The sequence below is a fragment of the Alteriqipengyuania triglochinis genome (assembly GCF_054655655.1).
In genome coordinates this window covers 164,693-609,053 of sequence record NZ_BAAHNC010000002.1, presented here as the reverse complement: position 1 = coordinate 609,053, position 444,361 = coordinate 164,693, and the positions used below count along the sequence as shown (strand labels likewise).

439 protein-coding genes, 4 tRNA genes and 2 pseudogenes (2 of these 445 cut by a window edge) are annotated in these 444,361 nt (G+C 65.8%); 226 read left to right on the top strand and 219 right to left on the bottom strand.

The genetic code is table 11. The features are described 5' to 3' along the window. Both rpoC and rpoB read right to left on the bottom strand, forming a co-directional pair. Positions 1–907: the 5' portion of a DNA-directed RNA polymerase subunit beta' gene (rpoC, locus tag ACYQ0L_RS08740; protein WP_459788693.1), read on the bottom strand. The gene continues 3,452 nt to the left of window position 1, outside the view; 907 of the gene's 4,359 nt are visible here — the first part of the coding sequence; it begins with the start codon at positions 905–907; its stop codon lies beyond the left edge, outside the window. A gap of 74 nt (positions 908–981) precedes the next feature. Then, the gene (rpoB, locus tag ACYQ0L_RS08735) at positions 982–5,133 is read right to left on the bottom strand and encodes a DNA-directed RNA polymerase subunit beta (protein ID WP_459789023.1); all 4,152 of its coding nucleotides are present in this window, start codon (positions 5,131–5,133) and stop codon (positions 982–984) included. A gap of 431 nt (positions 5,134–5,564) precedes the next feature. On the opposite strand from rpoB, the gene ACYQ0L_RS08730 reads away from it, so the two are divergent. From ACYQ0L_RS08730 to rplL, 7 genes are all read left to right on the top strand, one after another. Beyond that, on the top strand, positions 5,565–5,705 hold the full coding sequence (locus tag ACYQ0L_RS08730) for a hypothetical protein (protein WP_459788692.1): 141 nt from the start codon (positions 5,565–5,567) through the stop codon (positions 5,703–5,705). Positions 5,706–5,743: 38 nt separating this feature from the next. Next, positions 5,744–5,866 (top strand): hypothetical protein, encoded by a 123-nt coding sequence (locus tag ACYQ0L_RS08725; protein WP_459788691.1) that lies wholly within the window; start codon positions 5,744–5,746, stop codon positions 5,864–5,866. 42 nt (positions 5,867–5,908) lie between these two features. Next, positions 5,909–6,472 carry a DUF2975 domain-containing protein gene (locus tag ACYQ0L_RS08720; protein ID WP_459788690.1) on the top strand — a complete coding sequence of 188 codons (564 nt, stop codon included), beginning with the start codon at positions 5,909–5,911 and terminating at the stop codon, positions 6,470–6,472. Next, positions 6,472–6,723, top strand: coding sequence for a helix-turn-helix domain-containing protein (locus tag ACYQ0L_RS08715; RefSeq protein WP_459788689.1), 252 nt, complete (start codon positions 6,472–6,474; stop codon positions 6,721–6,723). The genes ACYQ0L_RS08720 and ACYQ0L_RS08715 overlap by 1 nt, the downstream gene beginning before the upstream one ends. 145 nt (positions 6,724–6,868) lie before the next feature. Next, positions 6,869–7,126 (top strand): hypothetical protein, encoded by a 258-nt coding sequence (locus ACYQ0L_RS08710; protein WP_459788687.1) that lies wholly within the window; start codon positions 6,869–6,871, stop codon positions 7,124–7,126. A 436-nt stretch (positions 7,127–7,562) separates the two neighbouring features. Next, positions 7,563–8,078 carry a 50S ribosomal protein L10 gene (gene rplJ / locus ACYQ0L_RS08705; RefSeq protein ID WP_459788686.1) on the top strand — a complete coding sequence of 172 codons (516 nt, stop codon included), beginning with the start codon at positions 7,563–7,565 and terminating at the stop codon, positions 8,076–8,078. A gap of 70 nt (positions 8,079–8,148) precedes the next feature. Continuing rightward, a complete protein-coding gene (rplL, locus tag ACYQ0L_RS08700) occupies positions 8,149–8,523 on the top strand; it encodes a 50S ribosomal protein L7/L12 (protein ID WP_010409889.1) in 375 nt (124 codons plus the stop codon). Positions 8,524–8,595: 72 nt separating this feature from the next. Here rplL and ACYQ0L_RS08695 read toward each other — a convergent pair whose 3' ends face one another. Beyond that, positions 8,596–10,365 (bottom strand): cation:proton antiporter domain-containing protein, encoded by a 1,770-nt coding sequence (locus ACYQ0L_RS08695; protein ID WP_459788685.1) that lies wholly within the window; start codon positions 10,363–10,365, stop codon positions 8,596–8,598. A 101-nt stretch (positions 10,366–10,466) separates the two neighbouring features. Here ACYQ0L_RS08695 and ACYQ0L_RS08690 point away from each other — a divergent pair, with 101 nt between their 5' ends. Then, positions 10,467–11,894 (top strand): MATE family efflux transporter, encoded by a 1,428-nt coding sequence (locus ACYQ0L_RS08690; protein ID WP_459788683.1) that lies wholly within the window; start codon positions 10,467–10,469, stop codon positions 11,892–11,894. Here ACYQ0L_RS08690 and ACYQ0L_RS08685 read toward each other — a convergent pair. Then, a complete protein-coding gene (locus tag ACYQ0L_RS08685) occupies positions 11,875–12,732 on the bottom strand; it encodes a mechanosensitive ion channel family protein (protein WP_459788682.1) in 858 nt (285 codons plus the stop codon). The genes ACYQ0L_RS08690 and ACYQ0L_RS08685 overlap by 20 nt on opposite strands. A 247-nt stretch (positions 12,733–12,979) precedes the next feature. Here ACYQ0L_RS08685 and groES point away from each other — a divergent pair, with 247 nt between their 5' ends. Beyond that, positions 12,980–13,267: a co-chaperone GroES gene (gene groES, locus ACYQ0L_RS08680; protein WP_010409879.1), complete on the top strand. Its 288-nt coding sequence runs from the start codon at positions 12,980–12,982 to the stop codon at positions 13,265–13,267. Positions 13,268–13,323: 56 nt separating this feature from the next. Then, on the top strand, positions 13,324–14,976 hold the full coding sequence (gene groL / locus ACYQ0L_RS08675) for a chaperonin GroEL (protein WP_459788681.1): 1,653 nt from the start codon (positions 13,324–13,326) through the stop codon (positions 14,974–14,976). 77 nt (positions 14,977–15,053) lie between these two features. Here the strand turns inward: groL and ACYQ0L_RS08670 are convergent, their stop codons facing one another. Both ACYQ0L_RS08670 and ACYQ0L_RS08665 read right to left on the bottom strand, forming a co-directional pair. Then, positions 15,054–15,779, bottom strand: a complete 726-nt coding sequence (locus ACYQ0L_RS08670) for an ABC transporter permease (protein ID WP_459788680.1) — start codon at positions 15,777–15,779, stop codon at positions 15,054–15,056. Beyond that, positions 15,776–16,720 carry an ATP-binding cassette domain-containing protein gene (locus tag ACYQ0L_RS08665; protein WP_459788678.1) on the bottom strand — a complete coding sequence of 315 codons (945 nt, stop codon included), beginning with the start codon at positions 16,718–16,720 and terminating at the stop codon, positions 15,776–15,778. The genes ACYQ0L_RS08670 and ACYQ0L_RS08665 overlap by 4 nt, the downstream gene beginning before the upstream one ends. 74 nt (positions 16,721–16,794) lie before the next feature. Here ACYQ0L_RS08665 and ACYQ0L_RS08660 point away from each other — a divergent pair, with 74 nt between their 5' ends. Both ACYQ0L_RS08660 and ACYQ0L_RS08655 read left to right on the top strand, forming a co-directional pair. Continuing rightward, the gene (locus tag ACYQ0L_RS08660; RefSeq protein ID WP_459788677.1) at positions 16,795–17,247 is read left to right on the top strand and encodes a DUF2975 domain-containing protein; all 453 of its coding nucleotides are present in this window, start codon (positions 16,795–16,797) and stop codon (positions 17,245–17,247) included. Then, complete coding sequence (locus ACYQ0L_RS08655) at positions 17,247–17,483, top strand: helix-turn-helix domain-containing protein (RefSeq protein ID WP_459788676.1); 237 nt, start codon at positions 17,247–17,249, stop codon at positions 17,481–17,483. Before ACYQ0L_RS08660 ends, ACYQ0L_RS08655 begins: the two co-directional genes overlap by 1 nt. Positions 17,484–17,533: 50 nt before the next feature. Here ACYQ0L_RS08655 and ACYQ0L_RS08650 read toward each other — a convergent pair whose 3' ends face one another. After that, complete coding sequence (locus ACYQ0L_RS08650; protein ID WP_459788675.1) at positions 17,534–19,801, bottom strand: DUF305 domain-containing protein; 2,268 nt, start codon at positions 19,799–19,801, stop codon at positions 17,534–17,536. A gap of 127 nt (positions 19,802–19,928) precedes the next feature. Here ACYQ0L_RS08650 and ACYQ0L_RS08645 point away from each other — a divergent pair, with 127 nt between their 5' ends. Next, positions 19,929–20,339 carry a baeRF12 domain-containing protein gene (locus tag ACYQ0L_RS08645; protein ID WP_459788673.1) on the top strand — a complete coding sequence of 137 codons (411 nt, stop codon included), beginning with the start codon at positions 19,929–19,931 and terminating at the stop codon, positions 20,337–20,339. 140 nt (positions 20,340–20,479) lie between these two features. Next, the gene (locus tag ACYQ0L_RS08640) at positions 20,480–21,508 is read left to right on the top strand and encodes a serine hydrolase (RefSeq protein WP_459788672.1); all 1,029 of its coding nucleotides are present in this window, start codon (positions 20,480–20,482) and stop codon (positions 21,506–21,508) included. Between the two features lie 77 nt (positions 21,509–21,585). Here ACYQ0L_RS08640 and ACYQ0L_RS08635 read toward each other — a convergent pair whose 3' ends face one another. Continuing rightward, positions 21,586–21,858: a hypothetical protein gene (locus ACYQ0L_RS08635; RefSeq protein ID WP_459788671.1), complete on the bottom strand. Its 273-nt coding sequence runs from the start codon at positions 21,856–21,858 to the stop codon at positions 21,586–21,588. Between the two features lie 207 nt (positions 21,859–22,065). On the opposite strand from ACYQ0L_RS08635, the gene polA reads away from it, so the two are divergent. The 3 genes from polA to ACYQ0L_RS08620 are packed head-to-tail and all read left to right on the top strand — an operon-like array spanning position 22,066 to position 27,393. Next, positions 22,066–24,918, top strand: coding sequence for a DNA polymerase I (gene polA, locus ACYQ0L_RS08630; RefSeq protein ID WP_459788669.1), 2,853 nt, complete (start codon positions 22,066–22,068; stop codon positions 24,916–24,918). After that, positions 24,918–26,273: a sensor histidine kinase gene (locus ACYQ0L_RS08625; RefSeq protein WP_459788668.1), complete on the top strand. Its 1,356-nt coding sequence runs from the start codon at positions 24,918–24,920 to the stop codon at positions 26,271–26,273. The genes polA and ACYQ0L_RS08625 overlap by 1 nt, the downstream gene beginning before the upstream one ends. 31 nt (positions 26,274–26,304) lie before the next feature. Next, positions 26,305–27,393: a mechanosensitive ion channel family protein gene (locus tag ACYQ0L_RS08620; protein WP_459788667.1), complete on the top strand. Its 1,089-nt coding sequence runs from the start codon at positions 26,305–26,307 to the stop codon at positions 27,391–27,393. 34 nt (positions 27,394–27,427) lie between these two features. Here the strand turns inward: ACYQ0L_RS08620 and ACYQ0L_RS08615 are convergent, their stop codons facing one another. After that, positions 27,428–29,737 carry a CDC48 family AAA ATPase gene (locus ACYQ0L_RS08615; protein WP_459788666.1) on the bottom strand — a complete coding sequence of 770 codons (2,310 nt, stop codon included), beginning with the start codon at positions 29,735–29,737 and terminating at the stop codon, positions 27,428–27,430. 428 nt (positions 29,738–30,165) lie between these two features. Here ACYQ0L_RS08615 and ACYQ0L_RS08610 point away from each other — a divergent pair, with 428 nt between their 5' ends. The 4 genes from ACYQ0L_RS08610 to ACYQ0L_RS08595 are packed head-to-tail and all read left to right on the top strand — an operon-like array spanning position 30,166 to position 33,627. Next, a complete protein-coding gene (locus ACYQ0L_RS08610; RefSeq protein ID WP_459788665.1) occupies positions 30,166–30,879 on the top strand; it encodes a CoA transferase subunit A in 714 nt (237 codons plus the stop codon). A 13-nt stretch (positions 30,880–30,892) separates the two neighbouring features. Then, entirely contained in the window at positions 30,893–31,804 is a 912-nt protein-coding gene (locus ACYQ0L_RS08605; protein WP_459788664.1) for a hypothetical protein, read from the top strand. 4 nt (positions 31,805–31,808) lie between these two features. After that, on the top strand, positions 31,809–32,474 hold the full coding sequence (locus tag ACYQ0L_RS08600; protein ID WP_459788662.1) for a CoA transferase subunit B: 666 nt from the start codon (positions 31,809–31,811) through the stop codon (positions 32,472–32,474). Positions 32,475–32,484: 10 nt separating this feature from the next. Further along, complete coding sequence (locus ACYQ0L_RS08595; RefSeq protein ID WP_459788661.1) at positions 32,485–33,627, top strand: CaiB/BaiF CoA transferase family protein; 1,143 nt, start codon at positions 32,485–32,487, stop codon at positions 33,625–33,627. Here ACYQ0L_RS08595 and ACYQ0L_RS08590 read toward each other — a convergent pair. The 7 genes from ACYQ0L_RS08590 to hisS form a co-directional block, all read right to left on the bottom strand. Next, positions 33,624–34,883, bottom strand: a complete 1,260-nt coding sequence (locus ACYQ0L_RS08590) for a DUF418 domain-containing protein (protein ID WP_459788660.1) — start codon at positions 34,881–34,883, stop codon at positions 33,624–33,626. The genes ACYQ0L_RS08595 and ACYQ0L_RS08590 overlap by 4 nt on opposite strands. A gap of 18 nt (positions 34,884–34,901) precedes the next feature. Continuing rightward, the gene (gene metK, locus ACYQ0L_RS08585) at positions 34,902–36,122 is read right to left on the bottom strand and encodes a methionine adenosyltransferase (protein ID WP_459788658.1); all 1,221 of its coding nucleotides are present in this window, start codon (positions 36,120–36,122) and stop codon (positions 34,902–34,904) included. A 48-nt stretch (positions 36,123–36,170) separates the two neighbouring features. Beyond that, complete coding sequence (gene lnt / locus ACYQ0L_RS08580; protein ID WP_459788657.1) at positions 36,171–37,733, bottom strand: apolipoprotein N-acyltransferase; 1,563 nt, start codon at positions 37,731–37,733, stop codon at positions 36,171–36,173. Positions 37,734–37,803: 70 nt separating this feature from the next. Beyond that, positions 37,804–38,547: a DUF4167 domain-containing protein gene (locus ACYQ0L_RS08575; RefSeq protein ID WP_459788656.1), complete on the bottom strand. Its 744-nt coding sequence runs from the start codon at positions 38,545–38,547 to the stop codon at positions 37,804–37,806. A 194-nt stretch (positions 38,548–38,741) separates the two neighbouring features. Further along, positions 38,742–39,620, bottom strand: coding sequence for a peptide chain release factor N(5)-glutamine methyltransferase (prmC, locus tag ACYQ0L_RS08570; RefSeq protein ID WP_459788654.1), 879 nt, complete (start codon positions 39,618–39,620; stop codon positions 38,742–38,744). Then, the gene (prfA, locus tag ACYQ0L_RS08565) at positions 39,613–40,680 is read right to left on the bottom strand and encodes a peptide chain release factor 1 (RefSeq protein ID WP_459788653.1); all 1,068 of its coding nucleotides are present in this window, start codon (positions 40,678–40,680) and stop codon (positions 39,613–39,615) included. The genes prmC and prfA overlap by 8 nt, the downstream gene beginning before the upstream one ends. Positions 40,681–40,983: 303 nt before the next feature. Beyond that, positions 40,984–42,243 carry a histidine--tRNA ligase gene (gene hisS / locus ACYQ0L_RS08560; protein WP_459788652.1) on the bottom strand — a complete coding sequence of 420 codons (1,260 nt, stop codon included), beginning with the start codon at positions 42,241–42,243 and terminating at the stop codon, positions 40,984–40,986. A 104-nt stretch (positions 42,244–42,347) separates the two neighbouring features. Here hisS and ACYQ0L_RS08555 point away from each other — a divergent pair, with 104 nt between their 5' ends. Both ACYQ0L_RS08555 and ppa read left to right on the top strand, forming a co-directional pair. Continuing rightward, positions 42,348–44,300 (top strand): M61 family metallopeptidase, encoded by a 1,953-nt coding sequence (locus ACYQ0L_RS08555; protein ID WP_459788650.1) that lies wholly within the window; start codon positions 42,348–42,350, stop codon positions 44,298–44,300. A gap of 145 nt (positions 44,301–44,445) precedes the next feature. Continuing rightward, positions 44,446–44,973, top strand: coding sequence for an inorganic diphosphatase (gene ppa / locus ACYQ0L_RS08550; protein WP_459788649.1), 528 nt, complete (start codon positions 44,446–44,448; stop codon positions 44,971–44,973). Positions 44,974–45,052: 79 nt separating this feature from the next. Here ppa and ACYQ0L_RS08545 read toward each other — a convergent pair whose 3' ends face one another. The 3 genes from ACYQ0L_RS08545 to ACYQ0L_RS08535 form a co-directional block, all read right to left on the bottom strand. Next, positions 45,053–45,913 (bottom strand): hypothetical protein, encoded by an 861-nt coding sequence (locus ACYQ0L_RS08545; protein ID WP_459788648.1) that lies wholly within the window; start codon positions 45,911–45,913, stop codon positions 45,053–45,055. Between the two features lie 153 nt (positions 45,914–46,066). Continuing rightward, the gene (locus tag ACYQ0L_RS08540; RefSeq protein WP_459788646.1) at positions 46,067–47,458 is read right to left on the bottom strand and encodes a mechanosensitive ion channel domain-containing protein; all 1,392 of its coding nucleotides are present in this window, start codon (positions 47,456–47,458) and stop codon (positions 46,067–46,069) included. Positions 47,459–47,543: 85 nt separating this feature from the next. Continuing rightward, complete coding sequence (locus ACYQ0L_RS08535; protein WP_459788645.1) at positions 47,544–47,906, bottom strand: hypothetical protein; 363 nt, start codon at positions 47,904–47,906, stop codon at positions 47,544–47,546. Between the two features lie 151 nt (positions 47,907–48,057). On the opposite strand from ACYQ0L_RS08535, the gene lptB reads away from it, so the two are divergent. Next, positions 48,058–48,855 (top strand): LPS export ABC transporter ATP-binding protein, encoded by a 798-nt coding sequence (gene lptB, locus ACYQ0L_RS08530; protein WP_459788643.1) that lies wholly within the window; start codon positions 48,058–48,060, stop codon positions 48,853–48,855. Between the two features lie 102 nt (positions 48,856–48,957). Continuing rightward, entirely contained in the window at positions 48,958–50,466 is a 1,509-nt protein-coding gene (gene rpoN / locus ACYQ0L_RS08525) for an RNA polymerase factor sigma-54 (protein WP_459788642.1), read from the top strand. Between the two features lie 3 nt (positions 50,467–50,469). On the opposite strand, the gene ACYQ0L_RS08520 is transcribed toward rpoN, so the two are convergent. Together ACYQ0L_RS08520 and ACYQ0L_RS08515 are read right to left on the bottom strand one after the other, a co-directional pair. Continuing rightward, complete coding sequence (locus ACYQ0L_RS08520; RefSeq protein WP_459788641.1) at positions 50,470–51,006, bottom strand: prephenate dehydratase domain-containing protein; 537 nt, start codon at positions 51,004–51,006, stop codon at positions 50,470–50,472. 21 nt (positions 51,007–51,027) lie between these two features. After that, positions 51,028–51,741 (bottom strand): chorismate mutase, encoded by a 714-nt coding sequence (locus ACYQ0L_RS08515; RefSeq protein WP_459788640.1) that lies wholly within the window; start codon positions 51,739–51,741, stop codon positions 51,028–51,030. A gap of 574 nt (positions 51,742–52,315) precedes the next feature. On the opposite strand from ACYQ0L_RS08515, the gene ctrA reads away from it, so the two are divergent. After that, entirely contained in the window at positions 52,316–53,011 is a 696-nt protein-coding gene (gene ctrA, locus ACYQ0L_RS08510) for a response regulator transcription factor CtrA (RefSeq protein WP_459788639.1), read from the top strand. A gap of 51 nt (positions 53,012–53,062) precedes the next feature. On the opposite strand, the gene ACYQ0L_RS08505 is transcribed toward ctrA, so the two are convergent. Beyond that, positions 53,063–54,325: a mechanosensitive ion channel family protein gene (locus ACYQ0L_RS08505; protein ID WP_459788638.1), complete on the bottom strand. Its 1,263-nt coding sequence runs from the start codon at positions 54,323–54,325 to the stop codon at positions 53,063–53,065. 178 nt (positions 54,326–54,503) lie between these two features. Here ACYQ0L_RS08505 and ACYQ0L_RS08500 point away from each other — a divergent pair, with 178 nt between their 5' ends. Then, positions 54,504–56,300 carry an SLC13 family permease gene (locus ACYQ0L_RS08500; protein ID WP_459788637.1) on the top strand — a complete coding sequence of 599 codons (1,797 nt, stop codon included), beginning with the start codon at positions 54,504–54,506 and terminating at the stop codon, positions 56,298–56,300. Between the two features lie 42 nt (positions 56,301–56,342). Further along, positions 56,343–57,056 (top strand): tRNA (guanine(46)-N(7))-methyltransferase TrmB, encoded by a 714-nt coding sequence (gene trmB / locus ACYQ0L_RS08495; RefSeq protein WP_459788635.1) that lies wholly within the window; start codon positions 56,343–56,345, stop codon positions 57,054–57,056. Between the two features lie 49 nt (positions 57,057–57,105). On the opposite strand, the gene ACYQ0L_RS08490 is transcribed toward trmB, so the two are convergent. Continuing rightward, positions 57,106–57,708, bottom strand: a complete 603-nt coding sequence (locus ACYQ0L_RS08490) for an outer membrane protein (protein ID WP_459788634.1) — start codon at positions 57,706–57,708, stop codon at positions 57,106–57,108. Between the two features lie 154 nt (positions 57,709–57,862). Here ACYQ0L_RS08490 and ACYQ0L_RS08485 point away from each other — a divergent pair, with 154 nt between their 5' ends. Together ACYQ0L_RS08485 and ACYQ0L_RS08480 are read left to right on the top strand one after the other, a co-directional pair. After that, the gene (locus ACYQ0L_RS08485; protein ID WP_459788632.1) at positions 57,863–59,230 is read left to right on the top strand and encodes an NAD-dependent succinate-semialdehyde dehydrogenase; all 1,368 of its coding nucleotides are present in this window, start codon (positions 57,863–57,865) and stop codon (positions 59,228–59,230) included. Positions 59,231–59,242: 12 nt separating this feature from the next. After that, positions 59,243–59,926: an SDR family NAD(P)-dependent oxidoreductase gene (locus ACYQ0L_RS08480; RefSeq protein ID WP_459788631.1), complete on the top strand. Its 684-nt coding sequence runs from the start codon at positions 59,243–59,245 to the stop codon at positions 59,924–59,926. 19 nt (positions 59,927–59,945) lie between these two features. Here ACYQ0L_RS08480 and ACYQ0L_RS08475 read toward each other — a convergent pair whose 3' ends face one another. Beyond that, positions 59,946–62,207, bottom strand: a complete 2,262-nt coding sequence (locus tag ACYQ0L_RS08475; protein ID WP_459788630.1) for an NADP-dependent malic enzyme — start codon at positions 62,205–62,207, stop codon at positions 59,946–59,948. Between the two features lie 176 nt (positions 62,208–62,383). On the opposite strand from ACYQ0L_RS08475, the gene mutS reads away from it, so the two are divergent. Beyond that, positions 62,384–64,981, top strand: a complete 2,598-nt coding sequence (mutS, locus tag ACYQ0L_RS08470) for a DNA mismatch repair protein MutS (RefSeq protein ID WP_459789022.1) — start codon at positions 62,384–62,386, stop codon at positions 64,979–64,981. 48 nt (positions 64,982–65,029) lie between these two features. Next, complete coding sequence (locus ACYQ0L_RS08465; protein WP_459788628.1) at positions 65,030–65,428, top strand: YidH family protein; 399 nt, start codon at positions 65,030–65,032, stop codon at positions 65,426–65,428. 19 nt (positions 65,429–65,447) lie between these two features. Here ACYQ0L_RS08465 and ACYQ0L_RS08460 read toward each other — a convergent pair whose 3' ends face one another. The 5 genes from ACYQ0L_RS08460 to gluQRS all read right to left on the bottom strand — a co-directional run bounded on the left by ACYQ0L_RS08460 (position 65,448) and on the right by gluQRS (position 68,560). Continuing rightward, complete coding sequence (locus ACYQ0L_RS08460; RefSeq protein ID WP_459788627.1) at positions 65,448–65,804, bottom strand: hypothetical protein; 357 nt, start codon at positions 65,802–65,804, stop codon at positions 65,448–65,450. Between the two features lie 146 nt (positions 65,805–65,950). Further along, positions 65,951–66,820: a 3-hydroxyacyl-CoA dehydrogenase NAD-binding domain-containing protein gene (locus ACYQ0L_RS08455; protein ID WP_459788625.1), complete on the bottom strand. Its 870-nt coding sequence runs from the start codon at positions 66,818–66,820 to the stop codon at positions 65,951–65,953. A 75-nt stretch (positions 66,821–66,895) separates the two neighbouring features. Then, on the bottom strand, positions 66,896–67,471 hold the full coding sequence (locus ACYQ0L_RS08450) for a cob(I)yrinic acid a,c-diamide adenosyltransferase (RefSeq protein ID WP_459788623.1): 576 nt from the start codon (positions 67,469–67,471) through the stop codon (positions 66,896–66,898). A gap of 18 nt (positions 67,472–67,489) precedes the next feature. Further along, positions 67,490–67,720, bottom strand: coding sequence for a hypothetical protein (locus ACYQ0L_RS08445; protein ID WP_459788622.1), 231 nt, complete (start codon positions 67,718–67,720; stop codon positions 67,490–67,492). 3 nt (positions 67,721–67,723) lie between these two features. After that, positions 67,724–68,560: a tRNA glutamyl-Q(34) synthetase GluQRS gene (gluQRS, locus tag ACYQ0L_RS08440; protein ID WP_459788621.1), complete on the bottom strand. Its 837-nt coding sequence runs from the start codon at positions 68,558–68,560 to the stop codon at positions 67,724–67,726. Positions 68,561–68,687: 127 nt separating this feature from the next. Between gluQRS and ACYQ0L_RS08435 the strand changes: the two genes are divergently transcribed. Together ACYQ0L_RS08435 and ACYQ0L_RS08430 are read left to right on the top strand one after the other, a co-directional pair. Continuing rightward, on the top strand, positions 68,688–69,296 hold the full coding sequence (locus tag ACYQ0L_RS08435) for an HNH endonuclease (protein ID WP_459788620.1): 609 nt from the start codon (positions 68,688–68,690) through the stop codon (positions 69,294–69,296). A gap of 40 nt (positions 69,297–69,336) precedes the next feature. Beyond that, the gene (locus ACYQ0L_RS08430; protein ID WP_459788619.1) at positions 69,337–69,699 is read left to right on the top strand and encodes a hypothetical protein; all 363 of its coding nucleotides are present in this window, start codon (positions 69,337–69,339) and stop codon (positions 69,697–69,699) included. A gap of 25 nt (positions 69,700–69,724) precedes the next feature. On the opposite strand, the gene kynU is transcribed toward ACYQ0L_RS08430, so the two are convergent. The 7 genes from kynU to dksA all read right to left on the bottom strand — a co-directional run bounded on the left by kynU (position 69,725) and on the right by dksA (position 75,386). Continuing rightward, on the bottom strand, positions 69,725–70,942 hold the full coding sequence (kynU, locus tag ACYQ0L_RS08425) for a kynureninase (RefSeq protein ID WP_459789021.1): 1,218 nt from the start codon (positions 70,940–70,942) through the stop codon (positions 69,725–69,727). A gap of 1 nt (position 70,943) precedes the next feature. After that, positions 70,944–71,570 carry an arylformamidase gene (kynB, locus tag ACYQ0L_RS08420; RefSeq protein ID WP_459788618.1) on the bottom strand — a complete coding sequence of 209 codons (627 nt, stop codon included), beginning with the start codon at positions 71,568–71,570 and terminating at the stop codon, positions 70,944–70,946. Then, complete coding sequence (locus tag ACYQ0L_RS08415; RefSeq protein ID WP_459788617.1) at positions 71,567–72,373, bottom strand: tryptophan 2,3-dioxygenase; 807 nt, start codon at positions 72,371–72,373, stop codon at positions 71,567–71,569. Before ACYQ0L_RS08415 ends, kynB begins: the two co-directional genes overlap by 4 nt. A 42-nt stretch (positions 72,374–72,415) precedes the next feature. Continuing rightward, complete coding sequence (locus tag ACYQ0L_RS08410) at positions 72,416–72,832, bottom strand: DUF4112 domain-containing protein (RefSeq protein WP_459788616.1); 417 nt, start codon at positions 72,830–72,832, stop codon at positions 72,416–72,418. Between the two features lie 49 nt (positions 72,833–72,881). Next, entirely contained in the window at positions 72,882–74,360 is a 1,479-nt protein-coding gene (locus ACYQ0L_RS08405; RefSeq protein ID WP_459788615.1) for an ABC transporter substrate-binding protein, read from the bottom strand. 48 nt (positions 74,361–74,408) lie between these two features. After that, on the bottom strand, positions 74,409–74,786 hold the full coding sequence (locus tag ACYQ0L_RS08400) for a PilZ domain-containing protein (protein WP_459788613.1): 378 nt from the start codon (positions 74,784–74,786) through the stop codon (positions 74,409–74,411). Positions 74,787–74,927: 141 nt separating this feature from the next. Beyond that, complete coding sequence (dksA, locus tag ACYQ0L_RS08395) at positions 74,928–75,386, bottom strand: RNA polymerase-binding protein DksA (RefSeq protein WP_459788611.1); 459 nt, start codon at positions 75,384–75,386, stop codon at positions 74,928–74,930. 300 nt (positions 75,387–75,686) lie between these two features. On the opposite strand from dksA, the gene ACYQ0L_RS08390 reads away from it, so the two are divergent. Beyond that, positions 75,687–76,013: an SEL1-like repeat protein gene (locus ACYQ0L_RS08390; RefSeq protein WP_459788609.1), complete on the top strand. Its 327-nt coding sequence runs from the start codon at positions 75,687–75,689 to the stop codon at positions 76,011–76,013. Between the two features lie 10 nt (positions 76,014–76,023). On the opposite strand, the gene ACYQ0L_RS08385 is transcribed toward ACYQ0L_RS08390, so the two are convergent. From ACYQ0L_RS08385 to ACYQ0L_RS08370, 4 genes are all read right to left on the bottom strand, one after another. Next, the gene (locus ACYQ0L_RS08385; protein WP_459788608.1) at positions 76,024–77,172 is read right to left on the bottom strand and encodes a GNAT family N-acetyltransferase; all 1,149 of its coding nucleotides are present in this window, start codon (positions 77,170–77,172) and stop codon (positions 76,024–76,026) included. Between the two features lie 69 nt (positions 77,173–77,241). After that, positions 77,242–77,700: a RidA family protein gene (locus ACYQ0L_RS08380; RefSeq protein WP_459788606.1), complete on the bottom strand. Its 459-nt coding sequence runs from the start codon at positions 77,698–77,700 to the stop codon at positions 77,242–77,244. Continuing rightward, a complete protein-coding gene (locus ACYQ0L_RS08375; protein WP_459788605.1) occupies positions 77,697–78,326 on the bottom strand; it encodes an HAD family hydrolase in 630 nt (209 codons plus the stop codon). The genes ACYQ0L_RS08380 and ACYQ0L_RS08375 overlap by 4 nt, the downstream gene beginning before the upstream one ends. Continuing rightward, positions 78,323–78,616 (bottom strand): DUF3572 domain-containing protein, encoded by a 294-nt coding sequence (locus tag ACYQ0L_RS08370; RefSeq protein ID WP_459788603.1) that lies wholly within the window; start codon positions 78,614–78,616, stop codon positions 78,323–78,325. The genes ACYQ0L_RS08375 and ACYQ0L_RS08370 overlap by 4 nt, the downstream gene beginning before the upstream one ends. A 51-nt stretch (positions 78,617–78,667) precedes the next feature. On the opposite strand from ACYQ0L_RS08370, the gene ACYQ0L_RS08365 reads away from it, so the two are divergent. The 4 genes from ACYQ0L_RS08365 to ACYQ0L_RS08350 all read left to right on the top strand — a co-directional run bounded on the left by ACYQ0L_RS08365 (position 78,668) and on the right by ACYQ0L_RS08350 (position 81,991). After that, complete coding sequence (locus tag ACYQ0L_RS08365; RefSeq protein WP_459788602.1) at positions 78,668–79,036, top strand: response regulator; 369 nt, start codon at positions 78,668–78,670, stop codon at positions 79,034–79,036. 107 nt (positions 79,037–79,143) lie between these two features. Next, positions 79,144–79,386, top strand: a complete 243-nt coding sequence (locus ACYQ0L_RS08360; RefSeq protein WP_459788601.1) for an acyl carrier protein — start codon at positions 79,144–79,146, stop codon at positions 79,384–79,386. Further along, the gene (gene spt, locus ACYQ0L_RS08355; RefSeq protein WP_459788600.1) at positions 79,386–80,639 is read left to right on the top strand and encodes a serine palmitoyltransferase; all 1,254 of its coding nucleotides are present in this window, start codon (positions 79,386–79,388) and stop codon (positions 80,637–80,639) included. The genes ACYQ0L_RS08360 and spt overlap by 1 nt, the downstream gene beginning before the upstream one ends. A gap of 89 nt (positions 80,640–80,728) precedes the next feature. Next, entirely contained in the window at positions 80,729–81,991 is a 1,263-nt protein-coding gene (locus ACYQ0L_RS08350) for a metallophosphoesterase (protein WP_459788598.1), read from the top strand. 51 nt (positions 81,992–82,042) lie between these two features. Here the strand turns inward: ACYQ0L_RS08350 and ACYQ0L_RS08345 are convergent, their stop codons facing one another. Beyond that, entirely contained in the window at positions 82,043–82,930 is an 888-nt protein-coding gene (locus ACYQ0L_RS08345) for an MBL fold metallo-hydrolase (protein WP_459788597.1), read from the bottom strand. Between the two features lie 69 nt (positions 82,931–82,999). On the opposite strand from ACYQ0L_RS08345, the gene ACYQ0L_RS08340 reads away from it, so the two are divergent. The 4 genes from ACYQ0L_RS08340 to ACYQ0L_RS08325 all read left to right on the top strand — a co-directional run bounded on the left by ACYQ0L_RS08340 (position 83,000) and on the right by ACYQ0L_RS08325 (position 85,171). Further along, complete coding sequence (locus ACYQ0L_RS08340; protein WP_459788595.1) at positions 83,000–83,326, top strand: ArsR/SmtB family transcription factor; 327 nt, start codon at positions 83,000–83,002, stop codon at positions 83,324–83,326. A gap of 6 nt (positions 83,327–83,332) precedes the next feature. Beyond that, positions 83,333–83,869, top strand: coding sequence for a rhodanese family protein (locus ACYQ0L_RS08335; protein ID WP_459788593.1), 537 nt, complete (start codon positions 83,333–83,335; stop codon positions 83,867–83,869). Between the two features lie 3 nt (positions 83,870–83,872). After that, complete coding sequence (locus ACYQ0L_RS08330) at positions 83,873–84,655, top strand: sulfite exporter TauE/SafE family protein (protein ID WP_459788592.1); 783 nt, start codon at positions 83,873–83,875, stop codon at positions 84,653–84,655. 84 nt (positions 84,656–84,739) lie between these two features. Continuing rightward, on the top strand, positions 84,740–85,171 hold the full coding sequence (locus ACYQ0L_RS08325) for an OsmC family protein (protein ID WP_459788591.1): 432 nt from the start codon (positions 84,740–84,742) through the stop codon (positions 85,169–85,171). Positions 85,172–85,204: 33 nt separating this feature from the next. Here the strand turns inward: ACYQ0L_RS08325 and ACYQ0L_RS08320 are convergent, their stop codons facing one another. Further along, positions 85,205–85,747 (bottom strand): TetR/AcrR family transcriptional regulator, encoded by a 543-nt coding sequence (locus ACYQ0L_RS08320; RefSeq protein WP_459789020.1) that lies wholly within the window; start codon positions 85,745–85,747, stop codon positions 85,205–85,207. 104 nt (positions 85,748–85,851) lie between these two features. Between ACYQ0L_RS08320 and ACYQ0L_RS08315 the strand changes: the two genes are divergently transcribed. Next, positions 85,852–86,697, top strand: a complete 846-nt coding sequence (locus ACYQ0L_RS08315; RefSeq protein ID WP_459788589.1) for an oxidoreductase — start codon at positions 85,852–85,854, stop codon at positions 86,695–86,697. 16 nt (positions 86,698–86,713) lie between these two features. On the opposite strand, the gene ACYQ0L_RS08310 is transcribed toward ACYQ0L_RS08315, so the two are convergent. Further along, entirely contained in the window at positions 86,714–87,373 is a 660-nt protein-coding gene (locus ACYQ0L_RS08310; protein ID WP_459788588.1) for a YqaA family protein, read from the bottom strand. 223 nt (positions 87,374–87,596) lie between these two features. Between ACYQ0L_RS08310 and ACYQ0L_RS08305 the strand changes: the two genes are divergently transcribed. Next, positions 87,597–88,124 carry a hypothetical protein gene (locus ACYQ0L_RS08305; RefSeq protein ID WP_459788587.1) on the top strand — a complete coding sequence of 176 codons (528 nt, stop codon included), beginning with the start codon at positions 87,597–87,599 and terminating at the stop codon, positions 88,122–88,124. Then, complete coding sequence (locus ACYQ0L_RS08300) at positions 88,114–89,529, top strand: DNA-packaging protein (protein ID WP_459788586.1); 1,416 nt, start codon at positions 88,114–88,116, stop codon at positions 89,527–89,529. Before ACYQ0L_RS08305 ends, ACYQ0L_RS08300 begins: the two co-directional genes overlap by 11 nt. On the opposite strand, the gene ACYQ0L_RS08295 is transcribed toward ACYQ0L_RS08300, so the two are convergent. After that, positions 89,492–89,965, bottom strand: coding sequence for a DUF2750 domain-containing protein (locus tag ACYQ0L_RS08295; protein ID WP_459788584.1), 474 nt, complete (start codon positions 89,963–89,965; stop codon positions 89,492–89,494). The two genes, ACYQ0L_RS08300 and ACYQ0L_RS08295, sit on opposite strands and share 38 nt — an antisense overlap. Before the next feature lie 49 nt (positions 89,966–90,014). On the opposite strand from ACYQ0L_RS08295, the gene ACYQ0L_RS08290 reads away from it, so the two are divergent. Next, complete coding sequence (locus tag ACYQ0L_RS08290; protein ID WP_459788583.1) at positions 90,015–91,175, top strand: phage portal protein; 1,161 nt, start codon at positions 90,015–90,017, stop codon at positions 91,173–91,175. Here ACYQ0L_RS08290 and ACYQ0L_RS08285 read toward each other — a convergent pair. Then, on the bottom strand, positions 91,161–91,361 hold the full coding sequence (locus tag ACYQ0L_RS08285; RefSeq protein WP_459788582.1) for a hypothetical protein: 201 nt from the start codon (positions 91,359–91,361) through the stop codon (positions 91,161–91,163). The two genes, ACYQ0L_RS08290 and ACYQ0L_RS08285, sit on opposite strands and share 15 nt — an antisense overlap. A gap of 55 nt (positions 91,362–91,416) precedes the next feature. On the opposite strand from ACYQ0L_RS08285, the gene ACYQ0L_RS08280 reads away from it, so the two are divergent. The 17 genes from ACYQ0L_RS08280 (at position 91,417) to ACYQ0L_RS08200 (ending at position 104,422) form a co-directional block, all read left to right on the top strand. Next, a complete protein-coding gene (locus tag ACYQ0L_RS08280) occupies positions 91,417–91,725 on the top strand; it encodes a DUF6127 family protein (RefSeq protein ID WP_459788581.1) in 309 nt (102 codons plus the stop codon). Between the two features lie 71 nt (positions 91,726–91,796). Then, positions 91,797–92,225 carry an HK97 family phage prohead protease gene (locus ACYQ0L_RS08275; protein ID WP_459788580.1) on the top strand — a complete coding sequence of 143 codons (429 nt, stop codon included), beginning with the start codon at positions 91,797–91,799 and terminating at the stop codon, positions 92,223–92,225. Positions 92,226–92,301: 76 nt separating this feature from the next. Further along, a complete protein-coding gene (locus ACYQ0L_RS08270; protein ID WP_459788579.1) occupies positions 92,302–93,456 on the top strand; it encodes a phage major capsid protein in 1,155 nt (384 codons plus the stop codon). Between the two features lie 133 nt (positions 93,457–93,589). Further along, entirely contained in the window at positions 93,590–94,141 is a 552-nt protein-coding gene (locus ACYQ0L_RS08265) for a head-tail connector protein (protein WP_459788577.1), read from the top strand. Beyond that, the gene (locus ACYQ0L_RS08260; RefSeq protein ID WP_459788576.1) at positions 94,138–94,296 is read left to right on the top strand and encodes a hypothetical protein; all 159 of its coding nucleotides are present in this window, start codon (positions 94,138–94,140) and stop codon (positions 94,294–94,296) included. Before ACYQ0L_RS08265 ends, ACYQ0L_RS08260 begins: the two co-directional genes overlap by 4 nt. After that, positions 94,296–94,685: a tail completion protein gp17 gene (gene gp17 / locus ACYQ0L_RS08255; RefSeq protein WP_459788574.1), complete on the top strand. Its 390-nt coding sequence runs from the start codon at positions 94,296–94,298 to the stop codon at positions 94,683–94,685. The genes ACYQ0L_RS08260 and gp17 overlap by 1 nt, the downstream gene beginning before the upstream one ends. A gap of 52 nt (positions 94,686–94,737) precedes the next feature. Next, the gene (locus ACYQ0L_RS08250; protein ID WP_459788573.1) at positions 94,738–95,157 is read left to right on the top strand and encodes a phage major tail protein, TP901-1 family; all 420 of its coding nucleotides are present in this window, start codon (positions 94,738–94,740) and stop codon (positions 95,155–95,157) included. Continuing rightward, complete coding sequence (locus ACYQ0L_RS08245; RefSeq protein WP_459788572.1) at positions 95,154–95,495, top strand: gene transfer agent family protein; 342 nt, start codon at positions 95,154–95,156, stop codon at positions 95,493–95,495. The genes ACYQ0L_RS08250 and ACYQ0L_RS08245 overlap by 4 nt, the downstream gene beginning before the upstream one ends. A gap of 8 nt (positions 95,496–95,503) precedes the next feature. Beyond that, the gene (locus ACYQ0L_RS08240; RefSeq protein ID WP_459788571.1) at positions 95,504–95,707 is read left to right on the top strand and encodes a phage tail assembly chaperone; all 204 of its coding nucleotides are present in this window, start codon (positions 95,504–95,506) and stop codon (positions 95,705–95,707) included. Beyond that, positions 95,688–96,266 (top strand): tail tape measure protein, encoded by a 579-nt coding sequence (locus ACYQ0L_RS08235; protein ID WP_459788570.1) that lies wholly within the window; start codon positions 95,688–95,690, stop codon positions 96,264–96,266. The genes ACYQ0L_RS08240 and ACYQ0L_RS08235 overlap by 20 nt, the downstream gene beginning before the upstream one ends. Then, complete coding sequence (locus ACYQ0L_RS08230) at positions 96,266–98,587, top strand: DUF2460 domain-containing protein (protein ID WP_459788568.1); 2,322 nt, start codon at positions 96,266–96,268, stop codon at positions 98,585–98,587. Before ACYQ0L_RS08235 ends, ACYQ0L_RS08230 begins: the two co-directional genes overlap by 1 nt. Then, positions 98,584–99,387 (top strand): DUF2163 domain-containing protein, encoded by an 804-nt coding sequence (locus ACYQ0L_RS08225; protein WP_459788567.1) that lies wholly within the window; start codon positions 98,584–98,586, stop codon positions 99,385–99,387. The genes ACYQ0L_RS08230 and ACYQ0L_RS08225 overlap by 4 nt, the downstream gene beginning before the upstream one ends. Next, positions 99,387–99,827 carry an NlpC/P60 family protein gene (locus ACYQ0L_RS08220; protein WP_459788566.1) on the top strand — a complete coding sequence of 147 codons (441 nt, stop codon included), beginning with the start codon at positions 99,387–99,389 and terminating at the stop codon, positions 99,825–99,827. The genes ACYQ0L_RS08225 and ACYQ0L_RS08220 overlap by 1 nt, the downstream gene beginning before the upstream one ends. Then, positions 99,815–101,986 carry a GTA baseplate fiber-binding domain-containing protein gene (locus ACYQ0L_RS08215; RefSeq protein ID WP_459788565.1) on the top strand — a complete coding sequence of 724 codons (2,172 nt, stop codon included), beginning with the start codon at positions 99,815–99,817 and terminating at the stop codon, positions 101,984–101,986. Before ACYQ0L_RS08220 ends, ACYQ0L_RS08215 begins: the two co-directional genes overlap by 13 nt. Continuing rightward, positions 101,986–102,438 (top strand): DUF2793 domain-containing protein, encoded by a 453-nt coding sequence (locus tag ACYQ0L_RS08210; protein WP_459788564.1) that lies wholly within the window; start codon positions 101,986–101,988, stop codon positions 102,436–102,438. The genes ACYQ0L_RS08215 and ACYQ0L_RS08210 overlap by 1 nt, the downstream gene beginning before the upstream one ends. A gap of 223 nt (positions 102,439–102,661) precedes the next feature. Next, positions 102,662–103,783 (top strand): OmpA family protein, encoded by a 1,122-nt coding sequence (locus ACYQ0L_RS08205; protein WP_459788563.1) that lies wholly within the window; start codon positions 102,662–102,664, stop codon positions 103,781–103,783. 90 nt (positions 103,784–103,873) lie between these two features. Further along, a complete protein-coding gene (locus tag ACYQ0L_RS08200; RefSeq protein ID WP_459788562.1) occupies positions 103,874–104,422 on the top strand; it encodes a superoxide dismutase family protein in 549 nt (182 codons plus the stop codon). A 32-nt stretch (positions 104,423–104,454) separates the two neighbouring features. Here the strand turns inward: ACYQ0L_RS08200 and ACYQ0L_RS08195 are convergent, their stop codons facing one another. From ACYQ0L_RS08195 to ACYQ0L_RS08165, 7 genes are all read right to left on the bottom strand, one after another. Next, the gene (locus ACYQ0L_RS08195) at positions 104,455–106,101 is read right to left on the bottom strand and encodes a spinster family MFS transporter (protein ID WP_459788561.1); all 1,647 of its coding nucleotides are present in this window, start codon (positions 106,099–106,101) and stop codon (positions 104,455–104,457) included. Positions 106,102–106,114: 13 nt separating this feature from the next. Continuing rightward, the gene (queC, locus tag ACYQ0L_RS08190; RefSeq protein ID WP_459788560.1) at positions 106,115–106,813 is read right to left on the bottom strand and encodes a 7-cyano-7-deazaguanine synthase QueC; all 699 of its coding nucleotides are present in this window, start codon (positions 106,811–106,813) and stop codon (positions 106,115–106,117) included. A 55-nt stretch (positions 106,814–106,868) separates the two neighbouring features. Continuing rightward, positions 106,869–107,276 (bottom strand): hypothetical protein, encoded by a 408-nt coding sequence (locus ACYQ0L_RS08185; RefSeq protein ID WP_459788559.1) that lies wholly within the window; start codon positions 107,274–107,276, stop codon positions 106,869–106,871. A gap of 87 nt (positions 107,277–107,363) precedes the next feature. Further along, positions 107,364–108,293, bottom strand: coding sequence for an Hsp33 family molecular chaperone HslO (gene hslO, locus ACYQ0L_RS08180; RefSeq protein WP_459788558.1), 930 nt, complete (start codon positions 108,291–108,293; stop codon positions 107,364–107,366). A 62-nt stretch (positions 108,294–108,355) separates the two neighbouring features. Next, positions 108,356–109,285, bottom strand: coding sequence for an ornithine carbamoyltransferase (gene argF / locus ACYQ0L_RS08175; RefSeq protein WP_459788557.1), 930 nt, complete (start codon positions 109,283–109,285; stop codon positions 108,356–108,358). Continuing rightward, the gene (locus tag ACYQ0L_RS08170; protein ID WP_459788556.1) at positions 109,285–110,478 is read right to left on the bottom strand and encodes an aspartate aminotransferase family protein; all 1,194 of its coding nucleotides are present in this window, start codon (positions 110,476–110,478) and stop codon (positions 109,285–109,287) included. The genes argF and ACYQ0L_RS08170 overlap by 1 nt, the downstream gene beginning before the upstream one ends. A gap of 127 nt (positions 110,479–110,605) precedes the next feature. Then, positions 110,606–111,430, bottom strand: a complete 825-nt coding sequence (locus tag ACYQ0L_RS08165) for a cold-shock protein (RefSeq protein ID WP_459788555.1) — start codon at positions 111,428–111,430, stop codon at positions 110,606–110,608. A 249-nt stretch (positions 111,431–111,679) separates the two neighbouring features. On the opposite strand from ACYQ0L_RS08165, the gene ACYQ0L_RS08160 reads away from it, so the two are divergent. From ACYQ0L_RS08160 to ACYQ0L_RS08145, 4 genes are read left to right on the top strand one after another with little or no spacing between them, the layout of a single operon-like run. Further along, positions 111,680–112,492, top strand: a complete 813-nt coding sequence (locus ACYQ0L_RS08160; RefSeq protein ID WP_459788554.1) for a TerC family protein — start codon at positions 111,680–111,682, stop codon at positions 112,490–112,492. 3 nt (positions 112,493–112,495) lie between these two features. After that, positions 112,496–112,909, top strand: coding sequence for a hypothetical protein (locus tag ACYQ0L_RS08155; protein WP_459788553.1), 414 nt, complete (start codon positions 112,496–112,498; stop codon positions 112,907–112,909). Beyond that, the gene (locus tag ACYQ0L_RS08150) at positions 112,902–113,858 is read left to right on the top strand and encodes a sterol desaturase family protein (protein ID WP_459788552.1); all 957 of its coding nucleotides are present in this window, start codon (positions 112,902–112,904) and stop codon (positions 113,856–113,858) included. The genes ACYQ0L_RS08155 and ACYQ0L_RS08150 overlap by 8 nt, the downstream gene beginning before the upstream one ends. Before the next feature lie 23 nt (positions 113,859–113,881). Then, positions 113,882–115,474: a GMC family oxidoreductase gene (locus ACYQ0L_RS08145; protein WP_459788551.1), complete on the top strand. Its 1,593-nt coding sequence runs from the start codon at positions 113,882–113,884 to the stop codon at positions 115,472–115,474. A 27-nt stretch (positions 115,475–115,501) separates the two neighbouring features. Here ACYQ0L_RS08145 and ACYQ0L_RS08140 read toward each other — a convergent pair whose 3' ends face one another. The 10 genes and pseudogenes from ACYQ0L_RS08140 to ACYQ0L_RS08095 form a co-directional block, all read right to left on the bottom strand. Then, entirely contained in the window at positions 115,502–116,068 is a 567-nt protein-coding gene (locus tag ACYQ0L_RS08140; RefSeq protein WP_459788550.1) for a pyridoxamine 5'-phosphate oxidase family protein, read from the bottom strand. Positions 116,069–116,196: 128 nt separating this feature from the next. Next, positions 116,197–117,759 (bottom strand): peptide chain release factor 3, encoded by a 1,563-nt coding sequence (locus ACYQ0L_RS08135; RefSeq protein ID WP_459788549.1) that lies wholly within the window; start codon positions 117,757–117,759, stop codon positions 116,197–116,199. A gap of 94 nt (positions 117,760–117,853) precedes the next feature. After that, positions 117,854–118,603, bottom strand: coding sequence for an SDR family NAD(P)-dependent oxidoreductase (locus ACYQ0L_RS08130; RefSeq protein ID WP_459788547.1), 750 nt, complete (start codon positions 118,601–118,603; stop codon positions 117,854–117,856). Then, positions 118,600–120,999, bottom strand: a complete 2,400-nt coding sequence (gene pheT / locus ACYQ0L_RS08125; RefSeq protein WP_459788546.1) for a phenylalanine--tRNA ligase subunit beta — start codon at positions 120,997–120,999, stop codon at positions 118,600–118,602. Before pheT ends, ACYQ0L_RS08130 begins: the two co-directional genes overlap by 4 nt. Beyond that, positions 120,996–122,129, bottom strand: a complete 1,134-nt coding sequence (gene pheS / locus ACYQ0L_RS08120; protein WP_459788545.1) for a phenylalanine--tRNA ligase subunit alpha — start codon at positions 122,127–122,129, stop codon at positions 120,996–120,998. The genes pheT and pheS overlap by 4 nt, the downstream gene beginning before the upstream one ends. A 40-nt stretch (positions 122,130–122,169) precedes the next feature. Further along, positions 122,170–122,503, bottom strand: a pseudogene (locus tag ACYQ0L_RS08115) (GIY-YIG nuclease family protein). Between the two features lie 113 nt (positions 122,504–122,616). After that, on the bottom strand, positions 122,617–122,976 hold the full coding sequence (gene rplT, locus ACYQ0L_RS08110; protein WP_010239708.1) for a 50S ribosomal protein L20: 360 nt from the start codon (positions 122,974–122,976) through the stop codon (positions 122,617–122,619). Between the two features lie 53 nt (positions 122,977–123,029). After that, a complete protein-coding gene (gene rpmI, locus ACYQ0L_RS08105; protein ID WP_010409581.1) occupies positions 123,030–123,233 on the bottom strand; it encodes a 50S ribosomal protein L35 in 204 nt (67 codons plus the stop codon). 119 nt (positions 123,234–123,352) lie between these two features. Next, on the bottom strand, positions 123,353–124,087 hold the full coding sequence (locus tag ACYQ0L_RS08100) for an SDR family oxidoreductase (protein WP_459788544.1): 735 nt from the start codon (positions 124,085–124,087) through the stop codon (positions 123,353–123,355). Between the two features lie 2 nt (positions 124,088–124,089). Further along, entirely contained in the window at positions 124,090–124,851 is a 762-nt protein-coding gene (locus ACYQ0L_RS08095; protein ID WP_459788543.1) for an SDR family oxidoreductase, read from the bottom strand. A 96-nt stretch (positions 124,852–124,947) separates the two neighbouring features. Between ACYQ0L_RS08095 and ACYQ0L_RS08090 the strand changes: the two genes are divergently transcribed. Next, positions 124,948–125,652, top strand: coding sequence for a bacteriorhodopsin (locus ACYQ0L_RS08090; protein WP_459788542.1), 705 nt, complete (start codon positions 124,948–124,950; stop codon positions 125,650–125,652). A gap of 16 nt (positions 125,653–125,668) precedes the next feature. Here ACYQ0L_RS08090 and ACYQ0L_RS08085 read toward each other — a convergent pair whose 3' ends face one another. The 3 genes from ACYQ0L_RS08085 to ACYQ0L_RS08075 form a co-directional block, all read right to left on the bottom strand. After that, complete coding sequence (locus ACYQ0L_RS08085) at positions 125,669–126,454, bottom strand: inositol monophosphatase family protein (protein WP_459789019.1); 786 nt, start codon at positions 126,452–126,454, stop codon at positions 125,669–125,671. A 200-nt stretch (positions 126,455–126,654) separates the two neighbouring features. Further along, positions 126,655–127,149, bottom strand: a complete 495-nt coding sequence (locus tag ACYQ0L_RS08080; RefSeq protein WP_459788541.1) for a hypothetical protein — start codon at positions 127,147–127,149, stop codon at positions 126,655–126,657. Next, a complete protein-coding gene (locus ACYQ0L_RS08075; RefSeq protein WP_459788539.1) occupies positions 127,149–128,084 on the bottom strand; it encodes a ribose-phosphate pyrophosphokinase in 936 nt (311 codons plus the stop codon). The genes ACYQ0L_RS08080 and ACYQ0L_RS08075 overlap by 1 nt, the downstream gene beginning before the upstream one ends. Positions 128,085–128,272: 188 nt before the next feature. Here ACYQ0L_RS08075 and ACYQ0L_RS08070 point away from each other — a divergent pair, with 188 nt between their 5' ends. Continuing rightward, positions 128,273–128,476, top strand: a complete 204-nt coding sequence (locus tag ACYQ0L_RS08070; RefSeq protein WP_459788538.1) for a hypothetical protein — start codon at positions 128,273–128,275, stop codon at positions 128,474–128,476. A 789-nt stretch (positions 128,477–129,265) separates the two neighbouring features. On the opposite strand, the gene glpX is transcribed toward ACYQ0L_RS08070, so the two are convergent. Beyond that, complete coding sequence (glpX, locus tag ACYQ0L_RS08065) at positions 129,266–130,249, bottom strand: class II fructose-bisphosphatase (RefSeq protein ID WP_459788537.1); 984 nt, start codon at positions 130,247–130,249, stop codon at positions 129,266–129,268. A gap of 65 nt (positions 130,250–130,314) precedes the next feature. Here glpX and ACYQ0L_RS08060 point away from each other — a divergent pair, with 65 nt between their 5' ends. Continuing rightward, a complete protein-coding gene (locus ACYQ0L_RS08060) occupies positions 130,315–130,893 on the top strand; it encodes a hypothetical protein (RefSeq protein ID WP_459788536.1) in 579 nt (192 codons plus the stop codon). An 8-nt stretch (positions 130,894–130,901) separates the two neighbouring features. Here the strand turns inward: ACYQ0L_RS08060 and ACYQ0L_RS08055 are convergent, their stop codons facing one another. Beyond that, positions 130,902–132,218 carry a homoserine dehydrogenase gene (locus ACYQ0L_RS08055; protein WP_459788535.1) on the bottom strand — a complete coding sequence of 439 codons (1,317 nt, stop codon included), beginning with the start codon at positions 132,216–132,218 and terminating at the stop codon, positions 130,902–130,904. 80 nt (positions 132,219–132,298) lie between these two features. Beyond that, on the bottom strand, positions 132,299–133,168 hold the full coding sequence (locus ACYQ0L_RS08050) for a hypothetical protein (protein ID WP_459788534.1): 870 nt from the start codon (positions 133,166–133,168) through the stop codon (positions 132,299–132,301). 327 nt (positions 133,169–133,495) lie between these two features. Here ACYQ0L_RS08050 and ACYQ0L_RS08045 point away from each other — a divergent pair, with 327 nt between their 5' ends. The 5 genes from ACYQ0L_RS08045 to ACYQ0L_RS08025 all read left to right on the top strand — a co-directional run bounded on the left by ACYQ0L_RS08045 (position 133,496) and on the right by ACYQ0L_RS08025 (position 136,579). Further along, a complete protein-coding gene (locus ACYQ0L_RS08045; RefSeq protein WP_459788533.1) occupies positions 133,496–134,164 on the top strand; it encodes an energy transducer TonB in 669 nt (222 codons plus the stop codon). An 84-nt stretch (positions 134,165–134,248) separates the two neighbouring features. After that, entirely contained in the window at positions 134,249–134,995 is a 747-nt protein-coding gene (locus ACYQ0L_RS08040; protein ID WP_459788532.1) for a MotA/TolQ/ExbB proton channel family protein, read from the top strand. Positions 134,996–135,070: 75 nt separating this feature from the next. Then, complete coding sequence (locus ACYQ0L_RS08035) at positions 135,071–135,607, top strand: ExbD/TolR family protein (RefSeq protein WP_459788531.1); 537 nt, start codon at positions 135,071–135,073, stop codon at positions 135,605–135,607. Positions 135,608–135,641: 34 nt separating this feature from the next. Continuing rightward, the gene (locus tag ACYQ0L_RS08030; RefSeq protein WP_459788530.1) at positions 135,642–136,079 is read left to right on the top strand and encodes an ExbD/TolR family protein; all 438 of its coding nucleotides are present in this window, start codon (positions 135,642–135,644) and stop codon (positions 136,077–136,079) included. A gap of 149 nt (positions 136,080–136,228) precedes the next feature. After that, positions 136,229–136,579, top strand: coding sequence for an ExbD/TolR family protein (locus ACYQ0L_RS08025; protein ID WP_459788529.1), 351 nt, complete (start codon positions 136,229–136,231; stop codon positions 136,577–136,579). 47 nt (positions 136,580–136,626) lie between these two features. Here the strand turns inward: ACYQ0L_RS08025 and ACYQ0L_RS08020 are convergent, their stop codons facing one another. The 5 genes from ACYQ0L_RS08020 to ACYQ0L_RS08000 form a co-directional block, all read right to left on the bottom strand. Continuing rightward, the gene (locus tag ACYQ0L_RS08020) at positions 136,627–139,065 is read right to left on the bottom strand and encodes a ligase-associated DNA damage response DEXH box helicase (RefSeq protein WP_459789018.1); all 2,439 of its coding nucleotides are present in this window, start codon (positions 139,063–139,065) and stop codon (positions 136,627–136,629) included. Between the two features lie 38 nt (positions 139,066–139,103). Then, on the bottom strand, positions 139,104–139,925 hold the full coding sequence (locus ACYQ0L_RS08015) for a DUF2059 domain-containing protein (RefSeq protein ID WP_459788528.1): 822 nt from the start codon (positions 139,923–139,925) through the stop codon (positions 139,104–139,106). Between the two features lie 209 nt (positions 139,926–140,134). Then, complete coding sequence (gene pgmG, locus ACYQ0L_RS08010) at positions 140,135–141,538, bottom strand: phosphoglucomutase/phosphomannomutase PgmG (RefSeq protein WP_459788527.1); 1,404 nt, start codon at positions 141,536–141,538, stop codon at positions 140,135–140,137. Then, complete coding sequence (locus ACYQ0L_RS08005) at positions 141,535–141,831, bottom strand: molecular chaperone DnaJ (RefSeq protein ID WP_459788526.1); 297 nt, start codon at positions 141,829–141,831, stop codon at positions 141,535–141,537. Before ACYQ0L_RS08005 ends, pgmG begins: the two co-directional genes overlap by 4 nt. Continuing rightward, complete coding sequence (locus tag ACYQ0L_RS08000) at positions 141,828–142,682, bottom strand: division plane positioning ATPase MipZ (protein ID WP_459788525.1); 855 nt, start codon at positions 142,680–142,682, stop codon at positions 141,828–141,830. The genes ACYQ0L_RS08005 and ACYQ0L_RS08000 overlap by 4 nt, the downstream gene beginning before the upstream one ends. Before the next feature lie 41 nt (positions 142,683–142,723). On the opposite strand from ACYQ0L_RS08000, the gene panC reads away from it, so the two are divergent. Further along, entirely contained in the window at positions 142,724–143,584 is an 861-nt protein-coding gene (gene panC / locus ACYQ0L_RS07995; RefSeq protein WP_459788523.1) for a pantoate--beta-alanine ligase, read from the top strand. A gap of 81 nt (positions 143,585–143,665) precedes the next feature. Here the strand turns inward: panC and ACYQ0L_RS07990 are convergent. Continuing rightward, positions 143,666–143,739 (bottom strand) — tRNA-Gly (locus ACYQ0L_RS07990). A 134-nt stretch (positions 143,740–143,873) separates the two neighbouring features. Here ACYQ0L_RS07990 and cysD point away from each other — a divergent pair. Genes cysD through ACYQ0L_RS07975 form a run of 3 tightly spaced genes read left to right on the top strand, consistent with a single transcriptional unit; the run spans position 143,874 to position 147,450 of the window. Continuing rightward, on the top strand, positions 143,874–144,776 hold the full coding sequence (gene cysD, locus ACYQ0L_RS07985) for a sulfate adenylyltransferase subunit CysD (RefSeq protein ID WP_459788522.1): 903 nt from the start codon (positions 143,874–143,876) through the stop codon (positions 144,774–144,776). Further along, a complete protein-coding gene (gene cysN / locus ACYQ0L_RS07980) occupies positions 144,776–146,707 on the top strand; it encodes a sulfate adenylyltransferase subunit CysN (RefSeq protein ID WP_459788521.1) in 1,932 nt (643 codons plus the stop codon). The genes cysD and cysN overlap by 1 nt, the downstream gene beginning before the upstream one ends. Further along, entirely contained in the window at positions 146,704–147,450 is a 747-nt protein-coding gene (locus ACYQ0L_RS07975; RefSeq protein WP_459788520.1) for a 3'(2'),5'-bisphosphate nucleotidase CysQ, read from the top strand. Before cysN ends, ACYQ0L_RS07975 begins: the two co-directional genes overlap by 4 nt. A 7-nt stretch (positions 147,451–147,457) precedes the next feature. Here the strand turns inward: ACYQ0L_RS07975 and ACYQ0L_RS07970 are convergent, their stop codons facing one another. From ACYQ0L_RS07970 to pepN, 8 genes are all read right to left on the bottom strand, one after another. Beyond that, on the bottom strand, positions 147,458–148,111 hold the full coding sequence (locus ACYQ0L_RS07970) for an OmpA family protein (protein WP_459788519.1): 654 nt from the start codon (positions 148,109–148,111) through the stop codon (positions 147,458–147,460). 25 nt (positions 148,112–148,136) lie between these two features. Next, entirely contained in the window at positions 148,137–149,993 is a 1,857-nt protein-coding gene (locus ACYQ0L_RS07965) for a cation:proton antiporter (protein ID WP_459788517.1), read from the bottom strand. A 76-nt stretch (positions 149,994–150,069) separates the two neighbouring features. Next, positions 150,070–150,609: an adenine phosphoribosyltransferase gene (locus tag ACYQ0L_RS07960; RefSeq protein ID WP_459789017.1), complete on the bottom strand. Its 540-nt coding sequence runs from the start codon at positions 150,607–150,609 to the stop codon at positions 150,070–150,072. 37 nt (positions 150,610–150,646) lie between these two features. Next, positions 150,647–151,516, bottom strand: a complete 870-nt coding sequence (locus tag ACYQ0L_RS07955; protein WP_459788516.1) for a cytochrome c1 — start codon at positions 151,514–151,516, stop codon at positions 150,647–150,649. A 44-nt stretch (positions 151,517–151,560) separates the two neighbouring features. Next, a complete protein-coding gene (locus tag ACYQ0L_RS07950; RefSeq protein ID WP_459788515.1) occupies positions 151,561–152,850 on the bottom strand; it encodes a cytochrome b in 1,290 nt (429 codons plus the stop codon). Positions 152,851–152,862: 12 nt separating this feature from the next. Beyond that, entirely contained in the window at positions 152,863–153,447 is a 585-nt protein-coding gene (petA, locus tag ACYQ0L_RS07945) for a ubiquinol-cytochrome c reductase iron-sulfur subunit (RefSeq protein WP_459788514.1), read from the bottom strand. A 228-nt stretch (positions 153,448–153,675) separates the two neighbouring features. After that, positions 153,676–154,458, bottom strand: a complete 783-nt coding sequence (pgeF, locus tag ACYQ0L_RS07940) for a peptidoglycan editing factor PgeF (protein WP_459788513.1) — start codon at positions 154,456–154,458, stop codon at positions 153,676–153,678. Then, positions 154,451–157,093, bottom strand: a complete 2,643-nt coding sequence (gene pepN, locus ACYQ0L_RS07935) for an aminopeptidase N (protein ID WP_459788512.1) — start codon at positions 157,091–157,093, stop codon at positions 154,451–154,453. The genes pgeF and pepN overlap by 8 nt, the downstream gene beginning before the upstream one ends. Positions 157,094–157,153: 60 nt before the next feature. On the opposite strand from pepN, the gene ACYQ0L_RS07930 reads away from it, so the two are divergent. Continuing rightward, positions 157,154–157,948: a Rossmann-fold NAD(P)-binding domain-containing protein gene (locus ACYQ0L_RS07930; RefSeq protein ID WP_459788511.1), complete on the top strand. Its 795-nt coding sequence runs from the start codon at positions 157,154–157,156 to the stop codon at positions 157,946–157,948. Here ACYQ0L_RS07930 and ACYQ0L_RS07925 read toward each other — a convergent pair. Together ACYQ0L_RS07925 and ACYQ0L_RS07920 are read right to left on the bottom strand one after the other, a co-directional pair. Then, positions 157,920–158,876, bottom strand: a complete 957-nt coding sequence (locus tag ACYQ0L_RS07925) for a DMT family transporter (protein WP_459788510.1) — start codon at positions 158,874–158,876, stop codon at positions 157,920–157,922. The two genes, ACYQ0L_RS07930 and ACYQ0L_RS07925, sit on opposite strands and share 29 nt — an antisense overlap. Continuing rightward, positions 158,873–159,868: a threonine aldolase family protein gene (locus ACYQ0L_RS07920; protein WP_459788508.1), complete on the bottom strand. Its 996-nt coding sequence runs from the start codon at positions 159,866–159,868 to the stop codon at positions 158,873–158,875. The genes ACYQ0L_RS07925 and ACYQ0L_RS07920 overlap by 4 nt, the downstream gene beginning before the upstream one ends. A gap of 59 nt (positions 159,869–159,927) precedes the next feature. Between ACYQ0L_RS07920 and ACYQ0L_RS07915 the strand changes: the two genes are divergently transcribed. Next, positions 159,928–160,233, top strand: coding sequence for a GNAT family N-acetyltransferase (locus ACYQ0L_RS07915; protein WP_459788507.1), 306 nt, complete (start codon positions 159,928–159,930; stop codon positions 160,231–160,233). Here the strand turns inward: ACYQ0L_RS07915 and ACYQ0L_RS07910 are convergent. The 3 genes from ACYQ0L_RS07910 to ACYQ0L_RS07900 all read right to left on the bottom strand — a co-directional run bounded on the left by ACYQ0L_RS07910 (position 160,230) and on the right by ACYQ0L_RS07900 (position 162,565). Next, entirely contained in the window at positions 160,230–161,825 is a 1,596-nt protein-coding gene (locus tag ACYQ0L_RS07910) for a PH domain-containing protein (RefSeq protein ID WP_459789016.1), read from the bottom strand. The two genes, ACYQ0L_RS07915 and ACYQ0L_RS07910, sit on opposite strands and share 4 nt — an antisense overlap. A gap of 41 nt (positions 161,826–161,866) precedes the next feature. Next, positions 161,867–162,394: a PH domain-containing protein gene (locus ACYQ0L_RS07905; RefSeq protein WP_459788506.1), complete on the bottom strand. Its 528-nt coding sequence runs from the start codon at positions 162,392–162,394 to the stop codon at positions 161,867–161,869. 96 nt (positions 162,395–162,490) lie between these two features. Then, a tRNA-Thr gene (locus ACYQ0L_RS07900) sits at positions 162,491–162,565 on the bottom strand. 116 nt (positions 162,566–162,681) lie between these two features. On the opposite strand from ACYQ0L_RS07900, the gene ACYQ0L_RS07895 reads away from it, so the two are divergent. From ACYQ0L_RS07895 to ACYQ0L_RS07845, 11 genes are all read left to right on the top strand, one after another. Then, positions 162,682–162,831, top strand: coding sequence for a hypothetical protein (locus ACYQ0L_RS07895; RefSeq protein ID WP_459788505.1), 150 nt, complete (start codon positions 162,682–162,684; stop codon positions 162,829–162,831). Between the two features lie 35 nt (positions 162,832–162,866). Beyond that, on the top strand, positions 162,867–163,553 hold the full coding sequence (gene gpmA, locus ACYQ0L_RS07890; RefSeq protein WP_459788504.1) for a 2,3-diphosphoglycerate-dependent phosphoglycerate mutase: 687 nt from the start codon (positions 162,867–162,869) through the stop codon (positions 163,551–163,553). Beyond that, positions 163,553–164,065, top strand: coding sequence for a 5-(carboxyamino)imidazole ribonucleotide mutase (gene purE, locus ACYQ0L_RS07885; RefSeq protein WP_459788503.1), 513 nt, complete (start codon positions 163,553–163,555; stop codon positions 164,063–164,065). The genes gpmA and purE overlap by 1 nt, the downstream gene beginning before the upstream one ends. A gap of 5 nt (positions 164,066–164,070) precedes the next feature. Further along, positions 164,071–165,141 (top strand): 5-(carboxyamino)imidazole ribonucleotide synthase, encoded by a 1,071-nt coding sequence (locus ACYQ0L_RS07880; RefSeq protein WP_459789014.1) that lies wholly within the window; start codon positions 164,071–164,073, stop codon positions 165,139–165,141. Further along, entirely contained in the window at positions 165,141–165,632 is a 492-nt protein-coding gene (locus ACYQ0L_RS07875; protein WP_459788501.1) for a dihydrofolate reductase, read from the top strand. The genes ACYQ0L_RS07880 and ACYQ0L_RS07875 overlap by 1 nt, the downstream gene beginning before the upstream one ends. Next, positions 165,629–166,801: a dipeptidase gene (locus ACYQ0L_RS07870; RefSeq protein WP_459788500.1), complete on the top strand. Its 1,173-nt coding sequence runs from the start codon at positions 165,629–165,631 to the stop codon at positions 166,799–166,801. Before ACYQ0L_RS07875 ends, ACYQ0L_RS07870 begins: the two co-directional genes overlap by 4 nt. Continuing rightward, the gene (locus ACYQ0L_RS07865; RefSeq protein ID WP_459788499.1) at positions 166,798–167,733 is read left to right on the top strand and encodes a bifunctional riboflavin kinase/FAD synthetase; all 936 of its coding nucleotides are present in this window, start codon (positions 166,798–166,800) and stop codon (positions 167,731–167,733) included. The genes ACYQ0L_RS07870 and ACYQ0L_RS07865 overlap by 4 nt, the downstream gene beginning before the upstream one ends. Positions 167,734–167,744: 11 nt before the next feature. After that, positions 167,745–170,663 carry an isoleucine--tRNA ligase gene (gene ileS / locus ACYQ0L_RS07860; protein WP_459788498.1) on the top strand — a complete coding sequence of 973 codons (2,919 nt, stop codon included), beginning with the start codon at positions 167,745–167,747 and terminating at the stop codon, positions 170,661–170,663. Further along, positions 170,663–171,190, top strand: coding sequence for a signal peptidase II (gene lspA, locus ACYQ0L_RS07855; protein ID WP_459788497.1), 528 nt, complete (start codon positions 170,663–170,665; stop codon positions 171,188–171,190). Before ileS ends, lspA begins: the two co-directional genes overlap by 1 nt. Positions 171,191–171,192: 2 nt before the next feature. Next, entirely contained in the window at positions 171,193–171,603 is a 411-nt protein-coding gene (locus ACYQ0L_RS07850) for a DUF3035 domain-containing protein (RefSeq protein WP_459788496.1), read from the top strand. A 300-nt stretch (positions 171,604–171,903) separates the two neighbouring features. Continuing rightward, complete coding sequence (locus ACYQ0L_RS07845) at positions 171,904–172,203, top strand: UrcA family protein (RefSeq protein ID WP_459788495.1); 300 nt, start codon at positions 171,904–171,906, stop codon at positions 172,201–172,203. Positions 172,204–172,305: 102 nt separating this feature from the next. On the opposite strand, the gene ACYQ0L_RS07840 is transcribed toward ACYQ0L_RS07845, so the two are convergent. The 3 genes from ACYQ0L_RS07840 to ACYQ0L_RS07830 form a co-directional block, all read right to left on the bottom strand. After that, the gene (locus tag ACYQ0L_RS07840; protein ID WP_459788493.1) at positions 172,306–173,040 is read right to left on the bottom strand and encodes a LytR/AlgR family response regulator transcription factor; all 735 of its coding nucleotides are present in this window, start codon (positions 173,038–173,040) and stop codon (positions 172,306–172,308) included. Further along, on the bottom strand, positions 173,030–174,232 hold the full coding sequence (locus tag ACYQ0L_RS07835; protein ID WP_459789013.1) for a sensor histidine kinase: 1,203 nt from the start codon (positions 174,230–174,232) through the stop codon (positions 173,030–173,032). The genes ACYQ0L_RS07840 and ACYQ0L_RS07835 overlap by 11 nt, the downstream gene beginning before the upstream one ends. Positions 174,233–174,374: 142 nt before the next feature. Further along, a complete protein-coding gene (locus ACYQ0L_RS07830) occupies positions 174,375–175,892 on the bottom strand; it encodes a fumarate hydratase (RefSeq protein WP_459788492.1) in 1,518 nt (505 codons plus the stop codon). Between the two features lie 168 nt (positions 175,893–176,060). Here ACYQ0L_RS07830 and ACYQ0L_RS07825 point away from each other — a divergent pair, with 168 nt between their 5' ends. From ACYQ0L_RS07825 to ACYQ0L_RS07805, 5 genes are all read left to right on the top strand, one after another. Then, the gene (locus tag ACYQ0L_RS07825) at positions 176,061–176,678 is read left to right on the top strand and encodes a protein-L-isoaspartate O-methyltransferase family protein (RefSeq protein ID WP_459788491.1); all 618 of its coding nucleotides are present in this window, start codon (positions 176,061–176,063) and stop codon (positions 176,676–176,678) included. 2 nt (positions 176,679–176,680) lie between these two features. Beyond that, positions 176,681–178,180 (top strand): TolC family outer membrane protein, encoded by a 1,500-nt coding sequence (locus ACYQ0L_RS07820; RefSeq protein ID WP_459788490.1) that lies wholly within the window; start codon positions 176,681–176,683, stop codon positions 178,178–178,180. Positions 178,181–178,207: 27 nt separating this feature from the next. Further along, positions 178,208–178,699: a DUF2497 domain-containing protein gene (locus ACYQ0L_RS07815; RefSeq protein ID WP_459788489.1), complete on the top strand. Its 492-nt coding sequence runs from the start codon at positions 178,208–178,210 to the stop codon at positions 178,697–178,699. Between the two features lie 61 nt (positions 178,700–178,760). Then, positions 178,761–180,890, top strand: coding sequence for a dipeptidyl-peptidase 5 (locus tag ACYQ0L_RS07810; RefSeq protein ID WP_459788488.1), 2,130 nt, complete (start codon positions 178,761–178,763; stop codon positions 180,888–180,890). Positions 180,891–180,897: 7 nt separating this feature from the next. Next, on the top strand, positions 180,898–181,284 hold the full coding sequence (locus tag ACYQ0L_RS07805; RefSeq protein ID WP_459788487.1) for a (2Fe-2S) ferredoxin domain-containing protein: 387 nt from the start codon (positions 180,898–180,900) through the stop codon (positions 181,282–181,284). Between the two features lie 4 nt (positions 181,285–181,288). Here ACYQ0L_RS07805 and ACYQ0L_RS07800 read toward each other — a convergent pair whose 3' ends face one another. After that, positions 181,289–181,603, bottom strand: coding sequence for a hypothetical protein (locus ACYQ0L_RS07800; RefSeq protein WP_459788486.1), 315 nt, complete (start codon positions 181,601–181,603; stop codon positions 181,289–181,291). Positions 181,604–181,686: 83 nt separating this feature from the next. Here ACYQ0L_RS07800 and ACYQ0L_RS07795 point away from each other — a divergent pair, with 83 nt between their 5' ends. The 3 genes from ACYQ0L_RS07795 to xth are packed head-to-tail and all read left to right on the top strand — an operon-like array spanning position 181,687 to position 183,294. Then, positions 181,687–182,118 (top strand): CBS domain-containing protein, encoded by a 432-nt coding sequence (locus ACYQ0L_RS07795; RefSeq protein ID WP_459788485.1) that lies wholly within the window; start codon positions 181,687–181,689, stop codon positions 182,116–182,118. A gap of 31 nt (positions 182,119–182,149) precedes the next feature. Next, the gene (gene erpA, locus ACYQ0L_RS07790) at positions 182,150–182,479 is read left to right on the top strand and encodes an iron-sulfur cluster insertion protein ErpA (RefSeq protein ID WP_459788484.1); all 330 of its coding nucleotides are present in this window, start codon (positions 182,150–182,152) and stop codon (positions 182,477–182,479) included. A 38-nt stretch (positions 182,480–182,517) separates the two neighbouring features. Next, positions 182,518–183,294 carry an exodeoxyribonuclease III gene (gene xth / locus ACYQ0L_RS07785; RefSeq protein ID WP_459788483.1) on the top strand — a complete coding sequence of 259 codons (777 nt, stop codon included), beginning with the start codon at positions 182,518–182,520 and terminating at the stop codon, positions 183,292–183,294. Positions 183,295–183,326: 32 nt separating this feature from the next. Here xth and ACYQ0L_RS07780 read toward each other — a convergent pair whose 3' ends face one another. The 10 genes from ACYQ0L_RS07780 to ACYQ0L_RS07735 form a co-directional block, all read right to left on the bottom strand. Then, positions 183,327–183,974: a cell wall hydrolase gene (locus tag ACYQ0L_RS07780; RefSeq protein ID WP_459788482.1), complete on the bottom strand. Its 648-nt coding sequence runs from the start codon at positions 183,972–183,974 to the stop codon at positions 183,327–183,329. 214 nt (positions 183,975–184,188) lie between these two features. Then, on the bottom strand, positions 184,189–184,527 hold the full coding sequence (locus ACYQ0L_RS07775) for a DUF1491 family protein (protein ID WP_459788480.1): 339 nt from the start codon (positions 184,525–184,527) through the stop codon (positions 184,189–184,191). After that, a complete protein-coding gene (locus ACYQ0L_RS07770; protein ID WP_459788479.1) occupies positions 184,524–184,994 on the bottom strand; it encodes a PaaI family thioesterase in 471 nt (156 codons plus the stop codon). The genes ACYQ0L_RS07775 and ACYQ0L_RS07770 overlap by 4 nt, the downstream gene beginning before the upstream one ends. After that, on the bottom strand, positions 184,981–185,442 hold the full coding sequence (locus tag ACYQ0L_RS07765; RefSeq protein ID WP_459788477.1) for a PTS sugar transporter subunit IIA: 462 nt from the start codon (positions 185,440–185,442) through the stop codon (positions 184,981–184,983). Before ACYQ0L_RS07765 ends, ACYQ0L_RS07770 begins: the two co-directional genes overlap by 14 nt. A gap of 134 nt (positions 185,443–185,576) precedes the next feature. Continuing rightward, positions 185,577–186,143: a ribosome hibernation-promoting factor, HPF/YfiA family gene (gene hpf, locus ACYQ0L_RS07760; RefSeq protein ID WP_459788476.1), complete on the bottom strand. Its 567-nt coding sequence runs from the start codon at positions 186,141–186,143 to the stop codon at positions 185,577–185,579. Between the two features lie 49 nt (positions 186,144–186,192). Next, complete coding sequence (gene dnaQ / locus ACYQ0L_RS07755; RefSeq protein ID WP_459788475.1) at positions 186,193–186,894, bottom strand: DNA polymerase III subunit epsilon; 702 nt, start codon at positions 186,892–186,894, stop codon at positions 186,193–186,195. 37 nt (positions 186,895–186,931) lie between these two features. After that, complete coding sequence (coaE, locus tag ACYQ0L_RS07750) at positions 186,932–187,540, bottom strand: dephospho-CoA kinase (RefSeq protein WP_459788474.1); 609 nt, start codon at positions 187,538–187,540, stop codon at positions 186,932–186,934. After that, entirely contained in the window at positions 187,537–188,391 is an 855-nt protein-coding gene (locus ACYQ0L_RS07745; protein ID WP_459788473.1) for a shikimate dehydrogenase family protein, read from the bottom strand. Before ACYQ0L_RS07745 ends, coaE begins: the two co-directional genes overlap by 4 nt. Then, on the bottom strand, positions 188,388–188,975 hold the full coding sequence (locus tag ACYQ0L_RS07740) for a Maf family protein (RefSeq protein WP_459788472.1): 588 nt from the start codon (positions 188,973–188,975) through the stop codon (positions 188,388–188,390). The genes ACYQ0L_RS07745 and ACYQ0L_RS07740 overlap by 4 nt, the downstream gene beginning before the upstream one ends. Further along, a complete protein-coding gene (locus ACYQ0L_RS07735; protein ID WP_459788471.1) occupies positions 188,972–189,808 on the bottom strand; it encodes a pyruvate, water dikinase regulatory protein in 837 nt (278 codons plus the stop codon). The genes ACYQ0L_RS07740 and ACYQ0L_RS07735 overlap by 4 nt, the downstream gene beginning before the upstream one ends. Positions 189,809–190,123: 315 nt before the next feature. On the opposite strand from ACYQ0L_RS07735, the gene hemE reads away from it, so the two are divergent. From hemE to rho, 3 genes are all read left to right on the top strand, one after another. After that, positions 190,124–191,155: a uroporphyrinogen decarboxylase gene (hemE, locus tag ACYQ0L_RS07730; protein WP_459788470.1), complete on the top strand. Its 1,032-nt coding sequence runs from the start codon at positions 190,124–190,126 to the stop codon at positions 191,153–191,155. Between the two features lie 18 nt (positions 191,156–191,173). Further along, entirely contained in the window at positions 191,174–191,617 is a 444-nt protein-coding gene (locus ACYQ0L_RS07725) for a CopD family protein (RefSeq protein ID WP_459788469.1), read from the top strand. A 180-nt stretch (positions 191,618–191,797) separates the two neighbouring features. Continuing rightward, positions 191,798–193,063, top strand: a complete 1,266-nt coding sequence (gene rho / locus ACYQ0L_RS07720) for a transcription termination factor Rho (protein WP_459788468.1) — start codon at positions 191,798–191,800, stop codon at positions 193,061–193,063. 465 nt (positions 193,064–193,528) lie between these two features. On the opposite strand, the gene ACYQ0L_RS07715 is transcribed toward rho, so the two are convergent. From ACYQ0L_RS07715 to ACYQ0L_RS07705, 3 genes are read right to left on the bottom strand one after another with little or no spacing between them, the layout of a single operon-like run. Then, entirely contained in the window at positions 193,529–193,726 is a 198-nt protein-coding gene (locus ACYQ0L_RS07715; protein WP_459788467.1) for a hypothetical protein, read from the bottom strand. After that, positions 193,727–193,924 (bottom strand): hypothetical protein, encoded by a 198-nt coding sequence (locus tag ACYQ0L_RS07710; RefSeq protein WP_459788466.1) that lies wholly within the window; start codon positions 193,922–193,924, stop codon positions 193,727–193,729. Beyond that, positions 193,921–194,616 (bottom strand): dienelactone hydrolase family protein, encoded by a 696-nt coding sequence (locus ACYQ0L_RS07705; RefSeq protein WP_459788465.1) that lies wholly within the window; start codon positions 194,614–194,616, stop codon positions 193,921–193,923. Before ACYQ0L_RS07705 ends, ACYQ0L_RS07710 begins: the two co-directional genes overlap by 4 nt. 93 nt (positions 194,617–194,709) lie before the next feature. Here ACYQ0L_RS07705 and ACYQ0L_RS07700 point away from each other — a divergent pair, with 93 nt between their 5' ends. The 6 genes from ACYQ0L_RS07700 (at position 194,710) to ACYQ0L_RS07675 (ending at position 200,568) form a co-directional block, all read left to right on the top strand. Further along, on the top strand, positions 194,710–194,976 hold the full coding sequence (locus tag ACYQ0L_RS07700) for a DUF6489 family protein (protein WP_459788464.1): 267 nt from the start codon (positions 194,710–194,712) through the stop codon (positions 194,974–194,976). Beyond that, a complete protein-coding gene (mnmE, locus tag ACYQ0L_RS07695) occupies positions 194,933–196,258 on the top strand; it encodes a tRNA uridine-5-carboxymethylaminomethyl(34) synthesis GTPase MnmE (protein WP_459788463.1) in 1,326 nt (441 codons plus the stop codon). The genes ACYQ0L_RS07700 and mnmE overlap by 44 nt, the downstream gene beginning before the upstream one ends. Positions 196,259–196,320: 62 nt before the next feature. Further along, positions 196,321–198,180, top strand: a complete 1,860-nt coding sequence (mnmG, locus tag ACYQ0L_RS07690) for a tRNA uridine-5-carboxymethylaminomethyl(34) synthesis enzyme MnmG (protein ID WP_459788462.1) — start codon at positions 196,321–196,323, stop codon at positions 198,178–198,180. Beyond that, on the top strand, positions 198,180–198,815 hold the full coding sequence (gene rsmG / locus ACYQ0L_RS07685) for a 16S rRNA (guanine(527)-N(7))-methyltransferase RsmG (protein ID WP_459789012.1): 636 nt from the start codon (positions 198,180–198,182) through the stop codon (positions 198,813–198,815). Before mnmG ends, rsmG begins: the two co-directional genes overlap by 1 nt. Beyond that, a complete protein-coding gene (locus tag ACYQ0L_RS07680) occupies positions 198,812–199,591 on the top strand; it encodes a ParA family protein (protein WP_459788461.1) in 780 nt (259 codons plus the stop codon). Before rsmG ends, ACYQ0L_RS07680 begins: the two co-directional genes overlap by 4 nt. Then, the gene (locus ACYQ0L_RS07675) at positions 199,588–200,568 is read left to right on the top strand and encodes a ParB/RepB/Spo0J family partition protein (protein ID WP_459788460.1); all 981 of its coding nucleotides are present in this window, start codon (positions 199,588–199,590) and stop codon (positions 200,566–200,568) included. Before ACYQ0L_RS07680 ends, ACYQ0L_RS07675 begins: the two co-directional genes overlap by 4 nt. Before the next feature lie 34 nt (positions 200,569–200,602). Here ACYQ0L_RS07675 and ACYQ0L_RS07670 read toward each other — a convergent pair whose 3' ends face one another. Next, positions 200,603–201,415, bottom strand: coding sequence for a hypothetical protein (locus ACYQ0L_RS07670; RefSeq protein ID WP_459788459.1), 813 nt, complete (start codon positions 201,413–201,415; stop codon positions 200,603–200,605). Between the two features lie 150 nt (positions 201,416–201,565). Then, positions 201,566–202,048, bottom strand: a complete 483-nt coding sequence (locus ACYQ0L_RS07665) for a GAF domain-containing protein (RefSeq protein WP_459788458.1) — start codon at positions 202,046–202,048, stop codon at positions 201,566–201,568. Between the two features lie 68 nt (positions 202,049–202,116). Here ACYQ0L_RS07665 and ACYQ0L_RS07660 point away from each other — a divergent pair, with 68 nt between their 5' ends. Next, entirely contained in the window at positions 202,117–203,580 is a 1,464-nt protein-coding gene (locus ACYQ0L_RS07660) for a PQQ-dependent sugar dehydrogenase (protein ID WP_459788457.1), read from the top strand. A gap of 10 nt (positions 203,581–203,590) precedes the next feature. On the opposite strand, the gene ACYQ0L_RS07655 is transcribed toward ACYQ0L_RS07660, so the two are convergent. Continuing rightward, on the bottom strand, positions 203,591–205,333 hold the full coding sequence (locus tag ACYQ0L_RS07655; RefSeq protein WP_459788456.1) for an acyl-CoA dehydrogenase family protein: 1,743 nt from the start codon (positions 205,331–205,333) through the stop codon (positions 203,591–203,593). 50 nt (positions 205,334–205,383) lie between these two features. Between ACYQ0L_RS07655 and ACYQ0L_RS07650 the strand changes: the two genes are divergently transcribed. After that, complete coding sequence (locus ACYQ0L_RS07650) at positions 205,384–206,367, top strand: L-threonylcarbamoyladenylate synthase (protein ID WP_459788455.1); 984 nt, start codon at positions 205,384–205,386, stop codon at positions 206,365–206,367. Here ACYQ0L_RS07650 and ACYQ0L_RS07645 read toward each other — a convergent pair. The 8 genes from ACYQ0L_RS07645 to ACYQ0L_RS07610 form a co-directional block, all read right to left on the bottom strand. Continuing rightward, positions 206,346–206,675: a hypothetical protein gene (locus ACYQ0L_RS07645; RefSeq protein ID WP_459788454.1), complete on the bottom strand. Its 330-nt coding sequence runs from the start codon at positions 206,673–206,675 to the stop codon at positions 206,346–206,348. The genes ACYQ0L_RS07650 and ACYQ0L_RS07645 overlap by 22 nt on opposite strands. Before the next feature lie 37 nt (positions 206,676–206,712). Next, positions 206,713–207,471: a head GIN domain-containing protein gene (locus ACYQ0L_RS07640; RefSeq protein WP_459788453.1), complete on the bottom strand. Its 759-nt coding sequence runs from the start codon at positions 207,469–207,471 to the stop codon at positions 206,713–206,715. Positions 207,472–207,499: 28 nt separating this feature from the next. Next, the gene (locus ACYQ0L_RS07635; protein ID WP_459788452.1) at positions 207,500–208,429 is read right to left on the bottom strand and encodes a GIN domain-containing protein; all 930 of its coding nucleotides are present in this window, start codon (positions 208,427–208,429) and stop codon (positions 207,500–207,502) included. A gap of 121 nt (positions 208,430–208,550) precedes the next feature. Then, positions 208,551–209,084 carry a CarD family transcriptional regulator gene (locus ACYQ0L_RS07630; protein ID WP_459788451.1) on the bottom strand — a complete coding sequence of 178 codons (534 nt, stop codon included), beginning with the start codon at positions 209,082–209,084 and terminating at the stop codon, positions 208,551–208,553. A 207-nt stretch (positions 209,085–209,291) separates the two neighbouring features. Continuing rightward, a complete protein-coding gene (locus tag ACYQ0L_RS07625) occupies positions 209,292–210,074 on the bottom strand; it encodes a YihY/virulence factor BrkB family protein (protein ID WP_459788449.1) in 783 nt (260 codons plus the stop codon). Positions 210,075–210,102: 28 nt separating this feature from the next. After that, positions 210,103–210,441, bottom strand: a complete 339-nt coding sequence (gene fdxA / locus ACYQ0L_RS07620; RefSeq protein ID WP_010239507.1) for a ferredoxin FdxA — start codon at positions 210,439–210,441, stop codon at positions 210,103–210,105. Positions 210,442–210,447: 6 nt separating this feature from the next. Further along, entirely contained in the window at positions 210,448–210,750 is a 303-nt protein-coding gene (locus ACYQ0L_RS07615; protein WP_459788448.1) for a S4 domain-containing protein, read from the bottom strand. A 19-nt stretch (positions 210,751–210,769) separates the two neighbouring features. Next, positions 210,770–213,388 (bottom strand): helicase-related protein, encoded by a 2,619-nt coding sequence (locus ACYQ0L_RS07610; RefSeq protein ID WP_459788447.1) that lies wholly within the window; start codon positions 213,386–213,388, stop codon positions 210,770–210,772. A 175-nt stretch (positions 213,389–213,563) separates the two neighbouring features. On the opposite strand from ACYQ0L_RS07610, the gene ACYQ0L_RS07605 reads away from it, so the two are divergent. The 7 genes from ACYQ0L_RS07605 (at position 213,564) to ACYQ0L_RS07575 (ending at position 220,705) form a co-directional block, all read left to right on the top strand. Next, positions 213,564–215,243: a M23 family metallopeptidase gene (locus tag ACYQ0L_RS07605; protein WP_459788446.1), complete on the top strand. Its 1,680-nt coding sequence runs from the start codon at positions 213,564–213,566 to the stop codon at positions 215,241–215,243. Positions 215,244–215,296: 53 nt separating this feature from the next. Further along, complete coding sequence (hemB, locus tag ACYQ0L_RS07600) at positions 215,297–216,292, top strand: porphobilinogen synthase (RefSeq protein ID WP_459788445.1); 996 nt, start codon at positions 215,297–215,299, stop codon at positions 216,290–216,292. Between the two features lie 8 nt (positions 216,293–216,300). Further along, positions 216,301–216,870 (top strand): GNAT family N-acetyltransferase, encoded by a 570-nt coding sequence (locus tag ACYQ0L_RS07595; protein ID WP_459788444.1) that lies wholly within the window; start codon positions 216,301–216,303, stop codon positions 216,868–216,870. Beyond that, positions 216,863–217,444: a GNAT family N-acetyltransferase gene (locus ACYQ0L_RS07590; protein WP_459788443.1), complete on the top strand. Its 582-nt coding sequence runs from the start codon at positions 216,863–216,865 to the stop codon at positions 217,442–217,444. The genes ACYQ0L_RS07595 and ACYQ0L_RS07590 overlap by 8 nt, the downstream gene beginning before the upstream one ends. Next, positions 217,441–219,660, top strand: coding sequence for a spermidine synthase (locus ACYQ0L_RS07585; RefSeq protein ID WP_459788442.1), 2,220 nt, complete (start codon positions 217,441–217,443; stop codon positions 219,658–219,660). The genes ACYQ0L_RS07590 and ACYQ0L_RS07585 overlap by 4 nt, the downstream gene beginning before the upstream one ends. A 2-nt stretch (positions 219,661–219,662) precedes the next feature. Continuing rightward, a complete protein-coding gene (locus ACYQ0L_RS07580) occupies positions 219,663–220,250 on the top strand; it encodes a gamma carbonic anhydrase family protein (RefSeq protein ID WP_459788441.1) in 588 nt (195 codons plus the stop codon). A 176-nt stretch (positions 220,251–220,426) separates the two neighbouring features. Further along, positions 220,427–220,705 carry a DUF167 domain-containing protein gene (locus ACYQ0L_RS07575; RefSeq protein ID WP_459788440.1) on the top strand — a complete coding sequence of 93 codons (279 nt, stop codon included), beginning with the start codon at positions 220,427–220,429 and terminating at the stop codon, positions 220,703–220,705. Here the strand turns inward: ACYQ0L_RS07575 and ACYQ0L_RS07570 are convergent. Both ACYQ0L_RS07570 and ACYQ0L_RS07565 read right to left on the bottom strand, forming a co-directional pair. Next, entirely contained in the window at positions 220,695–221,336 is a 642-nt protein-coding gene (locus ACYQ0L_RS07570) for a YoaK family protein (RefSeq protein WP_459788439.1), read from the bottom strand. The genes ACYQ0L_RS07575 and ACYQ0L_RS07570 overlap by 11 nt on opposite strands. A gap of 224 nt (positions 221,337–221,560) precedes the next feature. Then, complete coding sequence (locus tag ACYQ0L_RS07565; RefSeq protein ID WP_459788438.1) at positions 221,561–223,153, bottom strand: cisplatin damage response ATP-dependent DNA ligase; 1,593 nt, start codon at positions 223,151–223,153, stop codon at positions 221,561–221,563. 89 nt (positions 223,154–223,242) lie between these two features. Here ACYQ0L_RS07565 and ACYQ0L_RS07560 point away from each other — a divergent pair, with 89 nt between their 5' ends. After that, positions 223,243–223,557: a hypothetical protein gene (locus ACYQ0L_RS07560; protein ID WP_459788437.1), complete on the top strand. Its 315-nt coding sequence runs from the start codon at positions 223,243–223,245 to the stop codon at positions 223,555–223,557. A 198-nt stretch (positions 223,558–223,755) separates the two neighbouring features. Then, a complete protein-coding gene (locus ACYQ0L_RS07555) occupies positions 223,756–224,145 on the top strand; it encodes a DUF1842 domain-containing protein (RefSeq protein WP_459788436.1) in 390 nt (129 codons plus the stop codon). 49 nt (positions 224,146–224,194) lie between these two features. Here the strand turns inward: ACYQ0L_RS07555 and ACYQ0L_RS07550 are convergent, their stop codons facing one another. The 3 genes from ACYQ0L_RS07550 to ACYQ0L_RS07540 all read right to left on the bottom strand — a co-directional run bounded on the left by ACYQ0L_RS07550 (position 224,195) and on the right by ACYQ0L_RS07540 (position 228,097). Next, on the bottom strand, positions 224,195–225,226 hold the full coding sequence (locus ACYQ0L_RS07550; RefSeq protein WP_459788435.1) for a ligase-associated DNA damage response exonuclease: 1,032 nt from the start codon (positions 225,224–225,226) through the stop codon (positions 224,195–224,197). Between the two features lie 156 nt (positions 225,227–225,382). Continuing rightward, positions 225,383–227,737, bottom strand: coding sequence for an ATP-dependent Clp protease ATP-binding subunit ClpA (gene clpA, locus ACYQ0L_RS07545; protein WP_459788434.1), 2,355 nt, complete (start codon positions 227,735–227,737; stop codon positions 225,383–225,385). Positions 227,738–227,890: 153 nt separating this feature from the next. Then, a complete protein-coding gene (locus ACYQ0L_RS07540; RefSeq protein ID WP_459788433.1) occupies positions 227,891–228,097 on the bottom strand; it encodes a DUF1192 domain-containing protein in 207 nt (68 codons plus the stop codon). A gap of 123 nt (positions 228,098–228,220) precedes the next feature. Here ACYQ0L_RS07540 and ACYQ0L_RS07535 point away from each other — a divergent pair, with 123 nt between their 5' ends. The 5 genes from ACYQ0L_RS07535 (at position 228,221) to ACYQ0L_RS07515 (ending at position 234,089) form a co-directional block, all read left to right on the top strand. After that, positions 228,221–229,213 (top strand): NAD(P)H-quinone oxidoreductase, encoded by a 993-nt coding sequence (locus ACYQ0L_RS07535; RefSeq protein ID WP_459789011.1) that lies wholly within the window; start codon positions 228,221–228,223, stop codon positions 229,211–229,213. Between the two features lie 176 nt (positions 229,214–229,389). Next, entirely contained in the window at positions 229,390–230,337 is a 948-nt protein-coding gene (locus tag ACYQ0L_RS07530; protein ID WP_459788432.1) for a UDP-2,3-diacylglucosamine diphosphatase, read from the top strand. After that, a complete protein-coding gene (locus tag ACYQ0L_RS07525; protein ID WP_459788431.1) occupies positions 230,337–231,410 on the top strand; it encodes a glycosyltransferase family 4 protein in 1,074 nt (357 codons plus the stop codon). Before ACYQ0L_RS07530 ends, ACYQ0L_RS07525 begins: the two co-directional genes overlap by 1 nt. Before the next feature lie 162 nt (positions 231,411–231,572). Continuing rightward, positions 231,573–232,355 carry a cell cycle transcriptional regulator TrcR gene (locus ACYQ0L_RS07520; RefSeq protein ID WP_459788430.1) on the top strand — a complete coding sequence of 261 codons (783 nt, stop codon included), beginning with the start codon at positions 231,573–231,575 and terminating at the stop codon, positions 232,353–232,355. Between the two features lie 63 nt (positions 232,356–232,418). Then, on the top strand, positions 232,419–234,089 hold the full coding sequence (locus ACYQ0L_RS07515) for a long-chain-fatty-acid--CoA ligase (RefSeq protein ID WP_459788429.1): 1,671 nt from the start codon (positions 232,419–232,421) through the stop codon (positions 234,087–234,089). 106 nt (positions 234,090–234,195) lie between these two features. Here ACYQ0L_RS07515 and ACYQ0L_RS07510 read toward each other — a convergent pair whose 3' ends face one another. Further along, positions 234,196–234,687 carry a bactofilin family protein gene (locus tag ACYQ0L_RS07510; RefSeq protein WP_459788428.1) on the bottom strand — a complete coding sequence of 164 codons (492 nt, stop codon included), beginning with the start codon at positions 234,685–234,687 and terminating at the stop codon, positions 234,196–234,198. Continuing rightward, positions 234,680–235,840: a peptidoglycan DD-metalloendopeptidase family protein gene (locus ACYQ0L_RS07505; RefSeq protein ID WP_459789010.1), complete on the bottom strand. Its 1,161-nt coding sequence runs from the start codon at positions 235,838–235,840 to the stop codon at positions 234,680–234,682. Before ACYQ0L_RS07505 ends, ACYQ0L_RS07510 begins: the two co-directional genes overlap by 8 nt. Positions 235,841–236,091: 251 nt before the next feature. On the opposite strand from ACYQ0L_RS07505, the gene ACYQ0L_RS07500 reads away from it, so the two are divergent. The 9 genes from ACYQ0L_RS07500 to wecB all read left to right on the top strand — a co-directional run bounded on the left by ACYQ0L_RS07500 (position 236,092) and on the right by wecB (position 243,322). After that, positions 236,092–236,811: a nicotinate-nucleotide adenylyltransferase gene (locus tag ACYQ0L_RS07500; protein ID WP_459789009.1), complete on the top strand. Its 720-nt coding sequence runs from the start codon at positions 236,092–236,094 to the stop codon at positions 236,809–236,811. 135 nt (positions 236,812–236,946) lie between these two features. Next, on the top strand, positions 236,947–237,312 hold the full coding sequence (gene rsfS / locus ACYQ0L_RS07495; protein ID WP_459788427.1) for a ribosome silencing factor: 366 nt from the start codon (positions 236,947–236,949) through the stop codon (positions 237,310–237,312). Between the two features lie 19 nt (positions 237,313–237,331). After that, positions 237,332–237,754 (top strand): 23S rRNA (pseudouridine(1915)-N(3))-methyltransferase RlmH, encoded by a 423-nt coding sequence (locus ACYQ0L_RS07490; protein WP_459788426.1) that lies wholly within the window; start codon positions 237,332–237,334, stop codon positions 237,752–237,754. Positions 237,755–237,760: 6 nt separating this feature from the next. After that, entirely contained in the window at positions 237,761–239,002 is a 1,242-nt protein-coding gene (locus ACYQ0L_RS07485; RefSeq protein ID WP_459788425.1) for a murein hydrolase activator EnvC family protein, read from the top strand. A gap of 112 nt (positions 239,003–239,114) precedes the next feature. Next, positions 239,115–240,452: a S41 family peptidase gene (locus ACYQ0L_RS07480; RefSeq protein WP_459788424.1), complete on the top strand. Its 1,338-nt coding sequence runs from the start codon at positions 239,115–239,117 to the stop codon at positions 240,450–240,452. Between the two features lie 15 nt (positions 240,453–240,467). Next, on the top strand, positions 240,468–240,950 hold the full coding sequence (locus tag ACYQ0L_RS07475; RefSeq protein WP_459788423.1) for a disulfide bond formation protein B: 483 nt from the start codon (positions 240,468–240,470) through the stop codon (positions 240,948–240,950). Further along, entirely contained in the window at positions 240,947–241,465 is a 519-nt protein-coding gene (locus ACYQ0L_RS07470; protein ID WP_459788422.1) for a demethoxyubiquinone hydroxylase family protein, read from the top strand. The genes ACYQ0L_RS07475 and ACYQ0L_RS07470 overlap by 4 nt, the downstream gene beginning before the upstream one ends. Before the next feature lie 121 nt (positions 241,466–241,586). Further along, a complete protein-coding gene (locus ACYQ0L_RS07465; RefSeq protein WP_459788421.1) occupies positions 241,587–242,165 on the top strand; it encodes a hypothetical protein in 579 nt (192 codons plus the stop codon). Between the two features lie 32 nt (positions 242,166–242,197). Further along, entirely contained in the window at positions 242,198–243,322 is a 1,125-nt protein-coding gene (gene wecB / locus ACYQ0L_RS07460) for a non-hydrolyzing UDP-N-acetylglucosamine 2-epimerase (RefSeq protein ID WP_459788420.1), read from the top strand. A 17-nt stretch (positions 243,323–243,339) separates the two neighbouring features. Here the strand turns inward: wecB and ACYQ0L_RS07455 are convergent, their stop codons facing one another. After that, complete coding sequence (locus tag ACYQ0L_RS07455; RefSeq protein WP_459788419.1) at positions 243,340–244,341, bottom strand: SDR family NAD(P)-dependent oxidoreductase; 1,002 nt, start codon at positions 244,339–244,341, stop codon at positions 243,340–243,342. A gap of 108 nt (positions 244,342–244,449) precedes the next feature. Here ACYQ0L_RS07455 and wecC point away from each other — a divergent pair, with 108 nt between their 5' ends. Both wecC and ACYQ0L_RS07445 read left to right on the top strand, forming a co-directional pair. Next, positions 244,450–245,706, top strand: coding sequence for a UDP-N-acetyl-D-mannosamine dehydrogenase (gene wecC / locus ACYQ0L_RS07450; RefSeq protein ID WP_459788418.1), 1,257 nt, complete (start codon positions 244,450–244,452; stop codon positions 245,704–245,706). A gap of 85 nt (positions 245,707–245,791) precedes the next feature. Beyond that, positions 245,792–246,223, top strand: a complete 432-nt coding sequence (locus ACYQ0L_RS07445; RefSeq protein ID WP_459788417.1) for a hypothetical protein — start codon at positions 245,792–245,794, stop codon at positions 246,221–246,223. 34 nt (positions 246,224–246,257) lie between these two features. On the opposite strand, the gene ACYQ0L_RS07440 is transcribed toward ACYQ0L_RS07445, so the two are convergent. The 22 genes from ACYQ0L_RS07440 to ACYQ0L_RS07335 all read right to left on the bottom strand — a co-directional run bounded on the left by ACYQ0L_RS07440 (position 246,258) and on the right by ACYQ0L_RS07335 (position 271,178). After that, positions 246,258–247,502: a hypothetical protein gene (locus tag ACYQ0L_RS07440; RefSeq protein ID WP_459788416.1), complete on the bottom strand. Its 1,245-nt coding sequence runs from the start codon at positions 247,500–247,502 to the stop codon at positions 246,258–246,260. Next, positions 247,502–249,712 carry a GumC family protein gene (locus tag ACYQ0L_RS07435; RefSeq protein ID WP_459789008.1) on the bottom strand — a complete coding sequence of 737 codons (2,211 nt, stop codon included), beginning with the start codon at positions 249,710–249,712 and terminating at the stop codon, positions 247,502–247,504. The genes ACYQ0L_RS07440 and ACYQ0L_RS07435 overlap by 1 nt, the downstream gene beginning before the upstream one ends. Positions 249,713–249,733: 21 nt before the next feature. Further along, positions 249,734–250,453, bottom strand: a complete 720-nt coding sequence (locus tag ACYQ0L_RS07430; RefSeq protein WP_459788415.1) for a polysaccharide biosynthesis/export family protein — start codon at positions 250,451–250,453, stop codon at positions 249,734–249,736. 55 nt (positions 250,454–250,508) lie between these two features. After that, complete coding sequence (locus ACYQ0L_RS07425; protein ID WP_459788413.1) at positions 250,509–251,915, bottom strand: O-antigen ligase family protein; 1,407 nt, start codon at positions 251,913–251,915, stop codon at positions 250,509–250,511. Between the two features lie 7 nt (positions 251,916–251,922). Continuing rightward, a complete protein-coding gene (locus tag ACYQ0L_RS07420) occupies positions 251,923–253,053 on the bottom strand; it encodes an NAD-dependent epimerase/dehydratase family protein (protein WP_459788412.1) in 1,131 nt (376 codons plus the stop codon). Then, positions 253,050–253,949, bottom strand: a complete 900-nt coding sequence (locus ACYQ0L_RS07415; RefSeq protein WP_459788411.1) for a hypothetical protein — start codon at positions 253,947–253,949, stop codon at positions 253,050–253,052. Before ACYQ0L_RS07415 ends, ACYQ0L_RS07420 begins: the two co-directional genes overlap by 4 nt. Beyond that, the gene (locus ACYQ0L_RS07410) at positions 253,946–255,004 is read right to left on the bottom strand and encodes a Gfo/Idh/MocA family protein (RefSeq protein WP_459788410.1); all 1,059 of its coding nucleotides are present in this window, start codon (positions 255,002–255,004) and stop codon (positions 253,946–253,948) included. The genes ACYQ0L_RS07415 and ACYQ0L_RS07410 overlap by 4 nt, the downstream gene beginning before the upstream one ends. A gap of 83 nt (positions 255,005–255,087) precedes the next feature. Next, entirely contained in the window at positions 255,088–256,083 is a 996-nt protein-coding gene (locus ACYQ0L_RS07405; protein WP_459788409.1) for a WaaS/CpsH family glycosyltransferase, read from the bottom strand. A 4-nt stretch (positions 256,084–256,087) separates the two neighbouring features. Beyond that, a complete protein-coding gene (locus tag ACYQ0L_RS07400) occupies positions 256,088–257,065 on the bottom strand; it encodes a WaaS/CpsH family glycosyltransferase (protein WP_459788408.1) in 978 nt (325 codons plus the stop codon). A 219-nt stretch (positions 257,066–257,284) separates the two neighbouring features. Beyond that, entirely contained in the window at positions 257,285–258,271 is a 987-nt protein-coding gene (locus ACYQ0L_RS07395; RefSeq protein WP_459788407.1) for a WaaS/CpsH family glycosyltransferase, read from the bottom strand. Between the two features lie 82 nt (positions 258,272–258,353). Then, entirely contained in the window at positions 258,354–259,667 is a 1,314-nt protein-coding gene (locus ACYQ0L_RS07390) for a hypothetical protein (protein ID WP_459788406.1), read from the bottom strand. Between the two features lie 171 nt (positions 259,668–259,838). Then, positions 259,839–261,317, bottom strand: coding sequence for a capsular polysaccharide export protein, LipB/KpsS family (locus ACYQ0L_RS07385; RefSeq protein ID WP_459789007.1), 1,479 nt, complete (start codon positions 261,315–261,317; stop codon positions 259,839–259,841). Between the two features lie 137 nt (positions 261,318–261,454). Beyond that, complete coding sequence (locus tag ACYQ0L_RS07380) at positions 261,455–262,732, bottom strand: lipopolysaccharide biosynthesis protein (protein WP_459788405.1); 1,278 nt, start codon at positions 262,730–262,732, stop codon at positions 261,455–261,457. A 2-nt stretch (positions 262,733–262,734) separates the two neighbouring features. Further along, on the bottom strand, positions 262,735–263,793 hold the full coding sequence (locus ACYQ0L_RS07375; protein ID WP_459788404.1) for a nucleotidyltransferase family protein: 1,059 nt from the start codon (positions 263,791–263,793) through the stop codon (positions 262,735–262,737). A gap of 1 nt (position 263,794) precedes the next feature. Continuing rightward, positions 263,795–264,988: a UDP-N-acetylglucosamine 2-epimerase gene (neuC, locus tag ACYQ0L_RS07370; RefSeq protein WP_459788402.1), complete on the bottom strand. Its 1,194-nt coding sequence runs from the start codon at positions 264,986–264,988 to the stop codon at positions 263,795–263,797. A gap of 8 nt (positions 264,989–264,996) precedes the next feature. Further along, positions 264,997–265,680, bottom strand: coding sequence for a PIG-L deacetylase family protein (locus ACYQ0L_RS07365; RefSeq protein WP_459788401.1), 684 nt, complete (start codon positions 265,678–265,680; stop codon positions 264,997–264,999). Further along, a complete protein-coding gene (locus tag ACYQ0L_RS07360) occupies positions 265,677–266,579 on the bottom strand; it encodes a formyltransferase family protein (protein WP_459788399.1) in 903 nt (300 codons plus the stop codon). Before ACYQ0L_RS07360 ends, ACYQ0L_RS07365 begins: the two co-directional genes overlap by 4 nt. Beyond that, positions 266,576–267,610: an N-acetylneuraminate synthase gene (gene neuB, locus ACYQ0L_RS07355; protein ID WP_459788398.1), complete on the bottom strand. Its 1,035-nt coding sequence runs from the start codon at positions 267,608–267,610 to the stop codon at positions 266,576–266,578. The genes ACYQ0L_RS07360 and neuB overlap by 4 nt, the downstream gene beginning before the upstream one ends. A 10-nt stretch (positions 267,611–267,620) precedes the next feature. Beyond that, positions 267,621–268,262, bottom strand: coding sequence for an acetyltransferase (locus ACYQ0L_RS07350; protein ID WP_459788397.1), 642 nt, complete (start codon positions 268,260–268,262; stop codon positions 267,621–267,623). A 10-nt stretch (positions 268,263–268,272) separates the two neighbouring features. Next, positions 268,273–268,950 (bottom strand): acylneuraminate cytidylyltransferase family protein, encoded by a 678-nt coding sequence (locus ACYQ0L_RS07345; protein ID WP_459788396.1) that lies wholly within the window; start codon positions 268,948–268,950, stop codon positions 268,273–268,275. Continuing rightward, positions 268,947–270,131 (bottom strand): LegC family aminotransferase, encoded by a 1,185-nt coding sequence (locus ACYQ0L_RS07340; RefSeq protein WP_459788395.1) that lies wholly within the window; start codon positions 270,129–270,131, stop codon positions 268,947–268,949. The genes ACYQ0L_RS07345 and ACYQ0L_RS07340 overlap by 4 nt, the downstream gene beginning before the upstream one ends. Positions 270,132–270,167: 36 nt before the next feature. Then, the gene (locus ACYQ0L_RS07335) at positions 270,168–271,178 is read right to left on the bottom strand and encodes an NAD-dependent 4,6-dehydratase LegB (protein WP_459788394.1); all 1,011 of its coding nucleotides are present in this window, start codon (positions 271,176–271,178) and stop codon (positions 270,168–270,170) included. 157 nt (positions 271,179–271,335) lie between these two features. Here ACYQ0L_RS07335 and ACYQ0L_RS07330 point away from each other — a divergent pair, with 157 nt between their 5' ends. From ACYQ0L_RS07330 to ACYQ0L_RS07320, 3 genes are read left to right on the top strand one after another with little or no spacing between them, the layout of a single operon-like run. Further along, entirely contained in the window at positions 271,336–272,292 is a 957-nt protein-coding gene (locus ACYQ0L_RS07330; RefSeq protein WP_459788393.1) for an NAD-dependent epimerase/dehydratase family protein, read from the top strand. A gap of 42 nt (positions 272,293–272,334) precedes the next feature. Then, positions 272,335–272,937: a sugar transferase gene (locus ACYQ0L_RS07325; protein ID WP_459788391.1), complete on the top strand. Its 603-nt coding sequence runs from the start codon at positions 272,335–272,337 to the stop codon at positions 272,935–272,937. A 17-nt stretch (positions 272,938–272,954) separates the two neighbouring features. Continuing rightward, positions 272,955–275,000: a polysaccharide biosynthesis protein gene (locus ACYQ0L_RS07320; protein ID WP_459788390.1), complete on the top strand. Its 2,046-nt coding sequence runs from the start codon at positions 272,955–272,957 to the stop codon at positions 274,998–275,000. Between the two features lie 33 nt (positions 275,001–275,033). Here the strand turns inward: ACYQ0L_RS07320 and rfbD are convergent, their stop codons facing one another. The 9 genes from rfbD to ACYQ0L_RS07275 form a co-directional block, all read right to left on the bottom strand. Next, complete coding sequence (gene rfbD, locus ACYQ0L_RS07315) at positions 275,034–275,915, bottom strand: dTDP-4-dehydrorhamnose reductase (RefSeq protein ID WP_459788389.1); 882 nt, start codon at positions 275,913–275,915, stop codon at positions 275,034–275,036. Next, the gene (rfbB, locus tag ACYQ0L_RS07310) at positions 275,912–276,985 is read right to left on the bottom strand and encodes a dTDP-glucose 4,6-dehydratase (protein WP_459788388.1); all 1,074 of its coding nucleotides are present in this window, start codon (positions 276,983–276,985) and stop codon (positions 275,912–275,914) included. Before rfbB ends, rfbD begins: the two co-directional genes overlap by 4 nt. Positions 276,986–276,990: 5 nt before the next feature. Continuing rightward, positions 276,991–277,569, bottom strand: coding sequence for a dTDP-4-dehydrorhamnose 3,5-epimerase (gene rfbC / locus ACYQ0L_RS07305; RefSeq protein WP_459788387.1), 579 nt, complete (start codon positions 277,567–277,569; stop codon positions 276,991–276,993). Next, positions 277,566–278,447: a glucose-1-phosphate thymidylyltransferase RfbA gene (gene rfbA / locus ACYQ0L_RS07300; protein ID WP_459788386.1), complete on the bottom strand. Its 882-nt coding sequence runs from the start codon at positions 278,445–278,447 to the stop codon at positions 277,566–277,568. The genes rfbC and rfbA overlap by 4 nt, the downstream gene beginning before the upstream one ends. Positions 278,448–278,607: 160 nt before the next feature. Continuing rightward, positions 278,608–279,432, bottom strand: a complete 825-nt coding sequence (gene fabI, locus ACYQ0L_RS07295; RefSeq protein WP_459788385.1) for an enoyl-ACP reductase FabI — start codon at positions 279,430–279,432, stop codon at positions 278,608–278,610. Beyond that, complete coding sequence (locus tag ACYQ0L_RS07290) at positions 279,429–280,463, bottom strand: YihY/virulence factor BrkB family protein (RefSeq protein WP_459788384.1); 1,035 nt, start codon at positions 280,461–280,463, stop codon at positions 279,429–279,431. The genes fabI and ACYQ0L_RS07290 overlap by 4 nt, the downstream gene beginning before the upstream one ends. Before the next feature lie 7 nt (positions 280,464–280,470). Beyond that, positions 280,471–281,427 (bottom strand): DnaJ C-terminal domain-containing protein, encoded by a 957-nt coding sequence (locus tag ACYQ0L_RS07285; RefSeq protein ID WP_459788383.1) that lies wholly within the window; start codon positions 281,425–281,427, stop codon positions 280,471–280,473. A 156-nt stretch (positions 281,428–281,583) separates the two neighbouring features. Then, complete coding sequence (locus ACYQ0L_RS07280; protein WP_459788382.1) at positions 281,584–282,381, bottom strand: class I mannose-6-phosphate isomerase; 798 nt, start codon at positions 282,379–282,381, stop codon at positions 281,584–281,586. Continuing rightward, complete coding sequence (locus tag ACYQ0L_RS07275; protein ID WP_459788381.1) at positions 282,378–283,406, bottom strand: mannose-1-phosphate guanylyltransferase; 1,029 nt, start codon at positions 283,404–283,406, stop codon at positions 282,378–282,380. Before ACYQ0L_RS07275 ends, ACYQ0L_RS07280 begins: the two co-directional genes overlap by 4 nt. A gap of 79 nt (positions 283,407–283,485) precedes the next feature. Between ACYQ0L_RS07275 and pdxH the strand changes: the two genes are divergently transcribed. From pdxH to ACYQ0L_RS07260, 3 genes are read left to right on the top strand one after another with little or no spacing between them, the layout of a single operon-like run. Next, positions 283,486–284,103 carry a pyridoxamine 5'-phosphate oxidase gene (pdxH, locus tag ACYQ0L_RS07270; RefSeq protein WP_459788379.1) on the top strand — a complete coding sequence of 206 codons (618 nt, stop codon included), beginning with the start codon at positions 283,486–283,488 and terminating at the stop codon, positions 284,101–284,103. Continuing rightward, a complete protein-coding gene (locus ACYQ0L_RS07265; RefSeq protein ID WP_459788378.1) occupies positions 284,100–285,089 on the top strand; it encodes a cation diffusion facilitator family transporter in 990 nt (329 codons plus the stop codon). Before pdxH ends, ACYQ0L_RS07265 begins: the two co-directional genes overlap by 4 nt. Further along, a complete protein-coding gene (locus ACYQ0L_RS07260) occupies positions 285,086–285,916 on the top strand; it encodes a PhzF family phenazine biosynthesis protein (RefSeq protein WP_459788377.1) in 831 nt (276 codons plus the stop codon). Before ACYQ0L_RS07265 ends, ACYQ0L_RS07260 begins: the two co-directional genes overlap by 4 nt. 23 nt (positions 285,917–285,939) lie before the next feature. Here the strand turns inward: ACYQ0L_RS07260 and ACYQ0L_RS07255 are convergent, their stop codons facing one another. Further along, complete coding sequence (locus tag ACYQ0L_RS07255) at positions 285,940–287,073, bottom strand: serine hydrolase domain-containing protein (protein WP_459788376.1); 1,134 nt, start codon at positions 287,071–287,073, stop codon at positions 285,940–285,942. Positions 287,074–287,104: 31 nt separating this feature from the next. Between ACYQ0L_RS07255 and ACYQ0L_RS07250 the strand changes: the two genes are divergently transcribed. Further along, a complete protein-coding gene (locus ACYQ0L_RS07250; RefSeq protein WP_459788375.1) occupies positions 287,105–287,485 on the top strand; it encodes a hypothetical protein in 381 nt (126 codons plus the stop codon). 34 nt (positions 287,486–287,519) lie between these two features. Here ACYQ0L_RS07250 and mnmA read toward each other — a convergent pair whose 3' ends face one another. Next, positions 287,520–288,674 (bottom strand): tRNA 2-thiouridine(34) synthase MnmA, encoded by a 1,155-nt coding sequence (gene mnmA, locus ACYQ0L_RS07245; protein ID WP_459788374.1) that lies wholly within the window; start codon positions 288,672–288,674, stop codon positions 287,520–287,522. Between the two features lie 404 nt (positions 288,675–289,078). On the opposite strand from mnmA, the gene sciP reads away from it, so the two are divergent. The 5 genes from sciP to ACYQ0L_RS07220 all read left to right on the top strand — a co-directional run bounded on the left by sciP (position 289,079) and on the right by ACYQ0L_RS07220 (position 295,991). Continuing rightward, a complete protein-coding gene (gene sciP, locus ACYQ0L_RS07240; protein WP_115490998.1) occupies positions 289,079–289,378 on the top strand; it encodes a CtrA inhibitor SciP in 300 nt (99 codons plus the stop codon). A gap of 133 nt (positions 289,379–289,511) precedes the next feature. Beyond that, positions 289,512–289,778 carry a GlsB/YeaQ/YmgE family stress response membrane protein gene (locus ACYQ0L_RS07235; protein WP_459788373.1) on the top strand — a complete coding sequence of 89 codons (267 nt, stop codon included), beginning with the start codon at positions 289,512–289,514 and terminating at the stop codon, positions 289,776–289,778. Positions 289,779–290,061: 283 nt separating this feature from the next. After that, a complete protein-coding gene (locus ACYQ0L_RS07230) occupies positions 290,062–291,213 on the top strand; it encodes an efflux RND transporter periplasmic adaptor subunit (protein WP_459788372.1) in 1,152 nt (383 codons plus the stop codon). 6 nt (positions 291,214–291,219) lie between these two features. Next, positions 291,220–294,711, top strand: a complete 3,492-nt coding sequence (locus tag ACYQ0L_RS07225) for an efflux RND transporter permease subunit (RefSeq protein ID WP_459788371.1) — start codon at positions 291,220–291,222, stop codon at positions 294,709–294,711. Positions 294,712–294,770: 59 nt separating this feature from the next. After that, positions 294,771–295,991: a DUF445 domain-containing protein gene (locus ACYQ0L_RS07220; protein ID WP_459789006.1), complete on the top strand. Its 1,221-nt coding sequence runs from the start codon at positions 294,771–294,773 to the stop codon at positions 295,989–295,991. Here the strand turns inward: ACYQ0L_RS07220 and ACYQ0L_RS07215 are convergent. The 3 genes from ACYQ0L_RS07215 to ACYQ0L_RS07205 form a co-directional block, all read right to left on the bottom strand. Beyond that, entirely contained in the window at positions 295,988–296,926 is a 939-nt protein-coding gene (locus ACYQ0L_RS07215; RefSeq protein ID WP_459788370.1) for an energy transducer TonB, read from the bottom strand. The two genes, ACYQ0L_RS07220 and ACYQ0L_RS07215, sit on opposite strands and share 4 nt — an antisense overlap. Positions 296,927–296,971: 45 nt before the next feature. Further along, positions 296,972–297,901, bottom strand: a complete 930-nt coding sequence (locus ACYQ0L_RS07210; RefSeq protein WP_459788369.1) for an electron transfer flavoprotein subunit alpha/FixB family protein — start codon at positions 297,899–297,901, stop codon at positions 296,972–296,974. A gap of 108 nt (positions 297,902–298,009) precedes the next feature. Further along, the gene (locus tag ACYQ0L_RS07205; protein WP_459788368.1) at positions 298,010–298,756 is read right to left on the bottom strand and encodes an electron transfer flavoprotein subunit beta/FixA family protein; all 747 of its coding nucleotides are present in this window, start codon (positions 298,754–298,756) and stop codon (positions 298,010–298,012) included. A 241-nt stretch (positions 298,757–298,997) separates the two neighbouring features. Between ACYQ0L_RS07205 and ACYQ0L_RS07200 the strand changes: the two genes are divergently transcribed. Beyond that, on the top strand, positions 298,998–299,633 hold the full coding sequence (locus tag ACYQ0L_RS07200) for an exopolysaccharide biosynthesis protein (protein ID WP_459788367.1): 636 nt from the start codon (positions 298,998–299,000) through the stop codon (positions 299,631–299,633). 24 nt (positions 299,634–299,657) lie between these two features. Here the strand turns inward: ACYQ0L_RS07200 and sucC are convergent, their stop codons facing one another. Further along, on the bottom strand, positions 299,658–300,857 hold the full coding sequence (gene sucC / locus ACYQ0L_RS07195; protein WP_459788366.1) for an ADP-forming succinate--CoA ligase subunit beta: 1,200 nt from the start codon (positions 300,855–300,857) through the stop codon (positions 299,658–299,660). A 119-nt stretch (positions 300,858–300,976) separates the two neighbouring features. On the opposite strand from sucC, the gene ACYQ0L_RS07190 reads away from it, so the two are divergent. Continuing rightward, the gene (locus ACYQ0L_RS07190; RefSeq protein WP_459788365.1) at positions 300,977–301,774 is read left to right on the top strand and encodes a 3'(2'),5'-bisphosphate nucleotidase CysQ; all 798 of its coding nucleotides are present in this window, start codon (positions 300,977–300,979) and stop codon (positions 301,772–301,774) included. 82 nt (positions 301,775–301,856) lie between these two features. On the opposite strand, the gene ACYQ0L_RS07185 is transcribed toward ACYQ0L_RS07190, so the two are convergent. Next, complete coding sequence (locus ACYQ0L_RS07185; protein ID WP_459788364.1) at positions 301,857–302,549, bottom strand: YiaD family glycine zipper/OmpA-like lipoprotein; 693 nt, start codon at positions 302,547–302,549, stop codon at positions 301,857–301,859. A 206-nt stretch (positions 302,550–302,755) separates the two neighbouring features. Here ACYQ0L_RS07185 and ACYQ0L_RS07180 point away from each other — a divergent pair, with 206 nt between their 5' ends. The 4 genes and pseudogenes from ACYQ0L_RS07180 (at position 302,756) to ACYQ0L_RS07165 (ending at position 306,390) form a co-directional block, all read left to right on the top strand. Next, a complete protein-coding gene (locus tag ACYQ0L_RS07180; RefSeq protein WP_459788363.1) occupies positions 302,756–304,084 on the top strand; it encodes a hemolysin family protein in 1,329 nt (442 codons plus the stop codon). Between the two features lie 48 nt (positions 304,085–304,132). Continuing rightward, on the top strand, positions 304,133–304,990 hold the full coding sequence (locus ACYQ0L_RS07175) for a diacylglycerol/lipid kinase family protein (protein ID WP_459788362.1): 858 nt from the start codon (positions 304,133–304,135) through the stop codon (positions 304,988–304,990). Between the two features lie 4 nt (positions 304,991–304,994). Continuing rightward, positions 304,995–305,861, top strand: coding sequence for a metallophosphoesterase family protein (locus tag ACYQ0L_RS07170; protein WP_459788361.1), 867 nt, complete (start codon positions 304,995–304,997; stop codon positions 305,859–305,861). A 38-nt stretch (positions 305,862–305,899) separates the two neighbouring features. Then, positions 305,900–306,390: pseudogene (locus ACYQ0L_RS07165) on the top strand (GNAT family N-acetyltransferase). A 90-nt stretch (positions 306,391–306,480) separates the two neighbouring features. On the opposite strand, the gene rpsI reads toward ACYQ0L_RS07165, so the two are convergent. The 5 genes from rpsI to ACYQ0L_RS07140 all read right to left on the bottom strand — a co-directional run bounded on the left by rpsI (position 306,481) and on the right by ACYQ0L_RS07140 (position 309,731). Beyond that, positions 306,481–307,020 (bottom strand): 30S ribosomal protein S9, encoded by a 540-nt coding sequence (gene rpsI, locus ACYQ0L_RS07160; protein WP_459788360.1) that lies wholly within the window; start codon positions 307,018–307,020, stop codon positions 306,481–306,483. Beyond that, on the bottom strand, positions 307,020–307,499 hold the full coding sequence (rplM, locus tag ACYQ0L_RS07155; RefSeq protein WP_459788359.1) for a 50S ribosomal protein L13: 480 nt from the start codon (positions 307,497–307,499) through the stop codon (positions 307,020–307,022). Before rplM ends, rpsI begins: the two co-directional genes overlap by 1 nt. A 143-nt stretch (positions 307,500–307,642) precedes the next feature. After that, positions 307,643–308,356: a hypothetical protein gene (locus ACYQ0L_RS07150; protein WP_459788358.1), complete on the bottom strand. Its 714-nt coding sequence runs from the start codon at positions 308,354–308,356 to the stop codon at positions 307,643–307,645. Next, the gene (gene cutA / locus ACYQ0L_RS07145) at positions 308,353–308,664 is read right to left on the bottom strand and encodes a divalent-cation tolerance protein CutA (protein ID WP_459788356.1); all 312 of its coding nucleotides are present in this window, start codon (positions 308,662–308,664) and stop codon (positions 308,353–308,355) included. The genes ACYQ0L_RS07150 and cutA overlap by 4 nt, the downstream gene beginning before the upstream one ends. After that, positions 308,661–309,731, bottom strand: a complete 1,071-nt coding sequence (locus tag ACYQ0L_RS07140) for a COX15/CtaA family protein (protein WP_459788355.1) — start codon at positions 309,729–309,731, stop codon at positions 308,661–308,663. Before ACYQ0L_RS07140 ends, cutA begins: the two co-directional genes overlap by 4 nt. A 104-nt stretch (positions 309,732–309,835) precedes the next feature. Here ACYQ0L_RS07140 and ACYQ0L_RS07135 point away from each other — a divergent pair, with 104 nt between their 5' ends. From ACYQ0L_RS07135 to ACYQ0L_RS07125, 3 genes are all read left to right on the top strand, one after another. Next, a complete protein-coding gene (locus tag ACYQ0L_RS07135; RefSeq protein WP_459788353.1) occupies positions 309,836–310,243 on the top strand; it encodes a MerC domain-containing protein in 408 nt (135 codons plus the stop codon). Between the two features lie 19 nt (positions 310,244–310,262). Beyond that, on the top strand, positions 310,263–311,255 hold the full coding sequence (gene thiS / locus ACYQ0L_RS07130; RefSeq protein ID WP_459788352.1) for a sulfur carrier protein ThiS: 993 nt from the start codon (positions 310,263–310,265) through the stop codon (positions 311,253–311,255). A gap of 118 nt (positions 311,256–311,373) precedes the next feature. Then, positions 311,374–311,910 (top strand): hypothetical protein, encoded by a 537-nt coding sequence (locus ACYQ0L_RS07125; RefSeq protein ID WP_459788351.1) that lies wholly within the window; start codon positions 311,374–311,376, stop codon positions 311,908–311,910. A gap of 81 nt (positions 311,911–311,991) precedes the next feature. Here ACYQ0L_RS07125 and ACYQ0L_RS07120 read toward each other — a convergent pair whose 3' ends face one another. The 3 genes from ACYQ0L_RS07120 to ACYQ0L_RS07110 form a co-directional block, all read right to left on the bottom strand. Further along, positions 311,992–313,803 carry an AMP-dependent synthetase/ligase gene (locus ACYQ0L_RS07120; protein WP_459788350.1) on the bottom strand — a complete coding sequence of 604 codons (1,812 nt, stop codon included), beginning with the start codon at positions 313,801–313,803 and terminating at the stop codon, positions 311,992–311,994. A gap of 97 nt (positions 313,804–313,900) precedes the next feature. Then, entirely contained in the window at positions 313,901–315,649 is a 1,749-nt protein-coding gene (gene ggt, locus ACYQ0L_RS07115; RefSeq protein ID WP_459788349.1) for a gamma-glutamyltransferase, read from the bottom strand. A gap of 8 nt (positions 315,650–315,657) precedes the next feature. Then, positions 315,658–316,692 (bottom strand): quinone-dependent dihydroorotate dehydrogenase, encoded by a 1,035-nt coding sequence (locus ACYQ0L_RS07110; protein WP_459788348.1) that lies wholly within the window; start codon positions 316,690–316,692, stop codon positions 315,658–315,660. A gap of 123 nt (positions 316,693–316,815) precedes the next feature. Between ACYQ0L_RS07110 and ACYQ0L_RS07105 the strand changes: the two genes are divergently transcribed. The 11 genes from ACYQ0L_RS07105 to ACYQ0L_RS07055 all read left to right on the top strand — a co-directional run bounded on the left by ACYQ0L_RS07105 (position 316,816) and on the right by ACYQ0L_RS07055 (position 325,804). Next, positions 316,816–318,654 carry a DUF885 domain-containing protein gene (locus ACYQ0L_RS07105; RefSeq protein ID WP_459788347.1) on the top strand — a complete coding sequence of 613 codons (1,839 nt, stop codon included), beginning with the start codon at positions 316,816–316,818 and terminating at the stop codon, positions 318,652–318,654. A 73-nt stretch (positions 318,655–318,727) separates the two neighbouring features. Continuing rightward, positions 318,728–319,168: an SUF system Fe-S cluster assembly regulator gene (locus ACYQ0L_RS07100; protein WP_459788346.1), complete on the top strand. Its 441-nt coding sequence runs from the start codon at positions 318,728–318,730 to the stop codon at positions 319,166–319,168. Then, positions 319,165–320,658, top strand: coding sequence for a Fe-S cluster assembly protein SufB (gene sufB / locus ACYQ0L_RS07095; RefSeq protein ID WP_459788345.1), 1,494 nt, complete (start codon positions 319,165–319,167; stop codon positions 320,656–320,658). The genes ACYQ0L_RS07100 and sufB overlap by 4 nt, the downstream gene beginning before the upstream one ends. Then, positions 320,655–321,119: a hypothetical protein gene (locus ACYQ0L_RS07090; RefSeq protein ID WP_459788344.1), complete on the top strand. Its 465-nt coding sequence runs from the start codon at positions 320,655–320,657 to the stop codon at positions 321,117–321,119. The genes sufB and ACYQ0L_RS07090 overlap by 4 nt, the downstream gene beginning before the upstream one ends. After that, entirely contained in the window at positions 321,116–321,718 is a 603-nt protein-coding gene (locus tag ACYQ0L_RS07085) for a DUF559 domain-containing protein (RefSeq protein WP_459788343.1), read from the top strand. The genes ACYQ0L_RS07090 and ACYQ0L_RS07085 overlap by 4 nt, the downstream gene beginning before the upstream one ends. Before the next feature lies 1 nt (position 321,719). After that, entirely contained in the window at positions 321,720–322,469 is a 750-nt protein-coding gene (gene sufC / locus ACYQ0L_RS07080; protein WP_459788342.1) for a Fe-S cluster assembly ATPase SufC, read from the top strand. Then, positions 322,466–323,236 (top strand): SufD family Fe-S cluster assembly protein, encoded by a 771-nt coding sequence (locus ACYQ0L_RS07075; protein ID WP_459788340.1) that lies wholly within the window; start codon positions 322,466–322,468, stop codon positions 323,234–323,236. The genes sufC and ACYQ0L_RS07075 overlap by 4 nt, the downstream gene beginning before the upstream one ends. A gap of 113 nt (positions 323,237–323,349) precedes the next feature. After that, complete coding sequence (locus ACYQ0L_RS07070) at positions 323,350–323,658, top strand: hypothetical protein (RefSeq protein WP_459788339.1); 309 nt, start codon at positions 323,350–323,352, stop codon at positions 323,656–323,658. After that, positions 323,649–324,842, top strand: a complete 1,194-nt coding sequence (locus tag ACYQ0L_RS07065; RefSeq protein ID WP_459788338.1) for an aminotransferase class V-fold PLP-dependent enzyme — start codon at positions 323,649–323,651, stop codon at positions 324,840–324,842. Before ACYQ0L_RS07070 ends, ACYQ0L_RS07065 begins: the two co-directional genes overlap by 10 nt. Positions 324,843–324,866: 24 nt before the next feature. Beyond that, positions 324,867–325,448 carry an SUF system Fe-S cluster assembly protein gene (locus ACYQ0L_RS07060; protein ID WP_459788337.1) on the top strand — a complete coding sequence of 194 codons (582 nt, stop codon included), beginning with the start codon at positions 324,867–324,869 and terminating at the stop codon, positions 325,446–325,448. Continuing rightward, positions 325,448–325,804, top strand: a complete 357-nt coding sequence (locus ACYQ0L_RS07055) for a HesB/IscA family protein (RefSeq protein WP_459788336.1) — start codon at positions 325,448–325,450, stop codon at positions 325,802–325,804. The genes ACYQ0L_RS07060 and ACYQ0L_RS07055 overlap by 1 nt, the downstream gene beginning before the upstream one ends. A 27-nt stretch (positions 325,805–325,831) precedes the next feature. Here the strand turns inward: ACYQ0L_RS07055 and ACYQ0L_RS07050 are convergent, their stop codons facing one another. Beyond that, positions 325,832–326,281: a hypothetical protein gene (locus ACYQ0L_RS07050; RefSeq protein ID WP_459788335.1), complete on the bottom strand. Its 450-nt coding sequence runs from the start codon at positions 326,279–326,281 to the stop codon at positions 325,832–325,834. Then, positions 326,274–326,984 carry an EI24 domain-containing protein gene (locus tag ACYQ0L_RS07045; protein ID WP_459788334.1) on the bottom strand — a complete coding sequence of 237 codons (711 nt, stop codon included), beginning with the start codon at positions 326,982–326,984 and terminating at the stop codon, positions 326,274–326,276. Before ACYQ0L_RS07045 ends, ACYQ0L_RS07050 begins: the two co-directional genes overlap by 8 nt. Before the next feature lie 142 nt (positions 326,985–327,126). Here ACYQ0L_RS07045 and ACYQ0L_RS07040 point away from each other — a divergent pair, with 142 nt between their 5' ends. Then, positions 327,127–328,137, top strand: a complete 1,011-nt coding sequence (locus tag ACYQ0L_RS07040) for an adenosine kinase (RefSeq protein ID WP_459788333.1) — start codon at positions 327,127–327,129, stop codon at positions 328,135–328,137. Between the two features lie 36 nt (positions 328,138–328,173). Here the strand turns inward: ACYQ0L_RS07040 and ACYQ0L_RS07035 are convergent, their stop codons facing one another. After that, positions 328,174–328,488, bottom strand: a complete 315-nt coding sequence (locus ACYQ0L_RS07035) for a UrcA family protein (protein ID WP_459788332.1) — start codon at positions 328,486–328,488, stop codon at positions 328,174–328,176. 102 nt (positions 328,489–328,590) lie between these two features. On the opposite strand from ACYQ0L_RS07035, the gene ACYQ0L_RS07030 reads away from it, so the two are divergent. Further along, positions 328,591–329,535 (top strand): LysR substrate-binding domain-containing protein, encoded by a 945-nt coding sequence (locus ACYQ0L_RS07030; protein ID WP_459788331.1) that lies wholly within the window; start codon positions 328,591–328,593, stop codon positions 329,533–329,535. Here the strand turns inward: ACYQ0L_RS07030 and purD are convergent. Further along, positions 329,532–330,809 carry a phosphoribosylamine--glycine ligase gene (gene purD / locus ACYQ0L_RS07025; protein WP_459788330.1) on the bottom strand — a complete coding sequence of 426 codons (1,278 nt, stop codon included), beginning with the start codon at positions 330,807–330,809 and terminating at the stop codon, positions 329,532–329,534. The genes ACYQ0L_RS07030 and purD overlap by 4 nt on opposite strands. Here purD and xseA point away from each other — a divergent pair. Genes xseA through ACYQ0L_RS07010 form a run of 3 tightly spaced genes read left to right on the top strand, consistent with a single transcriptional unit; the run spans position 330,808 to position 333,486 of the window. Further along, a complete protein-coding gene (xseA, locus tag ACYQ0L_RS07020) occupies positions 330,808–332,280 on the top strand; it encodes an exodeoxyribonuclease VII large subunit (RefSeq protein WP_459788328.1) in 1,473 nt (490 codons plus the stop codon). The two genes, purD and xseA, sit on opposite strands and share 2 nt — an antisense overlap. 37 nt (positions 332,281–332,317) lie before the next feature. Beyond that, complete coding sequence (locus ACYQ0L_RS07015) at positions 332,318–332,533, top strand: DUF2093 domain-containing protein (RefSeq protein WP_459788327.1); 216 nt, start codon at positions 332,318–332,320, stop codon at positions 332,531–332,533. After that, positions 332,530–333,486: a M23 family metallopeptidase gene (locus ACYQ0L_RS07010; RefSeq protein ID WP_459788326.1), complete on the top strand. Its 957-nt coding sequence runs from the start codon at positions 332,530–332,532 to the stop codon at positions 333,484–333,486. Before ACYQ0L_RS07015 ends, ACYQ0L_RS07010 begins: the two co-directional genes overlap by 4 nt. A gap of 252 nt (positions 333,487–333,738) precedes the next feature. On the opposite strand, the gene rpmB is transcribed toward ACYQ0L_RS07010, so the two are convergent. Beyond that, positions 333,739–334,032, bottom strand: coding sequence for a 50S ribosomal protein L28 (gene rpmB / locus ACYQ0L_RS07005; protein ID WP_459788325.1), 294 nt, complete (start codon positions 334,030–334,032; stop codon positions 333,739–333,741). Between the two features lie 131 nt (positions 334,033–334,163). Between rpmB and ACYQ0L_RS07000 the strand changes: the two genes are divergently transcribed. Further along, positions 334,164–334,622, top strand: a complete 459-nt coding sequence (locus ACYQ0L_RS07000) for a nucleoside deaminase (RefSeq protein WP_459788324.1) — start codon at positions 334,164–334,166, stop codon at positions 334,620–334,622. On the opposite strand, the gene ACYQ0L_RS06995 is transcribed toward ACYQ0L_RS07000, so the two are convergent. The 14 genes from ACYQ0L_RS06995 to ACYQ0L_RS06930 all read right to left on the bottom strand — a co-directional run bounded on the left by ACYQ0L_RS06995 (position 334,619) and on the right by ACYQ0L_RS06930 (position 347,161). Continuing rightward, positions 334,619–335,320: a ribonuclease T2 family protein gene (locus ACYQ0L_RS06995; protein WP_459788323.1), complete on the bottom strand. Its 702-nt coding sequence runs from the start codon at positions 335,318–335,320 to the stop codon at positions 334,619–334,621. The genes ACYQ0L_RS07000 and ACYQ0L_RS06995 overlap by 4 nt on opposite strands. 5 nt (positions 335,321–335,325) lie before the next feature. Next, positions 335,326–335,748 carry a hypothetical protein gene (locus tag ACYQ0L_RS06990; RefSeq protein ID WP_459788322.1) on the bottom strand — a complete coding sequence of 141 codons (423 nt, stop codon included), beginning with the start codon at positions 335,746–335,748 and terminating at the stop codon, positions 335,326–335,328. Positions 335,749–335,812: 64 nt separating this feature from the next. After that, positions 335,813–336,676 carry a carboxylating nicotinate-nucleotide diphosphorylase gene (gene nadC, locus ACYQ0L_RS06985; protein ID WP_459789005.1) on the bottom strand — a complete coding sequence of 288 codons (864 nt, stop codon included), beginning with the start codon at positions 336,674–336,676 and terminating at the stop codon, positions 335,813–335,815. A 140-nt stretch (positions 336,677–336,816) separates the two neighbouring features. After that, positions 336,817–337,614, bottom strand: a complete 798-nt coding sequence (locus tag ACYQ0L_RS06980) for a LytR/AlgR family response regulator transcription factor (RefSeq protein WP_459788321.1) — start codon at positions 337,612–337,614, stop codon at positions 336,817–336,819. Positions 337,615–337,621: 7 nt separating this feature from the next. Beyond that, positions 337,622–338,875 carry a sensor histidine kinase gene (locus tag ACYQ0L_RS06975; protein ID WP_459789004.1) on the bottom strand — a complete coding sequence of 418 codons (1,254 nt, stop codon included), beginning with the start codon at positions 338,873–338,875 and terminating at the stop codon, positions 337,622–337,624. 130 nt (positions 338,876–339,005) lie between these two features. Continuing rightward, entirely contained in the window at positions 339,006–340,028 is a 1,023-nt protein-coding gene (locus ACYQ0L_RS06970) for a M48 family metalloprotease (protein ID WP_459788320.1), read from the bottom strand. Further along, a complete protein-coding gene (locus ACYQ0L_RS06965) occupies positions 340,025–340,735 on the bottom strand; it encodes a DsbA family protein (RefSeq protein WP_459788319.1) in 711 nt (236 codons plus the stop codon). The genes ACYQ0L_RS06970 and ACYQ0L_RS06965 overlap by 4 nt, the downstream gene beginning before the upstream one ends. A 10-nt stretch (positions 340,736–340,745) precedes the next feature. Continuing rightward, positions 340,746–342,119 (bottom strand): M48 family metalloprotease, encoded by a 1,374-nt coding sequence (locus ACYQ0L_RS06960; protein WP_459788318.1) that lies wholly within the window; start codon positions 342,117–342,119, stop codon positions 340,746–340,748. 210 nt (positions 342,120–342,329) lie between these two features. Next, positions 342,330–343,433 carry a phosphatase domain-containing protein gene (locus ACYQ0L_RS06955; protein WP_459788317.1) on the bottom strand — a complete coding sequence of 368 codons (1,104 nt, stop codon included), beginning with the start codon at positions 343,431–343,433 and terminating at the stop codon, positions 342,330–342,332. Between the two features lie 69 nt (positions 343,434–343,502). Next, positions 343,503–344,897 (bottom strand): PAS domain-containing protein, encoded by a 1,395-nt coding sequence (locus ACYQ0L_RS06950; RefSeq protein ID WP_459788316.1) that lies wholly within the window; start codon positions 344,895–344,897, stop codon positions 343,503–343,505. A gap of 103 nt (positions 344,898–345,000) precedes the next feature. Further along, positions 345,001–345,468 (bottom strand): DUF2141 domain-containing protein, encoded by a 468-nt coding sequence (locus ACYQ0L_RS06945; protein ID WP_459788314.1) that lies wholly within the window; start codon positions 345,466–345,468, stop codon positions 345,001–345,003. Then, positions 345,426–346,148, bottom strand: a complete 723-nt coding sequence (locus ACYQ0L_RS06940) for a sterol desaturase family protein (RefSeq protein WP_459789003.1) — start codon at positions 346,146–346,148, stop codon at positions 345,426–345,428. The genes ACYQ0L_RS06945 and ACYQ0L_RS06940 overlap by 43 nt, the downstream gene beginning before the upstream one ends. Positions 346,149–346,211: 63 nt before the next feature. Further along, positions 346,212–346,721, bottom strand: a complete 510-nt coding sequence (locus ACYQ0L_RS06935) for an MmcB family DNA repair protein (protein WP_459788313.1) — start codon at positions 346,719–346,721, stop codon at positions 346,212–346,214. Between the two features lie 50 nt (positions 346,722–346,771). Continuing rightward, positions 346,772–347,161, bottom strand: a complete 390-nt coding sequence (locus ACYQ0L_RS06930; RefSeq protein ID WP_459788311.1) for a hypothetical protein — start codon at positions 347,159–347,161, stop codon at positions 346,772–346,774. A gap of 142 nt (positions 347,162–347,303) precedes the next feature. On the opposite strand from ACYQ0L_RS06930, the gene ACYQ0L_RS06925 reads away from it, so the two are divergent. The 10 genes from ACYQ0L_RS06925 to ACYQ0L_RS06880 all read left to right on the top strand — a co-directional run bounded on the left by ACYQ0L_RS06925 (position 347,304) and on the right by ACYQ0L_RS06880 (position 361,094). After that, a tRNA-Arg gene (locus ACYQ0L_RS06925) sits at positions 347,304–347,380 on the top strand. Between the two features lie 798 nt (positions 347,381–348,178). Beyond that, complete coding sequence (locus tag ACYQ0L_RS06920) at positions 348,179–350,512, top strand: TonB-dependent receptor (RefSeq protein ID WP_459788310.1); 2,334 nt, start codon at positions 348,179–348,181, stop codon at positions 350,510–350,512. Positions 350,513–350,637: 125 nt separating this feature from the next. Further along, positions 350,638–352,290 carry a carboxylesterase/lipase family protein gene (locus ACYQ0L_RS06915; protein ID WP_459788309.1) on the top strand — a complete coding sequence of 551 codons (1,653 nt, stop codon included), beginning with the start codon at positions 350,638–350,640 and terminating at the stop codon, positions 352,288–352,290. A gap of 11 nt (positions 352,291–352,301) precedes the next feature. Beyond that, the gene (locus ACYQ0L_RS06910) at positions 352,302–353,876 is read left to right on the top strand and encodes an AMP-binding protein (protein ID WP_459788308.1); all 1,575 of its coding nucleotides are present in this window, start codon (positions 352,302–352,304) and stop codon (positions 353,874–353,876) included. Then, positions 353,873–354,634 carry a TetR/AcrR family transcriptional regulator gene (locus ACYQ0L_RS06905; RefSeq protein WP_459788307.1) on the top strand — a complete coding sequence of 254 codons (762 nt, stop codon included), beginning with the start codon at positions 353,873–353,875 and terminating at the stop codon, positions 354,632–354,634. The genes ACYQ0L_RS06910 and ACYQ0L_RS06905 overlap by 4 nt, the downstream gene beginning before the upstream one ends. A 119-nt stretch (positions 354,635–354,753) precedes the next feature. Continuing rightward, positions 354,754–355,641: an SDR family NAD(P)-dependent oxidoreductase gene (locus ACYQ0L_RS06900; protein ID WP_459788306.1), complete on the top strand. Its 888-nt coding sequence runs from the start codon at positions 354,754–354,756 to the stop codon at positions 355,639–355,641. Between the two features lie 69 nt (positions 355,642–355,710). After that, complete coding sequence (locus tag ACYQ0L_RS06895; RefSeq protein WP_459788305.1) at positions 355,711–357,375, top strand: carboxylesterase/lipase family protein; 1,665 nt, start codon at positions 355,711–355,713, stop codon at positions 357,373–357,375. A gap of 28 nt (positions 357,376–357,403) precedes the next feature. Then, positions 357,404–358,747, top strand: a complete 1,344-nt coding sequence (locus ACYQ0L_RS06890) for a spinster family MFS transporter (RefSeq protein ID WP_459788304.1) — start codon at positions 357,404–357,406, stop codon at positions 358,745–358,747. 86 nt (positions 358,748–358,833) lie between these two features. After that, entirely contained in the window at positions 358,834–360,333 is a 1,500-nt protein-coding gene (locus tag ACYQ0L_RS06885) for an FG-GAP repeat domain-containing protein (RefSeq protein ID WP_459788303.1), read from the top strand. Then, complete coding sequence (locus ACYQ0L_RS06880; protein WP_459788302.1) at positions 360,330–361,094, top strand: SDR family NAD(P)-dependent oxidoreductase; 765 nt, start codon at positions 360,330–360,332, stop codon at positions 361,092–361,094. The genes ACYQ0L_RS06885 and ACYQ0L_RS06880 overlap by 4 nt, the downstream gene beginning before the upstream one ends. Positions 361,095–361,313: 219 nt before the next feature. Here ACYQ0L_RS06880 and nagE read toward each other — a convergent pair whose 3' ends face one another. The 3 genes from nagE to ACYQ0L_RS06865 form a co-directional block, all read right to left on the bottom strand. Further along, positions 361,314–363,032: an N-acetylglucosamine-specific PTS transporter subunit IIBC gene (nagE, locus tag ACYQ0L_RS06875; RefSeq protein ID WP_459788300.1), complete on the bottom strand. Its 1,719-nt coding sequence runs from the start codon at positions 363,030–363,032 to the stop codon at positions 361,314–361,316. Next, complete coding sequence (gene ptsP / locus ACYQ0L_RS06870) at positions 363,029–365,587, bottom strand: phosphoenolpyruvate--protein phosphotransferase (protein WP_459788299.1); 2,559 nt, start codon at positions 365,585–365,587, stop codon at positions 363,029–363,031. Before ptsP ends, nagE begins: the two co-directional genes overlap by 4 nt. Before the next feature lie 80 nt (positions 365,588–365,667). After that, a complete protein-coding gene (locus ACYQ0L_RS06865) occupies positions 365,668–368,346 on the bottom strand; it encodes a TonB-dependent receptor (protein ID WP_459788297.1) in 2,679 nt (892 codons plus the stop codon). Positions 368,347–368,572: 226 nt separating this feature from the next. Between ACYQ0L_RS06865 and ACYQ0L_RS06860 the strand changes: the two genes are divergently transcribed. The 4 genes from ACYQ0L_RS06860 (at position 368,573) to ACYQ0L_RS06845 (ending at position 374,075) form a co-directional block, all read left to right on the top strand. Then, a complete protein-coding gene (locus ACYQ0L_RS06860) occupies positions 368,573–369,316 on the top strand; it encodes a GntR family transcriptional regulator (RefSeq protein WP_459788296.1) in 744 nt (247 codons plus the stop codon). A 64-nt stretch (positions 369,317–369,380) separates the two neighbouring features. Further along, positions 369,381–370,355 carry an SIS domain-containing protein gene (locus ACYQ0L_RS06855; protein WP_459788295.1) on the top strand — a complete coding sequence of 325 codons (975 nt, stop codon included), beginning with the start codon at positions 369,381–369,383 and terminating at the stop codon, positions 370,353–370,355. Next, complete coding sequence (gene nagA / locus ACYQ0L_RS06850) at positions 370,352–371,497, top strand: N-acetylglucosamine-6-phosphate deacetylase (protein WP_459788294.1); 1,146 nt, start codon at positions 370,352–370,354, stop codon at positions 371,495–371,497. The genes ACYQ0L_RS06855 and nagA overlap by 4 nt, the downstream gene beginning before the upstream one ends. Then, positions 371,490–374,075: a family 20 glycosylhydrolase gene (locus ACYQ0L_RS06845; RefSeq protein ID WP_459788293.1), complete on the top strand. Its 2,586-nt coding sequence runs from the start codon at positions 371,490–371,492 to the stop codon at positions 374,073–374,075. The genes nagA and ACYQ0L_RS06845 overlap by 8 nt, the downstream gene beginning before the upstream one ends. Before the next feature lie 196 nt (positions 374,076–374,271). Here the strand turns inward: ACYQ0L_RS06845 and ACYQ0L_RS06840 are convergent, their stop codons facing one another. Further along, positions 374,272–375,438, bottom strand: coding sequence for a nucleotidyltransferase family protein (locus ACYQ0L_RS06840; RefSeq protein ID WP_459788292.1), 1,167 nt, complete (start codon positions 375,436–375,438; stop codon positions 374,272–374,274). A gap of 195 nt (positions 375,439–375,633) precedes the next feature. Between ACYQ0L_RS06840 and ACYQ0L_RS06835 the strand changes: the two genes are divergently transcribed. From ACYQ0L_RS06835 to ACYQ0L_RS06810, 6 genes are all read left to right on the top strand, one after another. Beyond that, complete coding sequence (locus ACYQ0L_RS06835) at positions 375,634–376,581, top strand: hypothetical protein (RefSeq protein ID WP_459788291.1); 948 nt, start codon at positions 375,634–375,636, stop codon at positions 376,579–376,581. Next, the gene (locus ACYQ0L_RS06830; protein WP_459788290.1) at positions 376,578–377,450 is read left to right on the top strand and encodes a sulfotransferase domain-containing protein; all 873 of its coding nucleotides are present in this window, start codon (positions 376,578–376,580) and stop codon (positions 377,448–377,450) included. Before ACYQ0L_RS06835 ends, ACYQ0L_RS06830 begins: the two co-directional genes overlap by 4 nt. Positions 377,451–377,470: 20 nt before the next feature. Continuing rightward, positions 377,471–377,752 (top strand): PqqD family peptide modification chaperone, encoded by a 282-nt coding sequence (locus ACYQ0L_RS06825; protein ID WP_459788289.1) that lies wholly within the window; start codon positions 377,471–377,473, stop codon positions 377,750–377,752. Next, positions 377,753–378,298 carry a lasso peptide biosynthesis B2 protein gene (locus tag ACYQ0L_RS06820; protein WP_459788288.1) on the top strand — a complete coding sequence of 182 codons (546 nt, stop codon included), beginning with the start codon at positions 377,753–377,755 and terminating at the stop codon, positions 378,296–378,298. After that, positions 378,298–380,139 (top strand): asparagine synthase-related protein, encoded by a 1,842-nt coding sequence (locus tag ACYQ0L_RS06815; protein WP_459788287.1) that lies wholly within the window; start codon positions 378,298–378,300, stop codon positions 380,137–380,139. The genes ACYQ0L_RS06820 and ACYQ0L_RS06815 overlap by 1 nt, the downstream gene beginning before the upstream one ends. A 329-nt stretch (positions 380,140–380,468) precedes the next feature. Next, on the top strand, positions 380,469–380,615 hold the full coding sequence (locus tag ACYQ0L_RS06810; protein ID WP_459788286.1) for a hypothetical protein: 147 nt from the start codon (positions 380,469–380,471) through the stop codon (positions 380,613–380,615). Between the two features lie 237 nt (positions 380,616–380,852). On the opposite strand, the gene ACYQ0L_RS06805 is transcribed toward ACYQ0L_RS06810, so the two are convergent. Continuing rightward, positions 380,853–381,461, bottom strand: coding sequence for a phage tail protein (locus ACYQ0L_RS06805; protein ID WP_459788285.1), 609 nt, complete (start codon positions 381,459–381,461; stop codon positions 380,853–380,855). A gap of 223 nt (positions 381,462–381,684) precedes the next feature. On the opposite strand from ACYQ0L_RS06805, the gene ACYQ0L_RS06800 reads away from it, so the two are divergent. Beyond that, positions 381,685–383,466, top strand: a complete 1,782-nt coding sequence (locus ACYQ0L_RS06800) for an ATP-binding cassette domain-containing protein (RefSeq protein ID WP_459788284.1) — start codon at positions 381,685–381,687, stop codon at positions 383,464–383,466. Between the two features lie 46 nt (positions 383,467–383,512). Then, complete coding sequence (locus ACYQ0L_RS06795; protein ID WP_459788283.1) at positions 383,513–384,574, top strand: PLP-dependent cysteine synthase family protein; 1,062 nt, start codon at positions 383,513–383,515, stop codon at positions 384,572–384,574. A gap of 10 nt (positions 384,575–384,584) precedes the next feature. Here ACYQ0L_RS06795 and ACYQ0L_RS06790 read toward each other — a convergent pair whose 3' ends face one another. Next, positions 384,585–384,797, bottom strand: a complete 213-nt coding sequence (locus ACYQ0L_RS06790) for a LytTR family DNA-binding domain-containing protein (protein WP_459788282.1) — start codon at positions 384,795–384,797, stop codon at positions 384,585–384,587. 128 nt (positions 384,798–384,925) lie between these two features. Continuing rightward, positions 384,926–385,432 carry a DUF2141 domain-containing protein gene (locus ACYQ0L_RS06785; protein ID WP_459788281.1) on the bottom strand — a complete coding sequence of 169 codons (507 nt, stop codon included), beginning with the start codon at positions 385,430–385,432 and terminating at the stop codon, positions 384,926–384,928. 271 nt (positions 385,433–385,703) lie between these two features. Here ACYQ0L_RS06785 and rpe point away from each other — a divergent pair, with 271 nt between their 5' ends. The 7 genes from rpe (at position 385,704) to ACYQ0L_RS06750 (ending at position 394,377) form a co-directional block, all read left to right on the top strand. Next, a complete protein-coding gene (gene rpe, locus ACYQ0L_RS06780) occupies positions 385,704–386,369 on the top strand; it encodes a ribulose-phosphate 3-epimerase (RefSeq protein ID WP_459788280.1) in 666 nt (221 codons plus the stop codon). After that, positions 386,369–388,318, top strand: a complete 1,950-nt coding sequence (locus tag ACYQ0L_RS06775) for a heparinase II/III family protein (protein WP_459788279.1) — start codon at positions 386,369–386,371, stop codon at positions 388,316–388,318. The genes rpe and ACYQ0L_RS06775 overlap by 1 nt, the downstream gene beginning before the upstream one ends. Before the next feature lie 3 nt (positions 388,319–388,321). Then, positions 388,322–389,911 (top strand): bifunctional phosphoribosylaminoimidazolecarboxamide formyltransferase/IMP cyclohydrolase, encoded by a 1,590-nt coding sequence (gene purH, locus ACYQ0L_RS06770; RefSeq protein ID WP_459788278.1) that lies wholly within the window; start codon positions 388,322–388,324, stop codon positions 389,909–389,911. Between the two features lie 251 nt (positions 389,912–390,162). Beyond that, positions 390,163–390,846 carry a peptide-methionine (S)-S-oxide reductase MsrA gene (msrA, locus tag ACYQ0L_RS06765; protein WP_459788277.1) on the top strand — a complete coding sequence of 228 codons (684 nt, stop codon included), beginning with the start codon at positions 390,163–390,165 and terminating at the stop codon, positions 390,844–390,846. Positions 390,847–390,926: 80 nt separating this feature from the next. Next, complete coding sequence (locus ACYQ0L_RS06760) at positions 390,927–391,397, top strand: Fur family transcriptional regulator (RefSeq protein ID WP_459788276.1); 471 nt, start codon at positions 390,927–390,929, stop codon at positions 391,395–391,397. 54 nt (positions 391,398–391,451) lie between these two features. Further along, positions 391,452–393,374 (top strand): 1-deoxy-D-xylulose-5-phosphate synthase, encoded by a 1,923-nt coding sequence (gene dxs, locus ACYQ0L_RS06755; RefSeq protein WP_459788275.1) that lies wholly within the window; start codon positions 391,452–391,454, stop codon positions 393,372–393,374. 205 nt (positions 393,375–393,579) lie between these two features. Next, complete coding sequence (locus ACYQ0L_RS06750; protein WP_459788273.1) at positions 393,580–394,377, top strand: crotonase/enoyl-CoA hydratase family protein; 798 nt, start codon at positions 393,580–393,582, stop codon at positions 394,375–394,377. 36 nt (positions 394,378–394,413) lie between these two features. Here ACYQ0L_RS06750 and ACYQ0L_RS06745 read toward each other — a convergent pair whose 3' ends face one another. Genes ACYQ0L_RS06745 through ACYQ0L_RS06725 form a run of 5 tightly spaced genes read right to left on the bottom strand, consistent with a single transcriptional unit; the run spans position 394,414 to position 400,026 of the window. Then, positions 394,414–395,082, bottom strand: a complete 669-nt coding sequence (locus ACYQ0L_RS06745; RefSeq protein WP_459788272.1) for an NnrU family protein — start codon at positions 395,080–395,082, stop codon at positions 394,414–394,416. Between the two features lie 25 nt (positions 395,083–395,107). Further along, positions 395,108–395,581: an FKBP-type peptidyl-prolyl cis-trans isomerase gene (locus tag ACYQ0L_RS06740; protein WP_459788271.1), complete on the bottom strand. Its 474-nt coding sequence runs from the start codon at positions 395,579–395,581 to the stop codon at positions 395,108–395,110. After that, positions 395,581–396,960, bottom strand: coding sequence for an amidohydrolase family protein (locus tag ACYQ0L_RS06735; RefSeq protein ID WP_459788270.1), 1,380 nt, complete (start codon positions 396,958–396,960; stop codon positions 395,581–395,583). Before ACYQ0L_RS06735 ends, ACYQ0L_RS06740 begins: the two co-directional genes overlap by 1 nt. Beyond that, positions 396,957–398,330: an amidohydrolase gene (locus ACYQ0L_RS06730; protein ID WP_459788268.1), complete on the bottom strand. Its 1,374-nt coding sequence runs from the start codon at positions 398,328–398,330 to the stop codon at positions 396,957–396,959. The genes ACYQ0L_RS06735 and ACYQ0L_RS06730 overlap by 4 nt, the downstream gene beginning before the upstream one ends. Positions 398,331–398,355: 25 nt before the next feature. Then, positions 398,356–400,026, bottom strand: coding sequence for a peptide MFS transporter (locus tag ACYQ0L_RS06725; protein WP_459789002.1), 1,671 nt, complete (start codon positions 400,024–400,026; stop codon positions 398,356–398,358). 193 nt (positions 400,027–400,219) lie between these two features. On the opposite strand from ACYQ0L_RS06725, the gene ACYQ0L_RS06720 reads away from it, so the two are divergent. From ACYQ0L_RS06720 to ACYQ0L_RS06695, 6 genes are all read left to right on the top strand, one after another. Further along, on the top strand, positions 400,220–400,600 hold the full coding sequence (locus ACYQ0L_RS06720) for a GntR family transcriptional regulator (RefSeq protein ID WP_459788267.1): 381 nt from the start codon (positions 400,220–400,222) through the stop codon (positions 400,598–400,600). Positions 400,601–400,751: 151 nt separating this feature from the next. Then, positions 400,752–401,033 carry an integration host factor subunit beta gene (locus ACYQ0L_RS06715; protein WP_459788266.1) on the top strand — a complete coding sequence of 94 codons (282 nt, stop codon included), beginning with the start codon at positions 400,752–400,754 and terminating at the stop codon, positions 401,031–401,033. Between the two features lie 83 nt (positions 401,034–401,116). Continuing rightward, positions 401,117–401,201 (top strand) — tRNA-Leu (locus tag ACYQ0L_RS06710). A 189-nt stretch (positions 401,202–401,390) separates the two neighbouring features. Then, positions 401,391–403,016 carry an NAD(P)/FAD-dependent oxidoreductase gene (locus ACYQ0L_RS06705; RefSeq protein ID WP_459788264.1) on the top strand — a complete coding sequence of 542 codons (1,626 nt, stop codon included), beginning with the start codon at positions 401,391–401,393 and terminating at the stop codon, positions 403,014–403,016. A gap of 22 nt (positions 403,017–403,038) precedes the next feature. Further along, entirely contained in the window at positions 403,039–403,449 is a 411-nt protein-coding gene (locus tag ACYQ0L_RS06700; RefSeq protein ID WP_459788263.1) for a GtrA family protein, read from the top strand. A gap of 40 nt (positions 403,450–403,489) precedes the next feature. Next, positions 403,490–405,250, top strand: a complete 1,761-nt coding sequence (locus ACYQ0L_RS06695) for a hypothetical protein (protein ID WP_459788262.1) — start codon at positions 403,490–403,492, stop codon at positions 405,248–405,250. A gap of 45 nt (positions 405,251–405,295) precedes the next feature. On the opposite strand, the gene msrB is transcribed toward ACYQ0L_RS06695, so the two are convergent. The 4 genes from msrB to ACYQ0L_RS06675 all read right to left on the bottom strand — a co-directional run bounded on the left by msrB (position 405,296) and on the right by ACYQ0L_RS06675 (position 409,525). Continuing rightward, on the bottom strand, positions 405,296–405,829 hold the full coding sequence (gene msrB, locus ACYQ0L_RS06690; protein WP_459788260.1) for a peptide-methionine (R)-S-oxide reductase MsrB: 534 nt from the start codon (positions 405,827–405,829) through the stop codon (positions 405,296–405,298). A 53-nt stretch (positions 405,830–405,882) separates the two neighbouring features. Further along, positions 405,883–407,214 carry a cytochrome P450 gene (locus tag ACYQ0L_RS06685; RefSeq protein WP_459788259.1) on the bottom strand — a complete coding sequence of 444 codons (1,332 nt, stop codon included), beginning with the start codon at positions 407,212–407,214 and terminating at the stop codon, positions 405,883–405,885. Positions 407,215–407,312: 98 nt separating this feature from the next. Further along, entirely contained in the window at positions 407,313–408,545 is a 1,233-nt protein-coding gene (locus tag ACYQ0L_RS06680) for an ABC transporter permease (RefSeq protein WP_459788258.1), read from the bottom strand. Further along, positions 408,542–409,525 carry an ABC transporter ATP-binding protein gene (locus ACYQ0L_RS06675; RefSeq protein WP_459789000.1) on the bottom strand — a complete coding sequence of 328 codons (984 nt, stop codon included), beginning with the start codon at positions 409,523–409,525 and terminating at the stop codon, positions 408,542–408,544. Before ACYQ0L_RS06675 ends, ACYQ0L_RS06680 begins: the two co-directional genes overlap by 4 nt. A 53-nt stretch (positions 409,526–409,578) precedes the next feature. On the opposite strand from ACYQ0L_RS06675, the gene queG reads away from it, so the two are divergent. Further along, positions 409,579–410,649: a tRNA epoxyqueuosine(34) reductase QueG gene (gene queG / locus ACYQ0L_RS06670; protein WP_459788257.1), complete on the top strand. Its 1,071-nt coding sequence runs from the start codon at positions 409,579–409,581 to the stop codon at positions 410,647–410,649. Positions 410,650–410,684: 35 nt separating this feature from the next. On the opposite strand, the gene ACYQ0L_RS06665 is transcribed toward queG, so the two are convergent. The 3 genes from ACYQ0L_RS06665 to ACYQ0L_RS06655 all read right to left on the bottom strand — a co-directional run bounded on the left by ACYQ0L_RS06665 (position 410,685) and on the right by ACYQ0L_RS06655 (position 417,497). Beyond that, positions 410,685–411,914 (bottom strand): NAD(P)/FAD-dependent oxidoreductase, encoded by a 1,230-nt coding sequence (locus tag ACYQ0L_RS06665; protein ID WP_459788256.1) that lies wholly within the window; start codon positions 411,912–411,914, stop codon positions 410,685–410,687. A gap of 25 nt (positions 411,915–411,939) precedes the next feature. Beyond that, positions 411,940–416,631, bottom strand: coding sequence for an NAD-glutamate dehydrogenase (locus ACYQ0L_RS06660; protein ID WP_459788255.1), 4,692 nt, complete (start codon positions 416,629–416,631; stop codon positions 411,940–411,942). Positions 416,632–416,753: 122 nt separating this feature from the next. After that, positions 416,754–417,497 carry an alpha/beta hydrolase gene (locus ACYQ0L_RS06655; RefSeq protein WP_459788254.1) on the bottom strand — a complete coding sequence of 248 codons (744 nt, stop codon included), beginning with the start codon at positions 417,495–417,497 and terminating at the stop codon, positions 416,754–416,756. 262 nt (positions 417,498–417,759) lie between these two features. Here ACYQ0L_RS06655 and ACYQ0L_RS06650 point away from each other — a divergent pair, with 262 nt between their 5' ends. Continuing rightward, complete coding sequence (locus ACYQ0L_RS06650) at positions 417,760–419,439, top strand: alkaline phosphatase D family protein (protein ID WP_459788253.1); 1,680 nt, start codon at positions 417,760–417,762, stop codon at positions 419,437–419,439. A gap of 13 nt (positions 419,440–419,452) precedes the next feature. Here the strand turns inward: ACYQ0L_RS06650 and ACYQ0L_RS06645 are convergent, their stop codons facing one another. From ACYQ0L_RS06645 to ACYQ0L_RS06625, 5 genes are all read right to left on the bottom strand, one after another. Then, positions 419,453–420,337 (bottom strand): alpha/beta fold hydrolase, encoded by an 885-nt coding sequence (locus tag ACYQ0L_RS06645; protein WP_459788252.1) that lies wholly within the window; start codon positions 420,335–420,337, stop codon positions 419,453–419,455. Next, complete coding sequence (locus ACYQ0L_RS06640; RefSeq protein ID WP_459788251.1) at positions 420,324–420,521, bottom strand: helix-turn-helix transcriptional regulator; 198 nt, start codon at positions 420,519–420,521, stop codon at positions 420,324–420,326. The genes ACYQ0L_RS06645 and ACYQ0L_RS06640 overlap by 14 nt, the downstream gene beginning before the upstream one ends. Next, complete coding sequence (locus ACYQ0L_RS06635; RefSeq protein WP_459788250.1) at positions 420,518–421,135, bottom strand: hypothetical protein; 618 nt, start codon at positions 421,133–421,135, stop codon at positions 420,518–420,520. The genes ACYQ0L_RS06640 and ACYQ0L_RS06635 overlap by 4 nt, the downstream gene beginning before the upstream one ends. Before the next feature lie 73 nt (positions 421,136–421,208). Continuing rightward, positions 421,209–421,391, bottom strand: coding sequence for a hypothetical protein (locus tag ACYQ0L_RS06630; protein WP_459788249.1), 183 nt, complete (start codon positions 421,389–421,391; stop codon positions 421,209–421,211). 45 nt (positions 421,392–421,436) lie between these two features. Beyond that, positions 421,437–421,610, bottom strand: coding sequence for a hypothetical protein (locus ACYQ0L_RS06625; protein ID WP_459788248.1), 174 nt, complete (start codon positions 421,608–421,610; stop codon positions 421,437–421,439). A 295-nt stretch (positions 421,611–421,905) separates the two neighbouring features. Here ACYQ0L_RS06625 and ACYQ0L_RS06620 point away from each other — a divergent pair, with 295 nt between their 5' ends. The 3 genes from ACYQ0L_RS06620 to ACYQ0L_RS06610 all read left to right on the top strand — a co-directional run bounded on the left by ACYQ0L_RS06620 (position 421,906) and on the right by ACYQ0L_RS06610 (position 425,230). Continuing rightward, complete coding sequence (locus ACYQ0L_RS06620) at positions 421,906–422,412, top strand: hypothetical protein (RefSeq protein ID WP_459788247.1); 507 nt, start codon at positions 421,906–421,908, stop codon at positions 422,410–422,412. A 69-nt stretch (positions 422,413–422,481) separates the two neighbouring features. After that, positions 422,482–424,479 (top strand): threonine--tRNA ligase, encoded by a 1,998-nt coding sequence (thrS, locus tag ACYQ0L_RS06615; RefSeq protein ID WP_459788246.1) that lies wholly within the window; start codon positions 422,482–422,484, stop codon positions 424,477–424,479. Positions 424,480–424,483: 4 nt separating this feature from the next. Continuing rightward, a complete protein-coding gene (locus ACYQ0L_RS06610; RefSeq protein WP_459788245.1) occupies positions 424,484–425,230 on the top strand; it encodes a TSUP family transporter in 747 nt (248 codons plus the stop codon). 151 nt (positions 425,231–425,381) lie between these two features. Here ACYQ0L_RS06610 and ACYQ0L_RS06605 read toward each other — a convergent pair whose 3' ends face one another. Both ACYQ0L_RS06605 and ACYQ0L_RS06600 read right to left on the bottom strand, forming a co-directional pair. Then, the gene (locus ACYQ0L_RS06605) at positions 425,382–426,377 is read right to left on the bottom strand and encodes an agmatine deiminase family protein (RefSeq protein WP_459788244.1); all 996 of its coding nucleotides are present in this window, start codon (positions 426,375–426,377) and stop codon (positions 425,382–425,384) included. Between the two features lie 19 nt (positions 426,378–426,396). Next, entirely contained in the window at positions 426,397–428,094 is a 1,698-nt protein-coding gene (locus tag ACYQ0L_RS06600; protein WP_459788243.1) for a M28 family metallopeptidase, read from the bottom strand. Positions 428,095–428,229: 135 nt separating this feature from the next. Here ACYQ0L_RS06600 and ACYQ0L_RS06595 point away from each other — a divergent pair, with 135 nt between their 5' ends. The 5 genes from ACYQ0L_RS06595 to ACYQ0L_RS06575 all read left to right on the top strand — a co-directional run bounded on the left by ACYQ0L_RS06595 (position 428,230) and on the right by ACYQ0L_RS06575 (position 434,712). Next, the gene (locus tag ACYQ0L_RS06595) at positions 428,230–430,914 is read left to right on the top strand and encodes a bifunctional [glutamine synthetase] adenylyltransferase/[glutamine synthetase]-adenylyl-L-tyrosine phosphorylase (RefSeq protein ID WP_459788242.1); all 2,685 of its coding nucleotides are present in this window, start codon (positions 428,230–428,232) and stop codon (positions 430,912–430,914) included. Then, positions 430,911–431,378, top strand: coding sequence for a peroxiredoxin (locus tag ACYQ0L_RS06590; protein ID WP_459788241.1), 468 nt, complete (start codon positions 430,911–430,913; stop codon positions 431,376–431,378). The genes ACYQ0L_RS06595 and ACYQ0L_RS06590 overlap by 4 nt, the downstream gene beginning before the upstream one ends. Positions 431,379–431,416: 38 nt before the next feature. Further along, positions 431,417–432,223: a ferritin-like domain-containing protein gene (locus tag ACYQ0L_RS06585; RefSeq protein ID WP_459788240.1), complete on the top strand. Its 807-nt coding sequence runs from the start codon at positions 431,417–431,419 to the stop codon at positions 432,221–432,223. 148 nt (positions 432,224–432,371) lie between these two features. Continuing rightward, entirely contained in the window at positions 432,372–433,070 is a 699-nt protein-coding gene (locus ACYQ0L_RS06580) for a M23 family metallopeptidase (RefSeq protein ID WP_459788239.1), read from the top strand. Positions 433,071–433,179: 109 nt separating this feature from the next. Next, positions 433,180–434,712: an acyl-CoA synthetase gene (locus ACYQ0L_RS06575; RefSeq protein ID WP_459788238.1), complete on the top strand. Its 1,533-nt coding sequence runs from the start codon at positions 433,180–433,182 to the stop codon at positions 434,710–434,712. A 230-nt stretch (positions 434,713–434,942) separates the two neighbouring features. Here ACYQ0L_RS06575 and ACYQ0L_RS06570 read toward each other — a convergent pair whose 3' ends face one another. Then, the gene (locus ACYQ0L_RS06570; RefSeq protein WP_459788237.1) at positions 434,943–435,827 is read right to left on the bottom strand and encodes a UTP--glucose-1-phosphate uridylyltransferase; all 885 of its coding nucleotides are present in this window, start codon (positions 435,825–435,827) and stop codon (positions 434,943–434,945) included. A gap of 133 nt (positions 435,828–435,960) precedes the next feature. Here ACYQ0L_RS06570 and murA point away from each other — a divergent pair, with 133 nt between their 5' ends. Both murA and ACYQ0L_RS06560 read left to right on the top strand, forming a co-directional pair. Next, a complete protein-coding gene (gene murA, locus ACYQ0L_RS06565) occupies positions 435,961–437,244 on the top strand; it encodes a UDP-N-acetylglucosamine 1-carboxyvinyltransferase (RefSeq protein WP_459788236.1) in 1,284 nt (427 codons plus the stop codon). A gap of 70 nt (positions 437,245–437,314) precedes the next feature. Then, entirely contained in the window at positions 437,315–437,542 is a 228-nt protein-coding gene (locus ACYQ0L_RS06560; RefSeq protein WP_459788235.1) for a hypothetical protein, read from the top strand. A 7-nt stretch (positions 437,543–437,549) separates the two neighbouring features. Here ACYQ0L_RS06560 and ACYQ0L_RS06555 read toward each other — a convergent pair whose 3' ends face one another. The 4 genes from ACYQ0L_RS06555 to ACYQ0L_RS06540 all read right to left on the bottom strand — a co-directional run bounded on the left by ACYQ0L_RS06555 (position 437,550) and on the right by ACYQ0L_RS06540 (position 440,309). Beyond that, positions 437,550–437,816 (bottom strand): ribbon-helix-helix domain-containing protein, encoded by a 267-nt coding sequence (locus ACYQ0L_RS06555; RefSeq protein WP_459788234.1) that lies wholly within the window; start codon positions 437,814–437,816, stop codon positions 437,550–437,552. Then, complete coding sequence (locus tag ACYQ0L_RS06550) at positions 437,813–438,685, bottom strand: hypothetical protein (protein WP_459788233.1); 873 nt, start codon at positions 438,683–438,685, stop codon at positions 437,813–437,815. Before ACYQ0L_RS06550 ends, ACYQ0L_RS06555 begins: the two co-directional genes overlap by 4 nt. A 13-nt stretch (positions 438,686–438,698) precedes the next feature. Next, positions 438,699–439,421: an acetoacetyl-CoA reductase gene (gene phbB, locus ACYQ0L_RS06545; protein WP_459788232.1), complete on the bottom strand. Its 723-nt coding sequence runs from the start codon at positions 439,419–439,421 to the stop codon at positions 438,699–438,701. Positions 439,422–439,553: 132 nt separating this feature from the next. Then, positions 439,554–440,309, bottom strand: coding sequence for a hypothetical protein (locus ACYQ0L_RS06540; protein WP_459788231.1), 756 nt, complete (start codon positions 440,307–440,309; stop codon positions 439,554–439,556). Positions 440,310–440,705: 396 nt separating this feature from the next. Between ACYQ0L_RS06540 and ACYQ0L_RS06535 the strand changes: the two genes are divergently transcribed. The 4 genes in view from ACYQ0L_RS06535 to ACYQ0L_RS06520 are tightly spaced (at most 29 nt apart) and all read left to right on the top strand, a layout consistent with a single transcriptional unit that may run on beyond the window. Continuing rightward, the gene (locus tag ACYQ0L_RS06535; protein ID WP_459788229.1) at positions 440,706–441,149 is read left to right on the top strand and encodes a DUF3576 domain-containing protein; all 444 of its coding nucleotides are present in this window, start codon (positions 440,706–440,708) and stop codon (positions 441,147–441,149) included. A gap of 29 nt (positions 441,150–441,178) precedes the next feature. After that, on the top strand, positions 441,179–443,701 hold the full coding sequence (gene leuS / locus ACYQ0L_RS06530) for a leucine--tRNA ligase (protein WP_459788228.1): 2,523 nt from the start codon (positions 441,179–441,181) through the stop codon (positions 443,699–443,701). Beyond that, complete coding sequence (gene lptE / locus ACYQ0L_RS06525; protein ID WP_459788227.1) at positions 443,701–444,192, top strand: LPS assembly lipoprotein LptE; 492 nt, start codon at positions 443,701–443,703, stop codon at positions 444,190–444,192. Before leuS ends, lptE begins: the two co-directional genes overlap by 1 nt. A 4-nt stretch (positions 444,193–444,196) precedes the next feature. Beyond that, a protein-coding gene (locus ACYQ0L_RS06520) for a DNA polymerase III subunit delta (protein WP_459788226.1) crosses the window boundary here: on the top strand, positions 444,197–444,361 show its start. 879 nt of this gene lie beyond the right edge of the window; only the first 165 of its 1,044 coding nucleotides appear in the window; it begins with the start codon at positions 444,197–444,199; its stop codon lies off the right edge, out of view.

Below are 444,361 nucleotides of genomic sequence, written 5' to 3'. Positions count from 1 at the left end.
CTTCCTGCAGCATGCGCTTTTCGTTGCGCACGATGATGTCGGGCGCGCGCAGCTCCATCAGGCGCTTGAGGCGGTTGTTGCGGTTGATGACCCGGCGATAGAGGTCGTTGAGGTCGGACGTCGCGAAGCGGCCGCCATCCAGCGGCACCAGCGGGCGCAGCTCGGGCGGGATCACGGGGACGACTTCGAGGATCATCCATTCGGGGCGGTTGCCCGATTCGATGAAGCTTTCGACAACCTTGAGACGCTTGATGATCTTGGCGGGCTTGAGCTTGGACTTGGTGGTCTCCAGCTCTTCGAGAAGGTCGGCCTTCTCCTGCTCCAGGTCGAGGTCCATCAGCATCTGGCGCACGGCTTCCGCACCGATCCCGGCGGTGAAGGCGTCTTCGCCATACTCGTCCTGCGCTTCGAGGAGTTCATCCTCGCTCATCAGCTGGAAGCGTTCGAGCGGGGTGATGCCCGGTTCGATGACGATGTAGTTCTCGAAGTAGAGAACCCGCTCGAGCACCTTGAGCTGCATGTCGAGCAGGAGGCCGATGCGCGAAGGCAGCGACTTGAGGAACCAGATATGCGCGACCGGCGCGGCCAGTTCGATGTGGCCCATGCGCTCACGACGGACCTTGGTGACGGTCACTTCGACGCCGCACTTTTCGCACACGACGCCCTTGTACTTCATGCGCTTGTACTTGCCGCACAGGCACTCGTAGTCCTTCACCGGGCCGAAGATGCGCGCGCAGAACAGGCCGTCACGCTCGGGCTTGAACGTGCGGTAGTTGATCGTTTCGGGCTTCTTGATCTCGCCGAAGGACCACGAACGGATGCGTTCGGGGCTGGCGATGCCGATCTGGATCTCGTCGAAGGTTTCGGGCTTCGCGAGCTGGTTGGTGAATTTCGTAAGTTCGTTCATTTCTCACATCCCTTTGAGGGGAAAACAGGGGGCGGAGGGGACGGGCGACCCGCGAAGGGCCGCCCCGCCTCCCGTTATTCAGCCGCGATCTGCATGCCGTCGTCGTCCTCGTCCGCGATGGACTTGAGTTCGACGTTGAGGCCCAGCGAGCGCATTTCCTTGACGAGCACGTTGAAGCTCTCCGGAATGCCCGCTTCGAAGGTGTCGTCGCCCTTGACGATCGCTTCGTAGACCTTCTGGCGGCCGACCACGTCGTCCGACTTGACGGTGAGCATTTCCTGCAAGGTGTAGGCCGCGCCGTATGCCTGCAGCGCCCACACTTCCATTTCACCGAAGCGCTGGCCGCCGAACTGCGCCTTACCGCCCAGCGGCTGCTGGGTGACGAGGCTGTACGGCCCGATCGAGCGGGCGTGGATCTTGTCGTCCACGAGGTGATGCAGCTTGAGCATGTAGATGATGCCCACGGTCACCTTGCGGTGGAAGGCATCGCCCGTGCGCCCGTCGAACAGGACCGACTGGCCGTCCGCATCCAGACCCGACTTGGTCAGCTGGCTGGTCACGTCGCCTTCGCGGGCACCGTCGAACACCGGGGTGCCCATCGGGACGCCGCGGGTCAGGTTGCCCGCGAGCTCCGCGATTTCCTCGCCCGAGCGACCTTCGATCGAGTCGTGATACTCCTCGCCGTAGATCTCCTGCAGCTTTTCCTTGATCGCTGCGGGCGGTTCGCCGGGCTCGGCATCGGGGTTCTTCTGACGCCAGTCTTCCAGCGCATCCTTGATCTGGTGCCCGAAGCTGCGGGCGGCCATGCCGAGGTGCGTTTCGAAAATCTGCCCGACGTTCATGCGGCTAGGCACGCCCAGCGGGTTGAGCACGATGTCGACCGGAGTCCCGTCGGCGAGGAACGGCATGTCCTCTTCCGGCAGGATGCGGCTGATGACGCCCTTGTTCCCGTGACGGCCGGCCATCTTGTCGCCCGGCTGCAGCTTGCGCTTCACCGCGACGAACACCTTGACCATCTTGAGCACGCCCGGGGCGAGTTCGTCACCGCGTTCGAGCTTTTCCTTGCGGTCCTCGAACTTGGCGTCGATGCCCTTCACGGCTTCGTCGTACTGGCCCTTGATCGCTTCGATCTGTGCCTGGCGATCATCGTCTTCCACCGCGAACTTGAACCATTCGTGGCGGTCGACGCTCTCGATCACCTCGTCGGTCAGTTCGGTCCCCTTCTTGACGCCCTTGGGCGCGGCCGAAGCGGTCTGGCCGATCAGCATGTCCTTCAGACGGTTGTAGGTCGCCCGGTTGAGGATCGCGCGTTCGTCGGCGCTGTCCTTGCGCAGACGCTCGATTTCCTCGTTCTGGATCGCCCGCGTACGGTCGTCGATCTCGATCCCGTGGCGGTTGAACACGCGCACTTCCACCACCGTGCCGGCCACGCCCGGCGGCAGGCGGAGCGAGGTGTCGCGCACGTCGCTGGCCTTTTCGCCGAAGATGGCGCGCAGAAGCTTTTCTTCCGGCGTCATCGGGGACTCGCCCTTGGGCGTGATCTTGCCGCACAGGATATCGCCCGGGTGTACTTCGGCCCCGATGTAGACGATGCCCGCTTCGTCGAGGTTGCGCAGCGCTTCCTCGCCGACATTCGGGATGTCGCGGGTGATGTCTTCCGGCCCGAGCTTGGTGTCGCGCGCCATCACCTCGAATTCCTCGATGTGGATCGAGGTGAACACATCGTCCTTCACGATGCGTTCGGAGATGAGGATACTATCCTCGTAGTTGTAGCCGTTCCACGGCATGAACGCGACGAGGCTGTTCTTGCCCAGTGCCAGCTCGCCCAGATCGGTCGAGGGGCCGTCGGCGATGACGTCGCCTTCCTCGATCGTTTCACCCACCTTCACCAGCGGACGCTGGTTGATGCAGGTGTTCTGGTTGGAGCGCTGGAACTTCTGCAGCGTGTAGATGTCGACGCCCGACTGGCCGGGTTCGACATCGCCGATCGCACGGATGACGATACGCGTCGCGTCGACCTGGTCGACGATGCCGCCGCGCTTGGCGGTGATCGCCGCGCCCGAATCGCGCGCCACGGTTTCTTCCATGCCGGTGCCGACCCACGGCGCTTCCGCCTTCACGAGCGGAACGGCCTGGCGCTGCATGTTGGCGCCCATCAGCGCGCGGTTGGCGTCATCGTTTTCCAGGAAGGGAATGAGCGATGCACCGACCGAGACGAGCTGCTTGGGGCTGACGTCCATCAGCGTGATGGTTTCGCGCGGAGCCATCAGGTTGTCGCCGCTCTGGCGGGCGGAGACCAGCTCTTCCACGAAGCTGCCGTTCTCGTCGAGTTCGGCCGATGCCTGCGCAACCGTGTGCTTCTGCTCTTCCATCGCGGACAGGTAGATCACCTCGCTGGTGACCTTGCCGTCGATCACGCGGCGGTACGGCGTCTCGATGAAGCCGTACTTGTTCACGCGGCTGAAGCTGGCGAGCGAGTTGATGAGGCCGATGTTCGGGCCTTCAGGCGTCTCGATCGGGCAGATGCGGCCATAGTGGGTCGGGTGAACGTCGCGGACTTCGAAGCCGGCACGTTCACGGGTCAGACCGCCCGGCCCAAGCGCCGACACGCGGCGCTTGTGGGTGACTTCCGAGAGCGGGTTGGTCTGGTCCATGAACTGCGAGAGCTGCGAGGAACCGAAGAACTCACGCACGGCAGCCACGGCGGGCTTGGCGTTGATGAGGTCGTTCGGCATCACTGTCGACACGTCGACGCTGCTCATGCGCTCCTTCACCGCGCGTTCCATGCGCAGCAGGCCGACGCGGTACTGGTTTTCGAGCAGTTCGCCGACCGAACGCACACGGCGGTTGCCGAGGTTGTCGATGTCGTCGACTTCGCCCTTGCCGTCCTTCAGGCCGACGAGCTCCTTCACCACCGCGAGGATGTCTTCCTTGCGCAGCGTGGTGACGGTGTCTTCGGCGTCCAGTTCCAGACGCATGTTCAGCTTCACGCGGCCGACGGCGGACAGGTCGTAGCGCTCGCCATCGAAGAACAGGCCTTCGAACAGGGCTTCGGCGGTTTCCTTGGTCGGCGGTTCGCCCGGGCGCATCACCTTGTAGATGGCTTCCAGGCCCTCGTCGCGGTTCTCGGCCTTGTCGACCTTGAGCGTGTTGCGAATCCACGGGCCGGTGTTGACCTCGTCGATGTCGAGCAGCTCGACCTGGTCGACGCCCGCGTTGTCGAGCACTTCGAGGTGGTCGGGCGTCACTTCGTCGCCCGCTTCGATATAGATGCGACCGGTCGATTCATCGATCATGTCGCGCGCGGCGTAGCGGCTGAAGATTTCCTCGCTCGGCAGCAGCAGGCTTTCGAGGCCGTCCTTGCTCGCCTTGTTGGCAGCGCGCGGGCTGATCTTCTGGTTGGCGGGGAAGACTTCCTCGCCCGTATCGGCATTCACCAGCGGGAAGGTGGGCTTGGAGCCGCGCCATTGTTCGGGCACGAAGGGAATCGTCCAGCCGTCCTTCGCACGCTTCCAGACGACGGTGTCGTAGAAGTGGTGCAGGATGTCTTCACTGTCGAGGCCGAGCGCATAGAGCAGCGAGGTAACCGGCAGCTTGCGCTTGCGGTCGATCCGGACGTTGACGATGTCCTTGGCGTCGAATTCGAAATCGAGCCACGAACCGCGGTACGGAATCACGCGCGCGGCGAACAGCAGCTTGCCCGAGGAGTGGGTCTTGCCGCGGTCATGGTCGAACAGGACGCCCGGCGAACGGTGCATCTGCGAGACGATCACACGCTCGGTACCATTGACGATGAAGGTGCCGTTCTCGGTCATGAGCGGCATGTCGCCCATGTAGACTTCCTGCTCCTTGATATCGAGCACGGAGCGGGCTTCGGTGTCCTGGTCCACTTCGAACACGATCAGGCGCAGCGTGACGCGCATCGGCGCGGCGTAGGTGATCCCACGCTGGCGGCATTCGGTGGTGTCGTACTTGGGCGGTTCGAGTTCGTAATCGACGAAGTCGAGCTCGGCAGTGCCCGCGAAGTCGCGGATCGGGAAGACGCTGCGCAGCGTTTTCTCGAGGCCCGAGACGTAGTCGATTTCCTTGTCGGAGCGCAGGAACTGCTCGTAGCTTTCGCGCTGGACCTCGATCAGGTTCGGCATCTGCACCACTTCGTGGATGTCGCCGAAGATCTTGCGGATGCGGCGCTTGGCCGTACCGGTCTTGGCCGCGCCGCGCTTCATCGGAAGCTTTGCGTCGTCGTTCGCGCTCTTGGTCGCCATAAGTCGAGAGAACCTCTTTGCCGTTCGCGGGGAGACGAGGGCACGCACCCTCGACCGAATCCTGCGAGAATAAAATTGTCGCTGCACGAGGGAGATGGCCAGAGACGACGGCGGATCATCCGGCACGCGGAGGCTCCGCATGCCGTTGGGGTCTGTCCGCCGCGATGGTCTGGCCCGCCGCTTCCTTCCCTGGCCCGAATCTCGCGCGTGATTCGGCCTTGCTCGAAGCTGGCGTGTGCGCCGGATGTAGGATTGCGCGCCCCGAATGTCAAAGGAGAGACAGTTTTTTCGTTTATCAATCAGCGCCTTATCGTTTTTCGATATTTATCGATTGACGATAAGCCGGCGTCCGATTATTGAATATCGATATCGGACACAAAGGAGATCGATAAATGACCACCACGACCCAACGCATCGCCGCGGCCTTCGCCGCCATCCTTATCGCCACCAGCAGCCTGACCGCCATCGTCACCGTGCCGTCCGCCGACACCACCACTGCCATCGCCTCGGCCGCTGCGCCGGAGCTTGCCTGACCACCATCCACCGCCGCCTGACGAAAGGGACCCCTCCCATGCACGGCCTCACCAAGCACCTCTTCGCATTCTGCGCCGCGCTCCTTATCGCGGGCGGCAGCCTCAGCGCCGTGACCACCGTACCCGGGCCGACCGCCATGGCCGCGCCCGAACTGGCCTGAACCGGCCAGGACCAACCGACCGAAACACTGGGGAGACTCGCAATGCCCAAAGCCATCAACGATCCGCTTCTGCTCGTCGGCAAGATCTTCTGCATCCTGTTGCAGGCGCTGATGGCGCTCGGCGCCGTCGCCCTCATCATCGCGATCCCGGTCGTCCTGTTCGCACAGGACATGATCCAGGCCGAGATCGTGGAGGAACTGCCGAGCGTCACGCAGGAATTCCCCGCCCTGCTGATCGCAGCGATCATGGCCATCGGGGTCTCCATCGTCGTCATGCTCTTCATCTTTTTCGGCAAGCTTCGCCGCATCATCGGCACCGTCGGTGAGGGTGATCCCTTCCAGCCCGAAAACGCGAAACGGCTGAGCCAGATGGGCTGGCTTATGCTCGGCACGCAACTGGTCATCATTCCCGCCGGGATCATCGTGATGCAGCTGGCACGCTACGCCGACGCGATCGAGAAGGCCGGAGCCGAGAACTTCAGCCTCACCTTCGATGACGGCGGGTTCGACATGACCGCGCTGCTGCTGGTGGTGATCCTTTTCATCCTCGCCCGCGTATTCCGCCATGGCGCCGAGATGCGCGAAGACCTCGAAGGAACCGTCTGATGCCCCCGCGCAACGAACCCGCCACCGAAGGAACCCGGATCATGGTGAAACTGGACGATCTGCTGCACGACCGCCGCATGACGTTGACGGAACTGGCCGAACGGGTCGGCATGACCCTCGCCAACCTCTCGATCCTCAAGACCGGCAAGGCCAAGGCGATCCGGTTCTCCACGCTCGAGGCGATCTGCCGCGAACTCGACTGCCAGCCGGGCGACCTGCTGGGCTACCACCCGCACGAGGGCCATGCGTGACCTTCGGCAACGGACCCGGTCGCCGGCCCGATGGAGGAAAGTCAATTTCCGCTGGCACAATTCGTTCGAAACTCACATGGCGATTCGGCCGACGCTCAGCGAAGCATCCGGCTCTCCGTCTTTCGACAACCAGGGGTTTATGATTATGAAGAAGATTATCGCCGTCGCCACCGTCGCCGCTTTCGGTCTCTCGCTCGCCGCGTGCGAAAGCCAGGCCGAAGAAGAAACCGAAGCGCAGGCCGAAGTGCTCGACGAGCAGGCCGAGCTGAACGAAGCCCAGGCCGACCTTGCCGACGAACAGGCCGAAGACGCCACCGGCGCCGAAGCGGAAGAGCTGACCAGCGAAGCCGATTCGCTCGAAGCCGAAGCGGAAGTTCAGGAAGACACCGCCGACGAAATGTAATCGTCGCAAGTCGATTAAAAGAGACGCCCCGCCCTCACCCGGCGGGGCGTTTTGCGTTTGGGCCGTAACCCACTCCAACCGCGCCCTGAACCGGCTGTGGAGACCGCCACGGCGCGCGCTTTTGCTTGACTCGAACGCTATCCCCGCTAAGTACGCGCCGTCCGCGTGTGGCGTAACACCCGCTGCGGTCATCCGTCCGAGACAGCTGGTGACCGGAATATGCCGGTCTTAATCTCCGGCCTAGACGGGGAAACGAGATTTCAGGCGACACGCGCTGCTGCGCAAGTCGCAATCGCATCCAGTTGATGGATGCACCTCCTTCCCCAGAAACGGACCCATGGCCTCGCCGCCTGCCATTCGTGGTCGGCTGCGCGGTCGAATGTGAGCCGGTCGTGGATGGCGCGAGCCAGACACGGCCATATGTGAAGGAGTAAGCATGGATCGTTCGCAAAAAACCGATGCGGTCGCTCAGCTGAACAACGTCTTCAACGAGGCGGGCGTGGTGGTCGTCACCCGCAACCTCGGCCTGACGGTGGCAGAGTCCACCGATCTGCGCGCGAAGATGCGTGAAGCCGGCGCGACCTACCAGGTTGCGAAGAACCGTCTTGCCAAGATCGCCCTCAAGGACACCGACTATGCAGGTATCGAAGAATACCTGACCGGTCCGACCGCCCTCGCATACAGCGAAGATCCGGTCGCCGCGGCCAAGGCCGTGGTGGAGTTCGCGAAGACCAACGACCGTATCGAAGTGGTCGGTGGCTCGATGGGCTCGCAGGTGCTCGACGAAGCCGGTGTGAGGTCTCTCGCCTCGATGCCGAGCCTCGACGAACTGCGTGGCAAGCTCGTTGGTCTGGTCAACGCCCCCGCGACGAAAATCGCGCAGGTCGTCAATGCCCCGGCGAACAAGCTGGCCCGTGTCTTCGGCGCATATGCCGCCAAGGACGCTGCGTAAGACGTTTTTCCGCACGACATATCCGGCCGCGGCATGAGCCCGGCCACGCTATCAATTGGAGTGAATTATCATGGCTGACATCGCCAAGCTTGTTGAAGAACTTTCGAAGCTGACCGTCCTCGAAGCAGCTGAACTCGCCACCGCTCTGGAAGAAGAGTGGGGCGTGAGCGCCGCTGCCGCAGTTGCGGTTGCAGGGCCTGCTGCTGGTGGCGACGCCCCGGCTGCTGAAGAAAAGGACGAATTCGACGTCATTCTCACCGGCGACGGTGGCAAGAAGATCCAGGTCATCAAGGAAGTCCGCGCCATCACCGGCCTGGGCCTCACCGAAGCCAAGGGTCTCGTCGAAGGCGCACCCAAGCCGCTCAAGGAAGGCGTCAACAAGGCCGAAGCCGAAGAAATCAAGAGCAAGATCGAAGCCGCTGGCGGCACGGTCGAACTCAAGTAAGCTTTTCGCGCTTACGAGTGACAACGAAGGGGCGGTGCCAGCAATGGCGCCGCCCTTTTTCGTGGCCCGCAATCAGGTCATCTCGCGCCCGCGCAGCACGTGGTGTTCCTTGCCTGCGTGCAGGTCGTCCGCCTCGATCTGCGAGGCGAGGCGGACCATGTCGTTCTCGCGGTAGTCGCGCTCCAGCCGTTCGACCGCGCTGGGGTCCGTGTCGATCTGCTCGAGCGCGGCGCGGCCCATCGCGATCGCCGATTCGCGCACTTCGCGCACTTGGAAGGCTATGTCGGCATCCGCCAGTTTCATGACATGGCGCCGGTCGAAGGTGCGCACCATCAGCGCGGCATCGGGAAATGCCTCGCGGACGGAGGTGAGGAACTTCGCCTCCAGTTGCTCCCCGTCGATGCAGAAACAGATTAGCTTCGCATCGCGCCCGCCCGCCTGGCGCAGCATGTCGAGCCGCAGCGCATCGCCGAAGAACACCTTGATGCCGAACCGCTCCGCCATGTCGATCTGGTCGACCTTGCGATCGATGATCGTGACGTCGAGCCCGGCGGTGGCTAGCAGTTGCGCCACGGTCTGGCCGAAGCGGCCGAAGCCGATCACCAGCGCCTGCGGCGTTTCGCCGTCGGGCCCCTCGCGCTCCTCGTGCCCGCCGTGCGCGGGCGCGCGCAGGCGCCGTGTGGCCATCATCAGGAACGGAGTGGTCGCCATCGAGATGGTGACGATCGCGGTGAACAGGCTGGCGGTCTCGGCATCGATCACCCCGCCGCGCTGCGCCTGCGTAAACAGCACGAAGCCGAATTCGCCGCCTTGGCTCAGCAGCAGGCCGAGCGCGAGCGCGCTACGCCATGGCAGCTTCACCGCCATGCCCAGCCCGGTGATAATCGCGGTCTTGGTCGCCACCAGCGCCGCCGCCATCGCGAGCACGAACAGCGGCTGCTCCGCGATCGCGCGCAGGTCCAGCATCATGCCCACAGAGATGAAGAACAGCCCCAGCAGGATCGAGCGGAAGGGTTCGATATCCGCCTCCAGCTCGTGTCGGTAGGGCGTATCCGCCAGCATCACGCCCGCGATGAATGCGCCGAGCGCGGTCGAAAGGCCGATCGACTGCATCAGCGCGGCGGAGACGACCACCGCGAACAGCGCGGCGACGACGAACATCTCGCGCTCTCCTAGTCGCCCGATCAGGCCGAACAGCGGACGCAACAGGAACCGCCCGGCGAGCACGAGGCCCACGCAGGCCCCCAGCGCGACCGGCAGCTGCAGCCAGCCCGAGATCGCGCCGTCATCCGCCCCTTGCGTGCCGAGCGCGGCAATGATCGCTAGCAGCGGGATGATCGAGAGGTCCTGGAACAGCAGGATCGAGAACGCGCGTTCGCCCACGGGCGTGCGCAGGTTGCCGCCCGACTGCAGCATCGGCAGCACCTGCGCGGTGGAGGACAGTGCCAGCGGCAGGCCCAGTGCGAGCGCGGCGGCATAGGGATAGCTCGTCGCAAACCACAGGACCGCGAACAGGGCCGCGCCGCATAGCGCCACCTGCGTCAGACCGAGGCCCAGGATCGCGCCGCGCAGACGCCATAACCTGGCGGGCGCCAGTTCCAGCCCGACCACGAACAGCAGCAGCACGATCCCCAGCTCGCCCAGCGCGAGCGTCTGTTCGCCCGTGCCGACGAGGCCCAGCACCTGCGGCCCGACCACCGCGCCCGCGACGAGATACCCCAGCGTCGCGCCAAGACCCAGCTTGCGGAACACGATCACGAAGACCAGCGCCGCGGCCAGCATCACCAGCCCGGCTTCGAGCGCAACATGCGCCGAGGCTTCGCCCGCGCCCGAGTGGTCCATCCCTGTGTGCTCCCGAAGTATCAGGTCGATGAGCAAATGCCATGGAGGGCGCGCAGGCTCTAGGCAAGCCGGTTCGCGCCCCATATCCGGGCCGGCTTTTTATGACAGATATTACCCCTCTCTCGCGGGATTCGTCCCCCTGGCGCACCGAGATTGCCGCCACCCTGCGGCTCAGCTGGCCGCTGGCGCTCGCCAACCTGCTGCAGATGCTGACCTACGCGATCGACGTGATCTTCATCGCGCGGTTGGGCGAGCAGGCGCTGGCGGCATCCGCCCTCGTCGTGTCGGTCTTCGGGCTGATCGTGTGGGCTCTGTCGGGACTGACCGGCGCGGTGTCGGCAGTGATTTCCGCCGCGCTCGGCGCGCGGGCGCCCGCGCTGCGCCCCGTGCGGCGCGCGACCCGCATGGCGCTGTGGCTCGCGGTGCTGAGCGGGGCGGCCGGGATGGCCCTGATGCTGGGGTTCGAACAGTTCGCGCTGCTCACCGGGCAGGATCCCGTGCTGGCCGCGCTGGGGCAGAGCTATGCGACTGTGCTGCTCTGCTCGACCATCCCCTTCCTCATCAACAACGTGCTGCGCAGTTTCGTGTCCGCGCTCGACCGCCCGATCTTCGCGACGGCGATCACCGCGCTCGGCATCGGGGTCAACGCCATCGGCAACTACGCCTTCATCTTCGGCAACTGGGGCGCGCCCGAGCTTGGCCTGCCCGGGGCGGCGGTGGCGACGCTGATGACCTCGCTGTTCACGATGGTCGCCTATGTGATCGCGATCCGGATCGACCCGCGCCTGCACCGCTACCACATCTTCGGACGCTGGTGGGTGCCCGACTGGCAGGCCTTCGCCCAGATCGTGCGGATCGGCACGCCGATCGCGCTGATGATCTGCGCCGAGGCGGGCGTGTTCGGTGCCGCCGCCTTCCTGATGGGCAATATCGGGGCGGCCCAGCTCGCCGCGCACACCATCGCTTTGCAGATCGCCGCGCTCGCCTTCCAGGTGCCGTTCGGCGTCGGGCAGGCGACGACCATCAGGGTCGGCTATTTCTACGGTGCGCGCGACGGCGAGGGCATGGCCCGTGCGGGCTGGAGCGGGATCGGCATCGCGCTGCTGTTCATGAGCTTCACCGCGAGCGCGATGGTCCTGATCCCCGAGCCGCTGCTGGCGATCTATATCGATCCGTGGGACGCGGCGAATGCCGGGCTGGTCGCCTTCGCCACCCGCTACCTGCTGGTGGCCGCCGCGTTCCAGCTGGTCGACGGGGTCCAGGCGGTCGCCGCGGGCGCACTGCGGGGTCTGCAGGATACGCGCATCCCGATGTGGATCGCGATCTTCTCCTACTGGGTGCCGGGCTTCGGCGGATCGCTGGTCCTCGGCTTCGCGACGCACCTTGCGGGGGTCGGCATCTGGATCGGCCTCGCCGCCGGGCTCGCCTTCGCCGCGGGCCTCCTCACCTGGCGCTGGGCGCGGCGCGAGGCGCTGGGCCTCACCCGCATCCAGCCGGGCGAGGACGTGATCAGGCCGCCTTCTGCGTAACCTCGCGCTGCGGGTAGGGGATCGTGATCCCGGCCTCGTCGAACCTGGCCTTGGCCGCTTCGGTCAGGTCCCACGTCAGCGCCATGTAATCGCTCGTCGGGCACCACACGCGCAGGCCGATGCCGACCGATGAATCGTCGAGCGAGGCGACGAAGGCCTGCGGTTCGGGATCGGCCAACACCCGCTCGTCCGCCCCGGCCAGCGCCAGCAGCGTCTCGCGCGCCTGCTGCATGCTGTCGTCGTAGCCGATGCCCACGATCAGCTCGATCCGGCGGGTCGGGTGACGGTTGAGATTGACGATCGGCTGGTTCCACAGCTCCGAATTGGGGACCATCACGAACAGCCCGTCGAACTGCTTGAGCTCGGTCGTGAACAGGCCGATACGCTGCACGGTCGCGGTAAAGCGGTCGACCGTAATCGCCTCGCCCACCACGAAGGGCCGCTGGACGAGGATCATGACGCCCGAGGCGACATTGCTCAGCGTGCCCTGCAGCGCGAGGCCGATGGCCAGCGCCATGCCGCCCAGCGCGGCGATGATGCTGGTCGTCTCCACCCCGAACTGGCTCAGCACCGTGACGAGCACGACCGCCCACAGCGCATATTTGACCATGTTGGACAGGAAGTTCGCGATGGTCGGTTCGAACTTGGACGATTTCGACAGCGCGCGTTCGGCCCAGCGCGATAGGACGCCCGCAATCAGCAGGCCGATCACCAGCACCGCAAAGGCACCGATGATCTGCATGATGTTGGCCTGCAGCCAGTCGACGATGCTCGCCACGAAGCTGAGGTCCACGCCGGGGGCGGAAGGATTGGAAGGGGTCTGGGTTTGAGAAGCCATGCTCGTCCTGCTAGCTCGGGTCTTGAAACGGATGCGGCACCCACCACTGTGGGGCCGCGCTTATGAGGCTACGCACGAGCGGCAAAAAACGACCCGAGAAGCCTGCGATCGGCCCGTCCGGCGCCCGCAACTTTTTATCCCGGCCCCTGCTTGACGCGCGAACCCCGGCTGCACATATCGGCCCTGCTGGCACTCTTCGTACGAGAGTGCCAACACCCGTTTTTCACCCTAGCAAGAGGTATCAAGCATGGCATTTCGTCCGCTGCACGACCGTGTTCTGGTCCGTCGCATCGAAGCCGAGGAAAAGACCGCCGGCGGCATCATCATCCCCGACAGCGCGCAGGAAAAGCCCAGCGAAGGCCAGATCGTGGCCGTCGGTTCGGGTGCCAAGGCCGAAGACGGCACGGTCACCCCGCTCGACGTTAAGGAAGGCGACCGCGTCCTGTTCAAGAAGTGGGGCGCCGAAGAGATCAAGATCGACGGCGAAGACCTGCTGATCATGAAGGAAAGCGACATCCTCGGGATCGTCGGCTGAGCCGACCCCTCTCGCTTCCAAGACCACTTTAGACTCATTTCAGGAGAACCCCGAAAATGGCAGCCAAGGACGTAAAGTTCGGCCGCGAAGCCCGCGAAGGCATTCTGCGCGGCGTCGACACCCTCGCTAATGCCGTCAAGGTCACGCTCGGCCCCAAGGGCCGCAATGTCGTGATCGACAAGAGCTTCGGCGCACCCCGCATCACCAAGGACGGCGTCACCGTCGCCAAGGAAATCGAACTTAAGGACAAGTTCGAGAACATGGGCGCGCAGATGATCAAGGAAGTCGCATCGAAGGCGAACGACGCCGCCGGTGACGGCACCACCACCGCGACCGTGCTGGCACAGTCGATCGTGAACGAAGGCATGAAGTCGGTCGCCGCGGGCATGAACCCGATGGACCTCAAGCGCGGTATCGACCTCGCCGTGACCAAGGTCGTCGAAGACCTCAAGGGCCGTTCGAAGGACGTGTCCGGCACCAGCGAAATCGCCCAGGTCGGCGTGATCTCCGCCAATGGCGACCGCGAAGTCGGCGAGAAGATCGCCGAAGCGATGGAAAAGGTCGGCAAGGAAGGCGTGATCACCGTCGACGAATCGAAGGGCCTCGAATTCGAGCTCGAGACCGTCGAAGGCATGCAGTTCGACCGCGGCTACCTGTCGCCCTACTTCATCACCAACCCCGACAAGATGACCGTCGAGCTGGATGATCCCTACATCCTGATCTTCGAAAAGAAGCTGTCGAACCTGCAGGCCATGCTGCCGATCCTCGAAGCGGCTGTGCAGAGCGGCCGTCCGCTCCTCATCATCGCGGAAGACATCGAAGGCGAAGCGTTGGCCACCCTCGTGGTCAACAAGCTGCGCGGCGGCCTGAAGGTTGCTGCGGTCAAGGCTCCGGGCTTCGGCGATCGTCGCAAGGCGATGCTGCAGGACATCGCGATCCTGACGAAGGGCGAAATGGTCAGCGAAGATCTCGGCATCAAGCTGGAGAACGTCACGCTGAACATGCTCGGCCAGGCCAAGCGCGTCACGATCGACAAGGACAACACCACGATCGTCGACGGTGCCGGTGAAGAAGCCGACATCCAGGCGCGCGTCGGTGAAATCCGCACGCAGATCGACAACACCAGCAGCGACTACGACAAGGAAAAGCTGCAGGAACGTCTCGCCAAGCTTGCTGGCGGCGTGGCCGTGATCAAGGTCGGCGGTGCCACCGAAGTCGAAGTGAAGGAACGCAAGGACCGCGTCGACGATGCGCTGCACGCAACCCGCGCAGCCGTCGAAGAAGGCATCGTTCCGGGCGGCGGTACCGCGCTGCTCTACGCCTCGAAGGCCCTCGACGGCATCAAGGGCGAGAACGACGACCAGATCCGCGGTATCGACATCGTGCGTCGCGCAATCCTCGCGCCGATCCGCCAGATCGCGACCAATGCCGGTCACGACGGTGCGGTGGTTTCGGGTAACCTTCTGCGCGAAGGCGACGAGACGATGGGCTTCAACGCCGCGACCGACACCTACGAGAACCTGGTTAAGGCCGGCGTGATCGACCCGACCAAGGTCGTACGCACCGCACTGCAGGATGCGGCTTCGGTTGCCGGCCTGCTGATCACCACCGAAGCGGCGGTCTCCGAAGTACCGGAAGACAAGTCGTCCGGTGGCGGCATGCCCGACATGGGCGGCATGGGCGGCGGAATGGGCGGAATGGGCTTCTAAGCCCTCTCCCAACCACGCCTGCCGTTACGGCAAAGAAAAGGCCCCGTCGGAGCGATCCGGCGGGGCTTCTTCGTTCATTACCTGAAGGCTCGTCGTTGCAGGTCGAACAGCATCGGAGGGCTGAGCGCCAGCCCCAGAAGGGCGCCTGCCTGTACGAAGCCTGCCGCGGTGTCAGCGGTGGCGGAGCGCAGCGCGATCACCCACGGAAACCAGCTGGCCTGGTCCGTGCCGGTCAGAAGCACCGCCAGCGCCACGAGCGTTCCCCCGATGCCAAGCGCGAGGGACACGACGAAGTTGTTCCACCGCAGGGCCACCCACAGCTGAATGGAAAGGATGCCGAGGCTGCCGAGAGACATCAGCGCAACGAAACGGGCCGAATCGCTCAGCGGCACGATACCGGTCGGGATTTGGCCCGTCAGATAACCCATGCCCAAGCCCGCGAGGATCGCGCCCGCAATCGCCACCGCCACCATCAGGATGTGGAGCGCCCACAGGATGCCGAGCTTGGTCAGGAATACCTGCCAGCGCGGCTGGGGCTGGACGAGCATGAAGGACCAGCTGCTGCTGCGATATTCGATCTGGCCCATCAGCGTCGCCACGGTGGCGAGCAGGATCGGGTTCAGGAACATGGCCCATAGGGGCACGGTCAGCCGACCGATCAGCTGACCCCACGAGGGCGCGCCCTCGTTGGTGGCCATCGCCAGCGCGATCAGCAGTCCCGGCAGCAGAGGCGGGGCGAGGACCAACAGCAGGATCAGCGAGCCGCGCAGCTTGCGCAGTTCGACTTCGACCAGACGGATCATCGGACAAGCCCCTTCTTCATATCGTCGGGCTCGAACGCCGGGCGCGAACCGAGCTTTTCCTGGTAGAGGCCCTCGAGCCCGCGCCTCTCCTGCGCGAGAGCGGAGACCGCGAAGCCCCGTTCCACGAGCGTCCGGTTGATCTGGGGCGCGGTGAAGCCGCCCATGCGAAACCGCAGTCGTCCATCGGCGGAGGCAGCATCTTCTTCGAGACCGAGCGCAGCGAGCGCGGCCCGCGCCTCGGCCTGCCGGTCGGTGGCGATCGCGACGACCGGTTCGGTTTCACTCAGCTCGCTCAACGGCCCCTGCGCGACCAGTTCTCCCTGCCGGAGCATGCCGATATGACCGGCCACCTCTTCCACCTCGCCCAGCAGGTGGCTCGACAGCAGGACAGTCGCACCGAAACGCGTCGGCAGATCGCGAATCAGATCGCGCATCGCCATGATCCCTTCGGGGTCGAGCCCGTTGGTCGGCTCGTCCAGCAACACCAGTCGGGGTTCGCCCAGCAGCGCGCGCGCCAGCGCGGTCCGCTGCTTCATCCCGAGCGAGTAGGTCTTCACCGCGCGGTCGGCGGCCTTGCGCATCGACACCGCGTCGAGAACGCGGCCGATATCATTCCTGTCGATGCCCCGCAGACGACAGGCGAGCAGGAGATTCTCCCGCCCGGTGAGGTGTTCGTAGAGGCCATGTGTCTCGATCAGCACCCCGACCTGCCCGAGCAGCCCGCGCTTATGCTGCGCGAGATCCTTGCCGAAGAGCGACACCGCGCCGGACGACGGACGCAACAGCCCCACGATCAGCCGCATGACCGTACTCTTGCCCGCGCCATTGGGGCCCAGGAAGCCGTAAACCGCCCCCTCCGGCACGACCATATCGACATCGCGAACGATCCGGTGCCCGCCAAGCGCCAGAGACAGGCCATTGGTCTGGATTGCAGGGGACATTTCACTTGCCTCCGAATTTAATTCAGAGTTAAATGATTCCGCCCTCCAGGATTTAAGTCAAGGTTAAATTCCTCATGTCCGCGATCCGCCTCTCGCTCTGGCTCTCGACGGCCGTATTCCTCGTGCTTCTGGCCGCGATCCTCTTCGAATTCTCGCACCTCCTGTGGCAGCCCGATGGGCGCCGGTGGATCGCGGACATCGCTATCGCGCGCCTTCCCGCCGTCCTTTATCTCTACGCCCTGTGGGCCTGCATCAGAGCAGCGAAGCACATCATTTCGGGAGAGCACTTCGGCGCGGCCACGCGCCGCCTGCTGTGGCAGGTGGGTCTGGCGCTGACGCTCGGCGCGGCACTGGCGACTTTCGGCGTCTCCTGGCTGCGGCTGCTGCTTCAGGATGGCCCCGGCCCGGTGGCCTCTTTCGATCCGGCTACGCTTACACTGGCGGCCGTGGGCCTGATGATGATGGTGCTCTCCGGGCTCTGGCGTCAGGCGGAAGACATGGCGCAGGAACTGGAAGAGTTCTTCTGATGCCGGTCCGCGTGACCCTCGATGCCATGCTGGAGAAGCGTGGCATGACCGGCAAGCAACTCGCACAGAGGATCAATATCAGCGAAACGCAGCTGTCGCTGTTCCGATCGGGAAAGGTCCGCGGCATTCGCTTCGCAACGCTGAACGCGATGTGCGCCGCGCTGGAGTGTCGACCCGGCGACCTGCTCGACTACCATTTCGCCAACACGGACCTGCCGGAGGCGGACGACCGGTAACGCCAGGCGGGGGTGCGCAGCGCGCGGCGCGCATCCCCGCTCATTCGACCTCACCCACCCTTGCGGTTCGCCTCCACTGCCGCGATCACGTCGGCAGGCCAGGTGACCTGCGTCTGCGTCTGCGGGTTGAAGACATCGCCCTGGTACTGCGCCGCCTCGGCTGCGGCGATCTCTTCGGCGGTGAGGAATTCGCTCGGCTCAAGCGCGAACACGTCGAGCCCGCGCGCGATCTCGGTGCCGTAGATGCGACCCTTGTACCAGTAGGCGCTCCAGTAGCCGCCGGTGATCAGCTGCTCTTCATCCACCGGGCCACGGTCGAAATAGGCGATCTCGATCGGGTTCTGCGAATCGGTGAAGTCGATCACGCTGATGCCGCCCTGATACCAGGCCTGCACGAAGATATCGCGCCCGGGCACCGGGATGATCGATCCGTTATGCGCCACGCAGTTTTCCATGTCGCTCTGCGGCGCGGGCAGCTTGAACAGGCTTTCGAAGGTCAGCTCGCCCTCCTTGAGCGAATAGATCGCATCCGCACCCCAGTTGCGCGGGTCGCCCGACTGGCAGCGCGGACGGCCGCCACCGCCCCATTCATCGGTGAACAGCACCTTGGTGCCGTCGTTGTTGAAGGTGGCGGAGTGCCAGTAGGCGAAGCCCTTGTCGGTGACGTCGTCGATCCGCTTGGGCGCGGTGGGGTTCGAGATATCGAGAATGATGCCATTGCCGGAGCAAGCGCCCGCCGCGATGTTCTTGGCCGGGAACACCGTGATGTCGTGGCACTGGTTGGTGACGTAGGTATCCTGGGTGCCTTCCCCGTGGTCGCCGCCGCGCCACAGCCCGGCGATCTGCCCGTCCCTCGCGAAGACGCGCGGGCTGTCGACGATCCGCGATCGCGACGGGTCGGCGAGCGGGATCTCGATCACATCGATGCTGAACAGCGCGGTTTCGTCGCCAGCGGTATCGAAGCAGCCGGCGAGCTCGGCGTCGTCGCGCACGTAGCTCGTGCCCGAATTGTAGACCACGATCCGCCGCTCGTCCGCCGAGACGACCGAGTGCGTGTGGCTCCCCCGGCAGGTCTGCACCAGGCCGACCTGGCGCGGATTGGTGATGTCCGAAATATCGAAGATGCGCACGCCGCGGAAGCGATCCTCGCTCACCCGGCCCTCGACCCCCTGCAACCCGCAATCCTTGCGCGCGCGGCTGTCCTGTACGCTCATGATCAGCAGGTCGCCGACGATCGAGACGTCGCCCTGCCCGCCGGGGCACACGACCGAGCTGACCAGCTGGGGCACTCCGTCCTCGCCGAGGCGATAGGCGTTCCACCCGTGGTAGTTGCCCGCCACCATCAGGTCGCCGGAGAAGGCGAGGTCGGTATTGGCGAAGCTCAGCAGCGATCCGCGCTGGCCGAAACGATCCTCGCTCTCCTCGTCTTCCTCATCCCGCGGATCGGGCTTGGTCGCGGCGAGCAGTTCGGCCTCCTCGCCCTCTTCGCTTTCGTCCCCGTCCTCGTCCTCGATCCGGGGCTGCAGCTGCGCCGGGTTGGCCGGGTCGAAAAAGCCGGTCGGCTTGGGCATCGCCGTGACCAGGCGCAGGTTGCTGATCGCCTCGCCCGCATCGCGGAAGCCTGCGGCGAGCCCGGCGCGCGGATCGTCCGAAAGATCCGATGCGATCGCGTTCATCCGATCGATCTCGCCCTGCTGTTCGTTGCGGATGTCGTTGACGAATTCGAACATCACCGGGTCGTAGGCCGTGCCCGGCTGGTCCAGCAGGTCGTTGACCATCTCGATCGCGCCGCGATGGTGGCGCGTCATCAGTTCGAGGAACAGCGCATCGAACGCGGCCCCGTTGAGCGAGGCGAGGCGCGCCATCTGCTCTGGCGTCGCCATGCCCATGCTCTCGTTCATATGGGCCATGTACTCGGCATGGGTCATGCCGCCCATGCTCTGGGCGGTGTGCTGCATCTGCGCGGGCAGGCCGCGCGCGGCAAGCCAGTCGCGCATGAAGGCGATCTCGTCGGCCTGGCCGGCGTCGATCCGCCCGGCCATGGCAACGATGTCCTCATTGCTCGTCCGCTCTTCCACCAGCGCGGTCATCTCGGTCGCCTGCGCGTGATGCGGGATCATCATTTGCATGAACTGCGCGTCGGCTGGGGCGAAGGTGGTTCCAGCCAGCTTCGTCGCATCCTCCGCCCGCAAGGTGCGGTTCTCCTGCCCGGGGGCACCCGGCTGGATGATCGGCGCATCCTGCGCGGCGAGCGGTGTGGCGATGGCCGAAGCAAGCGTGAGAAGGCTGGCGGCGGTGGTAAAAGTGCGGATGGTCATGTCGATACTCCCCGTTTTGGGGGCGACCTTACTGCTTTTGCGCCGGAGGAAAAGGGCAGGTTTTCCGTGCGTTCTCCGCAACAATTTGCGCGCTCGCGTGTTGGTGGGGGAAAAGGAGACTTGCCTGATGAAACTACCGCACAATGCCCACGTCGCTGTCGTCGATGGAAATCGCTTCATGTTGCTCAAGAATACCGGTGCGCCGTTCGAGCCGACGCTCGAGATGGTCAAGGAGCCGGGCCTCGATCCCAGCAATTTCAGCGCGGGCGTGCGGCACCAGGACGATGCCGGGCAGAAGACCGGTGCAACCGACCTCAACGAACTCGCGCACGGTGCGGCGGTGGCCGAATGGCTCAACTCCAAGGCCATCTCGGGCGACCTGTCGCAGGTCATGGTGATGGCCGATCCCAAGACGCTGGGCGAGATGCGCCGTCATTATCACACCGCGCTGGAGAAGGCCCTGGTCGGCGAAATCGACAAGACCGTGACCGGCGAACCGCTCGACAGGATCGCGAAAGTGATCGCAGAGACCGAGTAAATTCAAAGCCGTGCCTCGACTTACCGCAGGATTGGCATGATCGGTCGTGTCGATCCTGCGCAAGCGGCAAATTATGCTTGAGACCGTGTTAAGGGCACGCATTAATGCTGCGCACACGAGCAATAGGGTAAGTTGAGGCTATGCTTAGGAAACTTGGGTCCACATTCGCCATCGCGCTGGCAGCCGCCGCGCTCCCCTTCGCACCTGCCTCCGCCCAGCAGGTCTCGCTCGAAGCCCAATTCGACAACACCTTCGGAACCCAGGTGCGCGCACCGCAGAGTTTCGAAGCGGTCTATGAGTCCCCGTTCGAGCGCCGGATCGCCACGCTTGCTGATGGCTCGATGGGCCGGATCGGCGTTTACGCCGTCGATCTGGCCACCGGTGAGGAGGTCGGCGTACTGGCCGATCAGCGCTTCCCGATGGCGAGTACGAGCAAGGTTGCCATCGCAGCCACCTTCCTCGCCGGGGTCGATCAGGGCCGCTGGAGCTTGACGAGCGAATTCGAACTTCCCGGGCGCGGAACCTACATCTCGGCGCGCAAACACCTCGACCTCATGATCACCCGCAGCTGCAATGATTGCACCGACGCCCTGCTCAATGCCGTCGGTGGCCCCAGCGCGGTCAATGCGTGGATGCGCCAGGCCGGGATCAGCGATTTCCAGCTGAACCGGAACATCGCCGCCCTCGTGCGCGAGGACGGGCGGATCGATCCCGCGACCGAGATCGACCTGAAGGACAGTGCGACGCCGCGCGCAATGGGTCAGCTTCTGGCAGGGATCTACCAGGGCAAGTGGCTCAGCCCCTCTTCGCGGCAGGTGCTGATGAACGCCATGTCCGAAACCGTAACCGGCAAGCGCCGGATGACCTCGGCGCTGCCGATGACGGCAAACCTTGCCCACAAGACCGGCACGCTGAGCCGCACCGCCAGCGATATCGGCATTTTCTACACGCCCGACGGCCGCCCGATCGCGGCCGCGATCTACGTCACCGGGCAGAGCCTTTCGATGGCTGCCGAAAACGGCAACCGCGCCCGGAAGCTGGAAGCGCGGCGGCTGCGCGACGAACGGATCGCGACCATCACCGGCGCGCTGTATCGCGGGTTCGGCGAGCGCGCCCCGAGCGACGGGCGCGTGTGGGCATCGGCCAATTACGGTTCGGGCGGGCAATAGGCTCCCGTCGAAATCTTGCACAAAAAAGGGCGGCGCCATTCGGCACCGCCCTTCTTTTTTCCCGAAGGAAGCGCGCCTTAGTCGGCAGCGGCTTCGGCTTCGGTTTCGCCCTGGATGTCGGCTTCCGCTTCGTTCGCTTCTTCTTCGGCTTCGGCGGTCGCGTTGTCGACGGCTTCACCGGTGTCGTTAGCGGCGTCTTCGATGCCTTCGCCCATTGCGTCGACGTTGGCTTCGGTGTCGGCGGCAGCGTTTTCAGCGGTCGCTTCAGCGGCGTCTTCGGTGCTTTCCGAGCAAGCGGCGAGGCCGAGAGCCGAAACGGCGATGGCCGAAGCGAGAACGATCTTGCGCATAATGGTAATCCTTTTCAAAGTGGTCCGGCCGCTTCATTCGCGGCGGTCGAAACCCCGTCCAGCGGCGGCTTCTGATTGCTAGATAATGGCAAGAATGTGGCATTACAAGCCCCAATTGGGGCAGCCGTCATGCTTCCGCCTTTTTATGGTCTTTTTTCAGCCGACGAAGCAGGCTGACGGGCCCGCAGGGCACTGCTAGCAGGGGCCATGGCCGACAAGCAGCATCTTTATCTCGTCGATGGCTCCGCGTATATCTTCCGCGCGTATCATCGGCTTCCCCCACTCACGAATCCCGAGGGCACCCCGGTCGGCGCGGTGTATGGCTATACCACGATGCTGTGGAAGCTGGCCGAGGATCTCGACAAGGCGGACGGGCCCACGCATCTGGCGGTGATCCTCGACAAGGACAGCCGCAGCTTCCGCAACGATCTCTACGCCGAATACAAGGCCAACCGGCCCGAACCGCCCGAAGACCTGCGCCCGCAATTCCCGCTGATCCGCGATGCGACGCGCGCCTTCTCGCTCCCCTGCATCGAGGAAGCGGGGCTTGAGGCCGACGACATCATCGCCTCCTACGCCCGCGCGGCCGCATCGCAGGGCTGGGACGTCACCATCGTCTCGTCCGACAAGGACCTGATGCAGCTGGTCGGCACCAGCGAAGCGGGCGGCACGATCGACATGCTCGACACGATGAAGAACGCGCGCATCGGGCCCGAGGAGGTCGAGGAGAAGTTCGGCGTCCCGCCCGAGCTGGTTGGCGACGTGCTCGCCCTGATGGGCGATTCGGTCGACAACATCCCCGGCATCTACGGCGTGGGGCCCAAAACCGCGACCAAGCTGATCCAGGATCACGGCTCGCTCACCGCTGCGCTCAATGCGGCGCCGGAGATGAAGAAGAGCAAGCTGAAGGAGCGCCTGCTGGAGCATCGCGGCGATGCCGAACTCAGCCGCGTGCTCGTGACGCTGAAGGAGGACTGCGCGCTGCCGGTGCCGATCGAGGACATGAAGCTGACCGCGATCCCGCCCGAGCCGCTTGCGCAGTTCCTTAACCAGCACGGCTTCCACAGCCTGCTGCGGCGACTCGAAGGCGGCAATGGCGGGCCCGGGCCGAGCACGCAGCTCCACCCCGCCAAACCGCAGACCAAGGGCGAGGAGCACGCGCCGGAAGGCAACCGCCAGCCGCTCCCAGAGATGCCCGCTGTCGACCGCAGCGCCTATGAATGCGTGCAGACGGTCGAGCGACTCGAGGCGTGGATCGAGAAGGCGTTCAAGGCGCGGCTTGTCGCGGTCGATACCGAAACCAGCGCGCTCGATGCGATGCAGGCGGACCTCGTGGGCATCAGCCTCGCAGTCGGGCCCAACGACGCCTGCTACATTCCCCTCGCCCACGGCAGCGACGACATGTTCGCCGAAAAGCCCGAGCAGGTGCCGCTGGCCACCGCGCTGGAGAAGCTCAAACCGCTGCTCGAAAGCGACGCCGTTCTCAAGGTCGGGCAGAACATCAAGTACGACGTCAACATACTCGCCCGTCACGGTGTCCATGTTGCGCCGATCGACGACACGATGATCATCAGCTTCGCGCTCGACGCGGGCCGGTCGCAGGACGGGATCGGCGGCGGGCACGGGATGGACGAGCTTAGCGCACGCCATCTCGGCCATACGTGTCTGTCCTTCAAGGAGATCTGCGGCACCGGCAAGAAGGCGATCCCCTTCGGCGAGGTCCCGCTCGACCGGGCGACCGAATATGCCGCGGAAGATGCCGACGTCACCTGGCGGCTGCACCGGCACCTCAAACCGCGCCTCGCCGTCGAAGGCGGCACGAAGGTCTATGAGCGGGTCGACCGCCCCCTGCTCCCCGTGGTCGCCGGAATGGAACGCCACGGGATCAAGGTCGACCGCGAACAGCTCGCCAATCTTTCGGAGCGTTTCGCGACCGAAACCGCACGGCTCGAAGGCGAGATTCACGAGATTGCAGGTCAGGAATTCGCGGTCGGCAGCCCGAAGCAGCTGGGCGAAATCCTGTTCGAGAAAATGGGTTACAAGGGCGGTAAGAAGGGCAAGAGCGGCCAGTATTCGACCGACCAGTCGGTGCTGGAAAAGCTCGACGCGACCGGCGCACCGATCGCCACCAAAGTGCTCGAATGGCGCCAGCTCGCCAAGCTCAAGTCGACCTATACCGACGCTTTGCAGGCAGCGATCAAGCCCAGCACCGGGCGTGTCCACACCAGCTACAGCCTCACCGGCGCCCAGACCGGGCGGCTGAGCTCGACCGACCCGAACCTGCAGAACATCCCGATCCGCACGGAGATCGGCCGCGAGATCCGGCAGGCCTTCGTCGCCGAGCCTGGCAATGTCCTGCTTGCCGCCGACTATTCGCAGATCGAACTGCGGCTGGCCGCGCACATGGCGGATGTGGCCCCGCTGCGCGACGCCTTCGCTGCGGGCGAGGACATCCACAACCGCACCGCACAGGAAATGTTCGGCACCGTCGATCGCGATACGCGCGCGCGCGCCAAGACGATCAACTTCGCGATCCTCTACGGTATCTCGCGCTGGGGCCTCGCCGGGCGGCTCGGCGTCGAGGCGGACGAGGCGCAGGAGATGATCGACACCTATTTCGCGCGCTTCCCCGGCATCCAGCGCTACATCGTGACCACGCTGGAACGGGTGCGCGAGCGCGGCTATTCGGAAACGCTGTTCGGCCGCAAGACGTGGTTCCCGCGGATCAATTCGAAGAATCAGGCCGAACGGCAGGGAAGCGAACGCGCCGCGATCAATGCGCCGATCCAGGGCACCAGCGCGGATATCATCAAGCGCGCAATGGCCCGCATGGCGCCGGCGCTGGCCGACGCAGGCCTGAAGCCCGACGCCGCGGACGGCGTGCGGATGCTGTTGCAGGTGCACGACGAACTGGTCTTCGAACTGCCCGAAGGGCTGGTCGAACAGGCGAAGCCGGTGATCGAGACGGTCATGGCCGAGGCCGCGCAGCCTGCAGTCGAACTCAGCGTCCCGCTTGGGGTCGACATCGGCACCGGCCGCAACTGGGACGACGCGCATTGATGCCCCCGCAACGTCCGTTTCCCCGCCCCGCCCCCTTTCGGGTCTTCATCCGTCGCTGGTTCAACTGGCTCGTGCTGGGCGCGATGGCCGGATCGATCCTCGGCGCGATCGCGCTCCTGCTCTCCACCGGGGCCGCCGAGCGGGCGGAGCGCATCCAGGTCGAACGGGCCGACGATATCCTGCGGGTGCTGGACCGGATAGAGCGCGCCGCCCTTTCCGCCGAGAGCGCGCAGCGCGGCTATTTCATCACGCTCGATCCGCGCTATGTCGAACCCTACAGGCTGTCCCGCAGCAAGGTTTCCGATGCCACGCACGAATTGCGCGAGGCGATCACGCAAAGCCCGGTCGAAGGGCAGGAACGCGAACTGGCCGCCATCGAGGCCGCGCTGGACGACAAGTTCACCGAACTGGACGAGACCATCGCCATGGTCGAGCGGGGGGACCTGCGCGAGGCGCGCCGCCGTATCCTGATGGGCGAAGGCTTTGACGCGATGCAGCGGCTGACCACTGCGATCGATCGACTGGCCGCGGTGGAAAATCGGCTCCAGGCGAATCAGAGCGCCCGGGCGAGAGCCGCAGAGTCACGGATCGTGCCCATCCTCGGCCTGTTGCTGCTGCTGCTGATCGGGGCGATCGTGCTGGGCGCGGTCCTCGTCGCGCGGGCGGCGCAGGCGGAAACCGAGGCCGCGCAGGCGCGCGCGCTCGAAACCGCGCGCGACCGGGCCGATCTGCTGGCGCAGGAGCTCAACCACCGGGTCAAGAACCTGTTCGCCATGGTGCTCGCCATCGTTCAGATGAGCGCGCGCGAGGCGAAGGATGTCGAAGCCTACAAGGACCGGGTCGGCTCGCGCATCCGCGCGCTGTTGACGGCGCACGAGGTGACGCAGGGCACAGGGACTGCGGCGGACCGGCTCAACCGCGATGGCGGAGCCTCGGTCCGCGCGCTGGTGGAAGCCACGGTCGAACCCCACGTCTCCGAAGCCAAGCGGCTGGAGATGGAGGGCGACGACGTGGCCATCGACCGGGTCCAGGTGACCCCGCTGGGGCTGGTCCTCCACGAGCTCGCGACCAATGCGGTGAAATATGGCTGCTGGCAGGACGAGGGCGTGCTGCATGTGCGCCTGCGCAAGGATGGCGACCTGCTGCACCTCGAATGGCAGGAAGACTGGGACACCGCGAAAGTTGCCGACAAACCGCAAGAGACCGCCGGCGACACCACGCAGGGCGGCTTCGGCAGCACGCTAATGACCGGCGCTGCGCGGCAACTCGGCGGCGAGGTGGAACGCACTTTCGGGCCGCGCGGGGTGACCGTCAGCTTCGCCTTCCCGATCAGCCCGCAGACATCCGCCGCTTGATCGCGCGACCCGCGGCCCATACGCCCCTGCCATGACCATCATCTCTTCGATCGGAACGCTCTGGCCCGAAACCTGGCCCGTCTCGCCGGAGGAACTGCTGGTGAACGCCGCCATCCTCGGCGTGGCGGTGGTGGTCGCGCTCGTGGTCCACCGGCTCGCCTTCGGCCTGCTGCGAGGCGCGACCGCGCACGGCTTCGCCCGACACGGCCAGCCGGTGGTCGAGGCCGTGCGCGCGCCGTCGCGCTGGCTGGCGGTGGCGATCGCGATTTCGGCGGTGGCGGAGCGATCCGACGCGATCCGCCCGGCATGGGAGGCGCTGTCCGATTTCATCGCTCCGGTCATTCTGGGATGGCTCGCGCTGGCCTTCATCACGGGGTGGGCGACTGCGCACGAGCAGCGGATGGAAAAGCGGCTCGACCCGATTCACATGCGCAGCCGCAAGACCCGGATTGAGATTTTCCGACGAACCGCCTCCAGCCTGATCATTGTCATCACCATCGCGCTGATGCTGCTGAGCATCCCCGGCGTAAGGCAGGTCGGGGTGACGCTGATGGCATCGGCGGGTCTTGCAGCGCTGGCGATCGGCGCGGCCGCGCAGCCGGCGCTCAAATCGCTGATCGCGGGCATCCAGATGGCGCTGACCGAACCGATCCGGATCGGCGACATGGTCGTAGTCGACGGCGTGACCGGCCGGGTCGAAGAAATCCGCATGACCTTCGTCATGGTCCGCGTGTGGGACGAGCGCGTGCTGGTGGTGCCGACGGGCAAGTTCTTCGAGGAAAGCTTCGAGAACTGGTCCCGCTCCGCCGACCGGCTGACGGGCGTGGTGATGCTCAACCTCGATCCCATCGCGGACGTCCCGCCGATCCGGCAGGCGTTTCTCGATTTCCTGCAGGATCATCCGCTGTGGGACGAACGCGACGCCGCCGCGCTCCTCACCGACGCTTTTCCCGAGAGCATCGCGCTGCGCCTTTCGATGACGGCGGCGAGCATCGGCGAGGTGTGGGACCTGCGCTGCGCTGTGCGCGAATACATGCTGCAATGGCTACGCGAGAACCAGCCGGTCGCGCTGATCCGCCACCGGCTGGAGGTCGAGGCCGCGAACGACCGGGGCGAGTAGCGAACACGTCGCCACCCGCCCTGCCCGCGGCGACCTAGTCGCCGTGCTTCGATTCGCGAGTCGATTCGACCATGCCTTCACTGATGAAGCCGATCGGCATGGGCTCTGCCGCACGCTTCTTCAGCTCCCCGCGCATCTTCTTGTATTCGGCTTCCATCTTGGACGTCACCGAAGCGCGGCTGTCTTTCAGCGCCTCGGTAAAGTCGGCCATGGTGACCTCCTGCACATCCGAGCCGGCGCGATGCAGCGCGACGAGGCCGGCGCGGCGGACCACGTCTTCCAGGTCTGCGCCGGTGAACCGCTCGGTCTCGCCCGCCAGTTTCGACAGGCTGACGTCGGCGGCCAGCGGCATGTTGCCGGTGTGAATGCCGAGGATCTGCTCGCGCCCCCTGGCGTCGGGCGTGCCGACGTAAACCAGCTCGTCGAACCGGCCCGGGCGCAGCAGCGCGGGATCGACCAGCGTCGGCCGGTTGGTCGCGCCGATCACGACGACCGACTGGAGTTCTTCCAACCCGTCCATCTCGGCGAGGATCGTGTTCACGACACGGCCCGTGACCTGCGGCTCCATGCTGCCCGAACCGCGCGCGGGCACGAGGCTGTCGATCTCGTCGATGAAGATGACGCAGGGCGAAACCGCGCGTGCGCGACGGAACATCTTGGCGATCTGCTGCTCGCTCTCGCCGTACCACTTGGAGAGCAGGTCCGACGACTTCATCGAGATGAAGTTCGCGTCCGCCTCCTTGGCGACGGCCTTGGCCAGCTGCGTCTTGCCCGTGCCCGGCGGGCCGTAGAGCAGGAAGCCCTTGGCTGCCCGGATCCCGAGCCGATGGAACGCCTCGCGGTTGCGGATCGGGAGCTCGATCCCTTCCTTCAGCTTTTCGATCGCATCGTCGATGCCGCCGAGATCGTCCCAGCCGACATCGGGCACCTGCACCATCACTTCGCGCATGGCGGAGGGCTGGACGCGCTTGAGCGCCGACAGGAAATCATCGCGTCCGACATGCAGGTTCTCGAGCACTTCGGGCGGGATCGTCTGCGCGTCGAGATCGATTTGCGGCATGATCCTGCGGACCGCGTCGATCGCGGCCTCGCGCGCCAGCGCCGCGATATCCGCGCCGACGAAGCCGTGCGTGACCCTGGCCAGTTCCTTCAGATCGACGCCCTCCCCCAGCGGCATGCCGCGGGTGTGGATCGCGAGGATTTCGCGCCGACCATTCTCGTCGGGCACGCCGATCACGATCTCGCGGTCGAAACGGCCGGGGCGGCGCAGCGCCTCGTCGATCGCATCGGGACGGTTGGTCGCCGCGATCACCACGATGTTGGAGCGCGATTCGAGCCCGTCCATCAGCGTCAGCAGCTGGGCGACAAGACGCTTTTCCGCTTCGCCCGGCACGCTGTCGCGCTTGGGGGCAATCGAATCGATCTCGTCGATGAAGATGATCGCGGGTGCGTTCTGGTTCGCATTTTCGAACACTTCGCGCAGGCGCTTTTCCGATTCGCCATAGCCCGAGCCCATGATCTCTGGCCCGTTGATCGCGAAGAACTCGGCATCGCTTTCATTGGCGACGGCCTGCGCCAGCCGCGTCTTCCCCGTTCCCGGCGGGCCATGCAGCAGCACGCCTTTGGGCGGATCGACTCCGAGGCGGGTGAAGAGTTCGGGATAGCGCAGCGGCAGCTCGACCATTTCGCGCAACTGCTGGATCGTGTCCGAAATCCCGCCGACATCGTCATAATTGACGACCGAGCGCCCGGCCTTGGGCTCCTCGAAATCGGGCCGCAGCTCGATCTCGGTGTTCTCGTCGATATGGACGATGCCCTTGGGGGCGGTGCTGATGACGCGCAGGCGAATCTGGGTGAGCGCGTAGGCGGGCGCGTTGAACATGCGCTGGACTTCGGCCGGCATGTTCTGGACCGGCTGCTGGCCGGTGGTGGCGACCAGATCGCCCGCGGTGATCGGCTTGCGGAAGAAGTTGCGCTTCAACGCCTGGGTCGGCCCCTGCAGCCGCATCTCGCGGCTCGCCGGTGCGAACACCACACGAGTCGCCGCACGCGACTGCGCGGCTTCGATCTTCACATGCTCGCCCGAGCCGACTTCCGCGTTGGCGCGCTGCAACCCGTCCAGTCGGACCACCGACAGGGCCTGATCCTCGTCATAGGCGGCCATCGCGATGGCGGCGGTGGAGCGCTTGCCCGAAAGCTGCACGACATCGCCCTCGGTCACGCCGAGCGTCTGCATTGCGCTGCGCGGCAGGCGTGCGACGCCCCGCCCGCTTTCTTCCTGGCGGGCGGCAGCCACCTGCAGGCGCACGTTCTTGTCTTCGGTCGCGGCTTCGCTGTCGGCCATGATGTACGTTTACTCCCGTCGTCTGCGCACCGTCTTCTCCGGTACGCGCGTGGCGGCCTAAATAGGTCGCATCGTCCATTTTGGAATGACCGAGCCCGAACATGGGTCCGCGAACCGCCGATTCGCGGATTCCGGACAAGAAAAAACCCGGCTGGCGAACCAGCCGGGTATGAAGTTTGGGAGAGGATGCCTGAAAGGCCTCATTGTTGTGGCGCAGCACGATTCGTTTCGCAAGTGCGAAAAGAACATCGATCGTTGAAAAATTTGCAACTCACCCGCTCTATCGGTTTTTCGCCAATGATATCGCTACCAGATCAGAAATGGTGTGTTGCAGTGCAGCATTTCAGCGTTGTCCCGCGGGATGACAAGACCGCGCCGAAGCCCTAAACCTGCGCGCAATCCTCCCACCTTCGACCCACCGGAGACCCATGCAGAAACTCTTTCCCGACGCCGCAGCCGCACTCGAGGGTGTGCTCAAGGACGACATGCTGATCGCCAGCGGAGGTTTCGGCCTTTGCGGCATCCCCGAAAGACTGCTCGACGCGATTCGCGACAGCGGGGTGAAGAACCTCACCTTCGCCAGCAACAACGCGGGGATCGATAACGAAGGGATCGGCAAGCTGCTGCGCACCAAGCAGGTGAAGAAGATGATCAGTAGCTATGTGGGCGAGAACAAGGAGTTCGAACGCCAGTTCCTTGCCGGAGAGCTGGAGGTCGAATTCTGCCCCCAGGGCACACTGGCGGAGCGGATGCGCGCAGGCGGCGCAGGCATTCCCGGGTTTTACACCAAGACCGGCGTGGGCACGCAGGTGGCCGAGGGCAAGGAGGTCAAGCAGTTCGACACGGGCGAGGGCCCGCAGGACTACATCCTGGAACGAGGCATTTTCGCCGATCTCTCGGTCGTGAAGGCATGGAAGGCCGACGAGACGGGCAATGTCGTTTTCCGCAAGACCGCACGCAATTTCAACGTGCCCGCCGCGACCTGTGGCAAGGTATGCGTGGTCGAGGTGGAAGAGATCGTGCCCGCCGGCACGCTCGATCCCGACAGCATCCACCTGCCGGGCGTCTTCGTCCAGCGGATGATCGTGGGCGCGCCCTACGACAAGAAGATCGAGTTCCGCACCGTGCGCGAGGCGGCCTGACCGACCGAACACGATGATCCGCCTGCTCGCCCCGATCCTCCTGCTCGGCTCCGCCTCCGCCCTCGGCGGCTGCGTCGCGGCCGCGCTTCCGCTCGCGGCGGGGGGGCTGATGCTGAAAGGCAACCGCGACTACAAACCACCGGAGCCTGCCGAACCGCAGCAGCCGTCCGGCGCTCCCCTAGAGGGGGCCGGCCGCACCGCCGGCGAAGCCGCCCCGGCGACCGACGAGCCGCCGGGGCCGCGGACTACCACCTCGGTCGACGAGCAGGTCGCCATGCTTTCCTCCTCCCAAGTGATCGGGCTTGCGCCTTTCGCCGAGATGCCGGCCCCGTCGGAAGCCGACCTGGAGGACGACGGCACTCTGTCGGGCCTTTTCGCGAAGGTCACCGCCGTGGCGCAGGCCGATCCCTTCACCGAAACCAGGCGCAAGTCTGCCTTCCTCGCCGACCCCGTTGGCCTGCGGCCCGAACGCACCGAGTGCGCCATCGCGCAGACCGCGGTGCTGGTCGACATCGATCCCGGCGATGGTGAGGCCCCGCTGGACGACAAGGCAACCGCGCCCCGGGAGTTGATCCAGGTCCTCGCGACCCTGCGCGCGCAGGAAGTCGCAGTGCTCTGGCTCTCGCGCCATACCGCCGTGCGCGCCGGAGCCGTGCGCCGCATGCTGCTGCGCACCGGGCTCGATGGGCGCGGGGCAGACGAACTCTACCTCGTGCGATACGAGGACGAAACCAAGGCGACCCGCCGGGCAGATGCTGCCGAGGATTTCTGCGTCGTCGCGATCCTCGGCGACGAAATGCGCGATTTCGACGAGCTGTTCGCGTTTCTCAAGGATCCCGGCGCGGCGGCCGCGCTCGACCCGCTGATCGGCGAGGCGTGGTTTCTCGCGCCCGCTCCCATCATATCCCCTCCCGAAGAAGGCTGAATTCATGACCGACGAAACGACCGGCTGGAGCCGTGACGAGATGGCCGCCCGCGCCGCGCGCGAACTGCAGGACGGCTATTACGTCAACCTGGGCATCGGCATTCCCACACTCGTCGCCAACCACATTCCCGAAGGCATGCACGTCACCCTGCAGAGCGAGAACGGGATGCTCGGCATCGGGCCCTTCCCGCTCGAGGGCGAGGAGGACGCCGACCTTATCAACGCGGGCAAGCAGACCATAAGCGAACTGCCGCACTCCGCCTATTTCGACAGCGCGACCAGCTTCGCGATGATCCGCGGCGGGCACATCGACCTGACCGTACTGGGCGCGATGGAAGTTGCGCAGAACGGCGACATCGCCAACTGGATGATCCCGGGCAAGATGATCAAGGGCATGGGCGGCGCGATGGATCTGGTCGCGGGCGTCAAGAAGATCATCGTGGTGATGGACCATACCTCCAAGCACGGCGATCCCAAGTTCATTCCCGAATGCTCGCTGCCGCTGACCGGCACCGGCGTGGTCGACATGATCATCACCAACCTCGGCGTGTTCCAGCGCCCCGATCACGACAGCGCCTTCCGCCTGATCGAGCTGGCCCCCGGCGTAACCGAAGAGGACATCGCGAAGAGTACGACTGCGAAATACGAAGTCGCGCTCGAAAACGCCTGAACCGCTCGCAATGTGGCTCGACGAACCCCGCAATCCTGACGCCCCGCTCGCCGGGCTGAGGGTCCTCGAACTCGCGCGCATCCTGGCCGGTCCCTTCGCCGGGCAGACGCTGGCGGACCTCGGCGCGGACGTGATCAAGGTGGAGGCGCCCGAAGGCGACGGCACCCGTCTGTGGGGCCCGCCTTTCGTAGAGCGGTCGGACGGCGCGCGCGAAGCGGCATATTATCACGGTTGCAACCGCGGCAAGCGCGGGATCACCGCCGACTTCCGCACCGCCGAGGATCTTGCGCGGGTCAAGGCGCTGGCGGCCGAAGCCGACGTCGTGCTCGAGAATTTCAAGCCCGGGACGCTTGAGAAGTTCGGACTGGATTACGCGGCGCTTTCCGCCGCAAACCCGCGCCTCGTCTATTGCTCGATCACCGGTTTCGGACAGGACGGGCCGCGCCGCGACGAGCCGGGTTTCGATTTCGTGATCCAGGCGATGAGCGGGTTCATGGCGCTGACCGGCGAACCGGAGGGCGAGCCGATGAAGCACGGCATGTCGATCTCGGACCTGTTCTGCGGTCTCTACTCGACCATCGCGATCCAGGCCGCGCTCGCGATGCGCGCGCGGACCGGCAAAGGCCAGCATATCGACATGGCGCTTTACGATTGCTCGGTCGCGCTGCTCGCCCATCAGGCACAGAGCTTTTTTTCCACGGGCGAGAACCCTCCCCGGATGGGCAACATGCACGCGCAGGTAAGCGCCTATGGCGTGTTCCCAACGAAGGATGGACCGGTGGTGCTCTCGCCCGCAAACGACCGGCTGTTCCGCAAGCTGCTCGAAGTCTTCGAACGGCACGACCTGCTGGAAGACGAACGCTTCGCCACCAACGAGGCGCGGATCGCCAACCGGGCGCAGATCGACGGGATCATCGCAGGCGAATCCGCCAAATGGCACCGCGACGCCCTGCTCAAGGCTTGCGAGGCCAACGGGGTCCCCGCCGGGCCGATCTACGAGGTCTCCGAGGTGTTCGAGGAACCGCAGGTGCAGGCGCGCGGAATGACTTTCCCTATGGCCGATGGGCTCACCGGCCTGCGCAGCCCGTTCACATTCTCCGATGCGCAGCTGGCGCTGGGCGAGCCTTCACCGAGGCTTGGCCAAGACGACTAGCGCAGGATCGGGCCGAACCGGCCGCGCGCGAGGCTGCGCCACAGCCATTCGAAGGGCCCCTGCCGGAACCGCGCGAGCCAGAGGGGGGACCACGCCATCATCAGCGCAATCGGCACAAAGGCGAGGGCGAAGGCGCCGCTGCGTGGCAGCGCGCCGTAGAGGCCCAGCCCCCAGCTGTAAAACAGCAGCGCGAAAATCAGGCTGGTGAGCAGGTAGTTTGTCAGCGAGAGCCGACCCGCGCTCGCCAGAACCCGGCGCAGCACATTGTCGCTCTCGGCGAACAGGCCCATCACCAGCGCTGCGTAGCCGACCGCCAGCAGCAGATCGAAGGGCAGCGACCAGAACAGCGCGACCGGGCCAACCATTGCCCCGCGAAATTGCGCCCAGATATCGACCATGACGAGAGCGCCAAGTGCGGGAAGCGCAATCAGCGCAATGCGTGTCGCGAGCCCGAGGCATCGGGCCCGCTGCCACTCGCCCTGGAGAAGACCGTTGCGCCACAGCCCCGCGCCGACCAGCATCATGGCGAGCGTCGAGGGGATGCCCGGCACCTGTGTTTCCAGAGCGGCAAAGAAGCCGAGGATGCGCCGCGCCACTCGCTCGCCAAAGCCTTCGGCACCGATTGTCCGGGCATACTCCAACGCGGCAGGATCGCTGCCGAAAGCTTGTGCGGGCAGGATCGCCGCCGCGCTGTCGGGCTCCGCAGTAAGCCACAAATAGCCGAGCAGCGTGCCGCCCAGCGTATGCAGCGCGATCAGGACGCCGCCCGCAACCAGCAACCCGCGCGCGCCGAAGCCAAGGAACAGCGGCACAAAGAGGCCCGCCATCGCGTAAAGTCGCAGGACGTCGTTATTGGCGAGCAGGATCGCGTGCGCCGCGCCGATGCCGAACAGCACCACCATGCGCAGGATATGATCGCGAGTCGGGTGCGCACCATCTGTCGCGGCCGCGCGCTCGATCAAGATCGCGACTCCTGCGCCGAACAGCATGGCGAACAGGCTGCGAAATTTGTCTTCGATAAAGACGAAGCTGAGCGCCCAAACAAGCCAGTCGAGCAGGCTCTCGCTGCCCGCCGCCGCCGGATTGAAATAGGCCGCAGGCGGTAGCGCATAGATATAGACGTTCATCAGCGCGATGCCCGCGACGGCGATGCCACGCAGCGCATCGAGCGCGACGATCCGGCCACCAGTCTCGGAGCCGGACGCAAAAAGGCCCGGCGCCCCGGATGCTGTCAGCGGAGTGCCGGGCCGGTTCATCTCGGTCTAGTGGGCGGCTTACTTGCCCACGGCAGCCTTCAGATCGTCGACCAGATCGGTCCGCTCCCACGGGAAGGTGTCGCCTGTCGCGGTGCGGCCGAAGTGGCCGTAGGCCGCGCTCTGGCGGTAGATCGGCTTGTTGAGGCCCAGATGCGTGCGGATGCCGCGCGGGGTGAGGCCGCCCAGCTTGGCCATCCCGCGGATCGCGTCTTCCAGCGCTTCTTCCTTGACCGTGCCGGTGCCATGCAAATCGACATAGACCGACAGCGGCTCGGACACGCCGATGGCGTAGGAAAGCTGGATCGTGCAATGCGTGGCGAGGCCCGCCGCCACTACGTTCTTCGCCAGATAGCGGGTGATGTAAGCGGCCGAGCGGTCAACCTTGGTCGGGTCCTTGCCGCTGAACGCGCCACCGCCGTGGGGTGCGGCACCGCCATAGGTATCGACAATGATCTTGCGGCCCGTCAGCCCGGCGTCGCCATCGGGCCCGCCGATCTCGAACGCGCCCGTCGGGTTGATGTGCCACACCGTGTCGTCACCAATGAAGCCCGCGGGCAGCACTTCGCCTACCGCTTTCTTCACGTAGTTCTTGAGCTCGGCTTCCTTGTCGCCCTCGTGATAGCCCGGCGCGTGTTGGGTCGAGACGACGATCGCGACGGCTTTGGTGGGCTTGCCGTTTTCGTAACGCAGCGTGACCTGGCTCTTGGCATCCGGTTCGAGGAAGGGCGCCGCGCCCGACTTGCGGTCGTCGGCGAGGCGCTGGAGGATCTTGTGGCTGTAATCCAGCGTCGCGGGCATCAGGTCCGGCGTCTCGTTGCAGGCATAGCCAAACATGATGCCCTGATCGCCTGCGCCTTCGTCCTTGTTAGACCCTTCGGTGCCCGCGTCCACGCCCTGCGCGATCTCGCTTGACTGGCCGTGCAGGTGGTTTTCGAAAGTCAGCGTTTCCCAGTGGAATCCGCTCTGTTCGTAACCGATCTCCTTCACCGTGTCGCGCACGACCTTTTCGATTTCTTCTGCCGCGCCCGGCTTCCATTCGCCATTGTCGTACATCGGCGCGCAGCGGATCTCGCCCGCGAGAATCACGCGCTGCGTGGTGGTGAGCGTTTCGCAAGCGACCCTCGATTCGGGATCCTTGCTCAGCATCAGGTCGACGATCGCGTCAGAGATCTGGTCGGAGACCTTGTCCGGATGGCCTTCCGAAACGCTTTCGGACGTAAAGATGTAGCTGCTGCGCATGGGGGGATTACCTCGATATAAAGAGTTCTTTATGTCTCGATAAGGGCCCTAGTGCGGCATCCGCCGCATTACAATAAGAGAGCCGCCGAGAAGCGCCAGCGCCCAGACGAGCGCCAACCAGTTGCCCATCATCGCGAACAGCGTGGGTGCACCGGCCAGCGGCACCTTGCCCTGAAGCCGACCGCGCTCGCCCATCCCGAGATGCTCGCGCACAACGCCGCGTGCATCGATCACCCCGCTGATGCCGGTGGTTGTCGCACGCAGGATCGGCAGTCCCTCCTCGATCGCACGCATGCGCGCCTGCGCCATGTGCTGTGGCGGTCCGGTGGGCCCGAACCATCCGTCGATCGACGGATTGACGATGTAATCGGGCCGATCCGCGCGGTCGACGATCTGGCCCGAGAAGATGATTTCGTAACAGACCTGAATGCCTGCCCGTCCGTATTCGCCGAGATCGAGCGTGCGCGGGCCGGGGCCGGGAAGGAAATCGATCGAACCCGCGACCATGCGTGACAGGCCGAGCGGTTCCAGCAGGTCGCGGAAGGGCAGATATTCGCCGTAGGGGACCAGGTGCGCCTTGCGATAGCCCGCAGCGATCTCGCCCTCGTCATCGATCACGCTGACGACATTATAGGCGGCAACCGCGCGCTCCCCTTCTATCTTGAGATCCATCGTCCCCGTCAGCAGCACGCTGTTCGGCCCGATCACGCGGGCGATCCGGGTGCGCGCGAACTCAGGACTGCGCCCGGCGGTAGTCGCGTCGTAGTAACGATCAGGATAGCCCTCGCGCAGATAGTCGGGCAGCACCCCTTCGGGCCACAGCACCAGGCGTCGCGCGTCCTCCTCTTCGGGAGGACGGGTCGAGAGTGCCGCCATCGTCAGGAAGCTCGGCTCGTACTGCCGGGGATCGTTCAGCGCAGCCTGACCGAGATCGGGCTGGACCAGCGTGTAATCGAGCGTCCCCTCCGCGCCATCGCCGTACGGCCAGTACATGGCCACGATCAGAAGGACCGAGCCGAGCCCGGCCCGCAGCCATGCACGGCGCAGCAGCTGGTCGATCAGCGCGACAGACAGCAGCGCCGCGAGGCCCGACAGGGCATAGGTGCCGGTCAGCGGCAGCGGCGCGGCCAGCCCCGCCCGGTCGAACGGCCCGAGCAGCGCGAGGCTGAACGGCCCCCAGGCGTAGCCGGTGAACAAGGTCGCGCGCAGCCATTCGGCAAGGATCCACGCCCCGCCCAGCGCCAGCGCGTAGGCGAGCGTGCTCTTCGCGCGCGTCAGGCGATAGGCGATCGCGAAGGCGGCGGCGGGGAACAGCGCGAGATAGGCCGAAAGCACGGGAACTGCGAGCCAGCCGATGATCGCGGGCATCCGGTCCTGATGGGTGAACGCGGTCGCGATCCACAGGTTGGTGAAGGTGAAATGCGTCAGCCCGAACAGCCAGCCGCGAAAGAACGCGCTGCGGACCGAGCCGCTGAAGCGGATCAGGACGGCGCCCGCGCCGAGGCCGAGAAGCGCCAGCAGCCAGAGATGGAGGGGCGGGTAGCCAAGCGCTGCGATCGCGCCGAGCAGCGCGATCACGATGCGCGGATGCTGCAGCGCCCGGCTCAGCACCGGGCGCCTCCGGTCGGCAGTTCGCCCCTGGTCGGCAACATGCCGATCATCCCGTAGCGAGAGAGCGTGGTCAGCCGACCGCGCTCAGCGCCTCGTCGCCCCCGTCTTCGCCAGAACCCTCGTCACTCGCCTTGCGGGTGCGGCGGCGCGGCTTCGGCTTGGCTTCTTCCTCGCCCGATGTCGCAGCGGCGATGGCGGGGGGAAGGACGTTGGCGTCGATTTCGCCCTGCTTGTCGTCCGCATTCTCACCATCGCTCTTGGCGGCGCGCTTGCGCGGGCTCGCCTTGCGGGGTGCGGCGCTGCGCTTGCGCACGAAGGGATTCTCGTCGGATTCGAAATCCTCGTCGCCTTCCTGCGAATCGTCGGAATCGGCATTCTCGCGGTCGCGGCCGCGCGGCTTCTCGGTGCGAGGGGCGCGCTTGGGCTTCGACTTGCGACGATCGTCCTGGCCCTGATTCTGACCGTGATTCTGGCCCTGGCTCTGATCGTCATCCTCGTCTTCGGAGGAATCGTCGTTCGCCTGACTGCGGTCGTTATTGTCGCGCTTGGAGCGCTGCTCGTCCTGACGGGCCTTGTTGTCGGCGATCACGCGGAAATAATGGTCCGCGAACTGCAGATAGTATTCCGTCTGCACACGGTCGCCATTGTGCTGGGCGTCCTGCGCCAACTTCTTGTACTTGTCGAGCAGCTGGGGCGCATTGCCCCTCGCGCGGCTGTCGATCCGGTTGGAGCTGTTGCCACCACCGCCGCCACCCTGATTGCGATTGCCGCGGCCGCGCCGACGGTTGTTGTTACGATTGCTGTTGTTGTTCAAGGAATACTCTTCCCTCGTGGTCGGGCCAATAGATGCGGCGTCGCAGCTGTGCTGGGTCCGCGGCCCACCTGTCCCTAAGCATGATCTTCGATCTCTTGCCGATCGCAGGCCCCGTAAAGGCCCGGTCCCATCGCAGATTTCGGATCGCTACCCGTGCTAGAAATCGTCCATTTCTTGCCGGGTCTTGACCGGACTTACCGGTTGGCTTTCGCTTTGCCAACCCCTTGCGACATAATCATTGCGCGCGGGTGTCCGTTCAGATCCCTGCGCATGGTGCTTTCAAGCCCCTGATCCTGCGCGAGCGCGGCGACGGCATCGTGCTGCGTACTGCCGATCTCGAAGATGGCGATCCCGGCGGGTGTCAACAAGTGCGCGATCTGCGGGAGCAGGATTCGGTAATCATCAAGGCCTTCGGGCCCCGCAAACAGCGCCGATCCCGGCTCGTGATCGCGCACGCACGGGTCGAGCGATGCGTCATCCTCGACATAGGGCGGATTGCACAGGACCAGATCGAACGTGTCCAGATCGCGCTGCCAGCCATCCCGGCGCCAGCTGCGCCGCAGGAACCTGGCACGCTCCGCCAGTCCCAGCTTACTCGAATTGCACTGCGCGACGCGCAGCGCAGGCATCGAGGCATCGAGGGCGGTCCCTTCCGCCTCCGGCCACTGCGACAGCGCCGCGAGCAGCAGCGCGCCCGAACCGGTGCCGAGGTCGAGAATGCGCCTCGGGGCCTCGCGGGTCCCGAAGTGCTCCTGCGCCGCATCGACCAGCGTCTCGCTGTCGCCGCGCGGGATCAGCACGGCGGGCGTGACCTTCAGCTCCAGCCCGTAGAACTCGGCGCTGCCGGTGATGTAGGCGACGGGTTCGTGCGCCAGACGCCGCGCGAACAGCGGGGCGAAGCCATCGGGCGCAGGATCGCGCATATGGTGCAGCAGCATGGCGGAGCGCGAGACGCCCAGCGCATGCGCCATCAGCAGCTCGGCATCGATCCGCGCCCACGCGACGTCGAGCCGGCTCGCCGCCTCGCGGATGACCTCGCCGACACTGCCGTTCAGGTCGACCGCATCAGTCATTCATCGCCGCGAGCCGCTTGGCCTCGTCCTCGGCGATCAGCGCGTCGATCAGCTCGCCCAGCCCTGGCCCGGCGATGATTTGCGGCAGCTTCTGCAACGTCAGGCCGATCCGGTGGTCGGTCACGCGGCCCTGCGGATAGTTGTAGGTGCGGATGCGTTCGGAGCGGTCGCCCGAGCCCACCATCGCCTTGCGCGCCTCGGCCTCGGCGCCCTGCGCGGCGTCGCGCTGCTGTTCGTAGAGGCGCGCGCGCAGCACCTGCATCGCCTGTTCGCGGTTCTTGTGCTGGCTGCGCCCGTCCTGGCAGGTGACCACCAGCCCGGTCGGCAGGTGCGTGATGCGGATCGCCGAATCGGTCGTGTTGACGTGCTGTCCGCCCGCGCCCGACGCGCGATAGGTATCGATCTTGAGGTCGCCCGGATCGATCTGAACGTCGACCTCGTCCGGCTCGGGCAGCACCGCCACCGTCGCCGCCGAGGTGTGGATGCGCCCGCCGCTCTCGGTCTCGGGCACGCGCTGCACGCGGTGCACGCCGCTTTCGAACTTGAGCTTGGCGAACACGCCGGTGCCGGTGACGTGCGCGACGATTTCCTTGAAGCCGCCGACTTCGGACGCGCTCATGCTGACCGGCTCGACCTTCCAGCCCTGCTCGCCCGCGAAGCGCTCGTACATGCGATAGAGGTCGCCCGCGAACAGCGCCGCCTCGTCGCCGCCCGTGCCCGCGCGGATCTCGAGCATCGCGGGCTTTGCGTCGGCGCTGTCGCGCGGGAGCATCGCTACGGCGAGCTGCTGTTCGAGCTCGGGAATGCGCTGGTTGAGCGCCGCGAGCTCTTCTTCCGCCATCGCCTTCATCTCGGGGTCGGCGAGCATCTCCTCCAGCCCTTCGACTTCCTCGCGCGCGGCCTTCAGCTCCAGCGCCAGCTTCGCGACCGGCTCCAGCTCGGCATAGTCGCGGCTCGCCTGGACGAATTCCTCGCCCTCGAGCTGGCCCGAGGCCATCCGCGCCTCGATCTCGGCGAAGCGGTTGGCGATCTGGTCGAGGCGTTCGGGAGGGATCGTCATTGCGGTTGTTCCGGGGGGCATATCGGGTGACATAGGGTGACACGTGTCACCTTGGTGTCACCCTGGGCAAGGTGCTGTTTGTACTGGCGTTTTTGGCGAATTGGCACGAAAGGCGACACTTTTTGCGTACGAGGGAGCTGGGGCTGATTGCCTATTGGATGCACTAGCGCGGATTGGGTGAGGTAGGAAAGGTGGCGCAGATCCCCCCTCGTCATCCCAAGCTTGCCCCGGGATCAGGCGTCTTCGGGTGCTGCACTCGAAGAAGAAGCACCACCCCGGATCAAGTCCGGGGTGACGCAAAACCTACAGGTGGTGGCGCATGGCGTCCCATGCTGCCTGCACCTCTGTCGCGCGCGGGTTGTCGCCCCGGAAATTGGAGGTCGTTCCCTCGGCTCCGTCACGCAGGCTTACGATGGCCGAGGCAGGCGTCTTCACGGCCTTGTCGAACCGCTTCTTGGGCGAACCACTCGCGATCAGATCCGCCGAGAACCCGAGTTCGCGGAACCGGGCCAGCACGCGGATCGCTTTGGGGATCGCGTCATCGGATTCCGCGACGACCATAACATCGGCCGCGTTCGCTTCCTTCTCCCCGACCAGCATCGCCAGCCGCTCGATCCCCGCGGCCCAGCCGACGGCAGGCGTGGCGGGCCCGCCAAGGCTTTCGATCAGCCCGTCGTAGCGGCCCCCGCCAAGGATCGTGCTCTGCGACCCCAGCGCATCGGCAGCTTCCGAGCCCTCGTCGGGAATGAACTCGAATGCGGTGTGGCGGTAATAGTCGAGGCCGCGCACCAGGCCCGGCGCACGGACCCATTTGACACCTGCTGCATCGAGCCCGCTGGTCACGGCATCGAAGAAGGCGCGCGCCTCGTCGGTCAGGAAATCGTCGATCTTGGGCGCATCGGCGACGAAGCGCTGATCGCGGCGGTCCTTGGAGTCGAGAATCCGCAGCGGGTTCTTCTCCAGACGCTCCTGCGATTCCTCGCTCAGCTCGTCCTTCACGGCGCGGAAGTGCTCGACCAGCGCAGCGCGCCATGCCTCGCGGCTGTCGCCGTCGCCCAGCGTATTGAGCTGCAGCGTCACGCCCTCGATCCCCAATTCGCGGATCACCTGGTCCGCCATCGCCAGCAGCTCGACGTCTGCTTGAGGTTCCCCCGCACCGATAATCTCGGCGTCGATCTGATGGAACTGCCGGTAGCGGCCCTTCTGCGGACGCTCGTAGCGGAACAGCGGGCCGTGCGTCGCCAGCTTCACCGGCGCGTGCTGCTGCCAGCCATTGGTGAGGTAGGCGCGCGCGATTCCCGCCGTGAATTCGGGCCGCAGCGTCAGCGATTCCCCGCCGCGATCCTCGAAAGAATACATTTCCTTGGAGACGATATCGGTCGTCTCGCCGATCGAGCGAGCGAAGACCTCGGTCTTCTCGAACACCGGGAATTCGGCGCGGCGGAAGCGGTAGAGCTTGCGCACGCGCTCGAAGGTTTCGACCACGAAGGCGAAGCTTTCCGCCTCTGCCCCGAAAATGTCCTGCGTGCCGCGGATTGCCTGCGGTGTCTTTGTCTTTGCCATGATGGGCGAGCGCTTAGCGTGCGTGTGGCGTAAACGGAAGCAGTGCGGGCGAAAGCAGGATACATTGTTGCATGCGCGTCCCATTGGCCGCATGAGTGCGGTCCATGAAGCATCTCCTCCTCAGCGTCGCCGCCCTTCCCCTCCTCCTGGCGACGCCCGCCGCCGCACAAAGCGATATCCGCCCCGCGGGCAATTCCGCGCCCCTGCAGGAGCAGCTGGACGACCAGACGCCGCTGCCCGCCGACACGCCGTGGCCGGGCGGCACGATCGCGCTGGATATCGACGCGACCGATACCGAGCGCGGCGTCTACAGCGTGACGCAGACCATCCCCGTCACCGCCGACATGCGCGAGCTGCGCCTGCTGTTCCCCGAATGGCTGCCCGGCAACCACGCCGCGCGCGGGCCGATCAACCTGATCAGCGCGTTCCGCTTTACCGCCGACGGCAAGGTGCTGGAATGGAAGCGCAACCCGCTCGACGTGTACGAGATCATCATCGACCTGCCTGCGGGCACCGAGGCGGTAAAGGCCGATTTCGTCCACACCTCGCCCATCACGGGCAGCGAGGGGCGGATCACCATGACGCAGGAAATGCTCAACCTGCAGTGGGAGAAGATGAGCTTCTACCCCGCCGGACATTATGTACGTCGGATCGCGGTGAAGCCGACCGTGAAAGTGCCCGAAGGCTGGGAGGTATCGACCGCGCTCGACGGGCAGACGCGCAATGGCCAGATGGTGAGCTGGCAGACCGTCGACTATGAAACCCTGGTCGATTCTCCCATCTTCGCGGGCAAATATGCGCGGCAGTGGCAGCTCGACGAGGATGTCCGGCTGAGCGCGATGGCCGACGCGCCGAAATATCTCGACCTCGCGCCCGAGAACCTCGCGACGTTCGAGCGGCTGGTGGACGAGGCCGACGCGCTGTTCGGCGCGCGCCATTTCGACCATTACGACATCCTGCTGGCGATGACCGACCGGATGGGCGGGATCGGGCTGGAGCACCACCGGTCGGGCGAGAACCAGTACGAGCCGACCGCGCTGATCGACTGGGACGCGATGGACTGGGACCGCAATGTGGTCAGCCACGAGCTGGTGCACAGCTGGAACGGCAAGTTCCGCCGTCCCGATGCGCTGTGGACGCCCGATTACCGCACCCCGATGCAGGACAACCTGCTGTGGGTCTACGAAGGGCAGACCCAGCTGTGGGGCTGGGTGCTGGCGGCGCGCAGCGGCCTGCAGACCAAGCAGACGTTCCTCGATGCCTTTGCGACCTATGCGGCGAACTATTCCGAAGGCCAGCCGGGCCGCGCCTATCGATCGGTCGAAGATACGACGCATGATCCGATCATCAATTCGCGCCGCCCGCTGCCCTTCTCGTCGCTTTCGCGCGCCGAGGATTACTACGTCGAAGGCGCGCTGGTATGGCTGGAAGCGGACCAGATCATCCGCGCGGGCACGGGCGGCGAAAAGGGGCTGGACGATTTCGCCAAGGCCTTCTTCGGCGTGGGCGATGGCGACTGGGGCCAGCTGACCTACGAATTCGACGAGGTCGTCGCGACGCTCAACGGTGTCTACCCCTACGACTGGGCCGATTTCCTGACCACGCGCCTGCTCAAGCCCGATCAGCCCGCACCGCTGCGCGGCCTCGAAATGGCGGGCTACCGGCTGGTGTGGAAGGACGAACCCAACAGCTATGATTCGGGCCGGATGGGCAACGGCGGATATCTCAACCTGTTCTACTCGCTGGGGATCAACGTCGCCGACAATGGTACGGTCACCAGCACCTTGTGGGACGGGCCGGCATTCCGCGCCGGCCTGGTCAACGGCAACACGATCGTCGCGGTCAACGGGGTCGCCTATTCGCGCGAAGTGATCGAGGATGCGATCACCACGGCGACGCAGAGCGACGAACCGATCCAACTGCTGACCAAGCGCGGCGACGTGTTCCGCACGGTGTCCATCGATTATCACGACGGGCTGCGCTTCCCGTGGCTCGAACCGGTGAGCGAGGAAGAGCAAGGCCTCGACAAATTCCTCGAGCCGCGCGCCGCCAGCTGACGGATCGCATGATCGCCCGGCCTTCCGCAGCGGACAAAACGCGTTGCGGCTTGCGGGCGACTCCCCTAGGTCGCGTGCAGATTCTTCCAGACCGGTGGCCGGGGCCCATCGCCCCAGCCGCTGGCCATACCGAACGAGAGTAACCATGCGCATCGACTTGATCCCCACGGGCGACAATCCGCCCGAAAGCCTCAACGTCATCATCGAAGTGCCGACCGGCGGCGAGCCCGTGAAATACGAGTTCGACAAGGATTCGGGCGCGCTGTTCGTGGACCGCATCCTGCACACGCCGATGCGCTACCCGGCGAACTACGGTTTCGTCCCGCACACGCTCTCGCCCGATGGCGACCCGCTCGACGCGCTGGTCATCGCCCGCTCGCCCTTCATCGCGGGCTGCGTCGTGCGCGCGCGCCCGATCGGCGTGCTCAACCTCGAAGACGAGCATGGCGGCGACGAAAAGCTGATCTGCGTGCCGGTCGACACGACTTTCCCGTATTACTCGGACGTGGGCGAAACGAAGGACCTGCCGAGCATCATCTTCCAGCAGATCGAGCACTTCTTCACCCACTACAAGGATCTCGAGAAAGAGAAGTGGGTCCGCGTCGGCGAATGGGGCGATGCCGCAGAAGCAAAGCGGATCGTGCTCGAAGCGATCGAGCGGGCGAAGAAATAAGCGGATTGAGCGAAGGTCGGCTTGCGAGCCGTGCGGACCTTCGATGTTATTGCACGGCTAACCAAAAGCGGACGTTCGCCTAGCTCTCCCCTGCCAAATCGGGGTGCTGCCAATCTTTGCCTACATATGCACCCCAAGCACGGAGTATGGAGCGAGCAGCGCTCGAAGTATTAGCGACTTGCTTGTCACCGCTCAGAACACCTTCAAAGAAGGTGCCCACAGCGGCCACCTGCAGATCGATGGCATCGTTCACGCGCTTTTCGACTTTCTTACCGCGGCCTGCGCCTTCACCAATCCATGCGAGCGTATGGATGAGAACGCAAAGCGAGTAGCGGAAGCCGAACATGCTCATCGCATCTTTGACCTTCATGGGCTTCGAACCTTGCTTCTGCTGGTTGTCGCACATGAAGTTTCGGGTGGCCTCAAGCAGCAGGTCAATCGCCTTGCGCCTCGTCGCATCAGAGACCGTCTGCCGCATCGCAATCGCCCGCCGTTCCTCTCGAGTGAAGACCCCGGCTGCACTTACAAGCGCATCCTCCCAGTCAGCGACTTCGTTACGCAGGCGTTCGATCATCGTGCTTGCATAAGCCTCTGCCTGCTTGATCGTGGGCCCCAGGCGCTCTGGCGGCGGAATACTTCTCAGGTCAGCCGCAAGTTGCCCGAGCCTTACGCTCTGGCCGTAGTCGATCAGCCTTATCGCATCGTCCTTGCTTCGAACCTGGTCGTCGAGAATGTCGCCAACAGGCCGCAATGCGAAAACTTGGTTCGGGAACTTGGCCGCAATCGCCAACGACTCCCTCGAGGTCGTCAGCGCGTTTTTCTTTTGCATCTCAATGATCGTCCAATCAGAGAACGCGACCGCATGGTTCCGGTCCATCGCGAGAAATTCTTCCATCGCTGGCGCTCGCATTAGGTTTTTGTCGAAGACGATAGTGATCATGTTTTTGAAGTGATGCTGGACGCCCGAAATAGCAATGCAAGGGCTCAGAGGTGGTTGCGCTCTGGCCTAGCGCCCGGCAGCGGCGCAACGCGCTTTTCAGCCCAACTAGATGCAAAAGACAGACAGACCGCTTCCCACCCCGAAGCGGACTCGTCACTCCACCGGCCGCCGATGATCGAGCAAATCGTGCTTTTGTTCGCTGCTGTCGCGCTCTTCTTCGACCATTTCGTCGATCTCGCCACGCGGGGCGACGTCGGCGGTGGCGGCTTCGGTGGCCTTGCGCCGCGGGCGCGGGAGTGTTTCAGCACCTTCGCGACCGGCGATGTTTTCGAACGGCACACTTGCCGAGCGCGGGTCGAAGCGCAGGCGGTAGATCGGCTCGGGCAGGCCGAAGCCGGCATCTTCCAGCGCGGTCTTGACCGCGGGGATCGCCGCGCTCTGCGCCTTGAACCAGTCGGTCTCGCGCTGGTCGACCCAGCCGAGGAAGCGGATAACCACCGCTGAATCGCCGACCTCGACGATCCGCGCCTCGGGCGCCGGGTCCGCCAACATGAAGGGAAGCGCCGCCAGCGTCGTGCGGCCCAGGTCCGCCGCGGCGGTCGCGTCGTCGTCCGCATCGACGCCCAGCGTGAAGTCGAAGCGGCGTTGCGGATTGCGGGTGAAGTTGACGATCACCGCCTTGAAGACGGTGGAGTTGGGGATGCGCAGGTGGTTGCCCTCCAGCGTCATCAGCACGGTCGCGCGGCTGGTGAGGCGCACGACGCGGCCTTCCATATCCTCGATCACCACGTGGTCGTTCGCGCGAAACGGCTGGCGCAGCGAGAGCATCAGCGAAGCGACGTAGTTCTCCACCGTGTCGCGCATCGCGAAGCCCAGCGCGATGCCGATCACGCCCGCCCCGCCCAGCACCGCGCCGAGAAGCGCGGTTGCACCGATAATGTCGAGCGCGATGACGGCGGCGAAGATGATCGCAATGAAGCGGATCGCGCTCGCTACCAGATCGGCGAGGAAATTGTTGGGCGTGACGAGCCGCCAGAGGAACCCGAGCGATGCGAGCAGATAGCCTGCCAGCACGATCGCGAGGCCGATCAGCAGCGCGACCCCGATCAGCGGCAGCATCCCGGCCACATCGCGCAGCCGGTCGAGCAGCGCGGTAACGATGTCGGCCGTCCCCTCCAGCGAGGTGTCGCGCGCAATATCGTTCTCGACCGTGACGACATCGAAGCGCGCGGCGATCGCCCCTGCCTCGTCGATCGCCTCCTGGCTGGGGGCCGATCCGCTGAGCTGGACGACGCCTTCGCTGACCGCGACCTCGATCTTCGAATATTCGGGCACCTGCGCATAGATGTCGCGCAGCCGGTTGGCGACGCGCGTATCGGCCTGCGGATCGCGCTCGTCCGAGAGGCTGCCGTCGGGCTGGGCCGGAGTGGCCGCAGGCGCGGGTTCCTCGCTCGGCGTCAGCCCCGGCAGCGCGGCGGCAAGCGGCGCGGCAAGGCAGGTCAGCCATACCGACAGCCCCAGGGCGGCGAAAAGTCGCAGCATCATCGAAGGAATGCCTCCCCCATGTCTCGCTGGTCTGGCTTGTCCGGCGCGGGCCGCGCCGGCGGCTTACGGTTGGCGACGTACGCGATCAGTCGGGAAACGCCGTTCCGAAGCCGAGCGCCAGCAGCAGCGGCACGCCCACGGTCAGCAACCACAGCGCCACCTGATCGCGCCGGAAGGCGCCGCGCAGCCCCTCGTCATGGGCCTTGGCGGGCGGCAGATCGTTCCAGCGATGTTCGAAGAACCGCAGCACCGGGATGAACGCGCCCACCATGGTGACCAGCAGCAGGTAGACCGTGATGCCTTCGAAGGCGTGCTTCATCTTGGGCATCGAAATGAAGATCAGCAGGGCGGTCGTCACCAGCAGCGCCCAGGCGATATTGTCGCTGATCTCCGCCGCCCAGTCGACCGGCTTCTTGCCGCTGTCCCAGGGCTGAGTGCTCGTATTCATCGCGGTGTCCTCTCGCATTCCCTGCAATTGCCGCACGATAGGCCGGGAGGCGCTCCGCCTCAAGCGGGCAGCGTCGGCGGCATGCACCGGCATTTCGGCCCAAGCGCCATTGTATCTTTCGCCGCACGCTCCATTTGCTAAGCAGCACGCCATGGCAGAGATCGACCCCGCCGAAATAGCCCAGAGCTCCAGGGAAGTGGAAGCCAACGCCGCCCCGCCGATTCCGCAGGGCGGGCTCGAAGTCGTGTCGATCGCGAAAAGCTACGACAAGCGCGCGGTGCTGACCGATATTTCGCTGTCGGTCGGCAAGGGCGAGGTGCTCGGCCTGCTCGGCCCCAACGGTGCAGGCAAGACGACCTGCTTCTATTCGATCATGGGGCTGGTGAAGCCCGATAGCGGTCGTATCCTGATGGATGGCGAGGATGTGACCGGCCTGCCGATGTACCGGCGCGCGATCCTCGGCCTCGGCTACCTGCCCCAGGAAACCAGCATTTTCCGCGGCCTGACCGTGGAACAGAACATCGCCACCGTGCTCGAACTGGCCGAGCCGGACCGTGAGGCACGCCGCGCGGGGCTGGAACGGCTGCTGGACGAATTCGGCCTGACCCGTCTGCGCAATGCGCCCGCGATGGCGCTGTCCGGCGGTGAACGCAGGCGGTGCGAGATCGCCCGCGCACTCGCCGCCAACCCTTCGATCATGTTGCTGGACGAGCCCTTCGCCGGAATCGATCCGCTGTCGATCAGCGACATCCGCGATCTGGTGATCGACCTGAAGGGGCGCGGGATCGGCGTCCTGATAACCGATCATAACGTTCGAGAAACGCTCGATATCGTAGACCGTGCCTGTATCATCTATGGTGGCCAGGTTCTCTTTGCGGGCACCCCGCAAGACCTGGTGGCAGACGAGAACGTGCGCAGGCTCTATCTTGGCGAGAATTTTACCTTGTGATTTTCCGGCGGTCCGACAGGTGACCGCGCGTGGAAGGTATGGGGCCGCCGGGGGCTGGTGCCGCGCGAGCCGACAGCTCCGTTGGCGGCGGACAACGCAATAATGTCACTCGCCCCGCGCCTCGACCTGCGCCAGTCGCAATCGCTGGTGATGACGCCGCAGCTGCAGCAGGCGATCAAGCTGCTGACGCTGTCCAATCTCGAGATCGAGGCCTTCATCGGCGATGCGCTGGAATCCAATCCGCTGCTCGAAATGGGCGAAGCTCCACGTGCGGAGCTTGGCGAGACGGCCAGTTCGGGCGATGGTTCAAGCGACGGCGGCGATGCTCCCGAAACCCCGCGCGAAGAGCGAGAGGCCGATGCGCTGATTGCGGAGGGTGCGGGGCAAATCGATGCGCCCACCGATCTCTCCGCAGCCGAGCTGGAGATCGACCGCGACACCGGCGACGGCAGCTGGGGCGCGGCGGAAAGCTTCGGCGGCGAGGACGAGGGATTCGCAATCGACGAGCGCGGCGCGGGCAGCATCTCGCTCTCCGAACACCTCCATGCCCAGGTCGGCGCGATCGCCTATAATGACCGCGAGGCCTTCGTCGCCCGGGCTATCATCGACCGACTGGACGAGGCCGGTTACCTGCCCGAATCGCTGCGCGAGCTGGCGGAGGCGCTGGGCATTTCGCCAGCCGAGGCGGAGGACGCGCTGGTGCTGGTCCAGTCGCTCGATCCGGTGGGCGTGGGCGCACGCGACCTCGCCGAATGCCTCGCCATCCAGGCGCGCGATGCCAACCGCTACGACCCGTGCATGGCGCGGCTGCTCGACCATCTCGATCTCGTAGCGCGCGGCGAAGTCGCCCGCCTGCAGAAGCTATGCGAGGTCGATGCCGAAGATCTGGCCGACATGCTCACCGAACTGCGCGGCTACGATCCACGGCCCGGGCTCGTCTTCGGGCAGAGCGAGGGCGGCGCGGTGGCGCCCGACGTGCTGGTCGACCGCACGCGCGAGGGCACCTGGCGGATCGCGCTGAACGAAGCCACGCTGCCGCGGCTGGTCGTCAACCGCCCCTATCTGGTCGAGCTGCGCGACGGCTGCCGCGACCGCTCGAGCCGCGCATGGCTGAAGGACAAGCTGGAGGATGCGCGCTGGTTGATCCGCGCGCTCGACCAGCGGCAGAGGACCATTCTTGCGGTGGCGAGCGAGATCGTAACCCAGCAGGAAGGCTTCTTCCTCCACGGCGTCAGCCACCTGCGCCCGCTGACGCTCAAGCAGGTCGCGGAAAAGATCGAGATGCACGAAAGCACGGTCAGCCGGGTGACGAGCAACAAGTTCCTGCACTGCCCGCGCGGCACCTTCGACCTCAAGTACTTCTTTACCAGCGGCGTAGGTGGCGGCGAAGACGGCGAAGGGGCGAGCGCTGCATCGGTCAAGGCGCGGATCAAGGCGCTGACCGATGCCGAGGATGCCAAGGCGATCCTGTCCGACGACAAGCTGGTCGAACTGCTCAAGGCCGAAGGCTTCGACATCGCCCGCCGCACGGTCGCCAAATACCGCGAGGCAATGGGCATCGGCTCCAGCGTGCAGCGCCGCCGGGCCAAGAAGCTCGCCGCGCTCGGCTAACCGTCAGGCCCGCCGCAACACCGCGAAATAGGTGACGTTGTCGTCGCTGTCCTGCACATCGGCCTCCAACACTTCGAGCCCGTAGAGCTGCCCGGCCCGCGTCGAGGCGAGCGCCGCGCGGGTGCGCAAGCCTGTCTCGGCCACCTCGCTCGCCGCCCCGGCCGTGTCGCCAGCCGGTTCGGCCTGCACATCGATCCGGGCAAGGAACTTGCGGCATTCAGCCAGCGCCATCGGGTGGCTGGCGACGACCTCGATCTCGTCCAGCCGCGCACCCGGCACGCCGAAGCAGTGAAAGGCCACCGGCTGGGGATGGACCGCCAGCCGGACCACGGGAAGCGAGGCGAGCAGCGCCTCGACCCCGGGCACGGGGCCGGCCAGCGAATTCTCGAACGGGATCACCGCCCGGTCGCATTCGCCCGACACCAGCGCGGCGCATGCTGAGCGGAAATCGAGATAGCCGACCGGTTCGTCCTCAGGGAAATACCCCAGGCACGCCAGTTCGCCGAAGGCACCGGGGTGCCCGCCATAAGCAATACGCATGTAGGTGCTCCGGTTCGCGCGTCAGGCGGCGCGGCGCAGCGGCGTGACGCGTTCGATCACGCACAGGTGCCGGTCGCCGGAAACGGCGATCGGGCAGACCGCTTCGCCGCCACCGAGCCGGGCGGCGAGTTCGCTCTGTTCGAGGACGACGAAGCTGCGCTCCTCGCCCAGCCGGTCTTCGGACAGGCGCCCGACGGCGAGCGCGGAACCACGCCCGCCCTCGCCCAGCAGGCCGTCGATGATGACCAGTTCGGGATCCTCGGGCAGATCCGCCCACCAGTCGCCGTCGCCGATCTCGATCAGCGCGATCGCCCTGCCCGCGCGCGCCTTCGCCAGCGCTGCCTGGGGGGAGGTGGTTTCGCGGATCGGGATGATCGTGCCGAACCGCGCGCGCGCCATCAATTGCATGCGTGCCGGGTGGCGGGCGGCGCTCAGCGCGATTTCGATCGGGCGCTGCGCCTGCAGGTTGATTGCCATCAGCTCGCGCCAGATGGCGGTGATGCTGGCGGCCGGAATGCGCCGCGTCATCGAGGCGAGCCGGGCGATCACGCTCGCCTCGCGGGCCGGGCGCAGCAGCAGCTGGTCGGCGTCGCTCGCGTCTTCGCCCTTGGCGGCGGCGATCGAGGCGGCAAGATCGAGCCGCCGCTCGATCAGGGTCAGCAGTTCCTCGTCGAGGGTGTCGATTTCCTGGCGCAGCGCATCGATGCTGCGCGCACTGGTATTGGCATGGGCCATGGTGGAATTCACTTTCGGTTCGCGGACCGCGCGCTTCATCCGGCGCAAGGCGGCCCTGGTCGTTCGATTTTGTGGCTGGTGGTCGCTTGATGCGCGCGACCCGCGCTGGTCCCGATACGCCCTTCAGGCGTACCGGCCGCTAAACGAACCGAAGTAATAAAGGTAATAGGGAAGGCGTGCAGCCGCCGTCGCTGCCGACAGCGGTGCGTTGAACAGGGTAGTGGCCGAAGCGGGGATTGCGATATCCCGATGCTTGGTCATGACTGAACGCTCCCGAGGCACAAGGCGAAACGAAAGCGATGCCTCACTCGCTTCCGATGTAACGAAATATCGGTTAGCGCCTCAGATCGCAAGACCCCATTTCCCGTGCGCCCGCTCCTGTGGCTTTCGGGAGACTCCGTGCCTATGCTCGGCCCGACTCGCGCGCGGCCCGCTTCATCGCGCAAAAGGCTTTCCAAAAGCGGTTTACACGATGTTAACCTTTCCCGTTCAGACCTTGTGTGGTTAATGAAATGCAGCACCTCGATCGCAGGGGGTGTGGGCAGCACATCCACAGGGGCAAAGGGGGCAACCCATGCGCGTATTGCTGATTGAGGACGAGCCGACCACGGCCAAAGCTATCGAGCTGATGCTGACGACGGAAGGCTTCAACGTCTATTCGACCGATCTGGGCGAGGAAGGCCTCGATCTGGGCAAGCTGTATGATTACGACATCATACTGCTCGACCTGAACCTGCCCGACATGCACGGCTACGACGTGCTCAAGAAGCTGCGCGTCGCCAAGGTGCAGACGCCGGTCCTGATCCTTTCCGGCATTGCCGAGATGGACTCCAAGGTCCGCAGCTTCGGCTTCGGCGCCGACGATTACGTGACCAAGCCCTTCCACCGCGAAGAGCTGGTCGCCCGCATCCATGCGGTGGTCCGCCGTTCGAAGGGCCACAGCCAGTCGGTCATCCGCACCGGCAAGCTGGCGGTGAACCTCGATGCCAAGACCGTCGAGGTCGACGGCGCACGGGTCCACCTGACGGGCAAGGAATACGCGATGCTCGAGCTGCTTTCGCTCCGCAAGGGCACCACGCTGACCAAGGAAATGTTCCTTAACCACCTCTATGGCGGGATGGACGAGCCCGAGTTGAAGATCATCGACGTCTTCATCTGCAAGCTGCGCAAGAAGCTCAGCCATGCATGCGAGGGCGAGAACTATATCGAGACCGTGTGGGGCCGCGGCTACGTGCTGCGCGACCCGAACGAAGAGGCCGAAGCGGCCTGATCCGGCCCCGCTTCACCTCTTCGGCGGGGCAAAAGCCCCGCGCTCTTCAATCTAGCTGAAACCGCCCGGTGTTTCCGTCTCGCGTCGCTCCCATTGTTGGAGCGTTCGGGGCTGCGAAAGCCGGGCGAAGTCGACCCCACTCGGCTCCTGGAAGGCGCGCAGCCCGAATTCGGGTAGAATCGCCAGCAGATGGTCGAAGATGTCCGCCTGGATGACTTCGTATTCGTCGAACTGGGTGGTCGCAGCGAAGGTATAGATCTGCAGCGGCAGGCCCGTGGGCGTCGGGTCGAGCTGGCGCACCAGCGTCGTCATGTCGTGATTGATCCGGGCATGGGTGCGCAGATAGGCCAGCACATAGGCGCGAAACATACCGATATTAGTGATCCGCCGCGCGTTGACCGGGTTCTCCTCCCCCGCCAGCTCGCGCGCGTTCCATTCGCGCAATTCCTGCTCCTTGCGGTCGAGATAGTCGCGCAGCAGCCGGAAACGGCGTAGCTCCGCCACCTCTTCTTCGCTCAGGAAGCGAAGGGTGTTCTGGTCGAGATTGATCGCGCGCTTGATCCGCCGCCCGCCCGCCTCGGCCATGCCGCGCCAGTTGCGAAAGCTCTCGTTGATCAGCTTGTAGGTCGGGATCGTGGTTATCGTCTTGTCGAAGTTCTGCACCTTCACCGTGTGCAGCGCGATGTCGATCACGTCGCCGTCGGCATTCTGCTGCGGCATCTCGATCCAGTCGCCGACCCGCAGCATGTCCTGCGCGGACAGCTGGACCGAGGCGACGAGGCTGAGGATCGTGTCCTTGAACACCAGCAACAGCACTGCCGCCATCGCGCCCAGCCCCGACAGCAGCAGCAGCGGCGACTGTTCGATCAGCGCAGCGACGCCAAGGATCGCGGCGGCGGCGAACACCAGGATCTTCACCACCTGAAGGAAGCCCTTGATCGGGCGATTGCGGGCTTCCGGCCGGCGCTTGTACAGCTCGTTGACGTAGGTCAGCCCGGTCGTGATCGCCAGCGCGACGACCAGCACGATGGTCGCATTGGCGACATTGGAGATCACCGCCTCCAGCTCTTCGGGCAGGTGGCGGACGAAAACGATTCCGCGCGAAAGGATCAGCAGGGGGATGGTGGTGACCAGCCAGCCGACCGCCTTGTCCGGCGTCTTGGTCCGCCGGTCGAGGAAGGGCGCGGCCAGCCGCAGCACCACCTTCTTGAGCACGAGATTGACGAGGAAGGCGATTCCCAGCAGCAGCGCCACTCCGCCCAGAGCCTCGACCAGCGGGGGCTGCCCCTCTAGATAGGTGAACATTTCTTGCATAACGCCGGCCGCCTAACGCGGATCGCCCGTTCGCGTCACCCCTCTCGTCGGGCCTGTCGGCTGGCCGGTGATCGGGCGGGGACAACAAATGCTTTGCCGTCGATCATCGCAAATCGCTTGGAAACCCCCAGCAACTCTGCGCATTTGCTAGCGGCTACAACACCTTTCGCAGGGCCTCATGTCGTTCATCACTGACTATTCGGCCCAGATCGGCCTGGCGCTGCTAGTGCTCACCTTTATCGCCTTCATGATGGAGCGGCGGCCGCCGGTGGTCATCGCGGTCGTCTCGGGCGCGATCATGCTGGCGCTGGGCTATCTTTCGCCCAAGGAAATGCTGGCGACCTTCTCCAACCCGGCGCCGATCACCATCGCGGCAATGTTCATCCTCTCGGGCGCGCTGCTGCGGACCGGCGCGCTGGAGGAGGTGTCGGGCTGGGTCATCCGCCGGACCACGCAGAGCCCCCGGTTGGCCACCGCCGAGATCGGGCTGGGCACGATCGCGGCGTCGGCCTTCATGAACAACACGCCGGTCGTCATCGTGATGATCCCGGTGGTCAAGAAACTGGCGCAGGTGCTGAAGACGGGCGCGACCCGGCTGCTGATCCCGCTGTCCTACCTGTGCATCCTCGGCGGCACGATGACGCTGATCGGCACCTCGACGAACCTGCTGGTCGACGGCGTGGCGCAGGAAGCGGGGCAGGCACCTTTCGGGATTTTCGAGATCACGGCGGTCGGCGTCGTCGGCCTGGTCGCGGGCCTTGCGGTCCTGCTGCTGCTGGGGCCGCTGCTGCTGCCCAATCGCGGGCCGCGCATGGGCGACGAAACGCGCGAGAGCGACATCTACCTCACCCACCTGACGCTGATCGAGACCAGCAAATATGTTGGCAAGACGCTGGGGGAGAGCAATATCGGGCGGCGTCCCGGGGTGAGGATCGTCGCGGTCCAGCGCGGGACCGATCTCTACCGCCGGGATCTGGACGATGTGCTGCTCGCGCCCGACGACCAGCTGATCGTCAGCGCCAGCCCGGAGGAGATCACCTCGCTCGCCGAAGCGCCCGATTTCCGCACCGGCCTCGTCGGGCTGGGCGGCGGGGTCGAGACCGCGCGCGACAAGCGCCCGGCGGACCTGAAGGTGATCGAGGCGGTGGTCTCCGCCACGCACCCGGTGGTCGGCCAGCGGCTCAAGGAGATCCCGCTGCTCTCACGCCTGCGGGTCCGCGTGCTCGGCCTTGCGCGCCCACACCACCTGCCCGGCCCGTCGCTGGGCGAAACGCGGGTGCGCGCGGGCGACCGGCTGCTGATCGCGGCAGGGCCCGACGCGGCGCAGGCGCTGCAGGGCAATGTCCAGCTGACCAATGTAGGCCTCACCACCGCGCAGTCCTTCCGCCGGACAAAGGCCCCGATCGCGATTCTCACTCTGGCCGCAGTGGTGGTGGGCGCGGCGGTGTTCGGGCTGCCGATCGAAGCGCTGGCGGTGGGCGGCGTGGCGCTGGTGCTGGCGACCCGCTGCATCGAGCCGAGCGATGCCTGGGCGAGCCTCGATGGCAGCACGCTGGTGCTGATCTTCGGCATGCTCGCCTTCGGGACCGGGCTCGACAATGCGGGCACCATCGAACTGATCGTCGCGACCATCCAGCCGCTGCTCGGCGCGAGTTCGCTGCTGGTGCTGATCCTGCTGGTCTACGCCGTCACCAGCACGCTGACCGAGGCGGTCACCAACAACGCCATCGCGGTGATCATGACGCCGCTCGCCATCGGGCTCGCCGATGCGGCCGGGATGGACGCGCGGCCGCTGATCGTGGCGGTGATGTTCGGCGCCAGCGCCAGCTTCGCGACCCCGATCGGCTACCAGACCAACACGCTCGTCTATGGTGCGGCCAATTACCGCTTTTCCGACTTCGTGAAGATCGGCGTGCCGATGAACATCGTCGTCGGCTTCGCCGTGTCCTTCGCGATCTGGGCCTTTTTCGGCTGAGCCGCTGGACAGGAACACGGCCCTGGCGCTAGCGGCGCGGGCATGACCGCATACAAGGATGGCGACCCCACCACGCTGAGCAGACTCTACGGCCGCAGCGTCGGCAAGCCGCTGCGCGCGCGCCAGCAGGCGCTGGTGGACGATCTGCTGCCGAAGATCTCCGTGCCCGACGAAGGCCCGATCACTGCCGAGCGCCTGTTCGGCGAAGATTGCCCGCTGCATTTCGAGATCGGCTTCGGCGGGGGCGAGCATCTCGCCTATCGCGCGGACCTGCTGCCCAACCACGGCTTCATCGGGGCCGAACCCTTCCTCAACGGCGTCGCGCAGGCGCTGACCCATGTCGAGGAACAGCGGCTCGCCAACATCCGGCTGCACGCGGGCGATGCGCTCAACGTGCTCTCGCGCGTGCCCGACGGGGCGCTGACGATGGTCTACCTGCTCCACCCCGATCCCTGGCCCAAGGCGCGCCATGCCAAGCGGCGGATGATGAACGATGGGCCGGTGCAGATGATTGCCGACAAGCTGAAGCCGGGTGGCGAATTCCGCTTCGGCACCGATCACGCGGTGTACGTACGCCACGCGCTGATGGTGATGCGGCGCTTCACCGACCCGGAAACCGGCCCGTTCGAATGGGTGGTCGATGGTCCGAAGAGCTTCCAGCAGCGCCCTTCGGGCTGGTGCGAGACCCGCTACGAGAAGAAGGCCCGTGAACAGATGGGCCACGAAGTCTGGTACTTCCGCTACCGCCGCAGATAGCGTGAAGGTCGCCCGGACGGCCTTCGCTAGCTCTTCAGGGAAACCGGCGTCAGAAGCGAAGGCCCACGCCCGCCACGACCTGGTCGGTGGTCGCCTCGCCCACGTCGCCGCCGACGTCGCCATAGCGCGAGCGGCGATATTCCATCCGCGCTTCGAGCGGTCCGGGCAGTGCCACCTGAACGCCGCCGCCGAAGCGCAGGCCGGTCGCGTTTTCCTCGATATCGGAGAACGACCCGGCGCTGGTGAAGGAACGGGTGTCGAGCGAGGTAAAGCCGAGCTTGCCATAGGCGGCGATACCCGGGGTCACCGCGAAGCCGCCGCGGGCCCCGAGGTAATACTGCCCGTCCGCTTCCAGCCCGTCGCGCGCACCGGCGAAGCTGCCGGGAAATTCGGTCGATCCGCCGCTGGTCGAATATTCGCCCTCGACCCCGACGAAGGCACTGCCGAGCGACAGGTCGTAACCCGCCGCGACGCCGAACACGGCCGAGTCGGCATCGGCGGTGACGCTGCCGTCTTCCGCTTCCACATCGAGCCCCTCGTACCCGGCAAGGACCGATACGTGGACCCCGCCGGGGGCGGTGTTCTGCTGTGCCATCGCGGGCGTGGCGATCATGGCGAGCGCCAGGGCGGCGGCCGCGGTCGATGTCTTCATCTCGATTTCCTTTTGCGAGCCCTGTCGGGGGCGTTGCGTCCACATGGGAGAAACATGGTTTCCGCCCGGTTAACCGCGCGGAGCCCGTGCGGCGGAACGTGGTGCGCCGGGGGCGATTGAAGAAGCAACAGCCCATCCCCGAAAGGCCAGACGCTTGATTACCACCACCAACCCCGCAACCGGCGAGACCATCGCCGAGTACGAAACCCTCGACGCCAACGGCATCGATGCGAAGCTGGAGAGCGCCACACGCGCCTATCGCGACTGGCGGACAAGCCCGCTCGATCGGCGAACCGGCGTCCTGTCCGCGCTGGGCGACCTGTACGAGAAGCACAGCGAGGAACTCGCGAAGCTCGCGGTTACCGAGATGGGCAAGCCGATCGCGCAGGCGCGGGCCGAGGTCGGCAAATGCGCGGACCTGTTCCACCATTTCGCGCAGCACGGCCCGGCGATGCTCGAATCGAAGTTCTGGGACCTGAGCGACGGGGGCCGCGCCGAAGGCCGCTGGCTGCCGCAAGGCCCCGTGCTGGCGGTGATGCCGTGGAACTTCCCCTATTGGCAGGTCGTGCGCTTCCTCGCGCCGACGATCCTTGCGGGCAATGTCGGCCTGCTCAAGCATGCCAGCATCGTGCAGGGCGTCGCCAAGCGGATGGAAGAGCTGGTGCTGGAAGCCGGTGGGCCCGAGGGACTGTTCCAGAACCTGTGCGTTTCGTCCGACCCGATCGGCGACGTGATCGCGGACACCCGCGTCGTCGCAGCGACGTTGACCGGCAGCGAGGGCGCAGGCAGCGCGGTCGCGCAGCAGGCGGGCAAGCACCTCAAGAAGGTCGTGCTCGAACTGGGCGGCAGCGATCCTTTCATCGTCATGCCGTCGGCCGACATCGAGCAGGCGGTCAAGGACGCGGTGACTGCGCGGATCCAGAATAACGGGCAATCGTGCATCTGCGGCAAGCGCACGATCGTGCACGCCGACATCTACGACGACTTCGCCGACCGCTTCGTCGCTGCACTGAAGGATGTGAAGCTCGGCGACCCGATGGACGACGACACGGAGCTTGGTCCGCTCTCCAGCGAAGGTCAGCGCGACACCGTGCTGGATCAGGTCACCAAAGCCACGGAAGAAGGCTGCACGCTGGTGTTCGGAGCCGAGAAGCTCGACCGCGCCGGTGCGTGGATGACCGCCGGCCTGCTGACCGACGTGCCGATTGCCAGCAAGACCGGGACCGACGAGATTTTCGGCCCCGTCGGCCAGCTCTACAAGGCGAAGGATATCGAGGAGGCGACCACGATCGCCAATGCCATCCCCTTCGGCCTCGGCTCCGCCGTATGGACCACGGACGAGGACGAGAAGGAGCATTTCGCCAACGCCATCGAGGCGGGGATGACCACCTTCAACGCGGTCAACGGATCGAAGATCGAAGCGCCCTTCGGCGGCATCAAGCGGTCCGGCCACGGGCGCGAGCTGTCCGAGTTCGGCCTGCACGAATTCATGAACCTGAAAACGCTGGTGCACCCGGCCTAGGAGAGACCCGACATGAGCAAGAAAATCCTGATCATCGGCGCATCGCGCGGCATCGGCCTCGGCCTCACGAAGGAATTCGCGGGCCGCGGCTGGCACGTCGTGGCGAGCGAGCGGACGCCCAGCGACGGGCTGCACGAAGCCGCCCGCACCCACAAGAACGCGATTGAGATCGTCACCGTCGACGTGACCAAGCCCGACACCTACCAGGGGCTGACGGGCAAGTTCGGCGAAGGATCGCTCGATGCGATCATCGTCAATGCCGGGATCACCGGGGCATCGCACCAGTCCGCCGAAGAAGCGACCGACGATCAAATCGCGCATGTGATGCAGACCAACGCCTACGGCCCCGCGCGGGTCGGCAAGGCGCTGCTGCCGCTGCTGAAGGACGGCGGCACCTTGGCCTTCATGTCATCGCTGATGGGATCGATTACCGACAGTTCGGGCGGTTACGAATTCTACCGCGTCAGCAAGGTCTCGCTCAACATGCTCGCCAAGGGCATCGCCGAACAACAGGCGAAGGAGCGCGGCGTCGAAGTGCTCTCGCTCCACCCCGGCTGGGTGCAGACCGACATGGGCGGCCCCAACGCCAAGATCACGGTCGAGGAAAGCTGCACCGGCCTTGCCGACGTGGTCGAGAAGGCCGGTGGTGGTGGCTACCGCTTCGTGAACTACGAAGGCGAGGCGATCCCCTTCTAGGAGACCGCCACGCCAGCCTTTATTCCACGATCCCTGCCGAAGCGAGCACCGCCAGCGTCAGCACATCGGGCACGTTGGCGGTGACCGGCACGATCTGGACGGGCTTTTCCATGCCGACCAGGATCGGGCCGATGGTGGCATCGCCGCCCAGTTCGCGCAGCAGCTTGGCCGACAGGTTGGCCGACTGGAGCCCCGGCATCACCAGCACGTTGGCCGGGCCCGACAGGCGGCTGAACGGATAGAGCGCCATCACCTTTTCGTTGAGCGCGGCATCGGGCGCCATCTCGCCCTCATATTCGAAGCCAGGTTGCATCTCGTCGAGGATGTGCACCGCGTCGCGGATGTTCTCCAGCCACTTGCCCGACGGATTGCCGAAGGTGGAATAGGACAGGAAGGCGACGCGCGGCTCATGCCCCATGCGCCGCGCCACTTCCGCCGTTCCGCACGCGATCTTCGCGAGGTCTTCCGAACTGGGGCGCTCGTTGATCGTCGTGTCGGCGAGGAAGGTTGTGTGGTTCTTACCGATCAGCATGTGGATGCCGAAGGAAATCTCGCCTTCCTTGGGGTCGAGCACGCGGCCGATTTCGCGCGCGGTCTGCGCATAGGTGCGCGTCAGGCCCGAAATCAGCGCATCGCCATGGCCCAGCGCGACCAGCAGCGAAGCGAAGACGTTGCGGTCCTGGTTGACCATCCGGCGCACGTCACGCTCGGTATAGCCGCGCCGCTGGAGCCGCTTGTACAGGAACTCGACCATTTCGGGCACATGCTCGCTGTCGGCGGAGTTCTGGATCTCGAACCCGCTGATGTCGGAAATGCCCAGCATGTGCATCTTGTCGGCCACTGCCTTGGTGCGGCCGACCAGCACCGGGGTGCCGTAGCCGAAATCGCGGAACTGGATCGCGGCGCGCAGCGCGACGTCCTCTTCCGCTTCGGCGAAGACGACGCGCTTGGGATTGGCTTTCGCTTCTTCGTACACCTGCGTCAGCACCGAGGTCGTCGGATTGAGGCGCGATTTGAGCGCCAGCCGGTAGGCGTCCATATCCTCGATATGGGCCTGCGCGACGCCCGATTTCATCGCCGCCTCGGCCACGGCGGAGGAGACGACCTCCATCAGGCGCGGGTCGAACGGGGCGGGGATGATGTAGTCGGTCCCGAACTTGTGGTTCTTGCCATAGGCCGCCGCCACTTCCTCCGGCACGCGCTCGCGCGCCAGCGCCGCGATCGCTTCGGCGGCGGCGATCTTCATCTCCTCGTTGATCGCGGTCGCCCGCACGTCGAGCGCGCCGCGGAAGATGAACGGGAAGCCGAGCACGTTGTTGACCTGGTTCGGGTAGTCCGAACGCCCGGTCGCGATGATCGCATCGGGGCGCACGGCCTTGGCCTCTTCGGGCATGATCTCGGGAATCGGGTTTGCCATCGCGAAGATGATCGGCTGATCGGCCATCTTCTTGACCCACTCGGGCTTGAGCGCCCCTGCAGCCGACAGGCCGAGGAAGATGTCCGCCCCCTCCAGCGCCTCTTCGAGGCTGGTCGCATCGGTCGGCACGGCATGCGCGCTCTTCCATTGGTCGACATCGGCACGGCCCGGGGTGATCGGGCCCGAGCGGTCGCACACGATCACGTTCTCGTGCGGGACGCCCATCGCCTTGATCAGCGCGGTGCAGGCGAGCGCGGAGGCACCCGCCCCGTTCACGACCATCTTGCAGTCGCTGAACTTGCGCCCGGTCAGGTGCACGGCGTTGATCAGGCCCGCCGCCGCGATGATCGCGGTGCCGTGCTGGTCGTCGTGCATGATCGGGATGTTCATCCGTTCGCGCAGGGCCTGCTCGATGATGAAGCATTCGGGCGCGGCGATGTCTTCCAGATTGATCCCGCCGAAGCTCGGCTCCATCAGCGCGACCGCTTCGATGAACTTGTCCGGGTCTTCGGTGTCCAGCTCGAGGTCGATCGAATCGACATCGGCGAAGCGCTTGAAGAGGACCGACTTGCCTTCCATCACCGGCTTGGATGCCAGCGCACCCAGATTGCCCATGCCCAGAATAGCGGTGCCGTTGGAAATGACCGCGACGAGGTTGGAGCGCGCGGTGTATTTCGCGGCATTGGCGGGATCGTCGGCGATCGCCTGCACGGGTACCGCCACGCCGGGCGAATAGGCGAGGCTCAGGTCGCGCTGGGTCGCCATCGGCTTGGAGGCGATGATTTCGATTTTCCCAGGCCGTCCGCTCTCGTGATAGAGCAGCGCCTCGCGCGCCTCGAAGCTCGCATTCTTGTCGTCAGCCATTCTGGCCCTCTTCATGTCCGGATGTCCGGCATGCCGTAGAGGCAATGTCCGCAAATCGCCAGTGTCGCCGGACACGCTTTTTCGCGCGGGATATCGGGGACAGCGAAACGCCGGTCGCTTCCCGAATCGGGGGCAGGGTCGCTACGCGGGTAGGCGTGACCGGCAAACCCACCCCGATGATGGAACAGTACCACGCCCTCAGGGACGAAGCGGGCGAATGCCTGCTGTTCTACCGCATGGGCGATTTCTTCGAGCTGTTCTTCGACGATGCGAAGGTCGCCGCCCGGGTTCTCGACATCGCGCTGACCAGCCGCGGGGAGAAGGATGGCGCGGCCGTGCCGATGTGCGGCGTGCCCGTCCATTCGGCGGATGGCTACCTCGCGCGGCTGATCCGCGCCGGCCACCGCGTCGCGATCGCCGAACAGGTGGAGACCCCGGACGAGGCGAAGGCCCGCGCCAAGGCGGAGGGCAAGCCTTCGTCCAAGGTGCTGGTGAAGCGCGAGATCGTCCGCTTCGTCACCGCCGGCACGCTGACCGAGGATGCGCTGCTCGAACCGCGCCGCGCGAATCGCCTCGCGGCGGTGTGCGACATGCGCGGGACGATCGGCATTGCGGCGTGCGACATCTCGACCGGACGGATGGAGCTGGAGGAATGCGGGCCCGACGGTTTCGCCACCGCGCTATCCCGCCTCGGCGCGAGCGAGATCGTCGCGCCCGAAACGTGGGAGGATGCGCCCGGCGAGGCGACGCTGCGCCCGGCATCGGACTTCGCGAGCGAGCGTGGTCGCCAGCGCCTGCAGGATCTGCACGCGGTCTCCACCCTCGATGCGTTCGGCGACTTCACGCGCGCCATGCTGGCGGCGGCGGGCGGTCTGCTCGCCTATCTCGACCATGCAGGACGCGGGGCGACGCCCTTCCTCCTGCCGCCGACGATCAACGCCAGCGATTCGGCGATGGCGATCGACGAGGCCAGCCGCGCCAGCCTCGAAATCACGGCCACGCAGAGCGGCCAGCGGCAGGGCAGCCTACTTGGCACGGTGGACCGCTGCGTGACCAGCGCGGGCGCGCGCCAGCTGGCCGAAGATCTGGCCGCCCCCCTCGCCCGCAAGAACGGAATCGAGGCACGGCTGGCGCTGGTGCGGTTCTTCAATGAAGACCCGATCCTGCGCAGCGACACGCGCGAGGCATTGCGCGCCATTCCCGATGTCGCGCGCGCACTGGCGCGGCTGGTCGCGGATCGCGGCAGCCCGCGCGACCTCGGCCAGGTACGCGACGGACTGGCGCAGGCGCGCGACCTGCACGGCGCGCTCTCGCGCCTGCCCGATCGCCCCGCGCTGCTCGATACGCTGCTGCCCGACCTGACCGGCCACGGGGCGCTGGTGGGCGAGCTGGCAACCGCGCTCGTCCCCTCCCCGCCGACCGAGCGTTCGGGCGGCGGCTATATTGCCGCAGGCTACGACGCCGCGCTCGACGAATTGCGCGAAACCTCGGGCAACGCGCGCCGGGCCATTGCCGCGCTCGAAGCGCGCTACCGCACCGAAACCGGGGTCTCCGCGCTCAAGATCAAGCATAACGGCGTACTCGGCTATTTCATCGAAGTGCCCTCGCGCCACGGCGATGCACTGATGGGCCCGGACAGCGGCTTCACCCACCGCCAGACCATGGCGAGCGCAGTGCGCTTCAACTCGGTTCACTTGCACGAGGAGGCGACGCGCATCGCGGAGGCGGGCGGCCGCGCGCTCGCCGCCGAGGAGGCGCATTTCGAAGGCCTGGTGGGCGAAGTCGTCGCCAAGCGCGAAGCCATAGCGCGCACGGCTGCGGCGCTCGCGCGGGTCGACGTCGCGGCAGGTTTGGCGGAGCGTGCAGCGGAGGGAGACTGGTGCGCTCCGCAGATCGAGGATGCGCCCTGTCTCGATATCGTCGCCGGGCGGCATCCCGTGGTCGAGGCGGCGCTGGCCAAGGCGGGCGAGCGCTTCGTGCCCAACGATTGTGCCTTGAGCAAAAGCGACCGCCTGTGGCTGATCGGCGGGCCCAACATGGGCGGTAAATCGACCTTCCTGCGCGCCAATGCGCTGATCGTGCTGCTGGCTCAGGCGGGCAGCTACGTGCCCGCACAAGGCGCACGCATCGGGCTGGTCGACCGGCTGTTCAGCCGCGTGGGCGCGAGCGACAATCTCGCGCGCGGCCGCTCCACCTTCATGGTCGAGATGGTCGAGACCGCCGCCATCCTCGCGCAGGCGACCGAGCGAAGCTTCGTGATCCTCGACGAGGTCGGGCGCGGCACCTCGACCTATGACGGGCTGGCGCTGGCGTGGGCGGTGGCCGAGGCGATCCACCAGACCAACCGCTGCCGCTGCCTGTTCGCGACGCATTACCACGAGCTCGCGCGGCTCGCGGATAGCTGCGAGGCGCTTTCGCTGCACCACGTCCGCGCGCGCGAATGGCAGGGCGATCTCGTGCTGCTGCACGAAGTGGCGCAGGGGCCTGCCGACCGCAGCTACGGCCTCGCGGTCGCCAAGCTCGCGGGCGTGCCCGCGGGCGTGGTCGACCGGGCAAGCGCGGTGCTGGCCAAGCTGGAACGCGGACGCGAGGAGACGGGTGGGCTCGCCGCCGGGCTCGGCGACCTGCCGCTGTTCTCCGCTGCGCTGCGGGCGCAGGAGGAAGAGTGCGACACCCTGCGCGAACGCCTCGCCGCGCTCGATGTCGATGCGCTGTCCCCACGCGACGCGCTGGACGTTCTCTACGAACTCAAACGCGAAGGCGGCGAAAGCTAACTTTCAGGAATTTTGCGTTCCTTACCGCGCGCGCTAGGTTTCCTGTCCATGGCACAGGACGATCCCCCCGACGATCCGGACAAGAACACGCAGTGGGCCGAGTTCCGCACCGATCTGGCAGAAGATCGCAACATCATGGCGATGGAGCGGACCTTCGCGGGCTGGATGCGCACCGCCTTCGCCGCAATCGGCATCGGTCTGGGCTTCCGGGCGTTGTTCGGATCGTGGGACCCGTCGTGGATGCCCAAGGTCATTGCCACCGCCTTTATCCTTGGCGGTGGCTGGCTGGCGATCACTGCGGAGCGGCGCGCCTGCAAGACGCTGGCCCGGCTGAGCACGCACGAGTTCGAGCCGATCCCGACCCCCAATTTCCGCGTCATGGCGTATGGGGTCGCGATCGGCTCGCTTATCGTCACCGTCGGTCTATGGGTGCTGGTGGAAGGCTAAAGCAGACTTCCGCGCAGACTCAGGTGCCGTCGCCGCGAAGCCCGTCGGGCTTCGAAGGCTTCCCGTACTTATCGACATTGTCGTCGTGATTGGGCTCACCCGCATAGGCCGACATGTCGACCGTGTTGCCACGCTCCATCTGGTTCATGTGATCGACCACATCCTGCGCGTCGGGGGCGGTCAGGCCGCTGGGCGCATGCTCGGAATTGGTGCCGAGGATCGAGGTCGAAACGTTCTGCGCTTGGTCGGACACGGTCTGGGCCTGGTCGTAAGCCCCCACCTGCTCCGAATTCTCGTTCTCGGGGGCCAGATCGTCGGTCTGGCGACGCTCGCCATCGAAGTCGGAGGGCAGCTCTTTTTTGTTCTTGTCGTCCATGGGAAATCTCCTTTCCTCATGAACGGGTGGGGGGTTTGAGCGGTTCCGGGGGAGGAGAAGTCTTCGTGGCGGCACCGGCCCGCACTCCGGGTGGGGGTGTGGGCTGGTACCGGGCGCAGCGAGCGCAGTGAGCGAATCGACGCCGACTAGCGCGTCGGCACCGGCGCATCGCCCGAATAGTCGTAGAAGCCGCGGCCCGTCTTGCGGCCCAGCCAGCCGGCTTCGACATATTTCACCAGCAGCGGCGCGGGGCGGTACTTGGTGTCGCCGGTCGTCTCGTGCAGCACGCGGATGATGTCGAGGCAGGTGTCCAGCCCGACGAAATCCGCCAGCTGCAGCGGGCCCATCGGGTGATTGAGGCCGAGGCGGCAGCCCAGATCGATGTCCTCGATGCTGGCGGTCGACTGGCCGAGCACGAACACCGCCTCGTTGATCATCGGCAGCAGGATGCGGTTGACGACGAAGCCGGGCTCGTCCTGCGAGAGGACCACTTCCTTGCCCAGCAGATGTGCGAAGGCGATCGTGCGATCGGTCACATCCTTATCGGTCGCCAAGCCGGGGATGACTTCGATCAGGCCCATCACGGGGACGGGGTTGAAGAAGTGCAGGCCGATGAAGCGCGCGGGGTCGGGCGACCAGTTCGCCATCCGGGTGATCGGGATCGAACTGGTGTTGCTCGCCATGATCGCGCCCTGCGCCAGCACGGTGCCCGCATTCTCGAAGATCGCCTTCTTGATCTCCGCCTTTTCGGTCGCGGCCTCGATGATCATGTCGGCTTCGGCCATCGGCGCAACGTCGGCGACCGGCTTGATCCGGGCGAGCGCAGCCTCGGCATCGGCGGCTTCGATCTTGCCCTTGCCGACCAGCTTGCCGAGCGCACGTTCGATCCCCTCGCGCGCCTGTTCGGCGATCGCCAGTTCGCGATCGGTCAGCAGCACGTCGATGCCGTGCTGCGCGATGGTCTGCGCGATGCCCGAGCCCATTTGGCCCGCGCCGATGACACCGATGGTTTGCATGACTGGCTTTCGTCCTTCGCATATGCAGCAAAGCCCGCTGGCTAGCGCGCACGCCGCCCGCTGGCTACCCGCGAGTTAGCGATTGGCGCCCGGAACCCACGTGACGTCCGAGCGGCCGCCGTCGTTCTCCAGCCGGGCAAGGCAGAACAACAGGTCCGACAGGCGGTTGATATATTGCAACGCGGCAGGATTGACGGGCTCGTGACTGGCCAGCGCAGTCATCGCCCGTTCGGCCCGGCGCACCGTAGCCCGTGCAACATGCAGCCTCGCCGCCGCCTCGCACCCGCCCGGCAAGACGAAACTGGTCAGCGGCTCGAGCTGCTCGTTAGCGGTGTCGATCGTGTGTTCCAGCCACTCGACCTGGCCCCGCACCACGCGCAGCACCATCTCGCCCGGCTCGAAGCCTTCACCGTCGAGCGCGCCCTTGGGCGTGGCGAGGTCCGCGCCGAGATCGAACAGGTCGTTCTGGATGCGGCGCAGGTCGTCCGCATCCTCGACCACGACGATCGCGAGGCCCAGCGCGCTGTTCGCCTCGTCGACCGCGCCGATCGCCTCGATCCGCGCGGCATGCTTGGCACTACGGCTGCCGTCGACGAGTCCGGTCGTGCCGTCATCGCCGGTGCGGGTGTAGATCTTGTTGAGTTTGACCATGCCGGCCAGATGGCCCGGTCAGTTCGCCACCGCAAGCAGGATCATGACCACCACGATCGCGGCGAACTGGTATTTGATCCGGTCGAACATCGCCTTGTTCTGCAGCATCTGCATCTCCGACACGGTTTCGCCCGTGTTGTTCTCGAGATCGATCTTCGTCGTCTTCAGGAACGCGATGACCCCGCGCACCAGCGAGACCACGACCATGATCGAGAGGAGGATGACGGCGATGATGAGGATCGTGTTCATGGGTTAGATGTGGGCCTTACCAAGCGAAATGCCACATGGCCATTGGGCGGTACGCAGCTTTTCCGCCCAGCTGCGCCCGTCCTCGCCCCGCAGGCGGTAGTCCGCCAGCGCTGGCGAGCCGCGCCGCTTGGCAAGCTTGCGGCCTTCATCGTCCAGCAGCAGCGGGTGGTGGTGCCAGCGGGGCTCCGGCAGGCCGAGCAGCGCCTGCAGCACCCGGTGGATCGGGCTGGCATGGAACAGGTCGAACCCGCGCGTGACCAGCGTGACCCCGTCGGCGGCATCGTCGAGCGTGGCGGCCAGGTGGTAGCTGGCGGGCAGGTCCTTGCGCACCAGCACGACATCGCCGAATTCACGCGGGTCGGCGCGCTGCTCGCCCGCGATTGCATCGTGCCAGACGAGCTCCCCCGTTTCCGCCAGCGCACGGTCGAGGTCGAGCCGCAGCGCCGCGGGCTTTGCAGGATCGAGCAGGCGGCCCTTGCAGGTGCCGGGGTAGATCAGTCCTTCGGGGCCCATGCGCGGGGCGAGCGATTCGATTTCCTTGCGCGTGCAGGTGCACGGATAGAGCAGGCCGCGCTCCAACAGCGATCGCGCCGCCTTCTCGTAGCTGGCAATTCGCGTCGACTGCGCGGGCACTTCGTCCCATTCGAGCCCCAGCCATTCGAGATCGCGGCGGAATTCGTCGGCCAGTTCGGGGCGGCTGCGCGGCCCGTCGATATCCTCGATCCGCAGCAGGAACCGCCCACCGGCCTCTCGCGCCAAATCGTTCGCGACAATGGCCGACAAGGCATGGCCCCAGTGCAGCGGGCCGTTCGGGCTGGGAGCGAAGCGGGTAATCGTCATGACGGGACGTCCTTAACCCGCAAAACCGGCAAGTCGTCAAAAAGGACTGTGGAAAGACGATTTGTAACAGGCTTGACGCTTTTGCAGGCAAATGGTCCTTTCATCGCATCAGGGAGGACACAGCGAAGTGTTCAAGGCCGATCTGATCGAACGCGCGGCAAGTTTCCGCAGCGCAGATGAAGACCCGACGAGGAACTTGTCGGCGTGCCCGACACTTGTTCTCAACGCGGATTACACGCCGCTGTCCTATTATCCGCTATCGATCTGGCCGTGGCAGACCGCGATCAAGGCGATCTTCCTCGACCGGGTGGATGTGGTGGCGAGCTACGAGCGCGAGGTGCATTCGCCCTCGCTCGACATGAAGCTGCCATCCGTGATCGCGCTCAAGCAGTTCGTTCGCCCGAGCGAGTTCCCCGCCTTCACCCGCTTCAACCTGTTCCTGCGCGACCGCTTCACCTGCCAGTATTGCGGCAGCCCCAGCCACCTGACCTTCGACCATGTCGTCCCGCGCCGGCTGGGCGGCAAGACCACGTGGGAGAACATCATCACCGCCTGCGCGCCGTGCAACATGAAGAAGGGCGGACGCACGCCGAAACAGGCGGGCATGCGGCTGATGCTCGAGCCGATCCGGCCGACCAGCTGGCAGTTGCAACAGCACGGCAAGAGCTTCCCGCCCAACTACCTCCACGAAACCTGGCGCGACTGGCTGTATTGGGACATCGAGCTCGAGGCGTGACTTTGCGATCACTGACCCCGAAATTCGTTGGAGCCAGGTCGTGGCTGCCGCATTTGTGTTTCCGAATTTCCTGCGAGTGATTTATTCGGTTGGGCGAGCACATCCTGCCTCCCGGACGATTTTTCCCATGAACAGAAATTACGCTTTCGCCTGCATCCTTGGTGCCGTGATCACGAGTGGCTGCGTTTACACCTCTAAAAAGGATCTGAGCCGCATGATTGCTCAGGAGTGCGCATCCTATGGTGATGATGTGCGCGTCAGGATCAAGGACCCTGAATTGAAGGGCGGAATTTTTGGCTCTTATGTCGGAACGGGGGAATGTCTTCGTCCAACCGATGAAGGCTATGAGGACGCTATGACTCCGGACCAGTATCTGAAGAGCTTGGAAGAGCCTCGCGACTGAAACACGCCAACGCGGCCGCCAGTCGTTAAGTAACTGCAGCCCGTTCCTGATAGCGCGGCTCCTGCCATTCGCCGGTCTCCAGCACCTCGGCCAAATGGCGCGCGGCTTCGGCAATATCCTCGAACCGCAGGTACGCAGGCGCGAAGCCCAGCCGCAGGATGTCGGGATCGCGGAAGTCGCCGATTACGTCGCGCGCGATTAGTGCCTGCGATAGCGCATAGGCGTTCTCGTGCCGGAAACTCAGCTGGCTGCCGCGCTGCGCGGGGTCTCGCGGGCTGACGAGATCGAGATCGAGGTCCGCGGCGCATTCGCGGAAGAACTCGCTCAGCGCGCGCGATTTTGCGACCAGCGCGTCCATTCCGATCTCGGCGATCAGCTCCACGCCGGATTCCAGCGCGGCCATCGCCAGCACCGACGGTGTACCCGCGAGCAGGCATTTGACCCCCTCGGCAGGCTCGTATGCGTCGGAGAAGGCGAAGGGCTGCGCGTGGCCGAACCAGCCGGTCAGCGGCTGGGTGAAATCGCCGTGGTGGCGCTCGGCAACGAAGGCATAGGCGGGCGCGCCGGGGCCGCCGTTCAGGTACTTGTAGCCGCAGCCCACCGCGAGATCCGCTCCAGCACCATTCAGGTCCACCGGCACCGCGCCGCCCGAATGCGACAGGTCCCACAGCACGATCGCGCCGACATCGTGCGCGGCCTTCGTCAGCCGCTCCATGTCGAACATTTCGCCGGTCTTGTAGTGGACATGCGTCAGCAGCAGCAGCGCGACGCTCTCGTCGAGCGCATCGACCATCGCATCGCGCGGCGCCAGCCGCTGTTCGACCCGAGGCTGGCCCTGGATCATGTAGAGGTCGGTCGGGAAATTGCCCGGCTCGCTCAGTACCACCTTGCGGTCGGGATTGAGCGACAGCGCCGCGCCGATCAGCTTGGCGAGGTTCACCGAGACCGAATCGCACGCGATGACCTCGTGCGGCTGCGCGCCTACCAGCGGGGCGATCTTCGCGCCCACGCGCTGGGGCATCGCGATCCAGTCGCCCCCGCCGCCGGGCAGTTCGTTCCAGCTGCGGATCAGCCCTTCGCCCCACTCGGCATCGATCACCCGGTGCAACCGCTCGCGGCTCACCTTGGGCAAAGGCCCGAGCGAGTTGCCATCGAGGTAGATCACGCCTTCGGGCAGGTCGAACCGGTCGCGGAAATGCGCGATGGCGTCGGCAGCATCGAGGTCGCGCGCCTGGCTCAGCATGTCAGTCATCGGGCAGCTCCCGCAAAATCGCGCGGCATAGCCCCGCATCGCCGCCGCCGACCTTCAGCGGCAGGGCGATCAGCTCGTACTGCCCCTCTGGCACGTCATCGAGCACCAGCCCTTCGAGAATCCGCATGTCGTGCTTCAGCACCGCGAGATGCGCGTCCATCGTCTTGCTCTCCTGCGGATCGACCGAGGGCGCGTCGGTACCGATCAGCACCACGCCATGCGCGGCGAGCCATTCGATGACCTCGGCGGAAATCGGCAGCCAGTCCGGTCGCCATTCGTCGTGCGGGAAGGCATCCCACGTGCGGAACAGCACGCGGTTGGCGTAATCGAGCCGCGGCAGGTCACCGATGTCGATCTCGCCTTCGACGCCGCGCGCATCGACCACGATGCAGGTGCCCAGATACGGATCGAGGCTCATACTGGCTGCATCCGCGCCATCCGCCGTGTAGTGCAGCGGGGCGTCGGCGTGGGTGCCCGAATGGGTGGACATGGTCATCCGGCCGACATTGACCGGCGAGCCCTCGTCCATCCGCCACGTCCGCTCGAACGCGAATTCGGTATCGCCCGGCCACACGGGCAGAGCGGGGCGGAGCGTCTGTGAGATATCCCAGATCTTCACAGCGCGGTCCTGACAGAAAGCAGCTCGGGGAAGAACACTTCCTTCAGCACGCTTTCGAGATAGCCGACGCCCGCCGTGCCGCCGGTGCCTTTCTTGAAGCCGATGATCCGCTCCACCGTCTTGAGGTGCCCGAAGCGCCAGCGCTGGAAATGGTATTCCAGGTCGACCAGCTTCTCGGCCAGTTCGTAGAGGTCCCAGTGATCGTGCGGGTTGGAGTAGATTTCGACCCACGCGGCCTCGACCGCCTCGGACTTCTCCCACCGTTCTTCCCGATCGCGGTTCAGCACCGCATCGGGGATGTCGAACCCGCGCGCGGCGAGGAGCTTGACCGTCTCGTCGTACAGGCTGGGCCGCGCGAGTTCGGCGCGCAGCTTCTCGGCCACTTCGGGCACCGCCTCGTGCATGGTCACCATGTTCGGCTTGCGCCCGCCGAGGATGAATTCCATCAACCGGTACTGTGCGGACTGGAAGCCGCTGGAGGTGCCCAGATGCGGGCGCACCAGCGAATAGTCGTGCGGGGTCATCGTGCTGAGCACGTCCCAGCTCTGGATCAGCTGCTCCTGCGCTCGCGCGACCCGGGCCAGCATCTTGAAGGCGGGCCGCAGCCGGTCGGCCGCAATCGCTTCGCGCGCCGCAAACAGCTCGTGCAGGCACAGCTTGAGCCACAGCTCGCTCGCCTGGTGGACGATGATGAACAGCAATTCGTCCTGCGCGTCCGAGCGCGGATGCTGCGCGCTCAGGATACGATCGAGATCGAGGTAGGAGGCGTAGGTGACTTCGCTCTGGGGATCATTATCGGCCATGCCGAAGCCCTAGCGTCTCGCGGGCGCAGCGCAAAACCCGATTCAGCAGTCGACCAGCGCGACGTCGGGGTAGTGCTTGCGCATGTATTTCTTCACGATCTTCAGATTGCGGGTGTTGGACCGGAAGGCGAGGTCGGCCAGATCGCCCACCAGCGGGACGAAGCCGATCACCCCGTCGATCGCGACATTGCCGGCCATGCGCATCATCTGCCAGCGCGGCATGCCGAGATTGCGCGCCTCCCACACGATGTAGCTGCCCATGGCGACCCCGAAGAGATCGCCCACGAACGGCACGAGACCCACGATCGCGTCCATTCCGATGGGGTAGTTGATCCCGGGGATGGTCAAGCTGCGCTCGGTCAGCTGCTCCATCATCTGGATCCGGCGGTAAACCGATGCGGGATCGCTGCCTGCAGGCACCTGCATCCCCAGCAAGCTCATCGTGCGCGTATCGGCCATTCGATCGGTCCCCGTTTAGCCACCGGGCGCCCTTTTCAGACGGCCCGGCCTACCATGCCTCTACCCCGGCCAACGCATAAAGCGGGTGTCGGGACCAGGAATTCTCGGAAAATCCCCTCAGCCCGCTGCGCACAAGCGACCAGCGAACCGGCGCGCCGAGCGGAATATACACTTCCTGTGCGATCAGCGCACTCTCCGCCTCGATCAGCAGGTTGCCTGCGTCCTGCGCGTTCGGCGCCACCAGCGATTCGGTGACGAGCGCGTCGGCATCGGGCGAACATGGGCCGGGCAGCAGCGTGCAGTTGAACTGGTTGAGGAACCAGCGGGCGCTGGGATAGCGGGCCAGCCGGTCGATCATCACGAGGTCCGCGCCCTGCGGGAACTGCACCCGCCGCAGCTCCACCCCGATGGTGCCGAGATCGCGCGAGAGCGCATCCATCAGCCGGTCTGCCCCCGGCCCTTCAGGCAGCCAGATGCGCACCCGTGCGGTCTGACCGGTCTGCCGGTTCCATGCGGTGACACGCCCCCGCGCCTGCTGCCGCCGCTGTTCGAGCGAGAGGCCGGGCCAGCGTTCGGCCTGCAGGCCCGGCTCGGCCGGCAGGCTGAGCGGGACGATCCGCGCCGAAGGCTGCCAGCCGCCGAGGCTGAACTGTTCGACCAGCGCGGCGCGGTCGATCGTCATCGACAGCGCTTCGCGGTTCTCGACCTCGCCCAGAAAACCCTGATCATTGGTGACGATCAGCCCGAACAGGCCGATCGCGGGGTCCAGGCGGACGGTTCCGCGGGCCAGCGGGCCGGTGTCGGCAAGCGGCAGGGTGAAGATCGTCCCGTCGAGCAACGCGGCCGCCTGGCCCGAGGAAAAGGCGCGGTTTGCCTCGACCGCAGGCAGCGCGCGCAGGCGCACCGGCCGGCGCGAGGATTCGCGATCATTCTCCGGCAGGCCGATCGCCTCGCGCGGGGTGGGTTCGAGAATCGCGGTCGCGCCGTCCCGCTCCAGCCGCATGGGGCCGATCGATTCGCCATCGCGGGTGATCGCGAGTTCGGGCTGCGCCAGCAACTGCAGGAATTCGGGCATCGGGCCTGTCAGGCGGATCTCGATCACCCGGGTGGTCATCGCCCGGATTTCGTCGACCTTGCGCAGGTCCAGCCCGAGCGAGGTGCCGCGCAATTCGGAGATGGTGCGAACCAGGCTGTCGCGCGCCTCTTGCGCGGTCAGCGGCTCGCCATCCGGCCACGTAACCTGGCGCAGGCGGAAGATGAAGCTGCGCCCGTCTTCGGTAACGATCCAGCTCTCGCCCAGCGACGGTACGACCTCGCCTTCTGCATTGAGCGCGACGATGCCGGAACTGGTCGCATCGCGGACCAGCTGTGCGCCCGATGAAAGGCGCAATCCCTCCTCGAAGATCGATTCGGGCTCGCCGATCACGACCACCGGCAGGCCGTCCTCGTCATCGCCCACGCTGCACGCCGCCAGCAGCGGCACAAACGCCAGCATGGCGAGCAAGGCAAGGGACGAACGGAAGGTCACGACCGGGGCCTTTAGCAGCCCTTCACGCGCAGGTCAGCGCGGCAATCGTCAGAGTTTGCGCAGGGGCTTCGAACCGAAGCCGCCAGCAGACGGGGGTGCGATCGAGGACGGTCGGGCATAGCGCGGCGTACCCTCGCCCGTGGGGGCGGGTTCGCGAACCTTTTTCGAATCGATCTCGTTGTCGAAGGTGATCCCGAAGCGGTTGTCCTGGGTCCAGGCGACCGACCCCTTGATGACACCGATATTGCGCAGCTCGACACTCAGCCGCGTACCGCGCTCCACACGCACGTCGGCCTCCGCCATCATCCCGCCGTCGGAGAGGTTGCGCACCTTGACGCGCACGGCTTCACCGTCGTCCGAAAGCTTGAGTTCGGCGGTCAGAAACAGACTGTCGCGCTTCAGCGAGCGGGTATCGATGGGATTCATGAAGCCTGGCTGACCCTTCGGCTCGGGAAAAAATGGTTCACGGCGAGCCCCCCATGGAGGCTCTCCACCGTTTTAGCCCCTTACTGGCTAAAGAAGTTTAAACGCCGCTTTACCGAGTTTGTGCCCAGGGAAGGCAAGGGGTCAGTCGTTGCGGGAGACCTTCTCGCGCCGCTCGTGCGCCTCCTGCGCCTCGACCGTCATCGTCGCTACCGGGCGCGCGATCAGGCGCTGGAGGCCGATCGGATCGCCGCTGACTTCGCAATAGCCGTATTCGCCCTCGTCGATCCGGCGCAACGCCGCTTCGATCTTGGAGATCAGCTTGCGCTGCCGGTCGCGCGTGCGCAGTTCGATGCCCCAGTCGGTCTCGCTCGAGGCGCGATCGGTCAGGTCGGGTTCGCGCAGCGGCCCGTCCGCCAGATTTTGCAAGGTGCCGCCGGCTTCCGAATGGAGCGAACGCTTCCACTCGATCAGCAGTTTGCGGAAGAACTGCTGCTGCCGCTCGTCCATGTAGGGTTCGTCCTCATGGGGCACGTAGTCCGGCGGCAGGGCGTCATTGGCCCGGGCCAGAATCTCGCTTTCGCTAAGCGCCCTTGCGGCCATTGTGTCCCTTACCCTTTTGGTCCCACCCGTAATCGAAAGCCAAGGCCACGCCGGGATAGCCCGTTCGTGTCTTGCGCCGCGCTATTAGCATCCATGCATGCACGAACAAGCGCTTATCCCGATGCGCGGTCGATTAGCGGGCCACCTGTGGCGCTGTTGGCCTGAACAGGCTCCTAATACGCGCCGCCCTGCGTCCCGAAAAAGCCGAGCCGCAATTAACGGCCTGTTTACCATAAAGGAGTTGAGTGGGTCCGACGGGCAGCGACCCGTAGTGAAGGGGACGAATATAGGGGATCGAAGATGCGACTGACTGCAATTGAAAAGAGCAATGCCCGACCTGCCGGAAACGATATTGCCGACCTGGCTATTGCCCGGCTGATCGCCGCCGCTGCCGAGGGCGACACCCAGGCCTGCTTCGAACTCGGCGTCGTATGGTCGACCGGCGGGCACGGGCTCGCGTGCGACCTGATCGAGGCGCATCAGTGGTTCAACCTGGCCGCCGCAAAAGGCCATCAGGAAGCCGCCTGGTGCCGCGCTGACATTTCCGACGAGATGACCGCGCGCGAAATCGCCGAAGCCCAGCGTCGCGCACGCCAGTGGCTGGTCGACCAGCGCCGCAGCGCGTGACGCGCCCAACCTAGCCTTTCCGGAAGGGCGTCCGCTCTTCGAGGAAGTTCTGCTCCGCCGCGATGCCCTGACGCTCCCGGTCGAGAAATTCCGCCACCGCGTCCCGCAGGCCCGGATCGGCGATGTAATGGGCCGAGCGCGTCTGCACCGGCTCGTATCCGCGGGCCAGCTTGTGCCCGCCCTGCGCCCCCGCCTCCACGCGGGAGAGGCCGCGCGCCAAGGCGGCATCGATCGCCTGGTAATAGCACAGCTCGAAATGCAGGAAGGGAATGTCGGCGAGGCACCCCCAGTAGCGCCCGAACAGCGTGGTTTCGCCGATCACGTTCATCGCGCCCGCCACCGGCTGTCCGTTAACATAGGCGTAGATCAGCAGGATCCTGTCGCCCATCCGTTCCCCCAGCAGGGTGAAGGCCTCGCGCGTGAGGTAGGGCGTGCCCCACTTTCGCGCACCGGTATCCTGGTAGAAGTCCCAGAAAGCATCCCACACATCCTCGGTCAGATCGTCGCCCGACAGGTGGCGGATTTCCACGAGTTCCTGCGCCTTCGCGCGCTCCTTGCGCAGGTTCTTGCGCTTGCGGCTGGAGAGCGAATCGAGAAAGCCGTCGAAATCCCGGTAGCCGCGATCTTCCCAGTGGAATTGCAGATCGCGGCGAATCAGCCAGCCCGCCTGTTCGAACAGGGCCTCCTGCCCCGGCTCGATGAAGGTCGCATGCGCGCCCGACAGGCCGTGTTCGTGGCACACCTGCTCGGCCGCGCGCAGCAGCGGGGCGGCGAAGGCCTCGTCCTCGAACAGGAGGCGCGGGCCGGTCGCGGGGGTGAACGGCGCGGCGATCTGCAGCTTGGGGTAATAGCGTCCGCCCGCGCGCTGGTACGCATCGGCCCAGCCCTGGTCGAACACGTATTCGCCCTGGCTGTGCATTTTGAGATAGGCGGGCAGCGCGGCATGCATGGTGCCCGCCTCGTCCGCAATCGTGATCGGCGCAGCCTGCCAGCCGGTCCCCGGCCCCACGCTGCCCGAATCCTCCATGGCGGAAAGGAAGGCGTGGCTCATGAAGGGGTTGCCCGCGCCCGCCAGCCGGTCCCACGCGGCACCATCGATCCCGGCGACGCCGCCGTGAATACGCGCGGTAAGCTCGGGCTCGGCGATCGGATCAACCATCTGCGTGATATAGGATGCGATGCGCGCGCTTGCAGGGGCGGCTTTGGCCCGCCCCTGCGCGCACCACCATCAGTCGTTCAGCGCGATGATCGCGTCGACCTCTACCGCCGCACCCAGCGGAAGGCTCGGCACGCCCACCGCCGCGCGCGCGTGGCGGCCCTTTTCGCCGAACACGTCGAACATCAGTTCCGACGCGCCGTTCGCGACCTTGGGCTGATCGGTGAAGCCGGGCGTGGAATTGACGAAGGCCCCCAGCTTGACGATCCGCGCCACCCGGTCGAGCGGGATGCGCGCGTTCTTCAGCTGGGCGAGGATCATCAGGCCGCATGCGCGCGCCGCGGCAGTACCGTCTTCCAGGCTCACATCGTCGCCCAGCCGCCCGGTCACGAGTTCGCCATCGAGGAAGGGAAGCTGGCCAGAAACATAGGCGAGGTTGCCGTGCACCGCGACGGGCACGTAGCTGGCCACGGGTGCAGCGGCTTCGGGCAGGGAGATGCCGAGTTCGTTGAGACGGGCTTCGATGGTCATGCAGGTTTCTCCAGCTGTTCGAGTATCCAGGGCAAGGCTTCGTCCCACCGGTCGATCCGGGCATGGGCGTCGCCGGCCTTCTCGCCGCACGCGATGTGCGGGGCGAGGTCCGGCTCCCCGCACAGGTGCAGGCGAAGCGTATCGGGCGCGATCTCGCGCGCCGAATTGTGGTGCTGCGAAAGATCGTCGATGAAGACGGTCCGACGGGGGCCGTATTCTTCCACGATGCGCGCGATCGCACCGCCCTTGGGCCCCTGGTTGGTATAGACCTTCGCGTCGATCCCGTGGCGGGAGAGCTGGCGGGTGCGATCCGCCTGCCGGTGGTCGAGCAGGTTGGTCAGCACCACGACATCCGCTTTCTCGGTCAGCTGGCCATAGGCCTCCAGAGCGCCCTCGACCGGATCCTGCCGGTCCATCTGCGTATCGAAGAAGGCGTTGAGCAGGCGCCAGATTTCTTTCTGTTCGACGACCGCGCCATCCTCGCGCCGGGTCAGCGCGTTGACGAAATCGGACTGGAAGGCGAAATCGATATCATGCGCCTCGCCCAGCCAGTCGCGGAAATGGGTGACCATGCGCAGCAGCACTTCGTCGCAATCGGTGATCACCAGCGGGCGGGACGTGTTCATCGGGACAGCTCTGCATGGGCGGCGATAATCGCGGCGGGTTCGATATTGAGCGCATCGGCGGCCAGCACCAGGTCCGGCTCGTGCGCGGCGAGGAATTCGAGCACGGCGGCCTGGACGCCCCTGTCCTCCAGCCCGTGGCGCAGGCGTTCGGGCGTCAGCCCGGTCAGCGACAGGAGGCGATCCGCCCGCCGCTCGTCGGTGAGAATCCAGCCCAGAGCGTTCAGCGCGATCGCCTCGGCGCTGCCATGCGCGGGCCGGTGCGCGGATTTATCGGGATCGGGCGTTGTCATGCTGGGCGCGGCTGGCCTATTCGAAGCGTCAAGGGAAGGAACGGGCGACACGTGGCAAAGCGCATCCTTGTTGTCGAGGACAACGATCTCAACCGCAAATTGTTCTGCGATGTCCTGCGCGCCAAGGGGTACGAGGTGCTGGGCTGCGCCGATGGCAACTCGGCGATCGAGGCGGCGCGCCGCTTCGGGCCCGACCTCGCGATCATGGATATCCAGCTGCCGCATGTTTCCGGGCTGGACCTGATTGCGCAGATGAAGTCCGACACGCAGCTTTCGGGCGTGCCGGTGCTGGCCGTGACCGCCTATGCCGGCAAAGGCGACGAGGATCGCATCCGCGCGGCGGGCGCGGAAGATTACCTCGCCAAGCCCGTTTCCATCGGCCCCTTTTCGACAAAGGTCATCTCGCTGATCGGCGAATAGGGGCGGATATGGGCGCATAGGCCGCGCCTGCGCCTTTTGGTGCGCTTGACAAATGAGGGGCGAACAAGCTTTGCCCGCGCACGAGTGGAAACCGAAGGAATCCTCAAATGGACCGTGCCGAAATCGACCGGCGAATCCGCGATCTGATCGCCCCGTTTAACAAGAACGACGTTACGATTACCGACGACACGACCTTCCAGGGAGATCTGGAGTTCGACAGTCTGACGGTGATGGATTTCGTCGCCGCGATCGAGGATGAATTCGACATCATCATCAGCATGAACCAGCAGGCCGAGATCGAGACCTACGGCCAGCTCGTCGACGCGGTGAAGAAGCTGGTCGAAGCCTGATGAGCGAAGGTATCAGCCAGCCGGACGCGCCGGTTGAGCGGGAAGGTCGCGGCAAGGGCGATCTTTTCGCCAAGTTCGACGAACTGATCGCGATGCGAGAGGGCCTGCTCGCCAGCGGGGTCGAAGATCCGTTCAACCTCGTGATGGAAAAGGTCCTCTCCCCCACCCGCGCGATCTGCAACGGGCGCGAGACGATCCTGCTGGGCACCTACAACTACATGGGCATGACCTTCGATGAGGATGTCATCGCCGCGGGCAAGCAGGCCCTCGAGGAGTTCGGCAGCGGGACGACCGGCAGCCGCGTGCTCAACGGGACGTACCAGGGCCACAAGGAGTGCGAAGACGCGCTCAAGGAATTTTATGGAATGGACCACGCGATGGTCTTTTCCACCGGGTACCAGGCCAACCTCGGGATCATCTCCACCATCGCCGGCAAGGGCGATTATGTGGTGCTGGATATCGATAGCCACGCCTCGATCTACGATGGCTGCGCGATGGGTCGGGCCGAGATCGTCCCCTTCCGCCATAATGATATCGAAGCGCTCGAAAAGCGGCTCAAGCGCATTCCCGCCGATGCGGGCAAGCTGGTCGTGCTCGAAGGCGTCTATTCGATGCTCGGCGATGTCGCACCGCTGAAGGAGATGGTCCGCGTCTCCAAGGAAGCGGGCGCGATGGTGTTGGTCGACGAAGCGCACTCGATGGGCTTCATCGGCGAACATGGCCGCGGCGTTGCCGAGGACCAGGGCGTGCTCGACGATGTCGATTTCGTGATCGGCACCTTCTCGAAGAGCGTGGGCACGGTGGGCGGCTTCTGCGTTTCCAACCACCCGGATTTCGAGATCATGCGGCTGGTCTGCCGCCCCTACGTGTTCACCGCCAGCCTGCCGCCGAGCGTGGTCGCTACTGCCGCAACCAGCATCCGCAAGTTGATGCACGGGTCGAACAAGCGCGCGCACCTGTGGGAGAATTCCCGCACGCTGCACAAGGGGCTGAAGGAACTCGGCTTCCATCTCGGCACCGACGAGCCGCAGAGCGCGATCATCGCCGTCATCATGCCCGACCTGACCAAGGGCGCGCAGATGTGGGAGGCGCTGCTGAAGGAAGGGCTGTACGTCAATCTCGCCCGCCCGCCCGCAACGCCCGCCAACATGACGCTGCTGCGCTGCTCGCTGTGCGCGGAGCATAGCGAGGAGGAGGTTTCGACCATCCTCGGCATGTTCGAGCGCGCAGGCAAGGCGACGGGGATTATCTGACGAGCCGCGAGGTCCGGCGCACTGACACACGCGCGTAAAATTCGGTCCGCACGGCGCGGAGTCTCTCTTCCATAAGAAAGCCCTCCGCCATGCGCCCGTTCTTCGCGGCCCTTGCCGCCACTTTTTGCCTCAGTGCAACCCCCGCCGCCGCGCAGGCCGAGAATGCCGATCCGCGCGGCTACGAGATCGGCTTCGTCGCGATCGGCGATACGGGCTACATCCCGGCCTATGATACGCCGGACGAGGACGACGAACGATTCCGCACCTTGGGCGCCTATCTCGGCAACGAGGCCGAGGAGTGGCTGGAGCATCATCGCGACCTGTCCGAATTCCGTCCGACGCCGTGGCAGTTCGAATCGTCAATCGGAGGCTTCGTCCCTGCCAGTGGAATGTACCCGGTCGCGAAGGCTGCGGCCGAAGTGTGCGAACGCAGGGGCTGCGATTTCGGCGCAATCCTGGGCGACAATATCTACCCCGACGGTGCGACGCTCGGCGCGGACGGCATTTCCGACGAGCGCCGTTTCCGCGAAATGCTCGACCAGCCCTATGGCCGCTTCGGTGCAGGCACGCCGGATTTCACCCTCTACGCCATGATGGGCAACCACGACTGGCACGTTTCGCGCGAAGCGACCGAGGCGCAGCTCGCCTACTTGCAGGCTCACCCCAATTTCACCATGCCGGACCTGTTCTATTCGGCCGTACCGGCGGGAATGGAAGGCCAGCTCGAAGTCTTCGTGATCGACACCGAGATGCTGCTCGCCGGGACGCGGGTGCGCGAGGATGCGCTCGATGCCGAAGGCAACCCGATACCGGACACGGAGCTGGAAGAATGGCCCGATTTCGTGCGCGCGTCGAACGAGAGAGAAGCCAACATGGTCGGCTGGCTGACCGAAGCGCTGGCCCGGTCACAGGCGAAATGGAAGATCGTGATGGGCCACCATGCACTGTGGTCGAGCGGGGGGAGCAAGTACGAGAAGGCGCGCAGCCTGCGCCGTCTGCCGCTCGATCCGATCTGCCGCTATGCCGATGCCTATATCGCGGGCGACGATCACCTGATCGAGGCGTATACCGACGATTGCTCGACCGTGGCGGGCGCGCCCGATGCGCCGGTGCCGATGATGGTTTCGGGTGCCGGATCGAAATATCGCCAGCAGCATGTGCCTTTCGCCGAGCAACAGATCGCCGCCAATCCGCAGATGACCAACCTGTTCTCGCGGGGGTCGACCTGGGGCTTCGTGCATGTCGGCATAAGCGGCGACGAACTGACGACGACGCTTTTTTCGACGCCCGCCGACCAGTCCGGTCGTCCGGTCGAAGAGGCATCGTTCGTCTTTAAGCATCGCAGCCGGTAGAACGGACGCGGTGCACGCCTAGGACGGAGCGGGCAGGGCGACTGCCGGCGCTCAATGGCCACCGCCCGGCGTATTCCTCACGGGCTTCACCGGAATGCGCAGGTAGGCGACCCCGTTGTCCTGCGCTTCGGGGAAGCGGCCGGCGCGGATATTGACCTGGACCGAGGGGAGCAGCAGGCGCGGCACGGCAAGGTCGCTGTCGCGCGTCTCGCGCATGGCCACGAATTCGTCCTCGCTCACGCCCTCGTGCACATGCACGCTGCTGCGCTTCTGTTCGCCGACCGTCGTTTCCCACGCATACTCGCTCCGCCCCGGGGCCTTGTAGTCGTGGCACAGGAACAGACGGGTATCCTCGGGTAGCTCCAGCAGGCGGCGGATCGAGCGGTAGAGCCGGCGTGCGTCGCCGCCCGGGAAATCCGCGCGGGCTGTGCCGAAATCGGGCATGAACAGCGTGTCGCCGACGAACACCGCGTCTGCGATTTTGTAGGCAACGTCCGCCGGGGTGTGACCGGGCACGTGCAGCACTTCGACATTGAGAGAGCCGATGGCGAACCGGTCGCCATCCTCGAACAGGTCGTCGAAATCGGACCCGTCGGGTTTGAGATCGTCGAGCCCGAAGACCGGGCGGAAGATCTTCTGCACATCGCGGATATGCGCGCCGATGCCGATCCGCGCGCCGGTCTTGCCCTTGATGAAGGGCGCCGCGCTCAGGTGGTCGGCATGGGCGTGTGTTTCGAGCACGCGCTCGATCGTCACGCCTTCCTCCTGCGCGACAGCGACGATCGCCTCGGCGGAGCGCACATCCGCCTCGCCCGAAGCAAGATCGAAGTCGAGAACGGGGTCGATCACCGCGCCATGGGCGGTGGCCGGGTCCCAGACCAGATAGCTGACCGTGTTGGTCGGTTCGTCGAAGAAGGCGCGAATGCGGGGGTGCGTCATGACGGGTCTCCATCGGGCTTGTTGTTGACGCTTGACATATATTAGCGATTGCTTATTTAGCAAGTCCTAATGCAAACAGAACCTCTTCTCGCCCCCGCAGACCTCGCCACTTTCGAGGCCAATGCATCTTCCGTTGCCGAGCTGCTCAAGGCGCTCGGCAACACGCGTCGCCTGATGGTGATGTGCAAGCTGGCCGAACATGGCGAGATGCGTGTGAACGCGCTCGCCGAGGAGGTCGGCCTGTCCCAGTCCGCGCTCTCGCAGCACCTTGCGAAGATGCGGGCCGAGGGTCTGGTCGATTCCCGGCGCGAGGCACAGACCGCCTGGTACCGCATCGCCGACCCGCGCTGCCGCACCCTGCTGGCGACCCTTCACGATCTCTATTGTCAGGAGTGACCCCCCATGACCGCGACCCAGATGACTGCTACCCCCAAGACCGTCTCCCCTGCCGAAGCCAAGCGCATGATCGCCGAGGGCGCTCGGCTGGTGGATATTCGCGGGACCGACGAGTTCGCGCGCGCACGCGCTCAGGGCGCCGAGAATCGCCCGCTGGACCAGATCGAGCGGATCGATTGCGACGGCCCGATCGTGTTCATGTGCCGCTCCGGCATGCGGACCGGCAGCAATGCGCAGCGGCTCGCCGCGTGCCATGATGGCGAGGCCTTCCTGCTCGAAGGCGGGCTGGAAGGCTGGCGCAAGGCCGACCTTCCGGTGGAAGAAGACCGCAGCCAGCCGATCGAGATCATGCGGCAGGTTCAGATCGCCGCCGGGTCGCTGGTGCTGCTGGGCGTGATCCTCGGTCTGCTGGTTGCGCCGGGATGGTTCGCGCTATCGGGCTTCGTCGGTGCGGGGCTGGTCTTCGCAGGCAGCACCGGCTGGTGCGGCATGGCGTATCTGCTTGCGATCATGCCGTGGAACCGGCGGGCCGCAGCGGCCTGATCGATGGACGCGGTCCACATCCTCCTCACGCTGCTTTCGGGCGGCGTGATCGGCTTCGTGCTGGGGCTGGTCGGGGGCGGAGGCTCGATCCTCGCCGTGCCGCTGCTGGTCTATGCGGTGGGGATGCAATCGCCGCACATGGCGATCGGCACGGCCGCCGTTGCCGTCGCGCTCAACGCGCTGGTCGGGCTGGTGGGACATGCACGAGCGGGTAATGTCCGCTGGCAATGTGCGCTCAGCTTTGCGGTTGCCGGATCGGCGGGCGCGGCGCTGGGGGCGGAAGCGGGCAAGGCGGTCGACGGAGAAAGCCTGCTGGGTCTCTTCGGCGGGCTGATGGTGGTGGTCGCGCTGCTGATGCTGCGCGGGCGCACGGCGGCGGAGAACCCGCTGGTGCGGATGACCCGAGCCAATGCCAGGTCGCTGCTTTCGCGCATTTTGCCGATCGGCTTCGGCACCGGACTGCTGGCCGGATTTTTCGGGATCGGCGGCGGTTTCCTGATCGTGCCGGGGCTGGTCTTCGCAACCGCCATGCCGCTGTCGCTCGCGATTGGCAGCTCACTGGTCGCGGTCAGTGCCTTCGGGATCACCACTGCCGGGTCCTACACCCTTTCGGGCATGGTCGACTGGACGATTGTGGCCTGGCTGGTCGCCGGGGGCATCGGCGGCAGCGTGCTCGGGCGTGGAGCCGGGGCGCGTCTGGCCACACACAAGCGCGCGCTGGAGGTTGGCTTCGCTCTCCTCGTTGCGGGCGTAGGCCTGTGGGTCATCGCCAATTCTCTGGTCTGAGCGGGTGCCGCTCCGCAGGGGTGCGGATGATCCGGAACCGCCTGCCGTGCCTCTCGTCTGTCAGGACAGAAGGAGATTATTCTAATGGCAAACATCAGCACCGGCAGCGCGAAGTACGAAGGCTTCGGCAAGGATGGCAAAGGCCACGTCTCGACCGAGTCGGGCGCGCTTTCCAACCAGCCCTATGGCTTCAACACGCGTTTCGAGGACGAGCCCGGTACCAACCCCGAAGAACTGATCGGCGCGGCCCATGCGAGCTGCTTCACCATGGCGCTGTCGTTCCAGCTGGCCAACAAAGGCCACTCTGACGGCACGATCGAGACGACCTGCAAGGTGACGCTCGAAAAGGACGGCGACGGCTTCAAAGTCAGCAAGTCGGCGCTTTCGGTAACCGGCAGCGGCGAAGGTCTGGACAAGGCCACGTTCGAGGAATGCGCCAAGACGGCCAAGGAAAATTGCCCGCTTTCCAAGCTGCTCGACACCGAGATCACGCTGGAAACCGCCTTCAACGGTTAAGTTCGTGCGACAGGGGCGTGACCGCGATCGCGTTTACGGCGGCGGTTGCGCCCCTCTCAACAGTGCTTCCCCCATCTCCCGCGCCGCGCTGCGCAAACCGTCGTCAGACAGCTCGCGCGCGGTCCAGAATGACAGCGCGCCGCGAAAGCCGATCGCCAGCTGCCTTGCCAGCGGGGCGGTGACCTCGCCATCCGCGCCCTCGCCCTGCTCCGTAACGAGCGCGCGTTCCCACAGGCCCGTCGAATGAGCCATGACCTGTGAAGGTTCGGGCGGCGGTGTGCCGATCGACGCCATGACCACCCGGTTCACTTCCGGCTCTTCCAGCATCACATCGACGGCCGTGTCGATCGCGATACCCACCCGCTTTGAAGCATCGCGAGGCAACTGCGCCGCGGTGTAACGCGCGATCATCAGATCGATCCGGCGACCGGAGATGGCCTGCATGATCGCCGCCTTGCTTTTGAAATGATTGAACGGCGTCGCGAAGCTCACCCCCGCTTCGCTGGCGAGATCGCGCATGGTGAAGTCCGCGCGCCCGTCGCGCAGCAGCCGCTCCGCCGCGTCCACGATCCGCATCCGCATCGCGTCGGCGCGGCCGCTTCTGCCGCTGCCCCTTGCCTCGTTCGCACTCATCGCTTATTTATATCATGATATAGAGCCATTGCATTCCGGAGTATCGTATGAGCACCCCTTCCACCAAGACATTCCTGATCACCGGCGTCAGCTCGGGCCTCGGCCAGGCATTCGCCACAGCCGCGCTCGAGGCCGGACACCGGGTCATCGGAACCGTCAGGCGCAGCGCCGATGCGCAGGCCTTCGCCGCCCTCTCCCCCGAGCGGGCGCATCCGCTGGTGCTGGACGTGACCGATTTCGACGCCATCCCTGCGGCGGTCGCGGAGGCGGAGAACACCACCGGGCCGATCGAGGTGCTGGTGAACAATGCGGGCTACGGGCACGAGGGCGTGCTGGAGGAATCGACGATCGACGAGCTGGAGCGCCAGTTCGCCGCCAACGTCTATGGCCCGGTCGCGATGATCCAGGCGGTGCTGCCCGGAATGCGCGCGCGGCGCAGCGGGCATATCGTCAACGTCACATCGATGGGCGGCTTCATCACCATGCCCGGGATCAGCTTCTACTGTGGCAGCAAGTTCGCGCTGGAGGGAATATCCGAAGCGCTCGGCAAGGAAGTCGCCGATCTGGGCATCCACGTGACTGCGCTGGCACCGGGCCAGTTCCGCACCGACTGGGCCGGGCGCTCGATGCAGCGGACCCCGCGCAGCATCCCGGATTACGACGCAGTCATGGACCCGCTGCGCGCCGCGCGGCAGGCGAAGAGCGGCCAGCAGCCCAACGATCCGGCCAAGGCGGCGGCGGCACTGCTCGAGCTTGTCGAAGCGGAGAACCCACCTGTGCGGCTGTTCCTTGGAGAAGACGCGCTCGGCCTCGTCGAAGGCAAGCTCGACTCGATGCGCGCCGAACTGGCGCAGTGGGACGCGGTCAGCCGGTCGACCGGCTACGATAGCTGACCCGCGCTTCGCGGAGTCAGCGCGCCGGCGATCCGTCCAGGTTTTCGAGCGTGGCACTGGCACAGACGCCTGAGTCGGTGCCCGTCTCGTCCCCGTGGCCCAGCTGCGTGAGGGCAAGGAAACCGCCGATCAACAGCACCACGAAGAGCGTGGTGAGCGGCACCAGATAGGCATCGATGATCCGCTTGATCGGCGCGCCGAACAGGCGGAACAGGATTCCGACCGCCATGAAGATCAGCCCGCGGCCCGCCAGCGCGGCCAGCGTGAAGGTCAGCAGGTTCATGTGGACGAACCCGGCGGTGATCGTCAGCAGCTTGAACGGAATCGGCGTCGATCCGGCGGCGAAGATCACCCACCAATCGTTTGCCTTGAGGTAGCATGCCGCCTGCGGGAAGGCGTCGGACAGGCCGAGGATACCGATCAGCCAGGCACCGACCGCATCGTACAGCAACGCTCCGATGGCATAGCCGAACAGCCCGCCGACCACCGACGCGAGCGTGGCGATGATCCCGAAACGGACCGCCTTTTTCGGCTCGGCGAGGCACATCAGGCCCAGCAACGGGTGCGGCGGGATCGGGAAGAAGCTCGATTCGACGAAGGCGAACAGCGCCAGCCACCACTGGGCGTGCGGGTGCGCAGCCTTCTGCATCGTCCATTCGTACAAACCGCGCAGCATGGCAGTGCCCCAGCCTTTTCCCGTGAAGTCCGCCGCTTAGGCGAGGTGCGATGGGCGCGCAAGCACGGCTCGCACCTGCATAATAACCATATGGGTTATTTTAATCTTGACATCGTGACGCTCTTTGGTTAGTCGTTAGGAACATCGCGATGGTGCGGACGCCCCGGACATGGGGGCAAGCCTGTCGCCACGGCCCACACCAGATTTCAGGGCACCTTTCTCCATGACCAGCAGCAATCGCTCTTCGCCCCGCCCGGGGCCGAAGCGCAAGAACGTGCGCTTTACGCAAGCGCAGAAGGACACCGAGGGCGAAGGCCCGCTCAACAGGCACTGGCGGACCTATTTCCTCCAAGAGCTTGCCGCGACCTCGAACGTTGCCGCATCTGCCCAATTCGCCGGGGTTTCTGCCGCCCGCGCCTACAAGACGCGGCGCGAGCATGCCGATTTCGCGGCCGACTGGCGCGCCGCACTGTTCGAGGGGTACGAACATCTCGAGATGGAAGTGCTGGCTTGCCTGCGCGGGCAGGACCCGCAGCGCAAGATCGACATCGCCAACGCGATTCGCCTGCTTGCCGCGCACCGGGCCGCCGTGGTGGAGGAGCGCGCCCGGCGTGGCGGGCGGGACGAGGCGGAAATCTTCGCCGCACTCGATCGCAAGCTGGCGAAAATCCGTTCGCGCCGGATCGCCCCTTCGGGAAAGGTGATCGATGCCACACAGAAACCCGCTCAGGGCGCAACGGATGGAGGATAGCGCACTCGACCGGCTGGCGTATCTTGCGCCTGCCGGCTTGGCGGACTGGTGCGGTTCGCTGTCGAACGAAGAGGCCAACGCGATCGGTTTCTACTGGCACTTGTGGGCGCGCCCCGAACAATTGCCGCCGCCGGGCGACTGGCACACCTGGCTGATCTGCGCCGGGCGCGGCTTCGGCAAGACGCGCGCGGGTGCCGAATGGGTGCGTGCTATCGCCCACAGCGATCCCGATGCCCGGATCGCGCTGGTCGGCGCCTCGCTGGGCGAGGTGCGCAGCGTGATGATCGAAGGCGAAAGCGGCATCCTGGCGGTGTGCGCGCCCGACCATGCGCCTGTGTGGGAACCATCGCTGCGGCGTCTCTCATGGCGCGGCGGGGCGCAGGCCACCTGTTACTCGGCGGCCGAGCCGGAAAGCCTGCGCGGCCCGCAAAACGGTTATGCTTGGCGCGACGAAATCGCCAAATGGGATATCGCTTCGGAGCGTGCCACGCGGGCATGGGACAACTTGCTGATGGGCCTGCGGCTGGGCGAACACCCCCGCGTACTGGCGACAACCACGCCGCGCGCCGTCCCGCTGGTCCGCCGCCTGCTGGAAGAAGCGGAGGGCGGCGACGCGGCGCTGACGCGCGGTACGACGTGGGACAACAAGGACAACCTGCCGACGCGCTTCGTCAAACGGATGAAGCGCCAGTTCTCCGGCACGACGCTGGGCCGGCAGGAACTCGACGGCGAATTGCTGACCGACATCGAAGGCGCGCTGTGGAGCCGCGCGCTGCTGGAGCAATGCCGCATGACTCCCCCTCCCCTTCAGGGGAGCGAGCGGGGCTGCCGTCCTGTCCCCCTGACAGGATCGGCGGGCGCACCGCTGGGGGGAGGGGCCGCGACCGGCGCAGACGCCCTCACCCGCGTCGTCATAGGCGTCGATCCACCCGCGAGCGCACAAGGCGATGCCTGCGGGATCGTGGTCTGCGGCAGCGATGAGGAAGGCCTCGCCACCGTCCTCGCCGACGCAAGTGTCGAACGCGCCTCGCCCGAGAAATGGGCCCGCGCGGTCGCTCGCGCTGCCGAGAAATGGGAGGCCGACCGCGTGATTGCCGAGGCCAACCAGGGCGGCGCAATGGTAGAAAGTGTGCTGCGCGCTGGCGAAGTCTCGCTGCCGGTCAAACTGGTCCACGCCAGCCGCGGCAAGGTCGCCCGCGCCGAACCTGTCGCCGCGCTCTACGAAGCAGGCCGCGTGCGCCACGCGGGGCTGTTCGCGAAGCTGGAGGACCAGCTGTGCGGCCTTACGATCGGTGGCGGCTACGAAGGCCCGGGCAGATCGCCCGACCGCGCCGATGCGCTGGTCTGGGCGCTGACCGAGCTGATGCTTACCGCCGCAACCAAGCCACGAATTTCCCAAATGTAGGGAAACCGTGTGTCGGCCCTTCTTGGTCGCCCGGTCCCAGCGCGGTCGGCGAGGTCCGCCGTCCAAATTTCGATCTAACGTCGTCGCCAGAAAGGTGCCAACCCGTTGCACGTTTGCCGTACCAATTGAGTCCTACTTTCAGTCCATCTTTCTGTAGGTCTGGCAGCCATTTATCGAGCCAGTCTTCCAGATCGATCTCATCGAGCTCCAATCCGCCATAGGCAGGTACTGTCTCGATGATCTTCTGAGCGCGGCCTTTGGTCGACCAAAATGGCATCGCCCGCTCACCTTCCGCGTTCTTGGGTGCCGGATAGCCGCCATCATCCCTGACCGCCCATACAGAGCGGTTTTTTTTAGCTTCTTCGACGAAGACAGCCACTTGTGCACCTGAGAGGCTCATCACGGCCTTACTGACAACTAGCCAAATATTGCGCAAGTCCTCGATGCTCTGCTGCGCCTAAAGTAGTTCCTGACCGGAGACCCCCATGTCCTTCCTCAATACCATCACCTCCGCCTTCAAGGGCGGGGGGAGCGCCCGTGTGCCTATTGCGCGCGGGTTTGCCTCGCCGTGGGCTTCGGCCTTCGAGATGCGCGGGGCATCTGCGCCGCCGTTCGACTATTCGACGAGCCTGCAGGCCGGATACGCCTCCAACCCCGTCGCCCAGCGGGCGGTGCGGATCGTGGCCGAGGGGGTGGGGGCCGCGCCCGTCTCGACTCCGGAAACGAAGGATGCGGAGGCGCTGCTCGCGCTCGTCACCGCGCCGTCGGCTGGCCAGTCGCTGATCGAGACCATCGCGGCACACCTGCTGCTCCACGGCAATGCCTTCGTGCAGGTCCTCAAGGACGGCAGCGGCAGGCCGGTCGAACTGTTCGCACTCCGGCCCGAGCGGGTGACGATCCGCCAGCGCGCCGACGGCTGGCCGGAAAGCTTCGCCTACCACCTCGGCGCGCAAACGCATGTGATCCCGCTGGAGGATGAGGATGGCTGGCCCGAGCTGATCCACCTCAAATGCCTCAACCCCGGTGACGATCACTATGGTGCGGGCGCATTGAGCGCCGCGGCGCAGGGAATCGCGATCCACAACGCGGCGAGCCAGTGGAACCATGCCCTGCTGGAGAATGCCGCGCGGCCCTCCGGCGCGCTGGTCTATGCGCCGGGCGACGGGCAGGGGCTGACCGCCGACCAGTTCGAGCGGCTGAAGGCCGAGCTTGCCAGCGCCTTTCAGGGGCAGGGCAATGCCGGGCGTCCGATGCTGCTCGAAGGCGGGCTGAGCTGGCAAAGCATGGCGCTCTCGCCTGCCGATATGGACTTCGCGACGCTCAAGGCAGCGGCGGCGCGCGACATTGCGCTCGCCTTCGGGGTGCCGCCGATGCTGCTCGGCCTGCCGGGCGACAACACCTATTCCAATTACCGCGAGGCCAACCGCGCGCTGTGGCGGCTGACGCTGCTGCCGCTGGCGGACAAGATCTTCGGCGGCATCGCGCAGGGCCTTTCGCCTTGGTTCGCAGACGCGGCGATTGCCGTCGACCTCGACCGGGTGCCCGCGCTCTCCGAAGACCGCGAGCGGCTGTGGAAGCAGGTCAGCGAGGCAAACTTCCTGACCGACGAGGAGCGCCGTGCGATGCTGGGGCTAGAACGGCCATAAAGGCGGCACTTCGCCTTGGTAATTATCGGTGAAGCTGCACTCGTGCCGGTCGTAATGGTAGCTTCCGCCACGGTCGACGCACGTGTCCGCCGCCCAGAAGTCACGCGATTGCAGGTATACCAGACCGGCGAGCACCGGCGCGGCACACGCCGCCACCATGACCAACACCCGGCGCAGATTTACCACTTCCGACCCCCTTCAGCGGGTCGATCCTGCCCCATCACGAGAGGTTAGTGAACCCATGACCAATGACGATATGCTCGCCCGGCTGCTGTCGCAGGCGAATGGCGAAGGGGCCGAGCTGATTACGCTGCGCGCCATCGCCGAAGAGGCGAGCGAGCTGGGTGCGCAGCGCGCGCTCACCCGCATCGGCCTGTCGGACGAGGGTGCCTCGGGCGATATCGGCGAGCTGCGCGAGCTGCTGCAGGCGTGGCGCGATGCCAAGGCGAGCGCGTGGAAGGCCGCGATCGAGTGGCTGGTGCGCGGGATGTGCGCGCTGCTGCTGCTCGGCATTGCGGTGCGGCTGGGCGTGCCGGAGCTGCTCAAGTGAGCGCGGTGCCGCGTGTCTCCTCCCCCTGGAGGGGGAGGTCGGGTGGGGGTGTACCGCCGTCCGAAAGCGCAGTGCCCCCACCCCCAGCCCCTCCCCCAAGGGAGGGGAGTCTCAGGATCGCCGGCTACGCGGCGCTGTTCGACATTGCCGATGCCGCGCGCGACACGATCCGGCGTGGAGCCTTCGCCGCCACGCTCGCCCGAAACCGCGACCCGCTGCCGCTCTACTGGCAGCACGACCCGCGCCAGCGGATCGGCTGGGTCGAGTGGATCGGTGAGGACCAGCGCGGCCTCCGAGTCGTCGCCCGGATCGACCGCCCAAGGAGCCGGGCTGCCGCCATGCTGGCTGCGCGCGCCGTCAGCGGGCTCAGCTTCGGATACCGCGCAACACAGACGCGACACGGTCCGCAAGGCCGCGAACTGATCGCCGTCGATCTCATCGAAGTCAGCCTCGTCACGCATCCCTTGCAACATGGCGCACGGGTCCACCTGATCGCCTGAACCAGCCGCCAACACCCCATCTCCCTCCGCAGCCGCCCGATGGGCGGCTTTTTCGTGCCCAAGAGAAAGGCTCTCCATGGATATCCAGACCCCGATTACCGAGACCCCTGCGACCGATCCCCTCGATGCCAGCTTCGACATCGTCGCCCGGCAGGACGCGCTCGAAGCAGACGTCACCACGATCCGCACCGAACTCGACGAGGTGAAGGCGCGCGTCGACAAGATCGGCCGCGCGGCGCAGCGTCCCGCGCTTTCTGCCGGCGAGAGCGCACCTGCCGAGGTGAAGGGCTTCGTCGATGGCTACCTGCGGCGCGGCGCAGTTCATGAGATCAAGTCGCTCTCCGGTACCAGCCCGAGCGATGGCGGCTACGCCGTGCCGCGTGCAATCGACGCGATGATCGCCCGCGCGCTCACCGATATCAGCCCGATCCGCGCCATTGCGCAGGTCGTGCAGACCGGCACCGCAGGCTATCGCAAGCTGATCGCGACCGGCGGCACCGCCAGCGGCTGGGCGGGCGAGGTGGCGGAGCGGCCGGAGACCGACACGCCGACCTTCGCCGAGATCGCACCGCCCACCGGCGATCTCTACGCCAACCCCGCCGCATCGCAGGCCATGCTCGACGATGCGGCCTTCGATCTCGAGAGCTGGCTGGCGAGCGAGATCGCGATGGAGTTCGCTCGCGCAGAGGGTAGCGCCTTCGTCAATGGCAGCGGCATCAACCAGCCGCGCGGCTTCCTGCAGGCCCCGACCAGCACGCTGGACGATGCGGCGCGCGCCTTCGGGACCTTGCAATATGTCGGTACCGGCAGCGCGACGGGGCTCGGCGACGAACCCGACCTGACGCTGATCGATCTGGTCCATACGCTGAAGGCGGGCCACCGGCAGGGGGCGAGCTTCGTGATGAACTCGGCCACTTTGGCCGAGGTGCGCAAACTGAAGACCAGCGACGGCGCGTTCGTGTGGCAGCCGGGCCTGGTCGAAGGCCAGCCCGATCGCCTGCTCGGCTATCCGGTCGTGGAGGCCGAGGACATGCCCGATATCGCGGCCGATGCCTGCCCGATCGCCTTCGGCAATTTCCGTCACGGCTACCTGATCGCCGAGCGCTCGGCCACGCAGGTGCTGCGCGATCCCTTCAGCAACAAGCCCTTCGTCCACTTCTACGCGACCAAGCGGATCGGCGGACAGGTGCTCGACAGCGCGGCGATCAAGCTGCTGCGCATCGAGGCCTGACGCCGGGGGATGCAGGCGGCTCTTGCCCGCCTGCATCCGTGCGCCCGCGCCGCTGCTGCACCTCCGGCTCCTCCCCTCGCCGTTGAGGACCCTGCGGCGCGGGCGCCTTTCCTTCCCTTTTCAGGAGACCGCCATGACACGGCCCATACTCCGTCGCGTCCTTGCCGGCGGCGATCTCGCGCCCGCCCTGGCCGAGCTGAAGCACTGGCTCGGCATCACGCGCTCCGCCGACGATGCACAGCTGATCGCCCTGATCGGTGCAGGGTTGGAGGCATGCGAGCGCTTCACCGGCCTCACCCCGCTCGCCGCCACGATCGAGGAAACGCACGATGCGAGCCACGAGTGGGCGCGGCTGACCACCCAGCCGGTCGTGCAGGTGACCGGCGTGGCGCTGGTCGATGCGCAGGGCGCGCGCACCACCCTGCCGGACGAGGGATACGACCTGCATCTGGCGGGCGACGGCTCGGCGCAATTGCGGCTGCGGCGCGGTCCCTTCGTCAGCCGCGTGGCTGCGACGCTGGAGGCGGGGCTTGCGTCCGACTGGGCGGCCATTCCCGATGGTCTGCGCCACGGGGTGCTGCGCTTTGCCGCCTATCTCTATCGCGAAGGTGAGGCCGCAGCTGCCGAACCCCCGGCAGCGATCGCGGCCTTGTGGCGGCCGTGGCGCATCGTGAGGCTGGCATGATCCGGGCGAAGATTCCGGCACTCGACCGGATCGCCTTCGCCCTCGAACGCCGGGCCTTCCGCCTCGCCATGCGCCGCGCGCAATGCGGGCGGAGCGCCGGCGGAGACTCGTGGCGCTCGCCCGACCGGCTCTGGCCCGACTTCGGAGACGACTGATGGAAACGCAGCTTCGCGCGACACTCATCGCGCATCTTGCTGCCGACGCGGGGATCGCGGCGGCGATCAACCTCGTCGACGAGGCGGAGATCGAACGGGCCAGCGCGCCCTGGCTCGCACTGGTCGCTTCGGCGTCGATCGACTGGGGCACCAAGACGCACGCAGGCCGCGAGGTGCGCGTGGCGTTCGAACTGCGCCTTCACGGCGATGATCCCGCGACCGGTGGCGAGACCGCCGAACGGATCGATGCCCGCATCCTCTCGCTCCCCGCCGGGCAGGACGGTTTTCGCGTGGTGAGCGCCGCCTTCCTGCGCGGCCGGGCCGAACGCCGACCCCGCAATGCCCGCGCCCTCCTGCGCGAATACCGCTTCCGGCTGCTGGCCGCCTGAGTCTCGCCCGCGGCTGATCGGGCGCGCTTCCTTACATCGAAAGGACATTTCCATGACCGCCCAGAAAGGCTCCGCCTTCCTTCTCAAGATCGGCGATGGCGCCCAAGGATCGGGTGGCCCGCCCGCCTACGAAACCGTCGCCGGCCTGCGCACGACGCAGCTCTCCATCAACGGTGACAGCGTGGTGGTGACGCACAAGGATTCGGGCGGCTGGCGCGAATTGCTGTCGGGCGCGGGCACGCGCTCGGTCTCGGTCAGCGCGGGCGGCATCTTCCTCGGCTCGGCGGCGGAGGCGCGGGTGCAGGCCCACGCGCTTGCCGGGACGATCGACGCCTATGAGCTGTCGTTCGAGGATGGCGCGCGGCTGCGCGGGCGCTTCCTCATCCAGCGGCTCGACTATTCGGGCGATTTCAACGGGGAACGCAACTACACGATCCAGCTCGAAAGCTCGGGCCCGGTCGCCGCGGTATGACCCAGAAACAGGTCCGGGGTGACGCACCCAATCCGCAACCCAATCGCCTGCGCGGCGAAGCCTCGATCCGCATCGCAGGCGAAACCCATGTGCTGCGCCCCAGCTTCACCGCGCTGGTCGCGGCGGAAGAGGAACTTGGCCCGCTCTTCGCACTGGTCGAACGCGCCGGAAACGGTGAGTTGCGGCTGACCGAGATCGCCGCGCTGTTCTGGCACTGCCTCGACCCGCGCGAGCGCCCGGCGCGCGATACGGTGGGGGAGGCGATCCTCGCAGGCGGGCTCGCCGCCAGCACGAAACCGCTGCGGGCACTGCTCGCCGCGATCCTCCAGGGGCGGTGAGCATTCCGATGGACGACTTCCGGCAGGGTATCCCCCCGCTCGCCGCTCTCGCCGCGCAGGCGCTCGGCTGGCCGCCGGACGCATTCTGGCGCGCCACGCCGGCAGAACTCGCGGCTGCGCTCGGCCCGGTCACGCCCCGCGCCGAAGGCATGACCCGCGACAAACTCGACACGATGATGGAGCGCGAGAGCAATGACCGATCCGGGAACTGATGGCATCGACGACCTCCTGATCGGGGTACGCGCCGACACGCAGGGCTTTGCCGAAGACATGGCGCGGATGCGCCGCGACCTCGATGGAGACCTCGTCGCCGGCTTCGCCCGCGCGGGCGACGTGCTCGAACGCGGTCTGCTGTCCGCGATCCGCAAGGGCAGCCTGGGGTTCGAGGACTTGCAGGCCGCGGCGAGCAAGGCGATCGACCGGATCGCGGCGGAAGCGCTGAAGCTCGGGCTCGGCGAAGTGTTCGGCTCGAACAGCCCACTGGGCGGGATCGTCGGCACGCTGATCGGCAGTGCGCTCGGCCTGCCGGGCCGCGCGAGTGGCGGCACGGTGAGCGCGCAGCGCGGCTACCTTGTCGGAGAGCGCGGCCCCGAACTCTTCGTCCCCCCCGGCGACGGGCGCATCCTGCCGTTCGCCGGGGACCATGGCGCGCGGCGCGTCGACGTGTCGATCACCCTCGCGGCGCCCGCAGGGACCGCAGCGCCGGTCGCGCTCGAACGATCCAGCCGCCAGATCGCCGCGGCGGTGCGCCGTGCCATGGAGATGTCGTGATGGCCTACTGGCTCGCGTCGCGCCGGAACGGCCAGGAGCACGACTTCATCCAGCGCTTCGATCCGCGCTTCTGGACGGTCAATTTCCCACGCCCGATGATGGCGAGCGTGGTCACGACCGCCCCCGATGCGCTGCGGGTGGAGTGCGAATTTCACCATGCCGGCGCGCTGGCAGGGCTCATCTGGGAGAGCGAGGACAGGCTCGACCATCCGCTCCACGGCTACGAAACATGCCGCGACTACGCCCACACCGTGCTGAGCTTCCGCTGGCGCAGCGGGGGCGTAATTCCGCTCGATGCAGCGCACGGCCCCACGCTCACGATCGAGGGACGCGATTCCTCGGGCGCCGAGCGCACATGGTATGTTCGGCTGTGGAACTATGCCGAAGGCACGCCCCAGGACGCGCGGGTCGTTCTCCCGTTCTCCCAACTTGAAAGCGGCTTTGCCCTGCCGGGTGAGGCGGTCCATCCCTCCGCCATCGAGCGCATGTTCGTCTCGCTCGTTCCGCCCGGATATGTGCCGGACAGCAACGACCTGTTGCCCGAACGCACGAACGGCTGGGTCGAACTGAGCGAGATCGCCTGCGACGGCGCGCATGCCATGCTCGCGATCGGCGAGTGCATGCTGCCCGAACATGGCGAGCAGATCGCCACCGCCTACGACGATGCCTTCAACCAGACGCCCGCACGCCTCGCGCGGCAGGTGCGCCATCTCGGCTATCGCGGGCGGGTGGTGCATTATGTCGGGATGAGCCATTTCTTCCGGCTGGTGCCGGGCGAGGGCCGCCTGCTCGCCGACGCCGCCGGAACGCTCTGCCAACCGGCGCGCGCATGGCACGCCAGCTGGTTCGCGGAACTGGCGCAGGCGGGGTTCGAACCGGTCGTCTCGCTGTCCTACGAACTGCTCGCCGAACATTGCCCGGCAGGCTGGTACCAGCGCAGCTATTACGGCCGCCAGGCGCTGACCGGGTGGGACCCGCCCTCGACCCTGCTGCGCCCCACCAGCGATGCGGCCATGGCGTGGCTGCAGGCGGTCGCGCGGGGTTTCGTCGCGCTCGTCGAGGCGGCGGGCCTGCCGGTCCGCTTCCAGATCGGCGAACCGTGGTGGTGGGTAATGCCCGACGGCACCCCGTGCTTCTACGACGACTGGATCAAGGCCAACGCCCGGCCCTTCGCGCCGCACATCCCGGACATGAGGCTGCCGCTCTACCGCAACCATCTCGATTTTCTCGACTGGATCGGCACGCTGCTGGCCGCTTCGACCGCCGCGCTGGCGCAGGCGGTGCGCAATGCGGCGGACGGTCCGGCCGAACTGCTCCTGCTGGTCTTCACCCCGACCGTGTTCGATCCGCGCATGCCGGAACTCAGGCGCGCCAACATGCCGGTCGGCTGGTCCTTTCCCGCCTTCGACCGGCTGCAGGTGGAGGATTACGACTGGCTGACGGCCGGCGCCGCCGCGAAGCGCCGCGCCGCCTATGCCGCGGTCGACGCACGGCTCGGCTACCCGCGCGATCGGCAGGACTACCTCGCCGGGTTCGTCCTTTCGAACGAGGACGCGCCGGCGTTCTGGCCACGGATCGACGGAGCCCTCGACGAAGCGCGGGCGCGCGGGGTGGGCCAGCGCTTCGTCTGGGCGCTGCCCCAGATCGCACGCGATGGATACACGCGGCTCGCGCCGCCGCAGGAGACCGAGATGCAAGCCTTCGACGACGTGCCCTACCCGCTCGCCCTCGGTACCGATGCCAGCGCGAGCCCCGAATTCTCGACCGCGATCCTGGTCACCACCTCGGGCCACGAACGGCGCACTGCGCAATGGGCGGATGCGCGGCTGCGCTTCGACGTCGGTCCCGGCATCCGCTCCGAAAGCGAGCTGGCGACGCTCGCGGCATTTTTCCGCGCCCGCCACGGCCCGGCCCGCGGTTTTCGCCTGACCGATCCGTTCGACCATTCATCCGCCGGCAGCGCGCAGGCGCCTTCCGCGAATGATCAACTGCTCGGGCTGGGCGATGGCGAAGCCTCCCGCTTCCCACTCGTCAAACGCTATGGCGAAGGCCCCGAACCGCAAGTGCGGCGGATCACCCGCCCGCGTGCAGGAAGCGTGCGCGTCTCCGTAGGTGGGCAGGAGACCGCCGCCTTCACGCTCGACCCGCTGGGCGAGATCGTGCTCGATACGGCCCCGGCGCAAGGCGCAGAGGTGCGCGCGGGCTTCCTGTTCGACGTGCCCGTGCGCTTTGCCGAGGACCGGCTGGCGATCAGCGCGGCGGGCTTCGCGGCCGGGCAGGCCCCCAGCGTCCCGCTGATCGAGATCAAGGAGGCGATATGAGCGGCGACATGCTCGCCACGCGCGCCTTCTTCTGGCGGATCGAGCGGCGCGACGGCGTTACGCTCGGCTTCACAAGCCATGATCGCAATCTCGCGCTCGACGGGCTGGTGCTGCAGGCAGCCCCCGGCATCCGCCCGGGTGCGTTGCGCCAGACGGCCGCGATCGAGGGCGACGACGCGCAGATGGAAGGCGTGCTGACCCATGCCGCGATTTCTGCGGCGGACCTCGCCGCAGGCCGGTTCGACGGGGCCAGCGTCAGCATGGGGCGGATCGACTGGCAGACCGGCGAGGCGCAGACGCTGTTCGGCGGCACGATCGGGCAGACCGAGCAGGTGAGCGACGGATTCTCGGCCCAGCTGCGCTCTCCCAAGGCCGCGCTCGACTTCGACCCCGTGCCCCGGACCAGTCCCGCGTGCCGTGCGCGATTCTGCGGGCCCGGTTGCAACCTTTCCCCGCCCCGGTTCACGCACGAGGCCAGCGTCCTCGTCCTCGACCGGGCAGCCGATGCGGTGTCTTTCGGCGAGCTTGCGCCGGCGCCCTTCGTTTTCGGCGAGCTGCGCTGGCTCGATGGCCCGGCCGCCGGGCTGCGCCAAGGCATCGTCGCCGGAGAAAGCGGGATGCTGGTGCTGGACGGCCCGCTGGCAGAGGGTGTCGGCCCCGGGACGCGGGCGGAGCTGCGCGAGGGGTGCGACCGAACGATCGCGACCTGCAGCGCGCGGTTCGACAATGCGCTGAACTTTCGCGGCGAACCCTTCCTTCCGGGCAATGATCTCGTCGCCCGCTACCCCTCGCGCAGCTGATGGACCGCACAGCCGCGCTTGCCAGCACGGCGAGCGATCTGGTCGGCACGCCTTTCCGCTTGCAGGGGCGCGATCCGGCCCACGGCCTCGACTGCATCGGCCTGGTCCTCGCCTGTCTCGATGCGGTCGGCGCGGGGATCGCGCTTCCTGCAGACTATCGCCCGCACCGTCGACGCCTAGCGCTTCCAGCGGACGCCCTGCGTGCCGCCGGTCTGTGCGAGGCACGCGGCGCCCGGACTGCGGGAGACATCCTGATCCTGCGGCCGGCCCCCGCGCAGGTCCATGCCGCAGTCGCGGTCGGCGGGGGCGATATCGTCCATGCCCATGCCGGGCTGGGCCGGGTCGTCCTGTCCCCCCTGCCCGATAGCTGGGCCGTGCTCTCGCATTGGCGGCTCGGCCCCGATCCGCACTGCGATGGAGAACACCAATGGCCACGCTGATCCTGTCCACCGTCGGCACGGCTGTCGGCGGACCCGTCGGCGGCGCGATCGGCACGCTGCTGGGCCGCGCGATCGATAGTGCGATCATCCCCCGGCCATCGCGCGAGGGCCCGCGCCTGACCGAACTCGCGGTGACCACCTCCAGCTACGGGCTGCCGGTGCCGCGCGTCTTCGGGACCATGCGGCTTCCCGGCACCATCGTGTGGGCAACCGACCTCGTCGAAAGCAGCACGACCAGCGGCGGCAAGGGCAAGCCCTCGACGACCACCTATAGCTATTCGATCTCCTTCGCGGTCGCCCTGTCGAGCCGCCCGGTCGCCTCGGTCGGACGGATCTGGGCCGATGGCGCGCTGCTGCGCGGCGCGGCAGGCGACCTCAAGGTCGGCGGTGCGATGCGGCTCTCCCCTGGGCTTGGCGACGCGCCGGTCGATCCGCTGATCGCGGCGGACAAGGGCGGCCTTGCCTGCGCCTTTCGCGGGCTCGCTTATGTCGTCTTCGAAGACCTGGAGCTCGCAAGCTTCGGCAATCGTATCCCCGCGCTCAGCTTCGAGGTCGTGGCACCCGATGGCGCGCTCGATATCGTGGACCTTCTGCCGGAAGCGGACCTCGCGCCGGGATCGAGCGTGACGCTGACCGGGCTTGGCGGCTATGCGGATGGCGGCGGGCCACGCACGGCGCTGCTCGAAGAAATCGGCCGCATCTTTCCCTTTTCGGCCACCACGGTCGAAGGGCGCGTGGCGCTCACGCCCCACGCCTCGATCCCGTCCGGCCATTTGTCCGCCCCCATCTCGGGGCGTGCGGACGGCGAGGACCGGGCCGAGCCGATCGTGAATCGCGATGCGAGCGACGCGAGGCTGCCGGGTGCGCTGCGCTATTACGATCCGGCGCGTGATTTCCAGCCGTCGCTCCAGCGCGCGTCCGGCGCTGCGAGTGCAGATAGCGAGGTGATCGAGTTCGCCGGCATGTTCGCCGCGCCGATGGCGCAGGCCCGCATCGACCACGTGAGGCGCGCCGCGCTGCGCGCGCACGAAACGCTTTCCTACCGCATTGCCGAACCGATGGGCGATGCCGCGCCCGGCCGCTGCGTGTTGCGGGACGGCGATGCGCGGGTCTGGCGCGTGATGCGTTCGGAATGGCACGCCGACGGGGTCGATCTCGTCCTGCAGCGTGTGGTGCAGGCCGCATCGGGCATGCCGACGGCGGACCCCGGCGGCTCGCTCCCTCCCGAAGACGTGCTGCCCGGCGATCTCGTGCTGCGCTATTTCGAACTGCCGTGGGACGGGACGGGCGCGAGCAATGTCGCGCGACGCTATGCGGCAGTGAGCATGGCCGGAGGGCGCGGCGGCGTCGCGCTCTCGGGCGTAGAGGGCGATGCGCTCGTCCCGCTCGGGCTATCCGCAGATGGCAGCGCGGTTCAGGGCCACAGCCGCCTTCCGCTCGGGCCGTCAGCTGCTCTGTTGTTCGAGCCGGGGGCCACCCTCGACATCGCCCTTTCCTCCGCCCGCGACCGGTTGCAATCGATCGACATGCGCGCCCTGCTCGACGGTGCGAACAGGCTGCTGCTCGGCGAGGAGATCGTCCAGTTTCTCAAGGCCGAGCCACTCGGCGGCACGGACTGGCGGCTGACCGGGCTGCTGCGCGGGCGCGGCGGTACGGAGCACATCGCCGCCGCCGGCCATGCGGCGGGCACCAATGCAGTGCTGCTCGACGACCGCTTGCTGGCGCTGGGCGAAGTCGCCTTTCCCGAGATCGCAGCCTTGAGCGGTCTCGGCAACGCCGCGCCCACCTATGCCGAGGTGCTCGGCGCAGGCACTGGCACCCGGCCGCTCGCCCCCGTCCACCCGGGCGTGAGGCGGACCGCCTCGGGCGACCCCGAGTGGCACTGGATCCGCCGGGCGCGTGGCGCATGGCGCTGGGCAGACGGGCTCGATGTGCCGCTGGTCGAGGAGCGCGAGGCCTATCGCGTCGGGTTCGGTCCGGTCGACGCGCCTTTCGCACAGTGGGACATTATCGCCCCCCGCTTCGGCCTGCCGGTGTCGGAATGGGCTGCGCTGCGGCGGGCGCACCCCGCCGCCAGCCTCTGGGTGCGCCAGGCGGGCAGCCATGCCCTCTCGCTGCCGAGCCACCTTCCCCTGCCGATCCTTTCGGAGATATTCTGATGAGCGACCCCCTCGAATTTACCGCCCGTTCCCCGCGCCTCGATCTGCCCTTTCTGTTTGCCGCGCAGGCGCAGAAGGAAGCGACGATCAACGAAGCACTGGCGCGGATCGATGCGCTGATCGCACCGCTTGTCGAGGGCGAAGTCGCCACCCCGCCCGGCTCCCCTGCGCAAGGGTCATGCTGGATCGTCGGCGCGGACGGTCAGGGCGACTGGGCGGGCCACAAGGGCGAACTTGCCTTCTTTTCGGCGGGCACCTGGATGTTTGCCAGGCCCCGCACCGGCATGACCGTCTTCGATCTGTCGACCGACCAATACCGCCACTGGATCGACGGCTGGCAGGCCCTGGCGCTGCCGCCTGTGCCTGCGGGCGGAACGACAGTCGACAGCCAAGCGCGAAATGCCATTGCCGCGCTTATCGAGGGGTTGCGCGTGATCGGAATTGGAGTGTGATCTTTCTTCGGGAACCGGCACACGTCCGCGCCGTTGTTGCGGCGGGAGGAACAGGGTTGCAGCCCGGCTTCCATCAGACGCTTGAAACCACCTCTGAGGCAATCGTGCAACAGTACCATCGCTTTGCTTGATTGATGGCCTGTCTGCTTGCCTCGGACCTGGGGAAAAGTTAAGTGGGGGCCTCCTGGTGGCTCCCAATCATTACAAAAGGGGATTTTGAGTAATGCGCAATATCGTCATCGGAATGGCGATGGCTTCGACGATGCTCGCAACGCCGGCACTCGCACGGGACGATTCGTTCTACGTGCAGGTCGAAGGCGGTGTGATGCTGGTCGAAGACGTCGACTTCGCAGTGAACGGCGTCGAGGATGACCTGACTGCCGACATGGATACCGGGTTCGACTTCGGTGGCCTCGTCGGGTACGATTTCGGTCCGGTTCGCCTTGAAGCTGAAGGCAGCTACCGTCAGGCAGACATCAGCGACCTGATCGTCGGCAGCCAAGGCTTCCCGATCCCGGCCACGGGCCTTGCTCCTAATGCAGCAACCTACCCCGCCAAGGGCGACGCGAATTCGCTGAGCTTCATGGTCAACGGACTTGCCGATTTCGGTTCTGACGACGGCCTGCAGGCATTCGTTGGCGGTGGTGTCGGCGTGGCTCGCACCAAGGTCAGCACGGGTGTCTCGCTCGGCGCGCCCTATGGTCTCGACGATTCGGACACTGGCTTTGCCTGGCAGATCCTGGCTGGCATTCGCGCGCCGCTTTCCGATCGCATCGACGCCGGTGTGAAGTATCGCTTCTTCAACCACGACAACATCGACATGGTCGACGCCTATGGTGATGCGGTCGAAGGCGACTTCCGTTCGCACTCGCTGATGGGCACGCTGACCTACAACTTCGGTGAGCCGGCAGCTCCGCCGCCGCCTCCGCCGCCCCCGCCGCCGCCTCCGCCCCCGCCTCCGCCCCCGCCGCCGCCTCCGCCGCCGGCAGTGGAGTGCAACACGGGTCCGTACATCGTGTTCTTCAACTGGGATCGTTCGGACATCACGCCCGAAGCAGCCTCGGTTCTGAACAACGCGATCTCGGCTTACCAGAACTGCGGCAACGCCTCGGTGATGCTCGCCGGTTACACCGACCGTTCGGGTACCGTGCAGTACAACCTCGGCCTCGCGTCGCGTCGTAACGCTTCGGTCCGTCAGTACATGACCGGCCGCGGTATCCCCGACGCCCGCATCAGCAGCGAAGCCTTCGGTGAAGCGAACCCCCGTGTTCCGACCGCCGACGGTGTCCGCGAGCTGCAGAACCGTCGCGTGGAAATCACGTACGGTCCGGGTTCGGGCATGTAATCGAGCGGACTTCCGCTACGAAACACGAGAAGGGGCCGGAGCAATCCGGCCCCTTTTTCGTTGGGCGGGTAGATCAAGGAGAAAAAGCCCATGACCACCCCCGCCGCACACACCTTCGCGAAACTCTCGCTCGCCGTTGCAGCCTCGCTGTCGCTCGCAGCCTGCGCCACCACGCCTCCCGCCGGGACGGAGACGCTGGCCACGGCCACGCTGCTCGACACTTCGGGTGCCCCGCGTGGCGAGGCGCGCCTTCTCGCGGTGGGCGACCGGGTAGAGCTGTCCGTCACGGCCGAAGGGCTGAGCCCGGGCCAGCATGGCTTCCACCTGCACACCACCGGGACCTGCACGCTGCCCGACTTCAAGTCGGCCGGCGGCCACCTCAATCCCTCGGGCGAGGGGCATGGTCTGCTCGACAATGACGGCAACCATCTCGGCGACCTGCCCAACCTGACCGCACGGGCCAATGGCACCGCGAGCGCACAGGTCCCGGTCGGCGGATCGCCGAGCTATGTTCTGGAGCAGATTTTCGATGCCGACGGCACGGCGGTGGTCATCCACGCCGATGCGGACGACGGCCGCACCGATCCTTCGGGCAATGCCGGCTCGCGCGAGCGGTGCGGGGTTCTCACCCGCACCTGACCCGCGGCGCTTTGCCGACCTGACGGAAAGGATCAGGTGCTGGTGGGCTCCGCCTTGCCCATTGCCAGCACCTTTTCCTGCGCCGCCGGCACCAGCTTCAGCGCGAACAGTAGCAGCACGACGCCGATCGGGGCCGCCCACAGCAGGCTGAGCATACCGAGCGACAGGTTCTCTTCCGCCTTGGCCGAAATCAGTCCGGCAAGATACGGCCCGAGGGCGAGGCCCACCAGCGTCGTCGCGAGGAAGAAGGTCGCCGTCGCCACGCCGCGCATCCGCGGCAGCACCAGCGACTGGCTGGTCGCCGCGGCCGCCCCCAGCGCGCTCGAGGCGAAGAGCTGCGCGATCGCGGCGAAGATGAGGAAGATTGCCTTGCTCTCGGTGGTGAACATCACCCAGACCACGGGCACCGGCGCGAGGAGGCCGAAAAGGACCACGTAGAGACGCCCGCCGGGCAGCTTGGTGAACAGCCAGTCCGCCACACGCCCGCCCAGCACCACACCGAGGAAGCCGGTCACGGCAGCGGGTGCACCCAGCAACAGGCCGAGTTCGCTCTTGGAAATCTCGAACACGCGCTCCCCGTACGGCGCGCCCCAGTAGGACGTCGCGTAGGAGATGAAGGCGACCACCCCATAGCCCAGGATCGTGCACAGGAATGCGGGCGATCCCCAGGTGAGCGCGAAGGTCTGCGCATCGCGCGAGCGCAATGCGCTCGCCCAGCTGAAGATCGCGTAATAGCCGACCGCGAGCAGGAACCACTGATCCGAAATGGCGAAATCGAGGAACGGGACGCCCGATGCGATCGCCCCCATGATGAAGCCCTGCCCGGTCTGCAGCAGGCTGGTCAGCAACCACCCGGTGAAAAAGAAGCCCAGGAAGCCGGCGACATTGAAGGCAAGCGCAGACATGCTCCGGCGCGCGGCACCCACGAATGTGAAGGGCGGAATGATCTGGAGCAGTTCCTCCACAAACCCGCGAAACGGCTTTTCGACCCGCTCGGTCGGCATGCCATCAATCAGGCCGCGGACGGGCTCCTTGAGGGTGAAGACCCAGACGGCCAGCAGCAGCCCCGGCAGGCCCACCGCCACGAAGGCCGCCTGCCAGCCGGCGAGGCCGAGCGGCCCGCCATCGGGATAGGCCGCATTCCAGTTCTCGACGATCAGCCCGCCAATCACCAGCGAAATGCCGCCGCCCACATACAGGCCGGACGAATAGATCGCGAGCGCGGTGGCGCGCAGGCGCGCGGGAAACCAGTCGGAAATCAGCGAATAGGCCGCCGGGCTGGCGGTCGCTTCGCCGATGCCCACGCCGACCCGCGCACCCGAGAGCATCGCTGCGTTCTTCGCAAATCCCGACAATGTGGTCATCGCAGACCACAACGCGAGCCCGATGGTCATGAGCCGGATCCGGTGCCAGCTATCGGCCAGCTTGCCGAGCGGGATGCCGAACAGCGCGTAGAAGATCGCGAAAGCCGTGCCGTACAAGAAGCCGAGGAAGGCGTCGTCGACGCCCAGATCGGCCTTGATGTCGTTGGCGAGGATCGAAAGAATTTGCCGGTCGACGAAATTGAGCACGTAGATCAGCACCAGCACGCTCAGCGCGTACCAGCTATAGGCTGGAACCTTGGCATTGGGATCGACCGCCGAATTCTGCGATTGCTCGTCTCTTACTGCGATGCTCAATCCCTCACTCCGTCTATTCAGGCTTATCCTCTGGGTAGCGAGTGGTATCGATTAGGCCTGCTTCGGCAAAGCCTTTTCGGCGCAAGCGGCAGGAATCGCATGCCCCGCATGCCAGCCCGTCCTCGGTCGGATCGTAGCAGGACCAGCTCAATCCCGGATCGAGACCGAGCCTGTGGCATTCGCGCGCGATATCGGCCTTGGTCATGAATTGCAGCGGGGTGTCGACCGCAAAGCCGTCCTCCAGCCCCGCCTTGGTCCCCAGCCTCGCCGTTTCGGCAAATGAAGCAATAAATTCGGGCCGACAGTCGGGATAGCCGGAATAGTCCAGCGCATTCACGCCGATCACGATCCGGCCTGCGCCGATACTCTCGGCATAGGCGACCGTGAGCGAGAGAAATACGAGATTGCGCGCCGGCACATAGGTGACCGGTATGTCGTCGCCGACGCCGTCCTTGGGCACGTCGATATCCGCGGTCAGTGCCGATCCGCCGAACTTGCGCAGGTCCAGGGCGATCTCCGAATGGCTCGCCAGATCGAGTGTGCGCGCGATCGCGCGCGACGCCTCAATCTCGCGGCGATGCCGCTGGCCGTAGTCGATGGTGAGCGCATGGACCTCGCGGCCCGCCTCTTTCGCAAGCCCCGCGGCCACCATGGAGTCCAGTCCGCCGGAAAGCAGGACTGCGGCGATATCGTCTCGTTGTTCGGCTGCCATAGGTCCGCGCTAGCGCTTCATGCCGCAGGACCGCAAGACTGACAGGGCAGATCGCTCAGCTGCAGCTTCCCACCCGGCGGGCCTCCGCCTCAAGCGAGAACGGCGCGCCGCCTTCGATCCCGTCGCTCTGAAGTTGCACCAGGTTCGCGCTTTCCTTGCGGATGCGCGTGCGGCCGTAGCCGGAGCCATTGCAGCTGTACTGCACGGTCGCCATCGTTGCCCCGTCCTCGATCACGATCCGGCGACAGGACTGGCCCCGGTGGCGCAACTGCACCAGATCGCGCTCCGAACGGACGCAGATCCGCCGGGTCGTGTCGCTGCCACGCTCGCGGATTTCCCAGGCGCCCAGATTCAGCTGCCCGAATAGCGCGGTCGTTGCCGTGCCTGCAGCCAGGGGGGCTGCCAGCACCGCACCTGTGCCCAGAGCAAGCCCGGCGACAGCTTTCATCGTCCGGTGGCGCATGGCCCGTTTCCTTCCGTCTGCATTATCTCAAAAAGGCGAATTGTCATCCTGTCTTATAGGATCAACACACCACCCAACCTGAACGCATCACGTTACAATCGTGAAAACTCGCGAACAGAACGCACAATCGACCAGAATGTCCCCGTTTTCGTCGCGCATCGCGGCTTTCTCTTCTTCGGGGAATCGACCGATCACCGATTCGTAGTGTTCGACGCTGCAGCGGCATCCGCGGGCGAGCTTCGCGCCGGGAAAGACGCGCACTTCGTCTTCTTCGTGGAACAGACGCCAAACGAGCGCTTCGAGCGAGATGTCTTCGTCCAGCAGCTCCTCGTAGCGGATCGAGGAGGCCATCACTTCGACATGCTCCCACTCCGGATGCGACTGGCGGACGTGCAAGCGTTCGCGGCCCACTTCGCCATCGGGCAGGTGCTGGGCGAGCAGGCCGGCGGCGATCGTCCGCTCGCCTTCGGTCCGCACCGCGACGCGCACCAGCGTGGGCACCTGCTCGGACTGCATGAAATACTGCTCGCACGCCTCGGCCAGGCTGTCGCCCTCGAGCGGCACGATCCCCTGATAGCGTCCGCCCCGCTCGGGCACGTCGAAGGTGATCGCCAGATAGCCTTCGCCGAACAGCGCGGAGAGCGAGGGATTGGCGCCGAGCGCGGCGAGCCCTTCGCCGTCGAAATCGACGTAGCCGCGCACCGCACCCTGGCGGTAGTCGCACACCAGCAGCTTGACGACGCCGGCCTTGGTCTGGGCCTGCATCGTCATCTGGCCCCCTTGCCCACCGGCGTCCTCGTCGATCAGGCCGCCCATCAGCGCGGCGATCACCAGCGCCTCGGACAGCAGGTGACGGATCGCGGGCGGGTAATCGTGCGCCGCGAGAATCTCGGCCAGCGTCTCGTCCAGCCGGACAAGGCGCAGGCGCGTATCGCGCGCGGGGATCGATGCGCCCAGCAGGCGATCGGCGTAGGTGGCGCTGTCGGAGAGCGCGGTCTGTTTCGCAGTGTCGTTCACGGCGCGCTATATGGGGGCTGCGCGCGTACGCCCAACCCCTGACGCGATTTTAGGTCCAGACGTCAGAGCTTTCCGAAGGCCCATAGCAGGACCGATTTCTGCGCATGGATGCGGTTTTCCGCCTCCTCGAAGACCAGCGATTGCGGACCTTCGAACACCTCCTGCGTCACCTCTTCGCCGATATGCGCGGGCAGGCAGTGGAGGAAGCGAGCCTGCGGATCGGCCTTGGCCATCAGCCCGGCATCGACCTGGAACGGCGCCATCGCCGCCAGCTTCGCATCCGCATGGTCCTGCCCCATCGACACCCACGTATCGGTGACGATCACATCGGCCCCGCGCGCTGCGTCGGCGGCATCGTTGGTCAGCGTCACCCGTGCACCGCCAGCGCGGGCCATTTCGACGAATTCGGCGTCGGGCTCGTAGCCCTGAGGCACGCCGATGCGCACGTTGAACTTCATCAGCCCTGCGGCCTCGAGGATCGAGTGCAGCACATTGTTGCCATCGCCCAGCCACGCGACCTCGAGACCGGGAAGCGCCTTGCCGCTTTCGACGATGGTCAGCAGGTCGGCGACGATCTGGCAGGGATGCGACCGATCGGTCAGCCCGTTGACGATCGGCACGCTCGCATGGCGGGCCATTTCCTCGATCTTGGCGTGATCGTCGGTCCGGACCATGATCGCGTCGGCCATCCGGCTCAGCACGCGCGCGGTGTCGGCCACGCTCTCGCCCCGGCCCAGCTGCGAGGTGCCCGAGTCGAGCACCACCACGCTGCCGCCGAGCTGGCGCATCGCGATATCGAAGCTGACGCGCGTGCGGGTGGAGTTCTTCTCGAACACCATCGCGAGCACGTGATCCTTCAGCGGTGCATCCGCATCGGGCCGCGCCTTGGGCCAGCCCGCGCGTGCGGTCTTGCGATCCTGCGCATCGTTGATCATCGCCGCCAGCGCATCTCCGCCAGCGTCGGACAGGTCGAGGAAATGCCGCGTGCCCATCAGCTGGCGTCCGGCACCTGATAGTCCGCTGCACCTGCCGACAGCTTGTCGAAGAACTCGTCCATTTCGGCATCGCCGATGACCAGCGGCGGCAGCACGCGCAGCGTGTTGTCGCCTGCGGCTACAGTCAGCAGCTGGTGATGGTCGCGCAGATGCTGGAAGAAGGGCCGGCTTTCGACCTTCATCTTGATCCCCAGCATCAGGCCCTCGCCGCGCACATGGTCGAACAGCTCGGGATAGTTGCCGATGAACTGTTCGAGCCGCGCCTTCAGCCGCGCGCCCTTGTCGCGCACGCCAGCGAGAAACTCTTCGTTGGCGACCACGTCCATCACCGCCTGGCCAGCCGCCATCGCGAGCGGGTTGCCGCCATAGGTCGAACCATGCGTGCCGAAGGTCATCCCGCGCGCGGCGTGCTCGGTCGCCATGCAGGCCCCCAGCGGGAAGCCGCCGCCGATGCCCTTGGCGGTCGCGACGATGTCCGGCTTGATGCCATAGAGTTCGTGGGCATAGAGCTTGCCGGTGCGCGCCATGCCGCACTGCACCTCGTCCAGCACCAGCATCAGGCCGTGTTCGTCCGCCAGATCGCGCAGGCCCTGCATGAATTCCTGGCTGGCGGGGCGGATGCCGCCCTCGCCCTGGATCGGCTCGACCAGGAAGCCTGCGGTCTTGGGGCCGATCATCTTGCGCGCCGCTTCCAGATCGTCGAACTCGCAATAGGCGAACCCTTCGAGCAGCGGGCGGAAGCCCTGGTGCATCTTCGCCTGGTTCGAGGCGCTGATGGTGGCCATCGTGCGGCCGTGGAAGGCGCTGGTGAAGGTGATCAGTTCGGTCCGGCCCTGGTCGCCATCCTCGTGCTGGTGGAAGGCGCGCGCGGTCTTGATCGCGCATTCGACCGCCTCGGCGCCCGAATTGGTAAAGAACACGGTGTCGGCAAAAGTGTTGTCGACCAGCGTCTGCGCCAGCTTTTCCTGATGCGGGCTGCCATAGAGGTTGGAGACGTGCATCAGCGTTTCGGCCTGTTTCTGGATCGCGCCGATCAGCCCTTCGTGGCTGTGGCCGAGCAGGTTGACCGCAATGCCGCTGGCAAAGTCGAGGTAGCGCGTCCCGTCCTCATCGATCAGATGGCAGTGATCGCCCTTCACGGGGCGCACATCGCAACGGGGGTAGACGGGCATCAGCGCGGGGATCGACATAACAACTCCAGAAAATTCGAACGGGTAAACGACAAATGGCGGCCCCGTGAGGGAACCGCCATCTGAAATCCTAGTCGGCGATCTATTGCCTCGCCCCGCGCGGGTCAAACCCGCCGGGGCCAAGGCATCATTCCTGCACGGGAACGAGGTTGACCGCCGAATACTTGCCTCGTCGGTCGACTTCGAGATCGAACTCGAAACGTTCGCCCTCGTTGATCTGCGACAGGCCCGAACGTTCCACCGCGCTGATATGCACGAAGGCATCGGGCTGGCCGTCGTCCCGCACGAGGAAGCCGAAGCCCTTCATCGAGTTGAAGAACTTGACCGTGCCGGTCGCCTTTTCGCCGGTCAGCTCGCGCCGCGGCGCGCCAGCGGCACCGCCTGCACCACCGTCACGCGGGGCGGCAGCGCCGCCGCCCGTCACGGGGATGACATCGCCGACGATCTGCAGATCCTGCGCGGAAATCTTCCCGCCGCGATCGACCAGATTGAATTCGAGCTCCTGCCCTTCGGCAAGGCCTTCCAGCCCGGCACGTTCGACGGCACTGATGTGCACGAACACATCGTCCCCGCCGCCTTCCTGCTGGATGAAGCCGAAGCCTTTCTGGCCGTTGAAGAACTTCACCTGGCCCTTGCCGGTGCCGACGACCTGAGCGGGCATGCGGTTGAAACCGCCACCACCACCACCGCCGCCGCCGCCGCCGCCGCCACGCGGGCCACCGCCGCCGAAGCCGCCACGGCCACCGCCGCCCGGTCCGCCGCGATCCTGGAACCCGCCGCGGTCGTTGAAACCGCCGCGATCCTGGTATCCGCCGCCACCGCCGCGATCGTCGAAACCGCCGCGATCCTGGAATCCGCCGCCGAAATCACCGCCGGGGAACGGTTCGAAACCGTCTTCGCCGATGTTGTCCCGCTTGTCGCGCCCGCGCCGACGTCCTTTATCGTAACCCATAACTCGCCAAAAACCCTGCTACTTCCATCCGTCCTCAAATCGACATCCCGGTCGGTGCGAACGGTCACCCACCAGCACTTTTAGCAAGGCCAACGGGCGACGTCGAAGTCGCAATTCCCCCGCCAAGCTATTGCAACCCTTACCGCAGAACACGTTCCAGCGCGAACCAAATCGCAATGAACCCATGATTCAGCAAGATTATGACAATTTCGAACGGGTGACGGCCGGCCTACTTGCACCCCTTTGCGGATGCGGGCATTGCTCGACCCCGTGGATATCCTTGCTTTATTGACCGATCCGGCCGCATGGGCCGCGCTGATCACCCTGATCGCTCTCGAAGTGATCCTGGGGATCGACAACCTCATCTTCATTGCGATCATTTCCAACAAGCTGCCCGAAAACCAGCAGGGCCGTGCCCGCAGAATCGGACTGGCGCTCGCGCTGGTGATGCGAATCGCCCTGCTGTTCCTGATCGGCTGGCTGGTGACCCTCCAGACCCCGCTGTTCGACCTCGGCCTGGTCGGCCCGATGACCGAACACGGCGTGCCCTCGTTCGAAACCGCGTTCTCGGGCCGCGACCTGATCCTGCTGGCGGGCGGGCTGTTCCTGCTGTGGAAGGCGACCAAGGAAATCCACCACAATGTCGAGCCGGACGAGAGCGACGACATGTTCGACAAGACCAAGAAGGTGGCCGAAATCACCTTCGGCGCGGCGATCGCGCAGATCATCGCGCTCGACATGGTGTTCTCGATCGATTCGATCCTGACCGCAGTAGGGATGACCGACGAACTGCCGATCATGATCACCGCTGTGGTCATCACGGTGGGCGTGATGATGGTCGCGGCCGATCCGCTCGCCCGCTTCATCGAGAACAACCCGACGCTGGTGATGCTGGCACTGGCATTCCTCGTCATGATCGGGCTGGTCCTGATCGCCGACGGCTTCGGCTTCCACGTGCCCAAGGGCTATATCTACGCCGCGATGGGCTTCTCGGTCGCGGTCGAGATGCTCAACATGTGGCGCAGGAACAGCCGCCGCGCGGGCAAGGCGAACTCGCACTGATCGATGGACCCGGCGCTGCTCCAGCTGCTCGGTTCGCTCGTCGCGATTCTGGTGCTGGCCGGAATCGCCCGGGCGCTGAAGCTGGGCGGCGCGCCCGAAATTGCCGATGAAGACCATGCCATGCGCCTCGCCCGCGAGGCGGACAGCGGCTTCACCCCGGCCGAGGCGGCCCGCAGCCGGGACGCCAGCGGCGCGATCCTCGCCGATGCGCAAGGGCGGATCATGGTCCTGCGCCGCCATGGCGCGCATTTCGCGGCCCGCGTGCTGCAACCGGGTGCACGCGCACGGGCCGAAGGCGACCTGCTCGTCGTGGCCACCACCGAGCGCCGCTTCGGCGAGGTCACCCTCGCGCTCGGGCAGGCGGCCCGCACTTGGGAGTCGCGCATCGAGGCGCTAGGCTCGCCCGGCGATGCCTGACTTCGACCCCGTCCCCTTTGCGATCCCCGCCTTTGTCGCGCTGGTGCTGATCGAGATGGTCTGGGCGCGCTTCCGGGCGCCGCATTCCTACGAAGCGAAGGACACGCTGGTCAGCCTCGCCTTCGGGCTCGGCAGTACGGTCGCCGGGCTGCTGCTGGGCGGCTTCGCGCTGGCACTGTTCCTCGCCGCCTGCGAGGTGCGGCTGTTTACCATCGGCTGGGCATGGTGGGCCTGGCCGGTGTGCTTCGTGCTCGACGATCTCAAATATTACTGGGTCCACCGCTTCGGCCACCGCAGCCGGTGGTTCTGGGCGAGCCATGTGAACCACCATTCCAGCCAGCACTACAACCTCTCCACCGCGCTGCGGCAGACCTGGACCGGCGCCTTCACGCTGGGCTTCGTGTTCGCGCTGCCGCTGGTGTTGCTGGGCTTCCACCCGGCGATGATCGCGATCTGCGGCGGGTTCAACCTGATCTACCAGTTCTGGATCCACACCGAGGCGATCGACCGGATGCCGCGCTGGTTCGAGGCGGTGATGAACACGCCCAGCCACCACCGTGTGCATCACGCGACCAACCCGCGCTATCTCGACCGCAACTATGCTGGCGTGTTCATCGTGTGGGACCGGCTGTTCGGCACCTTCGAGCCGGAACGCCCACGCGAGGAAGAGCCGATCCGCTACGGCATCGTGAAACAGCTCGGCAGCTTCAACCTGCTGTGGGCGGTGTTCCACGAATGGGTCGGCATGCTGTCCGACATCTTCCGCGCGCCCTGGAAGCACAAGCTGTCCTACCTGCTGCGCGAACCCGGCTGGAGCCACGACGGCAGCCGCGAAACCTCCGACATGATCCGCGCGCGCTGGGAGGCGGGGCAGGCGCAGCAGCTGCTTGGCGACGATCCGCCAACGGCCACGGAAAAGCCGATTGCGGGGCCACGCCGCGCCGCGTAACCTCTCGCTCGGGAGAGAAAAACATGAACCAATACGACTATATCGTCATCGGTGGCGGCAGCGCGGGCTGTGCGGTCACCGGGCGGCTTGCGGTCGACGGGTCGCGCAGCGTGTGTCTCGTGGAGGCGGGAGGCCGCAACAATAATTTCCGTATCAGGACGCCGGGGATGATGCCGTTCCTCGGCAAGGGGCCCAATTATCTTTACGAAACGGTCCCCCAGAAAGGACTGAACGGGCGCATCGGCCACCAGCCGCGGGGCAAGGGGCTGGGCGGATCCTCGGCGATCAATGCGATGGTCTATATCCGCGGCAATGCGTGGGATTACGACAACTGGGCCGCGAAGGGCTGCGATGGCTGGAGCTACGACGACGTGCTCCCGTGGTTCAGGAAGACCGAAGCGAACGAGCATGGGGAGAGCGAGTACCACGGCGCGGGCGGCCCGCTTTTCGTGTCCGACCAGCACTGGCCCAACGAAGCGAGCCGCGCCTTCGTGAAAAGCGCCGCCGCGCTCCAGTTTCCCGAGCGGGACGATTTCAACGGCGAGAAGCAGGCCGGCTTCGGCATCTTCCAGGTCACCCAGCGCAAGGGCGAGCGCTGGTCATCCTCGCGCGCATTTGTCGAGCCGATCCGGCACCAGTCCAATCTCGACATCCGCACCCATAGCCAGGTCGAAAAACTGGTGATCGAAAGCGGCCGGGTGACCGGGGTCGCGATCCGCCGGGGCCGCCATCGCGAGACGATCTACGCCCGGCGCGGCGTCGTCCTTTCCGCAGGGGCGTTCAACTCCCCCCAGATCCTGATGCTGTCGGGCATCGGCCCGGGCAGGCACCTGCGCGCGCTCGATATTCCGGTAACGGTCGACCGGCCGGCGGTCGGCAGCAACCTTCAGGACCATATCGACTACGTTTCGAGCTGGGAGAGCGAGAGCCGCGTGCCGATCGGCAACAGCGCCGAAGGGACCTTGCGCATGGCGCGCGCGATTATCGAGCATCGCCGCAAGCGGACCGGCGCGATGACCACGCCCTATGCCGAATCAGGTGGATTCTGGACTGTGATGCCCGACGCCCCCGCACCCGACGTGCAGTTCCACTTCGTGCCCGCCATGCTGGAGGATCACGGGCGCGAGAAGGTCAGCGGGCACGGCGTTTCGCTCCATGCCTGCGTCCTGCGGCCCGAAAGCCGGGGCACGGTGCGGCTCGCCAGCCCCGATGCCGCCGCCGCACCCGCGATCGATCCCAACTTCCTCGACGATGATCGCGACATCGCTACCCTGCGCGAAGGCGTGCGCCTCTCGCACCGGATCGCCGATGTCATGCCGTTGGCAGGCTACGGCCTGACCGACAGGCACCCGGTGGACCTCAACGACGATGCCGCGCTCGACGCGCTGATCCGCCAGCGCGCGGACACGGTCTATCACCCGGTCGGCACCTGCCGGATGGGATCGGACGACGATGCGGTGGTCGACCCGAAGCTGAAGGCGCGCGGCATCGAAGGCCTCTGGATCGCCGATGCCTCGGTCATGCCGAAGATCGTGTCAGGCAACACCAATGCCCCCTCGATCATGATCGGGGAGCGGTGCGCCGACTTCCTGATCGAGGCGGAAAAGGCGGCTTAAGCCCCGCGGCTGGCGGGGCGAGCGCGCCTATTCGGCCGGAGCGCCACCGATGTAGCGATCGGTCGGCCGCACCGGCAGCCCGTCGATGCTTCGGGTGCGTTCGGCGACCTTGGCCTCCCACTGGGCCGGGTCGGACTGCGCGTGCGCCTTCTTCAGCGTCGGCCGCTCCGCCTCGTAGGCCATGAAGGGCACGCCCCAGCCGCACGAAGTCTGCACGCTCTCGACGTCGATCACGAAGATCTGGCGCGTGCCGGGAAGCAGCGTGAAATGCTCGGCCAGATCGGCCCACCCGGCATCCTGCGGCAGCACCGGACGGCCCTGGCCATAGATTCGCAGGATCAGCGCTGGCTGTTCGAAATTGCAGAACATCAGCGTGATGCGGCCATCGGCGGCGAGATGCGCGTGGGTCTCGTTGCCCGATCCGGCGACATCGAGATAGGCGACCTTGTCCGGTGCAAGCACGCGGAAGGCGTCGTAGCCCTTGGGGCTGAGATTGATCCGAGTGTCTGCCGCAGCGGTGGCGACGAAAAACACCGGCTGCTTCGCGATCATCGCGATGTGCTTGTCGGTGAGCGTGTCGAAGAAGTCGGCCATCTCGAGAGAATTACCTCGCCCCCAACCATCCGTCACCCCTGCGAAGGCAGGGGTCCAACCGGACCTTCGAGCTACACCACCAAGCTTATCTGGATCCCCGCCTGGGCGGGGATGACGAACGGGAGGTGCTACCGCTCCTTGGTCGCGGAGAAGGTCAGGTCCGGGTTCTTGTCCTGCTGGTAGTTCACATCCCACGGGCTCTTGGCGAGGAACACCATGTCGCCGTCGCGATCCTTGGCGAGGTTGGCGCGGTTGAACTTCTCGAACTCGTCGAGCGCCTTGTCCTCGCCCTTCACCCAGCGCGCGGTCGCGAAAGGAGCAGGCTCCAGCGCGGCCTCGACCTTGTACTCGGCCTGCAATCGCGAGATCAGCACTTCGAGCTGGAGCTGGCCAACCACGCCGACGATATGATTTGCGCCCAGTTCCGGGTAGAACACCTGGATCACGCCCTCTTCGGACAGATCGTCGAGCGCCTTACGCAACTGCTTGGTCTTGGTCGGGTCTTTTAACTGCACGCGGCGCAGGATTTCCGGCGCGAAGTTGGGCAGGCCGGTGAAGCGGACCTCGTTCTTCTCGCTCAGCGTGTCGCCAACCCGCAGTGTGCCGTGGTTGGGGATGCCGATGATATCGCCGGGGTAGGCATTGTCGGCGATCTCGCGGTCCTGCGCGAAGAACAGGATCGGCGAATGCACCGCGATCGGCTTGCCGAGGCCGCTGGGCGTCAGCTTCATGCCGCGTTTGAAGGTGCCCGAAACCTGCCGCATGAAGGCGATCCGGTCGCGGTGGTTGGGGTCCATATTGGCCTGCACCTTGAAGATGAAGCCGGTCACTTCGTCGCGATCCGGCGCAATCTCGCCCTCGTCGGTTGGCTGCGGGCGCGGTGCAGGCGCGTATTTGGCAATCGCATCGATGATCGCGGTGACGCCGAATTCCTTGAGCGCGGAGCCGAAATAGACCGGCGTCAGGTCGCCATTGCGATAGGCTTCGAAATCGAACGGGGCATAGCCCTCGCGCGCCAGCAGCCCTTCCTCGGCGACCCGCGCAACGCCATCGGCGGAGAGATATTCGCCGAGCTTTTCATCCTCGGGCCCGTCGACCTTCACGGTCTTGCCCTGGAATTCCTTGCTGTCGCCCTCGGGCAGATACAGCTCGTTCTCCTCGAAGTCGTAGACGCCTTCGAACAGCCCGCCCATGCCCACCGGCCAGCTCATCGGCGCGGTGTCGAGCGCGAGCTTTTCGGCAATCTCGTCGAGCAGTTCGAACGGCTCGCGCCCCTCGCGGTCGATCTTGTTGATGAAGGTGATGATCGGCACGCTGCGCAACCGGCAGACCTCGAACAGCTTGAGCGTCTGCGCCTCGATACCGGCGGCGGCATCCAGCACCATGATCGCCGAATCGACCGCGGTCAGCGTGCGGTAGGTGTCTTCCGAGAAATCCTCGTGCCCCGGCGTGTCGAGCAGGTTGAAGGTGATCCCGTTCCGCTCGAAGGTCATCACCGAGGACGTGACCGAGATACCGCGCTGCTGCTCGATACTCATCCAGTCCGATCGCGCCCGCCGCGCCGCGCCGCGCGCCTTGACCTCGCCCGCAAGATGGATCGCCCCGCCGCGAAGCAGCAGCTTCTCGGTTAGCGTGGTCTTACCCGCGTCGGGGTGCGAAATGATCGCGAAAGTACGGCGTTCGGAGGTCATACTGCTTCCTCGTCATTCCCGCGAAGGCGGGAATCCAGATAAGTGGTCAATGGCGGAAAGGTCAGCTGGACCCCCGCCTGCGCGGGGGTGACGGTCAGTTCTCGTCCCGCGCCACGCGAAAGCCCGCGAAGTCCTGCGTCACCGGCATGATCTCCAGCCGGTTGATGTTGAGGTGCGGGGGTAGCTCGGCGACCCAGCGGATCGCCTCGGCGATATCCTCGCCCGTCATCGGGTGCGTGCCCGCGTAGAATTCGTCGGACTTGTCCTGGCTGCCGGTGCGCACGGTGGTGAACTCGGTCTCCGCCATGCCCGGCTCGATGCTCGTCACGCGCACGCCGGTGCCGTGCAGGTCCGCCCTTAGCGCCAGGGTGAAGTGGTTCACGAAGGCTTTCGACCCGGCATAGACATTGCCGCCGGGATAGACGTAGCTGCCCGCGACCGATCCGATGTTCACCATCGCGCCTCTGCGTTCGATCAGGCCGGGCAGCATCTTGCGCGTCAGTTCGACCAGCGCGGTGACATTGGTGTCGATCATCACCTGCCAGTCGGACAGGTCGGCGCTCTGCGCGGGATTGAGGCCCTTGGCCAGCCCCGCGTTGTTGACCAGCAGGTCGATCCCGGCCCACTCGGCAGGCAGCCCGTCGATGGCGGCGTCGCGCGCCTCGGCATCGCGCACATCGAAGGCGAGGCCGAGGAAGCGATCCGCCCCAAGCTCTTCCGCCAGCTTGTCGAGCCGCTCCTGCCGCCGCCCGGTGCCGATCACCCGCCAGCCATCGGTGGCGAGCAGGCGCGCGGTCGCTTCGCCGATGCCCGAGGTCGCGCCGGTGATCAGTGCCGTCTTCATGCTCTCAACTCCGCTCCGGTCTTCGCCGCCGCCTTCACGACCGCGTCGGAAATCGCCTTCAGTTCCTCGTCGGTGAAGCTCTTCTCGCCCGGCTGGAGTGTGACTTCGAGCGCGAGCGAGGTCTTGCCCTCGGGCACGCCCTGCCCGTCGAACCGGTCGAAGATACGCGCGTCGACGATCCGCTGCTTGTCCGCGCCGCGCACCGCCTTGACCAGATCGCCGGCGGGCATGGCGCTATCCACCAGGAACGCGAAGTCGCGCGTCACCGGCTGAAGCGCGGGCGGGCTGTAGGTGGAGCGGGCGAATTCGGCGTTCTTCTTCGCCGGGATCGCATCGAGGAAGATCTCCGCTGCGACCACAGGCCCGTCGATGTCGAACGCCTTGAGCGTCGCGGGATGCAGCGCGCCGAAGCGGGCGAGCACCTTCTTTGGGCCGAGCCGCAGCGTCGCCGACTGGCCCGGGTGGAACTGCACCCCCGCTTCCCCCATCACCATCAGGTTGTCGACCGGCGCGCCCGCCGCTTCGAGCAGCGCGAGCGCCTCTGCCTTGGCGTCATAGGCGTCGAACCCCTGCGCCTTGCCGCCATTGGCTCTGGCGTCCCAGCCGCGCGGGGTCTTTTCGCCCGCGAGGACGAGGCCGAGTGTCGCGCGCTCGTCGCTATGGCCGCTTGTGCCCCGGAAGTACCGCCGCCCGATTTCGAACAGCCGCGCACCCGCCGCGCCGCGATCCGCCGCGCGCTTGGCCGCGGTGAGCAGGCCCGGCAGGAGCGAGGGGCGCATGGCCTTGAGGTCTTCGCTGATCGGGTTGTCGAGGACCCACAGATCGGCACCATCGGCGAAATGCTCCGCCTCGGGCACGGGCAGGAAACTCCACGTCACCGCCTCGTGCAGACCGCGCGCGGCCGCCGCGCGGCGCAGCTTGCGCTGCACCAGCTGTTCGGGCGTGGCGGTCGGTTTCGCGACACCGGGCGCGCGGGTCAGCGGGACGCTGGCGACCTTGTCGAGCCCTTCGATCCGGACGACTTCCTCGACCAGATCGGCAGGCCCTTCGATGTCGTGGCGGCGCGGCGGGCAGGTGACCTGCCAGTCCGAACCGACCTTGAAATCGAGCGCGGTCAGGATCGCGCGCTGGCGGTCCTCGGCCACTTCGACCCCGCCGAGCTTCGCGGTGCGCGCGGGGTCGAACTGGACGACCTTGGGCTCGACCGGCGGCTGGCCTGCACGCACCACTTCGGTCGGAGTGCCGCCGCAGGTCTTCACGATCAGGGAGGTCAGGATCGCGAGCCCGTCGTTGAGGAATTCGGGGTCCACGCCGCGCTCGAACCGGGTGCGCGCATCGCTTGTCAGCCCCAGCTTGCGGCCGGTGACGCCGATCCGCGCCGGGTCGAAATACGCGATTTCGAGCAGCACGTCGGTGGTCGCCTCGGTGGCGCCCGAATGCTCGCCGCCCATGATCCCGGCGACATCGTGCACGCCCGCATCGTCGGCGATCACGGTCATCGTCTCGTCGAGCGTGTAGGTCTTCTCGTTCAGCGCCTCGATCTGCTCGCCGTCCTTGGCGCGGCGGGCGACAACCGGGCCGGTGAGCTTGGCAAGATCGTAGACATGCGCGGGCCGCCCGAAGGCGAGCATCAGGTAATTGGTGCAATCGACCAGCGCCGAAATAGGCCGCTGGCCCGCCGCCTTCAGGCGACGTTGCATCCACTCAGGGCTCGCGCCGTTGCTCACGCCGCGAATCACGCGGCCGTAGAAGGCGGGGCAGCCCTCGGCATCGTCGGTGCGGATTTCGACCGGGCAGGCGCCTTCGCCCGCGATCTCGTCCGCTTCGACAGGCTTGAACGTACCCAGGCCAGCCGCCGCCAGATCGCGCGCGATGCCCATCACGCCCATGCAATCGGGGCGGTCGGGGGTGATCGCCACGTCGATGATCGGCGAGGCAGCGTGATATTCGGCAAAGCTCGCCCCGACCGGCGCATCGGCGGGCAGCTCGATAATCCCGTCGTGTTCCTCGCCCAGCTCCAGCTCGCGCACCGAGCACATCATGCCGTTCGATTCGACACCGCGAATCTTGGACTTCTTCAGCTCCATGCCATTGGCGGGCACGACCGCACCGGCCACGCCGAGCACGCCCTTCATCCCCGCACGCGCATTGGGCGCACCGCACACGACCTGCAAAGGCTCGCCCTCACCCGTCGAGACGGAGAGCACCTGCAGCTTGTCCGCATCGGGATGCGGCCCGGCAGTGAGCACTTCGGCGACGGTGAACCCGGCGAGCTTTTCCGCAGGATCCTCGATCCCTTCCACCTCATGGCCGATCGCATTGAGCGCGTCGGCGATCTCCTGCACCGAAGCGTCGGTTTCGAGGAAATACTTCAGCCATTCGATCGAGAACTTCATGCGCGCGCTCCCACACCGCCCGAAAGCGTCGGTTGGTCGAAGGGCGAGAAGCCGTAGTGCGACAGCCAGCGGGCGTCGCCGTCGAAGAAGGCACGCAAGTCGTTCATTCCGTATTTGAGCATGGCAAGGCGGTCGATCCCGAGGCCGAAGGCGAAGCCCTGCCATTCGTTGGGATCATAGCCCGCAAATTCGAGGACGCGCGGATTGACCATCCCGCTGCCGCCGAGCTCCATCCAGTCGTGCCCCTCGGCATCGCCGTGGCCACCCACGACGCGCCTACCTCCATTGGGGCCGCCCTCGTTGGAATAGCCGACATCGAACTCGACCGAAGGCTCGGTGAAGGGGAAGTAGGACGGGCGCAGGCGCAACACGATATCCTCACGCTCGAACAGCGCCTTGAAGAAGGTTTCCAGCGTCCATTTGAGATGGCCGAGGTGAATGTCGCGGTCGATCGCGAGGCCTTCGACCTGATGGAACATCGGCGTGTGGGTCGCGTCGCTGTCGCTGCGATAGACGCGGCCCGGCGCGATGATCCGCACCGGTTCGCCGCCGTTCTGAGAAGCCGCCTTCATCGTGCGGATCTGCACCGGCGAGGTGTGCGTGCGCAGCAGCATGCGGTTGCCGTCGCCATCGCGGTCGGGGAAATAGAACGTGTCCATTTCCGCGCGCGCAGGGTGCGTTTCGGCCATGTTGAGCGCGGTGAAATTGTGCCAGTCGTCCTCGATCTCGGGGCCGGTGGCGACTGCGAAGCCGAGGTCGGCGAAAAGCTCCGCGATCTCGTCCATCACCTGGCTGACCGGGTGGACGCTGCCCTGGGGCATCTGCGGCGCCGGCAGCGTGAGGTCGATCACTTCGGTCGCCAGCCTGGCTTCGAGCGCGGCGGCTTCGAGCACGGCCTTGCGATCCTCGATCGCGTCGGCAATGCGCGCGCGCATCCCCTGCAGGCGCGGCCCTTCGGTCTGGCGCTCCTCCGGGCTCATCTTGCCCAGCGTCTTCATCAGCGCGTTGAGCCAGCCCTGCTTGCCCAGCGCCTCCACCCGGATCGCCTCGACCGTGTCGAGATCGTCGGCGGCATGCAGCCGCTCCAGCGTCTCGGTGACTTGTGCTTCGTGTTGGGAAGAATCTGTCATGCTCGTCATTCCTGCGCAGGCAGGAACCCATCTCCATCGTTCAAGGCCGGTGTGACGGGATCGGTGGCAACATTGCGAAGCCCAGATCGACCGCCAGATCGCGCCAGTCGGCATTCTTCTCGCGAATGAGGTTGATCTTGCATTCGCGCTTCCATTTCTTGATCCTTCTCTCGCGCAGGATCGCTGCGTCCATCGTGGCGTGCTGTTCGAACCAGACGAGACGCCTTACGCCGTAGTCTTTCGTGAACCCTTCGATCAACCCGTCGCGGTGTTCGCCGATGCGTTTGATCAGGTCGGATGTCACCCCGACATACAGCGTGCGGTCGCGGCGCGATGCGAGAAGGTTATACCGTCGGCTGGAAATCGCGTGCCATCCGCAACCCCTTGGAGCTGGGTCCCTGCCTTCGCAGGGATGACGGAAATGGCAAAGAAAAAGGGCGCCGAAGCAAGTGCCTGGCGCCCTCATCTCGTTCAATCAGGGAAGGTCTTACGCCGGAAGCGCGTCCTTGGCCTGCTTGATGATCGCCTTGAAAGCAGCTTCCTCGTTCATGGCGAGGTCGGCCATCACCTTGCGGTCCAGCTCGATGCCGGCCAGCTTGGTGCCGTGCATGAACTGCGAATAGGTCAGGCCTTCGGCGCGCACGGCCGCGTTGATGCGCTGAATCCACAGCGCGCGGAAGTTGCGCTTCTTAACCTTGCGGTCGCGATAGGCGTACTGGCCGGCCTTTTCGACCGCCTGGCGCGCGACGCGAATCGTGTTCTTGCGACGGCCGCGATAGCCCTTGGCCTGGTCGAGCAGCCGCTTGTGCTTCTGGCGCGTGGTAACGCCGCGTTTGATGCGAGGCATAGTATAATCCTTTCAGAAATGCGTGGGACGCGAGGGCTGTTGCCCTCAAGCGATCACTTCAGCCCGTAGGGGGCCCATTTTTTCACGTGGTCGACATCGGCCTTCGCAAGAAGGTCGGTACCACGATGCTGGCGGATATACTTTGCGTTGTGGCTGATCAGGCGGTGCCGCTTGCCGACGGCGCCGTGCTTGACCTTGCCGGTCGCGGTGAACTTGAAGCGCTTCTTCACACCGCTCTTGGTCTTCAGCTTGGGCATTTTCATCTCCTTTACAGAGACACGTCCGAACCAGCCCTGGCAGCCCTTACAGCCAGGCCGGCGGTGAATTACGTGTCGGTGAAGGCGCGCGATCTAGCGATTCTGTCGCAAAAGGCAAGTCAGAAGTGGGCGAGGTAGCCGCCGTCGACCGCCAGCACCTGCCCGGTAATATAGCCCGCATCGCCTGAGGCGAGGAAGGCCACCGCGCCCGCGATCTCTTCCGGCCGACCCCACCGGCCGAGCGATGTGCGGCGTTGAAGATGCGCGGCAATCTCCTCGTCGGCGACCATGTCAGCATTGGTCTCGGTCGCGAAGTAGCCCGGCGCGACCGCGTTGACGGTGATGCCGTGCGGGCCCAGTTCCGCCGCCAGCGCGCGGGTCAGTGCGTCGAGCCCGCCCTTGCTGGCAGTATAGGCCACGTCGCCGCGTGCGATCTGGCCCGCGATCGAGCTGACGTTGACAATTCGGCCCCAGCCGCGCGCGATCATCCCCGGCGCCACGCGGCGCGCGAGGTCGAAGGGCGCGGCGAGGTTGGTTTCGAGCATCGCGGAGAATGCCTCGCGCGGCAGGTCCGCCAGCGCGCGACGGTCCCGCATGCCGGCGTTGTTGACGAGGATGTCGATCGTGCCCGCCTCGCCGAGAGCAGTCTCGCACTGGGCAGGATCGTCGAGGTCGAACGCCAGCGGCTGCGTCCCGCCGCCGACCGCAGCAAGCGCAGCCTCGTCACGGCCCGAGACCAGCACACGCGCGCCATTCTCCGCCAGTCGCAAGGCGATCGCCCTGCCCAGCCCGCGGCCTGCGCCGGTCACCAGCGCACATCTGCCGCTCAAATCGAGATTGCCCCCCGCGCTCATGCCTAGTGTTCGTAGATCATCTTGCGCGTCATGCCACCATCGACATTGATCGCCTGGCCGGTGACGAAGCCCGCCTCGATCAGCCAGTTGACCGTGTGCGCGATGTCCGCCGGGCGGCCGACGCGCCCGGCCGGGTGCTGCGAACGGTCCTTCTCGCGATGCTCGACCTTCTCGCGCTCGGCTTCCTTCTGCCAGTTGCGCGTCTCGATCCAGCCGGGGCGGATCGCGTTCACGCGAATGTCCGGGCCGAGCGAGACCGCCATCGCATGGGTCAGCGCGTCGAGCCCGCCCTTGGCGGCGGCGTAACCGTAGGAATCGGGCTCGCTCATCACCGCGCGGGTGGAAGAAATGTTGACGATGCTGGCGCCCTCTTCCCCGCGCCGCAGGAAGGGCAGCATCGCGCGGCTGCACAGGAAGGCGGCGGTCAGGCTGGCATCGATCCAGCTCTGGAAATCGGCCAGCGACAGGTCTTCGAGCGGCCCGGCGTAGGGGTCGGCGATGCCCGCATTGTTGACGAGGCAGGTGAGCGGTGCGCCATCGAGCCATTCGGACAGGCGATCGGCGGTGTCGATCACGTCCGCCTCGCGTCCCGCGTCGCCCGCGATCAGCAGGAGGTCGCCGTCGAGCCCGCCACGCAGCTCCTCCAGCGCTTCAGCGTCCGGATCCAGTCCGGCGACCCGCCAGCCGAGCTGGGTATAGAAGACGGCGAGGGCGCGGCCGATGCCGTTACCGATGCCAGTGATGAAAATGCTTTTCTGTATCATGCAGCTTCAATGCAGCAGCGCCGCGCAAGTGCCGGGAACTCGTCCCAAACCTGACGCTTTCCACATCAGCGGGAGCAAGACGAAGAGGTAACAAGAATGTCGGCTACCCAACTACCGCTGCTGATCGGATTCGCCATCATGGCGATCGGATCGATCGCGATCTTCCTTCACGGCCCCAAGGGGCGCGAATTCCGGCACCATACGCAGTTCCACTCGGTCGTGCCCTTCATCGCCGCGACCGCCTATCTCGCGATGTTCCTGGGCACCGGCGTGATCGAGATCGGCGGAACGCAGACCTTCTTCCCGCGCTATGCTGACTGGTCGGTGACGACGCCGATCCTGCTGGCAGGCCTGATCCTGACCGGCCTGCACGAACACCCGCGCCATTCCACCTTCATCCTGCCCGCGATCATCCTCGACGTGATCATGATCGCGACCGGCCTGCTCGCCGCGCTGAGCGAGGGCGACGCGCGCTGGATCTGGTTCGCCTGGTCGTGCGCCGCCTTTGCCGGCGTGCTGTTCATCCTGTGGGGCCCGGTCAAGGCGATCGGCGACAACCTGGGTGGCGGGATCGAGAGCGTGTACCGCCGCAACCTCGTGTTCCTGACCGCGGTCTGGCTGGTCTATCCGTTCGTGTTCCTGTTCGGCCCCGAAGGCCTGCAGTCGATCTCGACCGTGGCCAGCGTGTGGATCATCCTCGCGCTCGATGTGGTCGCGAAGGTGGTCTACGGCTTTGTCGCCACCGCCCGGTTCAACAAGCTGCCCGGGGCGCATGCAAACGAGGCGGGGAGCGCCGCCTGACCAGGAAGCGCTGGGTCTAAGCCCCCAGCGCTTCCAGCACATCCTCCAGCCGCGCGGGATCGCCGAGCGCGATGACCGAACCATCGCTCTCGGCATCCAGCGGGTTGCCCTGCCAGTCCGACATGGTGCCGCCCGCGCCTTCGACCACGGGCACCAGCGCCGCATAGTCGAACAGCTTCAGCCCCGATTCGCACACGATGTCGAGCTGGCCGCTGGCGAGCAGACCGTAATTGTAGCAGTCGCCGCCATAGACGATCATGCCCTGCCGCTTGTTGCCGCCGACCGCGTGGGCCAGCTTCATGTAGCCATCAGCGGAGGCCGAATCGAAATAGTGCGGACTGCTGGTGGCAAGCATCGCGGCGTCGAGGCTCTTGCACGAACGCGTGCGCACCTCCTTGCCATTGAGCGTGGTCGGCATGCCGATCCGCCCGACCCAGCGCTCTCCGATGATGGGCTGGTCGATAATGCCCAGCACCGGCCAGCCGTCCTGCAGCAGCGCAATCAGGGTTCCGAAGATCGGCCGCCCGGCGAGGAAGCTGATCGTCCCGTCGATCGGGTCGAGCACCCACTGACGGCCCGAGCGGCCTTCATGCTCGGGATATTCCTCTCCGACGATCCCGTCCTGCGCATATTCCGCCATCAGGATCCGGCGCATCGCGTCCTCGGCCTCGCGGTCGGCCACCGTCACCGGCGAGGCATCGCCCTTGAACTCGGCGCTGGCCTTGCGGAAATGCGGGCGAATCGCGTCGCGCGCGGCATCGGCCAGCCGGTGCGCGACCGCGAGTTCGTCGTCTAGTTTCATAGGCATCACCGCGCTTCGACGGTTCTAAGGATACTGTTAGGAACGTGGTTTATCGTTTCGACCCATCCGGATATTTTCCTGATTAGATCGTTCCGGCTTGATGCGCGGTGGCTGCGTGGGCTTTGTCGGCTCGCTGCTCGTATCTTGTTCAAATGTGTCATCGTCATTTTGTCTGCGCATATCGGCTCCTTTTACCCCCGTTATCCCAGATGATACAGGACGTATGCTATAGCGCCCAAGATAATTGCAAGAAAGATAGCTCGGTTTGAGTCAAGCAAACACCGAGCCTTTCTCATGTTAACTTCTTGGTTCTTCGAGGCACATCTCGCCATCGAACTGGTCAAGTCTGAATAGAAAAGCTTGCGTCCAATCTTCCGGGCCGGATGCTCTTGATCGAAATCCACAGAACCTTTGTAAACTTCGACGAGATCATTAGGTTCTGAGACGTAGTAATACTCGTTCCCAAAAAATTGGAAAAACCTTACCACAAAGAATATTCCGGCCGCCGCGGAAATGATAGAAATTGCCCAAGGAAAAAAGTTAAACTCAGGCACGCTTTGCGCATCTAGAATTATTTTAGCCGCGCCCGAAAAGTAAGCTATGCCGAATACAGAGGTGTAATTGGCCTGCTGATACAGGCGATCTTTCCACTCAAGCTCAAAATAATACTGCTTTTCGATTAACTTGAGGATCATCAGTCGAACAGGCTCGAGACCGAGCTTTCGTCCGCGATGCGGCGGACCGCTTCGCCGATCAGCGGGGCGATGGTGAGGTAGCGGATGCGCTTGGCATCCTTCGCGGCTTCGGCACCGGGGATCGTGTCGGTCACCACCAGTTCGGTCAGCTGCGAGCCGTCGACGCGCGCCACCGCGCCGCCCGACAGCACGCCGTGGGTAATGTACGCGGCGACCGAGGCGGCCCCCTGGGCCAGCAGCGCGTCGGCCGCGTTGCACAGCGTGCCACCCGAATCGACGATATCGTCGATCAGTACGCAGTGGCGGCCCTGCACGTCGCCGATGATGTTCATCACTTCCGATTCGCCGGGCCGATCGCGGCGCTTGTCGACGATCGCCAGCGGCGCGTTGTCGAGCCGCTTGGCGAGCGCGCGGGCGCGGACCACGCCGCCCACGTCGGGGCTGACCACCATCAGGTCACGATCGCCATAACGGGCCTGGATATCCGCCGCCATCACGGGCGCGGCAAACAGGTTGTCGGTCGGAATGTCGAAGAAGCCCTGGATTTGCCCGGCGTGCAGATCCACCGCCAGCACGCGGTCGGCCCCCGCCTGGGTGATCAGGTTGGCGACCAGCTTGGCGCTGATCGGTGTGCGCGGGCCGGGCTTGCGGTCCTGCCGGGCATAGCCGAAATAGGGCACCACCGCCGTGATCCGACGGGCCGACGCGCGCTTGAGCGCATCGATGCAGATCAGCAGTTCCATCAGGTTGTCGTTGGCCGGGAAACTGGTCGACTGGAGGACGAACACATCCTCCCCGCGCACGTTCTCGTGAATCTCGACGAAGACCTCCTCGTCCGCGAAGCGCCGCACGCTGGCATCGGTCAGCGGGATCTCGAGATAGCCTGCAATGGCTCGGGCGAGAGGCAGGTTCGAATTGCCGGCCATCAGTTTCATGCGAGGGGCGTTCCTTCGTTGGATATGGGCAAGGGGCGTGCTGGCGTAGACCGGGCGGGCAGCCCTGCGTCCCGAAAGCGGCTAACCCCCGCGTCATCCGATTGCAATGTGTGGATCGCGCAAGCCCCGGCTCGCCCCACACACAAATTGCTTTCCTACCGGGGCCGGGGCGTGGCTTATGCTCGCCGATGGGCAAGCCCTGCGCACACCATGTCCGCCGCCGCCCCGGCTGGTTCCGCCCCGTGCCCCTGCGGGCGCGGCGCGACGGCTGGAGCCCGTGGCGCCAGTGCGCTTTCCTCGCCCAGCTTTACTTCACCGGATCGGTGGCTGCGGCGGCGCGGCGGGTCGGGATGAGCCGGGCGAGCGCCTATCGCCTGCGCGAGCGGCCCTAAGCGCGCTCCTTCGCCTATGCGTGGGACCGGGTGCTCACGCCGCCCGGATCGGGCCGGATGGCCGCCCCGCGCGATGATTTCCGGAAGGTGACACTCGCGCAGCTCGCGCAGCTCGCGCAGCGGGTCGAGGCGGGGCTCGTCCAGCCGGTGATCTATCGCGGAAGGATGACCGCAATCCGCCGCAAGGCAGAGAATGCCGCGCTTTTGCGGTTGGCGCGCCGTACGGGCGGGCCGATCGTGCGGATGACGCGCGGAGAGGGGTCGGAGTTTTCCGAAAGACCCGGGTCGGTGTGTCGCCGAAGGGCCCGACCCGATCATTGGCAGAGCATGGGTCCGCAGGTTCACCCGGCGGCGCGAAAGGAAGCACCAGGCCCGGGCCTGGCCCGGGCCGACGCAGAAGGAGAAGGCACTCCCACCTCCACCCGTCACCCCGGGCTCGACCCGGGGTCGGTGCTGTCTTCGGCCTGGCGTGATGAGAAGATGGAAGCAGTACGCGCCTGGCTCGGGGGCCGGGATGACGGAATTGCGAGGCGCGATGTCTGTCACGGGCGTGCGAGGACCGCCGTGCGGGAGGAGGGACCAGCGTCCCTCCGCCTACTAACGCGCGCGGTGCTCGCTCTTGATCCAGCGCGAGTCCCTGTCGGGCGTGCGAGGACCGTAGCTCGGGAGGAACTGGCAGCGCCTCCCCACGTCTTATCGCGCCCGGTGCTCGCTCTTGATCCAGCGCGAGTCCCTGTCGGGCGTGCGAGGACCGTCGTTCGGGAGGAACCGGCAGCGCCTCCCCACGTCTTACCGCGCCCGGTGCTCGCTCTTGATCCAGCGCACGGTGCCGCTGGAGGAGCGCATGACCACGCTCTCGGTCGTCATGCGGCCGCCGGGCAGGCGCTTCACGCCGTCGAGCAGCGAGCCCGAGGTCACGCCTGTGGCGGCGAAGATGCAATCGCCCTTGGCGAGGTCTTCGAGCTTGTAGATCCGGTCGAGGTCCTCGATCCCCCACTTGGCGGCGCGGGCACGCTCGTCCTCGTTGCGGAAGACGAGGCGGCCGTTGAACTGCCCGCCGACGCAGCGCAGCGCCGCCGCGGCGAGCACGCCCTCGGGTGCGCCGCCCTGGCCCATGTACATGTCGATCGTGGTGTTGGGATCGGTCGTCGCGATCACCCCGGCGACATCGCCGTCACCGATCAGCACGACACCGCAGCCCAGCCCGCGCAGCTCGGCGATCATGTCTTCGTGGCGCGGCCGGTCGAGCACGCACACGATGATGTCCGAAGCTTCGACGCCCTTAGCCTTAGCCACCGCCTTCACGTTCTCGGACGGCGACTTTGCAAGGTCGATCACGCCTTCGGGATAGCCCGGGCCGACCGCGATCTTGTCCATATAGGTGTCGGGCGCGTTCAGCAGGTTGCCCTCTTCAGCCGCCGCCAGCACGGCCAGCGCGTTGGGCCCGGCCTTGGCGGTGATGGTGGTGCCTTCCAGCGGGTCGAGCGCGATGTCGATCTTCGGGCCGGTGCCCGGCGCACCGCCAACCTTCTCGCCGATATAGAGCATCGGGGCCTCGTCGCGCTCGCCCTCGCCGATCACGACCGTGCCATCGATGTCGAGCTTGTCGAACGCCCGGCGCATCGCTTCGACCGCGGCGGCATCGGCGGCCTTCTCATCCCCGCGGCCGATCAGGCGCGAGGCCGCGATCGCCGCCTTTTCGGTGACCCGCACCATTTCGAGGACCAGCACCCGGTCGAGTTCATTCGCTGTCGCGTTGCTTTGGGTGTTCATATGCGATTCAGTCCCTCTGGTCTGCTGTGCGGTTTCCTCAATGCGCCTAGTGCGGGAGCGTGGTGATGTCGATAAGGTCGCTTGTATTCACTGCCCCCTTGCTGGCCGCCGTGCCGGCGGCGGCGCAGCCCTCTGCAGCCCGGGACGCGGGGAAGGAAAGCGACGCCGCCTCCCCCGACGAGGTGGCCGAGCAGCTGATCCAGCGCGCCAAGGAGACCTATTCGGTCGCGGAGCCGCCGCCCGAACGCCCCGCCGATTGTGTCGAGGTGGACGACGGCTCGATCATCGTCGTGTGCGCTCCGATCGAGGGCGATCCGGCCCGGTTTCGCGGAAAGTCCCGGCTGGACGAAGGGGACGACAGCCACCTGAGCTGGGACGGCGGTGCACCTGATGTTTCCGGACCCGGCATTTTCAGGGGCGCTCCGACAGCCACTTTCGGCGCGCCTCCGCCGCCTGCCTACCTCATCGACTTCTCCGAATTGCCCGACGCCCCGCCCGGATCGGATGCGGACCGCATCTCGCGCGGGCTCGCCCCCCGCGGCAGCCAATACGACGGAGGCGAGCCGGCGCCGGATACGCAGAGAATCGCCGACAGTGAGGCACCGGAGGCGAGGGAAGGAAAGGAGGAAGCGCCCGACAAATAGGCCGCCGGTCAGCCCATCATGATCGGCATGGCGAGCGGCGGCTCGGCAATGCTCGGCGAATCCTTCAGCCGGGCCAGCGCATCGCGCACGTTGCGGGCCGGGGCCTTGTGGGTGACCACCGCGATGGTGATTCCCGCCTCGTTCGTGCCGGCGCTTTCGCCTTCCTGAATCAGGCTCTGGATACTGACCCGCGCATCGCGCATCGCGGCGGCGAGTTCGGCCAGCACGCCGGGCCGGTCGGCCACGACGAAGCGCAGGTAGTAGCGCGCCTCTCGCGCACCCGAATCGGCACGCTCGGCGGGCACCAGCCGGGCGCCCGGCACCGCGAAGGCGGGCCGCGCCTCGCCCCGGGCCAGCGTGACGATATCGGCAACGACGGCACTGGCGGTCGATTCGCTGCCCGCGCCCGCGCCCTGGATGAGGATCGGCCCGGCATAGTCGCCCTGCGCTAGCACCGCGTTGGTCGGCCCGTCGATCGCGGCCAGCGGATGGTCCGCCGGGAGCAGGCAGGGCCGCACGCGCTGCAGCAGCCGCGCAGGCTCCGCGTCGCGGCGTTCCAGGTCGGCCATCGCGACCAGCCTGATCGAATAGCCGAGCCGTTCGGCCTGCAGGATGTCGGCGGCGCGAATGTCGCGGATGCCCTCCACCTCGACGCCCGCGAAATCGGGCTGCACGCCGAAGGCCAGCGCCGCGAGAATCGCGAGCTTGTGCGCCGCGTCGCCGCCATCGACATCGAGCGCCGGGTCCGCCTCGGCGTATCCCAGCCGCTGCGCCTCGCTCAGCGTTTCGGCGAAGTCCTCGCCCGAACGTTCCATCGCGGAAAGGATGTAGTTGCTCGTCCCGTTGAGGATGCCTTCGATCCGGTCGACCCGGTTGCCGACCATGCCTTCGCGCAGGGTCTGCAGGATCGGTGTGCCCGCGCAAACCGCGGCTTCGAACAGCAGGGCCGCGCCGCTCGCTTCGGAGGCTTCGGCCAAGGCGAGCCCGTGTTCGGCAATCATCGCCTTGTTTGCGGTCACCACCGGACGCCCGCTGGCGAGAGCGGACCGCGCCAGTTCAAGCGCCGAACCGCCGGTCCCGCCGATCACCTCGACCACCGCGTCGAGCCCGGGATGGCCCGCCAGCTCGGCCGGATCGTCGCACCATGTGTAGGACGAGAGATCGACGCCCCGGTCCCGCGAACGGTCGCGCGCGCTCACCGCTACCACGTCTATGCGCCGTCCGGCGCGTGCCTCCAGCAGGTCGGCATGCTCGGCCAGCAGGCGCAGCACGCCCGTCCCGACGGTGCCCAGCCCAGCGATTCCCAGTTTGAATGCTTCACTCATGATGGGCACGCGTTAGGCATCGCACACGCGAAGGCAAGCCTTTGCGCCACTGTGGCGTGCGTCAGCGCGCTTCTTGGGGATCAGTAGCGCAGCGTCGGGGCCCCGCGCAGCCGCGTGCATGGGCCCAGCTGCGAAACGACATAGCGATAGTCGTCGCTCGCCCGTGCCCGGTCCGCCGGATCGCGGGCGAGGTTCGCCTCGCTCGGCAGGGTCGACGGCAGCGAACAGGCCAGCCGGTAGTGCGCCAGCGAGCCCTGCGGCGGGACGCGAGCCGCCTGATCGACGATCTCGGAGAACGAGACGCCCCAGACCGGCTCCATGCCGGGCCGGCGCACGACACTGATGGCGGCCGGAGCATCGGTCACGGTGTCGAGAAAGATCTGGGTCTCCGATTCGCCTGCCAGGGTACCGGCCACGGACAGGGCATCGCGCACGCCGACGATTCGCGGCGGCGCATCGGGTGCGACCAGCTGTTCCAGAATGGTACGCGTACGCCGCTCAAGCTGCTCGTTCCAGAGAAGCTGGGCGTCGGGCGCGACCAGCTGCAACTCGCCCGGACGACCGGCGACAGGGCGGGCGAAGAGCAGCACTTCTTCCTTGCGCAGCTTCGGCTTGCGCCCGCGCGAATCGAAGGGAAGGTCGACAAGGTAGCGGACCCGCTCGCCCACCGGTGTGCTCCCCGCCAGTAGGCTCACCGTATCCGCCTCAATGTAGAAGCGCGCGTGTCCCGGGCGCAGACCCGGTGCACGCTCCGGCTCCACGTCGCTTTGCCGGCGGATCTTCGCCCGCACGACGAGGTCGGCATAGTCGGCCAGATCTATCAGGTCGGCATCGCTGGCCTGTTGCGGGCCCGCGGGCGACGGGGTTGCAGTCTGCGCGGCGACGGCACCGCCGGGCAGGGGGCCGACGGCCAGAAGGGCCGTGGCAATGATCGGGGCGAGGAACTTCACTTCGATCTCCGGGATTGAGTATGGCGGGCCCCAACCTGGACCCGTTTCGATCGGATTATAAGCGTGGAGACAGATTACGCCGTGAATCCCTACTGAACCGATTAAGGGTTTGCAGAGGGTAGGCATCCTGTTTAAGACCCGCCGAGTTCGGGTGGACGGTAGGAAATTACCCGAACAAGGCCCCTCCGGCTAAATTCATTGCGCCCTCGGGTTCTTCCCGGGATGCAACCGAATTGGTCCGGGGAGGTCGGAATTATCGCCGTCCGGTGCAGCCGCCGGACATGATCGCCGGGCCGCGCCCGGTGCTTGATGGAGTGATGCGACTGCATGGCTTATTCAGATCAACAGATGAGCGGCAACAAGATTGTCGCGATCATCATCGTCGGTCTTATTCATGTCGTCATCGGCTACGTCCTTATTACCGGCCTGGCTTACGAAGCCGCCAAGAAGGTCGTGGAACGAGTGACGACAGTCGATATCGAGGAACCGCCGCCGCCCGAGCCGGAGGAAGAGCCCCCGCCACCTGAGCAGCCGCAGCCGGAAACGGCGCCGCCGCCTCCGGTTGCACCGCCGCCTCCGGTATCCGTGGCCACCAACCCGCCGCCGATCCGGACGCAGCAGACGATTCCGCCGCCAGCGCCGCCTGCGCTGCGGATTCCGCCGGCAGCACCGGTTGCGCCTCCCGCGCCGCCGCCGCCGCCCCCGCCGCCCCCGCCGCCTCCGCCTCCGGCAGAGCCGCTCAAGCCGAGGGGCAATCCGGGCAGCTGGATCACGGATTCGGACTACCGGTCCAGCTGGACCAGTCGCGAGTACGCCGGTACGGTTTCGTTCTCGCTGACGATCGGCGACAATGGTCGGGTCACCGGCTGTTCGATCACCGGTGGTAGCGCTCCGGGCGAGCTGAAGGATGCGACCTGCCGCTTGCTGGAACGTCGGGCCCGGTTCAACCGCGGCGGTACGTTCAACGGCACGGTCCGCTGGCAGATCCCGGATTGATTTGAGTGGCGCGCGCCCGCCGTGGGGGACCCACGGGCGCGCGTCGATTTTCTAAGTTAGCCAATACCTTTTGGAGAGTTCGCGATGTTCATCAATCTTATGGCGGCCGCCGGCGAGGCAGGTCCGCAGACTGAATTCGGTTTCATGGAAGCGATGGAACAGGGCGGCCCGATCGCCTGGACCATTCTGGCCGTTCTCGTCATCATGTCGGTAGGCTCGTTCTACATCCTGATCACCAAGCTGCTCGAGCAGAACAAGGTGCTCAACCAGTACAAGAAGGTCCGCACGCAGTTCTGGCGCGCCAACACCCTCGAAGAAGGCGCCGGCAAGCTCGACAAGAACAGCGCATGGCGCCAGATGGTCGACGACAGCGTCGCCGCACAGGCTTCGCACGGCAAGATGACCGACAGCATGGAAGCGCATGACTGGATGCACGGTTCGCTCGCCCGTTCGCAGGATGCGATCATGTCGCGCCTCAACGGCGGCCTCGCCTTCCTCGCTACCGTCGGTGCGACCGCACCGTTTGTCGGCCTGCTCGGCACGGTTATCGGTATCTACCGCGCGCTGATCAACATCGGCCTCGCCGGTTCGGCCTCGATCGACAAGGTCGCAGGCCCGGTTGGTGAAGCGCTGATCATGACCGCCATCGGCCTGCTGGTCGCTGTGCCGGCCGTGTTCGCCTACAACTGGCTGATGTCGCGCAACAAGAAGATCGCCGAGCTGCTGACCGGCTTCTCGACCGATCTGCTGGCCTACATCAACTCGAACGGCGCGGTTCGCCCGATGACTGCCGCTTCGACGCAGCAGGCTGCCAAGACCGTCAAGAAGTAAGTTGGAGCGGGGCCGGGCACCGCTCGGCCCCACTTCGGATGATTCCCAGGCTGATTAACGGATAGGACGCAGACCATGGCGATTTCCACGGGAGGCGACGGCAATACGCCGATGGCAGACATCAACACCACTCCACTGGTGGACGTGATGCTGGTGCTTCTCATCATCTTCCTGATCGCGGTTCCGGTCGCGATCCAGACGATCGAAAAGCTCGAAGTGCCGATTTTCGAATCGACCGAATCGAAAGACAAGGTCGAGAACCTGCTGATCACTGTCAGCACGACCGATTCCGAGGGCCGCACCGCCGGCACGGTCAATTCGGACTTCACCGGCGCCGCGCGCGATGGCGAATGCCGAATTTATTTCGGCAACATCACCCCGGTCACCTCGGAAGAGCTGTACGACCGGGCCTTCGAACGGCTCGACAATATCGTTCAGGGCGCAGGTGGAGCGGAAGCGATCATGGAGGATCCCGACCTGATCCCGCAGGTTCACATTCGCGGCGACGTGAACGCCCCGTGGCGCTGCGTGGCCGGGACGATCTACAACGTGCAGGCCGCCGGCTATCCGACCGTCGGGTTCATCTCGAACCCGGTCGATCCGAACGCCTGATCCGGCCCGACGAAGAACTTAGGAGACTACCCCCATGGCTATGTCAGGCGGAAGCGATGATGGCGCTCCGATGATGGAAATGAACATGACGCCGTTGATCGACGTCCTGCTCGTGCTCCTCATCATGTTCATCATCACCATCCCGGTCGCGACCCACGCGGTCAATATCGACCTCCCGCAGCCGAACCCGAACGATCCCCAGCAGGATATCGATCCGGTCAAGAACAAGATCGTCCTCACCCAGAACGACGAGATTCTGTGGAATGGCGAAGCGATCAATCAGGGACAGCTGGTTCGCAATCTCGAGCTGACCCGCGAAATCGAGCCCGAGCCCGAACTCCAGTTCGAGCCCGAGGCGCTGGCGAGCTACGACCTGTCGGCCAAGACGCTCAACATCATCAAGGCGTCGGGCGTCACGAAGTTCGGCTTCGTCGGCAACGAGCAGTACCGCACCTTCGGCAAAGCCGAGTAAGGCGACACGCGATACGCGAATGCGACAGCACCTGCGAACGACAAGGGGCGGAGCGATCCGCCCCTTTTTTGTGCCTGCTGTCCTTATGGCCAAAATGTTATACTCTCACATGCAGAGGCCGATAACGGCCCGCTTATGGGAGAATGATCATGGCTTTCGCTGCTTCGCGCAATAATTCCCGGTCCGGCCCGCCGCTGGCCGCCATGATTCCCCTCGCGACCCATTCGGTCGATATCGATGTCGGCACCGGTGAGGGCAGTTTCGATGTCGATCCGGTGATGAACAAGGTGGTGGTGACGGAAAGCGGTAGCGTGCTGTGGAATGGCGAGGCCGTAAGCCAGACGCAGCTCAGGGCGAATCTCGCCCTGACCAGCGAGATCGCGCCCGAGCCGGAGCTGCAGTTCGAGCCGGAAGCCGATGCCAGCTACGAGCTTTCGGCGCGTACCCTGAACCTGATCGAGGCGTCCCCCGTCACCACATTCGGCTTCGTCGGGAACTAGAAGTATCGCCAGTTCCCGAAGCAATAGAGCGGACTGCGGGGCGGTTTTCAGGCGCGAGGGCGCATCGCCTCGGCCGCCAGGCTGTCCGCTTCTAGCAATAGCTCATCGTCGAGAGAACCCTGGGGCACGCTCTCGCGCCCGATCATGACCATCACCGGCACGGCCAGCGGGCTGACCCGGTCCAGCTCGACATGCACCAGATCGCGCTGGGCCCGGTCGAGCAGGTCGCCCAGTCGGCCGACGTCGGTCATGCGCATACGGGCATCGGCCCAGGCCGCCTCCAGAAGCACATGGTCGGGCTCGTACTTGCGCAGCACATCGTAGATCAGATCGGTCGAGAAGGTGACCTGCTTGCCGGTCTTGCGCTTGCCGGGATGCTGCCGTTCCACGAGCCCGCCGATCACCGCGACCTCGCGGAAGGATCGCCGCAACAGGTGCGAATCCTGCACCCAGTCGACGAATTCGTGCGTGAGGATATCGGGTGAGAGAAGCGGCGCCGGGTCGGTCACCGGCTTCAGCCCCCAGACCGCGAGCGAATAGTCGTTCGCCACGAAGCCGCCGGGCATCAGGCCGCGATCTTCCATTCGCTTGGTGATGAGCATGCCGAGCGACTGGTTCGCGTTCCAGCCGATGAAGGTGTAGTAGACCGTGTATTCGCGGCCGCCGCGCGGGAAGCTCTCCACCAGCAGGTTCTCCGGACCCGGCATGGCGCTGCGCCAGTCCTGCATCTCCAGCCATTCGCGCACATCGTCGGGGAAGCGGCCCCATCCTGCGCGATCGACCAGCATCGCCCGCACCCGGTCCGCCAGGTGCGTCGTCAACGGCATGCGCGCGCCACCATAGCTGGGGATCATCGCCGATTTTGTCGAGGCACGCACGATGATCTCCATGTCGCGCAGCTGCTCGACTTCCAGCGAGGTCCCGGCAAAGGCAAAGGTATCGCCGGGGGAGAGCTGCGCGGCGAAGTTCTCCTCCACCCGGCCAAGCGAGCGCCCGTTTCGGAAACGCACCTCGAGCATCTGCGCATCCATGATGATCCCGGCATTGAGGCGGTGGCGCGCGGCATGCTGCGGATGGGTCAGCCGCCATTCGCCCGACCGGTCGCGCACGATCCGCTGGAAGCGGTCATAGGCCTTCAGCGCATAGCCCCCGGTCGCGACGAAATTGAGCACCCGCGCGAAGACCTCTTCATCGACCCACGCAAACGGAAGCGCGCTGCGCACCTGTGCCAGCAGATCGCCCTCCTCGAAGGGGGCGGCGCAGACGCACGCCATCACATGCTGGGCCAGCACATCGAGCCCGCCAGGGCGGAAATCCTCGCCGTCGCGCTGCCCTTCGTCGACCGCGTCCTTGGCGGCCTGCGCCTCGAGAAATTCGAACCGGTTGCCCGGCACCAGCAGCGCACGGCTGGGCTGGTCGAGCCGGTGGTTGGCACGCCCCACACGCTGCAGCAGGCGCGAGGAGCCCTTCGGTGCCCCCATCTGCACCACGCAGTCGATGTCACCCCAATCGACCCCCAGATCGAGGCTCGCGGTCGCCACAAGCGCCCGCAGCTCGCCCGCCGCCATCGCGCCCTCCACCTTCTCGCGCGCCTCGCGGCTGAGCGATCCGTGGTGGATGCCGATCGGCAGCTTGTCCTCGTTCACGTCCCACAGGTTCTGGAAGATATATTCGGCGAGGAAGCGCGTGTTCGTGAAGACCAGCGTGGTGCGGTTCTGCCGCAGCACCTCGTAGAGCTGTGGGATCGCCCAGGTCGCGGCATGCCCGCCCCAAGGCACCCGGTTCTCGTCCGGCAGCAGGATTTCGACCTCGGGCGGTGCTCCGGGCTCGCCCTGCACCACCGCGACACGGTCTATCTCGCCCCACGGCGCGAGCCAGGCGCGAAACCCCTCCTGGTTGGCGACCGTGGCCGAGAGTGCGGCGCGCTGCATATCCGGCGCGATGGCCTGCAACCGAGACAGGCACAGCGCCAGAAGATCGCCCCGCTTGCCGGTGGCGAAGGCGTGAATCTCATCGATCACGATCCGCCTGCAGCTCGCGAAGAGATCGAAGCTTTCTGGGTAGGAGAGCAGCAGCGAGAGGCTCTCGGGCGTGGTCAGCAGCACATGTGGGGGTTTGTCGCGCTGTCGCCGCTTACGGTCCGACGAAGTATCGCCACTGCGTGTTTCGACGCGGATGGGCAGGCCCATCTCCTCGATCGGGACGAGGAGGTTGCGTGCCACATCCTGAGCCAAAGCCTTGAGGGGTGAGACGTAGATCGTGTGAAGCCCGTCGGGCCGAGCCGCATCGCCGAGCCGCGAGGGGGTGAAATCCGCAAGCGTCGGCAGGAAGCCGGCGAGCGTCTTGCCCGCGCCCGTATCCGCGACGAGCAGTGCGTGATCGCCGCGGTCGCTCGCCTCCAGCATCGCGCGCTGGTGATCGCGGATGCGCCATCCACGACCTGCGAACCATTCGTCAATTTCTGGCGGTATGCCCGTGCCCGTCATGCCATGACAACGCATGGGCAGCGCGTTGGAGCCGGAGCTTATTCGGCGCCAATTTCTTCCATGGCTTCCTCGAAGCTCTCACCCTGTTCGGCCGGCGCTTCGGCGTCATCTTCCAAGCTGGCTGCGGCATCGACTGCTGGGGCCTCCTGTGCTGGATCGGCACTGGTCATACTCACGCGCAGCATATCCTGATCGACCCCGAGAATTTCCGATGCGCGGCGCTGCTCCGACGGGGTCAAATCGTCGTAACCGCGCGGTTCTGGCAATCCATCGGCAGCACCGCTTTGCCCGTCGAACAAGCCCGACATTTCTTCCATCAGAGTGGGCATAGCCTGCCCCACGCTTGCCATAACCTGCGGATCGGAAAACATGATCAGACTTTCGCCCGCATATTTCGCGCCGGCCGGGGTCGAGAAAAACGCGTCTATCGCTTCTAGCTCGCCATCAGAGAAGCGCGTCGCCAATGCACGGGAAAGGCCGTCGCGCAAGCCGGGTTCGAGGCGATCGAAGACCCGCTCCATCAGGGCGGTCATTTCCGCCATGTCCGAAGCGATGCGTTCCTGGTAAACCGGATCGAAAATCCTGGTGAGCTCGCGCCGTTGCTCTTCGGTCAATTCCTCGACCTCCTGGCCGTAGAGCCCGGTGTAATCGGCGAGGTCGAGACTGCTCATCGCATCGCTCTCGTCCACTGCCATATCGAAGATGCCGCCAAGGGTGCCGTCCATCATGTCGCGCATCATGCGCGCATAGACGCCTTCCGGCACCAGAGCCGCCGCAACCGCACCCGCTGCGGGCAGGCGGGCCTCCTGCTCTTCGGTCAGGGGCTCGGCATTGAAGATCGCGCCCATCATCTCGGCCATGGCGGCACCGCGATCCTGCCCGGCCTCGCCTGCCTGCGCCTGATCCACTTCGGCCTGGATATCGTCGACAGAGAGATCGGACCCATGCTCTCCGTCCTGGGCGAGCGCGGGCTGCGCAAATGCGAGCGTCCCTATCACGGCCGCCAGTGCTATGTTCTTCATCACTGTTCCCCACTCACTCGCCAAAACTGCCGCGACCTACCTCGCTATCAATGCCCTGCCTGCGGGCCACGTTCGAGACCCGACAGGGCCAGTTGCTCGTCGATCTGCTCCATCAGCCGTGCAAGCCCGGCCTCGCTGTCGCTTTCGGCCCGCGCGACCAGCACGTCCTGCGTATTTGAGGCGCGCAGGAGCCACCAGCCGTCCGCGTTGGTTACGCGTACGCCATCGGTGGCGTCGACCTCTGCCGGGGAGCCGGCCAGCCGGTCGCGCACCTCGTCGATCGCGGCGAACTTGCGGCTCTCGTCCACCTGGAAGCGCATTTCCGGGGTGTTGATCATCGCCGGCATGGAGCCGCGCAGCTCGGTCACCGATTGGCCCAGCCGGGCCGAAGCCGCGATCAGCCTGACCCCGGCGTAAAGCGCATCGTCGTAACCGTAATAGGTATCCGCGAAAAACACGTGGCCGCTCATCTCGCCCGCCAGCGGCGAGCCAGTTTCCTTCATTTTGGACTTAATCAGCGAGTGACCGGTCTTCCACATCACCGGCTTGCCGCCATGCGCTGCGACATGATCGAACAGCGCACGGCTGGCCTTCACATCCGCGATAATCGTCGCCCCGGGGTGCCGCTTCAGCAAATCCTGCGCGTAGATCATCAGCAGCTGGTCGCCCCAGATCACCCGCCCCTCGCCATCGATCGCGCCGATCCTGTCGCCGTCGCCGTCGAAAGCGACCCCGAAATCGAGGTTCTTCTCCGCGACCAGCGCGCGCAGGTCCGCCAGATTCTCCTCGACCGTAGGATCGGGATGATGATTGGGAAACGTGCCGTCGATCTCTGCATAGAGGACATGATGCTCGCCCGGCAGCCGCGCGACGAGCTTTTCGAGCGCGGGGCCCGCCGCCCCGTTGCCCGCGTCCCAGCCGATCTTGAGCTTGGCGAGCTTCTCCGGGTCGATCCCCTCGAGACCTTCCAGCAGCCGTTCGACGAAAGCATCGATCAGCGGGCGATCGCTGACCGCACCGGTGCCGTCCTCCCAGTCGCCCGCCTCGGCGATCTTTCCGAGACGCTGGATGTCGTCGCCGAAAAACGGACGGCCCTGAAGCACCATTTTGAAGCCGTTGTAATTGGGGGGGTTATGGCTGCCGGTTATCTGGATGCCGCCATCCACCTCCTGCGCTGAGGCTTCCGCGTAATAGAGCATCGGCGTCGCGCCGAGGCCGATCCGCACCACATCGCAACCGCTCGCCGTAAGGCCCTCGACCAGCGCGTGTTCGAGGACGGGAGAGCTTTGCCGGCCGTCATAGCCGACCGCGACGGTGGAACCGCCCGCGCGCCGCAGCAGCGTGCCGAAGCTGCGGCCGATCGCGCGCGCATCGTCTGCCTCCAGCGTTTCGCCGATTACGCCGCGAATGTCATATTCGCGCAGGATGGACGGGTCGAAGCTATGGCTCATGAAGGTCTCTCATCTTGCGGCAGGTTGTCGATCAGGGTGTCGCGTGCGGCATTGGCCTCGTGCACCTGGGCTGCGGTGCCGCCCATGTCGGGATGGACCTGGCGCACCAGGCGCTTGTGCGCCTCGATAATTTGCGCATGGCCGGCCTCGGCCGAAACGCCCAGCAGCTTGCGCGCGCGGAACACGGTCTGCGAACTGGTCGGTTTGGGCTTGAGGAAGTCCCACGGCCAACGCCCCAGGCCCCAGCGGCAGAGCACGCTGAGCACTGCGGCGAGGACCAGCAGGCGGATCATGCCGCTTCGAGCGCGCGGTTGGCGCCTTCGGGGACCGGCAGGCGCAGGTTGTGCACCAGCTGGCGCAGTTCCTGCCGGGCGACGAGGTGGCTGGTGCCCAGATCGCCGAGGTAGCCCTTGTCGAGCAGGGTCAGGCCCGAGGGGAAGAGCTCGCGATAGATCACACGCTCGGACAGGCCGGAAGATACGCGGAAGCCCACGCGCTTGCTGAGCTCTTCCAGCGCGCGCTCGATCCGGACCATGTTACGCGCCTCGGTGTGGCCGGTGCGGTTGCGCACCACCACCCAGTCCATCTGCGGTCGATCCTGCTCGATCGCGGTCTTGCTGCGCGCAAGCCGCGCTTCCCAGATCAGCTCGGCATAGAAGCTGAGTCGGCGGACCTTGAAGCTTTCCGCATCCACCTGGCCGATCAGGTCGAAGTCGACGAAGCTGTCGTTCAGCGGGGTGACCAGCGTATCGGCCTCGCGCGCGACATGGCGTGCCAGCGGATCGTCACGGCCCGGCGTGTCGAAGATGAGGAAGTCCGCATCTTCCGCCAGTTCCTTTGCCCGGGCTTCCAGCGCCGCCTCATCGCCCTCCGAGAAGACTTCGCAGCGCGCGGTCGGCAGCGGAATATTGCGCCGTTTCGCCGTCTCGTCGCGATTTTCGAAATAGCGGTCCATCGTGCGCTGGCGATGATCGAGGTCGATCGCAGCCACCCGCGCGCCCTGATAGGCAAGCGCCACTGCGACATGCACCGCCGTCGTCGATTTTCCGGTTCCGCCCTTCTCGTTGGCGAACACGATCCGATGGGTGCGACGACCTGACACTTTCGGGCGATCCTTTGTTGATTGCGGGATGGGCCCCAGCATCGCTAGGCCACTCGTTATTATCTATCGGAGGGGCCTGACCCATGCAATCGATTGACCGGCTGGAACTCTTGAGAACTACCGTGACGGCTTGGCGCGCGGCGGGCGAGAGTGTCGCTCTCGTGCCGACCATGGGCGCACTGCACGAGGGCCACCTAACGCTGGTACGTACAGCGCGCGAGCGGGCGGACCGCGTGGTCGTCTCGATCTTCGTCAACCCGACCCAATTCGGCCCGAACGAGGATCTCGACGCCTATCCGCGCACGATGGAAGCCGATACGCAGCTTCTGGAGAACGAGGGTGTCGATGCGCTGTGGGCCCCGGATGCGGCGACCATGTATCCCGAAGGCTTCGCCACTAGCATCGCGGTAGAGGGCGTGAGCGCCGATTTCTGCGGAGCGAGCCGCCCCGGTCACTTCGCGGGCGTCGCCACGGTGGTCTGCAAGCTGTTCAACCAGGTGCGCCCCGATTTTGCGCTGTTCGGCGAGAAGGATTGGCAGCAGCTCGCGGTGATCCGCCGTATGGCCCGCGATCTGGACTTGGCGCTTCCGCACGCCGACGCGATCCTCGGCGTGCCCACCGTGCGCGAGGCGGACGGGCTCGCGCTGTCCAGCCGCAACCGCTATCTGGACGAGACGGCGCGCGCGCAGGCCGCAGCGCTACCCGCAGCCATGCGGCAGGCGATCGCGCGGATCGAAGCCGGTGCCCCTGTCGGTGCCGCGCTGCGCGATCTGGAGCGCAAGCTGATCGAGGGCGGATTTTCGAAGGTCGACTATGCCGCCCTCGCCGATGCCGCTTCTCTCGAACGGATCGATTCGCTGGGCGATCGCCCCGCCCGCCTGCTGGTGGCCGCGCATATCGGGGGGACCCGCCTGATCGACAATCTCGCGGCAACCCCGAGGTGACCTGACCGGCAGGAAGCGCGCATTCGCTGCAAGCCTTTGAAGAGGCTGCAGCCTGTAGGTTTCGGCAGCGATGCAAGAGACTGGAGCGGGTAAGGGGAATCGAACCCCTCTAGCCAGCTTGGAAGGCTGGAGCATTACCACTATGCTATACCCGCCCGCTCGATCTGCCTTTGCCATCGGCGGGCGCCGTGCGTCAATCGCTTGTGCGCATTCCGCATGCGATGCGCTTGCACCGGCCCAAGCCATTCTTTCTTGGCGCGCCTGAACGCAGTCGCCATGAATGGCGCCAATGGCCAAGCTTACCCATCTCCAGCGCCTCGAGGCCGAGGCGATCCACATCATGCGCGAGGTCGTTGCCGAAACGCAGCGCCCCGTGATGCTCTATTCCGCGGGCAAGGACAGCGCGGTGATGCTGCATCTGGCGCGCAAGGCGTTCCACCCGTCCGCCCCGCCCTTCCCGCTGCTGCATGTCGATACGACCTGGAAGTTCCGGGAGATGTATGCGGTGCGGGACGATTCCGCGAAGGCGGCGGGGATGGAACTGCTCGTGTGGCAAAACCCCGAGGCGAAGGAGCGCGGGATCAATCCCTTCGATCACGGGCCGCTCCATACCGACATGTGGAAGACGCAGGGGCTGAAACAGGCGCTCGACCATCACGGCTTCGACGCGGCCTTCGGCGGAGCGCGGCGCGATGAAGAAAAGAGCCGCGCCAAGGAGCGCGTCCTCTCATTCCGCACTGCGACCCATGCGTGGGACCCGAAGAACCAGCGGCCCGAACTCTGGAACCTCTACAACACGCGCAAGAATGCGGGCGAGAGCATCCGCGCCTTCCCGCTGTCCAACTGGACCGAGCTCGACATCTGGCAGTACATCATGGCGGAAGGGATCGAGATCGCCTCGCTCTATTTCGCCGAACCCCGCCCCGTGGTGGAGCGGGACGGGATGCTGCTGATGGTCGATGACGACCGCTTCCCGCTGGCGGATGGCGAACAGCCGCAGACCCGCTCGGTCCGCTTCCGCACGCTCGGCTGCTATCCGCTGACCGGCGCGGTCGAGAGCGAGGCATCGAGCATCGAGGCGGTCGTGCAGGAAATGCTCCTGACCACCAGCAGTGAACGGCAGGGCCGCGCGATCGACAAGGAAGAAGGCGGCGCCGGGATGGAGAAGAAGAAGGCGGAGGGATATTTCTGATGGCCGATGCCGAATCCCCCACCACCTACCGGCCCGATGCGCTGATCGCGCAGGATATCGACGCCTATCTCGCGCGGCATCGCGACAAGGACATGCTGCGTTTCATTACCTGCGGCAGCGTCGACGACGGAAAGTCGACCCTGATCGGGCGGCTCCTGTACGATTCGCGGGCCGTGTTCGAGGACCAGCTGAGCCAGCTGCACGCCGACAGCGGCAAGGTCGGTACGCAAGGCGAGGCGCTGGACTTCGCATTGCTGGTCGACGGGCTTTCGGCGGAGCGCGAGCAGGGCATCACCATCGACGTCGCCTACCGCTTCTTTGCCACCGAAAGCCGCAAGTTCATCGTCGCCGACACCCCGGGGCATGAACAGTACACGCGCAATATGGTGACCGGTGCCTCGACCGCCGATGCCGCTGTCCTGCTGGTCGATGCGCGCAAGGGCGTGCTGGTCCAGACGCGGCGCCATGCCTTTCTCGCGCAGCTGCTGGGCATCCGCAACGTCATCCTCGCGGTGAACAAAATGGATTTGGTGGATTACGATGCGGGCGTGTTCGAGGCGATCCGCGCCGATTTCGCCACCTATGCGGACAATCTTGGCCTTGCCGATGTGACCGCGATCCCGATTTCGGGCTTCAAGGGCGACAACGTGGTCGATCGCTCCACCAGGATGGATTGGTACGATGGCCCGACATTGATCGGTGCGCTCGAGGCCGTGCCGATCACGGGCGAGAACGCGGAGGCCCGTCCCTTCCGCATGGCGGTCCAGTGGGTCAACCGGCCCAACCAGGACTTCCGGGGGTTCGCCGGACTGGTCAGCGAGGGCACGATCCGGCCGGACGATGCTGTGCGCATCCTCCCCGCGGGTGCCCGGACCACCATAAAGGCGATCGAGACCTTCGACGGGCCGCTGGATGAGGCGGTGGCCGGGCAATCCGTCACCCTCACGCTGGCGGACGAGGTCGATTGCAGTCGCGGTGACGTGATCGCGCTGGCGGACGATCCGCCGCAGGTCGCCGACCAGTTCGAGGCGAGCGTGGTGTGGATGGACCGGACCGCGCTGAAGCCGGGCCGTGGCTACTGGCTCAAGCTGGGCACCCGCACCGTGACCGCGACGCTGCAGGCTCCGAAATACGAGATCGACGTCAACAATCCGGTCGGCTCCGCTGCGCATCTGGCCGCCAAGACGCTGGAGCTGAATGGTATCGGGGTGCTCGAGCTGCGCACCGATCGCCCGATCACGTTCGAGGCCTATGCGCAAAGCAAGGCGCTCGGCGGATTTATCCTGATCGATAAGGAGAGCAACGCCACCGTCGGTTGCGGCATGCTCAACTTCGCCTTGCGCAGGGCGCAGAACGTCCACTGGCAGCCGACCGATATTGCCCGCGATCATCACGCCGCGATCAAGAACCAGGTCCCGCGCGTGCTGTGGTTCACCGGGCTTTCGGGCTCGGGCAAGTCGACCATCGCCAATGCGGTGGAGAAGAAACTCGCGCTGATGAACCGGCATACCTTCCTGCTCGACGGGGACAATGTCCGCCACGGGCTCAACAAGGACCTCGGCTTCACCGAGACCGACCGGATCGAGAATATCCGCCGTATCGGCGAAGTCGCCAAGCTGATGGCCGATGCCGGTCTGATCGTGCTGACCGCCTTCATCAGCCCCTTCCGGGCGGAGCGGCAGATGGTGCGCGACATGCTGCCCGAGGGCGAGTTCATCGAAATCTTCGTCGACACCCCGCTGGAAGTGGCGGAGGAACGCGACGTAAAGGGTCTCTACAAGAAAGCGCGGAGCGGACAGCTGAAGAATTTCACCGGGATCGACAGCCCTTACGAGCCCCCGCACGAACCCGAGATTCGCGTGAACACGGTGGACATGAGCGTGCAAGAGGCCGCCGACCACATCATCGCCCGGATCCTGCCGCTCAAATGAGGGCGCTGTCCGATACGCAACTGGCCGCCGAACTCGCGCGGCAGGCAGGCGAGATCGCGCGCGCGCTGCGTGCGGAGGGCCGGCTTGAGGGGCGCGCGCTCGGCGACGGGGGCGACAAGGCGGCCAACGCTTTCCTCGTGCCCGCGCTGCGCGAGCTTCGGCCCGAGGATGCCATCCTGAGCGAGGAGAGCGCTGACAGCCCCGACCGCCTGGCGTTCTCGCGTCTCTGGATCATCGATCCTGTCGACGGGACCCGCGAATTTGCCGAAGGGCGGGAAGACTGGGCGGTGCATGTCGCATTGGCGGTGGACGGCGTCGCCCATGCAGGCGCGGTCGCGCTGCCGGATCTGGGCATGGTGCTGACCAGCGAACGCGACCCGTCGCGTGCCTCTCCGCCACCGACCGGGCGCATTGTGGTCAGCCGGAGCCGTCCGCCTGCTGAGGCGGAGCATGTGGCCGCCGAGCTCGGATTGGAATTGGTCGGTATGGGGTCCGCCGGCGCAAAGGCGATGGCGGTCGTCCGGGGAGAGGCCGACGCCTATGTTCACAGCGGCGGACAGTACGAGTGGGACAATTGCGCGCCGGTCGCGGTGGCGCAGGCACATGGGCTGCATTGCTCGCGGATCGACGGATCTCCGCTTCGCTACAACCGCGCCGATACCCTGTCGCCCGACCTGATCATCTGTCGGCCAGAGTTGGCAGAGCCCATTTTGCGGGCAGTCGCGGATTGGACCCACGTCTGAAGCCCATTTACTGCTTGATACTGCTGCCGGTCGAAGTGGACTTTGACGCGCCGCCCGTTGCGGCTCCGCTGGGCGGGCCACTCGGCGGTGCAGGGGGCGCTGTGGGGCCCGGGTCTGGAATGGTCGCGCCTTCGGGCACCAGGATGGTGACTTCCACGCGGCGGTTGGCGGCGCGGCCGCGTTCGTTCGGCTCGCCATCGGGCAGCAGGTTGGGCTGGATCGGGTTCTGCGAACCGAACGCGATCACGCGGATCGCGTCCTCGTCCAGCCCACGGGCGACCATCCAGTCCGCAACAGTCTGGGCGCGCTCTTCGGACAAGCGCATGTTGACCGCATCGGGCCCGCCGGCATCGCTGTGACCGCGCAGGATGACCCGTTCGACCTGCTCCCACTGGTCGGTTTCCAGAAGCCCGCGCAGTTCGCCGAGACCGGCATCGTCCAGATCCGAACCGCCATCGGCGAAGGGAATGGTCACCCGCAGGGGCTCCAGCGCGATCGGCGGACGCTCGACCTCCATTTCGGGGCGGATGATGGAGGCTTGCTCCTGGCCATCCGTGGCCTGGGTCTCGGTCGGGGTCGGCTCGGGTGCCGGGGGCGGATCATCCCTGTCGCAAGCTGCGAGGAGCCCCCCGAGAGCCAACACTATCAACGGGCCACGCATGGCCACACCTCCTTTAACTGCCAATTCATGCCGGTTTCGGCTTTGCGCCGCCCGTTTCGGCCTCGCGCCGCGCCGATTCCGCTTCCGCCCGCTTAAGGTGTTGCGGCGAATAGGTGATGACAATGTCGCCCGCGCGCGGTTCGGGCTTGGCCGCGTGGGTGAAGAAGCGCATCGCGCCGTTTTCGCGCAGCAGCAGGAGCATCTGCGCCTTGTCGCCCAACTTATCGCGCGCATCGTCGATCGTGAACTCTTCGGTCAGCTTGGTCCGGCGGAAGGTCCAGCCTTCCTTCTGCCGCTGGTCAACCTCGGCCACACCGAAGCCCGATGCGAACAGCGCACGGCCACGCAGGCTTTCCGGCAGCGCCCGGCGATCGTCGTCCGCCGCCTCGCCAAGCTGGTAGACGCTGTCGCGCCCGATCTCGTGCGCGAATTCGTTGCAGACAAGTGCGTTGTAAGCCTCGTTTTCGGTCGCCGCGACGAGCACCTGATAGGGGTTGAGATCGAGATTGTGTTCGGTCGCCTCGTTGAGGATCTCGCCGTGATAGAACGGCAGTCCCTCGCGGCGGGCGGCGGCGAGCCGCTGCCAGCTGGAATCGACGATCATCACGGGCGTTTTGAGCGCGTGCATCTGCTTGGCGAGGGCGATGGTCCACGGCGTGCTGCCCGCAATGAGCAAGCCCGGGCGGCTGGTTCCCCTAACCTTCAGGAGCCGCGCGGCGAGATTGATCGTGAAGCCATGCGCAACGATTGTCGCGACGACGACCGCAAAGCTCAACCCGATGAGGACGTTGCCGTCGCCGTAGCCGAGCTCGCTAAGGCGCAGCGCGAACAGGCCGGAGATTGCCACCAGCACGATCCCGCGCGGCGCGATCCAGGCAAGGAAGAGACGCTCGTTCCACGGGATCGAGCTTCCGAACAGGCTGATGAGGACCGTCGCCGGGCGGACGAAGAACAGCAGCACCAGCAGGAACGCACCGAAGCGCCAGTTGAGGTATTGCAGATCGTCCCAGTTGAGCGAGGCTGAGAGCAGGATGAAGATGCCCGAGACCAGCAGAACGGCGATGTTCTCCTTGAACGGGTGGATGCTGCGCAGCGAGGACACGTCCATGTTCGCCAGCGCCACGCCCATCACGGTAACCGCGACCAGCCCGGCCTCGTGCTCGATCATGTTGCAGCCGACGAAGACTGCGATGACCATCGAGAAAAGGACGGGGACCTTCAGGTACTCTGGGACCGCACCGCGCGGGAACAGGAAGGCGATCAGCCAGGCCGCGGCGTAACCGATCACGCCGGAGACGAGCGCGGCGATGATGAGCGGCGGGACGACCTCAAACAGCGAGGCGCCGGGTGCCTCGGCCACCTTGCGGAAATATTCGTAGGCGATCACGGCGGCGAGCGCGCCGGTCGGATCGTTGACGATCGCTTCCCACTTGAGGATCGAGGCGGGCCGGGTCTGGACCGAGGATTGGCGCAACAGCGGCAGGACGACCGTGGGCCCGGTCACGACCAGGATTCCGCCGAAGAGGATGGCGACCGGCCAGACGATGCCGGCAACGTAATAGCCTGCGGCCGCGCCCAGCGCCCATCCGACGATCACGCCGATCGTCGCAAGGCGCCACACCGCACTGCCCGAATGGCGCAGTTCGCGAAAATCGAGGCTGAGCCCGCCTTCGAACAGGATCAGAGCGACCCCGATGCCGATCATCGGCTCGAGCAACGATCCGAAGGTGGCTTCCGGGTCGAAAATGCCGAGGACGGGGCCTGCGAGAAATCCCGCGGCGAGCATAAGGACGATCGCTGGCCAGCCCGTGCGCCACGCGATCCATTGCGCACCGATACCCAGCGCGCCGATCGCGGCAATCACCAATGCTGAGGAATCCATTGCGATTCAGCCCCCTTCGATCCGCATTGAACGGCAGGGATGCGGTTTATGTTCCGCAACCCGGTCTATCGTAAGCTCAATCGCCTTCGAATGCGACGAGGGTTCGCACGTCGAGGCCCGCCTCGCGCAGCCGATCCGATCCGCCAAGATCGGGCAGGTCGATCACGAACAGCGCCGTTGCGACCTCCGCGCCCGCGAGCTTCACGAGCTGCGCGGCGGCCAGCGCGGTTCCCCCGGTTGCGATCAGATCGTCGACCAGCGCCAGCCGCGATCCCTTCTGCAGGGCGGTGGCATCCAGCTCCAGCCGGTCGACCCCGTATTCGAGCTGGTAGTCGACGCCGATCGTTTCGACGGGCAGCTTGCCCGGCTTGCGGATCGGGACGAAGCCTACGCCCGCCTCGATCGCCACGGCCGCGCCGAAGATGAAACCGCGCGCTTCCATGCCGGCGACGGCATCCGCACCCGAGGCGCGGACATGATCCGCCAACAGGCTTACGCTGGTATGCAGTGCCGCCGGATCGGCGAGCAGGGTCGTGATGTCGCGGAACTGGATCCCGGGCTTGGGAAAATCCGGTACCGTGCGGATGCTCGCCCGCAGCTGCTCGGTATCGAGCAGCGTGCGGGTTCCCGCCGGGGCCTGAGCCGCGATCGGATCAGTCCTTCTTCGGCTTCACGCTCGACCAGATCTGCCGCTTGGCGAAATAGGCCAGCACGGTCGCGAACAGCAGGAAGATCATCACCGCCCAGCCGGTCTGCTTGCGCTCGATGAGCTTGGGCTCCGCGGTCCAGGTCAGGAAGGCGGAAACGTCCCGCGCCATCTGCGAAATGGTCGCCTCGGTGCCATCGTCGTAGGTCACCTGGCCATCCATGCCGAGTGGCGGTGCCATCGCGAGGTTGAGGTTGCCGAAGTACGGGTTGAAATGGAGGCCCGGCGGGGTCGAGAAGTCGGGGAACTCCTCCATCAGAACCTTCCCGTCCTTCTGGTAAGTCGCGGGATCGGCATAGCCGGTCAGCAGCGAATAGACGTAGTCGCTGCCGTGGTGACGTGCCTTGGTCATCAGCGAGAGGTCGGGCGGGATCGCGTTGTTGTTCGCAGCGCGCGCCGCAACGGCATTGGGATAGGGCGACGGGAAATAGTCGGTCGGTTCGGCAGGACGCGTGGTCGCTTCACCGGTATTCGGATCGATGCCCGGCACCTGCTTGGTCGCCGCGAAAGCCTTCACCTGCGCTTCGCTGTAGCCGATTTCCTGGAGATCGCGGAAGGCGACGTACTTGAGGCTGTGACAGGCCGAGCACACTTCGTTGTAGACCTTCAGGCCACGCTGGAGCTGCTGGATGTCCCAGGTGCCTGCGATCCCGTCGAACGAATAGCCGCCTTCAGGACCGTGGGCTTCCTCGTGGAATTCGTGCTCAGCCGAGTGAACCGCTTCTTCGGTGAAGAAGGTGTAGGCACCGTTGAAGAACGCCAGAAGTGCGACGCCGGCAAAGACGATTCCGGCAAGGGCGGAGAGAATGCGGATCATCGGATGTCCTTAGCTTTAGTCCGTCGTCTGGAAGTCGCGGCCGATCAGACCGCAGGCTGGGTGTTTTCGCCCAGCACGGCCTTCTTGTCCGATTTGAGCACTGCTTCGGTGATCGAGAACGGCAGCGGCTTGGGCTTCTCGATAGAGGAGACCACCGGCAGGATCACGAGGAAGTGCAGGAAGTAGTACGCGGTCGCGATCTGGCTGATCATGACATAGGGCTCTTCAGCCGGAGCGCCGCCGCAATAGAACAGCACCGCCATATCGACGACGAAGATCCAGAAGAAGGTGCGGAACAGCGGGCGGTAATGGCCGCTGCGAACCTTCGAACGGTCCAGCCAGGGCAGCAGGAACCACAGCAGGATCGAGCTGAACATGGCCAGCACGCCCCACAGCTTCGCCTGCAGCACGAAGTCGAAGGTGAAGGCACGCAGGATCGCGTAGAACGGGTAGAAATACCATTCGGGAACGATGTGCGCCGGGGTCGAGAGCGGGTTCGCTTCGATATAGTTGTCCGGGTGGCCAAGCATGTTCGGCATGAAGAACACGAAGGCGCAGTACAGCAGCAGGAAGATGCCGAGCCCGAAGCCGTCCTTCGCCGTGTAATACGGGTGGAAGGGCACGGTATCGCTTTCATGCTTCACTTCGACGCCGGTCGGGTTCGAGGACCCCGGGATGTGCAGCGCCCAGATGTGCAGGATCACGACGGCCGCGATCACGAAGGGCAGCAGGAAGTGGAGCGAGAAGAAGCGGTTGAGGGCGGCATTGTCCGGCGCATAGCCGCCCAGCAGCCACACCTGGATCGGCTCGCCGACGAACGGAATGGCCGAGAACAGGCCGGTAATGACCTTGGCGCCCCAGAAGCTCATCTGACCCCACGGCAGCACGTAGCCCATGAAGGCCGTCGCCATGGCGAGCAGGAAGATCACCACGCCCAGCAGCCAGATCATCTCGCGCGGGGCCTTGTACGAGGAGTAGAAGAAGCCCCGGAAGATGTGGAGATACAGCACGAGGAAGAAGAAGCTGGCGCCGTTGGCGTGCATGTAGCGCAGCATCCAGCCCCAGTTCACGTCGCGCATGATGTGTTCGACCGTCCCGAAGGCGACCTGCGCATTGGCGGCATAGTGCATCGCCAGCACCACGCCGGTGACGATCTGCAGCACCAGGCAGAACCCGGCAAGGACGCCGAAATTCCACATGTAATTGAGGTTGCGCGGCACGGGATAGCCGCCACCGATGGCGTTATAGACGAAGCGCGGCAGGGGCAGCTTCTCGTCGATCCACTTGGTGAACCCGCTCGCCGGCGTGTATTCCTTGGCCCAGGGAAAGCTCATTGCATCTCTCTCTTAAGCTTCGCCGACCACGATCGTGGTATCCGACGTGAACGTGTAATCCGGCACTACCAGGTTGGTCGGCGCGGGGCCCTTGCGAATGCGGGCCGCGGTATCGAACTGCGAACCGTGGCAGGGGCAGAAATAGCCACCGAACTCGCCGCGGTTCTCACCCTCGGCGGCACCCAGCGGCACGCAGCCGAGGTGGGTGCAGACGCCCATGGTCACCAGCATGTCGGTATGACCGGCCTTGGTCCGCTCCTCCAGGGTCTGCGGGTCGCGCAGCGCGCTGAGCGGGACGGCGTTGGCTTCGGCGATTTCCGCCTGCGTCAGGCGACGCACGAACAGCGGCTGCTTGCGGAAGACCGCCTTGATCGCCTGGCCAGGCTCGATCGCGGAGACATCGACCTCGGTCGTGCTTTCGGCCAGCACGTCCGCCGAAGGCGCCATCTGGCTGATGAGCGGGTAGACGACCGCAACACCACCGACACCTGCCGCGCTCAGCGCAGCAATATTGATGAAGTCGCGGCGGCGCACGCCATCGGTGGTGTCGCCTGCTTCGTGGGGTTCCGCGGTCGCGGCACCGGTTGCCTCTGCCATCGTTCCTGCCTTGTCGCGGGCATCGCGATCGATCCGATCCGCCCGGGTTGGAATATCTAGGGAAACGGGCGATCCGCTCACCCACGGGGCTGCCGGGAGCGGGCCCCCTTCCCATTAGCGGGCGCTGTTAGCGTGTAAGCCGCACGCTGCCAATGGCCTTTTCCGCAACAAGCATGCTCGGTCGCGCAAGATCATACGGGCTTTGGGGAAAGGAGCGCGGTCTGCGCCCTATCCTGCAAGGCCGATAAACGCGCCCTGCCTGCCGTAGGATGCCTCGCCCCGGTGGCTTGCGCGGCGAAAGGAATAGAATCGCGCCGCATCGTCATAGGTGTCGCGCGCAAGATCCTCGACCCGTGCGATTCCTTCATCTTGCAGCCGCGCCGCGACGAATGCGGGCAGGTCGAATTGCCAGTGCCCGGGCTTGCCGGAGACGAAGAAGCGGTCCCATGCCGGGTCGTCGGAGAGGAAGCGGTCGCGAAACCCGTCATCCACCTCGTAGCTCGGCAGCGCGATCGTCGGCCCGATCGCCGCGCTGATGCGGGCACGATCCGCCCCGGCACAGACCATCGCCGCAATGGTATTCGCGAGCACGCCCTCTTTCGCTCCTCGCCAGCCTGCATGGGCGGCAGCGACCACGCCGGCCTGGCGATCGGCGAGCAGCACCGGGGCGCAGTCCGCCGTCACCACCCCGACCAGCAGGCCGGGTGTCGCGGTCACCAGCGCGTCGACGCGCGGCCGCGCCTCGCCTTCGACCGGCTGGCTGACGATCGCCACATCGGGCGAGTGGACCTGATAGGGCATGGCCAGGCCCGCGCCCGGCAGCACGGCACCGGTGGCCCGACGCCGATTTTCCGCGACCGCCGCCGGATCGTCGTCCGCACCGAAGCCGACCTGCAAGCCCGCGACCTCGCCGGTCGATACTCCCCCCGCGCGGCCAAAAAAGCCGTGCGGAACGTGATCGAGCGCCGCAGCCCGGAAAGGCTGCGCGCTTGCGGTCAGCTCGTCAGCCAAGGCTCGCCGAGACCTGTTCCGCGACGTCGCGCGACAGCGTGGGGGCCTGCGAAATCCGCTCCAGCTCGGCCTTCATCAGGGCGGAACGTTTGGGCTCCATCCGCCGGAAGCGGCCGAGCGACGGCACGAACCGGGCGGCCAGCTGCGGATTCTTGAGGTTCAGCTCGAGGATCAGGTCGGCAATCATCCGGTACCCCGCCCCGCTCGCATCGTGGAAGGCGAGCGGGTTGCCCGACATCGCGCCGTAGAGCGCGCGCACCCGGTTGGGGTTGTGCATGGTGTAGGCTTGATGCCCGCCCAGCCGCTCTACGTCCCGCAGCACATCGCGGCGGAGCGCGGTTGCCTGGAGGGTGAACCACTTGTCGACCACCAGCGGGTTGTCTTCGAAGCGTTCGTAAAAGTCGGCCAGCGCCTCCTCCCGCTCCGGCCCTTCGAGCCCGGCGAGCACGGACAGCGCGCCCTGCCGTTCGGTCATGCCGGATGCAGCGCGATATTGTGCGAGCCCGCGCCGGGCCCCCTCGGTAGGATCGGCAGCCGCGATATAGGCAAGCGCGAGCGAGCGCATGCGCCGGGCCTGCTTGCCTGACGGGCCCGCTTCGCGCGCGGGCGCTTCGAGCCGGTCGTGCAGCTCGGCGAAGCGATCCGCGAAGCGCTCGCCCAGCCATGCCATCAGCCCTTCGCGCCGCTCGACCATCGCCGCCGGATCGTAGATCTCGGAGCGTTCGGCGAGGTAGGCGAACGGCGGCAGGCTGAGCAGCTCGGCGCGCATCTCGTGATGGAGCGCGCCGTCGTCCAGAATCGCGCCGGCGGCGGTGCCGATCGCTTCGCGCGCATACTCGTCTTCACCGCCCAGCAGGTAGCCGAGCAGCAGTTCCTGCATCGCCTCATGCCGCGCAAAACTGTCGTCGTCGTTCCCGGCGAGGAAGACCAGATCCTCCCGCGCTATGTCGCGGGTGATCGCGACGGGTGCGGTGAAGCCGCGGTTGATCGAAAGGATCGGTGGCCTGGCAAATCCGTCGAAGGTGAACGCCTGCTCCGCCTCGGTCAGCACGATCAGCTGTTCGCCCGCATGCTCGCCGCTTTCGCGATCGAACAGGGCGATCCGCAGCGGGATCGGCACGGCCGCCTTGTCCGGCTGGCCCGGAGTGGCAGGGACGGTCTGGCGCAGGGTCAGGACCGCCGTGTCACCGTCCTGTCGCTGATCGAGCGTCACCTTCGGCGTGCCAGCCTGCTCGTACCAGCGGCGGAACTGCTTGAGGTCGAGCCCGGCACCGTCTTCCATTGCGCTGACGAAATCCTCGCAGGTGGCGGCTTCGCCATCGTGCCGCTCGAAATAGAGATCGCTGCCTTTCCGAAAACGCTCTTCCCCCGCCATGGAGCGCATCATGCGGATCACCTCGGCGCCCTTGTTGTAGACGGTCGCGGTGTAAAAGTTGCTGATTTCCTTATAGGAATCGGGCCTGATCGGATGCGCGAACGGCCCGCTGTCCTCGGGGAACTGGACCGCGCGCAGCACCTTCACATCGCCGATCCGCTTGATCGCATGGCCGTGCAGGTCCTGGCTGAACAGCTGGTCGCGCAGTACGGTGAAGCCTTCCTTGAGGCTGAGCTGGAACCAGTCGCGGCAGGTCACGCGATTGCCCGACCAGTTGTGGAAATACTCGTGCCCGATCACGCCCTCGACCGCGTCGAAATCGGCGTCGGTCGCGGTGTCCTCGTCCGCCAGCACGTATTTCGTGTTGAAGATGTTGAGGCCCTTGTTCTCCATCGCCCCCATGTTGAAATCGCCCACGGCGACGATGTTGAACCGGTCGAGGTCGTATTCGCGCCCGAAGGTCTCCTCGTCCCACTTCATCGATCGCTTGAGCGATTCGATCGCATGGCTTGTACGCGGCAGGTCTTCCTCGCGAACCCAGACGCCCAGCTCGACCTTGCGCCCACTCATCGTTGTGAAGTTATCGGTCCGCGCGACGAGATCGCCCGCGACCAGCGCGAACAGGTAGGAAGGCTTGGGCCAGGGGTCGTTCCATTCGGCGAAGTGGCGCCCGCCTTCGAGCTCACCCTCGTCCACCGGGTTGCCGTTGGACAGAAGCACGGGGAAGGTCTGCGCATCGCCTTCCATGCGCACGGTGTAGATCGAGAGGACATCGGGCCGGTCGGGGAAGAAGGTGATCCGGCGGAAGCCTTCCGCCTCGCACTGGGTGCAGAGCATGCCGTTGCTGGCATAGAGCCCCATCAACTGCGTGTTCTCGGCCGGCGCGATGCGGGTGACGATGGCCAGCTTGTGCGCGCCCGGCGCCAGCGGGACGATCAGCGCCTCGCCCTCGCGCCGCCAGTCGGTGCACTCCGCGCCATCGACGTGCACGCTTTCGAGCACCAGGCCATCGCCATCGAGGCGGATCTCATCGGAAGCCTCCGCATCGGGGTTGGGCTCGACATCCAGCGTCGCCTCGACCCGCGTGGTCTCGATCCCGAGATCGAACGCGAGCCGGATCGCGGGCACCCGCCACGCGAAGGGGGCATAATCCTCGCGGCGGATCACCGCCGGCTCGTGCGGCTCGGGCGCCGCATCGGGCAGGTTCGGCGCGCCTGCGGGGCTGTCTGCGGCGGCTTGGGGTGTGCTGGGCTGATCCATCGGTCGTCGTTTCCTCTCGCCCTTTTGATCTCGGGCCAATCTGTGGCAGCACCGCACAGGATGCCAAAACTCTTCATCTTCGGGCTCGGCTACAGCGCCAAGCGGATCGCACAAGAAGCACAATCTCTCGGGTGGGAAGTGGTTGCGACAGGCAGCGACGGCAAGCTTTCGTTCGACGATACGGATAGCGTTCGCGCTGCCCTCTCCTCGGCCACCCACGTTCTCTCCAGCGTACCGCCCGATCGCGAGAGCGGCCGCGACCCGGTGCTCGACACCCATGGCCGCGCGTTCGGGCGCGCCTGGTACGGCTATCTCTCCTCGACCGGAGTCTATGGCGATGCCGCCGGCGCATGGGTCGACGAAAGCTCCCCGACCGGCGGCGGACGGCGAAGCGCCCGCGCCGATGCCGATTCGCTGTGGCTGGAGCTGGGCGCGCGGGTCTTCCGCTTGCCCGGGATCTACGGCCCGGGACGCAGCATTTTCGAGCGAATCGAGGAGGGCAAGGCACACCGGATCGACATGCCGGGGCAGGTCTTCAGCCGCGTGCATGCGGACGATATCGTCAGCGGCGTCCTCGCCGCGCTGACCGGCGATGCACCCGAAGGCGCCTACAACCTCGGCGACGATCTGCCCGCGAGTCAGAACGCCGTGGTGGAGGAAGCCTGCGCGCTGCTGGGGGTCGAGCCCCCGCCGCTGCTGACGCTGGAGGAAGCCGATCTCTCCCCCATGGCGCGCGGCTTCTATGCCGAGAACCGGCGCGTCGCGAACAGCAAGGCGAAGCGCGTTCTGGGCTGGCAGCCACGCTACCCGACCTACCGCGAAGGGCTCAGGGCACTGCGGCCCCCTCGGCCTTGACGATCGCCGGCTTGCGGCGTCTCGCGCGCAAGGCGAGCACCATGCCGAGCACCGCCAGCCCCATCCCGCTCGCGGTCAGCCAAGTCCAGCGATAGTCCTCGAACAGCGTCGAGAGCAGCATCGCCACCGAGATGGTCAGGATCGAGTTATAGGCCGTGCGCCCTGCCCCGATCTCGCGCACGAGATTGTAGTGCAGCGGGAAGGTCACGACCGATCCGATCAGCGCGAGGTAGACGATGCCGAGCCAGTAGCCCGGCGCGTCCGGCACCGGCGGCGGACCGGTGGTGAGCCAGGCGAAAGCGAAGTCGAACGCCGTGCCGTAGATCATAGCCCAGGCGAGCAGGCTGACCATCGGCACCGCGCGCCCGGTCGGGTTCGCCTGCACGACATTGGCGACCGATGCGGCGAGGATGCCCAGCAGCGCGAGCCCGATCCCCAGCACGACATTCCCACCGAGAACGCCGGCATCAGGATTGGCTCGCCATTCGTGGACCAGCAGGAACGAGACGCCGATAATGGCGATCGCGCTGCCGAGCACGAATCCGCCCTTCACCCGCTCCCCCAGAAAGGCGCGCGCGAACAGCGCGTTGGGGACCATCAGCAGGCCGAACATCATCGCGACGATGCCCGAGGTCACGTAGAGTTCGGCATGGTAGACGAACAGGAAATTGCCGCTGAACTGGAAGATGCCGACCACCATCGCGAGCAGGTGCTCGGGCCGGGTCAGCTTCAGCCGCCGCTTCATGATCGCCGCGACGAGAAACAGCGCCGGGGTGGCGAGCGCGAAGCGGTAGAAGACCGACCAGGCGGCGGGCACCCCGTCGATCTGCCCGGTGATGACCAACCAGGTCGATCCCCAGATCGTACCGGTAATGAGGAAAGGGAAGATGACGCGCGGGCGCAGCATCCCGCTGGCAGCGTCGCTCACAGCGCTGCGATCCGTTGGCCGAGCGAGCGCGCATCGGCAAGGTCGCTGTCCCACGAGGCCACGAAGCGCGCGGCATCGGCCCCCCAGTCGTAGAACTGGTAGCCCGCATCGCGCAGGATTTCGCGCTCCTGCGAAGTCAGCCGGATGAAGACCTCGTTCGCTTCGACCGGATGCATCAGCCGCTCTCCCCCGTCCTCGGCAATCGCCTGCGCGGCGGCGTTGGCGGCGCGCGCGTTCTCGAGCCACAGGTCGCCCTCGACCATCGCGAGCAACTGCGCGGCGAGGAAGCGCCCCTTGCTCTGGAGGTGGCCTGCACGCTTGCGGCGGTAGCGGACCACATCCGCCAGCGCGGGGTCGAAGAACACGATCGCCTCCGCGCTCATCGCGCCATTCTTGACGCAACCGAAGCTCAGCGCATCGACGTCGCCTGCGGCCTCGGCCGCCGAGCAGTCCAGAAACGCAGTCGCGTTGGCGAAGCGCGCGCCGTCCATATGCAGTCCGAGGCCGCGTTCGCGCGCCAGACCGGCGATCGTGGCGATCTCCTCCGCCCGGTAGGCGCAGCCATATTCACTTGCCTGCGTGATCGAGATCGCGTGGGGCTGCACCTGATGCACATCATAGCGGATCGGATCGATCACCGCAGAAATCGCATTGGGGGTCAGCTTTGCGCCTTCGCCTTGCGCCAACAGCAGTTTCGCGCCGTGGAGATAGAAGCCGGGCGCCCCGCCCTCGTCCATCTCGATATGCGCCTCGGCATGGCACACGACACCGCCGTGCGGCGGGCACATCGCACTCAGCGCGAGGCAGTTCGCCGCCGTGCCGGTGGCCACCCAAAGGACCGCGACCTCCCGCCCGAACAGCGCGCCGAACGCCTCGTCCAGCCGCTGCGAGAGCGCGTCGTTGTCATAGGGCGAATCGACGCTGTCGGCGGCGTGCAGCGCTTCCCACACCCTGGGATGGACGGTCGCGGCGTTGTCGGAAAGGAATCGCATCGGAACGCGCTGACGCAGGGCCGCGTTCGATGCAAGCGTATCGAAAGGACACCCGCATCATGGCCAGTACCAGCATCACCCATCACGTCGTGGGACAGGGCGGCAAATATATCGCGCACATCGAAGGTGAGGAGGCGCAGGGCACCCTCCAATGGGAACCGGGCAAGGAGCGCGACGGGAAGGAAGTGCGGATCGCGACGCATACCATCGTGCCCGAGGAGATCGGCGGGCGCGGCATCGCGGGCGAGCTCGTCCGGCGGCTGGTGAGCGATGCACGCGAGCAGGACTTCCTGATCGAGCCGCACTGTTCCTATGTCGAGGCGAAGTTCGACGAGAATCCCGACTGGAAGGATCTGCGCGCCTAGCGCACCAGGCGCGAGAAATCGGTCTCCACCATGCTCGCCAGCAGGGAGCTGCGCAGCGTCTCCGCCTCTTCGCGAGGAATGCCGGGGAGCGCATAGCTCCCCCCCGCGAGGCCGAGGTGGAGGGTGACATAGCCGAACAGGCGGCCCAGCGGGCCGCGCGCGATCGTGACCGACTGCAGCTTTAGCCTGTCGCCTATCTGGTGGCCCGGGGCCAGCCAGCCGGTGCGCTTGTAGATGTGGCTCGGCGACAGCGCATGGCGCTCCACCCGCCACAGGAACAGCTGACGGACCGCGGCGAAGACCGACAGCGCGAGCAACAGCAGCGCCACAAGCCACAGCCAGTCATAGCGCGGTTCGGCGAGGTACAGGGTCACGCCGGCCGCAATCACCGCGAGGATCGCGTACCCCGCCGCGCCGAGCGCCGCCGACATCACGCGATAACCGATCGTGGTGCGATGCCAGTCGAGCCCGCGCGGAGGCAGCGGAAAGCCCGCGACCTTCAGGATCGGGGTCAGTTCGTCCGCCTTGGCAAAGGGCGCGACCACGTGGCTCGCATTGCCCGCATCCTGCGCGAGGCTGACGAGCTTAAGGCTCTTCCAGCCGAACCGGTGGCGCACCGCCCCGGTGCCGATCTCCACTGCCTGCACCCGGTGGACCGGCATCACCACATCGGTGCGGGTGAACAGGCCGCGCCGCCGCCGGAAGCCCTTGGGGTTGCGCTCCAGGCGGAAGTTCCAGTCGCGCATGACGGTCCGCACGATTCCCGACACCATGCCGATGACCAGCAGCGTAGCGATCGCGGCCAGCGCGCCGAGCGCCTGGCTGAGAGGACCCAGCGCGGCGATCTGCCCGCCCGGCCCGGCCACGAGGCCCTGCCAGAAATCGAAGTCCCAGATGTCGAACGGCAGCAGGAAGTCGAACTGCTGGGCCGCCGCGCCAAGGAAGGCCATCAGCGCGAGCGAGAATTCGAACAGGCCGAAAACGAACAGGCGGCGTGGACCCATTTCGAACAGGACCGGCGTCTCCACCTCGCGCATGGCCTCGCCCGCCGCCGCCTCACCCGACGCTACCTCGCCACGCTGGCCGGGCACATCGGCTTCATCGCGCATCTCGCGCACGAGTTCGCGCAGTCGCTCGCCTTCCTCGCTGGAAAGATAGGCCAGCTTGATCTCGTCGGATCCGCCCGCGCCGGTCTCGAACTTGACCATCGTCAGGCCGAACAGCCGCGGGACGAAGCCCTGTTCGAGGCTGACATCCTGAATCCGCTCGTAGGGGACAGAGCGCGCCGCGCGCGACAACACACCGGTTTCCAACCGGATATCGCTTTCCCCCACCTGATAGGTCTGCCGCCACCAGCGCAGAAACGTGAACAGCATGCTGATCGCCACAATCGCCAAGGCGACTCCGATCATGCCCGCAAGCGCCAAGGGGCCCTTGTCGCGCATCGCGAAAGCGACCGCGAATAGTGGCACCGCCATGTTGGGGAGGGTCTGGACCGCCTGGACGATGAAGGTGCGCGGATCGGTGCGCTTCGGCAGCCCGTCGGCCGCCTCTGCCCAGATTTCGCCTGCCCCCGTGTGGCCAGCCGGCATCTCTCCGGCAGGATCCACCGGCGCGTTGCCGAGGGTCTCGCTCACAGCGATTCGCGCTTGATATGCGCGCGGATCGTCTCTCGCATCGCCAGCGCATCCTCATGGGCGAGGCCCGGCAGGCTGACGACGTCGCCGTGCGAACCTGCGGTGTACACCTGCAGCGTGGCGAGCCCGTAATATCGTTCGATCGGCCCGCGATCGACGTCGATATGCTGAACCCGGCCGAACGGCACGACGGTATCCGAATGGAACAGGATGCCCTTCACCACTCTCAGCCGATCCGCGCTGATCGCGTGTCCGCGCGCGGCATAGCGGCGATGCGGCAGGAAGATGACCAGCCAGGCGAGGATGAGCGCGACCGGACCCACGATGAGGAAATTCGGGAACGGGGTAGCATATTCGGCCACCAGGGCGCCGATCAGCAGCGGCGTGGCGGTCAGCAGGGCGGCGACCCGCATGGCCTTGGGGTGGTTGGGATGGCCCTGCTCAAGCGGCTGGCCATCGGCATCGGCGTCGGCCCCGCCGTCATTCGCCGGATTCGAGACCGGCTGTGCTCCCTGTTCGTCCATGGCGAAAACATGGGCAAGCCGCCAGCAGGCGGCAAGTCCTTTCGGGCCGGGGTCCGTCGCGAATCGACGGACGACCGATTCTGGCGTGGAAGAGAGTGGTGCTGCTGGGGAGGATTGAACTCCCGGCCTCACCCTTACCAAGGGTGCGCTCTACCACTGAGCTACAGCAGCATAGGGGACTCGCGGCGGGACCGAAGTCCGCCACAGGCCGCGCGCTATTGTCGCGTCGCGCGCCCAAGTCAAGCAAAGCTTGCCAGGAAGCGCAACACAGAGCATTTTCTGGTGCGATGAATGAGCGCTCCAAAGCCGATCAGCGCGCCGCCCGCCTGGCAGAGCAGCTGCGCGCGAACCTCAGGCGACGCAAGGCGCAGGCCCGCGCGGCCGGCAATGACAGCTCGGACCAGCCCGACCTTTCCAAAAAGGATGGCGAGCGCTAACGGCACGCCACTGATCCGAAAGGGAGACCGGTACCTTGTCGACGCTGATCCTCGTCCGCCATGGGCAGTCCGAATGGAATCTCGCCAACCGTTTCACCGGCTGGTGGGATGTCGATCTGACCGAAAAGGGGGTCGAGGAAGCGCGCGCCGCAGGTCGCCTGCTGAAAGAGAAGGGCGTGTTGCCCGACCTCGCCTTCACCTCGCTCCAGACCCGCGCGATCCGCACGCTCAACCTCGCGCTGGAGGAATGTGGCCGGGTGTGGATCCCGGTGACCAAGGACTGGCACCTGAACGAGCGGCACTATGGCGGGCTGACCGGCCTCGACAAGCAGCAGACGCGCGAGAAGCATGGCGACGAGCAGGTGCATATCTGGCGCCGCAACTTCGATACGCCACCCCCGCCGATGGAAAAGGGCAGCGAATACGATCCGGGTGCGGACCCGCGCTATGACGGGATCGACGTGCCCGACACCGAAAGCCTCAAGCTGACGATCGAGCGTGTGCTGCCCTTCTGGGAGGCACACATCCTGCCCGAACTGACCGGGGATCGCACGGTGATCGTGTCTGCCCACGGCAATTCACTGCGCGCGTTGGTGAAGCACCTCTCGGGCATTTCGGACGATGACATCACCGGGCTGGAAATCCCCACCGGTCGCCCGATCATCTACCCGTTCGAAAACGGCAATGTCGCGGGCGAGCGGCGCTACCTGGACGAAGCCTGATGGCCGCCGGTGCTCCCGACGCTCCTGTTGTCGCAATCGTCATGGGCAGCCAGTCCGACTGGCCGACGATGAAATGCGCCGCAGATATCCTGGATGAGCTCGATATTGCGCACGAGGCGCGCATCGTCTCGGCCCATCGCACGCCCGGCCGGATGTACGATTTCGCGGGCAGTGCGGCGGGCGAGGGTTTCAAGGTGGTGATCGCAGGCGCGGGCGGCGCGGCACACTTGCCGGGCATGATCGCAGCGATGACGCCGCTGCCCGTGCTAGGCGTGCCGGTGCAGTCGCGCGCGCTCTCCGGCATGGATAGCCTGCTCTCGATCGCGCAGATGCCGGCGGGCATCCCGGTCGGCACGCTCGCCATCGGAGAGGCGGGTGCGACCAACGCCGCGCTGCTCGCCGCAGCGATCCTCGGCGCACACGATCCGGAGGTGATGGACCGGCTGGTCGCATGGCGCGCCAGGCGCAGCGCCGCCGTGGCAGAGCGTCCGAGCGACGCGCCGGACGCCTGATGCGGATGATCGCACCGGGCGGCACCATCGGTATCCTGGGCGGCGGCCAGCTGGGCCGCATGCTCGCGATTGCGGCCGCGCAGATGGGCTATCGCGTCATCGCCTATGCCCCCGAAGAAGACGCGGTCATCGCGCAGGTCGCGAATCGCTATGTAAGCGCAGACTGGCACGACGCGGACGCGCTCCAGGCCTTTGCTGACGCCTGCGATGTGGTGACGCTCGAGTTCGAGAACGTGCCCGCCGCCCCGCTCGAAGCGATCGCCGACAAGCTCGCGCCGCATCCTCGCGCGCTGGCGATCGCGCAGGACCGGCTGGCGGAAAAGCGCTTCGTCGAAGATCTCGGCGGTCGCCCCGCCCCCTTCCATCCGGTCGATTCGCATGAGGACCTGCTCGCGGGGATCGAAGCGCTCGGCACGCCGGCGATCCTCAAGACGCGGCGCGACGGGTACGACGGCAAGGGCCAGTGGCGGATCGCTTCTCGCGAAGAGGCCGAAGCGCTCGACCTGCCAGATGCACCCTGCATCCTCGAAGGCTTCGTCGATTTCGAATGCGAATTCTCGGTCATCCTCGCGCGACGGGAAGACGGTGCGGTCGCCTTCTGGGAAAGCTCGCAGAACGGGCACGAGGACGGCATTCTTGCCCGCTCCACCCTGCCGGGTCCCGCGATCATCCGCGATCAGATGGCCGAGGCGCGCAAGCTGGCCAGGGCCGTGGCCGAGAAGCTCGGCTATGTCGGTGTGCTGACGCTCGAATTCTTTGCCAGCAGGGATGGCCCCATCTTCAATGAGATGGCGCCCCGCACGCACAATTCAGGCCACTGGACCATCGAAGGCGCAGCGACCAGCCAGTTCGAGAACCAGATCCGCGCGATCTGCGGCCTGCCGCTGGGCGATACGCGCCGCGTGGCGCCGCGCGTCGTGATGGAGAACGTGATCGGCCCCGCCGCCGCGACGGCGCACGAAGCGCTCGCCGATCCGGGCGCGCACCTGCACCTCTACGGAAAGACCGATGCGCCAGAGGGCCGCAAGATGGGCCACATCACGCGGCTCGAGTGGCCTCAGGAGGATCACGCCTGATGGTCGAAGACACGCTTTTCCTCGTCTATGCGCGCGCCGCCAATGGCGCGATCGGCAAGGACGGCGGCCTGCCGTGGCATATCCCGGCGGACCTCAAGCACTTCAAGGACGTGACCATGGGCAAGCCGATGATCATGGGCCGCAAGACCTTCGAGAGCTTCCCCTCTCCGCTCCCCGGTCGCCGCCATATCGTACTGAGCCGCGATTCGGACTGGCAGGCCGACGGTGCCGAGCACGTCATGTCGGTCCCCGAGGCGCTGGCTGCTGCAGGGGGCGAGGAAACCGCGATCATCGGGGGCTCCGACGTCTTCCTGCTGTTCGAACCGCACGCCGAACGAATCGAACTGACCCAGATTCACGCCGATTACGACGGTGACACCTTCATGGACGCGCCCGATCCCGAACGCTGGGCCGAGGTCGCGCGCGAAGATCACGAGGCCAGCGGCAACGCCCCCGCATTCTCCTTCATCACCTACGAGCGGCGCACGTGAAGAAAACCGTCATGATCATCGTGGGGCTGGTGCTGCTGATCGGCATTGCTGGCTTCTTCCAGTTCGGCCCCGGGATGGTCGAGCGGGGGATGAACCAGATCGACGGCGAGCCGCTGATCGAAGTCTCCGAAGAGGCGAAGGCGCTGCACCAGACGCTGACCATCGTCGATCTGCATTCGGACACGCTGCTGTGGAGCCGCAACCTGCTCAGCCGCGCGGATCGCGGCCACATGGACCTGCCGCGGCTGGAAGAAGGCAACGTCGCGCTGCAGGTGTTCTCCAGCGTGACCAAGACGCCCAAGGGGCAGAACTACGACGCCAACACCGCCGACAGCGACAACATCACGCTGCTCGCCGTCGCGCAGCTGCAACCCGCGCGCACATGGACCAGCCTGCTCGAACGCTCGCTGTGGCACGCCGAGAAGCTCGACCGGGCGGCTGCCGATTCGAACGGCGAATTGCGCAAGGTCGCGGACCTCGGCGATCTGGACGCGCTGCTGCAGGCGCGCTCGGGCAAAGGCCCGAAACCGGTCGGCGCACTGCTCAGCATCGAAGGCCTGCAGAACCTCGAAGGCGACCTGTCGAACCTCGACGTACTGAGCAAGGAAGGCTTCCGCATGGCCAGCCTGACGCATTTCTTCGACACCGACCTCGCCGGGTCGATGCACGGGGTCGAAAAGGGCGGGCTGACTGACAAGGGCCGCAGGGCAGTGCGGCGGATGGAAGAGCTCGGCATGGTGATCGACATCGCGCATTGCAGTCACAAGTGCGTGGCGGACATCCTCGCGATGGCGCGCCGCCCGGTCGTCTCCAGCCACGGCGGGGTGCAAGCGACCTGCCAGGTCAACCGCAACCTGACCGACGAGGAGATTCGCGGTGTCGCGAAGACCGGCGGCGTGGTCGGCATCGGTTACTGGGACGCGGCGGTGTGCGGCACCTCCCCTCGCGATGCGGCAAAGGCGATGAAGCATGTGCGCGATCTGGTGGGGATCGATTACGTCGCGCTCGGCAGCGATTACGACGGCGCCACGACGGTACGGTTCGACACCTCGCAACTGGTGCAGGTGACGCAGGCGCTGATCGACGAAGGCTTCACCGAGGACGAGATTCGCGCGGTGATGGGCGGTAATGCACTGCGGGTTCTGCGTGCAGGGATCGTGCCGCAATGAGGTGGCTCGACCATCGCGAACCGGTGCCTGCGCCGTTGCGCGGAGCCATCGTAGCGCTCGGCAATTTCGACGGATTTCACAAGGGCCACCAGGCGGTCGCGGGCGAGGCGATTCGCTGGGCGCGCGAGGAAGAGCGCCCCGTCATCGTCGCCACCTTCGATCCGCACCCCGTGCAGTTCTTCCGACCCGGCACGCCACCGTTCCGCCTGACCAGCCTCGAACAGCGGCACGAGCTCTATCTCGCGTTCGGGGCGACCGCGATGCTGGTGTTCCACTTCGATGCCGAGCTGGCGGGGACCAGCGCGGAGGACTTCATCGAGCGTATCCTGGTCGAGCGGTTCGGCGCGCACGGCGTGCTGACGGGCGAGGATTTCACCTTCGGCAAGGGCGCGGAGGGCAATGCCGCGCTGCTGAAAGAGCACGGCGCGAAGCATGGGCTGGAAGCGCGCACCGTATCGGCGGTGAGCGACGGCGACACGGTCGTCTCCTCCAGCCGGATTCGCGAATTGCTCAAGGCGGGCGAGCCGCAGGCCGCCGCACACCTGCTCACCCGCCCCTTCGCGATTCGAGGGATCGTGGAGCATGGCGACAAGCGCGGGCGGGAAATCGGCTACCCCACCGCCAACCTCGCGCTGGAGGATTACCTGCGCCCCAAATACGGCATCTACGCCGTCACGGGCCGCATCCTGTCCTCGGGCGAGGAGCTGCAGGGCGCGGCCAATATCGGCATCCGGCCGCAGTTCGAACCGGCCAAGGAGCTGCTCGAGCCGTATTTCTTCGATTTCTCGGGCGACCTCTACGGCCAGGAAATCGAGGTCGCGCTGCACCATTTCATCCGGCCCGAAGCGAAGTTCGACGGGCTCGACGCGCTGATCGCGCAGATGGACCGGGATTGTGCAGAGGCGAAAAGGCTCTTATCCGCCCATCCCTGATGAGCGATGATATGAAAAAGGACTGGCGGGACACCGTCTTCCTGCCGAAAACCGATTTCCCCATGAAAGCCGGGCTCCCCCAGAAGGAGCCGGGCATTCTGGCTGGCTGGCAGCAGGACGACCTGCATGGGGCATTGCGCGCCGAGCGTGCGGGTTCCGAAAAGTTCATCCTCCACGATGGCCCGCCCTATGCGAACGGCGATATCCACGTCGGCCACGCGCTCAACCACATCCTCAAGGACATGGTCTGCCGCACGCAAAGCCTGCTCGGCAAGGATGCGCCCTACGTGCCCGGGTGGGACTGCCACGGCCTGCCGATCGAGTGGAAGGTCGAGGAACAGTACCGCAAGAAGAAGCTCAACAAGGACGAGGTGCCGCGCGCCGAATTCCGCGCCGAATGCCGCGCCTATGCGCAGAAATGGGTCGATACCCAGCGCGAACAGCTGAAGCGCCTCGGCATCATGGGCGACTGGGATCATCCCTACCTGACGATGGATTTCGACAGCGAAGCGACGATCGTGTCCGAGCTGATGAAGTTTGCCGAAGCGGGCAATCTCTATCGCGGCTCCAAGCCGGTGATGTGGTCGCCCGTTGAGAAGACCGCGCTCGCCGAAGCCGAGGTGGAATACGAGGACATTACCTCGACCCAGATCGACGTGGCGTTCGAGATCGTCGAATCGCCGATCCCCGAACTGGTCGGCGCGCATGCGGTGATCTGGACCACCACGCCGTGGACGATCCCGGTCAACCAGGCTTTGGCTTATGGGCCGGAGGTTGAGTATGTTCTCCTGCGAACCAGCTTCTTCGCTCCAGGAAATGGGGCCGATGCTGCAAACGGCTCGATGGACTTCCGCGTCTTGGTCGCGGAACCGCTGAAAGCGCAGTTTCTTACCCGCAACACGACAGCAGATGTGAGCGCTGACGTAACCGAGGAATGGCGCGGCAAAGGCGCCGACCTCGCCTGCACGAAGGTGCGCCACCCGATGCACCATCTCGGTGGGTTCTACGAAAAACTCCGCCCGATGCTGGCGGGCGATTTCGTTACCACGGACAGCGGTACCGGCCTCGTCCACATGTCGCCCGACCATGGCGAGGACGATTTCTATCTGTGCCGCGAGAACGGGATCGACCCGGTCTTCGCGGTCGACGATGGCGGCGTGTACCGTGACGACTGGCCGTGGCTGGGCGGTGACGACGAGCGCCGCCGCGCGGTCATCAACCCCAAGTTCAACGCGCCCGACGGCCCGATCTGCTCGGACCTGCGCGAAGCGGGTGCACTGCTGAGCGCGAGCGCGGATTACAAGCACTCCTACCCGCACTCGTGGCGGTCCAAGGCGAAGATCATCTACCGCTGCACGCCGCAATGGTTCGTGCCGATGGACAAGCCCTTATCGCCCTCTCCCCTTGAGGGGAGAGGGTTGGGAGAGGGGTCTTCTGGCGATGCGCTAGGCCAGCCCCACCCCCCGACCCCCTCCCCTGAAGTGGAGGGGGAGAATACACTCCGCAGCCGCGCCATGGCCGAGATCGAGCGTGTGCGCTTCGTGCCCGAGCGGGGGCGCAACCGTATCCGCGCGATGGTCGAGGGACGACCCGACTGGGTGCTTTCGCGCCAGCGCGCGTGGGGCGTGCCGATCACGCTGTTCGTCCGCAAGGACGGCACCTATCTGCAGGACGCAGGCGTGAACCAGCGCGTGGTCGATGCGATCCGCGAGGGCGGCGTCGATGCTTGGGTTGAGGATCGCAAGGGCGAATTCCTCGGAAACGCGCACAACCCCGACGATTTCGAGATGGTCCACGACATCCTCGACGTGTGGTTCGATTCGGGCTGCACGCATGTCTTCGTGCTCGAAAGCGACCGCTGGCCCGCGCTCAGCTGGCCCGCGAATCTCTACCTCGAAGGCAGTGACCAGCATCGCGGCTGGTTCCAGTCCTCGCTGCTGGAAAGCTGCGCCACGCGCGGGCGTGCGCCTTACGACCAGGTGCTGACCCATGGCTTCACCATGGACCAGAACGGGCGGAAGATGTCGAAGAGCCTCGGCAATACGGTCGATCCGCTCAAGATCGTCGATCAGTACGGCGCGGATATCCTGCGGCTGTGGGCGCTGAGCGTCGATTCGACGATGGACCACCGCATCGGCGACGAGATCCTGAAGGGCGTGGCGGACCAGTACCGCAAACTGCGCAACACCTTCCGCTATCTGCTCGGCGCGCTCGAAGGCTACGAGGCGTCGGAAGCGGTCGACTACGCGCAGATGCCAGAGCTGGAGCGCTATACGCTGCACAAGCTGGCCGAGCTGGACGGCAAGCTGCGGCAGGCAATCGAAGATTACGACTTCAACGAATACACCCGCCTGCTGACCGAGTTCGCGAACGAAGACCTCTCGGCCTTCCTGTTCGATATCCGCAAGGACCGTCTCTATTGCGACGATCCCGCGTGGGTCGAACGCCGCGCCTATCGCACCGTGCTCGACGTCCTGTTCCAGGCGCTGGTGCGCTACGCCGCGCCGGTGCTGGTGTTCACGGCCGAGGAAGTGTGGAGCACACGCTTCCCCGACGCGAAGAGCGTGCACCTGCAGCAGATCGATGCACTGCCGGGCGAATGGACCGACGAAGCCCTCGCCACCCGCTTCGCCGCGCTGCGTGAGCTTCGCGAGGATGTGACCGAAGCGATCGAACCGCTGCGGCGGGAAAAGACGATCCGCTCCAGCAACGAGGCCGCCGTCAGCGTGCCTGCCGCGTCCGTGCCGCAAGGGTTCGACATGGACGACCTGGCCGAGCTGTTCATCGCCGCGTCAGTCGAAACCCACGAAGGCGGCGGGGTGAAAGTTTCGCGCTCTTCGTGTAACAAGTGCGGGCGTTGCTGGCGCCTGTTGCCAAGCGTTTCGGAAGACGATGCGCTGTGCAGCCGCTGTGAGGAGGTAGTAAGCTGATGGACGGTGCCTGGAACGGCCGCATGAGCGGCCTGGCCCTCGCCGCACTGATCTTCGGGCTCGACCAGCTCGTGAAGTGGCTCGTCACCGGGCCGCTCGGGATCGATTCGATTGGCGACGTCCAGCAGATCCTGCCCTTCTTCGACCTGCGCTTCACGCAGAATTTCGGCATTTCGCTGGGGCTCTTCGAAGCCGACAGCGTCGAGGCACGCTGGATCCTGGTCGCAGGCACCGCCGCAATCGCCGTGGTCGTCCTGCTTTGGATCCTGCGCGAACGCAGCCGAGGGGACATTTTCGGGCTCGGCCTGATCCTCGGCGGGGCGCTGGGCAATATTACCGACCGCGTGCTCTACGGCTACGTCGTCGATTATGCGGACCTGCATTTCGGCACATTCCGGCCCTTCCTGATCTTCAACGTCGCCGATGCCGCGATCACCATCGGCGTCCTCATCATCCTTGCCCGTTCCTTCTTCCTGCGCGACAAAAGCGCCGACAACGACATGCAGTTAGCTGCGAAAGAGAGCTGAAAATGCGCACCAAGAGCCTCCTCATCCTCGCCACCTTCGCGATGGGCCTGTCCGCCTGCGGCAGCAGCGGCGGCCTTCTCAACCGGGAGCGTCCCGACGAGTTCGCGGTGCAGCGCCAGGCCCCGCTGGTGGTTCCGCCCGATTTCAGCCTCAGCCCGCCCGAACCCGGCGCCCCGCGTCCGACCGAAGGCACTGCGGCCGAGCAGGCGCTCGAAGCGCTGTTCGGCGGCCCGGCAGCCCGCAGCGCGGTCGAGGCGGCAGCCCTCAGCCGCGCGGGTGAGGCCGAGCCCGGCATCCGGTCCGCCGTCGGAGACCCCAAGACGCAGACCGTGGCCAAGGGCCGCGTGACGCGCGACATCATCGCCGCGCCCGAAGGCGACGGCGGTTCGGCCCAGGCGGTAATCCCCGGCTGAATCGATACGGTGCACCCCACCACGCACCGTATCCGTTCCGAACAATACCCAGTGCGCGGCGTGCAATGGGGTCTTCCGATTCGCAGATCGGAGGCGGTTGGGCCCGGGTCGATCGAACGCCGCTTGTCGTTCGCAGATCGTGATCGATCATTCGTCGGCCATTCCGTAGCGTCCGTCTAACACTCACGCTGCCGGTCGATAGCGGGGTGCAGCGCGCAGCGCGATCCTCCACTCCTGTCGTCAGCGGCGCACCAACCCCCATTTCCCCCAAGGTGCGCCGCAACCATGGAGGAAAACATCATGAAAAAGTCGCTCGCTCTCGTAGCCGCTTTTGGCCTAGGCCTGTCCGCCACCCCCTCGCTGGCACAGCAGCAATCCGCCGCAGTGCAGTATTCCGACCTCGACCTGACCTCGCCCGAGGGGCAGGAGGCACTGGAACGCCGGATCGACAAGGCCGCCAAGGATGTGTGCGGTGCCAATGGCAGCGAAATGGGCACGCGCCTCAAGAGCCGCGAAGTTCGCAGCTGCGTAAAGAGCGCGAAGAAGCAGGTCCGTGCGCAAATCGCCGCCAAGATCGGAGAAGACCGCTTGGGCGGCTGACTTCCATGCTGCCGATACATCAAAGGCCCTCACCGGTGCGCATCGGTGGGGCCTTTTCTTTATCCGCGGCGAGACGCGCGGCATGGCGTTGCCGGATCGGCCTTACCGCCCCGCCATCTTCTTGACCTTGGGAAGGTAGGTCCGCCCGATCCGCAGCATCTCGCCGTCGGCCAGCTCTACCGACCAGACACCCAGGCCATCGTGCTTCAGCCCCGCGATGTGATCCCTGCGCAGGATGGTACTACGGTGGATGCGAATGAAGGCATCGGGGTCCAGCTTCTCTTCCAGCCCCGCGATCGTCTGCAGCAGCAGGTAGGTCTTGTCGCCCACGTAGAGCCGCACGTAATCACGCTCCGCATCGATCCGGCTGACGTCGCACACCGACACGCGCACCAGTTCCGAACGGTGCGGCACCCACAATTCCTGCAGCCACTGCGTCTCCGTCGGCCGGGGCTCTTCGCCGCGCTTGGCCAGTGCCCGCGCGATGGCCCGCTCCAGCCGTTCGGCCGCGACCGGCTTCAGCACGTAGTCGACTGCCTCCAGATCGAAGGCTTCGACCGCAAAGCTCTCGTGCGCGGTGACGAAAATGATAGCGGGCGGGTTCGCCTGGCCGGCCAGACGCCGTGCGACCTCTATGCCGTCGAGTCCAGGCATCGTGAGATCGAGCAGGACGAGGTCGGGATCGGCCTTGCCGATGACTTCGAGGGCCGCCTCGCCATGATCGGCGGTGCCGACCACGTCCACGTCGGCGATCCTGTCGCACAGCGTTTCGAGGCGCTCGATCGCGAGCGGTTCGTCATCGACAAGGACGACTCTGAGGGCTGATTTATCGACCATTTTTCACATCCAGCGGCATGATGAGTTCCGTACGATAGCCTCTGTCCCCGGCCCGGCCCGAAAAAACCTTTGCCTGCTCGCCAAAGCGCGCGCGCAACCTGTCACGCACGTTGGAAAGGCCGATGCCGAAACCGCCCGTACCGGCTTCGCCAAGGCCGGGCCCGTCGTCGGAAACCACCAGATGCAGCCGGTCGTTCAGGGCAAAGGCTTCGATCATCACATGAACGGGGGTAGTCGAACGCGCCACTGCGTAACGCACCGAATTCTCAACCAGCGGCTGCAGGATCATTCCCGGCACCCTCGCCCTTTCGAGCTCTTGGGGCAGGTCGATGCGAACGAGCAACCGCTCGGGAAAGCGGACCTCCTCGATCGCGAGGTAATCGCGCTGCAGCGCGATCTCGTCAGTCAGTGCGACATCCTCGGTCGGCTCTTCCGCCAGACTGTGTCGGTAGAAGTTCGATACCGCCTGGATCATGGCCTCGGCCCGCGCCTCCTTGCCCGTGATGACGAGCGAGGAGAGCGAGTTGAGCGTGTTGAAGAGGAAATGCGGATTGATCTGGTAGCGCAACGATCGGAGTTCGGACGCCTTGGCCGCGCTCCGGAAGCGCTCTTCACGCGCCTGCGCCGCCCGCGCCTGCGCACCGGCGAGCATGGCGAGGTAGAGCGCCGCCCATGCCAGCAGGAGAAAATAGCGACCCAGCGCGATGTCGGAGAGTTGCCGCCAGCGTTCCAGCCCCACCGGAGCGGGCGCAAGGACGAAGCTGCGCGCCCCGCCGGTCTCGCTGGCGCGGGCCTGCTCGCTGGCCCCGCCGGTCTGCTGCGGATTGGGTATCTGGGGCAGGTCGACCAGCAGATTGCCTGCCTCGTCGCGCCGAATCACCACGCCCTGTTTTTCACCCAGCGCGCGGATCATCTTCTCCTGAACGTCCGCAAACACGATCTGGTTGACCTGCGCGATCATCAGCGCCGCCGGCAAGGCAACGATGAGTGCGGTCGCGGTCTTCACGATCAGGGATTGCGAATCGACCAGCCGCAGGACGAGCCACATGCCGAAGGTGATCGCACCACCCGCAAGGCACACAAGCATGCGCCGCCACAGCAGCGCGTCCTGCAATTCCAGCCCCACGATCACGCCGCGCAGTGAAACGAGCACGAAATAGGTGACCCACAGGCCGATGATCGAGATCAGCACCAGCCTGAGCGGCAGGCGACTCGATTCGCGCATGGTCTGCTGGTCGGGATAGGACTCTGTCACGATCCTTCCTGATTGGCGGCCCGCCGGCGCAAAGGCCATGCCACCGGTCGATCCCCGGAGGACCCCGGTCGAGCGACCATCAGGACTTTTCGAGCAGCTTCTCCTCCGCGATCCGCTTGCGCCACTGCGCGGGCGCCAGGGTGTGGACGTTGTTACCGTCCGCATCGACCGCGACCGTCACGGGCATGTTCTCGACCGTGAATTCGTAGATCGCTTCCATGCCGAGTTCCTCGAACGCGACGACCTTGGCTTCCTTGATCGCCCGCGCGACAAGATAGGCCGCGCCGCCCGTCGCCATCAGGTAGGCGGTCTTGAACCGGCTGATGACATCAACCGCGTCGGCCCCGCGCTCCGCCTTGCCGATCATGGCCAGCAGACCGAGGTCGAGCATCATTTCGGTGAAGGTGTCCATCCGGGTGGCGGTGGTCGGGCCTGCGGGGCCGACGACCTCGCCCATCACCGGATCGACTGGGCCGACGTAATAGATCGCGCGCCCCCGGAAATCGACCGGCAGCTCCTCGCCCGCCTCCAGCATGTCCTTGATGCGCTTGTGCGCCGCGTCGCGCCCGGTCAGCATCTTGCCCGACAGCAGCAGGCGATCGCCATGCTGCCAGCTTTCGACCTCTTCCTTGGTCAGGGTATCGAGGTTCACGCGCTTGGCAGCGCTGTCCGGCTGCCAGTTCACCTTGGGCCACTGATCGAGGTCGGGCTTTTCGAGAAAAGCGGGGCCCGATCCGTCGAGCGTGAAATGCGCGTGGCGCGTGGCGGCGCAATTGGGAATCATCGCCACCGGCTTGCCCGCAGCGTGGCACGGCCAGTCGAGGATTTTCACGTCGAGCACGGTGGAAAGCCCGCCGAGGCCCTGCGCGCCGATCCCTTGCGCATTCACGGCATCGAAAATGTCGATCCGAAGCTGCTCGATATCGGTCTGGGCACCGCGCGCCTTCAACTGGCCCATGTCGATCGGGTCCATCAGGCTCTGCTTGGCGAGGCGCACGCAATGTTCCGCCGTGCCGCCGATGCCGATCCCCAGCATGCCGGGCGGGCACCAGCCGGCGCCCATGCTGGGTACCTGTTCGACCACCCAGTCGACGATATTGTCGCTCGGGTTCATCATCTTGAACTTGGACTTGTTCTCGCTGCCCCCACCCTTCGCGGCGACATCGATCAAGACCGTATTGCCCGGGACCATCTCGACCGAGAGGACACACGGCGTGTTGTCGCGCGTGTTGCGGCGGGTGAAGGCCGGATCGGCGAGAATCGAGGCGCGCAGTTTGTTGCCGGGGTGGTTATAGGCCTGCCGCACGCCTTCATCGACGACCTCCTGCAGGCTGCGCTTGCTCTCCAGCCGGCATTCCTGCCCCCATTTGACGAACACGTTCACGATGCCGGTGTCCTGGCAGATCGGGCGATGCCCCTCCGCGCACATCCGGCTGTTGGTCAGGATCTGCGCGATCGCGTCCTTTGCCGCCGGGCCCTGCTCGGCTTCGTAGGCCTCGCCCAGCGCGCGAATATAGTCCATCGGGTGGTAGTAGGAGATGAACTGGAGAGCGTCGGCGACGCTTTCGATGAGATCGTCTTCGCTAATAATGGTCATGTCGCTCATCGACACTCGCCTCCTGCTGATCGAAACCGATGCGCCGATAGAGCAGCGAAGGCCTATCCAGCAAGTGATGCAGGTCTTGGCGAGCCTTTCCACCCCCTATAAGGCACCCCCTGGCGACAGAACGCCAAGGCCCGCACCCGACCATCTGCTGTCGGCCCAATGGACGAGACGAGAAACATGATCGAGACCGCGCAAAAAGCGCCCGACTTCGCAGCCGCGCGCCGCCACATGATCGAAAGCCAGCTGCGCACCAGCGGCATCAACGACTGGTACGTGCTCGACCGCATGGCCGACGTGCCGCGCGAGGATTATGTTCCCGAAGGCGCCCGCGCCGGGGCCTATGTCGACCGGACGATCCCGCTCGGTCATGGGGCGTTCTTCGCCCCGCCGCTGGCGCACGGCCAGATTCTGAGCCAGGCGCGCCCGCAGAAGGGCGAACGTGCCCTGATCATCGGCCCCGCGACCGGCTATCTTGCCGCACTCTTCGGGCCGCTGGTGGCCGAGACGCGGGAAGCGACGGCGGAGGCGGTGCTGGCGGGCGATGTCGACGGGGCATATGATCTGGTCGTGATCGAAGGCGCGGTGGAAGAAGTTCCCCCGCAGCTTCTCGCCACGCTCGCTCCCGAGGGTCGCCTACTGACGGGTGTCATCCGCAAGGGCGTTACGCGACTGGAGCTGGGCCGCCGCAGCGGCGACGCAATCTCGCTGATCCCGCTCAACGAGACGCAGCTGCCGCGCCTGCCGCAATTCGACAAACCGCAGAGCTGGACTTTCTGACAATGAAGCGCCCCGCCCTCCTGGCTTTCGTGGCGACCGCGGCCATCGCGATCGCGACTCCTGCGCAGGCCGAGACGCTGCGCGAGGCGCTGGCCGAAGCCTATCGCACGAACCCGACCTTGCAGGCCGCCCGCGCACAGCTGCGCGCGACGGACGAGAACGTGCCGATCAACAAGGCGGACGGGCGCCCCAACCTCAATGGTACGGCCGCCGTGACCGAGTTCGTGAAAAAGAACTCGACCAGCTTTTTCGCGCCCGACCGCGCGTTGACCGCCGGAGTGGATCTGGGCGTGCCGCTCTATTCGGGCGGTTCGGTCAAGAATTCGGTGCGCGCTGCGGAAGAACGGGTCCAAGCCGGGCGAGCGGACCTGCGCGGCACCGAAAGCGCGATCTTCAGCCAGGTCGTCGCCGCCTATATGGACGTGCTTCGCAGCGAGGCCCTCGTCGGGCTCAGCGCCAATCAGGTCGAGGTCCTGAGTGTCAATCTCGAGGCCACCGGGGACCGGTTCGAGCTTGGCGATGTCACGCGGACCGACGTCGCGCAGTCGCAGTCGCGCCTCGCCCTGGCCCGCGGCGATCTGCGCTCGGCCCAGGCCGGGCTGATCCAGGCACGCGAGACCTATATCCAGCTGGTCGGCTCCGCGCCGGGGCAGTTGGAAGCGCCGCCGCCCTTGCCGAACCTGCCCGATGATCCGCGCATGGCGGTCGATGTCGCGCTGGACAGCAATCCGGACCTGATCGCCGCGCGCGAGCGTGCGCAGGCGGCCGGATACGATATCAGGGTCGCTGGCTCGGGCCGGCTGCCGCGCCTCTCCGCCTTTGCGGGGTACGATTACCAGAACTTCCTCGGCAGCGTCGCCGACGGGCCGCTCGACCCGACGGACCCCGGCAGCCCGCTGGTCGGCAGTACACAGACGGCGACCGCCTCGTCGGCGGGGCTCTCGCTCACGATTCCGCTGTTCCAGGGTGGGCGCCCCGCCGCGCTGCAGCGTCAGGCGCAGGCCCTCGCGTCCGCCGCACTCGATCAAGTAATCGCGGCCGAGCGCGATGTGATCGCGCAGGTCCGCGCGGCTTTCGCCAGCTACTCCGCAGCGCTGGCCATCATCGACAGCTCCAGCGAAGCCGTGGCGGCTGCGGAGCTGAGCCTCGAAGGCGTTCGGGCGGAAAACTCGATCGGCAACCGGACCGTGCTCGACGTGCTCAATGCCGAACAGGAGCTGTTGCTTGCCCGGGTCGATCTCGTGACCGCGCAGCGCAATGCCTACGTCGCGGGCTTCACGCTGCTCGCGTCGATGGGCCTCGCCGAAGCGCGCGACCTCGGGATAGAGGGCGGCGCATTGTACGATCCGCTGGTCAATTACGATCGGGTGTCGGGCAAGTGGAACGACTGGAGCCGCGACCCCGACCCCGAGGCACAGGGCACGCGCACCATTGACATTCCGGCGGCGGACGCGGAAGTCCGGGGCGTCTACGGCCCGATGCTGGGTCGGGACGAAAACTGAGGTTCCACAGACCTAGGGGCGGGCAAGGTGCGGCACGACAGCGAAGCATCGGTCGAGGAAATTCTCGACTCCATCAAGAAGGTGATCGCGCGGGACAACCGCGCCGGTGCGCTCGAGGCGCGGCGGCGGCGTGAACGGTCTGCGAGCGAGAGCACATCGGCCCGCTCGCGCGATCGCGTGCTGGACGAGGACGTCGAAGAGGTTTTCGACCTCGCCGACGCAGACCTGGTCGACGACGAAGCCGATGGCGACACCTGCGATATTGACGATGAACGGAGCGAACCGCTGATGAGCGCGACCGCACGCGATTCCATGCGTGACAACCTCGCCACGCTGGCCCTGCTGTCCGAACCCGGCGCGCAGCCACAGATCGTCCGCTCGGGCGAAACCTCGCTCGAAGGCATGGTGCGCGAGATGCTGCGCCCGATGCTGGCCGAATGGCTCGACAAGAACCTGCCGCCGATGGTCGAGGAACTGGTGCGCCAGGAAATCGCACGGATCGTCAAGAAGCAGGGCTGACGGCCACCACCACCCGAGATTTCGCTTGCGAGGGGCGCGCCGCGGAGTAGTTTCCGCCGCCATGCGCAAAGCCCCAAAAACGCTCGCCCTTCTGGCCGCCTCGGTCGCGTTCCTCGCCACCCCCACACTCGCCCAAACCACGCCGCAGGGCGATGGCGCGCGCGCGATGACGGCGCGCGATCTGGTCACCACGCCGCGTCTCGGCCTGCAGAGCGTAAGCGCAGACGGGGCCCGCGCGCTCTATTCCGTCACGCTGACCAACGAGGATTCGCTGGCGCGGAACACGCGGTATTACGTCAGGGCTCTCGGCTCGGGGGAAGAGGTCGAGGTGACGATGCCCGATGGTGCATCTTCGCCGGTTTTCCTGGATGACGAGCGACTCTATTTCCTCGCGCCGGGTGAGCGCGGCTCCGAAGGGATGCAGGTCTTCACGGGCATCCTGACGGTAGATGGCGTTCTGGAGCAGAGCCAGCAGGTCACCCGCCTCGACCGCGAGGTCGGCGGCTTCAAGGTCGCGCCCAATGGCAAGAGCCTGGCAATTTTCGGTAATGTACCGCGCGAGTGCGCCGAATTCGCTTGCCGCAGCGAAAGCGCGCGCGACGGGTCCGAATCGGGTAGCGGCATGCTGTTCGACGGCGCGGACGGGTTCGTCCGCCACTGGGATACCTACGAAACGCCGGGCACTTTCAGCCGCGTGTTCGTCTTCCCGATCGAGGACGGCACCGCGCAGGGGGCGGGCATCCCTGCAGATGGCCCGGCTGGCGCCGATGCGCTGACGGGCGATACGCCGGTCCAGCCGTTCGGCGGACTGGAGGACATGGCGTGGAACGCAGAGGGCGACGCGCTCTATTTCGTCGCCCGGCAGAGCGACGCCGCCGAGCCAACCTCAACCAATACGGACATCTACCGCTTCGCGATGGGCGCGAGCAAGCCGATCAACATCACTGAGGGCAACAAGGCCACCGACGGTGTCCCTACCCCTTCGCCCGACGGAAAGTGGCTGGCCTATCTCGCGATGGAGCGGCCCGGTTACGAAGCGGATCGCATGCAGATCATGCTCCGGAATGTCGAAAGCGGCGAGACCCGGTCGCTGACCGGCAATTTCGACCGGAGCTTCGGCTCACTCGCCTGGACGCCCGATTCCCGGTGGATCATCGCAACGGCGCAAAGCGTGCTCGATACTCCCGCCTTCAGGATCGACCCGCGCAGTGGCAAGGTGACCGAACTCGATCTGCTGCCGGGGAACGAGGCGCATATCGGCAATGTCACGCCTGCCGGTAAAAACAGCCTCTTCTTCACGCGCGATTCGATCGCCGCGCCTGCCGAACTCTACCTGTCGCAAGGCTGGAAAAAGGCGACCCGGCTGACCGACGTAGCGAAGAGCCGTATGGCCGCGCTGGCGCCGGTCGAGACGCGCCGGTTCAACTTTGCAGGCGCCGGCGGCGATACCGTCTGGGGCCAGATCACCAAGCCATCGGGTGCGACCGGCAACCTGCCCGCCATCCTCTACGTCCACGGCGGGCCGCAAGGGTCGTTCAACGACGGCTGGTCGAGCCGCTGGAACCCGCGCGTCCTGGCGAGCCAGGGCTACGCCGTGGTCTCGGTCGATTTCCACGGAAGCACCGGTTACGGGCAGGACTTTACCGACAGCATCAACCGCGACTGGGGCGGCAAGCCGCTGGAAGACCTGCAGAAAGGCCTCGCCGCAGCCATCGCGCTCGATTCGCAGATCGACGGGGATCGCGCCTGCGCGATGGGAGCATCCTACGGCGGGTTCATGATGAACTGGATCGCCGGCAACTGGCCCGACCGGTTCGATTGCCTCGTCCAGCACGACGGCCTGTTCGACATGCGCAGCTTCTACTACGCGACCGAGGAATTGTGGTTTCCGCGCTGGGACTTCGGCGGATCCTACGCCGAGCAGAGCGAACTCTACGAGCGCTGGAACCCGGTGAACCACGTCGACAACTGGCGTACGCCGATGCTGGTCGTCACCGGCGAGAAGGACTTCCGCGTTCCGTACACGCAGGGCATCGGCGCCTTCACCGCGCTGCAGGAACGAAGCGTCCCTTCGCAACTGCTGGTTTTCCCGGACGAGAACCACTGGGTCCTCAAGCCGAAGAATTCCCTGCAATGGCACGAGACGGTCTTCAACTGGCTCGACCGCTGGCTCGGCGAGGACACCGAGTGATGCGCCGATGAGTACGGAGAAAGAACTGCGCAAGGCGCAAGGCGCGCTGGCCAAGACGGGTGGCGAGCGGGCCGCGCGGCATATCTTCCTGTGCGCCATGCCGGAGAAGGCAAAGTGCTGCGACCGCGCGCAGGGCAAGGAAGCCTGGAATTTCCTCAAGAAGCGCCTGAAGGAGCTGGGCATCGGCCCGTCGAAGGCAGCGGAGCAGGATCTGCTTGTCCGACGGACCAAGGCCGATTGCCTGCAGATCTGTGATGCGGGACCCATCGCGCTCGTCCAGCCCGACGGTGTCTGGTATCACTCGTGCACGCCGCAGGTGCTTGAGCAGATCATCCAGCAGCACCTGATCGGCGGAGAACCGGTGGAAGCCTACCGCCTCCACCCCGACCGCTGAGCGCTTATCGCTCCTCGTCGTCTCGCCGCCAGGTCTCGTCGGTTTTCATCGGATCGTGGATCGATTCGTCGTGCCCGGTGCCGTTGGAGAGAAACACCAGACCCATCAGCGCACTGCCCAGCAGCATGGTGAGCCCGATGCCGAGCGCCACCGCGACGAAGAAATGCGGACTGACCGAGGCTTCGCTCCAGTAGATGGCCAGCATGGCAGCGCCAACGACCAGGATCGTCAGGGCAAGCATGAAGCGCATGATTCGCTTGTAGCGGGCCCATGCGAAAGCGGCCTTTTCCGGGTCGTCGAGCGGGGATTTGGGCGGCAATGGTAGCTCCTGCTGGCGTCGATTCGCCAAGTTTGAGCCTTCGTGGCATTATCCGGTCCTTCGGGAAAGGAGGACCCAAGGCCATGACCATAGAGCGGCTAACCGCGAATCGTGATCCGGAAAACATCGTGAGTTGCGGGGTGGGAACGCCGATGCGCGATGCTGTCACGATTTTGGCGGAGAAGCGGATCGGGGCGCTGCCCGTGATGGAAGGAAGCAAGGTCGCCGGAATTTTTTCCGAGCGGGATGTCATCTACTGCCTCGCGCGGCAGGGACCCGATTGTCTCGACCGTCCGCTGGGCGAGGTGATGACGTCGCCCGCCATCACTGTCACGCGGCAGGAGACGATCGATCGTGCGCTCGCGCTGATGACCAAGAGGCGGATCCGCCATCTGCCGGTGGTCGAGGATGGCGCGCTCATCGGCTTCGTCTCGATCGGCGATCTGGTGAAGTTCCGCTTCGACCGGGTGCAGCAGGAGGCCGAGGAGATGCGCAGCTATATCCAGACGGCTTGAGGTCGCGGGCCTGCGCGCCCATATCTCGGATATGAGCACTACTCCCGCCCTCACCGAAGCCGCAGCCGCGCGCGTTCAGTCCATTGCCGAAAAGCAGGGCAAACCTGCGATGCTTCGGCTCGCCGTTGATGGCGGCGGTTGCTCCGGCTTCCAGTACCGCTTCGAACTCGCCGAGGCGGCAGAGGAAGACGACGCGGTCAGCGAGACTGGCGGCGTGAAGCTGCTGGTCGATCCGGTCAGCCTCGATCTGGTCGCAGGGAGCAAGGTCGACTTCGTCGAATCGCTGGGTGGGGCAGCCTTTCAAGTCGAAAATCCCCAGGCGGCGGCCGGTTGCGGCTGCGGTTCCAGCTTCGGGATTTGAGTTAGACTAGCGCGCGCGCATCGGGCACGTACGCCGTCATGCGCATTGCCACATTCAACATCAACGGGATCAAGGCGCGCCTGCCGCGCCTGATCGAATGGCTCGAGGAAACGCAGCCGGACGTCGCCTGCCTGCAGGAAATCAAGTCGCAGGACGAAGGCTTTCCCGCCGACGCCTTCGAGAAGGCGGGTTACAGGGCGATCTGGCACGGCCAGAAGAGCTTCAACGGCGTCGCGATCCTCGCCAAGGTCGAGCACGAGCTGGTAGAGCGGGTGCGCGGCCTGCCGGGAGACGACAGCGACGAACAGGCCCGCTACCTCGAGGCCGAGGTTGCCGGAGTGATCGTCGCCAATCTCTATCTGCCCAACGGCAATCCGCTGCCCGGCCCAAAATTCGATTACAAGCTTGCATGGATGGAACGTCTGCGGACGCGCATGCGCGAAATCTGGGCGGAGGAAAAACCCGCCATCGTGCTCGGTGACTTCAACGTCATTCCGCAAGACAAGGACGTCTGGTCACCGCCCGCAATGCAGGACGATGCGCTGATGCAGCCGGAATCGCGCGATGCGTACCGCCGCCTGCTCGACGATGGCTGGACCGATGCGGTCGACACGCTCAATCCGCGTGGCGGCGTCTGGACGTTCTGGGATTATCAGCGCGGCGCATGGCAGCGCGATCACGGCTTCCGGATCGATCACTGCCTGCTTTCGCCCGAGCTGGCCGACAGGCTCGAAGCTGTCGGCGTCGACAAGGACGCGCGCGGACGCGAAAAGGCGAGCGACCATGCACCCGTGTGGGTCAAGGTCGCCGCCTGAGCGCTCTATGGGGCAGCTACCGCCCCATACAATCAACGATAGAAGATGTGGCTCTTGATGGTCGCGCGCGCCTGCTTGCTGCGCGCCCAGCGCGGCTTGACGTAGGTCGCGTGGAAATAGAGCGAATCGCCCGCTTCGCTGTTCCACAGACCCTCATGGGCGATGCGGGCGATCTTGCGCGCACGCTCCCAGGCACCGGAATTGCCGCGCCGACTGGGGATGCGGCCGTTCTTCACGAAGGAGAACTGCGCACGCTGGGTGACGACCCCGCAATAGTCGGAGGGGAAGACCGTCGATTCGGCGCGATTGACGATGACCTGTGCGACGGCCAGCTGGCCTTCGATCGGCTCACCGCGCGATTCGAAGTAGACGGCGCCGGCAAGACACTCGAGCTCACGCGACATGGTCTGCGGCGCGTCGACATCCGCGATCAGTTCGCGCAGCGAGGATGCGGTCGGCTCTGCGACCTCGACAACCTCGGCTTCGGTCTCTTCAGGCTCGGGCAGCGGCTGTACCACTTCTTCCGAGATGAAGACCGGTTCGGCCGCCTCTACGGGTTCGGCCACGACAATTTCGTTTTCGCCCTGCTGGGCCTGCGCGTCCGCGTAGCTGAGGCCGGCGGAGGCGATCAGAACGGCAGCGGCCGAAGCCACAAAGCCAAATTTCGTCTTGCTACCCATTGATCCCGTTCAAGGGGCGGTGAACGAACACAGACGCAGGTTGGAACCATCGAGCGCCGAAGCGCTTTAGTAGATTGTGAAAATGTGAGGGTTCTAGAAGACCTGCCGGTCGTTCCCCGACTGCGTGCTAATCGGCGCGGCCTCATTGCCGCCTCGACCGCCTGCGCAAATTCGAAGTCGCGGGCCCTTTGCCTATAAGGCGCTCGGGGTCAAGTTACGGCCGCAATTCTGCGATGAACCGTTCCGCATCGTCGATTTGCGCTTCGACAATCCATAAATCAGGGTCCTGAGCCGATCTGCGCTGGCAGTATTCGTCGAGTTCCCTTTGATTTTCGGCGGTTTTTTCCTGGGTTACTTGCCATTCGAAGTCGAAATCGGCCGAAGGGCGTCTTTCGACTAATTTCACGTTCCCGGCGCGATCGCGCAGCAATAGAATGTAGGTCCCGCCCGCCGGGTCACCTTTGGCAAGGATAACGCCCATGCCGCCCTGCGACGAAATCTGCCGCAATAATCCCCCCACGACGAGGTGAGTCGGCAGGCGCGAATCGCTCACGAACCCTCCGGGGCGTAACCATCGAGGCCGGAAAGCGCGATTCGCGAGCGCATGAAGGTGCCGGTGCCGCGCCCGATCTCCTCACCTTCCTCGTCGGTCAGCCGCGATTCGGCCACGAGGACGCGCCGCTTGCCGCTGATCCACACGCCCGAGGCGATTACACGACCCTCGCGCACAGGCTTGGTGAAATGCAGGTTGAAGGCGGTCGTGAGCAGGAAACGGTCGGTCACAAGGCTGTTGGCGGCGTAGAACGCCGCATCGTCGAGCATCTTGAAATAGATCGTGCCATGCGCCGCGCCCGCCGCATGGAAAATATCGGGGGTCACGTCGAAGGTGATGCGCGCACGCCCTTCGCCCTCGATCTCGAGATCGGACAGGAACGCGCTGTTGATCGGCGCAGAGCGATAAAGCCGCTCGAGCGCGCGATAATGGGCGGTGGGCCCGGGATCTCGCTCAGGCTGCGTCACGCAGCCCCGAATTGGCTACGAGTGCGTAGAGTTCTTCCTCGCCCGTCGCCTCGAACAGCTGGTGCAGCATGCGCTCGTCGCGGGTAAAGCGCGACATGGCAGCGAGGGCGTGCAGATGCTGGACCCCTGCATCGGTCGGGGAAATGAGACCCATGACCAACCGCACGGGAACGCCGTCCGCCGCATCGAAGTCCACATCATGATCGAGATGGAGAACCACGGCGACCGGCTTGTCGACCGCGTCGAGCCGCGCATGCGGCATCGCGACCGCCCGGCCGAAGCCCGTGCTGCCCAGAGCCTCCCGCTCCTTCAGCGCATCGAGCACCTCTTCGGCATCGAGCGCATAGGCCGATGCGAACGCCTCTGCCAGCTCGGCAAGAATTGCGCGCTTGTTGGCACAGGAAGCCTGACGCACGGCCTGCGGAAGCAGTCTGAATGGTGAGGACACGAAATGATGCCTGCCTTGCCTGGCGTTGAACTGGGCGGACCCCTGACGGGATCGACCTGTGTCGCGGGGGGCACTGCGACATTCGGGGAAGCGAGCTGGCGGCGAACTCCTGTTCGGGGTTCGCCGCGGGAGGCTCAGTGCGGCTCGACCCATCCGATCGACCCGTCGTGGCGGCGATAGACCATATTATGGCGGCCGGAGCCAGCATTTTTGAAGAACAGCGCGCCGGTGTCGCGCAGATCGAGCAGCATTACCGCGTCGGCCACCGAAACCTCCGGGATATCGGTTTTCGTCTCGGCAACGACGGCGGGTGAATCGGCCGCTTCGGCTTCGTCATCCTGCGGTTCAGCCGCGAACACGCGATAGGCGGCTTCCTCTGCCGCGGCAGCATGGCTCTGCTGCTTGTGATGGTCAGTCAGCCGCCGCTTGTAGCGCCGGAGCTGCTTTTCCAACTTGGTCGCTGCCGCTTCGAGCGCCTGGTGGATATCGTGCGCCTCACCCCGCGCCTTGAGAATCAGGCCCTGCATGATGTGGGCTACGATATCGCACGAAAAAGCGCCGCCCGGCGCCTTGCCGAAGGTGACATTCGCGGAAATCGCGCGGCTGAAATACTTGTCGACAATCGCTTCGAGGCGATCGGTCGCGCTGTCCTGCAGAGAAGCGCCGGTGTCGATCTGGTGGCCGGAAATTCGGACGTCCATTATCTGAATGTCTCCTTTTGTTCCTGCGCGGTCAAAACGACGCGCAGCCTTACCTATTCCAGATAGGTCTTGAGATACGCTCAAGAAAGTTCGCGTGCCGCGCCAGTTCCTCCACGCTCGCCGAATGGGGGCGAGCCGGTCGAACCGGGCGGTCGGCAGAGGGGGTGAGCGGGATGGCTGCCGCTTCGGCCATGTCCGAGCGGGCTGGCGCGGACTCGGCCATCAGGCCCATGGCGATCTGCCGCCCGCCGGTCAGTTCGATGTAGACCTGCGCCAGCAGTTCGGCATCGAGCAATGCGCCGTGGAAGACGCGATGGCTCCGGTCCACGCCGTAACGGGTACAAAGCGCGTCGAGCGAATGCTTGCCGCCGGGATTCTTGCGCCGTGCCAGTTCAAGCGTATCGATCTTACGCGACAGGCAAATCGGCTCGCGCGAGCACAGTTCGAGTTCGGCGTTGAGAAAGCCGAAGTCGAACCCGGCATTATGCGCCACCAGCTTGTCGTTGCCGACAAATTCGAGGAAGGCGTCGACCCCGTCGGAAAACAGCGGCTTGTCCGCCAAGAACTGCGTGCCGAGGCCGTGAATCGCCTCGGCTTCGGCAGGCATGTCGCGTTCGGGATTGTAGTAGGCGTGAAAAGTCTCGCCAGTAGGCATCCGGTCGATCAGCTCGACACAGCCGATCTCGACCATTCGATGGCCCTGCCTGGGATCGATGCCGGTGGTTTCGGTATCGAAAACGATCTCGCGCATGAGGCGAGTATCGGCCTCCCGAAGCGTGCTGGCAAGGTCAGCCCGCGGAAATTGCCTCCACCTTCAACCGATCGACCAGATCGGCCACCTCGGCCCGGGTCTCTGCCAGCGTGGTTCCGGTATTGATCACATGGTCTGCCCGGGCCCGCTTGTCCGCATCGGGTGTCTGGAGCGCGAGGATTTGCGCAAATTTCTCCTCGGTCATCCCGGGGCGGGCGAGCACGCGCTCGCGCTGGGTATGCGCAGGGGCGGACACAACGACGACCCGGTCGACCTGCTGTTCGCCACCCTTTTCGAACAGGAGCGGGATGTCGAACACGATCAGGGGCGCATCGGTATTCGCGGCGAGAAACGCGGCACGCCGTTCGGCCACAGCGGGATGGACGATCGCTTCGAGCCGCGCGAGTTGCTCCGCATCGCCGAACACTTTCTGTCCCAGGGCGATGCGATCGACCCCCTGTGCCCCGGTCGCGCCGGGGAAAGCAGTCTCGATCGCGGGGAGAAGCGCGCCCGATGGTCCTTGCAGCGCGCGCACCTCCGAGTCGGCGTCGAAGACCGGCACGCCCAGCTCTTCCAGCATCCCGGCCACGGTCGACTTGCCCATGCCGATCGAGCCGGTCAGTCCGATGATCAGCGGACGGTTCATGCGGTCAGCAAGTCCCGCAATTCTGCATCGTGTTCGCGCGGGGGCGGGGCGTCATAGAACAGGCGGAACGCTTCCGCCGCCTGTCCGATCAGCATTGCCAGCCCGTCGATGGTGGGATGGCCGGCCTCCTGCGCGCACTCGAGAAAGGGCGTCTTCACCGGATGTGTTACGATATCATAGGCGATCGCGCCTGGCGGGGCGTGACTCCAGTCGAACGCCAGCGGTGCCTTGCCATGCATCCCGAGCGGGCTGGCGTTGATCACCAGATCGAGCAGACCATGGCGGTCATCGAAGGCAAAATCGGTCGGCATCGCGAAATAGTCGAGCGGGACGACGTGGTGCTGCGTGCCTTTGGGCAGGTCGGCCACCAGCTCATTCGCCTGCTCGGCGCGTCTCGCGGCGATGACCAGCGTGAAATTGTGCTGCGCGAGAGCGTGGGCGATGGCCCGCGCCGCGCCGCCCGCACCCAGGATGCGCGCCATGCGAAACAGGTGTTCGCGCTGAAGCTCTTTCCTCAGCGGTTCGAGAAAGCCGCCCGCATCGGTGTTGGTGCCGACCAGGAGACGGTCGAACGCAGGATAGATGGTGTTGACCGCACCGATCAGGGCGGCAGGTCGCTCGACCGAATAGAGGTGCGGTTCCACCGCCTGCTTGAGCGGCATGGTGACATTGCAGCCCAGCCAGTCGGGATCGGCACGCCGGTCCGCCAGATAATCGGCAATGTCGGACTCGGTCACCCGGGTGGCGCGATAGTCGGCGTCGATACCCAGCCGATCGAGCCAGAAGCGATGGATCGTGGGCGACTTGGACTGGGCGATCGGGTCGCCGATCACCTCTGCGTAGCGGGTCATGACGCGAGCTCGCCCTCGTCCCGCAGGGCCGCGAGAACCTGTAGCAAGGGCATGCCGAGGATGGTGAAATAGTCGCCGAAGATGCGGTCGAACAATTGCACACCCATCGCTTCGATGCGGAAGACGCCCACGCTTTGCCCGACTGCAGGCCATTCGGCAGCGAGATAGGATTCGATGAACTCGTCGCTGAGTTCGCGCACATGGAGTGCGGCAGAATCTTCCCCCAGCCACACGATCCGGCCGTCGCGCGCTAGGGCGGCGGCGCTGTGCAGGCGCATGACCTTGCCCGAGAAGAACCTCAGATGCTCGGCCGCTTCGTCGCGGTTGGCGGGCTTGTCGAAGCGGCGCTCGTCGCACACGACAAGGCTGTCTCCGCCTAGCACCAACGCTCCGGGACGCTCCTGCGAAACTGCGCTCGCCTTGGCTGCGCCGAGCGCCTGCGCAATCTCCGCGGGTTGGGCATCCGCCATCTCGGCCTCGAGCGCGCGCTCGTCCACCTGTGCGCCGACGCACTCGACCGAAACGCCTGCCGCTTCGAGCATGGCCCTGCGCGATGCGCTGTTTGATGCGAGGATGAGCGTCAAATCGGTTTCTCCCGCGGCTTGGTGCGCGTGCGATGGTCGTTCATCAGCTTGATGATCGCGGCCGCAGTCTCCTCGATCGATCGTCGCGTCACATCGATGACCGGCCAGTTATTGTCGGCAAACATCCGACGCGCGAAACGGATTTCCTCCTCGACCCGCTCATGCTCGGCATAGGCGGTCTCCGCGCCTTCATTGAGCGAGAGGAGGCGATTGCGCCTGATCTGCACGAGGCGTTCCGGCGCCGTCGTCAGACCGACCACCAGCGGGCCGGTCAGTTGGAACAGCACGGGCGGGGGCGGGCTCTCGATTACCAGCGGAATATTGGCGACCTTGTAGCCGCGGTTGGCGAGATAGATGCTGGTGGGCGTCTTCGACGTACGCGATACGCCGGTCAGCAGGATATCGGCCTTGTGCCATTCCTCGCTCCCCACACCATCATCGTGCGCGATCGTGAAGTGGATCGCGTCGACGCGCCGGAAATAGGCATCGTCCATGCGGTGCTGGCGGCCGGGCCGACCGTGCGCTTCCTGCCCGAAGCAGGTTTCGAGCACCGAAGTCACTTCGCCGAGTGCGTCGACCGCAGGCAAGGCGAGCTCGCGGCACTTTTCCTCCAGCGCCGTGCGCGTCTCCTCGTTCACCAGCGTATAGAGGATGAGCCCCGGGGACTTCTCCAGCTCGGGAACGATCCGGTCGAGATGCTGGCGGGAGCGGACCATGGGCCAGAAGTGACGCTCCACATCGACGTTCTCGAACTGCGCGAGCGCCGCGTTGGCGACCATCTGCAGGGTCTCGCCGGTCGAATCGGAAAAGAGATGGAGGTGCGTGCGCGCCAAGGGTCGTTCCGGCCTGTGGAAAGGCCTGCGGATAAACCACTTCACCGATGCAAGGACAAGTCCGGGACGAAAATGGTGCCCATCCTCCGCCGGATTTGCGCGGGGTGGTTGCCAACAGGGATGGTCATTTTCGACAGCGGGCTGATAACGGGGACAAGTTTCGATTGACGGCGAGGCGGCTGCGAGTCGGTCGCCCTGCAGGAGGTGGGAGTTTTCCCGCAGACCCTGTGAACCGCAGAGTTGTCCGCCCTGTCCACAGGGCCAACTATCTTCATCCATCTATTAATAATATTATTTATTGGGTTAGAGAGACGCATGCCCGGTCCATTGCTCGATTGCCTGCGCGGCGAAATTGCCCGCACTCCGCCCGTCTGGTTTATGCGTCAGGCAGGGCGCTATCTGCCCGAATATCGCGATCTGCGTGCAGAGAAGGGCGGCTTTCTCGATCTCGTTTACGACAGCGAGGCCGCGTGTGACGTGACGCTGCAGCCGATCCGCCGGTTCGGCTTCGATGGTGCCATCCTGTTTTCCGATATCCTGATCGTGCCGCATGCGATGGGCCAGAAGCTGGAGTTTCTGGCCGGGGAGGGCCCGAAGCTGTCGCCGCCGCTGGTGGAAGCGACGCTCGACGATTTCGAGCCCGATCCCGCGCGCTACGAAGCGGTTTACGAGACCGTGCGGCTCTGCCGACAGGCGCTCGCCCCCGAGGTGACGATGCTGGGCTTTGCAGGGAGCCCGTGGACGGTCGCGACCTACATGGTCGCGGGCGAGGGCAGCCGGGACCAGCACGAGGCGCGGGCCATGGCCTACCGCGATTCTGCACGGTTGAGCGAGATCGTCGGGGCCATTGTGGAGCAGACGATCACCTATCTGCGCGGTCAGATCGATGCCGGGGCCGAAGCGGTGCAATTGTTCGACAGTTGGGCAGGAAGCCTCGCGCCCGACGAGTTCGAGCGCTGGGTGATCGCGCCCAACGCGGCCATCGTTTCGGCGCTGAAGGAATCGCATCCGGACACGCCGATCATCGGATTTCCCAAAGGCGCGGGCGAGAAGCTGCCCGCCTATGCCCGCGAGACCGGGGTCAATGCGATGGGTATCGACGAAACGCTGGATTCGGCGTGGGTCGCGCGCGAACTGCCCGCGGGGATGCCGGTCCAGGGCAACCTCGATCCGCTGCTCCTGCTGGCGGGGACGCCCGCGCTGGAAGAGCGTGTGCAGACGATTCTGGAGGCATTTGCCGATCGCCCGCATGTGTTCAATCTTGGCCATGGGATCGACCGGCGGACTCCGATCGATCATGTCGAACGCGTCCTCTCGACGGTTCGCAATTGGCAGCGGGGCGCATAGTCGCTAGAGGCCAGGATCATGCAGGAAACGCTTGGAACGCTCTATTTCTGGCTCAAGGCCGGGCACATCATCTTCATGGTGTTCTGGCTCGCCGGGCTCTTCATGCTCCCGCGCCAGCTGGTCTACATGTATCCGGCGGCCCCGGGTTCCGCGGAAGAGGCGCTGTGGACAGGCCGTACGCGCCAGCTCGCGAAGATCATCCTGACGCCGAGCATCATCGTTACCTGGCTGCTCGGCCTGACGCTGTCGGTCACGATCGGTGCGTGGGACGATGGTTGGTTCCATGCCAAGCTGCTGCTGGTTCTGATCCTCAGCGGTTATCATGGGTACATGATGGCGCTGTCGAAAAAGATGGCGCGCGGCGAACGCCCGATGGCGGAAAAGCGGCTGCGGCTGGTTGGCGAGGCGCCTGCGATCCTGCTCGCGCTGATCGTCGTGCTGGTGATCGTTAAGCCCTTCTGATCGACTTTTTGACCGCCATGCTCGATTGACCTCGGCGGTCGACCGACCTATTTCATGCTTATACCCGGCCGGGTACCGGCGGCTTCGTGGCCGTTCGCATATCTTTCGCTTTCCCCAAGCACGATGAAGATTTCCAGGCATCCCACGGCACGGGCTCGGCTCTTTTCGGACTAAAAACCTATGCATCTCAAAGACTTGAAGAAGAAGGCTCCCGCCGATCTGGTGAGCATGGCCGAAGAACTCGGGGTCGAGGCGGCCGGCACGATGCGGCGCCAGGACCTTATGTTCTGCATCCTGCGCGAACTCGCCGAGGATGAAGAATACGACGAGCAGATCATGGGGATCGGCACGATCGAGGTTCTCCAGGACGGCTTCGGCTTCCTGCGCTCGCCCGAAGCGAATTATCTCGCGGGGCCGGACGACATTTATGTGTCGCCGAACCAGATCCGCAAATGGGGCCTGCGTACCGGCGATACGGTCGAAGGCCAGATCCGCGCGCCGCGCGAAGGCGAGCGCTATTTCGCGCTGACCAAACTGACCTCGGTCAATTTCGACGAGCCCGAAGCGGTGCGCATGCGCACGAACTTCGACAACCTCACGCCGCTCTATCCCGAACAGAAGCTCAACCTCGACACGCTCGATCCGACCGTGAAGGACAAGAGCGCGCGGGTGATCGACATCATCTCGCCGCAGGGGAAGGGCCAGCGCGCACTGATCGTCGCGCCGCCGCGCACGGGTAAGACCGTGCTGCTGCAGAACATCGCCAAGGCGATCACCGACAATCACCCCGAGGTGTTCCTGCTTGTCCTGCTGGTCGACGAACGGCCTGAGGAAGTCACTGACATGCAGCGTTCGGTGAACGGCGAAGTCATTTCCTCGACCTTCGACGAACCAGCGCAGCGCCACGTGCAAGTTGCTGAAATGGTTATCGAAAAGGCGAAACGCCTGGTCGAGCACAAGCGCGATGTCGTGATCCTGCTCGACTCGATTACGCGCCTCGGCCGTGCCTACAACACCGTGGTGCCCAGCTCGGGCAAGGTGCTTACCGGTGGTGTCGACGCCAACGCGCTGCAGCGCCCCAAGCGCTTCTTTGGTGCGGCGCGTAACATCGAAGAGGGCGGCTCGCTCTCCATCATCGCCACCGCGCTGATCGATACCGGCAGCCGCATGGACGAAGTCATCTTCGAAGAGTTCAAGGGCACGGGTAACAGCGAAATCGTCCTCGACCGCAAGGTTGCGGACAAGCGCATCTTCCCCGCGCTCGACGTCGGCAAGTCCGGCACGCGCAAGGAAGAGCTGCTTGTCGAGAAGGACAAGCTCTCCAAGATGTGGGTACTCCGCCGGATCCTCATGCAGATGGGCACCATCGATTCGATGGAGTTCCTGCTCGACAAGATGAAGGATTCGAAAACCAACGAAGACTTCTTCGACACCATGAACCAGTAGGCTGCGGGGCAGGGCCGTGGACCGAAGAGAGGGTTCGGTGGTCCTGCTTGCCGTCTTCGTCTCGCGGTTCGAGGCGATTGTGGTTGCGGGGATGCTGCGCGGATACGGGCTGCATTTTCAGCCTCGATGCCGAGGCTAATGAGTCGGCGGAGTATATTTCGCTGGCGCTTGGCGGGCATCGCCTACGGGTCGTGCGGTCCGACTATATCGTCGCCTCTGAGATTCTCCGGCAGGCCGGCGCGCTAGAGCTACCTTTTGTCGACCCCGTGAGAAACCGAACGTTGGCCTGGGTGGCCGGAATCTTGGCAGTATTTTACGCGCTCACCATCGGCTCCAGCGTCCTGGCGGGCGGTGCACCGCTTTCGTCGCTTCTCTAGATCCCGCTGGTGTTTATTCGGTGCCGGTCGATCCCAAAGGACGACCGGACTATTTTGTCGCGCGCAAGAAGGGTGGGGACGTGGCGGACTAGCTGCCCTTGCCAAGCTGTTCTGCCATCATCTCCCAGACCTTGTTCACCGCTTTAATCGGGCGGATCATCACCTTGAAATCGATGATCTTTCCGTTTGAATCGAAGCGGACGATGTCCACCCCGTTTACCTGAATGCCGTCGAGCACGCAGGTGAATTCGAGCATCGCGTTCTCGCCATCGACTAATTCACGCACTTAGCGGAAGTTGCCCTGGCCGAGCGTCGCGGCGGCCGCGCTGAGGTAAGCAACCACCAGCGCGCGGCCTTCCTGCGGTGTATGGACGACGGGGGAGTGGAAGACGGCGTCTTTCGTCACGAGCAGAGCCAAGCGTTTCGAATCAGGCGTCGTGGCGAGGGTGTGCCATTCGGCGAGGCCTTGCTGCGTGGGCGTCATCCGAGATGCTTGGCGAAGAAGGCCATGGTCCGCTTGTCGGCGAGTTCGGCGCAGTCTTCGTTGCGCCGCTTGCCGAACTGGGTCGCGAAGCCGTGATCCATGCCTTCGTACTCGTGCAGCGTGACCTTGGGATGGTCGTCCAGTCCCTCGTGCATCGCCTTCTGTGTTTCCTTGTCGACGAAGCCGTCCTCGGTCGGGATATGCAGCATTAGAGGATTGGCGATCGCCTCCTTCTCGCGCAGCAGCTCGTCGACGCCAACCGCGTAGTAGCCGACCGTTGCGTCCGAATCGGTCCGCGCTGCGGTCATGTAGGCGAGGCGCCCGCCGAGGCAGTAGCCGACCGCGCCGACCTTCTTGCCCGAGTCGTGCCGAGTCCATTTGATCGTGGCTTCGATGTCGCGCACGCCGGCGTCCTGATTGAACTTGCCCATGAGATCGAGCGCCTTCTGGAATTCGGGTTCGATATCGGGATCGAGTTCGATTCCTTCGTCCAGCCTCCAGAACAGGTCGGGAGCCACCGCGAGGTAGCCCTCTTCGGCCAGCAGGTCGCACTTGCGGCGGATGCCGGCGTTCACACCGAAGATTTCCTGGATGACCACGATGGCCGCGCGGGGGGTACCCTCAGGCCGTGCGACATAGGCCTTGAAGTCGCCGTTTGCGTCGAGGGTGGTGATCCGTGTCGTCTCGCTCATCGAAATGCTCCCGTCGTTGGTCGATCCGCGCGCTTGCATGGTGTGGTGGCGCGGCCCAAATAGCCTTGTACGTGAGGTAACGGAGAAGTCGCAATGAAGGTCCACGTGGAAATCGACTGCACGCCGGAGGAGGCACGCGCCTTCATGGGGCTTCCCGATCTCAGCAAGGCGCAGGCCGCCTATTCGGAAGGCATGGAGAAGGCGATGCGTGGCGTGAACACGCCGGATCAGCTTCAGGAGCTTGCGCGGAGCATGGCGCCGATGGGGCAGGCGGGGCTCAAGATGTTCCAGGCATTCATGGAAGGCAGCACCGCGAATGCCGGCCGGCCGAAGAACGGCGAGACGAAATCTGACACCTGAGTCACTCGATACGATCTTCGCGCTGTCCTCCGGTGCGCCGCCCTGCGGCGTGGCGGTGATCCGGCTATCGGGACCTGCGGCAGGGGCGGCGCTGGAGAGTCTTGCCGGATCGCTCCCCGCGCCGCGCACCGCCGGGCTGCGGCAGATACGCGATCCCGAAGCGGGATGGCTGGACGAGGCTCTGTGCCTTTGGTTCCCCGCTCCAGCGAGCGCCACTGGAGAGGACTGCGCGGAAATTCACTGCCACGGGGGACGGGCGGTGATCCGTGCGATCGAGCATGCGCTCGAGCATGGCTGCGGATTGCGCCGCGCCGAGCCGGGCGAGTTTACCCGCCGGGCTTTCGTGAACGGCAAGATGGATCTGCTCGAGGCGGAAGCTCTCGGCGACATGCTTGCGGCAGAGACCGAATTGCAGCGCGCCGTTCTCACCAGTTCGGCTAAGGGTGAAGGCTCTCGCCGGGTGGCTCATTGGCGCGATGAGGTTCTGGCCGCTTCGGCGGCGGTCGAGCAGGAACTGGATTTTGCCGACGAGGATGAGGAGGGCGCTCCGTCGCCTGCGGCCTGGCGTGAGGCCGTCGGCGAGCTGGTGGAAGAGATGGCGCAATGGCTCGCGATACCTTCGGCCGATCGTCTTCGTACCGGAATCAGGATCGTGCTCGCTGGGCCGCCGAATTCGGGCAAGTCGAGCCTCTTCAACGCGATTCTCGATGAAGCCGCGGCGATCGTGTCGCCCATTGCGGGTACCACCCGCGATGCCATCGAGCGTCTGATAGCAATTGCGGGTGTGCCCTTTGTGCTCGTCGATACAGCAGGTCTGCGAGGTGAGGGCGCCGAGGAGATCGAACAGATCGGCATCGCGCGGGCCGAGGCGGAGCTGGCGCGGGCGGATCTGATCCTTTGGCTTGGCGATGAGGGGGAGGGCCCCCAAGGTGCCATCGAGATTGCAAGCAAGATCGACCTTTCGGACACGGAGGGAAAAAGCGATGGTGCGCTTCACGTGTCTGCCGAGACGGGCGAGGGGATTGCCGATCTGATGACAGCGTTGGCCGCCCGCGGTCGCGACTTGCTTCCGCGTCCCGGTCAGGTTGCGATATCGCAACGCCAGCGGCAGCATCTTGACGAAGCACATGCGGCGCTTGCCGCAGCGAGCGAGCTTGCCGACCTGTTGCTGGCCGGTGAATCGCTTCGCAGCGCACGCCATGCGATGGATGCCATGCTCGGCAATGTGGCGACCGAGGATATGCTCGATACGCTGTTCGGGCGATTCTGCATCGGGAAGTGATGTTCCACGTGGAACACAAGCAGTGCTGGCGATAGCGCGTCAGCGAGATTATAGAGAGTCGCATGCAGCACTATCCGGTTATCGTAATCGGCGGCGGACACGCCGGCGTTGAAGCGGCTTGCGTCGCCGCGCGCATGGGTGTGCGCGTCGCGCTCGTGACGATGGATGCCGCGAAGATCGGCGCGATGAGCTGCAACCCGGCCATTGGCGGTCTGGGCAAAGGCCACCTCGTCCGTGAGGTCGATGCGTTCGACGGTGTGCTGGGGCGGGCCGCCGATGCCGGTGCGATCCATTACCGCATGCTCAACCGATCGAAGGGGAGTGCGGTCTGGGGCCCGCGCGTTCAGGCCGATCGCAAGCTGTTCGGAGCAACCGTGCGACAGATCGTTGCCGCCGAACCGATGCTCGACGTGATCGAGGGAGAAGTCGCGGAGCTGCGGATTAAAAGTGCGCAGGTGTCCGGCGTGGTGCTGGCCAGTGGCACCGCCATTTCATGTGAAGCGGCCATCCTTTGTACGGGCACATTCCTGGGCGGCGTGCTGTTCCGCGGTGAAGAGCGGATGACGGGAGGCCGTGTGAACGAAGGTTCGGCAGCGAGGCTGGCGGACCAGTTGCGCGAAGTTGCGCTTCCGATGGCGCGCCTGAAGACCGGAACCCCCCCGCGCCTCGATGGACGCAGTATCGACTGGGCGCGGCTTGCCGAGCAGCCCACCGATGACGATCAATGGACGATGTCGCCGCTCACACCGCGGCGGCGCAATCCGCAGGTGTTTTGCGCGATAACCCGCACCAATGCGGCCAGCCACGAGATCATTCGGGCGAACCTGTCCCGATCGCCGCTCTATTCGGGCGCGATCGGTGCGCAAGGGCCGCGCTATTGCCCGTCGATCGAGGACAAGATCGATCGCTTCGGCGACCGCGACGGGCATCAAATATTCCTTGAGCCGGAGGGCCTGGATACGCCGCTGGTATACCCGAACGGAATCAGCACCTCGCTCCCCGTCGATGTGCAGGAGCGTTTCCTGCGCGCCATTGAGGGGCTCGAAAATGTGGTGGTTGCCGAGCCGGGATATGCGGTGGAGTATGATCACGTGGATCCGCGATCGCTCGATCGGGGCTTACAGATGCGTTCGCTGAAGGGCCTTTACTGTGCTGGGCAGATCAACGGCACGACTGGGTACGAAGAGGCAGCTGCGCAGGGCCTGGTCGCAGGTCTGTACGCGGGATGCGCAGCGGCAGGCTTGGCCGCGCCGCAGCTCGATCGGGCGAACAGCTATATGGCGGTGATGGTTGACGACCTGACTCTGCATGGGGTGAGCGAGCCCTACCGGATGCTGACCGCCCGGGCCGAGTATCGCCTCCGCCTCCGTGCGAATAACGCAACCACACGTCTCACGCCGATGGCGATCAACGTGGGCTGCGTGTCCGAGCAAAGGCGGGTGTGGTTCGGGGAGCGACAGGCAGCACGTGCCCGCTTGGAGGATGCGCTATCAGTCGAATACGCGCCGGCACGGATGCGCGAGCTAGGCTTCTCGGCGAACGATGACGCGGGTCGACAGGCCTTGAGTTCCTGGACTCGCTATCCTGGTCTCGATCTCGATAGATTCGCCGCGGCAGGCCTTGTTCCACGTGAAACAAATGGAGAGTTGGTGGGTGAGATTTCTGAGGACCTGCATTACGCGCCTTATGTAGCGCGTCAGGACGCTGAGCTGCGCGAGCTGCGGGCGAACGAGCAGGTGGGCCTCGGCCCCGAGTTCCCATTTTCCTCCGTTCCCGGCCTTTCGAACGAGATGGTCGAACGGCTGAGTGCGTCCCGGCCTGACAGCTTAGCGCAGGCTGCGCGCGTGCCCGGGGTGACGCCGGCCGCTCTCGCTGCCTTGCTGGTCTTTGCCCGCAAACAGCCCGCATCCTCTGCTGCATGATGATTAAGACCGAAGATCAGGCGAAGGCCTTCGTTGCCGAACGCTGCTCCCCCGAAGCCTTCGTCGCGCTCGAGCGATTCGCTGCAGAACTGCTTGTCGAGGCCGAAACCCAGAACCTCATCGCGCGCTCGACGATGCCGATGCTCTGGCAGAGGCATATTGCCGACAGCGCCCAGTTGCTGAACTTTGTTCCACGTGAAACGGGTACGTGGCTCGACTTGGGAAGCGGCGCGGGCTTCCCCGGGGTCGTGCTTGCCATCATGCGCCCCGATGTGCCGCATCTGCTTGTCGAGTCCCGTACGCGGCGGATCGAATGGCTTGAGCGGATGGTGACGCTCGCGGGGCTCGATCAATGCACGGTCGCTGGCTCTCGGCTGGAGAAGGTGAAGAGCTTCGAGGCGGGTGTCATAACTGCCCGCGCCTTCGCTCCGCTGCCGCAGCTGATCGACTTGTCCGCCCGCTTTTCCACCGAGCGGACAACTTGGCTCTTGCCGAAGGGTCGCTCGGCAGCGCAGGAAAGGGATGAGCTCGATTCTTCGCAGCGCGAGATGTTTCACGTGAAACAATCGATCACAAGCCAAGACGCTGCAATCCTGGTCGGCACGGGCCGGCCCAAAGCTGGGAGCCGCAGATGATCACCATTGCGATTGCAAACCAGAAGGGCGGGGTGGGAAAAACCACCACTGCCATCAACATCGCAACAGCAACTGCGGCAAGTGGCTGGCGGACGCTTCTCGTCGATCTGGACCCGCAGGGCAATGCCTCGACGGGGCTCGGCATTCACAGCCACGATCGGGACTACTCGACCTACGACCTGCTCATGGATGAAGGCACGGTTGCGCAGTGCACGCAGGAAACGCGCATTCCCGATCTGCACATCATTCCGGCTACGCAGGACCTGAGCGGGGCAGAGGTGGAGCTGGTCAGCGAGGCGGACCGCGTCGAGCGGCTCAAGAGCGCGCTCGTGAGCGCAGACAGTGCCTACGACGTCTGCTTCATCGATTGTCCGCCATCGCTCGGTCTGCTGACCCTCAATGCTCTCAGCGCCGCCAATTCGCTCCTCGTGCCGTTGCAATGCGAATTCTTCGCGCTGGAAGGGCTGAGCCAGCTGCTGCAGACCGTCGAACGCGTCCAGCAGAGCATCAATCCTTCGCTAAAGATCATCGGTGTGACACTCACCATGTTCGATCGCCGCAATCGCCTGACCGATCAGGTGGCGGAAGACGTGCGAGAGTGCCTCGGCGGCCTGGTGTTCGATACCGTCATCCCGCGCAATGTGCGCCTGTCCGAAGCGCCGAGCCATGGGTTGCCCGCGCTCATCTACGACAACTCCTGTGCCGGAAGCCGCGCCTACATGTCGCTGGCGCGCGAATTGCTCGGCCGCCTGCCTGACCAGAGGAAAGCTGCATGAGCACGAAGCCCGCGTCCGAAACCAACCCCGATCGCAGCAAACGCAAGCTGGGCCGGGGGCTTGGCGCGCTGCTGGGCGAAACCCAGCGTGAAGAGAGCATCGCACCGGCCGAAGGGGGCGCGACGGCTCTTTCGACCCCGGCCGGGGGCGCGGAAGCTGCCGGTGCAGCGCCGACCAGTGGCCTTGCCTCGATCCCCATCGCGCGCATCGAGCCTCTGCCGGACCAGCCGCGCAAGGTCTTTGACGACGAGGCGCTGGATGAGCTGGCGAAGTCGATCTCGCAGCGCGGGGTGATCCAGCCCGTGATCGTGCGGCCCTTGCCGCGCAAGGGGCGCTATCAGCTCGTCGCGGGCGAACGCCGCTGGCGGGCAGCGCAGCGTGCGAAGCTGCACGAGATTCCGGCGATTATCCGCGACCTCGATCGGCGCGAAGTCATGGCCATTGCGCTGATCGAGAATATCCAGCGTGAAGACCTCAATCCGATCGAGGAGGCGCGCGCCTACCAGCATCTCGCCGAAACCGAGGACATGAGCCAGGCCGACATTGCCGAACTGGTCGACAAGTCCCGCAGCCATGTCGCCAACCTGCAGCGACTGCTGGCCCTGCCGGAACCGGTCATTCAGCTGGTTGAGGGAGGCAAGCTCAGCATGGGTCATGCGCGCGCGCTCATCGGGCACGAGCGGGCCGAAGCCCTCGCCGAAGAAGCCGTCGCCAAGAATCTCTCGGTGCGCGAAGTCGAGAAGCGCGTTCGCGCCAAGCAGGGGCCGAAAAAGGCGGCTGCCAAGGATGGCGCCGGTGCGCCCCCCGGAACGAATGCCGATATCGAAGCGGTCGAGCGCCATCTCGAGGAATTCCTCGGCATGTCGCTCAACATCAAGCCCGATGCCGATCCGCGCTCGGGTGCGATCACGATTCGCTACAAGACGCTCGACCAGCTGGACCTGCTGTGCCAGCGCCTGACGGGCGGCGAAATCTGACCGCCCGCCAACCCTGGCGTTATCCTTCGCGCTTCTAGCGCTGCTTGATATACTTGATCCGCTTGGTCGGCTGGGGCTGCGGCTGGGGCTGGGGCGCATAGTCGATCACGCGCTCGCGGACGACCTCCTGCTCTTCGACCTCGTAGTATTCCTCGACGACCTCTTCCCGAATAACCGGCACATAACGCTCGCGATGGTGATCCTCGATCACCACGACCACGCTGCCCTCAGTCGCATAGGAACCGCCATAGCTCCGGCTGGCATAGCCGCCGTGGTAACCGCCCTGGTAATACTCGGCGGGTGGAGGGGCGTAGCCGTAGCTGCCCCCATAGGCATAGCCGTTGCCGCTCGCGGCCCGGTCCGCGAGCGCGCGTTCGTACTCACGGAGCCAGTCCTTGCAGTCTCGCTTGGCATCGTCACCTCCGGCGAGGCCGATGAGCGTTCCGATCGCAAGACCGGCGATCCCGCCAATTCCGCCGCCGATCAGCGATCCGGCGAGGCGCGAACCTTCGCCCGCTATCTCGTTGCCGAGATAGGCCCCGCCGGCACCTCCGACGATTCCGCCGATGACGCCGCCAGCTTCGCCGCGGCGCCGCCGTTCGCGCAGATAGACCTTGCAGTCCCGGATCCAGTCGCCGCGATCGTAGCTCGGCGGCATGGGGGGCAGCGCCTGCGAATAGACCTGCTGCGTGTAATAAACGGGAGGGCCGCGATACTGATCTTGCGCGGACGGGGCGCGATAGTCTTCATAGGCGGGGGGAGGGATATACTCACCTTCTCCACCATCATAATATTGCGCGGCGGCAGGTGCGGCGAGGCCGGCGAGCAGCACCGAACCTGTCATCAATATCGATCGCATCGGACGCAGAACCTTTCCCCAGGGGCGCTGCGCAAAGGCGGCAGCTTCACCAATGTGTTAAGAAATGGTTAGCGCATTTGCGTTCGCAGATATCCTGTGCTGGCAGGGCCTGTCCCGCGCTGGGGCAAGGGTGTGCGCTCAGATCCGCTCCGCAATCCGTCCGGCAAGTGCCTCTATCCCGCAGGCATCCGACGCCGTGAACCGGGCCTTGAGAGGACTGTCGAGATCGATCACCGCAATCACCTCGCCATCGCGCCGCACGGGCACGACCAGTTCCGACGCGCTGGCCGAATCGCAGGCAATATGGCCGGGAAAGGCATGGACGTCCTCCACCAGCTGGGTCTCGCCGGTCTGCGCTGCGGCCCCGCATACGCCCTGGCCCAGCGGAATCCGGATGCAGGCCGGCCGGCCGATGAAGGGGCCAAGCACCAGTTCGCCGTCCACCATGCGGTAGAAGCCCGCCCAGTTGAGATGGGGCACGAAGCTCCAGATCAGAGCCGCGAGGTTGGCCATGTTCGCAACAGCGTCGCGCTCCCCATCGGTCAGCGCAGCGGCCGCGTTGGCCAGCTCGCGATACCGTTCTTCGTCGCTCGTATCGTCGGGCAGTTGAAAGTCGAACATTCGGGCTCCTTTTGGGGTGCACGCGTTTGGCGATTGCCGCCTGCGCGCTCGCGCCCTATTTCGGGTGCATGACCATTCTTCGCAATATCGGCATCGCGCTGCTCGTCATTCTCGTCATCGCTGCGATCGCCATCGCGCTGCTGCTGCGGGGCAGCAAGGCAGAACTGACGGTCGACGAGGTGTCCGGCACCGATCCCACGCTGGCCGAACCCGACAACGAATGGTTTCCCACGATCAGGGTCGCAGAGCCGGTCGGCTGGGCCGAAGGCGAGGTGCCCGAGGCTGCCGAGGGCCTGCGCGTGGTGCGCTTTGCCGAAGGTCTGGACCATCCGCGTATCATCTATCGGCTGCCCAACGGCGATATTCTCGTCACCCTGACCAACAGCCCGCCGCGTGAGGCTGGCGGCATCCAGGGCCTGGTGATGAAATATCTGATGGGGCAGGCGGGGGCCGGCGTTCCGTCGCCGGACAAGCTGGTCTTGCTGCGCGATACCGATGGCGATGGGCGTGCGGACGTGAAGCGCACCTTGCGCGAGGAGAACCTCCATTCGCCCTCCGGCATCGCCTACGCCGATGGCACGCTCTACATCGCCAATCACGACGCGCTGCTCGCTTTCGATTACGAGCTGGGCTCGCCCAAGCTCCCGGGTGAGCCGCGCAAGCTGATGGACCTGCCGGGCGGCGGCAACCACTGGATGCGCAACATCATCCTCTCCCCCGAAGGCGATCGCCTGTATGTTGCGGTCGGCTCGGCGAGTAATATCGGCGAAAACGGCATGGAGGCCGAGGAAGGGCGCGCCGCGATCCTCGAGTATAATCTCGAGAGCGGTTCGGCCCGTCCCTACGCCGTCGGCTTGCGCAACCCCAACGGCCTCGCCTGGAACCCCCTCTCGGACGAATTGTGGACCACGGTGAACGAGCGCGACATGCTCGGCGGCGATCTGGTGCCCGATTACCTGACCAACGTGCCGATCGGCGCGAACTACGGCTGGCCGTGGGTCTACTACAAGAACGAGATCGATCGGCGCGTCGACGCCCCGATGCCCAACTTCCTCACCGAATATGCGCGCTATCCCGAATATGCGCTGGGCCCGCATGTCGCGGCGCTCGGCCTCGTGTTCAGCCAAGAGGGCCACCGTCTGGGCAATGCCTTCAATCGCGGCGCCTTTATCGCCCGCCACGGCTCGTGGAATCGCAGGCCGCCCTCCGGTTACGACGTCGTGTTCGTCCGCTTCGACGAGCGCGGGAATCCCGAAGGCAAGCCGGTCCCGGTCCTCAAGAGCTTCCTCAACGGCGATGGCGAGACCCGCGGTCGCCCGACCTGGGTCGAATGGACCGATCGTGGCGGCCTGCTGGTCAGCGACGACACGGCCGGGATCATCTGGCACGTGATCGACCCGCAGGCCGAACCTGCCGGTGCGTTCGAGCGGGTGAAGGGCGAGCGGCTGGAGGCGCAGACCGAACTGCGCGGCGACCCGCGCGATGCCTTTACCGACGACTTCGCGCGGGAATTCAATCCAATGGGCAACTAGCCCGGGGGGATCAGGCCGCCAGAACGCTTCCGTCGAGCTCGTAGAGCAGGGCGGAGCCGGCGGTGGCCGACGCCTTCAAACCGATCGCCTCGGGCACGATGTGATCGAGGAAGAAGCGCATCGTCACCCGCTTCGCGTGCTTGCGATCCGCATCCTCGCCATCCGCCAGCGCGGCATGCTGCTGCATCAGGCACCAGCCCGACACCGCAACCGCGCACATCGCGGTGAAGGGCACGCTGCCGGCGAGCCTGTCATCGAGCGAGGCATCCTCGCGCATCCACTTGGCGATGGCGGCGCATTCACCCGCCAGCGCCTTCAGCTGCGGTTCGTCGCCTGCGTCGCGGGCAATATCCGCGAACAGCGCCTGTAGCACCTCGCCATCCTCCAGACCCAGCTTGCGGGTCACCAGATCGGCGGCCTGGATGCCGTTGGTGCCTTCGTAAATCGGTGCAATCCGGCTGTCGCGCCAATGCTGCGCAGCGCCGGTTTCCTCGACGAAGCCCATTCCGCCGTGGACCTGAATGCCGAGGGAGGCGACATCGATCCCCGTATCGGTCGCCCACGCCTTCAGCATCGGCACCAGCACCTCGGCCCGCGCCTTCGCCGCCGCATCGCCGACGTCGCCCCGGTCGACCTGCCCGGCGGTGTAGTAGAGAAGCCCGCGCATCGCTTCCGTCAGGCTGCGCATCCGCAACAGCATCCGGCGCACATCGGGATGGTCCATGATCGCGACCGGCGTGCGGTCCTCCGCCCCGGCGCGCGCCGACTGCACGCGGTCGAGCGCATAGGCGACGGCCTGCTGCGTCGCCCGCTCGGCAATCTGGACGCCCTGCGAGCCGACATTGATCCGCGCATTGTTCATCATCGTGAACATCGCTGCGAGCCCGCGGTTCTCGGCCCCGACCAGTTCGCCGACGCACTCGTCGCTATCGCCGTAGGACATCACGCAGGTGGGCGAGGCGTTGATCCCCAGCTTGTGCTCGATACTCACGCAGCGCACGTCGTTGTGTGCGCCCGGCGTGCCGTCGTCCTTCAGGTGATACTTGGGGACCAGGAACAGCGAAATGCCGCGGCTGCCTTCGGGCGCCCCCGGCAGGCGCGCAAGCACGAGGTGGATGATGTTTTCCGCCAGCTCGTGCTCGCCCCAGGTGATGTAGATCTTCTGGCCCTTGATCCGGTACTTGCCGGCGTGCTCGCCATCCTCGATCTGCACCGCCGTGGTCCGCAACGCGCCGACATCGCTGCCCGCCTGCGGTTCGGTCAGGTTCATGGTGCCGGACCATTGCCCGCTGATGAGCTTGGGCAGGTAGGCTGCCTGCTGCGCATCGGTGCCATGCGCTTCCAGCGCCTCGATCGCGCCGACCGACAGCATCGGGAGCAGGTTGAGCGCCATGTTCGCGGTGCCGAGGTTTTCGAGCACGTTGCAGGCGAGCGTGAAGGGCAGGCCCTGCCCGCCATGCTCGGCACTGCCGGCAATCGCGTTCCACCCCTGCTCGACATAGGACTGGTAGGCATCCTCGAACCCGTCGGGCAGGCGGACGACACCGTTCTCCAGCTTCGCGCCTTCGAGATCGCCCTTGCGGTTGAGCGGCGCCCATTCCCCGGCGGCGAACTGGCCGACCCCTTCGACGATGGCTTCGACGAGATCGGGCTCGGCCGCCGCAAAGCGATCGGTTTGGGCCAGTTCGGCAATGCCGGCATTGGCCCGGATGGCGAGCAACTGGTCCTGGGTGGCGGGCTTGTAATGGGTCACGGGGGAAGCGTCCTCTTGGTTTTCTTTGCCCCCGGATATAGCGCGCGGGGATGGACCGCAAATACGTTACGGAAACGGTATTGGCCGATGAGGCCGGAATCGCGCGCGCAGCGGTTATCCTGCGCGAGGGCGGACTCGTCGCCGTGCCAACCGAGACGGTGTACGGCCTCGCGGCGCGTGCGGATAGCGAGGAAGCGGTCGCGCGGATCTACGAAGCCAAGGGCCGGCCGAGCTTCAATCCACTTATCGTGCATGTGCGCGATGCGGAGCAGGCCGCGCATTATGCCGAGTGGAGCGATGACGCCGTGAATGCCACGCTGCCGTGGCCGGGCCCGCTGACCGTGGTTTTGCCCCGCAAGGCGAACGCGGGACTGGCGTCAGCGGTAACGGCGGGCCTGCCGACCGTAGCTCTACGCTGCCCAGCGCATCCGGTCATGCAGCGCCTTCTGGCGCGCGTGGATTTTCCGCTGGCAGCTCCTTCGGCCAACCGCAGCGGCTTCATCAGCCCCACCTCGGCGCAGCATGTCATGACTTCACTCGATGGGCGGATCGAGATGGTGCTCGACGCCGGACCCACGGAAGCGGGTGTGGAATCGAGCATTCTCGCGATCCGCGAGGATGGATCATGGGAAGAACTGCGCGCGGGCCCGATCGATCTCGATGAGCTCCACCGGCACTATTACGACACTGGCCTGCCGCGGGCGGAGAAGCGCGCGACGCTTGAGGCGCCTGGCCAGATGGCAAGCCACTATTCGCCGGGCAAGCCAGTGCGGCTTGGCGTCACCGATCCCGAAACCGATGAATTCGCGATCGGCTTCGGGGCAATCGGGGGTGACGTCACGCTGTCGGCTTGTGGCGACCTGGAGGAGGCCGCGCGCAACCTCTATGCCTGCCTGCATCTCGGCGCCGCGTCGCCCATGCCGCGGATCGCGGTCGCGCCGGTGCCTGCGGAGGGCGTGGGCCGGGCGATCAACGATCGGCTGCGCCGCGCCGCAACACCGGCCGCCGCCGATCAATCCTCGTCGGGTTCGTAAGGAATCGTCGGCAGGATCTGCTGGATTTCGGCGTAGGTCTCGCGCGCCTTTTCGCACGCCTCGCGGTCTCCGTCCTCGCAGTCCTCGCGCTGGTCGCGATAGCGGCGTTCGAGCTTGCCCAGCCGTTCCTCGCGCTTGCGCAGCTCTCGGCCCCGCTTCTCATCCGCTTCGCTCTGGCTGGTGGTCGCGAGGTCGACCGCCTTGCTGCCGGCCTTGACCGGCAGGGTCACCACGTCGAGCGCGGTCTTTGCGAGGCAGCCCTGGAGGGCGAAGGCGGCGATCAGGGCGAGCGGGAGGATGGGCTTCATCCTGCTAGCCTATGCCCTGTCGCCGCCTGCGGGAAGCCTATTCCGCTGCGCTGGCCGGCGAAGCGGCTCGGCACGACAGCTTGCCGGAGCCCATCGAGTTGGCGCTGCAGCTGGCACTGCCGATCACCTCGACATCGCCCGATCCCATGATGCTGGCGTCGACCCTTCCATCGGAGGAGAAGACCGTATCGCCCGAACCGGCGATGGAAATATCGGCATCGCCAACCTGCACATGGCGCAGGTCGAGATTTCCCGAGCCAGCGATCGACAGCTCGAGAGTGGCTGCTCTGCCCGCAGCTTCGAGCGAGCCCGAACCGGCCACATTCACCTCGAGCTCGTCGGCATCGATCCTCGCCACGCGCGATTTGCCCGAACCTGCGATGGAGACCTCGGCCTCACCGCCGGTGCCGAGACGGTCGAGTTCGATCTCTCCCGATCCGGCGAGCGAGAGGCTGGTCGGTGTCGGCATGGTAATCCGGACCGTCGCCTTGCCCTTGTCGCGCCAGCTGCCTTCGCGCGATATTTCGAGATCGTCGTCGTCGAGCTCGAAACGCAGCCCTTCGGTCGCGGCCTCGTCGCCTTCGACATTGATGGTCAGCCTGTCGCCCGAGGTGACGACCACACGGTCGGGCCCGGAGAGCGAAATTCCCGTTGGTTTCGCGTCGGCATAGTCCAGTTCCTCCAGCGGGACACCGTCGCTCGAACTGATCGAGATATTGGTGCCGCACGCACTCAGTAGCAGGGCGGCGGCGCCCAGCAGCGCCAGTGAGACGGGATTGCGGGTCAGCGGTTTCATGCGTTGCTCCTTGGCTTGCGTCAGCAGTCTAGTCGTCGGTCGAGGAAGTCGACGTTTCGTCGGGCACGGCCTGCGCCGCGCCACCCGAAGAGGAGCCGGAGCCCGGGGGCACCGGCGGAACGGGTGCGACCGGCGGCTCGGGCGGCTTCGGCGGCTTGGGGGGAGGGGGCGCATCGGGCGCATCGGGCGCGTCCTCGCGACCTTCCGGCACGATCTGGATATGGCCCGATCCCATCCCGCGGACCGAACAGCGGGGGCTGCCGTGGATGATGACGTCGCCCGCCCCCATCAGCTTTGCCGACACCTCGCCGTCGCTGGAGAGTACGGCTTTGCCCGAGCCGGCAAGAACGATTCGGGCGGTCTGCACCGTCAGCCCCCGCATCTTGGCTGTTCCGGACCCGGTGACGTTGACCTTCAGCCGTTCGACCTCACCCTCCGCCTGCACGAAGCCCGACCCGGCGATCACCGTCTTCAGCTCCTCGCAGCGGACGGAGCGGGCCACGATGCGTCCGGCCCCGAAGATCGAGAGTCGGGCTTCGGCGGCGAGCGTTTCCGTCTCGATTTGCCCGGATCCACTGACGGCAAGCGCGTGCACCGCGGGCAGGGCGAGCTCGATCTCGGGGCTGCCATCCGAGGTGGCGCCCTGGGTGGGAGGAAGAATCGAGAGCTGGCCGTCGCGCAGGATGAAGCGGAGCGTTTCCGAGCCCGTGCCGCTCGCGGAGATGCGCCAGGCATCGCCCTGCACGAGCCGCAGCCGGGTGGGGCCGGCGAGGGTGATCCGGGTCGGTGCCTGCGCGGTCAGGTCCAGCTCGTCCAGCGCGATTCCGCCGACATCCTCGCCTTCCCATCTGAATTCCCGCCCGCCGAAGCGGAACTTCGCACCATCCGCCTTGCCGGCCTTTTCGGCCAGCGCGGCGGCGATGATCGGTCCGACAGTCTTGAATATATCGTTCAGCATCATCCAGCTCCGAGCTTGTGTGTTACTGTTGTAATACGCCACGCTTCACGCATCAAGGGCAAGAAAAAGGGCCGCCCCCATCGGGAGCGGCCCTTGTCGAAGCCAGTCGGTCGCCTGTCGATCAGGCGTCTTCGGCGTTCTCGTAATATTGCGGCGCATGTTCGCGCAGCACGGAAAGGATCTTTTCGAGCGCGGCCGGCTCGTCGGTCTTCTCCATCGCAGCCAGTTCCCGCGCGAGGCGGCTGGAAGCGGCTTCGAAGATCTGCCGTTCGGAATAGCTCTGTTCGGGCTGGTCGTCGGGGCGGAACAGGTCGCGCGTCACTTCGGCGATCGATACGAGGTCGCCCGAATTTATCTTCGCTTCATATTCCTGCGCGCGGCGGCTCCACATGGTCCGCTTGACCTTGGGCTTGCCCTTCAGGGTTTCCATCGCTTCCTTGAGGGTCTTGTCGCTGGAAAGCTTGCGCATCCCGATCGATTCGACCTTGTTGACCGGAACGCGCAGCGTCATGCGTTCCTTCTCGAAGCGCAGAACGTAGAGTTCCAGCTGCATCCCGGCGATCTCTTCGCTCTGCAGTTCGACCACGCGGCCGACGCCATGCTTGGGGTAAACGACATAATCGCCGACATCGAAGGCGAGAGCCTTGGCTGCCATGAAAATTCCTTTCGTACGCAAGGCAGGGATGCATCACACGCAATAGCTGGCTTGCCGCCCGGAAAGGGCGAGAGGCCGGTTTCTTCGTGCTGCTGGGGGGTACCTGCCTTTCAACTTCCTTGGGCCGACGCAGCGTCAGCCACGGCGGAAGTCGCGATATAGCAGGTTCTTGCGATTATTGCGAGTCAATGAAACAAATGCGGCGTCTCAGTCAGGCGGCATCGAAGCCTGGACGAATTCGCCGCCCAGCATGAGGACAAAGGCGCTCAGGTAGAACCAGGTCAGCAGGATGACGACCGCGCCAAGCGATCCATAGGTAGCGTTGTAATTGGCGAAATTCGCGACATAGCTGCCGAAGAGCGCGGTCGCCCCTACCCATATCAGCGCGAACAGCGCGGCGCCGGGCAAGACGGCGCTCCACGGCGGATCGGGGCGATTGGGTGCGACGCGGTAAAGGAAGCCGGCGCCCAGCATGCCGACCACGAACATCAGCCCGAAACTGGCGATCGGCGCCGCCGCACCCGGTAACGCCGCCGCGAGCGAGATCGCCGTGCCCGCCAGCCCGAGCGCGATCACCGCACCCAGCGTTACCGCCAGCGCGATGGCATTGCTCTTGACGAATCCACGGCTTTCCTCGGTATTGAAGACGACGTTCAGCCCGCCGATCACGCCTCTTGCAGCGTTGCGCGCGCCGAACAGTGCCAGCGCGAGGGCCAGAATCAGCCCGAGGCCCTTGGCATCGTCGTTCGCCTCGGTCACCGCGCGCAGCTGGCTTCCGATCAGCGAGGCGGCACTGGCCGGAAGCCCGCGACCGAGCGCGTCGATATCCCGCGCCACGACCTCCGGCGTCGCCACCAGGCCGTACAGCAGCACGCTGGACGCCAGCAGCGGCACCATTGCGAGGAAGGCGTAATAGGAAACGCCCGCCGCGACGAGGCCCACATTGTCCTGCGTCGCGCCGCGCCAGGTCCGTTTAAGCGTGTCGAGCATTCGATTCCCCCCGTTCAGGGGAATCGACTCAATCGCCTTCGCCGGGTTCCGGGTTGAAGAACTTTTCGAACTTGCCCTCTTCACCCTTGTGCTCGTCGGCGTCCTCGGGCGGGTCCTTCTTCTGGGTGATGTTGGGCCACTCGTTCGAGAACTTGGTGTTGAGCTCCAGCCACTTCTCGAGGTTGTCCTCGGTATCGGGCAGAATCGCTTCGGCCGGGCACTCGGGCTCGCAGACGCCGCAGTCGATACATTCGCTGGGGTTGATCACCAGCATGTTCTCGCCCTCGTAGAAGCAGTCGACCGGGCAAACCTCGACGCAGTCGGTGTATTTGCATTTGATGCAGGCGTCGGTGACGACGTAGGTCATGGGGCGTTATCCTTGCGCGCCGTTTGAATCTCGCGCTGCTGCTAGTGGGTCCGTGCCCGCGCGGTCAAGCAGGCTGTAACATTCGCGCGCTTGCACGGGCGACCCGCGCCTTTCTGGCAACGCATCGATCCGGACCACCAGAACGCCCGCTTTGCGCGGGATGGTGAGCACGTCGCCGATCCCGACATCGCGCGAAACCCGCTCTATCCGCGACCCGTTCAATCGCAGATGGCCACCCTCAACAAGCCGCCTTGCGGCGCTGCGGGTGCGCACGAAGCGCAGGCGGCACAGGGCGAGGTCCAGCCGCATCAGCGACCGCCCGCTGCCATCAGGAGAGCATGTCCTTCAGCGCGGCAAAGGCGTTTTCCGGCCGGGGCTCGCGCGGCTTGGCAGGTGCATTCGCGCCGCCTCCCCGTGGACCGCGGCCCTTCTCGGAGCGTTTCCCGCCCTGCTTCCCGCCTGGCTTGCCTCTGCCCTTGTGATGCTGGTTGTGATTCTGCCGCCGGTCGTCACCACCCCTGCGGGAGGGCAGCCAGCGCCAGCGATCGGGCAGGGCGGGGCCGAAGGCACCTTCGGCAAGCGCCTGGCCTTCGATAAAGCGGAAGCCCGCCGCACCAAGCAGCCGCTTGATGCTGTCCGGCGTCAGGCCGGTCGACACGGCCAGCGAGGTATCGAGCACGAAGGGCGCGCCGCGCGCCTTCTTGCCCTGTGCCCCCTTCGCTCTTGCCTCATGCGCCTGCTTGAACAGCTTTTCCGCGATGTCGACCCGCACCAGCTGCTCGCCCGCCGGGCGGTAGCCTGCGGGCAGCGGCCTGGATTCGGGGATGACAGAGCGCATCGCCTCGTCGATCGGTCGCCGGTCGATCCCGGCCTGCTTCATCGCCAGCCGGGGCGCAGGCTTCAGGAGGGCGGGCGCGAAGATGTCGAGCGCGCCGAAGACGACTCCCACCTTGCGCAGGAACGGGCGCGCTTCCTTGGGCAGATTTTCGATTCCGGCCTGTTCGCGTGTCACGATGCCGTGCCCGTCGAGCAGGTTGAGCAGCAGGGCGCGCGCCCAAGAGGTCGCATCCTCGCTCTTCGAGGCGAGCTGCAGCTTGCGCAGCGGTTCGAGCGGGGCGAGCCATTCCTTCACCTTGCCTTCGATGGCGGCCAGGAATGCCTCGCGCGCACCGTCGGGCAGGCGATCCAGTTCGCGAGCGGGTTGCAAGCGAGGGGCGGCGGGATCGACCGGATGTTCCAGCCGGGCGATCTCCTGCACGCCCCACATCACCCGGCCATCCTCCAGCGATACGCCCTCCAGCCCGCTTTCGCGAAGCTTTTCCGCCTGGGTGGCGAGGATGCGCGGGAGTGCCTTCTCACCGGCAGAGAGCAGCATCTTGCGGTCGCCCGCCGCCGCTTGCGGATCGATCGCAAAGCGAAAACCCTCCAGCTTGCCGATCGCCTGATCCTCGACCAGCAGCGTGCCGTCGTCTTCGAGGCTGATCGGGAGCAGCGCGGGGTCGTTGCCAAGATGCTTCATCAAAACGGAGGTCCTTCGATTCACGAACCGCTCGGTCAGGCGCATGTGCAATGCGTCGGACAGGCGGGCTTCTACCGCCCGGGCACGCGCCGCCATCTCGTCGCGGGCGAGCACCCAGTCGGGCCGCTGGCAGATATAGGCCCAGGATCGGATGGCGGCTATCCGTCCCTGTAGCACGGCGATGTCGCCCCGTACCGTGTCCAGTTCGGCGATGCGGGCGGCGACGAAGTCCGCGCCGATATAGCCTCCGCGCAGATCCTGCCAGAGGCGGCTGACGAAGCGGGCATGGGTGTCCACGCCCGACTGGCGGAAATCGGGCAGCGAGCACACTTCCCAGAAGCGCCTCACGCTCGCCGCGCCGCGCACGGTCTGCGCCAGCGGTTGTTCGGCCAGCTTACGCAGCACCGCAAGGTCGATCGCTTCGGGCGCGGGGGCAAGCTCGTGCTCGTCGGGCCGGGCGCACAGATCGTCGATCAGCGTGGCCAGCGAATCGAAGCGCGGCTCGGGCTCGCGCCAGTAGAGTTTCGTCAGCGGCTGGAAGCGATGCTCCTCGATCGCGTAGATCTCTTCCTCGGTGAACTCGGCTTCGTGCCCGCCCATCCCGGAGAGCGCACCGAAACTGCCATCCTTGTGGTGCCGCCCGGCGCGGCCGGCGATCTGCGCCATCTCCGCCGGGCTCAGGCGCCGCCGCTTGACCCCGTCGAACTTGGCGAGGCTGGCGAAGGCGACATGGGTGACGTCGAGATTGAGGCCCATGCCGATCGCGTCGGTCGCGACGATATAGTCGACCTCGCCGTTCTGGAACAATTCGACCTGGCGGTTGCGCGTCTCGGGGCTCAGCGCACCCATCACTACGGCCGCCCCACCGCGATGGCGCCGCAGCATCTCAGCAATGGCGTAGACCTGTTCCGACGAGAAGGCGACCACCGCGCTACGCTTGGGCAGGCGGGAGAGCTTTCTGGCACCGGCGTGGGTCAGCGTGGAAAAGCGCGGCCGCTCGATCAGCTCGGCATGCGGGATCAGCGACTTGATGACCGGCGCGGCGGTAGACGAGCCGAGCAGCATGGTTTCTTCGCGCCCGCGCGCATTGAGCAGCCGGTCGGTGAAAACGTGCCCCCGCTCGCGATCCGCTGCGAGCTGGACCTCGTCGATCGCTACGAAGGCGTGATCCCCGCCGTCATGCGGCATCGCCTCGGCGGTACAGAGGAAATAGCGCGCGTCCTTCGGCTCGATCCGCTCCTCGCCCGTGATGAGCGCGACGGCCTTCTCGCCCTTGATCGCGACCACCCGGTCGTACACCTCGCGCGCCAGCAGCCGCAGCGGGAAGCCGATCGCTCCGCTCGAATGGCCACACATCCGCTCGATCGCAAGATGCGTCTTGCCGGTATTGGTGGGGCCGAGGACGGCCTTGATCGCGGGCGCGGACATGGTGGCCAATGTGGCAAGTACGCAAGGTGCCCGCAAGCGCAGCGCATTTCGGCGCGGGCATGCCCCGGATCGTCGAACACGGGATTGTCCTTAGGCCGTGATTAAAGGGCAATTAACACTGCGATGGCATCAAGCGCGGCTCACCCGATAAGTGTCGCCCGATGCGAAAACAGGATTGGCAGCGGCACGACCAGACTATCGGAGACGGGATCTGACTTACGCCGACCAGTCGGACGCTCAATCGCCGGACGCGGGCGATGCGCAGCCGACCCATTCACATAGCGAGGACGACTCACGCCCGGCCTCTCCGGCATCGCTTGCCAAGGCCGACGATGCCCCGCGCGCGGAGCACCAGGCGCGTGCGCTGGGCAGGCACAGTGCCGTCCGTGCCCGGATCGCGAAGCTGGCGACGATCGACCTCGCGCACGATCTCGCCACGGATATCGGCAGCGCGCGCTGGTTTCGCGGTGCGGCCACCTTCCTCTCGCTGACCGCAGTCGCGCTTGCCTTCTGGCCAAGCTTCTCACCGGTTGAGGCTGCGCCCGCCCTGCGGCTGGACGAACAGGCGCGCGAGGAATTCCGCAGCCAGACGATCATGCCGCTCGCGCTGGGCGGCGATATCGGCACCCGCATGGCGGCAAGCGCGCTGGTACGCCCGCTCGCCAATGCGCCCGAGCGGCCGCAGCTGGAAACCACCGCCACCTTCGGCCGCAACGACAGCCTCTCCAACATCCTTTCACGGCAGGGCGTGGGGCAAGCCGACGCGACCCGCGCGGCTGACCTGGTGGCACAGGCCATTGCTCTTGAAGAGATCGAACCCGGCACGCAGATCGACGTGACGCTGGGCCGGCGTGATGCCCCGGATGCTCAGCGCCCGCTCGCCGAAATGCGCTTTCGCGCGCGGTTCGACCTGTCGCTGGCGGTCGCGCGCGGCGACGATGGCAACCTCGCGCTGATTCGCGAACCGATCGAGGTGGACGAGACCCCGCTGCGCCTGCGCGGCACCGTGGGCGGCAGCCTGTACCGTTCGGCCCGCGCGGTCGGTGCCCCGGCCAGTGCCATCCAGGACTATCTCAAGGCGCTCGGCGACCACGAGGATCTCGATCGGGCGCTGCAGGCGGGCGACACTTTCGACATGATCGTCTCCTATCGCCGCGCGGCGACCGGTGAGCGGCAGGCCGGACGCCTGCTGTACGCCGGGGTCGAGCGCGAGGGGGAAGAGACGATCCAGCTGATGCGCTGGGGCAAGGACGGCCAGTTCTTCGAGGCTTCGGGCGTGGGTGAACAGCGCTCGGGCCTGCTTGCACCGGTCCCGGGTCCGATCGGTTCGCGCTATGGCATGCGCCGCCATCCGATCCTGCGCTACAAGCGGATGCACGCAGGCGTCGACTATCGTGCGCGCTACGGCACTCCGATCGTCGCGCCGACCGATGGCCGCGTGACGAGTGCGGGGCGTGCGGGTGGCTGTGGCAATGCCGTGCGCCTTTCGCACGAGGGCGGACTGAGCACGCGCTTTTGCCACATGAGCCGGATGGCCGTGTCGCGCGGGCAATATGTCCAGCGCGGGCAGACCATCGGCTATGTCGGCTCGACCGGGCTCTCGACCGGCCCGCACCTCCACTACGAGATGTATCGCGGTGGCCGCCATGTCGATCCGCTGTCGGTCCGCTACGTCACCCGCGCCCAGCTGAGCGGGGCTGAGCTGGACAGGTTCCGCGCCACGCTCGACGCGCTCAAGACGGTCGATGCGGGGGCCGCGCTGGAAGACATGCACCCGACCCGGCCGGTCGCCGAACAGCCCATGCGCGAGATCGACCGGATCGCGCTGGTCGCACGCCACAAGCGCGGAGGCTGAAAGCGCGGCTGACACCTTGCGGGCGGCGCGGGCTTGGGCCACACCGCGCAGCCATGACAGCAGCCTTCCCCGCCACCCGCCTTCGCCGTACCCGCACCCAGGAATGGAGCCGCCGGCTCCACCGCCAGACGGTGCTTTCGCCCGCCGACCTCATCTGGCCGCTGTTCGTGATAGAGGGCGAGGGCGAGGAACAGCAGGTCGCCAGCCTGCCCGGCGTCAGCCGCTGGTCGGTCGACCTGCTGCTAGATCGCGTCGGCGAGGCGATCGACTTCGGTATCCCGTGTGTGGCGCTGTTTCCCAATACGCCTCCGCAACTCCGCAGCGAGAGGGCGGAGGAAGCGTGGAACCCGGACAACCTGATCTGCCGGGCGGTCCGCGCCATCCGCGATCGCTATGGCGATGCCATCGGCGTGATCTGCGACGTCGCGCTCGACCCCTATACCAGCCACGGGCAGGACGGCCTGCTGGACGATCGCAACTATGTCGCGAATGATGTCACGCTGGAAGCGCTGGTGAAACAGTCGCTCAACCAGGCCGATGCGGGGGCCGATGTCGTGGCACCGTCCGACATGATGGACGGGCGCGTGGCTGCGATCCGCCAGGCGCTGGAGGAGGGCGGGCACACCAACGTCCAGATCATGAGCTATGCCGCCAAGTTCGCCTCTGCCTTCTACGGCCCGTTCCGCGATGCGGTGGGTACTGGCGGCAGGCTGAAGGGCGACAAGCGCACCTACCAGCTCGACCCGGGCAACAGCGACGAAGCGATGCGCGAAATCGCGTTCGACATCGCCGAAGGCGCGGACAGCGTGATGGTGAAGCCGGGCCTCGCCTATCTCGACATCATCCGCATGGCGCGCGACCGGTTCGACGTGCCGGTTTTCGCGTACCAGGTCAGCGGCGAATATGCCCTGATCGAGGCAGGCGTGGCGGCAGGCGTGGGCGAGCGGGATGCCTTGGTGATGGAGAAGCTGATCGCGTTCAAGCGGGCGGGCTGTGCGGGCATTCTCTCCTATCACGCGCCGCTGGCGGCGCGCATCCTCAACGGCTGATCTCGTTGATGGCTGACTTCCGGCACGAGACCGCGCGCCTGATCCTGCGCGACTGGCGGGAGGACGATTGGCCGCGCTTCTGGGAGGGGACCAACACGCCCGCAGTGATGCGCTGGCTGGGCGGGGTGTGCGATCCGGAGAAGCAGCGCGCGGCGCAGGATCGCCTGCTTTCGTATCAGCGCGACCATGGCCACACCTTCTGGGCGGTCGAGCGCAAGGATGACGCCGCGATCCTCGGCTTTTGCGGTCTCAAGCGCTCCAATCAGGCCGGTGGCCCGGTTGGGATGATGGAAGTCGGCTGGCGGCTGCGCGAGGATGCCTGGGGACAGGGGTACGCGAAGGAAGCCGCGACCGCCTCCCTCGATCTCGCGTTCGGTCGGTTCGGAGCGGACGAGGTCGTCGCGCTGACGGTTGCCCGGAACGAGGCAAGCTGGGGTCTGATGAAGCGGCTCGGCATGCGGCGCCGCGAGGATCTCGACTTCGACAATGCCGAATTCGATCCGGACGATCCGACGATCATCGTCTATTCGATCGCGGCAACGGTTTGGCTGGCGGGCGCGGACAAGCCGAATGGCTGAGCTCGATTTCGATCCGCTGCTGCTGACCGACCGGCTGGCCTTGCGACCGATCCGGCCCGGTGATGCCGAGCTGCAGTTCCGCCACCTCAACTCACCCATCGTCACGAAGCATCTCGGCGGACCGCACACGCTTGCGACCATCGAGGAGAAACATGCGAAGAGCATGGCGTTCCACGCGCGCGAGGGCTTCGGCTGGCTGATGGTGTTCGAGCGCGCGACGGGAGAGCTCGTCGGTCATTGCGGGCTGAAGCGGGTCGATAGCGAAGGCGCCAGGAACACGGGCGAGGTCGAGATCGGCTGGATCATCCGCGAGGATCGCTGGCGGCGCGGCTATGCGCGCGAGGCGGTCGATGCGGTGCTCGCGTGGGCGTTCGAGACACATGGTGCACCAAGGGTGGTCGCGCTGACGTCGCCCCGCAACGAGCCGAGCTGGCGTTTGATGGAACGGCTGGGGATGGCGCGGTGCGAGGATCTGGATTTCCATGACGACCGGTTCCCGGCCGAAGACAACCCGACGATCCTGTATTCGATCGATCGGCCGGCCTGGGAAGCGGGACGCGGGGCCGCGCCATGAGAGCACCGGCGCGCCCGCTGTTCGTCGGCACCATCCTGCTCGGCAGCTTCCTGCTGTTCCTCGTCCAGCCGCTGGTCGCGCGGCTCGCGTTGCCGACACTGGGCGGCGCGCCCAATGTCTGGAACAGCGCGATGCTGGTATACCAGGCGCTGCTGCTGGCGGGCTACGCCTATGCCCACCTGCTCTCGCGGCTTGCCCTGCGGCACCAGGCGCTGGTCCACCTTGCGCTGATGGCGCTGGGGCTGCTGTTCCTGCCCATCGCGCTCGCCGATGTAACGCACCCACCGGGCTTCGAGGTCTTTTCGGTCCCGCTGCTGCTGCTGGCGACCATCGGCCCGCTGTTCTTCATCGTCGCCGCGCAGGCCCCGCTGGTTCAGCGCTGGTATGCGGCGGACCCGGAGGCTGGCGATCCTTACTGGCTCTACGCCGCATCCAACATCGGCAGCTTCGCGGGGCTGTTGTGCTATCCGCTGCTGCTCGAGCCCAACCTGCCACTGGCGCGGCAGAGCGCCGCATGGGCGATCGGCTATGGCGTGCTGATCCTCGCCATGGCCGCTCTTGCGTGGAGCCGCTGGCGTGTGAGCGGGCCCGGCGCGCAGGCCCCCGCTTCGGACGCGCCGGACGCATCGCAAGGGACCGAACCGATCGGCTGGCGGCGCATCGCGCTGTGGCTCGCACTGTCCGCCGTGCCTTCGGGCCTGATGCTGTCGACCACCACGCATCTGACGACGGACATCGTCGCGATGCCGCTGCTGTGGGTGGTTCCGCTGGGGCTCTACCTCCTCAGTTTCGTGTTCGCCTTCAACGAACGCAGCCGCCTGGGCCTTGCCCTTGCCCGCACCGCACCCACGATCCTGCTGCTGGCGGGCGCGATGGCGATGGTCAGCCGCGGGGCGGACGGCGTCTCGGTCGCGCTGGCGGCGGTCCTCATGCTGTTCGTGGTCGCGACCGCGCTCCACCGCCGCCTCTATGCCTACCGGCCGAGCCCGCAGCGGCTCACGCTGTTCTACCTCGTGATGAGCGCGGGCGGGGCGCTGGGCGGGCTCTTCGCGGCCATTGTCGCGCCGCTGGTGTTCGACTGGGTGTGGGAGCATCCGCTGCTGGTGCTCGCCGCCGGGGCGCTGCTGCCCCAGAACCCGCTGATCCACTGGATGGACCGGCTCGCGCTCGAGCCGCGCGCGCGCCTGATCGCCCGGATCGTGCTGGTCGCGGCGGCCGCCGCGCTCGGCCTGTGGATGGTGCGCGCGCTCGACGCGGAGCACGACCTTGCCGTGCATCTGCTGCTGCTCGGCATCGCGCTGCTCGGCGTGCTGGCGCTGGGCAGCCGCTGGGCTTTCCTCGCGATCCTGCTGATCCTGATGTTGGCGCGTGGCGGATGGGTCACGCTGGAGGACAGTGCGGCCGGCATCCGCGACCGCTCCTATTTCGGGGTCTATACCGTGCGCCGGCACACCGATCCCGACAGGCGCGTGCTGCTCCACGGTACGACGGTCCACGGGTACCAGTTTCTCGACCCCGAACGCCGCCATGCGCCCACAACCTATTACGGGCCGACTTCGGGCGTCGGCCTCGCGCTGTCGGCGGCGGAGGCGATCTATGGCGAGGGCGCGGACATCGGCGTGATCGGGCTGGGGACGGGTACGCTCGCCTGCTATCGCCAGCCGGGGCAGGACTACACCTTCTACGAGATCGACCCGAAGGTGCTGCGCTATTCGCGCGACCGGACCTTCACCTTCCTTGCCGACTGCGCACCGCAGGCCGAGGTGCATATGGGCGACGCGCGCCTCGCGCTGGAGAACGAGCCGCCGCGCCAGTACGATATCCTCGCGGTGGATGCCTTCAGCTCGGATGCGATCCCGCTCCACCTGCTGACGCGCGAGGCGATGCACACCTATGGCCGCGCGCTGAAGCCCGACGGGCTGATGCTGGTCCACATTTCCAACCGCTATGTCGACCTCAAGCCGGTGATCGCGGCGCATGCGCTCGAGAACGGCTGGATCGCCCTGATGCGCGACGATCCGCGCGACGCCGCCAACGGCATTTCGGCCAGCTTCTGGGTGGCCATTTCCAGCGATGCGCTGCCCATGGCCAAGCTGCTGCAATCGGACACCGATGCCAACTGGCATGAGCTGGGCAACCCGGTGGCGCAGCCGTGGAGCGACGACTATGCCTCGGTCCTGCCCTACCTCGACTGGGGCGCGATACTGGGAGAATGACGATGACCGACCCGACGCAGACTCCTTCGAGGCCGGGAGTTCGCCTGATCGAGATCCACGGCAAGGCGCCCATGATCCATGAAAGCGCGTTCATCGCGCCGGGCACGGTGATCGTGGGCGATGTCACGATCGGGGCGGGCAGTTCGATCTGGTACAACTGCGTGCTGCGCGCCGATGTCAGCAGCATCACGATCGGCGAGCGGACCAATGTGCAGGATGGCAGCGTGCTCCACTGCGACGGGCCTTCGCCGCAATATCCCGATGGCTGCCCGCTGGTGATCGGCGACGACGTGCTGATCGGCCACATGGCGATGGTCCACGGCTGCGTCATCGAGGACCGCGGCTTCGTAGGGCTGGGCGCGATCGCGATGAACAAGGCGGTGATCGCCAGCGATGCGATGCTGGCGGCAGGCGCGATGCTGACCGAGACGAAGGTGATGGGCGCGCGCGAGCTGTGGGGCGGGCGGCCGGCACGCAAGATGCGCGATCTCGACGATGCGGCGATCGCGGGGATGCAGCTGGGCGTGGCGCATTATGCGGAAAACGCGAAGCATCACATGGCGGCCGTAGGCGAGAGCGGGCAGCCCTGACACACCTGACACAGTGTCCAGGGGTTCAAATCCACTCGATCAAATCGCGCGGACTGATCGCGATCATCGATCATGAGTGACCGCTACGCGCAAAGGAACACCGACTATAGGAAAGAGCCACCCCATCATGCCACGGCCTTGCATCTGTAGGACAGCGCGCAACCGCGCCGAATGCGATGGCACGCCCGAAGGCTGACCTGCCCGATCCGCAGGCGTTGCGTGCGCTCGTCCGCTCGGGCGAGTTGCGTGTACGGGTGACGCCGGGCGCGCGGACCGAATCGATCGCGCTGGTCGACGGCGGCGTGCAGGTGAAGGTGCGCGCCAAGCCGCAGGACGGCGCGGCGAACACTGCGGTCGAAGCGCTGGTCGCCAAGGCGCTCGGCATCCCCAAATCGCGGTGCGCGGTGTTGCGCGGCGCAACTTCGCGCGAAAAGGTGCTGGGCGTTACGCTCTAGCGGGCCCGATGCGCGTTGCCGCCAGGCACAGCGTCAGCGCCAGCCCACCTGCAACCCACAGCGAGGCGGCGCCCCACTGCATCGCGAGCACTCCGCCACACACCGCGCCGGTCAGCAGGCTGACCCACAGCAGCGCGAAGGGCAGCGGGTTAGCCGTGCGGTCCCCCGACAGGCGATCGGCAAGCAATTGCCCGGTGCGCACCAGCGCGCCGGTCATGTAGGTCAGCCCCACCGGGCTTTCGCGATTGGCGCTGAGCACGGTGTTGAGCGCACCCATCGCGATCACCAGCAGGCCGAGCGAGATTTCCCGCAGCTCCGCCACGCGCGTCAGCGCGGCGCAGACCAGCAGCGTGGCGACCAGCCCGGTGACCACCACCTTGCGCCGCGATGCCACGCGATCGCCCAGCAGGGTGCCGCCGGTCACGCCGATGACGAAGCCCGCGATCAGCAGCGCAGGCACTGCCACCCGGCTCGCCCCGCCCGCCAGATCGCGCGCGAGCAGCGTGGTGTTGCCGGTCATGAAGGAGACGAAATAGCCATCGAGCTGGAGGTAGCCGGTCACATCGACGAACCCCGCCAGCGCTGCGACGGCGAACGCGAACAGGCGCTGGGTGGGCGTGAAGCGCTGCATGGGGCTGGCGGTACACCGCGCGCGCGCAGGATTGAAGATGCGGCGGTTATGCTGCTGTGACGTCGATCCCCGCGCCACCCCCGCCCGACTCGTCGGTCCGGACTTGCCTGCCCCTGCGGAGGCAGGGGATCCGGGCCCGGTGCTTCTTCCCGCGAGCGGCGCGCCATTTAATTCAAGGAAAGCACCGACCCCGGCTCGGGGGCCGGGGTGACTTAGTGGGAGGACTAGTCCCGTACCAGCGCCTGCAGCGCCTCGATCCGGTCCGCCTCGTGCGGCGGCTTGTCCCAGCGGATGCGGTGGATGCGCGGGAAGCGCATGGCGAGGCCGCTCTTGTGGCGCTTCGAGGAATGAACGCTGTCGAAGGCGACCTCGAACACCAGGCTCCGGTCGGTCTCGCGCACGGGGCCGAAGCGGTTGACGGTGTTCTGGCGCACGTGGCGGTCGATCTTTTTCAGCTCGGCATCGGTGAAGCCCGAATAGGCCTTGCCCACCGGCAGCAGCTCCGCGCCCTGATCCGGATCGCCGTCCCAGCAGCCGAAGGTGTAGTCGGAATAGAAGCTGGAGCGTTTGCCTGACCCACGCTGGGCGTACATCAGCACGCAGTCGACCAGCAGCGGATCGCGTTTCCACTTGTACCAAAGGCCGGTGCGTCGGCCCGGTACGTAAGGCGAATCGCGGCGCTTGAGCATCAGCCCCTCGATCGCATCGTCGCGCGCGCCTTCGCGGATCTGCGCCAGATGTTCGAAATCGCGTGCTTCGACGATCGCGGACAAGTCGAAGCGTTCGGGCGGCAGCCGCTCCATCAGCGCTTCGAGAATCGTGCGCCGCTCCTCCCACGGCTTATCACGCAGGTTCTCGCCATCGAGCGAGAGGACATCGTACACGCGCACGAAGGCGGGGCTCTCGCTCAGCATCTTCTTGCTGACGGTCTTGCGCCCCAGCCGCTGCTGTAGCGCGTTGAAGCTGGCCGCGCCGCCCGCTTCGCCGCCCTGCGTGGTGCCCTGGACCAGCAACTCCCCGTCGAGGATCGCGGGAAAGTCGAGCGCGGGCAGCATTTCGGGAAAGGTGTGCGAGATATCGTCACCGCCGCGCGAAAAAAGCCGCGTCTCATTTCCAGCGTGGACGAGCTGCACCCTGATCCCGTCCCACTTCCACTCCGCGACATAGTCGTCGAGGCTGACCACCGTGTCTTCCAGCGGATGCGCGAGCATGAAGGGTTTGAACAGCGGGATGCCCGCCATGTCGGGCGGGTCCGCACCTTCGGCAGCCCAAGCGAACAGTTCGGGGTAGGGGGGCTTGAGCCCGTGCCAGTACTCCTCGACATCCTCGACCGGCACATCGAACGCGTCGGCGAACGCCACCTTGGCGAGCCGGGCGGAGATGCCGATCCGCATCGCGCCGGTGGCCAGCTTGAGCAGGGCGTAACGGCCCGACACATCGAGCCGGTCGAGCAGCGCGGGGAGTTCGCTCAGCACGGACTTGCGCGTCATCGCGCGCAGCAGCTCGACCGTTTCGGCGACGCCCGGCGGGGAGGGCGGGTCGTCCGGCTGCGGCCACAGCAGGCTCGCGGTTTCGGCGGTATCGCCCACGAAATCCCGGCTCAGCGTCCACAGCACGGGATCGACCCGCTCTTTCAGGATCGCGCGGATGGTGGAGGATTTGACCGCCGGGAAATCGAGCCCGTCCGAGAGCGCGGCCAGCGCCCATCCACGATCGGGATCGGGCGTGGCGCGCAGGTATTCGCCGATCAGGCGCAGCTTCTCATTCCGGCTGCGGGTATAGACCAGCGCGTCGATCAGGGCGGCGAATTTCTCCATTATGCAAAACCGCTTGCGTCGTGCGCGGGGCGTGCGATGCTCGGCCGCCGGCGCATTCCGGACCGCGCCGCCCGATGGGAGAGACCGCCATGAAGACCGTACTGCTTGCCCTGCCGCTTCTGCTCGCAACCGCGCCCGCGATCGCGCAGGAAGACCATTCCGCCCATGGCGACCAAGCCGAGGCGCCCGATGCCAAGTTCACGATCGAAACCCCGATCGAGACGCTGATGGCGGACGAGCAGGCCCGCGCCGTCATCCTCGCCGAGCTGCCCGATCTCGACCAGCACCCCGCCTACGGCCAGTTCAAGGCGATGAGCCTCAAGGCCGTGCAGCCCTATTCGCAGGGCATGATCACCGACGAGATGCTGACGAAGATCGCCGCAGGCCTCGCCGAGATCAAGTAACGCCGGGCGCGCGGGCGGGGGCGGAGCTTCCACCTTCGCCTGCGTGCGCGCAACATTTCTCCGTTGCTGCCAAATCGGACCCGATAGGCCCGCACTACCACCCGAAGCCGATCCAGTTCGCCGCCGTGCCCGATGCACACGCGGTATCTTCCCCGGGCGGCCGCCGATTGCCGGAGGCCGCGAATTGGGGAGATTCGTATGGCTGAAGTGGGATATTACATCGTCGATGTGGAAGTCGCGCCCGAAGGCGGGATGCAGCCGGGTGCGCCCAACCTGACGCTCAAGCTGGGGGTCAATGCAAGCAATGGCGAAGTGAACGGGCAGGCGACGCTGACGCAGTCCGTGCGGGGCGGTGACCACGAATTCCCGGTGAGCGGGGTGATCCACCACACCGGTTTCGGGGAAGACAAGCTGCTCGTCGCGCTTACCGGCCACTATGTGCAGTCGGTACCGCCGCCCGCGATCGGGGCATGGCTGGCACAGGCTTCCATCGCGCTGGCCGTCGATGACAGCTGGAACGGCACCGGCAGCTACACCTTCGGCCACAGCCGGATGAGCCGCTGCAAGGTGACCAACACCAGCAAGTGAGCCTTGGCCGGGGCCGCTCCTGATTCGGGGGGCGGCCCCGATTATCCTCTCAGTCATCCTCGTCCTCGTATCCGACCATTGCGAGCGCGCGGGCGGGCCGCTGGTGCAGCTGGCACCAGCGCAGCAGCGCTTCCTCGCGTCCGTGGGTGATCCAGGTTTCCTGCGGGGCGACTTGCCGAATCGTATCGGTCAGCTCGCCCCAGTCGGCATGGTCGGAAATGACCAGCGGCAGCTCGACATTGCGCTGCCGCGCGCGCTGGCGCACCCGCATCCAGCCCGAGGCCATCGCGGTGATCGGATCGGGCAGGCGCCGGCTCCACCGGTCGTTGAGCGCGCCAGGCGGGCAGACGACCACGCTCCCGCGCATATCGTCCTTCTCGTAGTCCGAGACGAGCCGCAACTCGCCCAGATCGACTCCGTGCTCTTCATACAGGCGGCACATCTTCTCCATCGCGCCGTGGAGGTAGATCGGATCGCTGTGGCCCGCCGCGCGCAGTTCCGCGATTACGCGCTGCGCCTTACCCAGCGCATACGCGCCCACGAGGACGCAGGAATCGGGATGCGCCGCCAGCCGCTCCGTCAGCTTGGCGATCTCGCCCGCGATCGGCGGGTGGGTGAAGACCGGCAGGCCGAAGGTCGCCTCGGTGATGAAGATGTCGCATGGCGTCACTTCGAAGGGCGGGCAGGTCGGGTCGGGGCGGCGCTTGTAGTCGCCGGTGACGACGATCCGCTCACCCGCATGCTCGAGCAGAATCTGCGCGCTGCCGAGCACGTGGCCGGCGGGGATGTAGGTCGCATCGACGCCGCCCGCGAGGCGGACCGTTTCGCCATACTCTACAGGGACCGCCTTGTGCGGGATCTCGCCCGCGTCGTCTTCTGCCCCGGTGCGGTATCGCAGCTCCATGATCGCGAGCGTTTCCGGCGTCGCGAAGGTTTGTCCATGCCCGCCGCGCGCATGATCCGCGTGGCCGTGCGTGACGAGCGCAGTGTCGACGGGCCGCGAAGGATCGACCCACGCATCGGCGGGCACCACGTGGATGCCGTGCGGGTGGGGTTGTATCCAGGAAAAGGGCGCGGCCATTGCCGGTGAACGGGCTGCAAAGGTCGCGGGTTCCACGACTGCCGAACACCCACCCCAACCCCTCCCTCAAGGGAGGGGTAGCGAGACTTGCGACCCCGAAGCTCTTCGGGGCGCTAGTCGCAGCGGGGAGGGTTTACGGCGTCAGCGACATGGGGATTATTCCCCCCCACTTCCCTCCGCATTATCCTTCGTTTCCGACGCCTTCTTCGGCGCGGCCTTCTTGCGCTTCGAGGCCTTGGGCGGGGCGGGGGTCAGCTCGAAGTGCGGCTTGCCGTCCTTCAGGGTCACATTGACCTCGCCGCCGTCGGCCAGCTTGCCGAACAGCAGTTCCTCGGCCAGCGGCTGCTTGATCTTTTCCTGGATCAGGCGGCCCATCGGACGCGCGCCGTACAACCGGTCGTAGCCCTTGTCGCCGAGCCACTTCTTGGCTGCGTCGTCGAACTGGATGTCGACGTTCTGTTCGGCCAGCTGCAGTTCGAGCTGGATGATGAACTTGTCGACCACGCGGGCGATGGTGTCCTTGCCGAGATAACCGAACGGCACGATCGCATCGAGGCGGTTGCGGAATTCGGGGGTGAACATTTGCTTCACCGCCTCCTCGCTCGCATCTTCCTTGCTCACATCGCCGAAGCCGATGCCGCTGCGCGCCATGTCGGCCGCGCCGGCATTGGTGGTCATGATCAGCACCACGTTGCGGAAGTCGACCGTCTTGCCGTGATGGTCGGTCAGGCGGCCGTTATCCATCACCTGCAGCAGGATATTGAACAGGTCGGGGTGCGCCTTTTCGATCTCGTCGAGCAGCAGGACCGAGTGCGGGTTCTGGTCGACCGCGTCGGTCAGCAGGCCGCCCTGGTCGTAACCGACATAGCCCGGAGGCGCGCCGATCAGCCGCGAAACGCTGTGGCGCTCCATATATTCGGACATGTCGAACCGCTTGAGCTCGATCCCCATGATGCTGGCGAGCTGGCGCGCGACCTCGGTCTTGCCGACGCCGGTCGGGCCGGAGAACAGGAACGAGCCGATCGGCTTGTCCGGATCGCGCAGTCCCGCGCGGCTCAGCTTCATCGCGGTCGAGAGCTTCTTGACCGCCGCGTCCTGCCCGAAGACGACCTGCTTCAGATCGCGCTCGAGGTTTTCGAGCGCGGCCTTGTCGTCCTTGCTCACCGATTTCGGAGGGATGCGCGCCATCGTCGCGATGACCTGTTCGATCTCGCGCGCGGTGATCTTCTTCTTCCGGCGGCTGGGCGGGACCAGCATCTGCATCGCGCCGACTTCGTCGACGACATCGATCGCCTTGTCGGGCAGCTTGCGGTCGTTGATGTAGCGCGCGCTCAGCTCGACCGCGGTCTTCAGCGCATCGGCGGTGTAGGTCACCTTGTGGTGATCCTCGAATGCGGACTTGAGGCCCTTGAGGATCTTGACCGTATCCTCGATCGTCGGCTCGTTCACATCGATCTTCTGGAACCGCCGCAGCAGCGCGCGATCCTTTTCGAAGTGGTTGCGGAATTCCTTGTAGGTGGTCGACCCGATGCAGCGGATCGCGCCGCTGGAAAGCGCGGGCTTCAGCAGGTTGGACGCATCCATTGCCCCGCCGCTGGTCGCGCCGGCCCCGATCACGGTGTGAATCTCGTCGATGAACAAAATCGCGTGCGGCATCTTCTCGAGCTCGGAGACGACCTGCTTGAGCCGTTCCTCGAAATCGCCGCGGTAGCGCGTGCCGGCCAGCAGCGCGCCCATGTCGAGCGAGTAGATCACCGCGTCGTTGAGCACCTCGGGCACGTCGCCTTCGACGATCTTGCGCGCCAGACCTTCGGCAATCGCGGTCTTCCCGACGCCGGGGTCGCCCACGTAGAGTGGGTTGTTCTTGCTCCGCCGGCACAGGATCTGGATCGTCCGGTCCACTTCCGGCCCGCGGCCGATCAGCGGGTCGATCTTGCCGCTGTCCGCCTTGACGTTGAGGTTGACCGTGAACTGGTCGAGCGCGGTTTCCTTTTTGTTGCCCTTGGCCTCTTCCTTCTCTTCCGTCTCGGGCTCCTCGGCTCCGCGCGCGCTGCGCGGTTCGAGCGCCTGCCCGCCCTTGCCGATGCCGTGGCTGATGAAGCTGACCGCATCCAGCCGGCTCATGTCCTGCTGCTGGAGGAAATAGACCGCGTAGGAATCGCGTTCGGAAAACAGCGCGACCAGCACGTTGGCGCCGGTCACGGTGTCCTTGCCGGACGACTGCACGTGCAGGATCGCGCGCTGGACCACCCGCTGGAAACCGGCGGTCGGCTGCGGTTCGCCCGATTCTTCAGCCTTGAGCGACTGGTATTCCTGATCGAGATAGGTGCGCACGACGTCCGCCAGCTCGGCCAGGTCGACCCCGCATGCGCCCATCACCTCGGCTGCATCCTCGTCTGCGATCAGCGCGAGCAGCAGGTGTTCGAGCGTCGCATATTCGTGCCGCCGCTCGCGTGCGCCATCGAGCGCAGCATGGAGGGTCTTTTCGAGGTTCTGGGCGAAGCTAGGCATAATGATCCCGGTCGGTTTGGCAGCAAGAGGTCGCGCTGCAGGGAGTCACCGATAATATAGCGCAAATGGATGGCGCGCGGTGAACGGTATGGAAGGAATATTGGATGCCGCCCGGCCGATGTGAAGAGGTCTCCTGCGATGGGCGGGCATCGGTCACGCCCCGTCTTTCCGTGAAAACAGCGCTTCGGCGGCATCGCGTTGCTTGGAATAGCGCAGCCGGTGCTGTTCGACCCGCGCGATCTCGATCTGCAGCTGGCGGATCCGTTCGTCGAGTTCGAACTGCGACAGGCGCGAGATATCCTCGGCAGCCAGCTGGCTCGCCGCATCGCTGGTGGGGCGGGGGCCTTCGGGTTCTTCCATCGGACCTCACTGTCCTCCCACTCATCCTTGCTGTCAATGGAGACGAAAGCTAGGGCCCGGGATCCGCGCTTCGGACAGGCGCGATACGAGGGGGGAAAGACCATGACGACCGTTCCCGAAACGATGCGCGCCATCGGCTTCGCGCAAGCTGGCGGGCCCGAAGTGCTCGAACTCGAAGAAGGGGTCGCAGTGCCCCGCCCGGGGGCGGGCGAAGTGCTCCTCAAGATCGCCTATGCCGGGGTCAACCGGCCCGACTGCATCCAGCGCGCAGGCCACTATCCCGCACCGCCGGGTGCCTCGCCGATCCTCGGTCTCGAAGCTTCGGGCAAGATCGTTGCGGTGGGCGAGGGTGTGGAGCCCTCGCGGTTGGCCGAACATGTCTGCGCGCTGACGCCGGGCGGTGCCTATGCCGAATATTGCACCGTGCCCGCCGGCCACGTGCTGCCGCTGCCCGAGGCGCTGACGCTGGCGGAAGCCGCCGCGCTGCCCGAGACGATGTTTACCGTGTGGCACAACGTGTTCCAGCGGGGCATGGCGCGCGACGGGGAGACGCTGCTGGTCCACGGCGGCACCAGCGGCATTGGCACGATGGCGATCATGCTGGGCAAGGCTTTCGGGCTGGACGTGATCGTGACCGCAGGCAGCGAGGAAAAGTGCGACGCCGCCCGCCGCGTGGGGGCGGACCACGCGATCGACTACAAGACGACCGATTTCGTCGAGGCGGTCGGCCTCATCACCGGCGGGGAGGGCGTGGACCTGGTGCTCGACATGGTGTCGGGCGACTATGTCGCGCGCAACCTCAAGTGCCTGAAAACCGGCGGGCGGCACGTGACGATCGCGGTGCTCGGCGGGGCGAAGGCCACGATCAACATGGCACTGGTCATGTCGAAGCGCCTGACGCTGACCGGATCGACGCTGCGCCCGCGGTCCGACTCGTTCAAAGCCTCGCTGTGCGAGGAGATCGAGCGCGAGGCGTGGCCCTTGGTGGAAGATGGCACGATCCGCCCGGTGATGGACAAGATCTTCCCGCTGGGCGATGCGGCCCAGGCGCATGCGCGGATGGAGAACGGCGACCATATCGGCAAGATCGTCCTCGCCATCGACGAAGAGATCTGAGGCTGTTCGATTACGGCTGTTGCTCCGCCATTGTGTCCAAGATTGTGGATAGTCGCAGTATTGTCACGGGTTTGTGGGTCGAGTGTAACAATACCCTGCTATCTATCGTCGAATACAACCCGGCGAAGGCGTTTCTTCTTCGGGAGTGATTTCGACGAAGAAACGGAGCGACCTTCATGCTCGACCAAGCTTCGCCGCCGGGGCTGCCCCAGGACCTTTCCGATCTCGCCGGCCATTTCGGCAATGTCGCCGCCTTCCCACCCGTGGAGCCTTCGGTGCCCGAACCCGAGGAGGGCAAGCGCAGCCGCTATCGCACGATCTGGATCAGCGACGTGCACCTGGGCACCAAGGGCTGCAATGCCGAACTGCTGATCGACTTCCTCGACAGTACCGACAGCGAGACGATGTATCTGGTCGGCGACATCATCGACGGCTGGCGGCTGAAGAAGAAGTTCTACTGGCCCGCCGCGCATAACGACATCGTCTGGCGCATCCTCAAACGCGCCCGGCGCGGCACGCGGATCGTCTATATCCCCGGCAATCACGACGAGGTGGTCCGCCCGTTCTGCGGCATGAACTTCGGCGATGTGGAAATCCGCCGCGCGGCGTTCCACGATACGGCGGACGGACGGCGGCTGATGGTGCTTCACGGCGACGAATTCGATACGGTTATGCTCACGCACAGGTGGCTCGCATTCGTCGGCGATACCGCCTACCATCTGATGATGGCGCTCAACGGCTGGGTCAACAAGGCCCGCCAGGCGCTCGGGATGCCATACTGGTCGCTTTCCAAGGCGGCCAAGCACAAGGTCAAGAATGCCGTCGAGTTCATCTCGAAATACGAAGAAATTGTCGCCCGCGCCGCAGGGGAGCGGGGCGTCGACGGTGTCGTATGCGGCCATATCCACACCGCCGAGCATCGCATGTTCACGCATGACGGGCGCGCGATCGAATACTGGAACGACGGCGACTGGGTCGAAGGGTGCAACGCGCTGGTCGAGCATTTCGACGGGCGGATGGAAATCCTCCACTGGCCCGACGAGATCGCCCGGCGCGAGGATCGCGGTGCTGCACCCGGGGCGCCCGCTGCGGCCGAGGCGGAAAGCGCCCGGGCAGTCGCCTGATGCTGTTGCAGGAACTGGGCGGCGTGGCTGACCTGATCGGGGCCCCGCCGAAGTCGATCGCGATCGTCAGCGATGCCTGGCATCCGCAGATGAACGGGGTCGTGCGCACGCTCACCACCACCTGCGATCTTCTGCGCGCGAGCGGGCATCGCGTCGATGTGATCACGCCGGACCAGTATCCTTCGGTCCCGTGCCCGACCTACCCGGAAATCCGCCTCGCGCTGACGCTGCCCGGTGCGGTGGGGCGGCGGCTCGCCACGCTCCAGCCCGATGCGGTCCACATCGCCACCGAAGGCCCGCTGGGCCTCGCCGCGCGGCGATACTGCATGAGCAAGGCGGTGCCTTTCACGACCGCCTATCACACCCAGTTTCCCGACTACGTCTCGCGCCGCACCTATCTGCCGCCCGACGCGTTCTGGCCCTATATCCGCTGGTTCCATCGCCCCGCGCAGCGCGTGATGGTCGCCACCGAGAGCATCCGCGAGGAACTGCGCGCGCAGGGCCTCACCCGGCTGCACCACTGGGGCCGGGGCGTCGACCTCCAGCTGTTCCGGCCCGATGTCGGCCCGTGTGCCGATTACGAAGGGCTGACCGGTCCGGTCCAGCTCTATGTCGGGCGCGTCGCGGTCGAAAAGAACCTCGAGGCGTTCCTCAAGACCGGCCATCGCGGCACCAAGGTGGTCGTGGGTGACGGCCCCGCATTCTCGGATCTCAGGGCGCGCTATCCCGAGGCTATCTTCCTCGGCAAGCGCTCGGGCGACGATCTGGCCCGCTGCTACGCCAATGCCGACGTGTTCGTCTTCCCCAGCAAGACCGACACCTTCGGCCTCGTGATGATCGAAGCGCTCGCCTGCGGTACGCCCGTGGCGGCCTATCCGGTACCCGGCCCGCGCGACGTTCTGACCCCGGAGGCGGGCGAGATGGACGAGGATCTGGACCGGGCGATCGCCGAAGCGCTGACACGTGACCGCGCGGCCTGTGCGGCCTACGGGCGCCAGTTCAGCTGGCAGGCGGCGACGGTGCAGTTCCTTGCCGGGCTGGAGGAATTCGATGGCGAGTGCCTCACGCCCTGACGCGCGCCCCGATGCACCCGGAGCGCGCGCATGCGATGTGCCTTGCCCAAGTGCGGCGCGATCCCTACAGTGTAACCGACGCGGCCGCTCCGAAAGGGGCGGCCCTTGTGTTTTCTGGTGCCCGTACAGGCGCCTCCCCAGGCAGTTCAGGAATACCTCATCATGGCCGACCAACCCACTCCGCTGATGCCCCATGCGACCGCCACCTGGCTGGTCGACAATACCGGCCTCAGCTTCGAGCAGATCGCCCAGTTCTGCGGCCTGCACATCCTCGAAGTGCAGGCGATGGCCGACGATCTGGCGGGCAGCAAGTATACCGGGCGCGATCCGGTCTATGCCGGCGAGCTGACGCAGGAAGAGATCGAGCGCGGCCAGGCCGACAGTTCCTACAGCCTCAAAATGCAGAAGGCCCCGGCCGAGGTCACCCGCACCAAGGGCCCGCGCTATACGCCCGTGTCCAAGCGACAGGACAAGCCCGACGGCATCGCGTGGATCGTGCGCAACCACCCCGAGGTTACCGATGCGCAGATCGGCAAGCTGATCGGCACCACGCGCAACACGATCGGCGCGGTGAAGGACCGCACGCACTGGAACATCCAGAACATCCAGCCGAAGGATCCGGTGACGCTGGGCCTGTGTTCGCAGCGCGAGCTCGACGCGGTGGTCAAGGCCGCGGCCAAGAAGGCCGGCGTGGAAAATACCGCCGCCGATCCGCAGGTCGAGGCGGACGACAAGGCCAAGCTGATCCAGGAACTGCGCCGCGAGCGCGAGGATAACGAGAAGGCCGCCGCCGAAGCCGCGCAGGAAGCCGAAGCCGCCGCATGGCTCGAAGCCAAGCGCGCGAGCGAGGAAGAACAGCTGAAGGGCGGGCCCGTCGACACCGGTCCGCAGCCCGACGCGCAGGAAGAGCCGCAGCCCGAAACGGAATCGGGCGAAGAGGGCTAAAAAACCTCCCTCTCTCGCCAGCAAATGCTTGCGGGAGAGGCCCCGGGTCTGCATCATGTTTACATGGATGTAAGCAAGCTCCCGTATCATCACCCGCGCGCGTGGGACACCGCGATCGAGACCACCACCATGCCCGCGCTCTTCGGGCGGGCGGTGGACGAACACCCCAACCGCACGCTGGTCGAATTCATGGGCCGCAAGCTCAGCTATCAGGCGATGCATGCCGAAGCGCGGCGGTTCGCCGCCGGCCTGCAGGACGCCGGAATCGGGCGCGGCGACCGGGTCGGCCTGTTCCTGCCCAACGTGCCGATCTACCTGTCCGCCTATTACGGGGCGATGATGGCCGGGGCGACGGTGGTGAACTTCTCGCCGCTCTACTCGGTCGAAGAGCTGTCCCACCAGGTCGAGGATTCGGGCACCCGGCTGCTGGTCACGGTCGACGTCCCGCAGCTGTACGATACGGCCGCGCAGGTTCTCGACCAGTCTTCCCTCCAAACGCTCGTCGTCGGCGGGCTCGCGAACATGCTGCCGACGCTCAAGGGCCTGGGCCTGCGCCTCTTCAAGGCGAGCGCGGTTGCCAAACCCGACTATTCGAACCGGATCGTCAAATGGGGCGAGATGCTCCCACGCAGCGAACCGCGCGCACTCGACATCGCGCCCGACGAGATCGCCCTGCTGCAATATACCGGGGGCACCACCGGTCGCCCCAAGGGCGCGATGCTGAGCCACGCGAATCTTGCCGCCAATGCCCAGCAGGTCAACGCGATCGATCCGTTCGACCGCACCGAGCCCGACATTATCATGGGCGCGCTGCCGCTGTTCCATGTCTTCGCCAATACCTGCGTGCTCAACCGTTCGATCGTGCGCGGCGCGACCATCGCGATGGTCCCGCGCTTCGACGCGGGCGATGTGCTGGCGACGATCAAGCGCGTCGGCGTGACCGGCTTCCCCGGCGTGCCGACGATGTTCCAGGCGCTGCTCGACCACCCCGATATCCGCAAGGCCGACTTCTCCAGTCTGCGCATCTGCATCTCGGGCGGGGCGCCGCTGGCCGACCCGCTGCGCGAGCGGTTCGAGAACGTGTCGGGCGTGCGGCTGGTAGAAGGGTATGGCCTGACCGAGAGTTCGGGGGTCGTCTCGACCAATCCGTACGAGGCGGAGCGCAAGGCGGGCACCATCGGGCAGGTGCTGCCGCAGACCCGCCTGCTGCTGCTGGACAAGGAAGACGAGAACAAGCTGGCGCCCGAGGGCGAGCCGGGCGAACTCGCGATCAACGGGCCGCAGATCATGCAGGGCTACTGGAACCTTCCGCAAGCCGATGCCGAGGTTTTCGTCGAGCATCAGGGGCGCAAATGGCTGCGCACCGGCGATGTCGCGACCATCGCGCCCGACGGCTTCGTCGAGATCGTCGACCGGATAAAGGACATGATCGCGGTCGGCGGCTTCAAGGTCTTCCCCAGCCAGGTCGAGGACGTGCTGCAGGATCATCCGGCGATCCGCGACGTGCTCGTGATCGGTGTGCCCGACGACTACAAGGGCGAGGTGCCGCGTGCCTACGCGACGCTCAACCGCGATGCGAAGGCACCGACCGGGGAGAGCCTGCGCGACTGGCTCAACTCGCGGGTCGGCAAGCACGAGCGGGTCGACGAAGTCGTGATCCGGGACGAATTGCCGGTCACCATGGTCGGCAAGCTCGATCGCAAGGCGCTGCGGCAGGAAGTGCTTGGCGACTAGGGCCTAGTCCGGACACGGCTCCGCACCCGGCGGCTACCGAACCGAGCAGCCCGCACAACCATTGCGGCGCGTGGTCGAGGCTTCCCGGTGTGGCGCGGCGGAATCGCTAGGAGGCGGAGCTGCGCTGCTTCTCGCTGTCGCCGTCGGCATCATTGTCCGACGCGAAGGACGAAATGCCGAGGTCGGCGGTGGTCGAGGAGCCGTTGCCGTTCGAAGCCGCCGCGCCGTCCTGCCCTGCCTCGGCTTCGGGCTGGCTTTGCGGCACCGCGTCGCGCGGCGCGAAGCGGCCTTGCACCGTCGCGCCCTGTTCCACGGTCAGCGCCTCGTAATGGACGTCGCCATTAATCGTCGCGCTGCGCAGGATCACGAGTTCGCGGGCGTGGATCGATCCGTCGACCCGGCCGGCGAGCCGCGCGGTCTCGACCTTCACCTCGCCGGCGATCTGGCTGCCTTCGCCCTGGACGAGCGAGGCGCAGTCGATGTCCCCTTCGACGGTTCCATCAATGTGGAGTTCGGTCGATGCGGCAATGTTGCCGGTGATGGTGACGTCCGCCCCGAGGACGGAGAAGCTGCCCGAGGAGGAGCCGCCCTTAGACACCGGCACTGCCTTCGGCGTTGCGGGCCGTGCGGGAGCCGCTGGTACCGGGGTTTCGACGTGCTTTTTCGAGAACATCAGGGGCTAACTCCAGGAATGTGCGCGGGTTGACTGCTGTGCCGTTTACTCGAACCTCGAAATGCAGGTGCGGGCCGGTCGATCGCCCCGTGCTGCCGATGGCTCCGACGATATCGCCTGCCTCGACCCGCTGGCCGACCTTCGCGTCAAACCGCGACATGTGCGCGTAACGGGTCAACAATCCCTGCCCGTGACTTATTTCGACAACGTTACCATAGCCTCCCCGGCGCCCCACGAAGGTGATCTTGCCGTGCGCGGTGGCGTAGATGGGAGCGCCCATGGGCCCTGGGAAATCGAGCCCCGTGTGCATCGCGGCCCGGCCGGTGAAGGGATCGCGGCGATAGCCGTAGGAACTGTTGGCCGCGGCCACATCGGTCGGGCGCACCTGCGGCACGCCGTCGAGCGATGCCTCCAGCGTGGCCATGCGCGACAGGCTGAGGCCGAGCCGTTCGAACCGGGGGTCGATCTCGCCATCCTCGAACACGGTTTCCAGCGGGCCGCCGCGCGCACCGGTGTCTGCCGCCGCGAGCATCGTTTCGGGATCGAGCCCGAGCTCCCGCAGCGCCCACATGGCCTGCCGCGAGCGGCGATCAGCATAGCGGGTCAGGCCTTCGACGAAGGCCAGCTGGCGGGCCTCGATCTGCGCCAGTTCGGCGGCCTCGGGCACGGCGACCGAGACTTTCTCGACCAGTTCGTCGGTTTCTTTCGGACCATCGCCGGCCGTCGCGGGCTGGACGCCGCCCTGCTGCGCCGCGTCTGCGGGCACGACTTTCATCATTTCCTCGATGAAGTCCTGCCGCTTGTTCAGATCGAGGACGATCTCGTCCATGTTTTCGCGGTAGGCTTCCAGCCGCTCCTCCGAGGTTGCGACGCTGGTCTCGCGTTCCATGAGCGACGCGCGCTCGACGCTCGCCTGGTACTGGAAGAAGCTTAAGACGCCCATGCTGCCGACGAAGGCGACCGATGCGGTCAGCGCGAGCGCGGCGGTGCGCTTCTGCAGGCCCGAACTGATCTTGATGAAGCGAACCTGCCCCTGCGAGCGCATGAAGAACTCGCGCTCCGGAAACCATGTCTCCATGCGCTGCGCCCACGTGACGCGCTGTTCCGTGCGTTGTGTCAAAGCGACCCCTAAGCGTTGTCCCGGTCCGGCGCGGGGGCTAGCAAGGCGGCGAAAGGCGGTCGAATCGTACGGCGAGTCGACAGGACGAAGCGAAGGCTGCCCGCGATGAACTGTGAAAATACCTATCTGCTGCCGGAACCAACCGGGTCGAGCGGTGTTTAGCACCCTTGACCGAATCGCCCGTGCCCCCCTTTTCGCGCTCTAGAGCGATCGGCGGATTTCGATCCGGCGCTTGTGTCCGTCCCGGTTCTGCACGAAGCGGCCCGCGAATCGGTCTGCTGGGCGGAAGTTTCAATCCTGCGCATGGCGGCCACCGGCGCATCTCCCTGTTCGCGCATGCGGCGCTGGGACTCGACGAGGTCTGGTGGCTGGTCTCGCCCGGCAATCCGCTCAAACCGAAGAAAGGCATGGCACCGTTGCCAGCGCGCTACAGCTCTGCCGTCGCGCAGGCGCGTCGCGCACCGATCAGGGTCACCGCGATCGAGCGTGAGCTTGGCACGCGCTACACCATCGACACGATCAGGGCCTTGCAGGCGCGCTATCCCAAGCGCGATTTCGTGTGGCTGATGGGGTCCGACAATCTGGCGACATTCCACAGGTGGAAGGCCTGGCGCGATATTGCGCGACGCCTGCCGATTGCGGTTATCGCCAGACCGGGGTATGAGATGGCGACCGTCGCGAGCCCCGCGGCGGCCATGCTGCGGCGCTTTCGCATCGATGCGGCGCAGTTTCGTAGCAGGGGCGAATGGAGCGCACCGACGCTGGTGACAATGCGTTTCGATCCCGACGAGCGGTCGGCCACCGCGATCCGCGCTGGCGAGCCCGATTGGGCCCGGAGTTTAGCCGGGCGTCACGCATCCGCTTCCCTTCGAGACCAGATAACCCATCGGCCCATACCAGGGGCCGAAACGGAGCCGGGCGGCGCATGACTCGCATATGCTCCCGGCCATTCTTATCTCCCCGGAATGACAGGAGTATCGACCACGCCCATGGCACATGCGCAGACCACCCCAGCACCCTCCGGCGCGCCCGCCGGAATCGCCGCTTCCCGCAAGGGGGCGCGGATGAGCAATGACCGTTCCGACGAACTGCACGCCATGGTGATGCAGCAACTGGACGACGACCAGGCGCAGGACATCGTCTCGATCGACCTCGACGGGAAGTCGAGCATCGCCGATCACATGATCGTCGCCTCGGGCCGCTCGACCCGGCAGGTCGCCTCGATCGCCCAGAAACTGGCCGAGAAGATCAAGCAGGACGGCCATGGCCCCGTGCGGCTCGAAGGCCTGCCGGCCGCCGACTGGGTGGTAATCGACGCGGGCGACGTGGTGGTCCACCTGTTCCGCCCGGAAGTGCGCAGCTTCTACAATATCGAGCGGATGTGGTCGTTCGGCGATGACGAGAAGTTCGCCGCCAGCGGCAACGCATAAGCGGGGTTTCCCGGCACACATGCAACTTCACATCGTTGCGCGCGGCAAGATCGGGCGCTCGCCCGAGGCCGAGCTGGTCGACCGTTACCTCACGCGGATCGCGTGGGAGACGCGGCTGACCGAACTGCCTGAGACCGGCGGGCGCATTCCCGCCCCGAAGGAGCCGGTCCGCACCGTCGCCCTCGATGAAAAAGGGCGCGATCTCTCTTCCGAAAAGCTGGCAGGCATCCTTGGCGAATGGCGCGACGGCGGCATTCGCGAAGCGCGCTTCCTGATCGGCGCGGCGGACGGCCACAGCGATGCCCAGCGTGAAGAAGCAGACCTGCTGCTCGCCTTCGGCAAGGCGACCTGGCCGCACCTGCTGGCGCGCGCGATGCTGGCCGAACAGCTCTACCGGGCGACGAGCATTCTTGCAGGCCATCCCTATCATCGGGCAGGATAGCCCGCGATGCCTCGACGCTTCGCCTTGATCGCCGTGCCGCTGGCGGCGCTTGCCGCCCTCGTGCTGGCACCGCAGGTGCGCGGGCAGGGCGCTGCGGGGTTCGAGAGTGCGCAGGATGTGCGCGCCGCGATCGAGCGTGCCGAGCGCGCTTCGCAGCGCGCTGCCGAGCGGGGGCGCTCGCTCGAGAAAGCCGCCGCCGAGGCCGCGCAGGAGGCGGAGAAAGTCTCCCGCCAGTCCGCCGCGCTCGCCGCGCGGATTCAGGAAACCGAAGCAGAGATTGCGGTGGCGCAGGGGCGCCTCTCGCTGATCGCCCGCCAGCAACGCGCGCTCGACGCACGGCTGGGCGAACGGCGCGAACCGCTGATCCGCCTGACCGGGGCTCTGCAGAACTTCTCGCGCCGGCCGCTGATGCTGTCGGTCTTTCGCCCCGGATCGGTGCGCGAGAGCATGTATCTGCGCGCCGTCCTCGAAACGACGATTCCCGAGGTGCGCGGGCGCACTGCTGCGCTGCGGGCGGAAATCGACCGCAGCAATTCCCTGCGCGAGCAGGCCGAGGCCGTGCTCGGCACGCTCGCCGAAGAGGAAGAGCGGCTGGCGCTGCGCCGCAGCCAGCTGGCCGAGATCGAAAACCGCAAGCGGCTCGCCGCGCGCCGTCGGGGCGGCGAGGCCGACCGGCAGGAGGAGCGCGCGCTCGCTTATGCAGAACAGGCGCGCGATCTCGACGGGCTCGTCGCCCGGATCGACGCGGCAGGCGCCCTGCGCGAAGAACTGGCTGCGCTGCCCGGGCCGATGATCCGCCCCGCGCAGCCCGCCGAGGCGCGCGCGCCGGGCACCGGCACCCCGACCCCTATTCCCCCTGCAACGCGCGGTGCCGCCCGCTCGCCCGCCGGGCTGCGCCTGCCGGTTGATGGGCGCACGCTGCGCGGATTCGGATCGGTAGACCGCAGCGGCGCCAAGTCCGAAGGGATCGCGATTCGCGCTGCAGGCGGGGCGCAGGTCGTCACCCCCGCGCCTGGCCGGGTGGCGTTTGCCGGGCCATTCCGCGGCTATGGCCGGATCGTGATCGTCGAGCATCCGGGCGGCTGGACGAGCCTCGTCACCGGGCTCGCGCGGACCGACGTGACCGTGGGCGCCGATCTGACCGAGGGCGCGCCGCTCGGCGTTGCCCCGCCTGCCGGAGGTGCGATCGGCTTCGAACTGCGGCTCGGCGGGCGTCCGGCGAACCCGCTCGACCACCTGTCGAACTGAGCTTGGGCCGCGCGCGCACCGCCCGAAACCGGGGCGGCACCGCCTCAAGTGCATCTGGCGTTAATGCCTTGCGCACTATAAACGGGGGCGAATGTCCGGAAGGCTTGAGAATATGAAACTGCCCGTCGTCGCCCGCTCGCTCGCGCTCGTCTCCGCACTCGCCATGGTCCCCATCGCGACTGCCGGCGTTGCGCAGGTCGACAGCCGCGTGGCGCCCGAGTTCGCCAAGCTCTTCGCGACCTACCAGCGGATCCAGACGAGCTATGTCGACGAGGTCGACAGCGACAAGCTGATCCGGGGCGCAATCGACGGGATGCTCGCGAGCCTCGATCCGCATTCGGCCTATCTCGACGGCAGCGACCTCGAGCGGCTCGAAACGATGATCGACGGCAATTATTCCGGGCTCGGCCTGTCGGTCGTGATGGAAGACGGTGCGGTCAAGGTCATCAGTCCGTTCCGGGGCAGCCCGGCGGAAAAGGCGGGCATCAAGGCGGGCGATTTCATCACCCACCTCAACGGCACCCTGATCTACGGCGGCGATCTCGACGAGGCGGTCGAGCAGATGCGCGGCCCCGCCGGCACCTCGATCAACCTGACGATCTTCCGCCCGGGCAGCGAGGAGCCGATCGAAACCAGCGTGACACGCGGCGTGATCGAGCTGGAGCCGGTGACCCATTCGGTCGCCGCGGGTGGCGTCGGGATCATCACGGTCAACGAATTCTCGCGCGATGTCGGCGCCGACGTGTTTGCCGCGTGGGGCGATATCCAGCGCGAGGCGGACGGGCGGATCAGCGGCCTGATCCTCGATCTGCGCTCCAACCCGGGGGGCGCTCTGGATGAAGCGGTTGCCCTGTCCGACCTGTTCCTGACCGACGGGCGGATCGTCTCGCAGCGCGGCAGGGCCCGCGGCGAATCGATCACCTACAATGCGGAGACGGTCTATCGCGGCGAGATCGCGGCGAATGTGCCGATGATCGTCCTGATCGACGCGGGCTCCGCCTCGGCCAGCGAAATCGTCGCGGGGGCATTGCAGGATCACCATCGCGCGTTGATCATGGGCGAACGCAGCTTCGGCAAGGGCAGCGTGCAGTCGCTCGTCCCGCTGGGGAACGACGCCGCGCTCAAGCTGACCACTGCGCGCTATTTCACGCCGTCGGGCCATTCGGTGCAGGAAGGCGGGATCGATCCCGATATCCGCGTGCCGCAAATCTCGGACCCCGATCTCGAACGGCGGATGAAATACCAGCTGCGCGAGAGCGACCTGCGCGGGCACCTCATCAACGAGGCGCAGCTCAAGGAAGACGATATGGAGCGCGATCTGAAGGCGGATCCGCGCTTCACCCAGACCTCCGCCGAGCTCAAGGAGCAGGGGATCGAGGACTTCCAGCTCGACTACGCGATCAAGACGCTGCGCCGGACCACCGCCAGTTCGGTCGCGTTGCTCAAGTAAGCGAAGCGCCCGGACATGATCGCTACGCCGCACGCGCGCACCGCCCGCTGGATCGTCCTGCTTGCACCGGCCTTCCTGCTGGGCGGGGCCTATATCGGCCAGTACGTCTTCGGGCTCTATCCGTGCGAGATGTGCTGGTGGCAGCGCTACCCCCATTTCATCGCTCTCGCGCTAGCCATGCTCGCCTTCGTCGCGCCTCCGAAGCGGCTGTGGGTGGCCCTCGCCGCCCTCGCGATCGTCGCGTCCGGGCTGATCGGCGGCTTTCATGCGGGCGTCGAATATGGCTGGTGGCAGGGGGTGACCGGGTGCGCGAAGATCGCATCCTCGCACGAAGGGGGCAGCGCGCTCGACGCGATCCTCGCCACGCCGCTGATCCGCTGCGACCAGGCACCATGGAGCTTGCTGGGCGTTTCGCTGGCAGGATATAATTTCCTGATCTCTGCAGGCGCAGGGCTCGCCGCCCTCGTGCTGCTGGCAACCAGGCGGAAGGCATCATGAAAGAACAGATCGAACGCATGATCCGGGTCGACCAAGCGGGCGAGTTCGGCGCGACGCGCATTTATGCCGGGCAGCTGGCGGTGATGGGCGATCGCGGCCCGCATTCGGGCGAGATCGCGGCCATGGCCCGGCAGGAAGACGATCATCACGAAGCCTTCAACCGGCTGGTGGCAGAGCGCGGCGTGCGTCCGACCGCGCTGCATCCCTTCTGGTCGGTCGCGGGCTACGCGCTGGGCGCGGCGACTGCGCTGATCGGGCCCAAGGCCGCGATGGCATGCACCGCCGCGGTCGAAACGGAGATCGACAACCACTATTCCAAGCAGCTCGATACGCTGCGCGAAGCGGACGAAGATCCCGAGCTTCAGGGCATGATCGAGCAGTTCCGCGAGGAAGAGCGCGAGCATCACGATGCCGCCATCGCCGCCGGGGCGGAGGAAGCGCCCGGCTATCCGCTGCTGTCCGCCGCGATCCGGCTGGGCTGCCGCGCCGCGATCCGCCTTTCCGAGCGCGTGTGATGCGCGCGAAGCCCGGCTGTTGCGTCGAACGCTTCAGTCGGTATTCACCCGTCGTCGCCCTATATGCGACGCGCAAGATCCGGCTCCAGAGCCGTCCATTTACGCCTTCAAGGGGCCTGCCATGAAGACTCTCGCTACCGCAACCATCGCCGCAGTGCTTGCCATGGGCGCCGCCGCACCCGCCTTCGCGCAGGACGAGGCGGGCGACCGGGTCAACATGGTCATCGCCTACGACGAAGACGAATGCCCGACCGAAAGCGCCGCGAACGAAATCGTGGTCTGCACCATCGTGGTCGAGGCCGACCGTTATCGCATTCCCGCCCCGCTGCGGCATAGCGACTCCCCCGAGGGCACGGCCTGGGCGCAGCGCGTCGAAAGCTTCCGCTTCGTCGGCGATTTCGGCGCGATGAGCTGCTCGCCTTCGGGTGCCGCCGGGTTCACCGGGTGCACGCAGAAGATGATCGATGCCGCCTACGAGGCGCGCGAGAACGGAGCGAGCGCCCGGTTTGGCCAGCTGATCGCCGAAGCGCGGGCCGAACGCCTCTCCACGATCGATGCCGATGCCGCCGCCGAGCAGGAGCGGGTCGAGATGATCGAGCGCGAATATATGGAGCGGCTCGAGCGTGAGCGGCAGGCCGAGGTGCCCGACGCGCCGCTGCCCGAGCCCGAAGCGAGCGGCGCCAGCGCCGCCGACGACTAGGCTTCGCAGCCGGCATTGCGTATGGCCGGGTGATGGCCAGCACGCAGAAAATCGCGCTCGTTTTCGGCACCCGTCCCGAAGCGATCAAGCTCTTCCCGCTGATCCACTTGTTGCGGGGCGATCCCCGGTTCGAACCGGTGGTGATCGTGACCGGCCAGCACCGCGGCATGCTGGACCAGGTGCTCGATATTGCGCAAATCGTGCCCGACCATGATCTGGCGGTAATGCGGCCGGAGCAGAGCCTCGATGCGCTCACCGCGCGGCTCCTGACCGGCATCGGCAACGTGCTCGACACCGAAGCGCCTGACTGGGTGGTGGTACAGGGCGACACCGCCAGCGCCATGTCCGGCGCGCTTGCCGCCTTCTATCGCAAGATCCGCATCTGCCATGTCGAGGCGGGCCTGCGCAGCGGCGATATCTACCATCCCTGGCCCGAAGAGGTGAACCGCAAGGTCATCGGCACGATGGCCGCGCTCCATTGTGCGCCCACGTCCACTGCCGCTGCCGCGCTCCACCGCGAGAATGTGGCCGATGCGGATATCTACGTTACCGGCAACACCGTGGTCGACGCCCTGCACTGGGTGCTCTCCGCGATCGAGGAGCGGCCCGCGCTCGCCGCGGACCTCCACGCCGCTGCCGCGCCTTTCGCGGGCAAGCGGATCGTCGGCGTGACGAGCCATCGGCGAGAGAATTTCGGCGACGGCATGCGCGCCATCGCGCAGGCGATCCGCGCGATTGCCGCACGGCCGGACACGGCGGTGCTGTTCCCCGTCCATCTCAACCCCAATGTGCGCGAGATCATGCAGGCCGAGCTGGCGGGGCTGGAGAATGTCGCGCTGCTCGACCCGCTCGACTATCCCAATTTCGCGGCGCTGATGCAGGCGAGCACGCTGATGCTGACCGACAGCGGCGGTGTGCAGGAAGAAGCCCCCGCGCTGGGCAAGCCCGTGCTGGTGATGCGCGAGACGACCGAGCGGCCCGAAGGCGTCGAAGCGGGTACCGCGAAACTTGTCGGCACCGATCCGCAGGCGATCCACCGTGAGGTTGCCCGCCTGCTCGACGACGAGGCCGCCTACGCCGCGATGGCGCAGGCGCATAATCCCTTCGGCGATGGAAAATCGTCGCAGCGCATCGCGGACCTTCTGGCGCAGACCTGACGGCTCGCGCCGGTGGCTTAGTCCAAGTTGTGATAGCGCCGGAACCAGTCCACGAAGCGCGGGAAACCCTCATCGGCGGAGGTTTCGGGCGCAAAGCCGTGATCGTGTGCGATGGCGTCGATATCGGCGAAGGTGCGCGGCACGTCGCCCTTCTGCATCTCTCGCATGTCGATCGTCGCCTTGCAGCCGCACGCCTCCTCGATGATCCCGATCACGCGCATCAGGTCTTCGGGGCGGTTGTTGCCGATATTGTAGATGCTGTGCGGGCCCACGCTGCCGCCGGGCTTGGTTGAGCCGTCATCGGCCGGGGCTGCATCGAGGCAGGCGATCACCCCGCGCACGATATCGTCGATGAAGGTGAAGTCGCGGCTCATCTTGCCGTGGTTGAACACCGGGATGGGTTCGCCCGCGAGGATCTTCGAGGTGAAGATCCACGGCATCATGTCGGGCCGCCCCCACGGGCCGTAGACCGTGAAGAAGCGCAGGCCCGTCTGCGGCAGGCGATAGAGATGGGCGTAGCTCTCGCTCATCAGCTCGTCCGCCTTCTTGGTCGCGGCATAAAGCGAGAAAGGGTGATCGACCCGGTCGCCGACCGAAAAGGGCACCTTGTCGTTCCCGCCGTAGACCGAGCTCGAGCTTGCATAGACGAGGTGCTCGACGCCCCGCTCTCGCGCAAGCTCCAGCAAATTGAGGTGGCCGGCAAGGTTGGAGCGGGCATAGGCGCGCGGGTTCTCCAGCGAATAGCGCACGCCTGCCTGTGCCCCCAGGTGGGCGATCCGGGTGAAGTTTTCCCCGGCCAGCGCGTTGTCGAGCGCGTGCTCATCGGCAAAATCGCATTCGATGAAGCGGAAGGCATCGCCCGCGCTTTTCGCAACGCGCGCCAGCCGGTCGCGCTTGAGGCTGACGGGGTAATAGTCGTTGAGGTTGTCGATCCCGATCACGCGGTCGCCGCGCGCGCACAGCGCTTCGGCGAGGGCCGCGCCGATGAATCCTGCCGCTCCGGTAACCAGTATATCCACGCTCATCTCCTAGCCGGGGCATCCCTAGCAGCGGGGCCGTTACCATAAATTTTACCGTGTCCATGCAAAAGCGCGCCACAGGACATCGCGTGACAGAGGCTCCCCGGCATGACGAACGACAAATGCACCGTGGCCGTGGTCGGCCTGGGCTATATCGGCCTCCCGACCGCCGCGATCATCGCGCGCAGCGGGTGCGAGGTGACGGGGGTCGATACCTCGGCCGAGGTGGTCGAGACGATCAATCGCGGCGACATCCATATCGAGGAGGTCGATCTCGACGGGCTGGTGCAGGCCGTCGTCAACCGCGGCACCCTGCGCGCGAGCACGCAGATGCCCGAGGCCGATGTTTACGTGATCGCCGTGCCGACTCCCTTTCGGCGGGAGAGCGAGCACGAGCCCGATACAAGCTATGTCATGGCGGCGGCGGACGCGATTGCGCCGATGCTGAAGCCGGGCGCGCTGGTGATCGTCGAATCGACCTGCCCGGTCGGCACGACCGATGCGGTGCGGGACCGGCTGGCGGAGCGCCGCGCCGATCTCATGATGCCCGGCATGGCCGATGGCACGCCCGACATCGCGATCGCCTATTGTCCCGAACGGGTTCTGCCAGGGCGCATCCTGGAGGAACTGGTCCATAACGACCGCTCGGTCGGCGGGATCACGCCGCGCTGTGCGCGCAAGGCGCTCGCCTTCTACAAGCGCTTCGTGCGCGGCGAATGCGTAACCACCGATGCCCGCGCGGCGGAGATGACCAAGCTGGTCGAGAATGCGTTTCGCGATGTGAACATTGCCTTCGCCAACGAACTGTCGATGATCGCGGACAAGCAGGGGCTGGACGTTTGGGAGGTGATCCGCCTCGCCAACCGCCATCCGCGCGTGAACATCCTCCAGCCCGGCCCCGGTGTGGGCGGCCACTGCATCGCGGTCGACCCGTGGTTCATCGTCCACGGCGCGCCCGACGAGGCGCGCACGATCCGCACCGCGCGCGAGGTCAACGATGCCAAGATGCACCACGTGCTGGCGCGCGCGACGACCTTGATCGAGGACAACCCGGGTCTGCCAGTTGCGTGCATGGGCCTGGCCTTCAAGGCCAATATCGACGATTTCCGGGAGAGCCCGGCGCGCTTCATCGCCGCGCGGCTGGCGCGCAGGTTCGGCGAGCGGATCAACATCGTCGAGCCCTACGCGAAAGAACTGCCGATAGAATTCGGGGAGACCGGCGCGAAGCTGATCGACATCGATGCCGCGCTGGAGAACTGCGGCATCCTGATCGTGCTGGTCGACCACGACCTGTTCCGGTCGATCCCCGCCGATGAGCGCAAGCATGCGCTGGTCTACGACACGCGCGGGATTTGGCAGCAGTAAGGGCGCAGCAGGGGCCGCCCGGCTGGACCCCGGACGGCGCGCCGGATAAGGACCGCCGACCGACAGATTTTATCCGGATTTCGCGATGTTCTCACGCTTCCTCCCCGCGCTTGCCCTTGCGGCCCTGGTGACCGGCTGCTCCGGCGGCGATCCGGTCGAAATGCCGGACAGCGAGGGGGCCGATCCGCCCGGCGCGGCCGAGGCGCTCTCGCTCGGGGGACGGCTCGATGTCGAAGGGCAGAGCGAATTTACCGGCAATGTGAACTGCGCCGTTGCGATCGACACGATGGTCGACGCCTTGCGGGGCATTTCCGGCGGCGAGACCACGCCCGAAGTCCGGAGCCTGGTGGCCGCGCGCAAGGTGTTCGTCGAGCGCGCCGAAGCCTCGCGCGGTGGCGAAGGCCCGAGTGTCGAGGCCGCCATGGCACAGCGCAGTAAAGCGCCGGATATCGGGCGGAGCGATCATGCCCGGCTCGCGATCGCATGTATTCGCGCGATGGCCGACCAGCAGCCGTAGCTGGCTATTCCGGCATTGTGCGCAGGCCCGGGGGCTATTCGGCGGCTGCGGAGCCGGTCCGGACGAGCTTTGGATCGGAGATGGTGATGGTCATGTTTCCGGGCGCCGGGCTGGTCATCAGGCCGAGCTGCAGTTCCTGCGTGGGGCAGCCGCTCGGCACCACGAAGGCGACGTCGACCGGGTTTTCACGCTCGACCGGGAAGGTCTCGTTGACCGGATAGCGCGGCGAGCCTTCCTCACCGCAGCGCAGCAGCCACCTCATTTGTGCCCCGCGAAAAGCGTCTTGCGCACGGATGTTCGCTCGCACCCGATAGTTGCCCGGCGTAAGGCCGAGCGTCTTGGTTGCCACGCCACCCTGGTAGCCGGATTCGACGACCAGCTCGAGTTCGACTGGCCCGGACTCGGACGCGAAGAATCCCGACTGGATCTTGTCGACCGGCATCGGGCGCCAGACGAAGGGCGCGAAGTCCAGATCGGTGTTGTTTGGCGACATCTCGATCGTGGTCAGCAATTCGTCCGCAGCATCGGTCGTTCGCTTGAGGTGGTCGACTGCGCTCTGCCACGCGCTTTGCTGGACCAGGCCGACCATCAGTTCGGCATCGAGCGAAGCATAGGACTCACCCTCCGGAAAGCCCCCGGCCGCCCGTGAGAGCGCGGCGAGGCTCCGGCGGTCCTCGCTATTGGCGACGGCGAAGCGCAGGAAGGACGGCAGCCACCTGGGCTTCGCTTCCATGTAAGGCAGGAAGCGCTTGCGGATCACCGGTTCTTCCAGCGCCTGAGTGAGCACCGGATAGAGGAGCGGACGCACCGAATCACGGACGCGCAGCGCCACATCGTAGTGATAGAGCGCAGCAGCGACGTCGTTGCGATTGACCGCGTCCTCGATCAGCCAGAGCTGCGATGCCAGGTCGCGCCGCGACATGCGGTTGGCGAGCCGCATCTGGATCGATGCATTGCTGACAGCGTCTTCACCGCCCGCGCTGCTGGCCAGTCCGGACAGGCGAAGGGCTTCCGGGTTGATCGGTGCCCGGGTGACCGAGCGCCGTGCGACCGCACCGATCGCGCGCTGGCCGCCGGTCAGAACGCCGCCCGCCGCAAGCCGCGTCTGCATATCGGTTGCGAGTGCGACCGGGTCTTGCGGATCGATCGTGAGCGCCAGCTGAGGTGCCGGCTCGTGCAAGAAGTTGACCAGCGCCGATGTCGTCGCGGAAATCGCGAGCAGGATCGTTGCGACGACAATGGCAGGGGTCCGCCATCGGGCGAGCTTGCTGCCGGCCATCAGGCTTCCTCTGGCTCCGCTCCGTACTTCAGGCCGTACCCATAGCCATAGCCATACCCGTAGCTATCGATCGCCTGACCCGAGAACTTGGTGAAGACGATGCCGAGAATGGGGACGTCGCTGGTGCGCAGGCGGTCGAGCGAATTGTTGATCGCACGGCCTGGCGCGCCGTTGGCTTCGACCACGTAGACCAGCGCGGAGACGGCCCGCGAGAGCAGCGTGGCATCGGCAATGCCGAGCAGGGGCGGTGCGTCGATCACGACGTGATCGAACTGCGCGGCCAGCGTGTCTATCAGTTCACGCGGCCGGTCGCTGCTGAGCAGCTCTGCGGCGCTGGGCGGAGTACGCCCGGCACTGAGGAAAGAGAGGTTCTCGATCTCGGTGCGGCGGATGACGCTCGCGATCTCCGCCTGGCTCGAAAGGCAGTCGGAGAAACCGGCTCCGTTCTCCATGTCGAAGAAAGCATGGAGCGAGGGGGAGCGCATGTCGGCATCGACCAGCAGCACCCGCTTGCCAGTGCGGGCGAGCACGTTGGCGATCGCAAAGCTGGTCGTGCTCTTGCCTTCGGCGGGGCGGGTGCTCGTCACCATCAGGGTGCCCGGTACCCCGGCGGTGGTCGAGAAGGCGAGGTTGGACCGGACCGTCAGATAGGCTTCGGAAATCTCGGTCTTGGGGTCGGTGACCAAGTCTACAGGATTCTCCTCCTCCCCGATCGCCGGGATCGCACCGAGCAGCGGGAGCCCTGTGACGAGCTTCACGTCGTTGGGGCTCTTCAGTCCTTCGTCAAACTGTTCGAGGATGAAGACCGCAACCCCGGACAGGGCAATCCCGCCCACCAGAGCAATCAGAAGATTGAGGATCAGGTTGGGTGACGAGGGACCCTTCGGGATCTGCGCGGGGTCGACCAGTGAAATATTGTTGGCCGCGACGCCGGCAACGCCGATTTCCTTGTAGCGCTGCAGCAGACCGTCATAAAGCTCCCGGTTCGTATCCACCTCGTTCTGGTAGATCGCGTACTGGATCCGGTCGCGTTCCTGGTTGGAAAGTTGCTGGGTCAGTTCGTCGACCCGCGCCTGCAAGGTCTGCTCGCGCTGCAGGGCAGCCTGATAATCGGCCTGCGCACTCTGCCGTACGCGACCTTCTTCCTGTGCGATGGCCTGGTCGAGATTGTTGATCTGGCGCTGGAGGGCCTCCGCCGGAGGGTATCCCGGCTCGAACTGCGCCATCAGGCGGGCATAGTCCGCCCGCAGATCGGCGCGCCGCTGGCGCAAATTGCTGATCGCCGGGTTGTTGACCAGATCGGTATTGTTGTTGCGCACCGCGGATGCGCGGGCTTCCTGCTGGATCCGGTCTTCGGACGCGGTGGCGAGCGCCGCGTTGGCGGCCTGGAGGTTCTGCGCAACCAGGGTCGGGCTGGAAACCGTTCGTCCATCGCGCTCCACGCGGTCGAGAACCACGATGCCACGCTCGTTGGCGTAATTGACGAGCTGGGACTGCGATTCCTCGACGCGCTGGCGCAGCTCTTCGAGCCGCCCTTCGAGGAACTCTCGCGCATCGTCGGTCGATTCGAACCGGCGGTCCATGCTGTCGGCCATGAACTGCTCTGCCCACGAATTGGCAACCTGGGCGGAGATCGTGGGGTTCTGGCTGGTATACGCGATGTCGACCAGCGCCGAACGCGCGATGGGCGCAACCGCGATGTTGCCGAGCAGCAGGCCGGTCGCAACCTCGCGCCGCTTGTCGAGCGTTTCGCGCGTGATCGGCTGGTCCGGATCGGCTGAAAGCCAATCGGCACCGCCAGGCTCGATGCCGTGGGCGACGAAGAATTCGGTGCTGTTGGCGAGCCGCAGGTCGCGCACGACGCGTTCCGCCACGGATCGGGTCCGCAGCAGCTCGTACTGCGTTTCGTAAAACTCGGTGTCGAAGGTGCGGTCGGACTGCTCGACCCCTTCGACATTGGTAATACGCTGCTGGTTGCGGCTGATCTCGATCCGGGAGGCCGCGGTATATTGCGGCGGGGTCATCAGCGTAACCGCGAGCCCGATCAGCACCGCAAGCGCCGTGACGGCGAGGATGACCCATTTCCGCCGCAGGAAGATGGCGACATATTGCCACAGCATGGGGGCCGCAGTGCCCGCGCCACCTTCGCCAGGTGTTGCCGCAGCACTTTCCGCGAGGGTGGGTTCGCGCGGATCGAATTCCTGCGTCACGTTGTCCAAACCAAAGCTTTCTTAGAATGCTCGTTGAAGCAGCAAGGTAACCGGAGTCACCAGAACGGTGGCGACGCCTACGATGTCCTGAAACAGCCGGCGGGCATCGGATTCGCCGACCACGACCGTATCATTGGGATAGATGAGCGGATCGTCATAGGCGCCCCGGCTGATCGCATCGAGATTGTAGAGGGTGGCCATCCGCTGCCCGTCGACCGTCCGGAAGACGACGACGTCGCGGGCGTCGGCGAATTCGGCAAGACCGCGGGCCCGCGCGACGGCGCGGATCAGCGTGGTGCGTCCCTGGACCGGGAACACGCCCGGCTGTTGCACTTCCCCGTAGACCGTGACGGTGCGGTTTTCCGAACTTTCGACATTGGTGGTCACCCGCGGGTCGCGGATGTAGTTGTCGCGCAGACGTTCGGCGATGATCGCACTGACTTGCGAAGGCGTGAGGCCGCGCACATCCACTTCGCCGATCAGAGGGAAGGCGATCATGCCATTCCCATCGACACGGACTTCGCGATTGCTGAGCTCGGTCACGCCGAAAACGTCGATCTTGAGCACGTCGTAGGGACCGACGAGGAACGCCCCTTCGAGATCATAGTAATCGGCTTGAGACGGGGCCGGGAGATCGCCCTGGATGACGGTCAGCGAGGGAGAGCCGCCGATCGGATCGGGGGTACTTGCGCAGCCGGCCAGCATCGCGACCGGGGCGAGGAGAAGCGCGAATTTCCGCAATTTCAGATCCCCCTCGGATTCATAAACAAAACCGAACCTATCATATCGGCGGCAATCATCCGACCGTACCGTCGGGCATTGCCTGCCCTTTTCCAAGCTGAGGACGTGTTAGCCACACTGCACAAAGGCTTGCGATTACAGCAAGGCTCGGCGTGCGAAGGGGATAGTCGACCACGCTCCAAAGACCAAGGATAAAAATGACCGCTGCCGCCAGCACGGCCATCTGGTAACGCAGCCTTCCCTTGCCGTCCGTCCGGATCAGCTGCCAGGTTCGCAGGGCATACGCGAGCAGCCCGGCGGCCATCGGAATGATCGCCAGAACCCCACCTTCGAGCGTCCATTCCAGCCAGTCGTTATGCGCATGGTTCCAGTAGGGGCCGCTCAGCAGATCGGATGGTTCGTGGACCTGGAAGATTTCCACGAACGACCCGACGCCTGATCCGACGGGCATGTAGTGCCCCATGAAGCCGACGATCGTACTCCAGGTGGAAAGTCGATTTTGCTCGACTTGGCCGCCCGCGAAAATACGCTCAAGCCCCTCGGCGCGCGACAGGACCATGGCAAGGATCGCGAGCGCGACTAGCAGCCCTATCGCCAGCGCAGGGGCGGCGTAGTTGCGCCGGAGGCCGCGCCGCGGCACGCGTCTGTCATGGGGCCGGGCGAGCCAGATCGGATAGCACAGCCCGAGCGCCGCCAGGCTGAAGGCGAGGCCGGCGCGCGAACCGGTGGCGAAAACGAGCAACAGCAGCAGCATGCCGAGCCCGGCCGAAAGTGCGAGCATCACGAGCCGGTTGGGGCCGGTGATGCGGGATGCGACGAGGGCGAGGGTCGGCAGGGACAGGACGAGCAGCGCCGCCTGATGATTGCGGTTGGCAAAAAGACCATTGGCCGATCCTCCGCTCGACACGCGGTAGAAATAGAAGGACTCGTTGAACCCGCTCACCGTCTGGACGATCGCCCAGAGCGAGGATGCGATCGCGAAGGCGATGATCGCATACAGCGCCAGCCGCAGCTTGTCGGTCGGTATCTGTGCCGCGAGAACCATTGCCGCGGCGGGGATCACCATCGCGTAAAAGGCGTTCCAGGCACGGTAGGGCACCAGCGCGATCGGCCGCCACGGCTGCGTGCCGCCGACCGCCTCGCCCGCTTGCACCGCCAGTTCGCGGCCCGGCAGAGCCATCCAGATGGCGGGCGGCAGAGGGATGAGGTGGATCAGGATCAGGCCCAGGATCGCGGCCATGAAGATCAGCGCGAGCCGGTGGGCCCGCCATGCGGCTCCGTCGATGCCTATCAGCCCGATGCCAAGGCAGATCACGCCGACCGGGCGCAACAACGCCAGCGACATGACCTCGGCACGCGCGCTACCACCGGTCGCGAAGGTCACCGCGAGCAGGACCATGAGGGTGACCAGCGGAAGGTTCTGGCGACCCAGTTCGATAGTGTCTCGCACGCGTCCCATCATCCGGGCCCTACTTCATCAGGCCCTTGCGGCGCATTTCCTCGAGGCTTTCCTCGTAGGTGCTCGCCTGCGGGCCCGATGCCTGCGCCCACGCGGCAAGCCGCGCAATGCCGGCTTCGAAGTCGTAGGCGGGGGTGAAGCCCAGCTTCTCGCGAATCTTCTCCATATCCGCATAATTATGCCGGATATCGCCGAGACGGAAATTGCCGCTGACCTCGATCGGTACGTCGGCCTGAAGCAGGCGGGCGAGCGTTCGCGCCACGGTCATCACGGTCACCGGAACGCCGGTGCCGACATTGAAGACCTCGTTCGCGGCGCCCGGATGCTCGACACCGAGCACGGTCGCCTCGACCACATCGTCGACGAACACGAAGTCGCGGCTTTCCTCGCCGTCCTCGAAGATATTGATCGGCTTGCCCTGCATCATCAGGTTCGAGAAGATCGAGAGGATGCCGGTATAGGGATTGGACAGCGACTGGCCGGGGCCGAAGACGTTCTGATAGCGGAAGGCGACGCCCTCGATGCCGATCGACGGGCACACCGTCATTACCAGCTGTTCCTGCACCTGCTTGGTGATGCCGTAGACCGAGCTGGGGTGGATCTTCGAATCCTCGTCCGTCGCAACCAGTTCGAGCGGGCCGTCCACGCCGGGATGCGTCACGTCGAAATCGCCTGCCTGCATCGCGGCTTCCGCGCGATGCTCCGGATAGACATAGTTGCCGTCGGGCGTGCGATAGCGGCCTTCGCCGTAGATCGAGCGCGACGATGCGACCACCACGCGCTTCACTGAATGATCGCTGTTGGCGAGGATATCGAGCAGCAGCGAAGTGCCCCCGATATTGACGTCCGAATAGCGTTCGATCTGATACATCGACTGGCCGGTGCCGGTCTCCGCCGCGAGGTGGACGACCGCTTCCTGCCCGTCGAGCGCACGCTCCATCGCATCGCGCTCGGTCACGCTCGCCTTGATGAAGCGGGTCTTGCCTTCAATCGCGCGATAGCCTTCGGACGCTTCGGTATCGTCCCCATGAACCTGCGGCAGCAGGTTATCGAGCACGGTTACCTCGTGCCCGTTCTCGACCAGGCGCAGCGCAAGGCGCGAGCCGATGAAGCCGGCGCCGCCGGTGATCAGGATTTTCATGGCCGTTCGTTCCCCTGCTCGATAAGCGAGACGGTCTGCTGGATATTGCCTGGCGACGAGGCGCCGAACACCACCGACTGCACGTTCAGCCGGTTGATATAGTCGTAGGCTTCGGTCGGCGGCACCGCGCCCGAAGCGAGCGTGGACATCGCCATGACCGGGTACTTGTCACCATCGTTCCCGGCCAGAACCGCCTCGTATTCCGCCACGTCGGGCGACATCAGGTAGCCGATCTTATTGATCGAGGCGCAGATCACGACGTCCTCGATTCCCCATTCGATCAGCTTGCGCCGCAGGAACGGCAGATTCTGCGTGATGAGGCCGGGATAGGCACCGTATTTCTTCCGGATATGCTGGCAATACGCAACGAACGGCTCGGCCACGTCGTAGCCCAGCATCAGGTCGACGATGATGTTCTGCAGGAACACGACCCGGATATCCAGATCGTGGTAGATCTCCATCTCCTGGTCGACGAGCATCTTCATCAGCTTGACCGCGTCGAGCGTGGCGACCGCCATGCCACCGGTGACCATCTTGCCCAGCGCCGATTTCGCCCCTTGCGCGAACAGCATTTCCTGCGCCGCGCCGACCATGCCCTTGTCGTTGACCATCGCCGCGTATTTGTGCGGATAGGGGATGGAGGGGTACCATTTGAGGTGGCCGTACTTCGCCTTGTCCGCGCGGAACCGGTCGCAGATGCCGCGCGCGCGATCATTGCTGTTGAGCATGATCCCTTCGATGCCCGCCTCGATCGCATGGTCGTAGACCGCCATCACATTGTCGAGCTTGGCGAAGCGCTCGGCGCGTTCCTGCGCCTTGTCCTGGCTCATGTGGTTGATGCCGAAGAACTGGTTGTCGCCGAAGACGATCCGGTCGATGGGCCCGCTGGTGCTCATGCGGCGTCTCCCTGGGCGTTGGCGGCTCCGTCGGCGAACAGTTGCTCGATCACCCGCAGATTGGCACTCGCATCGGCGAAGGTACAGCGTACCGGCGCAGCCTCGCCCGCCTTCGCTGCGCGTACGGCGTCGATGAAGTCGAACAGCTGCGCGGTGTATTCTATGCCGCGGACATAGAAGGGCACGGACGAGAACACATCGGTGATGTAGAGCTGGTTCCAGCCTTCTTTCAGTCCATGCGCCTCGTTCGCCCGGGTGAGGAATATCTTCATGCCGTGCTGATCGACCTGGATCTTGCCCTCGCTGCCGAAGACTTCGAACTTGTTGGTCGGCTTTCTGAAGCTGGCATCGGACCAGTTGACGTAGATCGTGCCCGCCAGCCCGCTATCGTAGAACAGCGACGAGCTGACCACATCCTCGACCTGCTTCGACCACACCTTGGTCAGGCTGGTGCCGCCGACCCGGTCTGGCGCGCCCAGCATGTAATTGATGAGGTCGATCGCGTGGCTCGCCATTTCGTAGACCGCGCCACCGCCATTCGCATGGGTCGATCGCCAGCCTGCATCGCCCGGATCGCGAGTGATCGTGGGGCTGAACATCTCGCTGCGGAAGCGCAGCGGCTTGCCGATCAGGCCTTCTTCGACGAACGTCTTGGCCCGCGTGAACATGTCGTTCCAGCGATTGACGTAGCCGACCTGGTTGACGAGGCCGGCCGCATCGAAGCTGCGGGCGAACCGCTCGCCGTCTCCGGCCGAAAGCATGAAGGGCTTTTCGACGAAGGCGTGCAGCTTGCGTTCGAGCACGGCGTCGAGAATGTCGGTATTGAAGGCGGGCGGGGTGCAGACCAGCACCGCGTCCAGTTCCTCGCCCTTCAGCAGGCCCTTGTAGTCTTTGTAGGTGGCGATCCGGGCATATTTGCCCAGCATCGTCGTCACCAGTTTGGAGGGGTCGGCCACCGCCGCCACCTTGGCATGGTCGTGCGCGTTGGCGATCGAGTAATGGGTGATCCCCATGCGCCCGGCGCCGATGATCCCGAGTTTCAGAAGGTTGTTCATGATGAAGGTTCGATCCAACGGACGATGCGCGCGCGCCGCGCGACGCTGATTTTGCAGGCCTTCTAGCTGGCGCGCCTGCCAAGTCAAACGGCTTGCGGAGGCTCGCGCTCGCCGATGATTTCGAGCAGACAGTCGGTCACCGAACGCCAGCGGATCGCAGGCCGCTTGCCCTTCCTGGCGGCGACCTCCCGCTGGAGCGTCGCCGGGTCGTCGCCGGGCCTGAAGACGATCCGATGCGCTTCGTCGAAATGGGGGCTGCGGGTGACATGCGGATTGTTGGTGATGAGTTTCGCCCCGCTCGCCAGCGCTTCGAAACTGCGCATGGTCAAGCCGGTCTGCTTGTCGTGCGCGTAATCGATCGTGAAGTCGGACGTCGCGAGCACCCGGCGGTACTCCTCGTAGGGCAACGGCGTGCGATGGATGTGCTTGCGCCAGCGGCGATAGAGCCGCGGCTGCTTGAGGAAATTCCACGCCAGTGAGCGGACGTCCTGCTCGAAGATGTAGAAAAACGAGTCCTCGGGTTCGATGTCGAGCGCGCGCACCACCGCATCGAGATAGGCGAGCCGGTTCGAATGGTTGCGCATGATCGCCGAGAAGCCGATTTCGATCGGCTGCGGCTCGGCGGGCGGTGCCTCGGCGGAAAACAACTCGACCAGCGGCCAGCCCTTGGCCTTCGCATCGCGCGAATCGAAGGTGGAGACGCGATCGATCCCCTCGGCCCAACGCTCGGTCGCGCGGTCGTAGGCCAGCGCATCGAAATGATAGCCGACGACCTTGCCTGCATGCGCCTTCAGGTCCGCGACCAGCTGCTTGCCGACCCCGCGACCCTTGATGATGACCACGAGGTCATAACGTTTCCCGGCCAGAAACCGCTCGTTGATGACGCGGCGGGTGATCCGCCGCGCGACTTCGAGGTCGAGCTTGGCCATGACCTTGCCGAGCGGATTTTCGGGATATTCCTCGTTCGCTTCAGTCACCTCGTAACCCAGATCGCGCAGCGCGTTGCCGAACATCTTCGCGAAGCTGTAGAAGGTGCGCGGCAGGATCAGCAGGCAGGTTTTGGTGACGGGCTTAGCCACCGGATCAGGCCTGCGGATTGGGATGGGACGTCCCTTCGATCAGGTGCCTGGCGAAGGTCTGTACGTGATATTCTGGGAACATGCGCTCGGGCTCTGCCAGCGGCGTGTCGAGGAATTCCTCGACCCCTGCGAACCCGTCGCCTTCTTCGAACACGTGGAACCGATCGGGCGAATAGAAGCTCTCGCGCTTTACGCCGGCATTGCTGGTGATGATCTTGCGCCGGGCGCACAGGTTCTCGATCACCCGCATCGTGTAGCCGGTCTGGTGGTGATTGGCGAAATCGAAGGTCGCGCTGACGGACTTCATCATCGCGATGAAATCCTCCTTCGCAATCGGCCCGCTGGCGAGCCCGCGCGGCACGTGCCCGGCCTTGACCAGGGCCGCCTTGACCGGCGGCGTGGTGGCCAGATGGGTCTTGAACGGGATGCCACGCTGTTCGCAATAATCGCGAAACTCGGCGATCATCACATAGCGCGGGATCTTCACGAGATTGCCGACGAAATAGACGCCCTTTTGCGCCTCGCGCGGGTCTTCCTCGAACTGGAACTGGCGCAGGCAGAACAGCGGCAGGTACTTGTAGCCGTGCCTCGCCGCATCACCCTGGTCGAAGGTGTATATATCGTCGAACCGGTCCGCGAAGGGGCGGTAATCGTGGTTGTCGATCGAATCCCAGTTGTAGAGAGCGAAGCGCGCGGCCGGGAAGGCGTCGCGGAAGGCATCGAGCTGGGGCACCCGCAACTGGTGGACCTGAATGAACAGCACCAGATCGTAGGACTTGCCCTTTTCCGCGCGCAGAATCGCGGCATGGTGGCGGTGCAGCGCCCTTTCCCACAGCGGGCGCGAGAGCGTGCTCAGCGCTTTCCAAGCCAGCGAGCGCGGCTGGATATCGTGCAGCGAAACGGTGTGCCCCATCCGCTCGAACTCGTCGGCGATAGCGCGGGTGTAGTCATGGTAGTGGAGCGCCACCATCAGGATATTCATCGACTGGATCCTCGAACGTCTGCCATTTGCGCTGGACAAGCTGTCTTTTCAGAGCGGTTTCAGAAAATCCGTCGCGAAGGGCGTAGGAATTGGCCGAACAGGTGCGCCGTGCGCCCTAATTGGCAAAGTCGTCGCCTTCAACCGTTCTGGGCCTTCACTCGCGCTCATCATTCGGTGCGCGCTTGCAACCCGCTTGGGGAAAGCTGACGCGCGGGCCGTTCAGGGCATGTCTGGGCGGCTCCCATCGCGCGCATGGCCCCTCGGCGAAAGCAGGAAGCGGGCAAAGGTCTGGATGTGGAACTCCTCGAACGCGCGGTCGGGTTCGGCCAGCGACGTTTCGAGGAAAGGCGCGACAGCGTCGTAATCGCCGGTCTCCACAACCAGAATGCGGTCGGGCGAATAGAACCAGTGGTCGCAGACGCGTGCGTTGGTGGTCACGATCTTCCGGCGCGCGCACAGATTCTCGATCGTGCGCATGGTCAGCCCGGTCTGGCGGTGATTGCCATAGTCGAAGGTCGCACTCGCATTGCGAACCATGGCGGCAAAGCGCGACGGGGCGATGGGCCTGAGCGATACACCCCGGGGCCTCGCCACCTTCAGCAACTTGGGGACCACCGGCGGGCGCACCGCCATGAAGGCTTCGAATGCGATCCCGTGCTGCGCGCAGTAAGTGCGGAATTCGTCGATCGCGAGATAGCGCGTCGGATTGACGATATTGCCGACGAAATAGATCTGCGGATCGCTTTGCTCGCGCAGCGGGACGTCCTGAAAGTCGCGCAGGCCGAACAGCGGCAGGTATTCGATATCGAGGTCGATCGCATCCTGCCGGTCGAAGGTGAATGCGGTATCGAAGAAGCGGACTTTCGACGCGTAATCGTGCGTGTGGAGCGAATCCCAGTTGTAGAGCACGAAGCGTGCCTGCGGGAATGTCTTGCGCGCCAGCTCGAGGTTCTCGTCCGACACCTGATGGCACTGCAGAAAGAGCACCATGTCATAAGCGGTGCCTGCTTCGCGCAGGATAATGTCGCGGTGATAGCGGTCATAGGCCTTGCGCTGCAGGTCGAGCGAAATCAGCCGGAGCGACTTGTGATAGGCCGACCGCTTGAAGATGTCGTAGAAGGTCACCTCGTGGCCGAGCGCTTCGAACTCCGCCGAGATCGCTTTGGTGTAGCGATGGTAATCGAGGCCGATAAACAGGATTTTCATGACGGAAAGACGGGCGACTCTCGTGACGGGAGGACTGTGCAACGGGTCCGCCGGGCGGCCCGTTCGCGGTATCGCGGAGGGATCATCGTGCCCCGCGCCTGGGGCTCGCGGCGGCGCCACCCGCAGGTGAGAGCATTGGTGTACCGCGAAGAGCGGATCGCTGCGGCATCCTTTGTCTGACCGTACGCACGGCAACGGGCGCAATCAGGCCGCTGAGAATGATGGCCATGAAGAATGGAGTGAGGACGAGCGTTTCACTGATGAAGGTAAAAACAGCCATCATCGCAAACAATAATCTGTGCTGGAAAAAGTGTTGGCGCAGCAATCCGAAAAAGATGAACAGAGTAAAGGGGATGCCCATCATCCCGGCAATCTCCAGCACGCCATTGCTCGTCACGCGCTCATTCCCGAGTGACGTTCTCACCGAGGTTCTGGCGTCGCCGAATCGCAACATCTCCCGGGACAGGCGCTCGCTGTCGATGCCCACACCGAAGAGCGGATGTTCGGTCACGACGCCCACACCGGCCGTTGCGTCGTATTGCCGCGCGATGGCCGACCCGCGCATGTCGCCGTAGAGTTTGTCCTGCGTGTTCACGGCCGTAAAGACCAGCATCGGACCCATCAGCAAAGGAACGACCGAGAGGAGCAGGAATCGCTCCGACGGTGCCGAAGTGGCCCAGCGCTTCTTGGCAAAGGCAAGACAGATCAGGGATGCGATAAGCAGACCGGTCGTCGATTGCAGCGTGAACAGGGCGAGGACGGCGACGCCTGCATCGAACATGCGCCTCTTGTAGAACAGGGAGAGGTAAAGCAGCAGATTGAGATAAAACTGGAAAACGCCCGGTTCGTAGAAGAAGCCGTCGGGCCGCTTGAAGATCGACACCAGGCTGGACGTTTCGTGATAGGTGAACAGCAAGGCAATGCTACGATATTCTGCGGTCGTTCCGAAAACCTTGAAGGCCTGGAACAGGTCCGGCTCGACCAGCGCGAGAATGAATGTCGCCAAGGCCTGATAGGCAAACAGCTTGAGCATGATCAGAATATCGGATGCGAGCGCATCGCGCCGTTCGTGCAGATAAACGCACAGCAGCAGCCACCCCCCTAATATCCCGCTGATGCGCCCGGCAACTCCGCCAGCGGCGCCGGATCCGTACCCGATCAGCGCCACCAGGCCGAAGGCGATAAGAAACAGCCATATCAGGCGATGGGTTCGGCTGAGAATCTCGGACGGGTGCCGCAGGAGCAGGGCAGGCAGCAGGAAACCTGCGTAAACAATCGCCTTTGGGAAAAGGAGATTGCCGCCGCTGGCCAGCATGGCAAAAAAAAGCATCACCCGCCGCGCGATAAGGCGGACTTTAGGGTCGCTAATGAATGATCCGGTATGGTGTGCTGGCATCGTTATTCTCGAACGGTTCCATTCCGGATCGGCGATCCCGCGAGGGCTCGGCTGACAATGACTGCGACGTCGGCTTGCGCCCCGCGCGGCGCAGATGGCCGCTTCGCTACCAATAATGCATCAGAAGGGAAACCGCCAAGTCCGTCAGCGCTCTGGTGGGACGGGCGGCCCTCAGGCAGAGCCCGCGTCACTCAGGCCATCCACCATCGCCTGATGGTTCAGCGCCGCCACCGGCGTCCCCGAATTAAGGGAATGAATCACCCGGGCGATTGCCGGCTCGGCGGCCCAATGGGACAAGGGCTGTTCTACCCACTCGTAGTAGTTCGCGGGGTTGAAGGGTGAAAACACCCAGTTGCAGCACTGGGTGAGGTAGAAGCACAATTTGGCATCCTGGCGCTGCGCTGCGCTGACCGAAAGCTCCCGCTGGGCAGCCGCCTTCAAAAGCCGTTCGTAGTCGGCCCGGTTGTCGGCATATTCGACGAAGCCGAGTTCCGCATAATAGCTGCTCGATCCCGTGATCACCGGCCGGCCGAAGGCGACCGCCTCCATTCCGATCGTCGACGTATGGACGACCACCGCCGCCACTTTCTCAAGCAGGGCGTAACTGTTGACCGGATCTTCGGCGGCAATGAAATGCAGCCGTTCGGGCGCACCGAATTCGCGCCGCAGGAGCGCGGCGTAGTCGTCGCTCGTGGCAGCCAGCGGCTGGCGCTCGACCGGATGCTGGCGGACGATCACCGGCCTGTCGGTATTCTCGAGGAGATAGCGTACGGTGCCCACGATCCATGCGGTGTTGGTGTCGAAAGCCCGATGCAGCCCGAGGGCGGCGGCGTCCCAGGAAGAATTGAGCGCGACAAGGATTCCGCCCTCCAGTGCGCTCTCTCCAGTGCCCGAATCGCCGATCTGATAGCTGAAGCGATCCTTGCCAGCGCGGCGCTTGGCCAGTTCTTCCTCGGCACGGGCGAGGGCGAATTCGCGGCTCGTCGAGTCGGTTTCCCATTGCGGATGAAGCCGCCGGAACGCGCGCGGGATGTCGCGCAGCTGACAAGCGAGGCCGTTCGCTGCAATCAGCATGCCCCTGAAGCCTGCAGCATCGAAATTGCCTATCCGCACATCGTGGGCGCGTGCCTCGTGCATCCACAGGCCCGAGTGACTGAAGAATCCTCCGGGGGTCAGCAGCACGTCGGGCGCCTTGGTCGCCTTGAAGAAGCCCTTGATATGCCCGTGGGCGCGGGAGTTTTGTTCCGTTTCGCGGGCGATCAGTCTGGCGCGACCGTTCCGGGGCATTTCGCCTCGCAGGGTCCAGGTCGCGTTGTGCTGGGCCAGCCGGTCAATCTCGGCCCGATCCGCATCGGTCAGCGGTTCCGGCGCATAGTCGCTCAGCGTGACGACTTCGAAACGCCCGGCGACGCGCTGCATCACCTGTCGTACGATCCCCAAGAGATACTTTTCGCGCAAGGGGCGGTCGCCATAGGGAAGATCGTCGATCACGAAGCGGACTTGCGCGCCGCGCCGCGCCATCATCAGTCCGAGGGCGAGAGTGATCCACGGGACGGGCGTCTCCAGCCACGGCGATACCACCACGATCGCGTCGGGCCCGTTTCGTTCTTGGGGTATCTCGGGCAGGAATTCGGCCACGCGCGAAGCCATCACCCGTCGAGCGCGTTCCCACTTGACGGGATTTAAGCCAATCAAGGCATAGAGCGGGCGCTTTAGGGGGTGCATTTTTTTCCTGTATTCAGGGCCATGGGAAGCCGCGGCTAGCTACGAGAAGGCAAAGCCGGGTGTCAATCATCGCGCTCGCGCGTCAGGAAGCGGATGCCGGGATATTCGCGGGCGAGCAGCCACCAGGCGATGACGGTTCCCAGCGCCGTGACTCCCAATCCCACCGAGCGTGCGATGGTGACGCCCTCGAGCGACAGAGTGTTCTGTGTGGCCACCGCATGGGCGACCACAGCGATCAGCAGGCCAGTGCCGATCGAATAGGCCGAGATCATCACCTTGTACCGGATCAGAACCACGAAGGAGAGCGTGAAGGCGCCGGAGACGCACAGCAGCAGTGCGCCCGGCGAGATCAGATAGACATAGGCGAGATCGGGCAGGTATTTGGGCGCCAGCAACGTTAGCACCGGCCGCGCGAGTACCGCGACTGCCAGTGCCGCGAGCAGCGCATATCCGCCAAGCAGCGCGAAATATTGCCGCATGATCGTCCGCAGCCGGGAATCGTCTCCGGCAGTGTGGGCTTCGACCGCCGTTGGCAGGAAGACGGCGTTGATCGCGGTCGGTACCAGCTGCAGGACGGTCACGAACATGATCGCGACGAAGAGGTGCCCCAGCGCTTCGACCCCGAGCGCGGCGGTCACATACCAGCGTTCGACCTGGACGTTGACCTGCAACAGCATGGCCGCAAGGAACGGCAGGAAGCCTGCGCCGAGCGCGCGGCGCACGAGATCGCCCGGAAACAGGAAGCGATCGGGCCGATCGGCGTTGCCGAGCAGCCAGGCCGCGAGAGTGAACATGACGGGCTGAAGCACGATCGCCGCGATACACGCCTCGAGCGCTGCCGATCCGATGAAGAGGAGCGGCAGGAGCGAGAAGATCGCGGTGAGAAAATTGATGGTGTTGAGCAGCTTGAGCCGGCCGGCCGCGATCATCAGATTGGTCTGCCAGTTGCGCAACAGGCTGGCGCCGCCGCCCACCACGCCCAGCAGGCCGATCAGCGCATCGTAGGGCTGCTGCGTCGCAACCAGCGCGAGCCCTGCGAGCACCAGGCACACGGCGATCAGCATGGCGATAAAGCTGTAGACGAGATCGACGATCCGCTGCCGCCCTTCGCCCTGTTCCGAGAGCAGGAGGCGGTAGCCGCCGTTGAGCATCCCGAACTGCAGCATCCCCAGCAGCAGCACGATCGACTGGAGCAGCGCCACCAGGCCGAGATCGCGATAGTCGAGCACCAGCATGAAGAGGTAGCTGCGCAGCAGGAACAGCAGGTTCACCAGCAGGTTGATCGCGACAAATTGCGCGCGATCGTCGCGCAGCAGCCGCTGGGCATGGGGGATGATCATGATCAGGCGGAACGAGAGTTCTTGCCGACCTCATGGGCCTGCTCGAGATCGTCGGGCCTTCCCACATCGAGCCATTGCTCGTGCAGCGGGAACACGATCGTGCGTTTGCCGTCGTTGCGCAACCGTTCGAACAGCGTCGGCATGTCGCAATGTTCGCCGCGCGCGAGCAGATCGAGCGCCCGCGGTTCGATCACGTAGATCCCCGCGTTCACGTGGCTGCGCACGACCGGCTTTTCCTCGAACCCCGAAATGTCGAGACCATTGGTGCGCACCACGCCGAATTCGTTGCGCATCTCGTGGTTGCGCACCGCCATCGTCGCCTCTGCGGCGTGCAGCATATGATAGTCGATCATGTCGCCGTAGCCGACATTGGTCATCACATCGCCATTGGTGACGAGGAAGGGACCCTCGGGCCGGTCCTCAATCAGGCTGAGCGCGCCTCCGGTGCCCAGCGGGCGATCCTCGCGCAGGTAGTCGATCGAGACGCCCCATTTCGAACCGTCGCCGAAATGGTCTTCGATCATGTGGCCCAGATAGTGGACCGAAAACAGGAACCGCTCGATCCCGGCCAGCTTGGCCCGCTCGACGATGTGTTCGAGCATCGGCTTGCCCGCGATCGGCAGGAGCGGCTTTGGGCAGTTTTCGGTATGCGGGCGCAGGCGGGTGCCCTTGCCGCCCGCCATCACGACCATCAGGTTGGCCCGTCGCGCCCCGGTCTGCATCTCGTCCCACACATGAAGCCCCAGGACGGCGCGCGCGTCGTCGACGATCGGCAGCTGGTGAATCTTGTTGGCGGACATGATCTGCAGCACGATCTCGCGATCGAGGCTGGGCGGCACGACCATTGGTTCGGTCTGCATGATCGCTTCGGCCGCATCGTCGAGCGACTTGCCGCGCAATAAGCCGCGCCGGATGTCACCATCGGTTATCGTGCCCACGAGGTGCCGATCGCCATCGACCACGAGCGCGATCTGAAGCGCGGATCGATCGAGCGACCCGATCGCTTCGCCGATCGTCGCCCCGCTATTGAGCAGCGCGTGTCGCCAGTTCTCGATACTCATCTCAGCCCGCCACGCCTTTCGCTTCGGCACCGGCGCCCACATCGAAGTCGATATCGTAGAACCGCTTCGTGACACTTCCGGGTGTCCAGGCCTCGATCGTTTCGACGATCCGCTCCGACGCGCCGCCTTCGCCATACGGGCTCACGACGTCGGGCAGCCGCTTGCGAAATTCGGGATCGAACAGCCGTTTCAGGCCCGCGGATATGGCCCCGCTTTCGGCTGGACAGTCGATCACGCTGTCCGCGCGCAGGCGCCCGTCCTGCCGCGCGCCGATATTCAGCGTCGGCACCTTCATCGATGGGGCTTCGGCAAGGCCGCTGGACGAATTGCCGACCACGCCGTCGACCAGCGCGAGCGTCGACAGATAGCGACGCTGGCCAAGCGAGACATGGGCGCAGGAACGCTCGGGATGGGCGGCGACGAAGTTCGAGATCTGGCCGAACAGTCCGCGTCCCTCGCTATCGGCGTTAGGCATGGTGAAGACGATGTTCGCGTCGGTCTGCGCGAGCGCAGCAAGAACTTCGTCCATCTGCGATGCGGCGGAGTTTCCGGTGCTGGTTTCGGGATGGAAGGTGACCAGCAGATTGCGGTCTCCCAGCTTGAAATCCAGCGATTCCTCGAGCTCGGCGCGGCTCATCCTCGGGACTTTCATGATGCCGTCGATGCCGAGCCCGCCGACATTCCACACCCGGGCCGGGTCCTCGCCCATTTGGATCACCCGCTTGCGATAGGGCTCGGCCCCGGTGAAATGCAGGTAGGACATCTTGGTCATCGAGTGCCGAATGGGGTCGTCGTACAGGCCTTCGGTCAGCTCGCCGCCATGCAGGTGCGCAATGGGGATGTTGGCGATCATCGCCGCCGCCGCCACCGACAGCATTTCGAACCGGTCGCCCAGGATCACCGCCAGATCGGGCTGCAGGTCGTGGAACGCGTCGGCGAAGCCGGTCATGGCGAGGCCCATCGACTTGGTGATGCCGACCGCAGTGTCGGAGCTCAGCAGCATCTCCACCTTGCGGTCGATCGCATAACCATCGGCTTCGATCGTCTTCCAGGTAGAGCCGAATTCGGGAGACAGATGCATGCCCGTGGCGATGATCTGCAATTCGCACGATGGCGAACGATCCAATCCCTCGATTACCCAGCGCAGCAGGCCGTATTCGGCGCGAGTGCCGGTGATGACGCAGACTTTTTTCATAACGCCCTTCATTTCGGCGCACCCCCGACCCGCTCGCGCAGCAGCATGAACGCCTCGGCAGAATCGAACCCGCTGGCAGCGCCTCTCACGGTTGCCAGAGCGCGCATGCCCCGGGCACTGCGGGGGAAGGGGTGTTGTCCGATCTCGCCTTCGAACATTTCGGCGATGCGGATTTTGTCTTCGATGTGGTCGGAAATGTCGACGAACACGTTGGGCCTGAAGCCGGGTGAATCGGGCGACATGTCGAAATCGGTTTCGGACTGCGCCTCGTACGCATAGGCGCGCTGGACCGAAGCATAGCGAAACCATTTCGCGGTGGCGATGGCGGCATCGAACACCGCGGCATGATCCGAATGGGCATCGCGTCGGAACGGCAGATAGACGTCGGTCGGTTCGATCCGCTTCACCGCCTGCGCGATCCCGCCAATGATGTCGCCGAGCGGCTGGTGGTCGAGTGTGGTGGTCGGGATATCGAGCCGGATCGTCTCGGCGAAACCATAGGCTTCGGCGACCTTCTCGATCTCCCGCTCGCGCTTGTCGACCACTTCGGCACCAAAGCCGGCGTCTGTGGAAATTCCGGTCACGATCAGCCAGTAGATCGCCTCTCCGGCAGCGCGCGCGCGCAGCAGGGTGCCGCCGCAACCCAGCGTTTCGTCGTCCGGATGCGGTGCGATCACGAGATGGCGTTTCACAGGTAATCCCCTACTGTCGGAGTGGGCATATCGGATGTCTCGATCAGTCTCACCGCCCCGATCCCGGCCTTGACGACCACGCCGTCCGGTCCGGCTTCAAGCACTTTGCCCGGCTCTGCGTTCTCCGGAACGTCGCCGTCGAATTCGGCGCAGTGCCACAGCTTCACAAGATCATCGCCCAGCCTGAAATCGGCACCGATATAGGGCCGGGTGAGGGCGCGAACGAGGTTGTAGATCCCCGATGCGGGCATGCGCCAGTCGATCAGGCCGTCGGCAGCTCCGCGCTTGCGCCAGGTGGTCGCCAGCGCGTGGTCCTGCGGCTGCGGGGCGAGCGTGCCATCGGCCATGGCCGCCACGATGCCCTGCAATTGCCCCGGCATGACCTGCAGCACCTTGCGGTAGAGGCTTGCCGCGTCATCCTCGTTCGCGATGGCCAGCGGCACCTGGCTCAGGATCGGGCCGCTATCGGCGCCTTCGTCCATCAGGAAGAAGGTTGATGCGGTCTGCTCCAGCCCCAGCGCGAGCGCCCAGATCAGGGGATGTCGTCCGCGATTGGCGGGCAAAGCGGCGGGATGGTAGCCGACAGTGCCGATGGCAGGAACCGCGAGCGCGTCGGCAGAAATCAGCCGCGACCAGCCGATCACGAAAACGACCTGCACATCGGCTTCGCGCAGCAGGCCCGGCAGCGCTGCCTTTTCGATGTCTTCCGCATAATGCACCGGGAGGCCTGCCGCCTCGGCGCGGCTTGCGATATCGACGAAATCGGCGTTGAACTTGCTGGCGCGCAAGGTGAGGACCCCCCGCAGGTCGACACTCTCATTGGCAATCAGCGTCTCAAGCGCGACATCGCTCGATTCGACGCAACCGACGAAAAACGCGCGGAGGGGGGCGTCGCTCACGCATCTTCCCCGTGCTTGCGCGTTTCAAGCTCGATCAATTCGTCCGTCGTGAAGCCACGCGGGGCCGGGCGGCCGATTACCTCGTCCCAGCGCATCGGCGATATGCCGGTGCCGGGCCGTTTGGTGCCGAGATTGTCCTCGCTGAATATTTCGCCCTTCGCGATATCGCGGCTCGCCACGATCGATTTGCGGACGATGGCGCGATTGCCGATTTCGCTCGCCGAAGGGCGCTTGATGCCGTCGCCTGCCACGGCCTGCTCTATGTTGCGGATGCCCGAGCACATTGCTGCCAGCTCGTCGGGCTCGAGGCTCGCGAGATGATCGGGGCCTGGCAGCGTGCGGTCTAGCGTGAAGTGCTTCTCGATCACCGTCGCGCCCAGGGCCACGGCGGCGATCGGAACTTCGATCCCCGGCGTGTGGTCGGAATAGCCGATCGCCACGCCGTACGTCTCTGCAATCTGGTTCATCGCGCGCAAGTTCACGTCGGAAAAGGGGGTGGGATATTCGGTGTTGCAGTGGAGCACGGTGATGTCATCGCGTGACAGGCCGGCATCTTCGAACACGGCCAGCGCATCGCCGATCTCTTCGAGGTTGGCCATGCCGGTGGACAGGATCACGGGCAGCTGCGCCGCCGCATAATGCCGCAGCAGCGGCAGGTTGGTCACCTCGCCAGAAGGCACCTTGATCCGGTCGACGCCAAGGTCGAGCAGCAATTGCAGCGATTGCGGATCGAAAGCGGTCGAGAAGAAGCCGATTCCGTGCTTCTCGCATTCCGCCTTGAGCATGTGATGGTCGTCGATCGAGAGCTCGAGCCGCTTGACCATTTCGTATTGGGTTTCGCCATCGCCGGTCGCCGCGATCTGGTACTCCGCCTTGGCCGCGCTGCGCGAAATGCTCTTGGCGGTGTCGAAGGTCTGGAACTTGACCAGATCAGCGCCCGCCTCTGCGGCCAGACGCACCAGCTCGCGCGCCTTGTCCATGTCGCCATTATGATTGACGCCGGCTTCGGCGATGATGAGGCACGGTTTCATCGACATATCCTTATCCACGGGCCTTCGCCGGAATGCCGACATAGATGCTGTCGGGATCGCAGGATTTCACCACCACGCTTCCCGAGCCGATCATCGTATTGGCTCCGATCTCCAGATGGGCGCCCGGCTGCCCCTGATTGACCGCCGCGCCGGTGCCGACCCACACGCCCGGGTGCAGGTGGACATAGCCCGAAAGATTGGCCCCGGGCGCAATGTTGCAATAGTCGCCGACGATAACGTCATGGCCGACCGTCGCATTGAGATTGAAAATGCTGAAAGCGCCGACCGCGATGCGATTGGTGAAGCGCACACCGGCGCACACGATCACACCCGGCATCGCTTCGATCCGTTCGCGCTGCCCCACGCCGAACGATGCGGACGGGTGGATGAGCGCGGGGAATTGGAGTGTGCCGGCATAGCGTTCGGCGATCTTGCGCCGCACCGCATTGTCTCCGATGCCGATCGCGAACAGCCCGTCCGACAGCGAGTCGATTTCGCTCTCGGGCAGAACCTCGCCGAAATCGGAAAGGTCGTCGGCCTGGTCGGGATCATTGGTCAGGAAGGCGACCGCATGATCGTTCGCATGTGCGATGTCCGCCACTTCGCGCGCAAAGCCCGAAGTCCCGAAGATGTAGATTGCCGGTTTGGTCATGGCGCCTTCCTTACCCGCGCGAGGCGTCGGCCAGCAACAGCTCCGCGATCCGCCAGTCGAGCATCGTGTCGATATCGACCGAGCTTTCGGCATCCATTACGAAGCCGAGTGTATCCTCGCCCACCAGCGTTTCGGTTTCGCGCAAACGCGCGGCGGTGTTCCAGTACATCGCGCCGTTGAGCGTGAAGAGTTCGGACAGGTCCTGCCGCCGGGCGGCGTCGGCAGTGGTGTCGTAGCGATCGAGGCCGCCATTGGCATCGCGGTAGAACATCCAGGCGGGGTGGTCGTCCACCTCGCGTACCGAGACCACCGAGGACGCGCCGCTCTCCCTTGCGAAAGCTAGCAGCGCATCGATCTGCGCTGCCGTGCGCAGCGGCGACGTCGCCTGCAGCAGCACGAGGTCATCATGCCCGGGCAATTGCTCGATCGCGTGCAGCACCGGCGCGATGCCGGGCGCCTCGTCGCTCGCCAGTTCGGCGGGCCGCATGAACGGAATTTCGGCGCCCCATTCGCGGGCGACTTCGGCGATCTCCTCGTCCTCGGTCGACACGACCACGCGCTCGATTCCCTCGGCAGCGCGCGCCGCCTCGATCGTCCACGCGATCAGCGGCTTGCCCGCGATGGAGCGGATGTTCTTGCGCGGAATGCCTTTCGAGCCGCCGCGGGCAGGGATCAGCGCAAGGGTCACGCGCCCGCCTTTGCCGGTCCGGCAAGGTTGGGGCTGCTCGGCACGTTGACGACCCGCCCGGCCAGATCTTCGGCACAGGACACATCGGCGCGGGGCGCGTCGGCAAACATCGGCAGGCGGTGCATCAGCGTCCAGACCGGCCGCGCCATCAGGTCCGCATCGTTGAGCGCGCCCAGCAAGGCCTCCTGCTCCCCGGCGCGATCGGCATCGAGGATCAGCGTGCACAGCCAGTAATTGCTGACCGTGCCGTCCGGCTCGCGCAGGAAGCTGACACCGTCGATCCGGTCGAACGCCTCGGCGTAGCGTTCTGCCAGCACGCGCTTGCGCGCCAGCATGTCGGGGACCCGCTCCAGCTGCGCGCAGCCGAGCGCGGCGTTGAGGTTCGGCATGCGGTAGTTGAAGCCGATTTCGTCGTGGATGAAGTTCCAGCGGTCGGGCACGCGCGCGGTCGTCGTCAGGTGCTTGGCCCGCTTCGCCAAGGCGGCGTCATTGGTCAGGATCGCGCCGCCACCGCCGGTGGTCATCACCTTGTTGCCATTGAAGCTGAGCGCGGAGACCAGTCCGAAATTCCCGGTGTGGGTGCCGTGATAGGAAGAACCGAGCGACTCGGCGGCATCCTCCACCAGCGGGATGTTCCAGCGTTCGCAGACCGCCGCCAGCTCCTCCATCCGGGCCGGGTGGCCGAAGGCGTGCATTACGATCAGTGCGCTGATCCGGCGGCCGGTCGTGCGGTTGTAGCAGGCCCCGTCGCGCCGTTCGGCAATCTCTTCGAGATGCGCCGCCAGCTTTTCGGGATCGACGCCGAGCGAGGTCGCCTCGCTATCCACGAAATGGGGCACGGCACCGGCATAGCTCGCCGCATTGGCGGTGGCGATGAAGGTCAGCGTGGGCATCAGCACTTCGTCGCCGCGCTCGACCCCGGCCAGCAGCAGCGAGACGTGCAGCGCCGCCGTGCCGTTGACGACGGCAATGGCATGCTCCGTACCGCAGAATTCGGCCAGGTCCTTCTCGATCCGGTCGACATAGGAGCCGACCGAGGAGACCCAGCCGGTCTCGATGCAATCGGCGACGTAAGCCGCCTCGTTGCCCGCGAATTCCGGCTCGTGCAGCGGGACGAAGCCGTCCCGCTCGCCCGTAATGGTGCGGACGGTACGGAGAATGGCGTCGGTCAGTTCGGTCATGTCGGTCGCGGCGGGTGCCGCCCCTCCGCTAGAGCCTCAGATGTTGTAGGTGTCGGCCTTGTATTGCGATAGGTTGGCCGGGTCGGTGAACCATTCGATCGTTTCGTCGAGCCCACGGCCGAAGCCTTCGCGATTCCCGTATTGCGGGGTCCAGCCGGTCAGCTCCTCGGCCTTGGCGTTGGCCGCCCACAGCCGTTCGACTTCGCTCTTTTCGGGACGCATGCGCTGGTCTTCGCTGACGATCCTGACCTCGCGGCCCATGCGTTCGGCGATCAGCGCGGCGGTATCGCCGATCGAGATCTCGAAATTGCTGCCGATATTGATGACTTCGCCCAGCGCCTTGTCGGATTCGGCCACCGCGCAGAACCCTCGCACCGTGTCGCGCACATAGTTGAAGTCGCGGGTCGGGTGGGTTGCGCCAAGGCGGATCTCGTCCTTGCCATTGGCAATCTGCGTGATGATCGTCGGGATCACCGCGCGCGCCGACTGGCGCGGGCCGTAAGTGTTGAACGGACGGATCGTCGCCACCGGGGTTTCGAACGAGAGGTAGAAGCTCTGCGCGATCTGGTCGGCGCCGATCTTGCTCGCCGAATAGGGCGACTGGCCCTGCAGCGGATGCTCTTCGGTGATCGGCACGAAGCGCGCGGTACCGTAGACCTCGCTGGTCGAGGTGTGGACCACGCGCTCGACACCCAGGTCGCGCGCCGCCTGCACGATGTTGAGCGTGCCCTTGACGTTGGTGTCCACATAGCTGTCGGGCGAGTGATAGGAGAAGGGGATCGCGATCAGCGCGGCCAGATGCATCACCACGTCGCAATCCTGCATCGCGGTGCGCACGCCGTTGGGATCGCGGATATCGCCCGCGAACACGTCGATCGCCTTCTTCACATGATCGGGCGAGCGGTCGAGCCAGCCCCAGCTGTTGAAGCTGTTGTAATAGACGAAGGCGCGCACATCGGCGCCCAGATCGACGAGATGCTCGACTAGGTGCGAGCCGATGAAGCCATCGGCGCCGGTCACGAGAATGCGTTTGTTGGAAAGGTCCACGATAGCTCCGGGAAATGGGCGCGGTCAGGGCGGGCCAGTGTCGGGCGCCTTTTAGCCAACTCCCCCGTTGCCGCAACCCGAGATTGCCCGATGCCGCACCGCTCGCTTTTTCCCGAACGCGAAGCTAGGAAAGCCATCTGCAAGAAGGGTTTGGTCGATGAAGATTGCCGTTTCCGGAGCGACCGGACTGGTGGGGGGCGAAGTTGTGCGCCAGCTAGGCGAGGCGGGGCATGATGCCGTGCCCCTCGTCCGCCGGGCCAGCGGCATTCCGGGTGAAGTGTTGACCGGGGACCTCGCCGATGGCGCGCTGACGGGCGAAGACCTCGCCGGCTGCGACGCGGTCATCCATCTCGCCGCCCGGACCCACGTGATGCATGAAACGGCGAGCGATCCGCTGGCCGAATATCGTCGTACGAATGTGAAGGGCACGGCGTGTCTGCTCGATGCCGCTTTTGCGGCGGGCGTCCGGCGTTTCGTGTTCATGAGTTCGGTCAAGGCGGTCGGCGAATGGTCGCGGCCCGGCGAGCCATTGCGTCCCGATAGTGAGCCACGGCCCGAGGACGCCTACGGGCAGTCCAAGCTCGAGGCCGAGGCTCTGGTGCGTGAACGCTGCGAGGCTGCAGGCATCGGGTGGACGATCATCCGCCCGCCGCTGGTGCATGGCGTGGGCGTCCAAGGGAACCTGCAGCGCCTGGTGCGCCTGATCGAACGCGGCATGCCCCTGCCGTTCGGTGCGGTGCGCAACGCGCGCAGCGTCGTTTCGGTCCGCAACCTCGCGGCGGCCGCGATCGCCGCAACGCACGCCGGCGATGCCGAAGGCCATGTGCTGCATATCGCCGACCTTACGGTCTCCACGCCCGAACTGATCCGCGAACTCGCGCGTCCGGCGGGGCGCGGGCCCCGGCTCCTTCCCGTGCCGCCCCGGCTCATGGCATGGGCCGCCTCCCTGCTCGGGCGCGGAGCCGAAGCACAGCGCTTGTTCGGCTCGCTGGAACTGGAAACCGCGCCCAGCTGGCGTGCGCTCGGCATGGAACCGCCCTTCGATCCGCGCGAAGAACTGCATGCTGCGGTGCAGCCGCAGAATGTTGCCGCCCGTTCACCATTGAAGTATTAAGCCGGAGCTTTCCGGCAGACAGCCCGTTAGATCGCAAAAATTATGAGCCAGACCAGCTTTCCTCATCGCTTTGCCAAGCGAGCATTCGATCTTGCGGTCGCGATATTGCTTGCGCCGATCGCGCTCCCTTTGTGCCTGTTGCTGTTGATCGCGATCCGGCTCGAATCCCCGGGCGCGCCACTGTTCGTGCAGGAACGCGTGGGCCGGGACCGGAAGCCGTTCCGTATGCTCAAGCTGCGCACCATGCGCTCGGACACTGAACACGCGGCCTCGCATCTGGTCGGTGCCGCGCAGATCACCCGGCTTGGTGGCGTGCTGCGCAAGCTCAAGCTCGACGAACTGCCGCAGCTGGCCAATATCCTTGCCGGTTCGATGTCGCTCGTCGGACCGCGTCCGTGCCTGCCCAACCAGGAAGAACTGATCGAGGAACGCGCGCAGCGCGGCGTCTATGCCATCCGGCCCGGCGTTACCGGTGCCGCACAGATCCGCGGGATCGATATGTCGGAGCCGCGCCGGCTGGCGGAAGCCGACGCAGCCTATATGCATCAGGCCACCTTTAGGGGCGACCTCGCGATCCTGATTGCGACTGCAACCGGCAGCGGGCGCGGCGATGCCGCCGCGCGCCGGATCGAGAACAAGGTCTGAGAGCCGTGTCGCGCAAGATGGCACCCCAATCCGGCCCGACGCGTTTGATCGAACTGCTGCTGAGGCTGCCGCGACCGGCCAAGCGCGGGATCGCGCTCAGCCTCGACGCCGCGATCTGCGGCTTCACGGTCTATCTCGCATTCTATCTGCGCCTTGGCGTGCTGGTCGATCCCTTCGTGGGCCCGCCGCACCCGACAATGGGTGCCATTGCGATTGCCCTGCCGATCTTCGTGTCCATGGGCCTGTATCGGGCCATCTTCCGGCACGCCGGCTTCGGTGCGCTGGTCACTGTGGGCCGCGCGGTGGCCCTGTATTCCGTGCCCTACGTGTTCATCTACACCATTATCGGCGTGTATGGCGTTCCGCGCACGATCGGGCTGATTCAGCCCATCCTGCTGTTCCTGTTCGTCGCCTCCTCGCGCCTCGCCGCGCGGGCCTACCTGGGGGAGACCTATCGCACCTTGTGGGCCAGCGAGGATACGCCGCGGGTGATGGTTTACGGCGCGGGCCGGGCGGGGCGCCAGCTGGCGAGCGCGATCCAAGCCAGCGGCGAGATGCGCGTGGTCGGCTTCCTCGACGACGATCCCGATCTGTGGCGCTCGACGATCAACGATACGCCGGTGTTCTCCCCCGCCAAGCTGGCAGACGTGGTCCACCGCAAGCGCGTGACCGACGTGCTGCTGGCGGTGCCTTCGGCAACCCGCAAGCGGCGCGCCGAGATCGTCGCGCAGCTCAAGCATCTGCACCTGCACGTGCGCACGCTGCCGGGGGTGATGGACCTCGCGCGCGGTTCGGTTTCGGTCCGCGACCTGCGCGATCTCGAAATCGACGACCTGCTGGGGCGTCCTGCGGTACCGCCCGACCCGACGCTGATCCGGCATAACATTTTGGGCAAGACCGTCCTCGTAACCGGAGCCGGCGGATCGATCGGCAGCGAACTGTGCCGGCAGATCGCCGCAGAGGGGCCCGCCCGCCTGGTGCTGGTCGAAAACGCCGAATTCAACCTCTACTCCATCCACCGCGATCTGACCTGCGGCCCCCGGAAGTACGAAGTCGATCCGGCATGCGTCATCCCCATTCTTGGCTCCGTCATCGACGCGGGCCGGATGGACGAGGTCGTGGAACAGTTCGCGCCCGACACCATCTTCCACGCGGCCGCCTACAAGCACGTGCCGCTGGTCGAGCACAACGCGACGCAGGGCATCGAGAACAACGTCTTCGGCACGCTGACGATCGCGCGCGCGGCGCAGCGCCACGGCGTAGCGAACTTCACGCTGATCAGCACGGACAAGGCGGTCCGGCCGACCAATATCATGGGCACGACCAAGCGCCTGGCCGAGATGGTGCTGCAGGCGATCGCGGCCGAAGGGGGCCCCACCCAGTTCTCGATGGTGCGGTTCGGGAATGTCCTCGGCTCGAGTGGTTCGGTGGTGCCCGTGTTTCGCGATCAGATCGCCCGGGGCGGGCCGGTGACCATTACCGACGAGCGGATCACCCGCTTCTTCATGACCATTCCCGAGGCGGCCCAGCTGGTGATCCAGGCCGGGGCCATGGCCAGCGGGGGCGAGGTGTTCCTGCTCGACATGGGCAAGCCTGTGCGGATCGTCGATCTGGCGCGCAACATGATCGAGCTGTCGGGCCTGACGGTGCGCGATGCGAAGAATCCTGCCGGCGACATCGCGATCGAGACGATCGGCCTGCGCCCGGGCGAGAAGATGTACGAAGAGCTGCTGATCGGGGAAAAGCCGCAGCGCACCAAGCATCCGCGAATCATGCGTTCGCGCGAGGATTTCGTCCCGTGGGCGGAGCTGGAACTGGGTCTCTCCGCGCTGCAGCAGGCGGTCGAGGCGGGCGACGCGGCGCTTGCGCGCGATCAGCTGATCGAGCTGGTGCCCGAGTTCCAGCCGCAGTCACCGCTGGTCGACTGGGTCGCGTCCGAAAAGGCGATCCGCGAGGCGAGGGGCACGCGCAAGGAGATTTCCGGGCGGATCGCGGATGCTTCGCGGAGCCCATCGGATGGGGGAGCGAGCGTGACGCCGATCGCTTCGGCCAAGCGACCGTAGACCCAAGGCTAGAGCGAAGGGGGCGGTACCGACCTAGGTGGTTTCGCCCAGCAAGCGGGCGACGGTCGTTTCGAGCGAATCCTGCCAGCGCGGCGCAGTGTGCCCGAAGGCCTCGGCAAACTTCGTGCTGTCGAGCCGCGAATTGGCCGGGCGCGCCGCCTTGGTCGGATATTCGGACGAGGGGATCCCCGCAACCTCGCAGGTGGGCCCGCCATGCTGGGCGCTGGCGGCGAAGATCGCGCGCGCGAAATCGGCCCAGTCGGTCGAGCCGGTTCCGCCGAAGTGATAGATCGCATTGGCACCATGGCCGGGCTCGGCCTGCCAGCGATCGGCCACCGTCAACACCGCGTCGGCAATGTCGAGCGCGCTGGTGGGATTGCCGTATTGGTCGTTGACGACGTTGAGCGTGTCGCGGGTTTCGGCGAGGCGCAGCATGGTCTTGACGAAATTGCCGCCGAACGGGCTGTAGACCCATGCCGTGCGCAGGATCGCATACGTCGCGCCCGACGCGGCGATCGCCTCTTCGCCCGCCAGCTTGGTTTCGCCGTAGGCACCGATCGGCCCGGTCGCATCGTCTTCACCCCAGGCCCGGTCGCCGCTGCCGTCGAACACGTAATCGGTCGAAAGATGGATCACCGGCGCGCCGATTTCGGCGGCTGCGCGGCCGATATGTCCGGGGGCGACGCCGTTGATCAGGCGGGCGAGCTCGGGCTCGTCCTCGGCCTGGTCGACCGCCGTGTAGGCGGCGGCGGAAACGATCAGGTCGGGTTGCTCGGCGGCGATGGTGCGCGCGATGCCAGCGGGGTCGGCGAGATCGAAATCGGGCCGCGCGGCGAAGACCAGTTCGTGGGCGTCGTTCCGCTCGGCCAGCGACCGCGCAACCTGTCCCTCACGTCCGGTGACAAGAATCTTCATTGGGCGCCGCCCGGCTTGCTTTCACCCAGCCGTTCGCCGCCATATTTCCCCGAACGGATCGGGCCCCACCACCACTCGTTGTCGAGATACCAGTCGATCGTCCTGGCAAGGCCGCTTTCGAAGGTCTCTTCCGGCGTCCAGCCCAGTTCGCGTTCGATCTTGCTGGCATCGATCGCATAGCGGCGATCATGGCCGGGACGATCGGTGACGAAGGTGATCAGTTCGCGCCGCGCCTTGCCGTCATCGAGCGGGCGGCGCTCATCCAGCGCATCGCAGATCGCTTCGACCACCTGCAGGTTGGTGCGCTCCTGATTGCCGCCGATATTGTAGCTCTCGCCCAGTTCGCCGGTGGTCAGCACCGCGATCAGCGCGCGTGCGTGATCTTCGACATAGAGCCAGTCGCGCACGTTCTCGCCGGTTCCGTAGACCGGCAGTTGCTTGCCATCGAGCGCGTTGAGGATGACCAGCGGGATCAGTTTTTCCGGGAAGTGGTAGGGCCCGTAATTGTTGGAGCAATTGGAGAGCACCACCGGCAGGCCATAGGTTTCGTGCCAGGCGCGCACGAAATGGTCGCTCGCCGCTTTCGATGCCGAATAGGGGGAAGAGGGCGAGTACGGCGTTTCCTCGGTGAACAGCGTATCGTCGAAATCGAGATCGCCGAACACTTCGTCGGTCGAGATGTGGTGAAAGCGGAAGTTCGCTTTCTTGTCGCCTTCGAGCCCGCGCCAGTATTCGAGCGCGGCGTCGAGCAGGCGGAAGGTGCCCACCACGTTGGTCTCGACGAAGGCGCCCGGCCCGTCGATGGAGCGGTCGACATGGCTCTCGGCGGCGAGGTGCATGATCCCGTCGACGCTCTCTTCACGCAGCAGGTTCAGCACCAGCTCGCTATCGAGGATGTCGCCCTCGACGAGGCGGTGATTGGGCGCGTTGGAGATCGTCTTCAGGCTCTCGGGATTGCCGGCATAGGTCAGCTTGTCGAAATTGATCACGCGCTTGCCGTCGCGCACCAGCTGGCGCACGACCGCCGAGCCGATGAAGCCCGCACCGCCGGTGACGAGAATCGTTTCCATCAGACTTAACCTTCGTAGGTGAACGGTGAATCGAAATCGGCGAGGAACGGGGCGACCTCGTCCTTGTCCGAAAGCGTCGGCTCTACGCCGAACTTCTCTTTGGGATCGGGCCAGTCGATGCCCAGCGCCGGGTCGTTCCAGCGGATCGCGCCCTCATGCTCCTTCGAGTAGGGGCCGCTGACCTTGTAGAGCACTTCGGTGTCGGGCTCGATCGTCATGAAGCAGTGCGCAAAGCCGATCGGCACGAGCAGCTGGTTCCACTTCTGAGCCGACAGCTCCACACCGACCCATTTGCCGTAGGTCGGCGAGCCTTTGCGGATATCGACCGCGACATCGTAGATCGCGCCGCGCAGCACACGCACCAGCTTGTCCTGCCCCACCGGCGGGACCTGGAAATGCAACCCGCGCACCGTGCCGACGGCGGCGGAAAAGGACTGGTTGTCCTGGATCCAGTCGATATCGATGCCAGCCTCTTCGAAGGCGGAGCGCTTGAACACTTCGGAAAAGAAGCCGCGATGGTCGCCATATTTGGGCGGGCGGACTTCGATCACCTCGGGAATGGCGTGGCGGATGAATTCGGTCATGCCGGGTTCTCCACGATCCGCTTGAGATAGGCGCCATAGCCGGTCTTGCCCATCATCGCGCTGCGTTCGAGCACCGTGTCGGCCTCCAGCCAGCCCTGGCGGAATGCGATTTCCTCGGGGCAGGCGATCTTGATGCCGGTGCGATGCTCGATCGTCCGCACGAAGCTGGAGGCTTCGTGAAGACTTTCATGCGTGCCGGTGTCGAGCCAGGCATAGCCGCGACCCAGCCGCGTGATGTGAAGGTCGCCGCGCTCCATGTAGGCGCGATTGACGTCGGTGATCTCCAGCTCGCCGCGCGCGCTGGGCTTCACGTCTTTCGCGATCGCGGTCACGTCCTTGTCGTAGAAATACAGGCCCGTCACCGCCCAGTTCGACTTGGGGTTGGCGGGCTTTTCCTCGATGCTGGTGGCCCTGCCGGTTTCGGAATCGAAAGCGGCGACGCCATAGCGTTCCGGATCGTCGACATGATAGGCGAAGACGTTCGCCCCGCCCGCCGCAGCCTCGGCGGCCGCGGTGCGGCATTTCTCGCCCATCTTCTCGCCGTGGTAGATATTGTCGCCCAGGATCAGCGCGCTCGGCTGCCCGTTGACGAAATCCGCGCCGATGATGAAGGCTTCGGCAAGCCCGTTGGGCTCGGGCTGGACGGCATAGCTCAGATCGACCCCGAAGGCCGAACCGTCACCCAGCAATTGCTCGAACATAGGCAGGTCGCGCGGGGTCGAAATGACCAGGATCTCACGGATCCCCGCCAGCATCAGCACGCTGAGCGGGTAGTAGATCATCGGTTTGTCGAACACCGGCAGAAGCTGCTTCGACAGCGCCATGGTGGCCGGGTAGAGCCGGGTGCCGCTGCCGCCGGCGAGGATGATGCCTTTCACGGGATAAGTCCTCATGCACGCAAGGAGATGCGCTGGATTGCGCGGCCCTAACAAGGGCGCAAACGGCTGTCACCCCTTGCGCGCAGTCTGCGGGCCGTGACCGGGCGAGGGCGACCGCACCGAAGCGGTCGAACTCTCCCGGACGCGGTCTTGAGCGGCCTCAGCCCAGCGCGATGTCGGGCGCGTCTTCCTGCTTCATTCCGACCACGTGGTAGCCTGCATCGACATGGTGGACCTCGCCCGTCACCCCGGCGGACAGGTCCGACAGGAAGTAGAGGCCCGAACCTCCGACATCCTCGATCGTCACGTTGCGGCGCAGGGGGGAGTTCAGTTCGTTCCACTTGAGGATGTAGCGGAAATCGCCGATCCCGCTGGCCGCCAGCGTCTTGATCGGACCCGCGCTGATCGCGTTGACCCGGATATTGTCGGGCCCGAGGTCGTTGGCGAGATACTGCACGCTGGTTTCCAGCGCGGCCTTGGCCACGCCCATCACGTTGTAGTGGGGGATGACCTTTTCGGCGCCGTAATAGGTCAGCGTCAGGATGCTGCCACCGCCCGATCCATCCTCGGCCTTGGGCGGCATCATCGCAGCTGCGCGCTTGGCCACCGCCACCAGGCTGTAGGCGGAGATGTTCATCGTCATCAGGAAATTGTCGAGGCTGGTGTCGACATATTTGCCGCGCAGCTCGGACTTGTCCGAAAAGCCGATTGCGTGGACCACGAAGTCGAGGCTGTCCCAGCTCTGCTTCAGCGTATCGAAGGCCTCGTCGAGCGCTTCCATCTTGCTGACGTCGCAGGGGATGAGGATGTCGGAGCCGAGCTGCTCGGCCAGCGGGCGCACCCGCTTTTCGAGCGCCTCGCCCTGGAAGGTGAAGGCGAGCTGCGCCCCCTGTTCGGCGAGCTTCTTGGCGATGCCCCACGCCAGTGACTTGTCGTTTGCGAGCCCCATGATGAGGCCGCGCTTGCCTTCCATCAGACCGGTCATGGTTTTTTCCTTTCGTATGCCAGCGCCTCTGGCGCAATTCGCGGAGATTCGCCCCCCAGCCGGGAGATGCGTTTCTCCTCCGGCGTTTCGGCCAGCGCCGCGTTCAACTGCGCCCCGATAACGAGGCCGAGCCCGACCAGCCAGAAAAAGAGCAGCGTGATGATGATGCCGGCGAGTGAGCCGTAGGTGAGATTATATGCGAAGAAGCTGCGCAGAACCGGCGGCAGGGCGACCGTCACGCCGACCCACCAGAGCGTGGTTGCCACGGCGCCCGGCCACTTGGGGTAGCGCTTCTTGCGGTAGGGGCCAGGCGTCAGGATGTAGAACAGCGCGTAGATCGATCCGAACAGTCCGAAACCTGGGACGAAACGCGCCAGCGCCAGCTTGCCCAGCGCATCGTTGAGCAGCGGGAAATACGCTTCGATCACCTGTTGCGCGGTACCGATCATGACCTGCGCGATAAGCGACAGCATCAGGAGGATGATCGCGCCGATGATCATCGCGGTGGAGGCGAGGCGGTAGCGCCAGAAGGCCTGCGTCGCCTCGGTGCCGTAGGCCCGGCGCAGCAGGTCGCGGATCGTCTCGATCAGACTGCCGACCGTCCACAGGCCGATCAGGCCGCCCGCCCACAGCAACCAGCCCTGACGTGCATCGACCACGCTGCGGGCAACCGGCTCGATCACCTCGGCGACAACCGGCGGCATGGCCAGCAGCAGGGCGTTTATCGTGGCGGCGCGTTCGCTCCCTTCGCCCAGCGCCGCGAAGATCGCGGTCGCGGTGATGAAGAAGGGGAAGATCGCCAGCATCGACATGTAGGCCAGATTGCCGGCGTAGAGGAATCCGTCGTTGAACGTGCCGACGAACACCCGCCGCACGACTTCATAGGATTTGTAATGTGCCGGAATCGTACCGGCCCGCCCGCTGCGCACCGAGGCGGCTTCGCGTCGCCGGTCTTCCGGGGTCAACGAGTGGATCTGTCGGTTTTCCGGGTCCGGCAGCGCCTGTCTCAAGCGAGGGATGAGGCGGAGCACGGACAGTTTACACGCCCAGGCTTGTGCGCGGATTCGTCTCGTCGTTCCACCCCTCGAGCGCCTGCGACAGGGCGTCGACATTCTCGGGCAGAACGATCTGGACCGTCACCAGCTGGTCGCCGCGTCCGCCGCCCTTGCGTGAAAAGCCCTTGCCGGAAAGGCGCATGGTCGTGCCGCCGGAGGTGCCCGGTGCGATCGTCAGCATTACCGGCCCGTCGACCGTCGGCACCCGCACCTTGCCGCCGCGCACCGCTTCGGCAAGCGTGATCGGCAAATCGAGCCGGACCCGGTCGCCGTCGCGTTCGAAGAAGGCATGCTTGTCGATCTCGACCGTCACCAGCGCGTCGCCCGCCCCGCCGGGGCCCTGTTCGCCCTTGCCGCGCAGCCGCATCTGCGTGCCGCTCTCGACACCGGCGGGCAGCTTGAGATCGATCGTCTTGCCGTCCGCCAGGGTAATCCGCTGCTCGGCGAGGCGTGCCGCGTCGATGAAGGGCACGCGCAAGCGATAGGCCGTGTCCGCGCCCTTGCGCGGGGGCGGTGCACTGCGGCCGAATCCGCCGCGCGGGTTGCCGCCGCCACCCATGCCGCCCGCACGTCCGCCGCCGAACAGACCTTCGAACAGGTCGCCCAGATCGACTTCCTCGCCGCCGCCGAAGCCGCGAAAATCCTGATTCGAATAGCCCGCACCCGGGCTCCCGCGTCCGCCACCGAAGCCGCCCGCACCCGCAAAGGGATTGGCGGGGTTGCCTTCCATGTCGATCTCGCCCCGGTCGTACCGCGCGCGCTGCGTCTTGTCGGACAGCAGGTCGTACGCCTTGGTAATGTCGGAAAATCGCTCGGACGCGTCGGGATTGTCCTTGTTGCGGTCGGGGTGAAGCTCCTTCGCGAGCTTGCGATAGGCGCTCTTGATCTCCTGTTCGGACGCAGAGCGACCGATGCCGAGAATGTCGTAGGGGTCCGCCATGCCTTGCTAGCTAGAATTGGCGGGCCCCCTGCGCAAGGCGCTTGGAGATCGAAAGTGCTGGCAATTCTGCGAATCACCTGGGGAACGCCCTTATCGACAAGCTCACCCGCACGGCGTTGGTCAGTTTTTTGCGGCCGCTATGATGAGCGCCTGGGTCTAGCGGGCAGTGTCCTCGACCAGAGCGACACTGGCTCCGTTCGCGATCGCAAGTCCACCGGTTCCCTGCGTCAACGTGCAGGTGCCCACCTCCAGCGGACGGCCTTCCAGCGACACACCCTCGGCCAGCGGCAGGATCAGCGCATGGCCTGCAAACCTGCCTTCGGGCACCGTGCCCGCCGCGCCCAGAATCGCGAGCCGGAAGTGCGGGCCGTCGATCAGTTCGTCGTATCCGCGCGCGGCAGAGCGTGCGCGTAGCGCCGCATCGTAGCCCGCGCGCCGGGCGACCCGCAGCCCGTCCTCCAGATGCAGTTCGCGCGGGCGGCCGTAATCGTAGAGGCGGTAGGTGATGTCGCTGTTCTGCTGCACTTCGAGCAGGCTGATCCCCGCGCCGATCGCATGGATCGTGCCCGCAGGAATGGAGAAGAAATCGCCCGGCGCGACTTCGATCCGGCCAAGGTCGTTCTCGATCGAACCGTCGAGGGCGGCGGCACGCAGTTCCTCCATGCTCATCTCGCGCTCGATACCGACCGCGATCGTCGCGCCCGGCTCCGCATCGAGGATGTACCAGCATTCGTTCTTGCCCCGGTGCCCCGGCGGTGCCTGCGCGTCGTCTGGGTGGACCTGCACGCTGAGCGCGGCATCGGTGAAGATGAACTTCACCAGCAAATCGGCCATTTCGGGAGGCGGGTCGAACCAGATCTCGCCCAGCGGCTCCTCGCTCGGATTGGTGAACGGCGGCGGCGGCGTGTGCCTGCCCCAGACCTTGTCGACGAGATGGACCGGCAGCTTCCTCATGGGCGGCCTGCGCCCTCGAGCTTGCCGACGTCCTGCGCGCCCCTGGCGCTGGTGACGAGGATGTCGTCGCCGTCAACCACCACGATCACATCGTCGAGCCCGACGACACAAACGCGCGGGCCATCGCTGTCCACCATCACGTTGGTGCAGTCGTGCAGTTCGTGCGGACCGGTGTTGGTCCCGCCGCGGGCCTCGCGCAGAGCATGCCAGTTGCCGATATCGGACCAGCCCATCGAGACGGGGACCATTGCGGCACGGCGGGTGTTCTCCATCACCGCATAGTCGATCGAATCGCCGTCGATTTCGGCGAACGGGGCCCGGGCGGGGCGGAATACCCTGCCGTCCTCGATCCCCGCCGCCACCGCATCCGCGCACAGGCGCGCCATCTCGGGCCGGTGGGTGCGAAGCTCTTCCAGCAGACGCTCCCGCCCGAAGGCGAAGATGCCGCCGTTCCAGCTGTACCGCCCGTCCGCCAGGAAGCTCTCTGCGGTTTCGAGGTCGGGCTTTTCGACGAATGCGTCGAGCGCGAAGCCGCCGGGAACTTCCGCGCCCTTGCGAAGGTAGCCGTAGCCGGTGTGCGGGCTCGTTGCCTCGATCCCGAAGGCGACCAGATAGCCTTCGCGCGCCAGCCCCGCTGCGGCTCGGGCCGCATCGCGAAAGGCCGCTTCGTCGGCGATGTGATGATCGCTCGGGCAGATGAGCAACACGCTGCCTTCGGGCGCGCGCAGCGCGGCCAGCGCGATCGCGGGAGCGGTGTTGCGGCCCATGGGCTCGGCAATGATCGACAGCGCCTCGCCACCCTGTTCCAGCACCAGCGGCACGTGCGCCTCCCCCGCGACGACCATCGGCGGGGCAAATGCCTCCGCCCCCTGATCCGCATTGGCCACGCGATCCACCGCCTGCTGGAACAGCGTCCGCTTGCCCAGCAGGGGCACGAAGGGCTTGGGCTTGGCGTGACGGCTGCGCGGCCACAGGCGTGTTCCGCCGCCGCCGCACAGGATCACTGGCTGGATTTTCCCCGACATTGCGCAAGCTCTAACGGGCAAGGGTTGCAAAATGAATGCCCTAATTGCCCGCACGCGGGAGCGGGTATAGGGCATGGGCATGAGCGATACCGAGCCCAACCCCACCGCCAGCGCGCTGCCCGAGGACGATCCGATGGGCCTGTTCGAGACCTGGTATGCCCAAGCGCGCGAGGCCGAGCCGAACGATTCGAACGCGATGGCTCTGGCGACGGCCACGGCCGAGGGTTTCCCCTCGGTCCGGATGGTGCTGCTGAAGGAGCATGGGCCCGAAGGGTTCACCTTCTACACCAATGCCCACAGCCGCAAGGGCGAGGAAATCCGCGCCAATCCGCGCGCGGCACTGCTGTTCCACTGGAAGAGCCTGCGCCGCCAGATCCGTATCGAGGGCGCGCTGACGCAGGTGGCGGACCGTGTCGCGGACGAATATTTCCACTCGCGCGCCCGCGCATCGCAGCTCGGCGCGGTCGCATCCGACCAGTCGCGCCCGATGGAGGAGCGGACCACCTTCGTGGAGCGTTACCGTGCCGCTGAAGAGCGCTTCGCCGAACGCGAGGTCGATCGGCCGCTATACTGGACGGGCTTTACCCTCGATCCCGAACGGATCGAGTTCTGGCTCGACCGCGAGAACCGCCTGCACGACCGGCGGCTGTTCGTGCGCCGCGCAGACGGCTGGAACAGCACGCTGCTGTTCCCATGAGGAGCCGCGCGGCGAGCGACAGGGCGGTCCTCGGGCGGAGCGCCGCGATCGCCTCTATCGTCACCGCGATGCTGCTGGTCGCGCTCAAGCTGTGGGCGGTTTGGCAGTCCGATTCGATGGCGCTGCTCGGCAGTCTTGCCGACAGTGCGCTGGATCTGATCGCGAGCCTGGCGACGCTTGTGGGCGTGATGATCGCCGCGCGACCGGCGGATACCTCCCACCGTTTCGGACACGGCAAGGCAGAGGCACTCGCCGCAGTCTTCCAGGTCATGCTGATCGCGCTGTCCGCCGCGGGAATCGCGATGCGTTCGGCCGAGGCGCTGGCCGAGGGGCAGCGGGTTGCCGCAGCGCAGGAGGGCATCATCGTCAGCGTGATCGCGATTGTCGCGACCCTTGCGCTGCTCGCCTACCAGCGCTTTGTCATCGCGCGCACCGGATCGCTCGCGATCGAGACCGATCATCTCCACTACCAGTCGGACCTGCTCCTCAACCTGGCGGTGATCGCGGCGCTGGTGCTCGATCGCTATGCGGGCCTCGCCGGTGCGGACCCGCTGTTCGGCCTCGGCATCGCCGCATGGCTGCTGTGGGGCGCGTGGCGCGCGGGCAGCGAGGCGATCGATCACCTGATGGATCGCGAATGGCCGGAAGAAAAGCGCCGTCGCTTCATCGCAGTCGCCGCGCGCCATCCCGAGCTGTCGCGGCTGCACGACTTGCGCACCCGCACCAGCGGCGGAATCGATTTTGTCCAGTTCCACGTGGACCTTCCGGGCGATTACTCCGTTAGCCACGCACACGACATTATCGAGCGGGTGGAGGACGACCTGCGCGGGGCATTCCCCGACGCCGAGGTCCTGATCCATATCGACCCCGAGGGCCATGTCGACGAACCCGCGAACCGGCTGGTCGAGGAAGACCAGTTCCAGCAGCTTGGAGAGAGACCGATGACCAGCCAGACACACGGACGCCCGGCGGACGAAGGAGCGTGAGCTCGCTCTCCTACTGGCACGTCGATGCCTTCGCCGACCGGCCCTTCGCCGGCAATCAGGCAGCGGTGATGCCGCTGTCGTCGTGGCTTCCCGATGCGACGCTGCAGGCGATCGGCGAGGAAAACAGTTTCGCCGAGACCGCCTTCGTCGTCCGCGACACCACCGGCGCCGCTGACTGGGAACTGCGCTGGTTCACGCCAACCAGTGAGGTCGCGCTGTGCGGCCATGCGACGCTCGCAGCAGGTCACGTGCTGCTCGACAAGGCCAACGGATTTTCGAAAGGAGCCGACGATACGGTAACCTTCCGCACCCGCAAGGCCGGCGTGCTCGAAGTGCGCCGCGCCGGCGACGGCTACGAACTGGCACTGCCGATCACGCGTGTCGAAGAGGGTGAGCTGCAATCGCTGCTGAGCGCGCTGCACGTGACCGCGCCGCTGTTCGAATCGGTCAGCGGCGCCGAACAGACGACGATCGTCCTGCTCGAAAACGAAGCGGCGGTGCGGGCCCTGAAGCCCGACATGCGCGCGCTCGGCAAGATCGACCGGATGGTGATCTGTACCGCGCCGGGCGACCCCTCGGGATCGGGTGCGGATATCGTCAGCCGGGTCTTCGTTCCCGCTTGGGGTGTGCCCGAGGACAGCGTGACCGGTTCGGCGCATGCCGCCCTCGCGCCTTTCTGGGCCGAGCGGTTGGGGCGCGACAGCATGAGCGCGTTCCAGGCCTCCAGGCGCGGGGGCACCCTGCAATGCCGGATGGATGGCGAACGGGTGTGGCTCGGCGGGCCGTGCGTGACGGTGGTCGAAGGGCAGTTCCGCCTGCCCGAATAGGCCTCCGGCTGCCCGGATGACGCCTATTGCGCGGGGTAAAGCTCGATCACGTCGTTGATCTGGCGCAGCAGGGCGCGGCGCTGCTCGGCATCCGAATGGCCCAGCCGCACGACCGTCAGCCTCTGCTTGGGCGAGACCACGATGTATTGCCCCATGTGGCCGATCGCGGCGAAGATGCCTTGCGGATCGTCGATCGGGTAGAGCTGGTTTTGCGGATCGGAGGCCTGCGTGTTGAGCCAGATCTGCCCGCCATAGAACGGCGCGGGCGGGCTGGGCTCCAGCATGAAATCGATCCACTTGCGCGGCACCAGCTGGGTGCCGCGATAGCTGCCCTTGTTGCGCAGGAATTCGCCGAAGCGCGCCCAGTCGCGTGCGGTCGCATGGATCGCGCTGCCGCCGATCAGCGTGCCCGACGCATCATATTCCGGGACCATCGAGGTCATGCCCAGCGGACCGAACAGCCGGGTGCGCAGATAGGTGTCGACCGCCTCGCGCCGCTCGTCCGGATCGCTGCTGCCCTCGGTCAGCACATCGGCCGCGATGTCTGCGAGGATGACGGTCGTATTGCTCGAATATTCGAACTTTTCGCCCGGCTCGGCTTCGAGCGGCTGTTCCTTGGCGAAGCTGGCCATATCGTCGCGCTGGTCGAGGAAGAGCATGCGCACCTCGCTCGACTCATAGGGCACATCCCCGCCTTCGGTATGGTCGAGGCCCGACCGCATCTGGAGCAGGTGGCGCAGGGTAATCTCGGCGCGCGCATCGCCCGGGCGCTGCCAGCCTGCCACCGGCGCGGGCGCGTCCAGTTCCAGCGCGCCGTCGGCGATCAGCATGCCGATCATCACCGCAGTGACCGTTTTCGCCATCGACCAGCTGATGAAGCGCGTATCCGCATCATATTCGGGCGCGTAACGCTCTGCCACGATCTCGCCCCCGTGCATCACCAGTGCTGCGCGCGTTTCGCCAAGGCCCTGATTTTCCTCGAACAGGTCGCCGAATTCCATCGCCAGCCGATCACGCCCGACGCCCGGTGAATCGCTAATGACAGCAAGTTCCTCGGCCGTCGGGCCTGGATCGGGTTCGCTCCCGCCGCTGCATCCGGAAAGGGCGATGGCGAGCAGCACGGGGGTTGCAAGCAGGAGGTGGCGGGGCGAAAGCATGGTCGCAGCAAATCGCACGAGAGAAGCCCGCTTGGCAACGACCGAAACCACTCCCGCCGACGTCCATCGAACCTCCCCCGGAAAGCGCCGCCTGTGGCCGCGCATCCTCCTCGTTGCGGCGCTGGTGCTCGCCAGCGTCTTGGCGGTGGCATGGTTCGCCAATCGCGAGGCGATCAACGGCTATGCCACGACCGGCGCGGCCTATGCCGCACGGGTCGGATGCTCGTGCCGCTATATCGGCGGGCGCGATATCGGCGACTGCGCGAAGGACAGGATTGCGGGGATGGAAATGGTCCGTCTCTCGGACGATCCCGCGAGCAAAAGCGTCACCGCAAGCTTTCCTCTCGTCGCCAGCCAGACCGCGCGTTTCCGCGAAGGGTATGGCTGCGTGCTCGAACCTTGGGAAGACTAGGCGCGCCCTGGCGGGGCCTTACGTGGCCAAGCCTTTACGCGGCGGGTTCTGTCGCGTCGATCCAGCCGCCGCCGACCACGCGCTCTCCGGCATAGATCACCGCCGCCTGCCCCGGTGCCACGCCGAATTCGGGCTGGGTGAATTCCAGCGCCACGCTGCCACCTTCGCCGAGCGATCCATCGATCCTCACCGGAACGGGCTTCGCGAGCGAGCGGACCTTGGCGGTCAGCGGCAGGTCGGGCAGCGGCCCGATCCGGTTGGTTTCGACCACGCGCGCGGACTTCGTCGCCAGCATGGCCTTGGGGCCGACGCGGACCTCGGCGGTCTCCGCATCGAGCTCGACCACATAGAGCGGTTCGGGCTGGCCGCCGATTTCGAGGCCCCGACGCTGCCCGACGGTGAAGTGGATCACCCCCGCATGCTCGCCCAGCGTCTCCCCGGTGCGCGCATGGACGATGGTGCCGGGCCTGGCTCCCTCGGGGCGCAGGCCCTTCACGATCTTCGCGTAATTGCCGTCGGGCACGAAGCAGATATCCTGGCTGTCGGGCTTGGCCGCGTTGCGCAGGCCCGCAGCCTCGGCAAGGTCGCGCACCTGCGTCTTGGGCATGCCGCCCAGCGGGAAACGCAGGAAATCGAGCTGCTCCTGCGTGGTCGCGAAGAGGAAATAGGACTGGTCGCGGCTCGCATCCTCGGCCCGCTGCAGTTCGGGGCCGCCGGCTCCGATCGCGCGGCGCACATAGTGCCCGGTTGCAAGGCAATCGGCGTTCAGTTCGCGCGCCATCGCCAGCAGATCGGTAAACTTGGGCCCCATGTTGCAACGAATGCAGGGCACGGGAGTGCGACCCGCGAGATAATCGTCGGCGAACTGTTCCACCACCGTTTCGCGAAAGGCGCTTTCGTGATCGAACACGTAATGGGCGATGCCCAGCCGGTCGGCCACGGCGCGCGCATCGGCGATATCGTCGCCTGCGCAGCACGCGCCCTTGCGGCCGGTCGCCGCGCCGTAATCGTACAGCTGCAGGGTAATGCCGACCACGTCCGCGCCGGTTCTCGCGGCGAGCGCCGCCACTACCGAACTGTCCACTCCGCCCGACATGGCGACCACGATCCGGCAGTCGGCAGGATCGCGGGGCAGATCGAACAGGCGGGCGGCCTCTTCGGCGTTGGAGAGATATGCGGTGTCGGACATAGGCGTTAAGCCTGCGCATATAGCCTTCACCGGCCGCGAGACAAGCGAAGGCGGCCCGATGCGGAACGAGAATGCGCCTCGCGGTTTACCCTATATTGACCATCTCCCCGCTAGACATTTTCCTATGTTCCAAGGACTTGAACATATTTCTGCGGCGAAGGACCCGGCCCTGACCGAAGGTCTCAGGCGCGTCCGCTGGGCGGAGCTTGCCGTTGCGATCCGCCTCTCACGCGATCCGGCCCCTTCCGAGCAAGGGGTGCTGTCTCGCGCCGGACCGTTCTTCGATCGCGGCGAAACCAAATACGAACGCGGCGTTAACCTTAGCTCTTTAGCGCGCCGAAAAGCACCCGGAGATAGCGCTACGCTCAGCGCAGAGCTTTCCCCCAGGCGCACCGAGAGAACCGATGATTGAGAACCAGAAAATCAAACCCGACCAAGTGATCGGCCCGCTGGGCGAGCCGCTGACCCTGGAAGACCTTCCGAGCCCCAAGACCAAGCGCTGGGTGATCCGCCGCAAGGCCGAAGTCGTCGCTGCGGTGAATGGCGGCCTGCTGACGATCGACGAAGTCCTCGAACGGTACGGGCTGACGCTGGAAGAGTTCGCCTCGTGGCAGCGCGCGGTCGACCGGTCGGGCATGCAGGGCCTGCGGGTGACTCGCATCCAGCACTACCGCGACCTGTACGAGCGCCAGCTGAAATACTGAACCGCCGCACGTTTTCGTCGCCGGCCAGCCAATTTTCCACGCGACTATTCCTCGTGGCGCGGGAACTCCCCGTCGCTTAACTCCGTTGCTGCCCCGTAACCCGGACGGGTTCGGCAAAAACAGGAGTTGGGACATGAGTTGGATTATCGCCATTATTATCGGTGGTGTGGCCGGCTGGATCGCAAGCATGATCATGGGCCGCGATGCCTCGATGGGCATTTTCTGGAACATTATCGTCGGTTTGATCGGCTCGCTTATCGGTAACTGGGTCGGCAATGCCTTCCTCGGCGTCGGCGGCCCGATCGGATCGTTCAGCCTCGAAGGCTTCCTCGTGGCCATTCTGGGCGCGGTGATCCTGCTGGCGATTGCCAATCTGGTACAGCGCGGCCGCGTTCGCTAACCAGACCGACGCGAAAAATGACGCTTCGGGGCGGTTCGGCGACATGCCGGACCGCCCTTTTTCGTGTTCGGGGTGCGACGAGGCGCGCGTCTGCAGCGATTGCCCCTCACTTTCCTTCGTCCGGCAGGCTATGCGTTTCGTAGAGCGCCCGATTGCCTGCACTGTATGCTCGGACTAAGGCACCAGTGGATCGCCCCGGGGGATGACGAAGGGGCGAGCTGGTACACCGCCAAAGACAGATGAACTGCCAATCCCGGTCGGTGATGAGGACAAAGAAACGAGCATGACTGCGAGCTACTCAACCACGGCCGAGCAGACCGACGGGGGCGGACGCACCCGCATCATCATCATCATCGTCGCGGTGCTGATCGTCGCCGCGCTGGTGGCGGGATGGTTTTTCCTGAGCGCAACGAACGATGCGCCGGACGAGCCGAGTGCGAACGACCAGGCGCCCGAGATCACCGTGATGCAGCCCGGCAGCGCCACCATCGAAGGCACGATCACCGCCACCGGCACCATTGGTGCGCGGCGCGCGCTGCCGGTCGGTGTGGTCGGCGAAGGCGGGCGCGTCGTTTCGGTCAATGTCGAGCAGGGCCAGTGGGTCCGTGCCGGCCAGGTGCTCGCCTCGATCGACCGGTCGGTCCAGAACGAGCAGGCGCGCGCACAGGCCGCGCAGGTCGAGGTCGCGCGGGCCGATGCCGAACTGGCACAGAACAACCTCGACCGCGCCCTGCAGCTGGTCGAGCGCGGCTTCGTCTCCACCGCCGACGTCGATCGGCTGACGGCGACGCGCGATGCTGCGCGTGCGCGGGTCAACGTGGCGCAGGCCCAGCTGGCGGAACTGCGCGAGCGCAATGCGCGGCTTAACATCGTTGCGCCCGCCGCAGGCCTCGTGCTTCAACGCAATATCGAACCCGGCCAGACCGTGGGCGCGGGCACATCTTCCGCCTTCGTGCTTGCGCAGGGCGGGCAGATGGAATTGCGCGCGCAGGTCGGAGAAAGCGAATTGCAGCGCCTGGGTGTCGGCGTCGAGGCGGAGATTTCGCCGGTGGGCTCGACCCAGACCTACACCGGCCAGATCTGGCAGATCGAGCCGACGGTCGATGAACAGAGCCGCCAGGGCGTGGCACGCATCGCGCTGAACTACGCGCCCGGACTGCGCCCCGGGGGCTTCGCCACCGCGACCATCCGCAGCGGTACGACCGTCGCGCCCCTGCTCCCCGAAAGCGCGGTGATGGCGGATGACGATGGCAGCTATGTCTACATCGTAGACAAGGATAACACGGTTCGTCGCCGTGCGGTCGAAACCGGGATGGTCACTGGCAAGGGCATCGCGATCAACAGCGGGCTTACGGGTAAGGAGCGGATCGTGCTGCGGGCTGGCGGCTTCCTCAATCCCGGTGAACAGGTTAATCCTGTGATGCAGGGCGAGTAGGCGATCATGGATTTCCGCAACATCTCCGCGTGGTCGATCCGCAACCCGGTCATTCCGCTGGTCTTCTTCGCCGCGCTGCTGCTGGCCGGACTGCTCAGCTTCACCCGGATGGACGTGGTCAACAACCCGGAGGTCGAGTTTCCGGCGGTCAATGTCAGCATCTCGCAGCCAGGTGCTGCGCCGACCGAGATCGAGAACCAGATCACGCAGCTCGTCGAATCCGCCGTCCGCTCGATCAATGGCGTGAAGACGATCAACTCGACCGCGTCGGAAGGCAATTCCAACACCTTCATCGAATTCGAGATCGGCACCGATCCCGACGATGCGGTGTCCGAAGTCACCAACGCGATCGACACGATTCGCGGATCGCTGCCCGACGGCATTCTGGAACCGCGCGTGTCGAAGGAGGAAATCTCGGGCGGTTTCCTCGGCATCTTCGCGGTTGAGGCCAACGACATGACGTTGGAACAGCTCAGCTGGTTCATCGATGACGTCGTCGCCAAGCGGCTGCTCGGCGTCGAAGGCATGGCGGAGGTCAACCGCTTTGCCGGGGTCGATCGCGAGATCGAGGTGATCCTCGATCCGCAGAAGATCCAAGCCTACGGGGTTACCGCCAGCCAGCTCAACGGCGTGCTGCGGCAGAACAACCTCAACGCGGCGGGCGGCGCGACCGAAGTGGGTGGCACGCGCCAGTCGGTCCGCGTGCTCGGCAACAGCGAGGATGCCTTCGCCCTCTCGCAGCAGCAGATCCAGCTGGGCGACGGGCGCACGATCAAGCTTGCCGACGTCGCCAACGTGCGCGACGGCTTCTCCGAACAGACATCGATCAGCAAGGTGCGCGACAAGGAAGTCGTCAACTTCGCGATGTCGCGCGCCAAGGGCGCATCCGACGTTTCAACCTACCATGACGCGATGGCCGAGATCGAGAAGATCGAGGCCGAGAATCCCGGGGTCAGGTTCATCCAGCTGTTCGACACGGTCAAATATACCGAGGAACAGTACGAAAGCTCGATCGCAATGATGATCGAGGGCGCGCTGCTCGCGGTCGTCGTGGTGTTCTTCTTCCTGCGCGACTGGCGCGCGACCTTCATCTCCGCTGTCGCGATCCCGCTGTCGGCGATCCCGACCTTCTGGTTCATGGATCTTGCCGGGTTCAACCTGAACTCGCTGTCCCTGCTGGCGCTCGCACTGGTCGCTGGCGTGCTGGTCGACGATGCTATCGTCGAGATCGAGAACATCGTCAGACACATGCGAATGGGCAAGAACGCCTACCAGGCGTCCATCGACGCGGCGGACGAGATCGGCCTGCCGGTGGTGGCGACCAGTTTCTGCATCGTCGCGGTGTTCCTGCCCGTGGGCCTGATGCCCGGCATCTCCGGCCAGTTCTTCAAGAACTTCGGCATTACCGTGGTCATCGCGGTGCTGATGTCGCTGGCGGTCGCGCGGATGATCACGCCGATGCTGGCGGCCTACTTCCTCAAGTCAAAGGGCCATGCCAGCCACGGCGAGGGTCCGGTGATGGACCGCTACATGGGCATCCTTCACTGGTCGCTCGAACGCGGCAAGATGCTCCGCCGGCGCGAAGGGATCGAGAAGCCGCATAAGCGCTTCGCCTACATGATTGCGCTGCTGGTGACGGTCCTGCTGCTGATCGGGGCCGTGGGCGGGGCCTTCTTTGTCTCGCATGGTGCGTTGGGCGGGCTTGGCCTTGCCGACATGGCGGGCAATGCGGTCGCCTCGTCGCCCGATTCGATTGCCGGCACCTTCTACAACCGGCTCGTCGGGATCGCGCAGCTGGTCGCTGCGATGGCGATCGCTTTCGCGGCCGGCTTCGTCCTGCTCAAGCTGCTTGGCCTGGTGAGCGCCATGTTCGGCCGTCGGTCGCGCGAAGTCTGGCGCTACCTCGAGGCGCGCTTCTACGATCACCGCGTGTGGATGCTGATGATTGGCTTCTTCGCGCTGCTGCTGACCGTGCAGCTGTTCATGATGACGCCGAGCGCGTTCCAGCCGACCGTCGATAGCGACAGCAGCCAGGTCCAGATCGAAATGGTGCCGGGCACCACGCTGGAAGATACCGAGGAGGTTGCGGACCGCGTCGCCGCGCTGCTCTACCAGCAGCCCGAGGTCGAGCGCGCGCTCGAGCGCGTGCGGATGGGCAACGCGACGATCTACGTCACGCTCTCGCCCGATCGCGAACGGACCTCGATCCAGTTCGAGCGGCAGCTGGCCCCGACGCTCGCCAGAATTCCCGATGCGCGCGTGCGCTTCCAGTCGCAGCAGGGCGGCGGTGGCGGCAGCGGGCGTGATATCACGGTGATGCTGGCAGGCTCCGATCCGGAGGTGCTGCAGGAAACCGCGTCCGAACTGGTCGAACAGATGAAGGGGCTCGACACGCTGGTCGCGCCGCGCATTGATGCCGACCTGACGCGTCCCGAACTGATCATCACGCCGCGTCCCGATCTCGCAGCGGACCTGGGCGTGTCGACCGCCGCGCTCAGCCAGACGATCCGCATCGCGACGCTGGGCGAGATCGAACAGAACGCGGCCAAGTTCTCGCTCTCCGACCGGCAGATCCCGATCCGGGTGAAGCTGCCCGAAGCCTCGCGCGAAAGCCTTACGACGATCGAGAACCTGCCCGTGCCCACGCTGCGCGGCGGCACGATCCCGCTAAGCCGCGTGGCCGATGTCAGCTTCGGGTCCGGTCCGACGGCGATCCAGCGCTACAACCAGAGCCGCCGCATCCTCGTCGGTGCCGATCTTGCCGAAGGCGTCGTCTCGGGCGAGGCGCGCGCGCAGATCGACGCGCTACCCGCGCTGCAGGAGCTGCCGCAGGGCGTGACCCGCGACGCGGTGGGCGACGAACAGTGGCAGAACGAGCTGGTCACCAGCCTGATGTACGCGGTGATCGCGGGCGTGCTGCTGGTCTTCGCGGTGCTGGTACTGCTGTATAAGCGGCTCATGAGCCCGCTGGTCAACATGACCAGCCTCGCGCTCGCTCCGCTGGGCGGCATTTTCCTCGTCTGGATTGTCGGCCAGCCCCAGTCGATGCCGGTCTATATCGGCGTGCTCCTGCTGCTGGGCATCGTGTCCAAGAACTCGATCCTGCTGATCGACTTCGCGATCGAGGCGATGGCCGGCGGGCAGAGCAAGATGGAGGCAATCCTCGACGCTGGCCACAAGCGTGCCCAGCCGATCGTGATGACGACCTTCGCGATGACCGCAGGGATGATCCCCACCGCGCTTTCAGGCGTGCTGGGATCGGGCGATGGGGCATGGCGCGCACCGATGGGCACGATGGTGATCGGCGGGCTGGTGGTCTCCACCCTGCTCACCCTGCTCATCGTGCCCGCAGGCTTCAGCCTTGCCGACGGCTTTGAGAAACGCGTCGGCCCCTGGCTGCGCGATCGCATGCTCAGCTATCGCCCAGGCGATGCGACCGACTCCCGCCATCGCGGCGCGCCCGGTGACGGCGAAGCGGACCCAGCGCCCGCAGAGTGACCGAGGCACCGCCCACCGGCCCCGCGGGGGGAGCCGTCACGCCCGACCGCGCGCGGGCGATGCGCCGGACGGCAACCCTGATGCTCGTGCTGATGGCGGTAATCTTCGCCGTCAGCCATTGGGCGATGGGGGCCTACCCCCAGTGGGCCCCGGGGCTCGGCTACGCCAATGCCTTTGCCGAGGCCGCAATGGTCGGCGGGCTGGCGGACTGGTTCGCGGTGACCGCGCTGTTCCGCCACCCCCTGGGCCTGCCGATCCCGCACACCGCGATCATCCCGACGAAGAAGGACCGGATCGCGGACACGATGGCGCAGTTCCTGCGCGCCAATTTCCTCACGCCGTCGGTGGTCGCGCGGCGCATGCGGCGCATGAACGTCGCGGCGAGCGCGGGCGAATTCCTGATGCGGAGCGAGGACACCTCCCGCTCGCGCCTGATGGGCGGCGGGGCGGAGCTGGTTGCCGAAGTGCTCGAATCGCTCGATCCCGAACGGCTGGGCCTGCGCGTCCGCTCGGGGCTTGCCGTGCAGCTCTCCAAGGTCGAGCTGGCCCCGCTGCTGGGCGGCTTGCTCGAAAACCTGATCGCCGATGGCCGCCACCGGCCGCTGCTCGACGGGCTGATCCGCTGGGCGGGCCTGACGCTGGAGGACAACGAGGAGGCGGTGCGCGAGATCATCCGCAGTCGCGCGAATTCGGTGCTGCGCTGGACCGGTCTGGACAGCCGCATCTCCAGCTCGGTGCTCGATGGGGTGTATCGCCTGTTGGCGGAGGTGCTGGTCGATCCCGAGCACCCCATGCGCGGTCGGATCGACGCCGCGCTGGTGAAGCTGGCGGTGCAGCTCAAGACCGATCCCGACATGCGCGCGAAGGTCGAAGCCGTGAAGATGGACCTGCTGGAGAACCCGGCGCTGGCCGACTGGTGGATGGGTGTGTGGGAGCGTATTCGCCATTCGCTGATTGCCCGCGCGCGCGATCCCGAAGGCGGGCTGGGGGGCGAACTGCGCGAGGGCCTGCGCGAAGTGGGCAAGGCGCTGCAGGACGATCCGCGCTTGCAACGCCAGATCAACCGCTTCGCACGGCGCACCGCGGTTGGCCTCACCTCACGCTACGGCGCGCAGATCGTGGCGCTGGTGTCCGAAACCGTGAAACGCTGGGATGCGGGCACGGTGACCGACCGGATCGAGGGTGCGGTGGGCCGCGACCTGCAGTTCATCCGCATCAACGGCACGCTGGTGGGCGGGCTGGTCGGCGTGACGCTGCACGCGATCGTACAGGTGTTCTAGCGGGCCATATGGAAATGGGCTGCGCCCGCATAGTAGGACCGGATCGGATTGCCTTGCGAATCGAGCGCGGGTTCGAACTCGGCGCGTGACATGAGCTTTTCACAGGTCAGGTCGGAGAAATCGTCCGGATCAGTCGCTCCGTCGATCGCGCAGCTGGCCGGCATTCCCCGCTCGTCGATAATCAGCCGGAATCGCACGATGCCCTGCCTGCCGGCCTTTGTGGCGGAACGGGGATAGTCCACGTCCCTGATCCATAGGCCGGGATTGTTTTTGGGAGTCGCCCTTCGTTGAAGCTCGCGGTGGGCAGCAATGTCGACCCCCCATTCGGCAACGAGGCTTTCCATGCAATTGTCCATCACTGCGAGAGCCTTATCCATCGGCCCGGTCGCGAGACGGAGGGGTCTGCGTCGCCGCTCGATCTCGAGCCACTCGATCCGGGCTGCGCGCTCGGCGGAAAACTTGCCTGTGAAGACGTTCACCGGCGCAGGAGGGACGTATTCTTCGTCCCGATCCGCGAGCGCATCGCTCGTCACTTGGCCGAAAGCGCCGATCGTGAACAAAGCTGCTAACCCGTACTCACCGAGGGTGCCGGAGAAAGCCGATGTTTCGCGCTCCTCCTCGTGAGGTCCAAACCGATACGTGATTTCCTCGACGGATGAGGGCAAGCGCAGCTTCTCGACGGGGGAGCCCGCCACGGTGGTCTCAAAGGTCCCCGCGGGCTGATGCTGTTCCATCATCAGAACGACTTTATCGTCCCCCTCGCCGAAGATGCGCACCAGCTTGCAGCTGGTGGGCGAATAGTCGGCATGCCAGTTCGAGGACGGCTGAAGTGTTTCCGGTTCCTTTTCCTTCGCTGCCATTGCGGGCCAAGAAAAAACCGCCGCGAAGGCAAGAACCCCCGCGGCGGTCAGCGATGTCGTTACTTTACCGATCATATCGCGAAGACTATTCGCGCATTGCGACCGGATCAAGACAGTATGTTACAGCTTCTCGGTCAGCTCCGGCACGGCCTTGAACAGGTCGGCGACCAGGCCGATGTCCGCGACCTGGAAGATCGGTGCGTCCTCGTCCTTATTGATCGCGATGATCGTCTTGGAATCCTTCATCCCTGCAAGGTGCTGGATCGCGCCCGAGATGCCGATCGCGAAATAGGCTTCCGGCGCGACGATCTTGCCGGTCTGGCCGACCTGGTAGTCGTTGGGGACATAGCCCGCATCGACCGCCGCACGGCTCGCGCCGATCGCGGCGCCCAGCTTGTCTGCCAGCGGCGTGATATATTCCTCGAACGTCTCCGCATCCTTCAGCGCACGGCCGCCCGACACGACCACGCTCGCGCTGGTCAGTTCGGGACGCTCGCTCTTGGCGAGTTCACGACTGATGAATTCGGAGGTGCCAGCATCGCCGGTGGTCTCCACCGTCTCGACAGTCCCGCTGCCGCCTTCGGCTTCGGCCTTGTCGAACGCGGTACCGCGCACGGTCAGGACCAGCTTGTCTTCGGTGCTTTCGACCGTCGCGATCGCGTTGCCTGCGTAGATCGGGCGGGTGAAGGTCTTTTCGCCTTCGACCGACAGGATGTCGGACACCTGCATTACGTCGAGCAGCGCGGCGACGCGCGGCGCGATGTTCTTGCCGGTGGTGGTGGCGGGCGCGACGAAAGCGTCGTGATCGGCCATCAGCTTGGCAGCGAGCGGGGCGACGTTTTCGGCCAGCATGTCCTTGTAGGCGGCGTCGTCCGCGAGGTGGACCTTGCCCACGCCCGCGATCTTGGCGGCTTCGTCGGCCACGCCGCTGCAATTCGCGCCGACGACCAGCAGGTGAACCTCGCCCAGCTTGGACGCGGCGGTCACCGCTGCAAGCGTCGCATCCTTCACGCTTTCATTGTCGTGTTCGACCAGAACCAGAGTTTTCATATTCGTTTCCTTACCATCGGGCCCGTCCGCAGCGTTCCTGTCGAAGCGCTCAAAACGGGCCGTCCGCGCGCGGCCTCAACCGTGCGCGCGGACGGAGATTGAGTTGCTTCAAGCGATGCCCAGCGCCTTCACCTTGGCGACCAGCGCATCGACATCCTCGACCTTTTCGCCCGCCTGGCGAACCGGCGGTTCGGAGACGTTGGTGGTCTTGAGGCGCGGCGCGGTGTCGACGCCGAAATCGGCCGGGCTCTTGGTGTCGAGCGGCTTCTTCTTTGCCTTCATGATGTTGGGCAGCGAGGCGTAGCGCGGCTCGTTCAGGCGCAGGTCGGTGGTGACGATGGCAGGGAGCGTCAGCTTGACCGTTTCGAGGCCGCCATCGATCTCGCGCTTCACGGTGACGCTTTCGCCATCGAGTTCGATCGTGTTGGCGAAGGTCCCCTGCGGACGGTCGAGCAGTGCGGCCAGCATCTGGCCGGTCTGATTGCTGTCGTCCGAGATCGACTGCTTGCCCAGCAGGACGAGGCCCGGCTGTTCCTCTTCGACGATCGCCTTGAGGATCTTGGCCACGGCCAGCGGCTCGACCTCATCGTCGGTCTCGACGAGGATCGCGCGGTCGGCACCCATGGCGAGCGCGGTACGCAGCGTTTCCTGCGCCTTTGCCGGGCCGATGGAGACGGCGACGATTTCTTCCGCGTTGCCCGCTTCCTTGATCCGGATCGCTTCTTCGACCGCGATCTCGTCGAACGGGTTCATGCTCATCTTGACGTTGGCGAGGTCGACCCCCGAACCATCCGCCTTGACGCGCGGTTTGACGTTGTAATCGATCACCCGCTTGACGGGGACGAGTATCTTCATTGTGTTTTCCCTTTCGCGTGTCGGCCGGGTTTTGCCCACCGGGCCGCAGAATGTCCCGACTTTCTAATGGCTGGGGGCGGTGTTGCGTTCCGGGAACAGCGCCGTCAAGTGCAGCCGCGCAGGCGCGCTTTGGCGTAGCGTAAGGTTGGGCGTCGGCACCTGCATCCCGGCTGGCGAAACCCCTTGCGAATCATGTTAAGGGCCGATCCGAACCCCTCACCGACCAAGGTTTTGCATCACTATGTCCGACACCCCGAAAAGCGTTTGCGGCATTCTGGACCGGCTGGCCGAGATCGGGGGCGGTAATGACAAGGTCACCTTGGGCGATATCGTCGGCGCGTTCGGCAGCCGGTCCTACGGCCCGGTCCTGCTGGTGCCTGCCCTGATCGGCATATCGCCGCTCGGGGGCATTCCCGGCGTACCGACTTTCCTCGCGGTGACGCTTCTGCTGTTTGCTGTGCAGATGGTCTTCGGCAAGCAGCACCTGTGGTTGCCGGGGGTTCTCAAGGACCGTTCGGTCGAGGGAGAGAAGCTCGCCGATGCAGCTCGGAAGATGGAGAAGGTCGGCAACTGGCTCGACAAGCTGTTCCATGGCCGGCTGACCATGTTTACCGGCAGGACGGCGGGCCGGCTCGCCGCGATCGTGATCTCGCTGCTGTGCCTTTCGATCCCGCCGCTCGAGCTGTTGCCGTTTGCGGTTGCGCTGCCGATGGCGGTCATCGGCGCGTTCGGTATCGCGCTGACCGTGCGCGACGGGCTGCTGATGCTGGTCGCCTTTATCGGCAGCGGCGCTGCCTTCTACATCCTGATTACGAAGGTCGTGCTCGGGATGCTGATGGGCGATGGTTCGGGCGGCGGCAGCGGCGGGATGTTCTAGCCACCCGCCGCGCCGGCCCGTACCTTACTTGCCCTTGTTGACCTCGGCCACGATCTTGCGCGCGGCATCGCCAAGATCGTCGGCGCTGACGATCGCGAGGCCCGAATTGTCGAGGATCTGCTTGCCGGCCTCGACATTGGTACCTTCGAGGCGGACCACCAGCGGAACCTGGATGTTCACTTCCTTGGCGGCTGCGACGATGCCTTCGGCAATGATGTCGCACTTCATGATGCCGCCGAAGATGTTGACGAGGATGCCTTCGACCGCCGGATCCTTGAGGATCAGCTTGAACGCAGCCGTCACCTTCTCCTTGTTGGCGCCACCGCCCACGTCGAGGAAGTTGGCCGGGAACGCGCCGTTCAGCTTGATGATGTCCATCGTCGCCATGGCGAGGCCGGCGCCGTTGACCATGCAGCCGATATTGCCGTCGAGCTTGATGTAGGCGAGGTCGTACTCGCTCGCCTCGACCTCGGCCTCGTCTTCCTCGGTGACGTCGCGCAGCGCTTCGACGTCCTTGTGGCGATACATGGCGTTCGAATCGAAGCTCATCTTGGTGTCGAGCACGGTCAGCTGGCCGTCCTTCGTTTCCACCAGCGGATTGATCTCCAGCATCGCGCAGTCATAGGCGAGGAAGGCTTCGTAGAGCTGCTTGGCCAGCTTCTGCGCCTGCTTGTTGAGGTCGCCTTCCAGCTTCAGCGCAAAGGCCACCGCGCGGCCGTGGTGCGGCATGAAGCCCTGCGCCGGGTCGATGGTGATCGTGGTGATCCGCTCGGGCGTTTCATGCGCGACGGTCTCGATGTCCATGCCACCCTCGGTCGAGGCGACCATGGCGACTTCGCCGCTAGCGCGGTCGACGAGCAGCGCGAGGTAGTATTCCTTGGCGATGTCGACGCCGTCGGTGACGTAGAGGCGATTAACTTCCTTGCCTGCGTCGCCCGTCTGCACGGTGACCAGCGTGTTGCCGAGCATTTCGCGCGCAGCCGATTCGACCTCGTCGATCGACTTGGCGAGGCGCACGCCGCCACTTGCATCGGGGCCCAGTTCCTTGAACTTGCCCTTGCCGCGGCCGCCGGCATGGATCTGCGCTTTCACGACATAGAGCGGTCCGGGCAGCTGCTTCGCGCCTTCGACCGCTTCTTCCACATTCATCGCGGGGATGCCCTTGGGGATGGCGATTCCGTGTCCGGCGAGCAGTTCCTTGGCCTGGTATTCGTGGATATTCATGGGGGCGCTTCGTCCTTTGCGGGATGGATCTTCGGCGAAAAGGTTTTCGCGTCGCGCATAAGCATGGATGCGGGCGCTTGAAAAGGGCGCTGTCCCGACGCACATGCCGCCGCGTCGTCATGATCGATTATACACGCCTCGATGCGATCGTCCGGGAAGCCGGGCGAATCGCCATGGACCTCTGGCCGGGTGCCGGAAACAGCGTGGAAAGCTGGGACAAGGGCACGAACGATCCGGTCTGCGAGGCCGACGTTGCCATCGACCGCTTCCTGAAGCGTGAATTGTCGGCCCTGCTGCCGAGCGCGGGCTGGCTGTCGGAAGAAACGACCGACCAGGCCGACCGCCTTGCCGACCGGCTGGTCTGGGTGGTCGACCCGATCGACGGCACGCGCGATTATCTGCGCGGACGCACCGGCTGGGCGGTCTCTGTCGCGCTGGTCAGTTCGGGCCGTTCGCTGATCGCCTGCCTCGAGGCGCCAGCCCGGGGCGAAAGCTGGCAGGCCACTGCGGGCCGCGGCGCCACGCGCAACGGGGAGCGGCTGATCGCATCGACGCGGACGCAGTTCGAGGGCGCGCGCGTACCCGCTGCCGATCTCGCGGCGGAGGACAAGGTTCTCGCGCAGGTCGACCAGCCCAACGGCATCGCCCTGCGCGCCGCGATGGTGGCCGCGGGTGAGGCAGACCTGCTGGCGACCATGCGCTGGGGTTACGAGTGGGATATCGCCGCCGCGACGCTGATCGCGCGCGAGGCGGGGGCGGCGGTGAGCGACATTTTCGGCCAGCCGCTGGGCTACAACAAGCGCGATCCACGCAGCTTCGGCCTGCTGGTGTGCGCCCCCAAGCTGCAGCCTGCGGCGATCGAGCATTTCGGCGCACGCGCCCGAGAGCGGCTGGGCAACGCCCGCGGGCCGAAATAGCGCACGCCACATTTGTGCGGATGTGAAAAGGGCCGACGCATCGCTGCGCCGGCCCCGTCCTGTCTGATGATGACGCTGGCGCCTAGTTGCGCGCTGCGTTCACCTGTTCCTGGCTGATCGGAACGATCTTGATCTCGACCCGGCGGTTGAGCGGTTCGTTCACGCCGTCGGCGGTCTGCACACGCAGGTACTGCGGGTCTTCGCCATAGCCGCGGGTCGCGATGCGCGAACGCGAAACGCCCCGGCGGACGAGATAGTCTGCCACGGCCTGTGCGCGGCGTTCCGACAGATCCTGGTTGTAGCCTGGCTGGCCGGTCGTGTCGGTGAACCCGTACACGTCGATCAGGCTGTTGGGATACTGGATCATGCTGTTGGCGATCGTATCGAGCGTGCGCTGGAAATTGGCATTGATCGTCGACGAATTGGTCGAGAAGGTCACGCCGTCGGGCAGGCGGACGAGGATGGCTTCCTGGTCGCCGATTTCCTCGACGTCGACGCCGCTGCCTGCAGTCTGTTCGTCGAGTTCGCGGATCTGGTCGTCGAACTGGTCGCCGATGACCGCGCCGGCGCTACCGCCGATGCCCGCGCCGATGATGCGTGCGGCATCGCCGCCGATCACGCCGCCCAGCAGGTAGCCAAGGGTACCGCCAATGGCGGCGCCGGCGGCGGTGCGGGAGAAGGTGCGTTCGCCGGTGTTAGGATCGGTCACGCAAGCGGAGGTGCTCACCAGGGCGGCAACGGCCACCGAGGAGAGAATGATGCGGGGGGTCTTCATAGGTTTTTCTGTCCCTCTTTTATATCTTCATGCGCCGTGATGCGCACGCACGTCGGCGCCAGCGTTCCACCTACGCTCGCCCAATCCGTAACGCCGCCCTGGTCGGCCCGGTTCCCACAGCAGCCCGCGCATGAACCGCTGCTGTGCGTGCCATTGGCGGGATGACGGCTGGCGTGGCGCCTCTTTTGTGCTAGCGCACAGGAACCGTGACACCTTTCCCCTGGACAGACCTTCTCATCATCGCCTGCCTGATCGTGCTCAACGCGGTCTTTGCGATGTCGGAACTGGCGATCGTTTCCGCCAAGACCACGCGCCTGCAGGCGAAGGCGGAGCGTGGCAGCGCCGCCGCTGCCACCGCACTGGAGCTGGCGGGCGATCCCGGCAAGTTCCTCTCTACCGTGCAGATCGGCATCACCCTGGTGGGCATCATCTCGGGTGCCTATTCCGGCGCCAGCCTCGGCGGCCCGATCGGCGAGCGGCTGGAAGGTCTGCTGGGGATGTCTCCCGACCTGGCCGCCCAGGCAGGGTTCGCGCTGGTGATCGCGCTGACCACCTATGCGACGCTGGTGATCGGCGAGCTGGTGCCCAAGCAGCTTGCCCTGCGCGCGGCGGAGCCGATCGCCCTCGTCATGGCGCGGCCGATGAAGTGGCTCGCGATCATCGCCGCGCCGGTCGTGTGGGTGCTCGATTTCTCCTCCGCCACCATCGTCCGCCTGTTCGGCGTGCGTCCCGGCGGGCAGTCCAGCGTCACTGCGGAGGAACTGCAGATGCTGTTCGCCGAAGCGACCCGCAGCGGCGTGCTGGAAGCCGAACAGAGCGCGATCCTGAAGGGCGTCGTGCGCCTTGCCGACCGGCCGGTGCGCGAACTGATGACTCCGCGCACGGAGGTCGACTGGGTCGACGCGAGCGCCGACCGCGGCGAGATCGAACAGACCTTCGCCGAAAGCCCGCATTCGCTGATGCCGGTCGGCGAGGGATCGCCCGACCGGATCATCGGCGTGGTCAAGGTGCGCGACGTGCTGGCGGCGATGGTTGCCGGCGGGCCCTTCGCGCTGGCGGACATGGTCAAGCGAGTGGAGGTCGTTCCCGATCAGCTCGATGCGATGGACGCGCTGCGCGTGCTCCAGCAGGCCGATGTCGCGATGGCGATGGTGCACGACGAATACGGCCATCTCGACGGGATCGTCACCCCGATCGACCTGCTGACTGCGATCGTCGGCCAGTTCGAAAGCGACAAGGACCAGGGCGAGATCCCCGAAGTGATCGAGCGCGCGGACGGATCGCTGCTGGTCTCCGGCAGCCTCTCCGCCGAGGAACTGCGCGATCGCCTCGATCTCGATTACGGGGAAGACCGCGACTTTGCGACGGCAGCCGGGTTCGCTTTGTGGGTGCTCAAGCACCTGCCCGAGGAAGGCGAGGTCTTCACCCACCAGGGCTGGCGGTTCGAGGTGGTCGACATGGACGGCCGCAAGATCGACAAGCTGCTGGTCCAGCGGATCGATCCCGAGGGCGATTCCGCGGACCGGGACGGCTGATAAATCCTCGACCACGGAACCGCGCCTGCGCCGGGGCCTTTGGATAGTATGACCAAATCCCGCGACATCTGGCTGATCACCAACGAGGGCAGCGGCTCTGTACGTGAAGAGCTGCTTTCCGACCTGCACGAAGCGTGCGAGCGATCCGACCTGTGCATTGCCGAGCGCACGACCTTCCCGCGCGATTCGATCCCCACTCCCGAGCAGCTTGAGGATCGCGGCGTCGAAACCGTGGTGACGCTTGGTGGCGACGGCACGATCAATGCCGTTGTCGCCGCGCTGGCGGGGTGGAGCGGTGCCGTCCTCCCCCTGCCGGGCGGAACGCAGAACCTGCTGACCCACCGCCTGCACGGCGATGCCGTGGTGCACGAGGTTCTGCATGCCTTCGCGACGGGCAAGGCGCGCAGGTCTCGCCCCAAGATCATCCGCAGTGCGCAAGGCATCGCGCTGGCCGGGTTGCTCGTCGGCCCCGGCACCAGCTGGAACGAGGTGCGCGAGGCGCTGCGTGCGGGCGATCCTTCGGCCATGCTCTCCGCCACGGGCACCGCGCTGCAGGATACCACCGGCATGCCTCCCGTGCGGATCGCAGAGCCCGATGCGGGCGAGCGGGAGGGATATCCCATCCTCGAGCTTGTGCCGCATGCCGGGGGCCTCGATGTGGCGGCCTATCACGCGCGCACCGGCGCCGATTTCCTTGCTCAGACCTGGGCCCTGTTGCGGCAGGAGTTCCGCGAGGGCCCGCACGATACCTATGGGCCCTTCGACCGGCTGGTGCTGGAAAGCACCGGAGACGAGCCGCTCGACCTGCTGCTCGACGGCGAACCTGCCCATGGGCAGGAACGGGAGGTCTTCACGCTCGACGCCTGCCCGGTCGACTTGATCGAGACACTGATGGAAGGTGCCTGAACCCGTGCCGGAAAATCCTGCGGATACTCTGCTGTTTCACGTCAGCGACATCCATTTCGGGCTCGAGAATAACGAGGCGCTCGACTGGTTCGCCGCCGAGGTCGCGCGCCTGAAGCCGGCCGCGATCACGATCACCGGCGATCTGACGATGCGCGCGCGGCATCACGAATTCAGGGCGGCCGAACAGTGGATCGGAATGCTCGCCCCGCCGGTCACTCTCGACGTCGGCAACCACGACATGCCCTACTTCAACCTGATCGAGCGTTTCCTTGCGCCGTACAAGCGCTTCGGCCGGCTGCGCGACGTGGTCGAGCGCGAGATCGACCTGCCCGGGATCGCGCTGGTCCCGCTCAAGACGGCGGTGCGGATGCAGCCGCGCTTCAACTGGTCGAAGGGCTGGGTGACGAGCGATGCGCTGGAAAAATGCCTCACGCGGATCGACGCCCTGCCGAAGGGAACGCGTGCGCTGGTCACCGTACACCACCCGCTGCGCGAAGTCGGCACGCAGGGAACCGCGCTGACCCGCGGCGGTTCGAAAGCGCTCGCCGAACTGGCCAAACGCAACGTGCTCGGCGTGCTGTCGGGCCACGTCCACGATGCCTTCGATATCATGGAGGATACCCCGCACGGGCCGGTGCGCATGATTGGTGCGGGGACCTTGTCGCAGCGTTTGCGCTCCACTCCGCCCAGCTTCAACGAGCTGCACTGGGACGGCGAAAGCCTGCGTGTATGCATTCGCACGCTGGAAAATATCGAGGACGAGGCGATGAAGATCGACGACGTGCCCGAAGACGCACATCCGCCCCGCGAAGAAGGCGAGCCGGTCGCGCCGGTCGGTGCGGTTCCGCGGACCGATCCGCCGGTGAGCTGAGGCATCGGATGCACGTGCCGCTGTGCTATCGATAGAACGTGCATATCGAGACCGACAGGCTCCTGATCCGTTCGCTCCGTGAAGATGACATCGAGGCATACCACGCGATTGTGCGGGACCAGCGGGTCACCCGTTACCTGGGAGATGGTCAGCCGCACAGCAGGCAGGCTGCGTCGAACTATATCCGCGACTGTATCGAACGAGAAAAAGGTCAGGATCTCACGCGTTATGCGGTGACCGACAGGGAGAGTGGCGCAGTCATCGGATTTTGCGGCTCAAGCGCATCTCCGGCCTTGTCGATTTTGGCTACCGATTCTGCCCTGGTGTCTGGGGGCGTGGCATTGCCACCGAGGCCGGAGCGGCGGTTCTCGAATACGGGCGGGACAATCTTGGGCTCACCCAGATTACCGCGCTCGCCTTCCCGGAGAATGCCGGCTCGATCTCTGTGCTCCGAAAGCTACGGTTTCTTGATTGGACGAATCCCGCATCCGCAGACGATTGCTATGTCTGGTTTCGACAAGAGATCTGATGCACGGCTTTTGCAACGCCGACGCCGGTTAAACAAAAAGGGCGGCGCCTCGCGGCACCGCCCCTCCTGGTGATTGGTTGGCCTTGTAGCTTAACGCTTCGAGAACTGGAAGCTGCGGCGTGCCTTGGCGCGGCCGTACTTCTTACGCTCGACCACGCGGCTGTCGCGGGTCAGGAAGCCTGCCGACTTGACCGTGCTGCGCAGCGCGGGCTCGTACTTGGTCAGCGCCTGGCTGATGCCGTGCTTCACCGCACCGGCCTGGCCCGAAAGGCCGCCGCCGCGCACGGTGGCGACGACATCGTACTGACCTTCACGATCGGTGATCGCGAACGGCTGGTTGATCACGAGGCGCAGCGTGGGGCGGGCGAAATACTTCTCCTGCTCCTTGCCGTTGATCGTGATCGTGCCCTTGCCGGGCTTGACCCAGACGCGGGCAACGGCGTCCTTGCGGCGACCGGTGGCATAGGCGCGGCCCTGCTTGTCCAGCTCCTGCTCGCGCAGCGGCGCGGTGCTTTCGGCCACCACGGCGGCGTCGGCGGCAGGCGCGTCGCCCGCGATGTTCGCCAGATCGGCGAGATCGCGCACGCTCTCGGTCTTCGGTTCTTCCTGGTTGTTGTTTTCGTCGGCCATTATGCGACAGCCTTGTTCTTGCGGTTCATGGAAGCAACGTCGAGCGTCTCGGGCTTCTGGCCCTCGTGCGGGTGCTCGGTGCCGGCATAGAGGTGCAGCGCCTTCATCTGCTGGCGACCCAGCGGGCCGCGCGGGATCATCCGCTCAACCGCCTTTTCCAGCACGCGCTCGGGGAACTTGCCCTCGAGGATCTTCGCGGGCGTCGTTTCCTTGATGCCGCCGGCATAGCCGGTGTGCTTGTAATACTTCTTCTCGCCCATCTTGCGGCCGGTGAACTTCACCTTGTCCGCATTGAGGACGATCACGTGATCGCCGCAATCGACGTGCGGGGTGTAGCTCGGCTTGTGCTTGCCGCGCAGGTGGTTCGCGATGATCGCGGCGAGGCGGCCGACCACGAGGCCTTCCGCGTCGATCACCAACCAGTTCTTTTCGACCTCGGCCGGCTTGATCGACCGGGTCATCTTGCTGAGCGCCTTCATGGCTATCGTGTCCCTCGAGTATTGGGGGGTCTCGCCGGAGGTAGAAACGGGCGTTGCGCCGAGTCGTCCTGCCGGTCGTGGAGCGCGCTAATGCGTCCGAAGGCGTCTCAAGTCAAGCAATCATGCGGTATAGGCGAGAGGTATTATGGTACCGCATCCGCAATCGCCCAGCGGTCCCGGCCCTTTCGGGTGATCTCGCCGGTGGTCGTTTCCGCCTCGCGCAGGAAGCTTACCATCAGGCCGGTGGCCGGATCGGCCTCGGTCTTTTCGCGCATCGTCACGGTGCCTTCGGTCCCGTCGGGCACGGCAATCGCGCGGCTGGCGCTGGAATCTCTCGGGACGGGGAAAAACAGGTCGCGCGGCAGCAGGGTCAGCCAGTCATGGCCGCGATCCGAGATGTCCCGGATGAACTGGCGCGATGCGGCCTCGGGCGCGACGCCGGCCGTCCGCTCGTGTGCGTAGTCCAGCGCCGCGGTTACGGCCGTTTCCGGCAGGGCGGGCGCAGCGGAGCCCGGATCGGCGGGAAGGATCGAACCTTCGGCGTCGAGCCTCAGCGGCAGGAAGCCGCTCTCCACCCGGCGACGTTCGAGATCGGCGAGCGCGGCGAGTGCGGGCGGCGCGGCGACCTCCACGGCGATCTGGGTCCCGTTGACCAGGGTTGTGCCGTTCCCAGCCGGTGCGAAGGAAATCCGCCACTGCCGGGTGGCCTCGACATACAGGGAATCGGGCAGGCTGCGACACAGGGCACGCGAAAGGATGAACTCACCCGCGATAGTACCTGCCCGCAACGCGCCGGGTAGCAGAGCCATCGCTCCGACACCGGCGAGAAAGCCGCGCCGCCCGATCGACGCTCTCATTGCAGGAGTTCGGCGAGCCAGGGGCCGGTCGCCGAGCCGCTCGCATCGGCGCGCCAGCCGAGGATCGCCGGCGTATCGTAGGGGTGCAGATCATCGAGCCGCGCGACCGCCGCATCGAGCCGGTCCGCGTGGGTCTTGAACAGCACCGCGATTTCCTCGCCTTGGCCGCGTTCGCCATCCCATTCGAATAGGGCCTCGATGCGGCCGATCACATTGGCGCAGGCGACGAGGCGTTCATCGAGCAGTTTGGCGGCCACCGCTTTTGCATCCTCCCGGCTTGCGAAAACGGTGTAGATCAGCGCGCTCACGCCGTCGGCTCGCCGATCCGCTGACCGATCGCGTGCGCGGCAGCCGCCGTCGCGGCGACCAGCAACGCGCCTGTCACCTGGTGCGCAACCGCAATCCACAGCGACACTCCGGTGATAACGGTGGTAATGCCGAGCAGCACCTGTCCGGTGGCGAGCCCCATCAGCGCCTTGCCGGCGTTGCCCCCACGCGGGAGGGCCTTGAAGCCCAGCCAGAGCAGCATGGCAAATGCCGCCCAGGCGAACCAGCGGTGGAGGAAGTGGAGCAGGAAGGGATCGTGGGTCACCGCCCACAAGAGCCCGCGTGCCATATCCGCTTCGGGCAGGAGGCGCCCCTGCATCAGCGGCCAGGTGTTCGAAGCCAGCCCCGCATTGAGGCCCGCGACCCACGCGCCGAGCAGGATCTGGACGAACAGCACTCCGCCCGCGGCCATAGCGAAGGGCCGCAAGCGCGCAGGGCGTGCGGTGCGATCACGGTTCAGCGCATGAAGGTCGAGAGAGGTCCATACGAGGCCCGCAAGGGTAAAGAGTGCGGTGCACAGATGGACCGAAAGCCAGAAATGGCTGACGTCCGTCATCGTCCCGCCGAGGCCGGAGCGGACCATCAGCCAGCCGAAGACACCCTGCAACCCGCCCAGCGCAAGCAGCGCGAGCAGGCGCGGCTTGTAGCCCTGCGGGATCCAGCCTCTAACCCACGCGAATGCGAGCGGCAGGGCGAAGACGAGGCCGATCACCCGCCCGATGAGGCGGTGAAACCATTCCCAGAAGAAGATGTTCTTGAAATCGGCGAGCGTCATGCCTGCCGGGCCCGCCTCGAAACGGTATTCGGGGGTGGCCCGATACCGGGCGAACTCGGCCTGCCACGCCTGGTCGCTGAGCGGGGGCAGCACACCCGTCACCGGGTCCCATTGGGTGATCGACAGGCCCGATTCGGTGAGCCGGGTGATCCCGCCGACCGCGACGATCAGTACGACCATCGCCGCGACGAGGAGGAGCCACCACGCCAGCCAGCCCGGCCGGTCGTGGTCCTGGGCGTGAACGCCCGAATGGGGAAGGGAGGCTGTAGCCATCCGGTATGAATGCGTATTGCGGCAAAAACTTGCAAGCGCGTCGAAAGGGAATTTCGCACCCCCGTGCCTTGTAAAATGAAACAACATCACATATCTGTCGCTCCATGAACTTCCGGAGCCTTTCGAATCGCATCAGGCTCGATGCGCTGGGCATCGCCCTGTCTACGCTGTGTGCGGTGCATTGCGTGCTGACGATCGTGGTGATCTCCTCGCTCGGCCTCGCAGGCGGCTGGCTGCTCGCGCCAGAGCTGCACTGGTGGGGGCTGGCCGCCGCGACGATCATTGCCGGAGTCGCGATCGGCATCGGGGCCGTGCGCCATCGCCGCCGGATGCCCTTCGTCGTGGCGATGACCGGCCTGACCTTCATGGGCGGCGCGCTGGCTGCCCCGCATGGCGTGCAGGAGGCCGTGCTGACGATCATCGGCGTGGCGCTGGTGTCGCTCGGCCATGTCCTCAACCTGCGTCATTCGCCGCGCGCTCATGCGCGCCGAAGCTTGCGCCAATCGCGCTGAGCCCTATGTCGCTCGTGCCATGAGCGACACCAAATCGATTCAGCTGAACGGCGAGAGCTGCACCACCTCCGCCTCCGACATTGCCGCGCTGGTGCGCGACCTCGGCTTCGCGCCCGAAAAGGTCGCGGTCGAGCATAATGGCGAGATTGCGCCCCGCTCGCAGCTTGGCGAGATTGCGCTGGCCGATGGCGATCGGCTGGAGATCGTCCACTTCGTCGGTGGCGGCGACCATGTGCGTGAAGAGAACGACAGCTGGAGCGTTGCGGGGCACACCTTCCACTCGCGGCTGATCGTGGGCACCGGGAAGTACAAGGACTTCGCGCAGAACGCCGCCGCGCTCGAAGCGAGCGGGGCGGAGATCGTCACGGTGGCGGTCCGCCGGGTGAACGTGTCCGATCCCAACCAGCCGATGCTGACCGATTTCATCGACCCCAAGAAGGTCACTTACCTGCCCAACACCGCCGGTTGCTTCACCGCCGACGAAGCGGTGCGCACGCTGCGCCTCGCGCGTGAGGCGGGCGGCTGGGACCTCGTGAAGCTGGAAGTGCTGGGCGAGGCGAAAACGCTCTACCCCGACATGCGCGAAACCCTGCGCGCGACCGAGACGCTGGCGAAGGAAGGCTTTCACCCGATGGTCTACTGCGCGGACGACCCGATCGCCGCGAAGCAGCTGGAAGAGGCGGGTGCCGTCGCGATCATGCCGCTGGGCGCGCCGATCGGCAGTGGGCTGGGCATCCAGAACCGGGTGACGATTCGCCTGATCGTGGAAGGGGCCAATGTGCCCGTGCTGGTGGATGCGGGCGTAGGCACTGCATCGGATGCGGCGGTGGGGATGGAGCTGGGCTGCGACGGCATCCTCATGAACACGGCGATCGCCGAGGCGAAGGACCCGATTCGCATGGCCCGCGCGATGAAGCTGGCGGTGCAGGCCGGGCGCGATGCCTATCTTTCCGGACGGATGGCCACGCGCAAATATGCCGATCCCAGCAGCCCGCTCGCCGGACTGATCTAGCCCGCGCGCAGCCTGCGGGTACTCTTCGCCCCGACGCGCGGATCGCACGCTTAGCGGATTGTTTACCAAGTTCGGCGAAACATGGTTCCATCGAATCACGGCCCGATGGAGCGGCACGATGGCGACGACGAACAATACCACCAGCCTGAGCATCGCCGAGATGCGCGAATTCGCGAGCTTCAGCGCCTGCGAACAGCGCTTTATCCGGCGTAATCTCGATGTCGGGCTTGGGCGGTGCGACGCGTTCAAGCTGTGGGCCCGAAATACAACGGAGAATGTCGCGATTCGCCGCCAGTACGTCGCCTATCAGGACCTCAAGGCGATGCGTCACGCAATCCCCGAGACCGACGCGAACGACTTGATCGGGCCTTTCATCGGCCAGCTCTCGCGCCTCGCGGCCTTCGATCTGGCGCAGGAGCGAATCGACGGTTTCTCGCCCTTCCGCTTCCTCTACGAACGCCTGCTGGGCGCGCAGGTCCGCCCGTGGCTGCCGAGTGCGTTCTGCGCCGGTGCCGCGATGCCGCAGCTGCGGCCTGCCCGCCGCAAACTGCTGCTGCAGTCGCTGAGCGAAGCTGCCGCAACCGCGCCGGCATGGTCCAATCGCGCGCCGAGCTTCTTCCCCGAATATGTCGCGCTGGAAGACGAGGCCGCCTGAGCGACGCACGGGCGACCCGCGCGCGCACCCTTCCACCACCAGAGCGGTGACGGCTTTGTCACCTTCGTCGAACCGCCCCCGTCAGCTGCGGTACAATCCGTCGAGCCGGTCGCCATAGCGTTCGCGGATCTTGTGCCGGCGGATCTTCATGCTTGGCGTGAGTTCCTCGTTCTCGATCGAGAAAGGCTCGTCCGCGAAAGCGAAGCCGCGCACCTTCTCGACCACCGACAATTCGCTGTTCACGCGGTCGACCGCCTTGCGGATCGCGGCGCGGAATTCGGGCAGTTCATGGACCTTGCTGCAATCCATCGGCTTGCCCTGCGCGCTGCACCAGTCGAGCGACCATTCCGTATCGGGCACGATCAGTCCGACAACATAGGGCCGCCGGTCGCCGGCGACCATGGCCTGCCCGATCTCGGGCTGCAGCGTCAGCATGCCCTCGATTTTCTGCGGGGCGACATTGTCGCCCTTGTCGTTGACGATCATGTCCTTCTTGCGATCGGTAATGACGATCCGGCCCTTCTCGTCCAGATGGCCGATGTCGCCGGTATGCAGCCAGCCATTCTGCAACGCACGGTTCGTCTCGGGCTGGTTCTGCCAGTAGCCGTGCATCACCAGTTCGCCGCGGCACAGGATCTCGCCATCCTCCGCGATCCGGATTTCCACGCCCTTCATCGGCGGGCCGACCGTGTCCATGGAGACTCCGGCAGCCGGGCGGTTGCAGCTGATGACAGGCCCTGCCTCGGTCTGGCCATAGCCCTGCATCATCGGCAGGCCGAGCGCCTGGAAGAAGGTGCCGACGTCGGGGTTTAGCGGGGCACCACCCGATACCATCGCCTTGATGCGCCCACCGAACTTGGCGCGGATCTTGGGCCGCAGCAGCTTCCCGACGAGCAGATCCATCGGCTTGTCGCGCAGGCGCTTCTTGCCGTTGGGGCCCGCCCGCTCCTCGATCTCGAGCGCGCGGTCCATCAGGTAACTGGCAGCGCCGCCCTGCTTGGCGATCTGCTTCATGATCCGCGTGCGCAGCACTTCGAACAGGCGCGGGACCACCACCATCACGGTCGGGCTGGTTTCTTCGATATTGCCGGCGAGCTTTTCCAGCCCCTCGGAATAATAGATCTGGGCGCCGACCCCGATCGGCAGGAATTGGCCGCCCGTATGCTCGTACGCATGGCTCAGCGGGAGGAAGGACAGGAAGCGTTCCTCGTCCGAGAGGTTGAAATCGTCGATCAGGATGTCCGCTGCGCCTGCGACATTGCACAGGATCGCGCCATGGTGTTGCAACACGCCACGCGGCGCGCCGCCGGTGCCACTGGTGTAGATGATGCACGCAGTATCTTCGCGCCCGATCTTCGCGATCCGCGCATCCACGGCGGCGCGCGCGGCCTGCGCATCGCCCTGCGTCATTCGCTCCCACCCATGGCAGGCAAGGTTGCCGCCCTGGTATCCGCGCACGCTTTCGATCGGGATGATGTGTTCGGCAATGCCGGTATGGAAGATCGCCGGGATCAGCGGGCCCGACAGCTTCTCGTTCGACACGATCACCGCTTTCGCCCCCGAATTGTCGAGGATGTGGATGTGATCGCGTTCGGTATTCGTGATGTAGGCGGGCACCGTGATGCAGCCTGCCGCCATAATCGCGAGGTCCGCAATGCACCATTCCGGGCGGTTCTCCGACACGAGCATGACCCGGTCGCCATCCCCCAGCCCAAGCCCGCGCAGGTTTTCGGCCAGTACGCAGACCGCGTCGGCGGCTTCGCGCCAGCTGATGGTCTGCCACTCGCCCGCGACCTTGCGACCGAGGAAGGGCGCGTCGCCCCTTGCGTCGGCGCGTTGCAGGAACAGCGAGACAAGATTGCTCGCCCGTTCGATCTCTTCAAGCTGCGTCAAAGGTGCACCAACTCCCCAATTCCGGCTGCACTTATACTTATCGTGGCGGTTTAGGCTCCCGCCGACCCTACGGCAAGCTTCCGCCGACATGCCTGCGTCAGGGCAGCTTCGTCGTGTCCTCGTGCCGGTCGTAGGCGAGACCGTCGAGCCGCGGGTCGTAAGCCGCAACCCAGCCATCGGACGTGTTGAGTGCGCCATTGGTCCGGAACAGGAAGTCGCTGGCAGTGACATTGGCATGGCCGAGCGCGTTGAATTGCGCGGTCGCGCCTTCGAACCAGCTGCCCTTTTCCACGATCACCCGGTCGCCGAAGGCCATCACCATCGGCAGCGCGAGCGCGTCTTCGAGATCGAGGCCGAAGTCGATCACCCCGATGATCGCGCGCGTGGTCTGGATCGGAATGGTCGCGCCGCCTGCCGCGCCCAGCGCGAGGAAAGGCTTGCCCTGCGGGTCGTAGACGATGGTGGGTGACATCGAACTGCGCGGGCGCTTGCCGCCCTGTACCCGGTTTGCCGAGAGCATCCCGTCGCGCGCCGGGGCGAAGTCGAAATCGGTCAGCTCGTTGTTGAGGTAGAACCCGCCGTATCGCAGCCCGGAGCCGAAGGCCCCTTCGATGGTGCTCGTGTAGCTGACCATTGCGCCATCCGGCCCGACGGTGACGAAGTGGGTGGTGCCGCTTTCGGGATAGGCTTCACCCGCCGGGGTCGGGGCGGGGGCGCCGGGCGGCGTACCTGGGGCGACCGAAGCTGCGGCCCTGGCGGGATCGATCAGCTGCGACCGGCTGGCGAGATAGCCGGGATCGATCAGGCCCTGCGTCGGCACATCGACGAAATCGGCATCGCCGGTGTAGATCTCGCGGTCGGCATAGGCGAGCCGCTGGGCTTCGAGGAACAGGTGCCAGGCTTCGACGGATTTCGGCCCCATCGCGGCGAGGTCGAAGCGTTCAAGCTGTTCGAGGATGCCGATCACTGCGATCCCGCCTGACGAGGGCGGGCCCATCGAACACACCTTGTATCCGCGATAGTCGCCGCACACCGGATCGCGCCGGCGCGCTTCGTAGGCGGCGATGTCGCTCGCGGTCATCGCGGGTGTGCGCGGCGTCTGCGTGGCGATGGTTTGGGCGAGCCCTTCGGCGAAGTCGCCATGGTAGAACGCCTCCGGTCCGGCCGCCGCGATACGCGCGAGCGTGCCGGCCAGCTCTGGCTGGACAATCCGCGTGCCGACCGGCTTGGGTGCGCCGTCGGGGGTGTAATAAAGGGCGCGGCCTTCCTCGGTATGGCCGGCGCGCTTCACCTGACCCTCCAGCGAGGAGCGAAGCCGCGCGTTGAGGACGATTCCGTCGCGTGCCAGCGCGATAGCCGGTTCGAACAGCTTGGCCCATGCCAGCTTGCCATGCTCGCCGTGGATCTTCGCGGCGACCGCGAGATTTCCGGGCACACCGACGCTCAGCCCGCTGATGGTTGCCTCCCCGGTGGGGAGCGGCTTGCCATCCGGCCCGAGGAACCAGTCCGGGGTGGCGGAGGACGGTGCCTTCTCGCGCCCGTCGTAGCTTTCCACTTTGCCGTCGGGCGCGCCGTAGAGGATGAAGCCGCCGCCGCCGATGCCCGAGCTCTGCGGCTCGACCACGGTCAGCGCGATCATCGTGGCGAGCGCCGCGTCGACCGCGTTGCCGCCCTGTGCCAGCATAGCCTCGCCCGCCGCCGTGGCGCGCGGATCGGCGGAGGCAACCGCCCCGGCGAAGGCGGGCGCGGCCGCCTCGGCGTTGGTGGCCAGCGGTTCGGCCGGGACGCCGGCGCATCCGGCGAGCGAGACGGTGGCGGCAAACCCCGCGAAAGTGCGAAACAGCATGGTGATCCTCAAGCTTGCGATCCGATTGCCTGCTCCATCGAGGCAAAGCCCTCGCACCGCAAGCGTTGCGCAAGGCCGTGCGCGATACGGCGGCCCAGCATTGGCCCCCGATAGACCATCGCCGAATAGAGCTGGACGAGGCTCGCGCCCGCGACGATCCGTTCCCATGCGGCATCGGCGCTATCGATCCCCCCGGCGGCAATGAGGGGGATTTGCCCGCCCGTCGCCTTGCGGAAATCCTTGAGTCGCTGGAGCGAAATCGGGGCGAGCGGCGCGCCCGAGAGGCCGCCCGTTTCGCCCGCGTGCTTCGATCCCAGCGCAGGCCGCGCCAGCGTGGTGTTGGAAATGATCAGAGCGGCCAGCGGGCTATCCAGCGCGACCTTCGCAATGGCGTCGATCTCCGCAGGCTCCAGATCGGGCGCGAGCTTGAGGAACACGGGCGGCCCATCGGCCCCGCGCGCCTCGAACACGCCGGCCAGCAGGTCCTTCAGCGCATCACCTGCCTGCAGGTTGCGCAGGCCCGGCGTGTTGGGGCTGGAGATATTGACCGTCAGATAGCTGGCGAGGGGTGCCATCAGCTCGGTCAGCAGCGCATAGTCCGCGATGCGATCGTCGCTGTCCTTGTTGGCGCCGATATTGATGCCGACGATCCCCGGCCTGCCCGCGCGCTTGCGCAGGCGCTTGTGCGCCGCCTCGGCCCCGCCATTGTTGAACCCCATGCGGTTGATGACCGCACGATCCTCGACCAGCCGGAACAGTCGTGGCTTGGGGTTCCCCGCCTGCGGCAGCGGCGTGATCGTGCCCACCTCGACGAACCCGAAGCCGAGGCCCAGCAGCGCGTCGGGCACTTCGGCATCCTTGTCGTACCCCGGTGCGACCCCGACCGGGCTCGGGAAGGTCAGACCGCCGAGCGTGACCGCCAGCGCCGGGTCGTGGCGCGGCGGTTTTCCGGTCGGCATCCGTTTCAGGCCAGCGAGCGAAAGGCGATGCGCGCGCTCGGGATCGAGTGTGAAAAGCAGCGGACGAAGGGCAGGGAACAGCATGCGCCCAGCCCTATGCCGGGTGCCTTGCGCTGTCGAGCGGGCGCGCGCCGTACACCGCCCTTTCCACCGCGCGATGGCTCGGGCAGGGTGCCCGGCAACGACACGTTTCCGGAGAGAGCCTCGATGAAGACCGCCCCGCAGACCGCCATCCTCCTGCTCGCCAGCCTCGGCCTTGCCGCCTGCGCCGCCGTGCCCGCCGAAACCGGCTCGTCGGCGTCTGCGCCAGTGCAGGAAGCGCCCGCCGATATCGATACACTGTTCGACACCTACGATGCGGCCCAACTGGCGATGTCGCCGCTGACCAAGGCCTATCGCGGGATTCGGGACGAGGACTACGATCGCTGGGGCGACTTCTCGGACGCGGCGCAGGTTCGCGAGGAGGCCCTCCTGCAGTCTTTTGCGGACCGGATGCGCGCGGGCTACGACGCGCAGGCCCTCTCGCCGAAGGATGCGCTGTCCTACCGCCTGTTCGATGCGATGGCGCAGCGTTCGGCGTCGCTGTTTCCGTTCCGCGACTACGGCTACATCTTCGACCAGATGAACGGCGCGCAGAGCCAGCTGCCCGCCTTCCTCATCAATATTCACGCCGTGCAGAACGCCGATCATGCGCGCGATTACGTTTCGCGGATCGAAGGGCTGGGCGGTGTGATGGACACTCTGACCGCGCAATCGCGCGACCGGGCCGATGAAGGCGTCATGCCGCCCGACTGGGTCTACTCCTATGTCATTTCCGACATCCGCAACCTGCTGGAAGCGGGCGAGAACAGCGCGGTGCTCGAGGATTTCCGCGGCAAGGTTGATGCGCTCGACGGTGTCGATGCAGACACGAAGGCCGGGCTCAAAGCCGATGCGACCACAGCCTGGACCACCTCTGCAGTGCCCGCCTATCGCCGCCTGCTCGCCGAGATGGAGCGCCAGCAGAAAATCGCGCCGACCGATGACGGCATCTGGCGCTTCCCCGAGGGCGAGGCCTATTACGCCGCACTGCTCAAGAACTACACCACGACGGACTTGACCGCCGACCAGATCCACCGGATCGGGCTGGAAAATGTCGCGCGCATTCATGACGAGATGCGCGCGATCATGAAGCAGGTCGGGTTCGAGGGCACCTTGCAGGAGTTCTTCGAATTCACCCGCAGCGACGACCGGTTCTACTACGATACGCGCGAAGCCTATCTCGGCGATGCGCAGGACAAGCTCGATGCGATGGAAGCGCGGCTGCCCGAATTCTTCGCCACGCTTCCCAAGGCCGCACTCACGGTCAAACCGGTCGAGGCGTTTCGCGAACAGAGCGCGGGCAAGGCGTTCTACCAGAGCCCCGCGCCCGACGGTTCGCGCCCCGGCACCTATTACGTGAACCTCTATAACCTGAAGGACATGAGCAAGAACGAGCTGGAGGCGCTCGCCTATCACGAAGGCCTGCCCGGCCATCACCTCCAGCGTTCGATCCAGACCGAGCTGGGCGACGTGCCGCCCTTCCGCCGCTTCGGCGGGGTCACCGCCTATACCGAAGGCTGGGGCCTCTATTCGGAGGAGCTGGGCAAGGACATGGGCTTCTACACCGACCCCTACTCCGACTTCGGGCGGCTGCAGATGGAGCTGTGGCGCGCGTGCCGGCTGGTGGTCGATACCGGTATCCATTCCAAGCGCTGGAGCCGGGAACAGGCGATCGAGTACCTGTCCGAGAACACGCCCAATCCCGATGGCGACATCCGCAAGGCGATCGAGCGCTATATCGTCTATCCCGGCCAGGCGACCGCCTACATGATCGGCAAATTGAAGATCATGGAACTGCGCGAGAAAGCGCGCGCCGAGCTGGGCGATGATTTCGACATCCGCGCATTCCACGACGTCGTGCTGCTGCCCGGGCCCGTCCCGCTCGATATCCTCGAAGAGAATGTCGCGGAATGGGTGGCGCAGTCCCGCCCGGTATCCGATGCGCCGATGACCATGGGAGACTAGCTGGAAAACGCTAACGACTCGCAAGAGTCGGGTTTTGGTTGAAATCGGACCGAATTGATCCGAATTGGGCGTTATGCGCCTCAGCAACCTCGCCGATTATGCCATCGTCATCATGGCGGCGACCGCACGCAAGTGCGGCGGCGGGCGCGTGTCTTCGGCCGATCTCGCGCAGGAAACCGGCATTCCGGTGCCGACGGCGCAGAAGATCGTCAGCAAGCTGAGCGCTGCCGGCCTGCTGCGTTCCACGCGCGGCGCGGGCGGCGGATTGCAGCTCGCGCGGCCCGCAGCGGCGATCAGCATGGCCGATATCGTCGAGGCGATCGAAGGCCCGATCGCGCTCGTCACCTGTATCGACACCGGCGATTGCGCGGTCGATCACGAATGCAGCGTCAAGGCACACTGGCCCGTCGTCAACGCTGCCGTGCGCGGCGCGCTGGCAGACGTATCGCTGGCGCAGATCGCGACCAAGGCTCCCAACGCGGCAGCAAGCTCCGCGCAGAAAGAAGTGGCATGAACGAAGCTATCGACCTCAAGCAGCCCGAACAGGACGTAGAAGCGCGCGAAGCCGCCGCCAAGGCCGCCGAATATGAGTTCGGCTGGCATTCGGATATCGAGACCGACTACGCGCCCAAGGGGCTCAGCGAAGACACGGTCAGGTTCATCTCGGCCAAGAAGCAAGAGCCCGAATGGATGCTTGAATGGCGGCTCAAGGCCTATCGCAAATGGCTCACGATGGAGGAGCCGAACTGGGCGAAGCTCGGCTATCCCGAGATCGATTACCAGGATGCCTATTACTACGCCGCGCCGAAGAAGAAGGAAGAGCTGGAGTCGCTCGACGAGCTCGATCCGGAGATCAAGCGGGTGTACGACAAGCTCGGCATTCCGCTGGGCGAGCAGGAAGTGCTGGCCGGCGTGAAGGGCGCGCGCAAGGTCGCAGTGGATGCGGTGTTCGACAGCGTCAGCGTCGCCACCAGCTTCCGCGAAGAGCTTCAGCGGGCGGGCGTCATCTTCCGCTCGATCTCCGAAGCGATCCGCGAATATCCCGATCTGGTGAAGCAATGGCTCGGCAAGGTCGTGCCGCAGAACGACAACTACTTCGCGTGCCTCAACAGCGCGGTCTTCAGCGATGGCACCTTCGTCTACATCCCCGAAGGCGTGCGCTGCCCGATGGAGCTGAGCACCTATTTCCGCATCAATGCGGAGAATACCGGGCAGTTCGAACGCACGCTGATCGTGGCCGAAAAGGGCAGCTATGTCAGCTACCTCGAAGGCTGCACCGCGCCGATGCGCGACGAGAACCAGCTCCACGCCGCGGTGGTCGAGCTGGTCGCGATGGACGATGCCGAGATCAAGTATTCCACGGTGCAGAACTGGTATCCCGGCAATGCCGATGGCGTGGGCGGGATCTATAATTTCGTGACCAAGCGCGGGCTGTGCCAGGGTGCGCGCTCCAAGATCAGCTGGACGCAGGTCGAGACCGGCTCTGCGGTGACGTGGAAATACCCCAGCTGCGTGCTGAACGGTGAGAATTCCGTCGGCGAGTTTTACTCGGTCGCGGTCACCAACAACCACCAGCAGGCCGATACCGGGACCAAGATGGTCCATAACGGCAAGGGCAGCCGCTCCACGATCATCTCCAAGGGAATCAGCGCCGGCCAGAGCAACAACACCTATCGCGGGCTGGTCCGCGTGGCCGCCAACGCCGATGGCGTGCGCAACCGCACCGAGTGCGATTCGCTGCTGCTGGGCGACAGGTGCGGCGCGCACACCGTGCCCTATATCGAGGTGAAGAACCCCACCGCGCAGATCGAGCACGAGGCGACCACCTCCAAGATTTCCGACGACCAGCTGTTTTACGCGCAGCAGCGCGGGCTGGACGAGGAAGCGGCGATCGCGCTGATCGTCAACGGCTTCGCCAAGGAAGTGATGAAGCAGCTGCCGATGGAATTCGCGGTCGAGGCGCAGAAGCTGCTGGCGATCTCGCTGGAAGGGAGCGTGGGGTGATCTTTCCCATTCTTCTTGCGGCCCTTCAACCAGCAGGCGATCCCCCGCCAATGCTGAAGACGAATCCTTGCGAAGACTGCAAGCCCGCCGCCCCACTGGAGTCGATAGCGCAAAACGACATCGACGCTGCCGCTGCAATCTATGACACCTATTTCCGCTGCTACTGGAGCACGTTGAGCAAGCACCCGGACTTTGGCTCGGCAGAAGCGCAGGCGGCGCAGGCGGCGCTTGTCACCGCGCGAACGTCTTGCAGCACGCCGCGCGAGAGCGCCGATCGCGCGCTCGATCGCTTTCTCCTAGATCGAAAGACCTACGGGGACGCAACCGGGGTTGAGGGCGTTCGCGAGAATTTTCGCCGAACCGCGGGACTTACTTTCATGTACATGACCGCATCCGCAAATGGCGTTCAAGATGCCTATCTCACCATGATGGATGCAGCGACGGAAACTGACGCCAGATGACTGACCGCAAAACCCTCAACCTTCGCCCCGCATCCGAAGATTCCGACACCCCCGCGGTCAAACGCAAGGGCCGCGGATGGGAAATCTCGGAGAAGCGCCTCGACGCGCTGCATGATCGTGCGCGCGAGATGCGTCGCCATGCGAGCCCGGCGCACAAGGCGCTGGCGGAGAAGTTCTCCAAGGCCGATTTCGGGCGCTATTCCTTCACCCGCTTCGCGGTGGTCGGCAGCGCGATCGTCGATTTCAACTCGCACGATATGGGCCTCGCGATCCTGATCGACGAGGAGGGTGTCGAGCCCGCCATCGCGAACCGGCGCGACAAGAGCCTCGAGGCGGTCGGCATCCGCGTGGTCCATGTCGCCGCCGCCGATATCCTCGCCGATATCGACGCGGTGCTTGCCACGCTGACGCAGGAAATGCGCGCCGCGATCGCCGCCCGCAAGGAAGCACGCCGTCGTCACGAGGCAGAGAACCCGCGCCAGACCAAGCCGCGCTACGACCGCGAAGGCAACGGCCCGCCGCGAAACCAGCGCAATTCCCATCCCAGATCGAACACCACGCGCAGCGATCGCACGCCGCGCGACGACAACAGGACCTAGAATGCTCCAGATCGATAACCTCCACGCCGAAATCGACGGCACCAAAATCCTCAACGGCCTCACGCTTTCGGTGAACGCGGGCGAGATTCACGCCATCATGGGGCCCAACGGCGCGGGCAAGTCGACGCTTGCCTATGTGCTCGGCGGTCGGCCGGGCTACGAAGTGACCGAGGGATCGGTGTTCTTCCGCGGCGAAGACCTGCTGGCGATGGACCCGCACGAGCGTGCGGCCGCCGGCCTGTTCCTGGGCTTCCAGTACCCGGTCGAAATTCCCGGCGTATCCAACATCCAGTTCCTGCGCGAAGCGCTTAACGCGCAGCGCACCGCGCGCGGCGAAGAGGCGATGACCGGGGGCGATTTCCTCAAGCTTGCGAAGGAAAAGGCCGGCCTGCTCAAGCTCGACATGGAGATGCTCAAGCGGCAGGTGAATGTCGGCTTTTCGGGCGGCGAGAAGAAGCGCGCCGAGATGGTCCAGATGGGCATCCTCGACCCCTCGTTTGCGGTGCTCGACGAAACCGACAGCGGCCTCGACATCGACGCGCTGCGCGTCGTCGGCGATGGCATCAACGCGATCATGCGCAGCCCCGACAAGGGCGTGCTGCTGATCACCCACTATCAGCGCCTGCTCGAGGTGGTGGAGCCGACCCACGTCTCGATCCTCAGCAAGGGCCGCATCGTGAAGACCGGCGGGGCCGAGCTGGCGACCGATCTGGAGCGCGAAGGCTACGACGCGGTGATGGAGAGCGCATGACCGACGCGATCATCCTCCCTACTCGCAAGGACGAAGCCTGGCGCTATTCGGACATCGACGCGATCCAGAATACCGCGCCCGACACGTTCGAGGCGTGGGAAGACGTCCGCGTGGCCGCAGGCGAGACTTGGTCCGACCTGATCGTGCTCGACGGCGGCGCCGACAAGGGTGGGGGCCTGCAGATGCGCCGCCTGCGCATCGTGCTCGAAAAGAACGCGCGCGCCGAACTCGCCGCACTGGTCGCAGGCGGCCAGCTCGGGCGGCTCGAAGTTGCCGTGACATTGGCCGAGGGCGCGCATTTCGAGCTCGGCGGCATTACGCTCGGCGGGGGCGACACCACGCGCGAGATCGTCACCCGCATGGCGCACGAGGAACCGGGCGCGACCAGCAACCAGACCGTACGCAGCGTCCACTGGGGGAAGGGCACCGGCAACTTCCTCGGCCGGATCGATGTCGTGCGCGACGCACAGAAAACCGACGCGGCGCAGAGCTTCAAGGGACTGTTGCTGGAAAAGGGCGCGAGCGTGAACAGCGTGCCGCAGCTCGAAATCTATGCCGACGACGTGCAGTGCGCGCACGGTGCGAGCGTGGGCCAGCTGGACGAATCCGCGCGCTTCTACATGGCCGCACGCGGCCTGCCGCCCGAAACCATCCGCCGCCTGCTGGTGCAGGCCTTCATCGGCGACGCGACCCGCGAACTGGCGGACGAGGCCACGCGCGAAGCGCTATTGGAAAAGGCGCTCGATAAGCTGGAGGAGCGGGAGTGATCCTTCCGAGATCGCTCCTATTCGCCCTGCCTCTGGCACTCTGGGCTTGTGCGGCCACGGCGCAAGTCACGGCACCGCCGGATGAAATCGCCAGTTCCGATGCATATCGCCAAGTGCCCGCGCCCGACCAAACCTATGCAAGCCCGCTCGGCATCGCACAGGCACTCACCGGCGGCTATCCCGCTGCGGCAGAGGTCAGCCCGGTGATCGAGGTCCGGATCGACCCGCATCCCGACAAGGACGGTCGCGCTATCGTCACTGCGTCGATGGGGCCATTGCTCGACGATTCGGTCAAGGCGGAGGAATGGGTCGCCATCGTCGTGCCGGAGGGCAAGGCGTGGCGCATCGAAACGCTGGGTGTCCGGCTCAAATGCTGGCGCGGTGCAAACCCGGACGAGTGGACGACGAAGCTATGTCCGTGATGGAAAGCAAACAATTGGTCGCAAAGTCCGATTTCCCCGGCCTGACGACCGGCGACGGCGAGCCGTGGCACTATCTGGATAGCGGTGCGACCGCGCAGAAGCCGCGCGTCGTGATCGATGCGATGAGCCGCGCGCTGGGTGAGGATTACGCCACTGTCCATCGCGGGGTCTATTCGCGCAGCGCGCAGATGACCCAGGGCTACGAGACGGCTCGACACAAGGTCGCGGCGTTTATCGGTGCGTCGGACGAAGAGCTGGTGTTCACCCGCGGCGCGACCGAGGCGATCAATCTCGTCGCCTATAGCTACCCCAGAAAGGGCCGCGTGCTGCTCAGCCAGCTGGAACACCATTCCAACATCGTGCCGTGGCAGCTGGCCGGCTGGCAGGTCGATGTCTGCCCGCTGACCGACGACGGCCGGATCGATCTCGACGCGGCGGAGCAGATGCTGACGTCCGAGCACGAGATGGTCGCCTTTGCGCATGTCTCCAACGTGCTCGGCTCGGTGCTCGATGCGAAACGCGCGGCGGAGCTGGCGCATTCGGTCGGCGCGAAGCTGTTGCTCGACGGATGCCAGGCGGCCCCGCGCCTGCCGCTCGATGTCGAGGCGATCGGCTGCGATTTCTACGCCATGAGCGCGCACAAGATGTACGGGCCGACCGGGATCGGCGCGCTGTGGGGCCGCAAGGAGCTGCTCGACTCCATGCCCCCATGGCAGGGCGGCGGATCGATGATCGACAAGGTCACCTTTGCCGAAACCACCTATGCTCCGCCGCCGCAGCGGTTCGAGGCGGGCACGCCTGCGATTGCCGAGGCGCTGGCCTTTGCACAGTGCTGCGAATTCATCGACGGGATCGGGCGCGAAGCGATCGCGCAGCACGAAGGCGCGCTGGTCTCGCAATTGCGCGAGGACCTCGCCCGCATCCCGGGCGTGCGGGTGTTCGGGCCCGACGATGCGATGGGCATCGTCTCGTTCGAACTGCCGGGGGTTCACCCGCACGATCTGGGCACCATATTGGATGAAGAGAACGTGGCGATCCGTGCTGGCCACCATTGCTGCCAGCCGCTGATGGACCACCTCGGCGTGCCGGGTACCGCCCGCGCCAGCTTCGGGGTCTATTCCGATGAAAGCGACATCGCCGCCCTGATGCGCGGGATCGAGCGCACACTCAAGATTTTCGCCTGAGGATTGAGGCTGAAAGATAGCATGATGAGCGACGACCAGGACAAAGACTACATCGCAGCCCCTTCGCCGGCCGACCAGGTGACCGACCTGCCGCCGCATGTCGCGCGTTCGGAAGGCAACGCGGGGCAGGCATTGCCCTCGCATATCCCGACCGACACGCCTGCGAAGCCGCCGCGCGCTCGGGTCGAGGACGCGGTGGACCCGGATGCGGAAACCGCGGGCGAGAAGCTCTCTCGCAAGCGCGACTATCTCGACGGGTTCCTCAAGAAGAAGCCCGAAAATGCGAGCGAAACCGGTGCAGGCGGTGCCCTGCAGGAATCTGTGATCGCCGCGCTCAAGGAAATCTACGACCCCGAAATCCCGGTCAATATCTACGATCTGGGCCTGATCTACGGCGTCGAAGTCTCCGAGGACAAGGATGTGGTCGTCACCATGACACTCACCACGCCGCACTGCCCGGTCGCCGAAAGCATGCCCGCCGAAGTCGAAATCCGCACCGGCTCGGTGCCCGGCGTACGCGATGCCGAGGTCAACCTCGTGTGGGATCCGCCGTGGGGGCCCGACAAGATGACCGACGAAGCACGGCTCGAACTGGGGATGTTGTAATGGCCGAAACCAAGCTCCGCGAACGTCCCGCCGCCGTCACCCTGACCGAGGCCGCCGAGCAGCGGGTGGCCGACCTGATGGCCAAGGCGCCCGACGACGCGATCGGGGTGAAGCTCTCGACGCCCCGCCGTGGCTGCTCGGGCCTTGCCTACTCGGTCGACTATGTGAGCGAGGAACAGGGTTTCGACGAGAAGATCGAGACCCCGGGTGGCACCTTCTACATCGACGGAGCCAGCGTGCTCTACCTCGTCGGCAGCGTGATGGACTGGGTGGAAGACGATTTTTCCGCCGGATTCGTGTTCGAGAACCCGAATGCCAAGGGCGCGTGCGGATGCGGCGAAAGCTTCATGGTCTGAGGCTACGCGGCTCGTGAGGGTCGCCTGCTAGCGCCGCAGCGCCTTCGCGCAGGCGGCACGGTCCACATCCAGCGCATCGCTCGCGCGGCGGGCATCGACGTAGGTCGCGGTCGGCTCCGCGCCCGGTGAGAGCGGGTAGAGAAACACGTCGAGCACGCAGGCCTCGCCCACGAACTGCAGCTTGCGCACATCGCCTTCCAGCACATCGAGCCGTGGCTGGCCGAAAATCTGTTCCAGCTGGCTGGCGCGCGATCCGATCACGAATTCCAGTCCCGGGACATTCATCACGCGCGGAGCCACGAAGGCGCCGGGCGCGGTCGGCTGCGGATTGCTCGGCGGGACGTTCGTCCTGGGCGGGGGCGGGGCGCGTCCCGGGGTCGGGCGGCTGGTCGTCGGCCTGTCGGGCGCGGGCGTCGCGCAGGCGGCAATCAGCGGGACGAGCGCGAGCGGGAGAAACGCACGTGAGATTTTACGCATCGCGAAGGCGTCCTTGCACGAGATGGGTGGCAGCAGCCGCGCCGATGATCGGCGCGATGAAATTGAGTCCCGGGATCAGCAACATCAGGGCGACGATGCCGCCCAGCGCGGAGCGCGTGCCTATGCCCAGCGGAGGCTTCGCGTCGGAATCGTGCCGGTGGCGCAGCCACGCCATGTCGCGCAGTTCACGCCCCAGAAGCCATGCGTTGAGGACCGCGAAGAGCACCACCGTGCCCACGCCCGTCACCAGCAGGACGAGGGCCAGCGGCAGGATCAGGAGGTTGTAGAACACCACCCGGAGCGCGCCCTTGAGGCCGATCCACATGCTCTCGCCAAAGCCGATGCGCCGCGCGCTCGCCAGCGCCTCGGGATAGTATTGGGATTCGACCACCTCGACCACATCGTCGGCGAAGAACTGGATCGCGGCGAGCGCGGTGACGCGAAACAGCAACCAGCCGCCGAAGACGACCGCCGCGACCGTCCCGATCGCGCTCGCCACCGCGGCGAGGTTGGGGGGCAGATTTTCGTCTAGAAGCGATCCGAGCCCCCGGTCGATCAGCCACGCCAGTCCGACATAGAGCGCAGCGCCTGCGGCTACGAACAGCACGATCGTCACGATCAGCGATTTGAGCAGCAGCCACAGAACGCGGCGATCCGCCAACTGCGCGAAGGCGCGGGCAAAGGAGGCGGGGAGCGAGGTCATCCGGGCTGGGCTTTTCCGGAACCGGGCCCCGCAAGTCAATCACCTGCACACCATCACCGGCCTTGGCCATCGGGCGGTTGGTCGCTAGTCCCCGCGTCAGCTTTCGCGACCCTCGCAGATTATACAGGATACCGCCCGCATCATGGCCGACCCCAAATTCGACGTCATCGCCATCGGCAATGCCATCGTCGACGTTATCGCACCCGTCACCCACCAGTTCCTGAAGGACGAGGATCTGCCATCGGGTTCGATGCGCCTGATCGATGCGGAGCGTTCGGTCGATCTCTACGGCAAGATGGGCCAGACCAAGGAAATCTCTGGCGGCGCGGCGGCCAACACGCTGGCAGGTGCGACCATGCTGGGGCTGAAGACCGCTTTCATCGGCCAGGTCGCGGAAGACCAGCTGGGCGAAATCTACCGCCACGACCTCACCAGCGTCGGCGTCAGCTTCGATACGCCCGCACGCCCCTATAGCGACAAGGAAAGCGAGCCGCCGACCGGCCGCTGCCTCGTGCTGGTCGACCCCGATGGGGAGCGCACGATGAACACCTCGCTCGGCGCATCGCAGTTCCTGCCCGCAGAGGCGATCGACGACGATCTGATCCGCAGCACCAAGGTGCTGTTCCTCGAAGGCTATCTGTGGGACCCGACGGAACCGCGCGAGGCGATGAAACGCGCGATGCAGGTTGCGCGCGATGCAGGCGTGAAGATCGCCTTCGCCACCTGCGCCGATTTCTGCGTCCACATGCACGGCGGCGATTTCCGCGGCCTGATCAACGACGGGCTGATCGACATCCTGTTCGTGAACGAGGAAGAGGCAGGCATCCTGGAAGGCTCCGACCCCGACGCCGCGTTCGAATCGCTGGCAAATGACGTGCCGCTGGTGGTGATGACCTGCGGCCCCAAGGGTGCGGTGGCCGCGCGCGGCGAGGAACGCGCGAAGATCTCGCCCGAGCCGGTCGACAAGGTGCAGGACCTGACCGGCGCAGGCGACCTCTTCGCCGCCGGCTTCCTCTCGGGCTATTGCCGCGACGCGTCGCTGGAAGAGTCGCTGATCCGTGGTGCGGTGGCCGCGGGCGAAGTGATTTCGCACTGGGGCGCCCGGCCCGAAGCGGATTTGCAGGCGCTGGTGGCGAAGCGGTTGGACGCCTGAGCGCCGCGTAGCGCGACTGAGGGCGCCGGGAGCCCATCAGTCGCGCTTGTTTCCCGGCGGCGCATCCGCTGCTTCGGCGAGGATCAGGGCGCGCAGGCGCGCCACCTTTTCCTGTAGCTGCGCGATGCATGCCTTCGTTTCCGAAGCCACCCGGACCGAGCGTGAGTGGGGCGACCGGCATACATTCCTGATTGCATCGGCGACGCGCCGGTCGAGGATCGCGCGGCCCGCTGTGCTGCGCAGGTCGAGGTCGTCATACCGGACGGCGACCCGATTCTCGCCGGGATCGGCGAGGGCCGGGCCGGCGCCGATCGCGAACGCGGCGGCGAGTGCGAATGTGTGCGCGTTCATAATCGTCTCCCTTGTATCCTGGACGGTGGGGATGACGGCTTATAGTGCGGAAAACCAATCGAAACGCTGGCCATTGAAACAAGCTGAGCTTATGGTTCGGGCATGCGCCAGCTCCCTCCGCTCGCAGCCGTCAGGGCATTCGAGGCCGCCGCCCGGCATCGCAACTATACCCGCGCCGGGGAGGAACTGGGGCTGACGCAGGCAGGCGTGAGCTACCAGATCAAGAGCTTGGAACAGCGCGTGGGCACGGTCCTGTTCGTGCGCGAAGGCCGCACGATGCAGCTGACGTCGGCGGGGGCGGCACTGGCCCAGCGGGTCTCCCAGGCCTTTGTCACGATGGAGAACGCCTTTGCCGAGCTCGCCAAGGACGAGGAGCAGGTTCTCTCGATCGCCTGCTTCCAAACCTTTGCGACCAAAATCCTCGCCCCGCGCCTCGGCTCCTTCCAGCTCGAAAACCCCGAGATTGCGGTGCGGCTGGTGGTCGGTGACGCTTTCGTCGATCTTGAGGCTGGCGAATGCGATCTGGCGGTCAGGCTCTCGCGCGAAGGGCCTGCCGGCTTGCAGGTGCATCGCCTCTACCGACTCGGCATCGCGCCCTTCGCCAGCCCGAAGTTCGTGGCGGCGCACGAGACCCTCCGAGCGGATGATCCTGACATCGTCCAAGACCAGCGCATCTCGCCCAACAATGTCTGGTGGCGCGAATGGGACGAAGCCCGCTGTGCCGAGCGTCCGGGCGAAAAGGCGGGCAGGCAACCGCGCGGGCTGGAATTCGACTCGCAGCAGCTCGACGCTGCCGCCGCGATGAGCGGAAACGGCGTCGCGATCCTCGCGCCGACGCTCTTCCATACCGAATTGGCGGACGGCCGCCTCGTCCGGGTAGGCGCCCGCATCGTGCGCCCGGGCGGCTATTTCCGCCTGATCTATCCCGAGGTGCGCCGCCACTCGCCCAAGGTCCGCGCCTTCCGCCACTGGCTGATGCGAGAGATCGAGCCGTGCCTTGCCGCCGATCCGGGATGTCTCGACGGTCTGGATCGCGAATCGGGCTAGTCTTTTTCCCGCTCTACCTCGCGCCAGCCGATATCGCGACGGCAGAAGCCGTCGGGAAACTCGATCGCGTCTACCGCCTCGTAGGCCGCAGACTGCGCTTGCGTCACATTGCTCCCGCGCGCGGTGACGTTGAGCACACGCCCGCCGCTTGCGACCAACGTTCCGTCCTCGGTGCGCGCGGTGCCTGCGTGGAAGACCTTCGCCTCGTCCGTTTCCGCCCATGCGAGATCGATCGCGCCGCCCTTCTTCGGGGTGCCCGGATAGCCCTCTGCTGCCATGACCACGGTCAGCGCGGTGTCGTCCGAGAAGCGCACCGGCTCGGCGCTCGCCAGGTCGCCGCTCGCACAGGCATACAGCAGTGCGGCCAGATCGCCTTCGAAGCGCATCATCAGCACCTGGCACTCGGGGTCGCCGAAGCGGATATTGTACTCGACCAGCTTGGGCCCCCCGTCGGTCAACATCAGCCCGGCATAGAGCACGCCGCAATAGGGCATCCCCTCTGCGCCCAGCGTGCGCACGGTCGGCACCACGATCTCCCGCATCGCGCGATCGACCAGATCCTCGGTCAGCACCGGGGCGGGGCTGTAGGCGCCCATGCCGCCGGTATTGGGGCCAGTATCGCCTTCGCCCACGCGCTTGTGATCCTGCGCGGAGCCGAAGGGGAGGATGATCTCCCCATCGGTGAGCGCGAAGAAGCTCGCCTCCTCGCCGCGCATGAACTCCTCGATCACGACTTCGGACCCTGCCGAGCCGAACTTGCCGTCGAACATTTCGGACAGCGCCTCCTGCGCTTCCTCGCGCGTCTCGGCGATGACCACGCCCTTGCCCGCGGCAAGCCCATCGGCCTTAAGTACGAAGGGCGCGTCGAAGTGCTTGAGCGCGCCCCATGCAGCCTCTAGCGATGTCACCCGCTCGTACCTGGCGGTCGGGATGTTCGCCCGCTTGCACAGGTCCTTGGTAAAGCCCTTGCTGCCTTCCAGCTGCGCAGGCGCGCGGTCTGGCCCGAACACCGCGATCCCCTCGCTCCGCAGCTCGTCCGCCAGCCCGGCGACCAGCGGCGCTTCGGGTCCTACGACCACGAGCGAAATCTCGTTCTCGTGGCAAAAGCCGATCATGGCCTTGTGGTCGCCCGCGTCGAGCGCGACAATGTCAGCGCAGTCGGCGATGCCGGGATTGCCCGGCGTGGCGTAAAGCCGTTTGCAGGAAGGCGACTGGGCGAGCTTCCATGCAAGGGCATGTTCGCGGCCCCCCGATCCGACCAGAAGGATATTCATGAGCGTTTCCCAATTCGACGATGCTGACCCGTCGCTGCTAGCGAACAGCAGGCCGGGGGACAATTCCGAGCCGCTCAGCGTCACCGATCTATCGCGCAGCCTGAAGCGTGTGGTGGAGGACCGCTTCGGCTTCGTGCGCATTCGCGGCGAATTGTCCGGTGTGAAGCGGGCGGCCTCCGGCCACCTCTATTGCAGCCTGAAGGACGAGAAATCGGTCATCGACGGGGTCATGTGGAAAAGCGCGACGCCGCGCCTCCCCTTCCGCCCCGAAGACGGACTCGAGGTGATCGCGAGCGGCAAGATCACAACCTATGCCGGGCGCTCCAAGTACCAGATCGTGATCGAGCGGATGGAGCTGGCGGGCGAAGGCGCGCTGCTGGCCCTGCTCGAAAAGACCAAGGCGAGGCTGGAAGCCGAAGGGCTGTTCGCGCCCGAGCGCAAGAAGCCGCTGCCCTTCCTGCCGCGCACCATCGGCGTGGTCACCTCGCCCACGGGCGCGGTGATTCGCGACATCCTCCACCGCCTGTCGGATCGTTTTCCCAGCCATGTGATCGTGTGGCCGGTGCTGGTGCAGGGAGAGGCCGCGAAGCGGCAGGTCAGCGCGGCGGTGCGCGGGTTCAACGCGCTTGAGCATGGCGGTGCAGTACCCCGGCCCGATCTGCTGATCGTGGCGCGCGGCGGCGGCTCGATCGAGGATCTGTGGTCCTTCAACGAGGAAGAGGTCGTGCGTGCGATCGCCGAATCGCAGATACCCGTCATCTCCGCCGTCGGGCACGAAACCGATACGACGCTGGCCGATTTCGCCGCCGATCACCGCGCCCCTACGCCCACCGCTGCTGCAGAGCGCGCCGTGCCGGTGCGCGCAGAGCTGGCCGCCGGGCTCGCCGATCTCGGCGCGCGGCAGATGCGCTGCGCCTCGCGGCCCGTATCGCTGGGGCGGGAGCGGCTGGATGCCTGTTCGCAGCGCTTGCCCAAGCCTGAGACGTTGTTCCAGCCCGCCGCCCAGGCGCTGGACGAAGCGACCGAACGTCACCGCCGCGCGCTGGTCGACCGGGTGGGCATCGGGCGCGCCGCGCTCGACCAGGTGGCTGCGCGCCTTTCTCCCTCCACGCTGCAATGGCGGATCGGGCAGGCGCGCGAGCGGCTGGCCCATGCGCGGCTGGCGCCCGCGACACTCACCGCGCGGCTGGAGCGTGCGGGGGAGCGGCTGGAGGCGGGCGTTACCGTGCTCCGCTCGCTCGACCCCAAGGCCCCGCTCAAGCGCGGCTATGCGCTGGTCTTCGGGCCCGATGGCGACCTTGTCCGCAGCGCCGGCGCGGCGCGGGAGGCCGGGGCCCTGCGCCTCGAATTCGCCGACGGGGAGGTGGCCGCCAGCACCGGCGAGGGACCGCCCCCAGCGCCCGCATTGCGCAAGCCTGCGCGCAAGTCGACGCCTGCGCCGAGCCCGAAACAGGACGATCTGTTCGGCTAAGCCTTTCTAGCGCGGCAAGGAATGCTATATCGCACCCATGCTTACCACTTCCGGCGACCAGCCCGCCAAGCTCCACTTCGGCCCCAATGACTTTCGCGTGATCCGCAGCGGACGTTTCGTCCCCTGCGCGGTGACGGGCGAGCCGATCCCGCTCGAAACCCTGCGCTACTGGAGCGCCGAGCATCAGGAAGCCTATGCGAGCTGCGAGATCGCGACCCGCCGCCTGACCGGCGACACGAACGACGCGGCGTGAGCCTGCCGCTGACGAGAACCGCCGCCGGCGCGCTGGCGATCCTGCTCGTCTGCAATGGCTGCGCCTCTGGGGAGGAGGCCGCAGGGCCCAGCGAAACCGTCCAGCCGATCGCTGCGAAGCCCAGCCCGGCACCCGCTCCCGCGCCCACGCCGAAGCCTTCCCCCACGCCAACGCCTGCCCCGACGCCCGCGCGTACGACCTTCGCCTATCAGGGCGAACTGGAGCAGGGCGGCTGGATTCGCGGGACCGTGCCCAGCAACACGCGGACCGCGCGGCTGGGCGAGCAAGAGGTCGGTTTTGCCGAGGACGGCACCTTCTTTGCCGCGTTCGACCGCGACCAGGGTCCAACGATCGAACTGGTCGCCACGCTGGACGACGGCCGGACGATTTCCAGCCCGCTGACCATCGCTCCGCGCGACTGGCGGCTGGAACATATCAACGCGCCTTACCGCGCGGGCCGGACCAGCGCCGAATTCAAGCGGCTGCGCGAAGGCGAGGTCGCGCAGATCGTTGCCGCGCGGGCGAAGGAGACGGGTGCGCAAGGGTGGCGGCAGGATTTCATCTGGCCGGCGACAGGTCGCATATCGGGCCGATTCGGCTCGCAAAGGGTCTATCAGGGCAAGCCCGGCCCCTATCACTCGGGCCTCGATATCGCACAACCCAGCGGGACGCCCTACCGCGCTCCGGCAGACGGCGTGGTAACGCTGGTGGCGCAGGATCCCTTCACGCTGGAGGGCAAGCTGCTGATGATCGACCACGGGATGGGCCTGAACAGCGCTTTCCTCCATTCGGCGACCATCGTGGTCCGCGAAGGGCAGAAAGTGCGGCAGGGCCAGTTTCTGGGTACGATCGGCGCATCGGGCCGGGCGACCGGCCCGCACCTGCACTGGAGCCTCAAGTGGCGCGATTCGCGGCTCGATCCGCTGCTTTTCCTGGGGCCGATGCCGGACTGACAGCATACTGCCGAATCGCCAGGCGACGGGCAGGCCCTGACACACCTGACACAGTGTCCAGGGGTTAGAAATCGCCGCACCCGAACAGCGCGGATCATGCCGGGGATCGACGGTTCAAGGAGCCACGCCGAAGCTAGCGCCGACGCACCTTGTAGGACAGCTGCAAAAACCGTGCGTGCGCGACGAAGGGTGCGATCGCAACGAAATGCGAGCGCACCCTTCGCGTAATCGGAATGGAGAAGCCGGGTAGGCTTACTCGGCCGGGGCCGCAGCCGCCTTCTTGAGCTCGCGCTTCACCTTGAGGGCGCGCGAAGAAAGCTTCTCGTCCTTGGTCTTCAGCAGCCAGTTGTCCAGCCCGCCATTGTGCTCGACCGAACGCAGTCCGTGGGTCGACACGCGGAACTTGAAGCTGCGGTCCAGCTTCTCGCTCAGCAGAGTGACGTTCTGCAGGTTGGGCAGGAAGACACGCTTGGTCTTGTTGTTCGCGTGGCTGACATTGTGGCCTACCTGGCGGCCCTTGCCGGTCAGTTCGCAGATGCGCGACATGGCTTATCTCTTCTTAAAAAAGGTGATCGGTCTGTGCCGGAAAGTCGCCGCGCTTAGCGGCCCATATGCGAATCGTCAACAACCAGTGGTCCTTGCCGAGCCGACAGGGCGCTTATAGCGCAGTTTGCACGATGACGCGATGGCCCTTGCCCGATCCGATGAAACTTGCGCTGCAAGAGGCGCAAAAGGCCGCCGATTCAGGCGAAGTGCCGGTCGGCGCGGTGGTTACGCGCGGCGGCGAGGTGATTGCAACCGCGCATAATGCGCCGCGCACGCTGGCCGATCCGACCGCCCATGCCGAAATCCTCGCGCTCCGCCGTGCAGCCGAAGCGCTGGGGCAGGAGCGACTCGAGGGCTGCGACCTGTGGGTGACGCTGGAGCCGTGCGCAATGTGCGCGGGCGCCATCGGCCACGCGCGAATCGCACGGCTCTATTACGCCGCGCCCGATCCCAAGGGCGGCGCGGTGGCGCACGGCGCGCGTGTGTTCGAGCATCCGCAGTGCCACCACCGGCCCGAGGTCTATTCGGGCATGGGCGAGGAGGAAGCGGCAGCGCTGCTACGCGGCTTCTTCAGCGAGCGGCGCAGCTAGAGCCCGCGCCAGATCTTCGCCGGAGCATCATCCGCTGCCCCGCGCGCAGAACGCTTGCACGCCGCAGGCAGCCAGTCGCGCCCGTAACACAGCCGGATTTCCTCCAGCCAGCCGCGCTCGTTGAGCTGGATCGAAATCATCTCGCGCCGCCAGTTGGTGTTCGCGGCGATCCATGCCTCGCGGATGTCGCCCGCGGTCAGTCCGTCCTGCCGCGACAGGCGGTCGAGGTCGGGCCAGTCGAGGCTGCGGTGGAGGATGCGGGTGATGCGGAAGTAGCGATCGGGCCGCTCGGCCATGCAGCTGCCGTGCTTGGCCCACTGGCGCATGGCGAGGCTTGCGGAGGGCTGGACGCACATCTGCCGGGCGAGCTGCGCGCCGGTGGGGCGCGCATTGCGCGCGGTGCACCATTGCGGCCAAGTCCGAGCCCCTTGCGGCCACAGCCCGTGGACAATCAGCCCGAAGCTTCCGTTACGCCCGGAGCATTGGCGCGCATGGCGCGGCGAATCCTTGCGCGTGCGGCAGAATTCCGGGCTCCAGCCGAGCGACAGGACATAGCCGGTCACCGGCATGGTCCGCGTCGGCGCGTCGCGCGCGACGGCGGGGACCGACACGCTGCGCGGCATGGTGCACTGGTAGCTTTGCGCCGCCGCGCCGGCGGGGACGAGCACGCACGCCAGCAGCAGGGCGGCTCGCAACATCGCGATCAGCCTTCCGTCGTATCGTCCGGCTTCTGGTTCAGCCAGCGGATCGCATCGCCGCGGAAAAGCATGCCCACGGCCACCGCCCGTCCGATCAGGGCGAGCAGGCCGTAGATTTCATGGAGCCGCATCGGCCCCGCCAGATAGTTTCCGACATCGATCAGCGCGATCAGAAAGAACAGCACGATCGCCCACTTGGCGATCACCCAGCGCCGCTTCGAGACGAGGAACCACAGCACGAGACCGATCAGGAGCCCGAGCACGTAGAACGCGACGAGGACCGATGGCGGCACAGCGAAGCCGCTTTGAGCCGATTGCGCCGCCAGCTGCGCCTTGGCAATCGGGTAGCCGCTGACGAAGCCCAGCAGGCCGAGGAACATCGCCCCGAGATAGAAATAGTCGAAAAGCTTGATCGATTGCGGCTTCACCGGCGAACTCCCCTCATGCAGCGCGCGAAGGTGGCGCAAGCTACGCTGCGCCGCAAGCCGCTGATCAATCGAGAGTGGTGAAATCGAGCCCGATATCGGCTGCCGGGGCACTCTGGGTGAGGCGCCCGACCGAGACGAAATCGACCCCGGTCGCTGCCTTGGCCGCGATCGTATCGAGATTGATTCCGCCCGATGCCTCGGTCGGCACGCGGCCTGCGACCAGCGCGACGGCTTCGCGCAGCGCGGGCGGTTCCATGTTGTCGAGCAGCAGGCGGGTCGCGCCTGCTTGCAGCGCGGGTTCGATCTGGTCGATCCGGTCGACCTCGCAGATGATCTCGGCCACCCCGGCATCGCGGGCGCGGCGCACCGCTTCGCCGACCGAGCCTGCGACCGCGACATGGTTGTCCTTGATCATCGCCGCATCCCACAGCCCCATGCGGTGGTTGCTGCCGCCGCCCATGCGGACTGCGTATTTCTCGAGATGGCGCAGGCCGGGCAGGGTTTTGCGCGTGTCGAGCAGGGTGCAATCGGGATTGCCCATCGCATCGACATAGCTCCGCACCAGCGTGGCGATGCCGGAGAGGTGCTGGACGGTGTTGAGCGCCGCGCGCTCCGCCGTCAGCAGCGCGCGGGCATTGCCCTCGATCCGCATCAGGTCGGTGCCCGCAGCCACCTGCGCGCCATCCTCGACCAGCGATTCGACCTCGCATTCGGGGTCGAGCGCGCGGAAAAACGCCGCGGCGATCGGCAGGCCGGCGACCGAGATCGGGTCCCGGCTGTCCATCACCCCCGTAAAGCGAGCGTCAGCGGGGATCACCGCCCGGGAGGTGACGTCGCGGCCCCCGCCCGGCAGGCCCTTGCCGAGATCTTCGGCGAGGGTTTCGTGAACGAACCTGTCGAGATCGAAGCCGGGGATGTTAAAGACCATATCCACTCCGCTCGCCCTGAGCTTGTCGGACTCGTAGAGGGGGCGAAGCCCCTACGGCCGCACTTTTCGGAAAGACACCGCGCAGGAAGGAAAAGCGATCCTTCGACAGGCTCAGGATGGGCGGTGGAATGCTGGCTGGCTTAATGCACGAACCGCGCGACCACGTCGCGGTAGCTGCGCGAAACCTTCACCTCCGCGCCCGAGCCCAGGACAAGGAAACATTCGCCATTGGTATGCGGCTTCACCTGCCGGACCTGGTCGAGATTGACGATGGTCGAGCGGTGGACGCGCTGGAACTTGCGCGGGTCGAGGCGGCGTTCCAGGTCCTTCATCGTCTCGCGCAGGATCAGCGAATTGTCGCCGGTATAGATGCACATGTAATCGCCAGCCGCCTCGATATGTTCGATCGAATCGACCTCGACGCGGAAGATCTTGCCCCGGTCCTTGACGTTGAGCAGCTTTTCGAAGCGGTCGGCCCCGTCGGTGGTGCCCTCCTGCAGTTCCTCGGCCGCTTCGGGCGCAACTTCGGCGAGCACGTTCATCAGTTTTTCCGCCTCGTCCGCGCCGCGTTTCTCGTTCATGCGCTGGCGCACACGCTCGATCACGTCGGCCAGCTTGTCCTCTTCCACCGGCTTCATCAGGTAATGCAGCGCATTGGCCTGGAACGCGCGGATCGCATGCTCCTGGTAGGCGGTGACGAACACGAACAGGGGCGGTTCGATGTCCATCACGCCTTGGACGACGCCGAAGCCGTCGAAGCCGGGCATCTGGATGTCGAGGAAGACGAGATCGGGGCGCAGGGTCTTGATCTTGCGGATCGCCTCGCGCCCGTTGGAGCAGGTGTCGATCACCTCCACGTCCTCGAAGGGTTCCAGCCTGAGCTGCAGGCCCTGAATCGCGAGTTTCTCGTCGTCGACGATGATCGTTTTGATGGTCATTTTGTCACTATCCTATGGCGCGGGGGTACGCCGATGAGTCAACGGGCTGGGCGGGATCCTGTTTCACCGTCGCAGGCGCGTTGGTGCGGCCTTCTTCGCGCAGCGAGGGATGGGTCGTCAATTCGGGCGGGGGCACGGCGGTGGCTTGCTCCGCCTCGCCTTCGCGCTCGAAAGGGATTTCGATGATGACGGTGAAGCCGCCGCGCTCGGGAGAGCGAATCTCGAACAGGTGCTGCGTGCCGTAGGCCTGCGCCAGCCGGTCGCGGATGTTGGCAAGGCCGACGCCCGTCGAATCGGGACCCGTGCTTTGCGGCAGCGAACTGCGCGTGGACTCGACCGGAACCTTCAGGCCCGGCCCTGTGTCAGACACGATGAGCCGCAGGCGCGCACCCGAAAGATGCGCCGACAGAGAGATCTTCGCGCCTTCTTCCAGCGGGGAGACCGCATATTTGATCGCGTTTTCGACCAGCGGCTGCAGCAGCAGCGAGGGCAGGCACGCCTCGGCGGCTTCGTCCGTGATGTCGAATTCGGTCTGGAGGCGATCCTCGAACCGCATCCGCTCGATATCGAGGTAGAGCTTCAGCGTCTCGACCTCCTGTTCCACCGTCACCGTCCCGCCGGGCTGCGAGATCAGCGTGTGGCGCAGGAAGCGCGACAGGCGGGTGAGCATCGCATTGGCCGGTTCGGTCTGCTTGAGGAGCACCAGCGTGCTGATCGAATTGAGCGTGTTGAACAGGAAATGCGGGTTGAGCTGGTAGCGCAGCATGGCCAGCTGCGCGCTGGTCGCCTGGGCTTCCAGCCGTTCCAGCCGGTCGGCCTGCTCTTCCAGCTGGAGGAAGTAGTTGATCGCGTAATAAAGCCCGGTCCAGGCCCCCAGCAGCGGGCCTTCGACCGCGAGATAGAGGAAGAAGAGCTGGGTCAGCGTGGTCTCGCGGTCGCTGTAGTACAGCCCTGCCGCCCAGGCTTCGATCAACACCTGCGCGCTCAGCGCGCTGGCAAGCGCGAGCGCGGTGAAGCCCCAGGTCACCAGCGGCGGCCGGCCGATCAGGTTGCGATAGATCACCGACAGCACGAGGCTGAGCGAGAAGCCCGTCACGGTGGCGGGGAACACGATCGTCAGCAGGCCGAGGCCCTGTCCGTTGACGAGGCCCTGCACGCAGCGCAGCAGCATCGCGCCGCCCCAGCCCGCGAATTGCAGGTTCCAGAAGGCGCGGTTCTTGTTCGCGAAGAACGGGGCGGGTCGGGAAGGCAGCACGGCCATCATGGGCATTCTCTAGCGCAAGCGGCCGCGTTCGCCCAAGCCTTTGCGTGCATCGATGCGACGGGACAGTTCTGGCGCGCGGGGAGCGGACGGTTCCAAGCCGTGAGGACCGCCTCCGGCTCCCGAAAGCCTAGCGTTCCGGCAGGCTCTCGCGGCGGAAGTGGCGCGCCCAGTCGACGCTGCCGTCGGCCGCACGCACGCGCTTGAGCTCGGGGAATTCCGCTTCGATGAACTCGACCCGTTCATCCCACCCGTCATGCGTGCGCGCGCGGAAGATCCAGCCGCCGTAGCGCGGCCCCCAGCGTTCCATGAATCGGCTTGCATCCTCCGGCCGGAACCCTGCGTTGGCCAGCAGCCACGGCATCAGACGGTCCGCCTCGCGCTCGGTCAGGCGCACCGCCTTGCGCTTGCGCCCGTTGGCATCGAACCACGCGCGATGCTGCAGCAGGTTATGGGCGAATTCGTGCGACAGCACGGCGGCGAGCAGCGGATCGGGATAGTCGACGCCTGCGAAATCGGGGCCGATCACCACCCGGTGCCCGTCCGCCACCGCCTTGCTTCCCTCGCCGATCTCGAACCGGCTGGGGCAGGCGGGTACGCCGACGATGGTCAGCGGCACCGGCTCGCCGGAGCGCAGGACCGTGATCGGGAGCGATCCGGTCTCGGCCAGCAGGCGTTCGGTCCGTGCGCGGATAGTCTCGATCCGCTCCCACGGCTTGGTGCCCTCGACCGGGATGTCGGCAATGGCCATGTCGCCGATCGCGATTACCGTATCGTCGACCTGCAGTCCGGCCCGCATCGCAGGCCCGTCCGGCACCAGCGCCTGCACGCCGATATCTCCTTCGAGGCCGAGCAGGGCGCGCAAGGTCTCACCGTCGCCATAGGCGGCCATGTCGTGCAGCAGCAGCCCGGCAGAGGCCGTGGCATGCTCGCAGAAGCGCGCATTGCCCGTCACCAGCCGGAAGCCGAGCGCCAGAACCCGCGCGTCCTGATCGCGCAGTTCGGCGATCTCGGGCGGCAGCGGTGCGGATGGCGTCGGGGCGGGCGCTTCAGGAGCGGCCGGAAGCTCGATCGGGGTTTGCGCGAGTGCGGGCGAGGCGGCCGCCCCCAGCCCGAGGGCAAGGACAAGGCCATGGGCAAGAAGCGGCTTCACGACTGCGCGCTGCTTTCGGCAATGGCTTCGGCCAGGGCATCGACGCCTTGCGCACCCTGGAGGATGTGGTCGCCGGTGATCCATGCGGGCGTGCCGGTGAAGCCCAGATCCTGCGCCAGCAGGCCGTTGCGCATCAGTTCCGCCGTTACATCCTGGCCCTGCGCGTCTTCGCGCGCGCGCGCCATGTCGAGCCCGGCCGCCTGCGCCGCGCGCTCGACGGTCGTCTCGTCCGCGACCTCCCGTGCGAACAGCGCCCGGTGGAAGGCGGCGAACTTGCCCTGCTTGGCGGCGGCCAGCGCCATGCGTGCCGGCGCTTCGCTGCCTTCGAAGATGGGCCATTCCTTGATGACGACGCGCAGCTCGGGATCGGCGGCGATCAGCTGTTCGACATGGTCTGCGCTCAACCGGCAATAGCCGCAATTATAATCCGAGAACTCGAACAGCGTGCGGCTGCCCTCCGGATTGCCGAGCACCGCGCCGGGGAAGGGTTCGCGCCATTCCTCGCCCGCTGAGGCGAGCCGCTGTTCGGTATCGCGGCGTTGCAGCTCCTGCGCCATGCGCTGGAGCATCTCGGGATTGTCGAGCAGGTAGCTTTCGGTCTGCCGGTCGGCGAGGCCGGTGGTGGAAAACAGGCCAGCGCCCAGCAATCCGCCGAGCAATGCGAGCGCGAATACCCCTGCGCCGCGCAGCGCCGTGTCCTTCATCATGCCCCCTTCCTCAGCTGTCGTCGCGCGCGGCTTCGAGCGCGGCCTGCGCCTGCATGCGCACGTCCTGCGCGCGCAACCAGTCCGCCGATCCTTCGGGTAGTTCCGATTCGGCGCGCTGGGCATTGCGCAGCGCCTCGATATAGCGGCGCGTCATCACCTGCTGTTCCGCGCTGGCAAGATGCGCGCGCGGCATGTCGCCGCGTTCGGCGTAAACCACGCCCAGCTGGTACCACGCGAAGGGATTGCGCCGATCCTTGGCAACTGCGGCGCGCAGCACGGTTTCCGCCTCTTCGTAGTGGCTCGCATCCTCGGTCGCGATCAGCGCATGGCCGAAGAGCGATGCGATCAGCGGTTCGCTATTGGTCAGTTCGGTCGCGCGGCGCAGTGCGGGCAGTGCTTCGTCCGGGCGGCCCGATTCGAGCAGCACCTGCCCCTGAAGTTCGAGGAAATAGGGGTTGTCCGGATCGCTCGCGATCAGTGCGTCGGTCTCTTCCAGCGCGGCATCGATCTGCGCGTCCTTGTGATAGGCGTAGGCCCGCGCATAGCGCGCAGGGACGGTGGCATTGGTCGTGGGATAGGTGCGCAGGGTCTGCACCGGCTCGGCGAGATAGCCGAACAGCTTGGCCTTCACGCGCTGGAAGCGCGCCTCCAGTGCGGGATCGGTCTTCGCATTCCAGGCCGGATCGATTTCGTAGACTTCGCGCAGGCGCGCGATCCGGTCACCCGAAAGCGGGTGGGTGCGGTTGAATGCCGCCTCGTCGCTCTGGCTGCGGTTATAGCGGTATTCCTGGTTCAGCAGCTTGCCGAAGAAGGCGAGCGAGCCCTTGCCGGAAATCCCGGCATCGGAAAGATATTGCGCACCCGCCGCGTCCGCCGCCGATTCCTGCACCCGGCTGAAGGCAAGGTACTTGCCCATCGCCGCGCGCTGCCCGGCCATCATCGCGCCCATCGCCGCATCGCCCGCTCCCGCGACCGCCGCGGCGACGCCGATGAGGAGCGAGAGGATCGAGATCGTCTGCGCGCTGCGCATGCCGTCGGACGAGGAAATCACGTGGCCGCCGGTGATGTGTCCCAGTTCGTGCGCGATCACGCCCTGCACCTCGTTGGCGCTGTCGGCAGCGTTGATGAGGCCGGAATGGATATAGACCGCCTGGCCCCCGGCGACGAAGGCGTTGATCGAGGGGTCGTTGATCAGGATGATGTCCACATTGCCGGGCCGCAGCCCCGCCGCTTCCACCAGCGGGTCCGCCATGTCGCGCAGCAGCGCCTCGGTTTCGGCATCGCGCAGGATGCTCTGCGCCATCGCAGGCTGTGCCATGAGCGAGAATGCCAGCAGGCAGGCAAGCACTTGGGCCGAAAGCCGGGCCAGGGATTTGGGGAGCATTGCCATCAGGACGCGACACTAGCCTCCGGCGGGCTGAATGTCTCCTGAAGCCTGCGCTGGATCGAGGCTGCGGCTCCAGGCTTGCATCACGGCACTATCCGCCTGCGCGAAATGCCCCATCAGGAAGTGCCACCGGCGGCCCGCCGTATCGCGGCTTTCCGTGATGGCCGGGCGAAGATCGTCTGGAAGAGGCAGCAACCGCCCGGTTCCCTAGGCTTCTTCTCCCGCGCGCGATTCCACCGTTTCCACGATTCGCGATGTTTCCCCATGGGGTGCCACCCCTGCCGTCCGCAGGAAATCCCGGCCCACGGCATAGCTGTTTCCCAGCCACAGAGGCACCCCGAAGCTCTCTATGACCCGTTTCGCGTCAAGTTCGGCTTCGGAGAGCGCCTTGTCGGTGGTGCGGATGAAGACCGCCGCGATCCTCTCCGGCTCGCGCGCCACCGCTTCGGCGAAGGCGGGCAGGTCGCCCTGCGTGTCGTCGCCGATGAAGGCGAAGCGCAGATCCGCAAAATGGTCGAGAATTTCGGAGATCGATCGCTGCTTGTGCGCGCCGTGGCTCTTCCTGCCGATCGTCGCCATGTTGAAGCCCCAGTTGCGCAGGAACAGCGTGCCCACCGGCAGGCCGCGCGACTGCTGGAAGGCGACGAGGTAGGAAAACAGGTTCCACGGGGAGGATGAGATGTAGAAGAACGGGCGATGCGTCGCGGGGACGAAGCTGCCGGTCGGCTGTTCCTTGCGTGGCACGGTCAGCCCGCCGCCGATCGTGCCGTAAAACGCGTCTGCGCCTTTTACGAGGATCCGGTCCTGCGGCATCTGCGCGAAGATTCGCTTCCAGTTGCGCACCACGTTGTGGATGCCGCCGGTGATGCCGGTCTCGATGATCGTGTCGTCGATGTCCGAGATCACACCGATCTGCGCGTCGGCACCGGGGACCAGCACATGGCCGGTGACCGACTGGTGACCCTCCGCATTGTCCCAGCCCAGCCGCACGATCTCCCACGCCGTGTGCGCGGGGTAGGGCCACTCCCCCTCCAGCGGGATGTCGAAGCGGAAATAGCCGTCGTCGTCGGACGTGGTCTCGTAATCGAAATCCTCACCGTCCGCGCGGGTGAGGCACAACGTGACGCGCACGTCGGCGACCTCGCTCGCGAAGAACTGCGACATCATCACGCGGAAGGTGCGCCAGCGGCCTGCTTCCCCGAACTCTGGCGGGCGCGAGCGCATGGTGCGGCCGGTCAGGACCAGCCGGTCGCGATTGCGAAACCCGAAAAAGGGCTGAACACGAACCGGACGACGCCTGAAAATCCCCATGGCGGGGGAGCTAGCGTGCCCGTGTCCGTCCGTGAAGCCCCGAAGGGCGATGCCGTGTGTAAGCCCTGGTCAGTCGAGAAGCCTTTTCGCGGCGCGGGCCAGCAGACGGTCATCATCGGCGACCTCGCCGAGGAAGGCGATTTCGCCCGCCTCGCCGCGCCGGATGACGCAAACCGAGTAGGCCGCGCCCTCTGCCGGGATATCGGCCAGCGGACGTCCTTCGAGCGTGCCGAGCTTCGCCTCCATGCGCGAGGCCTTGCGCGGTTCCGGCGCGTCCTCATCCTGGCCGCGACGGACGGCACGTTCCTGCGCGACCAGCGCCTTGAGGCCGCCTTCGGTCTTCGCGAGATAGTGCGCCAACGTGCCCCGCGCGATCCCTTCGCGCCGGGCGAAAGCAAGTACGGCGGCATATTCGGCGAGGCGCGACTTGTCGTAGTCGCTCCCGAAGACGAGCTTGACCACCGGGGTCATCGGCGCGCGGTGCACCGTCGCAATATCGTGCAGGTTGAGCAGGCTTTGATACGCGTCGGGCTCCTGCTCGGCTGCGAGGCTGACGTCGTAGGCGCGGCCGACCGCGCCGTAGAGTGCGGCGCGGCTGCGCAGTTCGGCACCCTGCGCCGCTTCGGCCAGTTCGCGCGCCTGCGCGAGGCAGGAATGCAGGTCGTCCGCATCCGAAGGCTGCGCGTCGGCAGCCACATGGGCGTCGAGCCGCGCAAAGGAGGGGTTGGGAAGCGAGGGGCCCTCGCCCTCTGCCGATTCGTCTCCTGCGCTCGCGCCGGGGCCGTCGGCCCAGCGCGTGATCGAGGCGGCGGTGAACGCGCGCACCGGCGGCGCATCGTCCCGTTCATCGCCCGACTTGCCATCGAGAACCTCGTCGACTTCGAGCAGCAGCTCGTCGGTGGTCAACTGGTCGGCCACTTCCTTCCAGTTGATGACGCCGTAGATGAAATCGATCGTCTGGTCGTCGGTCGAGAAGGGCAGCAGGATTCCTCGGTAAAGGATCGTGACGCTGCGATCATTGATGTATTCCGCCTCGAACCCGATCGGAGCCTCGTTGGCGAGAATCTGCATGTAGTGATCGGTAATGCGGCTCAGCAGCGATCGGCTGGGCACATCGGCGAGTGTGCGGATCGGCCCCTCCTGCGCGCATTCGCCAGCCAGACGGTCGCCGAGGAAGGCGATCGCCGGGCTGTCGTTCCCGCCGGTGAAATCGAGCAGGACGCTGTTCCCGGCAAATTCGGGCATTGCATCCAGATTGATCGCCTCGACGCTGGGGAAGGCCCGCTCTCCCAGCAGACCGGCCCAGTAGTTATAGGCGCGGACCTGCATCCGGCGCTCGTCCGGGCCCACGGGGGCAGGGGGCGAATCGTCTACGGCGCATTCGCTATCGTCGTCGTTGCGGTCCCACGCGCCATCGTCGCCGGGATCGTCCGAAAATCCGAATTTTCCACGCAAGCTGTCCATGTCGTCAAAAGGCCCTTCCGTTCATGGGCCCCGTTGTGACGGTGCATGGTAAATATTATGTTAGTTTGCAGCAGGTTCGCGTGGTCGACCGTGCGCGGCAGGCTCAGCGTGCGATGTAGCGCATCCTGATCGTCTGGTAGACCGTCTGGTCCTCCGCCACCCGAAAGGCTGCGGAGGAGAAGCGCGGCGGGCCGAAGCGCGCCTTGGCATCGCGCGAAAATCCGAAGCCTTCCTTGGGCAGGAACAGCGTCTTGTCCGCCTTGCCGTTGCCGTTCTCGTCATGCAGCAGCGAGATCGCGTACTCGCCGGGGGGCACATCGTTGAACACGATCGTCACGCGCGAATTGGCGCGGACCACGCGGTGCTGGGCCAGCCGGTCTTCGCCGCAATCGGGAAAAGCGTTTTCGCTGGGGGTGAGGCAGGCGAGCACCGTGCCCTGCGCCGATCGCACATCGACCACGGTCACCACCACATCCTGCTGGGCAACGCCCGCATTGCCCAGCGTGGCCAGTGCCGCGCCGCCGATGGCTAGCGCGCGAAGCTGTCCGATAATCCGCGGTCGGTTTTGCATAGACGATCCCAAAACCTGAAATAGAGCCCGTAATTGCACTTGTAGCGTTCGTGGTGGAGCTGGTGATGGCTCGCGGTGATGATCCAGTTGCCGATCGGCGAACGCACCAGCCAGCGCGGGAACATCTCCCACCCCATGTGATTCGTGACCCCCATGACCGTCATCACGGCCAGTACGATGCCAAGCATAGCAATGTGGATCGGCACGAGGAAGACGAGAACCGGCACAACCACCGCACCGGTGAGTGCTTCTATCGGATGAAAGCTCATCGCCGCCCACGCCGTCGGCGGACGGCTGGCGTGGTGGACGGCGTGGGCAAGCTTGAAGATGCGCGGCCGGTGCATCCAGCGGTGCGTCCAGTAGAACCAGGTGTCGTGCGCGAAGAGGTAGATCAGCACCGACAGCGGCAGGTACCACAGCGGATAGTCGCTCCAGTCGCTGTAGATCAGCGTCCAGCCGAACCGGTCCCACCCGAAGCCGACGATCCCTGCCGGGATGCCGAAGATCGCCGCGGACACGAGCGACCAGCCGATCTCGCGCCTGATCTGGCGTTGCAGCCCCGCGTGATAGCCTGGGCGCACGCGCGTGGTGAGTGCGGCGAAGGCCCCGCTCACCGCGAGATAGCGCAGCGCGACGATGCCGATCATCGCGAGGGTGGAAAGAAGGATGGCCGGCAGCAGCGACATGCCGATGCTATGCCGGAGGAGCGGAGTCGAAGCGAGCCCCTTTGGTTCTAGGCCGCCCTAGAGTTCGCCGCCGAAGGGTGCGCAATCGGGGTCGCACGCGACTGTCGCGCGGCGCATCGCGGTCCGCACCAGCCGCTCCACCTCGACCTTGCGCCGCGCCGGTGCCAGCGGATGGCGGGCCGCCGGCCGCAGGATTTCCGCGTCGTAGCCATCGGCCACGATCAGCCCGCAGCGATCCGGCATGAAGCCTTCCCCGTCGAGAATCGCCGCATCAAGGTGCGAGCCGATGCCCCAGTAGAACTTGTCGCAATGGTCGAGATAATCGGGCCACTTGGCATCGCCCGTCAGATCCGCGCGCGAGACCTTGATCTCCACGATGATAACGTGGCCCTTCGCATCGATCCCCATCAGATCTGCACGGCGCCCGCCGCGCAGGGGCATTTCGCTCAGGCACCAGATATCGTTGCGGGCGAACAGCCGCATGATGCCGCGCGCCGCCTGCGAGGCATCGCACAGCGTTTCTTTCGCGGGAGTCGTATCGTCGAGCAGGAAGGGAGCATCGGCCATGGCTTTCTAGGAACATAAGGGAAACATTCTGTCAAGCGCATGACGGCGGGTCACTCGCTCAGCGCGGTCGCCACCTCTTCTAGCACTTTGGCGCGCTGCTGCTCGTACTCGGTCCACAGGCGGGCCGCGGCCGTTTGCGGACTGGCCGAGCTGCCATGCGCGGCGAGCAGCGCGTCGAGCCCGACGCGCATCGTCGCCACCAGCTCGCACAGCGCGAATGTCGCAGCGTCGCCGCGCGAGCTCCGCCTGCGCGCAAGCAGGGCGATCTGCGCCGAGGCTTGGGTATCTTCGTGCGGGGCGGGCCGTCCGGCGAGCATGGCCAGCACCTGTGCCGCACCTTCCACCGCAGCCCACTGCTCGATCAGCGCCGCTGCGCTGTCGAACGTGCCTGGGGCATCGGCGCGCGGGGCCAGGGCGGTATCGGGCGCAAGATCGCTCATCACGGCGCAGACGCTAAGGCAGCGACTCTTGCGATTGTCCTAATGCGCGCGCCAGCGCTGTCCTGCTCATCCAGGGGTAAGCGATTTTTCCCGTGGCGCGGCCCCGATCGCTTTGCTAAGCGCGCTGCTCGCACATTGCGATGCACCCGTAGCTCAGCTGGATAGAGCGCTGCCCTCCGAAGGCAGAGGCCACAGGTTCGAATCCTGTCGGGTGCACCAGCTTTTCCGCCATTTCTGACCCACCTATCCGGTGCCGCTGATACCCTTGGGTCGGGCTGACGAGCACAGCATGCCCATGTGGGCCAGAATCGGATCTGAGCGCCCTAGTTATCGTACCCACGGACACCTGCTCGCCATTTCGTGGCCTCAGCTATCTCGATTTCCAGCAGTGTGGCCGTTTCGGCGATCATGAAACGCTGTACCCAAGCCGGCGGCTTACTGCGCTGGTCCTCGCCTTTCTCGTCGGCAGCGGCTTTCCACGATGCGCAATCGTTCCCATCTGCAACCTTGCGTTTTGACCATCGCGCGAGAGTGCGAAGCGAGCCGCAAGATCGCTATTGTCTATCTTGGCTAGAGTGATGGTCGGGTCGAGCAGTGAATTTGGCCGCATTGAACGTCAGTAAGCCAGGAAATGCGTTGGCATCAGCGTATCTGAGGTTGGCGTCCGCCAGCGGTCCCGCAAGCCTCGCCTAGGCATAGAGGCGGTCGTCGATCGTCAGGTAGGATTCCAGGCACTCGCGATACCTGCCGGACGGCATCCGATCCGAGGTTTCGCCGCGTCGCCAAGAGCCCCGCTTCCAGGCCTTTCCGGCAATTTTCGGCGTCTTCGTGGTCTGCCGTGCAGCGAGACATTGCTGGTCTCGATATCTCTCGATGGGATCCGGCTCAGCCATGCGCCACATCCGCAACTTCAAAAACATTCACACGAACGAGAGTGAATGTTGACAAGCGCGGGTGATGCGCGGATGTGTGAATGACCGCGGCAGGGCCAACTGCCGGGAACGATGGAGAGGATCTATGAGGGGAACGCTGCTTGCGTCCGCGTCTGCGGCCGCGCTCGGCCTGTTACCGGCCGCTGTGAGTGCTCAGGCAAATGCCCAGCCGCAGGATGATGTCGAGGCCGAAACCGAAACCACCGAAGAGCTTTCGCCGGCCGCCCAGCAGGAAGGTGGCAATACGATCATTGTCACCGCCACGCGGCGCGAGGCGCGACTGCAGGATGTGCCCCTGAGCGTCACGGCGTTCAGCCAGGAAGAGCTGACCGAAAAGGGCATCGTCGGCTACGAGCGTCTGGCGCGCGAAACCCCTGGCGTGGTGCTCAACCGGCCGACGCAGAACTTCAACAACTTCACCGCGCGGGGCATCTCGACCAACGGTTACAGCGCCGGTTTGCAGGCTCCAGTCGCAATCTACATCGACGAGCTGCCGATTTCGGCAAACGGCAATTCGACCATTCTCGACCCCAACCTCTACGATGTGGAGCGGGTGGAGTTTCTGCGCGGGCCGCAGGGCACGCTGTTCGGTTCGGGGTCGCTTGCCGGGGCCCTGCGCATCATCACGAAGGCGCCCAACCCGAACCGCTTCGAAGCGTCGGCGCTGGTCGATCTGGGCTATACCGAACAGGGCGGGCTGCGCCAGCGTTACAATGCGATGGTCAACGTGCCGATCGCCGAGGATACGGTGGGCTTTCGCGCGGTCGGCTATTACCGCAACGAAGACGGATGGGTCGACAATATCGGCACGGGGATCGACGATGCCAATTCGATCGAAGCCTACGGTATCCGCGCCGCGGTCCTGATCGAGCCGACCGACAAGTTTTCGGTCAAGATCTCGGTCAATCGGGAAATCAGCAACCCCGACGATTCGGCGCTGACCAACCCGGCGCTGGGCACCTATGTCCGCCGGACCGCGCAGCCCGACAGTTTCAAGAGCGACCTGACCGCTATCAACGCGACCCTCGTTGCGGATTTCGGCTTTGCCGAGCTGACCAGTTCGAGCACCTATTCCGATATCACGGGCGATTTCATCGTCGATCTGGCTGGTACCTATGACCAGCTGGTGCCCTTCTCGCTCGATGCGGTGGGTTACGACGATATCTTCGTGCAGGAAGTGCGCCTTGCCTCGACGCATGACGGCCCGTTCGAATGGATCGTCGGCGGCTTCTATTTCGACAAGCGGCGCGATGTCGATTTCGACTATCGCACCACGCAGGCGTTCCTCGACCAGACCAACACCACCGGCTTCACGGACCTCTATTATCAGCGGTTCAAGAACTACACCGACATCTCCGAGAAAGCGGTCTTCGGTGAACTGACCTATCGCTTCAGCGACAATTTCTGGGTCACTGGCGGGCTTCGCTATGGCGAGGTTGCGGTCCAGACCACGACGCGCGGCGGGGGCTACAACAGCAACTTCCTCACCCGAGGCTATTGCGCGGTCTTCACGGCGCAGTGCCTGGGCTTCGTCCCGGCGCTCACGATCACGCCGATCCAGCCAGCCGTCGGCCTGCTGGCGAAGGACGACAAGATATCGTGGAAGGGCAGCGTCTCGTTCAAGCCGAGCCGCAACCTGACCACCTACGCGACCGTATCGACAGGCTTCCGGCCGCCGGTGGTCAATGCGCGGGCCGGTCTGGCACCTCCTGCCGCCCAGCCGAACGACATCACGATCCCCGCCGGGGCAAGTTCGGACAAGCTGACCAATTACGAGATCGGCGTGAAGGGTTCGTTCTTCAACAACCGGTTCACGGCCAACCTGGCTGCATTCTACATCGACTGGAACAACATCCAGGTGCAGGCAAACCGCGTTTCGGATGCGATCCAGTTCGCCACCAACATCGGTGGTGCGGTCAGCAAGGGCTTCGAGTTCGAACTGGTGGCCCAGCCGGTCGACGGGATCAGGCTGCAGGCCAGCGGTGCCTATATCGATGCGCGGATCGACGACCTGTCGCCGGTCGAAGCAGCGATTTCGGGAGCGGAAGACGGTATCCGCCTGGCAACTCCCGAGTTTCAGGGATCTGCCAGCGCCACCTACAGCTTCCCCGTTGGCGACACCGAGATGGCGTTCGTGACGGGCAATGTCGCCTATGTCGGCTCGTTCCCCGGGCTGTTTCCGAATGTGCCCGGCCAACCGGACACTCGGTCCCCGCAATATGATCTGACCGACGAATACGTGTTCGCCAATGCCTATGCCGGGCTGAACCTCACGCCGGATCTATCGATCACGGCCTATGTCGAGAACGTCTTCGACAATGACGCGATCAATTACGTCCACCCCGAAGCGTTTCTCGACGGGCGTTACGGGCGGCTTCGGCCGCGGACCTACGGGGTACGGACGAGCATCAAGTTCTAGCCGCCATCGCTTGCGGCCCGCCTTTCTACCGGTGGGCCGCAAAGCGGCTTCATTCTTCGCAGGTTCCGGTCCGCGAGCCTGCCATCGCAAGGCCCTTAGGCAATAAAGGTGATTTCGTGCGCGTTGTGAAACTTCTCTGCAACCTCTCCGCTTCGCTGGCATGCGGTCTGGCCATGGCGTTCGGTGCGCCCCTCGGCGCCAAGGAAGTGGCGGTGGTCGAAACATCGGCGGGTGCGGTCGAGGGATCGCTCGACGATGCGATCGCGAGCTACAAAGGCATTCCCTACGCCGCGCCGCCGGTCGGCGATCTGCGATGGAAACCTCCGCAGGAGCTTGCGGGATGGGACGGCACGCTCGATGCGACCGCATTCGGTCCCGCCTGCTACCAGCCGACCGTGTCCGGCGCGGCCAGTTCTATCTATCAGGACGAGACCGGTCCGTTGAGCGAGGACTGCCTCTCGCTCAACATTTGGGCACCGCAGGATGCTACAACTGCTCCGGTGTTCGTCTGGATACACGGAGGGGCGCTTGTTTCCGGCACCAGCCGCTTCGGCATGTATGACGGGACGCGGATGGCGCAGCAGGGCGCGATCGTGGTGTCGATCAACTATCGCCTCGGTGCGCTCGGCTTCCTCGCCCATCCCGATCTCACTGCGGAATCTGACCAAGGCATTTCTGGCAATTACGGGTTGATGGACCAGATCGCCGCGCTCCGCTGGGTAAAGCGGAACATCGCGGCCTTCGGTGGCGATCCGGAGAATGTGACGATTGCCGGAGAATCTGCGGGCGCGCTCAGCGTGATGTGGCTGATGACCGCACCGCCCGCGCAAGGCCTGTTCGACAAGGCGATCATGCAAAGCGCCTACATGATCTCTTCGCCCGCGCTCAAGGACGCGCAGAACGGCCATCCGTCTGCGGAATCGATGGGTGTCTGGCTGCAGGGTAAGCTTGAAGCGGACAGCCTTCGCGCGATGCGCGCGATGGAGCCGGGCGAACTCGTCAACCGTGCGACCCGCGCTGGCTTCCTCACCTGGACCACGGTCGACGGGACGCTGATCCCCCACCAGATCGCGGAGACTTTCGATCGCGGCGAGCAGGCGCAGGTGCCGATCCTTGCCGGGTTCAACAGCGGCGAAATCCGCTCGCTGCGGCGGCTCCTGCCGCCCGCACCGAACACCAAGACCGCCTATGAAGAGAAAATCCGCGAACTCTATGGCGATCTCGCGGACGTCTTCCTCGCACTCTATCCGGCGGATACCATCGACGAGAGCATGCTCGCGGCCACCCGCGATGCGCTCTACGGCTGGACGGCGGAGCGGCTGGCGCGCAAGCAGACCGCGCTGGGGCGCGATGCGTATCTCTACCTGTTCGATCATGGCTATCCGGCGACGGACGAGGCGGGCCTGCACGCCTTCCATGCGTCCGAAATTCCCTACGTGTTCGGGACGATCCACGAGACCGCGCCCAACTGGCCGCGCATTCCGCGCACGCGGGCCGAACGTGCGCTGTCCGATGCGATGCTGCAATACTGGATCACCTTCGCGCGCGACGGCAACCCCACCGCACGCGGCCAGGTCGACTGGCCCGCCTACGGGCCGGATGCGGCCTTCATGGTGTTCGACGAAAGTCCGCAAACCGGCAAGCAGTTGCTCGGCACCCGCTACGCCCTGAACGAGGCGGTCGTGTGCCGCCGCCGCGCGGCGGGCGACCAGCCCTGGCATTGGAATGTCGGTATCGCGAGTTTGCCGCTGCCGCCGCGTGTCGAGGGCTGTCAATGATACCGGGGAGCATGCAGCCCTTTGCGCTGACGCTGGACAAGTTCATCCTCCACGCGGCGAAGTGGCATCCGCAAGCCGAGGTCGTCACTGCGAGTGAAACCGGCGCTTCCGCGCGCATTGGTTATGACGACCTATGCGCCAACGCACAGCGGGTGTCGGCTGCCCTCGCCGAGCGCGGAGTGGAGCAGGGCGACTGCGTAGCGACGCTGGCGTGGAATACGCAGGCCCACCTCGAATGCTGGTACGCGATCATGGGGATGGGCGCGATCTGTCACACCCTCAATCCCCGTCTCATGCCTGAGCAACTGGCGGACATGGTGCGGCAGAGCCGTGCGCGCATCCTGATCCTGAGCGCGGACCTGCACGAGCTTGCGCGCGATATGCTCGCCGAGACGCCGTCGGTCGCGGAGGTTCTGCTGATCGACGAAAGGGGTGCTGAGGCGGCGTCGATCAGCGGTGGCACGCGGCGCATCGGCACCATGGCCGACGCTGCCGCTCAAGCGGCGGGCACGGTCGAATGGGGCCTGTTCGACGAACATGCGCCGTGCGGTCTGTGCTTCACATCGGGCACCACCGGTTCTCCCAAGGGGGTTACCTACACGCATCGGGGCAATTATCTGCATAGCCTGCGTCAGTTGCAGGCGGATGTCGCGGCGCTGACCCATCGCGATTGCGTGCTCACGATGGTGCCGATGTTCCACGCCAATGCGTGGGGCCTGCCTTTCTCGGTCCCTGCGGTCGGCGGCAAGCTGGTCTTGCCGGGGACGGTCTCGGGTGGGGGCGCGCTCGCGACGCTGATCCGCGAAGAGAACGTGAGCGTGGGAGTGGGCGTGCCGACCGTCTGGCTTGGCCTAATGGACTACCTCGACGAGGCAGGGCTCGACCTGCCGTCGCTCGATCGGATCATGGTCGGCGGCGCGCCGATGCCGCCTGCGCTGATGGACCGCATCGAAGCGCGCGGCATTCGCGTGCAGACGACCTGGGGCATGACAGAAGTGTCGCCGCTGGGCACCGCTACGCCCCCATCCGCCGAGGTACGCGATGCGTCCACGTCCGGTCGCCCCGCACTCGGGATCGACCTGATGGTGACCGACGCGGCCGGCAGCCCGCTTGCGGATCAGCGCGAGTCAGAGGGCCATTTGTGGGTGCGCGGGCCGAGTGTGGTCGAGCGCTATCTGGGGCAGGGTGAGCCGGTCACCCAAGACGGCTGGTTCGACACTGGGGATCTTGCGCAGATCGACGCGAGCGGCAATCTGAGCATCACGGGCCGCGCTAAGGACCTCGTCAAATCGGGTGGAGAATGGATCAATCCCGCCCAGATCGAAGCGATCGTGGGCCAGCATCCCGATGTCTCGATGGCCGCCGTCATCGGCCGCGAAGATGCCAAATGGGGGGAGCGCCCCGTCCTGCTCGTCGAGTTGCGCGAGGGCACCAGGGTCAGCGACGAGGCGCTGCTCGGCACGCTCGATGGCAAGATCGCCAAGTGGTGGCGGCCCGACGAGGTCCTTCGGCTCTCGAACATGCCATTGGCAGCCACGGGGAAAATCGACAAAATGCGTCTCAGATCGGAGTATGGCCGGTCATGACGATGTTGGAACAACCCGCGGCGCGTCCCGCGCAGACCCCCGATAGGAAGAGTAAATTGTCGAAATCCAAGGCCCGCGAAAAGCGGCCGACCAAGGCGGAGCAACGAGCGGAAACGACCGAGCTGATCCTCGACGAAGCCGAATACCTCTTTTCGCGCCATGGCCTGCATGGCGTCACGCTGAAGGATGTCGCCAAGCGGGTCGGCGTCCACCACACGCTTTTGAACTACTATTTCGAGGACAAGCAGAAGCTGTTCGATGAGGTCTTCGGCCGCCGCGCCGTGGTCGCGAACGAAGTGCGCATGAAAGCGCTCGACGATTATGAACGCGAAACGGGGGGCAAACCCACGGTCGAAGGCGCGCTGCACGCCTTCCTCGACACCAACCTCGATCTTTATGGCGATGGCGGCGACCAGTGGCGCCATTCGGGCAGGCTCGCCGCGCTCGTCTCGAACACGCCGGAATGGGGCGCCAACATGTTCGACGAATGGTTCGACCCGGTCGTGCTGCGGCTGATCGAGCTTCTGAAGAAGGCGCTTCCCGACGCGGCGGAGGAAGACCTTTTCTGGGGTTATCACTTCACGACCGGTGCGCTGATGCTGACGCTGGCGCGGACAGGGCGCATCGACAAGCTTTCCGGCGGGCTCGCCCAGTCGGAGGATTTCGCGGCCGTCAAACAGCGGATGGCGCGCTTCATGGCGGCGGGATTTGTCGAGATTTGCGTAGCCAAGGGCGGAGGCAAGCCGACCGAAAACTGATCTGCGCGCCGTTTTCGACGCCATGGCGTCGACAACGGAGACTTTGCGCCATGATATTAACTCGCTAGAGAGTGAATTAACGATTTCGCCAAGGGGATAAAAGATTGTCGTTTACCCGAATGCTTGAAAACAAGGTCGCAATCGTCACGGGTGCGGGCGGTGGCCTCGGCCGGTGTCATGCTCTCGAGCTCGCACGTCACGGCGCGAAGATCGTCGTTAACGACCTGGGAGAGAAGGCCGCCGATGCGGTAGTGCATGAAATCCGCGAACTCGGCGGCGAGGCGATGGCTGCTGCGTGTTCGGTGACCGATGAACAGGCCGTCGCGCAGATGGTCGAGCGGACCATCGAGCGCTGGGGACGGATCGACATCCTGATCAACAACGCAGGGATTCTGCGCGACAAGAGCTTCGCGAAGATGGCGATCGCGGATTTCCGGACCGTCGTCGACGTGCACCTGATGGGCGCGGCGATCTGCACCAAGGCGGTCTGGGCCCTGATGCGCGAGCAGAATTACGGGCGCATCGTCATGACCACCTCGTCCTCTGGCCTCTACGGCAATTTCGGACAGGCGAACTACGGGGCCGCGAAGATGGCGCTCGTCGGCCTCATGCAGACGCTCGCGATAGAAGGCGCCAAATACGATATACGCGTCAACGCGCTGGCGCCGACGGCTGCCACCCAGATGACCGGCGATGTTCTGCCAGAAGAGTCGCTCAAGCGGCTCGATCCGGCGCTGGTGAGCCCCGGCGTCGTGCATCTGGTCGGAGATGATGCGCCGACCCGCGCCATCCTATGCGCTGGCGCGGGCCATTTCGCAGTCGCACATGTGACGCTCACCAACGGCGTGCAGATCGGTGGCGGGGACGGAGCCGCCGCCAACGTGGCGAAAAACTGGGATCGGATTGCGGACAGGTCCGGCGAGATCGTGCCCGAATACGGTTTCACCCAAGCCGAGCGCGAGGTGGCTGCGGCAAGGGGCGACAAGGAGGCAATGGCCGAAGCCTAACAACGCGCCACGGCGCGGGCGCGGGCGGGAGCAACCCGTCGCGCACCAGGGAAGAGGAGTGATGAACGCATGAACCGGCGCACGCCGTTCTTCGGATGCCTTGCCCCCGCGCTGCTGCTCGGCGGCTGCGTGGCGTCGAGCGATACGCCCACCGCTGCGGTCGATCCCGCCTTGGCCGTTCCCGTGGTCGCGACGACGCAAGGCGCGATACGCGGGACTTCGGAAGGGACGCTCCGCGTCTTCCGCGGCATTCCCTACGCTGCCGCGCCGGTGGACCAGCTTCGCTGGGCGCCGCCGCAACCGGTAGAGGACTGGGATGACGTATACGACGCCAGCGCCTTCGGCCCCGCCTGCATCCAGCCCACCGTCCCTGCTGCCAGTCTCTACAATGATCCGCCCGCGCGCTCGTCCGAAGACTGCCTCAACCTCAATATCTGGGCGCCCGACGACGCGGACGACGCACCCGTCATCGTGTGGATTCACGGCGGTTCGCTCAGGATCGGCGCGAACAGCCTGTCGATGTACGACGGCGCGCACTATGCGCAGCGCGGGGTGGTGTTCGTATCGCCGAACTACCGTCTTGGCCCGCTCGGCTGGCTCGCCCACGAAGATCTTAGCGACGAGTCCGAGGCCGGCATCTCGGGTAATTATGGCCTGCTCGACCAGATCGCGGCGCTGCGCTGGGTGCAAGAGAATATCTCGGCATTCGGGGGGGACCCCTCCAATGTCACGATCATGGGCGAGTCCGCCGGGGCTCTCAGCGCCACCTACCTGATGGTTTCGCCGCAGGCGCACGGGCTGTTCGACAAGGCGATCATTCAGAGCACCAACCTGCGCAGCTTCCCTTGGCTATCCGGGCCAGCGAACGGCATGCCGTCGGCCGAAACGATCGGGGCGGACCTGCTCGGCAAGCTGGGTGTGGCCGACATCGCCACTGCCCGCGCGCTGGACGCCCAGCAACTGACCGATCGCGCCACCCTCGCCGGGTTCGCACCGCAGGGCACGATCGACGGCACCGTCCTGCCCGCCCAATTGGTCGACATTTTCGACAATCGCGAGCAGGCGCGGGTGCCCGTAATCATTGGCTACAACGCCCACGAGTATCGCCCCGAAGGCGGCCTCGGACTGCGCATGCCCCGCACGCCCGCGAACTATGCGGCGATGATCGAGGCCACCTTCGGCGATCTAGCCGCCAAATTTCTTCGCATCTACCCGCACAGCGAAGGTGCCGACGCCCTGCTCGACGCAACGGGCGATACGATTTTCGGCTGGTCGGGCGAACGCATCGCCCGCAGCCAGCGCGCACTTGGCATCGCGTCCTACTTCTATGTTTTCGACCACTGCTACCCGTCGGCCAGGGCACGCGACCTGTGCGCGTTTCACGCCAGCGAAGTGCCGTTCACCTTTGGCAATCTGGATGCTGAAGCGATGACGGCCCGCTGGCCGGTGCCCGACGGCGAGCACGACCGTGCGGTTTCGGACGCCATGCTCGATTACTGGACAAGCTTTGCAGCAGCCGGCCGCCCGACCGCACCGGGGCACCCGGCATGGCAGCCTTACGGATCGGCCGAGCACTACATCCGCTTCGACAACGGCCCGGTGCCGGGTCGCGATTACAAGCCGGGCATGTTCGAACTGCTTGAAACCTTTGCGAAGCGCGAGCGCACGGCGGGGCGTTCGTGGGGCCTGCCGGTGGGCCTCGATGCGCCGCCGAAATCCGACGACAAGCAATAGAAATGAAATCCGAGGGGAGAGCACGACCATGAGTAACACCGAGACCAGCGGCGCTGCGACGGCTCCTCCGATCGAAACGCCCTATGCGAAGGCGTCTTACCGCTATTTTGTGCTCGGCGTGCTCACGCTGGTCTACGCGCTGAATTTCGTGGACCGGCAGCTGCTCGTGATTCTGCAGGAGCAGATCAAGGAAGAGCTGCTGCTGTCGGATACGCAGCTCGGCCTGCTCTCGGGCCTCGCCTTTGCAGCCTTCTACGTTATTTGCGGCATCCCCATCGCGCGCTGGGCCGACAAGGGCGTTCGCCGCAACATCATTGCGCTCGCGCTCACCGTATGGAGCGGCATGACCGCGATCAGCGGGTTGTCGCAGAACTACCTTCAGCTACTGATGGCGCGGATCGGCGTCGGCGTCGGCGAGGCAGGCGGAAGCCCGCCGGCGCACTCGATGATATCCGACGTCTTCCCCGAGAAGGAACGCGCAACCGCGCTCTCTATCTACTCTATCGGCATTTACATCGGCATCCTCACCGGGTTCGCGCTGGGCGGCGTTATTGCCGAGACTTTCGGTTGGCGCATGGCCTTCTTCGTGGTCGGCCTGCCTGGCATCCTCGTCGCCATATTTGTGCGGTTTGCCGTGGCGGAGCCGATCCGCGGCTGGTCCGAAAAGCGCGAGACCGAAGCGGGCGACAGCCCGACCTTCCTGGCGACGCTCAAATTCCTGTGGTCGCGAAAGACCTTCCGCAACCTGGCGTTGGCGGGAAGCCTGCAGGCGATGGTGATCTACGCGATCGGCAACTGGCTCCCCTCGTTTTTCCTGCGCTATCACGAGATCGGTCTGGCGGAGCTGGGCGTCTGGATGGCACTGACATCGGGTTTCGGGGGCGGTGCGGGATCGTTCTTCGGCGGGTGGTTCGCCGACAAGATGGGCCAGCGCGACCGCCGCTGGTACGTGTGGGGCTCGGCCATCATGATCCTCGCCATCACGCCGGTTCTGCTGGTGATCCTGAAGACCGGCAACCTGACGCTGGCGCTGCTGCTGACAGGAGTGTTCCACTTCCTGTCGGCATCCTATCTCGGCCCGGCCCTTGCCGTATCGCACGGGCTGGTGGGCCTCCGGATGCGCGCGCTGACATCGGCGGTGTTCTTTTTCTTCATCAATCTGATCGGTCTGGGTCTCGGCCCGACCATTGTCGGCTACCTGAGTGACACCTTCACTGCTTCCGGCTCCGACGGGGCGTTGCCCACCGCAATGCTGATTGTCGGCTGCACTGCCTCGGTGTGGGGCTTCGCGCACTACATGTTCGCATCGCGCCATGTCCGGCAGGACATCGCCGACAGTCCTGCCACGGCGCCGAAGGTCGAGGCCTTGTGATACACGACAGCGCCCGGCGCGTTTTGCTTGCGGCCCTGCTTGCCTTCGTGGCGGCAGGGTGCGCGACGGCGCCCCTCCGGCAGCCGGTGCAGCGAACCGTCGCCGATGCGCCCGGCACGGCCCAAGCGCCCTCCGGTAAGTATATTTCCTGGCGCGAGCACCGGATCGATGACGAGGATGTGGGCGAAGTGCCGATCCGTGGCGGCGACGGCTTGCAGATGGCCGATCTGGACCGTGACGGCTTTCTCGATATCGTGTCGGTCCACGAGGATTCGAACCACCTGCGGATCGCCTTCGGCAGCGCGGACCCCGACCGCTGGACGCTCGCGACGGTGGCGTCGGGCGCCATTGTCGCCGCGATCGAGGATGTCGCGGTAGGCGATCTCGATGGCGACGGCTGGCCGGACCTGGTTTCCGCCAGCGAGGAAGCGCACCTCGCCTTCTTCCGCAACCCGGGCAGCGGGAGGGAAGCGCGCGCGGGCGAGTGGCAGGGCTTCGTCCCGCCCGTCACGCAGGGCCGTGGATCTTGGCTGCGCGTCTTCGTCGCGGATATCGACGGAGACGGCCGCAACGACGTTATCGCTGCGAACAAGGGCGCAACCGATATCGTGGACCCCGATGCCCCGCAGGCGGATCGTACGACTTCGCTCTTCACGCTTCGCGGCGACCCACTCGACGCGAAAGCCTGGCGCGAGCAGGTGCTGCTGGCGAAGGACGTGCCCAACACCGCGATGCCGGTCGACATTGATGGCGACGGCGACCTTGACGTGCTCGCGGCCGCGAGGCTGTTGCAGCAGGCCTACATCTTGGAAAACAGGGGCACTGACCAAGCGGGCTTGGTGGTGATCGAACCGCACCTGGTCCGGATCGATGACACTGCGGTGCCCGGCTGCACTGTCGCGACCAGTGCTTTCCAGTCCACCTTTCGCGACATGAACGGCGACGGGCGACCCGATCTCGTGACGAGCTTCTTCGAGAAGTGCGGCGAGCCGCGCGCACCGGGCGGTCTGCCCGTGCTGGGCTGGCTCGAACAGCCTGCCGAACTGCGTGCGCCGTGGGTCTACCACCGCATCGGCGACATCCTTCCCGACATGGTGATCGCGGTGGAAGTGGCCGATTTCGATGGCGATGGTGATCTCGATGCGGTGACCGGAGGCTATTCGGGGCTCAACATCCTGAAGGGCGGATACACGGGGGCAACGCGCGAGGCCGACCATCCAGGGGTTACCGCATCGTCGACCGTAGGCCGCATCGCATGGTTCGAAAATTCAGGCATCGCTGGCGGCGAATGGCAACGGCACGATATTTCGCGGCGCGTGCGCGGCATGTTCGACCAGTTTATCGCTCGCGACATGGATGCTGATGGGGACCTGGATATGGTTGGTACGCGCGGCAATAGCGGGCGGTTCGACGGCGTTTTCTGGTTGGAGCAGGTGCGCAGCGGAACACCGCGCCATGCCTTTACTCCCGCCCGCAAGGCCGAGAGCCGAGCGCTTCCCCTGCCGCCCTCCCACTGGTTTGACCGCTATGAGGAGGTCAATACGCTGATCGCACCCAACAAGCGGACGGAGGGCGAACGACCATGAGCCACACTCTTGTCGGGCGTGTCTGCCTCATCACGGGCGCATCTTCGGGCATCGGCGCACACCTCGCACAGGTAATGGCAGACGCAGGTGCACAGGTCGTGCTCAGCGCACGGCGCACCGAACTGACCGACAAGATTGCCGCCGAGATCCGCGCAGGCGGCGGCGAAGCCCTTGCCGTCCCGATGGATGTGTCCAGCGAGCAATCCGTGGAGCAGGCGTTCGACCAGGCGCAGGAGGCCTTCGGAACGGTCGATACCGTGGTCGCCAATGCGGGTGTCTCACGCTACGGGCGCTCCACCGATCTTGCTCAATCCGATCTGCGGCAGGTGTACGACACCAACCTGCTCGGCGTCCACCTCACCGCCAATGCGGCGGCGCGCGCGATGATGAAGGCCGGCAGCCGCGAACACGGAATGGGACGGATCGTCATCATCGGATCGATCACCGCGCAGATGACGGGGCAGGGCGATGCCGCCTATGCGGCCAGCAAGGCGGGCGTCGCGCATCTTGGCCGCCAGTTGGCGCGCGAATGGGTGCGGCAGGGGATCAACGTGAATGTTGTGCAACCCGGCTATATTCGTACCGCACTGGTGGGCGAATGGTTCGATAGCGAGGGTGGCGAGGCACAGATCGCAAGCTGGCCGAGACGCCGCATCATGCAAATCGATGCGCTCGACAATCTCGTCCTGTTTCTGTCGTCAGATGCGTCGATCTATGTGACCGGATCCACCTTCACCGTCGACGACGGGCAGGCACTATAGGCTGGTCTCGCTTTGGGGCAGGCCGAGCGGACCAGAGTGTTCAGCTGGAGGGCTGGCTGGGCCGAACGACGCGGAAGCGCTCACTCTCTTTAAATATGCCTCATTCGAAAGAAGCATATGGAGAAGTGCGCCCGGATCTCCAAGGGCCCTATTGGGGCGAAGTCGTGCCTTATGGCTTGCGGCAGAGCGAAAGCGGACAGGCGATTGGCATCAAGTCCATCACATTCGGTTCTGCCCTGAAGCCCGGTCATCGATCAGCAGGTGCAGAACCCTGTCCCTGACCCAGTGTGTGTGAAGGTAGTGATAGCTGCCGGGCAGGGCTTCGTTTTCGAACTTCGCAGGATCTATCAGGTCGGCGACGACACGTCCGGGCGCCCGCAGCAGTTCGATAACGTTCGCCTTGCCGCCCAGCGCGGCGTAGAACTCCGCCTCTTCGAATGGGAGCCGCGATGCTGCGGCGGTCTCGGAAACCTCCACCGGCTCGCGCCCTTTCGATGTCATGGCTTTCGAGATTCGGCCGGCCAGCAGTTCCGCCGTTGGCCCAATGATGACCTGCATCGTCTCGGGCGTCGGCCGGATGACCCCATGGGCCCCGAGTTTCTTAAGCGCGGGCTCGTCGGCCAGCTCGCTATCCGCGAGGACAAGGCGCAGCCTGGTGGTGCAGGCGCCCAGCTGAAGAACGTTTCCTTCGCCTCCAAGGGCGCGAAGCCAGTCCCGGGCAAGCTCAGTGTCATCCGCCGCAGCGTCCGGGATGGCGTTCGCATCGACCGTCTCCCTGCCCGGGGTCGCGAGGTTCATGCGCCTGATTACGAAGCTAAACGACAAATAATATACGACGAAATAGGCTGCCCCGACGGGCAGCAACAGCAGCGGGTTCTTGGCTATCCCGAAATTGAGGGCATAGTCGATCAACCCTGCCGAAAAACCGAAGCCCAGCTTCACGTCGAGCAGGTCCATGACGACCATCGACAGGCCGGTCAGCACGGCATGGACGAGGTAAAGGACCGGCGCGAGGAAGATGAAGGTGAACTCGATCGGTTCGGTAATACCGGTAAGGGCGGATGTAAGGGCCATGGAAAGATAGAGCCCGCTCACCCCCTTGCGCCTTTCCGGCGGGGCTGCACGATACATGGCGAGGCACGCGGCCGGCATGCCGAACATCATCACGGGGAAGAACCCGGCCATGAAAGCGCCCGCGGTCGGATCCCCGGCGAAGAAGCGGCGCAGGTCGCCCGTCGCGCCATCGTAGTCGCCGATCACGAACCACGCGACATTGTTGAGAATGTGATGGAGCCCGGTGACGATCAGCAGGCGATTGAGCGCGCCATAGACGAACAGGCCGATCTCGCCTGCTCCTACGATGCCGCGGCTGGCAGCGTCGATCGCGCTTTCGACGTAGTGCCAGTATTCGCCGACAAGGAACCCCAGCACCAGCGCGACCCCGCCGGCGGCGATGGGCACAAAGCGGCGCCCGCCGAAAAACGCCAGGAAGTCCGGCAGCTTGATCTCGGCGTAGCGGTTGAAAAGCTGCCCGCCGATGATGCCGCACAAGATACCCAGCGGCACGCCCAGCTTGGCAATCGCCGCCGCGCGGAAATCGGCGATGGCTCTTGCGGTCGCTTCGGTGTCGAGCCCGGCGAGAAGATCGGGCGGCACCTCGATCAGCGCCTGCGCGCTGTTGGTCGCGATAAGGAAGGCGACAAGACCGGCCAGGCCCGCTGCACCGTGATTGTCTCGCGCAAAGCCGATCGCAACGCCGATTGCGAAGATCGACCCCAGATTTGCGAAGATCGCTTCGCCCGCCGCCGAAACGAATGCGATGTCCAGCAGGTCGGGTTGGCCCAGACGCAGGAGCAGACCGGCTACCGGCAACACCGCGATAGGCAGCATCAGCGAACGGCCCAACTCCTGCATGGCGGCGAATATGCGCTCCCTCATTGCCGTACCTCCTCAAGGCCTAACAGCCGGCTGACGGTGGTCCGCACTTGCTGCGGCCCATCGCATTCCAGCGCCGCTCTCGCCGCGTCGCGGCACTGATCAAGGGTCAGCCCGCGCAAATGCTGCTTCAGTTCGGGGATGCGTGCGGCGCTGGCCGATAACTCCGTCACGTCCAAGCCGATCAGGACGGCGGCAGCGAGATGATCGCTGGCGGCTCCGCCACACACGCCCAGCTGAACGTCTTTCGCAGAGCAAGCCTCGCCCGTCATGGCGATCAGGCGCAGGACGGCGGGGTGGAGGGGATCGAGCATCTCGGCGAGGGCGGGGTTTGTCCGGTCGACGGCAAGCGCATATTGCGTGAGATCGTTCGTGCCCACCGACAGAAAGTCGACCCTTCGCGCCAGCGCATCGGCGAGCAAGGCGCTGGCGGGGGTCTCGATCATCGCGCCGAGCAGCACTTGCGCAGTATGCCCCATGTCCTCGCGAACGCGATCGACAATCGCGCGAAGCGTGTCGAACTCTTGGGTAGAGGCGATCATGGGCGCCATAATGTGGGCGGGTTTCGATCCCGCCGCGCGCAGGATGGCGCGCAGTTGGCTTTCGAGCAGTTCGGGAAAGCGCAGCGAGATGCGGATGCCGCGCAGACCCAGCGCGGGATTGTCTTCCGGCTCCAGCTCAAGATAGTCCGCCGGCTTGTCGGCGCCGATATCCAGCGTGCGGATGATGACCGGCCGGTCGCCAAAGGCCTCCATGATCTCGCCATAGATCTGCGCCTGCTCTTCCTCGGATGGAGGTGCGGCGCGGTGCAGGAAGAGGAATTCGGTGCGCAGCAGGCCGGCTCCCTCGGCACCCAGGCGGACCGCCTCGCCCGCGTCCGCGACACTGCCGAGATTGGCGCGGACCTCGATCCGCTCTCCGCTGGCAAGCCGGGTGTCCGCCAGCGTCTGGCGCAGCGCCACATCATGAGCGGCGGCACGGCGATGGATATCATGAGCAAGCTCGCGCTGCTCCGCTTCGGACAGGCCGTGGCGAAGAAGGCCGGTGCCTCCGTCGAGGTGGACCAGGCTGTCGTCGGGCACGTTGCACAGGGGCTTGCCGAAGGCGACTGCCATGGGAATGCCCGCCGACGCGGCCAGGATCGCGAGGTGCGATGTCGGGCCACCGGCAATCGTAGCGATGCCTGCGATGCCCGCTGCCGTCAGCGCCTCGAAATCGGACGGATAGAGGTCGTTCGCAATGACGATCGAACCTGCCGGCGCCATCACCTCCTCCCTCGTGCCCACAAGCACGCGCAGGACCCGCTGGCGCAGATCGGCGAAGTCGTCGGCACGGTCTGCGAGGCGGCTGTCTTCGAGCGAGCGCATCTCCGCCTCCTGCTCGCTCATGACATCCTGCCAGGCCATCGCGGCACTCGCGCCGCCCTCGATCCGGGTCTCTACCGTGTCGAGCAGAACCGGGTCGGCAAGCATTGCGAGATGCGCGGCTGCGATAGCGGCGCCCGGCCCTTCAGCCTCGGCATCGAGGCTGGCGCGCACCTCTGCCATCGCATCGGCGAAGCGATGGTGTTCCACGTCGGCGCCCTGCGAGGTTTCGGTGACTTCCAGCTTCGAGCGATGGAGGTAGAATGCCTTTGCCAGCGCCTGACCCGGCGCGGCGGCGGCCCCGGCGACAGTGCATGGGGGCAGCTCGGCTCCCGGGCGTTGCGCGGTCATGCTGAGCTTGGGGCTGGCGCGATCGGATGAAGGTTCGCTGCCTCCTTCGATAACGTCGCCTGCACCGGATTCGATCAGCGCGACGATCGCGCCCACAGCTGGCGCGGCATTGCTGCCTCCCGCTCGCACGGTCAAATGAGCGCCGTGGCTGGCGCCCAGCTTCATGAGAGACGTCGTGCTGCGTGCGTCGGCGGACTTGGCCCCAAGCACGATTTCGACCGGCCCGTCCCAGCGCGCGGCTTCGGCAGCGATCGCGGCGGCCGGGCGCGCATGGAGGCCGTGCGGCAGGGGCAGGACCACGCTGCGTTCCTCAGACGTGCGCGCGGAGGGATCGGCCCGATCCGCCGCCTTCGATGAAGCGGTAATCCGGAAAAGCAGGTCGCCCGCTTCGCAAGGCCGGGGAAATGCGCCGTGCAGCTCGATTTCGAGCGGCTCCGAATCGAGCAAGATGATCGGGGTGGCCAGGCTCTTCCCGGCGCGGGCCACGGCGGCGAGGTCGACCCGCATCAGCGGGTCCCCCGTCGCTACGATGTCGCCTTCCGACACCAGGATCGCGAAAGGCAAACCGTCCAGCGCGACCGTATCGATCCCGCAGTGAATGAGGATTTGCCGCCCGTCAGCCGTTTCGATCGTGACGGCATGCCGGGCGGTCGCGACCGCGGCGACGACCCCGTCGCAGGGAGATTGGATGGTTTCGCCCAGAAGCTCGATCGCCAGACCCGGGCCGAGCGCGCCGGAGGCGAAGGCGGGGTCGGGCACCTGGTCGAGCGGCACAACCCATCCGGCCGCCGGGGCGCAGATATTGGGCATGTCCGCTCCGGTCGAGGAGGTCGATACTGCCACACATGTCTCCCCAGTGGTGCGCAAGAGCGCAAGGCCCTTGCCCCGCCGATTATCCTATCAGCGGGGCGAGGGAACCAGCATCAATATTCGAACCGGGCGCCGAAGAAGAAATAGCGGCCATTGTCGTAGATGGCGCGGGGGCGGAATTCTTCGCCCGCGAACTGCACGATCTTTTCATTGGTCAGATTGACCGCGTCGAAGGTCAGCGTGGCGAACTCGGTCACCCGCAAATCCAGCGAGGCATCGAGCGAGCCGAAGCTTTTCTGGTTGAGCGAGGTCGCGCGGTCCAGGGTGATGAAGAAGTCGTCGCGCCAGTTATAGGTCACTTGGGCGCTCATGAAGCTGTCCTCGTAGTAGGCGCCGGCCTGGACCGCATGCTTCGAATTGCCGGGCACGGGATCGCCGTTGTCCGTTTTCGCATCCGAATAGCTGTAGTTCGTGTTGATCCCGAAATTGCCATAGATCGGTATCTGCGCAATCAGCTCGACACCCTTCACTTCTGCCGAACCGCCATTGGCGCGGCGATTGATCGAGAACTGGCAATCGTAAAGATCGGGATTGGTCGATCCCGGCGTCGGGACGCAGCGCGATTGATCGGGTGCCGCTGTCTCGACCGCAAAACTTTCGTTGGACACGCGGTCGGTCACGAAATTGGACACGTCCTTGTAATAGAGCGCCACCGCCAGCAGCCCGCGCTCGGGCAGATAATATTCGAACGACAGATCGAACTGGTTGGCGCGGTAGGGTTCCACATCGGCGCTGCCGCCCGATCCCGTCAGCGCGCCCGGGTTCAGCGTCACACGCGGGGCGATGTCGGTGAAGTCTGGGCGGGTCAAAGTACGCGCGGCGGCGGCCCGCAGGATGAAGTTGTCCGTGAGGTCGAACGTCATGTTCAGGCTGGGCAGGAAGTCGGTGTAGCCGCGCTCCTCGGTCACCGGCAGGAAGTCGCCATAGGCGTTGGAAACCTGGCCTTCACCTTCGGCGCCCTGGATGTAGCCGCTCGAAGTCTGATCGGTGTGAATGATCCTGACCCCGGCATTGCCCCGCCAGCCATCACCACCGAATTTGCCCATGACATACCCACCATAGGTCTTCTCGTTGACCGAGAAGATTTCGGAATAGAGCGGAAGACGCTCCGATGCTGCGGGGAAAGCCCCGATCTGATCGCGGATCAGGCTTGGCGTCGGCAGGAAGAAGTCCGTGAGCGAGCCCGGCAGGGCGATATTGTCGGCATAATTGTCCGGCGTCTGATCGCTGCCGAACGATGACGGAGTGCACACGCCGCCGCAGCCGCCATCGCGGAAGGGAACGAAGAAATCACCATAGGTGGTGGCCTGGAAATCGGTCGCGCGATCGTGTTCGGTATATTTGAAGCCTGCCTTGACCGCTTGGAGGACGCCGAGGTTAAGCTCCTGATCGAAGTCGACATAGGCGAAGACTTCGCTGTCGTCGTTGCCGATCGAGTGGTTGGACGCGAATTCGAAGGCTAGATCGTCAGGGTTCGTCGGATCGACGGTGTCAAAGGACACGACCGGGGCCCGGCCTGTTAGGTCGAAGCTGAAGTCGCTGTTGCCGAGAAATTCGACAAAGGGCTGGCGCACCGTGTCGCCTTGCGCATCTGTATAGCCAACCTGCCCGCTGATGGTCAGGCCGCCGTCGGTCGCATAGGACCAGTTGCCCGCGACATAACGGGTTTCGGCAAACGCTTCGCGATCGAAGATGTCGTAGACCTGGCCGAAGCCGCCGGCCCCAGCGATGCCTTCGATGCGGCCCGCGACCACCGTGCCGCCTTCGATCTGCGTGTCGGTCAGCGTCACGCCGTTGGCACCGCCCAAGCCCGAACGGGCCGGCCAGGCGAGATAGTTGTAGTTGGTGTTGTTGGCGTTGAAGCGGGTCCACAGGCCGCTGATGCCGAACTCGAGCTGGTCGGTGGGGCGGAACTGCAGTTCGAGATTGCCGCCGTACCGCTCACGCTCCTGCAGGAACAGGGCGGAGCCGATCAGGGTCGGAACCTGCAGTTCCTGTCCCGACGGGTCGAGCGCACTGTCGTAGCCGAGGATTTCGAAACCGTCGCGGCGGATATTGCGCTTCTGGTAGACCGCTGCGGCGAGCACGCCGAAGGTCCCTGCGGGGTTCGACCAGCTCACCACGCCGGAAACCTGCGGGTCGAAGGAATCTGCCTTCTCGGTATAGGCGCCTTCGACCGAGATCGTCGCGACGAAGGGATCGATGTCCAGCGGCTTGCGCGTCAGTACGTTGATCGTGCCGCCGATGCCCCCTTCTTCGATGTCAGCGGTCGGGCTTTTGAACACCTGCAGTTCGCCCACCACGTCTGAGGGCAGCACTAGGTAGTTGAAGTTGCGCGTGGCAGCCTGCTGATCGAGCACGAACCAGTCTGCGGTGGCGACGGCGTGGCCGTTGACCAGCGTGCGGGTCTGGTTTGGGGCGAGGCCGCGGAGCGAGACGCGCTCGCCCTCGCCGAATTCGCGGTTGGTCACCACGCCCGGCACGCGCTGCAGCGATTCCGCCACGTTCCGGTCGGGGAACTTGCCGATATCCTCGGCCGAGATGGCATCGACGATCGCATCGGCATTACGCTTGGTATTGATCGCATCTTCGAGCGACGCGCGAATGCCGGTCACGACGATCGTTTCACCGACCGCGTCCTCATCCTCCGTAGCATCTTGAGCGTAGGCAGCCTGACCCGAAAGGGCGATTGCCGAGACCGTTGCACCAAGGATCCAAACTGACTTGTTCATCGAAACCTCCCTGTGATCCGCTTGCGTCGTGTTTCACCGATGGGGGCGAAGGCGATGCAATCGAGCGTCGGGATGAAGTTTATGACAAGATTGTTGCCATAAGCAATACCAAACTATAACCAATCCTTGCGGATATGGACGTTATTGATTATTGGTATTATTGCTGGATCGCGACAGGAATGGCCGTCATTTCCGGACATCTACGCAATACAAGGGTTTTGGTCGGGTGCAGACATTGATCGATCTCAAGCACAGGTTTGATACCAGTGAGGCAACGCCGCTCTACCAGCGGTTGAAGAGGGCGATGCGCGAGAGCATCGATTCGCACGATTGGGAGCCCGACGACCCGGTCCCGTCCGAGCGTGATATCGCCGAGCGACTCGAGATTTCCCGCGTCACCGTGCGCAAGGCCATCGACGGGCTGGTCGAAGATGGAATGATGGTGCGCAAGCGCGGCTCGGGAACATTCGTGGCGGGCCGCGTCGAGAAGAGCTTCGCCACGCTGACCTCTTTCACGGAAGATATGGCCGCGCGGGGCCGCAAGGTCCGCAGCGACTGGCTGGTCCGCAAAAAGGGGAGCGTGACGCCGGAGGAATCGCTCAGCCTGTCGCTCAGCCCCGGAACCGCCGTCTATCGCTTCAGCCGTATCCGGTTTGCCGACAATGTCGCGATGGCGCTGGAATATTCGACGATCCCGGCGGAATGCCTCGGGTCGGACGCCGTGGTGGAGGAATCGCTTTATGATGCCCTGCGCGCCCGGCAACAGAACCCGGTCCGTGCCCTCCAGCGGCTGAGGGCGGTTCTTTTCACGGCAGAGCAAGCTGACCTGCTGGACGTGCCGGCATTGAGCGCCGGGCTGCTGATCGAACGCATCGGCTACAATTCGGCTGGAAGCGCGGTCGAATGGACGCGGTCCTATTATCGCGGCGATGCCTATGATTTTGTCGCCGAACTCAATCTCGGGAAGTGAGGGGCTGGCGGTGGTTGCATCGGATACGCGAATGTATCGCGAGGCGGGCGAGGCGCCGGGCTGCGTGGCACGACAGACGAGCGAGGCTGGGGCACCGGTGGCGGCGATCGGCGCAGCCCTGCGCGACCTGTCACCGCGCCTTGTGGCCACGATCGCGCGCGGCAGTTCCGATCACGCCGCAACCTATGCGAAGTATCTGGTAGAGACCGCAACCGGCGCACCTGTAGCATCGTTCGCGCCATCGGTTAGTTCGGTCTACGAAGCGCGCAGCACGATGCGCGGCGCCGCCTGCATCGCGATTTCCCAGTCGGGCAAGAGCCCCGACCTCGTGGCCGCGACCCAGAGCGCGTGCCGGGGCGGGGCGCTGAGCATCGCGCTGGTCAACGACACTGCTTCGCCGCTGGCCGAAGAGGCAAATCTGGTCGCGCCGCTGTGCGCCTTTCCCGAAACCGCGGTGGCCGCGACCAAGTCCTATCTCGCCTCGCTCGCCCTGATTGCCCGCATCGTTGCCTCATGGTCGCAGGATGCGGAGTTGGAAGCGGCGATCGACCGCCTGCCCGAAGCGATGGAGCGCGCGTGGGCGTTGGATTGGAGCGAGGCCGGGCGCGCCGTGATCGGGGCGCGCAGCCTGTTTGTGATCGGCCGCGGTTCCGGGCTCGGCATTGCGCAGGAAGCCGCGCTGAAGTTCAAGGAAACGTGCCGGATCCATGCCGAGGCCTATAGCTCTGCGGAGGTTCTGCATGGCCCGGCCGCGGTCGTGCGGGACGGCTTTCCCGTCCTTGCCTTCGCTCAGGATGACGCTTCGCGCGACAGCGTTGGCGAAACCTGCGCCAAGCTCGCCGAGATGGGCGCGCGCGTCTTTCTTGCCGGTGCCCAAGCGCCTGGCTGCACCTTCCTGCCTTCGCTTGACGAGGATGCCCGCCTTCAACCGATATTGCTAGCACAGGCGTTCTACCGACTGGCCAATGCCTGCGCCGTGGAACTGGGCGAAAACCCCGATGCTCCGCCGCATCTGATGAAAGTGACCGAGACCACATGAGCGCAATCCTCTTCGTCGGCGGCCAGGTGCTGCTGGACGGTGCTCTTGAAAGCGGAAAGGCTCTGGCCGTCGACAATGGCCGGATCGTCGCCATTCGCGATGCGGGTGAAGCTGCAGGAGCGGCCGAAGTCGTCGATCTGGACGGCGGAATCGTACTGCCCGGCTTTATCGACGTGCAGGTCAACGGCGGCGGCGGGCGCCTGTTCAATGCCGATCCCACCGTGGAAACGATCCGCCTGATTGCGGAGACCCACGCGCGTTTCGGGACCACGACACTGCTCCCGACGCTCATCAGCGACGGGCTGGACAAGATCGAGGCCGCCATAAAGGCGGTCGATGCCGCAATCGAAGCGGGCGTGCCCGGCATCGCGGGCATCCATCTCGAAGGCCCGTTCCTCAGCACCGATCGCAAGGGCGTGCACGACGAAACCAAGTTCCGCGAATTCGAGGAACGGCATATCGAACTGATGTCGAGCCTGGAGTACGGGCGCACGCTGGTGACGTTGTCGCCAGAGCGGGCGGCACCCAAGGCCATTGCCGGATTGAGGGCACGCGGTGCGATCATCAGCGCGGGCCATACGAATGCCAGTTACGAGCAGATGCGCGCCGCTCTGGAGGCTGGCGTTACCGGCTTCACCCACCTGTTCAACGCGATGTCGCCGCTCAACAGCCGCGAGCCCGGGGTGGTCGGTGCCGCACTGGAAGATCGCGAAAGCTGGTGCGGTCTGATCGTGGACGGGCACCACGTCTCGCCGGTCACGATGAAGCTGGCCATGCGTTGCAAGCCGGTCGACAAGTTCATGCTCGTCACCGATGCCATGCCCTCGGTCGGGATGGAGGACGGCAGTTTCATGCTCCAGGGGCGCCGGATCCATGTGGAAGACGGCATCTGCATCACCGATGATGGAACCCTCGCCGGGTCCGATCTCGACATGGCCCGGGCCTTGCGTAACGCGATGGCGATGCTCGAGGTCGATATCGGGCAGGCCAGCGCGATGGCGTCAGGAAACCCGGCAGCCTTCATCGGAATAGCCGATAACCGGGGCACGATCCGCGAAGGGGCGAGGGCGGACCTGGTCGTGCTGGACGAGAAAATGCATGTCAGATCGACCTGGATCGGCGGGGCGAAGGTCCATGGTTAGGCTCGCCCTCGCAGCGCTGCTCGCAATCGGCCTGGGTGGGTGCACCACCACGGCGACGGAGGCCGAACGATCGAGTGCCGACACCATCGGATCAGCCTTGCAGATCACCTACCGCGTTCTGGCCAATCGCGAGGAGGGCGGCTGCACCGTACCCGGCTCTTCCGAAAAGACCGCAGACGCGTGCTACGAGGCCGAGCTTTCTATCCTCAGCGATCGCCCGCTCGACCTGACAGGCAGCACAATCTTCTTCAGCCAGGTCGATCCGGTCGCGCAGGTTGGCGGCGGCGGATCGGTTCGCCTCGCGCATGTAAACGGAGACCTGCACGAGATTATCCTTTCCGGCCCTGCTGCGGCGGTTGGCCCCGGGGCGCCGGTCACTCTCCCTTTCGTCGTCCACGGCACGCTACTGACACGCGCCAAGATCATGCCGAATTACTACGTGGTCGATGCGAGGGGCCGGGCCGCGCTGATCGAATCGACGAAGGAAGTGCCGGCCGAGGCAATGGGCCGCCAAGACCTGCCGTTTCTGACCCTTCTGCCGCCCGACCTGAAGCGCGCGCCCGAAGACGAGACCCCGATCGAAATGCCAGATGTCACCTACCGGCAGAACATGGCGACACAGTTCGTGGCGGAAGCGGTCGATAGCGGGATAATCCCCACTCCGCTGCGCATGGAGAGCAGTGGCAGCGATCGTGTCGATCTCTCGCGCGGCATCGCCCCGGTCCTGTCGGGCGTTGCCCAAGCAGAAGTGGCGGCCGCGATGGAACGGCTTTCGGATTTGGGGCTCGCCCGGTCGGAGGAAGGCGTCCCCGTGCTGGTGACGGTCGATCCGTCGCTGCGGATCCGGGCCGAGGGTTACGAGCTGACGACTGCTCTCGACGCGGTGACGATCCGCGCGAGCGATCCGGCGGGGGCTTTCTACGGACTGCAGAGCCTGGCGGCTCTGATCACACCCGGCGAAAAAAGCATACCCTCACTGCATATCCAAGACGCCCCGCGTTTTGCATTCAGGGGGCAGCACCTCGACATTGCGCGCAATTTCCAGGGGCCAGCGACGATCCGCGCCCTGATCGACCAGATGGCGGCGTACAAGCTCAACAAGCTGCATCTCCATCTTGCCGACGACGAGGGATGGCGGCTCGAGATCGCGGGTTTGCCCGAACTGACCGCCGTGGGATCGCGCCGCTGCCACGACCCTGGCGAAACCCGTTGCCTGTTACCGCAGCTTGGAAGCGGGCCCGACGAGAGCACTTCCGGCAGTGGGTTCCTGACGACAGAGGACTATGTGGACCTGGTGCGCTACGCTGCGGCGCGGCACGTGGAGATCATCCCCGCGATCGACATGCCCGGCCACGCGCGCGCTGCGGTCAAGGCGATGGAGGCACGCTATGGGCGCTTGAAGGCGGATGGGGCGAGCGAGGAGGTCGCTTCGGAATATCTGCTCAGCGATCCGGACGATCGCACGCTCTATGACAGTATCCAGCACTATTCGGACAACACGATCAATGTGTGCCGCCCTTCGGCCTATAAGTTCGTCGCCCACGTTCTGAATCGCGTCGCCGAAATGCACGCCGTGGCGGGGCAGTCGCTCAGGCGGTTGCATATCGGCGCGGACGAGACGGCGGGCGCATGGGCCGACTCCCCGATATGTGCAGCGTTTCTAGCCCAAACGGATACCCCTTCCTCTCCGCAGGATCTGGCGGGTTACTTCGTGGTGCGCGTGGCAAACATGGTCGGCGAGCGGGGGATGATACCGGGCGCCTGGAGCGATGGGCTCTCCCACGCCGACCCGGCGCAGTTGCCTTCCACTCTTCAATCGAACATCTGGGACACCCTGGCCTGGGGAGCGGCCAAGACGGCGAAGGATCACGCAGATCGCGGCTGGGACGTCGTGCTCTCGATACCCGATGCCCTGTATTTCGACATGCCCTATGCCGCGCATCCGGAGGAGGGCGGTTATTATTGGGCGATCCGCAGTGCACCCACGCGCAAGCTCTTCTCCATGATGCCGGAGAACCTTCCGGCCACGGCAAGCTATTGGCGCGACCGCGACGGGCAAGCCATAGAGCAACCCATGCTCGAGCGCCCGCGCCATCGTTTTGCAGGCATTCAGGGGCAGATCTGGTCCGAAACGATCCGGGACAGGGAAACACTGGGATATCAGCTCTTCCCCCGAATGCTGGCGCTGGCCGAGAAGGCCTGGCACCGCGCGGACTGGGAGCTGGAGGATGGCGTGGGCAAGGCGGACGATCCCGATCTGGCCGCCGCGATGCAAGCCGACTGGAACCGCTTCGCCTCGATCCTGGCTGCCAAAGAGCTGGGCAAGCTCACGAAAGCCGGATGGTCCTACAGATTGCCGCCGCCGGGCGTGTTCAAGGATGGCGATCTCCTCAGGTTCAATGCAGGTTTGCCAAGTCTCCAGATCCAATGTGACATGGGATCGGCTGGGGGATCAGGTTGGCAGCCGGCTGCGCAGTGCGGCTCGGCAAAAGGCGAGCGTGTGCGATTCCGGGTGGTTGGCCCTGAGAGGACTCGCTCGAGCCGGATCGTAACGGTCTCTGGAATGGATCGCCCATGAAAATGACAGCTGCGGAGCCATGCGCGCGAACAGCTGGCTGGCGACGTGCGTGTAGGCGCTCGGGGATCACTCGGGTCATCCATCAATAAGACTTCGGCGACTGCGGAACCTACGGCCCCAGGCGAAATATTCTGACACTAGAGCCGGGGGAGGCCGGCTTTTGTCGACATCCACGCTTTGGACTGTCGCCTTCCACTCAATCAGCCCTCCCCGACCGCAGCCACGCAGCAAGCGTGTTGTCGGCCGTCGCCTCGTCGCGGCGGCGTGGGGCGGTCCGCGCCTGGAGGTAGCCGCGCCCTTTTTCGCCGAGCCAGCCGGGATAGGCTTTCCAGCGGCGGATATCGTCGGGCCCGGTGCCCGCACGCAGCGCGAGCGTGCGGGGATGGGGCATCAATGCGCGTCTGGCGGCAGTGGCGATGCCCGGGCCGCGCGCGACCGCGGCACGGTAGCGGCGTTGCTCTCGGCTCACCATGTCCTGCGTCGCCAGCACGGAAGCGTGTTCGAGCAGCGCCGGATCGGGGCGATGGGTGCGCAGCAGGTCCAGGTCCGGCATCGCGGCCTTCGCATGGCGTTCGACCAAGGCGAGGACCAGCGCTGCCGAACGCTCCAGACCCAACCGGCAGCACCACTCTTCGAACGCGCGCCAGTCGGGCGGCAGACGCTCGATCAGCCGCGCCATGTCGGCGAGGAAGAGCGGCCCATTGTCGAAGAGATGGTGCAGCGTACCGTGCGCGATCACGCTCAGCATCAGCGGTAGCGGGGCCGATCCGGGAATGGTCCTGTCGCCCACCGCCATCGGCTGCGAGGTCGCCATCAGCAGGTCGGCCAGCGTCCGTGCGCCGTCCCATTCCTGCGGAGCCAGGGTATGATGCACCTCGATCGCGAAGCCGCCGCCCGGTGCCTTGAGCGGCGCGAGATGGTGGCGGTCCGTCAACCCGTCTTCTCGCGCCCAGGCGACGGGGGTGCAGCCGATCCCTTCCAGCAGCGCCTGCGCTTCCAGCGCCCGGTCCGGGAGCATCAGCAGGTCGAGGTCGCGCCGCGGGCGCAGGGCCGGTTCGTCATAGACCATCTGGGCCAGCGTCCCGCCCTTCAGGACGACGCAGTCGATCCCGTTGTCTTCGAGCAGCACTGCGATCCGCTGGAGCAGCGCCTGCTGCCGCAGATGGAGGAAACCCCAGCGCCGCCGGTTGGCCCGCCAATCCTCGATCAGCGGCGCGGGCACGGGCCATGCATGCGCCAGCGCGTGATGCGCCAGGAGCGGGCGCAGGCGATGGTCCACCGCGCAGGCTGCGATCCAGCCCCAGTCGGCGTCTTCCAGGCTGCCCAGCCGCTCCGCCGCCACGCTCTCCGGCGAGAGCAGCATGGCCAGAAGGAGATCGCTTCGCTCGATGATGTCGATTCCCCCCTACTGGCCCGCAGATTGCCGATGGCCGCCAGCCACCGGACTATCCCTTTTGGCAAGCCGCGCAAGATTTCGCCGCGCTTGCGGCAAGGTTTTTAGTACCGGCCGGGTAGCGCCATATTGCCGTCCTGCCGATTTTTCCGCAAGGCAGCGTCCATGTCAGCGCCGCGTCATTTCTATCGCCAGTTCGACCTGGCCTTCGTCAGCGATCTCGCGTTGCCCGAGATGTCGGGCGGCGGCGAACCGACCAGCGAAGAGGCCGCCGACATTGTGATAGAACGCGGGCCGGTGCCCGCCGACGGCGCGCAGATCGGGCCGCAGATCGGCCCCTACAGCCATGCGGTCGCGCAGCGCCTGTGGCTCCACATCCCGGGTGTCGCTCGGTTCCTGATCGAGAACGGCAACCGGGTCGTCTATCATCCCGAGCCGGGCATCGACGAGGACAGCATCCGCGTGTTCCTGCTCGGCTCGTGCGTGGGCACGCTGCTGCTGCAGCGCGGGCAACTGGTGCTCCACGGCAATGCCTTCGCCATGGGGGACGGCTGCGTGGTGTGCGTCGGGCCTTCGGGGGCTGGCAAGTCGACGCTGGCGGCACGGATGATGCAGCGCGGCCACGCGATCATCGCCGACGACGTGTGCCCAGTCGATCCTGAGGGGCATGCGGTGCCGGGCATGGCGCGCATGAAGCTGTGGCAGGACACCGCCGAAAGGCTGGGTATCGACACGACGCCGCTGCGCCGCATCCGCCCCGAGCTCGAGAAGTTCGATCTTCCGGTCGCCCTTCCAGCGCGCGCGGGCCGCCTGCCGATCCGGGCGATCTACATCCTCTCGCCCTGGAACCGCGAGGGGGCTTTCGCAGTGGAAGACCTGAGCGGCCTCGCCAAGTTCCAGGCCCTGCGCGACAACACCTATCGCTTCCGCTTCGTGAAAGGCATGCTGCAGGCGGCGGACCATATGAAGCAATGCGGCACCCTGGCCGAGCGTGTGCCCGTCGCGCAACTGCACCGGCCGCGGCAGGGCTTCGATATCGACGGGCTGGTCGGTTGCATCCAGGAAGACTTTGAACGGCGGGGCGACGAGGCGGAGCGAAAGGCCGCTTCGTGACCGGGCAATTGTACTGGCTGGCGTCCTACCCCAAGTCCGGCAACACCTGGTTCCGCGCGTTCCTGCGCAATCTAGAATCCGGGGGGGCAAGGCCCGCCTCGATCAACGATCTCGGGCCAACCTCGCTCGCTGCCGGCCGCGCCTCGATCGATGATCTGCTGGGCTTCGATACAGCGGACCTGGTCTCCGCCGAAACCGAAAACCTGCGCCCGGCGCTCGACCGGTTCATGAGTTCGCGGCTCGAGCGCCCGGTCTATCGCAAGATTCACGATGCCTGCCACCGGACGGCCGCAGGCGACTGGCTGATCGATCCGGAGGCGAGCGCGGCGGCGCTTTATCTGATCCGCAATCCGCTCGATGTGGCGATCTCCTATGCGCACCATGCCGCGGAATCGATCGACGAGGCGATCGCTTCGATGGCCGATCCCGATCATCGATTGGCGCGCGCCAGCATGGGTGGCGGGGCCAAGCCGCAGGTCGAACAGCGCCTGCTCACGTGGTCGGATCATGTGACCAGCTGGGTCGATCAGGAGCGCATTCGCGTGATGGTCTTGCGGTATGAGGACATGCAGACGCGGGGGGCGGACGCCTTTGTCGAGGCGGCCGATTTCCTGGGCCTTGCTGCCGGGCGCGATGCGATCGAGCGGGCGGTGGCCTTCTCGTCCTTCGCGACGCTGCGCAAGCAGGAGGAAAGCGAACCGTTCCGCGAGCGGGCGCAGGGCAGCGCGAGTTTCTTTCGCAAGGGCGCGATCGGCGATTGGCAAACCCAATTGAGCTGTGCACAGATCGACCGGATCGTGGCGGCGCACGGGCGCGTGATGCAGCGCTTCGGCTATTGCGATGCGGCCGGCACGCCGCGAGTGATGTGACGGAAACGAGGGACGAGAGGGTGATTAGCGCGGATACGGTATTGCGGCGCCAGCCCGAGCTGGTGGCGATCAATATGGACGGCGAAACCGTCATGCTCGACGAGGACAGCGGTCACTATTTCGCCCTGTCGGGCGTGGGGCCGCATCTGTGGGACGCACTGGAACACGCAGTGCGCGCGGACGCACTGGTCGCCGGCGTGCGCGAGCGGTTCGACGCCGCGCCGCACGAGGATGTCGAACGCGACGTGATGGAGTTTCTCAATCGCCTCCTCGACAAGGGGTTGGTCACGGTCGCCGAATAGATGGACTGGGCGGCGACCTTTCGGCGCAAATGGCGCTCGTTCGCGGCCTATCCCTTGCGGACCCAGCTGCTGGTTCCGGCGGCGATCGTGCTGCTCGCGCTGGCAAGGCTTGCCATCCTGACGCTGCCGTTCCGGACCTACGCACCCCTGCTCGGGCAGCGCGAGGCCGCGGGGGACGACTGGCGGATGTCTGCGGTGCGCAACGATGATCGCAACGAGAAACGGATTGAGGCCATTCGCGCGGCGATCAGGGCCAGCGCGCGGGTTGTCCCGTGGAATGCGGTCTGCCTGCCGCAGGCGCTGGTCGCGGCGGCGCTGCTGCGCGTATCGGGTATCGGATATGCGGTGCATCTCGGCGTGGCTCGCGGCCCTGCCGAAGGGAGCACGAGCACGAGCGGAAGCGGAAATCCGGAGCCGGGTTCGCGTGCGCTGAACGCCCATGCCTGGTGCGTGGCAGATGGCTGCGTGGTGACCGGGCCCGGCGCGCTCGACCGCTTCGCCCGGGTCGCGCGCTTCGTCTACGATCCCGGTCGGCGCGCGCGCTGATGTTCGCCGGTGTGATTGCGCGGCGCGGCGGCGATCCGCGCGACCGAGCGACCGGGACGCAGCTGCTCGCGGCGATCGACCCCTTCGAACGGGCGGATCGCCGGGGGGAATGGCAGGCGGATGGCGCGCTGCTGGTGCAGGCTTCGATCTGGAACACGCCCGAATCGCAAGGCGCACCCGTTCCCGCGATCTGCGGCGAGACCGGCCGCGTCCTGGTCGGCTGGATCCGGCTCGACAATCGGGCCGAGCTTCTTGCCCTGTTAGGGCGCGAGAACGGTCCGCCGCTGGACGATGCGGCGCTGGTTCTTGCCGCCCACCGCGGATGGGGCGAGGCATGCGCCGGGCAGCTGGAGGGCGATTTCGCCTTCGCCATCTACGATCCCGCGCGAGACAGCGTGTTCTGCGCCCGCGATGCGCTCGGCATAAAGCCGTTCTTCTATCACCTGTCGCGCGATCTCTTCGTCTTCGCGTCGAGCGCGGCGGTGTTCCCGATCCTGCGCGGGTTCGACGCCGCCCCCTCGCGCGAATGGCTGGCAAGATTCCTGATCGGTGAATCGGCCGACCCGGTCAAATGCGCCTATGCAAACGCCCTCAAGCTGGCCCCCGCCCACGCTTTGACGGTCGAGCGTGAAGGGCTGGCAGAGCCCCGCCGCTATTTCGCCTTCGCCGACACCGCCCCGCGCGCCGACCGGCGCGACGAAACGCACGTCGCCGCCTATCGCGAAGCCTTCCACCATGCGGTGGAAACACGGCTGCGCAGCGCTTTTCCGCTGGCGGTGGAGAATTCCGGCGGGATCGACAGTTCCACGATCATCGGACACGCCGTCTCGGTCCTGCCCGGCGAAGGCCACGACCTCACCGCTTTCAGCCTGTGCCACATGGAGCGCGAGGCGGCGCCGATCCTCGACGTGGCGATGCATTGCGGGATCCGGGATAGCTATGTCCTGACACGGCCGGACTACTATCCTTCGCCCGACGCTCAGGCGCGCGCGATCACGGTCATGGGCTATCCGCCCGAGCATAGCCATGCGCTGTTTCACACGCCCTTTCTGGAGCGTTGCGCCGAGGCCGGCATCCGGACGATGCTGTCCGGTTTCGGCGGGGACGAGATCGTGACCGCGCATGCAGAATTCCTCGCGCGCGAATTGCTGCTCGACCGGCGCTTCGGTGCGCTGGTGGATGTGATGCCGGGCGCGCTTCCGATGCGCCTTGCACGCGCCGGAAAGCGTCTTCTCGACGGCGCACAGGACCCCGGCGTTACAGCTGGTCTTTCCCCCCGGGTCGCCCGCACGCTCCTGAAGCGCGAAGTGGTCGAGGAATTGGGCCTCGCAGGTTTCCAGCAGGGCAAGGCGGACGCCTTTGCCAATGCCCGTACGCTTGGCGAGCATCTGCTTGCCAAGCCGGCGTTTGCCCAGATGAGGACCGGCCGGCTCGAAGGGTGTACGCTGATGGCGGCCAGTTACGGCGTCGACTACCGCTGGCCGATGCTCGACCGGCGGCTGATCGAACGCTACCTCGCGATTCCTTCGATCGAGAAGCGCTATCGCCGGTGGGGACGGTATCTCCACCGGCGGGCCTGCGATGGAACCGTTCCGGATGCGGTTTTATGGAAGGAAACGAAAGATCTGGGGGCTATCCCTCATCTGGCCCGCGACTGGACATTCGAGCCGCTGGCCCATGCGGATCTGCCCGATCGTGTCCGGGACATCGTCGATCCCGATGCGCTGATCCGGCAGGAGAAAGACCTGGCGGCCGCAGCGAGCGATCCGGAATCATGGAACGCCTCACGCCCCCAGCGGAACAACTTGCGCGATCTGACGACCTTGGCTGCGTGGCTGTAAGGTCTTGTGTCTGTTAGAAAAAGCTGCGGTCGGTGATCTCGGCACCCGATCCGGAGCTGGTTCAGCGTCTGCCGGAAACGGCGCCCGGGCTCTCACAGAGGTGGACGAGGGCTTTGAAGCAAGTGCGATCCACGCAGCAGATATCGAGGCGTCGGACGCAAGTCCGGCCCTTTCTCTTTTTACGGATGATCGATGTCGAACCGGTGCCGGCTCAGTCGCGCGAAGAATCGAGCCCCGGTCGAAAATCGTCGGTCCGAGTTTGAAAGGAATTGTACGTTTCATCTGAGTCAAGTAATCAAAATCCCGTCAACCATATCACGGGGTTTATCATGACGGAAAATTCCAAAATCGATTCGGCCGCTGCTGGAAACGAGAAGCCGAAATATCTCCGGCCCGAAATGACCGAACTGGATGCCGCTGAAACGGCGGTCGGCGTCGTTGTCGGTAGCCCGGAAAATGTCAGCTATATCAGCTAAGGTAGCCGCGTTCCCGGAACGCCACAGCAAGGTTCGATGCGGTCCGTCAGGGCGGTGCGAACCACGCAGCAAATTTCCCAAGGGGCCGGACGCGAGTTCGGCCCTTTTACGTTGTGCGGATGATCGAGATGTCGAAACGGCGGTGGAGGCTTCAGGCGGCTGGCGCGATCGCTTTCGAGCGGCGCTGGCTCTGCAACAAGTCCGCCACCCGACGCAGGTCGGGCGGCGGATCAGCCGTCAGGTGCGCGACGGGAAGATGCCTTGCAGCGCGATGATATAGTTGAGCCCAAGATAGGGATCGCGCGTGCTGAAAGGCTGGTTGCCGCCGTTCATTCCGATTGAACCCCCGGCCAGAGTCCGGTCCAGCGCCTCGGTGGGGGCAGTATAGATCGCGTTTCCTTCAGCCGTCAGAGCCAGCATCGTGCCCTGCGGCGTCCGCTTGTCGGCTGCGCCGAGTTCGCCATGCATCGTGTGATTGTGCTGCGGCATCTCACCCAACGTGAGGGTGTGCGATTCGGCCCCACCCTGCTCGCCCAGCTGCATCGAACTAAAGGCGGTGCCGGTGCCCGCACCCACCGGCACGCGACTGCGCAGATCGGGCAAGGCGAACGTCGTCGAGCCATTGCCACCATAGGTCGTGCCCAAAATCGAAAACACCGCGTCGTTGCCTGAAATGGGCAGGATCTGGCCTTGGCAGAATGCCCATCCTCGCGGCGCGAAATTGCCGCCAAACAGGATAATAGTTCCGATTAGTGGTTCCATGTGATGCCCTCCCCAAGTTTGGTACGAACCATCGAGCAGTAAAAGAGCGAAATTGCTGCCGATTTCAGGTCCGCGGCGGATCATTAATCAGTCCTGATGGAATCGCACGAACTATTTGCTGTCGGAATCGGATCTGATGCTTTGAGGATGCTGCGCTCATCGAGCCGCAGAAGTCACTCGACAGTGCGGGACGATGCCGCGATGAAGACCGCAAGCACAGATCGCATGCATCGGACGCACCAATGATCGCTCGCAGGGAAGGCCGGACTAGGGACGCAGGAGGCGTTGCCCGCCCGGGGCGCGTCCCATGACCGCGCGCTTGCCTGTGCGAAGCGAGAACGCGGTTCTTCAACCCGGAACCGGCATGGTGCACGCGCTGCTGCGCTATCTCGGCGGGCGCTTCTGGTCGACCAGTGCGATCGTGCTGCTGGCGGCCGTGATGGAAGGGCTGGGCCTGGTCCTTCTCGCCCCGCTGCTCGCGGCGGCAACCGGGGAGACCGACAATCGCTGGTGGCGGATGGGCCAGGACTTGCTCGAGCGGATTGGTATCGACTCTCTCGACGGGCGAATCTTGGCCATCGTGGGCGGATTCGTCGCGTTACTGCTGCTGCGGGCCGCAGTGCTGCGGCTGCGCGACGTCCGCCTCGCCCGGCACAATCTCGGCTTTGCGGACCACATGGCGGTGGAGCTTGTCGGCGCGCTTGCGCATGCCCCGTGGCAGCGCCTGCCGGCCAACACCCGCAGCGAGATGGAACATGCCGTCCACGCCGATGTCCGCCGCGTGCAGGCCGGATCGCTCCATGTCCTGCGGGCCGGAGCCAGTCTGGCCCTGGCCCTCGCGCAGGTCGCCGCCGCCATCCTGATCTCCTGGCGTCTCGCGCTGGTGTCTCTGGCTGCGCTCGCGCTGGTTGCGCTGCCGGTGCTGCCGCGCGTGCTCGCCGTGCGCCGGATCGGGCACGAGGCCACGCTGAAGGGGCGGGCGGTGCACGAAACGCTGGCGCGTTTCCTGTCGGGCCTGAAGCTTTTCAAGGCGCATGGCCGGGAAGACACCCTGCTGGAAGAATGCCGCCGCTCGCTGCACGCGATGCGCGCCCGGTCGCTGGCCTATGCCGAGGCGCAGGCCGATGTGCTGTTCCTCACCCAGGCGGGCGCGGGAATCGTCGTGGCCGGGATTGCGCTGGCTGGCCTGCTGTGGCTCGACCTTCCGATCGCCGTGCTCGGCCTCTTCGTGGTCATCTTCGCGCGGATGGCACAGCAGGTATTCGCGATGGTCCAGAGCGCGCAGTTCTATCTCCACGTCGTTCCCGCCTTCAACAATCTCGTCGCGCTCAAGGCGGCGATGCCGACGGCGGAGCCGATCGGCCAGAGCACCGCCGGGCTGCCAGGCGCCGGGCCCGGTCCGATGGCGCTCGCGATGGAGCGCGCGGACTATGCGATCCCGCCTGCGGGACCGGACATCCTGCGCGGCGCCACTTTCGCGATATGCCCGGGAGAGATCGTCGCGCTGGTCGGCCCCTCCGGCTCGGGCAAGACGACGCTGCTCGATCTGATCGTCGGCCTCGCCGCGCCGCAGGCCGGGCGGATCGTGATCGACGGGCAGGCGGTCGAAAGCGAATGGCCGACGGACCTGCGCGAAGCCATCGCCTATGTCCCGCAAGAGCCGATGTTCTTCGACGGCGATCTCGGCCGCAACCTGCGCGCGCTGGCACCCGATGCCAGCGACGCCGAGATCGCGGCGGCGTTCCGGCTGAGCGAAGCGGAGACGATTCCGGCCATCGAAGCGCAAGGGCTGGAGGCGCGCATGGGCGAGGGCGGGCAGGCTTTTTCGGGTGGGGAGCGCCAGCGCATCAGCCTGGCCCGCGCGCTGCTGCGCCGCCCGCGCCTGCTGATCCTCGACGAGGCGCTCTCCGCGCTCGACCGCGAGCGTGAGGCGCGCATCCTCGATCGGCTGGCCGCCCTGACCGACCGGATGACGATCCTGATGGTGACGCATCGCCTGCCCGAAGCGGTCCGGATCGATCGCATTCTGCATCTGGAGGGCGGCACGCTGCGCGAGGTCGCGCGCGAGGATACCGGCGCGATCGCGTAACGGCCTCGTCGTGCGCTTGCCCCGCGCGGGCAGATGCCGCAGGGGCATGCGCATGACCAGCAAGGAAACATGGCTCAACCGCGCGATCCGCCTGATCGAAGCGGACTACAACCGCTCTTCGGATACGCACCTCATCCGCGTGCCCCTGCCGCATTGCCGCGGGATCGAACTCTATCTGAAGGACGAGAGTTCGCATCCGACCGGCAGCCTCAAGCATCGGCTCGCCCGCTCGCTGTTCCTGTACGGGTTGTGCAATGGCTGGATCGGGAAGGGGACGACGCTGATTGAAGCATCGTCGGGGTCGACCGCGGTGTCGGAAGCCTATTTCGCCAAGCTGCTCGACCTGCCCTTCATCGCGGTGGTGCCCGCCAGCACGGCGGAAGCGAAGCTGGAGCAGATCCGTTTCTACGGCGGCCAGATCCACCCGGTCGACGATCCCGGCATGGTCTACGCGGAATCGGAGCGGCTCGCAGCGGAAACCGGCGGCCATTACCTCGACCAGTTCACCTATGCCGAACGCGCGACCGACTGGCGCGGCAACAACAACATCGCCCAGAGTATCTTTTCGCAGATGAGCGAGGAAGATCATCCCGATCCGGCCTGGGTCGTGTGCGGTGCGGGTACCGGCGGGACCTCGGCCACGCTGGGCCGGTACATCCGCTACCAGCGCCGCCCGACGCAGCTGTGCGTCGCCGACCCGGCAGGCTCGGTCTTCCACCGCCACTATGCGGATCGCACGATTGAGACGGTGGAGGGCGGCTGCCAGAGCCGGATTGAGGGGATCGGCCGCGCGCGGGTCGAGCCGAGTTTCGAGCCCGGGGTGATCGACCGGATGATCGCGGTGAAGGATGCCGATTCGATCGGCGCGATGTTCGCGCTGTCGAAGGTGCTGGGCCGACGCGTGGGCGGTTCGACCGGAACCAACCTGTTCGCCTGTCTCCAGCTCATCGAGGAGATGGCATCGGAGGGGAAGACCGGCAGCATCGTGACCCTGCTGTGCGACGACGGCGCGCGCTACGCCTCGACCTATTACAGCGACGAATGGCTGGCCGAATGGGGCGGGGACTGGCGCCCGGCCTATAAGCGGATGCTGGAAATTCTCGAGTGACGCCGCCGCGCTAGTCGCCGAGGCTGCCGCCTTCGAGCTTCTTTACCATGTCGAGATATTTGCGCCCGACCGGCACGAGCGAACCGTCACCCAGATGGAGCAGCGGCGAGCTCCACTGGTTGCGTGAGGTCCGCTCGACCCGTTCGCTGCGCACCGCGTGCGACCGGTGCCCGCGGATCGGCGCGATCGAGGAGCTGTTCGATGTGGCCGTGATCCGGGGCAAGACCTGCCCGATGGCGGTCGGCACGCAAGGCGCCGACATCCAGTCGCTCTACGGCTTCGACAAAAAGTTCGGCCCCCTGCGCCCCGCAGGCGACGCCTGAGGGTACGCGAGGGGGCGGACGTGCGCCTTCAGAGGTAGCGCATCCGCATCGTGACGCTGGTAACGCCGGAACCGACGGTAAAGCTCGCCTTGTTCACGCTCGGCTTGCCGAGGTTGAAGATATTGATCGGCGGATCGTTCGACATCGCCGCGCCGTCGACGGTGATGTCGTCCTTGTCGTTGCCGTTCGCGTCGTGCCGCGCGCCGATCGCGTATTCGCCGGGCGCGTCGACCGGCAGGCAGAAGGTCATCGTGCCCGCCCTGGCGGGAATGTCGATCCGCTTCAGCCAGCGACCCTTTTTCAGCCAGTCGGCCTTGCGCGCATAGTAGCTGTGCAGCCGCACGCGACCGGTGCTCGACTTGATATCGGTGATCGTCACCTTGATCGCGGGGCCCTTGCCGGGGGCGCAATCGGCGAGGTCGTTGGAAATTTTCTGTTCGTATTGTGCCTGCGAGGCGACCGGCGTGACAGCCAGCGTGCCCGCCGCGAAGGCCATGGCAAGGCGTTTGCCCGTTGCTATGTTCATCGTCTTCATTGCCAAGTACCTGAATCCTTTTGCAAAGAGGGGCCGGTGCGTCGTGCGGGCAATCAAGCCCGGTCGCGGCCCCCTATATGGCGTCGCATCACCATGTTGCCGCTGAATTACCCCTGAATTGCGTCCTAATCTGCCATTTCGAAACTGTAAAAGGGCGAGCCTGTCGGGGAAAACATACGCGCGGCTATCTCATTCCGATTCGCAAGACGCTACGAGAGCCAATCCGGACCTCCGGTCGACCCAGAACTCCGCTTGCGAAGTGCTTTTGCGCATGACCACGCCGCTGATTGCCCCGTCGATCCTTTCTGCCGACTTCGCCCGGCTGGGCGAAGAGGTGCGCGCAATAGACGCGGCAGGCGCGGACTGGATCCATGTCGACGTGATGGACGGGCATTTCGTGCCCAACCTCACCATCGGGCCGGCCGTGGTCAAGGCTCTGCGCCCGCACAGCGACAAGCCGTTCGACGTCCACCTCATGGTCAGCCCGGTCGACCAGTGGCTGGAAGCCTTTGCCGAGGCCGGCGCCGACCACATCACGATCCACCCGGAAGCGGGGCCGCACACGCACCGCACGCTGCAGACGATCCGTGGTCTCGGCAAGAAGGCAGGGGTCGTGATCAATCCCGGCACGCCCGAAAGCGTGCTCGACTACCTGATGGACATGGTCGACCTGGTGCTGGTGATGAGCGTCAATCCCGGTTTCGGCGGCCAGAGCTTCATCGACAGCCAGCTGCGCAAGATCGAGGCGATCCGCAAGATGATCGACGCGACGGGGCGCGAAATCCATCTCGAGGTCGATGGCGGGGTCGATGCGGCGACCGCGCCGCGCTGCATCGCCGCCGGGGCCGACGTGCTGGTGGCGGGATCGGCGACGTTCAGGGGTGGGCCCGATCGTTATGCCGCCAACATCGCGGCGCTGAAGGGGAACGAGGGCTGATGGTCGATTCGGTGGGACGCGATCCGGTTCGCGATATGGCCGACGCTTCCGGTGACGCTCCCGATTGTGAAGAGCGTGCGGCGCGGCAGCTGATCATGACCCTGGCCGACAAGCCCGAACCGACCGCGCTGAGCAAGGCGCCTGTCGAATCGGGCACAGCCGTGCCCCTGCCCAAGATCGTGGAATCGCCCGCGAAGGCCGGGGAATCGACCGGCCCCGACGTCGAGGTGCTGTCTACCGCGCGCGCTCTGGTGCCGCAGGAAATCGGTGCGCCGCGCGTCGGCCCGGGGGAACGGCTGGTCCGCATGGCCTATGCCGCCGGGGTGCGAGGGCGGATCATTACCTCGCCGCTGTCCAAGCCTGCCAAGCGCCGCATGCTCGGCACGGTTACGCCCCCGCTCGCCGGAGAGCGCGCTGCGGGCATGGCGCTGCGGGCAGGGCATTTCCTCGTCCACGGGGTCAAGCTGCCGATCGCGCAGGTCGAATTCGGTGCGGGCACGCGGCTGGCTGCGCCGATGGAGCGCTATGTCCATTCGTACCTCTGGTTGCGCGATCTGGCCGGCTCGGGCGCGCGGCCCCAGGTCGAGGCGACGGCCCTGCGGGTCCACCGCATGTGGCTGGACGCGCATCCGCTGCCCGCGAAGGGGCCTGCGTGGGAGGTCGAGGTGACGGCGCGGCGCGTGCTGGCCTGGCTGGTCCACGCGCCGTTGCTCCTGTCCAACAAGGCGGTCCGCGGGCGCACGCTCGCGGCGCTCGACAAGGCGGCACGCTGGCTCGATGCGGAGGTGACCAAGGCGCCCGACAAGCAGGCCGAGGTGTTTGGCTGGGCCGCGCTGGTCGCCGCAGGGCTGCTGCTGCCCGAAGGCAAGCCGCGCCGGCTCTATGCAGAGGCAGGCCTGGCGCGCGCATTGGGCGAGTTCGTCGGCGAGGATGGCGGTGTCCAGTCGCGCAGCCCGCTGGCGCAGATGGAACTGCTCGAACTGCTGACCGAGCTTGCCGCCTGCTATCGCGCGCTGAAGATCGAGCCGCCCCGCTTCGTCGGCGCGGTATCCGAACTGATCGTGCCACCGTTGCTGGCGGTGGTTCACGGCGAGGGCGGGCTCGGCAACTGGCAAGGTGCGGGGGCGGTTTCGTCCGAGCAGGTCGATGCGCTCGTCCAGGCCAGCGGGGTGCGCTGCCGCCCGCTCAAGGAGCCGCGCGGCTGGGGCTACCACCGGGCGAGCGCGGGCAAGACGATCCTGCAATTCGACGCTGCGCCGCCGCCGCTCGCGCGCTATGCCCGTTCGGGCTGTGCCTCTACCCTTGCGTTCGAGCTATCCTCGCAGGGCCAGCGGATCGTCGTCAATTGCGGCGGTGCGGCGTGGGCCGGAGGGCAGGTGCCCGCGCGGATCGAACAGGGGCTGCGTGCCACCGCCGCGCATTCGACGCTGGTCCTCGAAGACGTCAACTCGACCGCGATCCTGATCAAGGGCAAGCTGGGCGCGGGCGTCGGCGAGGTCGAGGTCGACCGGCGCAGCGTGGGCGGCAAGCGCAACGGCTCGACCCGGATCGAGGCCAGTCACGATGGCTATGCCAGCCGCTTCGGGCTGACGCACAAGCGCGTGCTGGTGCTGCGCGAAGACGGCAGCGAGCTGGCCGGGGAAGACGTGCTCCTGCCCGCCAGCAAGCGCGGCAAGCGCGGCAAGGTGGGCTACGCGATCCGCTTCCACCTTGGTGCGGGGATCGTCGCGCGCCTCTCCGAAGACCGCAAGGGCGCAGGGCTCGCCCTGCCCGACGGTTCGCACTGGCAATTCCGCGTGGCCGGGGAGTATACGGGCACGCTTTCGATCGAAGACAGCCTCTTCGTCGATGCGCATGGTCGGCCGCAGCCGATCCAGCAGCTGGTATTGCAGGGCATGGCACCGCGCAGCGGCGGCAGCTTTGCCTGGCTCTTCAAAAGAATGGGATAATACGTGACTGACATCGTGATCCGCAGGGCTCTCCTTTCCGTTTCGGACAAGGCGGGGCTGGCAGACCTTGGCCGCGCGCTGGTGGACCGCGGCGTGGAACTGGTCTCGACCGGCGGCACTGCAAAGGCGCTGCGCGATGCGGGGCTGGAGGTGCGCGACATCTCCGACCTGACCGGTTTTCCGGAGATGATGGACGGGCGGGTCAAGACGCTGCACCCCAAGGTCCACGGCGGCCTGCTGGCGCTGCGCGACAAGGACGATCACGTCGCCTCGATGGAAGAGCACGAAATCGGCGCGATCGACCTGGTCGTCGTCAACCTCTATCCCTTCGAAGCGACCGTCGCGAAGGGTGCCGACCGGCCCGAGGTCATCGAGAACATCGATATCGGCGGGCCCAGCATGGTGCGCTCGGCTGCCAAGAACCACCACTTCGTCACCATCGTGACCGATCCGGCGGACTACCCGGCGCTGATCGAGGCGCTGGAGCGCAAGGATGGCGCAACCGCGCTCGATTTCCGTAAGACAATGGCGGCCAAGGCCTTCGCGGCGACCGCCGCCTATGATGCGATGATCAGCCAGTGGTTCGCCACCGTCGATCAGCAGCAGCAATTCCCCGACTATCTCTCGGTCGGCGGGAAGGCCCCCACCGTGCTGCGCTATGGTGAAAACCCGCACCAGCAGGCTGCGCTCTACACGCCCACCGGGCCGCATGCCCGGGGCATCGCGCAGGCCGAGCAGCTGCAGGGCAAGGAGCTGAGCTACAATAATTACAACGACGCCGACGCCGCGCTGGAGCTGTGCGCCGAGTTCGGCGGGGAAGAACCTGCCGTCGTCATCGTAAAGCACGCCAATCCGTGCGGCGTTGCGCAGCGTGGTTCGCTGATCGACGCATGGAACGAGGCGCTGGCATGCGATTCGGTGTCCGCTTTCGGTGGCATCGTGGCCGTGAACCGAGAGCTCGACGGTGAGACGGCGCGCGCGATCTGCGAGATTTTCACGGAAGTCGTGATCGCGCCCAGCGTGACCGACGAGGCGCGCGAGGCATTCGCAAAGAAGAAGAACCTGCGCCTGCTGACCGTCGGCGATCTGCCGGATCCGCGGCGCGGTGGCATGAGCGTCAAACCCATTACCGGCGGTCTGCTCGTGCAAAGCCGCGACAGCGCCACGATCGACCGGTCGGACCTGAAAGTGGTCACCAAACGCGAGCCGAGCGAGCAGGAGCTGAAGGATTGCCTGTTTGCATGGACCGTCGCCCGCCACGTCAAATCCAACGCCATCGTTTATGCGAAGGACGGCGCGACTGCTGGGATCGGCGCGGGCCAGATGAACCGGCGCGATTCGAGCCGAATCGCCGCGATCAAGGCGGCGGAAGCGGCGGAGAAATACGGCTGGTCGCAATCGCGCACCGTCGGCAGCGCGGTCGCCTCCGATGCCTTCTTCCCCTTCGCCGACGGCTTGCTGGCAGCGGCGGAAGCGGGCGCCACGGCGGTGATCCAGCCGGGCGGCTCGATGCGGGACCAGGAAGTGATCGACGCCGCCGACGAGGCTGGTCTGGCGATGGTCTTCACCGGTATGCGCCACTTCCGGCACTGATTTTCGCGCTCCGGCTGTAACCGAACGCTGTCATTGCACGGCGTACCTTGGCTGTACGTCGAATTCACGGACGCGAAAGCGGACGCACCCCATATAGTACCCAACACAAAGGTAGATTTTCGAGATTTCGCCATGAAGCTATTCCATTCGGACCTCTTTCGCAGTTTTGGCATCGGATTCGGTGTTGTTGCCGCAGCGCTCGCCATCACGCGGTTCGATGCCGCCGAAGGTCTCATCGCGATCTTCATCTGATGCCCCGTATCGCCGCCCCCTGCCTGACCATGCTCGCTGCGGGCGCCCTTGCGCTCGCCGGCTGCAGCCAGGCGCTTGCGGCGGAGAACCACGTTCGCGCGCCCGTCGCCCAGACCAAGGCGCGCGAGAGTGGCCTCAAGACCGCAATCTTCGCCGGCGGCTGCTTCTGGGGCGTCGAGGCCGTGTTCAGCCATGTGAAGGGTGTAAGGAGCGCGGTCGCCGGCTATCATGGCGGGACCAAGCGGCAGGCCGACTACAAGCTCGTCTCCAGCGGCGTGACCGACCATGTCGAGGCGGTGAAGATCACCTACGATCCTTCGCAGATTCGATACGACCAGCTGCTGCGCATCTTCTTCTCGGTGGTCGCCGACCCGACCCTGCGTAATCGCCAAGGTCCCGATCGCGGTGCGCAGTATAATGCCGAACTGGTCCCCACTTCGGCGGAGCAGCTGAAGGTCGCCAAGGCCTATCTCGCGCAGATGAAACGCTCGAACGTCTGGGACGAACCGATCGTGACCGGTATCGTGCGCGCACAGGCCTTCTACCCGGCCGAGGACTACCACCAGAACTTCGCGCTCAAGAACCCGCGGCACGGCTATATCGTGCGCTGGGACGCGCCCAAGGTCGCCGCGCTCAGAGAGTTCTACCCCGGCGTCTATCGCGCCAGTTTCCTGCGGGACTAGAACTCCGCTCGCAGGCGCCGTCCACCCCGCGCTGCACGCACGAACTGGAAACGCGCCGCCTGGCACGCTATCTTCGACCAATGGCTACCGCACACAAGCACACGCATCATGAGCACGAGGGCGAGGCCCTGATCACCGCCGCGCAGCGCTCGCTAGAGAATCAGGGCGAACGCTGGACCGGCATGCGCTCCGAGGTGTTCGAGGAACTGGCCAAGCATACCCGGCCCGTTTCGGCCTATGATATTGCCGAAAATCTGAGCAATCAGCGCGGCCGCCGGGTCGCGCCCAACAGCGTTTACCGCATCCTCGACATCTTCGTGCGCAACAACCTCGCCAACCGGATCGAGAGTGCGAATGCCTTTCTCGTCAACTCGCACCCCGGCTGCCGGCACGACTGCATTTTCCTGATCTGCGACGATTGCGGAGCGGCCGACCATATCGACGACGATCGGCTGACGGGCGCGCTGCGCGAAGCAGGCCAAGAAGCCGGCTATTCGGAAGTGCGCCCCGTCGTGGAGCTGCGGGGCCTGTGCGAAGCCTGCGCAAGCTAGCGCGGCGACGCAGTTTGTCGACAGGTCCGGTTCCACGTTGTAGGACTGTTCCTTATGGATAATCGACCCGAAACGCCGTTGCTCGACACGGTCAACTACCCCGCGGATCTCCGCAAGATCGAGCGTGACAAGCTCCGGCAACTGGCCGACGAACTGCGCACCGAAATGATCGATGCGGTGGGCACCACCGGCGGGCATCTGGGGTCGGGCCTCGGCGTGGTCGAGCTGACCGTGGCGATCCACTACATCTTCAACACGCCCGAAGACCGGCTGATCTGGGACGTGGGCCACCAGTGCTACCCGCACAAGATCCTGACCGGGCGGCGCGACCGGATCCGCACGCTGCGCCAGGGCGGCGGCCTGTCGGGCTTCACGAAGCGTGCCGAGAGCGAATACGACCCCTTCGGTGCGGCGCATTCCTCCACCTCGATCAGCGCGGGGTTGGGCTTTGCCATGGCCAACAAGCTGCAGGACAAGCCCGGCCGCGCGATCGCGGTGATCGGCGACGGCGCGATGAGCGCCGGCATGGCCTACGAGGCGATGAACAATGCCGAACAGGCGGGCAATCGCCTTGTCGTGATCCTCAACGACAACGACATGTCGATCGCGCCGCCCGTCGGCGGCCTGTCCGCCTATCTCGCGCGCGTCGTCTCCAGCGGCGAATATCTCGGCCTGCGCAGCCTTGCCTCCAAGGTCGCCAAGAAGATGCATCGCCGCCTGCACTCCTCCCTCGGCAAGGCGGAGGAGTTCACCCGGGGCATGGTGACCGGCGGGACGCTGTTCGAGGAACTGGGCTTCTACTATGTCGGGCCGATCGACGGGCACAATCTGGACCACCTGATCCCGGTGCTGGAAAACGTGCGCGATTCCGACCAGGGCCCGGTGCTGATCCACGTCGTGACCGAGAAGGGCAAGGGCTACAAGTTCGCCGAACAGTCGGCGGACAAGTACCATGGCGTCTCCAAGTTCGATGTGATCACGGGCGAGCAGAAGAAGAGCAAGGGCGGCCCGCCGAATTACCAGAACGTGTTCGGCGAAACCCTCGCCAAACTGGCCGAGACCGACGATCGCATCTGCGCGATCACCGCTGCGATGCCGGGCGGCACGGGGGTCGACAAGTTCGCCAAGGCCCACCCGGAGCGCAGCTTCGATGTCGGCATTGCCGAACAGCACGGCGTGACCTTCGCCGCCGGCCTCGCCGCGCAGGGCATGCGACCTTTCGCCGCGATCTATTCGACCTTCCTCCAGCGCGCCTACGACCAGGTCGTCCACGACGTCGCGATCCAGAACCTGCCGGTGCGCTTCGCGATCGACCGCGCGGGGCTGGTCGGTGCCGACGGCGCAACGCATGCAGGCAGTTTCGACGTCACCTATCTGGCGACGCTGCCCAACATGGTGGTGATGGCGGCCGCCGACGAGGCGGAGCTTGCGCACATGACCTACACCGCCGCCGAATACGACGAAGGCCCCATCGCCTTCCGCTATCCGCGCGGCGCGGGCACGGGTGTCGAGATCCCCGAAACGCTCGAAAAGCTAGAGATCGGCAAGGGCCGGATCATCAAGGAAGGCAGCAAGGTTGCGATCCTCTCGCTCGGCACGCGGCTGGGCGAGGCGATGGATGCCGCCGAGCAGCTCGAGGCGAAGGGGCTGTCGACCACGGTCGCCGACATGCGCTTTGCCAAGCCGCTCGACACCGCGCTGATCGAGAAGGCGATGCGCGAGCACGAAGTGGTGCTGACGATCGAGGAAGCCGCCATCGGCGGTCTCGGCGCGCACGTGCTGACCTTTGCCAGCGACGGCGGGTTGCTCGATGATGGCCTGAAAGTGCGTACCATGCGCCTGCCCGATATCTTCCAGGACCAGGACGATCCGAAGAAGCAGTACGACGAGGCGGGGCTCAATGCGCCCGATATCGTCGACACGGTCCTGGCCGCGCTGCGACACAATTCGGCGGGTGTCGAAGAGGCGCGGGCTTAGGGTGCCAAATCTGCGGGTGGAGGCCACCGTCGCTCCGCCTCTCCCTTTCCCGCAGGCTCTCACCGCAAACCTCTTCGTCACCCCGGACTTGATCCGGGGGCCAGCTTCCTTTGCCGAGAGTCTGGAGGTCAGCGGGACCTCCGCCGGCGCGGGGGTGACGAATTGTGGATGGGGCGACTAGGACGGCGGCGAAAGGAACTCGCTTATGTCCCTGCTGACCATCGAAACCACGAACCACATCGCCACGCTAACCCTCACGCGACCGGAGAGCATGAATGCACTCGGTCAAGCGGGCGATGGCGATGCCTTCGTCGAGGCGTGCGATGCGATCAATGCCGACGGCAATATCCGCTGCGCGATCCTGACCGGTGCCGGGCGTGCCTTCAGTGCGGGCGGGGACATCAAGGCGATGCAACAGCGGACCGGCAATTTCGCGGGATCGCCTGCCGATATCGCCGATGGTTACCGCACCAACATCCATCGCATCCTGCGCGCGCTCTACAGCCTGCGCGTCCCTCTGATCGCGGCCATCAACGGCCCCGCGATCGGCCTGGGCGGCGATCTCGCCTGTCTCGCCGACATGCGAATCGCGAGTACGTCGGCGAAGTTTGGCGTGACCTTCCTCAAGCTCGGCCTTGTGCCTGGCGATGGTGGGACATGGCTGCTCCCGCGCGTGATCGGCGAGGCGCGCGCCGCAGAGCTGTTCTTTACCGGTGAGGTGATCGACGCGCGGACCATGCTCGACTGGGGCTTCGTCTCCCGCGTCGTCGAGCCCGATGTGCTGCTGGAAGAGGCTCAGGCGCTCGCGCAGAAGGTTGCCGCGATGCCGCCGGCCGCGCTGCGTCAGACCAAGATGATGCTGCGGCAGGGGCGCGAACTTTCCTACGACGGCGCGCTCGAACTGGCGGCCAGCACGCAGGGGCTGATGCACCATACCGCCGATCACGAGGAAGGCGTGGCGGCGCTGATCGAAAAGCGCGCGCCGGACTTCAGGGGCGAATAGACGATCCGTCCCTACCGCTTCGCTGCCTGAGGGCGGCTAGACCCACCGCCACACGCCGGCCTCCATCGCGTGGAGCCACGTGGCGCCGAGCCAGATTGCGATGCCGCCGATCCACGCGATCGGCCCGGCGGAGAGCAGCTTGCCAAACTGCGGCCAATAATCCGTCTTGGCTTCCCACTGGCCCCACGCTTCACCCATCAGCACCTCTTTCTTGCGGTCCTGGAAATGCGCGCCGAGCAGCGCGAGCACGCCGATCGCCAGCGCCACCACCACAGTGCGCGGCGTGGGCGCGGCGATCAGATGCGCGAGGGCCCAAAGGGCAAAGCCCCACATCATCGGATGGCGGGTGATCGCGAACACCCCGGTGGGTTCACGCCGCGCGGCTTGCTCCGCACCCGGCGCCGGCAGGGCGGGGTTGCCAACCAGCGATCCCGCGAACAGCACCATCGCCACGAGGGTGATCGTGCTCGCCACGATCCACACCGCGTCGCCGTAACCGCCCCATAGCGGCGCTCCGGCAGGCGTGGCGACGAAGGCGAGGTACATCCACCCCATCATCGCGATGCTGACCAGCGTGTAGACGATCATGAAGCCGCCATGGCCCAGCACGCGGACCATGGGGCCGCGCAGCGGATGCGACATCGCGAAATGCGTCCCAACGAAGGCAACGCTCGCAGCGATCAACGAGACAAGCGGGTCCACCATCCGAACACTCCCTGTGCGATTGTCGCTATTCGATACCGAGCAATTCCACCTTGAAGATCAGCGTCGCATTGCCCGGTATCGGGCCCTTGCCGACCGGACCATAGGCGAGGTCCGCCGGGGCATAGAGTTCGATCGTGTCGCCCACGCCCATCTCGGGAATGGCGAGCTGCCATGCCTTGACCAGCCGCCCGAGCGGGAAGGTCGCGGGCTCGCCGCGGTCGTAGGAACTGTCGAACTGCGTCCCGTCGAGCAGCCGCCCGGCATAGTGCACCGTGACCGTGTCGGAGACTGAAGGCTTCGGGCCCGTGCCGTCACCCGCGATGCGGCGGTACTTGAGCCCGCCCGGCAGCACGCGCCAACCATCCTCCTGCCGCAGCTCGGCGATCGCCAGCTGCTGCGTGTTGTGCCAGGCGAGGTCATGCGCAGGCGCTTCGGGCGCGTCCTGTGCGATCGCCGCGACCGGCAGGCCGAGCGCCAGCAGGGCAAGCGCCGCGCGCATCAACGGTACGCCTTGGGCAGTTCGCTCTGGTCGAGGTCGCGATAGCGTTCGCGCAGGCGCGTCTGGTGGTTGTCGGTCGGCTGGCGGATGCCGTCGATGAACACAGCCTCCGCGGCGCTGCCCACTTCCAGCGGATCGCCGTCCCAGATCACCACGTCGGCAGCGGCGCCGCTGGTCAGCGTGCCGAGCCGCCCGCCGAAGCCCGCGATCCGCGCCGGGATCGAGGTGATCGTGGCGAGGGCCTGGCCCCAGCTCAGCCCGCTCGCCCCCGGTACGCGCGTAAGCGCGACGAGATTGCCTGCGTACTGGCGGGCATTGCGCGGCTGTTCGCCCGTGCCACCTTCCATCCGGCCGATCGCCACGGTGACCCCGGCAGCCTGCATGCGCCCGACATTGCTTTGCGTCGCGGCGAGCTGGTCGAAGCCCTGCGGCAGGTCGTCGAGCGGGTCGGCAATCACCGGCACGCCAGCGGCCGCGATATCCTGCGCGGCCATCCAGCCTTCGCTCGCGCCGAGGATGACGAGATCGAGGTTGGGGAAATCACGCGTCAGCTTGAGCACTTCGCGGATGTCCGCCGCGCGTTCCGCCACCACGTAGAGCGGCTGTTCGCCCCGCACGACCGGGACCAGCGCGGCGGCATCGAAGCGGGTCAACAGGACATCGCCCGCACGCTCGCTGTCGCGCCCGTCGAGCCGCGGGTCGAGCGGCACGTCGTCGCCGAAGCGCGTGTCGGACGGGCGCGCCGTCGCGGCGCCGATCGCGGCGCGGTCGCCGAACTGGGTCGCCTCGCGCAGGGCGTTGCGCAGCAGGGCGTGGGCGCTGGTGCGGCTGCCGCCCGAGATGCGCGCGCCGCGTTCGCCGAGGTCGACGATCTGGAAGGCGCGCGTGCGGGTAACCATTTCGGGGTCTGCGCCAAGGTCGATCACCGCGCCCTGCCCGCCGAAGATGGAGGCGGATGGGCTGGAATAGACGCTCGCCCGCGTGATCCCGTCCGCACGGGCGACCAGCACGTCCTGCGAATTGGGATTGAGCGCGGTCGATGCATCGAGCGCGGCGCTGAACGGCGAGTTGCCGGCTGACGTGTCGTTGCTCTCGCTTACCCCGTCGACGTCCGACAGGCCGAGGTCGGTGACTGCGGAGAAGATGCCGGGCGTCACCCACTTGCCGGTGCCGTCGATCCGCTCGACCCCTGCGGGGACGGAGGCGCCCGTGCCCGCCGCCACGACGCGGCCATCGCGCACCACGACGGTGGCGTTCTCGACCGGCTCGGAGCCGTCGCCGGTCGCGACAGTGGCGTTGGTTATGGCAAAATCCTGCGCCGTCGCAGGAGCGATCATGGCAAGCGCCGCGGCGGTGCCGAGAAGGAAGCGGGCGATCATTTCACGTCTCCTTCACCGGGCTGGCCGAGCTCGAAATCGCTCACCGGGCGGCGATCGGGGTCCATCGCATCATAGAGCAGCGCGCCGTCGATCCAGACCTTCTCGGGCCGCGAATAGACGGACAGCGGATCGCCGTTCCACAGGACCACGTCGGCCATCTTGCCCGGCTCGAGGCTGCCGGTCATCGCGTCGATGCCCATCGCCTTGGCGGCGTTGAGCGTAAACCAGCCAACCACCTCGGCATCGGGAATGTTCAGGCCCATGCGGTTGCCCGCGGCCTGCGCCTTGGCGGCTTCCTGGTTGAGGCGCTGGATCCCGTTGGCATCGTCCGAATGGATGACGACGCAGGCCCCCGCCTGCCACAGCAGGCCGGCGTTTTCGGGAATGCCGTCGTAGCTTTCCATCTTGAAGCCGTACCAGTCGGCCCAGATCGCGCTGCACACGTCGTTTTCGCGCAGCAGGTCGCCGATCTTGTAGGCTTCGACCGCGTGGTGGAAGGCGGTGACCTTGTAGCCCATCTCCTTGGCCATATCCATGACCAGCGCCATCTCGTCCGCGCGGTAGCAGTGGTTGTGGACGAGGATCTCGCCGTCGAGCACGCCCTTGAGCGTTTCGTTGCCGAGATCGCGCCGCTTGCCGTCATAGGCCTGCGCGTCGATCCACATCTGGCGGTTGACCGCGAAGTTGCCCATCCGGGTGGAGGGCATGCGCCCGCGCGATCCGTAGACGCGCTTGGGATTCTCGCCGCACGCCATCTTCATGCCGTAGGGCGCGCCGGGGAACTTCATGCCCTGCACCGTGCGCGACCAGACGTTCTTGAGCGTGACCGAACGCCCGCCCGTGAGGTTGGCCGATCCGGGCAGGATCTGGAGGCTGGTGACGCCGCCATTGGCGAGCGCGCGGGTAAAGCCCGGGTCCTGCGGCCAGACCGAATGTTCGGCCCAGACTTCCGGGGTCATCGGGCTGGTCGCCTCGTTCCCGTCGCTATGCGCCTGGACCGAGGGGGTGGGGTAGTCGCCGAGGTGCGAGTGGATGTCGATCACGCCCGGCGTCACGAACTTGCCCGTGCCGTCGATCACGTCGTAGCCGGCCGTGTCGAGCCTGGTGCCGACCTCGACCACTTCGCCGTCGCGAAACAGCACGGTGGCATCGTCGAACCGGTTGCCCGCACCGTCGTAGATGGTCGCGCCGACCAGCGCGGTCGGGCGACCGGGGTAGCGCTGGTAGGTCGACGCGAACGGCACAGAGCCATCCGCGCCGAGGGTGGGGGAAGAGGCGGCGGCGCGGGTGTCGCCTCCCCCGCCGCCCGTGGTGGAACAGGCCCCCAGCGCCAGCGCGCATCCAAGGGCTGCCAGTGTGCGTGTCAGCATTGCTCTTCCCCCCTCGAGGATCGTCTTAGTTGTTTGGCCGTGTCGCCGGGTGGATACCCGCACCCTGCGCTTCGCCGGGGCCTTCGCGCTGGCCTTCCAGGTCGTCGCCGACATCGTCGTCGGTTAGCGTGTCGAGATGCATCAGCTTCTTGACCAGCGGGCTGATCAGCACGACGAACGCGCCGATGCCAGCGGCCACCAGGCCCATGCTCCAGTACACGTCGAGCGCACCCTGACGCGTGATCTCGCCACCTTCGCCGCCTTCGCCCATCAGCGTGCCCATGAAGCCTGCCACGTAGTTGCCCCCGGCGGTGCCGAAGAAGAACGCGGCCATCATCAGGCTGGCCATGTGGCGCACCGACAGGCGGTTGATCGCCGAAAGGCCAACCGGGCTGAGGCACAGCTCACCCGTGGTCGAGAGCAGGTAGAACAGGAAGATGAAGAGCACCGGCACCAGCGCGTCGGCCCCCGAGGCATTCGCCCCGAGCACGAGTACGATGAACGCCAGGCCCATCTGGACGATACCCAGGCCCATCTTCGCGTAGGTGTTGGGTTCCCACCCGCGTTTGCCGAGGAACTGCCACAGGCCTGCGAAGAGCGGGCCGAGCAGGATGATGTAGATCGGGTTGATCGACTGGAAGAGCGAAGTCGGCACGCCCTGACGATCGACATAGCGATCGGTAAACAGGTTCACCGAACCGCCGGCCTGTTCGAACAGGCCCCAGAACAGCGGCATCAGGAGGATGATGCAGATCATCGCGAACACACGGTCACGCGAGTCGTTGTCCAGCTTGAACGCCTCCTTGAGAACGTAGAGCAGCAACGCCGCACCGGACGCGAGCAGGATCCAGCCAATGGCTTCCTGGAACTGGATCAGCGCCCAGATGACCGCCACGCCGACGAGGCCGACCGCGTAGAGCATCCATTCCAGGTTGATGCCGGCGACCTTTTCCTTGAGCTTCGCGGGCACGGGCGGTTCGCCCTGGCCACGCAGAAGCGGCTTGCCCAGCACGAACACGACCAGGCCCAGCAACATGCCGATGCCCGCCGCGCCGAAGCCGTAGGCCCAGCCGATCGTCTCACCCAGGTAACCCGCGATGATCGTACCGGCGGCCGCGCCGAGGTTAATCCCGATGTAGAAGATCGTGTACGCTGAATCGCGGCGCACGTCGGTGCGCGGATAGAGCTGGCCCACGATCACGGAGATATTCGCCTTCAGGAAGCCCGAGCCGACGATGATCAGCGCCAGCGCCAGCCAGAAGATGTTGAGCGCCGGGTCGTTGGCATAGCCCGAGCCGTCCCCCTCGAATGCCATGAAGAAGTGGCCAGCGGTCAGCAGGACGGCGCCGTACAGCACCGCCTTGCGCTGCCCGAGATACCTGTCGGCCAGCCAGCCACCAAGGACCGGAGTGATGTAGACGAGGCTGGTATAGGCCCCGTAGATCAGGCTCGCTCCACCATCGGAATAGAGCCAGTGCTTGACGAGGTAGAGCACCAGCAGGGCGCGCATGCCGTAGTAGGAAAACCGCTCCCACATTTCGGCGAAGAACAGGACGTAGAGGCCTTTCGGATGGCCGAGAACTTCGTCCTTCGGGCGTGTAATCGCCAGGGCCCCCACGACGAGGAAAGCGGTCAGGATGACCGCGGCGATCGCCGCGATCCAATCGCCTTCGTTCCAGAGGGCCATGTCCTTCATGTCGGTCATTCAGCAATCCCTTCCACCGCGCGCGCAGCACGCGTAACCTTATAAAGGCGCGCACCCTAGCGCGCAAAAACGCTGTGTGAAGCCCAAGCGCTACGCCGAGGTCTTATAATGACCCTTATGGCAACGGCATTGATCGCGCATGGGAACCTTGACGCGATCCGCTGTATTATGTCACTGAACCACCATGGCCCGATCGCTCTCCAATCCCGATGCACGTCCCGTTTACCTGCGGCTGCGCGATATTATCGCCGCCGCTATCCTGGATGGCGAGTTTGCCGAAGGGGAGATGCTCCCGTCGGTGCGTGCCTTCGCAGCGGAGCAAGGCGCGAACCCGCTCACCGTGGCCAAGGCCTTCCAGCAATTCCAGGACGACGGGCTGGTCGCGGTCCGGCGCGGGGTCGGCATGTATGTGACCGGGGGTGCGGCGGATCGCCTGCGCGCCGCCGAACGCGCGAGTTTCCTGAAGCACGAATGGCCGCAGATCAGGGCGCGTCTCGACCGTCTCGACCTGTCATCCGCCGATCTGCTGGCGCGCCCGGTCGAGGACCGCTTGGCGCAAGACTAACATTTATTGCATCCGCGCATTGCGAAAATCGGTGGGTTCTGGCACGCAGGCTCGCAATTGGGGACTCGCGGCCCGGGGGTCGCATATCTTGGAAGAACCGGGCCGCACACGCGGATAACCGGTCGAAGCGCTTGAACGGGACGCGCGAAGCATGATCAGATCCGAGCTGCTGCAGAAGCTGGCACAAGACAACCCCGACCTGCGATCGCAGGAGATCGAGCAGGTGGTCGATATCTTCTTCGAAGAGATCGCCCAGCGCCTGGCCGAAGGGGGGCGCGTCGAACTGCGCGGTTTCGGGGCGTTCTCGACCCGCGAGCGCGAGGCGCGGACCGGTCGCAATCCCCGCACCGGCGAAGCGGTCGACGTGCCGGCCAAGCGCGTGCCCTATTTCAAGCCGGGCAAGGAAATGCGCAACGCGCTGAACGACGACTGAGCGTTTCGCCGTCCGGCATCTCGCCAAACGATCCGCCGCACGCTATTCGCGTCCGCCACCGCTTGCGTCGAGGCGCAGGCCGGGCGGGTGTGGCGGAATGGTAGACGCCGGGGACTTAAAATCCCCTGTCCTCTGGACGTGTGGGTTCGAGTCCCACCACCCGCACCATTTTCCTGGCCCCGCACACCGGGCGCACGTCGCTCACATCGGCTTCAGGGCCAGTAGCGACCGGTCTCGCTGAGCGGCAGCAGGCCAGCCTGGCCGCCGTTTTTGCGCCCCGGCTTTGCCCCATCGTTTACGGCTCCCTAACCATTTTCGTTCACTCCCCGGCCAAGCGACAAGCAACCGGGGGGTCCGATGACCGACGCGAACCGATCAACTCTTGAAGTCCAGTCACTCGATGTCGACGTGGCCATCGTTGGAGCAGGCCCTGCAGGGCTCACCGCAGGCTACCTGCTGACCAAGGCCGGCAAGAGCGTGGCGATTATCGAGAAGGATGCGACCTACGTGGGCGGCATCAGCCGTACCGTGGAGCACGAGGGCTATCGCTTCGACATCGGCGGGCACCGGTTCTTTTCCAAATCTCAGCAGGTGGTCGACCTGTGGAACGAGATCCTGCCCGACGACTTCATCGAGCGCCCACGGATGAGCCGCATCTATTACGAGGGCAAGTTCTACTCCTACCCGCTGCGCGCGTTCGAGGCGCTGCGCAATCTCGGCCTGTGGCGCTCCACCGCCTGCATGGCGAGCTATCTGTGGGCGCGCGCCTTCCCCAACCGCAATGTGAAGAGCTTCGAGGACTGGACCACCAACCAGTTCGGCCACAAGCTCTACTCGATCTTCTTCAAGACCTATACCGAGAAGGTGTGGGGCATGCCGTGCGACGAAATGAGCGCGGACTGGGCGGCGCAGCGGATCAAGGGGCTCTCGCTGATGGGCGCCGTGGTCGACGGGCTGAAGCGCAGCCTTGGCCTCAACAAGAAGCCGAATGACGGGATGCAGGCCAAGACCCTGCTCGAAAGCTTCCGCTACCCGCGCCAGGGGCCCGGCATGATGTGGGAGGCCGCGCGCGACAAGATCGAGGCGAGCGGCAAGGGGCAGGTCATCATGGGCCATGCGCTCGACCAGCTCGCGAGCGACGGGCGAGGCGGCTGGCGGATGACCGCCAAGGGGCCGACCGGTATGCTGACGGTCAAGGCGCGCCACGCGATCAGCTCTGCACCGATGCGCGAGCTGGCCAAGCGGATGCACCCGCTGCCGCAATCGACCTTCCAGGCGAACGAACTCAAATATCGCGACTTCCTGACCGTCGCACTGATGGTGGAGGGGGAAGACCTGTTCCCCGACAACTGGATCTACATCCACGACAGCAAGGTGAAGGTCGGCCGCGTGCAGAACTTCCGCAGCTGGTCGCCCGAGATGATCCCGGACGAAAAGATGGCCTGCGTCGGCCTCGAATATTTCTGTTTCGAAGGCGACGGGCTGTGGTCGATGGACGACGACGACCTGATCGCGCTCGCGACCGAGGAAATGCGCATCCTCGGCCTGCTCGACCCGGCAAAGGTCAAGGGCGGTGCGGTCGTGCGGCAGGAGAAGGCCTACCCGGTCTATGACGAGGATTATGCCGCCAACGTCGCCGCCATGCGCGACGAGCTGGAGGAGAGCTACCCCACGCTGCACATGGTCGGACGCAACGGGATGCACCGCTACAACAACCAGGACCATGCGATGATGACCGCGATGCTGACGGTCGAGAACATCCTCGCCGGGCAGCGGGTCTACGACATCTGGTGCGTGAACGAGGACGCCGAATATCACGAGGCGGGCGACGAGGGCGCCGAGAAGGCGCTGCCGGCCCGCGGGGTCTCCGAAGACCAGGCCGCCGCACTGGGCTCCGTGCGAGACGTGCCGACCCGGCTCGCCGAGTCCTCGGAAATCGACGACGCGCCCGAAGATGCCGCCGACGCGCGCCGCGCCGCCTGACACCGACGGGAGGGGCTTGGTCATGCACATCGCCATTCAGCGCCTGACCGATCAGGTCATTCTGCGCTACGTCCTCGCCAGCGTAGGGGCGCTGGCGGTGGATATGGGCAGTTTCCTTGGCCTGCTGGCAGTCGGGATGGGCGCGGCGCCCGCTTCCGCACTGGCCTATGGCGCCGGGATTCTCGCCCATTGGTTATTGTCGAGCCGTACGGTCTTTCACGGCCGCGTTGCCGACAGGGGCCTCGCCAGGACCAGGCAAAAGGCGCTGTTCGTCATCTCTGCGCTGGCCGGACTGGCGCTGACCACCGCACTCGTCGCGGCCAGCGATGCCGGCGGCATCGATCCCCTTCTGGGCAAGATCACGGCGATTGGCCTGAGCTTCTGTCTGACGTGGTGGCTACGCAACCGCCTGGTGTTCCGTGCTTTCCACTGAGCCCGTGGCGGTACGGGCCAAAGCGGAAGCGCCCCGGATTATGCGGCCCGCCCTATCGCTCTGGCCGGTCCCGCTCTGGCAGCTCTGGCTGGTCTGCGCCCTGGTGATCGGCATCGGTGCAATGCTCACGACCGGATCGCAGCCGCACGATCCCGACGATTACATGCGCTACCTTCAGGTACGCGACTGGCTGGGCGGACAGGGCTGGTACGACACACGGCAGTATCGCTTCGATCCGCCGTACGGCGCGGACATGCACTGGACGCGCATAGTCGATCTGCCGATCGCCGCTGCGATGGCGCTGTTCGACCTGTTCCTGCCGACCAGCTGGTCGGACAGGCTGACGCTCACCATCATTCCCCTCGCCCAGCTCTTCATTGCGATGGCGCTGATCCGCGCGCTGCTGAACCGGCTCGGGCGTCCCAAGGCAGGGGTGGTCGGGGCAGGTCTCCTTCTGCTCTTTCCCTTCTGCGTCGCCATCTTTTCCCCGGCGCGGATCGACCATCACGGCTGGCAGGCTATTGCAGCATTGACGGTCGCATGGCTGATGGTGCGGGGCGGTCGCGCGCCGGCGCTCGCTGCAGGAACGATGGCTGCGCTGTGGCTGATGATCTCGCTCGAAGGATTTCCGCTCGCCGCGGCATTCGGCGCGCTCTTCGCTCTGCGCTATATCCTTTTCGCGCGGCACGAACACGAGGCCTACCTCGCGGGGCTGGCAGCGGGCGGTACCGCCCTGATGATGATCTTCCGCGCGCCGGATACCTGGTCGCAGCCCTTGTGCGATGTGTTGAGCTGGCCCCACATCGCCGCCTTCGCCGCCGGCGCGGTCATCGCCCGGGCAAGCCGCTATGCGCCGTTGCAGGGAGACTGGCGCGGCCGTGCGCTCTCGCTCGTCCCCATCTGCCTGGTTGGCGCGCCCCTGGTGATCATGCCGCTGGGCATGTGTGCAATCTCGCCGCTCTACGATCTCGATCCCTATCTGAAGGCCAACTGGCTGGCCAATATCGCGGAAGCGAACCCCATCTGGCGGCAGGAACCTCCCGCTGCTGCGATGCTGGTCTGGACCGCAATGCTTCCCCTGGCCGCTGTCGTCCTGGTCTTGCGCAACGAGCGCGCGAAGCGCGAGGAATGGCTGCTGCTGGCCGCTGCCGCCACGGTTGCGAACCTCATCGCCTTCACCACGCTGCGGGCCGGGTTGATAGGGCAGGTTCTCACCATTCCCTTCGCCACGGTTCTGCTCTTGCATCTCTTGCCGAAAGCACGCGCGCTTACCTCGACAATTCCACGCATTCTGGCCACTGTGGCGAGCATCTGGGTGTGCACGCCGCTTCTCGCCCCGGTAGCGCTATCGCTTTTCGACCGTCCCGATCCGCCTGACCAAATGGGAGCGACGGCTGGCGTGGCCGCGACCACAGGCTCTCGCCGCTGCGACTTCGGGCGGCTGGCCGATTGGCCGCGAGCGCACATCTTCACTACGCTCGATCGCGGGCCCGAACTGCTCGCCCTGACCCCGCATACTGCGGTGATGAGCGGCTATCATCGCAACCAGCGCAAGATATTCGAGACGATGCAGGCTTTTGGTGGCGACTATGCGAATGCGCGCGAAATCGTTCTTGCCAATGGTGCTGACTACGTGGTGGCGTGCCTGACTGCCGCAGACTTCCAAGTCGCCTCGCGGGGCGACGGAGATACGCTCGCGCGTCGGATCAAGATGGGGGACACGCCTTCATGGCTGACGCCTGTACCAGGGTTCGAAGCCGGAGCGCTGCGCGCCTTTCGCGTCCGATACCCTGCCGACTAGGGTTCCTCGCCCCCGTCGTCGCGTCGGCCAGAGGTGCGGCCCCAGCTAGGCCGGTTTGAAATCCATCGCCACGCCGTTGATGCAATGGCGCTTGCCCGTCGGTTTCGGGCCGTCGTTGAAGATATGGCCCAGATGCCCGCCGCAGCGCGCGCAATGCACTTCGGTGCGCGGCACGCCGATCTTGTAATCGGTGGAGGTGCTCACCGCGCCGCTGCCGACCGGCTGCCAGAAGCTGGGCCAGCCGGTCCCGCTGTCGAACTTGTGCTTCGAGGAATAGACGGGATTGGCGCAGCCCGCGCACACATAGGTGCCGGCGCGCTTGTTGTCGTTCAGCGGTGAGGTGAAGGCCCGCTCGGTCCCTTCCTTGCGCAACACGCGGAACTCTTCCGCGGTCAGCCGCTTGCGCCATTCGGCCTCGCTGCGGCTGACGGGAAAGCTCTTGGCTTCGGCGCTGCGCCCGCATGCCGCGAGCGCCAGGCTTGCGATGCCGCCGCCCAGCAGCGCGATGGCGCTGCGGCGGGTGGGGCGGGTGACTGGATCGGGATCGGTCATGGTTTCGTCCTCTCGCATGGCTTCCATGTAGGAGGCCTGACCGGGATTTCGAACCACGCCCTATGGCGGTAGCCTGCGGGTCAGAACCGCGAGACCTCGACCTCCAGCTTGCGGAAACCCTCGACGAAGTTCGCGCGCACGCGCTGGACCTCGCCCGTCACGTGCACCCGCAGGCGACGCGCGTGCATTTCCTCCAGCAGCACGCGCAGCTGCAGCTCGGCCAGCCGCGCGCCCACGCAGCGGTGGATGCCGTAGCCGAAGGCGAGGTGCCGCCGCGCGTTCTCGCGCCGGATGTCGAGCTTTTCGGCGTCCTCGAACACGGTCTCGTCGCGGTTGGCGGAGTTGTACCAGAGCAGAACCTTGTCGCCCGCCGCGATGGTCTGGCCGAACAGCTCCGTCTCCTGCGTGCAGGTGCGGCGCATGTGCTTGAGCGGGGTCTGGTAACGGATGCATTCCTGCACCGCGTTGGGGATGAGCGAGGCGTCCTCCTCGAACGCGGTGCGCTGGTCGGGGAAGCGGTCGAACGCGTGGACGATCCCGCTCATCGTGTTGCGCGTGGTGTCGTTGCCGCCGACGATCAGCAGGACCAGATTGCCCATGAATTCCTGCGGTTCCATCTGGTTCATCGCGGGCGAGTGTATCATCCGGCTGATGAGGTCCGGCGCTTCGCCCTTCTGCGCCCGCTCGGCCCACAGTAGCTGGAAATAGGCCGCCATCTCGCGCAGCATCCCGCGCCGCGTCTCGTCGAGTGCGCGCACGCTGGCGAGTTCGGTGTCGCCCGACCAGTCGGACCAGTGGGTCAGCAGGTCGCGGTCTTCCCACGGGAAATCGAACAGAATCGCAAGCATCCCGGTGGTCAGCGGGATCGAGACCCTCTCGACCCAGTCGAAGGTCTCGCCCTGCGGCAGCGCGTCGAGCGTTTCGCCGGTGCGCCGGCGGATGTCGTCTTCCAGCCGCTTCATTTCCGCCGGGGTGAAGGCGGGCGCCACGGTCTTGCGCTGGCCGGTATGTTTGGGCCGGTCCATCGCGATGAACATCGGCAGTCGCATCCGCTCTTCTTCCGGGATATCCGCAACATCGTCGAGGATGGTGATCCCGCCATGCTCCCAGCTGGAAGAGAAGATATCGGGCAGCGCCTCGGTATGCTGGATCGCCTTGTGGCCGACCACCGACCAGTAGGGGCCGAAGGGGCTTTCGGGGATGTAATGAACCGGGCCGGCGGCGCGCATTTCCTTGAAAATCGGTTCCCACCGGTTTTCGGAATAGATGTCGCTGCGGCTGGTATCCCACTTGTGCGGGTGCTGCGGGCGCGTGCCGGGATTGGCGGCGTAATGCGCCTCCAGCGCCTCATGCGCGCTGGGCGAGCGGGACCACTGGTGCGTACCAGCGGGGGATTGGGCGGTGGTAGCCATTGGGCATTCCTCTCTCGCGTCCGGCGCACCTTCATGGGCGCACCGTGACGAAGAGGCATCCTGCCCTACCTGCCGCTCAAGTCAAGAAAGGTTCTTATTCAGGACTGATCGGCGGTGCGCGCGAACATGGCCAGCAGGCCCTTGCGCCCCGCGCCCTTCTCGCGCCCAGCGCTGCCCGACTTGAGCACCTTGGCACGGAACAGGTTCGCGCCGATCTTCACGAAGATCGCGACCCACAGCACCTGCCAGGCGATCGCGACGAGGTGCCACCACAGCACGCCTTCCTTGGCCGCGCGGGCGATCATCATGTACGGGCTCGACAGCGGGAAGATCGCCGCGAAGACCTCGATCGCGGAGCCCGGCTGGCCGACCGCGAAGTTGGCGAGGAAGAAGATCAGCAGCTGCAGGATCGTCGCGGGCATGCTGATCGTCTGCACGTCGCGCACCGTCGGGGCCATCGATCCGACCGCGAGGAAGATCGACCCGATCAGCAGGTAGGCCATCGCGAAATAGATCACGAACAGCGCGAAGAACGCCGGCCAGCCGACCGCCGGGGGCGGGATGACGGGCAGCGCGCTCGAACCCAGGAACACGATCGCGCCGCCGACCGTGCCCCACACCGCCAGCCCGACGAGGCTGACCCCCAGCATCGCGAACAGCTTGCCCACGAACACCGCGTCCATCGGGATCGCGGCGGCGAGGATTTCGATGATCTTGTTGCCCTTTTCCTCGACGAGGTTGGACAGGACCATGCCGGCGAGGAAGATCGTGAGCATGAAGAGCAGCACGATGCCCGCACGCGCGGTGGCATCCTGCGCGGTCTGCCGGTTGATCGCCCCGTCGGTCATATCGATCGCGATGTCGGCCTGCGGGATCGCGGTCCCACGGGCCGCGCCGACCAGCATCGCAACTTCTCCCTCCCACCGCTCGACATCCTCTTTCGCGCCGGTCAGCAGCGGTTCCTCGAGGCTGCCGGTGACGACCGCAAACAGCTTGCGATCCTCGTCGTCGAGCATTTCGCGCGGGCTTTCGTCCGCACCGGCCGGATCGATCGGGGCGATCTCGGGCATGCCCACGAGCGGGTCGAGCGTGGCCTGCGCGCGCTCCATCGCGGCGTTTTCCTCGGCCGAAAAGGCGACGCCCAGCTGCGGATCGTCGATCCCGCTCGCGGCCATTCCGCCCACGTATCCGCCCCCGGCGGAGATCGCGAGGAAGAACAGCGGGCCGATCAGGAACAGCAGGAAGACCTTGCTAAACACGATCGCGGTGAAATCGCGCCGCGCGATCACGAGGGCGGCTTGCCACAGCGGCAGGCGTGCGGAATTGCTCATGCGGCTGTCTCCGGTGCCGGATCGTCGCTGGCCAAGGCCTTGGCGGCCGCCTCGCCCGCGATCGTAACGAAAGCATCGTGCAGGCCGGCGCGCTCGATCGAGAGCGATCGAATGCCGGCATTGCCTTCGATCAGCGCGCGCAGCAGTGGCTCGATCCCGGTGGCGGGCACTTCGAAGATCCACGCATCGCCGTCGCGCGTGGCACTGGCGGGCAGGGCGTCGCGCCACGGGCCCGTCTCGTTCTGGGTTTCCAGCCGGACCTGCGGCGGCAGGCGGTCGCGCGCGACTTCCACCGATCCTGCGTAGGGGACCTTGCCGCCCGCAATGATCGCGACGTCGCTGCACAGGCGTTCGGCATGGTGGATGACGTGGGTCGAGAAGATCACGGTCGTGCCGTCCTCCGCCAGCTGGCGGATCAGGCCCTCCAGCTTGCCTTGGTTGATCGCGTCGAGGCCCGAAAACGGTTCGTCGAGGATCACCAGTTCGGGCCGGTGGACCAGCGTGCCGAGCAGCTGGACAGTCTGCGCCATGCCCTTGGAGAGTTCCTTGATCTTCCGGTCGACCGCGTGGCCGAGGCCGTACTCCTCCATCATCTCGATGCCGCGCCTGCGACCTTCGAGGCGGGGCAGTCCGCGCAAGCTCCCCATGAAGGCGATCGCATCGGGCGCCTTCATCGCGGGGTAGAGCCCGCGTTCCTCGGGCAGGTAGCCGATCCGCCGCGCGATCCGCTGCGGGCGGTCCTCGCCGAAAATGCGGCGCACGCCTTCGTCCGGGTCGATGATGCCCAGGATCATGCGCAAGGTGGTCGTCTTGCCGGCGCCGTTGGGGCCGAGAATGCCGTAGATCGCGCCGCGCGGGACAGTGATGTCCACGCCGTTCACCGCCAGCGTATTGCCGAACCGCTTGACGAGGCCGCGGGCCTCGATCGCGTAATCACTTGTTCCCACGGGTTTGTCGCGCCCCCACGCTTGGTCTAGCAGGTCGTCTTTCGGATCGACCGTGCCGGTCCACGCGCCAAGGAGCAAGCCCGTCCATGCCGGAAGCGGCGACAATCGACGAACTGCAGGCGGACCTCGTCGAACAGGCGAAGGCACTGGGCTTCGCGACGATCGGTTTCGCCGATGCGCAGGACGATCCGCGCATGGCCCGGCGGCTGCGCGAATGGCTGGACGCGGGCTATCATGGATCGATGGGCTGGATGGAACGCGATCCCTCGGTCCGCGCGGGCCCGCAGGGCATGTGGCCCGAGGCGCGCAGCGTCATCGCGCTGGGCGCCAACTACGCGCCCCCCGTCGATCCGCTGACCGAGGCCGAGCCTGCCGACCGCGCGCGCATCTCGGTCTATGCCCGGGGGGAGGATTACCACGACAAGCTGAAGAAAGCGCTCAAGAGCCTCGCCAGATGGCTGGTGGCGGAGGCAGAGGCGCGCGGGCTGGGCGAGGCGCGGCTCAAGCTGTTCGTCGATACGGCGCCGGTGATGGAAAAGCCGCTGGCCCAGCGTGCGGGGCTGGGCTGGCAGGGCAAGCATACCAATCTGGTCAGCATGGAACACGGCAGCTGGCTGTTCCTCGGCGCGGTTTACACCACGCTGGCTTTCGAGCCCGACGGCCCGCACGAGGACCGCTGCGGATCGTGCCGCGCGTGCCAGGACGCTTGCCCGACCAGCGCCTTCCCCCAGGCCTACCGCCTCGATGCGCGGCGCTGCATTTCCTATCTCACGATCGAGCATGACGGGCCGATCCCGCACGAATTCCGCGAGGCGATGGGCAACCGGATCTACGGCTGCGACGATTGCCTGGCGGTGTGCCCGTGGAACAAGTTCGCCAAATCCGCGGCGGCCAACCGCGCCTTCCTGCCGCGCGCCGAACTCGCCCGCCCGCGCCTCGCGGATTTCCTGCAACTGGACGATGCAGGCTTTCGCAAGCTGTTCAGCAAGTCGCCGATCAAGCGCATCGGGCGCAACCGGTTCGTGCGCAACTGCCTGATCGCGGCGGGCAATAGTGGGCAGAGGGCACTGCTGGCGCAGGTGACCCCGCTGCTGTCGGACCCCGATCCGGTGGTGGCGGAAGCGGCGCAGTGGGCGGCTGGGCGGCTCTCACCTTAACCGTCACCGGGGTGACGACCAATCTATGGCTGGGCCTACAGCAAGCTCTTCAGCGCCACATCCGGATCGGCCAGCGCCGCGCGATCCGGCTCGCTGCGCGCTTCGACCAGCCGCCGCCCCTGCGCGTAATCGCGGGTGGCGTTGACGCAGTCGAGCGCGGCGACGCGCCCGTCGCGCAGATAGACGACCGAAAAGCTGCGGCTTTCGGGATCGCCGCGCATCACCGCCTCGTCCCCCTCGCTCGAGAAACCGACCGTCTGCAGCCGCAGGTCGTACTGGTTGGACCAGAACCACGGCGTCGCTTGATACGCCTCGCGCTCGCCCGTCAGGTACTTCGCCACCGTGGTCGCCATGTCGGTCGCGTTCTGGACCGATTCGAGCCGGATGACCTTGTTGTCGGCAAACCCGTTCGCGTGCGCCGCACAGTCTCCGATCGCGTAGGTATCGTCGAGGCTGGTGCGGCAGAAATCGTCCACGTCGACCCCGTTGGTCCCCGCCGCGCCCGCCGCGAGGAGCGGACCGACCGCGGGCACGACCCCGATTCCGGCAATCACCAGGTCGGCCTCGATCTCGTCCCCATTGGCGAGCGCGACGGCGCGCACCTTGCCATCATCGTCGCCCAGCAGGGCTTCGACCGTGTGGCCCAGCAGCAGGTCGACGCCCTGCCTGCGGTGCTCGGCCTCGTAGAAAATGGAAAGCTCGGGCCCGGCGACGCGGCTCAGCACGCGATCCTCGCGCTCGATCACGGTCACCGGCAGGCCGAGCGTGCGGAACACCGCCGCCGCCTCCAGCCCGATATAGCCGCCGCCGACCACCGCGATTTTTCGCACCCCGCCATCCAGCTGGGCGCGGATCCGGTCGACATCGCCGCGCGTGCGGATCGCATGGACGCCGTCGAGATCGGCCCCCTGGCAGGGCAGCCGGCGCGGATCGCCGCCCGCCGCCCAGATGACCGAGTGATAGTCGATCCGGCTGTCGTCGCTCAGTTCGGCGCTGCGCAGCTTCGGGTCGATCGCGACCACCGCCGCGCGGGTGCGGATGTCGATATTGCGCTCCGCCCAGTAGGTCTCCGGGCGGATCAGCATTTTCTCGAAGGGTTTTTCCCCAGCGAGATAGTCCTTGGAGAGCGGCGGACGCTCGTAGGGCAGGAAGGATTCGCGGGTGACGATGACGATGCGGCCTTCGAAGCCGCGCTGCCTCAGCGCGAGCGCGGCCTGCGCGCCGCCGTGGCCGCCCCCAACGATCAGGACGTCAGCAAAGCTCACCGATCGAGGCCCTCCACCGTCTGCATCACCGGCCCAGCAGGTTGCGGGCCTGACTGGCGATCTGCGCCAGCGTGACCGGCGCGACCGGGTTCTGTGCCTGCGCGCGCCGGATCATGGAGCGGAACTGGCCCACGGCGGGCTCGTTCGCCGCGACCCAGGCCTGCACCTTCTCGCACGGGTTGGTTCGTTCGCCGCCCTGCTGGCAAATCCGGCGAAGGAATTCGAGCCGCATCTGCTGGAAGTCGCGCGCAAGGCCCGCCACCAGCAGCCGGTCCCACACGTCCGACGGGCTCATCAGCGCGGCCGTACCCTGCGCCCAGTCAAGGCCGAGCTGGTCGCCGAGGTCGGTAAAGCCCTTCGCCACGCTGCGCGGTTCGATCGAGAGGTCGCTTGCGAGCCGCGCGATCCCGATCCCGCCGTCGAGGTCGAACAGGTGGGCGACCCGCGATGCGATATCCTCGGGCGCGCCGCCCTCGACGAATTCGGCACGCATCCGTGCCGAGCGCTCGCGGGTTTCATCGGCCAGCAGATCGACCGTGCCCTGCGTCAGCAGGTCGAGCGTGGGGCGCAGTTCGGCCACGATCACGCTGGGCGAGGATGTGCCACACACGCGGATGGCGTCGGCCATCTGGATGCGCATGGCCGTCGCCACCTTGTCGAACAGGGTCAGGCGCATCGTCTCGGGCATGTCCGCCTCGTCCAGCGCATCCCACAGCGCCTGGATGTCGAGCAGGCGATCGGCGGTGACGAAGGCGCTTGCCACTTCGTGCAGACTCACGCCTTCCTCTTCCGCCAGTTCGAACGGATGGACCATGCCCATGCGGTTGACGATGCGGTTGGCCAGATCGGTCGCGATGATCTCGCCGCGCAGCCGGTGCTCGCGAATCTGCTTCGCGTATTTCTCGCGCAGGGGCGCAGGGAAATAGCCGAAGAGCGAGCTTTCCAGCGCCGGATCGCGGGCCAGGCTGCCGTTCTCGATCGAATCCTGCAAGGTCAGCTTGCTGCTCGACAGGAGCACCGCGAGTTCGGGCCGGGTCAGGCCGTGGCCCTCACCCGCGCGGCGGGTGAAGGTCTCGTTATCGGCGATGCCTTCGGTCCGGCGGTCGAGCATGCCGGCATCCTCAAGCGTCTCGATCAGGCGGATGGTAGAGGCGGTGGCCGCGTCCCCACCCTGTTCGGCAATCGAGATGGCGAGCGCCTGGAGCCGGTTGTCTTCCAGCACGATCTCGGCGACCTCGTCGGTCATCGAGGCGAGCAGCGTGTTGCGCTCTTCCTCGCTCAGCAGGTCGGCGCGGCGCGCGGCGGCGAGCGCGATCTTGATGTTGACCTCGTTGTCCGAGCAGTCGACGCCCGCCGAATTGTCGATGAAGTCGGTGTTCAGCCTTCCGCCGCCCAGCGCATATTCGATGCGCCCGGCCTGCGTCACGCCGAGGTTCGCACCCTCGCCGATCACCTTCACCCGCAGATCCTCGCCGTTGACGCGCAGCGCATCGTTCGCCGGGTCGCCGACCTGGATGTTGTTCTCCCTCTCGGCCTTCACATAGGTGCCGATGCCGCCGAACCACAGCAGGTCGGCAGGCGCCCTGAGGATGATCGAGATCAACGTGTCGGGATCGACCTCTTTTGCGTCGGTGCCCAGCGCGGCGCGCGCTTCCCTGGACAGCTTGATCGACTTCTCGGTCCGCGCGACGACCATGCCGCCCTTGGAGATCAGGCCCTTGTCGTAGTCGTCCCAGCTCGATCGCGGCAGGTCGAACAGGCGCTTGCGCTCTTCCCAGCTCTTTGCGGCGTCGGGATCGGGATCGATGAAGATGTGCCGGTGATCGAACGCGGCGACCAGGCGGATCGCCCTGGACAGCAGCATGCCGTTGCCGAACACGTCGCCCGACATGTCGCCGCAGCCCACCACCTTGGTCGGCTCGGTCTGCACGTCGACGCCCATTTCGCGGAAGTGCCGCTGCACCGAGACCCACGCGCCGCGCGCGGTGATGCCCATCGCCTTGTGGTCATAGCCATTGGAGCCGCCGCTGGCGAAGGCATCGTCGAGCCAGAAATCGCGGCTCTCGGCGATGGCGTTGGCGACGTCGGAGAAGCTGGCCGTGCCCTTGTCCGCCGCGACAACGAAATAGGGGTCGGGATTGTCGAGAATCCGCACGCCGTCGGGATGAACGACGTTGTCGTCCACGATGTTGTCGGTGATCGAGAGGAGCGAGCGGATGAAGATCTGGTAGCTCGCCTTGCCCTCGGCAAACCAGGCATCGCGGTCGATCGCGGGGTCGGGCAACTGCTTGGGATAGAAGCCGCCCTTCGCGCCGGTCGGCACGATCACCGCGTTCTTCACGCGCTGCGCCTTCATCAGGCCGAGCACTTCGGTGCGGAAGTCGTCGCGCCGGTCGGACCAGCGCAGCCCCCCGCGCGCGACCGGGCCGGCACGCAGGTGGATGCCCTCGACCCGGCGCGAATAGACGAAGATCTCGCGGAAGGGGACCGGCTTGGGCAGGCCCGGCACCCTGGCCGAGTCGAACTTGTAGGACAGCGCGATACCCGGATGCAGGGCGAAGGCATTGGTCCGCAGCATCGCCTCGATCACGCTGCGATAGAGGCGGAGCAGGCGATCGTCGTTGATCGCGGCGACCTTCTGCAGGCCATCCTTGATCGCCTGCTGTGCGTCATTTTCCGCCACGTCCCGGTCGCCTTCGAAGGCCGGATCGTGCCGCGCGACGAACAGCGCGATCAGCGCCCGGGTTACCTGCGGCGCGCGCGCAAGCGCGTCGACCACGGTGTAGATGGTGAAGCCCATGCCCGTCTGGCGCAGGTAGCGGTAGATCGAGCGCAGCCATTCCGCCTCGCGCGCATCGAGGCCGACGTCGAGCACCAGGCGGTTGAACGGATCATCTTCCGCCAGGCCGTTGAGCACCGCCGCGATCGCATCCTCGATCGGGGCCGTCCGCTCCAGCAGCGCGGCCGCATCGACGCCGGGGCCGAGATCGCACTGGAAATCGTGGATCGTGCCGAGCGTGCCGTCGGCAAGCAGGGTGGGGACTTCGCTGATCGTCTTCAGCCCGAAATTCTCGAGCGCGGGCACCGCTTCGGACAGCGGCAGCGTGCCCTCGTGCTGGTAGACCTTCAGGCGCAGTTCGCCGCCGGTCTCGGTCTCGCTGCGGCGCAGGCGAACGCCGCGTTCGAACCGCTCGCGCCCATCCTCTTCGGTGTGGGTGGAAAGCTCACGCATCCGCAGGATGTCGATCGCCGCTTCCTCCGCCCCGCTGCCGGCGCGGTAGAAGGCGGGGAAGTTCTCGGCATAGCGGCGTGCCAGCGTGCCCGCGCGGTCGACGTCGACCAGCTTGGCCAGCTCGGTCTCGACCGCCTCGCCCCAGCCGCGCAGCATTTCCTGCACCCGGGTTTCGAGATCCTCGGCGTTGTAGCGCACGGTGCTCTCGCGGAAATCGAGCACGAAGCGCATCAGGGCGAGCGCGCCGCCCTCTATCTCCACGCTCCAGTCGAGCAGGGTCGAGCCGGTGCCATCCTCAAGCAGTGCCTGGATCTGGCGGCGGACCGACGTCGACATCAGGTCGCGCGGCAACCAGACGAAGGCGAACAGGTGCCGCGCGAGCGGCGCCTCGACCAGCGCGAGGCGTGGGCGCGGCCGGTCGGTCAGGCTCATGGTCGTGGTCGCGACCCGGCGTACGTCGTCGTCGCGGAAGCCGATCACGAGGTCGTGCGGCAGCGCGGTCAGTGCGTGGACCAGCGCCTTGCCCGCATGGCCGCCCGGATCGAAATCGAGTTCGCCCATCAGCTCGCTCAGCTGGCGGCGCAGGCGCGGCACGGCGTGCGGATCGGTGGAGAGCGCGGCGCTGGTCCAGATCCCGGCGTGGATCGAGACCGCGACAATCTTGCCGTCTTCGCGCACCGGGACGAGGAACAGGTCGACCGGCACCCGCCGGTGGACATTGGAGACGTGGTTCGCCTTGACGATCAGCGGGAGGTGCGCATCGGCATTGGCGGGATCGTCGAACCAGGCGAAGGCGCGGGCGTAGGACGCGTCGGCGAGGATCTGGCGCGCGCTCGTGCGGCAGATGCCGAGCGCGTTTTCCTCGCGCCCGTCGCGATAGCGCACGATATGGCCCAGCTGGGTCAGCATGCCGTCGCTCAGCCATTCGAACAGGCTCGCACCCTCGCTATCGCCGAGGTCGCTTGCGTCCTGCTCCATCGCCTTGCGCATGGCGGCCCAGTCTTCCACCGCAGCGCGCACATCGGCCAGGGTGACGCCCAGATCGCGCTTCAGCGCTTCGCGCGTTTCCTGTTCGGCATGCTCCACCTCGAGGTAGATCATCGATTCGCGCGGGGCGTCGGTATCCTTGCCCGGCAGGTCTTCCAGCATGCCCTCGTCGCTGCGCTTCACCCGCACGACCGGGTGGACCAGCCGGTCGATCGAAAGGCCGATCGCTGCGATCTGCGAGGATACCGAATCGACGAGGAAGGGCATGTCGTCGTTGATCAGGGCGATGCGCAGCCGGCGCTTGCCGGTGTCCTTGGTGGCGATCGCGATGGTCGGTTCGCCCGCCCTGCGCGACGAGGCCGCTTCGAGGACGAAGGAGGCCGCATCCTCGAGACTGCTCTCCTCGAACGGCTGATCGACCGGTAGCAGCGATTCGCGCATCCGTTCGGTCAATCGATCGAGCAGCGCTCCGTCCGAATGCTTGCTATCGCCTGCCATGCCTGTTCTGTCTCCCATGCCGGTTTTCGGGGGTTTCCCGGCATCTCGTCTTGCGCGTTCGCCGCTACGGCCATCGCGGTGTTCCTCGCGCCGTTAGAAGCTTGCGCGAACCCCTGCAAGGATCACGCAAGCGTCAGATGACGCTCCATTGCGGCGATCAGCCGCGCGATATCTTCGGGGCGAGAGAGGCGATGGTCGCCGCTCTTGCTCAGTTGAGTCAGTACGTTGTCGGACTGCAGGCGTTCCGCGAGGCGCAGGCTGACCTGCCAGGGGACGTCCGCATCGGCCTGGCCATGCAGCAGCGTCACCGGGCAGCGGATGGCGATCGGCGCATCGAGCATTCGATGCTCCTGCGCATCGGCCCAGAAGCGCGCATGCGTCGGCGTCGGCTCGGGGCCGTAGGGATTGTCTTCCAGCACGGTTTCGCCGCGCGCCAGCTGCGCCTTCTGGCCCTCGCCATAGCCCCAGTCGGAAAAGTCGGGCGCGGCGGCGATGCCGACCATTCCGGCCAGTTTCTCGCCCAGCCCAAGGCCGACGAGGAGCATCAGCCAGCCCCCCATCGACGAGCCGACCAGCACGACCGGACCGTCGCTTTTCGCCTCGACCAGCGCGAGAACCTCGTCCCGCCAGCGCGACAGCGTGCCATCGGCAAAGTCGCCATCGGACTCGCCGCAGCCCGAATAGTCGAGCAGCAGGCAGCCGTGCCCGTGCTGCTGCGCCCAGTCGAATAGTGCGGTCGCCTTGGAGCCGGCCATGTCGGACATGTAGCCGGGCAGGAAGACGATCGTCGGGGCTGCGGCGTCGCAGGCCGCGGTGTGGCGAAAGGCGATGCGGCGACCATCGGGCAGGGAGAAGAAATCGGTCATGGCCGGTGTGACTAGGTCGCGCGCGGGGGTGTGTCCATGTGCGCCGGGCCGACGGGCGTTGCCGGTTTTCCTACTGCGCGCGGAGCGGCTACGGCGATTCCCGTGACGTGCGGATGCTCCATTGCGCGCCCTTTTGCGCTGCCTGTTCCGCAGCTTCGCACGGGCCGTATTTTTGCCCTCAGGACACTGTGTCAGGTGTGTCAGGCAAACATGCGTGCAAAGCGTCTCCGTTCTTTCACGCAAGGGCGATAGGCGGCCGCGCATGGCTCATCTTCTTGCACCCCCACCAGCCGCCCGTTCCCGCACAACCTCCGCGCTTTCGCTCGATCGCCGCACGCTTCTCGCCAGCGGTGCGCTGGGCGCAGGCCTTGCCGCCATGCCGCTTTCGGCGCAGGCTGGCACGCGCGGCTTCAGCCACGGGATCGCCAGCGGCGAACCGCACGCCACCGGCGTATTGCTGTGGACCCGCTTCGTCGGATCGAACGAGGCGAAGCTGGCTTGGCAGGTCAGCGACAGCGCGCAATTCACGCGCGTCGTCGCCGAGGGCGAGACGCTGGCCGCGCCGGCCAAGGACTGGTGCGCCAAGGCCGAGGTCACCGGGCTCGAACCCGGTAGCTGGTATTACTATCGCTTCGTCGGTCCCGATGGATCGCGCTCCGCCGTGGGCCGCACCCGCACTCTGCCGGTCGGCCCGACGAGTCGCTACCGGCTGGGCGTGTTCTCCTGCTCCAACATGGGGTTCGGCTATTTCAACGCCTATGCCCATGCGGCCGAGGCGAACGCGTTCGACCTGCTGCTGCATCTGGGCGACTATTATTACGAATACGGGCCGGACAAATACCCCACTCCCGAACAGGCGCTGGCCGGCCGTGAGATCGCGCCGCACAGCGAGATCGTGCACCTCGCCGACTATCGCCTGCGCCACGCAAGCTACCGCGCCGATCCCGATCTGCAGCGGCTGACGCAGCTTTACCCGATGATCTTGGTCCCCGACGATCACGAGACCGCGAACGATTCATGGGCCGGCGGGGCGGAGAATCACCAGCCCGACAGCGAAGGATCGTGGGATGCGCGCAAGGCGGCGTCGCTGCGCGCCTATCGCGAATGGCTGCCGGTCTCCGACGAACCGTGGAAGTCGTACGACATCGGCGACCTGGCGACGCTCTTCCGGCTGGAAACGCGGCTGACCGCGCGCTCGCAGCAGCTCAATGTGGCGGATGTACTGGCGGGCAAGTCCACCCCCGACCAGATGATGGCCGCGCTCACCGCCTTTCGCGACGGTGCCTGGGCTGACCCCGCCCGGCAGATGCTGGGCGCGGCGCAGGAGGCCTGGCTGGCGAACGGGCTCAAGGCGTCCACCCGCGGCGGCACGCGCTGGCAGGTGCTTGTCCAGCAGGTGCTGATGGGCAACCTCAACACGCCGACCGCGCTGGCCGATGCGCTGCCCGCGAACACGCCCGAGGGGCTGCGCCAGCGACTGATGGCGGGCGCGATGGCGAGCCGCGTGGGCCTGCCGCTCAACATGGATGCGTGGGACGGCTACCCGGCGGCGCGTGCGCGCGTGTTCGACGCGGCGTTGGCGGCGGATGCCAACCTCGTGGTGCTGGCCGGCGACACGCACAATGCATGGGCGTTCGACCTCGCGCAGGATGGCAATGCCGTGGGCGTCGAGTTGGGCGTGAGTTCGGTGACCTCGCCCGGCTTCGAAGGCTACCTGCCGCAGGTCCCGACCTCGATGCTGGAGCAGGCCGTGGTCGGTGCCAATCCGCAGCTGCAATGGGCGGACACCTCGCGCCGCGGCTACATGGCGGTGGAACTGACGCCGCAGGCCGCGACCTGCGAATGGCGCTTCGTATCGGGCATTCGCCAGCGCGGCGTGACGCTGGCGGGGAGGCACAGGATGACGAGCGCGCTGGGCTCCAACACGCTCGCCATGGGGTAAGGCCGGGGCCGGGCTAGGGCTGCAACGCGGCGCTCAGCGCGCTGGCGAAGGCGTCGGGCTGGTCGAACATCACGAAGTGGAAGGCGTCGTCGATCGGCACGATCTCGACCCCGTCCAGCCCTTCGTATGCGCCGCAGTAGAGCGGCAGGACGCGCTCCTTCGTGGCGTAGGGGTTGGTGGCCGCGATCACGGTGGTCGGCGCTTCGATCTTGCCCAGCAGCGGGCGCGCGTCGGTGGTCATCAGCGCCTCGATCGCGGCGGCGAAGGTCGCCCGGTCGCTTGCGATGGTCCAGCCGGCAACCTCCTGCTGCCGGTCCGGCGACTGGACGAGCGAGCGCACGCCGGTCTCCTGCGTGGCGGCGAAGGTGGTATCGTCCTGGTTGCGGATCTGGCCAGCGAGCATCGCCGCCTGCGGCGCGATCGTTTCGGGCGTGGCGGCGGGATTGAAGATCAGCGGGTAGAACGGCAGCGAATCGACCACCACCAGCCGCTCGACCCGGTCGGGGTGCCCGGCGGCGATCAGCAGGCCCATGAAGCCGCCCATCGAATGGCCGACGATCGATGCGCGCTCGATCCCGGCGCAGTCCATATAGGCGAGGATCTCGTCCTGCGCGCGCCGGAGGATGGTGGCGGGCGGTCCGTTCGGCGCGCGACCTGCGAACCCGGCCACATGGACCCGGTGGACACGGTATTGCTGCTCCAGCTGCGGTGTCACCCCGTCCCAGGTCGCGGGCGAAGAGCCGAGGCCCGGGATCAGGATCACGTCGGGCCCTTCTCCGCTTGCTTCGTAAGGTGGGCAGGAGGATGCCTGCTGCGCCGAAGCACCGGTCGCGGCAAGCAGGGCCGCCAGCCCGGCGACGAGGATACCGGTAAGGCGCATGATGTCAGTCCTTTTCACGGATGAAGATCTCTTCGATCGCGAGGCCGAAGACCTCGGCGATCTGGAAAGCGAGGGGGAGCGAGGGATCGTAACGGCCGGTCTCGATCGCATTGACGCTCTGGCGGCTGACGCCGAGCTCTTCGGCCAGCGCCTGCTGGCTCCAGCTGCGCTCGGCGCGCAGCACCTTGAGGCGGTTCTTCATCGGCCCCGGACCCGCAGGATCAGATGTGAGATCCCAAGCCCGACCGCCCAGACCGGCAGCACCCACCACGCCCAGACGTGCGGGACGAGGCCGAAGGTTTCGAGGAAGCCGTAGAAAATACCGATCGCGAGGACCATGCCGAGGCTCATCAGCGCGGCGAGCACGGTGCGGTAGCGCAGGTATTCGTCGGTCTCCTCGACCAGATACCGGCCCATCGCCCAGATCATCACGAAGGTCGGCAAAGTCGGCAGCAGTGCGAGCAGCACGGTCACAGGCTGCGACAGCGATTGGTCGTAGCGGTTCCAGATCGAGAGCGCGATGCCGAGCCCGAGCACGTAGCCGAAGCTGCCGAACATCGCGCGGCGGTTGTATCGCACCATCGCGGGGCTCGCGCAGCCGGACGCCGCCTGCTTGCGCTCGGATGCCTTCACCAATGGAAACAGCAGCGCCATTGGCAGCAGCATCACCGCCATCGCCGCAGGTCCCTCCAGCGCGCTCGACGCAAGAAAGGCGGTGGCGAACATGGCGATCACGAACAGCGCGCCCCAGAAGATCGGTCCGCGACCGAGGAATCCCTGCGGTGGCGAAGCGTCGTTCGAAACATTCGTCGTCATCTCGGGCCACTTTCTGCTGTGTCTCGGCGCATCACGCCGGGGGTTGGATATTGGGGGCGGGCCGATGTGCCGATCATGCCCGGCCCCCGCAGCGCGAGCGGACCGCGACCGCGCCGATCGTGACGACCGCAAGCGCCGGCATCACGACCAGCAGTTTTTGTGCATTGTCGCCCGGAATGAGATCGGTGCGGCCCGCTGCGGCGATGCCGATCATTGCGACGGCCCAGACGATGGCGATGAGGAGAGAGCGTTTCATGGTCGATGTCCTTTCGATGTCACTATCGGTGGTAGTGGTGGGGAATCAGGAGCCTGCGCGTGCCGCGCTCGTGCTGCGGCTCATGCACCCGATCGCCGTCATCAGCGGAAGGGAGAGCACTGCGGCGAAGGTCGCCCAGTCGGGCAGCACGTCGACGATGTTGAGCAGGGCAACAGCGACGACGAGGAGTCCCCAAAAGGGGTATAGTTTGCGGGACATGGTCAAGCTTCCTTTCTGCTATGGAAAGGTTGCTTGTCACGCGGGGCGGTGGATGTCAAGGACGCTTTGCATAAGAGAAAGGGTACTTGCCACAGGGGCTGGACCGGCCGGAAATCCGCGCTATATCCCTCGCATGGCCAAGATCATCGCCAGGACCACGACGACTACCACGACCTCGGGCAACCGGGGGCGGTCGGTCGCGGTCTGACGCGCGAGCGACGCCACCCGGGTTCGGGTGGCGCTGCGCCAGCTTCCCGGACCTGCAATCTTTCGCTGGCGCGGCGGACTTGCGAGCATGCGCTACTACATCGACACCGAATTCAACGGCACCGACGGCCAGCTGCTGAGCCTTGCGCTGGTGCGGCAGGATGGCGCGCATTTCTACGAGGTGCTGCACGCGCACGAGCTGATCGTGCCGTGGGTGCAAGAGCATGTCGTGCCCTTCTACGACCAGGAGCCGGTCGAGCGCCTGCAGGCCGTCAAGAAGATGCAGAAGTTCCTCAGGAAGGATGAGGGCCCGCACGTCTTCATCGCCGACTGGCCGGAGGATCTGGTGCACTTCAACCGGATGCTGCTGCGCGATCAGGGCAAGCGCAACGATCCCTTCCGCTATAGCTGCCTGCTGTTGAGCCTGCCCCGTTTCAGCACCTCCAGGGCCAGCGAGGTGCCGCACAACGCGCTGGCCGATGCGCGCGCGCTTGCGGCCCATGTCGAAGCCAACCTCGCCGGCGAGATCGACGAGATGGAGGAGGCCGACCTCACGATGGTCAGGAATACTTGCGGCGAGACCACCGTTGCCTAGCCGCGCCGCGCCGACCATAGGCGATCCATTCCATTCTCCCGAACACTGCTCGGACGAAAGCACGACACAATGACCGAACTGCTCAAGATCAGCCTGCCCGATGGCTCCGTGCGCGAGATGCCGGAAGGATCGACTCCCGCGGATGTCGCCGCCGCGATCGGCCCCGGTCTCGCCAAGGCGGCGATTGCGGCCCGGGTGAACGGCGAACTGCGCGACATCACGCGCCCCTTCGAAGGCGACGCGCAGCTTGCGCTGGTGACCAGCAAGGACGTCGACGAGGCGCTGGAGCTGGCCCGGCACGATTACGCACACGTGCTCGCCGAAGCGGTGCAGAATCTCTTCCCCGGAACGCAGATCACCTTCGGCCCCGCGACCGACGACGGCTTCTACTACGACTTCGCCCCCGCCAAAGGCCGCGGTGCCTTCACCGAGGAAGACCTGCCGAAAATCGAGGAGGAGATGCGCCGCATCATCGCGGCGGATACCCCGTTGGAGCGTGAGGTGTGGACCCGCCAGCAGCTGATCCAGTGGTTCAAGGACCACGGCGAAAGCTTCAAGGCCGAATGGGCCGCCGAGCTTCCCGAGGGCGAAGAGCTGACGGTCTATCGCCAGGGCGACTGGCTCGACATGTGTCGCGGGCCGCATCTTGCCAGCACCGGCAAGCTCGACCCGCAGGCGTTCAAGCTGACGCGTGTTTCGGGCGCCTACTGGCGCGGCGACCAGAAGAACGCGATGCTCAGCCGCATCTACGGCACCGGCTGGCTCAACAAGAAGCAGCTGAACGAGCACCTTCACCGCATGGAGGAGGCTGCCAAGCGCGACCACCGCAAGCTGGGCCGCGAGATGGACCTGTTCCACTTGCAGGAAGAGGCGCATGGCAGCGTCTTCTGGCATCCGCAGGGCTACAAGATCTGGCGCGAGCTGGAGGCATATATGCGCCGCAAGATGGACGGCGCGGGCTATCGCGAGATCAAGACGCCGCAGGTGATGGATGCCCGCCAGTGGGAACGCTCCGGCCATTGGGGCAAGTATCGCGAAAACATGTTCGTCATCCCCGACGAAGTGCCCAACACCGAGGATGAGGGCGAGCTCGTCTCCAAGGACGCCGACTGGATGGCGCTGAAGCCGATGAACTGCCCCGCGCACGTCATGGTCTTCAAGCAGGGCATCACGTCCTATCGCGACTTGCCGATCCGGTTGGGCGAAATGGGCTGCTGCCACCGCAACGAGCCGCACGGGGCGCTCCATGGGATCATGCGCGTGCGCCAGTTCACGCAGGACGATGCGCATATCTTCTGCCGCGAAGATCAGGTGGTCGAAGAAGTGCGCGCCTTCTGCAAGCTGGTGGACGAGGTCTATTCCGATTTCGGATTCGAATATCAGGTCAAGCTCGCGCTGCGTCCGGAAAAACGGTTCGGCAGCGACGAGATGTGGGACAAGGCGGAACAGGAATTGCGCGACGCCGTGGCCGAAGCCGGCATGGCATCCGAGGAATATGGCTGGGAAGAGCTGCCGGGCGAAGGCGCGTTCTACGCCCCCAAGCTGGAATGGCACCTGACCGACGCGATCGGGCGGACCTGGCAGGTCGGCACAATCCAGGGCGACCGCGTGCTGCCCGAACGCCTCGATGCGAGCTATATCGGCGAGGATGGCGAGAAGCACCGCCCGGTGATGCTCCACCGCGCGATCTTCGGCACGTTCGAACGCTTCATCGGCGTGCTGATCGAGCATTTCGCAGGCCGTTTGCCGCTGTGGCTCGCCCCGACGCAGGCCGTGGTCGCGACCATCGTCTCCGATGCGGACGATTACGCCAACGAGGCGCTGGCCAAGCTGCGCGCGGCGGGCATCCGCACCGAGGCGGACCTGCGCAACGAGAAGATCAACTACAAGGTGCGCGAGCACAGCCTTGCGAAGGTTCCGCACCTGCTGGTGGTCGGCAAGCGCGAGGCCGAGGAAGGCACGGTCGCGGTCCGCACGCTCGGCGAGAAGGAGCAGCGCGTGATGAGCCTCGACGACGCGATCACGATGCTGCGCGACGGCGCCACCCCGCCTGATCTGCGCGACTGACGCCTTGGAACTCCTCGCCGGATTTACATGGCTGCAACTTGCAGTCGCGCTCGGCACGGGGCTGGTCGCGGCGTTCATTCGCGGGCTCGCAGGCTTCGGCCTCGCGATCCTGCTGGTGCCGGTGCTCGCGCTGGCGCTGACACCGGTCGAGGCGGTGCTGACCACCAACGTGGTCGCGCTGCTGATCGGCGGGCTGGAACTGCCGCGCCTGCTGCGCGAGGCGGAGCGCAGCGTGTGGGTCATCATCGGGCTGGTGTTGCTGACGACGCTGCCGGGGCTCGCGCTTCTGGCGGCGACTCCGCCGGACATTGCCCGCCTGCTGATCGCACTGGTGGCGCTGTCCGCCTTCGTCGCGATTCTCTTCCCCGTCCGCGAGCCGGAGCGGCCCGGCATCGTCACGACCGGACTGACCGGCGCGGCGACCGGCATCCTCACCGGCTTTGCCGGCATGCCCGGCCCGCCGGTGGTGCCCTATTACGTCGGGCGCGCGATCCCGCGGCAGGTGGCCAAAAGCTCGATGATCCTGATCTTCACCTTCGCGGCGCTGATCGGAATCGGATCGGGCGTGGCGCTCGGCCGGATGGAATGGCGGCTGGCGCTGCTGGGCGCGATGCTGCTGCCGGTCGTGATCCTCGGCACGTGGCTTGGGCGCAAGGCGGACGGGCACGTGTCCGACCGCGCATGGCGCATATTCGTGGGACTGGTGCTGGCCGCTGCGGCGTTGGCCGCGCTGCTCAAGCTGGTCGTCTAAAAGACCGGAACGAACCGTTCGGCCACGACCAGCGCAAGGGCGCAGCCGATCACGATGATGCTGCGGGCTGCGTTGAGAGCGTCGATGCGCCGGGTGAGAGCGATTGTGCGGGCCATGACCTGTATGATCGGCCCCAGCCGTTAAGGGAGTCTTACCCCTCGGCCATCGCGGGCATCTGCATGCTGGCACAGTGGAATCCGCCGCCACCCGCAAGCACCGCGCGCATCGGCAGGCCGACTGCGGTTCGGGTAGGGAACAGCGCATCGATCGCCGCGACCGCAGCATCGTCCTGCGGCACGCCGAAGGTCGGCACTGCCACGATCGAATTGCAGATCGCGAAGTTGGCGTAGCTCGCCGGTTCGACGAAGGGCCCGCGCGCGATCCGTCCGGGCGAGGGAATCGGCGCGACGCTCAGCCCGGCGGCTTGGAGTCGGGCTCTGGCATCGGCGTAGACCTCCGCATTGGGATCGTCCTTGCCGCAGGGCTCGGCCAGCGCGACGGTGCCCGGCGCTACGAAGCGGGCAAGATTGTCGACATGACCATCGGTGTGATCGTTAAGCAGGCCATCACCCAGCCACACCACCTTCGTCAGCCCGAGATGATCGGCGAGCCGTGCCTCGATCTCCTCACGAGACAGGCCCGGATTGCGGTTGGGGTTGAGCAGGCACTGCGCGGTCGTCAGCACCGTGCCTCCGCCGTCGGTGTCGATCGCGCCGCCTTCGAGGATCCACTCGGGCCGGTCGAGCGGCAGGCCTTCGTCGTCGGCAAGCTCGGCCCCGATGCTCTGATCTCCGGCCATCAGGTACTTCTCACCCCAGCCGTTGAAGCCGGGGCGCACTGCGATACGCTGGCCTACGCGGTCGATCACGATCGGCCCGGTGTCGCGCAGCCAGACGTCGCCATAGGTGCGCCGCTCCAGCGCGACCGCGCCCGAGACGAGTGCCTTGGCGCGCGCCTCGTTCGCGGCGTCGCGCACCAGCAGGCGGACCTGCTGGCCGCTTTCGGCGACCGCATTGCCAAAGCCCGCGATTTCTTCCTGCGCCGGGACAAGGGCATCGCCCCATTCGTCCGGATCGTGGGGGAAACCGATCCACAGCCAGTCCTGCGGCTCCCATTCGGCGAGGAGCCGCCTGGTTTCGGTGCTCATGATGCGTTCGCCCCTGCGATCAGCAACCCTTGTTGGTCGCGGCGCAACTCTCGTCGCGGATGCCGCGGAACTCGTCGCCTTCGACCCAGTTGGGCCAGCTCGTGCTCATCGCCATCATCCGGCCCAGACGATAATAGAGCTGCAGGTCGGCCATCACGCCCGACCAGTCCCACTCCTCGTCGAACTCGTCCTTGGGCCCGTGGTAGCGATTGGCGCGATACTCCTCGGCAATCGCCTCGCCCGCCTCGCGACCGCCTTCGATCAGGTCTTCGCCGCCGTCGATATAGAGCATCGGCACGCCTTGCTTGGCGAAGGGGAAGTGGTCCGAACGGTAGTAGTAGCCCGCCTCGGGCGTCGGGTTGTCGGTCGCCACGCGGCCATCGGCTTCGAGCGCTGCGGCGAGGAACTGGTCGAGCTGCGACTTGCCGGGGCCAACCACGGTGACATCGCGCGAAGGCCCGGCGACGAGGAAGGCATCCATGTTCACCCCGCCGACCGTCTGGTCGAGCGGGAAGACCGGGTTCTGCGCGTAGTAGGTGGAACCGAGCAGGCCCTGCTCCTCCGCCGTCACGGCGAGGAACACGAGGCTGCGATCCGCCGCGCCCGCCTTGGCATGCGCCTCCGCCAGCGCGACCAGCGCGGCGGTACCGGTGGCATTGTCGACCGCGCCGTTGCAGATATCGTCCCCATCATCGGCGGGGGTGCAGCGGCCCAGGTGATCCCAGTGCGCGGTGTGGAGCACGTATTCGTCGGGCCGCTTGGTGCCCGGCAGCACGCCGATCACGTTCTGCGACATGTATTCGCGGCTGTCGTTGGCAAAGCTGGTCGAGGCCTTGAGGCCCAGCCGCACGCCGGTGAAATCCTGCTTGCGCGCGGCTTCCTTCAGCTTGCCTAGGTCCTGCCCGGCCGCCTTGAAGATCTTCTCCGCGACCGAATTCTGGACCCAGCCGTTCATCTGCGTCAGCGGCGGCGCGTTCTCGCCGCGCTGCGGATAGGCCTGCGGGCCCGACCAGCTGCTTTCGACGACGTTCCAGCCGTAGGAGGCAGGCTCGGTCTCGTGGATGATCAGCGCGCCGGTCGCGCCTTGGCGCGCGGCTTCCTCGAACTTGTAGGTCCAGCGCCCGTAATAGGTCATCGCCTTGCCGTTGAACGGGCCTTCGAGGTCCTCGGCGCCGAAATCGGGATCGTTGACGAGGATGACCGCGGTCTTCCCCTTCATGTCGAGCCCCTCGTAATCGTTCCAGTCCCGCTCCGGCGCGTTGATGCCGTAGCCGACGAAGACCAGTTCGCTGTCGTTGATGCGGGTCTGCGGGGTTTCGCGATAGCTCACGCCGACCCAGTCTTCGCCATAGTCGAACGCCATCCCGTCGCCCTCGCCGCCGGTGATGGTGAGCGGAGCGTAATCGCTGCCGGTAATCTCGACCAGCGGCACGTCCTGAGTCCACGATCCGTCATTGCCCGGCTCGAGCCCGGCGGCCTCGAAGCGCTCGGTCAGCAGCGCGACCGTCATCCGCCCGCCTTCGGTGCCGGGCATGCGGCCTTCGAATTCGTCGCTCGACAATTCACGAGTGAGGTCGATCATCGTCTTTTCGGAGATGTCGCCATCGGCCACCTCGGGAATGTCGAGGCTGCTTTCCTCGTCCCCGCCCGAAAGGACGGCGGCATCGCAGCCGGCGAGGGCAAGTGCGGCAGCGGCCACGGCAAGAATGCGTTTCATGGCTTGGAAATCTCCGGAATCTTTCGCGTCCCGGCGTCTGTTGCAAAAGCGGAGGCGCAGGGCAAGTGAACACAGGCCTGCGCACAGGCGCGCCTGCGCTTGCCAGCAGGGTGCAGGAAAGGCAGGGCAGTGCGCATGACAGCCGACTGGCCAGGAGCGATCGCACGGGCACGGGACAACGCGCCGTTCCTGGCGCGCAGCCTCGATCGCCTGCCCGAACTCGAGAGCCTGCTGGCGGCGGGCGAGGCCCATGCCGCGTTCGATTATGCGGCCACGGCGGGCGCGGGCGCGGAGGTGGGCGTGGCCCTGCGGCGCGAGCGGCTGGCGCTGGCGCTTACGCTGGCCATCGGCGATCTGGCCGGTGCCTTCACGCTCGACGACGTGATGCAGCGGCTCTCCGCCTTTGCCGACCGGTCGCTCGACCGGGCGATCGCCGAGGCCGCGCGCACGCGGACCACGCTCGAAAGCGTCGATGGCTTCTTCGCGCTGGCCCTGGGCAAGCACGGGGCGAGCGAGCTGAACTACAGTTCGGACATCGACCCGATCCTGCTGTTCGATCCCGATGTGCTGGCGAGCGGCGGTCGCTCCGGCCCCGCCGAAACCGCGCAGCGCATGGCGCGTGACATCATCCGCCTGCTGTCCGACCATACCGAGGAAGGCTACGTCTTCCGGGTCGACCTGCGGCTGCGTCCGGCGGCGGAGATCACCCCGCTGGCGGTATCGGTGAATGCGGCGGCGACCCATTACGAAAGCGCGGCGCTGGCGTGGGAACGCGCGGCCTTCATCCGCGCGCGATCGGCCGCGGGCGACGTGCCGCGCGGCGAGCGCTTTCTTGCCAGCATCCGGCCCTTCGTCTGGCGCCGCAGCCTCGATTTCGGCGCGATCGACGATATCGCGCAGCTGCGCGTGCGCATCCGCGAAGCCTATCGCGGGGAGAAGAGCCTCGGCCCCGGTTTCGATCTGAAGCGCGGGCGCGGCGGCATTCGCGAGATCGAGTTCTTCGCCCAGACACACCAGCTGATCCACGGCGGGCGCGATCCGCGCCTGCGTGGCAGCGACACCCGCGCTGCGCTCCATGCGCTCGCCCGGGTCGATATCATCGAACCGGATGTCGCGACCGATCTGGCCCATGCCTATACCCGCCTGCGCACCGCGGAGCACCGCATCCAGATGCTGGAGGACCGCCAGACGCATACCATCCCGGACGGCGAGGCGCTGGAGCGGCTCGCCCGGCTGGACGGCTTTGCCGATGCGGATGCGCTGCTTGCCGACCTCGAACCGCACCTCGCCGCGACCGCGCAGGCATTCGACCGGCTGCTGGAGGCGAGCGCCACCGGGACCGCGAACGAGCGCCCGGTCGGCGATCTGATCGCGGCCAGCCCGCTGGCGGATGAGGAGGCGCTTGCCGAACGGGTCTCTCGCTGGCTCGACGGGCGCTATCGCGCGCTTCGCAGCACCGACGCGCAGAACGCGTTTCGTCGCCTGCTTCCCCCGCTGCTCGCCGCGCTGGCCGAATCGGCGGAGCCCGACCGGGCGATCGTCCGGCTCGAAGGGCTGCTGGAAGCGCTGCCGAGCGGGATCAACCTGTTCCGCCTGCTCGAGGCGCGGCCCGCGCTGCTCGACCAGTTCCTCTCGATCATCACGCTCGCCCCGCCGCTCGCCAACGACCTGAAGCTGCGTCCGGCCTTGCTCGATGCGCTGATAGACCGTTCCGCTCTCGACCTGCCGGAGAGCGTGCCCGCGCTCACGCGCAGCATGATGCGGGCCGAGCCACAGGGGAATTACGAGGCGCTGCTCGACCGGATCAGGGTGGTGACCGGCGAACAGCGCTTTGCGCTCGGCGTCCAGCTGATCGGCGGGGTGCACGACCCGCTGGATATTGCGCGCGGTTTCTCGACCGTGGCCGAAGCGGCGCTACAGGCCGCGCTTGCAGGTACCGTGGCCGAGTTCGAGAAGGTTCACGGGCGCATCGCAGGCGGCGAGATGGTGATCCTTGGCCTCGGGCGGCTGGGGGGAGAGGCGCTGACCCATGCTTCCGACCTTGATATCATCTACCTGTTCACCGGCGATCACGGCGCCGAGAGCGATGGCGATCGGCCGATGAGCGCGACGCGATACTATAATCGCCTGGCCCAGCGGGTGAGTGCGGCGTTGAGTGTGCCGACCGCCGAAGGCCCGCTCTACGAGGTCGATACGCGGTTGCGCCCGCAAGGTGCGCAGGGCCCGCTCGCGGTCAGTCTGGAGAGTTTCGCCCGCTATCAGCGCGAATCGGCGTGGACGTGGGAGCATATGGCGCTCGCCCGGGCGCGGGTGGTGGCAGGATCCTTCTCCGCACGCGGCGCGGTCGACGACATTGTCCGCAATGTGCTGTGCGCGCCCCGCGATCCGGCGGCCTTGCGCGCGGATGTGGTGAAGATGCGGACCGACATGGCGACGCACAAGCCGGCCAAGGGGCCGCTTGACGTCAAGCTGCTGCGCGGCGGGCTGGTCGACATCGAATTCATCCTCCACTTCCTCCAGCTGCGCGACAATGTCGCGCTCGACCCGCGCCTGTCCAAGGTGTGCGAGACGCTGGTCCATGCGGGCGCGCTGCCGGCCTCCTTCGCGCAGGCGCACGATTTCCTCACCCGGCTGATCGTCGCCGCGCGTCTGCTCGCCCCCGATCTTTCGGTCCCGCCCGGCGTGGCGGGCGAGGCGCTGGCGAAAGTCTGCGGGTGCGAGGACACCGCGGCGCTGGTGCAGCAGGTGGCCACGGCGCGGCGTGAGGTCGCCCGCGTGTGGCAGGACATGTTCGACGAGAAACTGGAGACAGAGCAATGAGTGTGAGCGAAGGCGACACGATGCCCGACGTCGCGATGGTGCGGCACGATGGCGAGGATGTGAAACCGTCCGACTATCGCGGGCGCAAGCTGGTGGTGTTCTTCTACCCGAAGGACAACACGCCGGGTTGCACGACCGAGGCGAAGGACTTTTCCGCGCTGAAAGACCGCTTCGAGACGGCCGGCTGTGCGCTGCTGGGCGTCAGCAAGGATTCGACGAAGAAGCACCAGAACTTCATCGCCAAGCACGACTTGACCGTGGACCTGGCGACCGATGCCGAGGAGGCCGGCCTGTCCGACGAGCTGGGCGTGTGGGCCGAGAAGAAGATGTACGGCAAGACCTTCATGGGCATGGTCCGCAGCACCTATCTGGTCGACGCGGACGGCAGGATTGCGCGCATCTGGCCGAAGGTGAAGGTCGCCGGCCACGCCGAGGAAGTGCTGGCGGCCGCGCAGGCCCAGTGAGGATGGCCCAGTGAGGATGACCCAGTGAGGATGGACCTGTGAGTGGGGAGGTGAGCCCCACGCTCGCCCGCGCGATCCGGGCGGCGCTGCTGACCGGCCCCGCCCGGGCCAAGGTCTTTGCCGCGCGGCAGGTTGCGCGCGACTGGCGGCTCGGGCGGCTGGAGCCGGTGTTCGATGTCGCCATGCCGGATCGGCCCGCGCGTCCTGCGCGGCCCGAGCTGCTGTCGCCCGGCGCCATGCCCCGGCGCGGCAAGGGCGGCTCGCTCCGCGGCCGGATCGCGCTGTGGCACGCGCTCGCGCATATCGAATTCGTCGCGATCGACCTCGCGCTCGACATGGTCGGGCGATTCGGGGCCCAGATGCCGCGCGCTTTCATCGACGATTTTCTGGGCGTGGCAGCGGACGAGGCGATGCATTTCGCGCTGCTCGAGCGGAAGCTGGCCGCGCTGGGATCGTCCTATGGCGCGCTGCCCGCCCACGGAGGACTATGGGAAGCGGCACACGAGACCCGCCACGATGTCGCCGCGCGGCTGGCGGTGGTGCCGATGGTGCTGGAGGCGCGCGGGCTGGATGTGACGCCCGTTACGCTGGAACGCGTGCGAGCCCAGGGCGATCTTGCGGGCGCGAAAATCCTGCAACGAATCCTCGACGACGAAATCCGCCATGTCGCAATCGGCACAAGGCATTTCGTCGCACACGCCGAAGCGATGGGATTCGACCCACCGAAACACTGGCAAAGCTTGGTAAACAGGCACTTCAGCGGAGCGATCAGGCCTCCGTTCAACGACTCGGCGCGTTACGCAGCCGGTTTGTCGCGAGACTTCTACGGTTCGGTTGCCGTTTAGAGCCAGCGCCGCCTAACAAGCTAACAGACGAAGGCGGGTAAGGTTCCCGTCATGATTTTCGGGGTCTCGGCGCTTCAACCGGATCGAGGAAGCTCAAGGGATCGGAACCGCGGGACAGGCTCCCGCCACCGACAGAGGGACGGATATTTTGCTGACCACTGATCGACTTTTCAGCCGTGCGAGCATTCTGTGCGCGGCCGCCATCATGACTCTTGCCGCGCCTGCACAGGCCAACAGCAGCTCCGCCGCCGCGGTCGACGTCTCCGACGCGGTGGAGGAAGCGCAGAGCCCGCTCGGCAATGGCGACGCCCAGTTCCGTCAGCTGTTCGCAAGCTGGCAGACGCTCGATGTCGAACGCAGCGAACCGGTCGCCCTGCCGACCGTGTCGATCCCGTCGAGCATGCCGCTCGAGAACGCGGTCATGACCAGCGGCTACGGCATGCGCAACCACCCGGTTCTGCGCAAGCGGGCGAACCACAAGGGCATCGACCTTGCTGCGCCCACCGGCACCCCGATCTACGCGACCGCCGACGGCACCGTGGAACGGGCCAACTGGTTCAGCAGCTACGGCAACTACATCCAGATCGGCCACGGCAACGCGATCGAGACGCGCTTCGCGCATCTCTCGCGGATCGTGGTCTCGGACGGGCAGCAGGTCCGCAAGGGCGACCTGATCGGCTATGTCGGCTCCACCGGCCGCTCGACCGGCCCGCACCTCCACTACGAAGTCCGCATCGATGGCCGCGCGGTCGACCCGCGCCCCTTCATGGTCGAGACCGAAGCGCAGGAAGCCTTCCGTCTCGCGATGGGCCCCGGCGGCATGGGCGGCGGCGACGAGGAAGAATAACCTTCCGAACGCGACCAGATCGAATTTCGAAAAGGCGGTGCTGCGGCGCCGCCTTTTTTCTTGCGTGTCCCCCGGCCATTCGAAAGACTGCGCTGCGGGAGAGAAAAACATGCATCCAATCACGCACGCTGCCGCGCGGCCCGATCACGCGGCCATCATCAACGCCTCCAGTGGCGATACCGTCACCTATGGAGAGCTCGACGCTTTCGCCAACCGCATGGCCCGCTGGCTGCGAGGGCGCGGGGTGGAGCGTGGGACGAGCGTGGGCCTGCTGCTCGAAAACCGGGCGCTCTACCTCGAACTGGTCTGGGCGGGCCAGCGCATGGGGGCGATGCTGGTGCCGATCGCCACCCGGCTGACCGCCCCAGAAATCGCCTACATCCTCGAAGATGCGGAATGTTCGCTGCTGCTCACCTCGACCGCCTATGCCGGGATGACGGCGGAGCTGGCGCGAATCATGCCGGATCTCGAGATCGTCGATGTCGATAGCGATGCCTTCAGGGGCGAAGTGTCCGCCGAGTCTGCGGAGATGATCGAAGACCCCGTACCGGGGCAATACATGCTCTATTCCTCGGGCACGACCGGACGGCCCAAGGGAATCAAGCCCGCGCCCCCGCCGAGTGAGGACATCACCGCGCCCAATCCGCTGGTGGGGCTGGCGACGATGGGCGTGGGCATGCCCGCCGACGGCAGCATGGTCTATCTCTCGCCCGCGCCGCTGTATCACGCGGCGCCGCTTGGCTGGTGCACCACCGCGCACCGGCTGGGCGGGACGGTCGTTATCATGGACAAGTTCACCCCCGAAGGCGCGCTGGCGGCGATCGAGAAATATCGTGTGACCGACAGCCAGTGGGTGCCGACGCACTTCGTGCGCATGCTCAAGCTGCCGGAAGAGGAACGCACCCGCTACGACCTTTCCAGCCACCAGCGCGCGATCCACGCCGCCGCGCCGTGCCCGGTCCCGATCAAGCAGGCGATGATCGAGTGGTGGGGGCCGATCATCCAGGAATATTACGCCGGGTCCGAAGGGATCGGCATGTCGCTGGTGAAGAGCGAGGACTGGCTTGGCAGGCCCGGCACCGTGGGACGGATGATCTACGGCAAGGCGCATGTCTGCGCGCCCGATGGCAGCGAGCTGCCGGCGGGCGAGACCGGGCTGCTGTTCTTCGAGAACGAGATCCTGCCGAGCTATCACAAGGACCCCGGCAAGACCGCCGAGGCCATGCATTCCGAAGGCTGGATGACGCTGGGCGACATCGGGCACATGGACGAGGATGGCTTCATCTTCCTGACCGACCGCAAGAGCCACATGATCATCTCGGGCGGGGTGAACATCTACCCGCAGGAGATCGAGAACCTCCTGGTCGCACACCCGCAAGTGCTCGACGCGGCGGTGATCGGCGCTCCGGACGCGGACCTGGGCGAGCGGGTGGTCGCCGTCATCCAGCCGGTCGATATGGCCTTGGCGGGCGACGCGTTCGAACAGGATTTGCGCGCCTACCTCGAACCGCAGCTCAGCAAGGTCAAAATGCCGAAGAGCTTCGACTTCCGGCCCGATCTGCCGCGTGAGGCGAACGGCAAGCTCTACAAGCGCGAACTGCGCGACGAATATGCGCGTGCCGGCGAAGCGGTGACAGGGTGACACGTGTCACCCATGTGTCACCCTTTGCTTCTGCGCCGTAAAAGTCTGAAAAGAAGCACTTTTAGTCGGGCCAAGACCCAGGAAGGTGACGGATGACATGTTTGGGGGCGGATTTCTGCTCTCGCAGGTCGCGGGGTAGCATGATCGACGGTGTGAAAGAGCCGATCGCGCCCTAGCAAAGCGCCCGGGAGTAGGAAAATCGCCGTCCTCCCGCGGCTTCGAGCCAAGTCCTACGCCTTGAGCAGACGCTCCGCCATCGCGCGGACCTCGTCGCCCATGTCCGGACGCTCGAGCGCGAGGGCCAGCGTGGCCTCGACGAAGCCGGTCTTGCTGCCGCAGTCGTAGCGTGCGCCGTCGAAGGTGACAGCGTGGAACGGCTGGTTGCCGATCATCTGCGCCATCGCATCGGTCAGCTGGATTTCGCCGCCCGCGCCCTTGCCCTGCGTTTCCAGCACCCGCATCACTTCGGGCTGGAGAATGTAGCGGCCCGAGATGATCTTGTTCGACGGCGCTTCGGCCACGGGGGGCTTTTCGACCAGGCCCGTGACCTCGGTCAGCGTGTCGCTCTTCTCTTCGCCCGGCGCGATCACGCCGTAGCTCGAGACGCTTTCTTCCGGGACTTCGAGCACGCTGATCAGGTTGCCGCCGACCTGTTCGTAGGCATCCACCATCTGCTTCATGCAGCCCGTGCTGCCCTCCCGCCCGATCATCAATTCGTCGGGGAGGAAGATCGCGAAGGGATCGTCGCCCACGATCGCGCGCGCGCACCAGATCGCATGGCCGAGGCCCATCGGCTCCTGCTGGCGGACGGTGATGATGTCGCCCGGCGTCGCGCGGGTCGGATCGAGGATCGAGAGGTCCTTGCCGCGCTCGGTCATCGTGCGTTCGAGTTCGAAGGCGACATCGAAATGCTCGACGATTGCGGTCTTGCCGCGTCCGGTGACGAAGATCATCTGCTCGATCCCCGCCTCGCGCGCCTCGTCCACCGCGTACTGGATCAGCGGGCGGTCCACGATCGCCAGCATTTCCTTGGGAATGGCCTTCGTCGCCGGGAGAAAGCGGGTGCCCAGCCCCGCGACGGGGAAGACGGCTTTGCGGATCGGTTTTTGCGCCATGGCTACAAGGTATGAGGTCAGCGCGCCGATCGGTCAATGGCACGGGAAAATGCAGGCCGCGCCGCGATTTAAGGACGGGCCGGGGTGCGACGGCGGCTTGTGTTGCGCGGTGCGAGCGCTAAACCCCCGTCGAATGGACAAACTGAGCATTATCGGCGGGCAACGGCTCTCCGGCACCATCCCGATTTCCGGCGCCAAGAACGCGGCACTGACGCTGATTCCCTGCGCGCTGCTGACCGACGAGCCGCTGACGCTGCGCAACCTGCCGCGGCTGGCGGACATCGACAGCTTCCAGCATCTGATGACGCAGTTCGGCGTGGCGGTGAACATCGCGGGCACGCGGCCGGAGGATTTCGGCCGGGTCGTGACCTACGAGGCGACTCGCCTCACCTCGACCACCGCGCCTTACGATCTCGTGCGCAAGATGCGCGCCTCGATCCTCGTGCTGGGGCCGATGCTGGCCCGCGCCGGGGTGGCCACGGTCTCGCAGCCCGGCGGCTGTGCGATCGGCAACCGCCCGATCGACCTGCACCTCAACGCGCTCGAAGCGCTGGGTGCGGAGCTCGAGCTGGCGCAGGGCTATGTCCGCGCGCACGCGCCCGACGGCGGCCTGCCGGGCGGCGAATATGATTTCCCCGTGGTTTCGGTCGGCGCGACCGAGAATGCGCTGATGGCCGCGGTGCTCGCCAATGGCACCTCGATCCTGCGCAACGCCGCGCGCGAGCCGGAAATCGTCGACCTGTGCAACCTGCTGGTCGCGATGGGGGCCGAGATCGAGAATATCGGCCAGTCGGACCTCGTGATCCACGGCGTGAAGCGGCTCCACGGCGCGACCTATCGCGTGATGGCCGACCGGATCGAAGCGGGCTCCTATGCCTGTGCGGCGGCGATAACCGGCGGCGAAGCGCGGCTCGAAGGCGCGAAGGCGGACGATATGTCCGCCACTCTGCATGCGCTGCGCAATATCGGCGTCCATGTCGAAACCGATGCCAAGGGCGTAACCGTCGCGGCAGACGGAAAGTTGCGGGCTGCGAACCTCTCGACCGCGCCGTACCCCGGCCTGGCGACCGACATGCAGGCCCAGCTGATGGCGCTGCTGACGGTGGCCGAAGGCACCAGCGTGCTGACCGAGACGATCTTCGAGAACCGCTACATGCACGTGCCCGAGCTGACCCGCATGGGCGCGGATATCGACGTGTCGGGCCGGACGGCGATCGTGAAGGGGCAGGCCGGGCTGACGGGGGCGGAAGTGATGGCGACCGACCTGCGCGCCTCGATGAGCCTCGTGATCGCCGCGCTTGCCGCCAAGGGCGAATCGCAGATCCGCCGGATCTACCACCTCGACCGCGGCTACGAGCGGCTGGAGGAGAAGCTCCAGGCGATCGGCGCGCAGATCGAGCGGGTCGGCGACGAGTAGCGACGATTTTCAGGACCTAACGCTGCGCTCCCACGTTCGCCAGATAACGACACTTTTCTGGAGACGTGACATGGGTCTGATTCGTACCGCAATTATCGGTGGCCTCGGTTACCTGGGCTACAAGGCTTACAAGGACCGCAAGGACGAAAACGGCGTCGCTTTTGCCAAGGGCCAGCCGGAAGGCACAGTTCGCGATGCGGGCTCGGCTGCCACCGCCACCAAGGGCGACACGATGAGCAGCACGGACGAGGCGCTCGACGAGACCTTCCCGGCGAGCGACGCGACCGCAAAGTACTGAGCCGATTTCAGAGGTCCGGGGGCGTGGGCGATGCCCCGTCCCCGGACCTCAACCCCTCCACCAGATATTGCCGGATCGCGCTGGCGAGCCCCGTGGGTTCGTCGGCCTCGAGTCGTGCGGCGTCGATCCGCGCGACGACCGCGTTGATCGGCACACCGAGCGCGCGCGCATGTTCGCGCAGCATATCCCAGAACACCGGCTCCAGCGTGATACTGGTCTTGTGGCCGGCGATCTCGACCGAGCGTTTGACGGGAGGATGGTAGCTGGCGGTCATGAACCGAAGCGCTCGATCCATTGGTCGTACGGAATACGGGTGATCGTGCGCAAAGATTGCCTCGCTTCGCCTCCGTGTTCGCCGCCCGTCACCGTCAGCTCGTTCTTCTCGACCCGCTTCCACACAAGTCCGGCTTGGTCGACTTCGAATTCGATGGAAACGATCCCGGTGGCGTCGATGCCCGCGGTTTCCTTCACCGCAGTTTCGCGCGCGAGGGTCTCTCCCATGATCTCTGCAACCATGAGCGCCGTCTCGACCTCGCTGTCGCGGACTGCCTGCGGGTCGATATCGGCGCTGGCGGACAGCACGGCCCGGCCGTCTCGTGAGCCGGTCCTTTTCAAGGTGGCGGCGCCGGCAGCACCGATCAGCGCAACCGGTTCCCCTTCCGCGATCCGCCCGGGGCGCATGCCGAACATTTCGACCGCTTCGATTACGGCATGAGGATTGCACTCGATCTGCACCGCCGTCCAGGTGAACAGCCAGCGCGAACAGACCTCGCGCGACCATTCGGCACTCGCCAGCCAGTCGGCGAGTCGAGCGGACAGCTCCGCTTCGTTGAGAAGGGCCTTGCTACCGTCGGGCGCGACCGCGATCCGCGCGGGGAACATCCACATTGCTGTGCCGCGCACCTCTTCGGCGGGGCCGGGGATCGAATATTCGATTTCTATCCCATCTTCGCTTTTGCCAATGACCCGTTCGACGAGGCCCTGTTGGCCGCTGCTGGTGCTGCGGCCTCCGAACTCGCCAAGGCTTTCGGTATGGGTTTCGTATTCCAGCCACAGGACATAGTCGTCCGCAGCGGACACGGATGACGGGGCGAGGGCGAACAGACATAGCGCGCTACGCCAAATCCATTTCGGCAGTGCCATCGCCCCGGTCTCCTCAATACATATGCTGTCCGCCGTTGATGCTCATCGTCGATCCGGTGACGAAGGCGCCGTCGTCGGCGGTGAGAAAGGCGACGCCGCGCGCGATCTCGTCCGCCTGGCCTAGCCGGCCGACGGGGATCTTGGCGACGATCTTGCCGAGGACCTCTTCCGGCACCGCCGCCACCATGTCGGTGTCGATATAGCCCGGCGCGATGGCGTTCACGGTGATGCCGTAGCGCGCGCCTTCCTGCGCCAGCGCCTTGGTGAAGCCGTGGATGCCCGATTTGGCGGCGGCGTAGTTCACCTGGCCGTACTGGCCAGCCTGACCGTTGATCGAGCCGATATTGACGATCCGGCCCCAGTGGCCCTCGCGCATGCCGGGAAAGCAGGCCTTGGCCATGTTGAAGCACCCGCCGAGGTTGACGCGCATGACCTCGTTCCAGTCCTCGAAGCTCATTCGGGCGAGCGTTCCGTCGCGGGTGATCCCGGCATTATTGATCAGAATCTCGACATGACCGTGTTCCTCGGTGATTCGCGAAACCTGTTCGAGGCATGCTTCGTGATCGCCCACATCCCATTTCATGGCGGGAATGCCGGTACGGGTCGAAAACTCCTTCGCCCGATCGTCATTGCCGCCGTAATTGGCGATGACCGTGCGGCCCTGTTCTTTCAGCGCGAGGCTGATCGCCTCTCCGATACCGCGCGTTCCACCCGTCACCACTGCGACACGTGCCATCCTCATTCTCCCCACGTTCTTTCGACACTATTGCGAAAGGCGTAGCGTCAACCGCGGGCACGGGCAAAGCAAAACACAAGTTATCGCGTTAGAACAATGAGATTGGCGGAAGTCGTCGGGATAGCCGACAGGTCAGAAGCGCAGTTGCGTTCCAATATAGACCGACTGGCTGTCTTCCGCGCCGTCGGTCAGCGGGGTCAGCCGATCCTGTTCTTCGGACAGACGGACACCGGCGGTCACGTCGAGATTGCGCGAGACGCGATAGGCACCGCCCAGATCGACCTGACGGTCGCCACGCCCTTCGAGCGTGCGCGGCGCGCGGCCCGGCGTGCGTTCCTGATCGACCGAGATGCGGGGCTGGAACCGGCTCGGCTCTTCCTTCGCGCCCTGAGACGGGCGGAATTCGGCGAGGTCGGGCATCGAGATGCGCGAAACCGACTTGGGCAGTTCCGATGCCGGCTTGGTGAAGCTCTGGTATCCGCGCGCGACGCCCAGATCGAACGCCGAAGGGGCGACCGCGACATCGCGGCGGCCGGGTTCGCTGCGGGCCGAATCGATCGCCGAGCGAATCGAGATCGCGCGGGCCGCGTCGTCATCCATGCGGACCGCGACGGTCACCGTGCGCTTGGCCAGCGTCTTGCCCGTGGCAGGCGTGAACGGCATCGTCTCGCGACGGGCGGCGTAGCGTTCGCTCACGCGGCGCGCGAGATCGGGGTCGACCGTTGCGGGCGTGAAGAAAGCGCCATCGGCGCCAATGTCGGACACGAGCGTGGGGGCGGTGGCTTCGGCCAGCGCGACTCCGGCGAAGGGCACGGCCGCAAGCACCATCGCCCCGCCGATGGCGGGGGCAAGCAGCTTGCGCAGTCCTGTCCCTGTCTTGTCGCTCATACCTAAGCCCTAGTGCCGCGAATATTACGGCCGATGAATGCGGGTGATGCACCTAACCAATGTGCAGCCCCCTATGCCGATCCCATTGCTATGCAATTATGACAGGCCTTGCCAGCTTTTCCACAAGGGGGCGCGGCGCTTGGCGTGAAGGTGTTGCAAGTGGCACACATTTCACGGGCTTGGCCCACTTGCTTGGCCGCCTGCTTTGCCACGCGCCAGATCGGCCGCGCGCGTTGCCGGACCGGCGGGTTCATGATGCATACACCGGCAAGCGCCAGCTTGGCGGCCAAGGCAGGCACGCCCTTGCTGCGGTCGGTTCGCGGCGATAGAGGCTTAACCACATGCGCGGTCTGCCGACCGGTTCCTTCGCATCTTTCACACGGAAAGCCAGCCACGATGATCAAGCGCCGCCTCACGATTGTTTCCGCCAGCCTGCTGGGCACATGTGCCGCGCTGTCGGCCTGCTCGTCCGGCAACGACCTCCCCAATGCCGATGCCGCCGCCAGCCAGGTGACCACCATCGGCGTCAATTCCTACCTGTGGCGCGCCAGCCTCGAAGCGGTCAGCTTCGCGCCGCTGCTGCAGGCGGACAGCGCGGGCGGCGTGATCGTGACCGACTGGTATGCGAACCCCGAAAATCCGGGTGAACGCGTGAAGCTGACGATTTCGATCCTCGATCAGGATCTGCGCGCCGACGCGCTGCGGGTCGCCGCCAGCCGCCAGGTGAACCAGAACGGCAACTGGGTCGATGCGCCGGTGCAGGCCGCGACCGTCCAGAAGCTGGAAGACATCATCCTCACCAAGGCACGCGAACTGCGTCGCCAGACGATCTCCAACTGAACCGGTCCGTCGATCGGAAAGACCCGAGCATGAACGATACGCGCTTCGACCCGTCCCAAGCAGACGGGCGCTGGCAGGCAGCATGGGACGAGGCGCAGTGCTTTAGCGCCGACAGCGGCAGCGACCGGCCCAAAAGCTACGTGCTGGAGATGTTTCCCTACCCCTCGGGGCGGATCCACATCGGCCACGTGCGCAACTACACGATGGGCGACGTGCTCGCGCGCTACAAGAAGATGCGCGGGCACGAAGTGCTCCACCCGATGGGCTGGGACGCCTTCGGCATGCCCGCGGAAAATGCGGCGATGGAAAAGGGCGTCCATCCCGGCAAGTGGACGCGCGCCAACATCGAATCGATGAAGGCGCAGTTGAAGCGCCTCGGCTTCGCGCTCGACTGGAGCCGCGAGCTGGCGACCTGCGAGCCCGAGTATTACGGGCACGAGCAGGCGCTGTTCATCGACCTGTACGAAGCCGGCCTCGTCTACCGCAAGGAAAGCGAGGTCAACTGGGACCCCGTCGACCAGACCGTGCTCGCCAACGAACAGGTGATCGACGGCAAGGGCTGGCGCTCGGGCGCAGAGATCGAGAAGCGCAAGCTCGCCCAGTGGTTCCTCAAGATCACCGACTTCGCCGAGGAACTGCTCGACGGGCTCGGCAGCCTCGACAAGTGGCCCGACAAGGTCCGGCTGATGCAGGAAAACTGGATCGGCAAGAGCCGGGGCGTCGAGTTCATGCTCGATTGCGGGAACGGCATCGAAATTGATGTCTATACGACCCGGCCCGACACAATCTTCGGTGCCAGCTTCGTCGCAGTGGCAACGGACCATTGGGTGGCACAGGCGGTTGCACGTGAAAACCCGGAGGCCGCCGCCTTCATTGAGCAATGCAAGAAGGGTGCGACAACTGCTGCGGCGCTGGAGACAGCGGAGAAGCTTGGCTTCGACACTGGCCTCGTGGCCGAAAATCCGCTCGCCGTCAGCATGAAGCTTCCAGTTTATATCGCCAACTTTGTACTGATGGACTACGGCACCGGTGCAGTCATGGGTGTACCAGCGCATGACCAGCGCGATTTCGAATTTGCCACCAAGTACAGCTTGCCTATTCGTCGGGTCGTCGCGGCTAGCGTCGATGACTCCAACAAGCCGCTGGCCGGTGAAGCGGAGAGCGGCGACGGTATCTTGGTCAATTCAGGCTTTCTTGATGGCCTGAGCGTCGAAGACGGCAAGCGTGAAGTGATCAAGCGCCTCGAACGCAGTGGATCGGGAACAGGCAAGACCGTGTGGCGCCTGCGCGACTGGGGCGTCTCGCGCCAGCGCTACTGGGGCACACCGATCCCCTTCGTCCATTGCGATGCCTGCGGCGTCGTGGCGGTGCCCAAGGACCAGCTGCCGGTCACGCTGCCCGAGGATGTCGACTTCAAGACGCCGGGCAACCCGCTGGTGCGCCACCCGACGTGGAAGCATGTCGGCTGCCCCAGGTGCGGCGGCAAGGCGACGCGCGAGACCGACACGCTCGACACCTTCGTCGATTCGAGCTGGTACTTCCTGCGCTTTGCCAGCCAGCCCGACGACCGCCCCTTCGACCCGGAAGAGGTCGCCAAGTGGCTGCCGGTCGAACAGTATATCGGCGGGATCGAGCACGCGATCCTGCACCTGCTCTACGCCCGCTTCTGGACCCGCGCGCTCGCGCGGATCGGCCAGATCGACGTGCGGGAACCCTTCGCCTCGCTGTTCACGCAAGGGATGGTCACGCACGAGACCTACAGCCGCAAGACCGGCGGCAAGACGGTTTACTACGCGCCCGACGAAATCAGCCGCGAGGCCGAGCGCGCGCTGCTGAAGGACGATGGCGGCGAGGTCGAGATCGGCCGCGTCATCAAGATGTCCAAGTCGAAGAAGAACGTCGTCGATCCGGACACGATCATCGCCCAGTACGGGGCCGACGCAGTCCGCTGGTTCATGCTGTCCGATTCGCCGCCCGAGCGCGACCTCCCGTGGTCCGAGGCCGGGATCGAGGGCTGCGCGCGCTTCGTCCAGCGCGTATGGCGGCTGGTGTCCGAAGCGTCCGGCGATGCGCAGGGCGATGATCTCGACCTGCGGCGCAAGACGCACAAGACGATCGTCGCGGTGGCGCAGGATATCGAGGCGCTCTCGTTCAACAAGGCGGTTGCGCGCTTGTACGAGCTGACGGGCGCGATCGAGAAGGCGAAGCCGAGCGCGGACCGCGGCGATGCGATCTTTGCACTGACCAAGCTCGTCTCGCCGATGATGCCGCACCTTGCCGAGGAGGCGTGGTCGCGCGCCGGCGGTGAGGGCCTGATCGCGCAGGCGCCTTGGCCCGAACACGATCCGGCCCTGCTGGTCGAGGACGAGGTCACCATCGCGGTCCAGCACAAGGGCAAGCTGCGCGATACGCTGACCGCGCCCAAGGGCGCGTCGAAGGAGGCGCTTGAGGAAATGGCGCTGGCGAGCGAGAAGGTCCAGCGCAGCCTCGACGGGGCGGCAATCCGCAAGGTCATTGTCGTGCCGGACCGGCTGGTGAATATCGTCACCTGATGCGATTCGCTCTCGCCCTCCTTGCCGCGTGCACCCTGTCCGCCTGCGGGCTGCAGCCGATCTACGCCGGGGCGAGCGGCAATGGCGCGCTGACGGACCTCGCGGCGGTCGACATCGCGCCGATCGAAGGGCGCAGCGGCTGGCTGCTCGCAACCGCGCTGGAAGACCGGGTGGCCCTGCGCGAAAGCGACGCGACGCCGCGCTACCGCCTCGACGTCCAGCTCGACGAAAGCCTCGAAAGCCTCGGCCTGCTGAGCGACGAGACGGTCACCCGCGAACGGCGCATCCTGCGCGCGCGCTACCAGCTGGTCGACCTGTCCAGCGGGGCGATCGTGCTCGACGCGACCGCCGGTTCGGATGCGGGGATCGACGTGGTCTCCAGCGATTACGCGACCATCGCGGCGGAGCGCGCGGCGGTGGAGCGGCTGGCAGAGGTGGTCGCCGACCAGATCGTCACGCGGGTCTCGCTGGCGCTGCGCCAGTCCAACTGAGCCGATGGCCCGGCGCCAGTCCTTCAAGGCCAACCAGAACAGCTTCGGTCGCATGGCCGCGCAGGCCGCGCGCGAATGCCATACTTTCTTCTTCTGCGGGCCGGACGAAAGCGCCGCGTCCGCCGCTGCCGCGCAGATCGTGGCCGGGATGGAGAATCCCGGCGAACGG

What these genes read in the sequence shown, in the direction of transcription:
- ACYQ0L_RS08360 (WP_459788601.1), top strand. Translation starts at nt 79,144, where the DNA reads ATGGACCGTGCCGAAATCGACCGGCGAATCCGCGATCTGATCGCCCCG.
- ACYQ0L_RS08095 (WP_459788543.1), bottom strand. Translation starts at nt 124,851, where the DNA reads ATGATACAGAAAAGCATTTTCATCACTGGCATCGGTAACGGCATCGGC.
- neuB (WP_459788398.1), bottom strand. Translation starts at nt 267,610, where the DNA reads ATGAAACCGTGCCTCATCATCGCCGAAGCCGGCGTCAATCATAATGGC.
- ACYQ0L_RS06960 (WP_459788318.1), bottom strand. Translation starts at nt 342,119, where the DNA reads ATGCTCCCCAAATCCCTGGCCCGGCTTTCGGCCCAAGTGCTTGCCTGC.
- rpmI (WP_010409581.1), bottom strand. Translation starts at nt 123,233, where the DNA reads ATGCCCAAGCTGAAGACCAAGAGCGGTGTGAAGAAGCGCTTCAAGTTC.
- glpX (WP_459788537.1), bottom strand. Translation starts at nt 130,249, where the DNA reads ATGAACACCCAAAGCAACGCGACAGCGAATGAACTCGACCGGGTGCTG.
- ACYQ0L_RS06950 (WP_459788316.1), bottom strand. Translation starts at nt 344,897, where the DNA reads ATGGACAGCTTGCGTGGAAAATTCGGATTTTCGGACGATCCCGGCGAC.
- argF (WP_459788557.1), bottom strand. Translation starts at nt 109,285, where the DNA reads ATGGGCACGCGGCATTTCCTCGACCTGTCCGACGCTGGCGGAGATGCG.
- mnmE (WP_459788463.1), top strand. Translation starts at nt 194,933, where the DNA reads ATGCCGGCCGGCCGAAGAACGGCGAGACGAAATCTGACACCTGAGTCA.
- ACYQ0L_RS06735 (WP_459788270.1), bottom strand. Translation starts at nt 396,960, where the DNA reads ATGATCGCCCGCTTCCTTCTCGGCACCGCCGCGGCGCTTGCCATGATC.
- ACYQ0L_RS07540 (WP_459788433.1), bottom strand. Translation starts at nt 228,097, where the DNA reads ATGGAAGAACCCGAAGGCCCCCGCCCCACCAGCGATGCGGCGAGCCAG.
- ACYQ0L_RS08370 (WP_459788603.1), bottom strand. Translation starts at nt 78,616, where the DNA reads ATGACAACGCCCGATCCCGATAAATCCGCGCACCGGCCCGCGCATGGC.
- ACYQ0L_RS07635 (WP_459788452.1), bottom strand. Translation starts at nt 208,429, where the DNA reads ATGCTGAACGATATATTCAAGACTGTCGGACCGATCATCGCCGCCGCG.
- ACYQ0L_RS06700 (WP_459788263.1), top strand. Translation starts at nt 403,039, where the DNA reads ATGCACATCGCCATTCAGCGCCTGACCGATCAGGTCATTCTGCGCTAC.
- ACYQ0L_RS08265 (WP_459788577.1), top strand. Translation starts at nt 93,590, where the DNA reads ATGACACGGCCCATACTCCGTCGCGTCCTTGCCGGCGGCGATCTCGCG.
- ACYQ0L_RS07210 (WP_459788369.1), bottom strand. Translation starts at nt 297,901, where the DNA reads ATGAAAACTCTGGTTCTGGTCGAACACGACAATGAAAGCGTGAAGGAT.
- ACYQ0L_RS08250 (WP_459788573.1), top strand. Translation starts at nt 94,738, where the DNA reads ATGACCGCCCAGAAAGGCTCCGCCTTCCTTCTCAAGATCGGCGATGGC.
- phbB (WP_459788232.1), bottom strand. Translation starts at nt 439,421, where the DNA reads ATGGCACGTGTCGCAGTGGTGACGGGTGGAACGCGCGGTATCGGAGAG.
- ACYQ0L_RS08515 (WP_459788640.1), bottom strand. Translation starts at nt 51,741, where the DNA reads ATGGCCCATGCCAATACCAGTGCGCGCAGCATCGATGCGCTGCGCCAG.
- ACYQ0L_RS08720 (WP_459788690.1), top strand. Translation starts at nt 5,909, where the DNA reads ATGCCCAAAGCCATCAACGATCCGCTTCTGCTCGTCGGCAAGATCTTC.
- ACYQ0L_RS07535 (WP_459789011.1), top strand. Translation starts at nt 228,221, where the DNA reads ATGCGCGCCATCGGCTTCGCGCAAGCTGGCGGGCCCGAAGTGCTCGAA.
- ACYQ0L_RS07215 (WP_459788370.1), bottom strand. Translation starts at nt 296,926, where the DNA reads ATGATCGGTAAAGTAACGACATCGCTGACCGCCGCGGGGGTTCTTGCC.
- ACYQ0L_RS06555 (WP_459788234.1), bottom strand. Translation starts at nt 437,816, where the DNA reads ATGACCGCCAGCTACCATCCTCCCGTCAAACGCTCGGTCGAGATCGCC.
- ACYQ0L_RS07445 (WP_459788417.1), top strand. Translation starts at nt 245,792, where the DNA reads ATGTTCTCACGCTTCCTCCCCGCGCTTGCCCTTGCGGCCCTGGTGACC.
- ACYQ0L_RS08490 (WP_459788634.1), bottom strand. Translation starts at nt 57,708, where the DNA reads ATGAAGACATCGACCGCGGCCGCCGCCCTGGCGCTCGCCATGATCGCC.
- lptE (WP_459788227.1), top strand. Translation starts at nt 443,701, where the DNA reads ATGCGATTCGCTCTCGCCCTCCTTGCCGCGTGCACCCTGTCCGCCTGC.
- nagE (WP_459788300.1), bottom strand. Translation starts at nt 363,032, where the DNA reads ATGAGGGAGCGCATATTCGCCGCCATGCAGGAGTTGGGCCGTTCGCTG.
- wecB (WP_459788420.1), top strand. Translation starts at nt 242,198, where the DNA reads ATGGCCAGCACGCAGAAAATCGCGCTCGTTTTCGGCACCCGTCCCGAA.
- ACYQ0L_RS06880 (WP_459788302.1), top strand. Translation starts at nt 360,330, where the DNA reads ATGAGCCACACTCTTGTCGGGCGTGTCTGCCTCATCACGGGCGCATCT.
- rplT (WP_010239708.1), bottom strand. Translation starts at nt 122,976, where the DNA reads ATGCCTCGCATCAAACGCGGCGTTACCACGCGCCAGAAGCACAAGCGG.
- ACYQ0L_RS07930 (WP_459788511.1), top strand. Translation starts at nt 157,154, where the DNA reads ATGCCAAAACTCTTCATCTTCGGGCTCGGCTACAGCGCCAAGCGGATC.
- ACYQ0L_RS07910 (WP_459789016.1), bottom strand. Translation starts at nt 161,825, where the DNA reads ATGCCGGCTGGCCACACGGGGGCAGGCGAAATCTGGGCAGAGGCGGCC.
- ACYQ0L_RS08650 (WP_459788675.1), bottom strand. Translation starts at nt 19,801, where the DNA reads ATGACCATCCGCACTTTTACCACCGCCGCCAGCCTTCTCACGCTTGCT.
- ACYQ0L_RS07330 (WP_459788393.1), top strand. Translation starts at nt 271,336, where the DNA reads ATGAAGATTGCCGTTTCCGGAGCGACCGGACTGGTGGGGGGCGAAGTT.
- ACYQ0L_RS08150 (WP_459788552.1), top strand. Translation starts at nt 112,902, where the DNA reads ATGCCTGACTTCGACCCCGTCCCCTTTGCGATCCCCGCCTTTGTCGCG.
- sufC (WP_459788342.1), top strand. Translation starts at nt 321,720, where the DNA reads ATGCTCCAGATCGATAACCTCCACGCCGAAATCGACGGCACCAAAATC.
- ACYQ0L_RS08610 (WP_459788665.1), top strand. Translation starts at nt 30,166, where the DNA reads ATGCAGAAACTCTTTCCCGACGCCGCAGCCGCACTCGAGGGTGTGCTC.
- ACYQ0L_RS08520 (WP_459788641.1), bottom strand. Translation starts at nt 51,006, where the DNA reads ATGCGTATTGCTTATGGCGGGCACCCCGGTGCCTTCGGCGAACTGGCG.
- ACYQ0L_RS07400 (WP_459788408.1), bottom strand. Translation starts at nt 257,065, where the DNA reads ATGAATATCCTGATGGTGGCGCTCCACTACCATGACTACACCCGCGCT.
- fdxA (WP_010239507.1), bottom strand. Translation starts at nt 210,441, where the DNA reads ATGACCTACGTCGTCACCGACGCCTGCATCAAATGCAAATACACCGAC.
- ACYQ0L_RS08200 (WP_459788562.1), top strand. Translation starts at nt 103,874, where the DNA reads ATGACCACCCCCGCCGCACACACCTTCGCGAAACTCTCGCTCGCCGTT.
- ACYQ0L_RS06905 (WP_459788307.1), top strand. Translation starts at nt 353,873, where the DNA reads ATGACGATGTTGGAACAACCCGCGGCGCGTCCCGCGCAGACCCCCGAT.
- ACYQ0L_RS07275 (WP_459788381.1), bottom strand. Translation starts at nt 283,406, where the DNA reads ATGTCGGGGAAAATCCAGCCAGTGATCCTGTGCGGCGGCGGCGGAACA.
- ACYQ0L_RS07880 (WP_459789014.1), top strand. Translation starts at nt 164,071, where the DNA reads ATGATCGCACCGGGCGGCACCATCGGTATCCTGGGCGGCGGCCAGCTG.
- ACYQ0L_RS08165 (WP_459788555.1), bottom strand. Translation starts at nt 111,430, where the DNA reads ATGGGTTACGATAAAGGACGTCGGCGCGGGCGCGACAAGCGGGACAAC.
- ACYQ0L_RS07340 (WP_459788395.1), bottom strand. Translation starts at nt 270,131, where the DNA reads ATGACCGAACTGACCGACGCCATTCTCCGTACCGTCCGCACCATTACG.
- ACYQ0L_RS08695 (WP_459788685.1), bottom strand. Translation starts at nt 10,365, where the DNA reads ATGGACCACTCGGGCGCGGGCGAAGCCTCGGCGCATGTTGCGCTCGAA.
- ACYQ0L_RS08660 (WP_459788677.1), top strand. Translation starts at nt 16,795, where the DNA reads ATGTCCGCGATCCGCCTCTCGCTCTGGCTCTCGACGGCCGTATTCCTC.
- ACYQ0L_RS06995 (WP_459788323.1), bottom strand. Translation starts at nt 335,320, where the DNA reads ATGTTGCGAGCCGCCCTGCTGCTGGCGTGCGTGCTCGTCCCCGCCGGC.
- rfbC (WP_459788387.1), bottom strand. Translation starts at nt 277,569, where the DNA reads ATGACCGAATTCATCCGCCACGCCATTCCCGAGGTGATCGAAGTCCGC.
- ACYQ0L_RS06750 (WP_459788273.1), top strand. Translation starts at nt 393,580, where the DNA reads ATGTCCCTGCTGACCATCGAAACCACGAACCACATCGCCACGCTAACC.
- ACYQ0L_RS07135 (WP_459788353.1), top strand. Translation starts at nt 309,836, where the DNA reads ATGAACTTCCGGAGCCTTTCGAATCGCATCAGGCTCGATGCGCTGGGC.
- thiS (WP_459788352.1), top strand. Translation starts at nt 310,263, where the DNA reads ATGAGCGACACCAAATCGATTCAGCTGAACGGCGAGAGCTGCACCACC.
- ACYQ0L_RS07710 (WP_459788466.1), bottom strand. Translation starts at nt 193,924, where the DNA reads ATGACGCCCACGCAGCAAGGCCTCGCCGAATGGCACACCCTCGCCACG.
- ACYQ0L_RS08600 (WP_459788662.1), top strand. Translation starts at nt 31,809, where the DNA reads ATGACCGACGAAACGACCGGCTGGAGCCGTGACGAGATGGCCGCCCGC.
- ACYQ0L_RS07380 (WP_459788405.1), bottom strand. Translation starts at nt 262,732, where the DNA reads ATGATCATCCCCCATGCCCAGCGGCTGCTGCGCGACGATCGCGCGCAA.
- ACYQ0L_RS06600 (WP_459788243.1), bottom strand. Translation starts at nt 428,094, where the DNA reads ATGAAACGCATTCTTGCCGTGGCCGCTGCCGCACTTGCCCTCGCCGGC.
- ACYQ0L_RS07575 (WP_459788440.1), top strand. Translation starts at nt 220,427, where the DNA reads ATGGCACGCCCGAAGGCTGACCTGCCCGATCCGCAGGCGTTGCGTGCG.
- queG (WP_459788257.1), top strand. Translation starts at nt 409,579, where the DNA reads ATGCCGGAAGCGGCGACAATCGACGAACTGCAGGCGGACCTCGTCGAA.
- ACYQ0L_RS08230 (WP_459788568.1), top strand. Translation starts at nt 96,266, where the DNA reads ATGGCCTACTGGCTCGCGTCGCGCCGGAACGGCCAGGAGCACGACTTC.
- ACYQ0L_RS07150 (WP_459788358.1), bottom strand. Translation starts at nt 308,356, where the DNA reads ATGAGAGCGTCGATCGGGCGGCGCGGCTTTCTCGCCGGTGTCGGAGCG.
- ACYQ0L_RS08085 (WP_459789019.1), bottom strand. Translation starts at nt 126,454, where the DNA reads ATGAAACTAGACGACGAACTCGCGGTCGCGCACCGGCTGGCCGATGCC.
- rpsI (WP_459788360.1), bottom strand. Translation starts at nt 307,020, where the DNA reads ATGGCCGACGAAAACAACAACCAGGAAGAACCGAAGACCGAGAGCGTG.
- ACYQ0L_RS07185 (WP_459788364.1), bottom strand. Translation starts at nt 302,549, where the DNA reads ATGAAGACCCCCCGCATCATTCTCTCCTCGGTGGCCGTTGCCGCCCTG.
- ACYQ0L_RS07280 (WP_459788382.1), bottom strand. Translation starts at nt 282,381, where the DNA reads ATGAGGAAGCTGCCGGTCCATCTCGTCGACAAGGTCTGGGGCAGGCAC.
- ACYQ0L_RS06935 (WP_459788313.1), bottom strand. Translation starts at nt 346,721, where the DNA reads ATGGCCGATGCTCCCTTCCTGCTCGACGATACGACTCCCGCGAAAGAA.
- ACYQ0L_RS07085 (WP_459788343.1), top strand. Translation starts at nt 321,116, where the DNA reads ATGACTGACCGCAAAACCCTCAACCTTCGCCCCGCATCCGAAGATTCC.
- ACYQ0L_RS08690 (WP_459788683.1), top strand. Translation starts at nt 10,467, where the DNA reads ATGACAGATATTACCCCTCTCTCGCGGGATTCGTCCCCCTGGCGCACC.
- ACYQ0L_RS06810 (WP_459788286.1), top strand. Translation starts at nt 380,469, where the DNA reads ATGACGGAAAATTCCAAAATCGATTCGGCCGCTGCTGGAAACGAGAAG.
- metK (WP_459788658.1), bottom strand. Translation starts at nt 36,122, where the DNA reads ATGCGCAGCAGCTACATCTTTACGTCCGAAAGCGTTTCGGAAGGCCAT.
- nagA (WP_459788294.1), top strand. Translation starts at nt 370,352, where the DNA reads ATGAGCGCAATCCTCTTCGTCGGCGGCCAGGTGCTGCTGGACGGTGCT.
- sciP (WP_115490998.1), top strand. Translation starts at nt 289,079, where the DNA reads ATGATTGAGAACCAGAAAATCAAACCCGACCAAGTGATCGGCCCGCTG.
- ACYQ0L_RS07350 (WP_459788397.1), bottom strand. Translation starts at nt 268,262, where the DNA reads ATGACCAAACCGGCAATCTACATCTTCGGGACTTCGGGCTTTGCGCGC.
- rplL (WP_010409889.1), top strand. Translation starts at nt 8,149, where the DNA reads ATGGCTGACATCGCCAAGCTTGTTGAAGAACTTTCGAAGCTGACCGTC.
- spt (WP_459788600.1), top strand. Translation starts at nt 79,386, where the DNA reads ATGAGCGAAGGTATCAGCCAGCCGGACGCGCCGGTTGAGCGGGAAGGT.
- rho (WP_459788468.1), top strand. Translation starts at nt 191,798, where the DNA reads ATGCATCTCAAAGACTTGAAGAAGAAGGCTCCCGCCGATCTGGTGAGC.
- ACYQ0L_RS08325 (WP_459788591.1), top strand. Translation starts at nt 84,740, where the DNA reads ATGGCAAACATCAGCACCGGCAGCGCGAAGTACGAAGGCTTCGGCAAG.
- ACYQ0L_RS06845 (WP_459788293.1), top strand. Translation starts at nt 371,490, where the DNA reads ATGGTTAGGCTCGCCCTCGCAGCGCTGCTCGCAATCGGCCTGGGTGGG.
- ACYQ0L_RS07530 (WP_459788432.1), top strand. Translation starts at nt 229,390, where the DNA reads ATGCTCGACCAAGCTTCGCCGCCGGGGCTGCCCCAGGACCTTTCCGAT.
- ACYQ0L_RS08375 (WP_459788605.1), bottom strand. Translation starts at nt 78,326, where the DNA reads ATGAACACGTCCCGCCCGCTGGTGATCACCGATTGCGACGAAGTGCTG.
- ACYQ0L_RS06595 (WP_459788242.1), top strand. Translation starts at nt 428,230, where the DNA reads ATGACAGCCGACTGGCCAGGAGCGATCGCACGGGCACGGGACAACGCG.
- dnaQ (WP_459788475.1), bottom strand. Translation starts at nt 186,894, where the DNA reads ATGCGCGAGATCGTTTTCGATACCGAAACCACCGGCATCGATCCCAGG.
- ACYQ0L_RS07570 (WP_459788439.1), bottom strand. Translation starts at nt 221,336, where the DNA reads ATGCAGCGCTTCACGCCCACCCAGCGCCTGTTCGCGTTCGCCGTCGCA.
- ACYQ0L_RS07515 (WP_459788429.1), top strand. Translation starts at nt 232,419, where the DNA reads ATGGATGTAAGCAAGCTCCCGTATCATCACCCGCGCGCGTGGGACACC.
- dxs (WP_459788275.1), top strand. Translation starts at nt 391,452, where the DNA reads ATGGATAATCGACCCGAAACGCCGTTGCTCGACACGGTCAACTACCCC.
- ACYQ0L_RS07385 (WP_459789007.1), bottom strand. Translation starts at nt 261,317, where the DNA reads ATGGCTTCGCGCGTGGCCGAATTCCTGCCCGAGATACCCCAAGAACGA.
- mutS (WP_459789022.1), top strand. Translation starts at nt 62,384, where the DNA reads ATGATGGAACAGTACCACGCCCTCAGGGACGAAGCGGGCGAATGCCTG.
- ACYQ0L_RS08185 (WP_459788559.1), bottom strand. Translation starts at nt 107,276, where the DNA reads ATGCGCCACCGGACGATGAAAGCTGTCGCCGGGCTTGCTCTGGGCACA.
- ACYQ0L_RS06570 (WP_459788237.1), bottom strand. Translation starts at nt 435,827, where the DNA reads ATGGCGCAAAAACCGATCCGCAAAGCCGTCTTCCCCGTCGCGGGGCTG.
- ACYQ0L_RS07235 (WP_459788373.1), top strand. Translation starts at nt 289,512, where the DNA reads ATGAGTTGGATTATCGCCATTATTATCGGTGGTGTGGCCGGCTGGATC.
- rfbB (WP_459788388.1), bottom strand. Translation starts at nt 276,985, where the DNA reads ATGGAAACGATTCTCGTCACCGGCGGTGCGGGCTTCATCGGCTCGGCG.
- ACYQ0L_RS08145 (WP_459788551.1), top strand. Translation starts at nt 113,882, where the DNA reads ATGAACCAATACGACTATATCGTCATCGGTGGCGGCAGCGCGGGCTGT.
- trmB (WP_459788635.1), top strand. Translation starts at nt 56,343, where the DNA reads ATGACCGCATACAAGGATGGCGACCCCACCACGCTGAGCAGACTCTAC.
- neuC (WP_459788402.1), bottom strand. Translation starts at nt 264,988, where the DNA reads ATGAAAAAAGTCTGCGTCATCACCGGCACTCGCGCCGAATACGGCCTG.
- ACYQ0L_RS06575 (WP_459788238.1), top strand. Translation starts at nt 433,180, where the DNA reads ATGCATCCAATCACGCACGCTGCCGCGCGGCCCGATCACGCGGCCATC.
- ACYQ0L_RS06795 (WP_459788283.1), top strand. Translation starts at nt 383,513, where the DNA reads ATGCGCATGACCAGCAAGGAAACATGGCTCAACCGCGCGATCCGCCTG.
- ACYQ0L_RS06725 (WP_459789002.1), bottom strand. Translation starts at nt 400,026, where the DNA reads ATGAAGGACATGGCCCTCTGGAACGAAGGCGATTGGATCGCGGCGATC.
- ACYQ0L_RS08140 (WP_459788550.1), bottom strand. Translation starts at nt 116,068, where the DNA reads ATGGCCGACTTCTTCGACACGCTCACCGACAAGCACATCGCGATGATC.
- rpmB (WP_459788325.1), bottom strand. Translation starts at nt 334,032, where the DNA reads ATGTCGCGCATCTGCGAACTGACCGGCAAGGGCCGCCAGGTAGGCCAC.
- ACYQ0L_RS06590 (WP_459788241.1), top strand. Translation starts at nt 430,911, where the DNA reads ATGAGTGTGAGCGAAGGCGACACGATGCCCGACGTCGCGATGGTGCGG.
- ACYQ0L_RS07015 (WP_459788327.1), top strand. Translation starts at nt 332,318, where the DNA reads ATGCTTACCACTTCCGGCGACCAGCCCGCCAAGCTCCACTTCGGCCCC.
- ACYQ0L_RS08465 (WP_459788628.1), top strand. Translation starts at nt 65,030, where the DNA reads ATGGCACAGGACGATCCCCCCGACGATCCGGACAAGAACACGCAGTGG.
- ACYQ0L_RS07285 (WP_459788383.1), bottom strand. Translation starts at nt 281,427, where the DNA reads ATGGCGGACCCCTACGACATTCTCGGCATCGGTCGCTCTGCGTCCGAA.
- pheS (WP_459788545.1), bottom strand. Translation starts at nt 122,129, where the DNA reads ATGACAGATTCTTCCCAACACGAAGCACAAGTCACCGAGACGCTGGAG.
- pgmG (WP_459788527.1), bottom strand. Translation starts at nt 141,538, where the DNA reads ATGAGCCATAGCTTCGACCCGTCCATCCTGCGCGAATATGACATTCGC.
- ACYQ0L_RS07810 (WP_459788488.1), top strand. Translation starts at nt 178,761, where the DNA reads ATGCGCAAAGCCCCAAAAACGCTCGCCCTTCTGGCCGCCTCGGTCGCG.
- ACYQ0L_RS07490 (WP_459788426.1), top strand. Translation starts at nt 237,332, where the DNA reads ATGCAACTTCACATCGTTGCGCGCGGCAAGATCGGGCGCTCGCCCGAG.
- ACYQ0L_RS06760 (WP_459788276.1), top strand. Translation starts at nt 390,927, where the DNA reads ATGGCTACCGCACACAAGCACACGCATCATGAGCACGAGGGCGAGGCC.
- ACYQ0L_RS07660 (WP_459788457.1), top strand. Translation starts at nt 202,117, where the DNA reads ATGACCATTCTTCGCAATATCGGCATCGCGCTGCTCGTCATTCTCGTC.
- ACYQ0L_RS07950 (WP_459788515.1), bottom strand. Translation starts at nt 152,850, where the DNA reads ATGAGCTTTCCCTGGGCCAAGGAATACACGCCGGCGAGCGGGTTCACC.
- ACYQ0L_RS07665 (WP_459788458.1), bottom strand. Translation starts at nt 202,048, where the DNA reads ATGTTCGACTTTCAACTGCCCGACGATACGAGCGACGAAGAACGGTAT.
- ACYQ0L_RS08620 (WP_459788667.1), top strand. Translation starts at nt 26,305, where the DNA reads ATGACCATCATCTCTTCGATCGGAACGCTCTGGCCCGAAACCTGGCCC.
- ACYQ0L_RS06540 (WP_459788231.1), bottom strand. Translation starts at nt 440,309, where the DNA reads ATGAGCGACAAGACAGGGACAGGACTGCGCAAGCTGCTTGCCCCCGCC.
- ACYQ0L_RS07745 (WP_459788473.1), bottom strand. Translation starts at nt 188,391, where the DNA reads ATGACCCGCTACGCAGAGGTGATCGGCGACCCGATCGCCCAGTCCAAG.
- ACYQ0L_RS07675 (WP_459788460.1), top strand. Translation starts at nt 199,588, where the DNA reads ATGAGCACGAAGCCCGCGTCCGAAACCAACCCCGATCGCAGCAAACGC.
- ACYQ0L_RS07100 (WP_459788346.1), top strand. Translation starts at nt 318,728, where the DNA reads ATGCGCCTCAGCAACCTCGCCGATTATGCCATCGTCATCATGGCGGCG.
- ACYQ0L_RS08725 (WP_459788691.1), top strand. Translation starts at nt 5,744, where the DNA reads ATGCACGGCCTCACCAAGCACCTCTTCGCATTCTGCGCCGCGCTCCTT.
- purD (WP_459788330.1), bottom strand. Translation starts at nt 330,809, where the DNA reads ATGAATATCCTTCTGGTCGGATCGGGGGGCCGCGAACATGCCCTTGCA.
- erpA (WP_459788484.1), top strand. Translation starts at nt 182,150, where the DNA reads ATGAGCACTACTCCCGCCCTCACCGAAGCCGCAGCCGCGCGCGTTCAG.
- ACYQ0L_RS06730 (WP_459788268.1), bottom strand. Translation starts at nt 398,330, where the DNA reads ATGCTGACACGCACACTGGCAGCCCTTGGATGCGCGCTGGCGCTGGGG.
- ACYQ0L_RS06685 (WP_459788259.1), bottom strand. Translation starts at nt 407,214, where the DNA reads ATGGCTACCACCGCCCAATCCCCCGCTGGTACGCACCAGTGGTCCCGC.
- ACYQ0L_RS07845 (WP_459788495.1), top strand. Translation starts at nt 171,904, where the DNA reads ATGAAAAAGTCGCTCGCTCTCGTAGCCGCTTTTGGCCTAGGCCTGTCC.
- ACYQ0L_RS08400 (WP_459788613.1), bottom strand. Translation starts at nt 74,786, where the DNA reads ATGAATCCCATCGATACCCGCTCGCTGAAGCGCGACAGTCTGTTTCTG.
- ACYQ0L_RS08220 (WP_459788566.1), top strand. Translation starts at nt 99,387, where the DNA reads ATGGACCGCACAGCCGCGCTTGCCAGCACGGCGAGCGATCTGGTCGGC.
- ACYQ0L_RS07045 (WP_459788334.1), bottom strand. Translation starts at nt 326,984, where the DNA reads ATGACCTCGCTCCCCGCCTCCTTTGCCCGCGCCTTCGCGCAGTTGGCG.
- ACYQ0L_RS08310 (WP_459788588.1), bottom strand. Translation starts at nt 87,373, where the DNA reads ATGCTGCGCGGTTTGTACGAATGGACGATGCAGAAGGCTGCGCACCCG.
- ACYQ0L_RS08710 (WP_459788687.1), top strand. Translation starts at nt 6,869, where the DNA reads ATGAAGAAGATTATCGCCGTCGCCACCGTCGCCGCTTTCGGTCTCTCG.
- ACYQ0L_RS07895 (WP_459788505.1), top strand. Translation starts at nt 162,682, where the DNA reads ATGAATGAGCGCTCCAAAGCCGATCAGCGCGCCGCCCGCCTGGCAGAG.
- ACYQ0L_RS08670 (WP_459788680.1), bottom strand. Translation starts at nt 15,779, where the DNA reads ATGATCCGTCTGGTCGAAGTCGAACTGCGCAAGCTGCGCGGCTCGCTG.
- petA (WP_459788514.1), bottom strand. Translation starts at nt 153,447, where the DNA reads ATGGCAGAGGCAACCGGTGCCGCGACCGCGGAACCCCACGAAGCAGGC.
- rpe (WP_459788280.1), top strand. Translation starts at nt 385,704, where the DNA reads ATGACCACGCCGCTGATTGCCCCGTCGATCCTTTCTGCCGACTTCGCC.
- ACYQ0L_RS06900 (WP_459788306.1), top strand. Translation starts at nt 354,754, where the DNA reads ATGCTTGAAAACAAGGTCGCAATCGTCACGGGTGCGGGCGGTGGCCTC.
- ACYQ0L_RS06660 (WP_459788255.1), bottom strand. Translation starts at nt 416,631, where the DNA reads ATGGCAGGCGATAGCAAGCATTCGGACGGAGCGCTGCTCGATCGATTG.
- ACYQ0L_RS07645 (WP_459788454.1), bottom strand. Translation starts at nt 206,675, where the DNA reads ATGAAGCCCATCCTCCCGCTCGCCCTGATCGCCGCCTTCGCCCTCCAG.
- msrA (WP_459788277.1), top strand. Translation starts at nt 390,163, where the DNA reads ATGCCCCGTATCGCCGCCCCCTGCCTGACCATGCTCGCTGCGGGCGCC.
- ACYQ0L_RS08100 (WP_459788544.1), bottom strand. Translation starts at nt 124,087, where the DNA reads ATGAGCGCGGGGGGCAATCTCGATTTGAGCGGCAGATGTGCGCTGGTG.
- ACYQ0L_RS07390 (WP_459788406.1), bottom strand. Translation starts at nt 259,667, where the DNA reads ATGCCAGCACACCATACCGGATCATTCATTAGCGACCCTAAAGTCCGC.
- ACYQ0L_RS08415 (WP_459788617.1), bottom strand. Translation starts at nt 72,373, where the DNA reads ATGGCCGATAATGATCCCCAGAGCGAAGTCACCTACGCCTCCTACCTC.
- ACYQ0L_RS07580 (WP_459788441.1), top strand. Translation starts at nt 219,663, where the DNA reads ATGACCGACCCGACGCAGACTCCTTCGAGGCCGGGAGTTCGCCTGATC.
- ACYQ0L_RS06840 (WP_459788292.1), bottom strand. Translation starts at nt 375,438, where the DNA reads ATGCTGCTCTCGCCGGAGAGCGTGGCGGCGGAGCGGCTGGGCAGCCTG.
- ACYQ0L_RS07415 (WP_459788411.1), bottom strand. Translation starts at nt 253,949, where the DNA reads ATGAGCACCAGCGGGCCCATCGACCGGATCGTCTTCGGCGACAACCAG.
- ACYQ0L_RS06975 (WP_459789004.1), bottom strand. Translation starts at nt 338,875, where the DNA reads ATGGCCGTGCTGCCTTCCCGACCCGCCCCGTTCTTCGCGAACAAGAAC.
- ACYQ0L_RS07000 (WP_459788324.1), top strand. Translation starts at nt 334,164, where the DNA reads ATGACGCGATGGCCCTTGCCCGATCCGATGAAACTTGCGCTGCAAGAG.
- ACYQ0L_RS08030 (WP_459788530.1), top strand. Translation starts at nt 135,642, where the DNA reads ATGGCTATGTCAGGCGGAAGCGATGATGGCGCTCCGATGATGGAAATG.
- ACYQ0L_RS07040 (WP_459788333.1), top strand. Translation starts at nt 327,127, where the DNA reads ATGGCCGACCCCAAATTCGACGTCATCGCCATCGGCAATGCCATCGTC.
- ACYQ0L_RS07615 (WP_459788448.1), bottom strand. Translation starts at nt 210,750, where the DNA reads ATGCGGCTGGACCTCGCCCTGTGCCGCCTGCGCTTCGTGCGCACCCGC.
- ACYQ0L_RS08330 (WP_459788592.1), top strand. Translation starts at nt 83,873, where the DNA reads ATGGACGCGGTCCACATCCTCCTCACGCTGCTTTCGGGCGGCGTGATC.
- ACYQ0L_RS08685 (WP_459788682.1), bottom strand. Translation starts at nt 12,732, where the DNA reads ATGGCTTCTCAAACCCAGACCCCTTCCAATCCTTCCGCCCCCGGCGTG.
- ACYQ0L_RS08280 (WP_459788581.1), top strand. Translation starts at nt 91,417, where the DNA reads ATGACCAATGACGATATGCTCGCCCGGCTGCTGTCGCAGGCGAATGGC.
- ACYQ0L_RS06890 (WP_459788304.1), top strand. Translation starts at nt 357,404, where the DNA reads ATGAGTAACACCGAGACCAGCGGCGCTGCGACGGCTCCTCCGATCGAA.
- ACYQ0L_RS07475 (WP_459788423.1), top strand. Translation starts at nt 240,468, where the DNA reads ATGATCGCTACGCCGCACGCGCGCACCGCCCGCTGGATCGTCCTGCTT.
- ACYQ0L_RS07485 (WP_459788425.1), top strand. Translation starts at nt 237,761, where the DNA reads ATGCCTCGACGCTTCGCCTTGATCGCCGTGCCGCTGGCGGCGCTTGCC.
- sucC (WP_459788366.1), bottom strand. Translation starts at nt 300,857, where the DNA reads ATGAATATCCACGAATACCAGGCCAAGGAACTGCTCGCCGGACACGGA.
- ACYQ0L_RS07915 (WP_459788507.1), top strand. Translation starts at nt 159,928, where the DNA reads ATGGCCAGTACCAGCATCACCCATCACGTCGTGGGACAGGGCGGCAAA.
- ACYQ0L_RS08235 (WP_459788570.1), top strand. Translation starts at nt 95,688, where the DNA reads ATGACCGATCCGGGAACTGATGGCATCGACGACCTCCTGATCGGGGTA.
- ACYQ0L_RS08535 (WP_459788645.1), bottom strand. Translation starts at nt 47,906, where the DNA reads ATGAATACGAGCACTCAGCCCTGGGACAGCGGCAAGAAGCCGGTCGAC.
- ACYQ0L_RS08455 (WP_459788625.1), bottom strand. Translation starts at nt 66,820, where the DNA reads ATGCAAACCATCGGTGTCATCGGCGCGGGCCAAATGGGCTCGGGCATC.
- xseA (WP_459788328.1), top strand. Translation starts at nt 330,808, where the DNA reads ATGAGCGTTTCCCAATTCGACGATGCTGACCCGTCGCTGCTAGCGAAC.
- ACYQ0L_RS06630 (WP_459788249.1), bottom strand. Translation starts at nt 421,391, where the DNA reads ATGAAACGCTCTCTCCTCATCGCCATCGTCTGGGCCGTCGCAATGATC.
- ACYQ0L_RS07225 (WP_459788371.1), top strand. Translation starts at nt 291,220, where the DNA reads ATGGATTTCCGCAACATCTCCGCGTGGTCGATCCGCAACCCGGTCATT.
- ACYQ0L_RS07705 (WP_459788465.1), bottom strand. Translation starts at nt 194,616, where the DNA reads ATGAGCGAGACGACACGGATCACCACCCTCGACGCAAACGGCGACTTC.
- ACYQ0L_RS07630 (WP_459788451.1), bottom strand. Translation starts at nt 209,084, where the DNA reads ATGGCAGCCAAGGCTCTCGCCTTCGATGTCGGCGATTATGTCGTTTAC.
- ACYQ0L_RS08410 (WP_459788616.1), bottom strand. Translation starts at nt 72,832, where the DNA reads ATGGCCGATACGCGCACGATGAGCTTGCTGGGGATGCAGGTGCCTGCA.
- ACYQ0L_RS08215 (WP_459788565.1), top strand. Translation starts at nt 99,815, where the DNA reads ATGGCCACGCTGATCCTGTCCACCGTCGGCACGGCTGTCGGCGGACCC.
- groL (WP_459788681.1), top strand. Translation starts at nt 13,324, where the DNA reads ATGGCAGCCAAGGACGTAAAGTTCGGCCGCGAAGCCCGCGAAGGCATT.
- ACYQ0L_RS08260 (WP_459788576.1), top strand. Translation starts at nt 94,138, where the DNA reads ATGATCCGGGCGAAGATTCCGGCACTCGACCGGATCGCCTTCGCCCTC.
- ACYQ0L_RS06650 (WP_459788253.1), top strand. Translation starts at nt 417,760, where the DNA reads ATGGCTCATCTTCTTGCACCCCCACCAGCCGCCCGTTCCCGCACAACC.
- ACYQ0L_RS07520 (WP_459788430.1), top strand. Translation starts at nt 231,573, where the DNA reads ATGGCCGACCAACCCACTCCGCTGATGCCCCATGCGACCGCCACCTGG.
- ACYQ0L_RS07725 (WP_459788469.1), top strand. Translation starts at nt 191,174, where the DNA reads ATGCAGGAAACGCTTGGAACGCTCTATTTCTGGCTCAAGGCCGGGCAC.
- ACYQ0L_RS08335 (WP_459788593.1), top strand. Translation starts at nt 83,333, where the DNA reads ATGACCGCGACCCAGATGACTGCTACCCCCAAGACCGTCTCCCCTGCC.
- ACYQ0L_RS07640 (WP_459788453.1), bottom strand. Translation starts at nt 207,471, where the DNA reads ATGAAACCGCTGACCCGCAATCCCGTCTCACTGGCGCTGCTGGGCGCC.
- ACYQ0L_RS08225 (WP_459788567.1), top strand. Translation starts at nt 98,584, where the DNA reads ATGAGCGGCGACATGCTCGCCACGCGCGCCTTCTTCTGGCGGATCGAG.
- ACYQ0L_RS06720 (WP_459788267.1), top strand. Translation starts at nt 400,220, where the DNA reads ATGGCCCGATCGCTCTCCAATCCCGATGCACGTCCCGTTTACCTGCGG.
- prmC (WP_459788654.1), bottom strand. Translation starts at nt 39,620, where the DNA reads ATGACTGATGCGGTCGACCTGAACGGCAGTGTCGGCGAGGTCATCCGC.
- cysN (WP_459788521.1), top strand. Translation starts at nt 144,776, where the DNA reads ATGGCCGATGCCGAATCCCCCACCACCTACCGGCCCGATGCGCTGATC.
- ACYQ0L_RS06820 (WP_459788288.1), top strand. Translation starts at nt 377,753, where the DNA reads ATGGACTGGGCGGCGACCTTTCGGCGCAAATGGCGCTCGTTCGCGGCC.
- ACYQ0L_RS07190 (WP_459788365.1), top strand. Translation starts at nt 300,977, where the DNA reads ATGATCGATTATACACGCCTCGATGCGATCGTCCGGGAAGCCGGGCGA.
- ACYQ0L_RS07970 (WP_459788519.1), bottom strand. Translation starts at nt 148,111, where the DNA reads ATGCGTGGCCCGTTGATAGTGTTGGCTCTCGGGGGGCTCCTCGCAGCT.
- ACYQ0L_RS07585 (WP_459788442.1), top strand. Translation starts at nt 217,441, where the DNA reads ATGAGAGCACCGGCGCGCCCGCTGTTCGTCGGCACCATCCTGCTCGGC.
- ACYQ0L_RS06865 (WP_459788297.1), bottom strand. Translation starts at nt 368,346, where the DNA reads ATGAACAAGTCAGTTTGGATCCTTGGTGCAACGGTCTCGGCAATCGCC.
- ggt (WP_459788349.1), bottom strand. Translation starts at nt 315,649, where the DNA reads ATGCTGTTTCGCACTTTCGCGGGGTTTGCCGCCACCGTCTCGCTCGCC.
- ACYQ0L_RS06635 (WP_459788250.1), bottom strand. Translation starts at nt 421,135, where the DNA reads ATGACGACGAATGTTTCGAACGACGCTTCGCCACCGCAGGGATTCCTC.
- ACYQ0L_RS08645 (WP_459788673.1), top strand. Translation starts at nt 19,929, where the DNA reads ATGAAACTACCGCACAATGCCCACGTCGCTGTCGTCGATGGAAATCGC.
- ACYQ0L_RS07560 (WP_459788437.1), top strand. Translation starts at nt 223,243, where the DNA reads ATGAAGACCGTACTGCTTGCCCTGCCGCTTCTGCTCGCAACCGCGCCC.
- ACYQ0L_RS06800 (WP_459788284.1), top strand. Translation starts at nt 381,685, where the DNA reads ATGACCGCGCGCTTGCCTGTGCGAAGCGAGAACGCGGTTCTTCAACCC.
- ACYQ0L_RS08460 (WP_459788627.1), bottom strand. Translation starts at nt 65,804, where the DNA reads ATGGACGACAAGAACAAAAAAGAGCTGCCCTCCGACTTCGATGGCGAG.
- ACYQ0L_RS07680 (WP_459788461.1), top strand. Translation starts at nt 198,812, where the DNA reads ATGATCACCATTGCGATTGCAAACCAGAAGGGCGGGGTGGGAAAAACC.
- ACYQ0L_RS08155 (WP_459788553.1), top strand. Translation starts at nt 112,496, where the DNA reads ATGGACCCGGCGCTGCTCCAGCTGCTCGGTTCGCTCGTCGCGATTCTG.
- rsfS (WP_459788427.1), top strand. Translation starts at nt 236,947, where the DNA reads ATGAGCAATGACCGTTCCGACGAACTGCACGCCATGGTGATGCAGCAA.
- ACYQ0L_RS08000 (WP_459788525.1), bottom strand. Translation starts at nt 142,682, where the DNA reads ATGCTGGGGCCCATCCCGCAATCAACAAAGGATCGCCCGAAAGTGTCA.
- ACYQ0L_RS07425 (WP_459788413.1), bottom strand. Translation starts at nt 251,915, where the DNA reads ATGATGGGACGCGTGCGAGACACTATCGAACTGGGTCGCCAGAACCTT.
- ACYQ0L_RS06535 (WP_459788229.1), top strand. Translation starts at nt 440,706, where the DNA reads ATGATCAAGCGCCGCCTCACGATTGTTTCCGCCAGCCTGCTGGGCACA.
- ACYQ0L_RS08075 (WP_459788539.1), bottom strand. Translation starts at nt 128,084, where the DNA reads ATGAAACTGATGGCCGGCAATTCGAACCTGCCTCTCGCCCGAGCCATT.
- ACYQ0L_RS07220 (WP_459789006.1), top strand. Translation starts at nt 294,771, where the DNA reads ATGCGCCGGACGGCAACCCTGATGCTCGTGCTGATGGCGGTAATCTTC.
- ACYQ0L_RS07975 (WP_459788520.1), top strand. Translation starts at nt 146,704, where the DNA reads ATGAGGGCGCTGTCCGATACGCAACTGGCCGCCGAACTCGCGCGGCAG.
- ACYQ0L_RS06705 (WP_459788264.1), top strand. Translation starts at nt 401,391, where the DNA reads ATGACCGACGCGAACCGATCAACTCTTGAAGTCCAGTCACTCGATGTC.
- ACYQ0L_RS07470 (WP_459788422.1), top strand. Translation starts at nt 240,947, where the DNA reads ATGAAAGAACAGATCGAACGCATGATCCGGGTCGACCAAGCGGGCGAG.
- ACYQ0L_RS07820 (WP_459788490.1), top strand. Translation starts at nt 176,681, where the DNA reads ATGAAGCGCCCCGCCCTCCTGGCTTTCGTGGCGACCGCGGCCATCGCG.
- ACYQ0L_RS07205 (WP_459788368.1), bottom strand. Translation starts at nt 298,756, where the DNA reads ATGAAGATACTCGTCCCCGTCAAGCGGGTGATCGATTACAACGTCAAA.
- ACYQ0L_RS06920 (WP_459788310.1), top strand. Translation starts at nt 348,179, where the DNA reads ATGAGGGGAACGCTGCTTGCGTCCGCGTCTGCGGCCGCGCTCGGCCTG.
- ACYQ0L_RS08025 (WP_459788529.1), top strand. Translation starts at nt 136,229, where the DNA reads ATGGCTTTCGCTGCTTCGCGCAATAATTCCCGGTCCGGCCCGCCGCTG.
- hisS (WP_459788652.1), bottom strand. Translation starts at nt 42,243, where the DNA reads ATGGCAAAGACAAAGACACCGCAGGCAATCCGCGGCACGCAGGACATT.
- ACYQ0L_RS06815 (WP_459788287.1), top strand. Translation starts at nt 378,298, where the DNA reads ATGTTCGCCGGTGTGATTGCGCGGCGCGGCGGCGATCCGCGCGACCGA.
- ACYQ0L_RS06605 (WP_459788244.1), bottom strand. Translation starts at nt 426,377, where the DNA reads ATGAGCACCGAAACCAGGCGGCTCCTCGCCGAATGGGAGCCGCAGGAC.
- ACYQ0L_RS07395 (WP_459788407.1), bottom strand. Translation starts at nt 258,271, where the DNA reads ATGAAAATCCTGTTTATCGGCCTCGATTACCATCGCTACACCAAAGCG.
- ACYQ0L_RS08665 (WP_459788678.1), bottom strand. Translation starts at nt 16,720, where the DNA reads ATGTCCCCTGCAATCCAGACCAATGGCCTGTCTCTGGCGCTTGGCGGG.
- rplM (WP_459788359.1), bottom strand. Translation starts at nt 307,499, where the DNA reads ATGAAGGCGCTCAGCAAGATGACCCGGTCGATCAAGCCGGCCGAGGTC.
- ACYQ0L_RS08445 (WP_459788622.1), bottom strand. Translation starts at nt 67,720, where the DNA reads ATGAACACGATCCTCATCATCGCCGTCATCCTCCTCTCGATCATGGTC.
- ACYQ0L_RS07325 (WP_459788391.1), top strand. Translation starts at nt 272,335, where the DNA reads ATGAGCCAGACCAGCTTTCCTCATCGCTTTGCCAAGCGAGCATTCGAT.
- ACYQ0L_RS07920 (WP_459788508.1), bottom strand. Translation starts at nt 159,868, where the DNA reads ATGCGATTCCTTTCCGACAACGCCGCGACCGTCCATCCCAGGGTGTGG.
- ACYQ0L_RS08450 (WP_459788623.1), bottom strand. Translation starts at nt 67,471, where the DNA reads ATGGTCAAACTCAACAAGATCTACACCCGCACCGGCGATGACGGCACG.
- hpf (WP_459788476.1), bottom strand. Translation starts at nt 186,143, where the DNA reads ATGGACGTCCGAATTTCCGGCCACCAGATCGACACCGGCGCTTCTCTG.
- ACYQ0L_RS07255 (WP_459788376.1), bottom strand. Translation starts at nt 287,073, where the DNA reads ATGCTTTCGCCCCGCCACCTCCTGCTTGCAACCCCCGTGCTGCTCGCC.
- ACYQ0L_RS08350 (WP_459788598.1), top strand. Translation starts at nt 80,729, where the DNA reads ATGCGCCCGTTCTTCGCGGCCCTTGCCGCCACTTTTTGCCTCAGTGCA.
- ACYQ0L_RS08635 (WP_459788671.1), bottom strand. Translation starts at nt 21,858, where the DNA reads ATGCGCAAGATCGTTCTCGCTTCGGCCATCGCCGTTTCGGCTCTCGGC.
- ACYQ0L_RS06835 (WP_459788291.1), top strand. Translation starts at nt 375,634, where the DNA reads ATGTCAGCGCCGCGTCATTTCTATCGCCAGTTCGACCTGGCCTTCGTC.
- groES (WP_010409879.1), top strand. Translation starts at nt 12,980, where the DNA reads ATGGCATTTCGTCCGCTGCACGACCGTGTTCTGGTCCGTCGCATCGAA.
- ACYQ0L_RS08040 (WP_459788532.1), top strand. Translation starts at nt 134,249, where the DNA reads ATGTTCATCAATCTTATGGCGGCCGCCGGCGAGGCAGGTCCGCAGACT.
- thrS (WP_459788246.1), top strand. Translation starts at nt 422,482, where the DNA reads ATGACCGAACTGCTCAAGATCAGCCTGCCCGATGGCTCCGTGCGCGAG.
- ACYQ0L_RS08500 (WP_459788637.1), top strand. Translation starts at nt 54,504, where the DNA reads ATGTCGTTCATCACTGACTATTCGGCCCAGATCGGCCTGGCGCTGCTA.
- ACYQ0L_RS07875 (WP_459788501.1), top strand. Translation starts at nt 165,141, where the DNA reads ATGGTCGAAGACACGCTTTTCCTCGTCTATGCGCGCGCCGCCAATGGC.
- ACYQ0L_RS08315 (WP_459788589.1), top strand. Translation starts at nt 85,852, where the DNA reads ATGAGCACCCCTTCCACCAAGACATTCCTGATCACCGGCGTCAGCTCG.
- mnmA (WP_459788374.1), bottom strand. Translation starts at nt 288,674, where the DNA reads ATGTCCGACACCGCATATCTCTCCAACGCCGAAGAGGCCGCCCGCCTG.
- ACYQ0L_RS07055 (WP_459788336.1), top strand. Translation starts at nt 325,448, where the DNA reads ATGGCCGAAACCAAGCTCCGCGAACGTCCCGCCGCCGTCACCCTGACC.
- ACYQ0L_RS07060 (WP_459788337.1), top strand. Translation starts at nt 324,867, where the DNA reads ATGAGCGACGACCAGGACAAAGACTACATCGCAGCCCCTTCGCCGGCC.
- ACYQ0L_RS07035 (WP_459788332.1), bottom strand. Translation starts at nt 328,488, where the DNA reads ATGAACGCGCACACATTCGCACTCGCCGCCGCGTTCGCGATCGGCGCC.
- pheT (WP_459788546.1), bottom strand. Translation starts at nt 120,999, where the DNA reads ATGAAGTTCTCGATCGAATGGCTGAAGTATTTCCTCGAAACCGACGCT.
- ACYQ0L_RS07795 (WP_459788485.1), top strand. Translation starts at nt 181,687, where the DNA reads ATGACCATAGAGCGGCTAACCGCGAATCGTGATCCGGAAAACATCGTG.
- ACYQ0L_RS06655 (WP_459788254.1), bottom strand. Translation starts at nt 417,497, where the DNA reads ATGACCGATTTCTTCTCCCTGCCCGATGGTCGCCGCATCGCCTTTCGC.
- ACYQ0L_RS07105 (WP_459788347.1), top strand. Translation starts at nt 316,816, where the DNA reads ATGAAGACCGCCCCGCAGACCGCCATCCTCCTGCTCGCCAGCCTCGGC.
- ACYQ0L_RS08035 (WP_459788531.1), top strand. Translation starts at nt 135,071, where the DNA reads ATGGCGATTTCCACGGGAGGCGACGGCAATACGCCGATGGCAGACATC.
- ACYQ0L_RS06740 (WP_459788271.1), bottom strand. Translation starts at nt 395,581, where the DNA reads ATGCGCGCGGCGCTTGCCCTGCTGGCGCTCGGCCTGCCGGTCGCGGCG.
- ACYQ0L_RS06640 (WP_459788251.1), bottom strand. Translation starts at nt 420,521, where the DNA reads ATGAAGAACCGCCTCAAGGTGCTGCGCGCCGAGCGCAGCTGGAGCCAG.
- ACYQ0L_RS07610 (WP_459788447.1), bottom strand. Translation starts at nt 213,388, where the DNA reads ATGTCCGCGCCCGCGATCAAGGCCGTCCTCGGCCCCACCAATACCGGC.
- ACYQ0L_RS08130 (WP_459788547.1), bottom strand. Translation starts at nt 118,603, where the DNA reads ATGAAGACGGCACTGATCACCGGCGCGACCTCGGGCATCGGCGAAGCG.
- polA (WP_459788669.1), top strand. Translation starts at nt 22,066, where the DNA reads ATGGCCGACAAGCAGCATCTTTATCTCGTCGATGGCTCCGCGTATATC.
- ACYQ0L_RS06910 (WP_459788308.1), top strand. Translation starts at nt 352,302, where the DNA reads ATGCAGCCCTTTGCGCTGACGCTGGACAAGTTCATCCTCCACGCGGCG.
- ACYQ0L_RS07865 (WP_459788499.1), top strand. Translation starts at nt 166,798, where the DNA reads ATGAGGTGGCTCGACCATCGCGAACCGGTGCCTGCGCCGTTGCGCGGA.
- ACYQ0L_RS08385 (WP_459788608.1), bottom strand. Translation starts at nt 77,172, where the DNA reads ATGGTTGATCCGATCGCCGAGCCCGAGCTTACCGCGCGTATTCACGGC.
- ACYQ0L_RS07965 (WP_459788517.1), bottom strand. Translation starts at nt 149,993, where the DNA reads ATGGATTCCTCAGCATTGGTGATTGCCGCGATCGGCGCGCTGGGTATC.
- ACYQ0L_RS07375 (WP_459788404.1), bottom strand. Translation starts at nt 263,793, where the DNA reads ATGAGTATCGAGAACTGGCGACACGCGCTGCTCAATAGCGGGGCGACG.
- ACYQ0L_RS08555 (WP_459788650.1), top strand. Translation starts at nt 42,348, where the DNA reads ATGAAGCATCTCCTCCTCAGCGTCGCCGCCCTTCCCCTCCTCCTGGCG.
- ACYQ0L_RS08005 (WP_459788526.1), bottom strand. Translation starts at nt 141,831, where the DNA reads ATGATCCGCCTGCTGGTCCTCGCCGCAGTGCTCAGCGTGCTCTGCCGC.
- ACYQ0L_RS07590 (WP_459788443.1), top strand. Translation starts at nt 216,863, where the DNA reads ATGGCTGAGCTCGATTTCGATCCGCTGCTGCTGACCGACCGGCTGGCC.
- gluQRS (WP_459788621.1), bottom strand. Translation starts at nt 68,560, where the DNA reads ATGACGATTACCCGCTTCGCTCCCAGCCCGAACGGCCCGCTGCACTGG.
- ACYQ0L_RS08305 (WP_459788587.1), top strand. Translation starts at nt 87,597, where the DNA reads ATGACCAGCAGCAATCGCTCTTCGCCCCGCCCGGGGCCGAAGCGCAAG.
- ACYQ0L_RS07480 (WP_459788424.1), top strand. Translation starts at nt 239,115, where the DNA reads ATGAAACTGCCCGTCGTCGCCCGCTCGCTCGCGCTCGTCTCCGCACTC.
- ACYQ0L_RS08020 (WP_459789018.1), bottom strand. Translation starts at nt 139,065, where the DNA reads ATGACGGGCACGGGCATACCGCCAGAAATTGACGAATGGTTCGCAGGT.
- ACYQ0L_RS08625 (WP_459788668.1), top strand. Translation starts at nt 24,918, where the DNA reads ATGCCCCCGCAACGTCCGTTTCCCCGCCCCGCCCCCTTTCGGGTCTTC.
- ACYQ0L_RS07550 (WP_459788435.1), bottom strand. Translation starts at nt 225,226, where the DNA reads ATGGCCGCGCCCTTTTCCTGGATACAACCCCACCCGCACGGCATCCAC.
- cysD (WP_459788522.1), top strand. Translation starts at nt 143,874, where the DNA reads ATGGCCAAGCTTACCCATCTCCAGCGCCTCGAGGCCGAGGCGATCCAC.
- ACYQ0L_RS07840 (WP_459788493.1), bottom strand. Translation starts at nt 173,040, where the DNA reads ATGGTCGATAAATCAGCCCTCAGAGTCGTCCTTGTCGATGACGAACCG.
- ACYQ0L_RS08045 (WP_459788533.1), top strand. Translation starts at nt 133,496, where the DNA reads ATGGCTTATTCAGATCAACAGATGAGCGGCAACAAGATTGTCGCGATC.
- ACYQ0L_RS08320 (WP_459789020.1), bottom strand. Translation starts at nt 85,747, where the DNA reads ATGCGGATCGTGGACGCGGCGGAGCGGCTGCTGCGCGACGGGCGCGCG.
- ppa (WP_459788649.1), top strand. Translation starts at nt 44,446, where the DNA reads ATGCGCATCGACTTGATCCCCACGGGCGACAATCCGCCCGAAAGCCTC.
- ctrA (WP_459788639.1), top strand. Translation starts at nt 52,316, where the DNA reads ATGCGCGTATTGCTGATTGAGGACGAGCCGACCACGGCCAAAGCTATC.
- ACYQ0L_RS08015 (WP_459788528.1), bottom strand. Translation starts at nt 139,925, where the DNA reads ATGGCCGAGATGATGGGCGCGATCTTCAATGCCGAGCCCCTGACCGAA.
- ACYQ0L_RS08080 (WP_459788541.1), bottom strand. Translation starts at nt 127,149, where the DNA reads ATGATCCTCAAGTTAATCGAAAAGCAGTATTATTTTGAGCTTGAGTGG.
- ACYQ0L_RS08290 (WP_459788583.1), top strand. Translation starts at nt 90,015, where the DNA reads ATGTCCTTCCTCAATACCATCACCTCCGCCTTCAAGGGCGGGGGGAGC.
- purE (WP_459788503.1), top strand. Translation starts at nt 163,553, where the DNA reads ATGGCCGCCGGTGCTCCCGACGCTCCTGTTGTCGCAATCGTCATGGGC.
- hemE (WP_459788470.1), top strand. Translation starts at nt 190,124, where the DNA reads ATGCCCGGTCCATTGCTCGATTGCCTGCGCGGCGAAATTGCCCGCACT.
- ACYQ0L_RS06695 (WP_459788262.1), top strand. Translation starts at nt 403,490, where the DNA reads ATGCGGCCCGCCCTATCGCTCTGGCCGGTCCCGCTCTGGCAGCTCTGG.
- ACYQ0L_RS06715 (WP_459788266.1), top strand. Translation starts at nt 400,752, where the DNA reads ATGATCAGATCCGAGCTGCTGCAGAAGCTGGCACAAGACAACCCCGAC.
- ACYQ0L_RS07805 (WP_459788487.1), top strand. Translation starts at nt 180,898, where the DNA reads ATGAGTACGGAGAAAGAACTGCGCAAGGCGCAAGGCGCGCTGGCCAAG.
- coaE (WP_459788474.1), bottom strand. Translation starts at nt 187,540, where the DNA reads ATGAACCGTCCGCTGATCATCGGACTGACCGGCTCGATCGGCATGGGC.
- ACYQ0L_RS07850 (WP_459788496.1), top strand. Translation starts at nt 171,193, where the DNA reads ATGCGCACCAAGAGCCTCCTCATCCTCGCCACCTTCGCGATGGGCCTG.
- ACYQ0L_RS08605 (WP_459788664.1), top strand. Translation starts at nt 30,893, where the DNA reads ATGATCCGCCTGCTCGCCCCGATCCTCCTGCTCGGCTCCGCCTCCGCC.
- xth (WP_459788483.1), top strand. Translation starts at nt 182,518, where the DNA reads ATGCGCATTGCCACATTCAACATCAACGGGATCAAGGCGCGCCTGCCG.
- panC (WP_459788523.1), top strand. Translation starts at nt 142,724, where the DNA reads ATGCAATCGATTGACCGGCTGGAACTCTTGAGAACTACCGTGACGGCT.
- ACYQ0L_RS06560 (WP_459788235.1), top strand. Translation starts at nt 437,315, where the DNA reads ATGGGTCTGATTCGTACCGCAATTATCGGTGGCCTCGGTTACCTGGGC.
- ACYQ0L_RS06965 (WP_459788319.1), bottom strand. Translation starts at nt 340,735, where the DNA reads ATGATGAAGGACACGGCGCTGCGCGGCGCAGGGGTATTCGCGCTCGCA.
- ACYQ0L_RS08070 (WP_459788538.1), top strand. Translation starts at nt 128,273, where the DNA reads ATGGGCAAGCCCTGCGCACACCATGTCCGCCGCCGCCCCGGCTGGTTC.
- pdxH (WP_459788379.1), top strand. Translation starts at nt 283,486, where the DNA reads ATGAGCGATACCGAGCCCAACCCCACCGCCAGCGCGCTGCCCGAGGAC.
- ACYQ0L_RS07200 (WP_459788367.1), top strand. Translation starts at nt 298,998, where the DNA reads ATGTCCGACACCCCGAAAAGCGTTTGCGGCATTCTGGACCGGCTGGCC.
- ACYQ0L_RS07780 (WP_459788482.1), bottom strand. Translation starts at nt 183,974, where the DNA reads ATGGGTAGCAAGACGAAATTTGGCTTTGTGGCTTCGGCCGCTGCCGTT.
- ACYQ0L_RS07525 (WP_459788431.1), top strand. Translation starts at nt 230,337, where the DNA reads ATGCTGTTGCAGGAACTGGGCGGCGTGGCTGACCTGATCGGGGCCCCG.
- ACYQ0L_RS07565 (WP_459788438.1), bottom strand. Translation starts at nt 223,153, where the DNA reads ATGGAGAAATTCGCCGCCCTGATCGACGCGCTGGTCTATACCCGCAGC.
- ACYQ0L_RS07830 (WP_459788492.1), bottom strand. Translation starts at nt 175,892, where the DNA reads ATGACCATTATTAGCGAAGACGATCTCATCGAAAGCGTCGCCGACGCT.
- ACYQ0L_RS07825 (WP_459788491.1), top strand. Translation starts at nt 176,061, where the DNA reads ATGGACGAGACGAGAAACATGATCGAGACCGCGCAAAAAGCGCCCGAC.
- ACYQ0L_RS08135 (WP_459788549.1), bottom strand. Translation starts at nt 117,759, where the DNA reads ATGACCTCCGAACGCCGTACTTTCGCGATCATTTCGCACCCCGACGCG.
- ACYQ0L_RS06785 (WP_459788281.1), bottom strand. Translation starts at nt 385,432, where the DNA reads ATGAAGACGATGAACATAGCAACGGGCAAACGCCTTGCCATGGCCTTC.
- ACYQ0L_RS08055 (WP_459788535.1), bottom strand. Translation starts at nt 132,218, where the DNA reads ATGAGTGAAGCATTCAAACTGGGAATCGCTGGGCTGGGCACCGTCGGG.
- ACYQ0L_RS06745 (WP_459788272.1), bottom strand. Translation starts at nt 395,082, where the DNA reads ATGGTGGACCCGCTTGTCTCGTTGATCGCTGCGAGCGTTGCCTTCGTT.
- ACYQ0L_RS07700 (WP_459788464.1), top strand. Translation starts at nt 194,710, where the DNA reads ATGAAGGTCCACGTGGAAATCGACTGCACGCCGGAGGAGGCACGCGCC.
- ACYQ0L_RS06550 (WP_459788233.1), bottom strand. Translation starts at nt 438,685, where the DNA reads ATGGCACTGCCGAAATGGATTTGGCGTAGCGCGCTATGTCTGTTCGCC.
- ACYQ0L_RS07075 (WP_459788340.1), top strand. Translation starts at nt 322,466, where the DNA reads ATGACCGACGCGATCATCCTCCCTACTCGCAAGGACGAAGCCTGGCGC.
- ACYQ0L_RS07955 (WP_459788516.1), bottom strand. Translation starts at nt 151,516, where the DNA reads ATGATCCGCATTCTCTCCGCCCTTGCCGGAATCGTCTTTGCCGGCGTC.
- ACYQ0L_RS08240 (WP_459788571.1), top strand. Translation starts at nt 95,504, where the DNA reads ATGGACGACTTCCGGCAGGGTATCCCCCCGCTCGCCGCTCTCGCCGCG.
- ACYQ0L_RS08505 (WP_459788638.1), bottom strand. Translation starts at nt 54,325, where the DNA reads ATGCAAGAAATGTTCACCTATCTAGAGGGGCAGCCCCCGCTGGTCGAG.
- ACYQ0L_RS07505 (WP_459789010.1), bottom strand. Translation starts at nt 235,840, where the DNA reads ATGGAGACATGGTTTCCGGAGCGCGAGTTCTTCATGCGCTCGCAGGGG.
- ACYQ0L_RS07030 (WP_459788331.1), top strand. Translation starts at nt 328,591, where the DNA reads ATGCGCCAGCTCCCTCCGCTCGCAGCCGTCAGGGCATTCGAGGCCGCC.
- ACYQ0L_RS06805 (WP_459788285.1), bottom strand. Translation starts at nt 381,461, where the DNA reads ATGATCCGCCGCGGACCTGAAATCGGCAGCAATTTCGCTCTTTTACTG.
- prfA (WP_459788653.1), bottom strand. Translation starts at nt 40,680, where the DNA reads ATGACGATCCCTCCCGAACGCCTCGACCAGATCGCCAACCGCTTCGCC.
- ACYQ0L_RS06620 (WP_459788247.1), top strand. Translation starts at nt 421,906, where the DNA reads ATGCGCTACTACATCGACACCGAATTCAACGGCACCGACGGCCAGCTG.
- kynU (WP_459789021.1), bottom strand. Translation starts at nt 70,942, where the DNA reads ATGCTGAGCCAGGCGCGCGACCTCGATGCTGCCGACGCCATCGCGCAT.
- ACYQ0L_RS08345 (WP_459788597.1), bottom strand. Translation starts at nt 82,930, where the DNA reads ATGACGCACCCCCGCATTCGCGCCTTCTTCGACGAACCGACCAACACG.
- ACYQ0L_RS07230 (WP_459788372.1), top strand. Translation starts at nt 290,062, where the DNA reads ATGACTGCGAGCTACTCAACCACGGCCGAGCAGACCGACGGGGGCGGA.
- ACYQ0L_RS06625 (WP_459788248.1), bottom strand. Translation starts at nt 421,610, where the DNA reads ATGTCCCGCAAACTATACCCCTTTTGGGGACTCCTCGTCGTCGCTGTT.
- ACYQ0L_RS08590 (WP_459788660.1), bottom strand. Translation starts at nt 34,883, where the DNA reads ATGAACCGGCCCGGCACTCCGCTGACAGCATCCGGGGCGCCGGGCCTT.
- ileS (WP_459788498.1), top strand. Translation starts at nt 167,745, where the DNA reads ATGAAAAAGGACTGGCGGGACACCGTCTTCCTGCCGAAAACCGATTTC.
- ACYQ0L_RS08340 (WP_459788595.1), top strand. Translation starts at nt 83,000, where the DNA reads ATGCAAACAGAACCTCTTCTCGCCCCCGCAGACCTCGCCACTTTCGAG.
- ACYQ0L_RS07050 (WP_459788335.1), bottom strand. Translation starts at nt 326,281, where the DNA reads ATGCGTAAAATCTCACGTGCGTTTCTCCCGCTCGCGCTCGTCCCGCTG.
- ACYQ0L_RS07065 (WP_459788338.1), top strand. Translation starts at nt 323,649, where the DNA reads ATGTCCGTGATGGAAAGCAAACAATTGGTCGCAAAGTCCGATTTCCCC.
- wecC (WP_459788418.1), top strand. Translation starts at nt 244,450, where the DNA reads ATGACGAACGACAAATGCACCGTGGCCGTGGTCGGCCTGGGCTATATC.
- ACYQ0L_RS06775 (WP_459788279.1), top strand. Translation starts at nt 386,369, where the DNA reads ATGGTCGATTCGGTGGGACGCGATCCGGTTCGCGATATGGCCGACGCT.
- ACYQ0L_RS08615 (WP_459788666.1), bottom strand. Translation starts at nt 29,737, where the DNA reads ATGGCCGACAGCGAAGCCGCGACCGAAGACAAGAACGTGCGCCTGCAG.
- ACYQ0L_RS07410 (WP_459788410.1), bottom strand. Translation starts at nt 255,004, where the DNA reads ATGAACAACCTTCTGAAACTCGGGATCATCGGCGCCGGGCGCATGGGG.
- rsmG (WP_459789012.1), top strand. Translation starts at nt 198,180, where the DNA reads ATGATTAAGACCGAAGATCAGGCGAAGGCCTTCGTTGCCGAACGCTGC.
- ACYQ0L_RS08170 (WP_459788556.1), bottom strand. Translation starts at nt 110,478, where the DNA reads ATGTCGATCCCCGCGCTGATGCCCGTCTACCCCCGTTGCGATGTGCGC.
- ACYQ0L_RS08160 (WP_459788554.1), top strand. Translation starts at nt 111,680, where the DNA reads ATGCGGGCATTGCTCGACCCCGTGGATATCCTTGCTTTATTGACCGAT.
- ACYQ0L_RS06945 (WP_459788314.1), bottom strand. Translation starts at nt 345,468, where the DNA reads ATGCAAAACCGACCGCGGATTATCGGACAGCTTCGCGCGCTAGCCATC.
- ACYQ0L_RS06980 (WP_459788321.1), bottom strand. Translation starts at nt 337,614, where the DNA reads ATGACCATCAAAACGATCATCGTCGACGACGAGAAACTCGCGATTCAG.
- ACYQ0L_RS08270 (WP_459788579.1), top strand. Translation starts at nt 92,302, where the DNA reads ATGGATATCCAGACCCCGATTACCGAGACCCCTGCGACCGATCCCCTC.
- dksA (WP_459788611.1), bottom strand. Translation starts at nt 75,386, where the DNA reads ATGGCCGCAAGGGCGCTTAGCGAAAGCGAGATTCTGGCCCGGGCCAAT.
- ACYQ0L_RS07175 (WP_459788362.1), top strand. Translation starts at nt 304,133, where the DNA reads ATGACCAAATCCCGCGACATCTGGCTGATCACCAACGAGGGCAGCGGC.
- rplJ (WP_459788686.1), top strand. Translation starts at nt 7,563, where the DNA reads ATGGATCGTTCGCAAAAAACCGATGCGGTCGCTCAGCTGAACAACGTC.
- lptB (WP_459788643.1), top strand. Translation starts at nt 48,058, where the DNA reads ATGGCAGAGATCGACCCCGCCGAAATAGCCCAGAGCTCCAGGGAAGTG.
- msrB (WP_459788260.1), bottom strand. Translation starts at nt 405,829, where the DNA reads ATGGAAGCCATGCGAGAGGACGAAACCATGACCGATCCCGATCCAGTC.
- ACYQ0L_RS06930 (WP_459788311.1), bottom strand. Translation starts at nt 347,161, where the DNA reads ATGAGCGATCTTGCGCCCGATACCGCCCTGGCCCCGCGCGCCGATGCC.
- ACYQ0L_RS07465 (WP_459788421.1), top strand. Translation starts at nt 241,587, where the DNA reads ATGAAGACTCTCGCTACCGCAACCATCGCCGCAGTGCTTGCCATGGGC.
- ACYQ0L_RS07140 (WP_459788355.1), bottom strand. Translation starts at nt 309,731, where the DNA reads ATGGCTACAGCCTCCCTTCCCCATTCGGGCGTTCACGCCCAGGACCAC.
- ACYQ0L_RS08380 (WP_459788606.1), bottom strand. Translation starts at nt 77,700, where the DNA reads ATGACCATCGAAGCCCGTCTCAACGAACTCGGCATCTCCCTGCCCGAA.
- ACYQ0L_RS08205 (WP_459788563.1), top strand. Translation starts at nt 102,662, where the DNA reads ATGCGCAATATCGTCATCGGAATGGCGATGGCTTCGACGATGCTCGCA.
- rpoN (WP_459788642.1), top strand. Translation starts at nt 48,958, where the DNA reads ATGTCACTCGCCCCGCGCCTCGACCTGCGCCAGTCGCAATCGCTGGTG.
- lspA (WP_459788497.1), top strand. Translation starts at nt 170,663, where the DNA reads ATGGACGGTGCCTGGAACGGCCGCATGAGCGGCCTGGCCCTCGCCGCA.
- ACYQ0L_RS08540 (WP_459788646.1), bottom strand. Translation starts at nt 47,458, where the DNA reads ATGATGCTGCGACTTTTCGCCGCCCTGGGGCTGTCGGTATGGCTGACC.
- ACYQ0L_RS08480 (WP_459788631.1), top strand. Translation starts at nt 59,243, where the DNA reads ATGAGCAAGAAAATCCTGATCATCGGCGCATCGCGCGGCATCGGCCTC.
- ACYQ0L_RS07125 (WP_459788351.1), top strand. Translation starts at nt 311,374, where the DNA reads ATGGCGACGACGAACAATACCACCAGCCTGAGCATCGCCGAGATGCGC.
- ACYQ0L_RS08210 (WP_459788564.1), top strand. Translation starts at nt 101,986, where the DNA reads ATGAGCGACCCCCTCGAATTTACCGCCCGTTCCCCGCGCCTCGATCTG.
- queC (WP_459788560.1), bottom strand. Translation starts at nt 106,813, where the DNA reads ATGGCAGCCGAACAACGAGACGATATCGCCGCAGTCCTGCTTTCCGGC.
- leuS (WP_459788228.1), top strand. Translation starts at nt 441,179, where the DNA reads ATGAACGATACGCGCTTCGACCCGTCCCAAGCAGACGGGCGCTGGCAG.
- ACYQ0L_RS08640 (WP_459788672.1), top strand. Translation starts at nt 20,480, where the DNA reads ATGCTTAGGAAACTTGGGTCCACATTCGCCATCGCGCTGGCAGCCGCC.
- hemB (WP_459788445.1), top strand. Translation starts at nt 215,297, where the DNA reads ATGACAGCAGCCTTCCCCGCCACCCGCCTTCGCCGTACCCGCACCCAG.
- fabI (WP_459788385.1), bottom strand. Translation starts at nt 279,432, where the DNA reads ATGACCGGTCTGATGGAAGGCAAGCGCGGCCTCATCATGGGGCTCGCA.
- ACYQ0L_RS08655 (WP_459788676.1), top strand. Translation starts at nt 17,247, where the DNA reads ATGCCGGTCCGCGTGACCCTCGATGCCATGCTGGAGAAGCGTGGCATG.
- rpoB (WP_459789023.1), bottom strand. Translation starts at nt 5,133, where the DNA reads ATGAAGCGCGGCGCGGCCAAGACCGGTACGGCCAAGCGCCGCATCCGC.
- mnmG (WP_459788462.1), top strand. Translation starts at nt 196,321, where the DNA reads ATGCAGCACTATCCGGTTATCGTAATCGGCGGCGGACACGCCGGCGTT.
- ACYQ0L_RS07420 (WP_459788412.1), bottom strand. Translation starts at nt 253,053, where the DNA reads ATGAAAATCCTGATCACCGGCGGCGCCGGCTTCATCGGCTCGCGCCTT.
- ACYQ0L_RS08595 (WP_459788661.1), top strand. Translation starts at nt 32,485, where the DNA reads ATGTGGCTCGACGAACCCCGCAATCCTGACGCCCCGCTCGCCGGGCTG.
- murA (WP_459788236.1), top strand. Translation starts at nt 435,961, where the DNA reads ATGGACAAACTGAGCATTATCGGCGGGCAACGGCTCTCCGGCACCATC.
- pepN (WP_459788512.1), bottom strand. Translation starts at nt 157,093, where the DNA reads ATGGATCAGCCCAGCACACCCCAAGCCGCCGCAGACAGCCCCGCAGGC.
- ACYQ0L_RS08245 (WP_459788572.1), top strand. Translation starts at nt 95,154, where the DNA reads ATGACCCAGAAACAGGTCCGGGGTGACGCACCCAATCCGCAACCCAAT.
- gp17 (WP_459788574.1), top strand. Translation starts at nt 94,296, where the DNA reads ATGGAAACGCAGCTTCGCGCGACACTCATCGCGCATCTTGCTGCCGAC.
- ACYQ0L_RS07320 (WP_459788390.1), top strand. Translation starts at nt 272,955, where the DNA reads ATGGCACCCCAATCCGGCCCGACGCGTTTGATCGAACTGCTGCTGAGG.
- ACYQ0L_RS07625 (WP_459788449.1), bottom strand. Translation starts at nt 210,074, where the DNA reads ATGCTCGACACGCTTAAACGGACCTGGCGCGGCGCGACGCAGGACAAT.
- ACYQ0L_RS07265 (WP_459788378.1), top strand. Translation starts at nt 284,100, where the DNA reads ATGAGGAGCCGCGCGGCGAGCGACAGGGCGGTCCTCGGGCGGAGCGCC.
- ACYQ0L_RS08090 (WP_459788542.1), top strand. Translation starts at nt 124,948, where the DNA reads ATGTCGGCTACCCAACTACCGCTGCTGATCGGATTCGCCATCATGGCG.
- ACYQ0L_RS08060 (WP_459788536.1), top strand. Translation starts at nt 130,315, where the DNA reads ATGTCGATAAGGTCGCTTGTATTCACTGCCCCCTTGCTGGCCGCCGTG.
- ACYQ0L_RS06895 (WP_459788305.1), top strand. Translation starts at nt 355,711, where the DNA reads ATGAACCGGCGCACGCCGTTCTTCGGATGCCTTGCCCCCGCGCTGCTG.
- rfbD (WP_459788389.1), bottom strand. Translation starts at nt 275,915, where the DNA reads ATGAAGATTCTTGTCACCGGACGTGAGGGACAGGTTGCGCGGTCGCTG.
- sufB (WP_459788345.1), top strand. Translation starts at nt 319,165, where the DNA reads ATGAACGAAGCTATCGACCTCAAGCAGCCCGAACAGGACGTAGAAGCG.
- ACYQ0L_RS07440 (WP_459788416.1), bottom strand. Translation starts at nt 247,502, where the DNA reads ATGGCCGGCAGCAAGCTCGCCCGATGGCGGACCCCTGCCATTGTCGTC.
- clpA (WP_459788434.1), bottom strand. Translation starts at nt 227,737, where the DNA reads ATGCCTAGCTTCGCCCAGAACCTCGAAAAGACCCTCCATGCTGCGCTC.
- ACYQ0L_RS08300 (WP_459788586.1), top strand. Translation starts at nt 88,114, where the DNA reads ATGGAGGATAGCGCACTCGACCGGCTGGCGTATCTTGCGCCTGCCGGC.
- ACYQ0L_RS07110 (WP_459788348.1), bottom strand. Translation starts at nt 316,692, where the DNA reads ATGCTGTTCCCTGCCCTTCGTCCGCTGCTTTTCACACTCGATCCCGAG.
- ACYQ0L_RS08715 (WP_459788689.1), top strand. Translation starts at nt 6,472, where the DNA reads ATGCCCCCGCGCAACGAACCCGCCACCGAAGGAACCCGGATCATGGTG.
- ACYQ0L_RS08730 (WP_459788692.1), top strand. Translation starts at nt 5,565, where the DNA reads ATGACCACCACGACCCAACGCATCGCCGCGGCCTTCGCCGCCATCCTT.
- ACYQ0L_RS06680 (WP_459788258.1), bottom strand. Translation starts at nt 408,545, where the DNA reads ATGAGCAATTCCGCACGCCTGCCGCTGTGGCAAGCCGCCCTCGTGATC.
- ACYQ0L_RS08545 (WP_459788648.1), bottom strand. Translation starts at nt 45,913, where the DNA reads ATGATCACTATCGTCTTCGACAAAAACCTAATGCGAGCGCCAGCGATG.
- ACYQ0L_RS08390 (WP_459788609.1), top strand. Translation starts at nt 75,687, where the DNA reads ATGCGACTGACTGCAATTGAAAAGAGCAATGCCCGACCTGCCGGAAAC.
- ACYQ0L_RS07905 (WP_459788506.1), bottom strand. Translation starts at nt 162,394, where the DNA reads ATGGACGAACAGGGAGCACAGCCGGTCTCGAATCCGGCGAATGACGGC.
- ACYQ0L_RS08475 (WP_459788630.1), bottom strand. Translation starts at nt 62,207, where the DNA reads ATGGCTGACGACAAGAATGCGAGCTTCGAGGCGCGCGAGGCGCTGCTC.
- ACYQ0L_RS07650 (WP_459788455.1), top strand. Translation starts at nt 205,384, where the DNA reads ATGGACCGCAAATACGTTACGGAAACGGTATTGGCCGATGAGGCCGGA.
- ACYQ0L_RS06955 (WP_459788317.1), bottom strand. Translation starts at nt 343,433, where the DNA reads ATGGGGATTTTCAGGCGTCGTCCGGTTCGTGTTCAGCCCTTTTTCGGG.
- ACYQ0L_RS07595 (WP_459788444.1), top strand. Translation starts at nt 216,301, where the DNA reads ATGGCTGACTTCCGGCACGAGACCGCGCGCCTGATCCTGCGCGACTGG.
- nadC (WP_459789005.1), bottom strand. Translation starts at nt 336,676, where the DNA reads ATGGTCTTTAACATCCCCGGCTTCGATCTCGACAGGTTCGTTCACGAA.
- ACYQ0L_RS07555 (WP_459788436.1), top strand. Translation starts at nt 223,756, where the DNA reads ATGGCTGAAGTGGGATATTACATCGTCGATGTGGAAGTCGCGCCCGAA.